Source organism: Aestuariibius sp. HNIBRBA575, assembly GCF_040932005.1.
Taxonomy (GTDB): domain Bacteria; phylum Pseudomonadota; class Alphaproteobacteria; order Rhodobacterales; family Rhodobacteraceae; genus CANLNM01.
The window spans coordinates 1133519-1592232 of sequence record NZ_CP162414.1 but is presented as its reverse complement, the minus strand read 5'-3'; the positions used below and the strand labels follow the sequence as shown (position 1 = coordinate 1592232).

Here is a 458714-nt window from a genome sequence, read left to right as displayed (position 1 = left end):
TCAGCAGCGCCTGAAACGCGACCAATGTTTTCCCAGATCCAACATCCCCTTGCAAAAGCCGGTTCATGCGTTTTGGCTTTGCCATATCCTCTGCAATTTCGGCAACCGCCCGCACCTGTGCCCCTGTTGGGCTATATGGTAGATTTTCCAGCACCTTACGTTGCAAAGCTGATGTGCCGACACTCGTACGTCCTTTGCCGCGACGCTCTACCGCGCGGGCCAGCGCCAATGTTAATTGATGGGCAAACAATTCATCATAGGCCAAACGCGTGCGCGCCGGGCTTTCGGCCATTAAATCTGCATCACATGTCGGGCTGTGAATGGCCTGAACCGCGGATTTCCAACTTGGCCATTTTTCCTGCGCAAATAACCCCGGATCAATCCATTCCTCCAGATCGGGCGACATATCTACCGCATCCCGTGTCGCTTTGAACATCGCCTTTTGGGTCAATCCGCCATGCAATGGGTAAACCGGTTCAAATTCAGGAATGGTATCGACAACATCGCGGGTCACCATATGATCTGGATGCACCATCTGAGCCAGCCCATCAAAGAGCTCAATTTTACCAGAAACCACGCGTTTTTGGCCTGTCGGCAATTCTTTTCTTAGATAGTCAGATCGCGCATGAAAAAACACCAACTGAAATTCAGTTTCCACATCCTCAACAAAAACACGATACGGACGGCCACGACCAGATGGGGCCTGATGCGTCCCTATCAACACCTCAACCGTCGCCATTCCGGGCGCAGAAACCGCGTTGATAGACGGGCGCAATTTGCGATCCACCCCCGCATAAGGAAGCGTAAACAGCAGGTCTTTTGGCTTTTCTATCCCAGCCTTTTCAAGCACTTGTGCTGATTTCGGGCCAATTCCTGACAGTTTTGTCAAATCCCCAAACAACGGCCATAAGATATCTGGCCGATTGCTCATAGATCACCAATCAGATCTAGCCATTCTTCTTCGCTAAGGGTCAAAACCCCTAAATCCTCGGCCTTTTTGGCTTTTGATCCGGCCCCCGGCCCCGCGACCAATATGTTCGTTTTGGCGCTCACCGATCCTGACACTTTTGCCCCCAACGCCTCAGCGCGCACTTTCGCTTCTGCGCGGGTCATTTTTTCCAGCGTTCCTGTGAAAACAACAATTTTTCCTGTGACCGGGCTGTCGTTTGCTGTGTTCTGAACAACATCCTGAACATCCAATTGTGCAACCAATCGATCAATAGACGATCGTTCCGCCTCTTGCTGCATGGACGTGATCGCGGAATTTGCCATAACTTCGCCAACGCCATCGATGGAAATCAATGCGTCCCATGCTTCGCCCGAATTGGGAGTGGCTTTGGACATTGCTTTTTCAAAATTCGACCACGATCTATAATGATTGGCCAATAATGAGGATGCGCTTTCTCCTAGATGTCGGATTCCCAACGCGAAAATCAACTTTGAAAGCGGAATTTTTCGTTTGTCTTCAATAGATTGAAACAGGTTTTCAGCGCTTTTATCGCCCCAGCCTTCGCGGTTTTTCAGCTGTTGTAAACCAGATCCAAAACGGTCCTTTAACGTAAAAATATCTGCCGGCTCTTTCACCCAGCCGTCCTGATAAAACTGCTCAACTTGTTTGGCGCCTAGTCCATCAATGTCAAAGGCCCCGCGACTGACAAAATGTTTCAACTTTTCAACCGCTTGCGCCGGACAAATTAAGCCACCTGTGCAGCGGTGAATGGCATCGCCATCCTCACGAACCGCTTTTGATCCGCAATCAGGGCAGATGTTTGGAAACACAAACGCAACCGCATCGTCAGGTCGTTTGGACAGATCAACATCTGCAATTTTCGGGATAACGTCGCCGGCGCGATATATTTGGACCCAGTCGCCTTCACGAATGTCTTTCCCATCCCTTATTTCACCGCCTTTGCTATCACGGCCAAGAATGTAATCTTGGTTGTGTAAGGTTGCATTCGACACAACAACGCCGCCGACTGTGACCGGCGCTAAACGGGCAACCGGGGATAATGCGCCGGTACGCCCCACTTGAATTTCGATCTTTTCCAACCGAGTCCAGGCCAATTCAGCCGGAAATTTATGCGCGATGGCCCATCTGGGCGTCGTGGACCGGAATCCCAATCGTCGTTGAAAATCAAGATCATCAACTTTGTAAACAACGCCATCAATGTCGTATTCCAGCGTCGCGCGTTGCTCTTCAATGGTTTGATAATGCGCAATTAATTCCGATGACCCGGTGCAAATCTTGGTCAGCGGATTTATTGAAAATCCAAACGACTTTAGCCGATCAACGGCTCCAGACTGCGTTTCAGACAGGGCTTCGGACAGCGCGCCCCATGCATAGGCAAAAAACCTGAGCGGTCGCGATCTCGTAATTTCACTATCAAGCTGGCGCAAACTCCCAGCTGCGGCATTTCGAGGGTTGGCAAATTCTTTTTCCCCCGCCTCTGCCTGGCGCCTATTCAAAGCCTCAAAATCAGTGCGTCTCATATATACTTCGCCGCGGACTTCCAAAATACTTGGAGCATTTTCAATGACATGAGGAACGTCCGAAATCGTTTTGGCATTTTGGGTGACGTTTTCGCCAACGCTCCCATCACCACGTGTGGCGGCTTGAACCAAAACACCGTTTTCATATCGCAATGACAAGGATAGCCCGTCAATTTTAGGTTCAGCCGTGAAGGTCAAAGGCTCAGTTGCGGACAAATTTAGGTATTTTCTGATGCGCGCAACGAAATCAGATACATCTTCTGTCTCAAAAGCATTCCCAAGGGAAAGCATCCGCACCGCGTGTTGAACTTTTCCAAACCCCTCTCTTGGGGCTGATCCAACTTGGTCTGACGGGGAATCTGGGCGCTTTAAGTCTGGAAACCGCGTTTCAATTTCCAGATTTCGTCGCTTTAACGCATCATAATCCGCATCCGACAATTGCGGCGCATCTTGCTCATGATAGTCTATATTTGCTTGGGAAATCAGGGCATTTAAGCGTTGAAGCTCTTGCTCTGCCTGCTCTTTGTTCATTTCTGACACAGCCAGCAGATCAATACTCATAGCCCTATCCCCCGCTCAATTGGTATAGCGAAGTGATAGGGCCAGTTGTGTTAGACGTCCAGTACCCACCGAAGCCAGAATTTAGGCTCCGATGGCCAATCGCTCTTCGTCGATTGTGACGGGTTCAGGGTCACGCAGAACGTAGCCACGGCCCCAAACGGTTTCGATGTAGTTTTCGCCATCGGTGGCCTGGCTTAGTTTTTTCCGCAACTTACAGATAAACACATCGATGATTTTCAACTCTGGTTCATCCATGCCACCATAAAGATGGTTCAAGAACATTTCTTTGGTCAGGGTCGTGCCTTTGCGCAGGCTGAGCAATTCCAGCATCTGGTATTCTTTGCCTGTCAAATGCACCGACTGACCGGCCACTTCGACCGTTTTGGCATCCAAGTTCACCGAGATGCGACCCGTTTTGATGATGCTTTGCGAATGCCCCTTTGAGCGACGGATAATCGCATGAATACGTGCAACCAATTCCTCACGATGGAAAGGTTTGGTCAGGTAATCGTCCGCCCCAAATCCAAAGCCTTTTAGCTTGGATTCGGTTCCATCCTCGCCTGACAAGATCAAAATCGGTGTTTCAATCCGGGCCAGACGCAATTGGCGCAACACTTCATGACCAGACATATCCGGAAGGTTAATATCCAGAAGGATCAGATCATAATCATAGAGCTTTGCGAGATCGATTCCCTCCTCCCCCAAATCTGTTGAATAGACGTTGAGGTTGGCATGATTTAGCATCAATTCGATGCTTTTCGATGTATGAGGATCATCCTCGACCAGCAGCACACGCATATAATTTCTCCGAGTATTCGCTTTCACTATTAACCTAAACCGTTAATGGTTAATCACACGTTACCAATACTCGTAAACTTCGCATCACACCCTATGGTTGTCTATATTTTTGTATTGCAGTGGTCCTAAGCGCCGCCTCGCCATGTGTTTCAACCGCGCTTTCCCATGATTCATACTCTTCTTCGGACAAAGAATAGGATTCAATTGCAGATTCGCGTGAAATCAATCCCGCAGCCACCGCTTTGACAACGGCCGCCTTGCGTGACGCCACCCAGCGCATTGTGTTACTAGGCGGTAAATCCGCCCGTGTCATTGTACTGCCGTCAGGCAGTGTTACGGAACGTGGTCCGTCAACTTTTCGCAAATACATGTCTCACCCCGTATTTCCAGCTATGTGTGTGCAGATTGAAGTCACAGGCCTTAAAGAGGGGTGAAACCGCCCCTTGAGAGTAGTTAGCATTTTCCTATATTCTGAATGACCTATCCAAATCGGAAACCTCATGTCCCTCGATCACCCTCTTAATTCCCTTGGTTTTGCCAAGCCCCCGTCCGAAACCCGCGTGGTTGTTGCCATGTCTGGTGGTGTGGATTCATCGGTTGTGGCCGCGCAACTGGCCGAAGAAGGCTATGATGTGGTTGGCGTGACGTTGCAGCTTTATGATCATGGGGCGGCCTTGGCCAAAAAGGGCGCGTGTTGTGCCGGCGTGGACATTCATGATGCGCGCCGCGTGGCCGAAGAAATGGGATTTCCGCATTACGTGCTGGATTATGAAAACATTTTTCAGGATGCGGTGATTGACGAATTCGCGGATTCCTATTTAGCGGGGGCCACACCGGTGCCCTGTATTCGCTGCAATGAACGGGTGAAATTCAAGGATCTGCTGGAAACCGCCAAGGATCTGGATGCTGATTGCATGGCCACCGGTCATTATATCCAGCGCAAAGTTGGTGAAAACGGCGCCGAGCTGCATTGCGCCGCTGATGCCAACCGCGATCAGAGCTATTTCCTGTTTTCGACCAAACCAGATCAGCTTGAATATCTGCGGTTCCCCCTGGGACATCTGCCAAGCAAGGCCGAAACCCGCGCGCTGGCGGCCAAATATGGGCTGAGCGTGGCCGATAAACCGGATTCGCAGGACATTTGTTTTGTCCCTAACGGCAATTACGCCTCGGTGATTGAAAAACTGCGCCCCGGTGCGGCCGAACCCGGTGACATTGTTGATACAGACGGCAATGTGTTGGCCCAGCATAATGGTGTGATCCATTACACGATCGGCCAACGCCGTGGTCTGGGCATCGGCGGTCTGGCTGATCCGCTTTATGTGGTGAAACTGGACGTGGACAAACGTCATGTGATTGTCGGCCCCAAAGACATGCTGGCCACGCGCAAAGTGCCGGTGCGTGAAATCAATTGGCTGGGCGATGGCGGATTTACCGATCTGTCAGAACGGCGTGTCGGTGTGCGCGTGCGGTCCACCCGCCCCCCAACCGAAGCGATCATTCGTCCGATTTCAGACACAGAAGCCGAAGTGGAGCTGACCATCGCCGAAGAAGGCATTTCGCCGGGACAGGCCTGTGTGTTTTATGATTTGGACAGCAGCCGTATCTTGGGCGGAGGCTGGATCTGGCGCGGCTACTAATTCAGTTTCATATTTTTCGTCTAAAGGCCGCAATATGTATGAAACCTCCAGGGACCGACATAACCAATTAGAACAGCTTGCCCAAGCTGTTCGGGACCGCGCGGCGCATCATTATGAATTTAAACGCGCGGTTGGGTCGCTGACGGATGACCTGAGTTTTATCGCAAATGCCCTGAACGATGATCCCGACCTTTGGCGTCAGAACCGCGCCTTTCATGTTGTTCATGTGCCCAGCCTACATGCCGTCATGACAATGTTGGACAGCGTTGCCCCAGAAACCATCCCTGATGCGGACGTAGAGCACATCAACGCATCGCTGTTTCGGGCGACTCAATTGGCCAAAACCGCGCGATCACGCCTAGAGCAGTCAAAGCTAGACGCCGTAAAGGTCGAATTGGACGTGTTGGCGAAATACGCCCCTGAACCTGAGACACCATATATGGCCTCAACCTTTGTTGAGCGTGGAATGGACGGAGTGACACGTGCCTCCAACGCCACATGGCAAGGCGCGAAATCAACCGCTGCTGCGGCCAGCGGGTTCATGGGGCGCCTCAAGAAAGAGGCAGGCCAGTCGGTTGAACGGGCGCAATCCGTGCCAAAACTAGCTGTTAATTTGCAGAAATCTGTTGCCGGTGTTTTGTCCGACAACATTTCCAAACCGATCGGGATGCGCTTGCATGCCAGCAGCCGTGCCCTGAAACACGGGGTGGGCGCTGGTGTTGGATTGGGGGTTGTGATTGGTGTGCTCTGCCCGCCATTGTTGCCCATTTCAGCAGGCGGCGCGGTTTTGGCTGCCATGCGCGCATGGCGCATCGATATGGACGCGGCCAAAGAATTGAACGCAGCGGAACGCGAAGCCCGGATTGCACAGCTAAAATCCGAACGTTCCGCAGCTTTGCGTCAATTGACCCAAGGCGCATCCGCCTTGCAGATGGAAACCGACGCGCTCAGCCTAACGGTGGATGTGGAAAACGGCGTGGCTGATGCGGTGATTTTGCAAGGGGATCAAACCGGGCGCACTTGGTCCAGCTTGACCACCTTTGAAAAAGCCGATTTCATCACCGATGTGGCACAGGGCGCAGGGATCATTTTCCAGATCCTGGAAATCGGATCTGGCGATCACTAATTTTGGTATTTGAGGGTCTTAGATGTATTGGTTGAATTTGGGTCTACTCGCGCTACCGATTGCTGCGTATTTTGCGCTTAGATTGACAAACGTCACAGCCCTGAACCGGCTTAGATTTATCCCCTTGGTTCAACTTGGTCAGATTGGCGCGCTGATGTGGATCGACAATAGCTGTGATGGCGACGGGTTTAAGCTGAGCTGGATCAATTGCACCGTCAGTGCCTTTGAACCCCATGCAAATGCGTTTTCAGGGCTGTTGTATTTCAACTTACTGACAGTGGTCGCGCTGGTTCCGGCGCTGGGCCTTTTGGGATTGCTCGAATTTATGCGCGCGCGTCGTTCACACCGACAACTCTAGCCCATCCAACACAGCCCGCGCGGCCCGCAGACCAGGTTTTTCCGCACCCCGTCCCAATTTTTCCATCGTGATCTGCATTGCGTCGTTTTGGGCATCGGGATGGTCCCACAACTTGGTCAACGCATTTGCGATGTCATCTGGCAGGCATTTATCGCCGATAAATTCCGGCACGGTGCGGCTGTTGGCCACCAGATTGACCAGCGTGACTGTATCAATACGTAACATGCGTTTGATCAACCGGCGCGACAGCCAATTCATGTCATAGGCAATCACCATCGGCGTGCCCGCAGCGGCCAATTCCAGTGAGACCGTGCCAGAGGCGGCCAATGCGATCCGTGCAGATTGAAATGCGGCGGATTTGTCAAATGTGCCGGTCAACAGGATCGGTTTCACGGGCCAGTCCGCCACCTGTTGGCGCACCAAATCCTCTAGGCCCGGCGCAACAGGCAGGATCACCTGCAAATCAGGATGATCACGGCCAAATTCGGCAATCGCCTGGCCAAATCGTTCGGACAATCGGCCAACTTCGCCCCGGCGTGATCCGGGCAATGCAATCAACGTCGCCTCACCCAATCCGTGTTTGGCTTTGAACGCGGTCACTGCAATTGCGTCAGCCACGGTTTCGGTTGTGACGGGATGCCCGACAAAATCACAGCGCACACCGGCGGCCAGCATATAAGGGGGCTCAAACGGCAGCAATGCCAGCACCTGATCCACAAGAGCCGCCATTTTATCGGCCCGTTTCGGTCGCCACGCCCACACGGATGGGGCCACGTAATGCACGATGCGAATGTCGGACACGGGCTTGACCAGCTTGGCCACACGCAGGCAGAAATCGGGGCTGTCGATGGTCACCACCACGTCAGGTTTCTGCGCCAATATCGCATCCGCCGTTTCACGAATGCGACGTTTTAGGTGAAAATACTTTGGCAGCACCTCGGCGATGCCCATCACGCTGAGTTCGGACATCTCAAATTGTGATGTCAGGCCGCGCTGGGTCATCATCTGACCGCCAATGCCGTTGAACACAACATTCGGGCGCAGCTCTGACAAACCATCCATCAGGGCCGCCCCTAATTTGTCCCCGGATGCCTCGCCTGCGATGATAAACACGTTCATGTTTGCGCCTCATGCACCCACAAAAACATGCCCGCATTGTTCAATATGTCGATCACCAATGGGGCATCCAGAACAATCACCGAACCGGCCTGAATGATGATCCCATCAAACCCGGCCTCGGCGGCGTCCTGTGCCGTGTCCGGGCCGATTGTGGGCAAGTCGACACGCAAATCTTGGGTCGGTTTGGGGCCTTTGAACAGCACCATGCCTTCGCCCGGCAACGCGTCATAAACCGGATCGGATTTGAAAATATCTGCCACGGCATCCATCGCCCATTCCACCGGATCAACCGACATGCGCGGATCAGGTTCGGCTTTGAACCGGTCGATCAGGGCCTTGGTTCCGGATTTTTCCTCGGCAGCGACCACTTTGCCGGCGCGGATCACACAGGCCTGCCCCAGATCGGCCGCCCCCATAACGCGCAATTCCCGATATCCGGCGGTCACATCCTGATCGTGAACCGGCGACGGTTTCTGTTCCGTCGGAATTCCAGCACTCAACACCAGCTCGGGCACCAAATCTTTGGGTCCCACCACTTTGATCCCGGTTTCTTCGATAATCGCGACGATTTCGCGCAACGTGCCATCGTCGCCTTTGGCCATGGCATCGGTCAGCCGGGCGACCAACGGCCGGGTGCGTTCGTCAATCAGGTCCGCCTCAATCGGATAGCGCCGCACAGCCCCCGCCATACATAATCGTGTCACGCCCGCCTCAACCAAGGTGGCCAAAAACGTGCCCAAAGTTTCCAGCCGGAAATGCAGCCGGGGCAATTCAACCGGTGCGTCCGGTACAAATGTGTGAAACACGCAGATCACAGGCGGATCATTGGCTGCGATCAATTTTTCTGCCAGAAACCGGGGCAACGCGCCCTGCCCGGCAATCAAAGCCAAGGTCATCTGCGCAATCCTATCCCGGCGTTAGGAAATTGCGATCCGTATCCCCAAGGATAAAGGCCACCATTTCCTGCACATAGTCACTGTCACTTTCATCGCCCAGCCGTTTGGCGCGTTCGGCAAACGTGCCTTCGCCATCCTTGAGCATCTGAAACGCAGCCCGCAGCGCGGTGATGTCACGGCGATCCACACCTTTGCGTTTCAAACCGACCAAATTAAGCCCGTCCAATTCGCCGCGCGGCCCCTGAACCAAGCCATGGGGAACCACATCTTTGATCACCATGCTGACGGCACCGATAATGGCGCCGCGCCCGATGCGCACCCATTGATGGATGCCACACAGACCGCCGATGATCACGTCGTCTTCGATGATGCAATGCCCGGCAATGGCGGATGAATTGACCACAATCACCCGATCGCCAATCACCGCGTCATGGGCTATGTGACAGCCAGCCATAAACAGACCGTCATCGCCGATGCGGGTTTCACCGCCGCCTTGGGCCGTACCAAGGTTCATCGTGACATGTTCGCGAATGCGATTGCGCGCACCGATCCGTAGCCGGGTTTTTTCACCGTCAAATTTCAGATCCTGGGGAATTTCCCCGATCACTGAAAAGGAAAACACCACCGTATCATCGCCAATATGGGTGTCACCCGACACAACCACATGGGATTTTAATTCAACCCGATCGCCCAGAACCACATCTGCGCCGATCACGCAGAACGGTCCGATCTGACAATCCTGCCCGATCACAGCCCCGTCTTCGATGACAGAGCTGGGGTGGATTTGCGCGCCCATCAGCCCTGCATATCCATCATCGCGGTAAAGTCCGCTTCGGCGGCCATTTCGCCATCCACCGTGGCCACGCCGCGGAATTTCCAAACCTTGCCGCCGGGTTTGCCACGGGTGGTTTCAAGGTTCATTTTCAACACATCCCCCGGCACCACTTTGCGGCGGAATTTGCAATTGTCGATGCCCATGAAATACACCAGCAGATTGCCTTCGACCAAGCCCATCGTAGTGCCAACCATTACCGCCGCGGTTTGCGCCATGGCTTCGACGATGGTGACGCCGGGCATGATGGGATTGCCGGGAAAATGGCCCTGAAAATGCGGTTCGTTCATCGTGACATTCTTGATGCCAACCGCTTTGGAAGTGCCCTCAATGTCGACCACCTTGTCCACCAGTAGAAACGGATACCGATGCGGCAGGATCGCTTGGATCAACTGAATATCGGCTTCTGTGGGGGTGTCTTGGGTGATGTCGCTCATGGGACCTCCTCTTTTGGGCTGCCCTGTGGGCCATTGATGTTTCGTTTTGGGCGATCCGAAGTCAGAGCCCTTTGTTCTGACTAACAAAGCCCCCCAAAGGGAGCAAGTAAAGGCTGCGCAATCCGCACCAACATTACCGTTCGATTTGATCGCTTTGACCCGGCGTTTGCGCAGGATCAGCAGGGTTTGGTTGGGCGGTGATGTCGGTTTGCGTCCCATCCCCCAGCCGTTCATCGGTCATCCGGATCGCGTCGTCGGTGATTTCGATCACCCCGGCCCGAATATAAACGGATCGACTGTCCAGCACGACAACTGCGCCACGTTCCAGCATAATATCCCCGAGGATCGGCAAAACGCGCGCGTTAAAGGCCGCGCGTTCGCTTTCCAGCAATTGCTCTAACTCGGCCTCTTTGACGTCACGTGCGCGCCGGATGGCCTGTACCTTTTCGTCAAAGGCTTCGGCTTCGGCGCGAAACGCCGCCGGGTCCATGTTTGGGCGACGTTCGGTCAGGGATTGCTCTTCTGCGACGAGGGCCTGTTCAATCCGGCGGTTTTCTGCGTTCAATTCCTCGGCGCGCAGGTTCAGATCGGCCTGAACACGCTGCCCATAAATCGAATTGGAAAACAGCGTGTTCGGATCGATCGTCAAAATCGGGGATCGCACCAAAGCAGGTGTTTGTTCCGACGTGGCACCGTCCTGGGCCTGTGCATATCCACAGGTCGCAAAAAACCCGGCAAAAGCGAGGGCTATAACACCGGCTTTTAGCATTAGAACGACGTTGAAACGGTCACATCAAATGCGCGGGTTTCATCCTGTTCCTGCGCATCCAACGCTTCGGTAAAGTTAAACCGCAGCGGACCAATTGGGGTTGTCCAGAACAGCGACAAACCAACCACAGACCGAGGGGTGAAATCGTTGTACAGAATGTCCGCACTATCGACGCCTACATCCCAGACCGATCCGTAGTCATAAAAGGCCCCGCCGGTGATCCCGTATTCTTCGGGCAATCCCAACGGGAATTCGGCTTCTAGGCGGGCCACCGCAAAGGCGTTCCCACCCAATGCGTCGCCGGTATTCACGTCCCGTGGACCAATGCCCCCGGCGCTAAAGCCGCGCATTTTGGCCGATCCAAGGAAGAAACGGTCGGTCACGCGGCTGTCCCCTTCTGAGAAATGCAGCAAGCCGCCCTCAACGATGGCGCGCAAGGTCACATCATCATGGAACACACGTGTTTCAGCCGCCGCAAAGGCGGTGGTTTTGATGTATTGAGAATCCTCACCTACCCCAAATTCTTGACCAAACCGCAGCAAAACGCCCGCCTCTGGGTTCAACCCAGAACGGCGATTGTCATAGCTGAATTGATAGCCAAGCTGATGATAGCCAATGCCACCAAACGCCTCTTCGGCGTGAATGATTGGGCTGGCATCGGCATCCACATCAAACAGGCTCAGATATTCAAAGCCATAAAACACCTGCAAACGGCTTAGTTCACCAACAGGGAATGTCAGGCTGGGCCGGATCGAAAACGTTTCGGTGTCATAAAGCGAATTTTCGTTATCCGTGCGGCGATACCCAAAGCTAAAGCCAAGCGACGTGTCACGCCCCACCAATTGCGGTTCAACAAAGCTGAATGACAAAACGCGGTTGGTTTCTGCGGTCGACAATTGCGCATTGACCCGCTGGCCACGCCCCAAGAAGTTTTGTTCCTTGAACGACGCAATCAGCGACACACCCGCATCAGAATTATAGTTGGCCCCAAAGGTCAGCGACCCGGTGGGTTTTTCAACCACATCCACATCAATCACAACGTGATTGGGGCTGGACCCTTCGCGGGCATCGACATTGGCATCCCCGAAATACCCCAACCGACGGATACGATCCGCAGATTGACGAATTTGACGGGGATTAAAGGGATCGCCTTCGACCACATCAAATTGGTTGCGCACCACCCGATCCAACGTGGTGTTGTTGCCCTCAATGTCGATCCGTTCGATAAAAATTCGATCGCCACGGGTCAGAACATATTCCACATCCAGCGTCAAATCACGGTCATTGCGGGTAATCCGGGGCTCAACCCGCACAAAGTTCAGGCCCTTTTGAATGGCCAGACGTTCGATCCGGGCAATGTCATTGTCAACGCGGGTCGGTGAATAGACATCCCCAGATGAGGACCGCAAAGCGCGTTCAAATTCGTCAGGGTCGGCTTCTGTCAGTTCGGAACTGACATAGACGTCGCCCATGCGGAATTGTTGCCCCTCTTGGATATTAAAGGTCACCAAATAGGCATCCCGTTCCCGGGTCAGGCTGACATCCACGTTCTGGATTTGAAAATCGACATAGCCGCGGGATTGGTAAAAATCCGTCAGCAATTGCTGATCAAACTGCACCCGATCCGCCACATATGTGTCGCGCCCAACGACGGCGCGCAAAACTCCGGCTTGTTTGGTGTTTAGAACGCCGCGCAAACGCCGGTCCGAATAGGTGCGGTTGCCAACAAAGCTGATCCGCTCAACTTCGGTCAGGCCGCCTTCGAACACTTCGAACACCAGATCAACGCGGTTGTCACTGCGCGCGATAATGCGCGGGGTCACTGTTGCATTGACCCGCCCCTGCTGGGCATAGGCCTGGGTGATTGCTTCTACGTCACGTTCTGCCTGCGCCGGGGAATAGACACGGCGCGGTTGAGATTGCACAGCCTGCAGCAATTCTTCGTCGCGCAGACGCGAATTGCCTTCGATGTTGATCCGATTGATAGTCGGGAATTCCACAACAACAATGCGCAATGTTGTCCCGTTTGGAATGATCTCAACACTTTCAAACAATCCGGATTCGCGAATGCGTTGTCCGGCATCGTTTAATTCAGCCGCGCTGACGGTTTCACCGCGTGTCAAACCAGCATAAGTCAGGATGGTGCCATCTTCGATCCGTTGGTTGCCCTCAATGGACACGGTCGAAAAGGTAAAACTCTGCGCCACAACTTGGGTCGGAAACACCATCGGCGTTGCCAAAACACCACCCGCCAAAATCGTGTGAAGGTAGAACATGGCCTTTGCCGTGCTACGCCTAATTTTACGGCTCATACTACCCGCCCCTGCAATCAATCTATTTGATATTCAACTACCGGGATTGGCGAGGCTTGTCAAAACCAAGAACGCGCCCGGCGGGGGGCCGAACGCGATAAAAATTACAGATTTTGGGGTCTATTTTAGAAAGCGCCAAGCGAACCAAGATAAGCGCCGGCCCAAAGGGCAGCGATGATGGTGCCCGCATATAGCAACCGATCCCAGTTGATCGTTACCAAAAGCGACATTCCGCGATATCCGTGTGCCAGAGCAGTCATTGAAGAAACCCCTTGTTTCTATGAGCTTTCTACAAATGTGACCGACAAATGGGGCAGAAAAGTGGCGCAACTGGGGTGATCCTGCGAAGATCACCCCTGCCCGTTTCCAGATTTAGCAGAACAACAGATCGTTTAATGTGCCAAAAATCATCAGCGACAGCACCAGCATCACACCCATCATCATCATGATCCGCAGCACGTTTTCATTCGGCGGGCGTCCGCTTACGGCTTCGTAGGCGTGAAACACCAAATGCCCGCCATCCAGAACTGGAACCGGGAACAGGTTCAACATGCCAATGGCCGTCGACAGCACCGCGATCAGGCTGATAAATTCCAACAATCCAGCCCGCGCCATTTCACCACTGACCTGCGCAATGCCCACCGGGCCTGACAGGTTACAGGACGAAATTTTGCCGGTGATCATCAACCACAACCCCTGCAATGATTGGGTAATCACATCCCAAACCCGCGCCACAGACCCGATGGCTGCCTCAAAAAAGGGCAACGATTCTGTCTGCCAATCCAGATAGTTGGTGATGGAAATCCCCACCAGATAGCGTTCTTCTAGATAGCCATCACTGTCGCTTGCGCCACCAATTTTTGGCGTCAGATCAAACGTCATCACATCGCCATCGCGCCAGATTTCCAAGGCCACACTGCGCCCCTGTTCGGCCTGAATAGCGGAAATCAATTGCTGGAACGTCGCCATTGGCACATCATTCACGCTCAGCACGACATCGCCATCCTGGATCCCGGCCTCTTCGGCGGCTGAATTCGGGGACGTGCCGATGACATAGGGCAACATCGGATTGGGCGCGACGATCTGCATTTCCGTTCCATCCCGCCGGATGGTGAAATCCAGCGACAGATCCGTGCCCGCATTGTCCAACGCCGTGCTGAAATCGGCCAGTTCCACCAATGTTTCACCATTGACCGCCAGAATTTCATCGCCGCTTTGCAATCCGTTTTCGTAAAATTGCGGCAAAGGTTGGATGTCTTTGACCGTCAACGGATCACGCACCCCCCCAACGGTCATGGCCAGACCGGTAAAAATGATGGCCGACAGGATAAAGTTGAACATCGGACCGGCCAAAACGGTCGCTGACCGGGCCCAGATTGGCGCGCCCATCATGGTGTTGCGCCCCCCTGCTTCGCCGCCAACCGACGCGGCATTGGCATCGCCCAGAAATTTAACATATCCGCCAAACGGAATAGCGGCGATTTGCCAAACGGTGCCGCGTTTATCGGTACGGCTAAACAGAACCGGACCAAAACCCAGCGAAAACACCTCGGCATAGATGCCAGACCAGCGGCCGACAATGTAATGACCGTATTCATGTATCGCCACAATGATCGACAGGGCCACGATGAAGGCAATGATGGTGATCCCCAAAGAACCAAATTGAGGTAATAGCGCAGTCATTTAATGTCCTCAGACCAAAGAAGTGTTCATGATCTCTGCTGCGCGCACCCGCGCCAGCTGATCGATTTGCAATACGTTATCTAAGCTGAGTGTGGCATTTTCCAGCCCATCAGCCGATGACATTTGGGCGAGCGTTGCCTCAACCACATCCGCCATCTGCAAAAATCCAATGTCACCTGCGATAAAGGCGTCCAATGCGCGTTCCTTGGCGGCGTTAAAGGCCGCCCCCGCCAGACCGCCCATATCCATGACCTGACGGGCCAATCGCAAGGCGGGGTAACGCACCTCATCCGGGGCTTTGAACGTCAGGGCGCCAAGTTTGGCCAGATCAAGCCGTTCTACCGGCAATTTTTCGCGATTTGGATGGTTCAGCGCATAGCCAATGGCGTGACGCATATCCGGCGCGCCCAGATGGGCCATCAACGCGCCATCGTTGAACCCCACCAACGCATGGACCATGCTTTCCGGATGAACGAGCACCTCAATCTGGTCGGGCGTTACGTCGAAATATTCATGCGTTTCGATGACTTCTAACGCTTTGTTAAACATGGAAGCGGAATCAATTGTGATCCGTTGCCCCATATCCCAATTGGGGTGCGACGACGCCTGAGCCAATGTTGCATTGGCCAATTTATCCATCGGCCAATCGCGAAACGCCCCACCGCTGGCCGTGATAATGATCCGTTCAACCGCGGAAATATCTTCGCCGACCAGGGCCTGAAAAACGGCCGAATGTTCACTGTCCACAGGCATCAAAGTGGCGTTATGTTTTTGCGCCTGTTCCAGAACCAATGGCCCGGCGCAAACCAGCGTTTCTTTGTTTGCCAAAGCCAGAGTATTGCCCTGTTCCAGCGCGCGCATCCCCGGCACCAGCCCGGCTGCGCCAATAATCGCGGACATGGTCCAATCGGCAGGCATCATGGCGGCGTCTTCTAGCGCATTCGCCCCGGCGGCGACCTCTATTCCGGTGCCAGATAGACGGTTTTTTAAGTCATGATAGTGGGAATCGTAACAAGTGACCGCCCGTTTTGCCCCCAGACGCACCGCATCCGCCGCCAATTGGTCCAAATTGCGCCCACCGGTCAAGGCAACCACATCATAGGCGGATGGATCACGCGCGATCAGATCAAGTGTGCTTTGACCGATGGATCCGGTCGCCCCAAAGATAGAAACCTTGCGTGGCACGTCGTCAGACCCCAAACATCAGAACTGCAAAAACCAGCGTTGCACCGATCAATGCGTCAAAGCGGTCTAACACACCGCCATGCCCGGGGATCAGGTTTGAGCTGTCTTTGACACCGTATTTTCGTTTGATTGCACTTTCTGCGATGTCCCCTAATTGACCGGCAAAGGCCACAAACATGGTCAAAGGCACCAAAATCCAACCAATCGGTAGAATTGCGACAAAAATGGCTCCAATCAAAGCGGCGCCAACCCAGCCTGCAATGGTTCCCGACCACGTCTTTTTGGGTGAGATTTTAGGCCAAAATTTCGGACCGCCCAACATGCGTCCAGCGAAATATCCCGCCACATCAGACGTGACCACAATCAGCACCAATAGCAGGATCAACACCCAGCCATCCGCCGCGGATCGAAGGCTCACCAAGAAGAAACCGGTGACAATCACTGCCAGCGCATAGGCGCAAAATACCAATTTATCTGGAAAAACCTGCGCATCGCTGCCCATTGGGCGCACCATGTTCCACAATTCCCAGATCATCAATCCGCAGACAATGATGACCAAGCCGGTAAACCAAAGACCGCCAAATCCGATTGCGGCAATGCCGATCACAACCATTACAATCGCAGAAATTACCCGCGCGCGCAGATCCGACCAATTGGCGCTGCTCATGCTTTGACAGCCCCAAATCGACGGTCGCGGCCAGCATATTGACCGACAATTTTCTTAAATTCCGTGTCGCTGAAATCGGGCCATAACGTATCGATAAATTCGTATTCCGCATAGGCCGATTGCCACAACAGGAAATTTGAAATGCGGGCCTCTCCGCTGGTGCGAATGACCAGATCCGGGTCCGGCAGGACATGTGTATCCAGATATTTGCCGATGGTTTCAGCATCGACATCTTTGTGGGTCAATTTGCCCTGTTCGATGTCATAGGCCAGCCGTTTGGTGGCGCGGGTCACCTCGTCACGGCCACCGTAATTGATCGCAATTGTCAAATGAACCCGGTCATTTTCAGCGGTTAGCAGTTCCAGATCATCCATCAGACGGACCAGTTTGTGGTCCAGTTTGATCCGATCGCCTATGAACCGAACCCGCACCCCACGGCGCAGCATATCTTGGGCTTCGCGTTGAATGTAACGCCGGAACAATGACATCAATCCGGCGACTTCGGTCTGGGTGCGTTTCCAGTTTTCCGTCGAAAAGGCAAATATCGTCAGATACTTAACACCGATTTCGGGGCAAGCTTCTACAATTTCACGCACCCGTTTGGCACCGGCATGATGCCCAAACAAACGCGGCTTTCCACGTTGCTGCGCCCAACGGCCATTGCCATCCATGATCACCGCAACATGGCGGGGTCCGGATGGTGGCAAATCTTTAGCCATGACGGCCTCCTCGTTGCGGCGGTATAACACGTTGGACAACCCCTTATAACCCTGAGGATCGCTCCTCAGACTGGCTTAAACTTGCATGATCTCGGCTTGTTTGGTTTCCAGCTGATCATCAACCAGTTTGATATACTTGTCCGTCATATCCTGAACTTCGCCTTCCCAGAACTTTTGATCGTCCTCGGACATGCCATCTGCTTTGGCCTTTTTGGTTTGGTCCATTCCGTCGCGACGCACATTGCGCACCGAAACACGGGCGTTTTCCGCATAAGAGGCCGCAACCTTGGTCAGCTCACGGCGGCGTTCTTCGTTAAGCTCAGGAATCGGCAACATGATGATTGTACCGTTCAGCTGTGGGTTGATGCCCAGCCCGCTTTCGCGGATCGCTTTTTCGACTTTGCCCACCAGACCTTTGTCCCAGACATTGATCGTGACCATGCGCGGTTCAGGCACGTTGACGGTGCCCACCTGGTTGATCGGGGTCATTGACCCATAAGCATCCACCATAACGGGTTCCAGCATAGACCCGGACGCCCGACCGGTGCGCAACGATGCGAATTCAGTCCGCAAATTGCTGAGCGCGCCATCCATACGGCGTTCAAGATCATCGGTATCTAGCATAAAATCGTCGGCCATGTGCCTGTCCTCAGTCTAAGTGTGAGTCTTATTTTGCTGTGCCGTCTGTATAATTGTCGCGGCGGTTTGCCCCTTTTACCCTCAAAGCGGCCATAATGTATAGGGATGTTCCCATCAGAATTGGTGCAGGTTTTGTTGGGGCGCAAATCGCCGCTCATTTCGAAATTGGCGGCGCGGTTGGCCAGATGACCGACATTGGCTGATTTTCATATTGTCGGTAGCCAAGCTCGCAAATTTCCGCATTTTGAGTGTTAGGACATCAACCAAATCAAGGCAGCGCGTCACATGATCCTCAAAGGTCCAGAATTTCAGGAAACGCGTGTTTGGGATGTGTATGCGACCTATCCAGATCCGATCCGTGCGCCGATGTTGTCTTTGCGTGCGCATATTTTCGATGTGGCCGCGACATTGCCGCAGGTTGGCTCCATAAAAGAAACGCTAAAATGGGGACAGCCTGCCTATCTGACGCCCGAAACGAAATCCGGATCGACATTGCGACTGGGCCTGACAAAAAACGGGGCAATTGCATTGTTCACCCATTGCCAAACCACATTAATATCGGACTTCAAGGCGTTGTTTTTGAATGATTTCACCTATGACGGCAACCGCGCATTGCATCTATCAGAACAGCAAATGACGTCCCTGCCGCTGGATCAATTATCACTGCTGATCAAGGCGGCTTTGACATACCATTTAAACCCAAAACAGCCCCCAAATGGGGGCTGATCTGGTTGCAAGGTCATGTTCCCTCAGGCTTAGTCGCTGACACGTGTATAGGTGCCACGCCCGGCCAAAATACCTTTGAAACCGTCCGGCTCGTCCAGTGAAAACACAATAATCGGCAGGTTATTGTCACGCGCCAGGGCAATCGCACTGGCATCCATCACACCCAGACGTTTGGCCAGAACATCATCATAACTGACATTATCATAGCGCACGGCATCCTCAAATTTGGCCGGATCTTTGTCGTAAACGCCGTCAACTTTGGTGCCTTTGAAAATCGCTTCGCAGGCCATTTCATTGGCACGCAACGTCGCCGCAGTATCCGTGGTGAAATAGGGGTTCCCCGTCCCCGCCGCAAAGATACAAACCCGTTTCTTTTCAAGATGTCGCACAGCACGCCGGCGAATATAGGGTTCGGCAACTTCGTCCATACGGATCGCTGAAATCACCCGGGTGAACACACCCATTTCTTCTAGTGCGCTTTGCATGGCCAACGCGTTCATGACCGTGGCCAACATGCCCATATAATCGGCCGTTGTCCGTTCCATCCCCTGCGCTGACCCAGACAATCCGCGAAACACATTGCCGCCGCCAATCACCATGCAGATTTCGACGCCCATATCATGCACGGACTTCACTTCGCGCGCGATCCGTTCAACAGTAGGCGGATGCAGGCCATAGCCCAGATCGCCCATCAGCGCCTCGCCGGAAATTTTCAACATCACCCGCTTAAAGGTGGTTTCGCCGTCCGTTTCACTGATGTCGGTGATTGTAATTGCGTCGCTCATGGTGCCGATCCTTGTGCCGCTCTTTTCCGCTGCCGCAAAATGTCGCAAAAGAGGCGCGGGTTCAATGGCCGATCACTGCCATTTGCGCTTTAGATGAATGCCAAGCATAAGCCCCGCCAAAGGAGCCGCATTTTGATCGATCTAACACTTATTCCCGCCGACAAACCCGTTTTGATCGCGGGTCCAACCGCCAGCGGAAAATCCGAACTGGCGTTGCAAATTTCCGAAGCCCAAGGCGGTGTGATCGTAAATGCTGATGCATTACAAGTGTTTGACGGCTGGCGTATCCTAACCGCACGCCCCCCGATCGAAGATGAGGCCCGCGCGCGTCACGTATTATATGGGCATGTATCGTTTGATGCGCCCTATTCCACCGGGCATTGGCTGCGCGATGTGACACCGTTTCTGACATGGGACCGTCCCGCTGATCGTCCGATCATTGTGGGGGGCACTGGGCTGAATTTCATGGCGCTGACCCAAGGGTTGGCACAGATCCCCCCAACCCCGCCAGAAATTCGTGCGCAGGGTGATTCCCTTACATTGGATACCTTGTTGTCAGAGCTCGACCCCGCAACAAAATCGCGCATTGATGTGCAAAATCGCGCACGTGTGCAGCGCGCATGGGAAGTGTTGAACGCCACAGGCCAATCCATCGCCCATTGGCAGGACCAAACACCACCGCCTTTGTTGCCCGAGGATCAGGCAACCTGTCTTGTTATGGCCGCTGACAAAGACTGGTTAAACGCCCGGATCGAACGCCGTTTTGATATCATGTTAGACCAAGGCGCGTTGGCAGAAGCCCAGGCCATGTTGCCGCATTGGAACCCGGATTTCCAATCCTCAAAGGCGATTGGTGCGCCCGAATTGATGGCGCATCTGCATGGCGAGATGTCACTGGAACACGCCTGCCAAGCCGCAATCATCGCCAGTCGGCAATATGCCAAACGCCAACGCACATGGTTTCGTGCGCGTATGAAGACATGGATCCAGGTGCCGTTGCCGCAGAGCGCCTGATGAAATGACCCACACCTTATCCACAGGTTTCCCCCCAATTACCCCCAGAATCGTCAACAGTTATTTTCACGAATCAGCCCATCTAATCCTTGCCAGACGGGGGTTTCAGCGCCAAAGTTTCACAAATCGAACATTTGGGATACGCAAATGCAGATCGAAGACGCGCTGAAAAACCGATTGTCCATGACCTCCTTTGGGCATTTGCCCAGCCAATCCAGCTGGCGCACTCAGGCCATGCGGTCACATGCGACGCCGCGTTTGATTTTCTTTGCCAAAGGTCAGGGGCGCATCACCATTGCCGGTTTGACCAGCGGGTATGGCCCCAACAATCTAATCTTTGTGCCAGCCAACACGATGTACGGATTCGAAGTGGGACCTGCTTCGTTTGGTCAAATATTGACGATCCCCGACGCGATGGCCGTAGAATGGCCTGACGATTGCGTGCATCTGCGTTTGCGGGATGTGCATGCCCAAAAAGATCTGGCGCATATTTTTGACGCTCTGGAACGCGAATTGCTGTCAGCGCAATCTGCCCATGGACGTGCGGCGCATTACCATTTGGGCCTGCTTTCTGTGTATTTTGAACGCCAGATTGAGCTGCTTCATACCGATGCTGTGGCCGGGCAAAGCACGCAAAACCGCATGGATTCCGCCCCGGCCCGTTTGGTGGCGGCTTATACAGATTTGGTGGAACGTGATTTTCGCAGTCGCAAAGGTGTTTCGGATTTCGCGGCTGAACTTGGCGTAACGTCAACTCATTTGACCCGGTGCTGTAAAATCACCTGTGGGCGCTCTGCTTTGGCGTTGCTCAACGACCGGGTTCTATACGAAGCCCGCGTGCAATTGCGTGAAACAGATGACCGAATCCAAGACATCGCCGAAGGTCTGGGATTTACCTCGGCGGCCTATTTTACGCGTGCATTTCATACACATACGGGATGTACGCCGACCCATTTTCGCCAACGCGGCCCCGCACCCGTCCAATAAATGGCGTCATGTTTACGGGTTGTTTCCTTGACCTGCGACAAATGTCGGACATTGGTCATGCGATCGGAAAACGCGAAGTTTAAATATCTGGTTTAATTCATTGATGTCGCATTTGGACCGGTATAACGTCGTTTTCAGACGGTGTATAAACCGCCGATCGCGGTGACCATGACCACAATGCCAGATGTTAACTGGTCGCGTTCAAGCGCAAGGCAACAGAAAATGGTTCAAGATGCGTGCGCATCCCCTGAACCCAAGACACAACTGACGCGCCACAGGGAGAAAAGAATGACGAATTTCCACAACGAAGCAGCAACGGGTCATCCAGCTGTCCAAACTTATGTTCGCGATCACGCGGCCGGGAAACTAAGCCGACGCGAATTCCTGACACGGACAACAGCATTGGGTGTTACATCGGCGGCCGCTTATGGTTTGTTGGGCATGACATCCCCTGCCGCTGCGGCAGGACATATGCAAGTTGGCGGAACATTGCGCATCCAAATGGAAGTGCGCGGTATGAAAGAACCCCGCCTTTATGATTGGTCCGAAATCGGCAATATCACACGCGGCTGGCTGGAACATCTGGTCACCTACGAAGCGGACGGATCTTTCCAACCGCTTTTGATGGAAAGCTGGGATGTCAACGGCGATGCCACTGAATACACGCTGAACCTGCGTCAGGGCGTCAAGTGGAACAATGGCGACGATTTCAAAGCCAGCGATGTGCTTTATAACATCGAATTGTGGTGTGACAGCACAGTTGAGGGTAACTCAATGGCCACACGGTTTGCGGCGCTGGTTGACGAAGGCACCGGCAAGTTGCGCGAAGGCGCTGCCATGGTGGTCGATGATCATACGTTGAAACTGACTTTGCTGGCACCCGATATTAGCCTGATCGCTGGTATGGCCGATTACCCTGCTGCGATTTCGCATCCCGGTGCCGATTATGCCGATCCAATCGGCGATCCTGTCGGCACGGGCCCTTATCTGCCAGAAAGCCACGAAGTGGGCATCAAATCTGTCATGGTGCGCAACACCGATCACACATGGTGGAACGAAGGCAACGGCGCCTATCTGGACCGCATTGAATTCATTGACTTTGGCACCGACCCTGCCTCTTGGTTGGCTGCAATCGAAGCCGAAGAAGTGGACATGCTCTATGAAACAACAGGTGAATTTATTGACCTGCTGAGCGATCTGGGCATGGAACGTTCCGAAGTGGCCACTGCGGCGACTTTGGTGATCCGGACCAACCAACAGACCGAAGTGGACGGCGTTGCGCCTTATGCAGATGTGCGCGTGCGCACAGCCCTGCAAAAAGCGATCAGCAACGAAATCCTGCTGGAACTTGGGTATAACGGGCGCGGCACGGTTGCTGAAAATCACCATGTGTCTCCGATCCACCCAGAATATGCGGAAATGCCGGCTCAGGTCTTTGATCCTGCCGCCGCCAAAGCAGAGCTGGAAGAAGCTGGCATGGGGGATTTCACCCATGTGATCACTTCTCTTGATGATGGTTTCAACAAAGACACCTGTGATGCGGTCGCCGCTCAGTTGCGGGATGCTGGCCTGAAAGCTGAACGAGTGGTTCTGCCGGGGTCTACCTATTGGAACGATTGGGCGAAATACCCGTTCTCAGCCACAGAATGGAACCAACGGCCTTTGGGTGTTCAGGTTCTGGCCTTGGCCTATAAATCCGGTGTTCCTTGGAACGAAACCGGGTTTGCCAACGAAGAGTTTGACCGTCTGCTGACCGAAGCAATGTCAATTGCGGATGCAGATGCCCGCCGTGAGGTGATGCTGAAAATTCAAACCATCATGCGCGACGAAGGTGTGATCATTCAGCCGTTCTGGCGGTCCTTGTTCCGTCATTACCGCCCCGGTGTTGCCGGTGCTGAAATGCATCCACAATTCGAAATTCGGTATCAGCATATCGGCTTCGCGGCCTGATACTGACCAGACAAAGGGCCATCAGCACGTGCTGTTGGCCCTTTTTTGTCGCATGGCCAATCTGGCCCTGAACGTCGCTCCTAGTCACAGGATGCCTCAATGACCCGATATATCCTTCGCCAGCTTGGGGTGATGATTATCACCGCTCTGGCCCTGACCTTTGTTGTCTTTAGCCTGACGAATATGCAGCCCAACCTTGAAAAGGTGGCCAAATTCGAAGGCAATGCCCGTATGACCGACGAAGACGTTGTCAGTTGGCTTGAAAAAAACGGCTACGACCGCCCGATGGTTGTGCGATATGGCGAATGGCTGGGCATCGCCCCCGGCTGGACACGCACCGATGAGGCTGGCGAAGAAACAGGGCGCTGTATTGCCTTGGATCAGCCTGATCGTCGGTTTTGTGGGATTATTCAGGGCCAATGGGGGCATTCCACGGTCTTCAAAGAAGATGTGGGTGTGATCATTTCCAAACGTCTGGCTTTGACCGGGAAACTGATGTTCTGGGTTATGGTGGTGATGGTTCCGGGCGCGTTGATCGTCGGCATTCTGGCCGGGATGCGCGAAGGGTCACGGCTGGATCGGACCCTATCCACGGGGTCCATCTTGACGACCGCGACACCTGAATATGTCTCGGGCGTGATCTTTGTCGCGCTTCTGGCTTCGTCGAAATACGGGCTGGGACCGATCCTGTCAGAATGGGGCTGGATCGAAGGTCGCACCCTGTTCAAAGGCACAGCAACCGCCGCGATGGAAAATGCCACGTTGGAAAATTTCTTGCTGCCGGTGATGACAATCGCCCTTTATGGCATGGGCTATATCGCACGGATGACGCGGGCTTCGATGACCGAAGTGATGACAGCGCAATATATTCGGACCGCCCGATTGAAAGGCGTGAGTTTCCATAAAATCGTGATCAAACATGCCCTGCGCAACGCGTTGATCGCGCCGTTTACGGTGATTATGCTGCAGATTCCGTGGCTTTTGAACGGGGTCGTCATCGTCGAAACTTTGTTTAACTACAAAGGCTTTGGCTGGACCTTGGTCCAAGCTGCTGGCAGCAATGACATCGAATTGCTGCAAGGGATCGCGATCGTATCTGTGGTCGTTGTGCTGTTCACGCAGCTGATATCCGACATTGGCTATCGTTTCCTCAACCCGCGCATTCGCATTTCTTAAAGGAGCTGGAAAAATGGACGCACTGACCTGGACCGGTTCCTTTGGAACATTCCTAAACCCACTTGCGGGGCTGATTGTCGCGCTGTTTATCACCGCGATTGTCGCGCAAATTATCCTGTCTTTCTTTGAGCCGGACCTGCAGCTGCAATCGAATGCGGATGGCACCTTGATGGCCAAACCCGGCGCGTTTGGGATGATGGACCGGATGGTGAAATACCTGATGTTTGCAGTCATTGGCGTGGTTTTGACCTATCTGATCACCGGTATTTTACTGCCAAACAGCATGAGCGGTATCATCGGTGCTGTGGCCAAACGGTTTTTGCCCGTCTGGATCGCCTTGGCTGTGACGTTCGGCCTATCGATCCGGTTTAAACGCAAATTGGGCCTTTATGGTAAATTGATGGATAGCACCGTGGGCATGATCGGATTTGGTCTGGTGATGTTCTGGGTGTTTACCGCGATATTTGGTGCCGGAATGGGGATGATCATCACCCATGATCCACTGGCACAATTGTCAGGCTTGAAAAACGCCCTACCCGGCAGCCCAGTCACCACCGAGGGGCTATATCCGCATTACCTGTTGGGCGGTGACAATCTGGCGCGCGATGTGCTGAGCCGGATGGTGCATGGTTCTGGCATTGTGGTGCTGATTGCTCCTTGTGCGACGGTATTTGCTTTTATGGTGGGGATCACCCTCGGCCTGCCGGCTGGGTATACGGGCGGTCGGCTGGATGTTGTGCTGTCATTCTTGGCCAATCTCATCCTCGCCTTTCCGGTTATCCTGTTGTTTTACCTATTGGTCACACCGGAAATCGTCAAAACCGGCCTGCCGAAATATATGGCGGGTGTCCTGTTCCTATTCCCGGTGATCTTCTTTTCGATCCTGTTCAATTCGCGGTTCTTCACCCAACCTGGAAAACGCAACATTTTTCTGGCGATCACGTTGATTGTCGGGGGCTGGATTTATTCGGGCATGGCGTGGGATGTGGACCCATTGGGCATTATTAACGTCCCTGCCGGCATTTTGGTTGTGTTTGTGGCCGTGGTGTTTGTGAACGCACCCACCGTGTTTCGGATTGTACGGGGCCTGACGCTGGACATCAAAACCCGCGATTATGTCGCCGCCGCCCAAACCCGTGGCGAAGGTCCGTGGTACATCATGCTTTGGGAAATTCTGCCAAATGCGCGCGGTCCGCTGATCGTCGATTTCTGTCTGCGCATTGGCTACACCACGATCCTGCTCGGGACTTTGGGGTTCTTTGGCCTTGGCCTGCCCCCAGAAAGCCCGGATTGGGGATCGACAATTAACGCCGGTCGACGCCTGTTGTCGATCTACCCGCATGCCGCACTTGCGCCGGCCTTTGCCTTGCTCAGCCTCGTATTGGGTCTGAACCTGTTGGCGGATGGCCTGCGCGAAGAAAGCCTCAAGGATTAAGGAGCAAGATCATGGCCAAATGGGATTATGACGGACCCATCCTTGAGATCGATAAACTGTCGATTTCGTTCTTTACGCGGTTGCGTGAAATTCCGGCGGTGATGGATTTTTCCGTCACGGTACAGCCGGGCGAAGCCATGGGGCTGGTGGGGGAATCCGGATGCGGAAAATCCACCGTGGCGCTGGGCGTGATGCAGGATCTGGGCGTGAACGGTCGTGTCGTGGGCGGCACGATCAAGTTCAAAGGCCGCGATCTGGCACAGATGACCAACGAAGAGTTGCGCGATATTCGTGGCTCGGAAATTGCGATGATCTATCAGGAACCCATGGCGTCCCTGAACCCGGCGATGAAAATCGGCAAACAGCTGATGGAAGTGCCGATGATCCACGAAGGCATCAGCGCCAGTGAAGCCTATGACCGCGCCCTAGAGGTGGTCACGGATGTAAAACTGCCTGATCCCAAACGCATGCTGGACAGCTATCCCCACCAATTGTCGGGCGGCCAACAACAGCGGATCGTGATCGCGATGGCGTTGATGTCCAAACCGTCGCTGCTGATCCTCGATGAACCGACCACCGCGCTGGATGTAACGGTCGAAGCCGCCGTGGTGGAATTGGTCAAAGATCTGGGCAAAAAATACGGCACATCCATGCTGTTTATTTCGCACAATCTGGGGCTGGTTCTGGAAACCTGTGACCGTTTGTGTGTGATGTATTCCGGCGAAGCGGTGGAACGTGGGTCGATCGAACAGGTGTTTGACGACATGCAGCATCCCTATACGCAGGCGTTGTTCCGGTCGATCCCCCTGCCCGGCGCGGATAAAAACGAACGCCCGCTGGTCGCCATTCCCGGCAATTTCCCACTGCCTCATGAACGGCCCAACGGCTGTAATTTTGGCCCGCGTTGCGACTATTTCCAAGAAGGACGCTGTGACCAAGGGCAGATTTACATGGCTGCTGCCAATGCGGATGCCAGCCATGAAACACGGTGTTTGAAATATCAGGAAATCGACTGGAACGCCCCGATTGAGGTCGGTGAACAAACTGAAAAAGGCGAAATAGGCGAGGTTGTTCTATCGATGGATAACCTTAAGAAATATTACGAAGTCGCGGGTGGCGGCCTGATGGGCGGTGGCGAAACCAAAGTGGTCAAAGCCAACGAAACCCTATCCTTTGAAGCGCGCGAAAGCGAAACATTGGCAATTGTGGGCGAATCCGGCTGCGGGAAATCCACGTTTGCCAAGGTGCTGATGGGGCTTGAAACCGCCACAGATGGCACGATCAAACTGGACGGCAAAGAGATCCAGAACACCCCTATTCAGGAACGCAACACCCGCAATATCGCTGACATTCAGATGGTATTTCAGAACCCGTTTGATACGCTGAACCCGTCCATGACGGTCGGGTCACAGATCATCCGAGCGCTGGAAATCTTTGGTATTGGCGACACGCAGGCAGATCGCAAAAACCGCATGTTGGAATTGCTGGATCTGGTGAAACTGCCCCGCGCCTTTGCCGATCGTATGCCGCGACAATTGTCCGGCGGTCAGAAACAACGGGTTGGCATCGCGCGGGCCTTTGCTGGGGGTGCACGGATTGTGGTTGCGGATGAACCGGTGTCCGCGCTGGACGTGTCTGTGCAGGCGGCTGTAACCGATCTGTTGATGGAAATTCAGCGCAACGAAAAAACAACGCTGCTGTTCATCAGCCACGATTTGTCGATTGTGCGCTATCTGTCGGATCGGGTCATGGTGATGTATCTGGGTCATGTGGTGGAAATGGGCGATACCGATGCGGTGTTTTCGCCCCCCTACCACCCCTATACCGAAGCTTTGCTATCCGCCGTTCCCATCGCCGATACCAAGATCGAAAAACAGCATATCGTGCTGGATGGCGACATCCCATCGGCCATGAATCCACCTTCGGGCTGTCCATTCCAGACGCGCTGTCGGTGGAAATCCGAGGTGCCAAATGGGCTGTGTGACAAAGAGGTGCCGCCTGTGCGTGATCTGGGCAATAACCATCAGGTCAAATGTCATTTGGCCGATGATATCTTGTCTCGGATGGAACCGGTTATTAAAATCGCGGCTGAATAAACCACTTTAACAAAGGCAAACAGGTGTCTGAAAACGTTATGATTAATCCAGATTACATCGTTAATTCAGACGCTGAATTGCGCGTTCTGTTCCCGCCCACGCATGATCTGGCAGCCGCCAAATCGATGACTGGGCTGGACAAACATGCGCGCGATTTTATCGCCCGCTCGCCCTTTCTTTGTGTTGGCACGCAAACACAAACCGGCGCCGCAGATGTCAGCCCACGCGGTGACCCTGCGGGATTTGTGCAAGTGTTGGATGACAGGACCATCTTGATCCCTGATCGCCCCGGCAACAATCGGCTGGATACCCAAGCCAACATTGTCGCCCATCCGGCTGTGGGTCTGCTGTTTCTTATCCCCGGTTTTGATGAAACCCTACGGATCAATGGGCAGGGTTTGATCACCACAGACCCCGATTTATTGGCGAAATGTGCGGTGAATGATCGCCTGCCGCGCACGGCCATTATCGTTCAAATCGAAGAAGTGTTCCTGCATTGCGCCAAAGCGTTTCGTCGATCCCATTTGTGGGATCCGGCCTTTCATCAGGATCGCAGCGAAATGCCGTCGTTGATGAACATCATGCTGGATCAGGTCAACGCCGCCCCGGATGATCCAAAACAGATGGAACAATTGGACCAAGGATTAGAAGAATCCTATAAGAAATCAATGTATTAAGGCGCTAGTTAGCGGCCCCAGATAACGCGCACATAATTCTGGGTTTCGCGATATGGCGGCACACCATTGTGACGCTGCACCGCGCCGGGCCCCGCATTATAGGCCGCCAGCGCCAGCCGCCAGGACCCAAATTCATCATATTGCTCACGCAAATAGCGCGCGCCACCATCCAGATTTTCATAGGGATCATGGGGATCAACCCCCAGATACCGCGCCGTGCCCGGCATCAACTGCGCCAGCCCCAATGCCCCGGCATGACTGCGTGCATTGGCGTTCCATGCGCTTTCTTGTTGGATCAGGCGGAAAAACAAATCGACAGGCACCCGGTGACGCTGTGCGGCAGATCGCGCCATATCCAAAAACGGACCGCGATAATCCCCGCCCCAGCTGGGCCCGGAATAAGATGTGGGCACTTCGGCGCTGGGCGGTTGCAGACGCACCGAATTGGCATATTGCGATGATGCGCGGGAATCCAACACCTGCAATTGCGATTGAAACAACGATGAACGGTTGCTGGACGACACGGTATCGGCCACAGCCCCCCCTGCAATCTGAGCCATCAACGCGGCAAACAGCCCAACTTGAACCTTAACCATTCTCTACCCCCAACCGGCAATCTCGCGGACTTTATCAAAATTTAAGGACTTTGCCAGCGTTACATCACCCCCCGGCCTGACCCTGTTTGCGATGAAGCGACGTTTACTCTGGCCCCTTGTTGCAGGCTTACGTAATGTGGCGCGAACAAGTTACAAGATTCGAACAAGGACGAGGGCGGAAAATGGCCGGAAGTGTGAACAAGGTAATCCTGATTGGCAATTTGGGCCGCGACCCCGAAGTGCGGACATTCCAAAACGGCGGCAAAGTGTGCAACCTGCGCATCGCCACGTCCGAAACATGGAAAGACCGCAACACCGGCGAACGCAAAGAGCGCACGGAATGGCATTCGGTCGCGATTTTCCAAGAGGGTCTGGTGCGCATTGCAGAGCAATATCTGCGCAAAGGGTCCAAAGTTTACATCGAAGGTCAGCTACAGACCCGCAAATGGCAGGATCAATCCGGTGCGGATCGCTATTCCACCGAAGTTGTTTTGCAAGGCTTTGGCGGCACGTTGACAATGCTGGACGGCCGTGATGGCCAAGGCGGCGGCGGTCAAAGTGGCGGCGGTGGCTATGGCGGCGGCGGCCAAGGTGGCTATGGCGGTGGCAACCAGGGTGGCGGAAACCAAGGTGGCGGCTATGGCGGCGGTGGTAGCAACGATATGGATGATGAAATCCCGTTCTAAAACCAGCGACGCGATCTGCGAGTAAAGAAAGCCCTGACAAATGTCGGGGCTTTTTGCTAAGTGCCGGATAAAATCACCATCCAATGGCATGACTACAATCCCACAATTATCTGTCTGCCGATTGGAGTCCACAATGTGAAACCCAAAGGTTGTTAGCGCTAACTATTCGTGTTATGCGGACGCAAAGTTGCCAAGAGGATTGGACTGATGCCGTTACATCCCAAGCTGAACGATATAACCCAGCGGATCATTGAACGGTCCCGTGAACGGCGCGGTGCTTATATGGCGCAAATGGATGCCGCCGCGCAACAAGGTCCACGTCGCGGCCATCTGAGCTGTTCCAATCTGGCCCATGCCTATGCTGCGATGGGCGACGACAAACCCACATTGGTCGCCGACCAAGCCCCAAATATCGGCGTGATCACCGCCTATAATGACATGTTGTCGGCCCATCAGCCCTATGCCACCTATCCTGACATGATCCGTGAAATCGCCCGTGATGTGGGTGGCACCATGCAGGTTGCAGGCGGCGTTCCGGCCATGTGTGACGGCGTGACCCAAGGCCAAACCGGCATGGAGCTAAGCCTGTTTTCACGCGACGTGATTGCGCTCTCGGCGGGTGTTGGCCTGTCGCATAACGCGTTTGACAGCGCAATGTATCTGGGCATTTGCGATAAAATCGTCCCCGGTCTGGTCATGGCAGCAGCCACCTTTGGCTATATTCCCGGTGTATTTGTCCCCGCAGGCCCCATGGTCAGTGGTCTGCCCAACGATGAAAAAGCCAAGGTTCGTCAGAAATTTGCCACCGGTGAAATTGACCGCGACGCCCTGATGGAGGCCGAAATGGCCAGCTATCATGGCCCCGGAACCTGCACATTCTACGGCACAGCCAATTCCAACCAAATGTTGATGGAAATCATGGGCTTGCACCTACCCGGCGCGTCATTTGTGAACCCAAACACCCCGCTGCGTGACGCCCTGACACGGGCCGCAACCCAGCGTGCGTTACAGATCACGGCCCTGGGCAATGAATACACCCCCGTTAGCGCCGTTCTGGATGAAAAGGCGTTTGTGAACGGCATTGTTGGTTTGATGGCCACGGGCGGATCCACCAATCTGGTGTTGCACCTGCCCGCTATGGCACGTGCGGCGGGGATCATCCTTGATCTTCAGGATTTTGCCGATTTGTCTGCCATCACGCCCTTGATGGCCAAGGTCTATCCAAACGGGTTGGCGGATGTGAATCATTTCCATGCCGCCGGTGGTCTGGCCTATATGATCGGCGATTTGCTGGATGCCGGATTGCTGCACGAAGACGTCACAACCATCGCCGGCAAAGGTCTGAGCCTTTATACCAAAGAGCCAAAACTGACCGAGGATGGCCTGACATTTGTCGACGGTCCCGGCACATCGTCGAACGACAAAATCCTGCGCCCATCGGCTGATCCGTTTAACGCAAGCGGTGGTTTGGCGCAGCTTAGCGGCAATCTGGGCCGTGGTGTGATCAAAATTTCTGCCGTTGCCCCCGAACGCCACGTGATCGAAGCCAAAGCCCGCGTGTTTCATGACCAAAACGGCGTCAAAGCCGCGTTTCAGGCCGGCGAAATCACCGAAGACACAATTTTTGTGGTGCGGTTCCAAGGGCCTAAATCAAACGGCATGCCGGAGTTACACGGGCTGACGCCGTCATTGGCCGTTTTGCAGGATCGCGGGTTAAAGGTCGCGCTGGTCACCGATGGCCGCATGTCCGGCGCATCCGGCAAAGTGCCCGCCGCGATCCATGTCTGCCCAGAAGCCGCCGATGGCGGGCCACTGGCGCTGATCCAGGACGGCGATATGATCCGGCTTGATGCGACTGCAGGCACATTGGAATGCCTGACCGATTTAACTGGCCGTACCCCTGCCACGCCTGATTTATCAGGCAATGGCACCGGGGTTGGTCGCGAATTATTTGCCATGTTCCGCGACACTGTTGGCATTGCTGCTGACGGCGCGGCTGTGGTTGTGAAATAACCCAAAACGGAGAAGAATATGACCCCCGAACGCGCCTCTGAGCTGAACCGCAAAACCTGTGAGCTGGCCCCGGTTGTGCCTGTTTTGGTGGTTCATGACGCCGCCAAGGCCGCTGATCTGGCCCGCGCGCTGATCAAAGGTGGATTGCCCGCATTAGAAGTCACATTGCGCACCCCTGCCGCGCTGGATGTGATCCGCGAAATGGCCAGCATCACCGGCGGTGTTGTTGGGGCGGGCACATTGCTGACGCCCAAGGACGTTGAAAACGCCAAAGAGGCGGGCGCGACCTTTGGCGTGTCACCGGGCGCGACGGATTTGTTGCTGGATGCCTGCGAAGCCAATGATTTGCCATTACTGCCCGGCGTGGCCACCGCCACAGAAGCCATGGCGCTGTTGGAACGTGGCTATACAATGCAGAAATTTTTCCCCGCCGAAGCCAATGGCGGCGCCCCCGCGCTCAAGGCGATTGGCGCGCCAATTCCACAGGTGACACTCTGCCCAACCGGCGGGGTTAGCCTGAAAAATGCCAATGATTACCTGTCTTTGTCCAACGTTCTTTGTGTGGGTGGCAGCTGGGTTGCCCCTGCGGATATGGTGAATGCAGGCGATTGGGACGGGATCACCGCACTGGCCGCTGAGGCGTCAAAACTGGCCGTTTGACCGTTCAAATCTGGCAATGCGCATCGCGCTTGCCAGATCCCCCCCCCTGATCGATAGACTTGACAAGCAAGTACGCCATCAGGGTGACGACATGACCATTCCCAAGCTAAAACGGATCAAGGTTTCGACAGAGCAAGACCTGAAAAATTGGGTGGGTCAAAACCCAAATCTGACGCAGGATGTCATGATCGTGACCTGCAACAAAACGTCTAGGTCCCGGTATCTATGCAATGATCAGATCGACGCGGTTTTGCAATCTCACAATTGGCAAACCACGCGTCGATACACGCTGAATGGAAATTTGGTTGGGCATGTGATCCGCCCCGTGGCGCCCTAACCCCAGTCCGCGCCCGATAAACTGGGCCTAAGACCGCCCCGCCAGCCCATCGCGAAGCACAGCCAGAACCGCATCCGCAGAAACATCTGAGGTCACAAAGGCATCGCCGATACTGCGCGCCAGAATAAACCTCAGCTGCCCATCGACGACTTTTTTATCCTGGCCCATCAGGTCCAACAACGTCGCCGCATCGGGTAAATCTCCGGGAATATCGGTCAGATCGGTTTTCATACCCATTTCACGTAAATGCGCCCGTACCCGGCTTGGATCTTCTTGGGAACACAGCCCCAAACGCGCGGATAATTCAAACGCCAAGGCACAGCCGACCGCCACGCCTTCGCCATGCAGCAATCGATCACTGTAACCGGTCGCGGCCTCTAGTGCGTGACAGAATGTATGCCCTAAGTTCAACAAGGCGCGATCGCCCTGCTCGGTTTCATCACGTTCGACAATATCGGCCTTCATTTGAACGGAACGATGGACCAAATGCACCCGCGCGGCCATGTCCCCTGCCGCAGCGGCCGGTCCGTTTTGTTCCAACCAATTGAAAAACGCCGCATCCCCCAACATGCCGTATTTGACCACTTCGCCGTATCCCGCCAAATAGTCGCGCGGGGCCAACGTGGACAGAATAGAGGTGTCAGCCAGAACCAGACTTGGTTGATGAAACGCGCCGATCAGGTTTTTACCCTGCGGCGCGTTGATCCCAGTTTTGCCCCCCACCGAACTGTCGACCTGCGCCAGCAACGTGGTTGGAATTTGCACAAACCGCACACCCCGCCGGATCACAGCCGCCGCAAAGCCCCCCAGATCCCCGATAACACCGCCACCCAACGCGATAACAATGTCACCCCGTTCGACTTTTTCAGCCAACAGCCATTCCACAGCGCGGGAAAAATGCGGCCAGCTTTTGGTGGCTTCGCCCGCGGGCAAGGCCAAGGCGCTGGATGATATGCCCGCCGTGTCCAGATTGGATTGCAACGTTGCCAAATGGTGCTGTGCCACGGTTTCATCGGTCAAAATCGCCACTTTGGGGCGTCGCAGCATTGGCGCAATCAATGTCGCGGCATCATCCAACAGGCCCAGCCCGATCACCACATCATATTCACGGCCAGGCAAATTGACGGATACGGTTTTGCGCAGATCGCTCATGGGGTTTTCTCCAGTATTTCGGGGCGGGTCAGAAGAATTTCGATCACGTGATCGGTCATTTCTTCGATGGAAAAGTCGGGGTCGGCTTTGACGGATAGATCAGCCAAACCATAGATTGGTGCGCGGGCAGCGTAGATTTCACTGAGGGTCGCGCGTGGATTGGCGGTGCGCAACAATGGGCGCGTGTCTTTGTGTTTGACCCGGCTCCACAACAGATCGATATCCGCATCCAGCAACACGGCCACCCCCAATTGCGCGATTGCATCCCGGTTGCGCTGCGCCAAAAATGCGCCGCCCCCGGTGGACAAAACCCCTGGCGTGCCCGTCAACAGGCGCGAAATCACTTCGGCTTCGCGATCCCGGAAAAAATCCTCGCCGTCACGAGAAAAGATTTCTGCAATACTGGCATTGGCGGCTTTTTCGATCTCCGCATCCGAATCAAGAAACGCCACATCCAACCGCGCCGCCAAAGCCCGGCCAATCGCGGTCTTGCCCGACCCCATCATTCCCACCAAAACCACGGTTCGATGCAAAGTCAGCCCTGTATCGGGGGTGGGTTTTACTGTATCCTCGGTCATAATTCGGCCATCCATCGCCGGTTGTGCAAATTCTGCACTTCAATGGCGTGAAATCGCCAGAGATGCCATATATAAACAAAAAGAAAAGGACGTGATGGCGCGTCCGCTAACGGCCCAAAATAAACGGGCCCCCTGAGGAGAGTGCCGGACATATGCTGTGGCGATTGATCAAAGCTTTGTTTTTTCTAGCTGTTTTGGGCGGTCTTGGCCTGATCGCCTATGCGTATGTCGGCCCGTTTTTCTTTCCAGCTGATTTTGCCGCCCCCCAGAGCGAGGTGACAATTCCAGTGACCTTGACCGGGCAATAACATGAAAGGCGGTTTGTTTTTGATGTGGCGCCCCACAATATCGGGCTGCGTATTTGGCGCGTCTCTGGTGATGGCATGTGTTGGGATTGCCGCCCATGCCCAAGAGGCCCCAGACCAAACCGCCAGCGCCGACACACCGCTTTCGGCCATTGATTGGTTGTCGCAATCGGTCGCAACGCACCCCGTGGCCACGCGTCCATCGCGCCCTTTGCCCGACGAAGACCCCATAACCCAGAGCGCTGCCTCGCCTGAAATCACGGTGACACCACTGGATGCGCCATCGCCCGATCATCTGGGATTATTACCCCCTTCGGCGACGGGATTGCCCGTCACACTGTGGTCGGGCAGCGAAACGGATGTTCTGATTGACCTGATCCGCGCAGAAGATGTCAGCGCCCTGCCCGCGCTTCGTGATTTTCTGGTGACGTTGCTATTGGCCGAGGCACAGCCGCCCCGCAATGCCAGCGTGACGGGCGATTTGTTTCTGGCGCGGATCGACAAATTGCTGGATCTTGGCGCTGTGGAACCCGCTCTGGAATTGCTAGAGGCATCCCAGCCCTCAACCCCGGATTTGTTCCGCCGTTATTTCGATGTGGCCCTGTTGACCGGCGTCGAAGACCGCGCCTGTAACCAAATGCGCGAAAATCCCGGATTTGCACCCACCCTGCCGGCGCGGGTGTTTTGTCTGGCGCGCAATGGGGATTGGAACGCAGCGGCGCTGACACTAAACACAGCGCGTGCATTGGGCGATGTCAGCGATGTAGAGGATGCATTGCTGTCGCGTTTTCTGGACCCTGATCTGTTTGAAGGCGAACCACCCCTGCCCGTCCCTGACCGCATCAGCCCGCTGGTGTTTCGCATGCGCGAAGCCATTGGCGAAGGCCTGCCAACGTCCAATTTACCACGCGCCTTTGCCCATGCGGATTTGCGATCCAATGTCGGTTGGAAGGCGCAATTAGACGCCGCTGAACGTCTGGCGCGGCATGGGGCAGTCCAAGACAGCGTATTGCTGGACCTCTATACGGCCCGTCGCCCGGCAGCATCCGGTCCGGTTTGGGACCGCGCCGAGGCCATTCAACAATTTGAAACCGCGCTCACTGCGGGGGATCCCGGCGCGGTTGCCGAAACCCTGCCTGACGCATGGAACGCGATGCAGCAGGCCCAATCAGAAATCGCCTTTGCCCGGCTGTTTTCAGACAAACTGGCCCGGTTGCCATTACAGGGCGACGCGGCGCATTTAGCATTTGGAATCGGCCTGTTAGGTCCTAATTACGAAGAAATCGCATTGGATTTCGACACAGATGACACCGACGCTGCGGATGCGTTTTTGATCGCGGTTGCACGGGGGGACATGACCGGCATTGTCCCGCGCACCCCAAAACAACGCGCCATCGCCGCCGCCTTTACAGAGGCGCGCCCTGCCTCTGCTTTGTTGGATCAAGCAGAAGATGACCGTTTGGGCGAAGCGTTACTACGCACAATCGCACAGCTGAATTTGGCAGCCGCAGGTGACATGGTCGCCGTGACAGAATCCTTGGCCTATCTACGCCTCGTCGGATTAGAAGATTTGGCCCGACGCGTTTCGCTTCAGATGCTGGTTTTGGACCGCTCCGAATGAACACCCCCGCCGATCGTCCCATGTCGCACTGGATCCAAGCGTTTTTAGAGGCGCAAGCGGCGGAACTGGATGCATCCCCCAATACGTTGACCGCCTATGGCAATGATTTGCAGGATGTGGCGACGTTTCTGGATCGCAAAGGCGTGCATTTTGCAGATGCCCAAACCAGCCATATCGAAGATTATCTGGTGTTTTGCGATGCTCAGGGGTTGGCCAATGCGACCCGTGCGCGGCGGCTATCGGCGGTGAAACAATTGTATCGCTTTGCGTTTGAAGAAAGCTGGCGCATGGACAATCCCGCCCTTCGGATCAAGGGACCGGGCCGTTCAAAGCGGTTGCCCAAAACATTGTCACATGACGAAGTGGACCGTTTGCTGAACGCCGCGCGCAGCACCCCCCGTGATACGCTGCGCAATACGTGTTTGATGGAATTGCTCTATGCCACGGGGATGCGTGTCACTGAATTGGTCAGCCTGCCAGTGTCATCAGCGCGCGGTGATCCGCGGATGTTGCTGGTCAAAGGCAAAGGCAACAAAGAACGTCTGGTGCCCCTATCTGCCCCGGCCCGCAGCGCGATGGCGGCTTGGTTGGAACAGTGGGACAAAACCCAGGATCTGGCCCGCAGGGATGGGCATCCTCCGTCCAAATTCCTGTTTCCGTCCCGTGGTCAAACCGGTCATTTGACACGCCATGCGTTTTTTCAGCAAATCAAACGGATCGCAGTGTTGGCAGGTGTGTCCCCCGAAAAGGTCACGCCACACACGTTGCGCCATGCCTTTGCCACGCATTTGCTAGAAGGCGGTGCAGATCTGCGCGCGATCCAGACCATGCTGGGCCATGCGGATGTGGCCACCACAGAAATCTACACTCATGTTTTGGATGAACGGCTGAAACAACTGGTGCTGGAACATCACCCATTGGCCAAAGAGGGACCAGAACCCACAGCTGATCCGGATGAGACCTAAGGGTTAAACGGCGCTGACATCGCACAATTCGGGGCGGACATATCGGCGCGGCAGGCATCAATCGCCGTTAGATAGGCATCCAGATATTCCGACGCTTCCCGATGGGATGCAGCGGTTTCCAAGTAGGGCGCCGCTTGGGCTTCGCGGTCTGCGGACAGCAATGCGAACCCAATAATAGCAGCCAAAAACCCACGATCAGGCCCGACAGCGCGGGCCATTTCCTGTTCCGCCTCGGCCATAAACACGTCCATTTGCGCATCGTTGGAAATCACATCCTCTGTGGTAAACCACAACGCGTTCAACATCAGGCTAAACGTCACCGGATCCCCGGATTGCCCCATATGTTGCGCAATCGCATAGGCCCGCAGCCACAGCGACAATTGCCGGATTTCCTGGTATTCATCCGTTTCAACAAAGACCGTCAGAGCGGTGATTTGGTCGGGCGAAAACGGCTGATACATGGGGAAATCATTGGACGGGCATACCGGCAAACGGGTCACAAATTCGCAGGTGGTCTGGGGGCGAAATGACATATACCGCCCCAATATTGAACAGGATGCAGTCCCCACAATTGCAAATGTTTCCTCCCCAATCGGACAGGTCAGGGTTTCCTCAACCGGCGTGCCTGCAAATCCGATGCTGGCCGCCCAAATTGCACATCCCCCAACAACACGTCCCAACATCACATCATTCCTTTTGCATCATCCACTTGATCAAAAGCTTCGTCATTCCGTTTCGTCGACGCAAGCCGAAAACGAAAAAGCCCCGAGAACACCGTGCTTTGTATCCCGAAATCAGCAGGTGATGGTCAGTATATTCTTTGCCATCCGCACCAGACGCCCCCTTGAACCAATAGGGTTGCGGCCCCATAACCCTAACAACCTAACAAGAGGCCATTATGGACCACACCGCCTTAGAAACCGGGCTGGATACCGGATTTTGGATCACCGCCGGGGTGATCGCGTTTTTGTTGCTGCTTTCGGCATTCTTTTCCGGGTCAGAAACCGCATTGACGGCCGCCAGCCGGGGCAAATTGCGATCCACAGCGGACAAAGGCAACAAAGGCGCCGCCAAAGCGCTGGATATCACCGACGACAATGAACGCCTGATCGGGTCGGTTTTGCTGGGCAACAATCTGGTGAACATTCTGGCCACATCGCTGGCCACGGCCCTGTTTACCCGCGCCTTTGGCGAAAGTGGCGTCGCCTTGGCCACGTTGGTGATGACATTGCTGGTGCTGGTCTTTGCCGAAGTGCTGCCCAAAACCTATGCGATCACCAACCCAGAAACGGCCGCCGCCCGTGTGGCGCGCCCGATTGCCTTGATCGTGACCGCTTTTGCGCCTGTTGTGTCGTTTGTGCGGCTGCTGGTTCGGGGTGTTTTGCGGGTCTTTGGCGTCAAAATTGACCCAGACAGCAACATCCTCGCCATGCGAGAAGAAATCGCCGGCGCCCTGCATCTGGGACATTCCGAAGGTGTCGTGGAAAAAGAAGACCGTGACCGCATTTTGGGGGCGCTGGATCTGGGGGATCGCGCGGTCGAAGAAATCATGCTGCATCGGTCCAGCATTGAAATGATCGACGTGGATTTACCCCCACAGGACATTCTGGCGCGTTGCCTAGAAAGCCCGCATACCCGCCTGCCGCTGTTTAAGGACGACCACGAAAACATCGTCGGCGTCCTGCATGCCAAAGAAATGCTGCGCGCCATGCATAAGGTCGCTCAAGGCAGCGAAACCAGTATCGAACAGATGCTGTCCTTTGATGTGACCAGCGTCGCGATGGAGCCGTATTTTATTCCAGAAACCACGACGCTTGACGATCAGATGCGTCAATTTTTGCGGCGTCACACGCATTTTGCGCTGGTGGTGGATGAATATGGCACCTTGCAGGGTTTGATCACCCTAGAAGACATCCTCGAAGAAATTGTTGGCGAAATCACCGATGAATTTGACGACGAGGATGAGGATCAGATCGAACATACCGATGATGGGGCCATCGTCATTGACGGCTCGATGACCATCCGCGATCTGAACCGCGCCAAAGACTGGTCCCTGCCCGATGACGAAGCCAACACAGTGGCCGGTCTGATCATCTTTGAGGCCGAACTGATCCCAGCGGTGGGTCAGGTGTTCAGTTTCCACGGTTTTCGGTTCGAAGTGCTGAGCAAAGAGCAAAACCGCATCGCCAGCCTGAAAATCAGACCATTGCAAAAGGTGGCTTTGAACTGAGTTCACTTCTCAATGCGACCGCAGTCGCAATGCCCAACAGATGGACAAAAAGCACATACAAATAACAGCCAATTCGCTAAAATTTAGCGGGTTGCTGTTTTCTTGCCTGAATAAGATGTGCCACCCTATGAGGTGACACTGGCTTAGTCTTAACCCCCAACAGCCCCTAACGTCCCTTAAACAAACCGCCCAGAATGCCGCGCACGATGCGGCGGCCCGTTGTGCCTTTTAACTCTTTGGCGACAACTTTGGTCAAGGCTTCGCCGAAACTGTCATCGGCGCGGTGGCGTGTGGTCCATGTGCGTCCTGATCCGGATCGGGATGACCCGCTGCGGGATGCGCCCCCACTGCGCCCGCCATCATAGCGGCGCGCCTGGCGAAACTCTCGGTCACGCTCTTGCAGCTTTTCTTCTTCGACTTCGGCGGCCTCAGCTTCTTTGGATGCGGATTCTGCCCGGCGGGCCAGCATTTCAGCGGCGGAATCCCGATCCAGTTTCGCCTCGTATTTGCCCGCAATGGGTGATTTGGCCACAACATCTGATCGTTCAGCAACTGTGATCGGCCCAAGCTGCGACGATGGTGGCCGGATCAAGGTGCGCTCAACAATCCCCGGCACGCCTTTGCGGGCCAACATTGAGGTTACGGCCTCGCCCGTGCCCACGTCCCGGATCGCTTCTGCGGTATCAAAGCCCGGATTAGGGCGATAGGTGTCAGCGGCCTGTTTCAGTTCCCGCTGATCCTTGGCCGTAAAGGCACGCAATGCATGCTGCACCCGATTGCCGAGCTGCCCCAACACATCCTCGGGCACATCCGCAGGGTTCTGGGTGATGAAATAGACGCCCACCCCTTTGGATCGGATCAGTCGCGCCACTTGTTCGACCTTGTCGATCAACGCTTTGGGGGCGTCATCAAACAACAAATGCGCCTCGTCAAAGAAGAACACCAATTTGGGTTTGTCTGGGTTGCCGACCTCTGGCAATTCCTCAAACAGTTCGCTCAGCAGCCATAACAGGAATGTCGCGTATAGTTTCGGCGACGCCATCAATTGATCCGCCGCCAGAATGTTCACACGGCCGCGTCCATCGGGCTCTGTCGCGATAATGTCAGTCAATTCCAGCGCAGGTTCGCCGAACAAATCCGCGCCACCCTGATTTTCCAACACCAGCAAGGATCGTTGAATTGCGCCAACCGACGACGTGGCCACATTGCCATAGCGCAGGGATAATTCATCGGAATTTTGCCCAACCCAGACCAGCAGCGCCTGCAAATCCTCCAGGTCGAGCAAAGGCAGACCTTGTTCGTCTGACACCCGAAAGGCAACGTTCAAAACGCCCTCTTGGGCTTCGGTGAGGTCCAGCAATTGCGCCAGCAAAAGTGGCCCCATTTCCGCGACCGTGGTTCGAATCGGATGGCCCTGACGACCAAACAAATCCCAAAAGGTGACCGGGAAATCATTGTATTGCAGATCCAACCCAATCGTATTGGCCCGTTTCATGAACGGTTCATGCGGCTTAAACTCTGCCGTGCCGGATTTGGCCAAACCCGACAAATCACCTTTGACGTCCGACAGGAAAACAGGCACGCCCGCCGCGCTAAACCCTTCTGCAAGAATTTGAAGTGTCACGGTTTTTCCGGTTCCCGTCGCCCCGGCAATCAACCCATGCCGGTTGGCGTATTCCAACAGTAAATCCTGCGGCTGGCCATAAGCTTTGCCACCGCCCCCAATAAAAATCCGATCGTTCATGTGCTGTCCCCGCCGCGCTGTACGGGTCCAAAATACATTTTTAACTCTTTTCTGCCAGAGTGAATCCCGTTCGATCCCCTGTCCTCGGGGACCGGACGACTTCCTCCCTGTCAGACTTGCCGCGCCTTTTGGCGCGGTTTTTTTATGGGGGTGGTCAAATTTCAAAAATGTCAGCAACCCGCACAAAACATTGCAGATTTCCGGTTGACGGCTGGCACATGAATGTCTACCTTTTGCCTCAATAAGTCGGCCAAGTCCGACAGGGAAAAGTAGAAAAGGGTCCGCATTGTCGGGCTCTTTTTTCATTTTGAACTCTGCCTGATCCATCGTGATTGGATCGGCAAATCCCCGCCACCCCGATTTGCAAAAGACGCTGACACCCCCCAAATCGCGTGATAGGAAATCCCTGACTGAAATTTACAGGACGTCATAATGCGTACGAACCTTAAAACACTTTCTTTGTTGTCCCTCATTGCGTTTGCAAATCCCGTTTTGGCCCAGGAAACAGCCGCAACGGATGAACCCGCCGATCAAAGCACCGAACAGCCTACCGAAAACGCGACACCTCCGGGTGGGGATCTGGATCTGGGCACACCGGTTGGGCCGCAAATTGGGGAACCCTATGACGCCGAAGTGTTTGACGATTGGACCCTGCGTTGCATCAAAGCAGAAGAAGGAGCCGATCCGTGTCAGCTTTATCAATTGCTGAACGACGAAGAAGGCAACCCAGTGGCTGAAATCACCATGTTCCCACTGCCCGAAGGATCCCGCGCTGCGGCGGGTGCCAATATTGTGGCGCCTTTGGAAACCTACCTGCCCGGTCAATTGACCCTGACGGTTGATGGCGGAAATGCACGTCAATTCCCGTTCACATTCTGCTCGGCACGGCCATTTTCACCGTTCCTGTCATTTGGATGTGTTTCACGGGTTGGGTTCAGCGCAGATAACGTCGCACAATTTAAACGCGGCAATGCAGCAACCCTGACTTTGCGCCCTGCAGCGTCCCCTGACACGGAAATCAAGCTGAACATTTCGTTGACCGGGTTCACCGCTGCGATGGACCGCACCGCAGAACAATAAACACGCCATCAGTTGAAATTTAGCGCCGTCCGTTGATCCGGGCGGCGTTTTCTTTGGAAAACGCGCAAAATATCCAGCATGGCGCAGCCATTCCGCTAAACTGATCAGATCCCGCGCAGCGCCAGTACGGCGTTTAACCCCCCAAAGGCAAAGGCATTGCTGAGTGCGACATTCACCTTGGCCTCGCGGGCTTCATTCGGAACAACGTCCAGCGCGCATTCTGGGTCGGGTTCTTCGTAGCCGATTGTCGGGGCTATGACCCCATCCCGCACCGCCATGATGCAGGCCAGCAATTCGACCGCACCGGTGCCGCCGATCAGATGGCCGTGCATGGATTTGGTCGATGAAATCATCAGATTGTCCGCATCTGCGCCAAATGCATGGGACACGGCCGCACATTCGGTTTTGTCATTGGCCGCCGTGCCGGTGCCATGCGCGTTGATATAGCCAACCTCGGATGGGTTGATCTTGGCGTCCCGCATCGCGCCTGCGATCGCCCGTTCCGCCCCTTGTGCCGATGGCATTACGATATCCGCCGCATCCGACGTCATCGCAAAACCGATCACTTCGGCCAGAATGTCTGCCCCACGTGCGCGCGCCATGTCGTAGTCTTCGAACACAAACACCGCCGCGCCTTCGGCTTGGACCATACCGTTGCGATTGGCGCTAAACGGGCGGCACGCATCCCGAGACATCACACGCAGCCCTTCCCAGGCTTTGATCCCCCCAAAACAAAGCATGCTTTCCGCGCCGCCTGTGACCATGGCTTTGCACATGCCAGAGCGGATCATGTTAAACGCTTGGCCCATCGCGTGATTGGACGATGCACAGGCCGTGGCCACCGTAAATGACGGGCCTTTTAGGTTATATTCCATGCTCAGATGGCTGGCGGCGGCATTGTTCATCAATTTGGGCACCACAAAGGGATGCACCCGGTTTTTGCCTTCTTCGAAGACTGATCGATAGTTTTCATCCAGCGTGTTCATCCCGCCACCGGATGTGCCCAAAACAACGCCGCTTTGCTGGGCCAGATCACCGGAAAATGTCAGACCTGATTGTTGCATCGCCTCTCTGGCGGCCATGAGGGCGAATTGGGTGAACCGATCATAAAGAGCGATCTGTTGGCGGTTGAAATGTTCAGCCTGATCATAATCCCGCACCTGTCCGCCAATTTTGATCGACAATCGATCCACATCGCGAAATTCCAGCGGGCCGATGCCACAGCGCCCTTCGCGCATGGCGTCCAATGTTTGGGCCACAGAATGCCCCAAGGCGTTGATCGTCCCCGCCCCCGTGATCACCACTCGGTTCATGGATCAGGCCTGCGCCTTAACGAGCCCCTCAACAGCGGCCACGATCGAGGCCACGGTTGAGATGTCAAAATCACTTTCTGATGGGTCATTTGCGTTGAAAGGCACATTGATATCAAAGGTTTCTTCGATAGCAAAAATGCTCTCTACCAGACCAAGTGAATCGATGCCCAGATCCTCTAGGGATTGGGTCATGGTCACGTCCGACGGCTCTAAAACGGCTTGTTCGGCGATGATCTCGATGACTTTGGTTTTCACATCCATCTGCGATTTTGCCTTCTTTTATGTCTGCGATAGGATTGCATTTAGTGGCTCTACTGTCATTTTGAAACAGTTTCTTGACGTCGCTCTACTTGCGGCCCAACCGTCGCAGGGCTTTGTAGGCGCCAATGGCGCGGTCCATCCGTTGCGCCGGATAGCCCAGCAATACCGATCCAGCGGCGACATTGGTCATGATCATCGTGCCCGCGCCCGTAACCACATCATTGCCGATTTTATGGTGATCCCCGACCCCGGTTTGCCCGGCCAGAACCACACGATCCCCGATAATCACCGACCCGGCGATCCCGGTTTGACCGCATAACAAACAATGATTGCCGATCTCACAATTATGCCCCACATGCACCAAGTTATCGAGCTTGGTGCCATGGCCAATTGTCGTGGGTCGGATCGTGCCCGCATCCACTGTGGAATTTGCCCCGATTTCAACGTCATCGCCCAGAATAACCGCGCCAAGTGACGCGATTTTATGCCAGGTTTCACTGTCAGGTGGGGTCAGTTTTTCAGCGCCGCCCGTCGCTTTGGCCCGTTCGGGATTGGATGCGGTTTCGGTCGTAAAGGAAAACCCATCAGCGCCGATCACGGCCCCCGGCTGAACCACCAACCGATCCCCGGCACGCACATGTGGTTGCAGCCGCGCCCCGGCATGGATTTCCGCCCCAGCGCCCATCACCACGCCCGCGCCAATATACACCTGCGCCCCGATCCGTGACCCTGCGCCGATCCGCGCATTGGCGCCAATCACCGTAAACGGACCAATGCTGCAATCAGCCCCGATTGTTGCGGTTGGATCAATGACAGCATTGGGGTGGATCCCGTCACCAAACGCATCCCCACGCGCCAACATATGTGTCAGACGTGACATTGCCAAACGGGCCCGTGGCGCAATGATCGCCGCCTTTAAACCCAACGCCTGCCAGTCACAATCAGGCCAGACCACCGCAGCCTGCGCACGCCCCAACGATAGCCCATCCGCAAAGGCAGGCGACATGGCCAGCGCCAGATCCTGCGGCCCGGCCATCGCGGGCTCTGCGGCCCCGGTCACCAAAACAGAAACGTCGCCCAAGGCCTCTGCCCTGAGCGACGTTGCAATATCTTTGATCGAATAGGCCATCATGTTCCCCGGATTAATCCAGGGACAGGATTACCCCCCGACAGAGCGAACCGCCACCCCTTCGCGTGACAAAGCCGACCAAATGCGGCTGTCACGGTTATAGATGTCACGACGGTAGTTCATTGTGCCATCCACAGATGTGAACGCCGTGCGGTAAATGATATGGACCGGCACGGGCTGATCCAGATCGACACGGGTTTCACGCCCTGTATCCAAACGGGAATGAAAGAAACCCCGTGGATCAGATGTTTGTTTGGCCAGCAATGCATAGGCGAAATCAAACGGATCATCCAAACGGATACAGCCATGGCTAAACGCACGCACTTCGCGGCTAAACAGATTTTGCGCCGGCGTGTCATGCAGATAGATGTTGTGCTGATTTGGGAACATGAACTTTACCAATCCCAACGCGTTGCCCCGGCTCGGAGGCTGGCGCATGGAATAGGGGAACGTGCGTTCGTTATATTGGGCAAAGTTCACAGCCCCGCGGTTCACAACCCGCCCCCGGCTATCGGTGATTTCCAGATGGCTGACGGCGTGGGAATTGGCCCGCAAACGGGGCAGATATTCGTTAACAATGATGGACCGCGGCACATACCAGCTGGGGTTAATCACCATGAATTCCATAACATCCGAAAACTCAGGGCTTTGACGGTCGCTGTCACGGGCCCCGATTACGGACCGCGTTTGGAATGTAACGGCGCCATTATCGACGATGCGCGCTGTAAAATCTGTCAGGTTTACCCAAACATGACGATCCCCGCGCGGGCGGTTGATCCAGCGTTCGCGTTCCATAGCGACGATCACACCTTGCAGGCGTTCGCCCATCGACCGGTTCAGTTCACGCAATGTGCCTTCGCCGACCACGCCATCATGGTTCAGACCCATGGCCTGTTGAAAACGCTGCACACCGGCCTGCACGGATGCATCATAGGTTTGCGTTGCGTTACGCTCCATGAAACCCATTGTGATCAAACGGTTGCGCAGGTTGATAACTTGTTCACCAGACGCGCCGGGCGCCAAAGTGCCGGACACTTCTGGGCCAAAACCACCCTGCCCCAATTGCTGTTCCATCTGCAATTTAGCACGCAGCAGGCGGTTATATTCTGGGCTGGACGGCGGCAAAGAGCGCAAGAAACCAGTGGGGCTGGATTGTGCAAATCCCTGCAGAACCGCCAAACGATTGCGATAAGGCACTTCGCGGCGGATTTCGTTGACCACCTGACGCGGGATCAGAACACCGGTTTGAATATCGGTCGCATATTGCAGAAAGACGCGGCTTAGTTCGACCTCAAGCTGGCCCAATTGTTCCGGCGTTTGGGCGGCAGCAACCTGAGCGCGCAGCGTTTCAGGATCATAACGACCAACGGGCAAACCATGATTTCCCGCATCCGACAACGCTGTAAGCAACGCATTACGTCGCGACCGATCTCGGTTCCCGGTCCAGATCCCTTCAAATTCGCGCGCGCGATAAAACGCCGCCAAATCGTCGTCTCTGGCCGCAGCTTCGGCGACAGCTTGCTTAAACGCAGTGACCTGCGCCTGTGCTTGTGGTGCGGAAAACACTGTTGCGATCATTGCGACCGCAGCGATGATTATCCCAAAAAACGTGCGACGAAATTTCGTCTGCATGGACTCGTCCCCCAAAAAAGAATGTTCTGTGCTATTTACAGCTTTTGGCAGCTATAGCGCATCAGTCTAATCACAATTTCGCCAAGTGGCCATTAGGGGGCTACATGTTGTGTCAAAGCCCCGGTCAAATAAGGCGAAAAAGGGGCGCTGCGTTGTCCAATTGGTCACAGTCTGAATAATCTGTGCCATTTGCGCAAATTCCCGCCGATTTCCCTCTTGTTAACCACGTTTCGGTTAATCTTGGGTTGGCGATTGATTCGACTTATGGCATATAGTCCCTGCATCTGGGGATGAGATGGCAACGCCGCGGCAACGCGGGATTTTTGAGGCAAGCGACGGGACAGGCGCTGAGATCATGAACGACAAAAGCTCTTCGGGCATCACTCGACGTGGTATTCTGGGTGCATTTGCAGCTACAGCTGTAGTATCCGCCCCCACATTCTCTAATGCAGCAGGTTTTCTGCGCGGCGCCGGTGACGTGCGTCGTCTACGGATGTTTTCTGGCCGAACCGGTGAAAAAATCGATACGATTTACTGGATCGAAGGCGAATATATCCAAGAAGCCATCAACGAAGTGAACGCATTTATGCGGGACTGGCGGAATGGACAGCGCATTAACATCGACACGCGAACCCTTGATATTATGGCGGCTTCTCACAATCTGTTGGATGTGAACGCCCCCTATATGCTGTTGTCAGGTTATCGTTCGCCGCAAACCAATGAAATGTTGCGGTCTCGGTCATCCGGTGTTGCACGCAATTCATTGCACCTGCGTGGGCAAGCCGCTGATTTGCGCGTATCCGGCCGATCTGTTGGTCAAATCGCCCGCGCCGCATCCTCTTGTTCTGCTGGTGGTGTTGGCCGCTATTCTGGGTCCAACTTTGTCCACATGGATTGCGGCCCTGTGCGCAACTGGGGCAGTTAACCCCACGAGCACATAAAAATTAATACCGTTTTGGGGCATTCGTTCTGAAGCACGAATTGGTTAACAGATGGCGCCTTCGGGCGCTGTTTTTGTTTTCTGCGTTAAGGTTTGAAAGCTCTTTTACGGATGAAAACGCTAATCTATGAATGGAACGCGTGTCGCGGCAGCGGTCCGAATGATGTCGCTTTGGGTGGAACATCGCAATTTTTGAGAAATCGCCTTTAACTGTGATTTAACCGTGTTCAAACTCACATCGCGCCGTTCAGCCACCTCATTTGGGCGGAAACCTTGTACCAATAGATCGACGATTCCGCTTTCGGCAGGGGACAACTCCGCTAGCGCCGTTACACCATCAGCGGATAAAATCCCTTTTCGAGCCGGGTCAATCACTGTCACAAAGGCGCATTTTAAACCAACCTCCAATTCTGACTGTGAATCAGTCAAAGCGCGAACTGAAATCAGGTAATCATATTCCCCCGACGGCCGGGTTGCTGCCAATAGATTTGAGCTCCGCTTTATCTCTCCGCGTAACAGACCATTCGCATGTAAAACCATCGATTCCAGAGCACTGTTTTCGTCAGAAGTAATCAAATTCAAGCGACGCGCCTTGGTCACAGACAGCCCATCGGACAAGTCCAGAATGCGTTCGGCTTCCTTGTTGGTTTCGATCACACATCCGGTTTCATCCACCAGAAATACCGCCAACCCAAGTGAATCCAGGATCGACAAGGATGCGCTATAACGCGATTTCAACGCTTGCAGCGTTCGCCCCAATTCCACACTATTGGCCATGATGGGCAAAACAATTTCAGCCCTCTGATCCGCCATAAACCGGTGCCATTTCGGTTCTTCTTGATGATGGCAAAACAATCCATCAATCCACGGTCCTTTTTGGTTGAGCGCCGTCCCGATGCGCATCCGGATCCCCTGCCCTTCGGTCACGGCCCGGATATCCGAAGGTGGCAATTCGTGATAGTGATCCACCCCAAACATCTGCATTTCGTCATAGAATTTTTGTGGCGGACTGTTGAATAACATGTGGTATCCGGGCGCATCCCCTTTGTCGTCACCACGTTTGAGCCGTTCCAAAACCTCTTTTGGCAGATGTTCTCGATGGAATTCAGACCATTCAAAATTCATGCGAAATTCGCGGAACTCATGAACCGAAAACATGCAGCTGGCAAAAACGTCAAACGTTTCGTTGAACTGATCCAGAGCGCTGCCCCAGTTTTTCGGCGAAGTGCTGCAAGATAAAATGCGATCAACCAGCGGCTTCAATACCCGACCTCACAAACAAACACGAGACTCAATTTGTTCCCCTCACCCATATCTGTATGCGAAAGTATTGTTCTTCAGGAGTTTGGTCAATTTGTTAGTGCCCACCGAGAACAAAGCAATCACTGCTATCGGACTATGTTGAGTTACATGTAAGCTAAATAGCAAATGTCGTTGGCGTAATATTATTGATCCGATGCTGTCAGCCACCACGGGACAATCCGGTCATTTGATACCGCTCATAGCACTGGTATAATCGCACCTCGGTCAAACTTTGGTAGGAATGACGGATCACCCCCCCTTCTACAACTAGGTCGTTTTCGATGTTACTTCACATGTAACTATACTTACTTGTTGCCGCAGTGACCTATTGTTTTCCAATTTAAGGCTTTAACGACATTCTGATGTCACGCGGTGTTGATCAACAAGGCATGAAAATCAGAGCATTGGGGACTATCCTAGGGTAACGTCCAAAATCGGCTTTGAAATATAGGAAGATGGAGACCACCAATCCAAACACATCGGATAAGTGGCCGCATTTCCATGACATTAGACCTTAGTTTCAGCTTAGAGTTTTGGCTCTAAAACCGGTGCGAAGTAAGGAATACGTTCCATTTTCCACCTTCGACACCACATGCTGCAAAGATTAAATCAGGCCGCGACCTCACTTGCGCCTTCGATCGCAGATTGGCCGCCTCCTTTGATAGAGAACTTGGAAACAAGCTCATCCAAATTGTTGGCATGATCATAGAGCATTTGGCTTCCTGCGGCGAATTCCTCTACCGCGGCTGCGTTTTGTTGCGTCACATCATCAAGATGCGCCACACCTGCATTCACTTCTATAAGGTTGCCTGATTGTTCATCTGTCCCAGTGGCAATCTGGGTCACTGTACCTGAAATATCCTCAACATGTGTGGAAATCCCGGTGAGCGCATCGCCTGTTTCACCAACCAAGGTGACCCCATTCGCGACTTCGGCCTGGCTTTCATCAATGATTTCTTTGATTTCGCGCGCGGATTCAGAAGAGCGTTGCGCCAAATTGCGAACATCCATTGCAACAACCGCGAATCCACGACCGGATTCACCCGCACGCGCGGCTTCGACTGCTGCGTTTAATGCCAGCAGGTTGGTCTGAAAGGCAATGTCTTCGATCACTGAAATGATCCGTTCGATTTGGTTTGAAGAGCTTTGAATACGCGCCATCGCATCTGTAGTTTTGCTCACAATCTCCATCGTTTCATTTGCGTGTTTTTGGGCGTCAATCGCGCGTGTTTCAGCGGATTTGGTTTGGTCAGCCGTTTGCTGAACACCTTCAGTGATCTGGTTCAATGACGCAGATGCTTCTTCCAACGTTGCGGCTTGTTTTTCGGTCCGTCTGGCCAACGAATTGGACGAAGATCTGATTTCTTCTGCGCCGAGCTTAATCTCACTGCTGGTGCCGATTACTTCTTCCATGACCAAATTCATGTTGTCCAAGGTCAGATTATAGCTTTCACGCAGAATTTCGTAATCCTGATGCAGCGGTTGATCGATATATTGGGTCAAATCCCCCTCCGACATCTTTGCCAGACCATCGACAAGCAAATCGACAACGCGTTTTTGTTCCTCGTGTTGGGCCATGGCGGCGCGCGCCTCTTCGGCTTCTTTCAGACCATCTTTGAAGGTTTGCAATGTCTTAGCGATATCGCCAATTTCATCACCGCGGCTTGTTCCTTCGATTTCAGACGAAAGGTCGCCCTGCGCAATTTGGCTGATCTGATCTGCAATTGCCGAAATCGGTCGGGCAATTGTCAGGCCGATATAAATACTTGCTAAACATAATAGGACAGTGGCCAACAGCGACAAAACCAACAACCAGCGGCCCATCGCATTGGCCGGCGCCAGCAATTCGCTCATGGCGTCCTCGGCAACCAGCGACCATGTGGTGCCATAAAAACTAATCGCATTAGAAACAGCGAGCACATTGTCTGATGTCAATCCGTCGACACCTCGTAACGTTTGCTGTACGCCGGAAAAGCCATTTTGGAACTGAATGAGATCAGGAACAGGATCCAAGATATCATAATCGCCGTGCATAGAGGGGTTTCGCGCCGTCCCGTCCTGAGCAACCAGAATGATTTCGCCTGTATGCCCCAGACCAAGTGGGTCATTTACAATGGCGACCATGCGATCAACCGGCATCTGAAAGGCCAGAACCCCAATCGTTGTGCCGCGATCATCCACGACAGGCATACTGATAAACGAAGCTGGGGCACCCATGCTGGGAGCATAAGGGCTAAAGTCAATAAAGCTGACTTCACCTTGTTGGTTGGCCACGGCTTGGCGGAACGCCTCACCCAATCCGCTATCGGCAAACGGGCCATTGCGGAAATTGGTGGCAAAGTCCGTTTCCTTAAAAACCGAGTAGACCAAGTTTCCCTGCAGATCGAACAGGAAGATATCGTAGTAACCCTTTGATTGTTGCACAGTTCGGAACGTGCCATGCATATCCCCATGAACCATGTTGTAATAAGAAGGTTGTTCAGCGCGATCCAAAAGATGTTTTTCGCCAATGGGATATGGATTTTCCTCAATATATTGACCTTGCAGAATTTCGCGATGATCCCCCATAACCGCATCCCAGCCAGATGCGAATTCTTGCAACGCGTTTCGTGTCATGCTGCTATCGGCGAGCGACCGAATGTCTGAATCAATAGAAGCAAGCCATTTATCAATCGCCTGTTTGCGCTGCGCAACAATCACTTTGAAGTTGTTTTCCGCTTCGTTGACCATGCTGCTTCTGGCTTCAAAAAAACTAACGCTTGTTAAAACGGCCGCCAGAAGAACGGCGAATAATGTAAAGCAAATTGGCAGTTTATGCGCAAAACGAATGTTATTCATGACGAATTCAACCCTAAAAACAAGTTCTCAAATAGGCATATCTGCGAATGTTTAAAAATTCGAAAACCTCATTAAGGTTGCGGTTTCACCCGACATCCCCCATGCCAAGATGATATAAGTCACTGAAAAAACAAAAATCCGCAACAGGTTTCGCCTTGCGCATCTGTCAGTCAATTTTCAAAACGATCTTACCTGTGTAACCTTTGTTGCCGAACGCCATTTGCGCGGCGTTTATATCTTTCAGCTCAAATTCATGCGCGACCAACGGTTTGATTTCGGATCGTTCAATACGCCCGACAAGGTTGCCAAAAACCTCTGGCTCTAAAACAGTACAGCCAAAGAAGCTCAGATCCTTGAGGTAGAGCGTGCGCACATCCAGTTCGACCATTGGCCCACCGATGGCACCAGCGACGGCATATCGGCCCCCAGAACACAAAACATCCAGCAAATTGGGCCATTTCGCCCCCGCGACCAAGTCAACCACGACGTCGATGCAATTTGCACCCAATTGCGCAACAAGATCAGCATCACGAGGCAATGTTCGGTCCGCGCCAAGGGCCTTGAGCGTGTCCATTTTGGATGGGCTGGTCATCGCGACCACATTTGCGCCCCGTGCATGTGCCAATTGTATCGTGGCCGACCCTACACCGCCGGACGCACCAGTCACCAAAACCGTTTCTCCTGCTTGCAGATTGGCACGTGTTAACATGTTTTCTGCGGTGGAATACGAACAAGGAAACGAGGCCAGTTCGACATCCGTCAAATCGCTGTTGATCGCATAGGCGTGTCGGGTGTCGACCCTTGTAAATTGGGCAAATCCACCGTCGCATTCTGACCCAAAATACCAAGGCGGTGTTTGCGCCACATTGTTGGCAAACCGGATGCAAGGCTCGATCAGAACTCTTTCGCCGACACGGCTGGTATCGACTTTGGTTCCAACGGCAACGATCTCTCCGCACACATCTGCCCCCTGCACACGAGGAAATTCCAGCGGGTTGCCAGACCAAGAGGCATCTGCATCTTCGGCATCACCTTTGGAATACCACGCGGTGCGGGTGTTGATATCGGTGTTGTTCACCCCGGCGGCCGCCACGCGGATAATCACGTCATTTGGCCCGGGTGTTGGAACAGGCAGATTGCTCCGCAGCTCAAGCATTTCTGGGCCGCCATGGCCGTTCAAAACAACGCCGCTCATTAAATTGGGAAGCCCCATGTGAACCTCAAGTAGAATGATCGCTCTACTTGCTTGGGTAGAGCGATTACTCTACTTCGTCAAGCATGAACGATATGATGACCAAAATTGCAGGTGGATTAGAGCGAGCCTTTGCCGCACACGGATTTGCCGCCCCTAGCGTCGAAGATTTGCGCGACGCGGCTGGCGTCAGCCTGCGCACCCTTTACAAATATGCCCCATCCCGTGATGCAATGATCCGCATGGCACTGGAACACCGGCATCAACGGTATCTGATCCAAATATTTGGCGCTGCATCCGGATCATCACAGCAAGGTGTGAACGAGACCCTTGACCGCGTAGCAGATTGGATGCGCACAGAAGCAAGCCATGGTTGCCTGTTTCACGCAGCCGTGGCGTCGGCACCTGATGACCCTTGCTTGCGCAAATTATTAGAGCAACACAAGACTGAGGTGTCGAAAATGGCCGTTGCAAGGGCCGGAACCGATATCAACGCCAATGATCTATTGGTGATCATCGAGGGATTAACGCAAGCGTGGCCCTTGTCCAAAGATGCGGCTTTATCCAGTGCCAAGCGCCTCGCACAGCTCGCCGAGGGCAAACCAAACGATCAAAGGTGATCTGCCTTAAAACAGCGTTAAAGAGATATCGGATTGAGTTTGCATCATCACGACATCAAAAGCCGCTGTTTTCGCGGTTTTGTGACTTCAATCCCTAAAAAACAAAGTCGCTGTCGTCGAGTTGAGACACGTTCGCGTTTAATACCCGTATCAACTGCCCCGCCCCAAGGGAAAGTAAAACATCGTTGCCAGACTGGGTTGCCAAAGTGAGGATATGCGACGTTTCAGAAACGCCCGCAAATCCGGAAAAGTCAATTATATCAACCCCGTTCTGCCAGTCGCTCACAATATTGGAGCCAATGGAACCGGCGAACACAAACCGATCCACACCTGCCCCGCCAAACAGGACGTCAGATCCGTTGCCGCCATTCAAAACATCATTGCCTGTGCCCCCCAGCAATGTATCCGCACCGTCGCCGCCTGCCAAATCATCGTCGCCGCCTTCGCCGAACAACTGATCCCCCGCAGCACCGCCGTTGATTGTGTCAGAACCAGCATTCCCATGGATGACATCAGCACCCCCACCCCCAAGAATTGAATCCGCGCCAAGACCTCCGTCGATTTCATCGGTCCCATTGCCGCCTTCGATTGTATCAAGACCGGCGCCACCGCTGATGGAATCCGCGCCTGCTCCGCCGAACAGATCGTCGGACCCCACCTGACCGTTGATTGTATCATTGCCAGCCCCGCCATTCATGACGTCATTGCCGCGACCACCAATCAGGGTGTCATTATCAGCGCCGCCATCCATCGCATCATTGCCGTTGCCACCATTGAGCACATCATTGCCAGCCCCCCCAGACAGGCTGTCAGACCCGAACTGCCCCAAGAGCGTATCGGCACCTGCCCCGCCATAAAGGCTATCATTGCCGAAAAATCCGCTGAGCTGGTCATCGCCGGTTTCACCATAAAGCCGATCAAACCCATTGCCGCCATTGAGCACATCAAGCCCATCGCCACCATAAAGCCAATCACCCGCAGCCCCACCAGACAGCGTATCATTGCCCGCGCCTCCGGTGAGGTGATCCGCCCCCCCCAGCCCGTTGACCACGTCGTCGCCATTGGTGCCAACCATTGTGTCACTGTTGCCGCCCCCATTGGCAACACTGCCAGTGATATCGAAGGCAAGCTCATATGAGCCATACACATTCCCAGTCACACCGATAAAGTAGGTGCCCGTCGTGGTGGCCGTGCCCTGAATGACCCAATGGCTGGAATCCGACAAAGCCGGGTCAGTCACTGCCAACAGCGTTCCGCTGCTATCATACAGGGAAACATCGCCACTATAGATGCTGTCTTCGGTGACTTCTAATCGATAATCTTGGCCCGCAACCAAAGAAATTTCGACCCAATCGCCGCCCGTCACCCCGTCAAGGTCATCATCACCCAAGTTGATTGTCCCGCGGAATGTTTCCCCAGAATCAAGCGCATACATGGTGTCGGTGCCAGCAGTTGCATCTGCCAATTCATGAATGGTGGCGGTCGCTATGGAGGTTTCAACTGCGATGGAATAGCTGCCATAATATCCGCTGTTTTCGACCGCCACATAATAGGTGCCTGACGTCAGAACCGTGCCTTCGATCACCCAATTAGACGAATCCGTTAAGGCGATATCCTCAGTCGCAAACAGCATCCCAGAACTGTCATACAACGCCAAATCCCCGTTGATGATGGTGCCTTCTGTGAGTGTGAAACGATAGGTATCCCCTGCCGTGAGGGACACTTCGATCCAGTCTCCTGCGGTGTTATAATCATCCGCATAGTTCAGGGTGCCACCAAAGCTTTGTCCGACAGCGATTGAATAGCCGGTTGTGATGTCGTCTTGCGCGTCCGTTAGTTCGGTGACGTCGTTCGGCAACGTCACCGCGTCAAATTCGATGGTATAGCTGCCGCTATAAGTGCCTTCGACGGCGACAAAATACGTGCCGGTCGTCAGGGCTGTGCCTTCGATCACCCATTCGCTTGAATCCGTCAACGCGGCGTTTTCGTTGGCAACCAACTGACCCAAACTGTCATAAAGACGGATGTCGCCGTTAATGATTGTGCCCTCGGTCAACTGGAACCGGTAATCCGTCCCCGCCACCAATTCCACACGAATCCAGTCGCCGGTCTGATGATCCAGATCCTCGTTGTTCATATTGCCACGAAAGGATTCACCAACCGACAACGTATATGGGGTGTCGGTGCTGCGCGGCGCATCGCGCAGTTCTGTCAAATCGTCCGGTAACGTCACTGCATCAAATTCGATGGTATAGCTGCCGCTATAAGTGCCTTCGACGGCGACAAAATACGTGCCGGTCGTCAGGGCTGTGCCTTCGATCACCCATTCGCTTGAATCCGTCAACGCGGCGTTTTCGTTGGCAACCAACTGACCCAAACTGTCATAAAGACGGATGTCGCCGTTAATGATTGTGCCCTCGGTCAACTGGAACCGGTAATCCGTCCCCGCCACCAATTCCACACGAATCCAGTCGCCGGTCTGATGATCCAGATCCTCGTTGTTCATATTGCCACGAAAGGATTCACCAACCGACAACGTATATGGGGTGTCGGTGCTGCGCGGCGCATCACGCAGTTCCTGCAGATCAACCGGCAACGTCACCGCGTCAAATTCGATGGTATAGCTGCCGCTATAAGTGCCTTCGACGGCGACAAAATACGTGCCGGTCGTCAGGGCTGTGCCTTCGATCACCCATTCGCTTGAATCCGTCAACGCGGCGTTTTCGTTGGCAACCAACTGACCCAAACTGTCATAAAGACGGATGTCGCCGTTAATGATTGTGCCCTCGGTCAACTGGAACCGGTAATCCGTCCCCGCCACCAATTCCACACGAATCCAATCGCCGGTCTGATGATCCAGATCCTCGTTGTTCATATTGCCACGAAAGGATTCACCAACCGACAACGTATATGGGGTGTCGGTGCTGCGCGGCGCATCACGCAGTTCCTGCAGATCAACCGGCAACGTCACCGCGTCAAAATTGATTGTGTAGGTGCCGCCAAGGGTGCTTTCGAAGATCACATAATAGGTGCCCGTTTCAAGGGCGGTGCCTTCGATGATGTGGTTGCTGGCATCGGACAGGGCCGCGTTTTCATGCGCCACCAGACGCCCTTGTGCATCATAAAGCCGGATATCCCCGTTCGCGATTGTCCCTTCCAGCACAGAAAACCGGTAATCCTGACCAGAGGTTAGCGACACTTCGAACCAGTCGCCATTGTCCAGGATCCCAATATCCCCGCTTATCGATCCGCCAACCGCAAGTGTTCCGCCCTCTTCGATCGCTGCGTCGCCAAGGTGGTCATACCGATCTGACAACACGCTAAGCGCCGCAATCGGAGCGACAGGAATGACTGATGTGAGCCCAGTGCCCCACGTGCCGCCATCCAGTGTGTCAGCGTGATCCAACGCGTTGGACAATAGGGTCTGATAGCTTGCCGCAATTGATGCAAGGTTGTCATATTGGGCAAATTGCGCGGCTTCGATCTGCCACGGCGTCGACTGTCCGAGGGATACGATATCGACCAACGTGCGCGCGCCTTCGGTGAAATAGGCCAGCATTCCGGCAGAGGACCCACCGATGTTAAACAAGTCCTGCGTGATGGTAATCAGGTTGGCGACCACATCGGTGATTTCAAGCGCGTTCATGGTGATCGCATCGTCAAGGAAACGTCGCGATAGGTCGGTCAGGTTTGGATCATCAACGGTGTCAGCCAGCGCCAATTGTTCGGTGATAATCGTCACCACGGTTGTCAGTTCGGACACCAGATCAAAGACCGCCTGAACGCGCCCCGTAACAGGCACGCCTGTCATGATGGTTTCAACACTGTCGTAGGACGCTAAAATCGCGTTTATATCTTGCAACATTCCCACGCTGGTGGATGCAAACGTTGTCGCATCTGGGTTGGCAAAAGCATCGGCCAAGCGGCTGCCGATGGACGTCATTTTGTCGCTGACCACAAAGCAGAATTGCGAAACGGCTGCCACCTGAACCAATGACACGCCCAGATTGCTGGCCACCTCGTCAAAGAACACATTTGTTAGATTGTCGATTTCGTCCGTAGCGCCTCTAAAAATCGCGTCCAAACCACCAGCCGTCGTTGTAATCGCGCTGTAAAAGGCGGTGGAAACGCCGGATGTTGCCTCCCAGAGGATGGCAAATTCAGCGGACCAATAATCCCGGTACCCCGGCGTAGCATCGTCAAAGACAGTGTCGATCTGGGTTTGGATCGACGCGGTTTGCGACATGAAACTATCGTAGTAGGATGGATCATTGGCCTGCAGATAGCTTTCTAACGCCTCAATGTCGGTGGTTGCCTCAAAGAACGCATCGATTTGATAGGCTACGATTTCAATGTCTGTCACAAAGGCGTGGACGTCGATCCCGTTGTCAAAGAAATTGTTCGGATCAATCGCGACGCCGCTCAGCGCGGCCAGCGACGCGACATCGTCGCCGGGAATTGTAGACAGATCCAGGGAAACAAATGCGTTTAGGTGGTCTCGTACAGAAGAATACATTTACGTAACCTTACTCATTAAATTTTCGTTAACATTTCAGATGTTGCTCAGACTAGCAAGAACGCAAACAGGCAAGGCAACACTGGCCCCCCTCATTTTGTACGGGTCGCATTTGTCGCCACATTCACACGAAAAGGCCTGTCATTCATTGGAATGCGCTGGTTTGACGCGCGCGAAAACTTCTTAGCCTTTGGTTTGAAAACCAAAAGCAAAGGGGCGCGACGATTTCATGCCTGAATCAACAGGTCGCACATCGTTTAAGTGGTTGATAAGAATGGCGGACCCAAGAGGATTCGAACCTCTGGCCTCTGCCTTCGGAGGGCAGCGCTCTATCCAGCTGAGCTATGGGTCCACTGTGGCGATCTATAGCCGGGGCGATCCGGGGCTGCAATGGCTTTTCAATGCGGCCCCGAATTTTGATAAACAGACAGGTCTAGGCGAACAAATCGTGGCACAGATTTAGCGCATCGACCAACACGTCAACCTCGGCCTCAGTATTATAAAGCCCAAAGCTGGCGCGGCATGTGGCGGTCACCCCCAAATGCTGCATCAAAGGCTGCGCACAATGATGCCCTGCCCGAACGGCAACGCCTTTTTTATCCAAGACCGTAGAAATGTCATGGGCATGCGCCGCCCCATCCAAAGTGAAGCTGAAAATCGCCCCTTTGGTGGCGCTATTGCCCTGAATATTCAGCCAGTTTAGACCTGACAAACGCTGAGTTGCGTAGTCGCGCAACCGCGCCTCATGGGCCGCAACATTGTCCATCCCCAACGCCATCAGGTACTCCAGCGCAACGCCAAACCCGATGGTTTGCACGATGCCCGGTGTGCCCGCTTCAAACTTCATCGGGGGGTCGTTCCATGTCACCGCATCACGGGTCACGTCACGGATCATATCGCCCCCCCCCATAAAGGGACGCATTTCGGCCATGCGCGCCTGTTTCACATAAATAGCGCCAGACCCGGATGGGCCATATAATTTATGCCCGGTAATTACGTAGAAATCACAGTCAATATCCGTCACATCCACGGGGGCATGTACCGATCCCTGAGATCCATCCACCAGCACGGGAACGCCGTGTTCATGGGCGCCTGCGCAGATCGACTTTACGTCCACCAAGGTCCCCAAGACATTCGACATTTGCGTGATCGCAATCAGTTTCGTTTTCGGTGTGATCGCATCCAAAACAGCCTGCGGATCCAGATCACCATTGGCATCCACATCCACCCATTTCAGCACCACACCCTGGCGTTCGCGCAAAAAATGCCAAGGCACGATATTGGCGTGATGTTCCATCACCGACAGGATGATTTCATCCCCGGCCTGCAGGCGTGGCATCGCCCAGGAATAGGCGACCATATTGATGCCTTCGGTGGTGCCCGAATTCAGGATGATTTCGTTTTCGTCCCGCGCCCCTAGGAACCGCGCAATGGTGCCGCGCACGGATTCATATTTTTCAGTCGCCAAATTGGACAGATAATGCAGGCCACGATGCACATTGGAATATTCCATTGCATAGGCTTGGGTGATGGCATCGATGACCGCACTTGGTTTCTGTGCAGATGCGCCATTGTCCAGGTAAACCAACGGCTTACCGTTTACTTCGCGGGATAGGATTGGAAAATCGGCCCGGACGTTATCAACATCGTACATCGTTCAACCGCCTCCTGCGGCCGCGCCAACACCGATCAGCGCTAATATAAGGGATAGGCCCAGAACCGAACCGGCAAACGCAATAAACAAGGTCAAAACCGCGCGGCCCACATTGTCGAAATTCAGCATGACATCCGTGAAAATCACATAACCGCGTAGGCCAATAACAAAACGGGCAACCGTCGCAATCACACCCAACAAAGGCGACACAAACGTAAGCAACAATTGTGCGCCCAGCAGAACAACCATCACAAAGTTCAACCACGCCGTCAGCATGATCGCGTCCGAAAATCGCCCCTGACCGCCCAGCATCAAACCCGTGTAAAAAACAGTGAACACTGAAATAATCAGCATCCCCCCCGATATGATCGAAAACGTAATCGGCGTTAGGACAATCCCCGGGAATATTGAATCGTAAACCTCAGGCACCAGATAGGCCCCGACTCCGACAAACAGGCCATTCAATGTGATGGCCAGAACCATCAGCAACCACCCGATATCCCGCGAAAAGTGCAGCGCGACAATCGACTGGGCAACGCTGCGTGGATTTGTGATGGTTTGCAGACCGAAATCTAACAAATGTTGGCGCGTACTTGCGGATGGCATTATTCAGCTCCGAACGTTTTCTGGGTTTCGGCCACGATTAAGCCCCTGACCCAAAACGCAAAAAACGCAACGACCCAAAGGAACGTCGTCAATTGCAACGCCGGGCTAACCCCGATGAAACCGGCCACCATGCCACGTAGCAACGTCAATGGTGTCACGGCCAACAGTGCCCAAACCAAGGCAAAACGCGCATCAATCCAGCGGCCTTTGCCCCCGAAAAAACCTGCGATCACATGGCTCAGCGCTGCGATTAAATAGAGAATGATCGGCATCACCACCACAAAGAACAGCCCGCTCCAAAACAGGCGGGATGACAGTGGAATGGACGGGTCCAAAAACGCTTCTCGGGATTGAAATGGCGTTTGCGCAACAAAGATCAAGACGCAGGTGATCAACGTCAGGTAGATCAACGTTCCGTCATCCATTCCATCATCCAGCAGCCGCCGAACCACCCGGCCCGGCCGCCGCCACGTTGCCACGATATCCTGTGTCACCGACATTATTTTGAATGCCGGTCCAGCCAGCCTTCCAGCCGGTCACGCAGATCATCAGACAGGCGTTCATCTTCGATCTCTTCCAGCGCTTCGGCCAAAAATGCCAATGTCAGCAGGTTCACAGCGTCCACTTCGGGCACACCACGTGATTTCAGATAAAACAGCGCTTCGTCGTCGATGGCACCGGATGTGGACCCATGTGAACAGGCCACGTCATCGGCGTAAATTTCCAGCTCTGGCTTGGCCAGGAACCGGGCATCGTCATCCAACAACAACGACTGGGATTTCTGATACCCGTCGGTTTTCTGAGCGCCCTCTTTGACCAGGATTTTGCCCTGAAAAATGCCCGTCGCACCGTTGCGCAGCACCTTTTTGAACACTTGGCGGCTTTCACATGCTAGCCCCGCATGTGTGATAAAAACCGTGTCATCATGGTTAAAATCATCACCGTCGCCCAAGGCAGCACCTGCTATATGCGCGGTGGCATCATTGCCAACAATGTCGATCCACGCCTCGTTGCGGGTCAACACGCCGTTAACCGTCAGCGTAAAGCTTTTGAAGGTGCTTTCGGTGCCAATACGCGCAAACAAACCGGTCAATGCCCGGCGTTCATGATCGCGTCCCTGTGCACGTACATGGTTAAAGGTTGCGCCGTCAGCGACGGACACTTCCATGCCTTTGGACAGGCGCGCAGCCCCCGGACCATTTTCCAGAATGGTTACATTCGCACCTTCTTCGACCTTGACCAAATGGTGTAACACCACATCAGAAGCATCTGATTTATGGAGGTAAATCAGATTGATGGGTTTGCTCGCGGCATCCGTTGCACGGATCACGATCCCATCTGTGGCCATGGCCGTATTCAGCGCATGAATGGGGCGTTCCACAACCTCATGACTGTCGGCTTCTAAGGCGCCATACATGTCTTTGGCCCAGTGAATATCCGTCGCCATCACATCCGACAGGCGTTCAATGCTCACCCCTTCCAATGACAGATCATCAGAGGCATCCGCGTCAAACACACCATCCACAAACACGATTTTCAGACGGTCGATCCCATCAAAAACCGGGGTTTCGTCGGACTGAAAAACAGCGGCTTTGGGGGCCGTGTCAGAGGTTAACGATGCCGGGTTGGTCCATTTCCAATATTCGTCCTGACGATTGGGCAGACCCATATCCAGCACACGGGCCAGGGCCGCCTGACGCAGATCATTCGCCCAACCTGCCCCTGCGGGCAGCGACAGGCCGTCAACACGGCTTTGGGCCGCGTCCTGTTTGGCTTGTTTTAAGGCAGCGCGTCTCATTGGGCGGCCACCTCGGCCAGCAGATCGCCATAGCCGTTTTGTTCCACTTCCAGAGCCAGCTCTGGACCGCCGGTTTTTACGATTTTGCCATCAGCCATGATGTGCACGACATCAGGTTTGATATGGTCCAACAGACGTTGGTAATGGGTGATCACGAGGAATGTGCGTTCTTCGTTGCGCAGCGCATTCACGCCTTCGGACACCAGTTTCATTGCGTCCACATCCAACCCGGAATCCGTTTCGTCCAAGATGCACATCTTGGGCTCTAGCATCGCCATCTGTAGGATTTCGTTACGCTTTTTCTCACCACCAGAGAAACCAACATTGACCGGTCGTTTCAACATGTCGGCGTCGATTTTCAGGGTTTTCGCCTTGGCACGGATGGTTTTTAGGAAATCACCGGCGCTCAGCTCTTCTTCTCCGCGGGCTTTGCGCTGTGCATTCACGGCGGTGCGCAGGAAGGTCATGTTGCCCACACCCGGAATTTCGACCGGATATTGAAACGCAAGGAAAAGCCCAGCCGCGGCGCGTTCTTCGGCTTCCAGTTCCAACAGATCCTCGCCGTCCAGCGTAGCGGTTCCACCGGTCACTTCGTATCCGTCACGGCCGGACAAAACATAAGACAAAGTGGATTTACCAGACCCGTTCGGCCCCATGATCGCGTGCACTTTGCCCGGCTCCAACACCAGATCAACACCTTTGAGGATTTGCTTATCCTCATCTTCAAGTTTGACTTCCAGACCTTTGATATTCAGCATTTTCTCTCCTAAAAACCCTTTTGGGTCTCAGCGTTTTTTCGCAAATTCAGTTATGATTTTCAGCAGGTTTTCGGGTTTGATCACCTGCGGTGTCAGATCAAAGCGCGCCATGCGCCCGCGCGTTTCAGTGCGGGGCACAAAATCTTCGACCATGTGATAGTGTTCGCGATCGATATAATCGTCGAAATAAAGCGTCACCGGTTTGGTGATGCGAAACAGGGTGGCCAGAAAACACGCGGTGCGAAACCGCCCATCCACCAACACAACATCGGGATGTTGAAAGGTTTCTAAATCCCATATTTTCAACGGATATTTGGGCCATTTTCCGTGGGTTTCATTTTTGGTCGGCGTGCCCCATTTGCCGGTCGGGCCGACCCAAACGGGCTGAATATGCACGTCGGATTTGGTTTCATTTGCATCAAACCAATCCTGCATCATTCCGGCCCATTTCCGATCACTTTCCACCGAAAAAATGGTTTTCTCACCCATTTCAGCGCCCATCACCGTGGAACCACCGGACCCATATTCCAAGATCACATTGGCCTCGGCATAGGCGCTGCGCAGCCAATCCGCCTCTGCTTCGGGCATGGTTAAAACGGGACGTTCGATAATGTCAGTCATTTTTACGTCCCATCACAAATCGCGCAAACAGCGACCCCAAAAAGCCCGAAAGAAAAGACAGCACGATGACCGGCGCAAGCGGTAACATGCCGGCCAATTTGTCGATCAAAACGACAAAGCCTGCGCAAAACGCACCCGTTAATGCGGCTGATGTCAGGGCGATACGCATTTATAAATTCCTCACCCTGATCATTTTGACGCCTTAGCAGGATTAATCTGCACAGTACGCATTGCGCGTTGGAACATTTTGCGCCCGATATATGCGCCGATTGCCAAAGCCAAAACCAATTGGACAAAAACAGTCATCCAGGAAAACGGCACCAACGACAACAACAGGAACGCGATCAGTGAAACACAGGCAAAAACCGTGATGGCAGGATGGAATCCAAACCGCGCGGTTTTTGTCCCGTTTTCGATCTCATTGAGCATTTGCTCAAATTCCTGAACCGGTTTTGTGTCGTCGACGGGGTGCATTTTAGCCCACTGATCCTTCCAAAGAAATCGCCACAAGTTGTTGAGCTTCCATCGCAAATTCCATCGGAAGCGCTTGTAGAACCTCTTTGGCAAAGCCGTTGACGATCAGCGCGACCGCCTCTTCTTCGTCCATGCCACGCTGGCGACAATAGAACATCTGTTCGTCATCCACCTTGGATGTGGTTGCTTCGTGTTCCACACGCGAAGAATTGTTGCGCACCTCGATATACGGCACGGTATGGGCCCCACATTGATCACCAATCAACAGGCTGTCACATTGGGTATAGTTGCGGCTGTCTTTGGCTTTTGGATGCATCGACACCAGCCCGCGATAGGTGTTTTGCGCCCTGCCCGCGCTGATGCCTTTGGACACGATGCGCGACTTGGTGTTTTTGCCCAGATGCACCATTTTGGTGCCCGTATCGGCCTGCTGCATGTTGTTGGCGATGGCGATGGAATAAAATTCACCCTGGCTGTCATCCCCGCGCAGAATACAGGACGGATATTTCCACGTCACAGCGGACCCGGTTTCGACCTGAGTCCACATGATTTTGGCGCGATCACCGCGGCAATCGGCCCGTTTGGTCACAAAGTTATAAATGCCGCCTTTGCCGTTTTCATCACCTGGATACCAGTTCTGAACGGTCGAATATTTCACTTCGGCATCTTCTTCGATGATGATTTCCACCACCGCCGCATGCAGCTGGGCCACGTCACGTTGCGGCGCGGTACAGCCTTCTAAGTAGCTGACATAGCTGCCTTTATCGGCGATGATCAATGTGCGTTCAAACTGACCGGTATTTTCAGCATTGATCCGGAAATAGGTCGACAATTCCATCGGGCAGCGCACGCCGGGCGGCACATATACAAATGAGCCATCCGAAAACACCGCCGAATTCAGCGTCGCATAGAAATTGTCGGATGCAGGCACCACAGTGCCGAGGTATTTTTTGACCAATTCGGGATGTTCACGGATCGCTTCTGAAATCGAACAGAAAATCACGCCGGCCTTTTTCAATTCGGCCTGAAATGTGGTGCCCACAGACACGCTGTCAAACACAGCATCTACAGCAACTTTGCGCTCTTCTTCGGGGGCTTCGACCCCCGCCAGCAACGCTTGCTCTTTTAATGGAATACCCAATTTGTTGTAGGTTTCCAGCAGCTTGGGATCCACTTCGTCCAGCGATTTGGGTTTCACTTCCATGGATTTGGGGCGGGCATAATAATACTGATCCTGAAAATCAATCTCAGGATATTCCACCAACGCCCATGTAGGCTCTTCTAGGTTTTCCCAACGCGCAAACGCCTCAAGCCGCCAATCGGTCATCCATTGAGGTTCTTCGTTTTTGTCGGAAATCAGTTTTACGATGTCTGGATTCACGCCTTTGGGGGCGTATTCCATTTCGATCTCGGTTTCCCAACCGTATTTATAAGTGCCTGATAATTCACGCACCGCATCGACCGTTTCCTGATCAACGCCTTCTTTTACTTCGATTTTATCAATCGCAGACATCTTCTCTCCTCAGGCCGCTCTTTGCGCGTGCCGCTTATATGTTCGTTCCCAGGCCGTGGCGAACTGCTCGACCTCATCTTTTGTGGTTTGCGGTCCCAACGAAACGCGGATGGCGCTGGACGCCTGCATTTCATCAAATCCCATGGCCAACAACACTTTGCTGGCCTTTACCTTGCCGCTGGAACAGGCCGATCCGGCGCTGACGGAAAACCCAGCAAGATCCATATTCATCACTTGCGTTTCTCCTTTCCAGTTTGGGGTTATAAAATTGCTGGTATTGGGCAGGCGGGCCGCCCCTTTCCCGACAAAAATAGTCTCTTTTGACGCCGCTGCAATGGCCTCTTCCATGAAATCGCGCAATGTCGCGATCCGATCCCATGTGCCATCACTTTGATCTTGCGCCGCAGCTTGGGCCGCAGCCCCCATGCCTGCGATACCAATCACGTTTTCAGTGCCCGCCCGACGCCCCATTTCCTGACCGCCGCCACGCAATTGCGCCGCCACATCCAGACCACGTTTGACGATCAAGGCACCGACACCTTTGGGGCCGCCAAATTTATGCGCTGACAGCAATGCCATTTGCGCGCCCGACCACGCAAACGACCATGGCACACGCCCAACCGCCTGCACCGCATCCACCAAGGCAAGGCCCTGTGGCAATTCCTGCAAAATCCCGGTTTCGCTATTGGCCAATTGCACGGCTGACAGGCTTGGATCGGTGATTTCTATCCGCCCGTTGGCATCCACCGGCAGGGTCGGGTCGGCCCAGACCTGCACACAATCATGTTCCACACCGGCACAGGACAGGTCCCGCCCCGCCAACGCCAATGCCGCCGCTTCTGATGCGCCCGAGGTAAAGATCACCTCATCCGCATGACACCCAACCGCCGCGGCCACCTGCTGGCGGGCCTTTTCGATAATGCCTTTGGCGGCGCGTCCTTCGCCATGCACACTGGATGGATTGCCGATCACCCCCATCGCCGCGATCATCGCATCGCGCGCACAACTGCGCAGGGGCGCGGTTGCATTATGATCCAAATAGGTCCGGATCATGCAGGCCACCCACAGCTTTGAGCGATGCTCAAAGCACATCCAGCGCGCAGAATGCGCCCATTTGGATCACGCTCACTCATCATCCACCACCTCAAACAAGGTTGGCACGGCCGGACAAGGCACCAATTCATTGCTGATCACATCTGACAAACGGGTCTGGTGCAAATAGACATAAACATGGGCCGACAGGCCTTCCCACAGTCGGTTGGTCAGGGATTGCGCCCGTGATCCGGATGCGGCACCCGACGCGCCTGCCCCTTTGTGCATCGCATCCACGGTTTCATCCACGGCGCCTAAAATTTCGGACACACGGATATCACTGGTGGGGCGCGCCAAACGATACCCGCCGCCGGGTCCGCGCACAGATTCAACCAGCTCTGCGCGGCGTAATTTCACGAACAATTGTTCCAGATAGGCCAGTGAAATATCCTGCCGTTTGGAAATTTCCCCCAATGAAACAAGCGCACCATCCGGCTGCAGCGCCAGATCAGACAGGGCGACCATTGCGTAACGACCTTTGGTGCTCAGCTTCATCGTTTCCCCCGTCCGATTTACGGCATTGTGACCCTTTTGGGGCCCATTCCCCGGCTAAGGGGCCAATTTCATTACCCGTTTGAGCCAGAATTATCGCCCAAATGGGCCATTTTCATTGACGTTACCACTCAGCAGATTTAACTGCTTTCCTGCAACCGGGCCCAAAGATCCCGGATTTAGAATCCTTCTAAGGTGCCTGAGTGTTTTCGTCAACATGTCGGCACCCTCCTAATCAGGGACGCCAAAATGCCCGAAGTCATCTTTCCCGGCCCAGAGGGTCGGCTCGAAGGCCGCTACCATCCACAAAAGGATCGTGATGCGCCCATTGCCATTGTTTTGCATCCGCATCCGCAGTTTGGCGGCACGATGAACAATCGCGTCGTCTATAATCTGCACTATGCGTTCTATAATATGGGCTTCACTGTATTGCGGTTTAATTTCCGCGGCGTTGGCCGGTCACAGGGCGAATACGATCAGGGTGTTGGCGAATTGTCTGATGCGGCATCTGCGCTGGACTACCTGCAATCCATGAACACAAATTCCAAACATTGCTGGGTTGCTGGCTTTTCGTTTGGGGCTTGGATCGGGATGCAATTGCTGATGCGTCGCCCGGAAATCACCGGTTTCATCAGCGTCTCGCCCCCGGCCAATATGTATGATTTCAGCTTTTTGGCGCCCTGCCCGTCCTCTGGTTTGATGATCAACGGATCTGCTGACCGCGTGGCCCCGCCGCAGGACACCACCAATTTGGTGAACAAGCTGCACGAACAAAAAGGCATCACCATCACCCACGAAGAAGTCGACGGCGCAGGCCACTTCTTTGAGGATCCTTATATGGATGGGATGATCGACAGCGTAACAGGCTATGTGCGCCGCCGCCTGACGGAAAACACCCGGTAATGAGCACGCTTGATACACTTGCGGCGGATCTGGCGCTGGAGGTTCTGAAAGTTCAGGACGCCACAGGCCAGGACCGCCTATATGTTGAGATTGGCGAAGTGCTCGCAGCGTCGTCTCAATCCCTAGAAGAAGCCTTTTTGACCGAAATCAGGATGCGTCTTGCTGCTCGCAAGGCCCACGATTTCCTGAACGCCCGCGCCAAATCTCTGGCCGCAACGCAGGATTAGCATATGGATCGCATTTCAGCCCAACTGGCCTTTTTGATTGAGGCCGACAGGCTGAAATCGGTTCTGCGCGCCACCAAGCTTTGCGATAAATCACGCCGCGAAAACACGGCTGAACACAGCTGGCACATCGCGCTCTATGCGTTGGTAATGGCCGAACATGCGACCCGCCCGGTGAATGTGGACCGCGTGATCAAAATGCTGTTGCTGCATGATTTGGTTGAAATCGATGCCGGTGACACCCCTATTCATGGCGCTGTGGATGCGGATCATCAGGCCGCCATCGAACAAAAAGCTGCGGATCGGATTTTTGGGCTTTTGCCTGCGGATCAAAACGCCGAATTCCGCGCCCTCTGGGAAGAATTCGAAGCCGCGCAATCCGATGATGCAGTCTTTGCCAAATCCATTGATCGCGTGCAGCCGGTGATTTCCAATCTGGAAACCGATGGCGGCACGTGGCCAGAATATAACGTCACCCCGGATCAGCTTGAAACGCGCGTCGGTGTCAAAGTGCGCCGTGGGGCCCCTGCCATTTGGGACGCCTTAAAGACCCGAATTGACCTGTGGTTTACCCAAAACAGGCCCGGCTCCGTCAAAAAGTAAAAAAACAATTGTACTTTTTGAAAATTGTTCTACCTCTGTCCCGGAAACAGGACAGAAAGATCAAACATGTCATCTATAGATAAAACCTTTGTTGTTACCGGCGCTTCCACCGGGCTTGGGCTCGCCATTGCGGTACAGGCCGCCAAGGCAGGGTTTCGCACCTTTGCCACCATGCGCAACCCGGCCAAGGCCGACAAATTAAACGCCGCATTATCAGATGCTGGTGTCAGCGCAGACATCGTGCAGCTGGATGTGCAAGATGATGCAAGCGTTGAAAATGCGATTGCGCAGATCATTGAGAAAACTGGAAAAATTGATGTTCTGGTCAACAATGCCGGGTCTGGGTTTGTACGCAACATTGAGCAAACAGACATCAAAACCATTCAGGACGTCATGGATGTTAACTTTACCGGTGTGGTGCGCACCACCCGCGCAGCCCTGCCGCATATGCGGGCTGCACGTGCAGGTCATGTGATCAACATTTCGTCCGTTGGTGGTCTGGTTGGCCAGCCGTTCAACGAAATCTACTGCGCGGCAAAATTTGCCGTCGAAGGCTTCACCGAAAGCCTTGCCACTTATGTTGGATCGACATTTGGTCTGCATTTCACAACCGTTCAGCCCGGCGGCATTCGGTCTGAATTTGCTGATCGTGCCTTGAAACAGGTTATGGATACCGGCGGCATGCTGGATGACGAATATCTGCCCGTTTTGCAGGCCTATGTCAGCGGTGCCCAAAGCCGCGCCGAAGAGGCAGGCCTGTACCAAACCGTGGATGAAGTGGCAGAAGTCGTGCTGAATTGCGCCCTGTCCGACACGCCCCCTATTCGCTTGCGCACCTCGGATTGGGGTGAAAAATTCTGTGCGCTGAAAACACAGGCTGACCCAGATGGGCATCTGCAAAACCAAGCGGTCATCAACCGTTTTTTAACCACGCCCGACGCATAAAACCGGGATATAATACGGGGGAACATCGCGGTGTTCCCCCGCGCTGCGATCTGAGATCACTTAATTCGTATACAATTGCATACAACGCTTCACATGGCGGCTGATTTGCGATATTTGGCGCGTAATCCGAACGCAAAAAGGGAATCCCCATGACGAAAATCAAGGTAGCGAACCCCATCGTTGAAATGGACGGCGACGAGATGACCCGCATCATCTGGCAGTTCATCAAAGACAAACTGATCCTGCCCTATCTGGATATTGACCTGCTCTATTACGATCTGGGCATTGAATCGCGCGATGCAACCGATGACCAAATCACCATCGATGCCGCTGAAAAGACAAAAGAAATCGGTGTGGCCGTCAAATGTGCGACCATCACCCCCGATGAGGCACGCGTTGAGGAATTTGGCCTGAAAAAAATGTGGCGGTCCCCCAATGGGACGATCCGCAACATTCTGGGCGGCGTTGTGTTCCGCCAGCCCATCATCTGTTCCAATGTGCCACGTCTGGTACCGGGCTGGACCAAACCGATTGTGATCGGCCGCCATGCCTATGGTGATCAATATCGCGCCACGGATATGAAATTTGACGGCCCCGGCACGCTGACGATGAAATTTGTTGGCGAAGACGGCACCGTGGATGAACGCGAAGTGTTCCAAGCGCCCAAATCCGGTGTGTTTATGGGCATGTATAATCTGGATGATTCCATCCGCGATTTTGCGCGCGCCTCGTTCAATTACGGATTGTCGCTGGGTTGGCCGGTCTATCTGTCGACTAAAAACACCATCCTCAAACAATATGACGGTCAGTTTCTGATCCTGTTCCAAGAGGTGTTTGATGCCGAATTTGCCGACAAATTCAAAGAAGCCGGGATCACCTATGAACACCGCCTGATCGACGACATGGTCGCCTGCGCGATGAAATGGAATGGCGGTTTTGTCTGGGCCTGTAAAAACTATGATGGCGACGTGCAATCCGACACTGTTGCGCAGGGCTTTGGCTCGCTTGGTTTGATGACATCACAGCTGATGACGCCAGACGGCAAAATCGTCGAAGCCGAGGCCGCCCATGGCACCGTGACCCGCCACTATCGCCAACATCAGGCGGGTCAGGCCACGTCGACCAATTCGATCGCGTCGATTTTTGCATGGACCGGTGGGCTGAAACACCGCGCCAAGCTGGACGACAATGACCAGTTGATGAATTTTGCCGATACTTTGGAAAAAGTCATCGTTGATACGGTCGAAAGCGGCTTTATGACCAAGGATCTGGCCCTGCTGGTCGGTCCGGATCAGAAATGGCTGACCACGATGGGGTTCCTCGAAAAAATCGAAGAAAACCTGAACGCGGCTTTGGCGGCGTAAATACTGTGCAAAGGGCCCAATCCTGCGGCCCTTTGCCCCTTGATGACCGTCACATTCCTTTCTGACTGGCCCTTTTCATGATTGCGCCATAGGCAAACACGATGACCCTGCTTGAACCCGCAACCCCGACCCGCCATTCCCTGATCGAAGACATTCTGGGTGTCGTCACTGGTGCTGTTTTGATGGCGCTGACCGTGCATCTGATGCGCGCGGGTGGATTGATCACCGGCCAAATCGCGGGCCTGTCCTTGGTAGGGTCCTACGCGACGGGCACATCGTTCGGTCTGATCTTCTTTGTGCTGAACTTGCCGTTTTATTGGCTGGCGATCCGCCGCATGGGCTGGGCGTTCACGATCAAAACATTCTGCGCGGTTGCGTTGCTGTCGGTTCTGACCACACTTGTTCCACATGTGTTCCTGATCAGCTATCTGCACCCCGGATTGGCCGCGATTTTGACAGGCATCACCGGGGGCGCGGGGCTGTTGATCCTGTTTCGACATGGGGCAACATTGGGCGGCATTGGCGTGATTGCGATGTATCTGCAGGACACCCGCAACATCAAAGCTGGCCATGTGCAGCTGGGGTTTGATGCGATGGTGTTTGCCTTGGCGTTTGTGTTGTTTCCGTGGGAAATGGTCGCGTGGTCACTGCTGGGCGCGGTGATCCTGAACATGGTGATTACCCTCAATCACCGACGGGATCGCTATATTGCAAAATAGGTCTAAACGGTTGAATTTCAACGTTTTCACCCTCAAAGACACAGAACGACCCGGCGGGCACTTCGATCCAGCCGCTTTCCTGTTCCAGCGGCTCTGACACCACGGCCCATCCCCGACGGCTTTCGCTCCAACGGTAATACAATGTCGGGGCAATCGTGTCTGATGAATAGCGCACAGCAAAGAGCCGTTTGCCATCAGAAAACGCCGCAGCGAGCCGGATATGAGGCGCAGCGCCATGGGTTTTTGAAAGATGCTCAAAGGTTGCGACCGCTTGTTCCATCGCCGCCAACGGCGCGGTCTGCAATCCCATTCCCACGGCCACCAAAAACAGCGCTTCGCTATCGGTGGCGCCTTTTCGATCGCCATATAGCGCATCGGGGATCAGCATATCCGCTGATTTGCGCAAAGCATCAAAGCCACCAATCTGTCCATTATGCATAAAGCTCAGACCGCCACAAACAAAGGGGTGGCAATTGTTCCGGCTGGTGGCCGTCCCGGTTGAGGCGCGCACATGGGCCAAAAACAGCCCCGAGTTCACCTGATGTGCCAGCGATTGCAGGTTTGGGTCCGACCAAGCCGGCAACACATCGCGAAATAGTCCCGGCTCCGGACGATCCCCATACCACGCAATACCAAACCCATCCGCATTGGTTGCAGTTTTACATTCCGACGCTGCGCGTGATTGTGCGATCAAGGAATGTGCCGGTGCGATCAACACATCCGACAGGTAAATATCTTGGCCCAGATAGGCCGCCCAACGGCACATGGATTTATCCCTTTACTGACCCCGATTATGGGTTTTGGCATAAAGCCGCGCCGTGATCCGGCTGGCGGTTTTTTCACATGCGGCAGGCACAAATGCATGGATCAAGGCGGCAAACGCCGCGGCAAACAACCAGAACGAAAACTTTGCCGCAAACCATGCATGTTGCAGATAGCTTTCATCGACGGCGCGGGGATGGTCCAGAAAAATGCGGTTCATCATGGGGCTGTTCCTTGGGTCATATGTGATGCTGATCCCAGTTTGCCGCAGCCACCCTGCAAAGCGATCCCAAAGATCAATCATTCAAGATTGAAATTGGGAAATTTTCCACATAAGTTTGAAATATGAGCAACATTGACACCATAGACCGACAAATCCTGCAGCAACTACAACGTGACGCCGATCAAAGTCTGGAATCACTGGGCGACGTTGTGGGCCTGTCGCGCAATGCGTGCTGGCGTCGGATCAAAGCATTAGAAGCCTCTGGAATGATCCGTAAACGGGTCGCTTTGCTCGATGCGGCCGCTTTGGGGTTGGGATTGTCCGTTTGCATTCAAATCCACGCCGCCCGGCATGACGCCGCATGGTTGCGCGATTTTGCCCGCGCGGTGCGCACCATTCCTGAAATCCAAGGGGCCTATCGCATGACCGGAGATCTGGATTATTTGATCATGGCCCGTGTCGCTGATGTGGCCGATTATGACCGTTTATACCAGCAATTGATCGAAAAAATTGATATGTCTGACGTGTCCGCCAGCTTTGTGATGGAAGAGCTCAAAGACACGACCGAACTTCCTTTGTAACGGATTGTGCCCATGCCTTATATCTTGCTTTTCTTTGCTGTTGTCGCGGAAACCATTGGCACAACCGCGCTTCAGGCCAGCCAACAATTCACCCGGATAGGGCCCAGTATCGTGGTTGTGATTGCCTATGGGTTGGCGTTCTATTTGTTGGGCATGACGCTGAAATTCATGCCGGTTGGCATCGTTTATGCCCTCTGGTCGGGATTGGGCATCGTTTTGATCGCAGCCATCGGCGTGGTTGTTTTCAATCAAAAACTCGATCTGGCGGCCATTTTGGGACTGGTGATGATCGTGGCAGGCATCGCAGTGATCCATTTGTTTTCAAACAGCACAACCCATTAATCCCCAATCACACCACCTCCAAATCGGGGCCATTTACGACAGACTTGGTTAAAGCGGGGAAAACACCCATCCTCCCCTAGCCTTTTCTGCGCCTGCATTGTATGGGCGGCGCAAGCTTCGAGAAGGGCATCCCAATGGACATGCGTAATATTGCGATTATCGCACACGTTGACCACGGCAAAACAACGCTGGTTGACGAACTACTGAAACAATCCGGCGCGTTCCGGGAAAACCAAGCTGTGGCCGAACGGGCCATGGACAGCAACGATCTGGAACGTGAGCGCGGCATCACAATTCTGGCCAAAGCGACATCCGTCGAATGGAATGGCATGCGCATCAACATCGTTGATACGCCCGGTCACGCCGATTTCGGTGGCGAAGTTGAACGCATTCTGTCCATGGTGGACGGGGTTGTTTTGCTGGTCGACGCTGCCGAAGGTCCAATGCCACAAACCAAATTTGTGACCTCCAAGGCCCTGGGCCTGGGCCTGCGCCCCATCGTGGTTGTGAACAAAGTCGACAAACCTGATGGCGAACCTGATCGCGCATTGGACGAAGTGTTTGACCTGTTTGCGTCACTGGACGCAACGGATGAACAGCTTGATTTTCCACATCTTTATGCCTCTGGCCGGTCCGGCTGGTGTGACAAAGAACTGGATGGTCCCCGCAAAGATCTGACCGCATTGTTTGAAACAATCGTTGATCACGTCCCGGCCCCCAAACAGATCGAAGCCCGTGCCGAGCCGTTCCGCATGTTGGCCACAACATTGGGTGCAGATCCGTTTATCGGCCGTATCCTGACCGGTCGCGTCGAAAGCGGCACATTGAAAGCGGGCGAAACCGTCAAGGCTTTGTCGCGTGACGGCACCAAGATCGAACAATTCCGAGTGTCCAAAATCCTCGCCTTCCGTGGTTTGGCGCAGGCCCCGATCGACGTGGCCGAGGCAGGCGATATCGTGTCGCTGGCAGGCATGACCAAGGCAACCGTTGCCGACACGATCTGTGACGTCGCCGTCGAAGAGGCGATCCCTGCCCAACCGATCGATCCACCAACCATTTCTGTCATGTTTGGCATCAACGATTCGCCGCTTGCGGGTCGGGATGGCAAAAAAGTTCAGTCGCGCGTGATCCGCGAACGCCTGATGAAAGAAGCCGAAGTCAACGTCGCAATCAAAGTGACCGACACCGAAGGCGGTGAAGCCTTTGACGTCGCGGGTCGCGGTGAATTGCAGATGGGTGTTTTGATCGAAAACATGCGTCGCGAAGGTTTTGAACTGTCGATTTCGCGTCCTCGCGTGATTTTTCAGGAAATCGACGGCGAACGGATGGAGCCAATCGAAGAAGTCACCATCGATGTGGATGACGAATATTCCGGGACCGTGATCGAAAAACTGACCGGTTCACGCAAAGGCGATCTGGTCGAAATGCGCCCCGCTGGCGCTGGCAAAACCCGCATCGTGGCCCATGTGCCGTCGCGCGGTCTGATCGGCTATCACGGGGAATTCCTGACGGATACACGCGGATCTGGCGTGTTGAACCGGATTTTCCACGACTGGGCCCCCCACAAAGGTAAAATCCCCGGACGTCATCGCGGTGTGCTGATTTCCATGGAAAACGGCCAATCCGTGGCCTTTGCCCTGTGGAACCTTGAGGATCGCGGCAAGATGTTCATTGGCGCGCAGGCCGACGTTTATACCGGCATGATCATCGGTGAACATTCACGTGACAACGATCTGGAAGTGAACCCGTTGAAAGGCAAAAAGCTGACCAACGTGCGCGCATCCGGCACCGACGAAGCCGTGCGTCTGACCACGCCCATCACCATGTCGCTCGAAGAGGCGATTGCCTATATCGACGACGATGAATTGGTTGAGGTCACGCCAAATGTTGTCCGTCTGCGCAAGCGGTACCTGGACCCACATGAGCGTAAACGTCAGTCCCGCGCCAGCTAAGGCAAGGCGACATTTAGGAATAAAAAAGGGCCCCGATTTGGGGCCCTTTTGTTTGAGTGTTTAAACCGACAAAAACCTATTCTGTGGTTTCCACGATCATCAATTCCCGTTCTGATGCGCCGCGTGCATGATCCAGCGCCTCTTGGTATTCTGGGCTGTGATAGCAGGCTTCTGCGGCTTCGACGCTGTCGAATTTCGCCACAACATTGCGCGGACGTTCACGCCCTTCAAGTTGCACAAACCGGCCCGCGCGGGCAATAAAATGCCCGCCATGTTTGGCAATCGCCGGCCCCGCCAATTCGGCGTATTTGGCATAAGATTCCGCATCCGTCACGGTCACATTTGCAATCCAAAGTGCAGGCATTTAACCCTCCAATACTTTTTCGGCAGCCGCGATTGCGGCCGGTGCGTTGCTGGCATCTGATCCGCCGCCTTGGGCCATATCAGGGCGACCGCCGCCGCCTTTGCCACCCAGTTCAGGTGTCGCAGCGCGCAGGATATCCACGGCAGATACTTTGTCCGTTAAATCAGCGGTGACACCGGCGGCCACAGCGGCTTTGCCATTGGCATCCGCGATCAACAACACCGCACCTGATCCCATTTCTGCTTTGATCCCGTCAATCAAGGCGGGCAAATCTTTGCCGGTCACACCAGATAAAACCTGTGCGCGGAACGGGATACCGTTGATGGTTTTGGTTTCCGGGGCTGCGGTCGCTCCGCCTGACATCGCCAGTTCGCGACGCAATTGTGCCACCTCGTTGGTCAGGGATTTGCGCTCTTCCATCAGGGCTTTGACCCGGTCAGGAACATCTGCCGCCGCCGTTTTCAGCACCGCAGCCGTTTCGGCCAATGTCGTGTCTTTGGCGGCCAAATAATCCAACGCCGCCTGCCCAGTCAGTGCCTCGATCCGGCGCACACCTGCGGATGATGCACTGTCGCCCAGCGATACAAAGGCACCGATATCGCCGGTTTGCCGCACATGGGTCCCGCCACACAATTCCAGCGAATAGGTGTTGCCATCCGCGCCTTTGCCGGTTGGCGCGTGGCCCATGGACACAACGCGTACCTCGTCGCCATATTTTTCACCGAACAAGGCCTGCGCACCGATTGCGCGCGCATCGTCCGGCGTCATAATCCGGGTTTCAACAGCGGTGTTTTGACGGATCATGGCGTTCACTTCGGCCTCGATCTGTTTCAGATCAGCCGCAGACACCGCCTGGCCATGGGAAAAATCAAACCGCAGCCGATCCGGCGCATTCAACGATCCCTTTTGGGCCACATGATCCCCCAGCGCATTGCGCAATGCTTCGTGCAACAAATGGGTCGCAGAATGGTTGGCGCGGATGTTGCTGCGACGGTCGTGGTCCACGATCAATTCGGCGCCCTGCCCGGTTGTGATTTCGCCCTCGGTCACGGTGGCGATATGCAGGAACAGGCCTTCGATCTTTTTGGTGTCGGTCACGTTTGCCACGCCGCCATCGACCTTAATCTGGCCCATATCGCCGACCTGACCACCGGATTCACCGTAAAACGGCGTCTGATTCAGCACGATCTGAACGCTGTCCCCCGCCTTGGCACTGGGAACAATCGCGCCGTCAGCGACAATAGCCTGCACCTGACCTTCGGCCTTTTCGGTTTCGTAACCCAGAAAATCCGTCGCGCCATGTTTATCCGCAATGTCGTAATAAACTTTGACGTCTTCGGCTTGGCCTAGCCCGATACCACCCGCGCGGGATTGTTCTTTTTGCGCTTTCATGGCGCTGTCAAACCCGTCAATGTCCACTTCGATGCCTTTGGACCGCAACGCATCCTGCGTCAAATCCAGCGGGAAACCATAGGTGTCATAGAGCTTAAACGCTGCTTCGCCCGGCAGATTTGCACCATCGGCCAGACCGGACACTTCGTCATCCAGCAATTTCAGCCCGCGATCCAGCGTGGTACGGAACCGGGTTTCTTCTTGCAGCAATGTCTCTTCGATCAGGCGCTGACCTTGGGCCAGTTCCGGATAGGCTGCGCCCATCTGCTGAACCAACGCCGGCACCAATTTGTGCATGATCGGGTCCTTGGCGCCCAACAGCGATGCCTGCCGCATGGCGCGTCGCATGATCCGCCGCAGCACATAGCCACGCCCCTCATTCGAGGGCAGAACACCTTCGGCAATTAGGAACGATGTCGACCGCAGATGATCGGCAATCACGCGATGATGCACGTTTTGATCGCCAAACGGGTCGGTGTTGGTGGCATGCGCCGACGCTTCGATCAACGCGCGGAACAGATCGGTTTGGTAATTGTCATGACTGCCCTGCAGCAGCGCGGCCACCCGTTCCAGCCCCATGCCCGTGTCGATGGATTGCATGTCCAGCGCCTTCATCGAGCCATCTTCGAACTGTTCGTTCTGCATGAACACAACGTTCCAGATTTCAATAAACCGGTCGCCGTCTTCGTCCGCAGAGCCCGGAGGGCCACCCCAAATGTGATCGCCATGATCAAAGAAAATCTCGGTACATGGACCACAAGGACCGGTTGGGCCCATCTGCCAGAAATTGTCTGATGTCGCGATCCGAATGATGCGATCCTCGGGCACGCCGAGCTTTTTCCAAATTTCGAACGCTTCATCATCTGTGTGATAAACCGTTGTCAACAAACGATCTTTGTCGATGCCAAATTCCTTGGTGATCAATTCCCACGCGAACGGAATAGCGTCGTTTTTAAAGTAATCGCCAAATGAAAAGTTGCCCAGCATTTCGAAAAATGTGTGGTGACGGGCGGTGTAGCCCACATTGTCCAGATCGTTATGTTTGCCCCCTGCGCGCACACATTTTTGAGATGTGGTTGCGCGCTGATAGTCGCGGGTTTCGACGCCGGTAAACAGGTTTTTGAACTGTACCATACCCGAATTGGTGAACATCAACGTGGGATCGTTGCGCGGCACCAAAGGCGATGAATCAACGATCTGATGGCCGTTTTTTTCAAAGTAATTCAAAAAGGTTGTGCGGATATCTGCAAGGCTGGTCATGAGGGTCCTTTGGGAACGGCGTCCATTTGGGCGATATGGGCAAAGACTGGCCAGAAATCTGGCGTTTCTACAAATTTAGCCCCCCGTCCGCCCATCGTCCAGCCAGAACGGCAAAAGGCCGGGAAAACCCCGGCCTTTCACGTCATTTTGTTGATTATTCAACGGTGGGTTACGCTTCGACGACGTCGTCACCTTCACCGATTGGCGGCGCATCAAAGTCCAACCCATGCGCCGCACGGATCTGATCTTCGATTTCATAGGCCATCTGTTTGTTTTCGCGCAGGAAAGTTTTGGCGTTTTCACGCCCCTGCCCGATCCGTTCATCGCCATAGCTGAACCACGATCCCGCCTTTTCGACGACGCCAGCTTTGACGCCCAGATCCAGCAATTCACCCATTTTGGAAATGCCTTCGCCATACATGATGTCGAATTCCACCTGTTTGAACGGCGGCGCAACCTTGTTTTTCACGACTTTCACGCGGGTTTGGTTGCCCACAACTTCGTCGCGATCCTTTAGGGCACCGATGCGGCGGATATCCAAACGCACCGAGCTGTAGAATTTCAGCGCGTTGCCCCCGGTGGTGGTTTCGGGCGAGCCAAACATCACACCGATTTTCATCCGAATTTGGTTGATAAAGACCACGGTGCAATTGGTGCGGTTGATCGACCCGGTCAATTTACGCATCGCTTGCGACATCAGACGGGCATGCACCCCGACCGAGCTGTCGCCCATATCACCTTCGAGTTCGGATTTTGGCGTCAGCGCAGCCACGGAATCGACGATCACCATTGAAACGGCGCCGGAACGCACCAAAGTGTCCACGATTTCAAGCGCTTGTTCACCGGTGTCGGGCTGCGAAATCAGCAACTCGTCCAGGTTCACACCCAGCTTTTTGGCGTATTGCGGGTCCAGCGCATGTTCCGCATCCACAAAGGCGCAAACGCCGCCTTTTTTCTGTTCCTCTGCCAGACAATGCAATGTCAGCGTGGTTTTACCGGAACTTTCTGGACCGTAAATTTCAACAATTCGCCCTTTGGGAATGCCGCCAATCCCCAGAGCGATATCCAGCCCCAAAGATCCGGTTGAGGTCGCTTCGATTTCCTGCAAGGCGTTTTCGCCGCCCAGCTTCATAATCGAGCCTTTACCAAATTGACGTTCAATTTGCGCCAGGGCCGAATCGAGGGCCTTCTGTTTGTCTGCGCCTGCTTTATCTTTCATATTGAAAAGCTCTGCCGTTGCCATGTTCGCTTCCTTATCCCACACCCCGACGGGGGCAGCAATCGCCGCTTTGTTCTGCGATTGTTCTCAATTGTTATGAGATCAAAACGAGAACATTTCAAGTTAATTTTTCCTCAATTAGCTTCCCCCAAACATGGTTAAAGAGTAGTTTACATATTGAAAACGCCCCTAACCTACGAAAGGCGCTGCATAATATGTTGGTTTTTTGGGATCAAAAGCTGGTGATATTGTCGATTCCTAAAACAGGAACAACCGCATTAATGGCCGCGCTGGAACACAAAGCCGCAATGGTTTTGCGCAATCCGCCCCATCTGAAACATTCGCCCGTGTATCGATACCGGCGATTCCTAAAGCCGTTTTTCAAACAGGCCGGTGGTCTGGATCCGGAAACTTTGGCGGTCATTCGCGATCCGGTTAGCCGGTTGAGTTCCTGGTACCGATATCGCCACCGCGACGATCTGGACGGGCATCCCAATTCGACCAAAGGGGTCAATTTTGATGAATTTGTGGATGCCTATTGCCGCGGTAACCGCCCACCTTATGCAGATATAGGGTCCCAAACCCGGTTTTTGACTGATAAAGACGGCAATTTGGGCGTCGATCATCTGTTTCAATACGAACAGATGGACAAATTGATTGCTTTTCTTGAGGATCGACTGGAAATGTCCATTTCTCTGCCGCAGCGCAATGTGTCGCCGAAAATGGACACACCGCTTTCTGCGAAAACCTTAGCCAAATTTGAACGCAAACATAGCGAAGAATTTGAGCTGTGGCACCAAGCGCAAAAGGCATAACGCGGGGGCATGCTGTTCAGTTGGACATTGGAACCGCGTAACAGCATGTGCCTGCGGATTGAAATGCCAATGTGGTCATTTAGGGCATGCGCGGCCAATGGTGGTGCAGATCATCTATGACTATCGGATGGTGATGCGGCCCTGCCCCCTGTAAATGTGGGTGATCAGGCGCCAATTCCGGATGAGCATGGGCCGGGCTTTGATCCAAATTTCCATGCCAAACCATCAGGGCGATGCCAATCCCGATTGCCCCGACACATGCCAATCCGATCAATGCGGCTGAGGTTCCAAGCCCGGTCATCAAAACGCCCGCCAGCGGATAGGTGATCAGCCAACACATATGCGACAGTGCAAATTGCGCGGCAAAAACAGCGCTGCGATCTTCGATATGGGCGGACCGGCGCAGCAACCGGCCAGATGGGGTCATGACGGCTGAAAACCCCATTCCAATTCCGGCCCAACTGATCAATAGATAGCCCCAAGTCAGACCGCTCACAAATGACGATATCAGCAACATCACAAGTGAGCACAAAGCCCCGACCGCGCCCCAGATCATGACATTGCGGTCGGCCCAATGACGCAAGCCCATCGGCAGGATCAGCGCAATCAGCATTGATCCCCCGCCAAATGCAGCGATGGCAAATGCGACATGTTGCTGGGACAGATGCAAATCCTGCTGAACCAACACAACGGTATTAACCAGAACCATTGCGGCAATCGCAGCGATGGACAGGTTCAGGGCCAATAGGCCCCGCAACCGCGGGGTCGCCAGATAAATTCGCGAACCACGTGTCAGCCGGTCCTTAAATGATCGAGCAGGCTGTGTTGCGATACTGGGAATGCTCACCGATTTTATCAGCAGGGCCGAGGCGATAAACCCAACCCCCGTGAGGATAAACAACCCAACAGGTGGTAGTAAAAACAACAGCATAGCTGCCAGAACCGGGCTGATCAGGCTTTCTAGATCATAGGCCAATCGCGACAGGGATAGGGCTTGGGTATAGGTGTCTTCGTCGGTTAGAATATCGGGGATTGTGGCCTGAAACGTTGGGGTGAATCCCGCTGATGCGGCCTGCATCAAAAATATCAGCCCGTAGATTTGCCATGTATCTGTGGCAAAAAACAGCCCCGCGACGGCCAGGGCACGCATGATATCCAGCGCGATCAAAACCTGTCGCCGTGGCAGATGCCCCAACACCCCTTGGGCCAAGGGCGCGACAAAGACATAGGCCAGCATTTTGATCGTCAGGACCGTCGCCAATACACGCGCGGCCCGGTCAGGTGCCAAATCAAACGCCATCAGGGCCAGCGCGACACTGGCCAGCCCCGTGCCGAGCAACGCCAAGATTTGCGCAGCAAAAAGGCACCTAAAAATGGGATGTGACAGGGCCAATATCATGTGCCGAGTTGAAGCGGAAATGCCCCCCAAGTCCAGCGTGTTTTAAAGCCCTGTCAGGATCAGTTAGGATCGAATTGTCGGTTAATTGTCCCCGAACAGATCCCCCAGCCCGCCCAGAACAGACCCTTCGCCTTTGCTGCCTCCGATGCTGCCTGCTTGTAGCACGCGGTTGGCCAGACGCGAAAATGGCAAGCTTTGAAGATACACGGTGCCGGGGCCGCGCAACGTCGCCAGAAACAGGCCTTCGCCGCCAAACACCATGGATTTCAGATTGCCCGCGCGTTCGATGTCATAATCCACGCCTGCGGTGAACGCCGCGATACAGCCCGTATCAACACGCAGGGTTTCGCCTGCGCGCAATTCACGCCGGATCACCGTGCCGCCCACATGCACAAAGGCCATGCCGTCACCGCGCAGGCGTTGCAGGATGAACCCTTCGCCGCCAAAAAACCCAGCGCCGAGCTTTTTCTGAAAGGCAATATCCGTGCGCGTGCCAAAGGCCGCACATAAAAACGCATCCTTTTGACAGATCAGTTCGCCGCCCATTTCGGCCATATCAATCGGGATAATTTTGCCCGGATAAGGGGCTGCAAACGCGACACGTTTTTTGCCCTGCCCCTGATTGCTAAAATGGGTGAGGAAAATGCTTTCGCCGGTCAGCACCCGTTTGCCCACATTCATCAACGCGCCCATCACGCCTTTGGTTGGGGTGGTGCCATCGCCCATTTTGCTCTCAAAGGCGATGCCGTCTTCCATGTAATTCATCGCGCCCGCTTCGGCGATCACGGTTTCGCTGGGGTCCAGTTCAACCTCGACGATCTGCATATCGTCGCCAAAAATTTCAAAATCAACTTCGTGACAATTCATGTTTTGCTCCTTTAAATACTGGACCATTAGATAAGGATGCTGGGGTCATTCGAAAACCCACCTGCGCAAACATATTGAATTGATACAGAAAAACGGCGCAAACCTGCCAGTTCACGCCGTTTCGGTTCTATCGGTCTGTTCGTTTTGTCAGACTTGGGATGGCAACCACAACACAATCGCCGGGAACGCGACCAGCAACCCGATGGTGATGGCATCTGCGATGAAAAACGGCGTCACGCCTTTGAACACGTCCTGCACGCTTAGGTCATCGCGCACGCCCGCCACCACAAAGCAGTTCAACCCAATGGGTGGTGTGATCAGACAGAATTCCGCCATTTTCACCACCAGAATCCCAAACCAGATTGCACACATCGGCCCCGACATCCCAAAGGTGGAATCGATCGCCGCCACATCAGCGCCGCCATTTAGCGCCATGACCGCCGGATACACCACCGGCAATGTCAGCAACAGCATGCCAATCGCATCCATGAACATACCCAGCACCGCATAGGCCAACAGGATGCAGATCAGGATCAACATGGGCGACATGGTCAGGGACGTGATCCAATCGGAAAACGCGGCGGGTAATTGCGCAAAGCCAAGGAACCGAACATAGATCAGCACGCCCCAAATGATGGTGAAAATCATCACGCTCAGCTTGGCGGTTTCCAGCAAGGCATCGCGCAGCTGTTTCCAACGCATCCCTTGATATAGCGCCATCAAGAATACGACAAAGGCCCCGATTGCGCCGCCTTCGGTGGGCGTGCCCCATGCATCGCCGCCAAATGGGTTGTAGACAAAGAAAATGATCGTCACGACAACAAACACAATCGGCAATGCGGGGGGCAAAGACATAAACCGTTCGCGCCACGTAAACCCGGATACGGGCGGGCCGAAGCCTTTGATTGTCATGGCCATTCCGATGATCAACAGCCCATAGATCAGCGCGGAAAAGGCGCCGGGAATAAACCCAGCCAACAGCAATTTGCCCACATCCTGTTCCACGATAATCGCATAGATCACCAAGATCGCCGACGGCGGGATCAGCGACGCCAATGTCCCCCCCGCCGCGACAACACCTGCCGCAAAACGTTTGTCATATCCCAGCGCCAGCATTTCCGGGATCGCGATCCGTGCAAACACCGCAGATGTGGCCACAGATGCGCCAGACACGGCCGCAAATCCAGCCGTGGCAAACACCGTGGACACAGCCAACCCGCCCGGCACCCAAGCCAGCCAACGTTTGGCGGCTTCAAACAGGGCTTTGGTCAGGCCCGCGTAATAGGCCAGATACCCGATCAGGATAAAGGTCGGGATCAGGCTGAGCGCTTGGGACGATACCTTGGAATGTGGCACCTGCCCTGCGGTTTTCACCGCCACGGTCACAGCTTTGCCAAAGCGGCCCGGATCATAGCCAAATTTTGCCCAGAAAATCCAGATCAGGCCGATCATGCCTGCCATGCCCGCAGCAAAGGCCACACGCATCCCCAGCACCACAAAGACCAGCAACCCACCCGAAACAATCAGGCCAATTTCAATCGGTTCCATATTCATTCACCCTAAGAATCATGGCCCGAGACTTGCTCGGCTTCCATTGCGGCTTGTTTTGCGGCATTGGCGATCATCGGCACGGCCACGGGGGTTTCTTCGTTGCGGATAAACGCGCGCCCATAGGCCCAAACCTGTAGGACCAGTCGCAGGCACAACACGCCAAACGCAACCGGCGCCAGTAATTTGGCCGGCCATAGCGGCAATGCGATATCCATCGAACTGTCGCGGCTCCACAAGGGGGCAGAAAAATCAAAGCTGCGGGCAAAATGCGCCCAGCTGCCCCAGACCAGCAGCACCATCAGCAGCAAAATCGCCAAGGTTGTGATCAATTCGACCAGCCATAATGTGCGCCCGCGCAGCGCGCCGACAACCATATCCATACGAATATGCCCCCCGTCACGCTGGGTAAAGGCGATGCCCATAAACGCGATCAACGGCATGGCCTGTTCGATCCAGTCCACATATCCCGGCAGCGGGCTTCCTAACAGGTTGCGCCCGCCCACAGATACTACCGCCAAAATCATCAGCGAAAACACCGCCAACCCCGACATCAGGGCCATGACGCCTTCGATGCGGTATAAATGTCTGTCAATTTTACTAAGAACACTGTCGTCAGACAGAACCAGAGATGATCCAGCCATGGCGGATCTCCTTTCCGGTGAAAATGCAATGCGCCCCGCATCTGGTCGACAAATGCGGGGCGGTTTTTTTTGGATGTCGCGCTTAGTTTGCGTCTGCGATCATACCGGTGACGAGGTCATATAGTTCCTGCGCAGGCAGGCCCCGTGCTGTGTTGTCTTCGATCCAAGCAGCGGCGGCCGGGGCTGCGGCGGCTTCTTTGAAGGATGCGATTTCAGCATCAGTGAAGGTGACACTTTCGATACCGCGCTCTTCCAATGCAGGACCCCAGGCGTTCATCGTGTTGTTGGAATAGAAATCAACATAATGATCCAACGCTTCGTCAACTGATCCCAGCAGAGCTTCGCGATGTTCATCAGACAGATCCGCCAACGCATCGGAATTCACCACAACCGGGCAATTCACTGTGCCGGGGTTCAGGTTGGTGGTCCACCATGTGCCGTTTTCGATTGTGCCAAACGACATATGCGCATGTGGCGCAAAGCTCACGGCCTTAACGATGCCGCTATCCATGGCTTGGCGCACTTCGGTGGCGGACATGGATGTGGGCACAGCGCCGATGGTTTCCATCGCAGCACCGATACCGCCGGTTGCCCGCACGCTCAGACCTGCGAAATCGTCCAAAGTCGACGGCGCATCACCGGACCCAACCAAGTTGTACTGTGGCAATGGCGATGGCATCAGCAATGTGGCGTTCCAGCGGCCCAGATCTTCTTGGACGGCGGGGTGCTGATATACAGCCATGGACAATTCCACCTCTTGTTCCAGCGAAGTCACGCCCAGAAACGGCAATTCCAACACGGTGATCGATGGGTTTTTGTCGCGGTGATAGCCTGCACAGAACTGCGCCATTTCAAACGCGCCGATGGAAATGCCGTCCAGGTTTTCTTTGTTGTTGGACAGGCCACCATAATTGACAACCAAGGTAAACTCGCCGTTGGTTTTTTCGCTGACCAGTTCGGCCAGACGTTCAACATGTTCAGTAAACGCGCGGCGTTGGCCCCAAACGGATACGTTCCATTCCGTGGCCAAAGCTTGGGATGCAAAGGCCAGTGTGACGGCGGCTATCGCGGTGCGGTTCAGATACTTGCGCATGGTGTTTCCTCCCAGATGCATGCAAATTGATGCCGCATCATCGGACAGATTTCCCGCTTTGCCTATGAAGGAAATTGCCCAAGCCCCGCACCCTGCCCTGCGGATTTCCGCAGAGCTAAATCAGCGCATCTTTGTCGAGGCTGAGCTTAACGATTTTTTCGTTTAGCGTGCGCCGCCCAATGCCCAAGGCTTCGGCGGTGGCATCCATTCGGCCCTGATGCGCGCGCACGGCTTTGGCGATCAATTCGCGTTCAAACGCGGCCACAGCAGCACGTAATGTATCTGGCACATCGTCCAATTGCTGATCGCTGCGGATGGCAGCCCCCATCGACCCGCCCCCACGACGCGCCGCCAGAACCCGACGTTCGCAGACATTGCGCAATTCACGCACATTGCCGGGCCAATCATGGGCCACCAAAGCGGCCAGATCGTCCTGACTGATTTCGGGCACGGCAATTTCATAAATCCGCGCATATTCCTGCAAAAAATGCGCCGCCAGCAATGTCAGATCTTGGCGACGTTGCCGCAGGGCCGGGATTGTCAGGATGACCGTGTTGATGCGAAACAACAAATCCTGCCGCAGTCGATTGTCACGCACGGCCTGATCCACGTCTTCGTTGGTGGCCGACACGATGCGGATGTCTATGGGAACCGGCTGATTGCCTCCAACGGGCAGAATTGTTTTATCCTCAATGACGCGCAGCAATTTGGCCTGAACAGCCGGTGGGCAGGAACAGATTTCATCCAGAAACAACGTCCCGCCTGATGCGGCCAACAGACGTCCATCGCCGCCATCCACGCTGCCAAACATATCAACCTCAAAGGTTTCAGGCGACAGCGCGGCGCAGTTGATAGCCAGAAAAGGCGCATCCGGGCTGGCGCTGAGATCGTGCAAGGCGCGCGCAACCAGCTCTTTGCCAGTGCCGGTTTCACCTTCGACCAAAACGGCGGCTTCTGTTTCGGCCAGATCCAGAATATCGCGCCGCAAATCCACGACCGATTGGCTTTGACCCAATAAAACCCGGTCCAGACCGGACAGATTATAAAGCCGTTCCTTTAGGCGGGAATTGCTATGTTTCATCCGGTTTTGTTCTGCGGCGTGGCGCAGAATGGTCAGTAACCGACGGGGTTCACAGGGTTTTTCAACGAAACTATAAGCTCCGTCCTGAATGGCCTGCACCGCCATCGGGATGTCACCATGCGCCGAAATCAACACCAATGGCGGCGCCAAATTGACATCCAGCGATGATAGCAATTCCAGTCCCGACATGCCCGGCATCCGCACATCTGACAGGATCACATCGGGCATGAATCCGGTTAAAATGTCGGCAACTTTGGTGGCGCGCGACACGGATTGCGCCCGCCAGCCTGCAGCTTCTAACAATTCCACCAAAGAGGCCCGCATGGATTTGTCATCATCCACAATCAGAATGCTAAACGAATGTGCCGCGCTCATGTGATTTGCCTCGCTCTAAACTGTGTCGCCATCGCTGATCGGGAATGTCACCGTAAAAATTGCTCCCCCCGTGTCAACATTTTCGGCCACCATCGTGCCGCCATGATCGCTGACGATGCTCGATGAAATCGCAAGCCCCAGCCCCATGCCACGCCCACTTTCGCGGGTGGTGACAAACGGTTCCTGCAAATCCGCCAGGGTTGCCTGGCCCAGACCATGGCCATTGTCCCGAATATCAAACCAGTGATTTTGATCCGAAACCCCAACCCGCACATGGATCTGGGGGGCATCACTGTCTTCGACCGCATCCACGGCGTTGCGCAACAGATTGGTCATGACTTGCTCTATGCGCAGATTGCTGCCCCGCACCCAAACCGGATGATCCGGCAAATCCACCCGCACATCAACATGAAACGCGTCGACATTTGGTTCCACCAAGGCCAGCGCGGCGCGCAGGGACCCGCATAGATCAACATCGTTAAACTCTTCTTGGCCTGTACGCGCAAAGAATTTGAGCTGCCGGGTGATGCCTTCCATACGGTCCACCAGACCAAAAATGGTCTGGGTCAGCTTGGTCTGGGGCGTGTCCCCCTGCCCCTGCCCCTGCGCGCGAAATTCGGCGGCGGTCAGATGGTTGCGCATGGCGGCAATCGGTTGACCCAGCTCATGTGTGACAGAGGCTGATAATTGACCCAATGCGGCCAATCGACTGGCCCGTTGCAATTCCTGTTGCGTGCGCTGCAAACGGCGTTCGGCGGTGGTGCGTTCGGTGATTTCCACGGCCAGACGTTCATTGGCCTTGCGCAGTTTCAACTCTTCCATTTCGGACCGGCGCAGGGCGGCGGCAACTCTGTTGTTGCGCTGGATTTGCACGATGACCAACCCCACACCGGCCAGCAATACCGCGAGCGCCGTCACCAAAGAAGCCCGCGCATCAGCACGGTCATCGCTGGCAAAATAGTGGATATTCCAGCCATGCGGCTGTGTGGTCGCCGTCAGATGCATGTGTTCCGCACCCGCGATTTCGGCCCGCTGATCTGGCAACATCGCCCAATCCAGCGGCGCCAGTTCCTGACCGGGAAATTGGCGGGATGCTTGGATACGGGCGCGTTGGTTGGGGGTTAGGTCCTGCAACATCCGGTAACGCCACGCCGGATCGGATGACAGCAACACCACCCCATCGGCATTGGATAGCAACACCTGTTCGCCAGATCCCCGCCAGCTTTGTTCCAGTTGTGCAAAGCCAATTTTGATCGCGATCACCCCGCGAATGTCCCCGGCCCCATCGCGCACCGCATCGGTGATAAAATATCCCGGTAGCCCTGTGGTGGTGCCAATCGCATAAAACCGGCCCTGTTGCCCGGCCATGGCCTGACTGAAATAGGGGCGAAACGAATAATTCTGCCCAACAAAGCTGGAAGGCAGATGATGATTAGAGGCCGCGATGGTCAAACCGTTCTGATCCATCAGATAGATCGCTTCTAATCCGGCCTGATCGGCAAATCCGCGCAGGCGCATATTCAACGCATCCGTGTCCTGCCCCATGGCCGTGTCGATCACAATCGGGTCGCGTGACAACACAAAGGTCAGATGCGAAAAGCGGTTAAATTCCGCGTCCACAGCCGCGCGAAACAGCGACAGACGGCCCTCTGCTTTGGCCAGTTCTTCGGATACGAAATAGCTGTGAGACACGCGGAAAATGCCCGCCGCAATTGCGATGGCCAGCAGCAATGTCAGAAGTTTTGGCAAAAAACGCATGATTTCGATTGGCGCGTATCCCACCCAAAGGCAAGATATTTTTGTTTTCTGCCGGGGTAATAATCGGGATCACGCAACAAAAAACGCGGCCCCCATTACGGGAACCGCGCTTCAAATCTTGGAATATCGTTGGCTTATGCCAGTTCGATATTAACCGCAGATTCACGACCGTCACGGCCAGCTTCGACGTCAAAAGTCACTTTTTGATCGTCAGCCAGACCAGTCAGGCCGGAACGCTCAACTGCAGAAATGTGTACAAACACATCTTTGCTGCCGCCTTCGGGTGCGATAAAACCAAAACCTTTAGTTGCGTTGAACCATTTTACGGTGCCATTAGCCATATCCGTAATCTCCTAAAAATGCGCTGCCCGCATTATGCGACAGCTTGGCGTGGTCGGTCTGGATCGAAAAGACTGAACGCCGGATTAGGGAGACAGTGGTCGAAAAAGAAAAACGTCTGCAAGCGCTGTGTAGGGCGAAGTCCAAACTGACGCAAGCAATGATATCGCGAATTCCGTTAATCATTTATCCATGTTTTGCGCACGGTTTTGGCTGCGCCAGCGCGAAGGTGTGGTTTGGGTGACCCTCAGAAATTCCCGATTGAAATTGGATTTTGACGCAAACCCCGCCGCCAATGAAATGTCGATGACGGATTTTTCGGTCTTTATCAGCATCTCGCAGGCATCCTGAATGCGATGGTTGTTTACAAATTGCGACACACTGATGCCACGGGCACGGTTGATCGCGTTGGACACCTGACGATCAGGAACCCCCAACCGGCGTGACAATCGGCGCAGGCTCAGGTCTTCGGTTTTGTGCAATCCGTCCTGTGCAAACAACGTTTCGAGTTTGGCGATTATCGTCACATCCTGATCGGTTGGTGTATTTTGTGCCGCGTCGATGTCGACAGGATCGTTGGTTTCTGTTTCCGACTGCCCGCCCGAGCGCGCAAAGAGCGCAGCGCCGCCGATCACCAAGACAAATCCCGTTTGCACAAATGTCAGAACCAGCCCCGCATTTCGCCCCTGATTTTGGATAAAATCGTAAATCAGGTAGACATCCGTCAGCCCCGACGCAATCAACGCAAGCCCCGTCAGCCCCATGGCAAAAACGATGTCACGCGCATTGTTAAACGGGGAAAATATCATTTGATCAGGGCCATGCGCGGTCAATCGCAGCAACATCCCGCCAAAGCCAAGATATGTCATTAGGATCAACGCATCCGCCAAATCTGGCAGTGTAAAAAACACCGCCCAATTCAGGCCGATCACCCCAAGGGGCCAATAGCCCCACCCGATTTGCCGTCTGGTTAGCCCGCGATAGGCCAAATAGGCGATCACCGGCAAAATCGGCGCCAACATCGCCATCAGCCCCGCCGCCCATGTCACGTCATATCCCCATCGCAACGTGCTAAACAGGGATTGCAGCGCATAAAGCCCCAACAACGCCGCAAACAGTTGATGACTGCGCAGCGCCATGTCGCGCACCCAAATGAACCGACCACATAACAGCCCCAGAAACAGGGTCGCAAATAACGGCAAAGGAACAAATAACATAAATCGGGCTCTGCGTGGTTTGGATTGGGTTTTCTTATCCTCAATCGCGATCTGAGACGACCTCAAACGTGATTTAGGACGATGGTTTTTTGCACATCCCCCATCCTCTAATCCAGATCACCACCCAAACGGAGTTTCCGATGTCACGTTTCAAGTCCTTCGCCAAAACGGCTCTCAAATCCACATTTGCCCTGTCATTGTTGGGTTTGTCGGGATGGGCCGCCTATGAAATAACCCGCCCCGCCTATACGGGGGGCGCTGGGATCAGTTCGGGCTCCGCCTATGCGCCAATCCGCGACAGGTCCGTGAAATTTGATATCTGGTATCCAGCCCAACCCGGTGGAAAAACCGTCAATGTTGGGGGCAATGGCGTGTTTTACAGCACAGCGGCCGGGCGCAATGCCCCCCACCTAGAGGGTCGGTTTCCGATGGTGATTATGTCTCATGGTGCGGGGGGAAATTCCGGGCAATTTGGGTGGATTGCATCGCAATTGGCCCATGCGGGGTTTGTTGTTGTCCTGCCCAATCACCCCGGCACCACAACGGGCAATGCTTCGGCGCAGGCGGCTGTGCGGGTGTGGGAACGGCCGGCTGATATTTCGGCGGTTCTGGATGAAATCACCGAAAATCCAGACCAATACCCTTATATTGATCCCACACGCATTGGGACGCTGGGATTTTCGGCGGGGGGCTATACCGCGATGGCCGTGTCGGGCGCGCGGGTTGATCCCGACCTGTTGCAGCGGTTTTGTGACGACACGGATCATGGCATGTCCGATTGCGCGTTTTTGGCCCATTTCGGGGTCAATTTGCATGACTTTGATTTATCGCCCGCCGCGGCGGATTTATCAGATGATCGCATCCGTGCGACCATTGTTGTGGATCCGGGGATCGTCGAAACCCTCACCGCTGACAGCCTGTCATCCATCGATATCCCGATGATGGTGCTCAACCTTGGTGTGGAACCTGACGTGCCCGCAGGCGTTTATGCGCGCCCTGCTGCGGAATTGATCGCACAGGCCGAATATCGCGCCATTCCGGATGCGACCCATTTTAGTTTTCTGGCCGAATGCAAACCTGACGGGGCGCGCATTTTGGAAAACGAAGATGAGTTGGACCCGCTTTGCGATGATGCCGGTGGGCGGTCACGCGCGGCCATTCATCGGGAATTGTCAGATGTGATTGTCACCTATCTGAAGGCCCAGCTGTAATACAAATTGGACAAGCGGAGATGACCGCCGCTTGTCCACAAACACATCACATGCAATCTGTGTCATAACGCATATGGGGTTATGACCATTATTATTTCCAGAAAAAACCATATCAAATCAGGGACATATAGGCATTAAACACCAATCCCGACACGATTGCTCCGCCCATACCCAGCCCGATATAGGCTGCAAAAATGGGTTTTTTAACCAAGGCAAACACCGCCGTCATAGCCGGAATGGACGTCACCCCGCCTGCGATCATGAATGTCATCGCTGCGCCCGCGCTCATGCCTTGTTCGATTAAACCAGAAACCAAAGCTGGGGCCGCGTAACCGTTTAGATAGGCAGGCGCGCCGACAAACGCGCTAACAAAGATGGGTTGCAGGCCGGTTCCGCCAACAATGCCAGCAATAGTTTCCGCGGGAATGTACCGGATCATCAAGCTTTCAAACAGATAGGCCAGCGACAACCATTTTAACAAAAACCAACCATTGCTACGTATTTCATACCAAAAGGTCGCTCTGCGGGCATCGTCGGTCCAAAAATCCCAGACCGGTTTGCCTTGGAATGGTTTTTGTGGCCCACATCCACAGCTGGCTGGCTCAGATTTTTGTAACAGAACGTTGCCAAAATATCCGGCACGCACGGCGAAATGGCTGATGAAACCACCAGACAATCCCAACGCCACCGCAAAGATCGTTTTGGCCAAAGCAAAGGTCCAGCCCAGTTCGCCTGACGTGATCAGAAATATCGCAGGATCCATAATCGGAGAAGTCAGCCACAGCGCCATCACCGCAGATAAAGGCGTGCCAATTGCCAGCAAGGCCGCGATAAACGGAATGATTTCGCAGCTGCAAAACGGCGACAATCCCCCAACCAACGATGCCAACAGGATCATCCGGGCTTCGTTGCCCTGAAACGCGCTGGCAACCAGTTTTTCCGCGCCCGTTGCTTTTAGAAATCCGATCGCGCCAATCGCCAATGCCATATAGGGGGCAGTATTTAGGATTGCGTTTTTGGTAAATGTCAGACTGGGGATCACTTGGGTGATATCCACCAATGCCAGCCCAACGATGACGGCCAGAATGAAAAGAAACACGCGGTCCATATTCTTTGCCACGCTCAAACTGTGGGCGCTCATATCAGCCATTGTCATTGGGTGTCTCCTGTTGCTGATCAGCGCAGCATTCTTCGGTCAGATAGGCCAGAAGCGCGTTCATGTTTTCATAATTGGCCGTGTTAAATATCGTGCGCCCGTCGCGGCGTTGCACAATCAGACCCGCCATTTTCAGCGCGGCAATATGATGTGACAAGGTTGATGCGGCGATGCCGAGCTGGTCTTGGATCACACCGACGGACAACCCGCCCTCACCTGCCCGCACAAGCAAACGGTAAATACGCAAACGGCTTTCGCCACCTAATGCAGACAACATCAAAGCAGCCAGCGCTTCGCGTTCTTGGGGATTTGTTTTGGAATCAATCATACGATAAAACTAGATTTATCGAAATGACATTGCAAGTTAAAACCGAGCCCCCCTACCCGACGCGGACCTCCCGCCTTATTCTGCGGGCCAGTCAAAAAGGCATAAACAAAAAAGACCCCGACGCAAATCAATGCGTCGGGGCGTGTCAGTTTCAGGTTCGATTGTTTAGTGATCGAACTTCTTGATTTCGCCTGATTGCAAACGGGACGCATAAGAAGACAGTTCTTCTTTGACCAGTTTCATCAAGAAATAGAGGCAGAAGATATTCACCACAGCCATAGCAAAGATCGCCGCATCAGAGAAGTCGATAACCGGACCAAGCGACGCCGCCGCACCGATCACGATAAAGATGCAAAAGATCACTTTGAACACCAGCTCAGATGTCTGGCCTTCGCCAAACAGGTAAGTCCAAGCTTTCAATCCGTAATAGCTCCAGGAAATCATGGTTGAGAAGGCAAACAACACAACCGCGATTGCCAGAACATAGGGGAACCAGCTGATCCCGGATGCAAAGGCCGCCGATGTCAACGACACGCCCGAATTGCCATCCACAGTCGCAATCGCGCTGCCAGCTTCATTCATCACATAGAACCCCGTTTCAGGATCTGTGATCAATTGTTGGGAAATCACGATGACCAACGCGGTCATGGTACAGATCACAACCGTATCAATCAGGGGTTCCAGCAAGGACACAAACCCTTCGGTGATCGGTTCTTTGGTTTTCACCGCCGAATGCGCAATCGCCGCCGAACCAACGCCGGCTTCGTTCGAAAACGCTGCACGTTTGAAACCTTGGATCAGCGCACCAACCATGCCGCCAGCAACGCCCAGACCGGTAAAGGCCCCGGCAAAGATCTGGCCAAAAGCCCAACCGATTTGGTCATAGTTTACAATCAGGATGATCGCAGCCGCACCCACATAAAGCAAGCCCATGAAAGGAACCACTTTTTCGGTCACGTTTGCGATGGATTTGATCCCACCAACGATCACGGCAAACACCACAGCCGCAAAAACGATACCTGTGATCCAGCCCGGATAGTCACCAACGATGCCGGAAATCTGTGCATGGGCTTGGTTGGCTTGGAACATGTTACCGCCGCCTAGCGCACCCAAGATACAAAAGATCGAAAACACCACAGCGAGGATTTTACCACCCGGCAGGCCCAACTCGTTGAAACCCTTGGAAATATAATACATCGGACCACCGGACACGGTGCCGTCTGCATATTCATTCCGGTATTTCACACCCAGCGTACATTCGGTGAATTTCGATGCCATGCCCAACAGGCCAGCAAGGATCATCCAGAATGTCGCCCCCGGTCCACCAATGCCCACGGCCACCGCAACGCCGGCGATGTTGCCCAGACCCACGGTGCCGGACAGTGCCGTTGCCAAGGCTTGGAAATGGCTGACTTCGCCCGCATCATTGGGGTCGGAATAATCCCCTTTGACCAATTGAATGGCGTGTTTGAAAAACCGAAACTGAACAAACCCAAAATACAATGTGAAAATCGTGGCGGCGATCACCAACCACATCACAATCCACGGGAAATCCGTGCCCGGAAAGGGTGCAAAGATCGTCCCGACAAACGGGCCGGTCAAATTCGCGAACACTTCGTTCACTTTGTCATCAATGCCCATGGCTTCTTGGGCTTCTTGGGCCTGTGCTGCATTCGCGGCAACGGTCGCTGCCACGCCGGCAAGCGTATATTTTGCTAAATTTTTCATGGTGTTCCCTTACCCCACAACCGTGACAGGCACGTCTGCATGCATCACAAGGTTCTGCGTTGAACTGCCAAAGATCCGCTTGGCAAAACCATCCGCAGAGGCGCGCCCAACGATGATTTGCGCTCCGTCATTTTCTACTGTGATTTTGTTCAGCGTTTCTGCCACATCCCCATGCCGCACCAAACCGCTGGCGTTAAAGCCCGCATCCTTCAACGCGTTCACAGCAGGTTCCACAATCCGCGAAGTCGCCAGATTGATTTCCTCTTCGCGCCGTTTATGACGCTGCGCGTTTTCCTCGGCGGTTTGGAACGTGAATGGCGACCATTCAATCACATACACCACCAGCAACTCGCAGCTCTCAATCTTGGATGCCAAATCTTTGGCAAAACTGAGCGCCCGTTCACCGGTCCCTGTCCCATCTAGTCCAATGACAATTTTAACCGTCATTCTCTTACTCCCTAATTGGTTCTTTTTGTGCGCCAAGAGCCAATAACCCCCAGCCTAGGCATGGAAATAATGAACAATATATTTCTCATTAACCTGAATCACATTATCAGTGATTATCACTAGCAATGCTGAATTAAATAGGGCATCTTGGGGGTGATATTCCCCAGATACGGCAGTTAAACAGGTAAAATCACTGATGATAAGGGATTTAGATAAGATTGATCGACGGATCCTGGAAGAGCTGGAATCAAACGGTCGGCTCTCTATTGTGGAGCTTGCAACCCGCGTTAACCTGACCAACACCCCCTGCTCTGAACGGGTGAAACGACTGGAACGCGATGGGTTTATTTGCGGCTATCAGGCCATTTTGAACCAAGAAAAGCTGGGACTGGGACATGTCACCATTGTGCAGGTGTCGCTGGCGGCCACGGGGGGGGACAATTCGCTAGATGCGTTTAACCTTGCCGTCAAAAACATCCCAGAGGTCGAAAGCTGTCTGATGGTCACCGGATCCTTTGACTATCTGCTGACCGTGCGCACACGCGACATTCTGCATTTCCGGAACGTGCTGGGGGATCACATCAACAAATTGCCCGGCATCAACCAAACCAACTCATTTGCGGTGATGGAAACCGTGGTGCAGCGCTACGGTTAACCTATCCCCCCCCGGGCGCGGATATTTTCCTCTCAAACCGGCCCTGCCTCTCAATAATCTATACGTTTATCGCAGGTATACTGCGAAAAAACGTTGGTATTATATGCAATTATTGTTGGTATATTGAGGTCATGAACTGGAACACACTCTCATTTGACTGGAACCAAGCCCGTGCTTTTCTGGCCGTCGCACAAGAGCATTCGCTCTCTGCCGCCGCAAAAGCGTTGGGTGTGACGCAACCGACCATCACCCGACAAATCGCTGCGCTGGAAAAAGACCTGGAAGTGGTCCTGTTTGAGCGATCCGGCCGGTCTGTGACGCTCACTCCGATTGGGGTTAACCTGCTCGATCATGTGCGCGTCATGGCGAATGGGGCAAATCTGATGTCGCTCGCCGCCTCGGGGCAATCGCAAACCATTGACGGGCTGGTATGCGTCACCGCGTCAGACATGACCGCCGCCTATGTTCTGCCGGCCCTGCTGGATCAGTTAAAACGGATCGCACCGCAGCTAGAGCTGGAAATTGTATCGGATAACCGTGTCAGTGATTTACTGATGCGCGAGGCGGACATAGCCATCCGCCATATTCGCCCCGAACAGCCTGATCTGGTTGCAAAACTCGTCTGCGAAGATCCAATGCGGTTCTATGCCGTTGCGAAATACATCGATGTTTACGGGCGTCCCACGCTAGAGGACGACCATTCAAAACACCAATTTGTCAGCTTTAATGACGTCGAAGGAATGCTGGGCTACTTGGTGCCGCTTGGGCTTAAATTGACCAAACAAAACTTCAAATATGTGTCGCAATCTCAGATCGTGGAATGGGAAATCGCACGCCAAGGACACGGCATTGCGATCATGACGGACCGGATTGCATCAAAATTCCCCGAATTTGAACCCGTATTGACCGAAATCGCCCCGTTTACGGTCCCTAACTGGCTGGTTGCCCATCGGGAATTACACACCAGCCGGCGCATCCGATTGGTTTTTGATCTGATTTCCGACCTTCTTTCCCAATAACGCCCAAAAATTGGCTTTGCGTTTAACAGACGCCATGACTCCGTCTTTTTTCGACCCCCACCACAACAGGAGAGTTAACGTGAATTCCGTTCCCAATCATCGCATTGTTGTCCCGCGTCGCGGCGCGCCGGACGTCTTGACATGGACCCCCAGCCAGATCCAGCCCCCGGCAGCGGGCCATGTTCGTATTCGCGTCGAAGCCGCCGGTGTGTCTGGCTACGATTTGATGTTGCGCAAACATTGGTTCTTTGGGTTTCCCAAAACGCCCTATACGCCGGGCGAAGATCTGGTGGGGATTGTCGATGCGGTCGGACAAGGCGTGAGCGCATTCAAAGTTGGCCAAAGGGTCGCCTCTTGGACCTTTGGCCAAGGCAAAGGCTATTCGCAAATGGTTAATCGTCCGGCTGAAACGCTGGTTGCTGTGCCCGATGGGCTTGACCCGGTGGTGGCGGCTGCGATCATCACCAATTACCTCACTGCGGCGCTTACGCTTGAAAAAACCGTATGCGCCCAGCCCGGCGAACGGGTTCTGATCCATGGCGCATCGGGGGGTGTTGGCTCTGCTCTTTTGCAACTTGGGCGTTTGGCCGGTCTGGAACTATACGGGACCGCCAGCACAAAGAACGTCGGCTTTGTTCAGGAAAACGGCGCAACCGCAATCAATTATCAGACCGAAAACGTCGTGCGCCGCATCCGTAATCTGACCAAAAATGGCGTTGATATCGTGATCGATGTGGTTGGCGGTCCACGACAATTGATGCGTTCCGCCCGCAGTCTTAGACGTGGCGGGCGACTGATGATGCTGGGGATGGCGTCCACAAAGACATCTGGCGTGAAGATGATCCCGCTCAGTATTTTAACCTTGGGCCTTATTGCGCTGTGGCCCAATGGTTTAAAACTGCCAATGTCGCCCAGTATGCTGAGCTATCCGGCACGCAACCTCGATTGGTATCGCGATACTTTGACGGACCTTTTGACCCAAGCGGCCAACGGCCATTTACACCCTGCCATCGCCGCAAAAATCCCGATGCATGACGCCGCAAAGGCCCATCTGCTGTTGGAAAAAGGCGGGGTCGTCGGCAAGGTTGTGTTGGTTAACTCAATCTGATCATAAAACACCAGATTGCCACGCCCAAGGGCAATCTGGATCATTCCCAGGCAGCAAGTATCTATCACTATCATCGATTGAGGGGGTAATGGCGGACAGACAGGGATTCGAACCCTGGAGACGGTCTCCCGCCTACACACTTTCCAGGCGTGCGCCTTCGACCACTCGGCCACCTGTCCGTAGGCGGGGGTTTACTCAATAGAAGGGAGGAAGTGCAAGGGCCTTTTTAGAAAATTCTGACAGAGGCGACAAAGGGCAGATGATCGGACACTTCTTCTTTGAATTTCTCGCGCCCCATTCCCGGTTCGCCGTTGCGTGTCATCGTCCAATGCATTGGAAACAGGCGCAAAGATCCGCGGATATAATCGCCAGACCACGTGCGTGACACCGCAAAGCCATCCAGCAGGTTTGCCCGCCCTGCATCCAGAATGTGACTATACCGATCCTGCAAATCCCAACAGGACACAAAGTCCATCACATCTTCGCCGCCCAAATGGTGGAAATTGCTGACATCCTGCCCCGGGATCATGTTGAAATCCCCCATCAGCATCAACGTATGATGCCCTAGACCCGGCGTTTCGCGCACATGGGTCAGATAGTCGCCGATCACCTTGCATTGGCTGTCACGGATGTTCTGATCACCTTTGTCGCGGCCAGATTTCAGATGCACGCCCACGATGATGGCCTTGAATTTGCCAATGCGCACCTGTGCTTTGATGGCTTGGCGGCCGTTTTGATAGGCACCGTTGGAGCCGGGAATAAAGGCAATGTCAGACACGTCCACGCCCGGTTTGTGCAGGAACCCGATATTCAGGTCCGCATCAGGCTGTTTCAGGATCGACACATGGTATTGTACGCCATACTCGGCCAGCAGGACGTCCGCCAAACGTTGGATATGATCCAGCGGGTTCACTTCGACCAAGGTGACCAATTCGGCGTCCAGCAGGGCCAAACCTTCGGCCTGACGCGCGGTGCGTTCCTCCGACATTGGTTTGGGCACCCAATTGGGATCATTGAAGTTGCGGAATTGAAAACCGGCCAAATTCCAAACGGCGATCCGGGCAATCGAATGGGTAAACTGGGGCATGGTGTCCTCCTGCATGTTAAGATGCAGGGAGAGCGTGACAGCGGTGTGACGCTGGGGCAATGCGGGTATTCCAGACCGATCCCCTGTCCGTCAGGGTGCGTATGCCCCCAAAAACATATCGACACATTCGGCGATAACGGCGTCGTCGGATCGCGGCAATGGCGCAGATTCCCCAAACAAAAACAACGGCGTAAAGAAAAATGTTTTGACCATGGAAACCAGTTTTCGCGCCGCAAATTTCGGATCATCCGCGCGCAGTTTGCCCGCATTCATCGCCTGCGCAATCAAATGTTCCACCGGGTTGTCATGGGCCTGAACATGGGCAAAGGCCCGTTTGGCCAGCGCAGTGTCGCGCAGAAATTCAGCCATGACGATGCGGTTCAGACCCAAATGCTGCTCGGTTGTGGTGCCCGCAATATAGATATTGATCGCGGTGATCAGTTGATCACGCACGGGCAGTTCAGGATCAAAATCGGTGATCTGAATGGCCGCATTTTGGGCGAAAACCACGTCGATGATCGCTTCAAACAGCGCCTCTTTGCTGTCAAAATGATTATAAAGCGTGCGGGTCGACACATTGGCGCGCGCAGCAATTTTGGTGATCCGGGCCGCGCCAAATCCATTGTCCTGAAATTCTCCAATCGCCGCGTCCAAAATGGATTGCCGTTTCTGATCCGTCAGCCGCATATCATAATGCCTTTTCGTGGTCGCCCTCAGGCAAGGTGCAGATAAACCCGGCGGTTCTGTTTGCCTTTTTTCTCAATCTTGCCGATGCGGACCTGACCGATTTCCAGCGTGCGCGCCACATGGGTGCCGCCACAGGGCTGTAGATCGGCGACATTGGCCCCTTCTCCGATTTGTACCAACCGGATACGACCCGACCCGCGCGGCGGTTGCACCGACATGGTTTTAACCAGACCGGGATTGGCGTCCAGTTCGGCGTCGGTGATCCAGCTGTCACTGATTGGCAGGTTCATGGAAATCAACTGATTGATGGCCACTTCCAGCTCTTCTTTGGCACTGGGGGCGTCGGGCATGTCAAAATCCAACCGCCCCTTTTCGGCACTGATCGACCCACCGGTAACGGGCAATGGAATAACCACCGACAGCAAATGCAACGCCGTATGGACCCGCATATGCCGGTGGCGGCGTTCCCAATTCAGGGTTTGGGTCACTTGGGTTCCTTCGGGGGGCAAAGCAGAAGGTTCTGCCGGAACCAGCACAATCTGATCCCCGTCGCCTTTGACACTGGTGGCGATTTCGATCGCCCCGCCATCCCATATCAGCCGCCCTGAATCGCCGGGTTGACCGCCACTGGTTGGGTAGAAAATGCTTTGATCCAACACGATCCCCCCCTCTTCGGTCAATGTGGTGACAGTTCCGACAGCATCACGCAGATAGGCGTCATCGCGAAACAGTGGCAGGGTCATGGCTTGTCTCCTTGGGCATCTGGATCAGCATCGTTGTGATCGTCAATTTGCGACGTTTCGGGCGCCGCCGAGTTGGCAGGTGGCGCGGTCTTGGGCGACAACGCTTCTGGGTTGCGCAGCCAGATATCACGCTGGGCAAATGGGATTTCGATGTTTTCCTCGGTGAACCGGCGCGCAATGGCGTGGTTCATTTCGGATTTCACACTCAGCACCCAATTCACGTCCCGCAATATCGCGCGAATTTCGAAATCCAGACTATCCGCCCCAAAGCCCTGAAACACCACTGATGGCGCAGGGTTCAACAGCACCATCGGGTGGCTTTCTGCGATTTCCTGCAGGATTTGTGCGACGCGATCCGTATCCGTGCCATAGGCAACCCCAACGGGCACAATCACCCGTCCCACGGAATTGCCACGCGTCCAGTTGGTCACCAGCCCCGACACCAGATCCGAGTTGGGCACAATCACATCGGTCCGATCAAAGGTTTCGATCCGGGTCGATCGCACAGAAATATCGCGCACATAGCCCATCTGGCTGCCGACCTCGATCCAGTCGCCCTGCGAAATAGGGCGTTCGATCAACAGGATGATCCCCGAAACAAAGTTCGACACGATATTTTGCAGGCCAAAACCGATGCCAACCGACAACGCACCGGCGACCAAGGCGATGTTGGATAAATCAATCCCAGCCATGGTGATCGCCACCAAAGACGCGATGAAAATCCCGATATAGCCCACGCCAGACACGATGGCGTTGCGTCCGCCCAAATCCAGTTTGGTGCGCGGCAAAATGGTGGATTTCAGCGCGCTCTGGATCAGGCGGGTCAATACATAACCAGCAGCAAAGACCAACAAAAACGTTAGAAAATCCGTCGGAGAGATTTTGGTATCACCAAGGCTGAACCCTTCACGGAACCACGCCCAGACTTCGGTTAGGTCCGAAACCCGCGCGCCCCAGATCAACATCAAAACCGGCATGGCAAAAAAGGCCAAGCCAAAGCTGATCAGAACCGGCGTCAGGGCTGTGGTGTTGTTTTCGGGATCATTGCCAAGCGCCAAGGCGTAGACATCAAACACCAGCACCATCAGCAGACCCACAATGCCAAACAGGCCCAGGCTCATGATTGTGGCATAGAGGATCAGGCTGGCCCCGGAAATATAGCCCGCAGCAGAGATAAGCGGCGCAACCACGGCCACGATCTGAATGCTGCGCCCCACCACCCGCGTCAGACGTTGGCGAAAACTGGTGGCGTCATGCACGTCTTGGTCTTCTTCCAGTGTGGGCGCCAACAATCCGCCAAGGCGAAACAACAGAAACGCTGCAAAGACATGCAACAGAAAGGTCAGAACAGATTCACCTTCGGCCGTGGCAGAGGTCAGTTGAAACAACCCCATGCCAATATCGCGCAATGCCAGAACCCAGCCCAAAGCGATCACCAAAAGCCGCCCTTGTTTACGCGCGACTTCGGTCAGGGATAACGGCCCGGATAATTCAGGCCCCACGGGGCAAAAATGATAGGCCAGCCACCGGGCCAGCACGACAACCAGCGCCCCGCTGAAAATGGATTCAGCAAATGCGACACCGCGAAAATCCAGCACATTCGCATAAATGATCCCGGCAAATAGCAGCATCAGCCCGATGGCTGGCAACAGGATCTGCCCCAGAGACACCACAAACCGCGCAACCCCTTTGCCGCGCCGTGTGACCGCGGTTGCGCCGCGTTGTAATCTGAGCGTCCAACGCTGCCCGCGCAACACCAGAACAAAGCCCAGCAGCGACAGCAATCCGGCCACTGGTAAAACGGATCCGGCATTTTGTTGCCAGACATCAGCGTTGATTTTGTTGGTAAATTCCGAATTTAGCTGGCGCAACGCTGCGGGGATTTGGGTGGCCCCGGCCCCCCAATTCGCGGGATTTAGCGGGGTGGGACCACGTTTTGTACGGGCGTCCAGCTGGCGGGTGCGAAACAGAATATCGATTTCACCAATCAGCCCATTTGCACGTGCATATGCCTCTGACGCCAGCGACACGGGCGCTTGTAATCTGGCTTGTTGATCTTCTAGGAAAATGCGCCGGGCGGTGATGCGCTCATCTTCGGGCAACTCGGTGTCGGGCAAGGCAGACAAAGCATCCAATTGCGCCTGAATTGTAGCCAGCCGATCCGCCTGTGCGCCATCCGCATTGGCAAAAATATCGCGCCAAAGGGCTATCTCTGCGCGCATATCCTCAAATATGTAATCCGATGCGCGCCCTGCCTCCAGCGCCATTTCGGCCCGGATCGCCAAGGTCGACCAGGCATCGTAATCTGGTTCATCTTGTGCGTGAACCGCGCCCGTAAGCGCGGTCCAGAACACTGCAATCAACAGGGCAAAACGGATCATACGTCTTCAAACACGCCCGGGATGCTCTGAGGACCGGTTTCCAGCCAGCTTGGCACCGGGAGTTCTTTGCTGCGCAAGAAGTCGGGGTTGAACAGCTTGGATTGATACCGGGTGCCATAGTCGCACAGCACCGTGACAATCGTGTGGCCCGGCCCCATTTCACGCGCCATGCGGATCGCGCCTGCGACGTTCACACCGGATGATCCGCCCAAACACAGGCCTTCATCCTTTAACAGATCAAACACCACCGGCAGGCTTTCTGCGTCGGGAATGCGGAATTTCATATCCGGCGTAAACCCTTCTAGGTTGGCGGTGATCCGCCCCTGCCCGATGCCTTCGGTGATGGAATTGCCGGGGTTTTCGTCACCGGTGTACAATTTGTACATGCCAGAGCCTTCTGGATCGGCCAGCGCCACTTTAACGCCTTTGGGCTGCAACGCGGCGCCAACACCGGCCAAGGTCCCGCCCGATCCAACCGCGCAGACAAACCCATCGACCTTGCCGTCGGTTTGTTCCCAGATTTCGGGACCTGTGGTTTCGATATGCGCCTGACGGTTGGCGATATTGTCAAACTGGTTGGCCCAGATCACGCCTTTGTTGGATTCGCGCGCCAGTTTTTCCGCCAAACGGCCGGAATAGCGTACGTAATTGTTCGGGTTGGAATAGGGCGCTGCGGGCACCTGAACCAATTCAGCCCCGGCCAAGCGGATCATATCCTTTTTCTCTTGGGACTGGGTTTCGGGGATCACAATCACGGTTTTGAACCCCATCGACGCCCCAACCAAGGCCAGCCCGATGCCGGTATTGCCGGCCGTGCCTTCGACGATGGTGCCGCCGGGTTTCAAGTCGCCGCGTTCAACCGCGTCTTTGATGATATAAAGCGCGGCGCGGTCTTTGACCGATTGGCCCGGATTCATAAATTCCGCTTTGCCCAAAATGGTACAGCCGGTGGCCTCGGATGCTGCGCGCAGCTGGATCAAAGGGGTGTTGCCGATTGTATCGGCCAAATCGGATTTTATGGACATTGTTGCGACCTTTTGATGTGGTTCACTAGGTGTAGGTGCGGATGGCTGCGAACTCAAGCGGTTGCGCGCAAACGATCACGATGTCGTGCCAGCCACATCAGCATCATAAACAGCGGGCCGACGTTGATTTCGCCACTGTCACAGAGCTGCATGGCGCGGTCAAATGATAGAACATGAACCCGGATGTCTTCGTTTTCCTCAACCGCGCCGCCAATATGACCATCGCGCCCCTCAAGGGATGCAAGTGCCAGATAACAATGGTGAAATTCGGTCACATAGCCCGGCGCGGGATAGCTGCGGGTGATCAATTCCAGATCCGTTAGCGTCAATCCCGCCTCTTCTTCTGCTTCGCGGCGCGCGGCGGTTTCTGGCGCTTCGGATGCGTCAACCATACCAGCGATGGGTTCCAGCAAACTGACCCCCAGATCCCCGCGCAATTTTGGCGCAAGCCGCAATTGTTCAACCATCAACACTTGGTCACGCACCGGATCATAAGGCAAAACCAGCGCGGCATCATAGCCGATGAACACTTCGCGCGGCATTTCCGGGCTCCAGTCGCCGTTCAGCTTGCGATGTTTCAACGTCACCGGTTTCAATTGAAAAAAACCGTCAAAGCCCCCGTCCCGCGGTGTGATTGTCATATCAGCCTCGGGCACGTTGCGGCGCAGATCGGTTGGCGCCGTATCACGCGCCAGAATGCGGTTCCAAGCCCGGCTCTGTGTGATGCCGTTCTGATTGTTTTCGGACATGTATTTTTCACCAACTTTGTTGAAATATCCCATGACCAATTGCGCCGTTTCCACCACCAAATCCCCATGAATTTTGGCCCAGTCTGAAATGTTCCAATCGGCCCCTTTGGGATAATCCAACTTTTGCGGGAAATAGACCTGAACCGCCGTCCCATCCGCAAGGTCGACATGTTTCAAATCATAGTCAAACCCAGATTCATAGAAATTGAGCCGGGCGATGTCTGTCTCTGATAAGTCATGCAAAACAAGACCTTGCGCGGACTTGTTCACGTCACGCTCAATCATGGGGAACGCTTCGTCTTTGACCCAATACACCCCATGATCAGGCAATGTATCGGCGCGGGTTTTGACATCTGTGCGGCCCAAAACGACATGCAGCAACGGAAGATGGCACAGGGTGCCGTAAATAAACAAAGGGGTCATAAGGTCAATCGAAACGCCGTGAGACAAGCTCGGTTAAAATCCCGGCCAGAATACCACCAACCAGCGTCACAGCCCAGACCTGAACCGTCGAAAGGAAGATCCCGTATTCATACATCAGCTCAAACACGCCGATCACGGCTTCTGGGGCGGTGTCATATTGTTTTTGCAGGGATCGCATGACCATTTCATAGGCGCACTGGAAAAACAACGCGGTGATAAACACGGCGACCGCCGCCGTTAACCCATAGCCAATCGCGCCGGAAATCCCGATGCCAGCGCGGCTTCCTGCGACGCGCCAACCGACTATCAAACCGCAGAACGCGTTGAATTCAGTATAGAAATTCAACTGACGTTCTGGTGGGTACAGGGGTTTGGTCAACTCGGAAACATACGCGGCAAGGGCTGCAAATAGGATTGCAGCCATCAATCTGGCAAATGTTGGCATCTCACTGCTCCTTGGATGATGCGCCCTATTGGATGGGTTTTTGCACCGTGATCTGTGTCACGTCACAGTTTCCGCCATGAAACGCCCCCGCGCAAGAGCAGAGGTAAAAGTTCCACATGCGGCGGAACCGTTCATCAAATCCCATTTGCGCCACGTCTTCCCAACGGGCGTTAAAAACCGCGTGCCAATGGCGCAATGTGCGGCTGTAACTTTCGCCGAATTCGATGGATTGCGCGACATTTAAGCCTGCCCGTTCGATTTCGCGGCGCAGTGCCATAGGTGACACCAACATCCCCCCAGGAAAGATGTATTTCTGGATGAAATCCACCCCCTTTTGATAAAGGTCCCAACGCTTGTCTTCTATAGTGATGATCTGAAACGTGCCTTTTGCACCGGGCTTCAACCGATCCCGAACGCTTTGGAAATAAACGGGCCAGTATTTTTGACCGACCGCTTCGAACATTTCGATGCTTGCGACCCCGTCATACAGCCCGGTTTCATCGCGATAGTCCCGCATTTTCACCTCAACCGCCCCCAATAAGTTATTTTTTTCAAAGCGTTCCATGGCGAAGTTAAACTGTTCCTGACTGATGGTTAATGCGGTAACACGTAACCCGCGTTCTTTGACGGCGTATTCCGCAAAGCCACCCCAACCACAGCCGATTTCAAGTATATGATCCCCCGGTTGCACCCCCATCTGATCCACAATCGATGCATATTTACGCCTCTGAGCGGTTTCTAAACTGTCGCTTTTTCTTTTGAATAGGGCACTGGAATAGGTCATCGATCGATCCAGCCAAAGCTCATAAAACGCGTTGCCCAGATCATAGTGATGATGGATGTTTTTGCGCGCTTGGGATTTGGAATTTGACCTCAATGCGTGGCGCAACCTTTCGTAGCACCGCAACACAGCCTGCCCCGGAAAACCATCATAAACGGCCTGATTGTCCTGATGCAGTAAATCGTGAAACGCCATCAAATCGGGCGATGACCAGCCCCCATCAACATAGGCTTCGCAAAATCCCAAATCGCCTTCGCGAATCAATCGTGCAAAAATATCCGGGTCATGAACAAGCAACGCCGCATGGTGGCCCGGCTGTTTTCCAGCCGCGCGAAACCGTCGACCGTCTGGCAAAACAAAGTCCAATTGCCCGTGTTGCATCTGTTTGCAAATGTCGAACACCTGACCAAAATATCGCGGCAGATTGGCCTGCCGACGGGTTGAATACAGGACCATTTCTGACCTCCCAATTCTACCTCGCACACGCCCATTGTTCACAGGCGGGCTGCCCTGCCAATATATCCTACGCGGGCGAATTTTTTGGAATGAGAATGGTCATGTTTGTTCAAAAGGATAGGAAATCAGGCCCCATGCGCCACATACATGTCCCCATGGGGCCTGATTATTTTTAGGCGTCTGCGACGTTTACAACAACCCGACCGCGCACTTGGCCCTGCAAAATATCCGCACCCAGTTTGGGCAGATCAGCCAATGTTGCCGGCACGATCATTGCCTCCAATTTGTCCATGGGCAGGTCCGACGCAATGCGTTCCCACGCCCGCAAACGGTTGTCATATGGTTGCATCACGCTGTCGATGCCCAACAAATTGACCCCACGCAGCAGGAACGGAATGACCGTGGCAGGTAGGCCAGCGCCCCCAGCCAAACCAACGGCCGAAACGGATGCGCCATATTTCATCTGGCCCAAAACCCGCGCCAACATCGCCCCGCCAACCGCATCAACGCAGCCCGCCCAGGTTTCCGCCTCTAGTGGACGTTTGGTGGTTTCGTTCAATTCCTCACGCGCAACAACACGGCTTGCACCCAATTGGGTCAAATATTCACCCTGTTCCGGACGGCCCGTAACACCGGCAACCTGATAGCCCAAATGCGCCAATATAGCGGTGGCAACCGAGCCAACGCCACCGGCCGCACCGGTCACTAAAACCTCTCCTTTTTCGGGGGTTAGCCCATGATCTTCGAGTGCCATAACAGCCAACATCGCCGTGAAACCAGCCGTGCCAACTGCCATTGCAGACCGTGTGTCCAACCCCGCCGGCAATGGTACCAGCCAATCGGCTTTGACGCGCGCTTTTTGTCCATAGCCGCCCCAATGGGCTTCTCCGACGCGCCAGCCCGTCAGGACGACCTTGTCGCCGGGTTTGTAACGTGGATCATCCGAAGTATCGACGGTCCCGGCAAAATCAATGCCCGGAATATGGGGATAATTGCGCACCAACCCGCCGCCCGGCCCGATGCATAACCCGTCTTTGTAGTTCACAGTCGAATATTCGACATTTACCAAAACGTCGCCTTCGGGCAGTGCGCTTTCGTCGATGTCCTGAACCGAAGCCTGCGTTTTTCCGTCGTCGTTCTTTTCTACCAACAATGCTTTGAACATTGATGTTCTCCTTATGTGGATTTACTTTAGATTCACGCGTTAATCCCTTGGATAAAAACGCTGAATCAAGATAGCTCTGCCATGAAAAACAAATCAGATGGTGCCCCATCCTGACCGGTTTGGGTCATCATGGCGTGGATTTGCCCCCGGTGATGGGTCTGGTGATTAAAGAAATGCGTGACGCACAGCGCCTTGGATTTTGTGATGTCACGGCCCATTATTTTAGACTGAGTCACCAGATCCCCCGTCAAACCCGCCAAAGTCACCTGATTGGCCCAATCCGAAATCCGTGCATCCATGTCGCGCCGTTTGATCCGCCAATCGGCCGCATCAGTGGCGTAGTTCAGCCCCTCTTTGATGCCACCAATGGGTGCGCTGCCCCCGTCAAAGCGTGAAATCCACAGATGATCCACCCAGATCAAATGGTTCAGCGTCGCCCAGATAGAGCCAAAAAACGCACCGCGATCGGCCTTCAGCTCCTCAGCTGACAATTCATCAACTGCGCCACATAACAGATTGTTTTGCCACGCATTATAGGACGCCATAGTCACGCAATATTCGGGCGTTATCATTTTTTGCCGCCGCTCCAATCAATGGAACAGATTTCGCCTGACTTACCGCCAAAATCCCAAATCCGTCCATAATCACGCACCTTGGATTTCACCCCACGTGCTGCAATCACATCAGGGCCCATCCAGTATTGGGTGTTGGTCATTGTGACGGGTTTGTCAGGATCCGCGCCGGGGATCATTTCAATCTCGCCCTGAATTTTGCGCCCGATATACAGCCCACGTTTGGTGCCTTCGCGCACGATTTCCACCTGTTCACGTTCAGCACCGATGATTTCTGACACCAGCATGGTAAACAGACCCGTCGTTCCCCCAGCTTGGCCACTAAAGATTTTTAGAATCCCATCATAGGCCACGTCACTGGCGCGATTGTCGACATAAGCGGCGACTTTCCAATTGCCTTCGGACATGCGACCCGGAATATCGACCATCAGCCCGACATTCAGACCTGACAGGCTTTCGCCCTCAAAATGACCTTCGTCGATCGCGATGGCCATCCAAGCCTGACAATAGCCTTCGGTTGGGGGGTGTTGGCCAAGCGACACAACGCAGGGGCAAAACACGGTGCAGGAACAATTCAAAAACAGCTCGCCCTTGATCGCCCAATCCGTTGGCGTTGCGGTTCGACGCATTGGATGCGCCTCTACGATATCAGCTCCACACATGTTATCCTCCTATTATGTGCTCAGTGATGTGCAAAGCCGCGACCAGCACACCTACAAAAATCAGTCCAAAACCAACAGGTTGTCGCGCAAAGCGCCCAACATCCGGTAGTTTTTCAATCACCATAAAAACCGTCGCCAACCCCATCCAGATCAGGCTCATGGCGCCCCCGACAAAGGCCAAACCCATGATCGCCCAGCAGCATCCAACGCAGACCAATCCCAGCTCTGCGCCCATGCGCAACCCCCCGGTGGCACCTGCCCGCCAGTGACCCAAAAAGTACATGGTCGGCGTGCGGCATACATCCTGACAGGCCGCCTTGGTTTGGCTCAGTTGATAGGCCCCTGCGACAATCAGCAATGTCACCGCAAACCAGATAGATTGGGCGCGCCCCAGATCATCGGTGATCCCTGCCCGCGCCAATGCAACCTGCAATCCCGCAAACCCGATTGACGCCAAAGCCCAGACCACCGCATATCCCGCCAAAACACCAATCCAGCCGCCCCGGCTGCCCGCGCCACGGGTGATCAGATCATCATAGACCTTCAATGTTGGCACCATGGTCGGCAACATCATCGCGGCCATCATGATCATCCACATGATCGTCAATCCGCCAAACCCGGCCTCGGATGACAAACACAAATCCCAAAAACTGCGGCCAGAATAATCCAGCCCACTGGCCCGGATCATGCCAAAAACCGCCCCCCAAGCCACTAGGATGCTGGCAAAGAAGCTAAGCCACAAAACGGCGCGCAGATTGATCACGTCTCTCATCTTTGGGGCCTTTTGCGATTTCGAGTGCGACTCAGGTCTTGTGAAATTAATGTCAGACATTTAAAATTCTGGCAATTAGGAAATGTCAGACATATGAAAAAAACCACCGAAAAGACCACCGACCTCTCTGCGCAAATCGCAAATTCGATCCGAGAAGCGATCGTTTCTGGCGACCTGATCGTGGATGCCAGATTGCCATCCGAAGCTGAATTATCCGAACAGTTTTCGGTGTCACGCAGCACGGTGCGCGAGGCGCTAAAACGTCTGGCTGCCCAAAGCCTGATCCGCACGCAGCGCGGGGCAACTGGCGGTGCGTTTGTTAATCGGCTTTCTTACGAAGACGCGTATTCTCAACAGGTTACAACGTCGACTTTGTTGTTATCGATGAACGCGATCAGCTTTGAAATTGCCTGCGAGGCGCGGTTTTCATTGGAACGCGCCTGTGCCCCATTGTCAGCGCAGCGGCGCAATGCCGATCAGCTGGCAACCATGCGTGCCGAAATTTTTCGCCAACAACAATCCGGCCTGACGGATGAGGCTTTTTGCGCCTCAGATGTGGCATTTCACCGGGCTTTGGTCGATGGGGCCGGCAACCCGGTTCTGTCCTATCAACTGGCCGGCGCGGTTGAGGCGATGCAGCCATTGATGAACATGATCACCTTTACGGCGCGCAGCCGCGAACGGATTGTTGCGCTTCATATTGCGATTGCCGATGGGATCGAAGCAAGAAGCGCAAGCGCCGCCGATAGCGCGCTGATCGAACTGGCCAATTACACCGCAGAATTGGGCCGCCACCGCGCGGAACATTCCCAAAAAGGTTAGATTTGCGCATAGGAAAACGGTCGATGTATCACAGCAGGCCCCTATCCGACCCATAGACGAAACACGGGCGGAATGGATCATTTTGCCTTGGCCCCCTTTCAATCCTGATAACAAGACCTTATGTTTGGAATGTCCTTCGGGACTATGGACATAAACGCGCTCGTAATAAGCGGATCGGACCCGGGGGCGGTACCCGGCGTCTCCACCAAAATCCTTCATTTGGGGATCATGGGGACGAAATAGGATCGACGAACGTCTAAAGGGGTTAGCTTTGTTTCGGTGAGTTACCACCGTTATCGGTACACTTAGAGTAGTTGCAAATGACAACAAAGCTCCAATGGCTCTCGCAGCGTAAGCTGTGCGAAACATTGAAAATTAAGCCCTTGCGCCTAGCAGCGTAAGGCGGGGTTTGCAGGTACCTGGCAACAGAAACCTGCGCTTTCCCACATTGAAAACGATGTTTTTAAACAGAAAAAGACCGCCCCGAAGGACGGCCCAAACTCATTACCCCCACAAAACAACTTGATCAAAATGATCCGAAGGTGGCCCCCTATCTCGCCTTCTGATGTGCATCTGCATAGTATGGAATTCCATACCTCTTGAGTTTTTTGACAAAATCGCCTCAACTCAAAACATGTTCAAATTAGCGATTTCGATCCTCTTTTGTTTTGTAACGTCAATGGCGCAGGCCTGTTCAACGGCGTTGCTGTTGATGATCGATGTGTCCAATTCAATTGACGAAGGCGAATACCGTTTGCAAACTGACGGTTTGGCCGATGCGTTGCTGGATCCGGAAATCATGGATGAAATCATTGCCGGTCAGGTCGCCATGTCGGTCATGCAATGGTCCGGCCAAGACCGCCAAATGATCACGCAACCCTGGACGATTTTAACCAATGGCGACCAGGTTCGCGAATTTGCCCTGATCGCACGCACCACACCGCGGGCCTTTGCCCTGTCGGACACTGCGCCGGGGAATGCGTTGTCTTTGGCATTGGATCAGATGGAAAACGCCCCGGACTGCCACCGGAAAATTATCGATGTGTCGGGCGACGGCACAGCCAATTCTGGCATTGATGTCAGACCGTTACGCACACGCGCAGAACGCATGGGGGTGACGGTCAATGGCATCGCCATAGAAGGTATGGGCCTGACGATCACCGTCTATTTTCACCGATCCATCATCACACGCGACGGGTTTGTCATCACCGCACGCGGCCATCGTGAATATCCTGACGCAATCCGTCGGAAAATTTTGCGCGAAGTGGCACGAATATTTGGTTAACGCGCCCCATACCCCTTGACCGGACCCAGCCACTGACCTACCCAAAGAGCATGGGAACCGCGTTCCTCCCGTGAGGCTAAGGCCAAGGTCGCATCCATTTTGACCGGCTCAGAATCGTTCTGAGCCTTGCCAGGAAAGGATGCTTTGTGGCTGGCTTTACTGAAATATCCCCTACTCAATTGATGCGTTTGATCGGCGGACCAACAGCGCCGCAAATCGTGGACGTCATCACCGACGAAGATTTCAACGAGGATCCGTTTCTTATTCCGACGGCCTTTCGGCACAATCACACCGCGTTACAGGATTTGAAAGAACGGCTGGGCAACGGTCCCATTGTTGTTGTCTGTCAAAAAGGCCTGAAATTGTCGCATGGCGTCGCTGCGCATTTGCGGGCGGCGGGGTTTGAGGCGCAGGTTTTACAGGGGGGCAATTATGGCTGGCGGGATGCCAAATTACCGCGCATTCCCGCACAAGCCGTCGCAGGTTTGCAACAAGGTGGCACGCTTTGGGTGACGCGTCACCGCCCCAAAATTGACCGGATCGCCTGCCCGTGGTTGATCCGCCGTTTTGTTGACCCCGCGGCACAGTTTTTGTTTGTGCCACCTGCGCAGGTTCAAGGCGTTGCTGAAAAATTTGGCGCAGTTCCCTTTGATGTCGAAGACGTCCCTTGGTCCCATGAAGGGGATAAATGCACCTTTGATACCATGATCAAACGGTTCAATCTGTCCCATGACGCGCTGAAAAATCTGGCTTTGATTGTGCGCGCGGCTGATACAAACAACAATAACAATGCACCACAAGCCGCTGGTTTGCTTGCTATTTCTGTTGGATTGTCAAAACTCTACAAAGATGACATCGAACAATTGCAGGCGGGCATGACGCTGTATGACGCGCTGTATCGCTGGGCACGGGACGGCGTGAACGAAACCCATGACTGGCCGGTGGCGCGATGACATCTTTGCGTGAACTCACCCAAGTTTTTGGCCGCATTGGCCTGTTTTCGTTTGGTGGACCCGCGGCGCAAATCGCGTTGATGCACCGTGAATTGGTCGAAACCCGACCTTGGCTCACAGAAGCCCAATTTTTGCGCGCGCTCAGCTTTTGCATGATGTTGCCCGGCCCCGAAGCCATGCAATTGGCGACCTATTCAGGCTGGCGATTGCGCGGCATCCCCGGCGGTTTGATCGCCGGGGGGTTGTTTGTCCTGCCCGGTGCCATTGTGATCTTTGCGCTGGCTTGGATTTATGCCCATTTTGGCGGTGTTCCATTGGTGCAGGCCATTTTCCTCGGGGTGAAGGCAACCGTGGTGGTGATCGTGCTGCAAGCCATTCTAAAGGTTGCCAAAAAAGCGTTGAAAGCGCGGTCCGATATCGGCATCGCGATCGTGTCTTTTGTTGCGCTTTTCTTCTTTAACACGCCTTTTCCGCTATTGATCGCAGCGGCAGCGCTTTATGGGGCGTTGGCGACACGTGCTCGCCCGACAGACGGACAAAAACCGGTATTATCACTGGGACGCACCTTGCGGATTTTGGCAATCGGCGGTGTCATTTGGGCGGCCCCTTTGGCGCTGGCGGCCCTGTTGGGACAAGAGTTTCTTTTGTCTTTGGGGCTGTTTTTCTCCAAATTGGCAGTTGTGACCTTTGGCGGCGCCTATTCAGTGCTGGCCTACATGACCCAAGAGGTCGTGACAGGCTTTAACTGGCTGAGCACAGATCAAATGATGGACGCGCTGGGGTTGGCAGAGACAACACCGGGGCCGCTGATTTTGGTCACTCAATTTGTCGGACATTTGGCTGGCAATGCCCAGGGTCAGTTTGTTCTGGCTGGGTTGATGTCATTGTGGGTGACGTTTGTCCCTTGTTTTATATGGATTTTCGCTGGCGCGCCGCTTATTGATTGGCTGGAACACCAACCGCGAATATCGGGCGCGTTGCATGCGATTACCGCCGCTGTTGTTGGCGTCATCGCGAATCTGTCAATTTGGTTCGCGGCCCATGTTTTCTTTGGTGACATCACCAAAATTGACACCGGATTTTTATCCTTCATCCTGCCGCAGATCACCACATTCCAACCCATCGCAGCGATTTTAGCGGCCTTTGCAGCCCTGCTTTTGCTGCGATTAAAGTGGGATATGGTGCTGGTCCTGGCGATCATGGCGGTCCTTGGCCTGGGACTTGGGGTCGCAAACCTCGTTTGCCCCCTTTTCACTGGCGTAGAATCTTTTATGCTGGCCGCACTATCAAAGGAGCCCCCCGGTGAGCGATACGATCGACTATGGCAATCTCATGCATCACGCCATGCGTGGACTGATCAAGCAGGTCCTTGAAAACGTTGCAAAAAACGGGCTTCCGGGCAACCACCATTTCTTTATCACGTTTGACACCAATCATCCCGATGTTGAAATCGCCGATTGGCTGTCCGACCGGTATCCCGGCGAAATGACGGTTGTGGTCCAGCACTGGTTCGACAATCTGGACATCACAGATGACGGTTTTTCGATCACGCTGAACTTTGGCAACAACCCCGAACCGCTCTATATTCCGTTTGATGCGCTGCAGACCTTTGTCGATCCGTCCGTGGAATTTGGCCTGCGGTTTGAAACGCAGGACGGTGAGGATGGCGAAGAAGAAGACGCCGAAATCATGCCCGCGCCGATGACCCATGTCGAAGATCACGAAGTCGCCGCTGACGAACCCGTCAAAGAGGCCGAAGTGGTGTCGCTGGATTCGTTCCGCAAATAGCCCCCTTTGCCCCGGCAAAATCACAATCATTTGCACAGTCATTTGCACAGACACATTCACGGGCAACCTGTTGAAGGTTTTGTGAAATCTCACGCCTATGCGTTGACCTATCGCGCTTTGATCCTGATCTTAGACCTATCAGATCAGGAGCATTCCAATGGCGTCGGACATCCCTTTATTTCTTGGGCAATTGCTACGTAAACCCGGCCAAGTCGTCGCTTTGGCGCCCTCTTCTGCGGCTTTGGCCCAGCATATGGTGCAGGCCGTGCCGGATGGGTCTGGCGCCGTTGTCGAACTGGGTCCCGGAACCGGCAAAATCACCCGCGCTTTGTTGGGTCGGGGCATTGCCGCCTCTGATTTGCATTTGTTTGAACTGAACCCAGATTTCGCCAGCCATTTACGTGACACGTTCCCAGAAACCCATATTCACATCACCGGCGCGCAAAACGCCGTGGATCATATGGACGAACCGGTGCGCGCTGTTGTGTCGGGACTGCCTTTATTATCGATGCCAAACCACATTCAGGACGCTATTGTTGGAGGTGCGTTTCAGATGATGGGCCGTGGCGGTGTTTTCATTCAGTTCACCTATGGCCCGGTGCCCCCCATCAACGAAGCTTTGCGCAAAAACCTTGGCCTGAGATGGGACGTGTCGCGCAAAATCTGGGGCAATCTGCCGCCTGCACGGGTCTACACATTTCGCCAATCGAAAGTTTAGCGCAAACGCGACCTATTCTGTGTAGGTTTCCCCGCTTGGGGTGGTTTCCCTAGCTTGCCCCGCAGGTTAGGGTGCGCCCAAAGGGGCAATTGCCAAGTCATGCGCCCTGCTTTATTGCGGCATACAATTGCATACACAGGAGCATCCCATGGCCCAGACCCGCACAGAAACCGACAGCTTTGGCCCCCTAGAAGTCCCTTCCGACAAATATTGGGGCGCGCAAACGCAACGTTCGATCATGAACTTTCCCATCGGTTGGGAAAAACAGCCCGTCGCCATCGTGCGCGCCCTGGGCGTGATCAAAAAAGCCTGCGCCCAAGCCAACAAAGCCAGCGGCAAACTTGACGCGACTTTGGCCGATGCGATGATCACCGCTGCGGGCGAAGTGGTCGATGGCAAATTGGACGATCATTTCCCCTTGGTGGTGTGGCAAACCGGGTCGGGCACACAATCCAACATGAATTCCAACGAAGTGATCGCCAACCGCGCCATCGAAATTCTGGGCGGCGTGATCGGATCCAAAGATCCGGTGCACCCCAACGATCACTGCAATATGGGCCAATCGTCCAACGACACGTTCCCGACGGCGATGCATATTGCTGCGGCGATGACTGTGCGTGACGTGCTGCTACCGGGTCTGGAAAAATTTCAGGCCGGTCTAGAAGCCAAAGCCGTTGAATTCAAAGACATTATCAAAATCGGCCGCACCCATACACAGGACGCGACGCCGCTGACTTTGGGGCAGGAATTTTCCGGTTACGCCGCACAAATCCGCAACGGGATTGACCGGATCAAACTGGCCCTGCCCGGCATTTACGAACTGGCCCAAGGCGGCACAGCCGTTGGCACCGGGTTGAACACATCCCCTGGTTGGGACACCACCGTGGCCGCCAATATGGCCGAAATCACCGGCCTGCCCTTTGTGACTGCGCCCAATAAATTCGAAGCTTTGGCCGCCCATGACGCCATGGTGTTTATGTCCGGCGCGATCAAAACCACCGCCATGGCCGCCTATAAAATCGCATCCGACATCCGGTTCCTTGGCTCTGGTCCGCGCTCTGGTCTGGGCGAATTGATCCTGCCAGAAAACGAACCCGGATCGTCCATCATGCCCGGCAAGGTCAACCCGACCCAAGCCGAAGCCATGACACAGGTCTGCGCACATATCCTGGGCAACGACGCCGCCATCGCCTTTGCCGGGTCCCAGGGCCATTTTGAGCTGAACGTCTATAACCCAATGATGTCTTATAACCTGTTGCAAAGCATGCAACTTTTGGGGGATGTGGCCGATAGCTTTACCGAACGGATGCTGAACGGCATTCAGGCGAATGAGCCGCGCATCGACAAATTGATGAAAGAAAGCCTGATGTTGGTGACCGCGCTGGCCCCAACCATTGGCTATGACAACGCCACCAAAGTCGCCAAAACCGCCCATAAAAACGGGACAACCTTGAAAGAAGAGGCAATCGCCCTCGGCTTTGTGGATGAGGCAACGTTTGACGCGGTCGTGCGTCCCGAACAGATGATCGGCCCTAAATGAAGCCGATCAACCTGAACAAAGTCAGGAAAACACGTGCACGGGCCCAAGATAAGGCCCGTGCAGACCAAAATGCTGTCCGATTTGGCCGCACCAAAGCCGAACGATTGGCCGAAACAGCCCGTGCCGAACAGGCCTCAAAACGGCTTGATCAGTTAAAGTTTGAAGATGAGTGAGCACCCGACCCTGCCTGAATTGTTACAGGCCCTGCCGCAAATGCGACCCGTGAAACATTCGCTGACCCTGAAACAGCACCGAACATCTGTGTCATTGGAACCCGAATTTTGGCAGGCCTTTCAGGACATCGCCAAAGCAAAAGGCCAGACGATTAACGGTCTGGCCTCAGAAATTGACGCAGCGCGGGCGCCCGATGTCGGGCTGGCCTCAGCGATGCGCGTGTTTGTTTTGCGCTATTTTCAGTCGCCATAAAGCGCTGAACGGATGCGCGTCAGATCCACAGATTCCTGCGTTTCCTGTTTGGTGCCGCGAAGGTCCTGTTTGAACAGGCTGCGCAATTCACCATCGCTTAGCTTACGTTCAGGTTGAACATCTGCCTCGCCGTCGCGTGATTGACGCACGACCGACATGATGGTCTGCAGGGTCTGCGTCAGGCCTTTGCCTTTGGACTCGCCCCGGATCTCTTCCATTCCCATGCCATATGCCATGTCTGACACTCCTAATCTTCGTCACTTCGGTTACTACAAAGCTAATATGCGCCTTTACTTTGCCAAAATGAATGCCTCATTTGTGCCAAAATCTTGAGGAAATCGTTAACAAACCAGCCTTAACCCATTGATAACTAATAAATTCCAAATAATTTTAGACGTTATTTGTTTAGTCATACTCTCGCCATTTTGTTAAGCTGAGGTTAACCAAAACACGTTTATTGAAGCCGCTGTGGAAACAGTGCCTAGGTGTTTTCAAAGATCGTTGAAAATGATTGTGGCGACTCAGGCCCGCGGGGTGAGTCGCAACCAGATGCCATCGCGCGATCGAACGGTTAAATAGGCCACGGGCACGGGCGGTTTATTGGTTAACACCTCAAACCGATAGGCACGCAGCATTTGCGCCAACAAAAGCGGCCCCTCAACCATGGCAAAACCCGCCCCGGTACAGACGCGCGACCCAGCAGAAAATGGGATAAACGCATCCCGTATGCAGGTTTTACCGTTTTCTGTGGCCCAACGATCCGGGTCAAATTCATCCGGGCGATCCCACAGGCGTTCGTGTCGATGCAAATGCCAGGGCGACAGAACCACCTGCGATCCTTTGGCCACGTCCCGGCCCCGAAATTCCACCGGACAGCCTGCTTCGCGCACCATCATCGGCACCGGCGGATAAAGCCGCAACGCTTCGCGGAACACATCACGGGTTTGGCGCAGCTTGGACACGGATGCGAAATCTGGCGTTAACTCTGCCGCCTCTGCCGCCAATTTGTCCTGCCAGTCGGGATACAGCGCCAGCAAATATAACGTCCACGCCAAAGCAGAAGCGCTGGTTTCGTGCCCCGCCAAGAAAAAGATCGCAACCTGATCCACCATTTCTTCGGCGCTGAATGTGTCGCCGGTATCTGGGTCGACAGTCGTCATGATTTTGGTCGCCAGATCATCAGGCGCGGTCCCGGCGGCGATGTCTGCCATGCGCGCCGTGGTCAATTGTTCGATCAATGCGCGGATGTCGCGAGCGGTCCGTTTGGTTTCGTGTCGGAAAAACCGGGGCATCCATTTGGGGCCAGGAATAAAGGCGGCCAAGTTCAGGATCGGTTGACTACGTTGATAAGTGCGAAATTTGTCAAAGACCTGCGTGGCCACGTCATGTTCGATTGGGATCGAAAACAGCGTGCGAAAAATCACATCCGCTGCGGCGTGGCTGGTTTCGGCCTCGATCTCAAAATCGCGCCCATCTGCAATGGGGCGCAGACGTTCCACCGCTGCTTCGCCCGCGGCCCACATGGCAGGGAATGTATCGCGCAGCCGCCCGCCCTCAAAGGCCGGGTCGATGATGCGGCGTTGCCGTTTCCACGTGTCGCCATTGGTCAAAAACACGCTGTTGCCCAGCAAGGGGCGCAGACCTGCCCCCACCCGATCCGATTTCGGAAAATCATCGGGGCGTTCCTTTAGCACGGTTTTCACCAGCTTGGGGTCATTGGCCAGATAAGAGCGAAAAAACGGCGTGCGAAATTCAGCCATCCACGCGCGGTACAATTTGGCCGGCTGGGCTGATAGAATATCAGCCCGAAACAGTTTCAGATAGCGCCACAGGGTGGTATTATCTGGCCGCGCCGCCGGTTTTGGCGGAATTCTGGGCGCGTTATTTGGGGGCGTATCCATGGGTTACAGAAGTGTATTTCGACGCGGCAATGTCAATGCGTGAATTGGATGGATTGCGATCCTGATATCGGTCCCACAGGGTTTTGGGGCCTGCGGTGATTTGGAAATAATCGTAATCCCGTGGCCGATCAAAGGCGCAAAGATACTGAAAATGCAGCCGAAAGAACCGCCAACGCAATTCTTTCCAACGTGCAGGGCTGAGGGTCTGGGTAAAGGCGGCTGAAAACACCAGCGGCCATTGTTTGTCTGCTGGGGCCACGCCTGACACGGCGACCGGATCACAAAGGGCAAAGGCGCAGCCATCGCCGGGGGCGGTGACATCGACCCAGGCCAATTCATCCCGAGTGCAAAGATAGGCCAGATCGCCACGCAGACGGTCCGCCTTTGGCAGGAACGACACCATTGGCACCACTTGGCCCAAGGTCAGGAACGACAATTCCGGTCCATGCACAGGCACGCGCCCGGCCCGGATCAGATCGGCCAAAATCGTCACACCCAGATGCGCGCCCGATGAATGCCCCACGATCAGAACCTCATCCACGCCTGTGTTTAACGCATCCGCGATCACATCGCCGAATTCGGCCAATCGGGTTTCTAACTCGGGCGGGTTGGCCCCGTTAGAGGCCGCTGAATAAGCATAATCGTGCATCAGGTAATAGGCGAAAAATTTGCCGTCCTGTTTTTTGAACCAACGCATTAATGTGACAAACACGATGGCGGCGATCCCCCAGTATAATCCGGTGCTAAGCAGGGATTTGATCGTGGACCACAGCCCCTCTGTGCCTGCGGGGATTAGGGCGACCAATTTCGACAGGCCCAAACCGGCCCAATGGCCAATCAGAAGCGCCAACAGCAATTGCAGGATCAACATGCCCACCGGATAAAGCGCGGCAATCACCGGGCCTTTGCGCAGCCACATCAACCGGCGCAGCGCGCCCGACGCGATGTAGGTCCAGGCGGTGCGTGCCATTTGCAGATAGGTGGCCGGGATGGATGTGGCCATGCTGTCGCGAACGATGTCGGACCAGACCAGCACTTCGAATTCGGCGGCGACCTGCGCGCCGTCAATCTGACCATTCACCTGCCAGCCATAACGATCCCCGCCCTGTTTGGCCGCAAGGCTGATCTCATAGCCGCTAATCTGCGCCTGTGCGGCGCCTTCTTTGCGATAAAGCTCGCGGTAGCGGCGCGGGTGAATGGGATCATAGCCGGGAATGTAAAACACCCGGCGCGTTTTAACGGTACTTTTGGAAACAGACTCAGACATAACACCCTCTTTGTCAGGAAGGTTAGTGTGAAATCCGGGCAAAATTAAGCCATCACCCGATGTTTTGTAAAAACGGGAATGTGTCCAACAGCCAGAACGATATCGCGGTGAATTGCCCGGTCAGCATCAGCACACCGACCAACACCAGCAACAGGCCCGACACACGTTCAACACTGCGCAGATGGCGTTTCATCCACGCCATAAAGCCCTTTAATCGCGGGAAAAACGCGGCCAGCAGCAAAAATGGAATGCCCAGCCCCATCGCATAGATTGCCAGCAATGCAATGCCTTTGCCCAGATCTGCCTCGGAACTGGCCAGTCCTAGGATCGCGCCCAAAATCGGCCCCAAACACGGCGTCCAGCCAAAAGCAAAGGCCAGCCCCAGCACATAAGCGCCAAAGGCCGATCCGCCACGATCCCCTGCATCAATGCGGGCCTCTTGGTCCAGAAATTTGATCCGGTAAAGCCCGATAAAATGCAGACCAAATGCGATCACAATGATCCCGGCCCCCATTAGGAACCAGTCTTGGGCCTGCAAAAACACCCGTCCCAACGCCGATGCCGCCGCCCCAAGGATCAAAAACACAGTCGACAGGCCCAGCACAAAGAACAACGCCGTAACAACAACGCGGCGGCGCGCGGCCCCGTCTTGGTCCATATCCGTCACGCTGACCCCGCCCATATAGGCCAGATACGGCAACGCCACTGGCAAAACGCAGGGGCTGAGGAAAGACAACAGACCAGCGACCATAGCAATCAGCATGGCAACGGCAAACGAGGCATCAAGCAAAAGAGAAGCATCCATACCCCCTCTTAGATCAGCCCAAACCAAAGGTCACGTCATGTGCGGTCACAACCTAGTGGACAGATTGTAACATCCCGCTTATCTGAGCATTATGGATCAGGAATGTGACGCAATTGGGCTGCTATGCCCCCTGCCCGTGCTCAAGGCGCGCAAACGTTTGATGGCGATGGATTCGGGTGCGGTCCTGACCGTTCTGGCCGATGATCCGGCCGCGATCATCGATATCCCACATTTCTGCACCGAGGCCGGTCATACCTTTCTGGGTGTCGTCGAAACGGGCGCCTATCAAACCTATTCCATCCGCAAAGCGTAACCTTCCGTCTTGCGCGCCAATCGGCCTCCAAGACATTGTCTTGGATGGCTTATCAAGCATGCCGCAGGCATTCCGCTGGGTTCATCGTCTCAACAAAAAACGCCGCACAAGGATTGCGCGGCGTCTTCAGTTTCTTATCCGGTTGGCTTAGCGGCCACCCATCGACCACCAACCCCGACGTTTGGGTTTTGCGGGTTCCGGCGCTGCCACTGGGGCCGCTTCAACCACCGGTGCTGCGACCGTTTCGGCAACAGGCTCCGGTGTTGGCTCCGCCACAGGTTCAGCTGCTGGCACTGCTGCAGGTTCAACCGCTGGCGCGGCCACTTCGGCAGCGACTTCAGCCGTTTCAGCAACTGTTTCAGTTGGTTCGGCTGCTGGCGCGGCAGGGGCCGCTTCCGCAACAGATTCTGCGTCACTTGATGCCGCCTCTGCTGCTGCCGCTTCTGCCTCAGCGGCCAGTTGGGCCTTAGTTTTGCGACGTGTGCGGGTGCGTTTCGGCTTGGCCGGTTTGTCACCCTCCGCGTCAACAGCAGGTGCTTGTGCCTCAACAGCCGGTGCGTCAGCAGCGGGTGCCGCTTCGCCTTCAGCACTGACATCTGCGGCGACTTCTGGCTCGGCCTTTTTGCGTGACCGGGACCGGCGGGCGCGTTTAGGTTTCGCGGGGGCGTCGCCCTCTACCGTGTTGTCGCCTTCACCGGCATCAGATTTCGCGCTAGCTGCGTCAGCCGCGTCTACGGGTGCTGTTTCGGCGGTCTGACCTTCGCCATTTGGCGCGCTGTCAGTCGAAGTTTCAGTTGAGGTTTCAGTCGAGGTTTCGCTGGCATTGTCATCCGCTGCGTCTACAGAATTTTCACCCGAATTCTCATTCTCACCACCATTGCGGCGACGACGACGACGACGACGGCGTTTTTTGGGTTTCTCCTCTTGGCCCTCTTCGGCAGTTGCATCCACAACAACGGCCTCTTCGACCTCTTCTTCGGCCGTTTCAATGACCGAACTGTCGGATGAAATCACAGGTGTTGCCACCTCGGCCACAACGCGGGTCGCGGTTTTAAACTTCTCAATCGCGTAATCGGGCGCAACCATATGCGGGTCTGCCTCGATGCGCACAGACAGGCCATACCGGGCCTCGATCTGGGCCACGTGATCGCGTTTTTGGTTCATGATAAAGTTGGCGATGCCAATCGGGGCCCGCACCAGCACCTCTTTGGACCGGCCACGCACGCCTTCTTCTTCAAGTTGGCGCAGGATCATCAACGCAGTGTTGTCGTCCGAACGCAACAAACCTGTGCCGTGACAATGGGCGCAGGGCTGAGTTGTTGCCTCTAACATACCGGGGCGCAGACGCTGACGCGACATTTCCATCAGGCCAAAGCCCGAAATCCGGCCGACCTGAATACGGGCGCGATCGGTTTTCAGCTTGTCTTTCATCCGCTTTTCAACGGCGGCGTTGTTTTTGCGTTCATCCATGTCGATGAAATCGATGACGATCAAACCGGCCAAATCACGCAGGCGCAATTGACGGGCCACTTCATCGGCCGCTTCTAGGTTGGTTTTCACGGCTGTTTGTTCAATCGACCCTTCTTTGGTCGCACGCCCTGAATTAACGTCAACGGCCACCAACGCTTCGGTGATGCCGATCACGATATAGCCACCAGATGGCAATTGCACCGTCGGATTGAACATGCCCGACAGATAGCTTTCCACTTGGAACCGGGCAAACAATGGCAATGCATCGTTATAGGGTTTCACATTTTTGGCGTGGCTTGGCATGATCATTTTCATGAAGTCTTTGGCGGTGCGGTAACCGGTATCGCCTTCGACAATCACTTCGTCGATCTCTTTGGAATAAAGATCCCGGATCGACCGTTTGATCAGGTTGCCCTCTTCATAGATTGGGGCGGGCGCGACAGATTTCAGCGTCAGTTCGCGGATTTGTTCCCACAAACGTTGCAGATATTCATAGTCGCGTTTGATTTCTGTTTTGGTCCGTTGGGACCCGGCGGTGCGAATGATCAGGCCTGCCCCATCCGGGACATCCATTTCATTGGCGATTTCTTTCAGTTTTTTGCGGTCCGAGACGTTGGTGATCTTGCGGCTGATGCCACCGCCACGTGCAGTGTTGGGCATCAAGACACAATAGCGACCCGCCAGCGACAGATACGTGGTCAGGGCAGCGCCTTTGTTGCCGCGCTCTTCTTTGACGACCTGAACCAGCAGGATCTGACCGGTTTTGACCACTTCTTGGATTTTGTAACGCTTGGGGCGTGGTTTGCGCACGGGGCGCACATCTTCGCTGTCGTCTTCGTCGGCGACAGATTCGATGCCCGCATCCTTGGATGTGGCATCGCGCGATTTCTTTGGTTCGGCTTCGGCGTCATCTTCTACAACGTCGGCCGCATCGGCAGATTTCTCAGCGTCGTCAGCAGCCGCATCTGGTGCTGTGGACTCTGCAACAGGGGCAGTTTCATCCGCCTCTGGTGTCGCTTCTGCAACAGGGGTTTCCACCGTTTCTTCTGCGGCTTTTGGCTCTTCCACTGGGGTTTCGGCCACCAGTTCCATATGGCTCAGCCCCTCTTGGGGGTCTGCCATCGCGTCCGGTGCGGGCGCATCCAGATCGACCACTTCCATGCCCGCAATCTGTGCAGGGGCATCTGTGCCGTTCACATCGTCTGTTTTGACCTCTTCGGTCACCACTGGATCGTTGGTTTTGGTTTCCGCCGCTTTGGACCGCGACCGAGACCGGCGCCGACGTTTGGGCGCGGATTTCTCTTCTTCGGCCTCTGCTTCGGCTTTCAGGCTTTCGGCATAGGCGCGTTCCTCGGCGATCAGCGCTTCGCGATCAGCGATTGGAATACGGTAATAATCTGGGTGAATTTCAGAAAACGCCAGAAACCCATGGCGATTGCCACCGTAATCGATGAACGCCGCCTGCAGAGACGGCTCCACACGGGTTACTTTTGCAAGGTATATGTTTCCGGCGAGTTGGCGCTTGGCCTGGCTCTCAAAGTCGAACTCCTCGACCTTGTTTCCATCCACCACAACAACGCGGGTTTCTTCCGCGTGTGTGGCATCGATCAGCATCTTTTTTGCCATTTTTGCTTTCCCCATGACAAATGCGCCCCGGCGGAGCCCTATTGGGTCCGATCAAAGCGTTGTCATGATTGATTATGGCGACTGGTGCGCGCAAAGCGATGGCGAGGCCCAATTGGGTCCCTGCTCTCTCGCTTACTCTCGTCGCGCGCCTCATCGCGTTCCTTCTCTGACGCGGGTCGTTCGACCTCACGCCCATTCATGGCCCGGCGCTTTGGTATGTCCATCAGCGCCCGCGGGCTGTTCATACGACCCCAAAGGGTCCCATTCGTGCGACCCAAGGATCAAACCAAGGGTCGAAATTGTCGGTCTGATTGCGGCGGCGATTAGCCCTCATCGCGGATCAGAGAATATCCCGTTGACTGCGCAAACCTTCATGCCAGCCATCCGTCCTTTAGTCATATGGGATATCTGTGGATAAACACAATGACTAATCGCGATTGGGCGCAGCAAATTGCACGAATATGCGAATTCCAATTGCAACCTATAGGTGTGACAGCGCGATTATTTCTTCGATCAAAGACACGACACTTGGGGTCCACCGGGTATCCGTCGCATAGGGCCAGAACGGGTATTGGGTCATATCCCGCTGTAACTCCAACCGCTTGTACAGAATGTCCGACTCTCTCAAATCCAGAATTCCATCCACAGGGGCGCGTACCAGTACCACCGCAGTGTTCACCCCATCCGGCCAACCGGGGACGCGATAATCTGAATAGGGGATCACCTCAGGCAGCACAAAAGCGGGCACCATCAACAACACATAATCATATGGGAACGGCTGGGACCGATCCGGATCATCCAGCACCGTCCACAAATCCCCTTCTGTGATCGGTTCATAGCTGGGCTCTAGCATCGATCCACCTTTGGCATGGGTGACCGATGTGACAAAACTGGCCTCTGTTAGGTCGGGACACACATATCGGCACCCACCTGCATAAGAGTCTATTGTCAGCAATGATCCGGGCAAAGGGGACAATTGGGTGGGGCGCATTTCCCACATTTCCAAAACCGCCAGATCCCGGCGTAACTCATATTGTTCCTTTAGGATCGGGATCGCGGCCACCACTGCCACAATCCCCAACGCCAAAACCCCGCGCAATGGCACGCCTTTCATGGCAAAGCGCACAAATAGCCACAGCACAAACAGGCCCAGCAATGGCACGCCATACATGAACAGCGCGATCAGCGCATAGGCCAGCCCCATTAGGACAGATAATCCGACCGGCTAAGCCCGTATTTGGCCATTTTTTCGTTCAGCGTCCGACGCGGCAGGCACAATTCATCCATCACACTGACAATGGACCCTTTGTGGCGGCGCATCGTGTTGTCGATCAGCATGCGTTCAAACGCTTCGACAAATTCTTTTAGCGGCTTGCCTTCGGTGGTCATGGCCGGTTCGGTTTCTTCGGTATCAGCCATCAACAGCGACGTGATCGTGCCCGTTCCGCGCCGGTTCTGCAACACGGCGCGTTCGGCGATATTGATCAGCTGACGCACATTGCCCGGCCACGGGGCCTGCAACAATTGCGCGGCTTCTTGGGCGGAAATCTGTGGCGCGTCACAGCCATATTCATCGGAAAACTGTTCGGACAGGCGGGTAAACAGCGTCAGGATGTCCTCGCCCCGTTGGCGCAAAGGTGGGACCGTGATGCGCAACGCGGCCAGACGGTAAAACAGATCGGCGCGCAGCTCGCTTTCGCAGGTTTTGCCCTCGTCCTGTAGATTACAGATCGCAATAATGCGGGTTTCGGACGGGTTGCCCTGTTCGTTGATCGCAGTCAGCAGACGCGCCTGCAATGTGGTGCTCAGAGCTTCGATATCTTCCAACACCAAGGTGCCGCCGCGCGCCTCTTCCATGGCGGGAATGGGTTCGTCTTGTTCAGATGGGCCAAACAGACGTCGCGCCAGCGCGTCTTCGTCATAGGCCGCGCAGGAAATCAGCACAAACTTTTTGCTCGCGCGGGCACCAACAGCGTGCAGCGCATGGGCAATCAGGGTTTTCCCGGTGCCGGTTTCCCCTTCGATCAACACATGCCCATCGGCCTGCCCCAGATCCAGAATGTCTTCTTTTAGGCGTTCCATCACCGGGCTGGACCCGATCAGTTTGTTCATCAACGCCGACCCGTCCGACAATTCCTTGCGCAACACACGTGCATCCAGGGTCAACCGGCGCGCTTGGGTGGCCTTTTTGGCCAGTTCGGTCATGCGATCCGGGCTAAACGGTTTTTCCAGAAAATCAAACGCGCCGATCCGCATTGCTTCGACGGCCATGGGCACATCGCCATGCCCTGTGATCATGATCACCGGCAGGGCGCTGTCCACGCCTTTGAGCTTGCGCAGGAATTGCATCCCATCCATGCCCGGCATTTTGATATCGCTGACCACAATGCCCGGATAATCACCGTTTAGCTGGCTCAGTGCCTCTTCGGCGCTGGCAAATGTTTCGGTGTCAAACCCCGACAAAGCCAGCCATTGGCCGATGGATTGGCGCATGTCTTTTTCGTCATCGACGATCGCGATCTTCATGGCCTGTGTCATGTTCTGTGCCTTTTCATTCCGCTGCGGCGATGCTGTCGCCGTCTTCTTTTAAGATAGGAAGCTGAAGTTCAAATACAGCCCCGCCGTCAATGGCGTTGCGTGCTGTCAGCCGTCCGCCCAACTCGTTTACGATCCCAGATGAGATGGCAAGCCCCAACCCAACGCCGTCACCGGGCTGTTTGGTGGTGTAAAACGGTTCAAATAGCGCATCCAGATCATCGATCCCCTGCCCGTTATCACGCACCGTCAGACGCACGGTTTCGCCAGCGGCCAGCAACACTTCGATCTGGGGGTCCGGTGCGGTTTTGGTGGCGTCCAGCGCGTTGCGCAACAGGTTGATGATCACCTGTTCCAACCGCAATCTGTCGCCCAAAATCAGCACCTCTTCGGAGGGCAAAGTGCGGGTAATCGACACTTTGCGCACCTTTAGCTGCGGCTCCATCATCGCCAGCGCAGATGACACTGCGGCCCTTGTATCTACAGGTTCAAACGCTTCTGAGCCTTTGCGCGCATAAGATTTCAACTGTTTGGTGATCGCACCCATCCGTTCGATCAGATCATCGATGCGTTGGAACGCGGCTTGGGCCTCTTCTGGGCGGCGCCGTGTCAGCAACAGACGTGCGCCCGCCAGATAGGTTTTCATCGCCGCCAGCGGCTGGTTCAGCTCGTGACTAACGGCAGCGGACATTTCGCCCAGCACCGCCAATTTGGAACTTTGCGCCAGACTTTGTTCGGCCACTTCTAGGGTCTTTTCGACCTTTTCGCGTTCGGCAATTTCCCGCTGCAGGCGCAGGTTCAACTGGCGAAGCTCTGCCGATTCCCGTTGGAAAAACACCAGCCGCGACGCGGTTTTACGGGACATGAACCAGAACACAGACGCCAAAAGGATCGCGAATCCCATGATTTCCAGCGCCAGAACCCCGTTCACCTTTTCGCGCACGCTGGCATAAGTGGTGTAGGTGACCATGTGCCAGCCCTGGAACGGAATGCGGCTTTCCATGCGCAGCACGGCCTCGCCACGCAGATAGGCGTCAATCGGCAGCGCGGTCCAATCTTGTGTGGCGCGAATGGCGCGTTCGATGGCCGACGGCGCAGATCGCCGTTCCAACGCATCAGATTCCTGTAACCCCCGCCAGCGCGGTTCGGTCGACAGGATGATGGTCCCTTCGCTATCGGTGACCAGAACCGCATCCGAAATCCCCGCCCAGCTGCGTTCCAGCTTGGCCACATCCACATCCACCGCAATCACGCCAAGCGCGCCAATCCCGTCCTCAACCCGGCGGGAATAGGTAAACCCAATGCCGCCGGTTTCACGTTCCTCGACCGTAAACACCGTGTCATTGGACCGGATCGCATCCACAAAATAGCCGCTGGTGCGATAGGTTGTGCCCAATTGGTTGCGATCCGTCGCCGCCACAACGCGGCCGTCCACATCCAGCAACATCAGCGACGCCGCGCCAATTTCATCTACAAATGACAGCAACCGTTGGGTCGAATTGGAAAAGTCCGACGAATTCAACGCCCCGATCAAGGCAGGGTCGCGCGCCAGCAATTGTGGCACAATGGATGCGCGTTGCAATTCAGAAATCAGGTTGCCCGCATATAGTGTGCCGCGCACTTCGGCGCGGTTGCGGGTGGTTTCTGTGAACCGTTGGGTCAGCAGGTTGTTGGTGACGTAAATCACCCCAATCGCCACAACCACCAAGACCAAAAACGCCCAACGCATCCGCGCGGGCCGATTAGGCTCGTCGGTGCCAGCATTGGTCGCCGTTTTGTGAGAAGGATCACTCGTCTGGGACATAGCCACAGTTTACGCCCCGCCCCGATCCGGGGCAAGCGAAGGCCTTAGGCGGTAACCAATTCCGCCAACAATCCGCGGAAAAGCGCCTGCCCATCGGTCGATCCATGCACGTCTTCGACAGCACGTTCCGGATGGGGCATCATGCCCAGCACACGGCGGTTTTCGCTCAGGACGCCGGCGATATCTGCAATCGAACCGTTTGGATTGCCCTGATAGGTAAAGGCGATCCGATCTTCGGCCTGCAATTTGGCCAATGTCGCCTCATCCACAAAATAATTGCCGTCGTGATGGGCAACCGGGATGTCGATCGACGTGGCCGATCCATAGGCGTTGGTAAAGGCCGAATTGCGCGTTGCAATGTTCAGGTTGACGGATTTGCAGACAAATTTGATCCCGGCATTGCGCATCAAAACACCGGGCAACAGCCCCGTTTCGGTCAACACCTGAAATCCGTTACACACCCCCAACGCATATCCGCCGCGCTGAACGTGATCGACCAAGGCGTTGCAAACCGGGCTTTGCGCCGCAATTGCCCCACAGCGCAGATAGTCGCCAAACGAAAATCCGCCGGGAATCGCCACCAGGTCAACCCCATCGGGCAGGCCTGCATCTTTGTGCCAGACCATGCTGACATCCGCCCCCGCCTTTTCCAGCGCAACGGCCATGTCACGATCACAATTGGATCCGGGGAAAACGATGACGGCGGCTTTCATGGGCAGACTCCTTTGGTTGCAGGGGCTTTAGCGCAAAGCCCGCCCTAAGAAAAGAGGCAAGACGCAAGTTCTGGGATGCAGAATTGCCCCGGATTCACCACCCGGTTTTATCACAATGGCCAAACGCCATATTTCCGGGGAATTGGGATGACTGAGAAGGCCCATCACCCCGATAGGCGGCTTTCATTGGGCAACATGGTGAGGCTGTCTTGGGTGACCAATTTCAGGATGTCCGACTTTGAACTGGGTCGATGAAAATAATAGCCCTGTGCAAACCGGCATCCCAAGTCGCGCAAAACCGCTACATCTTCGATAGATTCGATCCCTTCGGCGACGATATCAACGTTCAATTCGCCCCCAAGCGACACCAGAAATTTGACGATGCTGCGCGATACATCACTGTTGCGGGCATCCCCGGCAAAGGCCCGGTCGATTTTAAGCGCCGTAAGCGGCAGCGTTTTCAGATAGGCCAGATTGGAATAGCCGGTGCCAAAATCATCAATCGAAATGCCATATCCCAAAGAGCGCAGCCGCGCCAAATTCCGTTCCGAAACGTCAGAGGTTGGGATCAAAGCCGTTTCGGTCACTTCCAGCTTAATGTTTTGGGGCTGCACCCCGTTCATATTCAAAACATGGTCCAGTTGATCGACAAAATCATACCGCCCGATATCGGATCCAGACACGTTAATGGACATAAACATGTCCCAGTGGTCAGCCGACTGGTTTTGAATTTGCGCCAGCGTTGCACAGGCTTGCGTCAGGGCAAATTCCGTCAAATCAGATATCGCATCAATCGTTTCAGCGACTTCGATGAACTGGGACGGAGGCACCGACCCCAATTGGGGATGTTCCCACCGCATCAATGCCTCAAACCCAACAATTTGCCCATCCATGAGCCGAACAATCGGCTGATAAACCATGAAAAACTCTTTGCGCGTCAACCCTTTGAGGATGTCGTTTTCAAACTTGAATTTTTCAATCAGGTCGTCTGCATTCCGCAACGTATTTGGCGCGAGATCGGCAATTGCATCTTGGTGATGGGCCGGTCGGTTTAGGGTGGCTGCGAAATTTATGGATGTTTCAATACAGGCACGTAAAATCGGATCCAGCTTTTCAAAGCGATCCAGAATTTCATCGGCGGACACCCTGAAAACACAGCATTTTTCCAACGCTTGAACCGTCACCGTTCGGGGTTGCCCGGTTAGGATCGACAATTCACCGATGATCGATCCGGGGCCGCGGCGTTCGCAATCGACACGCTGCCCTTCTTGTTGATGATAGAGGATAAATTCACCAGATTCGACGATGAACCCACAATCATTGGGGTCACCTTCGCGATACAGGACATCCCCTGCATTCAGCATCAACTCTGTTACCGCTACCATACGTACCCTTCTAAACTCCCGAAGGCCTTCTCCATTAAAAAGCATATTCCAAAGGCAACATAACGTGTCTTCGCGCATAGCTTGAATACCACATGACGCCAAATTCTTTAAACATGTATTTAAAGATCAACTGGATATGCAGTTTTTGAACCCAAAACAATTTATACGCGAACGTCTGGTGGGGTTTCGGATCAATCCCAAACCTCGTCAGATCATTTGGTGACGCATTTTTTAATCAAAGTTAAAATTTTCTTGGCGAAAAGGGTGTGTCTGGGTAGTTTGACCTAACGAGCCCGATATCCAAATCCGAATGCTACACCAAATGTCCGGCATAAACCTATAGAATTGATGTATAAAATATGACCCTTTTCAAGACGACGTCAATGGCTGCCCTTCTGGTGTTTATGTCCAGCTCTGTTCATGCATTGCCCGTGTCGTTGATTGGGGACACCATTAATCTGGACTTTGGGCAAACTGGTTTTGGGGGATTTCTCAACGCCGACGCGGTCATTAGCGACCCGGGTGTAGAATTTGTTATCCCGCTTTTCCCTCAGCTTCCGGTTGATATTGATGCGAATAGTATTTCGCTGTCCTTCAATCCTGGGGTCGCCGGACAAATCGGGGTACCGACCACGTTTTTCTTTTCGGACTTTGATAATATCATCACGTCTGTGACGTTGGCCGCTGGAAATGCGGCAGATGTTGCCGGTATTTTCTTTACCGATGATACGATCACACTGAATATGCATAACCCATTGGCGTGGTCTGATCCGACCCAAACATTTGTGTTTGATGTCACGGCTTCGGTGCCAATGCCGGTGGTTCCCTTGCCCGGTTCCTTGCCTTTGTCTGCAGGTGTGTTGGCGTTGGGATGGGCCGGAATGCGTAAAAAACGCCGCAAATCCGCGCAAAGTTGATCTGACACGTTCGACATGGGGCCGCACGGGCGTTGCCCCTTTTGCATCCATAAACCTGTCAATATTCAGATGGCGAACCTGCAACATTTGTTTCTTGTCTGGAGCAAAGACACGATTTGATTAGATTTTTAATCAATATTTAGCACATAAGTTCAGAGCTCGCTCCGAGCACCCAGTCGAAATATTTCTTGGATGTCAGATGAACTTTTTCAAAACACTCACGACAGCAGCAGCCTTTGCATTGTCCGCAGTTGCAGCACATGCAATTCCCGTTTCCCTGATTGGTGATGAAATTCATTACGAATTTGGTATCACTGGGGGGCCTATTTTTTTCTCAGGTGACGCGACAATCACCGATCCCGGAGTTGAGTTTATGGCTCCGACAATCAATCCGATCCCCGTGGATTTTACCGCCTCGTCGCTGACGATCACCTATGATCTCTCTGGTTTCGCTAATGTTGGCGCGCCGACCACATTTGCGTTTTCAGGTTTCGACAGCGTTATCACATCCGTTGCTCTGGTCTCTGGTATCGCTTCAGAAGTGGTCAACATTTCTTTTACAGATTCCACAATCGGGATTGATTTTGTTGATATCGCAATTGGCGCTGATCCCATCCACACCTTTGTTTTCGACATCAGCGCTGCGCTGCCTGCGGTTCCCGTACCCGGATCTTTGCCATTGACGGCGGCTGGTCTGATCGCATTTGGCGCCATCGCGAGACGTCAGAAACGCCGCGCTGCCCAAGCCTGAGCGTTTCATCCAAAACCTCAGCAACCACAACGACAAAAGGCGACCCAACCGGGTCGCCTTTCTTTTTGAATACGCCCCGAATGGGGACGATTTGGCTTAGACCAACTCGATCGAATAGCTTTCGATCACAGTGTTCGCCAACAGCTTTTCGCACATCTCAGTGACCGTGGCTTCGGTTGTGCCATCCGCTAGGTCCAGTTCAATCAGCTTGCCTTGACGCACGCCGTTCACGCCGTCAAATCCCAACGCACCCAGTGCGTGACGCACAGCTTCGCCTTGGGGGTCCAGAACGCCGTTTTTCAGGCTGACAAATACGCGGGCTTTCATATCGGATACGTCCTTAGCTTAGTTGATCAGAGTAGGTTTGGGCATTTGCGACGGATTAGACGGCATCACGCCCAGCCGTTTGGCCACTTCGGTATAGGCATCCGTGAGATTGCCCAGATCGCGGCGAAACACGTCTTTGTCCAGCTTTTCGCCGGTTTCGATATCCCATAGGCGGCAACTGTCCGGGCTGATTTCATCGGCCAGGATCAGACGCTGAAAATCACCTTCGTAGACGCGGCCAAATTCGATTTTGAAATCGATCAATTTGATGCCGACGCCAAACATGACCCCAGACAAGAAATCATTGACCCGCAGCGCCATGGCCACGATGTCGTCCAGATCCTGCTGTGATGCCCAGCCAAAGGCGATGATGTATTCTTCGGGGACCAGCGGATCACCGAGGGAATCATCTTTGTAGGAAAATTCGATGATGGGACGGGGCAATTGTGTGCCCTCTTCCATCCCCAAACGTTTGGCCATCGACCCGGCGGCATAGTTGCGCACGATCACTTCGAGCGGCACGATCTCTGCGGCGCGGATCAATTGTTCGCGCATGTTGAGCCGTTTCAGGAAATGCGTCGGGATACCGATATTGTGCAGCCCGGTCATGAAAAACTCGCTAAGGCGGTTATTTAACACACCTTTTCCGTCGATCACGGCTTTCTTTTCAGCGTTAAACGCGGTGGCATCGTCTTTGAAATATTGTACCAACGTGCCTTGCTCAGGGCCTTCGTACAGAACCTTCGCTTTGCCTTCATAAATCTTTTTGCCGCGTGCCATGTGCTCTCCTGTCTGCCCCGTGGTGGTTGATCAAACCGGGTGAACCGGGCCAATCAAAGGGCCGAATGGGCGAAATGCGGCGCTTGGCCGCTTTGATAAACGACCTCATACGCCAGCGCCCCCTTGCGGGCAAGCGTCCCGACAGGCATATGAAGGACAAGGTTCATTCAATACGGGGGGATCATCCCATGTCCACATTCGACGATCGCGAAAGCGCGTTTGAAAACAAATTCGCCCATGACGCAGAAATGCAGTTCAAAGCTGATGCGCGCGGCAACAAATTGACCGGTCTTTGGGCCGCTGGCCTGCTGGGTAAAACCGGCGCCGATGCCGAAGCTTATGCCGTAGAAGTTGTGAAATCCGACTTCGAAGAAGCCGGCCACGAAGATGTCTATCGCAAATTGGCCGCGGACCTGAACGGCGTTGCTGATGAACAGACAATCCGTGCGCAAATGGCGGAAAACCTGAAAGTCGCGAAAGAGTCGCTTCTAAAAGAAGCTGATTAATCAAAGCCTTACGACAGTAAGGCCCCTAAATTTTGTAACGGCGCGCTTTGGATCATTCAGGGCGCGCCGTTAACCATTGAGGCAGTTCCTCACCTGAAATTAACGCATGGTTCACCGCCCGCCAGCTAGCCCTAACAAGACCAGCCGAGTGTATTCGGCGTTTTTCGGATCTTGTTATGCGTGACGATCAAAACTCAGTTTCAGCCCAAACGGCCCCGCACTCAAACACAGCGGCGTCGCGTGATGCATTTGCGCTGTCGTTTCGCTGGGGGCATTTGTTGCCACCCGTTGCATTGATCATTTGCGGGGTTTTGCTGTTTGACCGGATGCGCGGATTTGACATTTCACAAATCTGGAATGTGGTTTGGTCCATGCATCCGCTGCAATGGGGATTGGCGATTTTGGCCTCTGCGGCCAGTTTTTTGGCGTTGGGACAATATGATGCGGTGATTCACCGCGCCCTGCGCACTGGGATTTCGGCCCGTCGCGCCCGTATTTCCGGGATGCGCGCCATCGCCCTTAGCCAAGTGCTGGGCTTTGGCAGCCTGACATCCGCGTTGGTCCGGTGGCGCTGTCTGCCTGAATTGACCGCAATCCGGGCGGTGCATCTATCCGTGCTGGTATCGGTGTCCTTTTTGGCGGCATGGTCGATCGTTGCAGCCCTGATCCTGTGGCTTGGCAGGGTTGATTTACCTGCAAAGCCAGCTCTTTTGGCGGGGGCGACCGCTGCGGCGGCCATCGGTCTGGCCCTGCCATTGATGCGTCATCGCATTCCGCGTCTGCGCGCCATTTTAGGCCAGTTGGACACGTCGGATTTGGGTCAACTGGTGCTTTGGGCGCTGTTGGATACCGGATTTGCCGCAATCGTTTTGGGGGTGTTCCTGTGGGGACAAGTGGACCCGATGACCTTGTTCAGCGCCTATTTGGTCGCTTTGGGCTGTGGGCTCCTTTCCAATGCTCCGGGGGGATTGGGCGCGTTTGAGCTGACCTTGATGGCGTTGTTGCCCGCCATTCCCGCCCCTGATTTATTGGCCGCGATCCTTGCGTATCGACTGGCCTATTACGCCCTGCCCGCCTTGGTTGCGGTTCCCGGGCTGATCTATGTGCGCGATCAGGCCAAAACCGACCTGCATTTGGCCACCAACTGGGAAACGCGCCGCATTTTAGGCAACCCGCCCTGTCCGGAATGGGGGTTGGTGCAACAATCCGGGCATATCCTGCTGGATCAGCATGGCGAACAGGGCTGGCGTGTGGATGTGGCCGGTCCGGTGATGGCGGCGATTGGCCCTGCCTTTCATGGCCACCCTACTGTCCTGCGCTCAAACAGCGTGTCCGCGCGTGCGTTGGACAAACTTCAGAACTTTGCACAGGCGCGGAACCTGAAACCGGCGCTGTATAAATGCAGCGCCGCCACAGCGATTGCTGCGCAAAGTATCGGCTGGTCGGTGATCCGCATCGCATCGGACGCAGTGATTGATCTAAACCATTGGAATTTAGACATTCCTCAACGTCGCGGCTTGCGTCGGAAACTGCGCAAATCCCAAAAGGCCGGTGTCGAAATCCGCCCAATGTTAAATGCCCCATGTTGGGATGATATGACGCGTGTTGCTGACAATTGGGCCGATCGCCATGGGGGACAACGCGGATTTTCCATGGGCCGCTATGTGGCCGGAAACACCCATGGGCAGGTGTTTTTCACCGCCCATGTGGATGGCAAATTGGTTGCTTTTGTCAGCTTTCACGCCACCGCCGACAAATGGGTGCTGGACCTGATGCGCGCGGATCAATGCGCACCGGACGGCACAATGTATGCGCTGATCCATGCCGGGATTAATGCAGCGATTGCCGCTGGCGCCACAACGGTGTCATTGGCTGCGATCCCAACCTTGCCGGATCGATGGGCCTTTTTGCGCAAACATCTCGCTTGCGGTTTGGCGCAGTTCAAACAAAGCTTTGCCCCTCGCTGGCAACCGCTTTTTCTGGCGACCCCCCGTTTTTGGCAGATCCCGACCGCTATGTGGTTCATTTTCAGGCAAATTCATCATCCAAATGCGGGCAATATGCAGCCTACTCATGATGAAGATGCAAATTTTGGGTTTGATCTTGGTCCCGCGACATGCGACCTGCCGCGACAGACCCAAATGTTACCGGTCCGAACTGGTGATGCTCATGCTGCTACAGGTGCCCCTGATGACAAACGCTCTTTCCCGTCTCCTTGAAACCCGCGATTGGCTGTTGGCTGATGGGGCAACAGGCACGAACCTGTTCAATATGGGCCTGCAATCCGGGGATGCCCCGGAAATGTGGAACCAGGACGAACCAGCAAAGATCAAAGCGCTATATGCCGGTGCAGTGAATGCTGGGTCCGATATTTTCCTGACCAATTCCTTTGGCGGCAATGCATCGCGTTTGAAACTGCATGACGCAGCTGATCGCGTCGGGGAATTGAACCGCGCCGCGGCTGAAATTGCGCGTGACGTTGCAGATGCATCAGGTCGCGACGTGATCGTGGCCGGATCTGTTGGTCCAACAGGTGAAATCATGGCGCCGATGGGCAATCTGACCCACGAAATCGCCGTGGAAATGTTCCACGAACAGGCCGAAGGCCTAAAGGCCGGGGGCGTGGATGTGCTCTGGGTTGAAACGATTTCTGCCCCCGAAGAATATGCCGCCGCCGCCGAAGCATTTGAAAAGGCCGATATGCCATGGTGTGGCACCATGAGCTTTGACACAGCTGGGCGCACCATGATGGGGCTGACATCCGCCGATATGGTCAAAATGGTCGGCAAACTGGGCTATCAGCCGTTGGGTTTTGGTGCCAATTGCGGGGTTGGCGCGTCTGATTTGCTGCGCACAATCATGGGATTTGCCGCGGCGGGTCCCGAATTGCCGTTGATCGCCAAAGGCAATGCCGGCATCCCCAAATATGTTGACGGCCACATTCACTATGACGGTACGCCCGAATTGATGGGCGAATATGCCGTTCTGGCCCGGGATTGCGGCGCAACCATCATCGGCGGCTGCTGTGGCACAACGCCGGAACATCTGGTCGCGATGCGCGCTGCGTTGGAAAACACCCCACGGGGGGATCGCCCGTCGCTGGAATTGATTGCCGAAAAACTGGGCGGCTATTCATCCGCCAATGACGGCACCGGTGAAAACGACACGCCCACGCGCACCACACGGCGATCCCGCCGTCGCGGCTAAACCTGCCCTAGTGTGATGTGACGCGATCCCATGATGCGGGACCGTGTCACAGCGCAAGGGACGATCCCTACAAATTTCTAGTCAAACAGCGACATCTGTCCACCATGCGCTAAGGGTGGACAGAACAAATCCGTGCGCAAAGGCGGCAGGGATTTCGACAGGCCAGACCGCTTTAACGCCACGTGAAAACGTTTCTGGATCAATTCAGCCCAAATCCCCTGCCCGGTCATGCGACGTCCAAAATCGGGATCATAATCACTCCCGCCATGCAATTCCCGCACGCGGCCCATGACCCGTTTGGCCCGATCTGGAAAATGCTGTTGCAGCCAATCCTGAAACAGCTCTGACACTTCGCGCGGCAGTCGCAGCATGATAAACGTCGCCGCACGCGCCCCGTTTTCGGCCCCGGCACAGAGGATCGGTTCCAATTCATGATCCGTCAAAGCCGGGATCAACGGCGCGACCATCACCCGGGTCGGAATACCTGCATCTGACAGCGTTTTGATCAACGCCAACCGGCGCGCAGGGGATGGGACGCGGGGCTCCATGGCACGCGTAATCTGTGCATCCAAACTGGTCACGGACACCCCGACCTGCACCAGCCCATTGCGGGCCATATCCGACAGAATATCGATGTCACGCTCTATCAGCGTGCCTTTGGTGGTGATGGCCACGGGATGGTTGAACGCCTGCAGCACCTTTAGGATATCGCGCATCACGGTTTGGGTTTTCTCAATCGGTTGATAGGCATCGGTGTTGGTGCCAATGGCAATCTGTGCGACGCGATAGCCCGGTTTACGCAGTTCACCCGCCAAAATCTCTGCCGCTTTGGGGCGGGCAATTAACTTGGTTTCGAAATCCAGCCCCGGAGACAGGCCCAAATAGGCGTGACTGGGGCGGGCAAAACAGTAGATACAGCCATGTTCACACCCCCGATAAGGGTTAATCGCGCGGTCAAATGGCAGGTCCGGTGACGCATTATAGCTCAGCACTTTGCGCGGGGTTTCCTGTGTCACTTCGGTGCGCAAAACCGGCAATTCATCCACAAACCAGCCATCCTCCACCGTTTCGGTGCGAAGCCTTTCAAACCGGTTGGTTATGTTGCTCTGGGCGGCGCGGCCCAGCCTGCGGGATTGTTCTGCGGGTTTGCTCATTTTGCCACTATAAGAACAAAACGCGAACGCGTGAAGCCTCCTCACTATAATCCTGCGGATTATTCATTTGCTCTTGCGTCGTTGTCGAGGCACTCCATGTCGCAATCGGTCCAGACCTGCTGCGTGATTTCAGCGCATTTGGAATGAACACGTTAACAATTTCGACATACTAGCCATAGGGAAGCCACCCATGTCTGACGACCAAGATGACATCATCCTCAGCGAGCTCAATGACGAAGAGCTGGTTCTGCAGATGTTTGACGACCTGTATGATGGTCTGAAGGAAGAAATCGAAGAAGCGGTCAACATCTTGTTGGAACGCGGCTGGGAACCTTATCGGATTCTGACCGAAGCTCTGGTGGGTGGTATGACCATTGTGGGCAACGATTTCCGGGATGGTATTCTGTTTGTGCCAGAGGTTCTGCTGGCCGCGGGCGCGATGAAGGGTGGCATGTTCATCCTCAAACCATTGCTGGCGGAAACCGGCGCGCCCCGTATGGGCAAAATGGTGATCGGCACCGTCAAAGGCGACATTCATGATATCGGCAAAAACCTGGTTGGCATGATGATGGAAGGCGCAGGATTTGAGGTTGTTGATCTGGGCATTAACAACGCCGTCGAAGCCTATCTGGAAGCTTTGGAATCCGAAAAGCCCGACATTCTGGGCATGTCCGCCCTGCTGACCACAACCATGCCTTACATGAAGGTTGTGATCGACACGATGGTCGAAAAAGGCATCCGCGACGATTACACCGTGTTGGTCGGCGGCGCGCCCTTGAACGAAGAGTTCGGCAAAGCGATCGGCGCAGACGCCTATTGCCGGGACGCGGCCGTGGCCGTTGAAACCGCCAAGGAATACATGGCGCGTAAACATAACCAGCTGGCGGCTGGTTAACGTTCAAACCTGATTAAAATCTATGACAAAGGCTCGGATTTTCCGGGCCTTTTTTCGTCAATACTCGTTAAAATTGAGGCTATTAGCCAAGATTTTTAAGCGATTGGAAATCATCCACCCCCATGCTGAGGACGTGGGAATAAAACGGGTGAAAAACAATGCCATCGTCATTTAATGTATTCTATTTAGGTGTCCAATCGGACATCGATTCAGTGGAAGGGAATGATTACTCCGAAAGCGCAGGGGATCTGGTCGGCCTCACCTTTGGTGGCCCCGGGGATTCTCTGGTGGATCACGCCCAAACTTGGGACGCGGTCAGTGTCTGGGACACATTTTACGACATGGCATATCCCGGGGATACGTTTGAAATCAATGACAGCGGCGTGGCGCAGGAATTTGACGGGACGGCCGTTTACAATGCGACGGTAACATTTATCGATGGGTCCACCGCCAATGTCACCGCAGTGGTTGCCCAAGATACCGATGGCAACACCTATTGGGTGCCCGAATATTCCGACAATACCGATCATGCAACGATGCAATCTGCCCCCATTCAATCGGTGACATTTGATTCCCTAAATTCCAATTACGCATATGGCCTGAACGTCGACCGGATGGACCCGACCTTTATCACTTGTTTTACATCCGGCACCCGGATCACGACACAATCAGGTCAAAAACCCATCGAAACCCTCTCTGTTGGTGATAAAATCCTGACGATGGATCACGGGTTTCAGGAAATTCGCTGGATTGGGACCTGCCAGGTCCAAGCTGAGGGCGCATTCGCCCCGATCCTGATCCAGAAAGGCGCATTAGACAATGACAGCGATTTGCTGGTCTCGCCGCAGCACCGGATGCTGTATTATGGGCCGCAATGCGAAATGCTGTTTGGCGTAGCCGAGGTGCTGATCCCGGCGAAACATCTGGTGAATGACCTGACGATTCGCCCCAAAGAGGGCGGGATGGTGACCTATTACCACCTGATGTTTGACACGCATGAAATTATCTATGCCGAAAATTGCCCCTCTGAGAGCTTTCACCCCGGTGAATTCACGCTCGACAATGTGGCGCAGGATACAAGGGACGAATTGTTGGCGCTGTTCCCGGAACTGGCCATTGATAAAGGCCTGCATTACGGGGCAACCGCGCGTCAAACCATCAAACCCTATGAGACAAATCTGCTGCTCAACTTTGAGGATTAGCGCCCCTTCCCGCCAAAGGCGCAACCGCGTTTGAGCGTGCCGTTTTTGGGCTTGCACCGGATCGGGCGGGATGGAACCATCAGGATATGTTGATGGGCAATCCGCCTGTTGCGTCAATGTTAGGTCTGCCTGCGTGAAAAAGCCCGCCCCCCCACTGGACATATCCCAATCGGTTTCTGACGTGGAACTGACAGAACAGGGGTTGGATTTATCTGGATCCAACACTGATCTTGGGACCGAACGGGTGTTGATTCTGGCCTGCGGTGCACTGGCGCGTGAAATTCTGGCCCTGATCCGTGGCAATAACTGGCACCATCTGGACCTGCATTGCCTGCCCGCAATTCTGCACAATCACCCAGATCGCATCACCGATGCCGTCAAAGACGCGGTCGCCCAAAGACGGGATCAATACACCCGCATTTTTGTGGCCTATGCGGATTGCGGCACAGGTGGGCAATTGAAATCAGCCTGTGATGACATGGGCGTTGAAATGATCAAAGGCCCGCATTGCTATTCATTTTACGAAGGCAATGACGCCTTTGCTGCCCAAGGCGAAGTCACCTGTTTTTATCTGACAGATTTCCTGGCACGCCAGTTTGACGCCTTTGTCTGGAAACCGCTGGGGCTGGATCGTCATCCGCAATTGCTGGACATGTATTTCGGCAATTACACCACGTTGGTCTATCAATCACAGATCGATGACCCGGCGCTGGTCGAATTGGCGCGGGGACATGCCGACCGGATGGGACTGGCGTTTGAACATCGAAAAACCGGCTATGGCGACCTTGCCATCGCACTTCAAGAGCAGGCCGAAAAGCCCTGATTTGATTGGGTTTTTGCCCGAAACCTTAGCCCGGCGCGCCCAGCAGACCTTCGGCGTCCACGCGGCCAAAGCTGCCCATCAACTGGCGGATAAACGTGGTGTCCTGAATATTATCATCCGTCACACGGCGCGACAGGGTCACAACCTGACCATCCTCTAGGCCAAAACGTTCGATATTCTGAACAACCCCATCCGCATCAAAGGTGATGGCCAGAACTTCGCGCTCGACCTCTTGGGGTTCAAACGGGCCAAATTTGCGGAACCGGCTTTGGACATAATAATAGCCGCTGGAATCCGTAACACCCCCGGCGGTGGGCGGCCCAACCACGTCCTCAACACTGTCGCGGGTATCAATCCCAACCAACAATTCGGACAGGTCCTGTTCTGGCGGGATAAAACCATGGTTGCGATAGATCGGCGAACACGCGACCATAGCGCCCAATCCTGCGATACAAATTGCAGCGCGCAGTGTCTTGGCTGCGGATTTTGGTGCTTTACGCATGTCGACCTCATTTGTTTGGCCTTGACGGCCCGTATCCCCGCTTACATCAAGCGGACCTGAAACTTCAAGAATGGAAGCACAATGGCCTCTTTGCCCGAACACCTCATTCGCATCGCGGATCTGCCCAATCGGGCCGGTCTGGACTTTGTTATTGAACCCGACGCAGAGGGCCGAAACGCCATAGGGGTTGATCTGGACCTGCTCGGGCTGCGCAAATTGCGGTTCTCGGGACGGCTGGATCCGATGGGGTCCAGGGATTGGCGGCTTGTTGCCGATATCGGGGCGACTGTGGTGCAGGAATGTGTGGTGACGCTGGATCCGGTGACCACACGAATCGACGAAAAGGTCGAACGCCAATATGTGACCGGCTATGTGGAGCCTGACGATTCCGAGGTTGAAATGACCGACGAGGAAAATCTGGAATCACTGCCCGAAGTATTGGACGTCGCCCAAGTGATGATCGAAGCGCTGGCGCTGCATCTGCCCCCCTATCCACGCAAAGATGGGGCCGAAATTGGGTCGGCTGTGTTCACAGAACCCGGCCAAACCCCAATGACAGACGAAGATGCGCGCCCCTTTGCAGGGTTGGCTGCCTTGCGTAACAGCTTGGACAAGAACGGCGAAAACGACGCATAAACCGGGTGATCGAAAACCACTTGCGTTTTGTGGGAACGAAACTATGTTCACCCGCCTGTCAGATACGTCTCGACAGGGGCCGTACAATCGCATATGACCCCGCGAAACCGGACTGAATTTAGATAAACGACGGGCCCACGATATGGCCCCTTAAACCGAGGTTGAGACATGGCTGTCCCACAGAATAAGATCTCCAAGTCGCGTCGGAACAACCGTCGCTCGCACCACGCTCTTTCTGGTGCAAACCCAAATGAATGCCCATCATGTGGTGAGCTGAAGCGCCCACATCACATTTGCCCCTCTTGTGGCACCTATGCGGACCGTGAAGTGATCGCACAGGTTGCGGACGTGGATCTGGACGACGACGCGGCATAAACTGATTTAGGCGGCCGCTATGACCCAGATTTTGAAGGATCAAGACCGGGGTGCGGCTATGCCTAAAGACGTTGTTCTATCTGTCGACGCCATGGGCGGCGATCAAGGGCCTGCAACCATTGTTGCGGGCCTTGCGCGTTTTCTGAAAACGACCCCCGGCGCCCGCGCGATTTTGCATGGGCCAGAGGAAACGCTGAAACCGATGCTGACCAAACGCGGCATCGCGGATCGCGTGACCATCCATCATGCCGACGGTGTGGTGTCGATGTCAGACAAACCCAGCCAAGTGATGCGCCACGGCAAAGACACGTCCATGTGGTCCGCCATCGAAGCTGTGCGTGACAAACAGGCCGATGTCTGTGTCAGTTGCGGCAATACCGGCGCCTTGATGGCGGTGGCCATGATCCGCCTTCGCAAAGCCGAGGGCGTCAATCGCCCCGCCATTGCCTGTCTGTGGCCATCGCGCAACCCGTCCGGGTTCAACGTGATGCTGGATGTGGGCGCTGATATTCGCGCCGATCAGGATGATTTGCTGACCTATGCCCTGATGGGGGCGTCCTATGCGCGCAATGGCATGAACATGCCCCGCCCGCGTATTGGCCTGCTGAATGTCGGCACCGAAGAACACAAAGGCCGCGCCGAATTAAAGGTGGCCCATGAAATGATCGCCCGCATGGCGCCATTGGCTGAATTCGACTATGTCGGTTTTGTCGAAGGTGGCGATATTCCCGGCGATCGCGTTGACGTGATTGTGACCGATGGGTTCACCGGCAATGTCGCGCTGAAAACCGGCGAAGGCACGGCCAGCCTGATCAGCCAATTCCTGCGCGAAGCCTTTAAGAAGACGCCCCTATCGCGCATTGCGGCCCTGTTGGCGATGACATCGCTGAAACGGCTCAGCAAACGGATGGACCCGCGCCGCGTCAATGGCGGCGTGTTTCTGGGGCTGAATGGCACAGTCGTGAAAAGCCACGGATCCGCCGATTCGACCGGGGTCAAAGCGGCGCTGCAATTGGCACATCAATTGGCGCAATCCGGTTTCACCGACAAACTTGCGGCACGGGTTGCATCTGCGGCATCCCTCGCCCAAGATGACGTTAAGGAAATTGACGCCGCCGCATCCGGCGCGTCCGCCACAGGCAGTAAATAAACACATGACACCATCCCAAACTCTGCGCGCCGTGGTCCGAGGAGTGGGGCATTACCTGCCTGAGCGGGTTGTGCCAAACACACACTTTGAGGCCACACTGGAAACCAGTGACGAATGGATTCGCACGCGATCAGGGATTGAACGGCGCCACTTTGCCGCCGAGGATGAATTTACCTCTGATCTGGGGGCCAAAGCCGCCCAAGCCGCGCTGGATCATGCCGGATTGCAGGCTGACGACATCGACGCGGTGATTGTCGCCACATCCACCCCGGATATGACATTTCCATCCGCAGCCACCATGGTGCAGCAGAAACTGGGCATGACCCAAGGGTTTGCCTATGACATTCAGGCGGTCTGCGCTGGGTTTGTCTATGCCCTGACCAATGCCAATGGGATGATTCTATCCGGTCAGGCCAAACGGGTGCTGGTGATTGGGGCCGAAACCTTTAGCCGCATCCTTGATTTCACCGATCGGTCCACCTGTGTGCTGTTTGGCGACGGGGCTGGCGCTGTGATCCTTGAGGCGCAGATGGGCGATGGCACATCTGATGACCGGGGCATTCTGGGCTGTGATCTGAATTCTGACGGGCGTTACCGTGATCTGCTGTATGTGGATGGCGGCATGGTCAGCCAGCAAACCGGGTTTATCGTGATGCAGGGCAATGCCCTGTTCCGTCAGGCCGTGGAAAAACTGGCCTCAACCGCTGATTCTGCCTTGGTGAAATCCGGGCTGGGTCACGATGATGTGGACTGGATTGTGCCCCATCAGGCCAATATCCGCATCATCCAAGGCACGGCCCGCAAACTGGGCGTGAGCATGGACAAAGTGGTGGTGACCGTTCAGGACCACGGCAACACATCAGCCGCATCGATCCCGCTGGCCCTGTCTGTGGGTGTGCAAAACGGTCAGATCAAACCGGGTGATCTGCTGGTTGCTGAGGCCATCGGCGGCGGTTTGGCATGGGGCGCGGTTGTTCTGCGCTGGTAATTTCGCGTCACTTTCCGCCAAATCCCACAAAATACACACAGAATTCCGCCTGAACGGCTTCTCGCAAGTCCCTGTTATTGACTCTGAATTTCGGTTCTGCCTAGACTTAACCAAACGGAGGGATAGGGATGGTAGATAAGACACTTACACGCATGGATTTGGCAGAGGCCGTACACGAAGAAGTTGGCCTGTCACGCAACGACAGCGCTCAATTGGTTGAAAGCGTGCTGTCACACGTTTCTGATGCGCTGGTCTCTGGGGAAACGGTCAAAATTTCCTCATTCGGAACTTTTTCAATTCGCGACAAAGCGGCGCGCGTTGGACGTAACCCCAAAACCGGGGAAGAAGTGCCAATTCACCCTCGCCGCGTTCTCACTTTCCGGCCCTCGCATCTGATGAAAGACCGCGTGGCAGCTGGCAACAAAAGCTGAAAGGAGGCGCGCGGATGAGCAAATCCCGCGACGCATTCCGCACCATTTCCGAAGTCGCAGAATGGCTGGATTCCCCGGCCCATGTTCTGCGATTTTGGGAAAGCAAGTTTCCACAAGTGAAACCCGTCAAACGCGCGGGTGGGCGACGCTATTACCGGCCTCAGGATATGCGGCTGTTGGGCGGCATCAAAACGTTGCTGCATGATGATGGGATGACCATCAAAGGCGCGCAGAAAACCCTGCGTGAAAAAGGCGTCAAAGCCGTTTCCGCCATGTCCGCCCCCCTGCCCGGCGAAGGCCCGGCAGATCAGGATACGGGCGATTTGGTGCAGGCCCGTGTGGTGTTGCCCCCCGAACAGCCCAGAACCGCAAAACCCGAAATGGCCAAACCAGTGGTTGCGCTAGCAGAACAGGCGGATTCTGGTGTCGTTTCAGATGTGGATGATGCGGCGGCGGTTGCTGACCAGCCAGATGCGGCGGTCGACACCAAACCGACCACACCTAGCCAAACCCCGATGGAAGTGATCGCCGGTGCGATCACCGAATCGTCAAAGATCGAAGCGGACACGCCCCCCCACATTCCCGACGCACAGCCGGTCAAAACGGATGTCCCATCCGAGCCAGCTGCGCTTCCGTCGTTTTTGTCAAAACGCCCAAGTTCGGACACCAAAACCGATATTGATCAGAGCACAGCTGACCCCCACCCCGAACAAGAGGGTGAACCGACGCCGCAAAAACGGCGTGTGGATATTTCGCTGGACGTTATGGAGCCAGATCTAGCCCCCAGCGTTCTGCATGATTTGATCCAGAAAAAGCCCGGTGCGTTACATGCGGATGCCGCCACCTATGCGCCGCTTCTGGCCCGCCTAAAAGATTTGCACACACGGATGAAATCCGCCTGATCGGAATTGGAAATTCAATCCAAATCGCGCATTTTTCCGCTTGCCCGCCCCGCCCAAAACGCTATTAAGACCCAATGTCGGGCTATGGCGCAGCCTGGTAGCGCGTCCGTCTGGGGGACGGAAGGTCGCAGGTTCGAGTCCTGCTAGCCCGACCATTAAACGACGTTACCGATACTCAAAAACACCCGCTTCGCGATTTGCGCAGCGGGTGTTTTTGTATCATGAACAAACATGTTATGGGGAACCAAAAGGGGGAACGATCATGAACGCAGATAACGCGCAAATCGACACCGGAGTGTTGGCGGATCATCAGATCGAAACCCTGATCGCGTCGGGCGGAATTTCGGCCTCTTCCCCGATTTTGAACGAACAAATTCAACCGGCATCTCTGGATTTACGGCTGGGCGCGATTGCGTACCGTGTGCGGGCGTCGTTTTTGGCAGGTCACGGGCGTACCGTGGCGGATCGGTTGGATGAACTGACCATGCATAAAATCGCCCTGACCGGTGGCGCGGTGCTGGAAAAGGGCTGTGTTTATGTGATTCCCTTGATGGAATACCTGTCCCTGCCCGACGGTATGACCGCTGCGGCCTCTGCCAAATCCTCGACGGGGCGGCTTGATCTGATGACCCGGGTGATCACCGATCACGGGGTTGAATTTGACCGTATTCCCGACGGATATGACGGCCCGCTTTATGCTGAAATCTGCCCGCAAAGCTTTTCCGTCGTGGCCCAGCCCGGTCAATTGTTGAACCAGATCATTTTCCGACAGGGTAAAACCCTACTCAGTGATGATGAACTGCGCGCTGTGCATGCCCGATCCCCGATTGTGTCCGGGGACCCGGTGATTTCCGACGGGCTGGGATTTTCAGTCGATCTACAGCCCCGTTCCGGCGATTTGGTCGGCTACCGCGCCAAACGTCACACAGGTGTGGTCGATCTGGCCAATCTGGATCATTATGACCCTGCCGATTACTGGGAAGAGGTGCGCACGTCCCAAGGCCGCATCATTCTGGACCCCGGCGCGTTTTACATTCTCGTCAGCCGCGAAGCGATCTGTATCCCGCCCGATTGCGCCGCTGAAATGGCCCCTTATCTGGCGATGGTTGGCGAATTTCGCGTGCATTATGCCGGGTTCTTCGACCCCGGATTTGGCTGGGATGGCGCCGGTGGGGCCGGTTCGCGCGGCGTGTTAGAGGTCCGGTGCCATGAGGCGCCATTTGTGCTGGAACATGGCCAAGTTGTGGGGCGTTTGGTTTATGAACGCATGAGCGCAGAGCCCAAAGCCCTGTATGGACGCGAAATAAAGTCCAATTATCAAGGTCAGGGGCTCAAACTGTCCAAGCATTTCAAATCGACCTGATTTTAGGGATTTGCCCCTGTAAATGGCAGGTTTCAGTGATCCAAAGCTTTGCCAAGGCGTGGCAGACGGGCCTTTCGGAGCAGTTTGCGCATGGTCCATTCCTGCCCGGACAGGCGGATCGCTTCGGTCAGCACGGTGTTGGCGACCTGTTCAACAACTGTGTCATGATCGACAAACAGTGACATCAAAAACCCGTCCGGATCGAGGCGTTGCAGGTCCTGTTCCGCTAAAATGTTACGCGGAAAATCCTTTGCGTTTGATGTGAGGATCGCATCACAAAACCCTGAAACAGCAGACGAAAAAACGTGAATGTCATTTTTGTCCGGCAACCATAGCTGCTGATCCAACGCCCCATTATGCGCAATCACAGCGCGGGGAAATTCGATGTTCAAACGCGCAATTTCACCGCGCGCATAGGTTTCCCCATCCGCGCCCAAACGGGCCGCGGCGCGGGCCCATTCTTCGCAGATACGTGCGCTCCACCTTGGTTCAAACAACCGTGCGCGGGCGCAGCCCAACACAATTTCCCGCATCACCGTCGGGTACAGAACACAAGCGTCGATCAGGACCCGCATGGCCCTATAGACGGAAGAACAGGGATTTTAGGTAGCCGCTTTCGGCCAGTTGTGGCAGCAGCGGATGATCCGGTCCCGCCGATCCGGTATAGATCAGCTGACCACGGCGTCCGCCCCGGCCAATGCCGCGTGCAGATGCGTTGCGGAATTTCGACAAATCCGCCGCATGTGAACAGGAACACAGGCCCAGATAGCCGCCTTCGGCCACCAAAGGAGCCGCCAGTCGGGCCACACGTTCATAGGCGCGCAACCCCGGTTCCAACGCTTTGCGAGATGGGGCAAAGGCCGGTGGATCACAGATCACCACGTCAAATTTTGCACCCTCTTCGCCCAGCTTGGTCAACACATCAAAGGCGTCGCCCTGACGGGTTGAAAACTGATCTGCGACACCGGTTGCGATGGCGCCTTGTTCAGCCAATGCCAGCGCAGGGGCAGACCCATCCACCGCCAATGCGGATGTGGCACCATTGGCCAGACAGGCCAGCCCAAAGCCCCCCACATGGGAAAATACGTCCAGAACCGACCCGCCTTTGGCCAGTTGTGCCGCAAAGGCATGGTTAGGACGTTGGTCAAAAAACAGACCGGTTTTTTGCCCGCCCATGACATCGGCCATATAGGTCGCGCCATTCATCGGCACGGGCAATGGGCCATCAGGGGCATTGCCCCGCATCACGGTGGTTTCTTCGGTCAGGCCTTCTAGGCTTCGCGACCGGCCAGTGCCGTTTTTGATGATGGTGGTCACGCCAGTCACGTCGGCCAATGCGGCGGCCAGCGGTTCAATCAGCACTTCGGCCCAGGCGGCGTTGGGTTGGATCACGGCCAGATCGCCAAATCGGTCGATAATCACCCCCGGCAAACCGTCGGTTTCTGCGTGAACCAGCCGATAAAACGGGGCATCATACAACCGTTCACGATGCTTCAGCGCGCGGGCAATACGCCCGGCCAGCCAAGCCTGATCAATGACCGCGTTTTCGTCCCGATCCAGCATCCGCGCAAAAATCCGCGAATTTGGATTGACCGCAACCACGCCCATTTTCTGACGTTCGGGGTCCTCCAACACGGCCAGCGCGCCGGGCTCGATCGCTTTGGTGCGGCGATCGGTGACAATTTCATTTGAGTAAACCCAAGGAAAGCCGTGGCGAATTGCGCGGGCTTCGGATTTGGGTTTCAGGCGGATGACGGGCAAAGAGGACGCATTCATACGCGTCCTCTAAAGACTTTGTCGTCCCAGCGAAAGGGGGGATAGATCAGCGTGCAGGCGCAGATGCCAGAATGGGGGGGTTTTGCGGGCCCAGTTCCTGCAGCGCCACCTGTGCAAGATGGGTCATGATGCGCACCTTCTGGCCTTCGCCGCGGGTTTCAGCCATCACAGCCGCCTGCCCGCCCAAGGCCGGTAAATCAGCGATGATGATCCGGGGGGATTCAACAACGGCGCCGGTTTGGGCGTGATGCACGGCCAGTTCAAATTTGATCGAATGCACGCCGCCAACAGTATACCGGGTCCGTTCGGTCAGTGAATGGAACCGCAATACGCGGATGGTGGCGACAACAGGGATATCGCCATGCAAGTCAGATGTGCCATCGCGAAACGACGCGGTAAAGATTTCGCCAATTTGCTGACGACGATCCCCAAGTGGGTCCCCCCGCCAAACGATATCCGCAATCGGGTAATATCCGTTGGATTCTGACACGGTCAGATTGGATGGAAACGCGACGCGAATGTCACGCACGTCATAGGACCGTTCGATGGCGACCTCTGGGATTGCGGTTTCCAATCCGGGTGCATTTAGGGGTGCGTTTCGGGATACGGTGTCGACGGTTGAACACCCAGCAAGTGTCAAAGCCAGTGCTGCAATGCCTGCGATACGTTTAAGTGTCATGTTACGCCCTCCGGGCTTTCGCCCATGAAATTGGTTACCCCCCTCAAGGTTACGTTAACTATTCTTAATTTTATGAGGCAGAATTGTGCCGGGATTGGTTCCATTTTGGGAAAAACCGGTGATTACCGCATGAATTCACCGCTATTAGGTCGGAATGGGCAACAATACTTTAGTGTTTCAACGACAAGCAAACACCCTTGATGTTCAAAATTAGAAAATGTCCCAGACTTTGGCGACAGCAATAATTGTCATCTGGTTGAGGCAACTTTCATTTTCCAGACTTAGCCCAGATCGACCTAACCCAACCCCAAGCTGATCCAAACCCCGGCAAAAACCATACCCAGCCTCCAGCGTTTCCTGAAACATCTCAAAGGATAGATTATCGGGAAAAGAGGCTTCGATCCTGTCTGCCACAAGTTTGCGAAATGCAAAGCGCGTATTCGTTGAACAAGGGTATGCATTATGCGCAAAGCCAGCGACATGTGCATTGCATTCAGACATAACGGTTTCGAAACACAAATATACATTGTCTTCAGAATCCATGCATTTGTGTAATGAGAGTCCGACAAACTTGCTAATGTTTTCAAGCGGATTGTCTTGGTCAGCAGATACCGAACTCACATTCAGCGCCAGAACGATCGTGTTAAGAAAAGCAATCGCTTTCATGAGAAAGTCACCTACCGTGAATGGCCTTGATCGCCTTGCCAAGATTGAAGGACCGCGACACCCGTTTCGTTTGGAAAACGCGGTTCCTAGACCTTCAAGATGCGATCTTTATCTAGTTCTTAAACTTGGCGGCCCGACCGCCGCGCCGTTTGGCCGGACCGCTGGTTTGCAATCCTTCGCGCAATGTTTGGGTCATTGGATGATCCGGATGTGCATCGCCATATTGCGCAATCAATTGCGTCAAAAACGCCTGAACATCTGCGCCCTCAGGAACGCTTAGCGCCCAATCCAAAAAGATCGAGCGACATTCCCCAGCTGTAATCCCATCCATCCGATAGGATTCCCGGATCAGGCCTTTGCGGTCCAAAATTGCTGGATCGAACTTTTCCATGTTGTCTCTCTTCCCCTGTTTTTGGACCGTTTTTTTTGGCTGGTGTTAGGTTGGATTCGCCGCGCCCCCAAGCAACCGCGAAATCACCTGATCCGCCTGTTGATAGGTGTTTTCGATCACAGCCCGCAGGTCGTTTGGCGTTTCTACGCCGGTTTCACGCAAAATCAACCGCAACCCACCTTCGCCAATCCGATCCAAATCCAACGCTTCGCCGGTTAACAGACGTGCGGCGGCCTGCAAGGACCAGAAAAGCCCGATCGCATCCTGCAAAACTGCCCCATCCGCGGCATTTAACCAACCGCTCGCGACGCCTGCGGCCAATTGCGCCTCGGTTTCGCGGACATTTGACCCGGTGCGCAAACATGCGGTCTGTGCCAGCAATTCGATATCCTGCATCCGTCCGCGCCCGATTTTGGCGTCAAAATCCCCATTCGGAGCTTTGGCGGCGGCGATTTTTTCGCGCATATCCGCCACGTCTTGTAGGATCGTGTCCCCGCCAGATTTTTCAGCCAGAACCGATTGCCGGATGGTTTCGACCTGATCGCCCAGCATTTGTGACCCCGCAACGGCGCGCGCGCGGGTCAATGCCAGATGTTCCCAGGTCCAGGCCTCGTGGCGTTGATAGTCCTCAAACGCCTTGAGCGATGTCGCCACTGGCCCCTGCCGACCAGACGGGCGCAGCCGCATATCCACTTCGTATAATTTGCCTTCGGCCATGGGGGCCTGCAATGCGGTGACCATGGCTTGGGTCAGGCGCGCATAATAGGCCCGTGTCGCCAATGGGCGGCGCCCCTCAGAGGCATCCACCCCATCCGCGTCATAAATCACGATCAAATCCAGATCGGAACTGGCATTCAGACGCGCCGATCCCATCGATCCCATGCCCAACACCACCGCGCCATTGCCCGGCATTGCCCCATGTTTTGCTTCAAAATGGGTCACAACAATGGGCCAAAGCCCGGCCACAACCGCTTGGGCCAAATCCGCATATTGCGCACCGGCCTGTTCTGGCGTGATCAGCCCCCGCAGATGATGCACCCCAATGCGGAAATGCCATTCCTTGGCCCAGCGTCGGGTGCCGTCCAGACAACTTTCGTAATCATCCAGATGGTCCAACGTGTCGGTCAGGCTGGATTTTAGCCCATCAATACCCGGCCATTGCGCAAAAAACGCCCCGCCAATCACAGCATCAAACACCCCGGAATTGCGCGACAAATATTGCGCCAAAGCGGGCGCAGTGGCGGCAATATCGACGATCAATTGGGTCAGTTGCGGGTTGGCTTCAAACAGGGAAAACAGTTGAACTCCGGCAGGTAAGCCTTTGAGAAAGCCATCAAATTGCAGCAAGGCTTCTTCTGGTTTTGCGGCGTCTTTCAGGCGGGTCAACAATTCTGGTTTCAACCGGTTGAAAATTTCAACCGCCCTGTCAGAGCGCAAAGCCGGATAGGTCAGCCAACGCGCTGTGACCTCTTGGCCGAAATCATCGTCGCTTGGCGCCACATGGCCGGGGGCAAAGAAATCTTCGGTCAGGGCATGGACCTGTTCCAACCGATCCGTCAGATCGGCGCGCATATCGGCCACGGATTGCCCCATAAAGGCGGCCAAACGGTCAAAACCTTCTGCGGAATTGGGCATCGTGTGGGTCTGGGCATCGCGCAGCATTTGCAATCGATGTTCGACCTCGCGGTGGGCCCGATAATGATCGGTCAGCGTGTCGGCCACCTCTGGTTCAACCCACCCGGCCTGTGACAGGGCGGCCAAACCATCCACCGTGCCCCGCACCCGTAATGTTTTATCGCGCCCACCTGCGATCAATTGCCGGGTTTGGGTGAAAAATTCGATTTCTCGGATGCCACCGCGCCCCAGTTTCATGTTGTGACCTTCGAGGATCAACCGACCCCCCAGTTTTTTATGGTCGCGAATGCGCAGGCGCATGTCATGGGCGTCTTGGATCGCGGCGAAATCCAGATGGCGACGCCAGACAAACGGCGTCAGCGTATCAAGAAACCGATTGCCGGCCGCGATGTCCCCGGCCGCTGCGCGCGCCTTTATATAAGCGGCCCGTTCCCATGTGCGTCCAACGCTTTCGTAATAGCGCTCTGCGGTTTCCATCGACAGGCAAACGGGCGTGACATTGGCATCCGGGCGCAGCCGTAGATCGGTGCGAAACACATATCCATCCCCGGTCAGGTCGGTCATCAATCCGGTCATTTTACGGGTCGCGCGAATGAACCCGGCGCGCGCATCATGATAATCATCCGGGTCAAACCGGGTTTCATCAAACAGCACAATCAGATCGATATCAGAGCTGTAATTCAGCTCAAATGCGCCGCCTTTGCCCATGGAAAGGGCAAACAATCCCCCGGCATTTTCGGCGTCCTCTGCCCCAAGACCCGGAATTTTGCCACGCTCGATTTCAGCCCCGACCAACCGTTTTAGCGACACATCCACCGCCGCATCCGCCAATCGTGACAACCAGCCAGTCACCTGTTCCAATGACCAGACCCCCGCCAGATCCGCCAGCCCGGTCAACAATGCAATCCGCCGTTTGGCCACACGCAATTGCGGTTTTAGCTGATCCAGCGCCAATTCTGGCAAACGTGCCAATTCGTCCGTGGCCGCCTGTTCGGGATCATCCAAGGCAGCGCGCAGCCATGCGCCTTCTTTGGCGATCAGCCCCGATAGATAGGGGCTGCATCCGGCCGCGCCGGTGATCAGGCCCGTCAATTCCGGGGGCAAATCAGGCACATGCGCAATCGCATCCGCCCCCATATCAGGATCAAATGCGTGTGGGCTGCGGGATATACGGGATGTAAACGACATAAGGCGACATTGCCTTTGTCCCCCGGCAGCGTCAATCGCCCAAGGCCGGGATCATCCCAATGTCGGCGTGCAATTTGTCGCGTCCCACGATTTAGTACCGTTAAAGACCAGATAGCCAAGAGAGGTTCCAATGAGCAAATCCTTACAACGTGTCACCGATGCATTGACCGCCGCTGGGCTAGGGTCGTTTGTTTTGGAAATGGATTTGGAAACCCGCACCGCCGCCCAAGCAGCAGAAGCCGCGGAATGTGACGTGGACCAAATCGCCAAATCCATCATCTTTGAGGGCACAGAGAGCGGGACCGCGATCCTGTTTCTAACCGCCGGTGGCAATCAGGTTGATATTGAAAAAGCCAGCGCCGTTGTTGGAGAACCTCTTGGACGTGCGCATCCCAAATTGGTGCGCGATCAGACCGGATTTGCCATTGGCGGTGTCGCGCCTGTGGGCCATTTGAACCCAATTCGCTGCTTTATGGACCCAAAATTGGCCGATTATAGCGTGATCTACGCCGCCGCAGGCACGCCCAAACATATCTTCCCAATCACCCCGGATGATCTGGTAGGTGTGACAGGTGCAAAAACCGTCGCATTCACCACCTAATGGCCAACGTAAAATGACACCGAAAACTGGGGTTGATCAGATGCAGACTAAGGCGTTCCTGATTACTCTTGGCGTCATCATTTTGATAATATTGACAATTATAGCCGCCTTGGGTGGAATAGCACTCGCCTCAGCTCTCATCCCCGGTGATGGTACTAAAGAAGGAAAAGTGGGGCTCATTCTTCTCTTCCCTCTGCTTTGGGTCTGGAAGAGGTTTTTCATTTGGTGTGGGGTTAAGTTCGAATAACGGTCGCTACACATGTCGCCCAAATCAAACATCACGGCCATCCGGTGCAACAAACGGGTGTCTTAGCCAACCATTGGTGCCGGTTGACCGGTTTGACCCCTTTGAGACGAGAACGACATAGCGACAAAGGCACCGGATGATGATCCATAATTTCTATTTCACAGAGCTTTCGGATAACCCAACTTTCGATTACCGAAGGTACTACGACGTCGCCGCAACCGTTTCGCTGAGTGATAACCTTATTCAGTACATCAGCGATAGTTTGCAGTGGGTACCCAGCTACAATCCAGCACACAATATGGAACCCCAATTGGGACTAAATTTCTACGGTCCAACAGTCATCAAAAATTCTGGAGCGCAAAAACTACATAGGATTTCAATGGCTTGGTTATCCTTGTATGGACAATCCCCGCCTGAGATTAAATTGACCGGAGATTATGGTTGGGCGGATGGACAAGGTTATGAAAGTGGGGCTTACGAAAAGCACAGCATGGTTCGAAGCCAAGTTGTCTCATGCTTTGATCAACTTGCGGATACATGTCTCCAAGTGGTGAACAGAGGTAATACTGCTTTCATCATGCACAATGGGATATGAAATGCTCGGTTGAGTGCTCGATGAGTATCGATGGTAGCTTCGTCCGCGTAACGGCAATCCCGCACGACAAGCACGTGCGCTAACCAACCATAAGGCCTGATGACCAGATTGAGCCCCTTCGCCAGAAGCTTTAAGCATTGGCGGGGTGGTGATCCCGGCTGATGTTACGCAATGGCACACGCTGGCGATCACATATTCTGCGGGCATTTTGACAGGCCGGATCAACGGGGCAGAAGTTGTTTCCGCGCCCACATCTGGACCCACTTGGACCGCTGTCGGAAACAAAGGCTTTGGCTTTCCGGGGCGCTTCCCACGATCCTTGGTCGCAGCCCCGCAACAAACGGTATCCTTTAAACGGGTGATTAACATAGGTCGGGTTTTAACGGTTGAAGAGCTGATCGAAGCCGAAGCGTGGGTTGCAAACTCAGTCTAAAACACGTTTGCTGCAAATATCTCTGACAATCACTGCAGAAATCCCTGTCACGCCACACAGGCGGTTCCGAAAAATATACCATTATTCCGATGAATAACAATAACCTACACGATTTATGTAAATAACATTCACATTAAAGCTTGAACTAGAGGGGGCAAACTCCGATATCGGTAATGTGAAAGCGATAAACATCGCAGCAAACAAACAAAACGTAACCTTACCAAGGAGCCCCAAATGTCTGACGCCACCGTATACCCGACGCATGAGATGCCACGCAGTGCCCGTGCAAAGGGCTGGTTTTCCAAGACCGAGGCCTGGCTTGACGAACGCGGCAAAGGGGCCTGGATCGCTGCCATGGTTCTCGGCTTTATCTTCGTTTGGCCCGTCGGCCTCGCCCTTCTCGCTTATATGATTTGGAGTAAACGCATGTTTTCCCGCAATTGCAGCCACCGTTCCCACGCCCATTCACCGCGCCACGCCTTTAAGGCGGCGATGAAACCTTCGGGCAATTCCGCATTCGACGCCTACAAGGCCGAAACATTGCAACGTCTAGAAGACGAGCAAGACAATTTCGAAGCCTTCCTGGCTCGCCTGCGCGAAGCAAAGGACAAAGCTGAGTTCGACCAATTCATGGATGACCGCGCCAAAAAGGCCAGCGATCCAGAAGACGAAGAAGAAGCGACACGCGAAGACGCCTAATCGTCCACACACACGACACAAATCCCCCCTTGGCGGCCCTCATGTAATGATGGGCCGCCTGCCCCAGTGAAACATCCGGAAAACCGGTGAAACCATAAAACATGAGGGACCCATGTCTGCCTACGCCTATCAAACCCGCACTGAACCACGCCTGCCTGACCCTGCCACGCGGCCTGATTTCTATGCCGGTGTACCGACCAAGCGGTTGATCGCATGGGTGTTTGACGTGGTCCTGATCGCGATCCTGGCCGCCATCGCCGTGCCGTTTACCGCGTTTTTAGGGATCTTCTTTTTCCCGTTTTTGATGCTGGTGCTGGGATTTTTCTATCGCTGGTTCACCCTGTCCAGCGGATCGGCCACTTGGGGCATGCGCCTGATGGGTCTGGAAATGCGCGAAGCAGACGGCCAATTTCTGTCAAACGGCACGGCATTTGCACATACATTGGGATACACAATTTCTGTGTCTTTCCCGCCGTTGCAGCTGATTTCGATCGCGTTGATCCTGTTCAGCCCCCGCAAACAAAGCCTGACTGACCATGTTTTGGGCACTGCTGCGCTGAACCGCGCATTGTAATCCCACCACATGCAGTCAAAGGGACGGTTCCCCAACCGTCCCTTTTTTCGTTGAAGCCATTAGACGCCCTGACGCCCCAATTCACCCACCTTGTTCAGCCACCTTGCGGCCAATTCGGGCTTGGCTTTGCTGGCGGGCGCGAAATGGGTGATTTTGGCAGGTTTCATGCCGATAAAATGCAAAATCTGCCCTTTGATTTGACGCAGCAAGGACCGATGATACATCAGCCCAAACAGGAATGTCGGCGTATCGGACGTCACAATCGCGCGCGCAGTGCGCCCCCCTAACAGCGGCAACGGCATACCCATTTTAGTGGTGCGTGTGTCAAACGCCCATCCCGGCAGCAATGTGCGATCAAACAGGCCCTTTAATTTGGCGGGCATCCCCCCCCACCACATCGGTGTCAGCAAAACCACATGTTGGGCCCAGTCCACATCCGCCTGAAAGGCCAGTAAACAAGGCTCTAGCGGTTTGTGGTTGGAATATCCGCCAAATCCATAATCCAAATCAAAATCACGCAGGTGCAATACCCGCACATCGTGACCGGCCTCTTGGGCGGATTGCGTATATTTTTCGGCCAGAGATTTGGACAAAGACGTTTCAGCGGGGTGGCCGTTTAGAACCAGAATACGTTTGGCAGACATGACGTTTCCTTTGGAGTGTTAAATATTGACCGTGGTCATATTGTCAAAAATGACCACGGTCAATTCATAAATTTGACCACGGTCACAAATCCTGTATGTCTAGGCACATGACCCAACAAACCAAACCCATCCAAAAACGGGCCCACGCCACCCGCGCCAAACTGATCGACACCGCCAAAGCAGTGATCGCTGTTCAGGGCTATGGGGCGATGCGCGTCGAACAAGTGGTACAACAGGCCGGCGTCGCCAAGGGCACATTTTTTGCCCATTTCCCGGACAAGGACGCGTTGCTGGATCTGATCGTTGGGGATGAATTGAACCTCTATCTTTATGATATTGAACAGAAATCCACGCCCGATGATGTTGCGGATTTTGTGGTTCAATTGATGCCAATCCTGAATTTCATGGCCCAAGAACGCTATCTGTTTGATCTGATCATTCGGCATTCCGGCGCCGCCGCCAAAGAGGAACTGGGCCCTATCGCGCGGACCTTTGATCGTCAGATCGCGGTTTTGGCCAAATGGTTAACAATTGGCCCGTTTCGCAAAGATGTGTCCGCCATCCTTTTGGCCGAAGGCGTGCAAGCCTTTGTTATCCAAGCGATTGCGCTGCATTTTTGCGCCGTACACGGGGATGCCAGCATCCAATCGCGGTTAACCATCTACCTTGAAGCGTGGTTGCGCCCACAAGGAGCGCCCCTCTAAAAGAGGCAAAATTGTCCATGAAATATTAATATTTCAATCAACTCCCTGAATATGGGGGGCTTGGACTCGGGGACACGCGTTGTTAACGTCCCCCTTAAGGAGCCAGTTTTATGCGTCATACACTACCCCTTGCGCCGCAATTTTACGTGACCGCGCCCCAGCCCTGCCCCTATCTGGCAGACCGGATGGAGCGCAAATTATTCACGGCTTTACAAGGGGATACAGCCGAACAGCTGAATGACGCATTGTCAAAACAGGGCTTTCGCCGGTCGCAAAATGTCCTTTATCGCCCGTCCTGTGCGGAATGTTCGGCCTGTTTGTCAGCCCGGATCAAGGTGGCGGATTTTGCCCCGACCCGCAGTCAGCGCCGCGTGTTTAAACGCAATGCAGACCTGCACCGACGCGCGCTGTCGCCTTGGGCCACAGAGGAACAATATGCGTTGTTTCGCGATTATCTGGACGGGCGTCATTCTGATGGCGGCATGGCGGATATGGACCTGTTTGAATTCGCCGCCATGGTCGAAGAAACGCCAATCCGGTCCCGTGTGATCGAATATACCCACCCTGACGACGACGCGACGCGCGACACCGATCCACGTGGCGGTCTGCGCGCAGTATGTTTGACCGATATCCTCGATGATGGGCTGTCGATGGTTTATTCGTTTTTCTCGCCCGAACATCACGGGGATTCACTGGGCACTCATGTGATTTTGGATCATATCGAAATCGCGCGTCAGATGGATTTGCCCTATATTTATTTGGGCTATTGGGTGCCCGGATCGCCCAAAATGGACTACAAGGCCAAGTTCAAAGGGTTAGAAATCTATCACCGCGGCGAATGGACACCGCTAACAGACAAAGCCGCCTATGAGGCCGAAACCCATCCCCTATCTGTGCCGCCCATCGCCGAACAAGTGGCCAAGATCAGCCTGCCGGATGCGCGGCCCACAACAAAATTCTAATGCCCCATATCGCTGCTTTTGCGCTGGTTGTACCGGATTACGATCTGGCGCTGGATTTCTATCATGGCGTTTTGGGTTGGGATGTCATCACGGACAAACGGCTTAGCGTGACCAAACGCTGGGTGCTGGTGGCCCCGCCCGGTGGGCAATGTCGCATATTGCTGGCCAAGGCGGATGGTGACCTACAATCCGCAGCCATCGGTCAGCAAACCGGCGGACGTGTCGGTTTTTTCCTATCGACCGATGATTTTGCCCGTGAACATGCCAGAATGATCCAGGCCGGTGTGCATTTCTGCGAAAAGCCACGCCGAGAAATCTATGGCATTGTCGCGGTCTGGCAGGATCCGTTTGGCAACCGCTGGGATCTGCTGCAACCCAGTTCAGATAATCCGATCTAACACCACGCCCGAATTTTGGTGGATCAAAAGAAAAACGGCGCCCAAAGGACGCCGTTTTCAAAGGTATAATGTCTGGGTCAGTTCCCGATGAGATTGGGAATGATTGTGACGACCTGTGGGAACAGTGCCAACATGCCCAACCCAACCACTTGGATCAACACAAACGGGATCACCCCGCGATAGATATGACCGGTCGTGACCTCTTTGGGGGCGACGCCGCGCAAGTAGAACAGCGCAAACCCAAAGGGCGGTGTTAGGAACGATGTTTGCAGGTTCACCGCGATCATGATCGTCACCCATTTCGGATCCAGAACATCCCCATAGATGACCGGGCCGACGATTGGGATCACGATGTAAATGATTTCAAGGAAATCAAGCACAAAGCCCAGCACAAATAGCACCAGCATCACGATCAGGAACACCGTGCGCACATCATCAAAACTCTTGAGGAAGTCCTGAATGTAATGTTCGCCACCAAAGGAAATCACCACCAGATTGAGCAGCTGAGAGCCGATCAGGATGGAGAAAACCATCGATGTTACTTTGGCGGTTTCGCGCATGACGGGGGACAAAACGCCACCGGCAAACAGCACCCAGCATGCATAGAGGATCACCGCAAAGGCAAACAAGAAGCAGGTGAAGGCCGCGATAAAGGCCAGCCAGTTTTCAAACCCGACACTTTCCTGATTGATCCGCATATCAAAGTTGGTGCCCAGCAACAGCATGACCACAACCGCGCCCGTGCCCCATAGGATAGGTGCGCCGGATTTGCCTTGATCCTGTAGCTTGCGATAGGCCGCCAGCAGGATCGCCCCACCTGCGCCCAATGCGGCCGCTGGTGTTGGGTTGGTGATGCCGCCCAAAATGGACCCCAGCACCGCAACGATCAGGACCAGAGGTGGGAACACCACCCGCAGCAGATCATTTTGACCCAACCGGCCTGCGGCGACCTTGCTGGCGCGCATCACAATGATGCCCGGAACCAGCAGGATCAACAATGTGACCCCCGGTGATGTCAGCGGACCAATCGCCACCACATCCAGGAACAACATCGCCAACAGACCCATCGCCCCCAAAATCAGTGGTTTAGGATCGGCGTTGGGCTGAACCCCCCGTGCTATGACCAGAACCAAGCCGAACAACAAAGCAAATACTGCGATGCCTTTGCCGATGGGGGCTGCATTTTCTAGCTTTTCAGCCAGCGCCTGCGCCCGTTCATCGTCGCTCAGTTGATGGGCGGCAACCGCACCACCAGAGGCGTCAATCGCCGCTTGTTCTCCAACAGCTGTGTCCCATGCCTCTTGGCCATGCAGTTCCAACATCGAGGCGGCGCATTGCTCAGAAACATTTGTGCGCAAGCTCGCGGATTGTCCGGCTTCGGAATAGGAATTCACGATGACGGATTGCGACCCAACGATGCCCACCTGGCCCAGCAGGATGGTTCCGACGATTAATGCAACAGGCACGCCCAGGAACCATGTCAGGCCTTCGTTACGGGTGATGGTTTCACCGGTTTTGGCGTCAAATTCCACCGGCGGTGCCTTATGTGGTTTCAACATCGCATAGCCAAACGCATAGGCCCCATAAAGGAAGGCCAGCATGATCCCCGGCAGCAACGCCGCTTGGAACAAGGTGCCAACGGACACAACCGCGGGTTCCCCGAGAAGGGTCAGCGCATCGCTACATCCTGCTTCTTGGGCGCGGGCCTCTTGGGCGGTGGAATAAAGATCCCCAGCCAAGGTGCCCAACAGCACGATCACAATCGAAGGCGGAATGATCTGCCCCAATGTGCCCGACGCCGCAATCACCCCTGTGGCCAATTCCGGCGAATAATTGTTGCGCAACATAGTGGGCAACGACAAAAGCCCCATGGTCACAACAGTTGCGCCCACGATCCCGGTTGAGGCCGCCAAAAACGCCCCCACAACCACAACCGACACGGCCAGACCGCCCGGCAATGGGCCAAAAACGCGGCTCATCGAGGTCAGCAAATCATCCGCGATTTTGGACCGTTCCAGCGTGATCCCCATCATGACGAACATCAGTACCGCCAACAGGGTTTCGATGGATTGCCCCGCCAGAACCCGTTCGTTCATCCGGTTCACAATAAAGGACACGTTGCGGTCCATCGCTGTTTCCCAGCCTTGCGCAAACACAGGTTCCGCAAGTCGTGGCAAATCAGGATACCTAAAGACCGAGATTTTATCCGGATGGATCCCTGATCCGATCAACGCGTTATAGGCGTCTGACCCTTTGTCGATCGCTTGGTGGATCAGGTATCCGCCTGAATCCAGCGCCGCAATCAACGCAAATGAAATAACCCCTGCCCCACCGATGGCAAACGCCACCGGAAAGCCGGAAAGAATACCCCCAAAGAGGCACAGCAAGACGATGATCAGGCCGATCTCGACGCCATCTAATCCCAATAGCATAGCTTTACGCCCCTAATTTAGTGGATGTCTGCAACAAGTTCGGCTTGCTCATCGCCCAGCACGTCCTTGTCGAGATATTTGTTTTCAGAAGAAGGCCCTTCTTTCCACTCTAGGTAAGAGCGATAAAAGAACGCCACGGCCTGCAGCATGATCAACCCGGTGAACGCCACCAGCAGGATCTTGAACAGGAAATAACCGTTAAAGCCGTTGGGCGAAAACCCGATGGTTTCAACATTCCAACGAATGGCGCGGGCTTTGGTGATCAACCGATCCAAACTGTCAGAAGCGGACGGTTTTGGCACCACCAGATGGCGCCACAGGAAATACCAGCCATACATCCATGTCAGCACCGCCGCCGGCACCATAAAGATCAGCGATCCGATCATGTCGATGATGCGTTTGGTGCGAAACGACACGGCAGAATAGACCAGATCAACCCGGACATGCCCGCCCTGAACAAAGGTATAAGACGCACAAAGCGTCACGATCAGCGCGTTTTCGAATTTCAGCATTTCGGCCCACCAGGACACGTCCTTGGTCAGCGCGGATCCAAACCCGATCGAAATCTCGGACACCGCAAAGACGCGCTGCATAAAGATGATCATGATCTGTTGCAGCACCATCAACAAACCGGCCCAAGCAAAAAACCGGCCGATGCCGTTTGCAAACCCTTCCAGGGTCCGAACGCAGCGCCACATAAACCCGTTATTTGCTAGCCCAATTCCGGTAAAAACCAAGAAGATCGCAAAAACCGCGAAAAACAGCTCGGTAGAGCCGCCATAATAGATGAACCGCATCAGCGCTTCTTTGATTTCGGTTTCTGGCATCGATCCGTTGATATACGGCACCCAAGACAGCCATTGCCCCGGATGTAACACCGCATAGCCGATGTTATAAAAAGCTTCGATCAGATGTGCGAAAAACCAACCAAAGGCGTTTCCGCCCCATGATTCGACCAGTCCCATGGTCATCCCCCGTTTTGAATGGGCCCTAATTTATAGGGTAAATTCGCGCGATGTGCAGGCGTTGACCGAAATCCTCAAACCCACGCGATCTGCGCGCACCGACCCCCCGTGCGAAACGGAGGGCCGATAAATTTATACGATCAGGCTTTAGCCCAGAACGCGGTCACGCTGGCTACGGTATGTCCCTTCGGACTTCACCAACCAGTTAGAGCTGGCCGCCATAGAAGAGTTGTAGCTTTCACGGATGCCGGCATACAGATCGTCACCCATGTGCTCGCTCAGAGTTTCCTCTGTCGCAGTCCCCATTGCGTCCCAAACTGAATCTGGGAATTCCAGAACGTTTACGCCGCCAGCCTGCAGACGCTGCAATGCGGCACCGTTGTTGTTCAGGAATTGTGACAGGTTCCACTGGTGGCATTCGCCAGCAGCGATTTCGATCACTTTCTGATGGGCTGGGGACAGTTCGTTGAACACGTCACGGTTTGTCGCCAGCGACAGACCCGCACCCGGCTCGTGGAAGCCAGCTGTGTAGTAGAACTTGGTGATTTCCTGGAAACCAGCTTTTTCATCTGCCCATGGGCCGATCCATTCGGTTCCGTCAATCGCACCAGATGCCAACGCTTGGTACACTTCTGCACCCGGAAGGTTTTGGATGGATGCGCCCAGTTTACCCAGCGCTTGACCGCCCAGACCCGGCATACGGAATTTCAGACCTTGGAAGTCTTCTGGACCGTTGATTTCCTTAGAGAACCAACCACCCGCTTGGGCGCCAGTGTTACCAGCCAAGAACGATTTCAGGCCAAAGATTTCGCCCAGCTCGTCGTGCTTTGCAGCGCCTTCGCCATGGTAGTACCAGTTGGCCAGTTCCTGTGCAGTCATGCCGAAAGGAACAGATGTAAAGAAGGCATAGCCTGGGTGCTGACCGACAAAGTAATAGTCAGCCGCGTGATACATGTCCGCCTGACCAGATGTCACAGCGTCAAACACTTCGAAGCCACCAACCAATTCGCCTGATGCTTTCAGATCGATGGTCAATGAGCCGTCTGTCATGGCGGTGATGTTGTCAGCAACACGTTGCGCTGCATCATGCACACCGGCCAGACCGCGGCCCCAGCTGGTGACCATTGTCAGGGTCCGATTGCCCTGAGCATATGCCGGAGCGGCAAGGCCAGTCGCAGCAGCGGCGGTGCCGCCAATAGCAGAAGTTTTCAAAAAAGAACGACGATCCATGGTTGTCCTCCCAAAGTAGAACCGTCCCCTCCCCGGGGATGGCAGATCGTTGCAGGTTCGATGACCCTAGCGCGGGAAATTGCAGACCAAAATACCCATGACTGCGTAGAGACCCACAAGATCGATCAAAATTGTCATAAAATATGACCGGTTTTCGGGGTTAGAACACCCTAAACCCTTTGCGTTAGCGATAACAGCATTTTTGGTGCCCTTTGATTCGCCACAGATTCGGTCTATCGAATCATTTATGGACACCCGCCCAACCCCTTTTCGCGATGCAATTGCGCTCAGTTACGGACAAAAACTGTTCCTTTTGGCAACCGTGCCCCTGATCGTGGCGGTGACGGTGATTTCGTTTTTGGTGATCGGCCAATCAAGGCAATTGGCAGAACGTGAAATCAAGGCGCTGGAAACGCAGCTGATCGATGCCAAGCGGGATGAGCTGAAAAACTATATGTCAATTGCACGCACGGGCTTCGTCAATATTTATGGACGTGCCGCACCAGATGACGAAGTGGCCAAGCTTGAAGTGACCCAAGAATTGTCATCCATGATCTATGGTCAGGACGGCTATTTCTTTGTGTATGATTACGATGGGCGCAATCTGGTCGCCCCCCGGCAAACGTTTCTGATTGGCGGGGACTGGACTGGGTTGGTGGACACAAATGGCATACCGATCACGGATGAATTGATCCGTATCGCCCGCGCCGGTGGGGGCTATCATACCTTTGACTGGCCCAAACCCAGCACCGGTGAAACCGCGCGCATGGTTGTCTATGTGGTGGGCTTGCAGGATTGGCGTTGGGTTGTGGGCACCGGTATTTTCATCGATGACGTGTTGGATACCGTCGCCGCAGCCCGCGCCGAAGTTGAGGACCGCATCCAGAGGATGTCACTCTATATATTGGCCATCACCATTGCGGCGTTGGTGGCGGTGTTTTTGACCGGTATTGGTCTGAACATACGTGAACGACGGCTGGCCGATGCCAAGCTAAAGCAACTGACCCAACGGATCATCGACACCCAAGAAGAAGAGCGCGGGCGCGTGGCGCGGGAATTACATGACAGTATTTCCCAGATTTTGGTGTCGGTGCGATATGCGTTAGAATTGGCTCGTAAACGTCTGAAATCAAACGATGAACGCGCCGAAGAGAGCTTGGACAAAGGCATCCAATCCCTTGGCGGCGCCATCCAGGAAGTGCGCCGGATCAGCCGCGATTTGCGCCCCGGTGTGCTGGATGATTTGGGGCTTGGCCCGGCGTTAAAATCCCTGACCGAAGATTTCGCAACCCGAACCGGCATCATCGTGAATTTTGAAACCGTGGTGTTTCGAAATCGGCTGGATCAAGAGGCCCGCATTGCCATGTATCGCATCGCCCAAGAGGCCCTGACCAATATTGAACGCCATGCCGAAGCGACACAGGTCGATATTCAACTGCGCGGCAATCGCAAAGGGGCATTGCTGCGTATTGCTGATAACGGGGTCGGCCTGCCGCCCCGCACCGAACGGCGCAGTCGTGGCGGTGGACTGGGGCTGCGCAATATGGCTGAACGTATCGAACAATTGGGTGGGACATTTCACCTGATTTCCACTGGTCCGGGAACCGTGATAGAAGCCCTGATCCCGCTGAGCCACATGCTGACACCGACCGAAAACACGACGGGTCGATTGGTTCACAAAAAGGAGGACGTCATATGAGTTTGGTCCGAGTTGTTATCGTTGATGACCACCCCATGGTGGCCGAAGGCATCCAGTCGCTGCTGGAATCCTATGACAATATTAATGTGGTCGGCGTCCTGTCGAACGGACAGGAAATCGTGGATCAGGTAGAAACGCTGGATCCCGATGTCATTCTGCTGGATTTGAATATGCCGCAACTGGGCGGGCTCACGGCCACTGAAATGATTTTGGAACGCCGTCCTGCGACCCGGATTCTGATCCTGTCGATGCATGACAGCCCTGAATATATCAGCACCGCCCTTAACCATGGTGCCAAGGGCTATGTGCTAAAGGATGTCCCAACCGAAGAAATCCATACCGCGATTGAGGCGGTCATGCGTGGCGAACAATATCTATGCACCGGTGCCGAAGGTTCCCTTAAACCCAAAATCGCAGATGGTCGGGAACCCCTAACCAACCGGGAACAAACCATTTTGTTGCAATTGGCGCAGGGGCAATCCAACAAAGAAGTCGCAAATGTTTTGGATATTTCTGTCCGCACGGTAGAAACCCATAGAAAGAATATCAAACGTAAATTGGGGATCAGTTCGACCGCTGGACTGACCCGGTATGCGTTGGAACATGGGGTCCTGCAAGGCACCGGCGTGGCGCTGAATTAACCACACACTTTTAGCAATTAGTTTACAATTTGACTGATATTGTCCCCTCAAAAGGGGCCGCTATGAACGTACAACTTGATCCACACCAAACCACGCCAAGTTATTATAACCCGGCCACCAACTCGTTTGGTCAGGAACAAAATGACATTCGCGTGCTGGTTGATGAAATTGCGACAACACGTGGTTTGACCATTCAGATGTCACTGCGGCTGATGACGCTGGCCTCTGCCCCGCCTGATGATATTCGCGATCTGGTTATGGGTGAATTTGTCGACATGGCTGCGCAATTTGGCCGCAATATGGATCTGCTCTATGGCACAGGTGGGTTTTCCACGGGAAATTTTGCCGATCATCCACGGGAACGGATCGAATGGATCAGGTCCATCGCATTACAGCATCCCCAGCGTAAAAATCGCATATTGGGGGTGCAGTCCAAAATTCAGGATATGCAAACTCTGATTGAGGCAGGAACCCTGCCCGATTGCAGATCCGCGCGACATTTTTACGAAACCCTGTGGCCAGTCGTGCGCGATGAAATGACCAAAATGATATGGGATCTCTGGGCGGATTTGGACAACCAGAAACAAGAAACCATGTCTCAGGTGGATCAGCTTCATATCACGTTGGAAACCACATTGGATGAAATTAAATCGATTGCATCTGCGGTGCGCATGACGGCGTTGAATGCCTCTATTCAGGCGGCCCATGCAGGCGAAGTGGGGTCTGGTTTTTCTGTTGTCGCCAAAGAAATTCGCGCACTTGCAGAGAAAATTCAGGCCTCGACGGATAATGCGGATCAGGCTGTGCGTGAAATGCGCGATTAGACCCAGCTGTATCAATAAAAACGGGGCGCAATGACGCCCCGATCAACAGAAACTATTCTGTCAGAATGCCGTTGGCCTAGGAATGCAACTTGGCTGGGCTAAAGGACCGCAGCAGGGTCACATTGCCCTCGTTTACGGACAATTCCACCTGAAAATCCTGATCTTTGGGCAATGTCCCTTGCGACGCCAACCCGACGGTGACCCGCTGAGCCACATCATCCACAGCAAATTTCAAATCCTGTGTCGGGGACAATCGAAATCCGAGCGAAAACGGCGCGGCTTCCTGACCTTCGGTTGCGACATAGACATCCTTTTCGCCAATTGCAGCCGGATCCTGCGAATGTTCAAGCCACAAAATGAACGGACGCCCATCAGGACCCTGCATGGCATAAACAGCATCAACAAGATCGACATTTCGGCTGGACAAGGTATCAGCGATGGATGGCACAGGCGGCTCCTTGGGTTTTGACATCAATTTGACGTCACAGATCGGGTTTTGGGTCAAATTTGGGGGCAATTGGCCCCCAAACGTTGTTTAGGCGAACAAGAAGTCTTCTTCGCTCAGGTCTTCTGCATTTACACCTTCGAGGCGGATCACCAGATCACCCGCTTCGATTACGGCGGCGCTTTCATCCTGGCTTAGGAACAGCCCGGCAAAGTCCAGACCGTCAATTCCAGAGATTTGGATTTGGTCGGCACCATGGCCAAAATCTGTGATCACGTCAGCGCCGTCTCCGTCGTCGAACGCAAACAGGTCATCGCCATCACCACCGGTCATCAGGTCATTATCGACACCCCCATCAATCAGGTCATCCCCGTGACCGCCATAGATTGTGTCGTCATCATCCGCGCCGAAAATTTGATCATCCCCATGACCGCCATAAAGCAGGTCATCGCCGTTATCAGGCTCCAAATCGCCCAAAACATCGGGAACATTCAGCGTATCTGGCAGCCCGGGCGGCAGGCCACCATGGATCACATCATTGCCGGTGCCTGCGAACACCGTATCGGACCCTTCGCCCGCGATAATCACGTCATTTCCGGAATTGCCATAGATCGTGTCGGCGTCAAACCCGCCATCCAGCGTGTCATTGCCGGACCCACCGCGAATGTAATCCGCGTCATCGCCGGTGGTGACCGTGTCATGCCCGGCCCCGGCCCAGACAACATCCATATCGTCGCCCGGCAAAGGATCCGCGGGGAACAGCCCCGGATAACCCAGATCAGGCGCACCAGAAATGCCAAACACATCGTCAACATTGCCGGATGTATCAATCACATCGTTGCCAGATCCACCGCCGACATGGTCAGACCCGTTGCCGCCGATAATGATATCGCGACCGGCATTGCCATGCAGGCTGTCATCGCCGTCGCCACCATTGATTTTATCCCAGCCAGAGCCGCCGCGAATGGCATCGTCGCCATCCCCACCATAAAGTTTATCCGCGCTGGCCCCGCCATAGATTTCGTCATGGCCAGCCCCGCCATAGGCGATGTCTTTGCCGATCCCGGCCACGATCAGGTCATTGCCCCAATCCCCACGGATGAAATCGTTGCCCTGTTGACCATAAAGCGCGTCATTGCCTTTGTTGCCATGCAACCGGTCGCCGCCATCGCCACCAAACAACGTGTCATTGTTGTTGCCACCATGCAGACTGTCTTCGCCGCGGGCCCCATACAATGTGTCGTTGTTATCATGGCCATAAAGGGTGTCATTGCCGTAGCCACCACCGATTTTATCGTGACCTTCGCCGCCCAGAACATAATCGTCGCCCGCACCGGCATAGACCACATCGTCGCCTTTGCCCGCATGCACCACGTCGTCACCGGTCCACGTGCGGATCAGATCACCCCCATGACCGCCCAGAACCACATCATCGCCGCCACTGGCGCTGATGCTGTCCCCGGCCGACATGGCACGAATAAAGTCATCGCCGCCATCAGTATAAAGCGCGTCAACAAAAGGAGTGCCTTTGACCACGGCGTTCATATCCTCAAGCGCAGCAGCATCCCCGTCAAAGGTCAGACGCTGTGCAACTGGCCCGGCCAACACATCAAACTGAATGGCGATCCCATCGGGGGTTTCAACAACAATCAGATCACCTGCCGCATTTGCCTGATAAGAATGTTCGATCAAGGAACCTTGCACACCCTCTTCGTCAAAAACTTGGGTGCATAGCAGTGCATTGACAAAGCCATCCGCATCTTCGGCCCCAATTCCGGCGAAGAAAGTCACGCCATATCCACCATTTGGTAGATCAGAGATCGTCGCATTGGATAATGGATTAAAATCTATCTCACTTTGGGCATAATCGGTTACCGAGGCAGGTATCATGGCAGTCCCCTTTAAAACGCGTCCCCATCGACCGCGCTGAAATGTGTCAAAAACTGGGCCAAATGTGGCGCAATTGCGGGCATATTTCAAAGAGAATGTGGCAAACCCCGCATCCAGGTTAAAAAGTGATTAACAAAAGCCAAGATTGTCGATGGATTGGAAACAACATTGCCATTATTGCCGGATCGGACAATTTCAGCCCGCAGGTCTGATCAAAATTTGATAGAATCACACGTAAATTTGATCCGTTTCAAATGGCAGCCAAAGGCGATTTTGTAATTTTATTGCGGCAAACCCCCGTTTGACGAAATTTTTGCTGCATTACTGTTGACGCCATGTTTCCCCCGTGCATAAAGTCACCACGCAACGAGGAGCCCGGAATGAAACGCATTCTAGTACTTGTGAGAATAAGGCGCATGGACCGGTAACGGTAGACCATAATGGTACCCCATGCGCCCTCGGAAATTTCCGGGGGTTTTTTGTTGCGCAACTTAAAAATGTCTGAATACGGAGCAAGACATGACACGTCAGATGACCGGTGCGAAAATGGTAGTTCAGGCCCTGAAGGATCAGGGTGTCGACACAATCTTCGGATATCCTGGCGGAGCTGTGCTTCCGATTTATGATGAGGTCTTTCTTCAGAATGACATCCGCCACGTTTTGGTGCGCCATGAACAGGCCGCGATCCACGCCGCCGAAGCCTATGCACGTTCCACCGGCAAGGTTGGCGTGGCGCTGGTGACATCCGGACCCGGCGCGACAAACGCAGTGACCGGCCTGACCGATGCATTGTTGGATTCCATTCCGATCGTTGTGTTTTCCGGGCAGGTACCGACCTTTATGATTGGGTCGGACGCCTTTCAGGAAGCCGACACCGTTGGCATCACCCGCCCCTGCACCAAACACAATTGGTTGGTCAAAGAGACCGACAAATTGTCCGGCACCATTCACGAAGCGTTCCACGTGGCCACCACTGGCCGCCCCGGTCCGGTTCTGATTGACGTGCCCAAGGACGTGCAATTTGCCACCGGTAAATACACCGACAAACTGAAAAACAAGAGCCATTATAACCCACCCGTCAAAGGCGACATTGCCTCGATCACCGAATTGGTCGAAGCCATGGAACAGGCCGAACGCCCGGTATTTTATACCGGCGGTGGCGTGATCAATTCCGGCACGGCGGCGTCACAATTGCTGCGCGAATTGGTGGATGCAACGGGCATCCCGATCACGTCGACTTTGATGGGTTTGGGCGCCTACCCGGCGACGGGTGAAAATTGGCTGGGCATGTTGGGCATGCATGGTCTGTATGAGGCGAATATGGCGATGCATGATTGCGATCTGATGATCAATATCGGCGCGCGTTTTGACGACCGCATCACCGGGGTGATTGAAAAATTCAGCCCCAACTCAACCAAGGCTCATATCGACATCGACCCGTCCTCGATCAACAAAGTGATCCCGGTCGATATCCCGATTGTTGGCGATGTGGGCCACGTATTAGAAGACCTGCTGAAAGTGTGGAAATCCCGCGGGCGCAAGGTCAACAAAGACGGTTTGGCGCGTTGGAAAGGTCAAATCGCAGATTGGAAAGCTGTGAATTGTCTGGCGTTTGAACAAACCGGCAAGGTGATCAAACCTCAATATGCGCTGGAACGGCTGGAAGCACTGACCAAAGACATGGACCGCTATGTGACCACTGAGGTGGGCCAGCATCAGATGTGGGCGGCGCAGTTTTTGAAATTCAATGAACCCAATCGGTGGATGACATCCGGCGGTCTGGGCACGATGGGCTATGGGTTCCCTGCCTCAATCGGTGCGCAACTGGCGCATCCGGATGCCTTGGTGATCAACGTGGCTGGCGAAGCGTCCTGGCTGATGAACATGCAGGAAATGGGCACTGCGATGCAGTATCGCCTGCCGGTGAAACAGTTCATTTTGAACAATGAACGTCTGGGCATGGTGCGTCAGTGGCAGGAATTGCTGCATGGCGAACGCTATTCCAGCAGCTGGTCCGAAAGCCTGCCTGATTTCGTGAAATTGGCCGAAGCGTTTGGCGCCAAAGGCATTCAATGTTCCGATCCCGACACGCTGGATGATGCGATCCTGGAAATGATCCATCATGACGGGCCGGTTCTGTTTGATTGTCTGGTTGAAAAGCATGAAAACTGCTATCCGATGATCCCATCGGGCAAGGCGCATAACGAAATGCTGATGGGCGACGATTCCACCGAAGGCGCAATCGACGCGTCCGGCTCGGTTTTGGTATAAGGAGAGACGAAAATGTCCGCACTACGTATCAAAAAAGGCTCTACCAGCCATTCCGCCTATAACCTACGCCCCAATTTTTCGGACGTTGTTGAAACCCACACACTGGCGATGCTGGTGGAAAATGAACCCGGCGTTCTGGCCCGTGTGATCGGCCTGTTTGCCGGGCGTGGCTACAACATCGAAAGCCTGACCGTGGCCGAAGTGAACCACGAAGAAAACCTGTCGCGCATCACCATTGTCACCAGCGGCACGCCGCAAGTGATCGAACAAATCAAAGCCCAAGTCGGCCGGATTGTACCGGTGCGCGACGTGCATGACCTGACCGTCGAAGGCCCGTCCGTGGAACGCGAATTGGCGCTGTTTAAGGTGTCCGGCAAAGGCGAACATCGGATCGAAGCCTTGCGCATGGCGGAAATTTTCCGCGCCAATGTGGTCGACAGCACGTTGGAAAGCTTTGTGTTTGAAATCACCGGCACGCCGGAAAAAATCGACGCTTTTGCGGATCTGATGCGCCCGATTGGCCTGTTGGAAATGGCGCGCACGGGCGTTGCGGCCCTGTCACGCGGCGCTGAGTAATAACGGCGATCCCTTTCTGATACGGCAAAGGGCGGATGATTTCCGCCCTTTTGTTTTGTGAAAATGACGGCCGCGACTGGCGAAACCTCGCGCCTCAGGGCTTGATCAGACCCATGTCTGATCTCATATCAAATCATGACAATTATTTTTGATATTCAGAGGCATAGATGACCAAATCCACCACGCAAATCGGCAGAGAACTCTCTGAAACGTTGAACCCGGGCATGGAACAGGCGCTGGATGCGCGGTACGGACATTTGTTGCCCGGAATGGCCGAAGGTGTCGTTGATTTCTCTTATGGGCGACAATACGGCCGACCGGGCCTGCCGTTGAGAGACAGATATATCGCCACAATCGCGGCCCTAACCGCATTGGGTGGGCAGACCAAACCGCAGCTAAAGATCAATATTTCCGGTGGCTTAAAGGCCGGTCTGACCCAAAAAGAAATTGCCGAAGTGATCTGGCAAATGTCGCTCTATGGCGGGTTCCCCTCAGCGATCAACGCGCTAAACACAGCGCTAGAAGTCTTCGAAGAACAAGACCCCTCAGATTGACCCAAATCGTCGAATTGAGACGCCCAAATCGGGCGTCTCGTTTGATTATGTCGTCATCCGTCGGTGGACTTTTCCTCCATGGGGATCAGCCCGGCATCCGCGCCGGCTTGGGCCTCGATCATATCGACAACACCGTCCCCATTGGCATCCAAAACCATAAAGTCATCCGCACTGATCGTTGGAAAAGCGACCTGAATTTCGCTCAGTGTATACACGCCGTCACCATCCGTATCGATGCTGACATCTGCCATTGGCGCCTCATCAGCCATGGCCGTGCTAGCGATTAGGATCAGGGCCATAATAGGTGTGATATTCTTGGTAAGCATTTGATTTTCCTCATTTAGGACATGATAAAAGAAGAGCGTCCCCTTCGCCGCTGTGATGCCAGCCCCCGATTAAAAACGATATCCCATCGCCATGGTGCGGCACATTTCGGCCACGCGCTGCCCGTTTTTGCCCCTCAAATCAGCGGCCCACCGCACGGCAAAATCCCGCCACCCCTGATCTGAGCAATAATCGAGCGAAATCGCTTTTGTTGAGCGGCAAAATCATGCTGGCTCTGGCCATTGACCCAATTTGCTGAAACTGTGTGCCCAAGTTCAAAGCAGGCTTTGGAGAGCAATATATGGCCCCGCGTAAAATTATCATCGATACCGATCCGGGACAGGACGATGCCGTTGCCATTTTGTTGGCGCTTGGCAGCCCTGAGGACATCGATTTGTTGGGGATTACAGCCGTGGCCGGTAACGTTCCGCTGGAATTGACGCAGAAAAACGCCCGCATTGTCTGTGAATTGGCCAATCGCGCGGATGTCAAAGTGTTCGCGGGCTGTGACAAACCAATGGGTCGTACCTTGGTTACGGCTGAGAATGTGCATGGCAAAACGGGTTTGGATGGTCCCCCGATGGTGGATCCGACCATGCCTTTGCAGGAACAGCACGGTGTTGATTTCATCATCGAAACCCTGCGCGCACATCCGGCGGGAACGGTCACATTGGTGCCAATCGGGCCGCTTACAAACATCGGAGAAGCCTTTTCAAAGGCCCCCGATATCATCGAAAAAGTGCAGGAAATTGTGCTGATGGGCGGGGCTTACTTTGAGGTTGGCAATGTCACTCCGGCGGCGGAATTCAACATTTACGTCGACCCAGAAGCCGCTGATATCGTGTTTAAATCCGGGGTTCCAATCACCGCGATGCCGCTGGACGTCACACACAAAGTGCTGACCACACAGGACCGCGTGGATGCGTTTGCCGCCCTCAAGACCGAAGTGGGCCGCATGGTCGCCGCGTGGACGCATTTCTTTGAACGGTTTGATATGGAAAAATACGGATCGGCGGGCGCGCCCCTGCATGACCCCTGCACCATTGCCTATCTGATTGACCCCACATTGTTCACCGGGCGCAACATCAATGTCGAAATTGAAGTCCAGTCCGATTTGACCCGCGGCATGACCGTCGCCGATTGGTGGCGGGTGACGGATCGCCCGGCCAATACCTATTTTGTTGGCGATGTGGATGCGGACCGATTTTACACCCTGCTCACCGAAAGGCTGGCCCGCCTATGACCGCAATGCATCTATGTTCCCCTGACGATTTACCCCGAATTTTGCCTCTGGTCGCCCGGTTTCACGAAGAAATCGGCATTGCCAGCGAAGAAGACCACCGCGAAGCCGCGATAAAACCATTGCTGGATGGATCGCCATTGGGGGCCGTCTATTTGATGGGCCCGGCGCGCGCTCCGGTTGGGTATGTTGTGATCACATTTGGCTGGTCAGTTGAGTTTGGCGGCATCGATGCATTTGTTGACGAATTGTTTATTCGCCCATCCGTACGTGGACGTGGATTGGCAACTGAGGCGTTATTGGCCCTAAGCAAGGCCCTGTCCCAAGGCGGCGTGCGCGCCTTGCATCTAGAGGTCGCAACCGAAGATCAAGCCACAATCCGGCTTTATCAGCGCAATGGGTTTTCAATCCGGGACGGCTATCATCTAATGAGCAAATCGTTGTAATGGCTATCAAAATCCCATTTGATAATTCATATACACGTCTGCCCGATCAGATGTATTCACATCAAGTGCCTGAACCGGTATCCAATCCCAGCCTGATCATCTGGAACGCAGAGCTGGCGACGCAGCTGGGCATCACACAAGACACAGAAAGCGATCTGGCGCAGGTTTTTTCTGGCAATATTATTCCAAATGGCGCAACTCCGATCGCGCAGGCCTATGCCGGGCATCAATTTGGCCATTGGAACCCACAATTGGGCGATGGTCGCGCCGTCTTATTAGGAGAGGTTAACGGTCCGGCAGGTCGGTTTGATCTCCAACTCAAAGGATCGGGGCGTACCCCCTATTCGCGCAATGGGGATGGCCGGGCTTGGCTGGGTCCGGTGCTGCGTGAATATTTGATGTCAGAGGCCATGTTCGCGCTAAGCGTCCCCACAACACGGGCCTTGGCGGCTGTGGCAACCGGGGATCGGGTGCAACGCGAAATCGGGTATCCCGGTGGCATCGTGACACGTATCGCGGCCAGTCATATCCGAATTGGTACGTTTCAATATTTTGCGGCGCGCAATGAACTGGTGGCGCTGCGGGCGCTCTATGATCATGTTATTGAACGACATTACCCAGATGCGACGTCGCCCTCTGATTTACTGAAACAGATCATGACACGGCAGGCGCAATTGATCGCGGGCTGGATGTCGGTTGGATTTATCCATGGTGTGATGAACACAGACAATGCGCAAATTGCCGGGGAAACCATCGATTACGGCCCTTGCGCCTTTATGGATGATTATCACGCGATGCAGGTGTTTTCGTCGATTGATCAACGGGGGCGGTATGCCTATGGCAACCAGCCCCGGATCGCTGTTTGGAACATTGCGCAACTGGCCACTGCGTTGATCCCTTTGATGCCGGATCAGGACCGCGCCATCGAAGATTTCACCGAAATTGTTAACGGTTTTCCTGCCATTTACGAAACTGAATGGCGCAAGCGTTTTGCTGCCAAATTGGGCATCGCGCCGAGCGAAGCCAGCGATCAATTGGCGCAGGATCTGCTTGCATTGATGGACAAAGACGCGGCTGATTTCACAAATGTATTTGCAAATTTGGGCAGGGATACGGACCGCGACCAATTCATCGATCGTGCTGTATTTGACGCCTGGCGCGTACGTTGGATGGACCAAGTCCCGAACCTGGATCAGATGCGGATCACAAACCCAATTGTCGTGCCGCGCCTGCATCAAATCGAGGCTGTGATCCAAGCGGCGGTGGAAGGGGATTATACCCCCTTTCACACATTGCTATCCGTGGTCACGCACCCGTTTGACCGCTCTGATCTGGCGGATGGTTTTACCCAGCCACCGGTGCCGTCTGAGGTGGTTTCACGTACATTTTGCGGCACTTAACCAATCAACCCTTACTGGTCCAACATCCAAATCCCGTCGGGCCAAAAGGCGTGAAACGCAAAGGCAAACATCACATCATGCGGCAGATCATTGCCCGCCGCGTCGCGCACACGCACGGTGCCCACATCCCGTGATTGGGCGATGCTTTCGCCGTCCAGCGCCGACGCTTGCCCCGCGTTCCAGCTTAGAACCACGCCGGATTCTGACACTTGCCCCTGTTCAGACAAACGTGTCATCGGCCAAGCTCGATCCCCGACGCGCACAACCCGTGCGAGGGCAGGAATGTCATGGGGCGGCAATTCACCGGAATACAAAAACGGCCGCTGGGATGAATCATAGCGCACATACGGATTGTGCCCATAGGCCCGGTTATAGCCCACCGGTTTGGTCATCACGATGCCTTCGGGATTGCGGGCTTTGAACTCGGCCCAGCTTTCCATCCAGCTGGGCAGGCTTTGCAATTCGGTTCCGTTCAATTCGCCGACAATCGATGTGCCGATGGCCTGCTGCCACCAGCTTTCGGTTTCGCGGTCATACATCACCATGTCCGAATTGCGCAATTTGCCCGACACGCCAAAGCTCAGCACCTGATCCCCGACCCGCCGGTCAAAGGTGATGCCCGAATTGCACAAAGGACAGAATGTCACTGCGACCGGCAGATCACCGATCTGATCGTTGACGATTTCATGCCATGTCAAATAGCGGATTGGATAGGCCCGTGGGATTTCGCCTTCGATTTCGACGGTGATGACAGGTTCGCGCTCTCCAATGTCACCTTCTTCGCCAATCAGCACAAATTGCGGATTATCAATGGCCGGGATGCCGTCTTTGGGGGGGCCGCCCGACAGAATTTCCCGCCAAGAGGCAACGCTGGTCTGTTCAAAATCGGTATTGGGCCATTCATTGGCCCAAAATTCCGGATTGGCGGATGCGCTTTGGGGGGCGGTGGTCAGTGTTAAGGCCACAATCGCGGCGCAGCTGATCGTTTTGAATAGGCTCTGCATGCATAATCCTCCGTTGGGGAAACGGTGGCAGGGAATTGACAGGCCGCATAGCCCCCTCGCGCAGATGTGAGCAGTGTTTATGCCTGTGAGGCGCGGCGATAAACCCGCAGATAGGCCATGACAAAGCCGAGCTCGGCGCAGATCGCCAACCACATCCCCGGCCCCGCCATCCCGCGCAGATATTCAAACAGACCCAGCATCGCCAGCCCGCTCATCCCTGCCATCATGCCAGCAGACAGGATGCGCTGGGTTTCAGAATTGTTCGATTGGCGGCTGAGAAATGTCATAACACCAAGCCCCAGAAACAGCATCGCGGCCCGTTTGGCCAGAAAATCAGCACTGTCATGGGCGGGGATCTGAAACAGCCAATAGATCAGGCCGGGCGTGGTCAATAGACAAAGGCACAGCAACCAGCACACACATGTCGCCGCCACAGAAATACGGGAATAAGTCATGACCGGCCGCCCTTTGGCAAAGTTTGCCCGGCCCCGCCGGTATGGGCGGGATCGGGTGAATTTTGTGGATTATTGCGCGCGCACAACCACGGATGTCATCACATCCGGTTCGCCGATCACAGCGCCGTTACGGCCTTCGCCCAGCTTGATTGTGTCAACGATATCCATGCCTTCGGTGACTTTGCCGATGATCGTGTACTGACCATTCAGGAAATGGCCGTCATCGAACATGATAAAGAACTGCGAATTGCCGGAATCCGGGTTTTGCGACCGGGCCATGCCCACCATGCCGCGATCAAACGGGATGTCGGAAAATTCCGCCGCCAGATCGGGACGATCTGACGATCCCATCCCGGCGCGACGCATGTCTTGGCCCAAAATCCCGAATTGCACATCACCTGTCTGCGCCATGAAGCCTTCGATCACGCGGTGAAACACCACGTTGTCATATTTGCCCTCTTCGGCCAGCGCGACCAATTGCGCAGTGTGACCGGGGGCGACTTCTTCGTTTAGATCAATGGTGATGACGCCATTGGCCTGCCCGGACACGGTGATGTCCAGATAGGGGCCGGGTTCGTCTGCGACAGCCGGAGCTGCCGCCAGAACCAAAGCTGCCGCCAGCTTATGCATCTGCGGCGACTTTCATCGAAATCATCCGATCCGGGTTCGCAGGTGGCTCGCCCCGCACGATTGCATCAACATGTTCCATGCCTTCGATGACTTGGCCGTAAACGGTGTATTGGCCGTTCAGGAAATCATTGTCGTTAAAGTTAATGAAGAACTGAGAATTGGCCGAGTTGGGATCGCCCGAACGTGCCGCGCCGATGGAGCCACGCGCATGTGGGATATTGGAAAACTCCGCCTTCAGGTTCGGCAGATCGGACCCGCCTGTGCCCGCCGCGCGGATGTTGAAATCTTTTTCCATATTTCCGTTGGCCACATCGCCAGTCTGGGCCATAAAGCCGTCGATCACCCGATGAAAGGCCACATTGTCATAGGCACCAGAGCGGGCCAATTCCTTCATGCGGTCACAATGGCCGGGGGCCACATCAGGCAGCAATTCGATGGTGACGGTGCCACCTTTGAGTTCCAGCAGGATGGTGTTTTCGGGATCTTTGATGTCAGCCACAAGCTGTCCTTTCAGATTAAATTTGGCGTGAACCTACGCATTGCCGACCCGATTGCCAAGACGGGCCTGTTGACGTGGCGGGAATTTGCGCCGAAACAGGGGCCAACCCGAATTTTTGCCCGATTTTAGGAGAGCATAATGAGCTGGAAATCCCTTGATGATATGGACTTGAATGGCAAACGTGTGCTGACCCGTGTGGATATCAACGTGCCGATGGAAAACGGTGTTGTGACCGACACAACCCGGATTGACCGCATTGTCCCCACAATCAAAGACATTCTGGCCAAAGGTGGCTCGCCCATTCTGTTGGCCCATTTCGGTCGCCCCAAAGGCCAATATGTGCCGGAAATGTCCCTATCCCCGCTGGTGCCATCCCTAGAGGCCGCGTTTGGCACATCGGTGACATTCATCGAACGCCCATCGCGCGACATGATTGACGCCCTGCCCGGCGATGCGGTTGTTTTGGTGGAAAACACCCGGTTCAGCGCCATGGAAACCGACAATGACCCGAAAATGGCCGGTTTTCTGGCCACGTTGGGCGACGTTTATTGTAACGACGCCTTTTCGGCCGCGCACCGCGCCCATGCCAGCACCGAAGGCGTCGCACGTCTGCTGCCAAATTGTGCCGGTCGCCTGATGCAGGCCGAACTCAGCGCGCTCGAAGCCGCACTTGGCACGCCGAACCGTCCGGTTGTGGCGGTGGTGGGCGGCGCCAAAGTGTCGTCCAAGCTGGACCTGCTGGGCAATCTGGTCGCCAAAGTTGACACGCTGGTGATCGGTGGTGGCATGGCCAACACATTCCTGGCCGCGCAAGGCATCAATGTGGGCAAATCCCTGTGTGAACATGATCTGGCTGATACGGCCCGCGACATCATGGCCAAGGCCGAGGCCGCAGGCTGCACCATTTTGCTGCCCTCAGATGTGGTTGTGGCGCGCGAATTCGCCGCAAATGCCGCCAATGAAACCGTGGATGTTACGGCTTGCCCGGACGATGCGATGATTTTGGACGCCGGTCCCGCATCCGTGGCGGCGATCGCGACTGCGTTGGACGCGGCCAACACGCTGGTCTGGAACGGCCCGCTTGGCGCGTTTGAAATAGAACCCTTTGATGCGGCCACCAATGCCGCAGCACAAAAGGCCGCAGACCTGACCAAAGCCGGGTCGCTGGTGTCGGTCGCCGGGGGCGGTGATACGGTTGCCGCGCTGAACAAAGCCGGTGCTGCGGATCACTTTACCTATATCTCAACCGCGGGTGGCGCGTTCCTGGAATGGATGGAAGGCAAGGAATTGCCCGGTGTTTTGGCACTTTCTTAAGTTTGAGCAGTGAATTAAACCACTGTTAGCGCAACCATATTTGCGGCCCGCCCGCCCCTGTCTTAGAAGCGCCCCTGAAGAGGGGCGCTTTTCTTTTAGTCATAGAGTGGAATCGACACATGCCAAACCAAGATCAAATCAATCTCATCCGTGCTGGACAGGGTTTCATTGCTGCACTGGATCAATCCGGTGGTTCCACCCCCAAGGCGCTGCGGCTCTATGGTGTCGATGAAACGGCTTATGATGGCGACGATGAAATGTTCGGCCTGATCCACGATATGCGGACCCGTATCGTCAAAGCACCTGCCTTTACCGGGGACAAAGTTGTCGGGGCGATCCTGTTTGAAATGACCATGGATCGCACCATCGACGGCATGCCTTCCGCGCAGTATATCTGGGAAAAACGCGGCGTTGTACCATTCCTGAAGGTCGACAAAGGTCTGGAAGCCGAAGCAAACGGCGTACAATTGATGAAACCGATGCCGGAACTGGATGCCGTTCTGGATCGCGCCGTGGCCAATGGCATTTTTGGCACCAAGATGCGGTCGGTGATTTCTGCGGCCAATGCGGACGGTGTCAACGCCATCGTTGCGCAGCAATTCGAAATCGGCGCGCGGATTAATGCCAAGGGTCTGATCCCAATTCTGGAACCAGAAGTGACCATCACCATTGCTGACAAAGCTGAGACCGAAGTGATGCTGCGTGATGCCATCCTGGCGCAATTGAACGCCCTGCCCGACGATCAAGATGTGATGCTGAAACTGACATTGCCGGAACAGGCCAACCTTTATCTGCCATTGATCAAACATCCGCGCGTGATGAAAGTTGTGGCCCTGTCAGGCGGCTATTCCCGCGCCGAGGCCAATGCGCGTTTGTCCCAAAACACTGGCATGATCGCCAGCTTTAGCCGTGCCCTGACCGAAGGTCTGTCTGCCCAGCAAAGCGACGCTGAATTTGACACCATGATCGCAGACACAATTGACCAGATTTATCAGGCATCTATCGCGGGCTAAGCCGCGAAACAGATGCCACCGGATCAAGGCGCCTGCGGGCGCCTTTTTCATACCTGACGTTAGAATATCATTGCAATTGTACCCATTTGCGATCTGATGCCCTTATGAACCCTCACAAGACCATTCAGGTGCAGGACCGGTTTCAAACCGGTTACTCCTATACACGTACCGCCCCTATGGGTCAGGATTTTGACGCGGATTTCACCCCGTTTCACAGCCCCTCACAAATGTTAGCGATGGGGGTGTTCGAAGGCAAATACCTAAACGACTGCACCGCAGAATTTCCTGCCGATTGGTTTGACGCGGCAAAAATCAGCGACGTCCCGGATGTTTCGCTCAACTATTTTGGCGTCAAAAGCCGCCAGCCCCTGTCGGTTTGGCGCGACAAAGGCTGGATCTTTGGGCCCGATCCGCGGGGCTGGTTTCAGTGGTATTGCCGCTATTACATGGGACGCCGTTTGCCAGATATTGATGCAATTCAGATCAAACGTTGGCGCGGTTTTGCCCGTCACGCAGGTCAAATTCGCGCCAATTGCCATCCCGGCGATATCTTTTGCCGCCCGCGCCAACGTCAGGCGCTGCTGCAATGGGCTTATGATCCGATGATCTAACGCTGATTGGGCGGGATGTCTTTGATCCGGGCCACATGGGCGGCGATGTCCTGTGCGCTGAACTTGGAATGCACCCGAGTTGCGCTGGCCGGATGGTGGCCCAGCCCCAGTTTATGCGTGTCACGAAACGCGGTTTTGGGGCGTATGGGGCGTGGGGCAAAGCCGCCCCCGCAGGTTGGGCAGACATTGTGCAGCACCCGGTCAACGCAGTCTGCGCAATAGGTGCATTCATAGCTGCAAATACGCGCCTCAGAGGCATCGGGTGCCAAATCTTTGTCGCATAACTCGCAATTTGGCCTGAATCTAACATGCTGTTTCCCCCGGTTTTCCCCGCCACCTTGTCGCGCATCGTCGATTATGTCCAGCGATAGGCAAATAAGCGCCTGAAATTACAAGAAAAGTAATTTTGGGGATTCACAAGCCGAATCAAATATGCGAATCTCTTGTTAACCGGCGTTAGACCGGGATGAGGCAGTAAAATGACGACGCGTAAGAGCCCGGCTTTGGGCGCTCTCTTCTTCCTTGGTGGGGCCGTGATATTAGGGTCCTATTTTTCCTTTGCCGCTGTGCAGGGGGATTACGGCGTGTTTCGTCGTGCCGAGGTCGAAGCGGAGGCGCGTGCGTTACGGCTTGAATTGGCGATATTACAACAAGATGTGGCGCGGATGGAAAATCTGACCCGCCGCCTGTCTGATCAGTTTCTGGATCTGGACCTGCTGGATGAACGCGCGCGCGATGTACTGGGGTTGATCCGGTCAGACGAAGTTGTCATCCGCTGATCAGATTCTGATCACCACGACGTTCTTCTTTTGCGATTTTTGATGCCTTTGCATCGCAATGCGTCGCGCTTTTTTCTAAAATTGCACCGCAACGGGTCGGCATTCGGTCCATCGCCAAATCTGCGATCCAACTGCGTTTACAATTTTGATCCCCCCTAACCCGTTTTGACCAAACACAAATTCACCGTGATCCATGGTGGGTCCTTTGGGGGCGTTAACCTTGATATTCGCTCAACGCATGGACGGATTGCGCTGCGTGCGCGACCCAAGGTTAATTAGCAATGGAATTTTAAATCGACCTCCTGTAAGAATAGTTTAAAGCTAAACTATCTATTTAGCGATCTGTTTTGCCCAAGGAGGAGGACCTGATGGCCGCCAGAAAAGCCAGTAGCAAACCCAATGTGTCGAAAGACGAGCTGCTCTCTTATTATCGTGACATGCTTTTGATCCGTCGTTTTGAAGAAAAGGCCGGTCAATTATATGGAATGGGTTTGATTGGGGGGTTCTGCCACCTGTATATCGGACAAGAAGCCGTGGTTGTCGGCCTAGAAGCCGCCACCAAAGAGGGCGACAAACGGATCACATCCTATCGTGACCACGGCCATATGTTGGCCTGCGGCATGGACCCCAAAGGGGTGATGGCCGAGCTGACCGGGCGTGAAGGAGGTTACTCCAAAGGCAAAGGCGGCTCGATGCATATGTTTAGCAAAGAGAAGCATTTCTACGGTGGCCATGGCATCGTGGGCGCACAGGTGCCATTGGGTGCGGGTCTGGCGTTTTCCGACAAATATGCCGGCAATGACAATGTGACCTTTACCTATTTCGGGGACGGCGCGGCGAACCAAGGCCAAGTTTACGAGACATTTAACATGGCAGCCCTGTGGGATTTGCCGGTGATTTTTGTAATCGAGAACAACCAATATGCGATGGGCACCGCCCAGGCGCGGTCTACGTCCTCGGCCGAAATCTATGAACGCGGCAATGCGTTTGGCATCAAAGGCGAAGCGGTTGACGGCATGGATGTTCTGGCCGTCAAAGCCGCATCTGAGAAAGCTGTGGCCCATTGTCGTGCAGGCAAAGGTCCCTACATTCTGGAAGTGAAAACATACCGTTACCGTGGCCATTCCATGTCTGATCCGGCCAAATATCGTACCCGCGAAGAAGTGCAGAAAATGCGCGAAGAACGCGATCCGATCGAAGCGGTCCGGTCGCTGTTGCTGACCGGCAAACATGCATCCGAGGATGATCTGAAGGCGATCGACAAAGAGATCAAAGCCATCGTCAACGAAAGTGCAGACTTTTCGAAAGAAAGCCCGGAACCGGCTGTCGAAGAGCTCTGGACAGATATTTACGCCTAAGAGGGACATCATCATGGCTACTGAAATTCTAATGCCCGCCCTGTCCCCCACCATGGAGGAAGGCACATTGGCCAAATGGCTCGTCAAAGAGGGCGACACCGTCCAGTCTGGCGACATTATGGCTGAGATCGAAACCGACAAAGCGACGATGGAATTCGAAGCGGTCGACGAAGGTGTGATCGGCAAAATCCTGATCGCAGAAGGCAGCGAAGGCGTTGCGGTGAACACCCCCATCGCCGTGTTGCTGGAAGACGGCGAAGACGCTTCTGCCATTCCCGAAACCGCAGCCCCAGACGCCAAAGCGGGCAATGCGGCGGCTGTCGCAGACAGCTCCGCTGCGCCCGCCACCCCGGTTGCGGCGGCCCCGGCTGCGCCTGTGTCCAACGCATCTGCGGATTGGCCCGAAGGCACCGAAATGAAAACCCAGACCGTGCGCGAAGCGATCCGCGACGCCATGGCCGAAGAAATGCGCCGCGACGAAACTGTGTTCCTGATGGGCGAAGAAGTGGCAGAATATCAGGGCGCTTACAAAGTGTCCCAGGGTCTGCTGGACGAATTTGGCTCTAAACGCATCATCGACACGCCCATTACCGAACATGGCTTTGCCGGGATCGGTGTCGGGGCGGCCTTTGGTGGTTTGCGCCCAATCGTTGAATTTATGACCTTCAACTTTGCCATGCAGGCGATTGACCAGATCATCAACTCAGCCGCCAAGACATTGTATATGTCCGGTGGTCAGATGGGGGCACCTATGGTGTTTCGTGGTCCAAACGGTGCAGCGGCCCGCGTTGGCGCGCAACACAGCCAGGATTATGCCGCTTGGTATGCGCAAATTCCGGGTCTGAAGGTTGTTATGCCTTACACGGCTGCGGATGCCAAAGGTCTGATGAAAACCGCGATCCGGGACAATAACCCGGTGATTTTCCTTGAAAATGAAATCCTGTATGGCCGCACATTTGACGTGCCGGTTCTGGATGATTTCACCATTCCCTTTGGCAAGGCCCGCATCGCGCGCCCCGGCAATGACGTCACCATCGTGTCCTTTGGGATTGGTATGCAATATGCCATGGCAGCGGCAGAACAGCTGGCGGGCGAAGGCGTGGATGCCGAAGTGATCGATCTGCGCACCCTGCGTCCGATTGATTATGACACTGTGCTGGCTTCGGTTATGAAAACCAACCGCTGTGTCACTGTCGAAGAAGGCTTCCCTGTGGGGTCCATCGGCAACCATTTGTCCGCAACCATCATGGAACGTGCCTTTGATTATCTGGACGCCCCTGTGATCAATTGCGCTGGCAAAGACGTGCCAATGCCCTATGCGGCCAATCTTGAAAAACTGGCACTTGTGACCACGGACGACGTTGTCGCTGCCGTGAAACAAGTGACCTACCGGTAGGAGAGACAGATATGCCAACAGAAATCCTGATGCCCGCCCTGTCCCCCACCATGGAGGAAGGCACATTGGCCAAATGGCTGGTCAAAGAAGGCGACACCGTTGAATCCGGCGATTTGCTGGCCGAGATTGAAACCGACAAAGCCACCATGGAATTCGAAGCCGTGGACGAAGGTGTGATCGGTAAAATCCTGATCGCAGAAGGCAGCGAAGGCGTGGCCGTGAACACCCCCATCGCCGTGTTGCTGGAAGACGGCGAAAGCGTGTCTGACATTGCAGCCCCAGCTGCCGCCCCAGCCGCAAGCGCCCCCGCAGCCGCAGAGGTGGCCCCCGCAGGGGGCTCCGATAAGGCTGCCCCAACCTCTGCCCCCGCTGCCGCGGATGGGTCACGTTTGTTTGCCACACCTTTGGCGCGTCGCATTGCGGCGGACAAAGGCTTGGATTTGACCCAGATCACCGGGTCGGGACCACATGGCCGCATCGTAAAGGCTGACGTCGAAGGCGCCACTGCAACGGCACCGTCTGCATCACCTGCGGCCGCAGCGGCACCTGCCGCCAAATCCGCAGCCCCAGCCGGCGCTATGCCAGCAGGTCCGTCGACGGAAACGGTGCTAAAGATGTACGAAGGTCGCGACTTCGAAGAAGTCAGCCTGGACGGTATGCGCAAAACCATCGCCGCTCGCCTGACCGAAGCCAAACAAACCATCCCGCATTTCTATCTGCGCAAAGACATCAATCTGGATGCGTTGCTGAAATTCCGCAGCCAGTTGAACAAACAGCTGGAACCACGCGGTATCAAACTGTCCGTGAATGATTTTATCATCAAGGCCTGCGCACTTGCACTGCAATCCAACCCCGAAGCCAACGCCGTTTGGGCCGGGGATCGGGTGCTGCAGATGAAATCCTCTGATGTGGCGGTGGCCGTCGCCATCGAAGGCGGTCTGTTCACACCTGTGTTGCAGGATGCGGATACAAAATCCTTGTCGACGCTGTCTGCCCAGATGAAAGACCTGGCCGGACGCGCCCGGGATCGCAAATTGGCACCCCATGAATATCAGGGCGGTTCCTTTGCAATCTCAAACCTTGGGATGTTTGGCATCGACAATTTCGACGCCATCGTGAACCCACCGCATTCCGGCATTCTGGCCGTGGGCGCCGGGGTCAAGAAACCAGTGGTTGGCGCAGATGGCGAACTGGCTGTGGCCACGGTGATGTCTGTGACCATGTCCGTTGACCACCGCGTGATCGACGGCGCATTGGGGTCGAACCTGTTGAACGCGATCAAGGACAACCTTGAAAGCCCGATGACTATGCTTGCCTAAGCATTCCCTTAAACTCAAAGCAAAGGCCGTCCCGTTTGGGGCGGCCTTTGTCGTTTCAGGGCTGTTTCCTAAGGTCAGGAAAGTCTGACTTTTGGCTTTGGTGCGGTTTTGCTAGGGTCTGCTCATTAAAACGAACCAGACTTTTATCAAACTTTCTTTCCTATTCCGGGGGGCATTATGGCCTACTACCCCATTGATATACTTGACTTAAATACATTGTTCCGGGCCATCGGTGTGATCGGGTTTCTGATCTATGTGGCGGGGTTTTATGGGCTTTGCACGGGGCGGTTAAACTCTGCCTCGCCGCTCTATTTTGTGATGGTTTTGCTGGCATCAACCTGCGTGATGGCCAGTTTGTGGGTGGATTTCAATCTGAGTGCCGCGATGATCCAGGGGTTTTACATTGTGATGTCGCTAGGGGCGATTTTCAAACGGTGGCGACAGGTTGGCCATCTGAGAAATCCGCCTGCTGAGGAACAAATTCACAGCGCCTGAAGGCATGGATTGATCTGGCTCAATCCATGCTCTGTGCGGCCGGTCTATGTCTTGTAAAACATCACAAAAGGAACATGTAATGGACTGGAAATCTGCCTTGTCTCATACCGGGGCGTTGCTAAAACCCCTGCGCGCACAGCAATCAGACGTGGCCAAAGGATTTGGCGCGTTGCATGACGCCGCCATGGCGGATGGGGCGCTGAGTACGAAACACAAAGAATTGCAGGCTTTGGCCATCGGAATATCGAAACAATGCAATGATTGCATCGGGTTCCACGTCAAAGCCGCGATCCGCGCCGGTGCGACACGCGACGAGATAGCAGAGACCATTAATGTCGTTGTGGTGATGAATGGCGGCCCCGGCTACATGTACGGTGCCAAGGCCATGGAAGCCTTTGATCAGCTGTCCTGAGCGCCGCTATCCGGGGTGCCTGTTTCTGGGGCGCCTGTTTCTGGGGCGTCCGTTCCTGGTGTGCTTGTCTCTGGGCTTTCTTTGCCAGCGGGGGCCGTTTGCACCAATTGGTTCATCGACATAGCGGGCTGATCACAGCCTGCTTCACCCACAATTTTCGCAGGAACACCGGCGACGGTTTTGCAATCAGGCACTTCGATCAACACAACCGACCCTGCGGCCACACGGCTGCAATTGCCGATGCGGATATTGCCCAGCACTTTGGCCCCTGCCCCGATCAAGACCCCATTGCCGATCTTTGGGTGACGGTCTTCTTCTTCTTTGCCGGTCCCGCCCAAGGTCACGGAATGCAGCATCGACACATTGTCGCCCACCACAGCCGTTTCCCCGATCACAATCGAATGGGCGTGGTCAATCATCAGACCTTTGCCGATCCGCGCTGCGGGGTGAATATCGACGCCAAAGGTTTCACTGACCCGCATTTGCAGGAAATATGCCAGATCGTGCCGGCCCTGTTTCCACAGCCAATGCCCCAGCCGATAGGCTTGAACGGCTTGGTATCCTTTGAAAAACAACAGCGGTTGCATATAGCGATGGCAGGCCGGGTCACGTTCAAAAATCGCCACCAGATCCGCACGCCCCGCCGCTGGCAGGTTGGGTTCAATCGCATAGGCTTCGTCCGCGATTTCCCGCAGGATCTGCGCAGGCATTTCATCTGATTCCAGCTTCATCGCCAGACGGTAAGCCAGAGCGCGTTCAAATGAATTGTGATGCAGGATAACAGAGTGAAACATGCCCCCCATCAACGGTTCATTTGCGATCGCGTCTTCTGCTTCTGACCGAATACGCGCCCAAACTGGGTCAAGCTTTGCGACATTTGAATTGAGTTGAGCCATGACGGGTCCCTGCTGCAATCTTCCCTAAGGAGCCTATAGCAGATAGCCCCCAAACGCCAAGATGCAACCCAAACCCTTACAAAACCGTGATGAATTTATGTGATATTTTGCATTTCAATCGGGGCAAGACCCAGAAACCTAACGAAAAAAACGCAATCGCATCGCTAATGTTGGTCTGGATTGCCCTCACTGAGCTGTTGGATCAGCACCTGCGTAGTGGTTTGCAGAGCGGCCAAATAGGCAAGGTCATAGTGATGTGGCAACGGTGTCAGGGGCCATTTGCTGGCCGCTGACATGAGGGACCCTGTGCCGAATTTGGGATGCGCCCTGCCCGTTTGGCGACGATGTGCCTCTGCCAGACGGGCCTGTTGGATCAGTTGGCGCACCATGGCCGGGCGATCTGGGGGGGCGATCGGCAAAACCGCCCGCACCGCAAAATCCAGATCACCCGGCAACAAAGCCCGCATGCCCAGCGCGTTAGCCATCCAGATCGAGGCCTTTGAACGGTCCCGGTCCAAAGCTTTCAGACAGCTGCGCCACTTGGACGTGATAGGGTCCGCTGATGCCATCACTGGCCTTTTGGGCGGCGCTGTAGGTCCAGTTTGGTGTGGTGATCACGTCGTCACGCACCAACGTTCCGGATTGAAACACTTTAACCTGATAGCGTTCCACCGCTTCGCCCAATGGCACGTCAAATCCATCCCAGCTGTCACCGTCCAGACGCGTGCGCCGGATCCAAGTCAGATCAGTGTCCGCCCCATTGGGTTTCGCCCTCAGATGCGCCACCGCATAAGGGCGCAGCCCAGCGCCACGGAACGCCTCGGCGCGATACCGATAGGTTGCATCACCCAGCGCCCGTTGAGAGGGGCCATAGCGGTAATGCTGCAAAACCCCGCGCGCGGCTGTATTCAGCCCAATCTGCGACATGGCATCATCCATCAGCACAAACAAAGACCCAACCGGCCATTGATCGGGCATGATCCCATCACTGCCCGCCTGCCCCCGCAAACGCAGTGTCAGTTCATAGGTGTCGGGCGCGACCAGATCGGCATTCGTAAATTGGAACAATTCCCAGTTTTCAGGCGTCCCATCCCCAATCGCCGCCAAATTGGCCCCAGACAAAATCTGTTCCGGGGTCACCCCCAGCAACGCGCCACGGACCAGTTTTACCCGCAATGCAGGCCCTCGATCCCATATTCCCGGAGCGGCCCGAACCAGTTCGGTTTCGGTGATCCCAACAATGGCAGATTGGTCCGCAATCGTGTTCACCGCATAATTTGCATCCTGCGTCGAGGAATAAAGCGCAACAGATCCCGGCCATGGTTTGCTGGTAAATCCGACATGTGGCGCATGTGGAACCTCATCCCCGGTCATCAATGGCAAATCGAGGAACACGCCTTCGACGGGCACGGCCTGTGCCTGCGTCTGTAACGGCGCGTAAACCTCTGCGGTGTTGTGGGCGCGGTACACTTCGGGTTCCACCCCTACAGCTTCGATTTCCATCTGCATGGCTTGTTCCACGCGATCCATCCGGAAAATTCCGCCCCCCTGATCGGTTTGGATGCGCACCACATCCCCGGCCCCCAGATGGGACATGGATGGCGGCAATGCGAAACGGACCCCATCCCGTGCCACGCGGGCTTCGGCGAGCCAGCGTTCAACGACGCCCTGCCCTTCGCCACGTGACATGACAATCGGCAATTCGGATTGCGACACATTATAAGCCGCATCATCAGCCAGTGAGGCTTCGCTGGTGGCCACTTCGTAATCGCCGTCCCCTGCAACATAGTTCAGACGCACACGCCCGGCCATTTCTGCCTCTGCTGAGCGGGTGAATTCAATGTCACCCTCGACGTCGTCAGGCACAGCCAGATCGTCAAATTCCAATGTCGCGTCGGGCATACCGGTTCGGGTTATGAAATGCAGCGCGCCGTCGCGGTCCACAACATCAAACCCATGGGCCAACATCAACGGCTGCAACGCAGAGCGCGCCGTTCCGACCCGTTCATGCAGATACCCTTTGACCAATCCAAACAGCCGGGATGTATCATAATCCGCCACACCGGCCTTTTCGCAGATTTCAGCAACAACCGATGCCAAAGGACGTGCCGCAGATCGGCCCGTGATCCAATGCCCGCGCGCATAGTTTTCCCCATCCGACCAGATATCTTGGGACACTGGGAAAAACGGATGTGGACGCGCATCCCACGCCCAGACATGGGCGCGGCTCATATCGACCATGGGACCACCATACGTCAGCGAAATGGGATTGTTCCCCACGTCGGCGTAGTGTTGATGCACCGCCCGCAGATATTGCATCTGGATAAAATCATCCCGGATACCATTGGAATAATGCGGCACCGAACTTTCGGATGATTTCGGATCAAGGAATTTGTTCGGCTCGTTTGTGCCTTTGTCGATCGCAGCACATCCCAGTTCGGTAAACCAGATCGGTTTGCTGCCCGGTTCCCAGATCGTGGGCAATGTGTCCCGCACACCATCGATGCGATTGTGGTGATATTGCCCCCACCAGTTCTGAATATCCTTATAGCGCCAAATCCATTCCTCACCTTCACTATCGGTGATGGGCGTGCGGATTTGCGCCGCGCGGGATTCTGGGGAATGGTAATACCAATCATAGCCTTCCCCCCCGGCCACATTGGCACGCAGGTAATCCAGATTATAGATTGAACGGGCATCAACATCTGCATGGTCCAGCCCATCCCGCCAATCCGAGAGCGGCATGTAATTGTCGATCCCGATGAAATCGATATTGTCATCCGCCCAGAGCGGATCCAGATGGAAATATTTGTTGGCGCCACCGGGTTGATAACCGTGATATTCGGACCAATCCGCAGCATAGCCAATTTTGGTGCTGGGGCCTAGAATACCGCGCACATCTGCCGCCAACTGGATCATGGCATCCACAGCAGGGAAACTGTCGCCAGCGCCGCGAATTTGCGTCAGGGATCGCATTTCTGACCCGATACAGAACGCATCCACGCCCCCCGCCATGGCACATAAATGCGCATAATGCAGGATGAACCGCCGATAGGACCATTCATTCGGTCCACTATAGGTCACGGTGTTGCCCGCTTGGGTGAAATCCGCAGGTGCAGCCGTCCCAAAGAACGCAGCCACTTCGGCGGCGGCCGCAGCTGTGCGATCAGGCGTTCCGACCTGTCCCGGCGCCGCAGACAACGTGATCCGCCCGCGCCATGGCAGATGCGGTTGCCCGGCCTGCCCAGTCCACGGATTGATCAACCCATTGCCGTCCAACTGATCCATCAGGATAAACGGATAAAACACCGCCTTTTTGCCGCGATCGGCAATATCTATCAGCGCCTCAACCACGGATTGATCCGCAGGGGTGCCCCCATAGATCACGCGATCATCCACCACAGGAACGTTCTGCGCCCCGGCACGGGTCAAACCCGACACACGCCACGGCATTTCATTGCCGTCGGCTGTGGTTTGTTCCACCTTGGGGCGTAGCGTACATTGATCCGCCCGCAAATCATCCCCGAACCATGACACAATCATCGACACCGACCCGCAATCTGGCAGCTCTTCGTCCAGATGATCCAACGAAGTCTGCAAATCAGATTTGCCGGATGCGGAATTGACGTTTGTGACGGCCTGTTCGCCAAATTCACGGGTGATATGCACCGGAGTGGTTGCCAAGGCATATTCCCCGGTTCCCGGCATCAAGGCCACCGCTTTGACCATGCGGGTCATATCTGCGGTTTCGTCTTCTAGGTCTGGCTGCGCGGGGCGGCTGACCTCAAAGGTGAATTGCGGCACACGATTGCCAAACTGGCCAAGGTCCAGGTCTTCTAACACCACATAGGCGGTGCCACGATAGGCAGGCACGTTGCCCGCACCTTCGACCGCTTCCATTTTGGGGTCTGGCATCTGGTCTTCACTGCCCGCATAGACCCGCATATTCAGATCATCGGGGGACACTTCGCGCCCATCTGCCCAGACACGGCCGACGCGGGTTATTTCGCCTTCGCATAGGGCAATCGCAACGCTGACCGAATAGGAATATTCGACCGTCGTCGGTTTGGGCGGCCCACCTTTGCCGCTGCCGCCATGTTTGGTTTTGGTTTCCAGAAACTCGGTCGCCCAGATGACCTGCCCGCCGACCCGCACACGCCCATATAGACGTGGGATCGCGGTGCCTTCGCTGGCGCCGGTCAGCCGAAACCGATCCACCTGCCCGGTTTCAATCGTTTCACTGCCCGCCCCAAGCAGGCGTTGATCAATCACCCGACCGACACTGGCGCCAATTGCACGACCAATGGTCGCAGCAGACAATCCAAGGGCCGTGCCCCCAACAGACGCGCCCAGCGCCATACCTGCAGCAGAAAGAACTATCGTCGCCATTGTTCAGGCCCCCTTTACGGAAATACGAAACGGGCCGCGATACGCCGCCCCCAGGCCGATGTCAGTGGGCTTTCCACGACGCCGTGACCTGAATAGGAATGAATAAAAGTAGGAGACGCCCCCATTTGGGCCGCGATCCCCAGATGTTTTGCCACCGACCCGGCCCGCATACGGAACAACAACACATCCCCAGACGCATCCGCCCCGGTTTGTCGCTGTAAGTGAAGCAAGGCCGCCGCCATCAGGCGCTCTTGGCCCTGTGGTTCTGACCAATCCGGGCTGTAATTGGGGATCGCTTCTGGCTCTTGGCCATATAGGCTGCGCCATACCCCACGCAATAACCCCAAACAGTCACATCCAGCCCCCAACGTCGCCGCCTGATGCCGATATGGCGTGCCCAACCATTGCCGGGCGATCAGAACCGCTGCGTGACCCGGGATGTTCGGGACATCTGCGGCGCTCACCGGCGGCTACCGCCAGTGTTATTGCCCGCCTTGACCGGAACCCGCATCAGCCAATCTTCGCCCGGAATATCCGGGAACCCACGAAAGTTCAGCAAATTGCTAAATCGGTTTTGACAGGTTTCGGACCGTCGATCACAGCCAGCAGTGACGCGCACCGTATCTCCTGCTGTCACATCTGCCCCCAGCGGTTGCCATAATTCAATCACGCGCATTCCGTCATCATCAAACCGATCATGTTTGATCAATCCGGACAGTCCTTGCGCATCGCCCGTCAGAACCTTTAGCTGACCACGTTCAAACCAATGTTCTGATGACATGTCCTGCGCGACATGGAACACTTGTGCATCTGTCACCGCCACCAAGGTCAGATCATAGCTGAACCCCGGCGTGGTCAGATCAAAGCCACATTGCCCGTCCCCCAGAACAGCCCCGCAGAGTTTTTGATAAACCCGCCCCTGCACTTGGTTCAACGCTTCGGTCAAACCCCGCAATTCAGCATTAAAGGCACCGCCTGTCCGGCGGATTTCACCGATCGTGCCGCGAAACCGTAACAGGCGCTCTTGTGTGTCTTGCCAATTCACCAGCCACGACTTGACCTCAGCGCCATCAAACCGACCCGCTTCGATGTCGTCTTCGGTCAGCGCGCTATCTGTCAGCGCGCCCAAGGCTTCGCTATTGTCCACCGACAGGCCGGTTGTGTGACTGATCGCCATCGGTGTCAGCCCGGTTTCCGCCCGAAACGTGATCCCATCAAAGCTAAGATCACCGTCATGATCCGTAAACCCCAGCACATCGCCATCCGTGCGGATCACAGCCCAGCACCGACAGACATTTGTGACACCCGTTTGCAGATGCGCCTCTAATGCGTCCCGGCTCATACCCGCACCTCAATCACAGGCACATCCGGCACTTCGCCAGCCTGAAAATTGGAAACCGAGCTTTGGATCATATCGGTATCAAACCGCACCGGCACGTCAAATTCGAACCCTGCGCGAATTTCAGCGCCCACATCAGGTGGGTGATTAAATGTCACGATGCCAGTGTCATGGTCGATCTCATAATCCACCCCCACTTGGCGCGGATCATCCCCCACCGTGATCTGAACGGAACCCTCAACCGGTTTCTTGATGGGACGCTCATAGGTGTATTCCCCCGAGCGATAGGTTTTCACCAACTGAAACACATCTTGGATTTCGTCCCCATAGGCGATGAACTGGTCTTCGCCGGTGATGTCACCATTGGGCAGACAGGATTTGAAATCGCTCCAGTCTTTCCAGCGGAATCCAAACAGCTTGCCTTGGCGGGCCTCAAAAAACGCAACCAGCGCTTCTACATCATCCAATGACCGCAGCCCCATCCCCGCATCATAGCGGCGACGTGAATGGGCCCAGGGCGCGTTGCGTTCCTCAAACCCATTTGCCAGCGTCACAACTTCGGTGCGCCGTTCTGGCCCCCCGATGGACCCAAAGCTCAGCGATGCGGGAAACCGTACCTCATGAAAAGACATATGCTTGCTCCTTGCTTACCGATTGCGCTGACCCGCGCCCAAGGCCCGGCTCAAATTCGCGGCGATCTGCCCACGAGAGCGCTGAAACCCCTGCACGTCCGGCGTTGTGATGTTCATATTGACGGTCACATTGCGGCCCCCCTGAGCGCGCACGCCCAGCTTGCCGTCACTGCCACGCGACAGGGGCATAATCGCCTCGGGACCGGCTTCGCCCATCAACCCGGTGCCCCCGCGCATGGGAAAACTGGTCGGGCTGCTGACCACGCCACCGCGGGCAAAGGGCATCACGCGACCTTGGGAAAACGGCGCGCCTTTTTCAAACGGCAGCAAACTGCCCATAAACGAATTCACCCCATTGGACAGCAGGCCACCCACATGGTCGATCACCGGACGGGTCGCGGATTTATAGGCGGTGTTCACCATAGACGTCGCAATGGTATTCAGCGCATCCGTCAGCTTCATGCCATCCAGAACGACACCGTCAAATGCCTTGCGCAATCCCCCGGTGATGCCACGTTCCAGATTGGCCAGATCCCGTGTGGTTTCTGTCAAACTGCTTTGCACCTGACGCAATTGGTTGGAAAACGCATTGGTCATCGCGCTGGTCTGCCCCAACGTCTCGTTCAGGCCCTCGGATTCAGCATCCAATGCTTCAAACGGATTATCAGCCATCGGCTCTTCCTTTCTCTGCGTCCGGGTAGGCCCGGCTCAACTCTTCCAGACGATTGCGGGCCATGGGCGCATCGGCGCCTTCTAATCCCAGCATCATCAACAACTCTGCTGGGGTCAGGGCCCAGAACTCGGCTGGTTTCAGCTTTAGCCCCACCAGCCCAGCCCGGATCAAACCCGGCCAATCCAACCCGCGCATATCCATCCCGACCAACCTCAGCCTTCGGGCATGGCAAATGCGCGTGCCAGCAACTCAGCCGCCACACGGGCCGCCGCAACCGGGCCGCCCGCAATATCTGCGTTGAACAAATCCGCCGCTGTGACCTGCGCCCCGCCGCCACGTAACCCCGCAACGATCAACGCCAGCACATCCCGACTGGAAAACGCGCCACTTTCAAACCGTGTGACCAGATCCATCATCGATCCCGTCTCCAGCCCGGCTTCCATCTCGGCCAGCGCGCCGAGGGTCAGCTTGCATATATGCCGCTGACCATCGACCACCAGATCCACTTCACCTGCCCACGGATTGCTCATTTATGGGAACGCCACAAACGTGACTTCGCCCGCCGATGCCAGCGCCATTTCATAGGTCGCTTCGCCGTTGTAATCGCCGGAATACTCAATCGACGTCACCTGAAACGGGCCTTCTAGCGTGCCAAAACCGGGCACAATCACCTGAAACGCCGGCGTTTCCCCATCAAAGAAAATCTGCCGCACACGTTCATCGGTGGTTGCGTCTTTGAACACACCTGATCCGCTGATCGCTGCGGTTTTCACACCCGCGCCACCCAGCAATTCACGCCATCCGCCTGTGCTTTCCAGGCTGGTAACATCCACACTTTCGGCGTTCAGGCTAATCCGCGTTGCCCGCAGACCCGCAGCCGTTTCAAACAGACCTGCACCGTTCATATCAATCTTGACCAAAAGGTCTTTTCCGTTCTGGGCCGCCATAGCCATCACTCCGCATAAGTTGCAAATTCAAATTCACCCCGATCCCGCCGGGATGGGCATTCAGATATCGTCGACACGCGCCAAAAACGTCAGATCGATCCGGCGGGTCCCGCCTGATCCCACGCGCGCCGCCTTGGCCTTTAGAAACTGCAATCCGCACAGCATTCCTCGGCTCAGGGTTAGGTTTGCATCCACCAATGCGTCCGAAATCGCCGCCGCAGCCTCTTTGGCCTGGGCGAAACCGGACACATCCGTGACCACCGACACCACAAATTCATGCGCCGCGCCGTGGCCCACTTTGTCGGACCGGTCACTGACCGTTTCCTGTCCCAGCGTGACATAAATCGAAGGCAAGGACCCGGTGGGCAGCGCGTCATAAATCGCCGTTCCAACCAGCCCCGTCAGGGTGCCATCGGTTGACAATGCTTGATACACAGCCGCCTGCAATGCGGCCGAAACACCATAGCTCATACGACGATCTCCTCTTCTGCGTGGCAGGTCAGATAGCGCCCGTTGGGATCGCCGTCGCTGACTGCCAGAATGGGAAACACGCGCACGCCTTCGACAAATCGCTGCCCTGCCTTTGGGCGACTTGGTGCCCCGTGAGGGGCGGCCCGCACGCTGATCACATAGGGCACGCGGCTCAGCGGGGTTTTCACCCCGGCCAATTCGCGGCCCGCACCTGCATCAAACGCGGCCCAAAGACTGCCCAACGGCGACCAGTTTTCGACAAAACCACCCGATCCATCTGGCACACGCACGGCTTCTTGCAGCTCTAGCTTTCTGTTCAGATGCATCTGTTTCACCGGCGGCCTCCCCCAAAGACGCGCACCGTGCGATACCGCTCGATCAGCGCATTGACGCTATAAGGCATGGCGCCACCGCCCAATGCGGCCTCGTGGCGATATTCATAGAAATGCGCGGCCAACATCAGCACGGCCTGTCCCAGATCCGCGGGCAAATCCGCCCAATCCGGCCCAAATCCGGCCAACAGCCCAATGCGCACAGATCCGCCGGATGGCACAGGTGACAACACCCCGCCAACTGCCTCGATCCGCGGGCGTTGCATATCCGGCACTAAACGATAGCTACCGGCATCAGCGACGGTTTCATCCCTCGCATTGTTGATCATGACCATTTCGATCACAGCACTGACAGGTGCCACAGGCAAAGCCTGGCTTTGACAATCCCGCCACAGGGTCAGCGTCCAGCTGAATTCCCGCTCAATCAGGATTTTGCCGGTGCGTGCCTCAATGGCCGCCATGGCCGCACGCAAAAAACTTTCCAGCATCCCATCTTGAATGGCATCATCGGCAAACCCCGACCCAAGCCGCAAATGGTCTTTAAACTGAGTGACCGGAAGTGCGCTTAGCGGCACCGTGGTCTCTTCGACTAACATCATGGAAACACTCCGAATTCCGGCCCAAAATTTCTCCGCCCGTCCCGGACGCGCACCCCCGCATTGCTCGGACGGAAGGAGCAGCTAGACAACGCAAGGGCTGTCTGTTGGCGCGCCCGGTCGGCGTCAGGGTCCAGCGCACTGGCCCCCAACTCCGTCTCTGTCAGCTTAGCTAACCGAGAACTTCAGGACCTTGATCGCAGCGTAATCGCTCACGGCACCGCCCACGCGTTTTGTCGCGTAGAACAGAACATGTGGCTTGGCTGAGAATGGGTCGCGCAGCACACGCATTTCGGGGCGTTCAGCGATGGTGTAACCCGCGCCAAAGTCGCCAAATGCGATGGATGTGGAATCTGACGCGATGTCAGGCATGTCTTCGGCGATCAGCACAGGATAGCCCAGCAAACGCGCAGGTTCACCAGCGGCCAACCCATCGGTCCACAAGAAACGGCCATCCGCGTCTTTCAACTTGCGTGCTACGCCAGCGGTTTTGGAATTCATCACAAACGACCCGTTTGCGCGATATTCCGCACCCAGCGCATAGACCAGCTCGATGATCGCATCACCAGGATTGGTCACGTCAAAATCACCATCCGCGCCAGACGCAACATAGCCGATATCACCCCAAGCCCAGCTGTCATTCGCAACGATTGGGTTGTTCAGGAAACCCTCGGGCTTATCCACGCCGTCGCCACTTACAAATGCCGCGGCTTCAGCGCGGACAAATTTTGCCGCAATGCGTTCAGCCAGCCAGCCTTCGATGTCAAATGCGCTGTCATCCAGCAAACGCTGAGACGCCTTTGGCAATGCAGACAATTCGTGCAATGGAATGGTAATGCGATCGATCTGAGGGGTCGATGTTTCGGTTGTTGACCCTGTCTCAGACGCCCAGCCAGACCCAATTTCGGAATGATCCACCAGCACATCAAACGATGTTGCTTCGACATTCACGACATTTGACACAGCCCGCAGGGATGCGGCCGAAGACAACACGCCATGGATGGTGTCGGATGTCTGTGGATCCACCAGATAACCACCATCAGCGGCCACGGATGTGTTCAGGGCTTTGCCTTCCATATCCAGACCACGCAGCGCGTCATCATCGCCCGACCGCAGATAGGCAGCGAATGCCTTCTGATGTGGGGCTTCTTCGGTTGCAGCCGTTGCCAATGCGGGGCGGGCTGCCATCAAGGATTTGCGATCTAGCTTGTTCATGCGTTCTTCCTGCTTTTGAATCTTTGCATTAATGTCATTGGCGAAACCTTTGAAATCGCCCACAAAACCCGCCATTGCGGATTTCAACTCCTCAGCCGGAGACATATCTCCCCCGGCCCGAGCCTTCGTCTCGGGATGACTCATCTTTCAGTCCTTTTCTGATGAGAGAAACGCCGGCTCTATCTAATCGCCAGCAGGCTGCGGGCATTTTCAAATGCCGCCGCCAAGTCGCGCATCGTTTCCACCTCGGGGTCGACCCCTTTGGCGTCAACACGCGCATCAGGAAGCATCGGAAACGTCACCAATGACACTTCCCAAAGCTCCAGTTCAGACAAAAGGCGGTTGCCTTTGTCGTTCTTTGTGGCCTTGACCGTGCGGTATCCGATCGACAAACCATCGATGGCCCCGGCATTGATCAATGCAGCCGCTTCGCGACCCTTTTCCACATCCGTTAAAATACGTCCCTTGACCCACAGGCCTTTGGAATCTTCGCGCACTTCGTCCCAGATCCCAATCGGTTGGGCCGGGTCGTGCTGCCAGAGCATTTTGATATTGCCGCCTTTGGCGTTGATTTTGCTCAGGGATGCGCCATAGGCCCCCTTTTGCACCACGTCGCCACCCTGGTCGGTTTTGCCAAATAATGACGCATAGCCTTCGATCAAGGCCCCGTCCGTGACGGTCACGTCGCTGCCCAATTGGCAGAACTTATGTTCTAAATCCATGTCCCAATTCCCTTTATACTGCGATCAAGGCGCGCAAGCCTTCGATCAGCAAAACCCCACCGGCCGCGTAAACCATCATCCAAATCTGACGCTCGACGCGTTCCATCATGGTCTCGATCCGGGTCAGTCGCAGATCGACCTGCGCAAACCAGAAATCACTCACGGGATGGCCGGCATCACGTCGGGCGCTGGTGGCGCTATCTGGTGGTCGTTTGCCGTCCATATCGACGATTTCAGCCTTCATCGCCGACCTCCAATGCTGGCAAACCCAGCAAGGACCGTTTTTCTGCATCCGTCAGGAAATCCGCATCACCAATGCGTTTCCATTTGGCATCCCGTTCCGTTGACAGCGCGGTAACACCGTCCAAATCCGGTTTAAGAGTGACCCGTTCATCGTTGAAATCATTCAGCCACTCTGAAACTGACGACACGACCCGCGACAATAACGGCAACACCGTCAGACGATAAAATGCCCGGTTAGCCTCTTGGTAATTTGCGTAAGTGGCATCGCCCGGAATGCCCAACATCATCGGCGGAACCCCAAAGGCCGTGGCAATTTCACGTGCAGCCGCTTCTTTGGTTTTCTGGAATTCCATATCCGACGGGCTGAACCCCATGGGTTTCCAATCCAGACCACCTTCTAGCAGCATCGGCCGTCCGGCATTACGCGCACCTTGGTGCTGGTTTTCCATTTCGTGCAGCAGGCGATCATATTGATCCGGCGACAGGCTGCCTTGGCCATCCAACCCTTTGTAAACAATGGCACCAGATGGGCGTGCTGCATTGTCCAGCAACGCTTTGGACCAGGCGGATGCGGCGTTATGCACATCAATCGCCGTGGCCGCCGCCTGCATCGGGGACAGACCATAATGATCGTCCTGCGGATGGAAGCTTTTGATATGGCAAATCGGGGAAACGCCATCGCCCACTTTGAACCGGTGTTTGCGTGACCCAACCGTATAATCATAGGCCGCTGGCCAGCCGTTGCTGCCCGGCACCAGGCTCATCCGATCAGAGCGCAGCACATGCAGCTCTAACGGCAATCCCTCTTCGCCCGCGACCGCCTCTAGGTACCCATTGCCGGTCAACAGGATCTGACCGACCAGAGCTTCGAACAATTCAGCTCGACCCTGACCCGCATTGGGGCGCTGAATAAGGTCCATCACCGGGTGCACGTCATAGCGACGCTCGGCGTCCTGACACACAATCGGCAATGCCGCTGCGGCTTCGGCAATCAGTTTGACGGCGCGAAATCCGACGGGGTTCGATGTGAACCCGGTCTTGGTCAATGACACAACGTCGCGCGGGCTCCAGGCGACGCGCCCTGATCCCTGCCAAGATACAACCCGACCCGTCGCCGAAGCTTTCGCCTCAGGAGCCGAACCGTTCGTCTGTTGATCGTTGCGTTTTAGAAAGTCGAACATCCAAATCTCCTTGGTCCCGTGCTGCCGCCAAATCAGAACATCGTGTTGTTCGGCGTCTTGAGGGCAATTTGACCGCAATTGTTTAAGATGCGCCGTGACCACCGTGCGGTGGCTGGTTAACGGCGCATTAACCGTGTTTCCGGGGCTAATGGCCCAAAACGCGCATCCGGGGGCGGTGTTGGGCGCGCTGAGCGTCCACCAACAGGTCGGTCAGTGCCCAAACCAGCGCATCCACGCGGTCGGGCGATTTGGATCCGGTAAATCCTTTGTTGGTCATCTGACACATTTGGTCTTCTAGGGCGTCAAACATCCCCACATGATGGACCTTGCCTTGCTCATATAAGGCCGCCACGGGTTCTGCCCGCACGACTTTGCCGCGACTGGCGCGCACGGCCTTATAGGCCACGCCCGGTTCGATCTGACGGATCACCGTTTCGACCAGATCGCCGCCTTGGTTGACCTCTGCCACCAGACGGTCGGCCTGCCAGTGATGAAATGCATCCACCGCCGCATGCGCCCATTCAGTGGGCGATGATGCAGACACGGTTGCATCCTCTAACACATAGGCCCGCCAATCCTGCGGCGCGCCCTGCATCGTCACACCTGCAACAATGATCCCGCATTCATCCGATCCCACTTTGCCTGTGACCGGCGGATCCACCGCCACGACAATGCGATCCAGATCCGGCATATCCTTGCACCGATTGGTTTCCAGATTGGCCCGCGACCACAGCGCGCCTTCTTCGTCGGCCAACAACACGCCATCCAATTCCTGTCGCCCCAATCGCGTCCCCGCATAGCGAAGGCGCACTTCTTCTAGGAACGACGCTGCCAGATTGGCGCGGTTTGCCTCTGTGGGCGCATGGGTCATCACCGTGCTGTCGCGGTCCAACAAATCCGTCAAAACCTTGCGATTGCGCGGCGTAGTGGTCACGCAAACCCGTGGCGCATCCCCCAGCCGCAACCCAAATTGCAGCATATCCCACGTGCCCTGGGCGTCTTTCCACTTGGCCAGCTCATCCACCCAAGCCGCATCAAATTGCGGACCGCGCAGGCTCTCGGGGTCAAAGGCCGAAAAAATCTGCGCCGTGGCCCCATTGGGCCAAAGCAGCATTTTGCGCCCGGCAATCCATTGCGGACGGCGATCGGGGGGCGAGCAGGCCAGAATGCCGCTTTCGCCAAACACCATCACTTCGCGGGCCTGATCGATGGTTTCACCCACCAGCGCCACACGGGACGCGCGCCCTTTGTCTTCGGGGCGCGCGCCTTCGACCATGGATCGTACCCATTCGGACCCAGCGCGGGTTTTCCCGGCCCCCCGTCCGCCTAATATCACCCAAGACCGCCAGTCGCCTTCGGGCGGCATCTGATGTTCCATCGCCCAAAACTCAAACAAGAAAGGCAGAGCACGCAGCTCTGCCTCCCCTAGTCCATTCAGGAATCGCGTTCTGTCCGCCTCAGTCAATGAGGCGAGCAATGCGGCGCCCGATATCCTCTCTGATCGCGTCAAAGTCGATCTCTCCCTCACGTGCCTTACCGTTGAACTTGCATTCCCACTCATTGAATCGCCTTTCCGTGTCTTTGGCGGCTTTCACCGCGCTTTCCAGCTCACTGTGTTTCTTGGAAAGACCTTTCAATGCGTCGGCCTCCCCTTCAGAAACGCGGGTCAGCAGGTCAAGCAACGTTCGTCGAACGCTGCTCAGCAGGATTAGGCTTTCCGAAATCTCCTCACGCAGATCAGTGACTTGCGCGAGGACCACTCTGTTGGTGTCGTTCATGCTTGGTTTGCCTGTATTGATTGTCCGCCACAGGATGAGAGCCATAGAAAAAGCGGCCACCGGATTGCTCCGGGGCCGCTTGCCCATGTCTTCCAGCATGTCACAACCTATACGTGTAAAAACGCGATAAGTCAAGATTTGGCGCATCACCCCACGCAACGTTCGGGGCGTTTATGCGAACGTTTACAGTATGTTACTGGTTCGCTCGCTGTGCTTCGATTTCGCGCCACTTGGCGACATTTGAATTGTGATCGTCCAGATTAGTCGCAAATGCATGGCCACCTGTCCCATCCGCCACAAAGAAAATATATTCAGTGGTATCAGGGTTTAACGCAGCTTCCATCGCGGCAAAACCGGGATTGGCAATCGGGGTTGGTGGCAATCCGTCAATCACATAAGTGTTAAACGGCGTTTCCCGGCGCAGCTCGCTTTGACGCAACCCACGGCCCAGAATGCCTTCGCCATTTGTGATGCCATAGATCACCGTGGGATCCGTTTGCAGACGCATTCCGCGGTTCATCCGATTGACAAAAACGCTGGCCACTTGGCGGCGCTCTTCGGCCAAACCGGTTTCTTTTTCCACGATGGAGGCCATGATCAGCGCCTCTTCTGGGTTGGCATAGGGCAACCCATCGGCGCGTGCGGCCCATGCATCGGCCAGACGCCGCGCCTGAGAGGCCGTCATCGCCGCCAGAATGGTTTCCACGTCGGTTCCGGGGGTGAATTCATAGCTGTCCGGCGCCAATGTGCCTTCGCCGGGGATCATATCCACCGGGTCATCCAGCCCATCAATCCCGTTCAGCCCCTGAACGATTTGCCAGCTGGTCACGCCTTCGGCCACGGCCACACGATACCGTGTATCCGATGAAGCCCGCAATTCGGCGTACACCTCGGGTGCGTCTTCTTCGGCTGGATTAAACGCCGCCACTTCGACAAACCGGTTGCTGGCGGGGTCCAATTCGCGCACTTGGATTTCGCTGCGGGTCACCCCGATGCGATGCACAATTTCTGTGCCACAGGTGCTTTGACCGCCGCGTGTGACGATATCCACGATGGATTCCATCGACGCGCCTGCAGGCACCAAATAGGCCCCCGCTTTCAACTGGCTGGATTTTTCGGAATAATCTGCCCCGATCCGGAACATCGCCGCAGAATTGATCGCACCTTCATCCGCTAGGTTTTCGCTGACCCGGCGCATATTGCTGCCGGATTCAACGCGCAAACAGATCGCAGTGTCCAACGGCCCTTGGGCCGCATATTCCCGCGTGCCCCAGACCACCAAACCGGCAGCCAGAAACAGCACCACGATGAACAACGTCATCGCGTTGCTGGCAATGTGTCGCCACATTTAATCGACCTTTCCAAAGATCACGCTGGCATTGGTGCCGCCAAATCCAAAGCTATTGGACAAAGCATTGTCAATTTTGCGCTCAACCTTGGCATTGGGTGCCAGATCGATTTTGGTTTCAACCGCTGGATTGTCCAGATTGATCGTGGGCGGAGCCACCTGATCCCGGATTGCCAGAATGCTGAAAATCGCCTCAATCGCGCCCGCGGCCCCCAACAGGTGGCCGGTCATGGATTTGGTGGATGACATGGTCACTCCATCCGCCGCATCCCCTAGCAGGCGTTCCACCGCGCCCAGCTCGATTGTGTCGGCCATGGTCGATGTGCCATGGGCGTTGATGTAATCGATCTGACCCGGTTCCAGCCCGGCATCCTTCAGGGCCATCCGCATCGACCGTTCACCACCCTCGCCTGTCTCAGAGGGGGCCGTGATGTGGTAGGCGTCGCCCGACAGGCCATAGCCTTTGACTTCGGCGTAAATCTTGGCACCGCGCGCTTTGGCGTGTTCGTATTCTTCCAACACAACCATGCCCGCGCCTTCGCCCATCACGAACCCGTCGCGATCCGCATCATAGGGGCGGCTGGCTTTGGTTGGATCGGCTTCGCCTTTGGTCGACAGCGCCTTACACGCGTTAAACCCAGCCATGCCGATTTCACAAATGGTCGCTTCTGCGCCCCCGGCAATCATCACATCCGCATCACCGTATTTGATCAACCGTGCGGCATCACCAATGGCATGCGCCCCAGTTGAACAGGCCGTCACAACCGCATGATTGGGGCCTTTGAACCCGTGTTTGATCGCAATCTGACCGGAAATCAGGTTAATCAACGCCCCCGGCACAAAGAAAGGCGACACACGACGCGGACCTTTTTCGTGCATTTGAATGGCGGTGTTGGCGATGGAATTCAGACCACCGATCCCTGATCCGGCCAAAACACCGGTCCGTTCCAGACTTTCTGTATCTTCGGGCGCCCAACCAGAATCGGCAATCGCCTGATCCGCGGCAGCCATGCCAAACACAATGAATGTATCGACCTTGCGACGATCCTTGGCGGGCATATAGGCGTCTGGGTTAAATGTCCCATCGCTGCCATCGCCCAGCGGCACTTCGCAGGCATATTTTGTTGTTACGCGTTCGGTATCGAACTGCTTGATCATTCCGGCGCCAGATTGACCATCCAGAATCCGCTTCCAGCTTTCTTCAACTCCGTCGGCCAAAGGTGTTACCAACCCCAGCCCTGTCACAACCACTCGACGCATTTTATGCCCCCATTCTTTGTGATGTCTTTCCGCCCTGATAACGCCTCTGGGGTAACCGGAGCAAGAGGGCACCGTAAGGTCCCCCCGGATAGTTTGCATGATTTAACCAAATATGAGCGAATTGGACATAGGCAAGAGGCATTCGGCTAATAAAGGACACTGGTCTCAGGATAGTTTGGCGTAACATGGCCCATAGCATTGTTTTATTAAGAGCAATTTGTTTTCTGGGACTATTGCTGACCCCTTTGGCTGTCGCGGCAAAAGGGCAGCAATGCGAATTTGAAAACTGGCTCCATCAATTTGTGCTTCAGACCGATGCAATTGTTCAGGGTTTGCCGGCGCATCCTGGGTCGGCCGCCATTGATAGCCTAAACAACGTTATCGACTCTCATTCGCCCGTTCAATTACGTCTGGCGATCCGCCGGACCCCCTATACCAGCCATGAACCCACAATCATTGCCTATTACAACATGCAACGCGGTTTTGTTGCTTCGCTAAAGTCCCATTCTTTGGCCGATGCGGTGTCGTTTATCCAATCCCCGACCTATCGCGACATTTCAGCGGATATGCTGCGCATCCTTGGCTATCTGGATTGCCAACAGGATGAACGCGACATTCCTTCTGAGGAACGCAGCCCCGGTTCCGGCACCCCGACCCGATCCTCGCAGGATCGCGATGAAACCGAACGCGCCACTGCCCCAATGCCAACCAATCCTGTTTCAATCGTTTTGCCATGGAAACCCGTCTCGGCGGCAACTTTTGGCCTGTTTCTGATCTATGTCGGAGTTTACAGATTCAAAAACCGAAAACGGCCGCGTGCACAGCGGTTCGATTGCACCACGGATTGTGTGTTGGAAACCGGCACTGATTGGCTTGTCGCCTCTTTGATTGATATCAGCCTGACCGGCGCAAAGGTGCAAATCTCCGAACCCTATGACGGGCCGCGCGATCTGAAAATAATCATCAAAGACATTTCAACCGAGGCACAGGTGATCTGGCGCACACAAACCAAGATGGGCCTGCATTTTGAAACAGAACTCGACCAGGAGGATATCGATAAAATCATCGAGGCAGGGCAAAAACAATCCACGACCCCATTGGAACCTGTGGATATCAACTTCGGTCAGGCTGACGACCTAACCATAGAGCCGGACAAAACGTAATGCGTGGTTTTCCTAAAGGACATGATTAACTAAACGGGGTTCGCAAATGAAAACGGCGCTCAAAAGAGCGCCGTTTCAAATCCTGATCAAACAAATTGTTTGATTATTGAGCTTCAGTGATGAATTTCACTGCATCGCCAAATGTCTGGATGGTCTCAGCTGCATCGTCAGGGATTTCGATACCGAATTCCTCTTCGAAGGCCATTACCAGCTCGACTGTGTCGAGGCTGTCTGCGCCAAGGTCGTCGATGAAAGATGCGTTTTCCGCAACTTTGTCTTCTTCAACACCCAAATGTTCCACAACGATCTTGCGGACGCGGTCTGCGACGTCGCTCATGATGTATCCTCACAATATTCTGGGCTTCCGCCCGTTCTTGTCTGCCCCTATTGGGCCGCTCTCATAGCCCGATCTAGGGCAAAACCAAAACGAACGCGACGGCCCCCTTTGGTAAATCTGCGTGGCCTATAACAGAGAATCCCCGTAAGGCAAACGCTTATGACACCCCATATAAGGTCAGATCATCGCCATTCCACCGTTAACGTGCAAAGTTGTGCCGGTTAAATATCCAGCTTCTGCACTGGAAAGGAACAGAACTGAGGCTGCAATCTCTTCTGGGGACCCCATCCGCGCAGCCGGGATTTGAACGTTAATTTTTTCTTTTTGATCATCAGTCAATTTGTCAGTCATCGCTGTGGCAATGAAACCGGGCGCGACGCAATTCACGGTGATTCCGCGGCTGGCCACTTCGTATGCGATGGATTTGGACATGCCGACCATACCCGCCTTGGACGCGGCATAATTGGCCTGACCGGGATTGCCCGTTGCGCCAACGATGGACGAAATATTTACAATCCGGCCCCAGCGGGATTTCATCATTCCACGGATCACACCTTTGCACAGACGCATGGTGGATGTCAGATTGACCTCCAGCACGCTGGCCCATTCGTCATCGGACATGCGCATAAACAGATTGTCGCGCGTGATCCCGGCATTGTTCACCAGAATATCAACTGATCCCATGGCGGCAGCGGCCTCTTTGGGCAGGGCTGTGACGGCATCAGCGTCACTTAGGTTGCAGGGCAAAACATGGGCGCGCTCACCTAATTCAGCGGCCAATGCTTCTAGCGGCTCTACCCGTGTGCCAGACAGGGCCACAGTGGCGCCCGCCTCATATAGCGACTTTGCGATGGCCCCGCCAATACCGCCAGATGCGCCGGTGATCAGGGCATTTTTCCCAGTCAAATCAAACATTTCTCATTCCTTCTTGATCCCACATTCCAAATCACATGTGTGATCAGGGCGGGTTTTTCAAACTTTTGCTTTCGCTTTGATTTCGCTTAGCCGTTCAACGCTTCGGCGGCGGCTTTCACATCATCTGGCGTGCCCACGGCGCGCGATGTGATCGACCGGTCAATGCGTTTGATCATGCCAGACAGGGCTTTGCCCGCGCCGATTTCCCAGGCTTCTGTCACGCCATGTTCCCCCAGCCACATCACGCTTTCACGCCAGCGCACGGACCCGGTCACTTGTTCCACCAACAGCGATCGGATGGTCGCCGGGTTGTCCACGGAAGCGGCCAGAACGTTTGCCACCAATGGCACGCTCGGGCGGTTCAGCTCTACCTCGCCCAAGGCTTCGGCCATGGCTTCGGCAGCGGGCTGCATCAATGTGGAATGAAACGGCGCAGATACGGGCAACAACATCGCGCGTTTGGCCCCTTTTTCTTTGGCAATCACCAATGCCCGCTCCACAGCAGCTTTGTGACCGGACACAACAACCTGACTTGGATCATTGTCATTCGCCGCCTGACAGACCTCGTCACCGGCCGCCGCTTCGGCCACGGCTTTGGCTGTTTCAAAGTCCAGCCCCAACAACGCCGCCATCGCACCGACACCAACCGGAACAGCCTCTTGCATCGCTTTGCCGCGAATGCGCAACAAACGCGCCGTATCTGCAATGCTCAACGCGCCAGACGCCGCCAATGCCGAATATTCACCCAATGAATGCCCTGCAACAAATGACGCCGCCTGAATGGTTACGCCTTCTGCTTCCAATGCTTTCATCGCGGCCAGTGATGTGGCCATCAATGCTGGCTGCGCATTGGCCGTCAGGGTCAGCTCGGCAATGTCCCCGTTCCAGATCAGATCTGACAGCTTTTCGCCCAACGCTTCGTCGACTTCGTCAAATACAGCCTGCGCCTCTGGATAAGCGTCGGCCAAAGCCTTGCCCATTCCAATTGTCTGTGCGCCCTGCCCCGGAAATACAAATGCCCGCATGTCCCAACTCCGTTTGGTGTTACTTTCCTGTTGGGAACCGCTTTACCTTGTCCCTGCGCGCATCACAAGAAAGCGCATTAACGCACAGCTTCTCTGCGCTGCCTCGGATTGAGTGCATTTATGTGCGTTGTTAGGCTTGTGCTAAGCTCACGCAACACAATTATGGATTGCTCTTATGTCATTCACCAACACTCAGGCGCGCTACGGCACCTTGTCCAAAATACTCCACTGGGCCACCGTCTTATTGATTTTCACGCTGATCCCATTGGGGATCATGGCCGATGATGCGCCCTTTGCCACCGATAACGAACTCACCCGAAAGGCATATCTGTTTTCGCTGCATAAAACCCTGGGTATCACCCTGTTTTTCCTGGCGGTTTTGCGCATTCTCTGGGCGCTGGTTCAACCCAAACCCGGATCGCTCAACCCTGACAATAAGCCAGAACATTTCATGGCCGAAATGGTGCATTGGCTGCTTTATGGGTCGCTGATCATTGTGCCATTAACTGGCTGGATCACCCATGCCGCATCCCAAGGTTTTGCCCCCATTTGGTGGCCGTTTGGCCAATCCCTGCCCTTTATCCCCAAAAGCGTCGGCCTGTCAGAAACCGCATCGACCCTGCATATGATTTTTGAACGTGTTTTGGTTGTTTCGATCCTGTTGCATTTTGCAGGTGCCCTAAAACATCATGTCATTGACCGCGACGCGACACTGCGGCGGATGTGGTTTGGCCGCCCCGATTTGCCGCAGGTAGCGCCCCATCATCCATCCTTCGCCCCATTGGCAGGGGCTTTGGTGATCTGGATCGCCGCGCTGGGACTTGGTGCCGGGCTGGGTTTTTTCGCGCCAGACCACAATCATGACCATGATCACGCCCAAGCCCCCGTGTTGGAAGCCGTATCATCCGAATGGCAGGTTGAAACCGGATCAATTGCGCTGTCGATCACGCAGTTTGGATCACAGGTTGACGGGTCCTTTGCTGAATGGACCTCTGTCATTTCTTTTGACCCAAATGCGACCGGCATTCTGGGGCATGTGGAAACGGAAATCGCCATTGCATCGCTGACATTGGGATCGGTGACGGGCCAATCCATGGGCACAGATTATTTTGACGCCGCACAATTCCCAACCGCCACCTTCACCGCTGAAATCACCGCCACTGAAACCGATTACGTCGCGACCGGGACCCTCACATTAAAAGGCACAACAATCCCGATCACCCTGCCCTTTACGTTGGAAATATCCAATGATGGCGCAGATGACATCGCTATGATGACCGGCGCGACACAGGTCAATCGAACCGATTTTGGCATCGGTGCCTCGGGCGAAGACAATCTGGCCCATGTCGTGGATATCGCTATTTCGCTGACCGCACGTCGCTAGGTCATATCTATCACGACAAAAGGCGTCCCATTTGGGGCGCCATTTTTATGGCCACACGTTATCACCAACTGCGCTGCGATAATCCCAAGCCCCACATACACAGCCACAAAAAAACGCTGCCGGTGTTATAACCGACAGCGCCAATAATGGGACAGGACTGCGATGCAAACCTGTCAGAATTTCAATTACTCAGCTTTAGAAGCTTCGATTGAAATCATCACTTCGACTTCGTCGCTGACATGGGGGGCGAACTGACCCAAGTTAAAGTCAGACCGGATCAATGTTGTGGTCGCGTTAAAACCAGCCCAGTCTTTTTGCGCCATTGGATGTGTGCCCGTCTGGTTCAAAACCGCATCCAGAACAACGGATTTGGTGACCTCATTGATGGTCAGATCGCCGGTGATCAGCGCGGTGTTTTCACCCGTCACTTCGATCCCGGTGGATGTGAACGAAATCAGTTCTGCGTCGTCGGCACCAAAGAAGTCATCCGACATAAAGTGCTGAAAACGGCCTTCCCAGCCGGTCAACATGGATTGGGCAGGCATCGAAACCGACACGCTGGATGCGGCGGGGTCTTCTTGGTCGAATGCGATTTCGCCTTCGAAACCAGAGAACATTCCGTAAGTGGTGGAATAACCAAGGTGATTATAGCTAAACACAATCTGGCTGTGGCTGGCATCCAACACATATGTGTCAGGCGCTGCAATTGCGGTGGTTGTCAAAGACGTCGCGGCGATAAGAGCGGCAATCAGGGTACGGGTCATTTCAGATCCTCAAAGGGTTGTTTTGATACGTCAGACTTGCACGTACCAATCGACCTGAGAATTCTACATGATCAAACAGATTCTGTTCGTAAATGAAGAGTCAAAATCTCTCACAACCCTGTGATGTGCGTTAACCTACAAAGTTATGAATGCGAAAAAATGAACGCAAAACCCGCTAACATCCCAGAAGTAATCACCTTTTGCGCCAGTGCCCATTCACCAAACGCCCCCATCGGCATCAACAACACACCAAGGGCAGCAATGGCCAGAACCGGCACCATAAATTTGCGGAGCAAACGCGCAGGGCTGGTGACTTTGGCGGCTTTACGGGTCGGGTGATCAATAAACATGGTCATTTGGGGGCCTCATTTGCTCTGCTCTGGCGCCTCTTTGGGTGCCGTTAACCAAGTTTCACCCCGAAAAAAGGCCAAATCCGGGCAGCAACGGGTCCAATCCGTGATGTTTGGTTAATGCCCGTTAACAGTTAGGATATATAAGGGGGCAAATCTCTGCGCTGCGCCTCAATCCCCCTTGCACCACTGCCCCGCGCGTGTATAAGACGCCATCCTTCTGCGGACGTTTTGAACCGCGCAGTCTCTCGTGGATGGGGTGCAGAAGGTTAAGCCCCCTCCTTTGAAATGCGCTAGAATAGAACTGGAGCACACATGCCGCTTTATGAGCATGTCTTCATTGCGCGTCAGGACCTGTCCAACTCGCAAGCTGAAAGCCTCGTCGAACACTTTGGTACCGTACTTGCAGATAACGGCGGCAAAGTCGTTGATAGCGAGTATTGGGGCGTCAAAACGATGGCCTACAAGATCAACAAAAACCGCAAAGGTCATTATGCCTTCCTGAAAACAGACGCGCCTTCTGACGCGGTTCTGGAAATGGAACGCCTGATGCGCCTGCATGACGATGTTATGCGTATTCTGACCATCAAAGTTGATGCCCACGAAGATGGCCCATCAGTTCAGATGCAGAAACGTGACGAGCGTGACAGCCGTCGTCGTGAACGCAGCTAAGTAGATCAGGAAAGGACCATAAGTCATGGCAGCTAAACCATTTTTCCGTCGTCGTAAGACCGATCCTTTTGAGGGTGAAAACGCCCCAAAGATCGACTACAAAGACACACGTACATTGCAGCGTTACGTTTCTGAGCGCGGCAAAATCGTGCCTTCCCGTATCACCGCCGTAGGCGCCAAAAACCAGCGTAAATTGGCTCAGGCCATCAAACGCGCACGGTTCCTGGCCCTGCTGCCCTACGCCGTTAAATAAGGAGAAGACCCATGGACGTCATTCTTCTGGAACGCGTGGCCAAATTGGGCCAAATGGGCGAAGTCGTAACCGTCAAAGACGGCTATGCTCGCAACTTCCTGTTGGCTCAAGGCAAAGCATTGCGCGCCTCTGCGCATAACAAAGCACGCTTTGAAACTGAAAAAGCCCAGCTGGAAGCCCGCAACCTGGAAACCAAGAAAGAAGCCGCTGCTCTTGCTGAAAAGCTCGACGGTCAATCTTTCATCGTGATTCGCTCTGCCTCTGACGCAGGCGCGCTGTACGGTTCCGTCACCATCCGTGACGCCGCTGACGCCGCAACTGCCGAAGGTTTCTCAGTGGACCGCAAGCAAGTCATCCTGACAGCCCCAATCAAAGATCTGGGCCTGCACAGCGTGATCGTTCGCCTGCACCCCGAAGTGGATTGCGAAATTCAACTGAACGTTGCCCGTTCTGAGGAAGAAGCCGAGCTGCAAGCTTCGGGTAAATCTATCCAAGAACTGGCCGCCGAAGAAGAAGCAGCTGCTGAATTCGAAATTCAGGAACTGTTTGACGATATCGGTGCTGCACAGAACGACGAAGACGAAGCTCCGGCTGAAACAACCGAAGAATAATCTTCGCTGTCTTTGAAAATTTAGCCGCGTAGGTCCGCCTGCGCGGCTTTTTTGTGCCTGACGGCTCCCTAACCTGTGCACCAGACGTGTCTTTTAGCACAGGATCGATCCATGCCCTCTTTGCTTGGGTCTGATGATTTGCAGAAATAAGACATGAGCATTTGTCTATCGTATTTCTAAGCCAATGATTGTTTTACATAACATTCCAGCCACCGTGGGTTGGTCACCGATCCGACATATGCTGAGGGTGATGCGAACAGAGCTGCATGTTCGCCCAACATATCTGGACCACAAAGCCACCCGACTGGCGCGGTTACGGTCCCATCTGATCACACGCACGCCCCGGTATCACAAACCAAATCTTTTATTTGTGACGACGATAGCGGCGGATCTGCCTGCGGCTTTGTTGTCAAAAAACTGGCGCGACGGATATAACAAAGCCGCCGTTTGGATCATCGACGCCTTTCATACCAGCCACTTGAAACCACGGTGGTTTCAAAAAAACTTTGATCGGATATTTGTCATGCGTCCCAATGATGTTGCCCCATATGCCGCGGCGACGGGGCTACCGGTCGATGTTTTGCCTTGGGGCACAGATGCATTGGGGCTGGGTTTTTCGCATGGGGACAAACCCATTGATCTGCTGCGTGTCGGGCGTCAACCAATGCTGTTTGATCATGACTATGACACCAAAGTCGCGTGTAATGACAAAGGGTTAATCTTTTCTGGGCGGCCGCCATTTGGGTCGAACGACCAATCCCATATTCCAAACCTATTTTCCCATTATCAAAAGGCAAAATTTGTCTTGGCCTCGTCGAATTTGGTGTCCCCTGCCCCCTATGTGCACGGATCCCAGGAATACCTGACCGCGCGCTGGACCGATGCATTGGCGGCCGGTGCCATTGTCGCCGGGCAAGCCCCGCATAGCGATCGGGCTTTCTCTGACTTGATTTGGCCCGAAGCGACATTGGACATCCCCATGACAGACCGAAATGCTGCCTTGGCAAAAATTCGAACTGCGGTGGATCGCTGGTCATATGATCTGGCGAAATTTAATGCCGATTGCGCCCTGAAACGTCTGGACTGGCGTTTACGGTTTGCACAACTTGCGGACTATTTTTCTTACTCGACCTCTACCCTAGATAAGTCCCTGAAAACCATACGATCTCTGCGGCGATCAAGTTGAAACCCAACGTCACCTGATCATTCTGCCCCTAGACAGCGTTTCAAAACAAACAAATACTTGTCGTCTGCCTGAAACATAATCCGGGCAACCTGTCTCAGAATATTAACGGAGATCCACATGGCTTTTACTCTCTCACGCCGCGGCTTTTTGGCTGGAACGGCTGGCTTTATTGCAATGCACCCCTATTCGGTTGCTGCAAACACAAACCAAGCACATTTGCGGATCATGGAAACCACCGATTTGCATGTGCATGTTTTTCCATACGATTATTACGCTGACCGCCCCTCTGACCGCGTTGGTCTGGCCCGCACTGCGTCGATCATTGGCGACATTCGCGCCGAGGCGACAAATTCATTGTTGCTGGACAATGGCGATTTCTTGCAGGGCAACCCGATGGGCGATTACATCGCCTATGAACGTGGCATGAAAGAAGGCGACACCCATCCGGTCATCAACGCGATGAACGCATTGGGCTATGACGCATCGACCTTGGGCAACCACGAATTTAACTATGGCCTTGATTTCCTGATGAAATCCTTGGCCGGGTCCAATTTCCCGGTGGTCTGTGCCAACGTTGCCAAAACCATGGGCGCCACCCCACGCGAAGACGATACCTTGCTGCCCCCATATGTCATTATGGATCATGAATTGACCGACGGGTCCGGCACTGCCCACCCGATCCGCATCGGCTTTATCGGTTTTGTTCCCCCTCAGATCATGAACTGGGATCGTCGCCATCTAGAAGGCAACGTCATGGCGCGCGACATCATCGAAACAGCCCGCGCCTACGTGCCCCAAATGAAGGAAGAAGGCGCAGATATTATCATCGCCCTGTCCCATTCGGGCATTGGCGCAGCGGATCACACTGATGGGATGGAAAACGCAGCGGTGCCTTTGGCGGCGGTGGATGGGATCGATGCGATCCTGACCGGTCACAGCCACCTTGTGTTCCCATCGTCTAATTATGCTGATTTCGCAGGTGTCGACGCAGATGCCGGCACGTTGATGGGCAAACCGGCAACCATGGGTGGGTTCTGGGGCTCGCATATGGGGTTGATCGATCTGATGCTGGAACGCGACGGGTCCGGCTGGCGCATTGTGTCCCACACATCTGAGGCCCGCCCGATCTACAAACGCGAAGAAGATCGCTCTATCACGGCTCTGGTCGAAGACGCCCCTGCCGTGCTGGCCGCAGCTCAGGCGGACCATGATGCGACATTGGATTATGTGCGCCGCGCTGTTGGCAAAACCGACGCACCGTTGCATTCCTATTTTGCGCTGGTGGCGGATGACCCATCGGTTCAGGTCGTGTCCAACGCCCAAACTTGGTACATCGAACAGATGATGCAGGGCACTGCGCATGAGGGTCTGCCGATCCTGTCTGCGGCGGCTCCGTTCAAAGCGGGTGGTCGCGGCGGTCCGGAATATTATACGGATGTGGCTGTGGGGGATGTGGCGATCAAAAACGTCTCTGATCTATATCTCTATCCAAACACGGTTCGGGCGGTGCGCATCAATGGTGCCACAGTACGCGAATGGCTGGAACGCAGCGCGGGGATGTTTAATCAGATCCAAGCAGGCTCTGCGGATGCGATCCTGTTGAACCCAGAGTTCAAATCCTACAACTTTGATGTGATCGATGGCGTGGGTTATCAGATCGATCTGACCCAACCGGCCCGCTACAATGATGACGGCGAAGTGGTGTCGGACACACATCGGATCATCAATCTGACATATGATGGTCAACCGATTGATATGGAACAGGAATTCATCGTGGCAACCAACAATTACCGCGCTTCTGGCGGTGGCAATTTCCCCGGTGCCAACAGTGATACCATCGTGTTCGAAGGTCCCGATACCAACCGTGACGTGATTGTGCGCTATATCGTTGATCAGGGCACGATCAGCCCGCGGGCCGATGCCAACTGGTCCTTTGCCCCGCTGGGTGACACATCTGTTCTGTTTGAAACCGGCCCTGCCGCCGCACCTCATGCGGGCAATGTTGACGGCGTTTCCATAGAAGAGGCCGGCACATCCGACACCGGATTTGCGCTCTTCCGGATCAAGCTCTGATTTCACAAACACTTAGAACAGCAAAGCCGCGCTTTGACAGCGCGGCTTTCGTGTTTTGGGATGCCCGGATGAGGACATCCCGCGTTATGATCCGTGTGGCTGATCAGGCGGCTTTGCGACGCCGTGCAAAGGCAAACAGCCCCAATGCACCGGCCATCAATGGCAGCCCAGCGGGAACCGGCACAGGCGGCAAAACAGAGGACGCGACGTGAATGCTATCCAACGCAAAGAACCCGACCCCGGAGAAGTCAATCGAAACCGAAAGCAGGTTGGTAAATTCCCCACCCAAAAAAGACTGCGATGGCCCCAACGGGAACAAAATCGGCGCAGGAATGCTCATATCGTGATTGGAGATCGTCACCAATGGGAAAAAGCCACCGAAATCTGCCACATCGGAAAAGAGACTAACCAGGTCAAACATTTCTCCATCCACCCGCGACAATGTGATGGTGCTATAACCAGAGAAAAAATCGGTCATCAGAAAACCGGACCCGTCATCGCCTTCGACAGGAAATCCACCGTCATGGCCCGCGCCACTCAGCCAGGCACCTGTCGCCGTGATTTGGTACCCATCTTCAACATAGGGCGCAGTCAGGATGCCTGAAGGGGCGAAATCAAAATCAATGATGTCCAGAATGGTAGCAGAAGCCGAACTGGCTGCAAAACTGGTGGAAATTATCGTGGCGCAAACGGCCAATGCAGTTTTCAAACGCATGTTGTCCTCATAACAAAAAATACAACCTTGGTTAATCCAAGGATATTGGACATGATATTGATGATCCCTATTGATTTTGCAACGAAAAAGGCAGCCCAAACTGAGCTGCCTTTAGAAAAATTTCAAACCTTGATCAGGCGGCTTTACGACGCCATGCAAGGGCAAACAGACCCAGCGCGCCTGCCATCAAAGGCAGTCCCGCAGGAACCGGCACCGGTGGCAGTGCTGCATTGCTCACTTCAAGATGGTCAAAATTGAATAATCCGAGCCCTGAAACGCTTACAGTTATGGACATCATGTTTGAAAACTCTGGTCCGAAAATTAGAAAGTCGCCGGGATTGTCACCAACGGGCGTAGGCGGGACAGACAAAGACGATCCACTACCGTAGTCTACCAATACGCTCGCTACGAGACCTCCAAAATCAAGCGACGTTTCAAACAAGCTGTGCAAGTTAAACGCCCCACCATCAAAACGGCTCAGGGTAAATGAAACGGGCCCGGCAAAGCCATCCAAAGCAAGAAATCCGGATCCCGCATAGCCACCGATGGGATATGGGTGCCCAACACCTGGAGCCAAAACTCCGCCGACCGAAGAGATGATGTACCCATCTTCGACATATCCATCTGCAGTCGTAACACCTAAAATGCCATCGAATTCAATGATATCGACTGTTGTTGCGGATGCAGAATTGACCGCAACGCTTGTCGAAATGATTGTGGCGCAAACGGCCAATAAGGATTTTAAGTTCATTTTCAATTCCCCTCTTAACCCAAACCTTTATGATCGGGTTTAAATGAACACCCAGTCTATAACCCCATAGCTAAATCGCAAGGAATATGAACGGAATCAACGCAGGTTCCGTTAGACAAAGTGAACAGCGGTTGATCTCCGCCCTTGGATATCTGCTTGTTGCAGCTGCTCCATCGCTTTGCACAAGTCGTTAAAGCAAAAAAGACGCCCACTTGTGGACGTCTTTTTATTTATTGAACAGACGGGTTTAGCGGGCAAACGTTTCCATGCGCAATTGCGCGTCACAATATTCGCCGTCATAGGTCCCGATCCAAATATCGATCTGACCATTGGCAGGACGTGTCAGAACGATCCGTGGGTCCAGATTGCCATTGTCATCATCGTCATAATACCAAGTGGCAGACGCTGTGTTGATCAGCAGCGCCGCATCACAGCGGCTGACCACGGACACAACCAATTGCGTGCCACCCATATTGCTGAGCTGGAACCGGAAATCTGGGTTGGACGGGAAATAGCCCGCGCCACGGTCGGATTGGGGGTTAATTCCGGGGCAGTTCCAAATGTAATTGCTGCCACCGGCGATTACGTCAAAAAACTTTGGGCTGCGCAACTGGGACCCCGAAGCAGAGTAAGATTCCCCTGCCGCCAAATTCCAGTTTGGGCACGCCGCCGCTGCACTTGCAAAACCTACCATCATCGCGATGGCCACGAGTAAGCGTTTCATGCTTCACCTATTCTTTTTAAAATATGCCTCATGGTAACGCACTCAGATTAAAAACAAATAGGATATCGCGTCAAAAACAGTCGGGTTTCCCTGACTTTTCCCCTTAAAATTTGAAATTCCACCCGAACCCCGGGCGATTCAAATGCCGCACTCACCTTTGGGTTGTCCAGAATGCAGAAAGCCGCGCAAAAGCGCGGCTCTCATAATTGTGATTCTCGAAGGTTGTTTATTCTTCTTCGAGCGCTTCAACAGCGGCTTGCAGGTCTTCTTTGGACACTTCTTTTTCTGACACATCAGCCAGATCAAAGATGTGATCGACAACTTTGTCTTCAAAGATCGGCGCTTGCAGCTGCTGGCGCATCTGTGCGTTCTGCTGCACAAACTCAAAGAACTGACGCTCTTGGCCTGGATACTGACGCGCTTGGTTCATGATCGCTTGGGTCATTTCCGCATCAGAAACCTGCACTTCGGCTTTTTGACCGATATCAGCCAACAGCAGCCCCAGTTTCACACGGCGTGATGCCAGACCTTTGTGTTCGTCAGTGGCTTCGATCGTTGGGTGATCGTGGCCTTCGACTTCTGGGTTTTCTTCGTGCCACAACTGATGTGCGATTTGGCCTGCTTCGGCGTCGACCAAAGTGGCAGGCAGATCAAAGGACACTTTTTCGTCCAACACATCCAACAAGGACCGTTTGGTCACAGCGCGTGCCGCCCCTTTGTATTCCGCTTCTAGACGTTCGGTGATTTGGGCACGCAGACCGGCCAGATCTTCGGCGCCAAACTTAACAGCCAACTCGTCGTTCAACTCAGCGGCAACAGGCTCTTTTACGGCTTTGATTGTGCAATCAAACACAGCCGCTTTGCCTGCCAGATGCTCGGCTTGGTAATCATCAGGGAAAGACACTTCGACGGCTTTCTCTTCGTCGACTTTCACACCAACCAGTTGCTCTTCGAAGCCGGGGATGAACTGACCAGAGCCCAGAACCAATGCGAAATCTTCGGCGGAACCGCCATCGAACAATTCGCCATCAACCTTGCCTGCAAAGTCAAATGTGATCTGGTCGCCGTCTTTGGCTTTGGTGCCTTTTTTGCGGTCTTTGAAATCCTGCGCGGTTTCAGCAAGGCTGGCCAGCGCTTCGTCGATTGCAGACTCTTCGGCTTTCACGCTCATGCGCTCCAGCTTGATCCCGGCAAAATCAACTTCTGGAACATCGGGCAGACGTTCGTAAGTGACGTTCACAACAACGTCGTCGCCTTCTTTCCAGTCTTCGTTGTCCATTTTCATCTCTGGCTGAACCGCAGGACGGTCGCCGGATGTTTCCAGATGGCTGTTCATCGCGCCATCAATGGTTTCCTGCATAGCTTCGCCCATCAGGCGTGGACCAAATTGTTTTTTCAGCAACGCCATGGGCACCTTGCCCTTGCGGAAGCCTTTCATTTCGATCTCAGGGCGGGCTTCGGCCAGCTTTTCCTGTACCTTTTCTTCCATCTCAGCAGCCGTGACTGTGATCTGGTAACCGCGCTGAAGGCCTTCGTTCAGGGTTTCGGTAACGTTCATGGAGTTCCTCGCATAGATCGACGGGGCACCCACTGGCACCCTAATGAATTTGGGCCTTACTAAGGGGGGCAAAGCGGGGCTTCAAGTGCAATCTGCAACCGATCACACGGATGGCCGCAACCCGGGGATATCCCAAGGGGCCGCAATCTGATCGATCACTTCTTCGATTGGCTTGGGGCGGGCATATAAAAACCCTTGATGCTCAAAGCAATTATTGCGCATCAGCCAGTCCCGCTGGTCCACGGTTTCCACGCCTTCAGCCACAACTTTCAGGTTCAAAGCTGCCCCAATATTGATCACAACTTTGGACAGGGCAGTGTTGTTTTTGGCCGCAATCAACGAGCGGTCAAATTTCAGACAAGTCACCGGATAGGCGCTGAGCCGGGCAATGTTGGAATAGGCCGCACCAAAATCATCAATCGCAATTGGATATCCCAGATCGACCAATTCATTCAGTTTTTTATGCAGGTCAGCATCGGCTAAATGTAGTGCAGATTCAGTGAGTTCCAGCTGTAATCCCGTCGGATCAAAGCCAGATCGCCCGGCCAGTGAACGCAATTGTGACAACAATCGCGATCCCTGAAACTGAAGCGGCGACACATTCACAGACAGATCGATCCAGTTGAATTCGCGCCGCAGCGCCATCAATTGTTCGGCAGTTTCCGCAATCACCCGACTGCCCAATTGGTGGATTAGTCCGGTGGATTCGGCGATCGGGATGAACTCACCCGGGCTGATCCCCTCGCCTTTTGAACAGGTGAAACGTGCCAGCGATTCCGCCCCCGTCACACGGCCATTTCGCAAATCAACCTTGGGCTGATAAACCAGTCGAAATCGGTCATCCTCTGCCTTAAGCGCATGGCCCAGCTCGGCTTCGACTGACAAAAACCGGTGTCGTTTACGCGCCAATGCAGGGCGGAAATACCGGATCGCATTGCCCCCCAACGCCTTGGCTTCGTAAAGGGCCAAATCGGCGTTGCGCAACAAATTGTCGAATCGCTGGGCCTTTTCGCCGGGGGCGACCGTGATCATGCCGATGCTGACCCCAGACCGGATTTCGCGCCCTTCCAATTTCTTGGGCTTGCGCATCAAGCTTAGAAATTTTCGCGCCTTAACACTCGCTGTTTTGTGGTTGCGATGTGCAGAAATCAAAAAACAAAATTCGTCGCCGCCCAATCGCCCCAAAATCGCGCGTCCGCCAAATACTTTGCGTAGATCGGCCGCGACTGACTTAAGCAACGCATCCCCGATGTCGTGACCATGGGTGTCATTAATAACTTTGAACCGATCCAGATCAAACAGACCCAGCGTGACATTGCGACCGCGCTCTTGTGAGTGGGTGATAAAATCATCCGCAAAACCAGATAGATAGTTGCGATTATAAAGCCGCGTTAGCCCGTCAATGTTGGCCAACCGTTCCGCCGTTCGTTTGGCGCGCTCTTTTTCGCTGATGTCAATTTCGGTCAACAAAAAGGCAGGTTCACCCGACAGGGCGTCATAGCTCCGGGTCACTTCAACTTCGTGAATGCGGATCCCAGAGGCCGATTTCACCCGCGCCACCATGCGTAAATCCGCCTTATTTGCGGGCAAGTTCAGGATTTTTTCGACATCTTCGGGGACGACAAATCGACTGGCCAAATCCAACCGGTCCGACCGAAATCCCCTAAGGGCAGCAGGATTGGCGTAAATTGTCCGCCCTGCCTGATCATAGGTCGATACCATCGCACCAGTATAAAGCAACGCCTGCCCACCGCGCAAAATTTCTGGCGATTGGTCGTCAATCACCTGTCCCTCGCACAACATGGCAACCCGGCCATCTTCGAGTTGTAATCCACGGAAACGGCATAAAGTGGTGGTGGGTTTGCCTTTTGGATACAACGTCCAGGTTTCGTCAAAGCACCGGCCGGATTCAAATTCGTGTTGATACTGCTTCAGCCGGGATTGAACAGCGCCAGACATGCCTGTGCGCATTTCACGCTGCTGCAACTCAGACAACGTCGTCGCGTCCCACAGCTCTATGGCGGCTGAGTTGGCCCATAAAACACAGGCCTGATCGATGTCGAACGTCCAAAAAGGTGTGCGCGCTTGCTCTAAACACCTCAAATCGGCTTCCGTGGTCATTTGACCATGGCGTTCGATGTTATTGTCTAAACCCAACGTAACAAGTGCCATACTACGCTCCATTACCGCTGGGCAACGCCAACATTTAGATCTGAATTCTGCAAACCGAACGAAACCTACCCTCGACAAGCGAGACCTTAACGCAAAGATTAACACACGTATAGGGCGAGTTGCCCAGGGCGTCACTAAACCTCAAACTAAAAGGGTGGCAGGTTCAATAAACCCAGATTTTTAACCAATAATATCAATATAAGACTAATTTTTACCAATCTTCACGTTAACCACAACGCCATTCCACAGCATAAAAACTGTTGCTGACGCATCACATCTAGGGCTTATGCTGTTCTAATCCAGTATGGGACCGCAATTATTTACTTAAATTCTATCAGGCGTACTGAATAAGAAAGTCTTTGAACTTTTCCGCCGACATAGGGCGCGCCAATGCGTAGCCCTGCAAATAATCACATCCCAGCGTTTGCATCGCTTTGATATGTTCAGGGGTTTCCAACCCTTCTGCGACCACTTGGATGCCGGATAATTTCGCAATCCTGATCAGATGGCGTAAAATTTTCATCTGAATATCGTCGTCTAAAACCGGGATAACCAGATTGCGGTCAATTTTGATACGTGTTGGCTTTACCCGCTGCATCGCCAAAATCGAGGCATGCCCGCTCCCAAAATCATCCAGTTCAATACCGATGTTCAAATCGCGAATTATCGCCAGATTTTGCGTCGCCACTTCATCAGTGTGGTCCAGAAACGCTGATTCAAGCAGCTCAAATGTCAGGCCACTGTCCCTGCCCACATTGTCCAGCAATTGCTGCGATAGAAATGTTTCAGACAGGCGTTCTTGTGAAACGTTTAGTGAAATTTCCAGCGGATCAATCCCAGCCTTTGACCAGCCCCGTTTGTCCGCCAGAACGCGATCCAGAATACATTCGTCTATCCGGGCCGTAATCCCAACCTCATTGGACAATGGGATAAACCGGTCAGGCGTCAAAATTCCTGCATCCGGGCAATCCCAACGCGCCAACGCTTCGGCGCCGGCAAATGTCAGATCGTGGGCATGGAATTTCGGCTGATAATAACAAATAATTTCTTTTGCTGAAATTGCGTCCAGCAGGCGCTGATGTTCCAAATGTCGGGTCGCAGCATTACTCTGCATGGTCGTGTCGTAAACTTGGTAACAAGATCGGCCCGCATTTTTCGCTTCATAAAGGGCCATATCCGCCTGCGCAAAAATCCGCGATCCCGGATCATGAGTGCGATCCGATATTGCGATCCCGACGGATAGACCAATACTACAGGCATGCCCTTCAAAATTGATAGGTTTGCGAAACGTTCGCAGCATTTCTTCTGCAAATCCAATCAGTTCCTGCAGATCGAAGGCATTTTCAACAAAAACTGAAAATTCATCCCCGCCCACGCGACACACCAGACCGCGATCCCCTATAATCTGACGCAGATCGCGGGCAACACTGACCAAGACAGCATCCCCGGCCCCATGCCCCAATGAATCATTAATTTCTTTGAAATGATCCAGATCCAGTAGCAAAACAGCGTATCGCGCATCGTCAGGTTTTGAACTGAAATACGCATCCGCAAGTTCATCCAAAAACCGTCTATTGGCCAATCCGGTTAAGGCGTCATGCTTTGAATCATGTTCCAATTTCTTGCGTGCAGCTTCCAATTCTTCGGAACGCCGGTAATCATCGGTGACATCCATGTTGATGCCAATGAGACGGCTTTCGCCCACATCCGGGTGATGCAGACGGGACATGCTGCGAATAAAACGCACTTCGCCATCCTGTCGCACAATCCGAAAATCGCGTTTGAAATCTTTCTGCTCTCTCAGACACTCATCCGAATAATCGACTGTGACTTGATAATCGTCCGGGTGCAGATAGGTTTCCCACAGGTCCCCGTTTCTCAACGATTGACCATCGGTTACCCCATATAAATCCATCATAGTTTGGTCCCAATGGACTTTGTTTTCAGTGGCGTTATATTCCCAGATCCCCATGCCCGACGCTTCGATTGCCAGCTGAAATTTCCCCGCAAGCCGCGACAGGTTTTCCTCAATCGATTTGATTTCAGAAATGTCAGTATCCGTCCCCACCAACCGCGTTGGCAGGCCATTGTTATCTGTCTCAGTTACGCTGCCACGACATAATATCCAAACCCAATGGCCTGCTTTATGGCGCTGGCGATACTGAATATTCAGGGTTTGAACTTCACCTCGAATTTGCTTGTCTATTTCTTCGGACAACGCTGTGCGGTCATCGTCATGCACATCTTCGAGCCAATCCCGCCCCTCTTCTTCGATCGGGTCATCCGGGCCCAGCCCTCGCATACGTCGCCAGATGTCGGATACATGTAGCTTGCCAGTGATTGCATCAAAGTCCCAAACGCCCTGATCGCAACGTTCCAGAAAAAACCTCATGTTCTGGTCGTCTTTGTCAAAACTGGCCTGAGACTGACACAAAAAGGCCGTCACACCTGCTGCCACCGGCATGGGTTTTACCGTTAAACCTGCATCAGACCCACCGGTGAAACTGCCCCCCGAAAACGGTATGTCAGCATCATGACCCGGGCTATAATTTAGAATGAAATCGGCACATTGTTCCCGAAAAGGTGGCTTAAGAAAATCAAAAACGGATCGCCCCAGCATCTCAGATTTTTCGCCGCTGAACATCTGACACATCAGAACATTTATTTCGGCAATACGCCCTGCCCTATCCAAAATCATTGCAGGCACATCAAGCAGTGCAACAACGTTGCGCTCATGCGAGGTCAGTTCTTGCGAAAACTGATCATAGCGATGATCGTTTGACGTCATTTCCCCTCCTATCCGAGCTACAAACCAACATTGGACGTCTTATACCAGACTCTCTTTCGATTTGGTTATTTTAACAATCATGACAAATTTGGCGCTTTGGGGTCGGATGTTAAGGATCCAAAGATGCAACCAAACTGCACCAAGCCGCCCCCATCTCAAATTACCACAGTTTTAATGAAAATTCCAATTTTTGACCTGCCTCATTTAATCCACCGCAAATGTCGGCGTTTACTGAATTTAATTGAATTCTCACCTATGAATTACAAAGACGCCACCATTTGAGGTGCGAGCCGACATACGGGACGGAATATTTGGCAACGTTCGTGAATGCAGTTCGATCAAAGTTGTCACAAGCGCTTGGGTTTGATGAAATCGCGCTTGAATCATTGCCCTTGGATGCTGGCAATCGCTTGCGAAAATCACAAATTCGCGGTGCCATCGAACAGATGCGGGTCTTTGTGGTTGGCAACACATGCTTTGCACCGGTGCTGGCATTTCAGGCCTGGGGCTTGGGCCTTAACGGGGTTGTCATTGTTTGGACGTCGCTGATGCTGGCCTTTTCCTGGTGGCTGTTTTTCACATGGCGGATCAGTTATCGCACGGATGGACGCAGCGCCGATATGTGCCAATTCGTCAAAGAAACAAAGCTAAATGCATCGCTCTGGTGCTTTGGTATGGTGTTGTTTTACCCTTTTGTCGCGGGGGATGCCAAAACGGTTCTGACATGTGTCATGATCGGTAGTCTTGCGCTGGGAACAGTTGGGTTTTCTCACGCGCCCAAGGCAGCGCTTTGGTATTTGGCCATCCATGCTGTCACGCTCAGCTTGGTCCCATTCACCTTTGGCATTCTCAATCAAACCTCAATTGACTTTCTGTTAGGTTCCTTGGCCTTGGTCGCCTCGGCTGGCATTTTTAACACCGTTTTAGAGCGGGCAAAGGCGCAAATGCGTGCCTTTCAGGTCCAAGAAGATTTGATGCATAAAACCGAAGTCGTTGACCTGATGCTCAAGGATTACGAAGAGCAAGGGACCGCGTGGATTTGGGAAACCGATGTTGCGGGAAACATCGTGAATTGCCCACGAAAAATCCTTGATCTGTTGAACCTTGATGAAACGAAAATGGCCCGAACCGGACTTTTGGAGGCGCTGAAAAACTCGGTAGAACCGGATGGCCAGCCAGAAGTGATCAAACTGGGCACGGCATTTGATGAAAAGGTTGATTTGCACAATGTGACATTGCCTTTGCGGATGTCTGCGGACGGCACAATTCGGTGGATCGTGATGAAGGGTCGCCCGCAATATCAAAATGGCAACTTTTCCGGCTTTCGGGGCTTTTTTGCAGATGCAACCGCAACGGTCGAAGCGAAAAAACACGTCGAATTTCTAGCCAAACATGACCCGCTGACCGGGGCCTATAACAGAAATTTTGTTCAAACCGTCCTGTCTGAACTTGATCCTGCTCATGACAGGGCCTTGATATTTCTAATTGATTTAGATGGGTTTAAAAATGTTAACGACGGCTATGGGCACACGGCGGGTGATAAGCTGTTGCAAATCGTCACCAATCGGTTGCTCGGTGTGGTTGAAGATCAGGCTGTGGTTGCGCGGTTGGGTGGGGATGAGTTCCTTGTGTTTTGCAAACTTCACCCTTCGGAAATGCACTTTGCCCATCATCAAATGGGGACCCAATTGCTGGATTGCTTGTCAGAACCGTTTTTGGTCAATCATCTTGAAATCAGCCTGACCGGATCGGTTGGTATCGCGAAATTTCCACAGGATACAAACCAGGGCGCGACGCTGCTTAATCACGCTGACCTTGCGCTTTATGCAGCCAAACGTGGCGGACGCAACAAATGTGTGACCTTTATTCCGGCGATGATGGATGGTGTGCAGAACCGGATCAACGTAACCGAAAAACTACGCAAAGCCGTCCAGACCGGGTGTATTGAACCTTACTATCAACCCCAGTTTTGCACAAAATCCAGTCAGATCATCGGCGCAGAAGCGCTGGCTAGGTGGAACGATGATGACCTTGGTTTTGTAGCCCCCGACCTGTTTATCGCAATCGCAGAAGAAACCGGTCTGATCCACGATCTTGGCGAACAATTGCTGCGCCGCGCCTGCCTTGATGCGCTGCGATGGCCGCCACGCCCTGATGGCACTCCGCTTATGCTGGCCATGAACCTATCCCCGATTGAGGTTCGGCGCGGCAATGTTGCGGATAAAATCAAACGCATCCTAACTGAAACCGGATTCCCACCGTCTCGTCTTGAAATTGAGATCACCGAAGGCGTGTTGATTGATGATGTCCCTGCGACCCGTTTCTTGCTCGAAGAACTGTCCGAAGCAGGGATTGTGATTTCTCTGGATGACTTTGGAACCGGATATTCATCTCTGAGCTATGTCCGTGCTTTGCCGCTTAACCGGTTAAAAATCGACCAATCCTTTGTGTTTGAAATCGAAGACCCCGAAGCGCAATCCATTGTGTCCACCATCATCAATCTCTGTGATCGCTTGGGCCTAGAAGTGATCGCAGAAGGGGTGGAAACGCAAAATGCCGTCAACATTCTAAATGGTCTGGGCTGTGACGTGCTTCAGGGATATTTCTTTTCGCGGCCCCTCCCTGCTAATGCGTTCCGAGAGCTGATCCTCGAAGGAATTCGCTTTGATTTCCATCAGGACATGGTCAGATCAAAACGGGTTGGCCCTTACATAGGTTGAAAAAAGAATCGGACCTTGTGTCAGCGACCGTGCAAAACCATCAACGCGACTTGCAGTAAAAAATTGCGAATTACAGGTGATTTTTCTGATTTGTGGTGCGGGTGAAGGGACTCGAACCCCCACGCCTCGCGGCGCCAGAACCTAAATCTGGTGCGTCTACCAATTCCGCCACACCCGCATTGCCGGTTGATTAGCAAAGGTTGAAACCAGATGCGAGGCGAAAATGACTCACTTTGTTAACGATTTAGTAAGATTTCTAGAAAACGGCATGACGAAGTCGCTTTCTTGCCATTATCGTTAAAGAAAACTGAGGCAGTTAACCAAAGGGCGGCAAACGCTATGGGCAATATGAGATTAGGACACGCTGCAGGCGTGGAAAATGTTACACTGGTCACGGTTGGTCAGGATGTTCGCGGATTGATGGCTGGCACATCGGTCATGACAATGCGCGGCGAAGTCTGGGTGGAAAACCTCGTCGTCGGGGATAAGATTATCACCCGTGACGCGGGCATGGTACAACTCGAAGCGATCAAATCCCAAGATGTTAAAATCACCCCGATTTTGATCATGGCCGGTTCGCTGGGCAATACCCGCCCGGACAAAGATATGGCCGTAGCCCCGGATACACGCATTCACATTCGCGATTGGCGGGCCAAAGCGATCTTTGGCGCGGATCAGGCCACCGTTCCGGCACATCGGCTGGTGGATGGTGAATTTATCCGCACGGGCGATGCGCAGACAATGAAGTGTTACGAACTGAAACTCGACATGCCCCATATCATCTACGCAGATGGGCTTGAGGTTGCGACGCTTTAGTCGTCGCCAGTCCTAACGTTCCAGGTGCCGAAAAACCTGCGGTAACATGTCTGGCAAATCTTCGGCGATCAGCCCCGGACCAAATTGGCGGGCGCATTCCACATGCAGCCACGCCCCGGTTTCTGCAGCCTTGCTGGGGGAAAACCCCCGCGCCATTAATCCGGTGATAAACCCCGCCAACACATCCCCAGATCCGGCCGTCGCTAACCAAGGCGCGGCGCGTTTGTAGGTCGCGGCGTTGATCACGCAGCGCCCCTCTGGGTCGACGATCACCGTGTCCGCGCCTTTGAACAACACCACACAGCCCGCGCGTTTCGCGGCGGCACGGGTGGCGTCGACCTTGGAAAAGGCCGGGCCTGAAATGGCAGATTGGTTCAATTGGTCCGCAATATCAGGAAACAGTCGCGCAAATTCGCCCGCATGGGGTGTTAACACGCACTTATCGTGTAACAGATCAAACAGGTCGGCGTTTTGAGCCACCAACGTCAGCGCATCTGCATCCAGCACAAGCGCGCGCCCACTGCGCAACGCCGTCGCAATCAGATCCTTCCGATCTGCGGTTAATCCCAGCCCCGGCCCCAAACTCACCGCGTTTATCCGTGTGTCCTGTAACAAGGTTGCCAACGCTTTGGCATCTGCGATTTCCCGCGTCATGATCGCGTCCAACCGCGCGGCGTTTTCTGCCATGGCGCCCGCATCACATCCCAACGTGACCAGCCCAGCCCCGATCCGCAATGCGCCCCGCGACGCCAATCGCGCAGCGCCGCCCTGCCCTGCTGGACCCGCGATCACAACGGCATGCCCGTGGGAAAACTTGTGACATTCAGCGCGTTTCATCAACGCTTGGCGATTTGGGCATGCCAAATGAACGATGTCCGGGTCCGGTTGTTTGGTCAGGCCGATATCAACGACATGCAATTGGCCACATCCCAGCGCCCCATCGGACAAATAATGCCCCCGCTTTGCCGTATGAAAGGTCACCGTTAAATGCGCAGCGATACGCCTGTCCAACGGATGGCTCAGATCATCCCCAAGATACCGCCCAGAATCCGCACACAGACCGCTTGGAATATCCACCGACACGACGACGGGCATGGCATCGGTTGCGCATCCAGCACGCCAAGTGTTTAGCGTTTTCTGCACCCGCCCCAATTCAACAAAAGGCCGCGACAGCCCGGTGCCAAACAACGCATCGATTGCCAGCGCTGGGTGCGGATTTCGGTCTGCATACCCATCGAATGTGCCGTCTGTCAGTGGGGCAACATCGCCGATTGCGCACCACGCATCATAATTCAATCGCGCATCCGACGGCAGATTTTCGGGATCCCCAAACAGATAGACATCCACCCGCCAACCCAGCCCATGCAGCAACCGCGCGATCACAAACCCGTCGCCGCCATTATTGCCCGGGCCACATAAAACAACGGCGCGCCCTTTGGCGTTTAAAAGGTCTGGCCAGTGCGCAGAAATGGCATCAACCACCCCCTGCCCGGCGCGTTCCATCAATTCGGCCCCGGTGACAGCGCCACTTTTGATGGCATCTGCCTCGATCCTACGCATTTGCGCAGATGTTAAGACTTGGGAAAGGAAATCGGTCATCAATCGCACTTTCAGAGATTCAAAACTGCACACTTCGCGTGCAAACTGCACAAAAATTAAGCACAACACCTAAATACAAAAATGCCGCGGGGCCTGTCTGACCTTAGGCAATTGTGACCCCCAACGGGAAGTGGTCTTTGCCAGATAACGTAGATTTCAAGGGAGTCGTGCACGATGAAAAAAGTCGAAGCCATTATTAAACCCTTTAAACTCGACGAAGTGAAAGAAGCCCTTCAGGACGTTGGCGTTCAGGGTCTTTCCGTTGTTGAGGTCAAAGGGTTCGGGCGTCAAAAAGGCCATACCGAATTGTACCGTGGCGCGGAATACGTCGTCGATTTCCTGCCCAAGGTAAAGATCGAAGTCGTTCTGGCCGATGATCAGTTGGATGCCGCGATTGACGCGATCATCAACGCCGCCAAAACCGACAAAATCGGCGATGGCAAAATCTTTGTTTCCGATGTGTCGCAAGCCATTCGGATCCGCACCGGAGAAGATGGTGACGACGCGCTCTAGGCGCTGATTTGCCTGACCAACCTATTCAATCTGACAAATGAGGATATGCAGATGAGCAATGCTGATCTAGTCAAGAAGATCAAAGACGAAGGTATCGAATATGTCGATATCCGTTTTACCGACCCCCGCGGCAAACTTCAGCACGTCACCGTCATCGCTGACGAAGTTGACGAAGATTTCCTGGATGATGGCTTTATGTTTGATGGCTCTTCCATCGCGGGCTGGAAATCCATTGATCAATCCGACATGAAATTGATGCCAGATGTCAAATCGGCCTATCTGGACCCGTTTTATGCAGAAAAAACCATCTGTATTCACTGTTCCATCGTCGAACCAGACACCGGCGAAGCCTATGAGCGTGACCCACGCGGCACCGCCGAAAAAGCCGAAGCGTATCTGATCGCATCCGGCATCGGTGACACCGCCTATATGGGCCCAGAAGCTGAGTTTTTCCTGTTCGACGACGTGCGCTATAGCGTTGAAATGAACAAAGTGTCCTACCAAGTTGACGCGCTGGACGCGTCCTGGAATTCTGACACCGAATACGAAATGGGCAATACAGGCCACCGTCCCGGCATCAAGGGCGGCTATTTCCCTGTGAACCCAATCGACGACGCTCAGGACATCCGTTCTGAAATGCTGTCGACCATGAAACGCATGGGCATGAAAGTTGACAAACACCACCACGAAGTGGCGTCCTGTCAGCACGAGCTGGGCCTGATTTTCGGCACATTGACGCACCAAGCGGATGAGCTGCAGAAATACAAATACGTTGTGCACAACGTTGCCCAAGCTTACGGCAAATCCGCCACCTTTATGCCCAAGCCGATTTCCGGTGATAACGGCACAGGCATGCACGTGAACATGTCCATCTGGAAAGAGGGCAAGCCCCTGTTTGCAGGCGACAAATATGCGGATCTGTCCCAAGAAGCTCTGTACTTCATCGGCGGCATCCTGAAGCACGCAAAAACACTGAACGCGTTCACAAACCCATCGACAAACAGCTACAAACGTTTGATCCCCGGTTTTGAAGCCCCCGTTCTGCGCGCCTATTCCGCATCCAACCGGTCCGGTTGCGTTCGTATTCCATGGGCAGAATCCCCCAAGGCAAAACGCGTCGAAGCCCGTTTCCCTGATCCAGCAGCCAACCCATACCTGTGCTTTGCGGCCCTGTTGATGGCTGGTCTTGACGGTATCAAAAACAAAATCGATCCCGGCCCCTCCTCTGACAAAGATCTGTACGATCTGCCCCCAGAAGAGCTGGCTGAAATTCCAACCGTTTGCGCGTCTTTGCGTGAATCTCTGGAAGCGCTGGAATCCGATCACGACTTCTTGCTGGCCGGTGACGTGTTCACCAAATCCCAGATCGACGGCTATTTGGAACTGAAATGGGACGAAGTGTATGCCTATGAGCACACACCACACCCTGTTGAATTCAAAATGTACTACAGCTGCTAATTCAGCGCAGTTGCGACAAAAATTGGGCAGTCCGGGTTTCTGGGCTGCCTTTTCTTATGTCAGAACACTTGGTATCAATTCCCAACAAGTGATTGATATTTAAAGGTGCGATATGCGTTTCAAGACATCCGGTTTTGCCATTCTTTTGTCTGCTGGTGTGTTGTTGGGATGTAATCCCCAATCTGTACAAGAGGCCCAAGCCAACGCGATTGCCAGCCAAACGCAGTTTTTGATCACTGAAATGACCCCGCCTCTTAACGCCTGCATCACCTATTTGCAGGGTGGCGATGATGCGACACCTTTCTTGGCCGCGGGGCTGGAACCCACTTCTTTTGGCTTCAAACGCAGCCGCAGCCTGACGTCCTCGATCCAAGTTCGTACAGAAACGAACAAATGCATTATCACAGCCACACAGATCGCCTTTGCCAATGCTGCGCCTGATTATTTGATCGAAGCGTTGCACGCGCGTGGCTATTCTTATGCCGGGTCAAATGGGCATGCACAGCTCTTTCGCAATGCAGATCGCCAAATTGCAATCGGTTTAACGGGGCAAGCCGCAGGTTCGACCAGCAGTCAAACGCTGACTTTGACGATCATGCCGACGCATTTGGTTAATTTCTGACCGAATAAGACGTGCTTTGGGGGCGTAGGTCATTGTTAACAAATGTGCAGGCACTTGCCGCTTTACCTTAGGTCAACCGCCATATTTGCACAGGTCAGCCCCGTCAATAAACCCAATTTTATTGGGAAATAACGCCATTTCAGCACGTTAATTATGGTTAATAAATAGTTAACAACGGCCCCGATTGTTTCCAAATTCTGCCCCAATTGCCCGGCAAAATCATGGTTAACAATCTTGGAGGCTGTGATGAGCAACACCCCTGCCAGTACGATTGCTGTTTTGTGTTACAAAGACCCACAGCAGGTGGATTTCCGATCCATAGTGGGCGCCCTGAAAACATCTTTGGACGGCGGTCCCCTTGGGGCATGCGCCGTGCGATCTGACTATTCCGATTTCGTGACCTTCGAACTCGAAGATACACGGATATGTCTGGCCCATTGCGACCTGAAAACCGGCGGAACCCCGTCGCATTCAGATCACGATGACCCCCAACTCTTTGCCAGTTCGCTGGTTTTATCGGTGGGGTCCCACCCTGCCCCTTGGAATGACGGCCTGCCAATCAAGGCGCGCCAATCCCTATGTGAGGGTCTGTTGGATTGCATCGAAGACGTGCATCCGGGCGATCATTTCTTTTGGGTTGAGGTCCAAGACGCCTTTGATGCGGATCTGTATGATCTGATTTTGGAACAGATTTGGCCCAGTCTGGCCATGGGGGCTGATGTTCCCGCTGAAATCCCAGATCATCGCACCCCGCCCGAAACGCTACTGCCCGCATTAGAAGAGCGGTTGGATGAAGAATTGCGCCGCAAAGACGCCACCCGGTCGAATGACCCCGTGGCCGAGCCGGTGAGCCAAACCTGCCCACCGCCTCAATCAGAGGCAAATTTGCACGAGGCCCGCAAGGCGCAATCCCAGCATCTGGCACGGGTGCAGTCCATGTTAACCCCGCCCCCAAATGTGCCGACCTGTCCCATCACCGGTGGACCACAGGCCAGTTCGATCCCACATCGCGTCACCCAATTTTCCAGAGACGCGACAACACTGGCGATGTCATTGCCCGTGGGAATGGCCGCAATGTCATATATGACTTTGGAACGGGATCATCTGCCTTATGCGGCGCGCGCTGTGGCAATCACCGGATCAGCAATTGGTGTTGGTCAATCGGGCGTCGTCCCGACCTTGATGAATATTTTCCTTTAGGGTCAACACCCTAAAGGTTCGCCATCATGCTTCGACGACAAGGGTGTGAATGGCAAATAACACGGCCTGCGACTTTGGCAATCGCAGGACGGTTTGACGTTCGCTGCGCCAATACTTTGCATCAGGGCTGCCTGTTTCGCGTGGGTCATCCTCGCGTCGGGGCTGATATAATGACGGATCATCATATCGCAGCAGATTGGCCCGCCAAATAGGGCGGCCCGGTTGAATGCCATCAAACAAACGCTGCACGCGGGTTGCAATTTCTGCGTTATATTCCGGCACTGGGACGTGGATCACGCTCAGCGGGCGACCGATTTTTTGCGCCAAGGTCCAGCTCGCTGGGAAACACAGCAACGCCGCGGTTAACACATGTTCACCGCCCCGTTTTTGCAACAAGCACAGATCCTCTTGGATCAATTGCGACGCGGTGCGTAACGGCTCGGTCCAATCCAACGCCACCCATGCCCCATCAGGACGGCGCACGCGATCTGCGCCGATCTGATATGCAGAATCCAACTGCGCCAAAATGATTTCCAACAGCTCAATTTGGGCGTCTTCGGACCCGGGCAAGCTGTGCAACACATCCTCTTTGTGTTGGGCGATCAACTGCGATTTCAACGCCAGCTGCGCGTCAAACGCATCATCGCGTCGCAGCCACGCGCCCGTGACGGGGCGCATTTGCGGGATCGGGTTCAGGGCTGCCTCTCGGCGGGATAATGGCAGGATGGATTGTAAAATCGGGGATGGCATCAGGCACCGCATTCATAGATCTCGCCACAAAACGGTAAATTCGACGGCGCGACAAGCCCGCAACCGCGCGTGTTTTCAGATTTGCGGTTTGTTCACACTTTCTGGGTTTTGCTCACGGCTGCGTGCCTTCGTGTTTCAGTCCCTTGCGCCGCACCGTGTCGCGCCCCATCCTGTTGGTTCACACTCAGCGCCGACACCACGCCCCAAAGGAGATCAACATGCCAACCGAACGGTTTACATTTTTAGGCCATTCCGGACACAAATTGGCCGCGCGTTTGGACATGCCGGACGGGCCTCATTTGGCGACAGCCTTGTTTGCACATTGTTTCACCTGCGGCAAAGACATCCCCGCAGCCCGGCGGATTTCGGCACGACTGGCGGCGATGGGCATCGCTGTTTTACGGTTTGATTTCACAGGCTTGGGCCATTCCGAGGGTGAGTTTGAAAACACGCATTTCAACTCAAATGTTGCGGATTTAACCGCCGCATGTAACGCTTTGACCAGCCGTGGCATGGCACCGACCATGCTGATCGGACATTCGCTTGGTGGGGCTGCGGTCCTAAAGGCAGCCGCGCAAATGCCCCAAATCAAGGCCGTCGCGACGCTGGGTGCGCCGTTTGATCCCGCCCATGTCACCCATAATTTCGCCAGTGAACTGCCCAAAATTGCGGAAAATGGCGTATCCGAAGTGAATTTAGGCGGGCGGCCCTTTCGGATCAATCAGGACTTTGTTCAGGATGTCATTACAGAGGATTTGCGCCCAGCCATCGCCAATCTAAAAGCCGCGCTGATGGTGCTGCATGGCCCCCACGACACTATTGTTGGCATTGAAAACGCCAGCGACATTTTTGCGGCCGCCAAACATCCCAAAAGCTTTGTCACGCTTGATGATGCCGACCATTTGATCACTCGGTTAGAGGATGCAGAATACGCCGCAGATGTGATTGCCGCCTGGAGCAGGCGATATCTGGATCTAACGCCCCCGGCCCCCCCACCGGGCGTGCCCGAAGGCGTGTTGCGTGTCACCGAAGCCGATTCAGACGGTTTTCTACAAGATATTCAATCCGGCCCCGGTCATCACGCCTTGGCGGATGAGCCGTTGGCCTATGGCGGCACAAACCGTGGCATGTCGCCCTATGGTTTTGTCTCGGCCGGGCTTGGCGCATGTACGTCGATGACCATCCGCATGTATGCCCGCCGCAAAGGCTGGCCATTGCGTGGGATCAGCGTAGATGTCAGCCATAACAAGGTGCACGCCCAAGACGCGCAGCCGGGTTCAGACGCCAAAGTTGATCAATTTCACAGGGTCATTCATTTATCGGGTGATCTAACGGATGAACAGCGCGCTAAATTGCTGGAAATCGCAGATAAATGCCCGGTTCATAGGACATTGGAACGCTCAAATATTGTGAAAACCCAACTGGCCGAAATCTGATTATTATCCGCTCAATCAATAAATAAAGGTCAGCCCATTGCAGGGGCTGGTATCAGTTTTTCAATCTCTTTTGCAGCTTGGGTAAGCAGCTCTAGATCCGCATCACACCAGCGTCGGGATCGTTTTTGCACGGCAGAAACACATCCCACAGCCCGTCCGGCCGCATCCCGGATCGGGACGCCAATATAGGCTAACACCCCCAATTCATTGATGGATTTATTATCCACCAACAAGGGATGCGTTAGCGCATCTTCGACCACCAATGGGAAATTCATCATCTGAACATGCCGGCAAATTGAGTAATCAAACGTCAGAGTGTTTCCGGATTCAAGCGGCAAGTCTAACCCGGCAGAGGAACAAATGTGGTGCAGAGAGTCATCCAAGTAAGATATCATCGCGATATCCGACAATAACTCGGTTTTGACTCGTTCAGCAATATTCGCCAATTTATTCGTGTCAATACTCAGCACGAAAAGACTCCCTAATTAATTCGCGCAGCCTAATTCAACCTAAAGTTAATACAAAGTAATTTTTTCGACTTCCAAAGTAACCATATCAAAAGTCACCAATATTTGTCAAAGTCACATGGCAAGGTATCGCCCTTTTCCCTTAAAAATATGGCGTTTGAGCCATGTGTTCGACTTTAATTTTTGATCGCATCGGTTAAAATAATTATTTATATCCGCACCCAAAGTTTAATGTGGATGGTGAAATTCATTTAATAAAGGTCAAATAGTTCCCGTGCAAATCACGAATTAATGAGACTCAGAATTTCAAAAACAACCGACCTCTTGGTGAATGTAACATGACAACCAGCACAATGGAGACAAGTGAAATGTGACCTATTCCCATCGCAAAGTACGAAACACATGAATTATAACAACGCGTTACAACCTATCGATCATTTTCACAAAAATGAAATTCACCTAATAATTGCAAACCCTGAGTTGCCAAACCCAAGATCACCGGAAGGGGGACCCACCTATCCTGTGTATTGCAGCTGCACGATCCACCAATCCTACGGATCACAACAATCTGGTATTTTTCACCGTTGTCCCCCCTCTAGCCCTTGAGACCTTGGCCCCTGCCTTTTATGACGCTGTTAAATCTGCTGCCCCCATAAAAAGGTTCTGCCCATGATCCCACGTTATTCCCGTCCCGATATGGTTGCCATCTGGTCACCAGAATCCAAGTTCAAGATCTGGTACGAAATCGAAGCACATGCCTGTGATGCGATGGCCGATCTGGGTGTGATCCCCCGTGAAAACGCCGATGCGGTCTGGAAAGCCAAAGATGTGGAATTCGACGTGGCGCGCATCGATGAAATCGAAGCCGAAACCAAACACGATGTCATCGCGTTCCTGACCCATCTGGCCGAACATGTCGGCAGCGAAGAGGCGCGCTTTGTGCATCAGGGGATGACATCGTCGGATGTGTTGGACACCTGTTTCAATGTCCAGCTGGTTAAAGCCGCGGATATCCTGATCAAAGACATGGACGGATTGCTTGCCGCCCTAAAACGCCGCGCTTTGGAACATAAAAACACCATTCGCATCGGGCGCAGCCACGGCATCCACGCGGAGCCCACAACAATGGGTCTGACATTTGCGCGTTTTTACGCGGAAATGGATCGCAACCTTGCCCGTCTGGAAACGGCCCGCGCAGAAATCGCGACCGGTGCCATTTCCGGGGCGGTTGGCACATTTGCCAATATCGACCCCGCGGTTGAGGAACATGTTTGCGCCAAACTGGGCCTGAGCCCCGAACCGATTTCCACCCAAGTAATTCCACGGGATCGTCATGCGGCGTTTTTTGCCGCTTTGGGCGTGGTAGGTTCGTCGGTTGAAAACATCGCCACCGAAATTCGCCACATGCAGCGCACAGAAGTGTTGGAAGCGGCTGAATTTTTCTCAATGGGTCAGAAAGGGTCATCCGCGATGCCCCACAAGAAAAACCCAGTGCTGACCGAAAACCTGACCGGTCTGGCGCGCTTGGTGCGTATGGCGGTGGTGCCCGCGATGGAAAACGTCGCCCTGTGGCACGAACGCGATATTTCGCATTCCTCGGTCGAACGTAACATCGGCCCAGACACGACAATCACGCTGGATTTTGCACTGGCGCGTTTGACATCGGTGATCGACAAATTGCTGGTTTATCCTGAAAACATGCTGGCCAACATGAACAAATTCCCCGGATTGGTGATGTCACAACGTGTGTTGCTGGCCCTGACCCAAGCGGGCGTGAACCGCGAAGACGCCTATCGTATGGTGCAGCGCAACGCATTGAAAGTTTGGGAAACAGGCTGTGATTTCAAAGGTGAATTGCTGGCCGACGAAGCGGTTGTCAAAGCTTTGGGTGTGGATGAGATCGAAGAGAAATTTGACCTCGGCTATCACACCAAACATGTTGATACGATTTTCAAACGGGTGTTTGGCGAAAGCTAAACCCAGATTGTTGTGACAATTTTTTGGCCCGGCGCATCCCTGCGCCGGGCTATTGCGTTAAAACTTGGGTTCAATCCAAGTTTAGGCCTTGGCATGTACCGGAACGGGCTGCGTAGGCATATGGGTCGGCACATGAGGCGTCACAGTCGGCATAATCCGATCCGCGTGCATCTTCATCACCGCATAGCGATGCCCATCCTCAGAATTTGTATAAGGCTTGCACATCAGTTCAGCTTTGTAGCCGATCGATTTCAGCGACCGCAGCAACCACAGGTTGGACAGCGACATCAATTCTGTCGCACCTTCTGCCAGCGCCATTTCCACCAACCCTTCGCAGATCAGTTTCAGGCATTCGGTCCGCTCAGACATTGTTTTCACATCTGGCGAAATCACCAAGCGGGTGCATTCCCACATATCCGGCGTCACGATTTCATGGTCGATCAGATCCGACGGGATGCCGGCAATTTTCCCGGTATAGGCATCGCGTAACATATAGGTGCTGTCGCCCCAGCGCGATGTGGTGGGCATGGCGCGCGCGCCCGCGATCACCTTGCCATCCTGCAAAACAATCGAATACCGCGCCTGAGGGTTATCATATTGATCCATCTCGACGGCATCGTCATGCGGGATCGTCCAATTTAACGTATCAACAAAGAACCGTTTCCGCAGAGCCAGGTAATCGAAATAGGCAGAACCATATTTGTGAAGATCAGACAGTTTCAGTGTGATGAATTCCATGGGTACTCTCCTTATTGGAGAGTCCATTAAGCCAGCCCACGCAATGGTTGTTAACGGTCTAGAAACAATCTTTGCCGATTGTTTCCATAATTTTGCAAATTATCACAAAAACGACATGCAATTGCTTGCGCTATATCAACTTAGACGTGTGTGCATTTTCCGCCAAAATGGCCGTACACAAATACAGGTACTCTTAGTATTTGCGGAAAACAGATTAACAAACAATTAATGCCGAATAACCAAAGTGATTCGCGGCTTAAATAGCGACAATACGGCTCAAATCAGGCCGAATTCATGGGCCCGCGTCGCCGCCTGAGCAGAGGTCTGAGCATGCAATTTCAGCTTTGCATTTTTCAGGCGCTGTTTGACCGCGCCTTCGGTCACCCCAATCTCAAACGCGATCTGTTTTAGACGCATTCCCTGTTTGACCATACCCAACGCTTCCAGTTCGGCGCGGGTCAAATTGGTCGGGGGGGCCATTTCCATATGGCGATAGGAAACATAGGCCGTCAGAGCTTTGATTTCGGGATCAGTGAATTCACGATCAGACCGCGCAAAGGACCCAAAACTACGTTGTCCTTCGGCATTGCCATCAAAACAGGAAATCGCAACCCCAAAGCGCAGCCCAAATGTGGCCGCCTGCCCCAGAACCTTACGGGGGTCTTCTAGGGGGCATTCGCTCCAACGGATTGCGCCGGTATTTGAATAGACCCACCGTATGATCGGGTCGAACAACATGAACCTTTGTTGCGTGTAGTGATCGATCCAACCGGCCGGAAAGGCATTGATTTCCGCCAGCGGAAACGCGAAGCCAACCCGCAGAGCGATATGATAGCCAGATGGTGAAATCTGCAGCAGATCACCTTCCTCTAGCTCTTTGCTCATACACAAACCCTCGATCTTGTCGCGACAGGCATTAACCATTTGTTCATCAAATAGCTAACCTTTGATTATGTTGTCACTGATACATTACTTTGATCATATCGCGACAGGCAACTAGAAAGCGAGTTAAAGGACCTGCACATGTCTATAGAATCCGACATCATGCCAGTCCTGAAGCGTATCGAGGATGCGAGCCCATCGGGGTTTGCCATCGCGTTTCATGTGACATTTACGACCCCCGATTTCCTGTTTCAGACCTATAGAAAGGACTGGATGGATTATTATTCAGAACACGGTTTGGTGATGCAAGACCCGGTTGTTCGCTGGGGCTTTTCCAATTTAGGCAAAGCTCGCTGGGCAGATTTTGAAGCCGAAGATGAGTTCGGAGTGCTTGAAAAGGCACGAGAATTTGGAATTGTCCATGGTTCCGCATATGCAATCGAAGAGGCAGGATCACGCAGTTTTGCCGGTTTTGCACGCGCGGATCGCGAATATACGGATGCCGAAATCGATGCATTGGCCAAAGATGTGGCGCATTTGCACAGGATCACCAGCCACGAAGGCAAGCTTACGCCTGATGCCAGATCGGCGTTGAAAAACATGTCCGTCAAATTCACGCATCCTGAACGGCGCCCCAATTAAGGCGCAGACAGGCGCGATAAATAAAATTCTACCTATGGTTGGAGCCGCTCTTTTTAGGGCGGCTTCAACTCTTTATTCACCAGCTTGCGCGAAAAAGAAGCGACTCAACGAACAGGCGCATGATGAATATGGCTGGCAATCTCGCTCTTCCTTCTAACGAACCCATGACCCGTAGCCGCAAGGCTGCATTGATTGTTCAGATGATGCTGGCGGATGGCCAGAAATTAGCGCTAGATTCCCTCCCCGAAGAACATCAATTGCGCCTCACCCACGAAGTGGCCGCTTTGCGCATGGTGGACAAGGCAACCATTGCCGCCGTCGCCGAAGAGTTTGTTCAGGAACTCAGCGAAGTGGGCCTGGCCCTGCCCGGCGGCCCCGCTGCGGCGGTTTCAGCGTTGGACGGCCAAATCAGCCCCACCGCCATGGCGCGTTTTCGCGAAGAAACCGGATCCGCAGCGACAGGTGACCCATGGCCACGCCTGATTGAAATGGAAGCCGACGAATTGATGCAAATTATGGAGGCAGAATGCACCGAAGTCTGCGCTGTGGTTCTGTCAAAACTCCCTGTTGGCAAAGCCGCGGAATTGTTGGGCCGCCTGCCCGGCGATAAGGCCCGCAGGATCGCCTATGGCGTTTCGCAAACCGGGGATATTGCCCCAACGGCTGTGCAGCGCATTGGCGGAGCCTTGGCCGAAACTTATGTTTCTGACAAAGTGACGGCCTTCCCTGCCCCGGCCGGCGCCCGCGTAGGGGCCATTTTGAATTCTACCAAATCAGAAACCCGCGAAGACGTACTCGAAGGGTTGAGCGAAGAGGATCCAAACTTTGCTCAGGAAGTGCGCAAAAACATCTTTACCTTCCCTGACATTGCGCTGCGATTGCAGCCCACCGATGTGGCCAAGGTGATCCGCTTGGTTGAAAATGACGAATTTGTCATTGCGCTCGCTTATGGCAATGCCGTGGGCGAAGCCAGCGCAGATTCCGTGACTTTCATGTTGGAAAACATCTCAAAACGGATGGCCAGCCAACTCGAAGAAGAAATGGCAGAACAGACCAAAATCAAGGCCTCTGTTGGCGAAGCGGCGCAAAACGCATTGATTTCAGCATTGCGGGATTGTGCGGAACGCGGTGAAATTACGCTGATCGACCCTGACGAAGAAGATGAGGAATGATCCCTCAGCCAAGAGGATGATGTGTTTTTCCAGCGTTTGATGGGCAACTCTCTCTGACCTGAGCTTGTACCCGGCACATCATCACACTATTTCTGTCAATAACGCGGATCACGGCGCGGGATCGTTTCAGGGCTGAAACGCATCACCCGGCACGGATCGCGCCCTGACAGGAATGGCCCAAATCGTGACCCACCCCCCCAAAAAATCAAAACCGGCTGATCCCTCATTGTCCTCAGAGCAGGCAGCGTCAGTTGGGTTTTCCGATTGGTTGACCGATCGCATGGCCCGTTCGGTGTTGGGGCTTGCGCTTGCGCTTCCTTATCGGTTTCGCCCGGGTTTTGTGGGTGGGTTTATCCGTTTGATCCTTGGGCCAATCGCTGGCTATCAAAAACGCGCCTTGTCCAACCTGTCCTACATTTTTCCAGACATGTCGCCCGCAGAACAGCGACGGATTGCCAAAGCGGCGATGGACAATGCGGGACGCACCTTGATTGAAAATTATTCAACCACCGATCTGGCGGCGCAAATGGCGCAGATGCAGGTCACTGGCCCCGGGCTTGACGCGATCAAAACCGCCAAAGAACAAGGGCAAGGCGTGATTTTTGTCACCGGGCATTACGGGAACTACGAAGCCCCGCGCCATGCGTTGCACCATTTGGGGTACAAAGTTGGCGGATTATACCGACCGATGGCCAATGTACTGTTTAATCAGCATTATGTTCGCACGATGGAAAGCGTGAGCGGCCCAATATTTGAACAGGGACGTCGGGGAACGATGGGGTTTGCACGTCACATCAAATCCGGCGGCATGGCGGTTTTGCTGTTTGATTTGTTTGACTGGCGCGGGAAATGGGTCGACTTTATGGGGCGGCCCAGCAAAACCGCGCTTTCTGCGGCCGAGCTCGCGTTGAAATTCAACGCAATTGTTGTGCCCTATTTTGGGATTCGCACAGAAACCGGGTTTCAAATTGTGATAGAGGCGCCGATCGATCACTCTGATGCGCAAACAATGACCCAAGATATGAGCCACAGGCTTGAACAACATATCCGCAATGATCCGGGTCAGTGGATGTGGTTTCATCGCCGTTGGAAAGAAAAGAAACCACACTGATTTAAATCGGGATCACCGCAAGATTTGCGCCGCTAAAATGCGTCCCGGGCCGGGTTCTTGGACAATCACGGCAACCCCTTGATCCCCGTCCACACGCACGCGGCGCTGCCAATCTGCGGCCCCGCCCCATTCACCGACAGCAGTCCAGGACGTGACAATATTCGCATAAGACAGGGTTTCCCCGGCATTTTCGCCCCGTTGAATTTCAACGGTTTGCTGGGGAATAAACCGAACGATCTGCACTACCGCGCCGTTGGGCAGCGTTTCCTCAGAGGCCGCGGTGATCTGAACCCGATTGTTTGTGCGCGTCAACGTCAGAGAGACGCCGTAATCCTGTGACGCATGGTTCATGATCTGTTGCGCGATTTCCATCGGCTTGGTTCCGACGATCAGCTCTTTGCCTGCAACCACCATTTGTGGTGTGTAAACAACGCTTTGCTCGGCGGCATGTGCATAGGCATATTGACGTTGTGTGTTCAACGGAGAGGCAAAAATGTCAGCCCAACCGATGTAATCCCAATAATCGACATGCAACGCCAAGGCGATAACATCATCGCGCGCCGCCAAATCATGCAGCATCGCATCCGCTGGCGGACAGGATGAACACCCTTGCGATGTATATAATTCGACCACAACCGGATGGGTTTCTGCCATTGCCGAACTCTGAGGGCCGATTCCCACACCAAATCCAAGACATGTCGTCGCAATCATTGCCTGCAAAATATGTTTCATACGTATCCCGTTTCTGCCCATTATCGGGCCCCCGGTTTTGGGTAGCCGATCCCGTCTTCAAACGCCAATCAAGGAATCGCGATTTTGTGTGACAATTGGCAATTCGGGCCAAAAGATTTAGATCAAATTGCTCAAAAAGAGCGGCCAAATGACGCGAAATCCGGCTTTTGTGTGCAATGGTATACAAAAAAACACAAAGCCCTCTTGATCGATACCTTTGCATCAGGCAAAAGCAGCGCGAACACCTTATTCATCAGCAAAGGGAGTGCCTAATGACCGTTACCGTAGGCCACGACACAGCCAAAACCCGCAAAACCCTGACCGTTGGCGATCAAAAGATCGCTTATTATTCGATCCCTGCCGCACAAGAGGCCGGTTTGGGTGATTTTTCCAAGCTTCCCGCCGCACTAAAAGTGGTTTTGGAAAACATGCTGCGTTTTGAAGACGACAAAACAGTTTCTGTCGACGACATCAAAGCATTTGCCGAATGGGGCACAAACGGGGGGAAAAACCCACGAGAGATCGCCTATCGTCCGGCCCGCGTGCTGATGCAGGATTTCACCGGTGTGCCTGCGGTTGTTGATCTGGCTGCGATGCGTGACGGGATCGTAGCATTGGGCGGCGACGCCCAGATGATTAACCCGCTGAACCCGGTTGATCTGGTCATCGACCACTCGGTTATGATTGATGAATTCGGCAATCCACGCGCGTTCCAAATGAACGTGGACCGCGAATATGAACGTAATATGGAACGCTACACATTCCTGAAATGGGGTCAAAAAGCGTTTAACAATTTCCGTGTTGTGCCTCCGGGAACCGGGATTTGTCACCAGGTGAACCTGGAGTATCTGTCCCAGACCGTTTGGACAGATGCAGACCAAAACGGCGAACAGGTGGCTTATCCTGATACGCTGGTTGGGACAGACAGCCACACAACCATGGTCAACGCAGCGGCCGTTCTGGGCTGGGGCGTTGGTGGCATCGAAGCCGAAGCCGCGATGCTGGGTCAGCCGATTTCCATGTTGATCCCCGAAGTCATCGGCTTTGAGCTGACAGGCGCGATGATGGAAGGCACAACCGGGACCGATCTGGTTCTGAAAGTTGTGGAAATGCTGCGCGCCAAAGGCGTTGTTGGTAAATTCGTCGAGTTCTACGGCGCTGGCTTGGACAGCTTGCCGCTGGCGGATCGGGCAACCATCGCCAACATGGCCCCTGAATATGGCGCGACCTGTGGTTTCTTCCCAATTGATGACGAAACCATCCGGTACCTGACCAATACGGGCCGCGACACGGATCGCGTCGCCTTGGTCGAAGCCTATGCCAAAGCCAACGGTTTCTGGCGTGATGCGGATTATGCCCCCATCTACACAGACACCCTGCATCTGGATATGGGCAGCATCGTCCCTGCGATTTCCGGGCCAAAACGCCCACAGGATTATGTCGCACTGACCGAAGGCCAGAACGCATTCCGCAAAGAAATGGAAGAGACGTTTAAGCGCCCTATGGGCAAAGAAGTGGCCGTCGCAGGCGAAGATTACACGATGGAAAGCGGCAAGGTTGTGATTGCGTCGATCACATCCTGTACCAACACGTCCAACCCATATGTCATGATCGGCGCGGGTCTGGTGGCACGCAAAGCTGCCGCTTTGGGTCTGAACCGCAAACCTTGGGTGAAAACATCACTGGCCCCCGGGTCGCAGGTTGTTTCCGCCTATCTAGAAGCCGCAGATCTGCAAAAAGATCTGGATTCGATTGGCTTTAACCTTGTGGGTTATGGCTGCACGACCTGTATCGGCAACTCTGGTCCGATCCAAAAAGAACTGTCCAAGGCCATCGCCGAAGGCGATCTGGTTGCGACATCTGTTCTGTCAGGTAACCGCAACTTTGAAGGTCGGATTTCCCCTGATGTGCGCGCCAACTATCTGGCCTCGCCGCCATTGGTTGTGGCTTATGCATTGGCCGGGACATTGGACATCAATCTGGCAACGGACGTGATCGGACAAGACAAAGACGGCAACGACGTCTACCTGAAAGACATCTGGCCAACCACCAAAGAAGTGGCGGATCTGGTGCAGGAAACTGTGACCCGCGAAGCGTTCCTCGAAAAATATGCGGACGTGTTCAAAGGCGACGAAAAATGGCAGGCCGTCGAAGTGACCGGTGACGAAACATATGATTGGCCAACTGCGTCGACATATGTTCAGAACCCCCCCTATTTCCAAGGCATGTCCAAGGAACCGGGTGTGATCACCAATGTCGAAGACGCCAAAGTTCTGGCCGTTTTGGGCGACATGATCACCACTGACCACATTTCCCCTGCTGGTTCGTTCAAAGACACCACACCCGCCGGTCAGTATCTGACCGAACGTCAGGTTCCAGCCCGCGAATTCAACTCTTATGGGTCCCGTCGCGGCAACCACCAAGTGATGATGCGCGGCACATTCGCCAACATTCGCATTAAAAACGAAATGTTGGATGGGGTCGAAGGCGGCTACACCAAAGGCCCGGATGGCGCGCAGACATCGATCTATGACGCATCCATGGCCTACCAAGAAGCCGGCACGCCGCTGGTGATCTTTGGTGGTGAGCAATACGGTGCGGGGTCATCCCGTGACTGGGCTGCCAAAGGCACAGCCCTGTTAGGTGTCAAAGCTGTGATCGCAGAAAGCTTTGAACGTATCCACCGATCCAACCTGGTTGGCATGGGGGTGATCCCGTTCGAATTCACCGGGGGCGACAGCCGCAAATCACTGGGTCTGACCGGTGATGAAACGGTCTCGATCAGCGGTCTGGACACAATCCAACCTCTGCAAGACGTGCCATGCACCATCACCCGCCCTGACGGCGAAGTGTTGGAAATTGCGCTGAAATGTCGGATCGATACAGCGATTGAAATCGAATATATCGAACATGGCGGCGTGCTGCATTACGTTCTGCGTAATCTGGCTGCGTCCTAAATTCACGATATGAAATGATGCATTGGCGCGCCCTTCGGGGCGCGCCTTTTGTATGAAAACCATTGTTGGACGTGCAACTCGCACGAAAAACCACACGCGCGCATGCGCCTCGGCAACAGCCAAGGTTACGCAGCTAAATTAGCCTGAGTTTGGTTTATTGATGTGCGGCAGCTTCGGCCAATGCGGGTCGAATTTTGCGATCAACCGCGCCGTTGATGGGGCCGGGGAATTTCAGGATCACGGTTCCATCGCCCGCAATCACAAACGTTTCCGGTAATGCGACCACACCCCAATCAATGCTTTGACGTCCATTGCTGTCGACGGTCACCCCAGTATAGGGATTGCCCCCTTCGGCAAGGAATTCCAGCGCATCAGCAGTGGCGTCTTTGTTATTCACCCCATAAATCGGAATGCCCTCAGCGGCCAGATCCATCAACAAAGGATGTTCGGCGCGACAGGGCGGGCACCAGCTGGCGAAAAAGTTAACGATTTTGACGTTGCCATCCGCCAATGTGGCCGAGTCAAATGTCGGTATGTCCGCCAGCGCAACCGGTTCAATCGCCGGGGCGGGTTGGCCGATAAATGTGGATGGCAAATCACCCGGATTTTCACGCAGCATGCCAGCCGCGAACAGTCCAGCCATACCGGCAAAAATGGCGGGCGGCAGTAACATCAATGGGGAAAATTTAGCCATCTGCGCGGTCTCCTTCGATGGCGCGCAATGCGGCTCTGGCCTTACGAGAGGCACGAACAGACATCACCACCAACCCCACCAAAAGAGCTGCGGACAGCCCATATGCCGATAAAACTTCGGCGGCGTATTTTCCTAGATCAGGCATGAACTTTCCTTAGTTTCGACCGGTGCGCGCAATCAATGCGCGCGCACGACGGATGCGAATTTCTGTTTGGGTCCGTAAAAAAACCAGCCCGACAAACAACAGGACAAACCCTGCAATGGACAGCAAAAGCGGGTGATAAAACACGTCTGCAACATTTTCTTCGGCATCCAGCGATAAGGATGCGCCTTGGTGCAGACCTTGGTTCCAGAAATTGACCGCGTACCGGGACAGCATCGCAAAAACCGATCCGACGATGCATAAAACAGAGGTCAGATCCGCGGCTGTGTCCGGGTCATCAATCGCCGCCCAAAGCGCTAAGTACCCAAGATAAAACAGAAATAGGATCAGAAACGACGTCAGGCGCGGATCCCAGGCCCACCATGTCCCCCACATGGGTTGCCCCCAGATCGCGCCGGTGACCAACGCAATAAGCGTCATGACGATCCCAATCGGTGCCGCCGCTTTGGCAGCCAGGGCGCTGACATGGTGACGCCGGACCAGCCAAATCAGCGACGTGACCAGCATCATCGCCCAAACGTTAATGGCCATCATGGCCGACGGGACATGCAGATAGATTATTTTGACGGTTGATCCCTGTCGGTAATCGTCTGGTGTGAAAAAGAACCCCCAGATCAGGGACACGGCCAAACACGCAAAGGCTGCGCCAAACAGCCACGGGATCAACGGCGTGGTTGTGGCGATAAACTTCTTTGGATTTGCATATTCCCAAATCGACATATGATCTGCTTAGCCTTCTAAATGGATGTGCTCAAGGGTCATCACCTTAGATTGATCCGCAGCGCCGCCGCTGAGGCAAAAGGCAGCAGCGCGATGGTTCCGGCAGTGATGCCCGCGATCATCAAAAGTGGTGTATTGGCGTCCAACCCTTCGGCGCCGCGGCGCACGGATTCAGCGCCAAAAATCAGGGTGGGTATATAAAGCGGCAGCACCAAGAGCGACAATAACAGCCCCCCCCGACGTAGCCCAACCGTTAACGCCGCCCCAAATGTGCCGATCATCGACAGGGTCGGTGTGCCCAGCAACAATGAAAGCAACAGGTAGACATAGGCGTTTGGGTCCAGATTTAACAAAAAGCCCAATGCAGGCGCGGCCAAGGTCAGGGGGAATCCGGTGGTGATCCAATGGGCCAATGCCTTGATCAACGCGACCGCCTCAAGTGGGAGGGGCGACGTGGCAAGCAGCGGCAATGCGCCGTCTTCATAGTCCAGCGCAAATATCCGGTCCAATGACAAGAGCGCCGCCAGAAGCGCTGCTACCCAAAGGATTCCGGGCGCAATACGGGTGAGGATCGCGGCCTCGGGTCCCACACCAAACGGGACCAGAACCACCACGATCAGAAAAAACGCCAGTCCCAGCCCAAATCCGCCCCCGGCTCGCACGGCCAGCCGCAGATCCCGCACCAAAAGCGCAATCACAGGAAAACCTCGTCGCTGCCACCGCCTGTTTCTGGATCGGCCTTAAAGGGACCAAGCTCTAGTTCAGGCGCGTCCAAGCCCAGATCAATATGTGTCGCAATCACCGCGATACCGCCCTGCCCCAGATGTCTGTCCCGCAGGAAATCAGCAAATAGATTCACCGAAAACCGGTCCAGCGACACGGTTGGTTCGTCCAAAAACAGGATTTTACGGCCAATAACGCCCAGCCGGGCCAGACCCAGTCGACGTTTTTGCCCGGCAGACAAAGTCGCCGCAGGTCGGTCACGCAAATCTGTCAGATCAAAGGTTTCAAACACATGGTCAGGTAAAGGCTGGCCATAAATATCCGCCCAGAATGTCAGGTTTTCTGTCACGCTAAGCGCCGATTTGATCCCGTCGGCGTGGCTGGCATAGGCGGATTCTGTGTCATCCATATCGATCTGGCCAGAAATCGCAGGTTGCAGCCCCGCCAAGGTGCGCAGCAACGTGGTTTTGCCAATTCCGTTGGCTCCGCGCAGGATCAGGGCCTGACCCGCATCCAGCGCAAACGACACATCAGCCAAGACAGGGACGCCGCCGCGTGCACAGGTCAGATTTTGGACATTCAACATCATAAACGACGCCTAACCTATTCACGTATCTGAGGAAAGTGACATGGATCAAAGGCAGCGATCAAATGTAGGGTTCACGCGCTTTTGGCAGGTCCTTTTGTGCCCATCAAAGCGGCAGCAACGCGACCCCAACCCGACGTCCTTCGGATAATAGCACATTATAGGTGCGTGCCGCCGTGGGCGATGCCATGCCTTCGACGTTTAATCCCGCCTCTTCTAGGGTGGTTTTAAACCCATTGGGCAGATGCGCCATTTCTGCGCCCATTCCGATAAACAGCACATCCAGATCATCCAGCGCGGCGATCAATGTGGCTGTGTCATCATATCCCCCCCACGCGACAACGCCGCTGGGCAGGACGGCATGTGGACCGTTAAACACGTCGCCACCGACCCGGAAAAACCCGGGGCCGTAGCCATCAATTGGCAGATTGCCATTATAGCTGATTTCGTTCAGGCGCATTGTTCCCCCTTAGCCCCAAAAGGGCAATCCAATCACCGCAGACCCCGCGATCAGCGTATAGGCCGTATAGCGAAAAACGCGTTCTTTGTCGGGCCTAAATAGCGCAGCTCCGCTGAGGTTGCCAAGCAGATAGGGCACCGACAGGATCAACCCCAAAACCATATGCGTCCAAGATATCGTTGTCTGGATCAACAGCATGATCAGCAACAAAATATCATACCCGTATAAGTAAAATGTGGTGTTGGCGCGGATCACGTTGGGGGGATGGGGCGAAGCCATGTAGACAAAGATCACCGGCGGCCCCGGAATGCCGGCCACACCGCCTAAGAACCCGGCCGCCATGCCTGTCCCAACCACTGCCGGGCCGGGCAATGTGCCATGATAGCGCCAGCCTCCGATCAACCCGGCCAGCATCACCAATGCCACAACGGACACGATGAACCGGAACATATCCGGCGACAATACCAGCAATGTGGCGATCCCAATCGGCAATGCGATCACCGTTCCGATCAATAGCCGGGTCAGATCCTTGCGATGGACGTCTTTGGCGACCTTGGGCAGCAGGGGCAGCGGGCCAAACAGGTCAATGACCACCAATGTCATCAATGCTTGGATCGGGGAAAGGAACAATGCCGCGATCGGCAGGTATATCATCGCCGTGCCAAACCCGACAAATCCACGGATCATCCCCGCCAGAAAGGCGGCACCGGACAGGATCATCAGATCATATATCGGAAAAGAAAGGATCGTCATGCACGTACCCTGCCCCACAAACAAAGACCCCGCCAGTGCCAGATGGCAGAGCGGGGTCGGTCCAGTTTCGGTTTTGACGCAATCGGTTAGGCGTCGATATTGCTGAATTGATTGCCTGCGGTTGGCGCTTGTTTTGACCAATCACGTTTGACACCAAGACGCAGCAAAATCGTCGAGGCCACAAAGACCGACGAATAGGTCCCGACAATCACGCCCCAGATCATGGCAAACACAAAGCCGCGGATCACATCACCACCCAACACATAGAGCGCAATCAGCGCCAGCAATGTGGTGACCGATGTCATGACCGTCCGGGCCAATGTTTCGTTTATCGACAGGTTCAAAACGGCCGACAGGTCCATCTTTTTATACTTGCGCAGGTTTTCACGCACCCGGTCAAACACCACCACCGTATCGTTCAGCGAATAGCCGACGATCGTCAGCAACGCCGCGATAATGGCCTGATCAAACGGAATGCGCAGTAGGCTGAACACCCCGATGGTCAACACAACATCGTGCACCAAGGCCGCAACAGCACCCAAGGCGAACTGCCATTCGAACCGCAGCCAGATATAGACCAGCACCGCCGCCACAGCCAAAGCCACGGCCTTGATCGCGGTGACAATCAATTCGCCAGACACGGTAGGGCCGACGCTTTCGACGGATGAGAACGGCAATTTCAGCCCTTCATCCACAGCGCTCAGGGCGGTTTCGACCGCAGTGATCATATCGTTTTCAACCGATTCATCACCTGCCTGCGCCTGAATGGAAATCGAGGCGACGTTTTTGTCCGGGCCAAAGGTAACGTCGAACACCTCGGTGATGGTCACATCCCCCAGTTCCAACGCATCCAACGCAGCGCGGTATTGTGCAACATCAATTGGTTTCGTGGATTCCGACCGGATGGTTGTCCCGCCTTTGAAATCGATCCCGACATTCAGACCTTGGGTGCCGAAAGAAGCGATAGACACAACAATAAACAGCAAAGACGCCCCGATGGTGATTTTCCAACGGCTGAAGAAATCCCATTTCGTATCTTTGGGAACCAAATGCAAAGCGCGGCCCTGCAGGACGGTTTTTGGACGACGGCGTTCGAAATACATCACCACCAACAGACGTGTGACATAGATCGCGGTGAACACCGATGTGATGATCCCAAAGGCCAGCGTGATGGCGAACCCTTTGACCGCGCCGGACCCCATGATGAACAGGATCGCGGCGGTGATGAATGTGGTGATATTGGCGTCAACGATGGCCGACAGGGCCTTTTCATAGCCAAGATCAATCGCCCGTGCCGCGCCTTTTGAATTTTTGATTTCCTCGCGGATCCGTTCAAACACCAGCACATTGGCATCCACCGCCATGCCGATGGTCAACACGATCCCGGCAATGCCCGGCAAGGTCAGCGTCGCGCCAACCATGGACAACAGGCCAAAGATCAGGCCAACGTTGATGATCAACGCGATATTGGCGAAAACCCCAAACAGACCGTAGCTGAGGAACATGAACACCAGCACAGCGCCAAACGCCACCAAACAGGCCAGCGTGCCTGCATCGATGCTGTCTTGGCCCAGCTCTGGCCCAATGGTGCGCTCTTCGAGAAAGGTCAGCTCTGCAGGCAGGGCCCCTGCCCGCAGCAGGATCGCCAGATTGGTGCTTTCTTCGACGTTGAAATCACCGGTGATAATGCCGGATCCGCCGGGAATATGGTCATTGATGCGCGGGGCGCTGATGACTTCGCCATCCAACACAATCGCAAAGGGTGACCCGATATTTTCGGCGGTGTAGTCGCCAAATTTACGTGCACCCGTTGGATTAAACCGGAAATTCACCGCAGGACGGCCATTTTGGTCAAATGCAGGCTGCGCATCAACCAGCTCTTCTCCGGTTACAACGGGGTTCTTTTCAAGGATATAGAACACACCCTCTTCGTTCTGGCTGGGCAGAATTTCATTGCCCGATCCGGGCGCATCATCGGGGTTGCCCGTGCGACCCACCACAGGTTGGAACGTCAATTGCGCCGTGGTGCCAATGATTTCTTTGATTTCTTCTGCCGAACCAACACCGGGCACCTGGATCAAAATTCGATCTGCGCCTTGGCGTTGAATATTTGGCTCACGCGTGCCGACTTCGTCGATCCGACGGCGGATGATTTCCAACGCTTGCAACACAGTGCGGTTGTCGGTGGCGGCGCGTTCAACATCGGACAGGGTTACGCTGATTTCATCGCCGTTGATCGACACATCAATGTCAGACGATCCCGCCCCGGTCAGGGATACAACCGGTTGCGCCAATCCGCGGACCAGTTCCAGTGCGCGGGTCGCACCGTCAATATTGGAAAATTTGACCAGCAACACATCTGGTGCGCTGTCTTCGCGGGTGACAAAACCGACGGTGTCACGTTCAGCCGCCAGCACATCACGCACTTCGGGCCACATCGCTTCCATGCGTTGGGCATAGACATCTTCGACCTGAACTTCGGCCAGCAATTGCGCCCCGCCGCGCAGATCCAGCCCCAAATTCACCAGATTATCTGGCAAAAACGACGGCCACTGGGCAGCCTGTGCTTCCAACTCGGGGGATGTGATCCCGGCTTCGATCGACGCTTCGGCATCGTTGGATTGTTCTACGGTGGTGTAAAACCCGTTTGGCGCGGCAAAGGCCAAGCCCACAATCACCGTTAGCCAAATGGCAATGCGTTTCCAAAGGTCGATTTGTAACATGTCTTGCTATCCCTGAAAGACAAAAAGGGCAGGACAACGTTGGTCCCACCCGAAAAAATACGCCCGGCGAAAATGGCCGGGCGCGTCAACTTAGCTGGCTGCTGGTTCGGTCTTATTCAGAACCTGAACGATGGTTGACCGCACGATGCGCACATTCACACCGGCTGCGATTTCCACTTCAACTTCGTTATCTTCTTTGACTTTGATAACTTTGCCCAGCACGCCGCCTTGGGTTACGATCTGATCGCCACGACGCAGAGCGGCCACCATGGCCTGATGCTCTTTGACCTTTTTTTGCTGCGGACGGATCAGCAAGAAATACATGATTGCAAAGATCAGTATCAGTGGGACGAATTGGCCAAAGGCTTCCATGGATATCCTCATTTATCAGGCGGGTCCCCCCGCAAAAGTCGGGGCACGTTAATTCGCGAAACCCAGAAGTGCAACGTGAGTCGGTGCAATACCTGCCTTCATGTGGGGGCAATTTGCACTGAAACAATGGATCACAAGACTTCTGACACTTTCTAGGGGTATCAGGGCGGGACTTTTCCCTTTCCCCCTATGCCGTGTTGGGGCATATCAAACGCGCAAACAACCCAGAGGACAAACCGATGCATGACATCAAATCCATTCGTGAAAATCCGGCCGCTTTTGATGCGGCGCTGTCGCGTCGTGGGCTTGAAAATCCGTCATCTGAGGTTTTGAAGCTGGATGAATCCCGGCGAGCCAAAATTCAGGCCGCCGAAACCGCCAAGGCCGACGCCAACAAAGCGTCCAAAGAAGTGGGTGCCGCCAAGGGCCGTGGCGATGAGGCCGAATTTGAACGTCTGCGTGCGCTGGTCGCCGAGAAAAAGGCCGACATTGCCCGCCTGAACGACGAAGCCAAAGCCGAAGACGTGGCGCTGAATGATCTGCTGATGGGCCTACCCAACCTGCCCTATGATGATATCCCGGATGGCGCAGACGAAGCCGACAATGTGGAAATCGCCCGTTGGGGAAGCCCGCGCAACTTGGATTTCGATCCGGTTGAACATTACGACATCCCCGCCGTTCAGGGGGGCATGGATTTCGAAACCGCCGCCAAATTGTCCGGCAGCCGCTTTGTGCTGTTGTCCGGGTCCATCGCCCGTCTGCACCGCGCGCTGGCCCAGATGATGCTGGACACACATGTGGACGAAAACGGCCTGACCGAAACCATCACCCCCGTTTTGGTGCGCGAAGACATGATGTATGGCACCGGCCAGCTGCCAAAATTTGGCGAAGACAGCTATAAAACCACAAATGGCTGGTGGCTGATCCCAACGGCTGAGGTCACATTGACCAATATTGTCAACGGCTTGACCGTTAATCATGATTACCTGCCTCGCCGCTATGTGGCCCACACAAACTGTTTCCGTTCCGAAGCAGGCAGTGCCGGGCGCGACACATCAGGCATGTTGCGTCAGCACCAATTTGAAAAGGTTGAAATGGTGTCGGTCACACATCCGGATCAATCCGACGCGGAACATCTGCGCATGACCAAATGCGCCGAAGGTATTCTGGAAAAGCTGGACCTGCCCTATCGCACAGTGGTGTTGTGCACGGGCGATATGGGCGCCGGTGCGCGTCGCACCCACGACATCGAAGTCTGGCTGCCCGGTCAAAACGCCTATCGTGAAATCAGTTCGATTTCGACCTGTGGCGATTACCAAGCCCGCCGGATGAATGCCCGCTTTAAGCCTGAGGATGGCGGCAAGCCACAATTCCTGCACACGTTGAACGGGTCAGGGCTGGCTGTTGGGCGCTGCTTAATCGCCGTGTTGGAAAACGGCCAACAAGCGGATGGATCCGTTGACTTACCTGCCGCGTTGCATGGTTATCTGGGTGGCAAAACCAAGATCACCCCAGACGGCAAATTGGCCTAAATCGCCACAATAGCGGCGGGGTCCCTCGCCGCTATTTTTTGATCTTTTCCAGCACCTTACCCAACACGCTGGGGCGGTAATTCGCAACCTTTGACACCCGCATTTTAGCCACGTCTGATACCATTTCCACATCATCAGGGCCCAGCCGAAATGCCTTTTTGGCACGCAGGATTTTGGCCGCCAATCCACCGGATTTCTTTTTGTTGATCAGGGCTGCGTCGATTTTCTGATCCACATAAAACCGCGCCAACTTGTCCTGCCGCAGGCTGAGCCCCGCCTTGGCCGCGCCTTCGGCGATCCATTCCAACGTATAGGACGACAATCCGGCAATGTCGCCGCCCCCGCCCACGGAACCATGATCGCCGGGAAACCATTCCTGTCGATAGGGCCACGTTTCGCGCGGGGCATCGTGCCAACCCGGCCCTAGGCTGGTTTCATTTCGGTATTCGATATTTTTCCACAACGCAGGCGGAAAAGTGGGGCGATGTTCGTCAATCGCCACCGCGTGACGGGCGGTTTTCACCGAACCAGACAGCGCCGCATCATGAAACTGATGACCTTTGTTCAACAAAGGCGCGGAATGCAGAAATCCCGGCACACCCAGCGCGCCAACCGTGTCCCAAACCCCCAAATAGGCGATGTTTAACACGGTGCACATATGCGGACGATTTTTGAGCCGCCAGTCAAATTCATCCTGCGATGTCGCGGTAAAGGGGGCAAAATCCGCCCGCCAGGCGTAGCTGTCGGAATGGCGGGGATGGGTGTCTTTGTCGCGGGACCGATAGCGGTTGATCGCTTCGGGAATGCGGTGGACATGTTCGCGCGGCGGGATACCACAGGATCGGATCAACCCCGCAAGAGATCGCGCCGTAAACGCCCCGCGCGAAAATCCGAAAATATAAATCTCATCTCCGGGTTCGTAACAAAACACCAAAGTGCGATAGGCGTCTTCGACGTTTTCGATCAGCCCCCAGCCCATCACGCCGCCAACCCATTTATCCAATTTGCGCGCCACCGCATTGGACCCGCGCCCCGTGCCCACGCCCATTTGATAAAACACGTGTTGGCTCATGCCATCGTCAGCGGTCAGTTTGACCGACTGCGCCAACTGCACAACATTGGTGGGAAACGGCGCATAGGCCCGGTTCCACGTCCCGTCACAAAATATCGCAATTCTTTTCATGGCGACACAGTGACGTTTCTACACATTGGATCAAGTCAGTGTTTCCTGACCTTGCCCCTGCAACAGACAAATTGCCCGAAAAAAGTCAAAGGGCCGCGTGATGCGACCCTTTGAGAATTGTCTAACCCTTGCCGTCAGCGGGGCCTTTGCCCAGATGTTTTCGCAAACGCGAAGGTGTTGATTTCTTTTTGTTTTTATAGGGGTTCTGATCTGCTTGGGACCGCATGGTCAGCCGGATCGGCGTGCCCGGCATATCGAAATCTTCGCGCAATCCGTTGATCAGATAACGTGAATAGCTTTCGGGCAGCTTCTCAGGCAGCGAACACATCACCACAAAGGCCGGTGGCCGGGTTTTCACTTGGGTCATATAGCGCAGCCGGATGCGACGGCCACCCGGCGCGGGGGGCGGATGCGCGGTGATCATCGCGGCCAACCATTGGTTCAGACGTGCGGTTGATACCCGACGGTTCCAAACTTCGTGCGCGCGCATGATCGCGTCATGCAGCCGGTCCAGCCCACGGCCGGTTTTGGCCGACACCGTCACCAAAGGCGCACCGCGCAATTGCGGCAACAACCGTTCAAAGCTTTCGCGCAGGGATTTCAGTTTTTCCTGTTTGTCAGTTTCGATGTCCCATTTGTTCACCGCAACGACAACAGCGCGGCCTTCGCGTTCGGCCAAATCGGCGATGCGCAGATCCTGTTGTTCAAATGGAATCTCGGCATCCAGTAGTATCACCACGACTTCGGCAAATTTAACCGCGCGCACACCATCAGAAACGGACAGTTTTTCCAGTTTATTCTGAACCTTAGCGCGTTTACGCATCCCGGCGGTATCAAACACCCGCATCGGGGTGTCGTTCCAGTCGATCTGCAACGAAATGGAATCGCGGGTGATCCCGGCTTCTGGTCCGGTCAGCAGACGCTCTTCGCCGAGAATTTTGTTGATCAGCGTGGATTTACCCGCATTTGGTCTCCCAACAACGGCCACCTGCAATGGCTTGGCCTGGGTTGGAACACGCGGGCCGTCCTCTGCGTCGTCATCGGACACATCCACATCCGTTTCCGGTGCGGCGGCAGCGTCCCGTTCGGCGAATTCTTCGGCAAGGGGGCGCAGCATTTCGCGCAGATCATCCATGCCTTCGCCATGTTCCGCCGACAGGCGCAGCGGTTCTCCAAGCCCCAATGCATATGCCTCAAGCACGCCCCCATCCGCGGCGCGGCCTTCGCCTTTGTTGGCGGCCAGAATGACATTGGCGTTTTTCTTGCGCAGGATATCGGCGAACACTTCGTCGGTCGGGGTCACGCCCACACGGGCGTCGATCATAAACAGACAGATATCGGCCATTTGCACGGCGCGTTCGGTCAGTTTGCGCATCCGGCCCTGCAGGCTTTCGTCGGTGGCTTCTTCCAGACCGGCCGTGTCAATCACGGTGAATCGCAGATCGCCCAGACGCGCCGCCCCTTCGCGCAGATCGCGCGTCACACCGGGCTGGTCATCCACCAGCGCCAGTTTTTTGCCAACAAGGCGGTTAAACAGCGTGGACTTGCCCACATTGGGCCGCCCTACAATGGCCAGCGAAAAGCTCATGCCTCAGACTCCGATCACGGCTCTGAGTGAGAAACAGATCCCAAGAGCCAAATTATGCGGAACCAAATGCTCCGAAGGCGGTGCGATACACGTCTTTTGTCTTATCTGAAAGACAAAAGTTGTCCGCGCCGATTGACAACATAAAGACTGTCCCCTGCCACGGCAGGATTTGTGGTGGCCCCGCCGGGAATATCGACGCTGCCGATCTGAGCGCCAGAGGTGGGATCGAACTGGCGCAGAACCCCGTCCGAAGACGCGACCAACAGCCGCCCACCTGCCAAAACCGGGCCGTAATGGGCGTGATTGGTTTTTTGACGCCGGGCACGGTTTTCTTCGAAGACCGGCAACTGAACGCGCCAGATCGGCGATCCATCCGACGCATCAAGGCGCACCAATTCGTTTAAGTCGTTGACCAGAAACACGGAATCACCCGCTGGCCAAACCGGGCTGGCGGCCCCTTCGACGGCGGTCCAAATCCGGTCCCCATCAGCCACATTCATGGCAACCAACCGGCCAGAAATGTTGCCGACATACACAACGCCATTGTCGACGACCGGATCACCGGTCACATCAGATACGGTCGCGGCGGCACGTCCCTGACGTTCCCCTGCGATCACACTTGCCCAGCGGCGCAATCCACCCAGTGGAAAGGCGCCCACAACTTCGCCCGAAGAAAACGGGAAAATCGCGGTTTCCCCCGACACAGCCACGCCTGCGCCACCCGAAACACCATTGGGGGATGGCGTGCCGTTTAATGTCCAACTGATCCGGCCAGAGGTGGTATCGATGGCCCAAGCCCGATTGTCGCGTGACACAACATAGACCAGATCCCCGACCACAGTTGGGGCCGATCCGCCCGGCGCATCCAGATCCTGGGTCCACAATTCGGCCCCTGTTTCAGCGTCCAGCGCGGTCAATTCCCCAAATCCAGTGGTCACAAAGACAACGCCATCAGACACGGCCACGCCGCCCCCGGACGCATCTCGCGACCGATCATTGCCGGGTGTTATATCTTTGGTCCACAAAACCGCACCAGCGGTCGAAACAGCCGACACCAAAGACCCTGCATCCAATGTGAAAATCCGACCATCAGCGATCACAGGATCTGCGGTGATCCGGGCACGACGGCTGTCGCCTTCGCCGATATTCACCGTGAATGCCAATGATAGGTTGGCCCCCAATGCGGGATGGGTGATTTGGTGGGTCGGTCCCCCATTGCGGTGGGTCCAGTTGGCATTGCTCTGGGCGGTTGGCAATGCCAAGGCCCTTGTTTCATTGACAAAAACTGCTAGGTCTTCTGCCTCGGCTGACAGATCGGCGCGGATGTCCAGACGTTCGCCTTCTAGGATCACATCCCGGCCCGGCCCGCATGACGCCAATAATGCCAACGCAGCGCTGGTCATCAATATGGTTTTCAAATGCATGGCCAAGGCCCCTGTTCTACTGTGTCGGTCTAATTAATTCAGCGCGTCTGGAACGGTGCCACCAAGAGCCGTCACCAAATTCTCAGAGCGTCTTTTCAAGCCAAGCCCCAAACCGGCATCCTCTAGGATTGCGGTCAGGCCGGCCAATGCGGCTTCGGTTTCACCGGCATCCACATCCGCCAGAACCATTTGCTCCATCGCCAGCAGGCGCAATGGCGTGCCGGGAACGGCATAGATTTCAAACGCGGCTTTGCGATCGGCGGGCGACATATCTGCGCCTTGCAACATCAGCAGTTTAAACCCTGCAATGTCGCGGTACACTTCGTCGACATCCCCATTGGCCGCAACCGATTCCAACGACGCAATAGCGCCCGCCACATCATCGGCATCCACCGCTTGGGTGGCATGCAACATCGCCGGAATGGCCGCAGTCGCCCCATCCGCGTCAATCGCAGCCAATGCTGCGGACCGGTCCGCGGGTTCAGACAATTCCAAACCGTTCATCAGGGAATCGCCCAGGGCCTGCGCCGCTGCCGTCGATTGCGCATTGCTATATTCACGATAGGCCGTTCCGCCCACCACAACCACAACAGCCACAATCCCGATCCAGCCATAGCGCTTTAATAGCGCATAAAACTTATCGTTCTGGACCTGTTCATTCACTTCATCTATGAAGCTTTCGTTGTTGCTCACCCTGCCCCCTTTGGTCCGAAACGGACATCTTGGATCATCACCACGGCCCATTTGGCCCGCCAGACTGCCCTGTCATATCGTGAAGCCCATAGCATTGCCAAGACCCCAGCCCACAATGAGCAGAAAGCCACTGGCTGGCGGCACTTGGGCATACAACTTAACATAGATTGCGCGATCGCCCAGTTCTCCTAAACAAAGGTTGCAAGTCAATGTTACTGGCATTAACTTGAACTAGACGGTTCAGTCGCGAAGTTTTGATCGCAAGGGTTGTTGAAATTAAATTCCACCCTACCTGACCAAAGAGAGAGATGAGAGGGAATGTGATGCGACTTATGCCGATTATCACCGCTATTTTGGTGTCTGGCTTTTTGTATCTGTTGGTATTTGAACGGAATACATTACTGGCATTCGCCCAATCCGGGCCTGCCGCTGCGACAGAAGAGGCCGAAGAAAAAGCCATTCCCATGATCCGGGTTGTGGCGTTTCATTCAACGGCGCAAACAATTGACAGCGCTGTGATCCTGCGCGGACGCACAGAAGCGGCCCGTCAGGTCGAAGTGCGCGCCGAAACATCCGGTCAGGTCATTTCTGATCCGCTGCGCAAAGGATCGTTCGTGAATGCGGGCGATTTGCTATGTGAGCTGGATATCGGCACACGCCAATCCGCATTGGACGAAGCGATCGGTCGCCGCGAAGAAGCCCGCGCCCGCCTGCCCGAAGCAGAAAGCCGCATCCCAGAAGCCCAAGCCCGTCGCGCCGAAGCCACCGCGCGTGTAGCCGAAGCCCAAGGACGACTGGCCGAAGCCCGGTCCCGTTTAGAAGAAGCGCAAATCAATCAAAACGCCGCTGCCCGACTGTCTGAGGGCGGTTTTGCCTCTGACACACGTGTGGCCAATGCTGACGCCACCTTAGAGAGTGCGCGCGCCAGTGTCATTTCCGCAGAAGCCGCCGTTGAGGGCGCGCGCGCCGGGATCGTTGGCGCCGATGCCAGCATCGAAAGCGCGGCTGCCTCTGTGCAGTCAGCCCGCGCCGGTATCCAAGCCGCCGCCGCCGGTGTTGCTGCTGCGGAACGTGAAATCGAACGTCTTTCGATCACCGCCCCATTTGAGGGTCTGCTAGAAACCGACGCGGCAGAGCTGGGAAGCCTGCTGCAACCGGGCTCGGCCTGTGCCACGATCATCCAGCTGGATCCGATCAAATTGGTGGGATTTGTCCCTGAAACCGACGTGTCCAAGGTCCATGTCGGGGCTTTGGCCGGGGCGCGGCTCGCCTCTGGTGACGAAGTGCGTGGCCGGGTGACATTCCTGTCGCGATCCGCAGATCCAGACACACGCACATTCCGCGTCGAAGTCGAAGTGCCAAATGCCGATCTAGCGATCCGCGACGGGCAAACCGCCGAAATCCTCGTGGCGTCTGATGGGCGGTCCGCGCATCTGTTGCCGCAATCCGCGCTGACATTGAATGATGGCGGCGATTTGGGGGTGCGTGTTGTCGATGCAGACCAAAAGGCGGCCTTTATGCCGGTTTCTGTGCTGCGCGACACCGTCGAAGGGATCTGGCTGACCGGATTGCCTGACGCGGTTGACGTGATTGTGGTGGGGCAGGAATTTGTTATCGATGGTGTGCCTGTCGATCCGCATTTTTCGGAGGTTGACGGATGACCGGTATCGTCGATTGGGCCGCTGAACGGGCCCGAATGATCCTGGCCTTTATTGTGCTGTCCCTTGTTGTGGGCGGCACGGCCTATGTCAGCCTGCCCAAAGAAGGCGAGCCGGATATCGAAATCCCGGCCCTATTTGTATCGGTTCCGTTTCCGGGCATTTCTGCGATTGACGCGGAAAAACTGCTGGTGCGGCCGATGGAAACCGAATTATCGGATATTGACGGGCTGAAAACCATGTCCGGCACCGCCGCCGAAGGCTATGCTGGGGTGGCGCTGGAATTTGAGTTTGGCTGGGACAAAGCCAAAGTGCTGGCCGAAGTGCGCGACGCGATGAATTCTGCCGAGGCGTCATTTCCCCAAGGGGCCGAGCAATATTCAATCAACGAAATTAACTTTTCCGAATTTCCGATCCTGATTGTGAACCTGACCGGGGATGTACCCGAACGCACCTTGGTTCAGGTTGCCAAACAGATGCAGGACGCCATCGAAGGGCTGGATGCCGTGCTTGAGGCCGGGTTGGCCGGTCAGCGCGACGAAATGGTCGAGGTGATCATCGATCCCCTGCGCCTAGAAGCGTATGACGTGACCGCGACCGAACTGATCAATGTGGTGGTCAACAACAACCAATTGGTGGCCGCCGGTGAAATCGAAACCGATGCCGGGTCCTTTGCGGTGAAAATCCCGTCCTCCTTTGATGAACCCCAAGACATCTATAACCTGCCAGTGAAAACCAATGGCGACCGGGTGGTCACGCTGGGCGATCTGGCAGAAATCCGTCTGACCTTTGAGGATCGTGTTGGCACGGCACGGTTTAACGGCGTCAATTCGGTTGCGCTGCAAATCGTCAAACGCAAAGGGTTCAACCTGATCGACACCGCCAACGAAGTGCGCGCCGTGATCGACGCTGAACGTGCGTCCTGGTCGCCGGAATTGCAGGCCGCCATTCAGGTTGGCACATCCAATGACCAGTCGCGCAATGTGGCGTCAATGGTGGGTCAGCTGGAAGGGTCGGTTTTGACCGCAATTGCGCTGGTGATGATTGTGGTTCTGGCCGCCTTGGGCACCCGCCCTGCCCTATTGGTGGGCTTTGCGATCCCAACCTCATTCCTGTTGTGTTTCGTGCTGTTGGCGATCATGGGGATCACCATTTCCAACATCGTGATGTTTGGCCTGATCCTGGCCGTGGGCATGTTGGTGGATGGCGCGATTGTGGTTGTGGAATATGCCGACAAACGCATCAAAGACGGCGTTGGCCCGATGCATGCCTATGTCGAAGCCGCCAAACGGATGTTCTGGCCCATCGTCAGTTCCACCGCGACCACGCTTTGTGCGTTTTTGCCGATGTTGTTCTGGCCCGGCGTTCCCGGTCAATTCATGGGCATGTTGCCGGTCACGTTGATCTTTGTTTTGTCCGCCTCGTTGGTTGTCGCGCTGATTTATCTGCCCGTAATGGGTGGTGTTACTGGCCGGATGAGCCGCACCTTGGGCCATATGTCTGACTGGTTGAAGTCCCGCGTTCATTGGGCCATTCGCGCCGCGCTGATCCCGGTTGCGGTGATGATGGTGTTTACCGGCATTATGATGTCGCTGAACCCCGGCTATTTGTCCGGCGAAGCGCTGCGCAGTTCAGGTTTGGGCGATTCCCTGCCCGGTATGATCCTGTTCTTTGTTGGGGCGATGTTATCATCGGTCACAATCGGATCGGTGAAAATGGAACGCCGCGCCAAAAAGGTGCGCGCCGGCTATCGTCGCAGTCCGTTTGGCTGGGTGATCCATTTCATTTCGGGCAACCCGATTATGCCGCTGGTCAGCATTGGTGTGGTCTTTGGGGTGGTGATGTCCGTGTTCACCTATTTCGGTGCCAACAGTAACGGTGTGGAATTTTTCGTCGAAAGCGAAACAGAACAAGCCATCGTATATGTCCGCGCACGGGGCAATCTGTCCCTGCCCGAAAAAGACGCGCTGGTGGCGCAGGTCGAACAGGTGGTTCTGGCCCATCCCGGTATCATGAACGCCTTTGCGTTTTCTGGCGATGGCGGGTTGAACACGGATGCGTCCGGGTCTGAATCCCCGCGTGACACAATCGGACAAATTCAGCTGGAAACCATCCCATGGGAGGAACGCCGCGATCGTCCCGAATTGGATGGCGATACCGTGGTTGACGAAATTCAGGCACAGCTGGAACTGATCCCTGGCATCCAGACCGAAATCCTGTCCCAAGCCCGCGGTCCAGCCTCTGGCAAACCGGTGCATCTGCGTCTGAAAAGCGACAATTGGGATGATCTGATTGCGGCGACGCAATTGGCGCGGGCCCAGTTTGAAAACACAGCAGGTCTGACCCTGATTGACGATACATTGCCCCTGCCCGGCATCGATTGGGAAATTCAGGTCGATGTGGAAAAAGCAGGCCGTTACGGCGCCAATGTGGCCGCCGTGGGCGGCATGGTGCAATTGGTCACACGTGGGATCCTGCTGGATACGATGCGGGTGGATTCATCGGATGAAGAAATCGAAATCCGCGTCCGCCTACCAGAAGAAGACCGCGTTTTGTCCACGCTGGACACATTGCGCGTACGCACCTCAGAGGGCTTGGTGCCGTTGGCCAACTTTATCACCCGATCCCCGGTGCAATCGCTGGCCGAAATCAGCCGTGTCGACCAGACCCGGTATTTCGACGTAAAGGCCGGTGTGCTGGACGGTTTGTCATCGGTTGCGACCCCTGATGGCGATCTGTTGGGGCATGTGACCACATTGGACCCCGACGCGGAAAACAACCCACCTGCGGATGTGTTTGGTGCCGATGGGACAGGTTATGTCCTGTTTGATCGGGCCAATGCGCAGGATGTGACGGACTTGATCGCCAGCGGCGACGCGGTTCTGACCCCGGTTAATCCCAACGAACGGGTGGCCTTCTTGACGGATTGGCTGGAAACCAACCCATTCGGCGACAATATCAGCTGGGAATGGACCGGCGACCAAGAGGAACAGGCCGAAAGCCAAGCGTTCTTGGGTCAGGCCTTTCTTGGGGCGTTGGGGTTGATGTTCATCATCCTATTGGCGCAGTTCAACAGCTTTTATAACTCGGTTCTGGTGCTGCTGGCGGTGGTGTTGTCCACAACCGGCGTGCTGATCGGGATGTTGGTGATGGATCAGACATTTTCGATCATCATGACCGGCACCGGGATTGTGGCGCTGGCCGGGATTGTGGTGAACAACAACATTGTTCTGATCGATACCTATCAGGAATACAGCCAATACATGCCCCGGATCGAAGCCATCACTCGCACCGCCGAGGATCGCATTCGTCCGGTTCTGTTGACCACAATCACCACCATGGCCGGTCTGGCGCCGATGATGTTCGGGCTGAGCCTTGATTTCATCAATGGGGGCTATTCCATCGACAGCCCCACCGCGCTGTGGTGGAAACAGCTGGCCACGGCCGTGGTGTTTGGCCTGGGGATCGCCACGGTGCTGACCCTGGTCTTTACGCCATCCATGTTGGCGCTGCGCGTGTGGGTATCAACCTATGCGCTGTGGTTGGCCCGCCTTCTGGCGAAACTGTCGCTGGGCCGGTCCAGCCGCGCGGCGCAGGATTGGGCGCTGAACCGGGATGCCAAACGCATCCGCGCGCCTGAATTTGTCTGGACCGAAGCCGATGATCCCCAAAGCGACGAAAACGCATTGGACAAAATCGAAAGCCGCATCCAAGCCATGGAAAAGGAATTGAAAGCCATCGAGGCCGACGATGATCCCCTGCCCGGCCCCGGCAATCCCCCGCTCAGAGCGGCGGAATGATCAAAACGACGACGCGTCTGTTGGCAGGCGCGTCGTTTTCTTTTTGGGCGGTGGTTTTGCAGATCCAAGCCGAAACATTCCCTGCTTCGGCGATGCTGTTTGGCTATGCCGGGATCGATTGCGACCTGATCAGCAATGGACCCGATGGGCCCAAATCCAGCTACTGGGACGAAGTCGCGGATTTCACCAATGCCAATCAGGTTTGCGTCACCGCAGACATGCAGCAATTGGCACAGCGCTTGGACAATGCTGCGCAATATGGGCGTCCTGTTTTTTATCTGGAGCCGGTGTTTTTTGAACAGACCGGGGATCAACTTGTGTTGGCGTCACATGCGGATGTTTTGTGGCAAATGGTGGTGCAGGCCATTCACAACAGCGGCGTGCCCCCCGAAGATCTGATTTTCTACATGGCGGATGAACCCTATCATCGTAATGTGAACCGCGCCGATCTGGTGAAGGCGGCACAGATGATCCGCGCCACCTTTGCCCGGGCAGATATATTGGTCATCGAAGCCGCCCGCCCCAACCCAGAACAGTTTTACGCGGCAAATCCCAATCCAATTCCCGACGAAATCCGGTATTGGGGGTTTAATGCCTACACGATGTTAGATCCGTCTTTGAATCCCGCCTATATGCGCGAACTCAGCGCGATCGAAACGGCATTGCAACCGGACCAATCCATGGCCTTGATCGTGGATGCGACCCACACACCCATCCACCGGCTGGCAGGGCTGCGGGCCGGTGATATGGGGGATGTCGCATTGAATTATGCCCGTCTGGCGCAGACGCTGACGCGGGTTGATCTTGTGCTCGCTTATTCTTGGGTGGGTGGCATCGATGGGCGCTGGGAAAAAGGCGTGCGGGACATGCCGCAACATGTGCAAGACACCCATCGCGCTATTGGTCTGGCCCTGACGGGACGCTAAGAACGCGCCTTGCTAGGCCAGCTCTTCCTCAGACGCCTGACGGTGCCAAAGCTGCGCATATCGCCCCTCTTTTTCCAGCAATGCGTCGTGGCGGCCTTCTTCGATGATCACACCTTTTTCCAGCACCACAATCCGATCTGCATCCGCGATGGTCGACAGACGGTGGGCAATGGTGATCACGGTACGTCCATGGCTCATCGCCTTCAGCTCGGCCTGAATGTCGCGTTCTGTGTCCGTGTCCAGCGCGGATGTCGCTTCGTCCAGCAGCAGGATGGGTGGGTTTTTCAACAGCGTGCGCGCAATGCCGACCCGCTGCTTTTCACCGCCCGATAATTTCAGCCCGCGTTCGCCCACTTGGGTGTCATACCCATCCGGCAGAGACATAATAAAGTCGTGGATTTTTGCGGCTTTGGCGGCGGATTCCACATCTGCGCAGGAGGCGTCCCCACGTCCATACGCGATGTTGTAGTAGACGCTGTCGTTGAACAGCACTGTGTCCTGCGGCACCACGCCGATCTGGGCATGTAGCGACGTCTGTGTCACGTCCCGCACATCCTGACCGTCGATTTCCAGCGCCCCATCAGACACGTCATAAAACCGGAATAACAGCCGACCGATGGTGGATTTCCCCGACCCAGACGACCCGACAATGGCAACGGTTTCACCGGCCGCCACTTGTAGGTCGATGCCGTTCAAAATGGACCGTTCCGGATCATAGCCAAACACCACATCCTTTAGGTGAACCGCCCCGCCCTGCACGTTCAACGCCGGTGCGTTGGGTTTATCAACCACTTCGGACGGCTGTTCCAGCAGCGTGAACATATCGCCCATATCGATCAACGACTGGCGAATTTCGCGATAGACCGTGCCCAGAAAATTCAGCGGCATGGTGATCTGGATCATATAGGCGTTAACCATGACAAAATCGCCCACGCTCAACTGGCCGTTTTGCACGCCGATTGCGGCCATAATCATCACCAGAACCAGCCCCGATGTGATCAACAAGGCCTGACCAAAGTTCAGAAATGCCAAGGAATACGACGTCTTTAACGCGGCTTCGGAATAGAGCCGCATCGCGCCATCGTACCGCTGTGCTTCGCGTTCTTCGGCGCCGAAATATTTGACCGTTTCAAAGTTGAGCAGGCTATCAATCGCCTTTTGGTTGGCGTCCGTGTCCTGATCGTTCATCTGTTTGCGGATTTTCACCCGCCATTCGGTCACCGCAAATGTGAACCAGACATATAGCCCGATCGTGCCAACAACGACCACCAAGTACCAGACATCAAACAGAAAAAACAAAACGATGGCTGTCATAAACAGCTGCAATGTCAACGGGCCGATGGAAAACAGCAGGAACCGCAACAGGAATTCGACGCCTTTAACACCGCGTTCGATAATCCGGCTTAGCCCGCCGGTTTTGCGGGTGATGTGATAGCGCATCGACAATTTGTGAATATGGCGAAAGGTTTCCGTCGCCAATTGGCGCAATGCACGTTGGGCCACTTTGGCAAAAATGACATCGCGCAATTGTTGCAGACCCACATCCATGGCCCGCGCCAAACCGTAGGCCAAGGTGAGACCAACCGCCCCTACGCCAATCGCCCAGCCCGTGCCTTCGCCCGCTAAAACATCGACGGCCCAAGCGTAGAAAAACGGCGTCCCCACCGCGACCAGACGTGCGACAACCAGTACGACCATCGACAGGATGACCCGTTTCTTGACCCAGTCCTGATCCGCGGGCCAAAGATATGGCGCCACTTTGCGGATCGTGACCCAACCCGAAATCTGAGTGTTGTCCAAATTGGCATCGGTGTGAGAGAGGCGTCGCATGAAAGCTCCTGAAAGGGGAACCAATTACATAAACCAGCCCCAATCAAAGCACCAGCGAACATAGCCGCTGGAAATGCAGGTCTGAACCTTCATTCTTGCACAGAACGCGCGTCTAGATAGGCCGGTAATCCTGCCCGCATCACCAATTGTTCGTCGTCAATCCGCACCGCCGTTAAGGCAGGCATGTCCAGTAACGGCGATAGGTCATTGATATTATGGTCATTTACCCACAAAACTTCGACCGACTTCATCTGTGCCAGTGGGGATATATCGGTTGCTGGGATACGAGACATGCTCAGCATTTCGACCTTATCCAAACCAGAAAGCGGTTCCAGATCAGCGACTTGGCTGTCTGTGATCCACAATTTTTCGAGCCGGGTCATGTGACGCAATGCCGATATATCGGAGATCGCCGTTTCCCGCAGGTCCATTTCCTGCATGTGGCGTAATCCGGACAATGGGTTGATGTCCCGGATCATCGCGCCTTTTACATTGAACCGTTCCAGATTGGTCGCGCCTGACAATGCCTGAATGTCAGTCAATTGTGCGTTTTGGGCTGAAAACATCACCAGTGACGCGCCGGGGTTTAGCCCGTTAAGGCTTTGAAATTGGCTGGAATTCAATGTCAGATGGGTCAAATTTGTCGCTTGGGACAAGGGCGACAAATCCAAGAGCCCCTCACCGCGCAGGGTCAATTGACGAATGTCCAAACCCGCCAAAGGTGACAGGTCCGTCACCTGTGTCCCGCCAAGCGCAAACCCCGTTAGGTTGCGCATCTGTTCAACGCCTTGCAAATTGTCCAGCGGCATATTGATCAGCGTCAGCGCCTCTAGGTTTGGCAATGTCGCAAGTTGCAGGCCGTCAATGGTGTCAATGTTCATCAGGCTTAGATTTCGCAGCCCATCGATGTCGCCCAATTGTGACGCATTCAACGTTGCGACGCCTGACAAAATAATGTTTTGCGCAGCCATGCCATCCAAACTGGAAAAATCGAGTTGATCAGCGCCATCAAAGGTCACACTGATCAAACGTTTCAGATCACCAAGCGGTGACAGATCGACACCATTCCCAAGCGTTCCCTGCCATTGCAATGTCAGATGTTCGACCTGTTCCAATTGCGCCAGATTGTCTAGGGACATCGATTGATCGGTTAGTTTGATGCGCGCAAATTTTGCATCAGAATCAAAGCATTCCGTGCCGATCTGAATGCAATCTTCTTGTGCGAATGTGGGGGGAACTTCTGTACAGGACACGCCAAATGACAGGGCAATAGCTAAGAGTTTTTTCACAATCGGCACCTTTTACGTTGGGGTTGATCCATCCCGTGAATGGGTGGACTTTGAACCCCGTCAAATCACTTATCATCCATTTCAGGCAAGCGGAAAATCTGCCCTGGATAGATTAAATCGGCGTCCCTTATAAGATCGCGATTTGCCTCAAAGACATGCACATACATGACGCCGTCCCCATATTGATCCCGTGCAATCGCCCAGAGCGTATTGCCGGGTTGAACGGTGCGCACCGCCACCTGAAAATCCTCGTTTTGCACGTCTTGGGCCATCACTTCGGCGACGGTTTCGGCCTCTTCGCGTTTAAACGGTGTTTCAATCCGGCTGACCACGGTCCCGTCTATGGCGATTTCATCGACGCGCAACGTGTAAACGCCGGTATCCACTTGGGGCAAGTCCGTGCGCCAGCGACCGTCCTGATTGATGCGGGATGTGGTGATGGGGGTATTGTCCAAATAGACCTGAACAAAGCCTTCGCTCTGGGCACGCCCCGCTAGTGACACGTCGCCTGATGGGTCATAAGTGATTGTATCTAAAGCAACATTTGACATGACATCAGGGCTGGCACCGCTGGGTTGCACAACACGCACCCCGTCCGCATCCGCGGCCAATATCGCAGGCGCATCTGGTTCAGTCACGGGGTCAGGGGCGGTATCCACCTCTGTTTCGGGGGGCACGTTTTGGACGATCTCGGTCTCTGTCGTAGGTTCTGCAACCTGCTGGTCCTCAGATTGATCCAGATCCGGTGACACCGCAGGTTGAGCAGGCTCAGGGGGATCGGCATTTGGAACAATAGCGGCCAGTTGTTGGTCGGCTATGACAGGTGTTTCAGGTTCCGTGATCGTGGCGATGTCCCCATCAGGTTCAGTGACGTCTGCGGCAACATCATCCGCCATTTCCGTAATTATTTCAGGCTCTTCTGTGGCATTGCTCACCTCGGGTTCATCAGCATCATCCGTGATGGTCGCAGCTGCGACCTGTTCGGAATTCTGATCGGTTGCCTCTGTCTGTGGCTCAATTGGCGGCGGTGTGACACCAAACGGTTCGATCAGATAAATTTCTGCGGACAACACCGCAGCCCCGTCCGGATCGGTCAGCAATTGCATGCCTCGGGGTTGGTCGGATGGGGAAATGTCAAACAAGGCCACAAACTGACCATTTGCATCCGCAGAAATCCGGGCAATTTCCTGGCGTGCGACCAAAATGGCCACGTCCTGATCCGGCGTCGCGGACCCGGCAATGATGGAATTGCCGTCTGGTTCTATCCGGATTGTCGTAAATTGCGGGGCCACAATTTCAGGCGCGACAGGTGTCGGCTCCGGCGGGCTGGTTTCTGGCTCTTCTTGTGCGACGGGCGGCGCTGCGTTCTCTTGCACGGTCGCTGCGATGACAGCGGTTTCAGTGTTGGACCCGCTATCCGTTTCTACCGGCATCTGCGCCGGCTCACCCGCGGCCTGATCTTCGGGTGCCGGACCGCTTGGGTCAGGTGCGCCGATAAATGCCACGGTTGCGACCACAGCCCCCCCTGCCAATACGCCCCCCGCCAGATATTGCCAGATTACATTATGCGCCATGCCATCCCTGTCTTTTTCCCCATGTGTGATTTCCCGGCTCCCCAGCCTTTGATGGAAAATGACACCTCATCCAAGTTGAGCGATCCTAACAATCAGGGTATGAGCGGTCAAAACACCAATGCGTTCCTAGCACAGAGAGTGACCATGTCCCCTAAATTCCTTTCGATTTGTGTCTATTGTGGCTCACGTAGTGGGGTTGATCCCACTTATGAGGCGGATGCCAAAGCCGTCGGTGCAATGCTGGCCGCCCAGAGCTGGCGATTGGTCTATGGCGCCGGAGACGTTGGGCTGATGGGGGCTGTGGCCAATGCGGCGCAATCGGCTGGGGCGGCAACCTTTGGGGTGATCCCGGAACATTTGAAAAAATGGGAAGTCGGGAAAACCGATCTGGACACATTTATCGTCACCGAAAACATGCATGAGCGCAAAAAGGTCATGTATATGAACGCGGATGCGATTGTGGTTCTGCCCGGCGGGGCCGGATCATTGGATGAGTTTTTTGAGATCCTCACGTGGCGGCAACTGGGATTGCACGACAAACCGATTATGGTGCTGAACACCAATGGGTATTGGGATCCGCTGTTTGCCTTGATGGATCACGTCATTGATCAGGGCTTCGCTGAGGCTTCTATTTTGGATTTTGTCACATCTGTGCCAGATGTTGCGACCCTGACGACAGAATTGAAAACCCAGTTAGACGCCTAGGCGCGGTTGCGTCGATCCTGGATCACGGTCGCGCCGGAATAGATCGCCAGGGCCAGCCAGATCATCGGGAATGCGATCATGTGCCAGCGCGTGATCGTTTCGGCAAACACAATCGCCGCACAGGCAAATTGTAGCGTTGGATTAAGGTATTGCACAACGCCAATGGTCGACAGGCGCACCCGTTTGGCGGCAAAGGACATCAACATCAATGGCCCCCCTGTCAACGGACCAGACAAAACCAAAAGCCCAAATGTCGTGGGGTCCACACCCCCCGATTGCCCCCAGCCCAACAACCAAAAAACCGCCAGAGGCAAGAGCAGTGCCACTTCGGCGGCGACGGACACCATTGGCCCTATTTCCAGCTGCTTTTTCAACAATCCATAAAGCCCAAAAGTGATTGCCAAATGAAGTGCAATCCATGGCGCGACCCCCAATCCGACGGTCAAAACGATCACGGCAAGGACCGCGATGCCAACAGCAACCCATTGGAAAAACGATAATAATTCACCCAGCACAAGCCGTCCCAGCGCCACCGCGGCCAGTGGGAATATGTAATACCCTAATGATGCTTCGAGTGCGCGACCGACCTGAATCGAATAGATAAACCCAAACCAATTCACAGAAATCAGGATAGAGGCCGCTGCGATCATCCACAGGGATCGCCCCGGTTTTAACGCAGAAAACAACGCACGCACCCGGCGCTGCAGCAGCAAAACAATCAGAAAAAAGACCAAAGACCACACCGTCCGATGGGCCAAAATATCCATGGGCGGCATATGTTTCAGCAACGCATAAAACAAGGGCGACAGGCCCCAGATGACACAGGCCAGCCCCATGGCTGCGATGCCTTTGATCGGTTCGTTCATTGTTTTTTCCAGATTGGATCGATAGCTCAAACGCTGTCAATTGAACGACCGTTTCATATGTGTGCACACTTGTCCATCCGGTGCGCACCCCAAATCGCCGACTTTGGACTGCCGGCAGAAATTCACAATGCGGCGCAACGAAATATCAAGAAATTTACCACAATCTCTGCCTCAGATCGTGAATGTAAATGAGGTCAGAATGCCCTTTTCCCGATGGCTGCAGGATGTGGCCGTATTCTGTTTTAGTGTGATGGCGCCCTATGCCTGCTCGGCTGAGGCTGTGAGCCTGCTGCAAGACAATACCTTTGCGTCGCATCGCTCTGCTTTGGTGCAGATCGGAGCAAACGCCGCCCCCTCTGACACGGGTCTACAACGCGCGCCCAGCCTGTTTGCCGGGCGCAGTGGCAACAGTTTATTTGCGCCCAGCCCAGATCGGATTGAATTGGCCAGTGCGGCGATGCCGATCGGCCTTAATTCATCCGCAGTGCAGCGGTTGCGTCATATCATCGGTCAGGCTGAATCCCGGCGAAACGGGTATGATGCGGTCCAACACGGGGCAACACGCCGCCCCGCTGATCGGCCAACCAACATGACAATTGGTGAAATTTATCAATGGATTGACGACACACCGGGGCAACCTCATGCCATTGGTCGGTATCAATTTATCCCGGCAACGTTGCGACGGTTGGTGAATGAATTGGGCCTTCCGCCCAGCACCCGTTTTAGTCCGCATGTGCAGGATCAACTGGCCGATATCCTATTGGCAGAGGCGGGATTTCACGCCGCCAATCGCGGCGATTTGGGCCGACATGAATTTATGAACAATCTGGCGAAAATCTGGGCGGGGCTGCCCAATTCGACCGGGCGATCCCACTATCACGGCTATGCAGGCAATGCCGCATCGATCAGCTGGGCCAGTTTTGACGCGCAGATGAGCGAAATATTTCCCGGCTAGTCCAAACAAAAACGGCGCCCCAAAGGACGCCGTTTCAATCGATCCTTCAGGGTCGATTACATCCGGGATGCAACATTTTCCCAGTTAACCAGATTGTCCAAGAAGTTGGTCAGGTAAACAGGACGTTTGTTACGGAAATCGATGTAGTAGGAATGTTCCCAAACATCACAGCCCAACAGCGCAGTTTGACCAAAGCACAACGGGTTCACGCCGTTTTCGGTTTTGGTCACAGCCAACGAACCGTCGGCGTTTTTCACCAGCCAAGCCCAACCAGACCCGAACTGACCCGCACCAGCCGCAGAAAACGCAGTTTTGAAATCCGCGACGGACCCAAAGTTTTCGACCAAAGCTTTTTCAAGCTCTGTTGGCATCGCATTGTCGCCCGGCCCCATCATTTCCCAAAACTGGTTGTGGTTCCACAGCTGCGAAATGTTGTTAAAGATGCCGTTTTGCGCCACGGAATTGGCGTCATATGTGCCGACGATGATCTCTTCTAGGGATTTGCCATCCCATTCGGTGCCGGCGATGGCGGCATTGCCGTTGGTGACATAGGCATTGTGATGCAGATCGTGGTGGAATTCCATGGTTTCAGCGGACATGCCTTTGGCAGCCAGCGCATCATGGGCATAAGGAAGATCGGGAAGCTCAAAAGCCATGGTTACTCTCCTGATTGATTTGTTCTGCGCTTAACAAAGCCCAAGACCGCGCGGGGTCAAGCCCGTTTTACGTCTGAAATGATGTTTCTATCCCACGGTCCGGGCTTTCCTGCACAAACCTGCGTTGATTTCCCCGTGAAACTGGACCTTTGTCGCGTATGTTTCTATTGTTGCTAAAACAGCGACAATGAACTGTAAAATATTGGAAACTAACCGGGTCTTAATCGGTTTTGTGGTCCAGTCGCGACAGGCAAAAACAGGTGTGGCATGAGCCCCAAACATAAGTTCACGATCCTTTCGATGATGAAAGACGAAGGTCATTCTCTGGTGGAATGGGTTGCGTTTCACAAACATGTCGGGTTCGACAATATCTGCGTCTACACCAATGATTGTGGTGACGGCACCGATGACATGCTGATCCGCCTAGAGGAGCTGGGTTGGGTCAAACATTTTCGCAATGACGTGCCCGAAGACAAAAAACCCCAACCAAATGCGCTGGCACTGGCGACCCAAAACCCAGAGGTCACCGACAGCGAATGGATACTAACCATGGATGCCGACGAATTTTTGTCGGTCAAAGTGGGGCGTGGCCGCATTCAGGATCTGGTGGAACGCATGGATGACAAGGCAGATGCCATTGCCATCACGTGGCGGTTTTTTGGGGCCAATGATGTGACATCCTGGAACCCGGGGTTGGTGATCGAAAACTACACCCACGGCGCGCCGGATATGTTCAAAAAGGGATGGGGTGTGAAAACCATGTTCCGCCCCTATGAGGATATGAAATTGGGCATTCACCGCCCGCATATCAAAAAAGCTAAGCAATTGCCGGAAAACGCAAAACGGATGTTTGACCAATTGTGGCTGAACGGGTCCGGCGATCCGATGCCCGATGAATTTTCCCTGTCTGGATGGCGCTCGACCAAACCAACCTTGGGCTATGATCTGGTTGAGCTGAACCATTACGCGGTCAAATCCTATGAGGCCTATTTGCTGCGCCGGGTGCGGGGTAATGTGAACAACAAACCCGACAAATATAACGAAGCCTATTTCGCGCTGTTTGATCGCAACGAAAAAGAAGAAACCAATGTTTTGCGCCACGCCCGTGGCACCCGCAAAAAGATGGAACAAATTCTGGCCGATCCAGAAATGCGCCGCCTACAAGATCAAGCTTTGGCGTTTCATGAGGCGCGCATGGAGAAACTGCATGCGACCGGTGAATATGAACATTGGCTGAATGAGCTAAAAGACGCGTCAAAAATCCCGCTGGATAAGCTGGATGAGGTTCTGTTCATTCAGCATCTGCCCAAGCAATGGCAGGAAAAGGTCAAAGAAATGCAGGCCCAGGGCGTGCCCGACAAAACCATCGCCAAGATGATTTCACAGACCCAAACCGCCAAAAAGGGCGAAACCCGGCAGGCCCTGCTGGCCGCTGCGGGTGAAAAACCAGAAGAAAAGCTGGACGCCAATCAAATGTCCAAAAAGGACAAAAACAAAGCCAGCTTGGACGACAATCCATTTATGAACACGCCAGAGGCAGCCGCGCTTGGCGTGCCACTGAAACAGGAACGGGCGCAAAAAATCGCACTGGCAGCCCAAGTGGGGGATGTGCCTTCCGCATCCCAGCCCGCAAATTCCGACCCAACCCGAGATCCCGCCACGGGCAGATTCCTGCCCAAAGCCCCTGCCCCAACAAAGGATGCCTGATATGGCCCCCCGCCGCAAAGTGCTCGTCTCAACTATGAAGAACGAAGGCCCCTACCTGTTGGAATGGCTGGCCTATCACAAAAGCATCGGTATCGAAGAATTCTGCATCTTTTCAAATGATTGCACCGATGGCACCAACCTGATCCTGAACCGTTTGGATCAGATGGGATTGATCAAACATTATGACAATCCACTGGGCCCGCGTATGGATCCCCAGCGGGCCGCCTATAGCCGTGCCGGTAAAATGGACTGGGTCAAATCCGCCGATTGGGTTCTGATTGTCGATGCGGATGAATTTCTGAACGTGAAAATTGGCGATCATTCGATTGATGCGCTGATCGATGCCAACCCGGATGCCGACGCCATTGCGGTGAATTGGCGGCTTATGGGGTCATGTGGTCACGCGCATATGTCCGATGAATTGGTCACCGAACGGTTTACCCGCGGGTCCACCTTTGAAGAGCCTGAAAACGGTCTGGTTTGGGGGTTCAAAACCTTGTTCCGGCCCGGAAAATTCGATTTCTACGGTGTGCACCGTCCCAAAATGTTCAAAGACAAAGATGTCACGCCCGACATGGCCAAATGGGTCAATGGCGATGGCAAAGACGTCACCGAAAAATTGATGATCAAAGGCTGGCGGTCCAACAAAGACATCCTCGGTTATTCGATGGCGCAGGTGAACCATTATGCGATCAAATCGCGCGAAGATTTCCTGCTGAAACGTCTGCGCGGCACGGCGAATTCCAAAAACAAAGACCGGATTGATCAGGATTATTTCGGCAAATATGACCTGAACGCAAACGAAGATTCATCAATCCAAACCGCAGCTATTCAGCCGATGGTCGATGAATGGATGCAAGACGGTGATCTGGCCGCCTTGGTGCGTGCCTGCGCTGAATGTTCGCGCCGCGCCTTGGCCTATCAGGTCGAAGTGCCTGAATATAAACACTTTGTTGATACAGGCGTATTCCCCGGTTCCAGAGAGGCCGCTGAATGAACGCACGTTTTATCTGCATCGGCACCCACCACAAAACGGGCACGATCTGGATGCGCAAAGTATGGCGCGCCATCCAAGAGGATCAGGGCATTCCGTTTATGCAATGCTACCGCACCAAAAAGATCGCCGAAGCCGCCACCAGCGGCCCGCAGATCATCGTCAACTGGTCCAGCACATTTCCCAAAGAGCTGATGGCTCTGGATCACGCGCGTTTCCTGCACATCATTCGCGACCCGCGCGACGTGCTGCTGTCAGGCATGCGTTATCACCGTATTGCGCCGCTGGGGAATGAAAAATTCCTGCGCGAAACCCGGTCAGATTGGGGCGGGAACAACTATCAGGATCATCTGAACGCCCTGCCCGGCGATCTGTCGCGGTTGGCGTTTGAAATGGAAAACAAACACCGCGAAACCGTGGATGAGATGCTAAAATGGCCCTATGGCCATCCCCATGCCGTGGATGTGAAATACGAAGATCTGATCGAAGATCATGACTGTTCTATCATTCGCAACATGCTGGTGCGGTTTAACATCGAAGGTTTGGATATTGATCGCGCGGTGCAAACCTATTGGGATCATTCACTTTTTGGCGGATTGGCCAAAGAAACGGATCGATCTGACCGCCAGAACTTGCATGTCAGTTCCGGCGCCAAGGCACAATGGGTTTCCAAATTGCCCCGTGAAATTGCCGTAATCTATGCGGAACGTTTCCAGCCTGCGCTGGAAACGCTTGGCTATGCCCAAGATGATTCATGGGTTGATGACTGCACCCCGTTTCGCGAAATGCAGTCCTGAATTTATGTAACGCGGTGAAAGCGCGGCATCGGATCCCATGCCGCGCACAGCATCTCGTCCAATTCTGCGGAACGCACGTGACGACGGCCGGCATTTGGCAGAAATGTCATTTCCCCCAAAAACAAATCTTTGCCGCGCAAATACAGATCAACACGACAATACTGGAACCCTTTGGCCAGTCGCACAGCAACTTGTTGCGCCTTATCCGCATTTTCCGGAAGCGGCTCTTCGTGTTTGTTCACACGTAAAAAATCATGCGGCAAATAGTTCAAGTTTTCGTCGTAAACTGGATTATGCCGATCCTCGGAATGAAGCCCCACATCCATTTGCAACAGAACCGGGGCCCCATTGATCACATGAAACCGGAAATCGGTCAGAGATCCGTCCCCATTTCCGTCCAAAAGGTCCTGTTCCAAGAACACCTTGCGGTCGATTTTGAAATACCACCATTGGCTGCTCGACTTCCCATAGGCGGTGTGCAGCCATTCATCTGCGATCTTGCGCAGCTCTTTCATTTGGATGTCCGAACATGGCAGTTCAACTTTGACATTCATCGCGCTGCCGTGATTGGCCTTCAGATAATATGTCCCCGGCTTGATGTCTCTAAAATCCATGTCATCCGCGTTGGACCACGCACCGGCGACGGTCGCCGTGGAAACGGTGTCCTCTAGGTCGCTGGGGATACATTCACCGACCAACAGCTTGTCAGCCGGGTTAACGCGCGGCATGGCCATTGTCACGGAATGTAGAATGTTCATCGCTCCAAATGATGTCGGTTCGATAAAATTCGGCCAAACGTCATTTTTGCGGTAATAACTGGCCGCGCCCCTACAGGCGGTCCACTTTGCCATTTTTTCGCTGAACTCAGACAGCAAAGTCATATGCGTTTCCGAGGAAACCTCATCTTCGGACGCCGCAACTTGGGCGACATGCCAACGATGAAAATCCTCAGCAAAATCATGAATGTATCGATCATGATTCTCGTTTCTGGCCCGATTCAAATAAAACTGATTTTCATAGAACGGACGCGTTAGCTGCTCACCCATAACACCACCCTCTTTATTTTGTTAAACAGAGGTTAGCCGTGGAAATGGATGAAAATGTGTCCAATTCGTGAAAAGTTTTGAGCTTGTCCGTGGTCGGTTTGTACCCCGTTAGAAATGTCCAACCGGGCCGGATTTGGCAGCGTTTGACAGGGTGCCAAACACATATTGCGCCACAGACCGGAAACAGATCACCTGCACCATTCCGGTGTCGGACATCCAAAACGCCGCGGCCACCTGGGCGATACGCGTGCGGCGAAAATCGCCCGATGAAAAGCTGTCGTTAGACATATCCACCGGTGACAATCGTGCGATCGTATCACGTGCGATATCCGGCGCGATTGTGAACATTGCTCGCGCATCTGAGACGTTTTCAGCCATAAAATGTGTGCCCGCCAGACCTGTTTCGATCTGTGTTAAAGCGTCTGCGACATCCCCATAGGGCAGCAAAATCAACAATTCGTCCGGCGACATCCAGGCCAATCCGCGATCACCTGACATGTTTACGCGACGTGTTTCAGGAACCTCTACCCCGGTGATTTGCAAACAGGTTTTGCGCAAAGTCACATCGGACAAATCCCCGCGCAGCGTGATCATGCCACGCAATCCGCATTCCTGCACGCCGTTTTCAGATTTGCCATTCAAAGCGCTGACAAGGTTAGACATTTTGCTTCTCCCCTTCTGGATCAAAGAAGACAGGGCTGACGATTTTGGCCGCCACATCAGGCGCGTTGATGCCGGGGAATGTGATGACTTCGCCCATGCGGTCCGGCCCGTTCAGAACCAATCCCATTGCAATCCCTTTGTTCAATGTCGGCGAATGATAGGTGGATGTGACGCGGCCTTGGGTCATTTTCTGACCGTTGGCGTTAACCCCATCGGCGATGGCATAGGCCCCGTCCGGGATCACCGACCCGTCCAAGGTTTCCAGCCCGACCAGCTGCCAACGCGTTGGATCAGCCATATGCGACCGCAATTGTGCGCGTTTGCCGATAAAATCGTCTTTCTTTTTGGAAATGGCCCAGTGCAGGCCCAAATCCTGCGGAATGACCGTGCCATCCGTTTCGTCGCCAATCATGATGAACCCTTTTTCGGCGCGCATGATATGCAGGCATTCCGTGCCATACGGCATCACGCCAAACTCTGCCCCGGCATCGATGAGGGTATCCCAAAATGCGCGGCCCTGGCTGGCGGGAACGGCGATTTCAAACGACAATTCGCCGGAAAATGAAATGCGATAGATCCGGGCGTCAAAGCCGCCTAATTTGGCATCAACCCAGCCCATTAATGGTAGGGCCGCTGCGGACAGATCGGTTTCCGTTCCGATTTTTTCCAATACTTTTCGTGCATTAGGACCAACAACAGCGACCTGAGCCAATTGTTCGGTGGCATTGACGACGTAAACTTTCCAGTCCCACCATTCGGTTTGAAGCCACTCTTCCATGTGGGCATGAATGCGGTCTGCGCCGCCAGATGTGGTGTGACATAGCCATGTGTCGTCATCAATGCGCGCAACCACGCCGTCATCCAATAGGAACCCGTTTTCGGAACACATCAGCCCATAGCGGCATTTGCCCGGTTTCAGATTCGACATCATGTTTGTGTACATCATGTCCAGAAAACGCCCTGCATCTGGGCCTTTGACGATCAATTTACCCAGCGTAGACGCGTCCAACAGCCCGAGGTTTTGCCGCGTGTTCAGCACTTCGCGCATCACCGCGTCATGCTGGCTTTCCCCGTCGCGTTGATAGCAATACGGGCGGCGCCATTGGCCAACCGGTTCCCAATCCGCCCCGTTTTGATCATGCCACGCATGCATCGGGGTTTGTCGGATCGGTTGAAACAGCTCGCCGCGTGCTTCGCCTGCAATCGATCCCATGGAAATCGGCGTATAGGGCGGGCGGAACGTGGTGGTTCCCACAGACGGGATATCCGCGTTCAACGCGCCAGCCAACGTCGCTAATCCATTGATGTTGCTCAGTTTACCTTGATCAGTCGCCATACCCAATGTGGTGTAACGTTTGGTATGTTCGACGCTTTCATAGCCCTCTTGGGCAGCCAATCGCACGTCCGAAACTTTGACGTCGTTTTGATAATCCAGCCACATTTTCATGCGCAAAGCCGGGCCTGCGCCCTGTGGCATCATCCAAACTGGGGCCATCGGGGATTGGGCAACGATGTCTGCTTTGGGGGTGGTGCCACCCAATGTTGCCACCACATCCGATAGGGTTTGATCACAGGTCAACGCGCCATTGGCAGCCCCAACTACCTGCACAAATCCGGTGCCATCAGCCCCCAAAGGCGGACGGTTTGCATCTGGGCGAAACATCGCGTTTTCGGTGTCCCAAGTCAGTTTGCCACCACAATGAGACCACAGATGCACCACGGGCGACCAGCCGCCGGACATGGCCACCGCATCACAAGAAATCTCTTCCAAAACAGCGCCTTCGCCTGCTTGGGCACAGATTGTGACGCCGGTCACACGTTTGGTGCCTTTGACCGATGCGATGGCTTTGCCGAACTGCACATTGATGCCCAGCGACTGCGCCTGCGCCACCAAATCCCCATCCGAAGAGGGGCGTGCATCGATGATCGCAGGCACGTCCAGCCCGGCGTTTTTCAGGGCAATCGCGGTGCGGTACGCGTCGTCATTATTGGTCACCACAACAGTGCGGTCCCCAACTGAAACGCCCCAATTAACCACATAATCACGCAACGCAGCGGCCAGCATCACACCGGGAATATCATTGCCCGCAAAGCTAAGCGGGCGTTCAATTGCACCGGTTGCGGTGATGATTTTGCCAGCGCGAATACGCCACAAACGGTGCCGCGGTCCATCAACGTCGGGGGTATGATCGCTCAGCCGTTCATACGCCAGCACATAGCCGTGATCATAGATGCCCGCCCCCATGCAGCGCGCACGGATTTGCACGTTTTCCATGGCCTGCAATTCAGCCAAGGTAGCGTCGATCCAATCCGCGGCCGGTTGGCCATCGATCACGTCGCCATCAACCGGCGCGCGTCCGCCCCAATGGGCGTTTTGTTCGACCAGCATGACCTTTTGACCATTCGCAGCGGCCTGTTTCGCCGCCAAAAGCCCTGCAATGCCGCCGCCAATGATCAGCACATCGACCATGGCATAGAAATGTTCATAGGTGTCGACATCGCGGTCTTTGGGCACTTTGCCAAGACCGGCGGATTGCCGGACAATCGGTTCAAACAGGTGTTTCCACGCGGCCCGCGGCGCCATGAAGGTTTTGTAGTAAAACCCGGCTGGCAGGAACCGGGCGACTTTGTTGTTGATCGCGCCGATGTCAAATTCCAGGCTGGGCCAGTGGTTCTGGCTGGACGATGTCAGCCCGTCAAACAATTCGGTGGTTGTGACCCGTTGGTTGGGTTCAAACGTGCCACCCTGCCCCAATCCGACCAGCGCATTGGGTTCCTCAGCGCCAGAGGCCACGATGCCGCGCGGGCGGTGGTATTTGAACGACCGACCGACCAGCATCTGGTCATTGGCCAGCAATGCCGAGGCAAGCGTGTCGCCTGCGTGACCCTGTAACTGTTTGCCGTTAAAGGTGAATTTCACGGTTGAGGTGCGGTCGATCAGGCGACCGCCTGTGGCCAGACGTGTGCTCATGAAAAGGTCCTCCAGCTCCAACCGGGCCGTTTGGCGGTGATCGCATCACAGATGTTTTGCGGGGGTTCGGTGGTCTGGGCGCTATAGGTGCCAAAGATTTCCAGCGTCGCCGTGCAGCGTGCCGCATGGAACCATTTTCCGCAGCCATTCACGTGCCGCCAACGTTCAAAATGCACCCCACGCGGGTTTTCCCGCATGAACAGGTATTCTTCGAATTGGTCGTCAGTGGACCCGGGGCCGTGACGTTTCAAATGCGCCTCGCCACCGGCGTGAAATTCAGTTTCTTCGGCGCGCACGCCGCAATAGGGGCAATCGAGGATCAGCATTGTACGCCCTTTCGATTAATCGAAGAAAAGGTGTGAAAAATCAGGTCATACATCAGTGGGCCACCCCTGCTGCGACGCTTTCGTCGATGAATTTGCCTTCGCGGAACCGGTTCATGGTGAATTCTTCGGTCAGGGGGGAATGACCTTTGGCCATCAGTTCGGCCATGGCCCAGCCTGATCCGGGGATGGATTTAAACCCGCCCGTGCCCCAGCCAGCATTGATGAACATGCCCTCAACCGGGGTTTTGGTGATCATTGGCGACCGGTCGCCTGTGACATCCACGATCCCGCCCCATTGGCGCAGCATTTTCAGGCGCGACACCATCGGGAAGGTTTCGACCAGCGCGCGCACGGTTTCTTCGATGTGGTGGAACGATCCGCGCTGGGTGTAGTTGTTAAACCCGTCCGTACCGCCGCCGATGACCATTTCGCCTTTGTCGGATTGGGACATATAGCCATGCACAGTATTGGCCATCACCACCACATCCATGCAGGGTTTGATCGGTTCGGACACTAAGGCCTGCAACGCCACGCTTTCCATTGGGACGCGGAACCCGGCCATTTCGGTCAACACAGACGTGGACCCGGCCACAACCACGCCCAGTTTGTCGCAATCAATCGCGCCTTTGGTGGTGTCCACGCCAACCACACGGGCGCCATCGCGGCGAATGCCGGTGACTTCGCATTGCTGGATGATGTCCATGCCCATGTCTGAACAGGCCCGCGCATAGCCCCAGGCGACCGCATCATGGCGCGCCGTGCCGCCGCGTGCCTGATAAAGCCCGCCCAGAACCGGATACCGTGGCCCATCTAAATTGATGATCGGCACCAATTGTTTCACCCGGTCCGGCCCGATCCATTCGGTTTGAACGCCTTGTAATGCATTGGCATAGGCCGTGCGCTGATAGCCGCGAATTTCGGATTGGGTCTGGGCCAGCATGATCACGCCACGGGGGCTGAACATCACGTTGTAGTTCAGATCTTGGGACATGGTTTCATACAGGCTGCGGGCCTTTTCATAGATCGCCGCCGACGGGTCCTGCAGATAATTGGATCGAATGATGGTGGTGTTGCGCCCGGTATTGCCGCCGCCCAGCCAGCCCTTTTCGATCACAGCCACATTGGTGATGCCAAAGTTTTTGCCCAGATAAAACGCCGTCGCCAGACCATGCCCCCCGGCCCCGACGATCACAACATCGTATTTCTTTTTGGGGTCTGGCGCGCGCCAAGCCCGTTCCCAACCGGTATGATACCGGGCGGCTTCACGGGCGATGGCAAAGGCTGAATAGCGTTTCATTTGGGCGTTTCCCTATGGATTCGGTGCACAGATTTCGAACCTGTGGATTCGGGCGTTGGATATTTTGATACGGAATTTCACATTTGCGACAAAGCTGCCGAACGGCACGACACAGGTCAGTTGCGACATGTGATCCATTCACCGGATTTTTACTGTGAAACCTTGCTGGGGCACAGGGCTACAATGTCGCGGGGGTTTCCCCCGGCTGCGGGCTTCTTTAGGGAAGTGGTGACCAGTATCGGAGACGTTATGCTGTTTTGGATCATCTCAGGTGTGATGGCGATTTTGACCGTCGCGACTATTGCAGTGCCGCTGTTGCGGATCAAATCCCAATCCGACCCGGATCAGGCGGATGCGCCGCGCGAAGATTTGGCGATCTATCGGGACCAATTGGCCGAGGTGGACCGGGATTTGGCGCGGGGCGTTTTGGACCAGACCGAAGCAGAACGCACTCGCACGGAAATTGCGCGTCGCCTGTTGGCGGCTGACACTGCGCAGCAGGCGGTTTTGGTCAATGGGTCAGGATTGGCCAACAAAGCATTGGCATTGGGGGGCGGCATCGCGATCCTTGGCCTAACGATTGGCCTGTATCTGAGCCTGGGCGCGCCGGGTTATCCAGACATTCGGCTGGCAGATCGATTGGCCCGGTCCGATGAGATGCGTGAAAACCGTCCTTCGCAGGCTGACATGGCGGCATTGGTCGCGCAAAACGCCCCGGCCCCAGACCTAGGTGATGTGCCAGAGGAATATATGGCGATGGTCACGCAATTGCGTGACATTGTTCCCACCCGCCCGGATGATCTGAACGGATGGCAATTGCTGGCCCGTCACGAAGCGGCGCTATCGCAATACGGTGCAGCGGCGATTGCTCAGGAACGGGTTGTCGATTTGCTGGGGGTGCGGGTCCCCATAGAGGAACAGGTGCGGCTGGTTGATCTGATGGTGGCCGCAACCGAAGGCTTTGTGTCCCCAGAGGCCGAATTCATCACCCGTCAAATACTGGATCGCGAGCCACAAAATATCGCGGGGCGGTATTATCTAGGGTTGCTTTATGATGGTACAGATCGTCCTGATCTGGCGTTTCGGCTATGGCAACCCATTGTGGATCATGGCCAAATAGAAGATGTGCATGTGCGCCTGACCCGGTCCCAGATCGAAGTCGCAGCATTCCGTGCTGGCATTGATTACACATTACCCGCCCTATCCGAAACACCTGTCACAGGCCCGAGTGCCGCAGACATTGCAGCGGCCGCGGACATGTCTGAGGCGGATCGCGCCGACATGATCCAAGGCATGGTTGCGCAATTGTCTGACCGTTTGGCAAACGAAGGCGGCCCTGCCAGCGACTGGGCCCGCCTGATCAGCGCCTATACGGTTTTGGGCGACACCGTCAGGGCCAATGCCATTCTGGGCGAAGCCCGCGACGTCTTTGCCCAACATCCCAATGAATTATCCATGATCGAACGCGCAGCAGCGCAGGCGGGACTAACGGAATGATCACTGAAACCGCAGAAGAATTTGTAACCCAAGTCCCCCAAATGGGCGCCTTGGCCGGGCTGGATTTGGGCACCAAAACGATTGGGGTCGCTATTTCCGATGTCTTGCGGTCGGTATCGACCCCGACCCAAACCATCAAACGCAAAAAATTCGGCGTTGATGCAGCGCAATTATTAGAGATCTGCCAGAAACGCGACATCGTCGGATTGGTGCTGGGATTGCCGCGCAACATGGACGGATCCGAAGGTCCGCGCGCCCAAGCCACCCGCGCATTCGCCCGCAATCTAAGCCGGTTAACCGATTTGCCGATTGTCTATTGGGATGAACGCATGTCGACCATTGCCGCCGAACGCGCCCTAATTGAGGCGGATACGTCTCGAAAACGTCGCGCAGAGGTCATAGATCATGTGGCAGCTGGGTATATTCTACAGGGGATGTTGGATCGATTGCAACATTTGAACGCCGCCACTTGAGCGGTAAAATTGGGATTGAAACGCGGATGAACACACCCGACAAATCAAATGACATCTGGGCCCGTTCCGAGATTGAGAGCCCCTGCGTGAACATTTGTGTGGTTCATCCAGAGGCGCGTATTTGCACGGGCTGTTTGCGGTCGATGGATGAAATCCGCGATTGGAGCCAAATGAGCCCTGAGATGCGCCAAGACATCATGGCCGCGTTGCCAGACCGTGCCGGGCAATTGAAAAAACGCTGGGGTGGACGCGCCGCGCGTTTGGGCCGTGGCTAGCGGTAAAACCGGCCTGATTGCGATCTAATACCCCAGCGCTTTGCGCAACATATTCAGCGCCACCAAGATCAGAAACACACCAAACACCCGTTTCAACGGTTTGGGGTCCATTTTATGGGCCAGTGCTGCCCCCCATGGCGCGGTGATCAATGTCATTGAAATCACCAGCGCAAAGGCGACCAGATTGACCGCGCCGATTGTGTAGGGCGGGGCCACTGACATATCGACCATCAAAAACCCGATCACGGATGGGACGGCAATGATCACGCCAAAACCGGCCGCCGTGGCCACTGCGCGGTGAATGGGCGTGCCAAACAGGCTCATGACGGGGACGCCAAAGGATCCGCCGCCGATCCCCATCAACACGGATAAAAACCCCAGCAATGGCGACAGCGCCCACCGCAATGGCCCTGTTGGCATTGTGTCCGCCAACCGCCAATGCGATCGACCAAATGCCATATAAAGCCCAACGATGATGGCCAGTCCCCCAAATATGAATTGCAACGTAGCAGAGCGGAGCAAAGCTGCGATGCTGACACCGATGATGGCACCAACCACAATACCCGGCGCCCAGCCCCGCAGGATGCCCCAATCCACCGCCCCTTTGCGGTTATGGGACAAAACGGACCGCATCGATGTGACGATAATGGTGGCCAACGACGTGCCCAGACACATCTGCATCAATTGCGGCGAGTCATAGCCAAGCACGGTGAACGCATAGAAAAACGCAGGCACCAACACTATGCCGCCACCCACGCCCAGCAATCCGGCCAATACCCCAGCAAACGCGCCAATTCCCAGCAATAACAACGCCATCGGCAATAAGAGGGATAGGTCCGGCATGGTTTTCTCCTTTGGGGTTAACCCGTGTCGGCACCTTAGTTGGGCAAATAGAAAAGACCAGCCTTAGGGGTGACTTTTCAGGTTTTTCAGAAACCGGCGCGCCGTGTTGGGCGGGCTTTCTTCGTAATCCATCGACAAATAGGCGCTGGCCATTTGATTGTCAGGATCGGCGCTGACTTGGACATAGGTCATCCCCCCTGCGAGGGCCTGTTGTTCGACATAGGTCATGAGTTTCTGACCAATCCCCTGCCCGCGCGCATCCGGTTCGACGTATAAATGATGCACATATAGCCCAAATTCCTGCGCATGTAGCTGTGTCACGCGGTAATAGGCCACATAACCCACAACAGGATCACCACAGGTCGCAAAGGTCAAAAACCCGGCTTGGTCAATCAAAGAGGCGATTGTTTCAGCCGTCAAAGAGGACGTGTCGCCATGATGTTCGCACAGGCCTTGGGTCAGATGCGCAATTGTTTTGGCATCCGTGACACGCGCGGGACGCACATTCATGTCACCGCCTCTAATGCGCGCAACACAATGTCGGTGCCCGCGCCAGGTTTGTGCCCTTCTTGAGAAAGAATACGACGCCAATGACGTGCCCCGGGGCGGCCCTGAAACAGCCCCAGCATGTGGCGCGTCACCTGAGCCAATTTGCCCCCCTGCGACACATGCCAGTCAATATAAGGCAGCATTTCACGAACGATTTCAGCGGCTTCCTTGGATTTGGCGATGCCAAAAATCCGCTGATCCGCATCCAGCAACACGCTGGACGGTGCATGATAGGCAGCACGTCCAATCATCACGCCGTCAAATCCCGCGGCCAGATGAGCCTCGGCTTCGTCCAATGTAGTCACCCCCCCATTGAGCGAAATATGCAGGTGCGGAAAATCGCGTTTCATCTGCAACGCAATGTCGTAATCCAAAGGCGGAATATCGCGGTTTTCTTTGGGGCTCAGCCCTTGCAGCCATGCCTTTCTGGCGTGAATTGAAAACCGTTTTACGCCCGATTTTGCAACCGTTTCAATAAAATCAGGCAGGACCTGTGTCGGGTCCTGATCATCCACACCAATCCTGCATTTTACAGTTATTTCAACGGGCTGCGCGTCAATCATGGCCTGACAACAACGCGCCACCAAATCCGCGTTTTCCATCAATACCGCGCCAAATGACCCCGATTGGACCCGATCCGACGGACACCCACAATTGAGATTGATCTCATCATATCCAAACTCTGCCCCAAGCGACGCTGCCTGCGCCAATTCATGGGGATCAGAACCGCCCAATTGCAACGCAACCGGATGTTCCTCGGGGTTGTAGTCCAACAAATGCAGCGCATTGCCCCGCACCAAAGCCGGCGCCGTTACCATTTCTGTATAAAGCAGCGTTTGCGAGGACATCAAACGATGCAGATACCGGCAATGGCGATCCGTCCAATCCATCATCGGGGCGACAGATAGACGTGCGGATTGGGTTACATTTGTGGTCATGTCGACTTTTCCAAGGCCCATCTGTTGGGCTTTTACCTGAGTAAAGCTCTCTTAATACAGGGGGGATCATTCAAACCACCTCAAATTGCGGCGGCCATCAAGCGATAGGTGATCTGAGCGGCGGTGAAATCCCACGCGGCATTGCCGTCTGGGGCCAGCTCCACCACATCCAGGCCAACACATGTGCGCCCTTTCAGGCAATGTTCGACCAAACGCAGCGCTTGGTAATAGCTAAGCCCACCGGGCACCGGCGTCCCTGTGGCGGGCATCTGTGACGGATCAAGCCCATCCACATCAAACGACACATAGACCAATTCGGGAAAGTCATCGGGTAGATCAACTTCGAAAATGTTGTTGACCACCAATTCCTCAGCGTCGCGAAAAAAGACATCATATTTTTCGCGGCTCTCTGCCTCTTGTTGGCATAGGGCGCGCACACCAAATTGCGCCAGACGCACCCCCTGTTCGGACAACAAATGCATCACCGAAGCATGTGAATGTTTTTCGCCCTGATAGGCAATGCGCAGATCCGCATGGGCGTCGATCTGAACGATCCCGACCGGTTTGCCCAATCCCCGCATGACCCCCATCACCGCGCCATATGTTAACGAATGTTCGCCCCCAAGCGTGACCGGGATTTTACCATTTTCAACGGCTGTTTGTGTCCGCTTTGCCAATCGTTCCATGACCTCGGGCAGCGGTCCGTCGCAATCAACACAAGGTTCCGTGGTGATCCCGTTTGCACATGGCTCTGACCCGTTGCACAACCGTTCAAGTTCATCGCTGGCCGATAGGATCGCACCCGGCCCCATGGCCGTCCCTGCCCCAAATGACACGGTGCGTTCCAGAGGCATCGGAATGACACGAAACATAGCGTTTTGACCGCGTTCCGATGGCGTTAATTCGCTGTCCAGAAACGGTGTCATTTCACGAAAGTCTGTTGCGGAAGTCGTCATATGTAAACTCTCGGATAGTGGTCAATTGATCTGTTTTAGAGTTCCAAAGCATGATCGCAGGCAGCGGTACGCCATTGAAAGTATTGGTTTTTACCATCGAATAATGGGCCTGATCCAAAAATGCGAACCGATCGCCAATCTTTAACGGCGCGGAAAACGTGTAATCGCCGATCACGTCACCGGCCAAACAGGACGGGCCACCAAAACGATAGGTCGCCCCCTGTTCGGCTTCGTTTAACATCGCGGGGCGATAAGGTGCTTCGATCACGTCGGGCATGTGGCAAGTCGCGGAAATATCGCAAATCGCGAGATCAATTTTGTTCGTTGGCAAATCCAACACTTCACCCACCAAAATGCCGGCATCCAATGCCACCGCTTCGCCCGGTTCCAGATAGATTTCCAGCCCGGTTTTTGATTTGATTTCGCGGATCAGGTTGATCAACCCGTCCCGGTCATAATCAGAGCGCGTGATGTGATGCCCACCGCCAAAATTTAACCATTTCAACTGATCCAAATAGGGTGTTATTTTGGGTTCTATCGCCGCCCAAGTCCGTTGAAACGGCTCAAAGCCCTGCTCACACAATGTGTGAAAATGCAGACCGTCCACCCCAGTCAAAATGTCAGAATTTAGCTGCGAAATCGGCATGCCCAACCGCGATCCGGGTGCGCAGGGATCGTATTTTGGGATCTCACCCTCCGAATGTTCGGGATTGATGCGCAACCCCACCTGAACAGGGCGCTCAGCGCAGTTCACCTGAGGTAGAAAGCGATCCTTTTGCGCGGCGGAGTTAAAAATCAGATGGTCTGACAATCCGATTATCTCTTCGATCTCATGCGCCTTATATCCGGCGCAATATGTGACCACCTCGCCCCCATATTCCTGCCGGGCAAGCCGCGCCTCAAAGAGGCCCGACGCGCAGGTGCCCGATAGGTATTTGCGGATTAATGGCGCCAATGCAAACATCGAAAACGCCTTTAACGCAGATAGAACATGCGCGCCGGAACGTTCCGAAACATCGTTCAAAATCATGAGGTTGCGTTCGATTGCAACCTCATCCACGACAAAGGCAGGACTGGGAACACGGGACAGATCAAAATCCCGAAACGCCCCAGCATCTCCGGCCTGCGTTTGCATCACATCCGACATTTTTAAAAATCTACCGGACCGTCAAGTTCCTGAACATGCCAAGGCAGGCCATGAACATTCAACATATCCATGAAGTCATCAGGATCGAGTTGCTCCATGTTCCAAACACCGGGTTGGCGCCAATTTCCTTTCAGGATTTGGGCCGCGCCGATCATCGCCGGCACGCCGGTTGTGTATGAAACGGCCTGTGATCCGACCTCGGCATAGCACTCTTCGTGATCACATATGTTATAGATATAAAACGTTTTTTCGCCCGATCCGTCTTTGGCCTGACCAGTCGCGATGTCGCCAATACAGGCTTTGCCTTTGGTCAATGCGCCCAGATCGCTGGGATCAGGCAACAACGTTTTAAGAAACTGAATCGGAATGATTTCCTGACCGTCATGCATCACCGGATCAATCCGGGTCATGCCCACATTTTGCAAAACCGTAGCGTGCATAATGTAGGCGTCCCCAAAGGTCATCCAGAACCGAGCACGTTCGATTTCAGGGAAATGGGTCGACAGGCTCTCTAACTCTTCGTGATACATCTGGTACATGTTTTTCACGCCCACACCGGGGAAATCATAGACCTGTTTGTTGGTCAATGCAGGGCTATGCACCCAGTCGCCATTTTCCCAATGACGGACTTCGGCCAGAACTTCGCGCAGGTTAATTTCGGGGTTAAAATTTGTCGCAAATGCCTGACCATTGTCGCCACCATTGGCATCCAGAATGTCAATTTGGCGAATTGTGTCGAGCTTGTGCTTTTTCAACCAAGTCGCAAAAACCGATGTCACCCCCGGATCAAAACCTGAGCCAAGGATCGCCGTCAGCCCCGCTTCTTTGAATTTGTCCTGATAGGCCCATTGCCAATGATATTCGAATTTCGCCACGTCTTCGGGTTCGTAATTGGCCGTGTCCAGATAGTGAATCCCTGCTTCTAAACAGGCATCCATCAGTTTCAAATCCTGATATGGCAGCGCGAGGTTAACCAATAGATCTGCCCCGGTTTCCCGGATCAAGGCAACCGTTGCGGCCACATCCATTGCATCAACTTCTGCGGTTTTAATGGTCACGCCAGTGCGATTTTTCACCTCAGCGGCGATGTCATCACATTTGAATTTTCGACGTGATGCCAAGGTGATATCGGAAAAAATATCCGCATTCATCGCCATTTTATGCACAGCTGCGGACGATACACCGCCCGCGCCAATCACCAGCGTTTTACCCATGGGTTTGCCTCCAGATGGATTGATTATTCATAATATGTATAGCCGTTGATGCTGTCGCGATAGGCGGCCATTAAGGTTTTGCGTTCTTTGGCATTCAGACGGTTTTCAGATATCGCCTGCTCTACCAATTTACGGAATGCATCCACGCAATCGCGCGGGTCGTATTCCACATAGGACATTACCTCGGCGATCGTATCCCCGTCCTGTTCGTGCAACAGATCAAACCCGCCATCTGGGCGCAGTTCGATCGTGGCAACGTTTGTATCGCCAAACAGATTGTGCAAATCGCCCAACGTTTCCTGATAGGCCCCAACAAAGAACGCCCCGATATAATAGGGCGTTTCGTCGTCCAAAGTATGAACAGGCAAAGAAGGTGAAACACCGTCCGCCAGAATGAATTGATCAATTTTGCCGTCTGAATCACAGGTAATGTCGGACAAAACGGCGCGCCGGTCGGGCACTTGGTTTAGGTTTTGCAGCGGCACAACCGGGTGCAATTGATCAATCGCCCAAACATCCGGCAGGGATTGAAATAACGAAAAGTTGCAGTGGTAAATATCCGCCAGCTGCTCAAGCTGCGCATCGATTTCGGCAGATGCACCCGCCGAGGGAACAGCGGCTTTGATTTTGGACATAAGATGCAGGTAAATCCGCTCTCCTCGTGCCATTTGCCGCAAATCAATGTATCCACGCCGAAACAAAGCCCGCAATTCGTTCCGATAAAACGTCGCATCATTCAGACATTCCTGAATGCGATTTTCAGAGAGATAGCTGGCGATTTCAGCCAGATCCGTCATCAGATGGTGATCCTCGGCATCTGGTTTGGGGGCAGAATGGGCGTCATAAAATGTCGCTTCCAACACGTTAAACACCAACATCGAGGACGCCGCGACAACCGCGCGTCCGCTTTCGGTGACCAATGTGGGATGCGCCAACTCTGCCTCGTCCATGGCATAGGCGACGGTTTCGACCACGTTGGCGCAATATTCGGCCACGGTATAATTGATCGAATTTTCACTGGCAGTCCGTTCGCCCGTGTAATCCACCCCAAGCCCCCCGCCCAGATCAAGATGTGTTAACGGCACCCCTTCCCGGCTGAGTTCGGTAAAGTAACGACAGGCTTCTCCAACGGCGCGGCGCACGTCATTCACGTCCGGAATTTGCGACCCTAAATGCGAATGTTGCAGCTTTAGGCAATGCAGTAATCCGGCCTGTTTCAACCGATCTACCACTGCCACCAATTGATCCGTGTGCATTCCAAACGTGGACCGATCACCAGAGCTTTCGGCCCAGTTTCCGCTAATTTGATTGGTCAGTTTAACCCGCACGCCCAGCAACGGCTCTTGTCCCAACTCTTGGAAAACCTCCAAAACGGTTTCCAATTCCTTGGGGCTTTCCAAAACGATAACCGTATTGAACCCCAATTTGCGCGACAAAATTGCGAGCCGGATAAATTCGGCATCTTTGACACCGTTGCAAACAATCAACGCGTCTTTGGCCAAACGATGCGCCAGTGCAATCACCAATTCAGGTTTTGATCCGGCCTCTAACCCGTAGGAATAGGGACGCCCGAATTCGACGATGCGATCAATGACCTGCGCCTGCTGGTTAACCTTGATCGGGAACACACCGCGATAAACGCCGCGATACCCCACCCGGTCGATCGCTGTGCGGAAACTTTCGTTAATATTGCGAATGCCCTGTTCCAGAAACGAACTGACCCTCAGCAATAATGGTGCATCAATTCCGCGATCCTGCAGGCCATGGATGATCGAAGGCAAACTCACACTTGGTCCGTCAGGATTTAGCGGATTTTTCAAACCCAGATCCCCGTTTGGCATCACTTCTACAAATTCATGCCCCCAGCGGTCGATGGCATAAACGGAATGCGCAGCAAGATCGTGTTGGTTCAAATTGGTGGCTCCTGAAGCGTGGATGGATGTGGGATGATTCTGTTTCGTGCGCTCCTATAGCGTCAAAAAATACCTGTCCCAAACCCTAATTTGAAGCAAAACCCTCCAAACGCGGGCTTTACGCAGCATTTTAGGTTTCAATCCAGGCCCGTCGATTCTGATTGTGGCCCTAAGGCAGGTCAAAACAATTCCATCCGCGGGCCAAAATCAGCATCGACCCGCAAAAATTAAGTATATATTTTTCATGTCATTACCCCCCCTTTTGCCTGTAGTGCCTCATTTTTTGATTGACGTACCTCATTTTGAAAGACCACAAACACCCCGAGGAGAAAACATGTCACGCCCCACCGTTCATGATGTCGCTAAAATCGCAAATGTTAGTCTGGCAACCGTAGACCGGGTGCTGAACAATCGGGGCGGCGTTGCCCAAAAATCGCTAAAAAAGGTCCACGCAGCAATCGAGCAAACCGGCTATGTCCGGGATATTTCTGCCGCAAACCTATCTAGACGCCGCGAGTATCGGTTCGCCTTTATCCTGCCAGACACGGCATCTGGTTTTGTCGGTTTGCTGCGTGCGGAACTGAATGCAGAACAAAAACGCCTGCATCAGGACAAAGTCCAAATCGAAATCATCGAAACACGCGCCTTTGACACCGCATCCCAAGTGGCCGCGTTACGGGCCCTATCTGCGAAAACCACCGACGGTGTTGCCATGATTGCGGCCCAATCGACCGAAGTGCAGACCGAAATCAAGCGCCTGCGCGCGGAAAATGTCAGCGTGTTAACCTTGGTGTCTGACCTGCCCCTATCCGAACGTAACGCCTATGTCGGGCCTGATAATGTCGCCGCTGGACGTACCGCCGCTGCGTTTTTGGGCCGGTTCGTGCGCGCCCCATCCGGCACGGTGTTAATGGTTGCCGGCAGCCTAAGCGCGCGTGACCATATGGAACGGGTGATGGGGTTCCGTGCGACAATGGCAGAACGGTTTCCACATCTGACGCTTTTACCCGCAGCACAGGGGTTTGACAGTGCACAAACCGTTGAAAAACTAGTGAAAAACGCCCGAGAGACCACACCGCTGGTCGGGGTATATTCCGTTGGCGCCGGGTCGCGCGGCATGTTGCGTGCGCTGTCTGGATCCGCCCCACGTCCGGTCACGATTGTGCATGAATTGACCGATAACACACGCGCCGCGCTGCAATCGGAGGACATTGATTTGGTCATCGATCAAAACCCCGCCGCCGAAGTCCGCGCCGCCGTTTCACTGATGCGAGACCTGAGTGACAAACGTCAGGTTGATCTAACTCGGGGGACCATCCCCCTTAATATTTTTGTTCGGGAGAACGTCTAAGTGTCCACCTATTTCCAAAACATCCCCGCCGCGACCTATGAAGGCCCCGACAGCACCAATCCGCTGGCGTTTCGTCACTATAATCCCGATATGATGCTCGGGGATAAAACCATGGCAGAACATCTGCGATTTGCCGTGTGTTATTGGCATAATTTCGTCTGGGAAGGGAATGATCCCTTTGGCGGTCAGACCTTTGAACGGCCTTGGTTCCCGGCTGACACAATGGATTTGGCGCGGGCCAAAGCGGACGCCGCCTTTGAAATGTTCCGCATTTTGAATGTGCCTTATTTTTGTTTTCACGACCATGACGTGCGCCCCGAAGGCGACACCCTGGCCGAAAGCCATAAACGCCTGAATGAGATGGCCGATTACTTTGAAGCAAAAATGGCCGCGGGTGGCCCAAAACTGCTTTGGGGGACGGCAAATATGTTTTCCAACCGTCGCTACATGTCGGGCGCGTCAACCAATCCCGACCCGGATGTGTTTGCCTATTGCGCATCAACGGTCAAATCCTGCATGGACGTAACCCACCGTTTAAATGGCGAAAATTACGTTTTATGGGGCGGGCGCGAAGGCTATGAAACCCTGCTGAACACGGATTTATCGCGTGAATTGGAACAAATGGGCCGGTTCCTGTCGATGGTTGTCGAATACAAACACAAAATCGGGTTCAAAGGCGCGATCCTAATCGAACCAAAGCCACAAGAACCCACAAAACATCAATATGATTTTGACGTGGCTACGGTGTATGGTTTCCTCAAACGGTTCGGGCTTGAGGACGAAGTGCAGATGAATATAGAGCAAGGTCACGCCATTCTGGCGGGCCATTCATTTGAACATGAATTGGCGATGGCCCGCACATTGGGCATCTTTGGCTCGATCGACATGAACCGCAACGATTACCAATCCGGCTGGGACACCGACCAATTCCCCAATTCGCCATCCGAAGCGGCCCTGGCCTATTACGAAGTGCTAATGGCCGGTGGATTTAAAACCGGCGGCACCAATTTTGACGCGAAATTACGCCGTCAATCTTTGGACGCCGAAGATCTGATCGCGGCCCATATTGGCGGCATGGATATCTGTGCCCGCGGCCTGATCTCAGCCCATAAAATGATCGAAAGCGACGCATTAGAAGCTCCGCGACGTGCACGATATGCGGGTTGGAACAATGCCGCAGCCCAAGCCATGTTGGCGCCCGATGCCACATTGGATGGGATCGCCGCAGACGCAGAGGCGCGCAATCTGACCCCACAACCTGTGTCTGGCGCACAGGAAAAGTTGGAAAATATCGTGAATAGATTTGTTTGATTTCTAGGAGGAAAACCATGAAAACCATTAAGGGACCTGGGTTGTTTCTGGCGCAATTTGCCGGGGACGACGCACCGTTTAATACATGGGATGGCATCACCAAATGGGCCGCTGATTGTGGCTATTTGGGGGTGCAAGTGCCCAGCTGGGATGCACGTTTCATCGATCTGGACAAGGCAGCAGAATCCAAAGCCTATTGCGAAGATTGGGCCGGACAAGCCCGTGCCAATGGCGTCGAAGTTACTGAATTATCAACGCATTTGCAAGGTCAACTGGTCGCGGTTCACCCGGCATATGATGATGCATTTGACGGTTTCGCCGCTGAATCCGTGCGTGGCAATCCAAAAGCGCGCCAAGAATGGGCGGTGGATCAGGTCAAAAAGGCGATTACGGCATCCAAACATCTGGGGATCAATGCCCATGCGACGTTTTCTGGCGCGCTGGCATGGCCCTATGTTTACCCTTGGCCGCAGCGCCCCGCTGGGCTGGTCGAACAGGCTTTTGATGAATTGGCAAAACGCTGGCTGCCGATTTTAAACCATGCGGATGATTGTGGCGTGGATGTTTGCTATGAAATCCATCCAGGCGAAGACCTGCATGACGGCGTCACCTACGAAATGTTCTGGGAACGGACCGGTAAACACGACCGGGCCTGCATGCTGTATGATCCGTCCCATTATGTGCTGCAATGTCTTGATTACCTTGATAATATCGACATCTACAAAGACCGCATTCGGATGTTCCACGTTAAGGATGCCGAATTCAATCCAACAGGACGTCAGGGCGTTTATGGCGGATATCAGTCCTGGGTTGATCGGGCCGGACGGTTCCGCAGTTTAGGTGATGGTCAGGTGGATTTCGCCGCAGTGTTTTCCAAAATGGCAGCAAATGACTTTGATGGCTGGGCCGTTGTGGAATGGGAATGCGCCTTAAAACACCCAGAAGACGGTGCCGTCGAAGGCGCGCAGTTCGTCAAGGACCACATCATCCGCGTTACGGAACGGGCCTTTGATGACTTTGCTGATGGCGGTGCAGATGCAGCACTGAATGCCAAAATGATGGGTATTTCCTGATCCCCACAAACTAAGAGAGGGCGGTGATCCTGCCCTCTTCTGCGTTCCCGATTTTCGCTTGCGAATCTGTTGTGAACCCTGATTTCAAGCGCCTTTATGTGACAGATTTCACCTGCCCCGGTCCCTATTTCCGGCCATTTTTCGTTTCAAATCCGCCCAGTTCACCAGAAACCATCAAATCCCAACAACAAACTATACATTTGCGCGCAGACGTATTAGACACCGCCGATTGCCACCTCCCAGATTGGCATCGGGGCCAGGACGGCCGCAACCACGCACAGGCATAGGGCCTGAATGATCCTCGTAGATACAGAAAATTTGACCTTGAAAAAAGCACTCGCAGACGCGCTCGAACACAAAGGCTATGCCACCCTGACACCCGTTCAGGAGGCTGTCACAAAGCCAGACCTCATCGGTGCCGACTTGTTGGTGTCCGCCCAAACCGGCTCTGGCAAAACCATCGGGTTTGGCCTCGCCATTGCTCCGACTTTGCTTGGCGAGGATGAAAAATTCCCCTCGGCCGATAAACCGCTGGCCTTGGTCATCGCACCGACGCGCGAATTAGCGTTGCAAGTGAAACGTGAACTCAGCTGGCTTTATGGCAAGGCCGGCGCCGTTGTTGCATCATGTGTCGGTGGCATGGACATGCGCGACGAACGCCGCAATCTGGCCCGCGGTGCGCATATTGTCGTCGCCACCCCCGGCCGTCTGCGCGACCACATTATGCGCGGTTCCATCGATTTGAACTTCTTGCGCGCCGTGGTTTTGGACGAAGCAGATGAAATGCTGGATCTTGGATTTCGTGAAGATCTGGAATTTATCCTTGGGGAATCCCCTGATGATCGCCAGACATTGCTGTTCTCTGCGACGGTTCCTGCCTCAATCGGAAAACTGGCGCAAAGCTATCAAAAAGACGCCATTCGGGTGGTCACAAAATCCGAAAGCAGCCAGCATTCGGACATTGAATATCGCGCGATGAATGTGTCCCCACGCGACGGCGAAAGCGCGATCATCAATGTATTGCGCTATTATGAGGCACCAAACGCCATCGTGTTTTGTAACACACGCGCCATGGTGAATCGCCTGACCACACGCCTGTCCAACCGGGGTTTTTCGGTTGTGGCATTGTCCGGCGAGCTGTCCCAAAACGAACGCACCCACGCCCTACAGGCGATGCGCGACGGACGCGCCCGCGTTTGCGTTGCGACTGATGTGGCCGCGCGCGGGATCGATTTGCCGAACTTGGATTTGGTGGTGCACGCCGAATTGCCGACCAACCACGAAACATTGCTGCACCGGTCTGGGCGCACAGGCCGTGCAGGTCGTAAAGGTGTTTCAACATTGATTGTGCCGCCAGCTGCGCGCAAAAAGGCAGAGCGTCTGTTGAAATGGGCAAAACTTTCCGCAGATTGGGACACGGCCCCCTCGGCAGAAGCCGTGCAATTGCGGGACGAAGAACGCATGCTGGCCGACCCGTCATGGTTAGAAGAAGCGGCAAATTCAGAACGCGCAGCAATCGAAAAGATGACCGAGAAGTTCACGATTGAACAGATCGCCGCAGCTTACCTGCGCCTTTACCGGTCGAAACATTCCGCACCCGAAGAATTGACCACCGTCTCTAACGAAAAGCCCAAACCACGCCAAGAATTTGGCCCAAGTGTTTGGTTTTCACTCTCTGGGGGACGTAGCCAAAACGCCGAACCGCGTAGATTGTTGCCGATGTTGTGCAAAGCTGGCGGCATCACGAAAGACGACATTGGTGCCATCCGTATTCAACAGGATGAATCCTTTGTGGAAATTCGCAAATCGGCAGCCGCTGATTTCATCGCAAAAATCGGTCCCGAGATGAAGGTGGAAGATGACGCTGTTTTAACAGAGTTGAAAACGCCGCCTGTGATTGCGTCGAAAAAACGGTTTGATCCTGCTGCGAAGCCACGCAAACATCCGGCAAAAGAAGGACATCGTAAATCACGTCCCTCTACCCCGCCGGTTGATTGGAACGATAGCCCTGCTCCACGTACGAAAAAGCCAAAATCAACACTAAAGCACAGCAAACCCAAAGGTTCGTTTGAATCCGAAGCCGTTAAATCTGGTGCTGTCGTTGAAAGAGAGCCCAAGAAAACGGACAAACCTCGCGCTCGCAAGCCAAATTCAGGTGCGGATCGGCCGAAAGGGCCACCTCCTCCAAAAGGGAAACCATCCAGCAAGAAAAACCGTGCGAAGGCGCTGGCCAAAAAAGCGGATCGTTCTAACAAGGGCGGATCGACGCCGCCCAAAAGAAAAAAGACCTAAAAAGGTAGTCTATTGTGTTGAGATCAGAAATTTTTCTGCGATCTCAACACGATGATAAAACATTCCAAGACTTCGAATGTTAAGCCGTTAAAACAGTTCGACATCACCAGATTCTTTGTCAGAACTGGTGGCCATGCTCTTAGATACTACGGCGACTGGTTCATCAACACTTAGGGTATCGTCCATAAACATTCTCTGTGCCTGCCCAGACGCAGGCCAGAATCGAATTTTTCGGCCACGAAGCCCACCAACACAGATGCTGGCACATTCCAGCCCTTCATTTTCTACAAACCATTTCGCAAATTCAGCGTTTTGTTCACCAATATTCTGACGGCCAGCAAACATCTTTGCCCCGCCAAACAACCGAACCATTAAGTTTTCGCGAGTAGCACCGCGGCTTATTAGGCCATTCAGCAACAATTCCATTGCATTGACGCCAAATCCAAGGTCACCGTCACCAGAACCCTTTCCATCAGCTAAGAGAAAGTGGTTCATACCCCCAACTTTCGCCTTTGGGTCCCAAATACATGCTGCAATACATGACCCAAGCAGGGTTGACATCATTACGTTAGGATTGTCAGAAATCTTAAACTCACCCTGAAGCACAGTCTCAGTGATATTCTTCCGACCAGGTTCAAAGACTGGTGAACGTATATTCATTTATTGGCCACCACTTATTGATTTCCCATTTCTTGTCTCAAATATATTCCACGGTTCGTTAAAATCGTTCTAAGCGTTTGAGTTAGTTTTTACCTCACGGAAAGAAAACAATTTTTCCCACCGCTTATCAATACTCAACGTTCCAACTCACCATTTCTGAGCAGGATAATGAAACACGCAGAAACCGGCATTTTTCACAATAACGATCTAGCTCGTTGAGAGATTTGAATTGCCTTTTTCGATAGCTCAGACAACATCCCATCTGCGTCGCAATGAAATGTTTCAAGCCTTTCAATGATCCCAGTTAGGCCAGAATCCCGGCTGCCAATTCTACAATTTTCAACCCGACACAACAGCTTAACAACATCCAAACCGTTTATTCGGCGCCTCAATTGGCGACTAATATCTGGCAAACCATTACTCGCCCGGACTATATCGCTAATATCGTCCTTTACTTGTTTCTCGTTCGACCGCATCAGATGGTTAATCTGATCTTGCCCCAAATTAGACCACTCTTCCTTTACAGGATCAGTATCTGACTTAGAAAATCCTCTCTGAGTAGCGCCGATTAAGACTGACGACAGAACAGAAAAATACCCCTTATTTGAGAGTTCCCTAAGGTGTTTGAGCGAGTTTGTTTCATCAGTGCATAACCGGTCAAGGCTGGAACACATTTCCCGCGCCATCATGTCATAGTTCTGTGATATCATGCTAATCGAAGCACCGCTACTGTCCAATCTATTGGAAAGTATTCTCATATTTACGGGTTCACTTCGAATGTGCTTAAAACCGGTACTGAGTTCTGTCGCGGTGTCATTTAATCCTTCGATGAGAACAGACAGCTCTTTTAAACCTGGTAATCTAGAGGAAACCACCAAATCATCCTTTATAGGTCGACGCAATATCTGATCTTCCAACAGACTTTGTGAATAACTATCAAGATCTTGATGGCCCATTTCTGCAATTTTGCAGAGAAACTTGTCAGCCACTTCGGAAACTGGTTCGTTTTTTTCAAGCTCTGTCAACTCATGATACAAAGTTGAAATTTCTGATAGCTTTTCAGCATCAGCGGAAACTCTCATTGAAATAAACCCGTCTACCGACGGCACCACCAATGTCAAAAGCCAAACATCATCACCGTTTTTTGTTCGGTTCAGGATGTAGATACAAACCGGTTTGTTTGCTTTCAGTTTTTCCCAAAACAAGCGAAACAAACATTTTGGCATATTATCGTTGCGAATTATGCTGTGAGGCTTTCCTATCAATTCGGATGCAGAGTAACCAGAGATTTGGCAAAAGCCCGGGTTGACATAGGTAATTGTTCCTCGCTTGTCGGTAAGCGTTGTAAATATGTCTGTTGAAGATTCATCTTGGGAGATTTCTTTGTTCATAAAGGACATTGGCGCGTCTCCAGTCGAGGATTGCAATGCAAAGTGTAATCGGCCACGAAATCGGGCATCGGGTTTCGGGAATTTTTGTTGTTCATATTAGTAGCATACATCAAAAAAGCTCAACATTCCCTACGGATGACAAATGGAGCGCAGATTCATCCAATTGCCCGGCAACACGTCTTCTCAGGTCATCCAGAATAATGACATCGTGAATGTTAGAAACGTCCATTAGCAAACTTTCAGGTATCGAAGATCCGACAACAGAGAGTAAATTGGAAATGTCATGTAAATACTGATGTAGAGTGTCAATTCGTTGCACCAAAATCAAATTTTCCGACCCCTCAATTTTCTGCGGCATTTCCACAAAATGTTCATCCAGAGAACTCGTAATTTTTGTTAGCTCACTAACTTCTTCTTTCAACACTACGATGACTTCATTTATGGGGCGACGTGACATGTGACCTCCATCACTTGATCATGAGAAGTGGATTGCTCATTATAACCGACCTACAACTCGTTCGATGCAAGCCTTAAGTGCGGCCGTTTGAAAGGGCTTCTTAATATAGTTATTCATTGCAAGCCTTTGCCCCTTTTCCAGAATTTCCTTGTCAGCGCGGCCAGTAATTAGAATAAAACCAATTCGCGAAGTCGTTTTGTGCGAGCGCAAAGCTTCAAGGAGTTGTAACCCATCCATACCTGGCATGTTGTAATCCGAAATCACGAGGTGTACTGGATGCGAGACCAAGTTTTTCCAAGCTGTAGCGCCGTCATTTTCTGTACGGTAGTTTTTAATACCGATTTCATCCAATGCCTGCACGATTAGCGCGCGACTAGTTGACATGTCGTCTACGACGAGCACCTGCAGTTTGTCTTTAAGGCTCATTGGACTTCCTTACTATTTACAGCGATGAGTTGTTTCCCAACACTGTCGAACGTTGTTTGAGTTTTCTGAAACGTACTAGGTGCAATTGTTTTCAAGCCTAGATCCATCGGACTGGAAATACCTTCAGAATGACCGATGTACAAAACACCATCGCTCTGCAACTTGTTTGCAAACTTCCCCCACAATTCATTCTGCGTTTCATTTTCGAAATATATTGCGACATTTCTGCACATGATCACGTCAAATGAACCGGAGAACGGCCATTCTCCAAGTAAGTTCAACACATTAAAAGTAATCATATCCATTACACTTTTTTCAATTTGTGCTTTAGATTTCGCCCCGTGGCCTTTCCTTATGTACTTTCGAAGATGTGGCTCGGATACAGAAGCCAATTCGGTATCAGTATATTGGCCTGCCCGTGCTTTTTTGACCACATTGCGATCAATGTCTGTAGCCAAAACTTTGAAATCATATGATAAAACATCCGGAAACATATCCATAATTCGAAACGCAAGTGAATATGGCTCTTCTCCAGTTGAACATCCGGCGGACCAAATTCTGACACGCCCCCCATTTCGAGCTTTATCAATGAGCAAAGGCAATTTGTGTTTCTGAAGGTGGTCGAATTGCTTACTCTCACGATTAAACTTCGTTATATTTGTTGTCAGCGCGAGGATCAGCTCTTCCCGTTCAGCATTCGCTGAAGCTGTTGCAACATATGAACAATATTCAGGAAAACCACTCATCTTCAAATGTTTTATCCGGCGTGATAGTCTCGCTGAGACCATGGCTTTTTTCGATTCAGTCAGGTGAATACCAGTAAGATCACGCATCAACTGCGCTATGCCGTTGAAGTCTGAATTTGATATTTGTTCCGACAACTTCACGCAGCTATTCCATCCGAATTTGGAACAACTTGGTTTATGTCAATTGCACGAACCAATGTGTCTTCAATGGAATATACGCCTTTGATGAAAGCTCGGGTTTGATTTGAGGCTACGTCAGGCGTAGGCTTCAATTCCCCTTCGCTAACACTCATGATGTCAGAAACCGCTTCGACGAGAAGTCCGATTGTTTTATCTTCAATTTTTGCAATGATAATCACATGCCGCGCCGTGGTTTCAGTTTTGCCTAATCCCAGTCGAAGAGACAGATCGATGACAGGCAAGACTGTTCCCCGCAAATTCATTAAACCAACGACATAATCAGGTGCATGCGGTAAGATAGTAGTTTTCGCCCAACCGCGGATTTCCAAGACATATTCTATTTCCATACAGAACCCTTGGTCACCGACTGCAAATGTCACAATTTCTCTTTGCACATTGCTAGACTTTTGTACGGTTTCGCCCGAGTTTTCTACTACGTCAAATGCGTTGTCGGTCATGAATGTAGACTCCCTATCATGGCGTTTTCATCTAATTTAGGAACCGCCTGGTTAGGCGTCTGTGTCTGGTCCATCAATTGGTCGGTATCCACGATCAGAGCAATATGCCCATCACCAAGAATTGTAGCCGCCGAAATTCCCGGAATACGTTGATAGTTTTGCTCAAGCCCTTTGATTACAACTTCTCTTTGGCCCTGAATTTCATCGACGACCAGAGCTGTTCGTTTGTTGGAATCTCCTTCTATCAAAAGTAGAGATTGAGCTGAAATATCGTCCAATGGTTGGCGGAACCCAAGTGCAGCCCCTAAGTCAACGATCGGTACCAACCCATCATGCATCGATAGAACCCGATCGCTGGCACAAAATTGATGGATGGAAGCTTCGTCGGTCCTAAAGGTTTCTCTGAGGGCCGTCGTTGGAACGACAACTGTTTGTCCAGCGACACTAACAATCATCCCTTCAAGAACAGCCAATGTAAGAGGCAAGCTGATCGTTAAAGTTGTGCCCTGACCTGCAACAGATTGTAAGCTTACCCGTCCGCCTAATGCGCTAATTTCGCTACGAACAACGTCCATCCCGACGCCACGCCCAGACAGTTTGGAAACCTCATCATTTGTAGAGAAACCAGGCATGAATAAAAGGTTGTCCACTTCAGAATCTGAAAGATCATCTTCTGGTGAAACCAGTCCCTTTTGCTCGGCAACTTGTCGAACCCGTTTTCGGTTTATGCCGGCGCCATCATCGCTCAATGTAATAAGAACACGTCCTGATCTATGCGCAGCACTCAACGTTACGGTGCCTCTTTCCGGCTTTCCTGCTTTTACTCTATCCTCTGGGTTTTCAAGCCCATGATCGACGGCGTTTCGGATCATGTGAGTTAATGGATCGACAAGCCTTTCAGTAACAGTTTTATCGACTTCCGTTGCATCTCCGTTCGTAACCAAACGTGCAGATTTACCAGATTCTTTACTGCTTTCTCGAACGATGCGCGACATTCGCTGAAACAGACCACGTACTGGCTGTGCGCGAATAGTCATGACGCTTTCTTGCAAGATTCCAGAGAGTTGTTTGAGTTGCCCCATCGCTGAATCGATCGATCCATGCGATGAAATTTCCAATTCCCCCATTGATTGGCGAAGCATTGCTTCACTGATAACCAGTTCACCAACCAGATTTATCAATCTATCTACTTTGAACAATTCAACGCGAATAGTGTTGCGCGCCGCCGCGGAAGCACGGTTTTGTGACTTTTGAGCGGGCTTGGCAGCACTTTCATCCGGGGCAGACTCAACTGTCTCATTTAATTTAGTTTGAGTGGAAACTTCATTTTTTTTTGGGACTTCGGGTTGAGTTGGCTCAGGTCCAGGCAGAACATCCGTTGAAACTTCTGGAACGATGGATTCAGTAGATTTGGCCGCAATCTCTTTGATTTCGTATGCGCAAATCCCTTCTACGAATTCAAATACATCGTGAAGAGTTTGTTCGGTTACTCCAGCAATTGGAACAAGCGTTAGCTTCCAGCTTAGGACTGGATCCGCCCAGTCCTGTTCCGACAAAGACAAAACAGCGCTGTCATCAATTTCGACCTGCAATGTACCGGTATCAGCCAAAGCACGGAACAGCAAAGCTGGATCATTCCCGGTTCTGAACATGTCTGGATCTGCTTTGAAGTCGATTTCAAAGCATTCGATTTCGGTCTCGGCGGGGGCCGAGAAGGCAGCAAGAGGATCTATATCACCCGAATCGTCATCCCCAAAGTCAAAGGCAACAGGTTCAAAATTTGCAGCCGCTTCTGCTTCTTCTTCTTCTGCCTGTTGCGGGTCCTCACCACAAAGGGCGAACAATTCTTTGACAATCTGCGCGCCTTTTTGGGGGTCTGGGCTTTGCCCTTGGCGAGATAATTCAATCAAATCAGATAGATGATCACCCGAAGAGAACAACACTGCCGTTACATTGGGTTCCGGATCCGTTTTCCCGGAACGCATATTGTCCAAGAGGTTTTCTAGGGCGTGTGAAAACTCGACCAGCGCCGTGAGGTCAAATGCCCCTGCCCCGCCTTTGATTGAATGGACGGCCCGAAACATCGCGTTGATGGTTTCGTCATCGTGATTGCCATCATCCAGCGCCTCAAGACCATCTGTGAGAACCTCCATGAGGTCATCACATTCTTGAAAAAAGCTTTCCCGCAGTTCGTTCATGTGATCCCCCGCCATTATGCTACAATCCTGTTGATCGCAGACACGAGCTTGTCTTGGTCAAAGGGTTTTACGATCCATCCCGTGGCCCCGGCTTTTCGGGCCTTGGATTTTAGCTCAGCGCCACTCTCTGTTGTTAGAACCAGAATTGGCAATCCACGGTATTGATCCATTGCCCGAATACCTTCAATCACGCCAAATCCATCCAAGCGGGGCATATTGATGTCAGTGATGACCAGGTCCGGTTGCGCGTCTTCGAGTTTGTCCAACCCATCAACTCCATCTTCTGCGAGGTCTACATCGAACCCAGCATCATGTAAGGCCCGTTCAAGAAGGCTTCGCATGGTGCGAGAATCGTCAACTGCGAGGATTTTCTTTTTCATGCAATGGCGCCTTCTTGAAATGGAGATTGGTCGTATCCAAGAAGTGCAATACCTTCGTTGAATGCGATTGAGGGGGAGGAGATAAAAAACGGATGCTCATCTGCATCCCATTGGAGCCGGGCAGACAAGAGCAATTGTAAGGCAAGCGCCCCGATATGAGTCACTTTATCAGCAACGACATAAATCTCGGAATTTCGACTCGAATTAAACTTCTGTGCCAATTCTTCGCACACGGAGATATCCAACCTTGCCGGCAATTCGATGACTGCCTTGCCAGAGGATTTTGGATTTTCTGAAGCAATGTTCATGAGGCTTCTGATCCTAGGTTCAACTAATTTCTCAGGTGAACGTAGAACCATATTCTTAATAACAAGTTCCCCGGCTTCATCTTTCACATATTGAGTAGGGTCATCGCCAATGCAGGAAATAAAACTCGTTCGTATCTTATTGTTTTTAAACGACGACCTGCGCCGAAACTTCGCCAGTGCAATTCTAACAAATCCTGGATAAGAACAAATCGGAGTTCGATTTTGAACTCGTCACAACGTCGAGAATTCAAAAATCAGTGTGCGATTTTATTGCAAATCCCCTGCACCTACGTCGTTGGAACAATGCCATTATTCCAAAACCCGTTGCCAATAATGGCAATGTTAACGGTGCAGGAACTGCGGGCAATCCCGACACGCCGGTCACTTCGTAGACACCGCCATATAGGCTTGAGACATATAAATGCCCCGCCCCGTCACGCCCCAGTGCAACGATCGATCCCAAACGCCCCACATCGGTTATGAAATCATAGGACGTGATGGCGGGCGCGGTCCCCAATGGGCTGCTTGCGTCAAATCCGTACAGGCCGGGGGTACGAAAGTCGCCAAACAGATATTGGCCTTCCAGAATGCTTAATTCTGCCAATCCATCACGATAAACCAAACCGCCTGTGATCGATTGACCTTGATCGTGCCCATACGCGTAAAACGGGTCGGTAAGCGTCCCAGTGGCGAGCTCACCTCCGCCTGTCAGGGGTGCTGTGCCTTCATAAACGTTCCAGCCGTAATTTGCCCCAGCGACACCTATATTGATCTCTTCTGCGCCATCTTCACCGACATCCGCGATAAAATAACGCCCGGTTAGGGGATCAAAGGTCGCCTGAAACGGATTTCTCAGCCCAATCGCCCATAATGCGGGATCGGCCCCTGCCCCAAAATCCGGATTGTCGGCTGGGATTGCGTAGTTATTGAACGGATCATCAGGATAGGCATCCCCGCCCACATCCACCCTCAGAACCGATCCAAGCCGGTTGGTGACATCCTGACTGTCGATTGGACTGGCATGTATGTCCTGATTGCCATCCCCAGTTGTGACATACAAATATCCATCGGGGCCAAATTCAACATCCCCCCCATAATGGTTGTTGCTGCGATCATGTTGAATAGACATCACAATCTGTGCGGAATTGGGATCAAGCATTCCCGACGCCGTTTCTGTGTATCGCGCAATCACATGGCGGTTATCGGTTGTGGCATAGCTGATGTAAACTTGGCCACTCATCGCGTGATCCGGTGCAAGTGTCATCCCATAGGCCAGATCGAAATTGTCGTCTGGCACCTGGTCAAGAATGACAGATTGTTCACCCGTTGCGCCATTTCGGTGGGAAATGGCACCGGATCGCAATGACAGGAAATATCCCCCCTGATCTGCGCCTTGTAACGGCTGAATATCAACCACCGTCCCGCCAGCGGGATCTGGGGTGATCAATTCAAGATGCAAAGTCACAGCCGACAAAGGTGAGGCAGCAACCGTGCAGCAAATGATCGCTGCAAACCGGCTCAAAACAATAACCCTTCTAAAAATGTACCTCAGGCTAACCGGATTGGCGATTCGAAACAAATGTGATCCGATTTTTAGGGGGAGGTAGGGATACATCCAATCAACGATGCCCCTGAAATGGCCTCAGTTTCATGCAAACCCGCTTTACTGGTTAACCCCAAAAAGGGGCAGAAACCTTTCGTTAACGAATAATTCCTAATCTACCCTAAGCTGTGTTCTAAAGTCGAAGTACGGGTGTGTCTGCCGGAGGGAGAAGCTCTTTGAAATTGGTGGTGGACGATTTAACATCAGGGACACAACGTCCGCTATTTAGCGGCTTTTTCGAACAATGTTTTTATGAAATATTCTTGTTTGACCGACAAACCTTTCAGTTTTTAAACGCCAGCCGTGGTGCGTTGGAAAATACCGGATATACCCAAGCTGAAATTCAGACCATGTGCGTCTATGATTTAAACCCTGACCTGAACACTCGGTGGGTTGCAGACAAAATGGTGCCGCTTTTCGAGAAAAAAGAGAGCATGATCACCCTTGGCACGACATTGCGTCGCAAGGATGGGACCATATACGAAGCGGACGCAGTCGTTCAGCTAACCGATTCACCTGACCCAGACCTGATTGCCTATGTGGTCGATATCAGCGCGCGCAACCAAGCACAGCAACAAGCGCGTGAAGCACAGGATGTGTTGCGAACTGCAATTGAAACATTGCCGGATGCCTTTGTTTTATATGACAAAAATGATCACTTGGTCGTCTGCAACCAAAAATACAAGGAATTCTACCCGCTGAGCGCCAGCGTGATGGAACCCGGAACCCCGTTTATCGACATATTAAGGGAAGGATTGAAACAAGGCGAGTATGTCGAGGCCGTTGGTCGAGAACAGGATTGGCTTGTTGAACGGATGCGTCAACACCAAGAAGCCCAGATCAACATGAAACAACATCTGATTGATGGCAGATGGTTACGCATTATTGAAAGTGAGACCCCAGATGGGGGGCGCGTTGGGTTACGCATTGATATCACAGAAGAAATCGAAAGCCGGAACCGAGCGGAACAAGCGGAACAATACCTGATAGATGCGATCAATGCCTCCCCGGCGGGTTTCCTGCTTTTTGACAAAGATGACCGTCTGGTCCTTTATAATCCGCAGATTTCCACAATGTTTAACAAAGTCGATTGGGAACCTGCGATCGGGCTCAGCTTCGAAGACGTTCTGCGCGAAAGCATCCGCGCCCACCCCATGAACTTGGCCGGCAAAAAAGAACAAGAATGGTTGGAGAGTGTTTTATCTAACCGCAATGATTCCACCCATATTTACGAAGGCCAAATGAAAGACGGAACCTGGATTCGGTTTCTAGATCAACGCTCTACGGATGGCGGATATGTTAGTTTTCGCTTCGACATTACCGCATTCAAACATCAAGAGGCCGAACTGCGCCTTGCTGCTCAAACCGATCCGCTGACGGGGTTGCTAAACCGGCGTGGGCTAAGTGATGTTTTGGACGCATTGACCAAAGCTGACCCAACCGCGGAATTTGCGCTATTGCACATCGATTTGGACAAATTCAAAGCGATCAATGACGTGATGGGCCACGCTGCCGGGGACCATGTTCTGATCCAATCAGGGATCAAACTGCGCACCCAAACCAGGCGGGATGATGTGGTCGCGCGTGTGGGCGGCGATGAATTCGTGATTTGCTGCAAAATCACCGAGTTAACGGATGTTGATGCTATGGCGCGTCGGGTTGTCGAAACCCAGTCAGAACCCATTATTTTCGAAGACAAACCCTGTTATGTCGGTGCCAGTATCGGGGTTGCGACCTGGCGTCCGCGCACAGGACAACTGGCGGATCAAGCGTTACAAGATGCTGATATTGCACTAAAAATTTCAAAGGACTCAGGAAGAGGTAAATACGTCACCTTCCTTCCGGAAATGCGACACCTTGCACAAGCCAGTGCGCAATTGGCCCATGAAATCGTCCAAGCGTTGGCCGATGATGCGTTTTGTGTTTGGTTCCAGCCTCAATTGTCGCTTGATGGCGAAAAAGTCATTGGATTCGAAAGCCTTGTCCGCTGGCAACATCCCGAACGTGGCTTGTTGTTGCCTGGGGATTTTTTGCCCGCAGCGGACGAAGCAAATCTGATGGATTCCCTTGATCAGCATGTTTTGTATCTCACCTGTGCCGCCATGTCAGAACTGATGGCTGCTGGTTTTGAAAACCCGCGTTTCAGCATCAACTTGTCGACGTCGCGTTTATGTGATCCAAATCTGCTGGACACAATTCACACGAACCTCAGTCTGTTTGATCTTCGTCCCGATCAGTTGGTTATGGAAATACTTGAATCGACATTGCTGGATGAAAGAACCGCAAATGTCGTTGAAAACATTGGGAAACTGGCGGCGTCAGGGTTTTCCGTAGAGCTAGATGATTTTGGAACCGGCCATACCGCCATCGCGAGCCTTCGCGAATTCCCCGTTGATCGAATTAAAATTGACCGCAGCTTGATCCGAGGGATTGATCAAGACGCCGAGCTTCGCATGATCACCTCTGCGATCATTAACCTTTGTTCCGGATTGGGTTTGAACGCCATATGCGAAGGGGTGGAAACAGCAGCCGAACTCTCTGTTTTGAAGGAGCTCGGCTGCCGAGAAGTGCAAGGGTACTATTTTGCAAAACCTATGCCGATTTCGGATCTCGTTTCTTGGCTTTGGGACAGAAATCAACCGCTCGCGGCCGATATAGCTAAAAACTAAGGTCAACAGCCCGACCGGTCCTCGCAGATTCTTGGGCCGCTTGCCCCATTAACACCGCGCGTGCACCATCGGTTAGGCTTACCTCAACCGCACCTTGTCCTCGGACGACATTCAGAAACCTTTGATGTTGGTAGAAGGTTGATCCGTTGTGATCCCCCGCATCCAACAAATCTGGGTTCACTGGAATCTCAATTGTTTCCGGCATCTTAGGGGATCTCGGGGATAGAACCAGTTTGGAAACCGGGGCCGCGCCCAAAGTTTCCGTTGGCCAAAACCGACCTGGTCCCGGGACGAAACATTCAATTTTCCCGTCGGGCCCTACCGCGCTGATTTCTTCTTGGTATTCGGCACCTTCGGCAAACATACACAATTCCAACATTGCACGCACGCCGCCCGCGAAATCCACGATAACATAGCCGTTATCCCAAATATCAGGCACCTCACCATCGTAGACTTCATCAAGGTGGTTAACAGATTGTCCCGCACTTGCCATGATCCGTACGGGTTCGTCCTGCAAAACCAAACGCATCAAGTCAAAGAAGTGACAACATTTCTCAACCAGTGTCCCCCCTGATTGAGAATTAAACCTGTTCCAATTGCCGACCTTTGGCAAAAACGGAAACCGATGCTCGCGAATTGTGAGCATCTTTATGCCCCCGGTTGACTGTTGGACTTGGTCCATCAGCGCCGTAATAGGCGGCATATATCGATATTCCATCGCAACCCAAATCGGTTGCGGGAAGGTTTGTTCGAGGTCAGAAACCCATTGGTGATCTGATGGTTCCGTAAACAGCGGCTTTTCACACAGAACGGGCAATGGGCGGGTCGCGGCGATTTCCTTTAATTGTGCGACATGCAAATGGTTAGGGCTGACAATCACCAACGCATCCAACGCCTCATGGGCTAGTAAATCGGCCAAGCTTTCTGCGACCTTTGTCCCACCCGCAAGCTGAGCCGCCGCATGCGCAAGTTCTGGCACCGGATCATAAACCACACTTACACAAGCCCCATCCAACAACTTGATGTTTTGAATGTGCTCGCTCGCCATCATCCCACAGCCGATGATGCCGTAGTTTACTTTTTTCAACATTCTTAGCCCTTCCCAAGGCGCGAGATGTATCTCGCTTTGTTATAATCGAACCATGTTCGTGAATATTCAGCGCGTGTTCCAGCTTGTGACCAGCTCACGCGTTCGATGTAGCCAACCGCTTGACCTACATCGTGATCAAATTCTGTGGGTGCCCATTCAGGCACATTTGCAACGCCAATTCGATCTTCGGCGTGACCGATAACCAGCCCCAATTGTTGCCGGTAAAACAGATAAAGCGAGTCTGACAAATCTGATGCGTTAAGGGTTTCGATATAGCCCCCATCCAGCCAAATCTCTTCGATCGCCATTGGAATTTTGTCCAACCGCCGCAAACGCCTGATCCGGAACCCTTCCACCGAAGCGCCGAACTCTGGAAAATCCTGAGGTTTCAAAAGCCGATCCACGGACAGAACCTGGGCGGTCGGCAAACCACCACCCTGCACGTTTTCCAGTCGAAACATGGAATAAACAGAATTAACGTCCTGACGCGCCCGGACATAATTTCCGGACCCCTGAATGCGCTCCAAGAGCTTCTGATCCACGAGTAGATCTAACGCTTTGCGCAATGTGCCGACGGAAACTTCCATCTCGACGGCCATTTGCCGTTCGGGCGGCAAACGCGATCCATCCGCAAGGTGCCCCGCCGCTATTTCACGAATCAAAGTTTCACTGATTTGTACATAGCGCGGCAATGCCGATGGCGTTTCGTATCCGCCCAAGCCATTGGACATAAACGTATTCCCTTCCCCAGCCCCCTTTTCGGTGGGCAAATTGTTACACCATTGATGCATTATCTTTTGAATGCTAGGCAAGTAGAAAAGAAACATAAGGGAGAGATTCGATGACCGTCGTGCCAGTCACGTCGGCGGACCTGAATGCTGCAGAAGTATCCTGGTTCTCCGCGCTATGCTCTGACGATTACCAATTTTTGGGCGTGCCCGATGGTGATCTTCGTTCATCTTTTGAACATTGCCGTGACATTGTGCTGGAAGCAGAACGTCAGGGTTTTCGCAACATCCTCGCCCCGTCCTCCTACCAGGTTGGTCAGGATACGCTCAGCTTTGTTGCTGGCATGGCCCCTTTGACGAGCAAAATCAACATGCTGGCCGCCATCCGGTGTGGTGAAATGCAACCCATCATGCTGGCACGGACAATCGCGACCCTCGATCATATGCTAAAGGGTCGGTTGACGCTAAACGTCATTTCATCGGATTTCCCGGGCGAAGTTGCAGACAGCGCATTCCGGTATCGACGGTCCCGCGAAGTTGTGCAAATTCTGCGTCAGGCATGGACGCAGGATGAGATCAACTTTGACGGCGATATCTATAACTTTCAGGGGTTAACCACAGACCCTGCGCGTCCCTATCAAACCAATGGCGGTCCCCTGCTCTATTTTGGCGGGTATTCCCCTGCCGCTTTGGATCTTTGTGGCGAATTTTGTGATGTTTATTTGATGTGGCCAGAACCAAAGGCCAATATTGAACAACGCATGAAAGATGCGCATGCAGCAGCGCAAAAATACAACCGGACGCTGGATTTTGGTCTTCGTGTGCATATGATTGTGCGCGACACAGAAGCCGAAGCGAAGGAATATGCCGATTACATCGCGTCAAAGCTGGACGATGAATATGGCAAATTGATCCGCGACCGCGCCCATGACAGCATTTCTCTGGGGGTATCCCATCAGGCAAAAGCCCGCGAATTGGCCGACAAATTCGGCTATGTCGAACCCAATATGTGGACCGGAGTCGGTCGGGCGCGTTCGGGGTGTGGGGCGGCCTTGGTTGGCTCCACGGACCAAGTTCTGAGCAAGATCGAAGAGTACCAAAAAATGGGCATTCGCGCGTTCATCTTTTCGGGCTATCCGCATATTGATGAGGCGCAACATTTTGGCACCAAAGTGTTGCCCCAGATCAAAACCTGTTCCTTGCCCCACGCCTATGGACGTGTGCCGGCAGAGACCCCAATGACACCACTCGGCGCAGGAGTTCGCACCTAATGGATCGCGTTAAAATTGCTCAAGACCTTGAATTTAGTGAAATTATCTATGGTATGTGGCGCCTTGCTGAGGCCGACGATACCAGCCCGGAACATGTGAGAAACAAAATTTCCGCCTGTCTGGATCAAGGTATCACAACCATGGATCAGGCCGATATTTACGGCGGCTACATGGCCGAAGAAGTGTTGGGGAATGCGCTGACGACGGATCTGAGGAACAAGATCGAGATCGTAACAAAATGCGATATCGTTGCGCCGATGGGCCGCTATAGTGATGCGTCAGCTAAGTATTATGACACGTCCCGCGCCCATATTATGGCGTCGGTCGATCATTCCTTGCGATTGATGAAAACCGACCGGATCGACATGCTGTTGATCCACCGTCCCGATCCCATGATGGATCATCATGAAACCGGCGCTGCCTTGGACGACATTGTTGCATCCGGTAAGGTACGCGCAGTTGGCGTTTCCAATTTCAAATTGCATGATTGGACATTGCTGCAGTCGGCAATGAAAACCAAGCTGACCACCAACCAGATTGAACTGAGCTTGCAAGCGCATGACGGGTTCACAAATGGCGACGTTGCCTATTTGCAGGAACGCGATCTGCCCATTATGGCGTGGTCTCCGTTGGGTGGGGGCGCATTGATGGCCGCCGACGCCAAGGCAGGTGCTGCCATGGACCGTGTTGCCGCTGAATTCAACGTAGATCGTGGCGCGGTTGCCGTGGCTTGGTTATTGGCCCACCCGGCAAAAATATTGCCTGTTATGGGTACGAATAACTTGAATAGAATCAGCAACCTGACTGATGCTCTTAAAGTGAAACTGGATCGACCAGCTTGGTTCGAACTTTACACCGCAGCGCTCGGCGCTGAGGTTCCTTAATGGATGGAACAAAGGGGATAGGAATGGAGAGCTTCGCCCCAAGTGAGGATGCCCGCGCATTTCGCAACGCGCTTGGGGCTTATGCCACCGGTGTCACGGTTGTGACCACGGGGACTTCTGAGGGCCCTGTTGGTATCACTGCCAACAGTTTTGCGTCGGTTTCTCTGGATCCACCTTTGGTCCTGTGGTCTCCGGCGAAATCGTCCAAACGTTTCAACACGTTCCGGAATGCATCCCATTTCGCCATCCATGTGTTGGACACCCATCAACGTGAAATCTGCGATGGATTTACCCGTAACAAACACGCGTTTGACGGTCTTGATTGGGAGGAGGGCGCAAACAACGTGCCGCTGATCAATGGCTGTCTGGCGCGGTTTGAATGCAGTTTGTCAGCTGCACATGATGCAGGCGATCACGTGATCCTCGTGGGGCAAGTGTCCCGCGTCAGCTATCGCGAAGGTTTGCCGCTGTTGTTTCAAGCGGGACGGTTTGTCAGCCTCAAAGGCTGACTTTAAGATCGGGGCGTAAGACCCTGACTTAGGAGAGAAAAAGGGGTTAAGCCCCATTTAGGGAGGAATCCGCCATGGCGGTATTGCTTGGGGTCTTGTGGCCTCTTGAGAAAGTGAACACCCTCGTTCTGTCTGTTGGCCGGATTATCGCGATCCTTGCTCTTGCCATCATGGTTATGCTCATCTTAGGGCAGGTTTTTTGGCGATATGTGCTGGATGCGGCCCCCAATTGGACAGAAGAAGCCGCCCGATTTGGCATGTTGTGGATGACCGGTCTGATGGCGCCTATGGCGTACCGAATGGGTGGCTTTGTAGCGATCGACATGCTGGAACGCGCGCTACCCCGGTTCGTTGCGGGCACTTTAACCCTTATTTTGTTGACCATCAGCCTCCTCGTCCTGGTTCTCGCTTGGGACAAAGGCCTGAACAATCACGTCGATAGCCTGTCAGGGCGCGGCGCGTCTGCCTCGCTTAGGCTGCCACTGGATTGGTTTGGCGGGGAACGGGTCAAATTCAAAAACGCATGGCAATATGCATCGCTCTTGGTTGGCATCACATTGCTGATTTCCGTCAATATCGAACTGATTTTACGCCAAATAATCACCCTATTGGGCAGCGGGGACCGCCTGCACCATTTGGATGGATCTGACATGGTAGGAGCCGACTGATGCTGATTTGGTTTCTTCCGCTTTTCATCGTTTTGATCATGGTTGGTTTGCCGGTGGTCTTTGCCCTGCTCGCAGCCCCCGGCGCCCTGCTGCTGCTCAATGGCCAAGAACGGGATTTGGCCGTTCTTTATCGCAATCTTTACAACGGGATGGACAGTTTTCCTTTGATGGCGCTGCCCTTCTTTATGTTGGCCGGAGAAGTGATGAACCGGGGCGGCATCACCGTGCGTCTGGTCGAGTTTTCCCAAGCCTTTATGGGGCATATGCGCGGTGGCTTGGCCCATGTAAATATCCTGTCTTCGATCCTGTTTGCGGGCCTGTCTGGCTCTGCGGTGGCGGATACATCTGCGCTGGGATCGACCTTGATTCCAGCGATGGAAAAAAACGGATATACCCGGAAATTTGCAGCAGCGATCACCGCTGCATCCTCGGTTATTGGGCCGATCATTCCCCCATCTGGCATCATGATCATCTATGCCTATGTGATGGGCGAAAGCGTCGCTGCCCTGTTTTTGGCGGGCATTGTGCCGGGTATTATGGTGGGCGCTGGCCTGATGGTGATGGTCCGGTTGATGGCGGATCGCTATGACCTGCCCAAGGCCGAACGCATTGTGGCCAAAGGTCAAACCGTCAGCCCGGTTGAATACTGGGTCAGCTTGGTTCTGATCCGGATCAACATCGCCGGACTGCTTTATGGTGTGTTTGCCATGATCCGCGGCTTGGCAGGGCTCGAAATTACGCTGAATCCTTGGCTTATCTACCTGATTTTCCTACCGATTGCCCATGGGATTGCCATGTGGACCCGTGGTCAGGTTAGCTCTGATTTCCGGTCCGTCTGTAAAAAGGCCATCGCGCCGTTGCAGACCCCAATCATCATTTTGGGCGGCATTCTGACGGGCGTTTGCACCCCGACCGAAGCCTCTGCCCTGGCCGTGGCCTATGCCCTGATCGTCAGCTTTGCGGTCCTGCGATCGATGAAGTTTTCAGACCTCGCAGGTATCCTGACCCGGTCCGCCTTGGCCACGTCAGCGGTGCTGTTGTTGGTGGGTGCAGCTGTGGCGTTCAAAACCGTCGTGTCCCTGTCATATGCACCGCAGATATTAACAGATGCGATCCTTGGCCTGAGCGAAAATCCGTTGATCCTGTTGTTCCTGATAAACATTCTGCTGTTTGTGGTTGGCATGTTCCTGGATGCAGGCCCAGCGATCATCATTTTGGGGCCAATTTTGGGCCCGATATTTACGGAACTGGGCGTGCATCCCGTGCATTTCGCCATCATCATGTCCGTGAACCTAACCGTCGGATTGGCAACGCCGCCCATGGGGTTGGTCCTGTTTGTGGCCTCAACCGTCAGTGGCGAAAAGGTTGAAACCATCGCCAAAGCCATTCTGCCATTTCTTGCAGTGGAAGTGCTGGTGATCTTCTTGATCACGTATTTCCCCTTCATCTCGATGACGGTGCCCCGCCTGACGGGGTTCGTCCAATGACCAAGCAAAAGGGAGGTTCTACCATGCTTAAAGGTCTTAAAACCGTTGCACTTGCCGCACTTGTGGCCGGTTCTGCAACATTGGCCGCTGCGCAGGATTTTACGCTGCGCGCCACGGCCAACTCTAACGAAAATGACGAGGACTATGATGGTCTGGTTGTTTTCAAGAACTACGTCGAGGCGGCCTCTAACGGGCGTATCGCGGTAGAGCTGTTTATCGGCACGCAACTCTGTGCAACCGGTGCGGAATGCCTCGAAGGTGTGTCTGAGGGTTCGATCGATATCTATATCTCCACCTCTGGGGGGGCTGCGGGTATCTTCCCTTATGTGCAGGTGCTGGATCTGCCTTATCTGATGGCCGATGACCGCGTCGCCGAAGCTGTGCTGCAAGGTGATTTTGTCCGCACTATGCGGGATATGGCGCTGGAAACATCCGGTGACACCGTGCGTTTGATGACTGTTGGCAACACAGGTGGCTGGCGCAACTTTGCCAACACACAACGCCGCGTTCAGGGTCCTGACGACATGGATGGCCTGAAAATCCGGACCGTTGTGGCGGACCTGCCGCAGGAATTGGTGCGCGCCATGGGGGCGTCCCCGACCCCAATCCCGTGGCCTGAGCTGTTCACATCGTTCCAAACGGGCGTTGTTGAAGGGTCTAAAAACGGCATCACCGACATCATGGGCATGAAATTCCCTGATGCGGGTCTGCAATATGTCACGCTGGACGGTCACGCCTATATGGGTGCGCTGTGGTGGATGAGCAACGAAAACTTCATGGCGATGCCAGAAGACATGCGCCGCGTTGTTGTTGATGGGTTCTATCAGTTGCAGCAGGCCACATTTGCGTCACCAAAACGTAAATCAATCCAAGCATACGAAGATTTTGTCGCCGGTGGCGGTGATCTTTATGTGCCCACACCAGAAGAAAAAGCTGCATTCGCAGAAGCCGCCCTGCCCGTTCAGGAATGGTTCCGCGGCAATGTAGACGGTGGGAATGAAATTCTGGATGCCTTGATCGCCGCGGTGGCCGAAGCCGAAGCCGATCTGGCAGCGGATTATGAATCTGACCTGAACTAATCAAATCAGAACGGCGGCTCTGATCAGGGCCGCCGTTTTTACGTCCACACAAAAAGGCGGATCACCGAAAAGGATAAATCCAAGGCCGGTAATCCTCGATCAGATGATGCGCACGTTCAATTTCTTCAGCCGTCAAACGTGGTGTGATTTCTTCCAGAGAAATCGCCGCATCTGGATCACCGCCAATCGTCGACAAAGCGTACCACGCATATGCGCGGACCATGTCAGGCGCCGGCAGGCCTCGCCCCGTTTCATAATACCAACCGATCCCCGATTGCGCGCCGGGATGGCCTTTCAGACTGGCCCGCAGATACCAGTCAAACGCCCGTTCGTCATCGCGCGGCACGCCCAGCCCCATGGCATACATGACCCCAATCAGCTCTTCGGCTTCGGCATTTCCCGATCTGGCAAATGGGTCCAACGCAGCGCGCGCTTCTTCAAATTTTCCGTCTTCCATCAGGTCACGCGCATCTTCGATATCCGCGGCCAACGGTGTGGCGATCATCGCCAAAGCAAAGGCAAGGTGGCGCATTTTGTCGGTCTCCTGTTTGTTGCGATGCCGGTTGGGGCGGACCCGATTTTGCCGACAGATTTTCTGAATGCGGATCCCGCACAGGCCCAATTGGGTCAGTTGCTATTTTACGATAAGATCCTGAGCGGGAACAGGAATATCTCTTGTGCGACATGCCATCATCACGATTTGGCATCCGGCGATGGGCTTAGTCTTGGCATCGGAGAAGGCGGTGTCGGTCTGGGGCCCGATCGGGTTGCCGGGGACATTATCAAACGCGTGCCACGCAACGCCCCTGCCCTGTGGAATCTGGGCCACCGCGACGTGGATGTGTTATTTCATGATGGCCGATTAGAGGTTTCGGACATTTACGGGAATGGTTTTAATTCCCCCGCTCAGGAATGGCTGCCACAAGGTTTGGACAATATTCTAGCCGCTCAGGCCTTGTTTCCGCTGGTCGCCCAATTTGAAATGGCCGGCAATCTGGGGGAAAATGATGTCGTGGGGGCACTGCATGATCGCATCGATGCGCCCTGGCCGATTTTGGCAAAACGGGTGCGGATCATTCCCGAATATGGGGCGCTGTTTGTAGATGCGTTTGATCATATCGACAGTCCAGACCAGATCACAATCGTAGAAATTGCCAATGCAATCGCCGCGTTTGAAATCACGGAATGGCAGAGCTTTGACAGCCCCTATGATGCCTATCTGGCTGGCACCCCCCTGCCCGAAGCGGCCGAGCGCGGACGTCAGATTTTCTTTGGAGCGGGTGCCTGTTCCAGCTGTCATTCGGGGCCGTTGTTTAGCGATCAGGACTTTCACGCCTTGTCCCTGCCCGCGTTTGGACCCGGGCGCACACGGGTTCATGATCCGATCCCCCGCGATGTTGGACGCATGGGAAAAACCAATTTATTGCAAGATGCGTATCGGTTTCGTACGCCATCATTGCGCAATGTCGCGCTCACCGCACCTTATGGGCATAATGGTGCATTTGCGACGTTGGACGCTATGATCCGACATCATTTGGACCCGCTCACGTCACGGGACAATTGGCCCCATGATCAGGCGCAGCTCCCACTTGCGCCTTGGTTGGAACCCATTGATTTTGCAATTCAATCTGACGAAATGGAAATGGAGCGTCAACGCAATCACCTCGATATCACTCCGCTGACCTTAACCGATCAGGACATTGATGATTTGGTTGCGTTTTTGCAGGCGCTAACCGGCGAAACCGCTCTTTATCGCCCCCTCGGTGCCCCGGAATCCGTGCCGTCTGGACTGCCTGTTGATTAGATGATCAACTCATCCAACGGGCGCCGCGCTCTTGCGGGCGGTGGCCCCATTGCGACCCCAAAGCGAATAACCTGAACCAAGTCACGATCCGCACCGATCCCGAGACGCGCGCAAATTTCGGCATTTGCGGATGGATCGTCGGACAACGCCGCCATTGGCCATCCTGAGAATCCGAGCGACGTCGCCTCTAACCACATTCTCAAATAGGCGCGGCCTCTGGCAATTGGGCTTGCTTCTGTGGGCTGATGAAACGCGGCGATCACCGGGGCGCTTTTGGTCGCTTCGGCCTCAGATGTGATTGATTTTGTTGCACCAAATAGGTTCAGCATTCCCCAAAGAGGACCCAAGGCCAATCCCGCCATGCGGGCTTGCAAATCGCTCATTTGGCAGGCCTCTCGCCCCATTCCATCCAAGCCCAAACGTGGATGTGTGTCGCGCAATCGCATCCAGCTTAGCAGCTCTTTGCGAAATGCTGGATTTTGCATAATTCGGTAACTGGTTTGGTCATTCAGCTCTGCCAACCAATTTCGTCGTTTTGCATCTGTGATCACAAATGTGTCGCTGCGGCTCCAACCAAACAGGTCAGGCGTTTGATCCGCGAATTTTCCACGCCAAGTAAACCGGTTTTCCAACTGACGGCTTAGTCCATCCTGCAGTCCTGATTGCAGACGAATATGCGCGACTGGTTTTAAATCTGAATGCGCGTCCCAGCGTTCCTCAACCTGCGCTGAAACCCCCATTTCAGACAGCGCCAGCACCGTTGCTTCGATTGCAGCGCCAGATGACAGACCCGCATCAAGGTGGTGTGGATCGCCCACTGGTAGCGATTGCGTCAAATCGCAAAAAACGTCGATACCATCGTCTGACCGATGCCAGCGCGTTGGTTGAATGTTATGCACCGATGGCGCCAGACAGGCACGCGCGACCACCGATCTAAACGACTGATCATTCAGCATTTTTAACCTCCAACAAACGCGAAAAACTCTGTGCTGCGTTCAGCTCAGACTCCACACGTTTTGTTGCCGCGATCATCGGGATCGACAAAGCGATCAACGTCAATGGCTGGGCCTGAGCACATAGAATATGGGACGCCTGATATCGCTCAAACAGATGTGATTTATGCTCTGCCAAGTCTGGGTTTGACGGGATTGGATCCGAGCGTCGCAGGACGGGATGTTTGCGAAACAACTCGGTCAGAACCTCTTCTTGGCAATCGTGTAACGTATCTAAGTCAATCAATGCGACCCCGTCATTGTCCATATTCCCAACAACATTTCGTAGGAAATCCATAGGAGAGGACGCCGAATTTTTCGACATTTCCTCTAAAACAGCAACGCCTTGTGCCTCTGTTTTTAAGGTTCGAATTTCATTATAAAGCGCAGCGCAAAGCGCCGATCCCAACAAAATCGCCACTGTCATGATCGTCGCATTCCAGCTGAACCCCATCAAAAATGAAACGGTTGCACCGGATAAAATTGCGGCGACAACGGTTACGCAAAACCCCATCAATGCGTCGATATGGGACCGTGATGATTTCCCCAAAGTAATTGATAACCAACATAAAAACAGCACACCCAAAGCAGAAACACGAACCGGAAGGTTAAAATACACCATCAGGAAATCAGCCGCTGCAAATGGCAGCAACAAAAACACTGAAAGCCCGATACGTTCTGCCATTTGGTTTTCCGCCCGGGACAAAGACGACACATCCCGCGTGAACACCAACAGTCCGCAGATCAAAAATCCTGCGACCTGAAACATCAACAGGATCACCAACCTGAACGGATCCACCAATTCAACCGGGAACAACGCTGATACCGACAGCAGCGTGGTCATCACCGCGAAACCGACCTTAATGAATTTGGCGGCGTGCCGTCGCAACAAACCTTCGGTGAGCAAGAGAGCAGCGAGCGGCACCAAAGCTGCGGCAAACAAAACCAATGCGCGAAAAAGATTCAAATCGGTCAAACTGTAGGCCGCACGGGCACCAAACAGCAAAATCATCGCATGAACGCCAAATAGAAATCGCTGATTAAGTGGGTCATACCGCCCCTGATCAACGATCATTGCCCGCATCAGCAATAATCCAATGACCGCCGAAATCGATAGGAAAAGATCAACAATATATGGGGCCGCGGTCATCATTGACTTAGCAATCGTGCCAGAAACCGACGGACAAATGGGCGTATGACTGCGGACATCCATTTTGGATTTGGTCGCTCAACACGGCCGCGATATGGGTTCAAAAAATAGCCCTGGCAATTTGCACCAAATGGTCGGCCCATAACGCCATTTGCGCATTCATATGCCATCAACATACCCGTTGTGATGACCATAGGGGCAAAACTCGGACGCCCGCGTTTGCCTGTGATCACATCACCGATCAAATCTAAATCGATGTAATGTCGCGATGAAGAATTGAGGACAACATACTCAGCCTCTGCCATAAAAGCGGACTCTCTTTGGTCCTGCGAGATTGACCTCCAATCCGTCTGTTCTGTTTGAAATCCCAACCGAGTTTCATGTGCTGGATCGGTCGGCTTGGTAACATAAACTGAGGGCAGAGGCGCGGCATAAGCGTCAATCATCACTTTGTTCTGCTCGCGTGCTGTCCGGTATAGCAACAACGTAGCCGCCAAATCATCAGTTCCGTTAACCACAATATCGGACCGAGACACCAAACCTTCGGCCAACTCCATCCATTCTAAACCATATACTTCGATGTCGATTTCAGGATTAATGTTTCGGCACATTTTCGCAGTGACGTTCGATTTGTGCAATCCAACCCCGTGTAAGTTGCAAAAAACCTGCCGGTTCAGGTTCGAAATTTCGAATTCATCTACGTCCGCAAGAATGAGTTTTCCAACTCCCATCCGTACCAAAGCCTGAATACAAGCGCCCCCCATTCCCCCATTACCGCAAACAAACACCGTGCTAGACTTTAACGCATTTTGTTCGTCGTTAGACACAAACCCCTGATTTCGGGTTGTCATTTCGTCGTAGCTAAACATTTGTTTTGTCCTTCACGGGGCGCAGAATGGACCATTCTTGGTCACTTTCGAACCAATGTAGAATGGGCAGGATCAATCGACGTAAAATGACCATTCCAGCCACGAGCAACAGTCCGCTTAATGCGGAACTGGGCACTTCTTTTGAGAGGTATCGCCCGATGGCTGCCATGTCCAATTGCCCAATCTGCAGCACATCATCCCCCCGCTCATAGTCCAGTTCGCGCGCGCAAAAGTCGTTATAACTGTCATCACGATGTTTAGGCGCCTGTTCCCACGTTTTCATCAGATCGTCCGATCCGCCGGTATAGGCGTTTGTGATCACAAACCGGTTTTCATCAAAGTCTGCTTCGTCCCCAACCCCAAATACATACCGATGATCTGCCATAATTCGACGCGCCACCTGCAGCTGGCTAAGCGTGCGCCGAGATGCGCTAGGAGATGGGTAAACATTTGAAAACATACCAGATACCATGCCCACGACAGCTGGAACCTGCGTCACGTTTGAAATCCATAACGGACGAAATTTTCGCCGCACAAACAACAAAAAACATGTTAATCCATACAGCACCCATGACAGGTTTTTTGAACGCTCATTGGGGTCGACCATCACCAATCCCAAATGCAAAACTTCGGTTGGTTTTGGCAAAGTTGAGAGGGTCATGATCGCCAAAGCGTTAAATGCGATCGGTGTGCCGTCCGGCCGGCTCACCAAGGTCACAATCGAAGAAGACATTCGTTTTCGATCCGCAGAGAACACGCCATAGGTCAAGCTTCCGACTGGCAGGGTCGCTGATGCGACTTTTCTTAAGTCGTCGGAAAGTTGTTCAAGTTCAGCATCTTGCATCCACAAACCGGGACGTTCCAGAATTCGAATATGCAAACCAGAAGAACGCAGCCGCAGGTCCAAATAGGTGTGACGAAATGATTTAAGTAATGATCGTATCACAGCGCCCCCCTGCCGAGTTAACAAATAGTAACGTGGTATAAACCAAGGTAAAAGTAGGGATACCCCGCCCCGATTTTGATGTCATTTTCTAAAAACCGAGACAAGAAGGACACGGGCGGAACGGCGCTTGCAATCGGCTGCTTGGCCCCGGCGCAACAGCCGCCTATAAGGCATTGAACGACAAACCGGAGCCGAAAATGCGCACAGCCACGATCACGCGGAAAACCGAAGAGACCGAGATCACCGTTGAAGTTAATCTTGACGGGACAGGGTCCTATGACAACGTGACCAAGGTTGGTTTTTTTGACCATATGCTGGATCAACTGGCCCGTCATTCGCTGATCGATATGCGCATTCGGGCCAAAGGCGATCTATATATTGATGATCACCACACCGTCGAAGATGTGGGGATCACATTGGGCCAAGCCATCACCCAAGCGCTTGGAAACAAACGGGGAATCACCCGTTACGGGTCCTGCCACCTGGCGATGGACGATGCGCAAATCCGCACGGCACTGGATTTGGCCGGACGCCCCTATTTGATTTTCAACACCGAATTTTCCTCGGATAAAATCGGCACGTTTGATACCGAATTGGTCCGCGAATTTTTCCAAGCTCTGTCGGTACATGCCGGGATGACGCTGCATATTGATCAACTACACGGGTTCAATTCGCACCATATTGCTGAGGCGATGTTCAAATCTGTGGCACGCGCATTGCGGGTTGCGGTTGAATTGGACCCACGCAAAATGGATGCGATTCCTTCGACCAAGGGCACATTGTAATGCTGACTGCGCTGGTCGATTATGACAGTGGCAATTTGCATTCGGCGCAAAAAGCGTTTGAACGGATGGCTCGGGAAACGGATGGCGGCACAATTGTTGTCACGTCTGAGGCTGATGTCGTGGCCAAGGCGGACCGGATTGTTTTGCCCGGCGACGGCGCGTTTCCTGCATGTCACGCCGCGCTACATGGTGTTGACGGATTGGCCGAAGCGATCACGGATGCCGTTGAAAGCCGGGCTGTTCCGTTTTTAGGTATCTGTGTTGGCATGCAGATGATGGCCAAAAGCGGCTTTGAATATCAGGAAACGCCGGGCTTTGGCTGGATTGACGGGCATATTCACCCAATTGCACCTTCTGATCCTAAAATGAAGGTGCCGCATATGGGGTGGAATGACCTGATCATCGATCAGGAACATGCGGTTCTAGACGGTGTAGCCACCGGGGATCACGCCTATTTTGTGCATTCCTATCAGATGGTTATGAACAATACGCAGCATCGATTGACCCATGTTGATTACGGCGGTGACATCACGGCCATTGTGGGACGGGACAACATGATTGGCATGCAGTTCCACCCTGAGAAAAGCCAAGCTGCTGGCCTGAAACTAATCGCCAACTTTCTAAGCTGGGCCCCATAAGAAACGCCCGCCAAACCGGCGGGCGCTACATCTGATTTGAGAGATGCAATTACTGGCGCGTCCAGACCCCGCCTTCGCGGCAGATCCCTAAAACGCAGCCAGAAACAGTCAACTGATTGCCGCTAAGCTGCAGCCGGGAATTGTAGGTTTTATCACGATCCGGCGAATACACTTTGCCCGTATATGCGCCGCCGCCACTGGCGACCGTTTCGGAAATAATGTTCTGACCGATGTTGTCAGACGGAATTTCGGCGCCATTTGGGCCATAAGCGCGGATCAATGTGCCACACAGCGCAGACCCACAGGGCGCAACCTGAATCAGCCCCGAATTGCCATTATCATCAGCGGTTGTGCGCCACGTGCCTTCTAACGGGTCCGCCGTTGCCGCCCCCGCCAATGCAATTGCGCCAACGACGCTCAATACAAACTTTTTCATTCTGTCCTCCCATGAACTGAACGCATGCTGCGGCATTGCCCCCCACCCGATCAAGTATGACGTGGGGTCGGCCCCGCATCGTTGCATCCCGGACGCCAACATGCATAAACAGCCCCAACATTGCGCCCAAATCGTGAAAGGCACGTTAAATGATCCTTTATCCCGCCATCGACCTAAAAGACGGCAATGCCGTACGCCTGATCAAAGGCGAAATGGATCAAGCCACCGTGTTCAACGACAATCCGGCTGCTCAGGCGATGGAATTTGCCAATGCGGGTTGTGAATGGCTGCATCTGGTGGATTTAAACGGCGCCTTTGCCGGTGAACCTGTCAATGCCGCCCCAGTTGAAGAAATCCTGAAACAAACCAAAGTGCCTGCGCAGCTTGGGGGCGGGATCCGCGACATGGCGACAATCGAACGCTGGCTGGATCGCGGGCTGGCACGGGTCATTTTGGGCACGGTTGCCGTGGAAAACCCTGATTTGGTGCGCGAAGCGGCGCGTGCCTTTCCGGGCAAAGTTGCTGTGGGCATTGACGCGCGTGACGGGCGCGTGGCGACCAAAGGCTGGGCCGAGGAAACCGATGTCATGGTGACTGATTTGGCAAAATCCTTTGAGGATGCTGGCGTGGCTGCAATCATCTACACCGACATCAACCGCGATGGGGCCATGCAAGGGCCAAATGTGCAGGCCACGGCCGATCTGGCCAATGCCGTATCAATCCCTGTGATTGCATCTGGTGGCGTGTCCTCGCTTGAGGATCTGCAAGCACTGAAAAATTGCGGTGCTGCGTTAAATGGCGCGATTTCTGGCCGTGCGCTCTATGATGGGGCAATTGATCTAAGCGATGCGTTGACCCTCTGCCGCGCCTAAACGATTTTCTGAACAGGTGGCTCAAAATCTGCCGATTTTGAGCCTCGTGGGGCCCTGCCCCACGCCCCAAACCGAAGGGTCGCCAAACCCCTTGCCGTTTCAGGTCGCGCGGCCTATCAAGCGGGCATGCTTAAAACACGTATCATACCTTGCCTGGATGTCGCTGATGGGCGTGTCGTCAAAGGCGTGAACTTTGTCGATCTTGTCGATGCTGGCGATCCGGTGGATGCCGCCATCGCCTATGACGCCGCAGGTGCCGACGAACTTTGTTTTCTTGATATTCATGCAACCCACGAAAATCGTGGCACAATGTATGATCTGGCCACCCGCACGGCGGAACATTGTTTTATGCCGCTGACCATTGGTGGCGGGGTGCGCACCCACGAAGATGTGCGCAATCTGTTGCTGGCTGGGGCGGACAAAGTCAGCTTTAACTCTGCGGCGGTGGCCAACCCAGATGTTCTGACCGAAGCCGCATTGCGGTTTGGATCACAATGCATCGTCTGCGCAATCGACGCCAAAACGGTGGAACCCGGACGCTGGGAAATATTCACCCATGGCGGGCGCAAAGCCACCGGGATCGACGCCATTGAATTTGCCATCACTGCCGCCGAAAAAGGCGCGGGAGAAATCCTGCTGACCTCGATGGACCGCGACGGCACCAAGGCGGGGTTTAACCTGCCATTGACCCGCGCGATTTCAGACGCGGTGAACGTGCCTGTGATCGCATCGGGGGGCGTCGGAAATCTGGATCATCTGGTCGAAGGCGTGACAGAAGGCGGCGCATCGGCCGTGTTGGCCGCGTCGATTTTCCATTTTGGGACCTATACGATCGGTGAGGCCAAACAACACATGGCCGATGCAGGTATCCCCGTGAGGATGACATGAGCCTGAAGACGTTAAACGCAACCATTCAGTCCCGCATTGGGGCCGACCCTGACAGTTCGTGGACCGCGAAATTGCTGTATAAGGGGCCGGAAAAATGCGCCGAAAAGTTCGGTGAAGAAGCCGTGGAAGCGATCATCGAAGCGGTGAAGGGTGATCGCGACAAACTCATCTCAGAAGCGGCGGATTCGATCTATCATCTGTTGGTCATGTGTGCGGCACGCGGCGTCAATCTGGATGATATCGAAGCAGAACTGGCGCGGCGCGAAGGTGTTTCCGGGATTTCAGAAAAAGCCAGCCGCTGAGCGACTTTTCAAAGTTTCGAGCTGATCATCCCGGTGTTGAAACCGCCCATGCGCAATTCCCCGAATAGGCGCTGATATTCCATTTTGGGGCATTTGTTCTGGATCACGTCCACACCACGTGCCGTGGCGATTTTTGCAGCCTCCTCATGTTCGACGCCAATCTGCATCCAAATGGTTTGCAAATTTGGCCAACGCCCCAAAGCGTTATCCACTATTTCGGGCACGGCGTCTGACCTGCGGAAAATATCAACCATATCAAGATCATGCGGGATGGACGCCAAATCGGCATACACCTCTTCGCCCAGGACTTTCTGGCCTACCAGCCCCGGATTCACCGGGATGATCCGATATCCCTTTAGCTGTAAATAGCGCGCGACATAGAAACTGGGCCGGATTTCTTTGGCAGAAATTCCCACAATCGCGATGGTTTTGGTGCGCCTTAACACCCGCGTCAGAAATGCATCGCTATAGGTCACAACAATCCCCTTTCCATCCTTTGTGCAAGAAAAATCGCCCGAGGCATAGCCCCGGGCGTCAGTCGTGGAACGAGGGACAGTGAGATTGGGGCGGCCTGTTCCAAAAGCCGGCCCTCGTTATATAGGTAAGAGGCCCATTCTCACATTAAAGAGCATGTCGCGCATCTGTGAACACGGGCTTAAAAACTGGCGAAAAACCGCAAGAAATGTGTTTACCCCAAAATGCCCGGCCAGTTGGCTTCTGCCAGTGCGATATTGCCGGGGATGTCTTCGCTCCAGACTTGGCGCACGGCGACTGAAAAATTCAGGTACAGTTTGCCTTCGTAAATTGTCCACGCTTCTGGGACAGAGGTTGCGAGCGCCCCTTTTGACGCCGCAAAGGCGCAATATCCGCCGAATTGCGGGGCATATGCGGTTGGATCGGCGGCAAACATGTCACGGTTTTCGGCGTTGGCAAAATGCCATGTCGCGCCTGCCCAATCATAGGAATGCGCCGCATCCCCCATCACAGGGCCACCTTGGGTGAAAAAGGCCACGGGATCAGCGCCACGGATCGCAATCCCATCAACCGCAAACGTTTCTGGTTCGCCCGCCAGCGCAATCTGTGGCAGCGCAACAATCGGTGCAAGCACCAGCGAAGTTTTCAACAATTGACGACGTGACAGCATGAGGCGTTCCTTTGGGTTGATCATAGCCCTCAGTAAATGTGCGCAATTGCGATTGGGTAAACCCAAAAGACATATGCCTAACGCAGGCGTGAACCGTCGTGACTGATCCTAGTCGAAAATATCTTCGACGATGTCCCAAAGTTCCTCAAAAATCTTGTTGCGCTTGGGTTTGCGTTTCTTTGATTTCTTGACCGGCATTTCTTTGACGTCATGTGCCCCATATTGCGACCGCGCCGGTTTCTTTGATTTGACCTTTGGCTGGGTCGTCTTGGGCATTATTTTAAGATTATGCAAAGGTGCGCCGCAGCTTGCGCAGCTCAATTCATGGCGCACATCCCCCCGCAGCACCAACGCCGCGCGCGTCCCACAATATGAACAAGTCGCAACTTTGTGTACAGTCATCCGCAATCCTAGGTCAGTTAGCACGACCAAAGATGCGTGCGATGGGTTAATCTGGTCCCCGTTATATTTGTGATACCCCCCGCGTCTTCAAGAGCAAACCAAAGGGAAATCTATGTCTCAACAGAGTAAGCCCGGTACCTCATTTCAAATTGATCTACGTCGCCTGAACAAAAGCGTCGGCTTTGTTGCGCTGAGCCTGCCGATTGTGGCTTTGATGACGTCCCAATGGTTGGGAAACTGCGATTACGTATCCCTAAGCCACTATTATTATGGCCGTTTTAGTGGCGATATGTTTGTCGCCGCTTTGGGCGCAATTGGTTTTTTGTTGCTATTCGCCTATACCGGATTAGAGCAATCCGAACGTGAAAGCGCCCATTGGAAAATGGATCGCTGGCTGATCCGCGTGGCGGGATTGTGCGCGATTATCGTGGCCCTGTTCCCGACCCGTGGGTCCGGTTGCGACTATGCAGGGCAAGTGGGACGCGCCTTTGTTGTTCAATCCTCAGGCTCAGAGGATTTTTTCCCCGGTGACGCTGCCCTATTTAGCAACAGTTCCTTTGACGCCGTTGCAGGGTTCCACCTGATGGCGACGTTTGACGATGGTGCATGGGCCTGGATTGGCGACATTCACTATGGCGCAGCCGGGGTCATGTTTGGAATATTGGCCTATTTTTCAGCCTTTGTGTTTACACGAATCCATTCCCAAGACGCATTAACGTCGCATGGCAAAGCCTTCTCAAAGAACAAGAAAATCAGAAACCTGCTTTACAGAATTTTTGCCGCGATGATCGTTATTCCCACCGCGACAATTGTTTGGGTCAGCTTTGCAATTGATCCGTTTGATCCGTTTTTCCAAACTTGGATCGACGCACGTGGCACGTTTTGGTGTGAAACAATTGCGCTTGCGGCCTTTGGGGCGTCCTGGCTCCTCAAGGGGCGCTTTTATGGCATTTTATCAGACGCTTAGCGTCCCGTAGAGGCATATAATGCAATCGCGGCGGCATTTGACACGTTCAACGACCCAAAAGCCCCGGCAAAGTCGATTTTCACCAGCGCATCACAGGTTTCGCGGGTTTTTTCACGCAATCCCGGCCCCTCAGCGCCCAGAACCAGCGCTACGGGGCGGTCTTTCTTGCCGTCCAGCACCTGCTCTATGGTTTGCTCTGCTTCGCCCGCCAGACCCAAAATGATATAGCCCAGCGCGCGCAGCTCTTCCATTGTGTCGGCAAGGTTGCGAATGCGCAAATAGGGCTGACGTTCCAGCGCGCCAGATGCGGTTTTGGCCAAGGCCCCGGTTTCGGGTGCAGAATGGCGTTTGACCCCGATCACAGCGCGCGCGCCGAACACTTCGGCAGATCGCAAAATCGCCCCCACATTATGGGGATCCGTCACACGATCCAGCAATATAACCCGCGGCGGAATATCCCCGTCCCCCAGACAGATTTCATTCACCGGCCCCCAATCCAGCGGCTTCACCTCAAGTGCGGCGCCCTGATGGACCGATTGCGGATCAATCGGCACATCAAATTTGCGTGGCTCCACCATTTCAGGCTCCATGCCCGACGCGGCAATCGCATCCTCTAGCCGGCCCATGGCGTTTCGGGTCACAACCAAACGCAATTTGGTGCGATTTGGATTTTCCAACGCATCCCGCACGGCGTGAATGCCAAACAGCCAGATTGTCTCGGCTGCTGCTGCGCGTTTTGCCTGCTCTTTGGCAACAACCCATGTCGGTTTTTTCATTGAAATCCACTCCTGCCAGATCAGAGCCGGACAAGTCGCAGAAAAAGTCACCATCAGCAAGGTTTTTCCCGATTTAACCGCTTGACGCCCCTCAACTTCGGTCGTAATCAGACCCCGGTTTGGGCGACAGGCCGCAAGGTGTGGCAGGGGACTGTAACTCCCTCGCGGAGACGCACGCCTGGTTCGATTCCAGGGTCGCCCACCATTCTCCTCACGACATTTTTTATTGGTTTTCCCGGTTCGGAGGCCAGCTCAGAAGCCTTTTATTTTTGCCCTATCAGGTTAAGGCACTGCCGTTTACATTCTGGAACGCAGAGCAATCGAGGCGACGCTTTTTCGTCTTGCGCATCGCATTAATTCCAAGAAACCCGGCGCAAAAGCTAAAAATAAACAAAACCGAGCCCGGCACTGGGACTGCCGCAACAGACCAGACGGCAAAAACCCGTCCATCATTCGGCTGGAAGAAATCGATCGGCACATTCACGACCAGAGATACTGAATCGAGGCGAGTATCGTTGCTAAACACTCCGACAACGGCAAACGACCCCACATGATCGCTGAACCCTGCATAGGGTGTCCTGATATTGCACAGACGGCTGTCGTCGCACCCGTCAATCAAAGATGGATCAGTATCATATATTGTACCACGGACTGCTTCGCTTAATGCCACAACAGCATCTGAAATAGTGTTGACATCAAACAGAAAATCGCTCTGGTCATCGCAACCCGAAAAAACAGTTATACAATTTCCGTCCTCAAAAGCGACGTCATACAACACGCCGTTTACTTCTATCCCAACGATACCTGACGGCGAAATTGTTAAAGCGAAAACTGGCAATGCCATACAGGATAGAAAAAACGAAATGAATGCTGTTTTCAACAGATGTGTCATGACTTCCCCCCGGAAATACACCTGTAAACGTTACTTATCTCCAAAAATTAGTCAAGTTCGCGCACAATCCGAAACCCCATCATATCCCCGCTGGAAGTTACAAAAACATGCCCTCGCGCCGATGGTCGCGCATAATCCATTGCAACAGCATAACTGCCACCTTTTAAGGCGCGATTGCAGTCTGGGTAGGCCAGGTCATGGGCTAAATAGTCACTGTCCAGCGCAAGCCCAAGATGTTGGTCCGCCCGGCACGACTGGGTAATCTCAAACACGTTGCCAGACATGTGCCGTAGTCCCCACGCATTTGCCGCATCCAATTCTTGCACCGGAACCGGGCTCTCGCGCGACAAAAGATGCGGCATTTCCTCACCGCGAAGTCTCTCCGTTCCTACACGTGAAAAATTCGCTTGATCAGGTGTCAGATCATCACCTTGGGCAAAACGGGTTTCTGTCCCCGCGCGCGCGGCATATTCCCACTCTGCCTCGGTTGGCAGGCGGTAAACGTCTGCCCCAACCTGAGCATTCAGCCAATTGGTATATTCCTGAATGTCCAAAACAGACACATTGATCACGGGATGGTCTGGCCCCAGTTCAATGCGGCCAGTGCGCGTCAAAATCCACGCATCCGGTTCATGGCGACAGGCCCCCGCTGCCACACATTGGGACCATTCCCCAAACGTCACTTCATTGCGCCCGATTGCAAAGGGAATGTCCATGACAACCGGGTGACGGGGATGTTCATGCGGCAGGATATTCACCTCATCTGGGCCGCGCCGTCGCCACGTTGCATCGGGGCCAAAAACGTCGAATGGATTGCGTGATTCCCCTTCAATCGCACCCATCATGAACGAACCGGCGGGCATCATGATCATTTCCGGGCAGGCATCGCAGTCTTGAAACTGGGTCAGCGGGGCGGGTTCATCGGTCTGTGCAACCGCATTTTGTGCAATTCCCACCAAGCTTATGACCGTTAAAAGTTCGCGTAACATACCAAACACCTTTGTTTTCTGAACAACGGACGCCTCATTATATCTGGGTTTTATCGCAATGAAAGAGTTGAACAATGTATCATGCGCCCCCCAAATTTCAAAACAGAGCGTGTGTCAGGCGCATTTATTCAGGTCGTTTACTATTCAGGAACCTAGGTCCGGGAAAACCATTCACGCCGCCGAAATGAAAAGGTTTGATGGGTCATAAAATCTGTAAACCCTACGGAATAAGCACTTGGTTGCGATCGAACCGGGCGAAATCGACCGTGCCGTCATCCAAGGTGATTTCCACATAGATGTTGTTCACAAACCCGGATGGCATGATCACATAAGGCAGGAAATTCTCCACATCAGTCATGGCATTGGGGCTGGCTGTGTCTTCGTGGCAAGGCTCCATCGGGAACACTTCGGTGGCGGGGGCGCCGTTCACGCCATAGCGGATGTCCCAAAGCCCACAGCGCCATGACAGCAGATGGGTAAAGTACACCAAATCTTGCCCCTCATAGTCGCGCACGGCGACCCAATTGGCTTTGGTCATACCAAGGATCGGTTTTACCTCTACGGCGGTGGTGAATTTGCCCGTTGGCACCTGTGGTTCGGGCACGCGGTCCGCCCCATCCCCTGATCCGGCATCTATCTGCGGCAACACCACAGCAGTATCGTCCTGCATCGCTGCGACGGCGTCCATTTCCGGCTCTGCGCCCAGCGCGGTTCCAATCACAAACGGTAAAAATAATTCAATCATGTCTTTTCTCCTTCCGACGCCGTGATCTGGCTTTTGCGGCGCGGGTTGCGGGTCTATAGTGACACCCATAACGAATGAGGCAGGACAAGTATGGCGCGCAAATCCAAATCAGGCCAGCTTTTCAATATCATGATTGTTGGGCAATCCGGGCGTCTGGCCTATGAGGCCGTGCTGTTTGCGGCGTCTTTACGCGCCAATTCCCCGGATTTTGCCGGTCGTTTGATTGTTGCTGAACCCCAACCCGGCAATCATTGGCCCCATGATCCGCGCCTACCCGATCATGTGCGCACCGCCCTGTTGGATTTGGGCGCCGAAATCGTCCCGTTTGACAATCAGCATTTCGGCCATAGCTACCCCTATGGAAACAAGATCGAAGGCCTGTCCGCCCTGCCCGCAAATGAGCCGTTTATGTTCTTTGACACCGACACATTGGTGCTGGGCGAGCTGAACGATCTGGTCATTGATTTCACCAAACCCTCTGCCTCTATGCGGCGCACAGGTACATGGCCGGTTGAGGAACTCTATTGGCCCGGCTACAGCGCCATCTGGAAATCGCTTTATGATCGGTTCGAGCTGGATTTTGACAGTTCGCTGGATTTGACTAAACCCGACGAATATTGGGAACGATACCTCTATTTCAACGCCGGTTGGTTCTATGGGTCTGACCCGGCAGCGTTTCGCGACAAATTCCTGACCTTCGCGCTAAGCATCCGTGACAATCCGACCGATGAAATGGTCATTCAACCGCTGGATCCCTGGCTGGATCAGATCGCCCTGCCCTTGGTCATTCATGCCTTGGGCGGCGGGCGTCCGGGGCCGGATCTGGATGGGTTGGATGGGGACATCACCTGTCACTATCGCATGTTGCCACTGGCCTATGCCCGTGAAAGCGACGCGGTGGTGCAATGCCTTGAAACCGTCACTGCCCCCAATAAAATCAAAAAAGTGCTGAAGGAACATGACCCGTTCAAACGCATGATCTATCAGGGGCGCGGCCACAAAGTGCGCGCGCTATTTGATCAGAATGATCTGCCCCGTAAGGAACAGAAAATCCGCAACATCATCAAAAAAGAAGGTTTTTGGATGCGGTAAGCCCCGTCGGTCTGTGGTGTTTTGTTGACGCAAACGCGCGCGTCATTGGCGATGAAATACTTGCGACAAACCCGCCCTTGGCTTTCGCGCGTCACGCGCCTAACCTCGCGGCAACTTTTGCGGAGGACCCCCAATGACCAACACACCCGGCTTTGACACATTGCAAATCCATGCAGGATCACGCCCCGACCCTGCCACCGGCGCACGCCAAACCCCCATCTATCAAACAACCGCTTACGTGTTTCGCGATGCCGATCACGCCGCAGCTTTGTTTAACCTCCAAGAGGTGGGTTACATCTATTCCCGCCTGACCAACCCAACGGTCGCGGTTTTACAAGAACGCATCGCCACGCTTGAAGGTGGCGCTGGGGCTGTGTGCTGTTCCTCTGGGCATGCAGCGCAGTTGATGGCGCTGTTTCCATTGATGATGCCGGGCAACAATGTGGTTGTGTCCACACGGCTATATGGGGGGTCTGTTACGCAGTTTAGCCAGACCATCAAACGCTTTGGCTGGTCGGCAAAGTTTGTCGATTTTGATGATCTGGACGCGGTCGCCGCAGCCATCGATGATCAAACCCGCGCGGTATTTTGTGAATCCATCGCCAATCCGGGCGGCTATATCACGGATCTGGATGCTATTTCGGCGATTTCGGATCGGGCTGGCCTGCCATTGATCGTGGATAACACAACGGCGACGCCTTATTTGTGTAACCCAATCGAACATGGCGCTACGCTGGTGGTGCATTCCACCACCAAATACCTGACCGGCAACGGCACGGTTATGGGCGGCTGCGTAGTGGATTCGGGCAAATTTGACTGGTCCGCCAGTGACAAATTCCCATCGCTTTCCGCCCCAGAAGAGGCCTATCACGGGCTGAAATTCCACGAAACCTTTGGACCGCTGGCTTTTACGTTCCACGGGATCGCCATTGGCCTGCGCGATCTGGGCATGACCATGAACCCTCAGGCGGCGCATTACACATTGATGGGGATCGAAACCCTGTCATTGCGCATGCAGCGTCACGTAGAAAACGCCAAGACCCTGGCAGAGTGGCTCGAAAATGATCCGCGGGTGGATTACGTCACCTATGCGGGCCTGCCCAGTTCCCCCTATCATGACCGGATCGCCAGAATTTGCCCCAAAGGCGCAGGCGGTTTGTTCACCTTTGCGGTCAAAGGCGGCTATGAGGCCTGCGTGAAACTGGTCGATGCTTTGGAAATCTTTAGCCATGTGGCCAATCTGGGCGATACGCGGTCGTTGATCATCCATTCCGCGTCTACCACCCACCGTCAGCTGACCCCAGAACAACAAGAAGCCGCAGGGGCCGGTCCGAATGTGGTGCGGCTGTCTATCGGGATCGAGGATGTCAAAGATCTGATCGCGGATCTCGACCAAGCGCTGAGCGCGGCCACCGCCTAAACCGGCGGATATAATCACATGAAAACGGGCCGCAACAACGGCCCGTTTTTTGTCACATGAGTCGCATGAATTGATTAGGCTGCGTTGCGACGACGCTTGGCCAATCCAAACAATCCAATAGCGCCCAGCAGCAACGGCAGGCCCGCTGGCAGTGGTACAGGTGGTAAAGGCGGCCCCGCGATAGACCCTCCTGACCAAGCAGCTAAGTGAGCAAGGTTGTTAGACAGGCCGACCAAAGTGCCGTCGGAAATCCGAATGGTCCCATTATACAAACGGGCACCAACCCCGCTATTGTCTACTCCTGTGGATGCTAACGTCCCACAAAAGGCTGTGCTTAGCGATCCTGTTGCCGTCGACGTAAAATCTCCACAGAAAGTATCACCATAACTGGCAGAATAGCTGCCGACTGTTAAAACGGCGCCCAATATCTGAGCCGTTGTCCAAGTTTGAGACGCCGTGCTTGTTCCGCCATTGTCCATCGTCACAGTGATCGAAACCGTGTCACCGGAACTGAAGAACCCTGTCAATCCAACGTTTGTTTCAACTGTTTGCGTAAAAGACACAGGGATCGCCTGCGCCGTGGTAGAGCTTGATAAAAATGCGATTGTTAACAAACTAGAGAATAGTCGAACCATTGGTCTTATCCCTCGATTTGTAATTATCATTTTGTAGAGATGCCGGCCACTTTAAACAAAAGTGGCAAACCGTTCTTTTTTATAGAGACAAGATACGCCTGCGCGCGAATGCTATCTGCATATTTACCATGATAATACGTGGCGAACACGGCCTGCAGTTGCAATTGATCAGCCTGCACGACCGTAAAAGACGCATTTCAGCTAAATCTTTAAGCCGCCATCCGCTTCAACAAAAAAACGGGCCGCAATCACGACCCGTTTAAGTGTATCATATTGATTTAGGTGATTTAGGCCGCAGCGCGACGCCGTTTGGCCAAGCCGAACAATCCCAATGCCCCAAACAACAGCGGCAGACCTGCCGGCAGCGGTACGGGTGGCAATGGCGCGACAGAAGCGACGGTCCAGCGCGTGTCGTCTCCGAAAATATGAGAAAAGTGCACTGAGCTGCCCGTGGTTGAGTTGATCCCGGTATTGAATAGATATGCAGTCGACCCGTCATTATCGACCCCAGCATTGGAAAAGGATCCGCAGAAGTTGCTGGAAATATTGCCCGATGCATCCGTTGAGAATCCACCACAAAACGAGGTCGACCAAGACGCCGCATAGGACCCAATCTGAACTGATGCGCTCAAAATATCGGAGACACCCCAAGATTGAGACGTCAGGCCTGAGCCCCCATTTTCCAAGGCAACAGTGACCGAAACGGCGTCACCGCTTGAAAAATATCCGCCCAAACCTGATGAGGTTGTGCTGGTATATTCAAAACTCACAGGAACGGCCTGTGCGGCGGTTGAAATTGATAAACATCCAATTGTTAACAAACTAAGGAGTGGTCGAACCATTTGTCGTATCCCTCGATTTGAAATTAATTATCTTGTAGCGCAGTCGGCCACGTTAAACGCAAATGGCAAACCGTTATGTTTTATAGCGGCAAGATCGGTTTGCGCGCGAATGTTAATCGCAGGTTTACCATAATTATCGGAAGCAAACACACCCAAAAGTTGCATTTCACAAGCAAACACTACCGCTCAGGGTTATTTGACCGCTGACATCCAAGCCATCTGCCATTGTTCAAACTGAACAGTACATTGCCCGTTTAAGCCCGCGCTGTTTTTCAAACGATCAATCGATCGCTAAAACCATAACCACGCCGGCGGAAATCTCGATCTCTCCTTCGGCGATGGGCACGGCAGATTCCATAGCCATACGGATCGCTCTACCAGATGGGCTTGCTACGCCGTCTTCGATCAGATGGATCACATCCCCGATCTCAACGCCTGCCGCATTCGCGAAAAAGGCGGCCTTGGATTGTGCGTCCTCAACGGCGGCCAGACGCGCGTGATCCAGATGGGGTGCGCGATCTTGGACGTCAAACCGCAATCCCCCCAAACGATTGGCCCCTTGGGCGACAACCGCATCCAAAACATGCCCAAGATCGGCCAGATCCAACACTTGAACGTTCAACATCGTCGTGGCGACAAATCCGGATTGTTCACGCCCACTTAGGCTAGAGTTGCTGTATTGCGGATGCAATTGCACTTGCCCGGTTTGGATGTCCGATTTGGCAATTCCGACGGCGTCCAGCTGATCCAGCACCGACGCGATGGCGTGGCTCATTCCGGCCAAGGCATCATTGGCCAGTTCCGCCTCGTGGGTTACTCCGACCTGAATATAGGCCATATCAGGCGCCACATTTACACGGCCCTGGCCCGATACCTGAATCGTTGACCCATTGACCGTTTCCGCCTGCACCCCGTTTGGCACCGCCCCGGCAACAACCGCCCCACAGGCCATCATCACACCAAACGCCACGATCCGACATTTCCCGTTTATCGCTGCTTTCAAACCAAACATTTGCATTCCTCACGCTATCTCTTTGGGCACTTTACCCTGACTATTGGACGCCGCGAAGCCACCGATCCTTGGCGATTAGCGCGAAATTTCTCATCGGCGAGAAATTGCTAGTGTTTCGCCGCTGCGATGGGGATGCTATATCCACACAAACAGGAATGCTAAAGCCGCGCTAATGAAACCAAATTTTGCTCTCTCTTTGTCGTTTGAAGGTATCCGCCTGTTGCAGCGCGCCCCCGAAGGGTGGCTGCTATTTGGCGAGGTTGGGTTAGAGTCCCCAGACTTGGATGCCGATCTGGCTGCGGTGCATATGCGGGCCATGTCTGCGGCCAAATCACAGGGCGACGACACGCTTTATACGCGGTTGATCCTGCCCAACGATCAGATCAAATATCTGGCTTTGGACACCACCCGCGCCGATGAAAACGACGTGCGTCACGCGCTGGATGGGGCCACCCCCTATGCGGTTGACGAACTGGTCTATGACTTTGTGCATGGCGGCGGACGCACTTATATTGCGGCGGTTGCGCGCGAAACACTGGCCGAAGCCGAAGCCTTCGCAATGGCCCATCACATGGCCCCGGTTGCCTTTGCTGCGATCCCGGAACCGTTTACCTTTTCCGGCGAAGCGTTCTTTGGCGCGACGCAATTTGCCAGCACTATGGGCGACGGCGCCATTACAATTGCGCGCGAAGACAGCGCCATCGAAGTTGTGGGTGCCGCCCCCCAAGAACTGCCCGCGATTGAGGATGACACAGACCACACATCGCCCCCGACCGATGCCGACAGCAATGTGGTCGCCATTCAGGATGCGGATGACGCATCGCACATGGATGACACCCCAGCCGATTCGACGCTGACGGATTTTGACGCTCTAAACGAGCTGGCTCTGGCGGCGTCATTGCCCCACGAAGAACAAGCCGCCGCCCCACAGTATGCCGAAACCGATCCGGACGAAACAGCGGATGAGGTGGCAGATCAGCCCCAAGAGGATGATCAGAAAGACGACACAGGTGACTTGCAGGACGAAGAGGCGGATATGCCGGTCTTTGTGCCGCGTCCGCGTCTCTCTGCGACACCAACCGTGCCGAGCAACGATGCTGCACCCACTGTTTCTTTGCCGGATGTTTCTGCACCAGACATTTCCGCCCCAGAGGTTTCGGGCCCAGAGGTTTCTGCAGCCGAGGTTACGGGCCCCCCTGCCGATGCGGCCCCGGATGATGTTGCTGCACCACAACCTGTTTTTGGCAGTCGCAGGGATCCATCCTTGGTGGCGCAGCGTGACGGCGCATCACAGGCCAACACCGCCCCCCCCGCAGAAAAGCCTGCGCGCAAAAAGAACAAGAAACCCAATATTGAGCGGCGCGAACCAAGTGTGACCGCGCCAGTTCTGTCACCCATCACCGAAGGAAACGCTCCTGCGATTTCCGGCGATGCGGCGGCGGTTGATGCCGGCATTTCTGCACCACTTGGGGACACGCCCAATCTTGGGCCTGCGACCAATGCACCCGACATGCCCGCACATGCCGCTCCTGTCACCGGTGTTTCTGAAACCGCCGTTGATCCCATTGTGGCAGCGCCAACTCTATCTGCGGACATGGCAGAAAGCCTGTCTGCAACCCTGCAACCCACTGAAACAGAACCCCAATCGACGGTTTCAACTAGCAAAGCCGCCGGTTTAGCTACTGGTTTGGTTTCCAGCGCCGGGTCTGCCCTCTCAGGGGCTGGAAGTCTGTTTCGCAGCCGCAGAAAACCGAATAAAGGTCAAACCACAGATCCCAATCCAGCGGCGCAGCCTGCCGCAAAATCCAGCATTTTTGGCGCCAGAAAATCCGCCAAACCGGCCAAAGTGGTCGGGGGAAAGCCCCGTTTTCTCGGCTTGATCTTAACCGTGATATTGATCCTGTTTCTGGCGACCATGGCTGCCCTCGCAGCCCTATCAGAAGAAGGCTTTGCCTATTGGTTTGGCGGGCGCAACAATGCCGAACCGGTTGTTGCCTCTTTGGGGGTGGACACCCCAAACGAGGCCGCCCCCCAAGCCACGTCCGCACCTGAAACCGCATCCGCGTCAGCAACGATTCAGACGCTGGCATCCCCAACGCCCCCAATTGGCCAAGTTTTAAGCCCATCCGAAGCGCAACGCATCTATGCCGCCACTGGTGTGTGGCAACGCGCCCCTCGTATCCCATTGATTCCAAGAGATGAATCCATCTCTGATCTGGGTACATCTGATTTGGATCGCCAGATCACAACCCAAACCACCCCAACATTCATGCCCAGCGTTGCTGCGTCGACGACAGATTTTGCTTTGGCCACAGTCATGTCGCCCCCTCCGCCCGGCACCCGTTATGCCCGTGACGCCCGTGGTTTTATTCTGGCAACCCCAGAAGGCACACGCACCCCAGATGGGGCGCTGATTTTTGCAGGTTCCCCGGCTGTGCGCCCCCCTGAGGCGTTTTTTCAGCGAGCGGCCCTGGCGGTAACGCAAGCCCCCACTGCGCAGACCGCACAGCCAGCCCCGGCCGAAACGACAGCACCTGACGGCGCGCAAACCTTAGCGGCCCTTCCCGCTGTTTCGCCACAGTCTCCGTCCATTACGCCCCCAATTCTGCCCGAAGTAACCACCGCCACGCCGCCATTGTCAGCCGCACAGGCGGCCTTGGCAGCCACGCGCCCACTGGCCCGACCAGAAACAATTGTTGCGGCCGCAACCGATGCAATTGCACCTGCGCCCACTGCAACAGCGACGCCTCAACCCAATCCAGAACTGGTCCGTTTCCGCCCCCAATCCCGCCCTGCGACCATTGTCGCTGCCGCGCCTGCGACACCGGAAACTGTGACTCCGCAGAACCCTGAACTTGTGGCGTTTCGCCCACGTCTGCGCCCGTCAGGCATTGCACCGGCCCCACAAACAGACCCTGTGATTGCCGAAGTCCCAGCCGAACCTAGCGTTGAAACGCCCCCTCAGGAACCGGCACGCAATGCCGCCGCTGATGCGTCCCTTGCTGCGGCCATCCAAGGCGCACTCACAGAGGCCAACCGCCCCGATCCGTTCGCCAATGCCTCTGCTCAGGCGGTGGCCCAATCCGTGCGCCCTGATACAAGACCACGCAATTTTTCGCGGGTTGTGCAACAACAACAAGCCTCTGCCCAGCGTCAGGCCCCCCAGCAACCCGCCGTTGCCCGCCCTGCCCCGTCATCTGGTCCGACGCCAACCAGCGTTGCCTCTGCCGCGACATTGGACAATGCCATCAATCTGCGACGTATCAATTTGATCGGTGTTTATGGCAGCAACAGCGACCGGCGGGCCCTGGTGCGTCTGTCAAATGGCCGCTACATCAAAGTGTCCGTGGGCGATCGGCTGGACGGTGGGCATGTTGCCGCGATCGGCGATACGTATATCACCTATACCGACCGGGGCCGCACCACCCGTCTGGACATGCCTGCCGGTTAGGTTGACCCCGTTTTTTGCCCTTTTCCTCTGACAAAGAGTTGCTTTGATGACTGTAAACCATGATCCGAACGCGCCCAGCCAAATCTGGATTCACCGTAAAACCGGTGGGCTTTATGTAATCATTGATGACAATGCCCTGATCGAGGCTGACCTGACCCCAGCGGTTGCCTATCGGTCATTGGAAACCGGTCAATTATGGGTGCGCCCGCGGGCTGAATTTCATGATGGGCGGTTTGCAAATGTCAATTCCGGCGACCTGAAAGGCTAAGGGCATCAATATCTTATGTATGATCCAACCGGAAATGCCGTAGACCGCCGGTTTGAACATGTTCAGTTCCTAGAGGCTGAACCACCGCATCATTTGCGCGACATTGTGCATCGCTTCATTGCGCTGCGCACCTGCCAGCCTTTGTTGGAAAACTATCGGTTTCACGCCCTGCCGGATGCCTGTGTTTATGTCGTCCTTGACCAAAACAAACCTGACATTGCCGGGGTTACCCGCCTAAAGGCATCATCAGAAGAAATCGATCTGGGGCGCGACTTTCATTTTGTGAATATCCGCTTTTTGCCCGGTGTGTGGCAAGATCAGGTTGGTTTTGGTTCCATTGAACAGCCCTATGTCGGGGATTTGCCCCTGTTGCATTTGAACAAAGCCCTGTCCGGGCTCGGGTTTTCCGATCAACAAGCCAAGTTATCAGAGTTTGTCGATGACCTGCTGGCGCAATCAAAGGTCAGCGGCAATCAGATCACTGAACGGATTTTCACCCAGCTCCAAGATATTCATTCCGTGGCCGATATGGCAGAGATTGCCGGTCTTTCAACGCGGCAATTTCAGCGCGTCCTCAAACGGACCACCGGATTTGCCCCGCATGATTTCCTGAAAATCATTCGCCTGCAGCAATCGCTTTTGGGGGAACCGTCGTTATCTTATGCGGATCAATCCCATTTCATTCATTCCTTTCGCCGCGCCACCGGGTACACGCCCGGCCAATATGCACGCAAATTCTATGTCTGAAATCTACAATACGCCCTGAATTGCATGCGCTACACCCGACATATCAACACGAATAAAGGAGTGGGATATGTCACAGACAAACGCGATTGGTTGGTTTGATATTTTTGTGGACGACCTGGACCGGGCCGTTTCATTTTACGAAGCGGTTTTTGACCGCAAGCTTGTTCAAATTGGCGACCCAACCGGGGAAACCCAAATGATGAGCTTTCCTGCGGATATGAGCGTTTATGGCGCTGGCGGGGCTCTGTCGAAATCCCCCCATGCGGGTCCGGGTATCGGTGGGACGATTGTCTATTTCTCAGCGTTGGATTGCGCCACAGAAGAAGCCCGCGTGACCAAATCCGGGGGCGCAGTGATCCGCCCCAAATTTTCGATTGGCGAATTTGGCTTTGTCTCACTTTGCCAAGACACAGAAGGCAATCTGTTTGGCATCAGTTCCATGACCTGATCATCATGTTTGCAAAACACAAAACGGCGCCACAATGCGGGCGCCGTTTTTTAGTTACGTCAATACCTTAGCTGGCTTTCTGTTCACCGCTATCCAGCACACCCCGCGCGATTTGATCTGCCTCGATGCTTTCGAACAAGGCTTTGAAATTGCCTTCGCCAAATCCGTCATCGCCTTTGCGTTGGATAAACTCAAAGAAGATCGGCCCAATCACGGTCTTTGAGAAAATCTGCAACAGAATCCGGGTTTCGCCGCCATCCACAACGCCTTCGCCATCGATCAGAATGCCGTGTTTCATCATTTGATCCACTGGTTCCTGGTGATCAACCACGCGGTTATGGGACAGCTCATAATAGCTCGCGGGGGGTTTGGGCATAAACGTGATCCCCCGTTCGGCAATTTCATCCGTGGCGGCATAAATGTCCGACGTCCCAACCGCGATATGCTGAATACCTTCGCCGTTATAACGTTTCAGATATTCGACAATCTGCCCCTTTTCACCGCGATCTTCGTTGATCGGAATGCGGATGCGACCACAGGGCGATGTCAACGCACGACTGAGCAACCCGGTAAATTTGCCTTCGATGTCAAAGAAACGGATTTCTTTGAAATTAAAAATGTCACCGTAAAACCGGAACCAAACGTCCATGTTCCCTTTGTGGACATTATGGGTCAAGTGATCGAGATAAAAGAACCCGATGCCCGTTGGATGGGCGTCATGCACCCAATCGAATTCCGCGTTATAGGGGTTGGCTTCGTAATATTGATCAATGAAATAGATCAATGACCCACCGATCCCGACAATGGCGGGAACATTCATGGTTTTGCCATCCCCGGTATATTCTGTGGCGCCTTTGGACAGCGCATGCGCCAAAGCGTTGTCAGCATCTACAACCCGCCACGCCATTGACGGGGCACAGGGGCCATGTTCCTCAATGAATTCAGCGGCATGGCTGTTGGGCTCCATGTTCAACACATAGGTAATATCGCCCTGCTGCCACAGTTGAATGGCTTTGGTTTTATGGGTGGCCGTGTGCACATACCCCATTTTGGAAAACAGCTCTTGCAGCACTTGGGGGTCGGGATGCGCGAATTCTACAAACTCAAACCCATCTGTCCCCGCCGGGTTTTCAGGGGTGATCTGCGCCTTGGGGGCATCATGTGGAAACGGGCCCATTTGTCTCTCCATTTTTGTTTGATCAATCCTACCGCACATTTCGCGCGGGTTTTGCGTGTAATACGTGGGATTTCTGGGTATAACTGACCAACAACCGCACAAATTCGGAAAATCCTGGAAATTTGCCGCATGCTTGATGACACAGACAAACAGCTCTTGGCGATTCTGCAACGCCACGCACAAGCCACATCACAGGAATTGGGTGACGCTCTAAATCTGTCCCCGTCACAGGCCGGGCGACGGCGGCAGCGGCTCGAGGCGGCAGGGTATATTTCCTATATTTCCGCGCGCCTTGACCCAGATCGGCTTGGGTTGAATGTGCAGGCCTTTGTGCAGGTCCATCTGGGAACACATGGGGCTGAAAATGCGCGATCATTTGCCCGTTTGGTCGATACCCGTCCCGAAATTGTCAGCGCTTGGACCATGACCGGCGAAGCAGATTATCTGTTGCGGGTCTGGACCGCGACGTTGACGGATTTAAACGCGCTGATCCACGATGTGTTATTGGCGCACAAAGCGGTGGCTCGCGTTCAAAGTCAGATTGTTATGGATCAACTGAAGCAGGATGCGCCCCTGCCCATTTAACGGAAATTTGACAAAAATCCGTTCTGATCCACGTCACACAGCTTCTGATTGTCTTGCGATTGTCATGTCGCACACCTAAGGTATCCGGGATGCAAGGCCTTCTTTTTCAAGCGACAATTTATCTAGGTGCGGCTGTCATAGCGGTGCCAATGGCCGCGCGTCTGGGGCTTGGCTCTGTTTTGGGGTATTTGCTGGCCGGAATCGCGATCGGGTTTATCCCCGGCATCGGTTCCGAGGCGCAGGAATTACAGCATTTTGCCGAATTTGGCGTGGTGGTTATGCTGTTCCTCATCGGCCTAGAGCTGGAACCGCATGCATTGTGGAATATGCGCCAACGTCTGGTCGGGCTGGGTGGATTGCAGCTGACATTAACCACGTTGGCGGTAACCGTTGCTGCGCTTATTCTGGGGCAGGTTTGGCAAACGGCGCTTGCGATTGGGCTGATTTTTGCCCTGTCTTCCACGGCGATTGTCCTGCAAACCCTTTCTGAAAAACGTCTGATGCAAACCCCCGGTGGTCGGTCGTCGTTTTCGGTGCTGCTGACACAGGATATCGCGGTCATTCCGATGTTGGCGCTGATGCCTTTGCTGGCCGTCGCGCCTGTCGCCAGCTTTAACCAAGACGGATCGATTGACCGCCCGACCACAGGCACGGACGCGGCCCATGACACAGGTCACGGCGCAACCATGTCACTGGTCGAAGGCCTGCCCGCCTGGGGCGTCACATTGGTGACTTTGGGCGCGGTGGCGGTGGTCGTTTTGGCGGGCATATACCTGACCCAACCTTTGTTTCGCTACATCCATCAGGCGCGATTGCGTGAAATGTACACAGCGCTGGCCTTGTTGATGGTCATTTCAATCGCCACATTGATGAATATGGTCGGCCTGTCCCCCGCTTTGGGCACGTTTTTGGCCGGGATGGTGCTGGCCAATACTGAGTTCCGCCACGAATTAGAGAGCGATCTAGAACCGTTCAAAGGCCTGTTGCTTGGGCTGTTTTTCATCACCGTCGGCGCGGGCATCAATTTTGATTTGCTGCTGGACCAGCCGGGCACATTGCTGGGCCTGACATTGGGCCTGATCCTGATCAAAGCCGCCGTGCTGTACCTGTTGTCACGGGTGTTTCAGATTCATGGCCGGGATCGCTGGCTGTTTACGCTTGGATTGGCTCAGGCGGGCGAATTTGGCTTTGTTCTGGTATCATTTTCGCTGCAAACACATGTGCTTAGCGCGGAATTGTCCGGTTTGCTGTTGATGGTGATTGCCCTGTCGATGATGGTCACGCCGTTGTTGTTTATCCTTTATGAACAGCTGGGGCGGCGTCTGACGGTGCATCCTGATCAGCCCCATGACGAAATCAACGAACAGGGTCAGGTGATCATCGCCGGGATTGGCCGATTTGGTCAGGTGGTCAATCGCTTGGTTCAAAGCGCAGGCTTTTCCACGGTCATTCTGGATCATGACCTGCAAATCGTTCAAACCATGCGCAAATTTGGCTTTAAGGGCTTCTTTGGGGACCCGACCCGCCCTGATTTGCTGCATGCGGCCGGGTTGCAGGATGCCGCGGTGTTGGTTGTGGCCGTTGACAGCAAAGCCAACGTCACCAAACTGGTTGCATATGCACGCCAAACCCGTCCCGATATCCACATCGTAGCGCGGGCGCGCGACCGGCACCACGTCTATGAACTATATCAGGCCGGTGCGAATGATATCGTGCGTGAAATGTTTGACAGCTCGCTTCGGGCTGGGCGGTATGTTCTTGAAAATATGGGGCTTTCTGAATACGAAGCCAACGAAGCCGAGGTCTATTTTTACCACCACGATCGGGCCACCATGCTGGAATTGGCTGATCTGTGGAAACCGGGTGTCGCTGCGGCGGATAATCCGGAATATATGGCGCGATCACGCGAGTTGAACAAAGATTTGGAAAGCGCGCTTGGCAATAACGTTGATCGACGTGAATTGGCGGAAATGCGATCCTATGTCAAAGAAAACCGCCAAGATCTGAGCCCTGGCGGTCGACTTAAGCCAATGGATAGTGACGAAAATTAACCGTCAGAAACGCCCGCTTCTGCAAAGGTCGCCATGCCGGAATGACAGGCAATCGCGCCTTTCAGAACGCCAATGGCCAAGGCGCCCCCCGACCCTTCGCCCAATCGCAACCCCAGTTGCAACAGCGGCTCTTTGCCCAGCCCCGCCAACAGGTTAGCATGCGCGCCTTCTGCGCTTTGATGGCCCGCAACCGCGTGATCCAACGCGCCCGATTGGGTTTTGGCCAAAACCAACGCCGCCGCAGAGCAGATAAAGCCGTCCAGAATGACCGGAATTTTATGCGCGCGCGCGGCGGCAATCGCCCCCGCCATGCCAGCCAATTCACGGCCCCCCAAACAGCGCAAAACCTGCAACGGATCGGACAATTGATCCGCATGCAGCGCCAAACCTTCGGCAACAACCTCTGTTTTGCGTTGTAATCCCGCATCGTCAACGCCCGTGCCACGCCCGGTCCAGTCCGCAGGATCACCCCCCAACAAAGCCGCACCGATCGCCGCGGCTGAGGTCGTGTTGCCAATGCCCATTTCACCGGTAACCAACAGGTCCGCCTCTGGGTCAACCGCGTTCCAACCTGCCTGCAATGCCGTCACCAGCTCTGCTTCGCTCATAGCAGGCTGGCTGGTAAAATCAGCGGTTGGTCGATCCAGTTCCAATGCAACCACGTCCATTTTGGCCCCAAATTCCTTGGCCAATTGATTGATCGCAGCCCCGCCATGTTCAAAATTGGCCACCATTTGCACTGTTACTTCGGCTGGGAATGCCGAAACGCCACGGGCGCAAACACCGTGATTGCCCGCAAAAATCACCACTTGGGGCGATTTGATCACCGGGCGATCCGTCCCGCGCCAGCCCGCATACCAAATCGCCAGATCTTCGAGCCGCCCCAGCGCGCCGGGGGGTTTGGTCAGCTGGCCATTGCGGGCCTCAGCCCCGGCCATAGCCGCACTATCCGTATTGGGCGCAGCGGCCAAAGTTGCACGAAACGTTTCGATCGAGGAAAAAGGAGCAGTCATGTCAGGCCTTCATTGCAAAGCGGGTTGCGTCTGTCTAACGGTTTCAGAGGCGAAGAAAAGAGCCAGAAAGGCGCAGTTGATGACGAAAACCGACCCGATGTCTGATCCCTGCCCCCATTGTCCGCGTCCCAAGGATGTTTTGGCAGCAATAGGATTGCTCACGCGATTGCCGATTTCGGTGGACACAGATCAGGCGCAGGCCCGCGCGGCGATTGCGCCCTGGGCCTATCCGTTGGTTGGGCTGGTTGTGGGGGGGCTGGCAGCTGTGATGGGGTATATTGCCCTTTGGTTTGACATCTCGCCGACCATCACAGCCGGTTTGGCCGTGGTGGTGATGATTGTCGTCACCGGCGCCCTACACGAAGACGGGCTGGCCGATACCTGTGATGGCCTATGGGGGGGCTGGGATCGTGAACGGCGGCTTCAGATCATGAAAGACAGCAAAATCGGCACCTATGGCGTGTTGGGTTTGATCCTTTCGGTCATTCTACGCTGGGCTGGGTATATGGCCTTGATCGAGGTGGGGTTTTTGTGGGCGGTTTTGCTATTGGTCCCAATGATCAGCCGCGCACCAATGGTGGTTTTGATGGCGACCCTCCCGCATGCGCGCACCACAGGTCTAAGCCATTCTGTGGGACGCCCGGTCTGGCAAATCGCCGTGCTGGCATGTGTGACGGCTGCAATACTGGGGTTGGTGATCTGGCCAGCCAAGATGTTGGCGATCTGCGTGGTTTTGGCGATCTGCACCTTTGGCATCGCGAAATTGGCCCGGGCAAAAATAGGAGGCCAAACCGGGGACATTTTGGGCGCGTCCCAACAGATTAGTGAAATTGCCGTTCTTTTGGTATTGGTAACAACGGTTTAATCCTTCAACAGCCCATCGCATCCTGCATGGATGCATCGCTGTAAAGCCCCAAATCTTGGGTTGTGAACTGATTTTCGCCGTATTGCACGGCCAGCAATCGGGTCCAGTCCGCAGAGGCCAAAATGATTTCCGGATCAGAGCCGCATTCGCGAATGCCGCCGATGATAAACCTATCGCCAAATCGGTGGTTGGTCACACCGCGCATCGACGCTTCGGGGACCAGTTCCCAATCGTCGCCATTTACCCGAACCTCTAGAATACGCAGGGTTTTTGCCAGATGCGGGCGATCCACATAGGCAATTTCCATAACCCCGTCCCCGTCAATATCCGCAGCCCCCGCGATGGCCAGCCAGCGGTTGCGCGTACCAATCGGGTCGATTTCGGCCACAACGGCCACAGTCGAGCCAAGCGGATGATCCGCCGTTTCAACCTCGGACCAGATCCGGATCGCTGCGCCGGTTTGGAACCTGGACACCACGGTGATGATCTCTGGGTTTCCATCGCTGTTCAAATCCACCAGCCGCGGGGCTGTATCTTCGTAAACGGCGTTATGCGCAGCGGTGCCCAGCACACGGCCATCGGATAGATGCACCTCAAGTCCGGCATATTCGCCGCCCTCAACCGCACCGTGGCCATAGACATTTGTGACGTCACGATACTGGGCGGCTGTGATATCTGCCTGCGCCCCAAGCGGGCCAAGCGCGCAAAATACAGCCGCCAGAACCCGCATCAAATTTGCTTTTCTGGCATATTCACGATCAGGCCATTCAGGTCATCCGTAACCTTTAGCTGACAGGTCAGTCGCGACCGCGCTGTGTCGGGCTCAAAGGCGAAATCCAACATGTCCTCTTCCATGGCGTCCTTGGCGGGCAATTTGTCGACCCAGGATGCATCCACATAAACGTGGCAGGTGGAACAGGCACAGGCGCCGCCGCAATCGGCTTCGATGCCGGGAATGCCATTGTCACGTGCGCCTTCCATCACTGTCAGCCCATTGGCCACTTCGACGACATGCTCTTTGCCACCATGCTCGATATACGTAATTTTTGCCATTTCTTGGTCCTCATCGATCTTTGTCCAACCCTATCTATTGCGCCCGACGCTTTGGTGCCAGTCCCCAGATCGCAGAATATGCGCCATTTGCGACACGGAGCCGTGATCGGCAATTGCGCAGGCTATCAGTGGACCGCAATCTGCGCTAATTTCAACAAAACCCGCAAAGGGACCCTTTTGGGATCAAGGCCGAGCATGAACGTTAAAACCTTTCTTTTCCCTGCCCTGTTTGGGGTGTTGGGTTGTGTGGACGCAACCGATGTCGGGCGCGTGGCGCCGGATGCGGATGGCGGGATTATTTATCAGGGCACAGATGGGCTGTGCTACGGCAAAGAAATCAGCCCCGCCGTGATAGAAACGGTCACCGAACAGATCATTGTGCAGCCTGCGGTGATTGATACGGATGGATCGGTGCGATCCCCGGCGGCCTATCGGACCGTCACCCATCAACGGATATTGCGCGAACGCCGCGAAATCGAATTCGAAGCCGTTTGCCCCAATGTTTTGACGGTCGAATTTGTCGGATCCCTGCAGCGGGCTCTGCATGTGCGGGGCGGTTATTCTGGCCCCATCACCGGGGTGATGGATGCGCGCACAGCCCGTGCGTTGCGGGATTGGCAGGCAGCACGGGGCGGTCCGCGTTCGTCGGTCTTGTCGATTGCGACAGCGCGCGATTTGGGCTTGGTGGCCTTGAACCAAGAGCAGCTAAACGAATAAGGGCGCCCAACGGCGCCCCCATATCTGTTTGATTGTGTTGACGCTTATTCCGTCAGGCTCAGCGCCACAAACCGTGGGTCCCCACCGCGACGAACCAACAACAGGATCGACTTGCGCCCGGCATCTCGGGCTTCGAGGACACGATCCTCAAAGTCATCGATCGCCACGACCGCGATTTGCCCGGCTTCGGTGATGACATCGCCAGCCAGCAATCCCTTTGAGGCTGCTTCTGATTCTGCATCAATTGCCGTGATCACCACGCCTTCTTGGCTATCGGCCAGGCTGAATTGTTCCATCAATTCGGGGGTGATTTCGGACAGGGTCAATCCCAACAGGTTGGTTGTGCCTGGATCTTCTTGTGGGGTTTCTTCTTCGACAGGAAAGGCAGCCGCTTCGGCGGTTTCGCGACGGCCAAGCGTCACGGTCATTTCTTTCAGCTCACCAGAGCGCAAAATGATCACCGGCACGTTTTTACCAACCGGTGAATTCCCAACGATCCGCACCAATTCGCGGGTGTCAGCAACGTCATGACCATCAAAGGTCACAATCACATCCCCGGCTTCCAGACCGGCATCTTTGGCCGGGCCATCTGGCACATCGGTGATCATCGCGCCCAATGCTTCGGACAGACCATCAACGGCATCAACCATATCCGGAGTCACATCCTGAATGCGCACGCCCAGCCAACCACGGCGGGTTTCACCAAATTCACGCAATTGATCAACCACATTGGTGACAACCGCAGATGACATGGCAAAGCCGATGCCGATGGACCCCCCATTGGGGGATAGAATCGCGGTGTTCACACCAATGACGTCGCCGTCCATGTTGAACAATGGCCCGCCGGAATTGCCCCGGTTGATCGCCGCATCGGTCTGAATGTAATCATCATAGGTCCCCGATAGGGCCCGGTTGCGCGCAGATACGATCCCGGCAGACACCGAAAACCCCTGCCCCAACGGGTTGCCCATGGCCATAACCCAATCGCCAACGCGGGCGCCAACTGCATCACTGTCGCCAAATTCAACAAATGGCAGATCCTCGGCATCGACCTTGAGCACGGCGATATCGGTATTGGGGTCCGTGCCGATCAATTCAGCGGGCAGTTCTTCGCCCGAAAAGAATTCGATCAGGATTTCATCGGCGCCTTCGATGACGTGGTTGTTGGTCACGATGAACCCATCCGCTGAAATCACAAACCCTGATCCCAACGCAGAAGACCGCCGCGGGCTGCCTTCGCCATCGTTAAAGAAATCCTCAAATGGGGACCCGTCCGGGACCAGCCCCTGCGGCCCTGTGCGGCCCGCCACGATGGTCGATGTGGTGATATTCACCACAGATGGGCTGACATCTTCGGCCAGATCAGCAAATGTCGCGGGCCGATCTTGGGCCGCGGCTGACATCACCATAGCAAGCAACAGGACCGCACTGATGAACAGCGCAGAAAATGCCTGTAACAGGCGCGAATTGGTCTGAGTTTTTGCGAGTGCAATCGCCTTTGACGACACGGGTGTTCTCCTTCGTCTGTGCAACATCACGCCGGGACCGATTGGTCCGGTTGGTCTGAGTTTGTATGTAGGGCGTCCGAGTTGCAACAAAAAGCCCCACACATATTTTCAAGTGGATGTGAACAAAGGTGACCCTTAACGCGCGCAAAGGAAAGATTTCGTTAACTACGTTTTTTGTCAGCGGCGCGGCCACGGGCAAAAACCTGCCGAAAGCCCAATAAAAAAGGGCTGACACGCAGATCAGCCCCCTTGATTTTCAGTCGAAACTTGGAATTTCTATTGGTCAGCGGCGCTAACATTGCTTTCGCCTGCCGTGTCAGCCCCCTTCAAATAATTGAAGAATTCATTGTCTGGTGACAATACCAGAGTGGTCGACTCTGAACGCAGGGCGGAATTGTAGGCAATCATCGACCGGTAGAATTCAAAGAATTCCGGGTCCGCACCAAACGCTTCGGCAAAGATACGGTTGCGTTCACCATCCGCTTCACCGCGTGTGATCAAGGCTTCGCGGCGCGCTTCTGAGCTTAGCTCAATCGCAGTCCGGTCTGCGGCGGCTTCGATCCGTTGCTGGGCCTCACGACCACGGGCGCGCAGATCGGCGGCTTCTTGGTCCCGTTCGGCAATCATCCGTGCGAATGTCGCTGTTTGGTTTTCCGGTGGCAAATCGGTGCGTTTCAGACGCACGTCGATGATCGACAGACCCAAGTTTTCGGCCCGACCATTGGTACGATCGCGAATACGTTCCATCAACGCGGCACGATCTGTGGACAGGATATCGTTTGACGAAACCGACCCCAGAACCTGGCGAATGCCATCATCCAGAATGCGATCCAATGACCGGTTTGAGTTGGCCTGACCACCAGCACCCACCGCTTGACGGAACTTGGTCACGTCTTCGATCCGGTACCGCGCAAAGGCGTCAACGATCAAAATACGCTGATCTTCTGGTGTGACCCGGATCGGGGCCAAATCACGGCTCAGAATTTGGTCGCTATAGGTGACAACTTCGTCAACCAACGGCATCTTAAACGCCAAACCGGGGGATTCCTGAACGGAAATCACGCGGCCAAAACGCAGTACCAACGCCTTTTCGCGTTCGTCGACAATAAAGATCGACGACAAGGCGCCAACCACGATAACCGCCAGAACTGGCAGAATAAATACGGAACGGCGCATTAGTTTGACCCTCCTGAGCGGCGAAGTTCATTCAAAGGAAGGTAAGGCACAACGCCCTGACCACCAGCGGCATCGTCCAGCAGGATGATGTCCACTTCGCCAAAGACAGATTCCATGGTTTCCAGATAGATCCGTTTGCGGGTCACTTCTGGGGCCAGCAGATATTGTTCCAAAACTGCTGTGAACCGCGACGCTTCACCCAGCGCGTTGTTCACTACTTCGGCGCGGTACCCTTCGGCTGCCTCAAGGATCGAGGCCGCTTCACCACGGGCCTCAGCGACCACACGGTTGGCATAGGCTTCGGCGACGTTTTGCAAACGCGACCGTTCTTGTTCGGCGTTTTGAACATCGCGGAAAGCGTCAAACGGTGATTTGCGTTCACTGCGACCGTCGGAATTGGTCACTTCGACCTGAATGTCGGGCGCTTCGGCTTTGTTAAAGTTCACACGCACGATGTTCACACCACTTTCGTATTCGTCCAACGTTTGTTGGATCAAAACCCGAAGCCGGTCTGCAATCGCGCCCCGGTTGGTGTTCAAAATAGGCGTCAATTCTGATTGGGCGATGATTTCACGCATCGCGGATTCCGCAACCGCCTTAATCGTGGTTTCGGGATCGTCCAGCGTAAACAGGTATTGATCCGGGGCAACGATGTTCCACACAACCTGGAAATCGATGTCGACGATATTTTCGTCCCCCGTCAGCATCAAACCCGCATCAATGCCGGTATTAGATGTGCCGATATCGATCCGTTGTTCCTGCGTTACGGACACTTTTTCATATGTGACCAACGGCCAAGGCGCAAAGTTCAGACCCGGTTCGCCAATTTGCGAAAACGTGCCCAAAAACAATTCCACGGATTTTTCTTCGGGTTTGACGGTGTAAACCGACGCCGCTGTCCACAGGCCTGCGGCCACCAACAGGCCCAGACCAACAGTGCCTTTGGTCAATGCAGGGCCATTTTGCCCGCCACTGCCACCGCCGCCGGGGCGACCATTGTTGCCACCGCCATTGCCGCCGCCCATCAGAACGCGCAATTGTTCGCGGCCTTTGTTTACCAGCTCGTCAATTTCCGGGATCTGCGGACCTTCGCCCTGACCCGGACGTCGGTTGCCATTGTTATCGGGCCGGTCGTCATCATCACGCCCTCCTGATCCGTTATTTCCGCCGCCGCCCCAAGGGCCACCATTGTTTCCTGCCATCTGGCTATTCTTCCTCGTCTGCGCCCAAAACGGGCCCTTCACATGAATGTGTACCTGATTTCTACAAAATCAAGTCGCTTCAAGTTGACCGTACCGGTTCCTTCATTGTGACCAATTCTTCGGACATGGTGGGATGAACTGCAACCGTGCGATCGAAATCTTCTTTGGTTGCGCCCATTTTTACTGCAATTCCGGCCAATTGGATCAATTCACCCGCCGCTGGCGCCACAATGTGACAGCCCAGAACCTTGCGGGTGGCTTTGCTGACGATCAGTTTCATCAGCACTTTGTCCGCTTTGTCGGCAAACATGGTTTGCATAGGACGGAATGATGTGGCGTAAACCTCGATCGGTTCGAGATCGGCGGCGTCTTCTTCGGACAGGCCAACAGTGCCAAATTCCGGCTGTGTGAACACGGCCGATGGGATCAGATCGTGATCCACAGGCGTAGGGTTGCCGTTAAACACCGTTTCAACAAAGGCCATGCCTTCGCGGATCGCAACTGGTGTCAGGTTCACCCGGTTGGTGACATCGCCAATCGCATAGATCGACGGCACGCTGGTTTGGGAATAGGCGTCGACCTTAATAGCGCCGCGTTCCACGGCCACGCCCGCATCCTCTAGCCCCAGACCTGTGATATTTGGCGCGCGACCCGTGGCATACATGACCAGATCGTAAACGTCGTCTGCGCCATCTGTATTGCACACTTTGATCGGACCATGAGTACCGTATTCAGGTGGCAGAATATCATGTTCGCCAACCCGCTCCATGCTGGTCACATTGACGCCCAGCCGCAGATCGATGCCGTTTTCCTGCATATGGGTGGCGATCAGGCCGCGGGCCTCTTCGTCAAAGCCGCGCAGGATTTGCGCACCGCGATAAAACTGCGTAACTTCGACACCTAACCCGTTCAGGATACAGGCAAATTCTGACGCGATATAACCACCGCCCACGATCAGCACCTTTTTGGGCAGCCGTGTCATCTGAAAAATTTCGTTGGATGTGATCGCCAGTTCGGACCCTTTGAATTCGGGAACCGTCGGCGTTCCACCTGTCGCAATCAGGATATGTTTGGCGCTGATCACTTTGCCATCGGCCAGACGGACAGAATGGGCATCCACCACTTCAGCGCGGCTGTCAAAAAACGTCACGCCTGAATTGTCCAGCAGACGTCCATAGATGCCTTCTAGGCGGTCCAGTTCGGCGTGTAATTTGGAGCGAAACCCGCCCCAGTTAAAGTCACCGATCTGCATGTCCCAGCCATAGGCGCGGGCTTCTTCGGCGAAACCGGGATATTCGGACGCAAACACCATCAGTTTTTTCGGCACGCAGCCCCGGATCACACAGGTGCCGCCCAGACGGTATTCTTCGGCCAGTGCCACTTTGGCGCCTTGGGATGCCGCCACCCGGCCCGCGCGCACGCCGCCAGAACCACCACCAATTACAAAAAGGTCAAAATCATAGGTCATGTATTAATCCGCAATGTCGCTAAAGAGGTTATCATTCTCGAGGAAGTCTACTTTGGATTCCTCAACAGTTCCCTCATTAATGTCGCGCACCTCAACCTTGCCATCCCCATGGCCGATCACAACTGCGTCACAAATATCGATAAACAGACCGTTTTCGACAATGCCGGGGATCTGGTTCAGCACCAGACTTAGTTGGCGGGCATTGCCAATCCGGTTTAGATGCAGGTCCAGAATGTGGTTGCCTTCGTCGGTGATGAACGGCACGTCACCATTCATACGCAGCGATGTCGTGCGGCCCAGAACATCCATGCCAATCAATGTTTCTTCGACCAGCGTTTTGGTGGTCTGCCAGCCAAAGGGGATCACTTCGACGGGCAATGGGAATGCGCCCAGCGTTTCAACCTGTTTGCTGGCATCGGTGATCACCACCATCTGATCGCTGGCCGTGGCCACAACTTTTTCCTGCAAATGCGCACCACCGCCGCCTTTGATCAGGTTGAGGTTGGCATCAAATTCATCCGCGCCATCAATGGTCAGATCCAACCAACGTGCCTCATCCAGGCTGATCACTTCGATCCCGACTTCGCGGGCCAGATCGGCGGTGCGGGTTGACGTAGGCACGCCTTTGATCCGCAACCCTTGGTCGCGCACCATTTCACCCAGACATTTCACCAGCCAAGCCGCCGTGGACCCGGTGCCCAACCCCACTTTCATACCGTCTTCGACATATTCTGCAGCCCGTTTGGCAGCAGCAAATTTCGCCTTGTCGATGGGGGACAATTCTCCGGACATGGGGCAGCTCCTTGGTCTTGTGTTGTTTCGCGTGTCCTGCGTTGCGGGGGTTATAACAGGTTCGCACTATTCTACGAGGGGCATTGGCAAAAGTTTCATCGATATCCAATGACACTTTATCTATGAACAAACGCAAAAGAGCGGCACAATAGACCGCTCTTTGTTTTTTTGATGTGGCTGCACTCAGGACATGCGTTTGCGACGCATACCAACAAACCCAAACAACGCCAGTCCCCCCGCCATCAATGGCAGGCCAGCGGGCACCGGAACGGCTGGCAGTTCGGTATGAAAATACCGTGTGCTGGCGCTGGTAATCGCATCGCCAGAACAGCTGGGACCGCAATTGTTAACACTGTCATAAAGCGCCAGATGCGACATCCATGCGCCCCCAGAGGCAAGCCGTGCCTCAAATGAGAAATTGACCGTAAATGGCCCGCCCATTTCAGCCACGGTTTGAGGGCTGCCAACACCGATCAGCCCAATCGTGCTTGGGTCAATCCAGTTTTGGCCCGTTGAAATGAAGGCCGTGAACCGGGTTTCAATGGCATGAATCCCATCAAAACGATGCCAATTCCCAAGCCCGGTCCAGACGGCGGTGCTGGTTCCCAGACCTGACGCCAGCGACAATGGGCTGGTCCGACCGTCCATGCCCGACGCAATCGGGTCAAACGTAAACCAAGCCTGGTCAAACTGCGACGGATCGGTGGCCGGAAGGTTCCATGTCCGAACCCCTGTCGCCGCACCTACGCCACTAGAGCTAAACGTGATCCCCCCCGGGAACGTGCCAAAAGTGGTTTCTATGACCGTGGCGTTCGCAGGCGCCGCCGCCACCATTATGAATGACAAAAAACCAGTTAAAATCGTCAGAAACTTATGCATCGTAATCCCCCCAAAATAATTCGGTTGGACAGCAATCAATGATGTATCTTTAGTTAGTCTTTACCATAAATCGGCGTCCAACTTTCAAAATCGGCCCCCCGAAACAGGCGGCCATGTGGTCAATATTGAAACATTTGCCATATCCGATCAAGTGAACCAAAAGGCACTGAACCGGGCCTGATGATCTAAAACAGGTCAACCTATATGGACCAAAACCCCTTATTTTTCTTATCGTCCAGTCTGCTACCCCCAATAGAACATCGCCCGCGGCCATCGATCCCGCCGCTGTCAGACGGGCCATAAATCCCGGCTTTTTCTGCTTTTCATCCGGCTTTATGACCTTGCTAAACCTGCCGCTACGTGTTTCCGATAGGAAACGTCGCTTTTGACACTCTTTGATTCTGCATCTGCCTTTAAGCAATGGCAAAAGGACAGCTTTTCGCTTCTTTCTGGGGGTTTCCATGACCTATCGACTTCATTATGCGCCGGACAATGCGTCGCTGATCATTCGAATGGTCCTGCTGGAAATGAAGGTCCCGTTTGACGTCACATTGGTCGATCGCCGCCAGAATGCACAGAATTCTCCCAATTATAGAATGCTCAATCCCAATGGGTTGATCCCGGTTCTGGAAACCCCGTCAGGTCCGATTTTCGAAACCGGGGCGATTTTATTGTGGCTTTCGGAAACCCACGGTCAAATGGCCCCTCAATCGGGATCACCAGAGCGGGCCAATTTTCTGAAATGGTTGTTTTTTAACTCAAACACCCTGCATGCGGGGCTGCGGATGCTGTTTTATCCAGAAAAATACGCAGGTCCGGCGGCCACAGATCCATTGCGCAACCAGATGCAATCCGCGTTGCGCGACCATTTGAAAACGCTCGATGGGTTGGCCGCTCAGAAACCGGAGTGGTTTGGCGGCGAACACCCATCCGTGCTGGATGTCTATATCTGCGCCTGTTTGCGGTGGATGGCGATTTATCCCAAAGGCCAGACGATGTGGTTTACGCTGACGGATTATCCGGCTCTGGCCGATCTGGCCGCCAGATTGCAAACCCGGCCCAGCGCATTGATCACCGCCCAAGCCGAGGGCTTAGGCCTCACGATATTCACCAACCCCACCTATTGCAGTCCCCCAGAAGGAAGCCCAACCTGATGTTTCTATCGGTTTTCGACATGTTCAAAGTGGGCGTCGGCCCGTCATCATCCCACACGATGGGTCCAATGGTTGCGGCAGCCCGGTTTCTGGATCATCTGCGTGCACAGCCGTTTCGGGTTTATGGCGTCAGGGCGACGTTATATGGGTCGCTGGCCTTTACCGGGGTGGGCCATGCCACGGATCGCGCCACGATTTTGGGTCTGTCCGGGTTTCTGCCCGACACCTATGACCACGACAAAGCCGAAGCCGAACTGGCGCGATTGGCCGCGGACCACCATGTCACCCCCGACGGGCTGGAACAGCTGGCCTTTCACCCCAAAGAGGACGTGATTTTTGACTACGGCCCCGCCCTGCCCGGTCATGCCAATGGGATGATCCTGCACGGGCTGGATGCCCAAGGCGATGAAATCGTCACCCAGACTTATTTTTCGATCGGCGGCGGGTTCGTTCTGACCCAAGAGGAACTGGCGCAGGGCGAAGACGTGGATCACGGCCCCACTATCCCGTTTCCGTTTCACACCGCAGCCGAAATGTTGGACATGGCGGCTAAGTCAGGCAAATCCATCGCGCAGATGAAACGTGCCAATGAATTGGCGCGCATGCCGGGGGCGGATTTGGATGCGGGGCTGGCGCGGATTTGGCAGGTGATGAATGCCTGTATTGATCGCGGGCTGGTTTCGGATGGCATTCTGCCCGGTGGGCTGAATGTGAAACGCCGCGCCAAGGGCATCCATGACGCGCTTGAGGCAGAGCGCGGCCTGAACCTATCCGCCCCCCACACCATCAACGATTGGATGTCGACCTATGCGATGGCGGTGAACGAAGAAAACGCCGCCGGGGGGCAGGTTGTCACGGCTCCGACCAATGGGGCGGCGGGCGTTGTGCCTGCGGTGATCCGGTATTGGCTGGATCATGTGCCCGGAGCAGTTGCGTCCAAAGTGCCCGAATTCCTGCTGACGGCGGCGGCCATTGGCGGGTTGATCAAATATAACGCGTCAATTTCCGGTGCGGAATGCGGCTGTCAGGCCGAAGTCGGATCTGCCAGCGCCATGGCAGCGGCCGGATTATGTGCGGTGATGGGCGGCAGCGTGGCCCAAGTGGAAAACGCTGCCGAAATTGCGCTGGAACATCATCTAGGCATGACGTGTGATCCGGTGCGTGGGCTGGTTCAGGTTCCTTGCATCGAACGCAACGGGCTGGGTGCAATCAAAGCGGTATCCGCCGCGTCGCTGTCGTTGCGCGGCGATGGCACCCATTTGGTGCCACTGGATGCCGCCATTGAAACCATGCGCCAGACCGGAGAAGACATGAGCGAGAAATACAAAGAAACCGCCTTGGGCGGCTTGGCAGTGAATGTGCCAAATTGCTGATTATCTGCGGTTTTCAGCCCACAAAAACATAACGGCGATCTGGGCTTGTGTCGGCGGTATTGGCCAGTAGGGTTGCGCGATGACACACAATGATCGCCCCCTTCTTGGCATTGGTTTGATGCTGCTGTTTTGCCTGTTTGCCCCAATGGGCGACGGGATGGCCAAATATCTTGGGCCGTATGTTGCCCTGAGCACGTTAATCCTCACCCGGTTTGCGGTGCAGGCGGCAATCCTCACCCCGATGCGGTGGTCGCAATTGCGCGTGGATTGGCGGCTGAACAGGCTGATCATTGCGCGGTCCATTTTGCAAATTGGCGGCATTGGCGCGATGTTTCTGTCTCTGCGCTATTTGCCTATTGCCGATGCGGTGGCCATCGCCTTTGTTATGCCGTTCCTGATGTTGTTGCTGGGGAAATACGTTTTAGGAGAAGAGATCGGCCCACAGCGATTGGGGGCTTGTGGGGTTGGTTTCATTGGAACGTTGTTGGTCATTCAGCCCAACTTTGCTCAAGTGGGTCTGCCGGCGCTGTTGCCCCTTTGCGTGGCGGTGATTTTTGCCTTGTTCATGATGATCACCCGCCAGATTGCCAAAGAGGTTGATCCCATCGCATTGCAGGCTTTGACCGGATTATACGGTCTGCCCATTTTGATCCCGCTGGTTTGGATGACCCCCGATGCAATACCGGATACCTCATTTATGTGGCATTTGTTGGTATTGGGATTGCTGGGCACGTTGGGGCATTTGGCCATGAGCTGGTCGCTGCGTTATGCCCCGGCCTCTACGTTGGCGCCGATGCAATATCTGGAAATCCCGATCAGCGCGCTGGTGGGTTGGGTGTTCTTTTCAGATTTGCCCAATGGCCTGGCTGCGTTGGGGATTGTCATTACAGTTGGCGCCGGGATTTATATTATTCTGCGCGAACGGGCCATTGCGCGCCGCCCCGCTGTGCCAACAGCCCCATAATCGCCACCCGCAACGCGGATCGGGGCAGGATCACCAAGAGCGATGGGGTATCGACGCTCAGATCGACAGGGCCCGTGGCGGCATTGGATGTGCCGACACGTCCATCGGGGGCCAAATCCAAATCCTCAACCGGCCATTGTAACCCGGTCGCATTGGCACGCACCTCAGCCATTGGAAACAACGACACCAACGACCCAGCAGAAAGGTCCAATCGCAATTTGGGTGGAGCCACAAACACCAATGTTTCCGCGCCAACAACAATGCAGGCACGATCCGCGCGACGAACCAACGTATTCATCACCGCCAATTCATGATCAAACCGTCCGCCCGCGAATCCCAGCGCGACCACCAATGGTGCATCGATCGACCGCAGCGCTTTGTCGAAATCTGTGCTATCTTGCTCTGATATACAGTGAATGCGCCCCGATAGGGCCTGTGCGGCGTCATCTGGCAGGCTGTCCATGTCGCCAATCACCGCCTCTGGCAAATGCCCAAGCGTTAACGCCGATGCCGCGCCCCCATCCGCGGCCACCAACAAAGGCGCAAGACTTAAGACCTCGTTTACATCATCCGGGTTCAATCGCGCACCACCAACAAGTGTGATCGGCGATTCGGAAGAGACAATGATAGACTTCACCTGCGATTACCCTCTGTTTTGGAAACATGCCTTAAAGTTGACACGAAATAATACCGCCTTTTACCCGTTCTTGTTCCGGTTTTGGAACCAATCCATGGTAAACCGAACGTTGCTGGGTATGAGAGAAAGCGAGCAAGTACATGGTTGGATCAAATAAGATTCTCACCGTTTCATATGGCACATTCTCGTGCACGCTCGAAGGATTCGATGAATCTTTTGGGACAATGAAATCAATTGCGGAGTATTTCCGCGATTTAGCAGCCGATGACCGTTACTTCGGCGCTGAACCACCGACACCGGACGCAGAAATGCTGTCGCGGATCGCCGAACGTGAAATCACGCGCCGCGTCGAAGCACGCACCGAGGCAAGCGGCATTGTGCTGCGCCCCGCTGCGGCGGATGCTGTGATGCGTGGGGAACAGGCCCGTCTGAGCAATGAACAGGCAGCCACCCCTGACGCAGGTTCAACGGCAGAGACCGTGACAGAAACCGCGCCCAAACCGGGTCCGACAATCACCCGCGCAGACCAAGAAGAAACCTCCGTCAAGGTTTCTGGCAAGGTTTCTGGCAAGGTTTCCGAAACTGCGCCAGAGGGTGTTGAAACCGCAGATATCACGCCAATCCATGGGTCAGACCCCATTGCGCCCGTCAGCGCAGTGATTTCGGCCCCCGATTGGTCCGCGGATGAATTCGCCGAAGATGTTTCCGGCACTCCACAGAACACTGAAACCGGCCAAGAGATGACGGACTCTGACGTCGGCACAGCCCCCGGATCGGACGCAAAGGCGGAGGTGACTCCGTCTGCTTTGCTCGCGGCGTCTGATCCGGAGGTGCAAATTCAAGAGCCAGCTGCGGCTGCTCCGGCTGCGCCTGTACACACAGATGCGGATAGCGTGGCTGCCAAACTTCAGCGTATCCGCGCAGTTGTTGGCCGCAACGAGGCACAAACAGGTGACATTTTCACCGAAGATCTGTCCGAACCTGAAACTGTCGCACAAGACACCTCCGCAGAGGATGAGACCGCGCCAGAAACCGTCGATACGATCGAAGAAGAGATCGTAGAAGCCGCATCTGACACCGTGGACGAAGCGGTTGAAGACGCGCCAGAAGCAGCACAGGACGATACGTCAGACCAAGATGCTGTATTGGCAAATGTTCTGGCCCAAGATGCCGCAGAAAACACCGCCCCAGTAGAAGATGCCAGCGATGAACCGTCCTCTGCTCGGGTTCAAGCGCGCGTTGTGCGCATGAAAAAGTCTGACACGGACGACACAGCGGAACCCAATTCGTCTGCTGCGATTGCGTCTGTATTGGCTGGGCTCACACCTGTTGATGCGACCGAAGAAGACAACGCACCCGAAGATGACATGTCTGAATTTGAAGGCCTCGCAGCGCTTGATGGCGCTGAGGAATTCGACGACCTGATCGCATCAGACGACAAGGCAAGCCTGTCCGCCGAAGAAGAAGCCGCCCTGATGGAAGAGTTGGCCGAAGTCGAACGCGAATTGGCACCCGAAGTGGCTGAATACGTGGCTGAGGACGTGGTTGAGGATGTTTCTGAAGCCGCCGACATCGAAGACGCTGCAGAAGATGCATCTGCTGATGTTTCAGCGGCCATTGCAAATGTTGTAGCGCAGGATGTTTCTGCCGAGGGCGATCAAAGCGATGCGATCGAAGTGGCACAAACAGAAGAAACACCAGAGCAAAGCGCCGTGGCTGAGGATCAATCCGCAGATGACGCCGCTGAAGTCGAAGCTGTTGACGACGAAGCTGTAGAAGAAAGCCCGCGCCGCAACATTCTGACGGACAGCCCGCTGAATGACGAAGCATCCGTTTCCCGGATCCTGTCCGAAGCAGACGCCCAGATGAAAGAGCCAGAAGGCAATCGCCGTCGTCAGGCCATCGCACATCTGAAAGCGGCTGTTGCTGCCACAGAAGCGGCCCGTCAATTGGGTGAAAAAGCCGATGATAACGGTGAAGCGACCAATGCATTTCGCGACGATCTGGACCAAGTTGTCCGTCCTCGCCGTGCCCGTCGTCTGCAAGCCCGGACTGAACGTCCGCGCCCTGCTCCGTTGAAACTGGTGGCGTCGCAACGTGTGGATGTTCCCGCCGAAGCACCGTCAAAACCGGTTGAACCAGTCCGCCCGCGTCGGGTTCAATCGACAACGGAGCAGGACACATCGTCCAAGGAATCCAACGGGTTTGCGGAATTTGCCAACAGCGTTGGCGCGCATTCTTTGCAGGATATGCTCGAAGCGGCGGCGGCCTATCTGTCTGATGTTGAAGGCGCTGAAAACTTCTCGCGTCCGCAATTGCTGCGCAAAGTGCGCAACGCCATGGAGGCAGAACATTCCCGCGAAGACGAATTGCGGTCGTTCGGCGTCTTGTTGCGTCAGGGTCGGATCGAAAAGGTACGCAATGGTCGGTTCCAGATTTCAGACCAAATCCGGTTTCGTCAAGAACCCCGTGCCGCGCAGGGCTAACCCCCTCGCTTCACGCGCCAAACACACAAAAAAGCGGGCAGAGATTTCTCTGCCCGCTTTTTTGTGCGTCACCGAATTGGGGGACTTTACTCTTGGTCCCTTGGTGCATCCGGGTCGGCCTGACCGATCCCCATAAACACCTTTTTCAACGGGAAAATCCAACCAATCCCAAGCATGACATAAATCGGAAACTCGACCCAATTGGGCAGGCTTCCGATCCGGTTCATCACCGTTACGGCAAAAACCACATAGGCTGGCATGCCAATCAGCAAGATAAACAAAGCCAGCTTTTTGCGGGATTTATAGGTCATCAGATCAATCCGCGAACGGGTCAGTGACCAGGATCGTGTCGTCCCGCTCTGGTGATGTGGACAGCAACGCAACCGGGCAATCGATCAGTTCTTCGACGCGTTTAACGTATTTGATCGCATTGGCCGGCAAATCGTTCCAGCTGCGCGCGCCTTCGGTCGATTCGGACCAGCCGGGCATTTCTTCGTAGATCGGTTTGCACCGCGCCTGCTGATCCGCCGCTGTGGGCAAATAATCCAGCGTTTTGCCGTCCAATTCGTATCCGGTACAGATTTTCAGCGTCTCAAACCCGTCCAAAACGTCCAATTTGGTCAGTGAAATCCCGGTGACGCCGGATGTGGCGCAGGTTTGGCGCACCAAAGCAGCGTCAAACCAACCACAGCGGCGTTTGCGGCCCGTAGTCGTGCCGAATTCGTGACCGCGTTCGCCCAGACGTTGCCCATCATCGTCGTCCAATTCTGTTGGGAACGGGCCTTCTCCGACGCGTGTGGTGTAAGCTTTGACGATGCCCAGTACGTAATCGATGGATCCCGGGCCAATGCCAACACCTGTGGCGGCCTGACCTGCGATCACATTGGATGATGTCACAAAGGGATAGGTGCCAAAGTCGATGTCCAGCAGCGCGCCTTGTGCCCCTTCAAACAGGATACGTTTTCCGGCTTTGCGTTTTTCGTTCAGCACTTTCCAAACCGGGGCCGCATAAGGCAGAATCTGTGCGGCAACTTCATTAAGTTGTGCCAACAGCGCGTCGCGATCAACCGGATCAAAGCCCAGACCTTTGCGCAGCGGATCGTGATGCTGCAATGCGCGATCAACACGTGCCTCAAGCGTTGCAGGATCGGCCAGATCGGCAACACGAACCGACCGGCGGCCCACTTTGTCTTCGTATGCGGGGCCAATGCCGCGACCGGTTGTGCCGATCTTGGTGCCTTTGCTGGCAGCCTCTTCGCGGGCGCGGTCCAATTCGCCGTGGATCGGCAGGATCAGCGGCGTATTTTCCGCAACCATCAGCGTTTCTGGCGTGATTTCAACGCCTTGCGCGCGCAGCGTTTCGATTTCCTTCAACAGGTGCCAAGGATCCAGCACGACGCCATTGCCGATAACCGACAATTTACCGCCCCGCACAACGCCCGATGGCAATGCGTGCAATTTGTAAACCGCGCCATCAATGACAAGCGTGTGCCCGGCATTATGCCCACCTTGAAAACGTGCAATCACATCTGCCCGCTCAGAGAGCCAGTCGACGATTTTGCCTTTGCCTTCGTCACCCCATTGGGCGCCCACGACAACCACGTTGGCCATATTGCTGATCCTTTTGCATAAACCCGCGCCCGTATAGGCGAACCAAACGTTTAACGAAACAGCAAATTCACAGCACATTGGATGAACTGGGTTCTGGACAGGGTGAAACCGCGCAGGCATCTTGGCGCTGTGGCTGCCAGAGGATGGAATATGAGCTTTGTTTTGCGTTGGTTATTTGCGTTTGTGTTATTGGCTGCGACCTATAACCCCACCCGTTGGAATTATGTGCAATGGGTTGCGCAAAACTGGGAAACCCAAATGTCTGTGGCGGCTTTGGCGGGATTATTGCTGTTGATCGGTTACATTATCTACCTACGCGCGACGCTGCGATCCATTGGGCTGTTTGGCATGGGGCTGGTTTTGGCGCTGGTGGGTGCGATTTTGTGGGTGGCCTATGATTTTGGCTGGCTTGATCTGCAAAACCCGACGCTGAACACGTGGATTGGGTTGGTGGCCCTGTCCTTTGTGTTGGGCATCGGCCTAAGTTGGAGCCACGTGCGCCGCGCCTTATCAGGTCAATCAGACATCGATGATGTGGACGAATAAACCAGATCGGCCCGTTAAGGGTTGCGAAGGCGGGTTTCTGGTTTTAGATACACACCGTTCTATAACACCACCTGACCACAAAGGCCCCCTGAATGGAAAACGTCGTTCTAGTTATCCTGTTGATCTTCGCTCTGGCGTTGATTGCTGTCGTGCTGTTGCAGCGGTCAGAAGGGGGCGGTCTTGGAATGGGCGGCGGTGGTGGTGCCGGCGGTGGCGTGATGTCCAGCCGGTCCGCGGCGACCGCTCTGGGCAAAGTCACATGGTTTCTGGGCGCAGGCTTTATGGCGGCGTCGGTTGCGATGACCATCATTGCGGCCAATAATTCAGCAGATGGATCCGTTGTGAATGGCCTGACAGATGGTGCAGGGGTCGAACAAACCGCCCCCGTCGAAGATGGCACATCTTTGTTGCCGCCGACGGTTGATGCCAACACACCGGTTGTTCCAGCCGCTGATTGATAAAAAAGACCCCTAATCTACAACAGATTGCGGGTCTTTTTATTTGTTCAACATGATATTGCGTGTTTCGGTTGCGGGGCCGGGGCGAATCCTGTTATTCTTAAATCCCGTGATAGGGCCTATCTAAGGCCGTTTTCGCATAGCTACGAATTCACGGGGGACAGCCGAACATGGCGCGTTACGTTTTCATTACTGGTGGTGTTGTATCTTCGCTGGGCAAAGGCCTGGCGTCTGCGGCGCTTGGCGCGTTGTTACAGGCACGCGGGTTTTCTGTTCGATTGCGGAAATTGGATCCCTATCTGAACGTCGATCCCGGCACGATGTCGCCGTTTGAACATGGCGAAGTGTTTGTGACCGATGACGGGGCAGAAACCGATCTGGACCTGGGTCATTACGAACGGTTCACCGGGGTTGCGGCGCGCAACACTGATTCTGTCAGCTCCGGGCGGGTCTATTCCAGTGTGCTGGAAAAGGAACGGCGCGGCGATTATCTGGGCAAAACCATTCAGGTGGTGCCCCATGTCACCAACGAAATCAAAGATTTCCTCGCTGTTGGGGATGACGAAGTTGATTTCATGCTATGCGAAATTGGCGGTACGGTTGGCGATATCGAAGGTCTGCCCTTCTTTGAGGCCATCCGCCAGTTTGCCCATGGGCGACCGCGGGGCGAATGTATCTTTATGCACCTGACATTGCTGCCTTATCTGGCCGCATCCGGTGAATTGAAAACCAAGCCAACCCAGCATTCCGTCAAAGAATTGCAAAGCATCGGGATCGCGCCTGATGTGTTGGTTTGCCGGTCCGAACACCCTATTCCAGATCGCGAGCGCGAAAAAATCGCGCTGTTCTGTAACGTGCGCAAAGAGGCGGTTGTCGCGGCGTATGATCTGAAATCGATCTACGAAGCCCCGCTGGCCTATCGCGAACAAGGTCTGGATCAGGCCGTCTTGGATGCCTTTGGCATTTCCCCTGCCCCGCAACCGTCGATGGGCAAATGGCGCGACGTTCAGGACCGCACATTAAACACAGACGGCGAAGTCAAAGTGGCGATTGTCGGCAAATATATCCAACTGGAAGACGCCTACAAATCCATCAAAGAGGCCCTGACACATGGTGGCATGGCCAACCGGGTCCGCGTCAAAGTGGAATGGGTCGATGCCGAAGTATTCGACAGTGAAGACGCCGCCCCCTACCTAGAAGGCTATGATGCGATTCTGGTGCCCGGCGGATTTGGCGAACGCGGCACAGAAGGCAAAATCAAAGCCGCGCAATTCGCCCGCGAACGCAAAGTGCCTTATTTGGGTATTTGTTTGGGCATGCAAATGGCCGTTATCGAAGCGGCCCGTAACGTGGCCGGTCTGACCGCAGCCGGGTCCGAAGAGTTTGACCACGAAGCAGGCAAAAAACGGTTCGAACCTGTGGTATATCACCTAAAGGAATGGGTGCAGGGCAACGCCAAGGTACAGCGCAAAACCGACGATGACAAAGGCGGCACTATGCGTCTGGGCGCCTATGATGCGGTCCTGACCGAAGGGTCCAAAGTCGCCGAGATTTATGGCGGAACAGCCATCGAAGAACGCCATCGTCACCGCTATGAGGTCGACATCAAGTATCGCAAACAATTGGAAGAATGCGGTTTGCAATTCTCTGGCATGTCCCCGGATGGCCGGCTGCCAGAAATCGTCGAATGGAAGGATCACCCGTGGTTTATCGGCGTTCAATTCCACCCCGAGCTGAAATCTAAACCGTTCCTGCCGCATCCTTTGTTCGCCGATTTCGTGCGGGCCGCCGTTGATAATTCCCGGTTGGTTTAACAGGCTCGTCTCGCCAGATTTCATTCACCGAAAACCGGTGCAGAGATAATCTGCACCGGTTTTTTATTAGCGATCAACGCGGTAGCTGCCGCTGGAATTTGGCGGACCAACCCAATAGCTAAATTCCCCCGACGGGAAATCCACATCCAGAACTTCGCAATTGGCTGCTGCGCCAATCAATTGATCTGCTAAATAGCGTGACCCAACAGTACGGAAAAAACTCAAGTTGCGTTCCACCTGTTCATCATTGATGCGCAAAACCAGATCGTTTTTTAGGGCCCGGGTAAATTGCTGGGCTGCTGTGCCCCGTCCGCGCGTCGCAATCGCACCACATAGCATTACTTTCCCGTCAGAGTTAAACACGTCAAACCGGTAATGGGTAGTTGATCCGCTGCTCCAGCTGACCCCCAGATACGGCCAGTCGGCCTGTGCTACAACATCGTCCGCCGCAGCGGCATGAGGGCCCGCAATCATCGCCCCCATCAGACAAGCCAAAGAGAGCGGTCGGCTAAGAATACGCAAAGTCATCATCCTCACAGAAAAACATTTGAACGGGTAAAAACATCACCCAAATCAACTATGAGGGGATAGCCGCAGCCCAGCAACCTGTTTCACACAACAAGACACCGCAAAAATATTTTTCCCCGTTGAAACCCTGTGCGGCTTGTACCAGCATGACTTCAATTCCAAGGAGCTTTGCCATGTTTGAACGCCTGCTGTCCCATTTCAAATCCGACCCCTTGGTGACCCCGATGGCACCCGAGGATGCACAACATGCATTGGGGGCCTTGTTGGTCAGGATCGCAAAAGCCGACAAAGCCTATTTATTTCAAGAGATTGAACAGATTGACAAAATTCTGATGGATCGGTTCGATTTAAACCCGTTAGAGGCCGCGCGGATGCGGGCATCTTGTGAAAAACTAGAAACCGCCCTGCCCTCTACCAAAGACATGGCCGCGATCATAACCCGCGACGTATCAGAAGAAGACCGTGAAGCCATGGTGCGCGCGATGTGGGTCATTTCTGTTGCGGATGGGCAAAAACACAGCAGCGAAGAGGATGTGGTTGCGATGGCCAGCGAAGCCTTTGGTGTGGCACCAGAACGGGTCGCAGCTTTGTTGGCAGATGTGACTGGCTAGCTGAATTAACATATTGGCGCGCCCCGCTGGGATGCCTATATCAGACCTATGATATCAGAATTTTTCCGCCGTTTAACCGGGCAGGCCCCGGAACCGTTTCAAGACGTCGATGCACGTCTTGCTCTTGGGGCATTGTTGGTCCGTTTGGCCAAATCGGACGGCGAATATGCCGTCGCAGAAATCGCCCGGATCGACCGAATCCTGTCAGCGCGCTATGACTTGAACCAAGTTGAAGCCGCGCAATTGCGCGCCCAATGCGAAGCGATCGAACACGAAGCGCCAGACACCGTGCGGTTCACCCGCGCGATCAAAGACGCCGTGGCCTACGAGGATCGCGAAGCGGTGATCGAAGCCCTTTGGGAAGTGGTGCTGGCCGATGGTGTGCGTGATCACGACGAAGACGCGTTGATTCGCATGGTGGCACCGATGTTGGGCGTCAAAGACCAAGACAGCGCCCATGCCCGCCGCCGGGTCGAGGCCCGCAGCGCTTGATCGCCAGCCTGCCCATGTATGATGCGCCTGCCACCATTGGCGCGAATGATCGGCTTTGGGGGTTGATACGGGATGCGCTGCAGGCGACAGGGATCGCCGCGCCGTCTGCCCTGACCCGGTCAGGGGATATTTGGGACCATTGGATCAATCCTGAATTGGTGTTTTCCCAGACTTGCGGCCTGCCCTATCGCAGCAAACTGCATGATCAGGTCGCATTGGTTGGCGCCCCTGATTATGGGCTGCCACATGCAGAACCCGGGTATTATTATAGCGTTTTTGTCATGCGCCGCGGCAGTGAAACAGACCTGCCCGAAGATTGGGCCGATCTGAAATTTGCCTTTAATCAGGATCATTCGCAATCTGGCTGGGCCGCCCCGATCACCCATCTGGCCGATCAGAACGTGACACTGACCAACACTTATTTTTCCGGCGGTCACCGCAATTCAGCTGCTGACGTTGCCTTTGGCAAGGCAGATATTGCCAGTTTGGACGCGGTGACGTGGAACATGATCCAAGCTGAGAACGGGATCGCCACGCAACTCACCACGGTTGGACGCACGGCCGCGACCCCCGCCATGCCCTACATCACCGCCAAATCAAATGATGCCGCCCGCATCCGTCAGGCCGTGGGCGCGGCCCTTGATCAGCTTGCTGTTGAGGATCAAAAAATCCTGAACCTGTGGGGAATCGCTGATATCTCAATGGATCAGTTTTTAGACGTTCCAACCCCTGCAATGCTACAAACCGACTGAAATTAGGTCGTTTTGCCCGAATTTACCCTAGGTTAATGAACAGGGTGACGTTGCATTTGCCGGTAAAACAAGTCTTACTTCATGCCAAACAAGGATGGCTGCCAAACGTGACTAAAAACGTTATCGAGATTCGAAATCTTCACAAAAGCTATGGCTCACTAGAAGTGCTGAAAGGCGTCGATATTGTCGCGCCTGCCGGACATGTGGTGTCGTTGATCGGATCCTCTGGATCTGGAAAATCCACATTGCTGCGCTGCGCAAATTTGCTGGAAGACAGTCAAATGGGCGATGTGATGTTCAATGACGAACCTGTCACCTGGAAAGGCGAAGGCCTGGCCCGCCGCCCCGCGGACAAAGCCCAGATGATCCGCATCCGAACCAATCTATCGATGGTGTTTCAACAGTTTAACCTGTGGGCACACATGACCATCCTGCAAAACGTGATGGAAGCGCCGGTCACGGTCCTGAAACGGGACCCAAACGAAGTCGAAGCATCGGCGCGTAAATATCTGGATAAGGTGGGCATCGGCGATAAATGCGACGTTTACCCCGCACAATTGTCCGGCGGCCAGCAACAACGTGCCGCCATTGCGCGCGCGTTATGTATGGAACCGCAGGCGCTGTTGTTTGACGAACCGACCTCTGCGCTTGACCCCGAGCTGGAACAAGAGGTTGTCAAAGTTATCAAAGACTTGGCAACCGAAGGGCGTACGATGGTGATCGTCACCCATGATATGAAGCTGGCCGCGGATGTGTCAGATCATGTCGTGTTCCTGCACCAAGGAAAAATCGAAGAAGAAGGCGCGCCAAAGGACCTATTTGGCAATCCAAAAACCGAGAGGCTGCGGGGATTTCTGTCCCACACGGCCCACTAATTCATCAACGGGAGACACATGATGAAACTTTTACTGACGACTGCTGCGCTTGCGATCACCGCTGGTTTTGCCTTGGCTGACGGACATTCCGTCGTACGCATGGGCACCGAGGGCGCCTACCCTCCGTATAACTTTTTGAATGATAACGGCGAAGTGGACGGCTTTGAGCGCGAACTCGGTGACGAGCTGTGCGCGCGCGCAGAACTGACCTGTGAGTGGGTGACAAACGAATGGGACAGCATCATCCCGAACCTTGTATCGTCAAACTATGACACCATCATCGCGGGCATGTCTATCACCGACGAACGCGACGAAGTCATTGATTTCACTCAAAACTACATCCCGCCAGCATCCTCAGCATATGTGGCATTGTCTGCGGATGTTGATGTTACCGGTGGTGTTGTTGCCGCGCAGGCCGCAACCATTCAGGCCGCACATGTTGCTGAATCTGGTGCTGCATTGATCGAATTCGCCACCCCAGAAGAAACCGTCGCAGCCGTTCGTAACGGCGAAGCAGACGCAGTTTTTGCGGACAAAGATTATCTGGTTCCACTGGTCGAAGCCTCTGGCGGTGAGCTGACATTTGCAGCCGCTGACGTTCAGTTGGGCGGCGGCGTTGGCATGGGCCTGCGTGAATCCGACGCTGAGCTGAAAGAAAAGTTCGACGCTGCGATCACTTCGATGAAAGAAGACGGAACATTGAACGCCATGATCATCAAGTGGTTCGGCGAAGACGCCGCAACTTACTAAGTTAGAAATCGGCGCGGCGGGATCCCCCTGCCGCGCCTTAAAAATAGCGCGGCCATGTATTCATATTGCACCGATCCTGAAACGCTCACGGGCCTGACTTGGCTGTCGTGCTACCTGACCACAGGCAAGCACCTTGCCTTCTATTCGGCCTTTGGCACCGTGTTGCTGTTGCTGGCCATCACTGCGCCTTTGTCGATGGCCTTTGGCTTTGTTGGTGCAACATCTGCCCGGTCGCAATTCGCGCCACTCTCTTGGATCGGCAAGGCCTATATCGCGGTTGTTCGGGGCGTGCCTGACATCGCATTTTTTCTGTTTTTTGTGATCGCATTGGACCAAGGGTTTGAGTGGCTGCGCCATCAGGTGAAGTGCCCCGACTGGACCGATCCGATCCGCCAAGGCAGCGACTTTTTGGTCTGCGCCGAGGCAAAACTGCCCCTCTCAACCTCGCCACAATGGGTGCATGAAACCTATGGCTTCAGCCTTGCTGTTTTGACATTTGCCATTGTTTTCGGGGCTTTCGTCGCCAATGTTCTGTTTGGTGCCATGCGGGCCGTGCCTCGCGCTCAGGTCGAAACCGCCGAAGCCTATGGCATGTCGCATCGTCAATCTTTTTGGCGGATCATTGTGCCGCAAATGTGGGTTTATGCCCTGCCCGGCCTCAGCAATTTGTGGATGGTTTTGATCAAGGCCACCCCCCTGCTGTTCCTCTTGGGCGTCGAAGATATCGTGTATTGGGCGCGTGAATTGGGTGGCACCAAAACGCCGCAATTTACCGACTATCCGCATGGCGATTGGCGCATGTGGTATTTCCTCGCTTTGCTGGTGTTTTACCTCGCCTTTACCCGTGTTTCGGAAATCGTTTTGGACCGCATTATGCAACGTTTAACACGTGGCCAAGCCACCGCCGGTGGCGAAGCTCAGCGAAAGGCCGCAGCATGAGTTGTTGGGAAACAATCGCGGATTATGGCCTACGTTCATTGGGTCATGGCGAAAGGCTTTTGCCGCGTTCCGACTTTACATTGTGTCAGCAATTCACGCTGATCGGTTCTGGTCTGTTGTGGAACATTTATTTCGGCGTGCTGGCATTGGTCACGGGGTTTGCCCTGGCGACGGCTGTGGCGCTTGGCAAGGCATCGACCAATTGGTGGCTGCGTAAACCTGCGGAATGGTTCATCTTTTTGTTCCGCGGCTCGCCTTTGTTCATTCAGTTTTTCTTTGCCTATTTTGTGTTTCTATCCCTCAAAGGCCAATATGATTTCTTTGATCCATTCACCTCGGCTTGGTTGGGGGCGCTGATCGTTTTGTTCCTGAACACGGCCGCCTATTCCGGTGAAATCTTTTATGGGGCGCTGCAATCCATCCCCAAAGGCGACACCGAAGCTGCCGACGCCTATGGAATTACCGGCATGCCACGGTTTCGCCGGATCGTTTGGCCCACAATGCTGCGCCTTGCATGGCCAAGCTACACCAACGAAGCTATCTTCTTGTTCCACGCCACAACTTTGGTGTTTTTCTCAGGGTTTCCTGCACGTGGCCAACAGGGGGATGCGCTGTATTACGCGCGGTATTTTGCGGATAAAACGTTTAACCCGTTCATACCCTACCCGATTTTGGCCGGTTATTTCATCTTGTTGACGCTTGTCGTGATCGGGATTTTTGGGGTGATCAACCGGCGTCTGAACAGGCATCTGCCCGGCAATCAACGTACCAAGATGCGCATCCGACCCAATTTGATCCGCTAGGCTTGCATCATAAACGTTCTGGTTTTAGCCTGCGCTGAAATTTGATCAAATAGGCGATAACATGAAAATCGGCATCCTAATCACCGGGCATTTGCCTGATGAAATGAAACCTGATTATGGGACCTATGCCCCGATGTTTGAAACCCTGCTTGATGGGCAGGGATTCACGTTCCAAAGTTGGAGCGTCGTGGACATGCAATTCCCTACCGATGTTGACCAAGCGGATGGTTGGCTGATCACCGGATCACGACATGGCGCCTACGAAGAACACGCTTTCATCCCCCCACTAGAAGAGTTCATTCGCGCAGCTTATGCCGCGGATGTGCCAATGGTCGGTGTCTGTTTCGGGCATCAAATCATCGCGCAGGCCCTCGGTGGAAAAGTGATCAAATATCCCGAAGGCTGGGCTGTTGGACGCCAAGAATATGAATATGACGGCAAAAAAGTCTATTTGAATGCATGGCATCAGGACCAAGTAGTGACCCGCCCTGACGATGCGACTGTGCTTGCTGGGAATGACTTTTGTGAAAACGCTGTCCTCCTTTACGGAGAAAAGGCGTTTACCATTCAGCCCCACCCTGAATTTAAGGGCACATTTGTGAACGGGTTGCTGACCCATCGTGCAAATGGCATTGTTCCGCCTGACTTGATAAAAACCGCTCAGGACCATCTGGATGATCCAATCGATGACAATGCGGTTGCCCAATCCATCACGCGTTTTTTCAAAACACGACAGGTCAAATAGCGCCACTGTGACGCCCTTGGGCGTCGCTCATCCAGCCTGCCTTTGGCAGACCTTTTGGCCAATCCTCAGATCAGCCGCGGCGCTTCTAAATCTGGGTCAAATGGCTCAATCAGGGAGTCTCCGTCATCCTTCATGCCAAAACGCCTGACTTTGTGGGCGTCAAACCGCCCTGCCCAGCCGTCCCCTAATGTGGATTTCACCACGTCATCGGACGATGCATTGGCCATCCAAGGCGTGATTTCGCTTTCGCGCAACATGACCGGCATCCGGTTGTGGATCGATGCCAATGCGGGGTCTGGCGCACGTGTCAAAATCGCACAAGTCGCTGTTCCATCTTGCATTTTTTCCCACAACCCGGCCAAGAAAAACATCGGAGCATTCCCCTGCGGCGCAATCACCCAAGGTTGCTTTTCCTTGCCCAGCTTTTGCCATTCATAATATCCCCGCACCGGCAAAACGCACCGCCCTGTTTGCCAGGCCTGCTTAAACGTGCGGGTGTCATTTGCCTTTTCGATACGCGCATTGAACGTGGTGTATGACCAATCCTTGGGTGTGCCGTTAAAATAGTGCGGCACAAACCACCACCGGGCCGTGGTTGCCCGCAATCCCGTTTTTCCATTGATGGCGATGTTGACCGATTGCGTCGGCTTTACATTAAATCCAAGCGCAGCCGCAGGGGCGTCAGGGTCCATTTCTGTGATGTTCATTTCATCCAAAAAGGCCCGATGCCGGTCAAAATGCTCACTCCAGCTTTCTTCTCCTGCGATCAATCGCCCGCACATGTGGCCTCCTTGCCGCAAATGGCACTCAATTCAGGGCCACCCTAATCAGCCCTGCCCGTTTGTCATAGATATTTCACACCTCAAATGTTAGGATTATCCAAATTTAGTTTTTAGGAAACCTGAAAAGATGACCGCGATTCCGAATGTCTATGCCGCTGAACCGATCCCAGATTCCGCCATGCAAGAGGTCCAGCGCCTTTTAAGCACCGGTGATCTGTTCCGCTATACCGCAGCCGAGGATTCACCGGTTGCGTTGTTAGAACAGGAATATGCTGCGCTTTTGGGCAGTAAATATGCACTGGCCGTGTCGTCTTGTTCGGCGGCGCTTTTCCTGTCGCTCAAGGCATTGGATCTGCCCCGCGACGCCAAAGTGTTGATCCCTGCCTTCACATTTGCCGCGGTGCCGTCTTCGGTTGTTCATGCCGATTGCATTCCGGTGCTTTGTGAATGTCAGGACAATTACCGTATCGACATGGATGATTTCGCGGTCAAATTGCCAAATGTCGATGCGGTCATCATCAGCCATATGCGGGGCCACACGTCTGATATGGATGCGATCATGACGCTATGTGACGCGGCCAATATCCCCGTCATCGAAGACGCGGCCCATTCATTGGGCACCACTTGGCACGGCCGTAACATCGGAACACTTGGTAAAATCGGGTGCTTTAGCTTTCAGTCCTACAAACTGATCAATGCAGGCGAAGGTGGCATTCTGGTCACCGATGATGCCGATCTTGTGGCGCGTGCGATCATCATGTCCGGGGCCTATGAACATAATTGGCAAAAACACCCTGTGCTGCAGGATGCATTCGCCAAATGGCAAAACCAATTGCCGCTTTATAATTTGCGTCTGTCCAACCTTTCGGCGGCGATTGTGCGGCCTCAACTGGGCGAACTGGCCCGCCGCGTGACCGATGGGCGTCGCAATCATGATCACGTTGCCACGCAATTGAACGCTTCCCCATGGTTTAACGTTCCCGAAAAACTGGCCCCAGAGCTGCGCGCACCAGACAGTATTCAGTTTAATCTGGACGGCTTGAATGAGGTGCAGACACGTGAATTTGCCCGTATTTCAGCTGAAAAAGGCGTGAAAGTTCAAGTCTTTGGCCTGAGCAGCGATAATGCACGTGCGTTTTGGAATTGGCAGTTTTTGGGCGACACGCCTGATCTGCCTCAAACACGCGCAATGCTGAACAAAGCCTGCGATGTGCGGCTGCCTGCACGTCTGAGCCTTGCGGATTGTGATGCGGTTGCCAAATTGCTGGTTGAATCCGTGGCCCAAGTTATGGGCAATGCCATCGCGGCCTAATGGGCGTCAAAAACCCGCATCGTATCCCCCAACCACGGCAATCGTGCGCAAGTGGGGGTTACGATCAATTCCTGCAACATAGGCCGTAAATGGGCGGCCATCAGTGCCGGCATAGTTCCCATCACATCTGCGCGGGTGGTCAGTGAAATCGTCCGCGTCAACGGATCACCGGGCAGTTCAATGATGTCGATGGCGTCGCGAAACCGATGCGCCCGTTGCCATCCAAGCGGGGTCATGATCGCCCACCCTGCCCCTTCGGCAACCATCGCCAAAATCGCGTGATAGCTGTCCAGCTCAAACCGGCTGGTCAATCGAATGTTTTGGCGCGCCAAATGGGCGGTGATCAACCGTCCCATATAGTGGCGGTTTGTATATTGGATCAGCGGCATTTGTCTGAGTTGTTTCAAGACTTTATCACCTTTGATCACCCCTTTGGGGACGGCTGCAACAAAGGGTTCGACCATCAGGGGATGGATTTCCATGCCATCGGTGGCAACCCCCATATCCGCGGCAACGATCACATCCAATGCCCGTGTGTCCAACAAATCTGACAACCAATGCGACGCCCCTGTTTCCAACAGAAACTGCGCGCTTTTCATTTCTTCGGCCATCAATGACAGAATGCGGGGGGTTACGTCTGCGTCAAAATCCTCAACCATTCCCAACCGAAATCGCGTCAACCGACTTAGATCCGCTTGCGCCAATTCTGCCCGGGCCTGATCGGCTTCGTTTAGAATGGTATTTGCCCGCCGCAAAAACATTTCGCCCGCGGGTGTCATACTAACAGGGCGTTCAGATCGGTTTAACAATTGGGTCCCGATCGCGCCCTCTAGATTGCTAAGCTGTTGGGATACGGTCGCCGGAGAGGTGTTTAATCGCCGCGCCGCAGCAGAAATCGACGTCTCTTCTGCGGTGGCAACAAAAACTTCGATCCCCCACAGCGTCACCTTGCCGCCGCCAACTGACATGCTCTATTTCCCAAGTTTGGAAAGTTTGTCCTGCAATTCGCTCAGTTGCTTTTTGATGTCATCCAGCCCTTCTTCGGACGTTTGGGGATCAGGTTTTGGCGCTGGGGTGGATGCCCCGGTCATGCCCGGAATACCGCCCCCCGTCATGGCTTTGAAAAACGCTTCTTGTTGGGCGCGCATGGCTTCAAATCCAGGCAAGGATGCCATCGGATTCATCGACCCCATGTTTTCCATCATTTTTGATTGACCGGAATTCAGCATCTCAAAACTGGCAGCCAGGAATTGCGGCACCACGGATGACGCCTGTGACGTGTAGGACCGAACCAGATCGGTTAACACATCCACGGGCAGAACGCTTTCGCCGCGGCTTTCGTGTTCGGCGATGATTTGCAGCAGATATTGGCGTGTCAGATCGTCCCCGGACTTCAGATCAACGATCTGAACTTCGCGTCCGTCGCGAATGAATCCGGCGATATCTTCTAATGTGACATAGTCGCTGGTTTCAGTGTTATAGAGTCTGCGGCTCGCGTAACGTTTTATCAACAAAGGTTTATTTGTATCGACCACCCCAGCATCCTCCCTGCGATTTTGGCGCTGCAGAGAAGCCTACGCCGCAATAGCAAAAAAGAAAAGGGCGAGCTTTGCAGCTCGCCCCTCGGGCAGGATCGGACTATAAGGGAGGAGGCACAGCCGACCCTGAATTCCGATTACTTAGCAGCGGCTTTTTTCGCAGCAGCAGTCACTTCTGTTGTGGCTTTTTTCGCAGCAGCAGACACTTCTTCGGACAGGTCTTTGCCAGCAGCCATCATCAGTTCCAGAGTTTCTGTTTGAACTTTTTTGGCGATTTCTGCGAAAGCAGCCATGTTTTCAGCAGCGGATTCTGCAGTTGCGGATGCGAAATCAGTCATGGATTTTGCGTAATCTGCAGGATCTTCTTTGGCTTTGGACAGGTCAGCCATTTTGTCGATTGTTGCTTGTGTCCATTTCGAAGACAGCTCAGCAGATTTGTTTGCAGCTTCCAGAGCAACACCAGACATTTTTTCAGCCAATGTTGTTTGGTTTTTGAACGCGTCTTCCATTGCTTTTGTGTCAACGGGGAATGCGCCCAGCATGTCTTTCATAATCGCAGAGAAATCTTGTGTTTTAGTCGCAGCCATTTGTTCGGTCCTTTGAAAAGTGCGAGATAGGTTGCCCGCGTTTTGTCATTACCGAATATCTATATGCTGCACTGCAGAAAATCAAGTCTTTTTCTGCAGTGCAGCAAAAACTTTAGAATGATTAATTTTCAGGGGCTTAAACTTAGGGTTGTTCCCCTGGTTTCAACGTCACATAGGTCCCTGGCGCATCACATAATGCAGGATGGGTCGAATCGCCGGGCTGGCGTGCTGGTACTTGTTTGCCCGACTTAGATGACAACCACGTGTCCCAACGCGGCCACCAAGACCCCTGATGTTTCTCTGCCCCTTCTTGCCAATCTTCTGGCGACAGGTCCAAATCGACATTGGTGTAATGGCCGTATTTGTTTTTGCTGGGGGGGCTGACGATCCCGGCAATATGACCTGATTCAGCGAGGATAAAGGTCTTGTCCTTGGACCCCATTTTTTGAATTCCGCGATAAGAGCTTTTCCAAGCGGCGATATGGTCGGTTTCGCAGGCAATGGCACAGATCGGCACATCTACTTCGTCAATTTTGGCGATTGTCCCGGCGATTTCAAACCCTTCTGTGGCGAACCGATCACCCTGACACAGCCCACGCAGATATTCGATCGACATTTTCCCCGGCAGGTTGGTTCCATCCCCGTTCCAGAACAACAAATCAAAGGCCGGGGGCGCTTCGCCCATCATATAGCTTTTGATTGCGGGCGTATAAATCAGGTCGGTTGAGCGCAGATAGCTGAACGTCCGAGACATATAGAATTTGTCCAAAAACCCTGTTTTTGTGACTTCGGCCTCAATGCCATCGACAAAATCATCGTCCAGAAACACGCCAACTTCGCCCTGATCCGAAAAATCCGTCAAGGTGGTGAACAACGTTGCTGAATTGACGGATTTGTCTTTGCGCTGCTTTAGCACCGACAGCGTCATCGACAAAGTTGTTCCGGCGATGCAATAGCCAACCACGTTCACCTTTGGCACCTTGCAGATCGATTTGACCTCTTTGATTGCGGTCAGATAGCCGTCTTCGACATAGTCAGACATGCCGATATCCGCATAGCTGGCATCCGGATTGACCCAAGAGACGACAAACACCGTATGGCCCTGATCCACTGCCCATTTGATCAGGCTGTTTTTGGGTTTCAAATCCAGAATGTAAAACTTGTTGATCCAAGGTGGAAAAATAATCAGCGGGGTCTGATGCACCTTTTCCGTCGTTGGGGTGTATTGGATCAACTCAAACATATGGTTGCGAAAAACCACCGCCCCGGGGGTCGTGCCGATATTTTCGCCAACGGTAAATGCATCTTTGTCAGCCAGATTGACAATCAGCTCACCGTCATTTGCCTCCAGATCCGCCACTAGGTTTTCCAACCCTTTCACCAGGCTCTCACCATCGGTCGCGACGGCCTTTTCTAGGGCATCCGGATTGGTGGCCAAGAAATTGGCCGGGCTCATCATGTTGACGATCTGATCGCTGAAATATTCCAGCCGCGACCGCTCTTTTGGACTCAGACCTTCGCATGTTTGCACCGCATTTCTGATGGCATCAGAATTCAGCTGATATTGCTGCTTTACGAAGTTGAAATAGGGGTGCGTGTTCCACAATGGATTGGAAAAACGCCGGTCTTGTGGGGTGTCATTTTTCGGCTCCATCAAATGCCCAGACGCCATCGCGGCCTGTGCTTCGACGAAGTGTTTGACCGATTTTCCCCAGAATTCGACCTGAGTCTCCATTATTTTAACCGGATTCAGAATCATTTCTTGCCAATATGCACTGGCCGCTTTTGCGTATAATTCTTGGCTTGGGCCCTGCAATGAAGTTGGCACATTTCGCTTATGGGACAACACGTTAACTAATCGTTCACTCAGTTGTTCAACCCGTGCCAAATTGGCCTCTAGATTGGCCAAGTGGGGTGTCACTGCGTCATCGTCGTCATAATCTTTTATTGTCACAGCGGCTTCCTCACCTTACTTTGCACCTGCAGCAATCGCCCAAAAGCCAGCCTTGGGTCAATGCGACGAATCGAACGACCTAATATCTGGCAAGGGAATGATACATGAGATTTATGCTGACATACGATCTAATGGAGAGTTTGCGGACCACAAATCAGTGGTTGGGCGCGTCTGCTCATGCCTTTGCCTCTTATCCTGCGATGTCCCTGTTCCCAAATCCCGGTTTGGAAATGATGAAGGCCTGGGGTGAGGTGACCGAACGCAGCTTTGCCCGCATGGTCATAAAGCCTGACTGGGGCATCCCATCCTTTACCTGCGAAGATGGCAAAGATCATATTGTCACCCCGGAAATTGTCGTCGCCAAAGCGTTTGGCGATCTGATCCATTTCAAGGTGAATGGCCGCGCAGAACGCAAACGCCGGGTTCTGCTGGTCGCACCGATGTCAGGCCATTATGCCACGTTGCTGCGTAAAACGGTTCTGTCTCTGTTGCCCGATTGCGAAGTGTACATCACCGATTGGCACAATGCCCGCGACATTCCCGTGTCCGAAGGCAAATTTGACGTCGAAGATTACACGCTTTACCTCGTTGATTTCATGAAGGAACTGGGCAGTGACCTACATGTCATTGCCGTGTGCCAACCGGTTCCGCTAACCTTGGCTGCGACCGCCTATCTGGCCGAAGACGACCCCAAGGCCCAGCCAAAATCGCTCACCTTGATTGGGGGGCCAGTCGATCCCGAGGCCAACCATACCGACGTCACCGACTTTGGCCGGTCGGTCACAATGGGGCAGCTGGAACAGACGATGATCCAACAAGTTGGGTTCAAATATGCGGGCGTCGGACGCAAAGTCTATCCCGGCCTGCTACAGCTCAGCTCTTTTATGTCGATGAACAGCGAAATGCATTCCAAGGCGTTTTCAGACCAAATTATGCGTGTGGCCCGCGGTGAAGCCGGCGAACATGACAAACACAACGCGTTTTATGACGAATATCTGGCCGTGATGGACATGACGGCCGAATTCTACCTGTCAACGGTTGAACGCGTGTTCAAAGGCCGCGAAATCGCGCGCAACGCGTTTGTCGTGGATGGACGCCATGTGGATTTCAGCAAAATCACCACCGTCGCGGTGAAAACCGTCGAAGGCGAAGAAGACGACATTTCAGCGCCGGGGCAATGCCGCGCCGCGCTGGACCTGTTGACTGCGCTGCCAAATGACAAAAAGGCATGGCACGTCGAGCCGGGCGCGGGTCATTACGGTATCTTTGCGGGTCGATCATGGCGCGATAATATCCGCCCCTTGGTGTTGGATTTCATCGATGCCAATGCAGGTAATCTGCCGCCCAAGCCTGAGACGAAACAGGCCCCCAAAGCCAAAACACGCAAGCCAGCGGCCAAAGTTGCGAACCGTGCCAAGCCAGCCAATAAGAACGCTGCTGCAAAGTAATTTTTGCCACGTTCGGTCAAATTTACCTAAAATCGCGCCCATCACCCGGCGCGATTTTTCGTTTAAACAGAACACTTTATCGGTTTCGTTTCGCGTAAATTAGCGCAACACCAGTGGCTGCCGCATCCAAGTGCGCAAGGCGGCATTAGTCGCATCTGGCGCCTCAAGTTGGGGCACATGCCCTGCCCCGTCAATCACCTGAAGCCGCGCATAAGGGATCAATTCAGCAACAAATTCATGTCGTTTGATCGGGGTGACCTGATCTTCGGCGCCACACATAACCAACGTCGGCATGCGCAATTGGCGCAACGTTGCCTGTTGGTCCCGCCGTTTTTGCAGCACACGCGTTTGGCGCACATAAAGTTCTGGCCCCAAATCCATGCCCATTTCAATCAATCCTTGGTGCACATGCACTTTGGCGGGGCCCTCGGCCAGTCCCATCGCGTTCACATCTTGGGTTAGCGCGTCTTGCAACCGTCCGGCGCGGGCTTTGATGATTTGCTCGTCCCGCATCACCGCAACAGGGGGAGTGTCCGCCAGTGGAGTGCAATTCATCAGGGCCAGCCGGGTGATCCGGTCCGGGGCCCGACGCGCCAATTCCATCGCAACCACACCGCCCATATCATGCCCACAAAGCGCAAATTTGGCCGGGGCCGCTGTCAAAATCGCCGATGCAATTTCTTCGATCCGTTCACCTTGGGTCAACGGAATAATGGTGACTGCATGATCCAAGGACAGATCGACAATTTGGGGCAAAAATACCCGCGCGTCACACATCATACCTGCCAGCAGAACCAAGGGTTCGCTCATGCCCCACCTCTGATTTTTGCGCGTCTTAAGCAACGCGTTGATTTCCGTCCCCCTTGATCCCACGCGCATCGATCCTGAGCAAGGGCGTTATGCCGTCACCGGTTCAATCCCGCCTAATCTGGCAGTCGCAAACCACCAAAAGCTGGGAAATCACGATATCGGTTCTGGCGTTGTTCCAGTGGCTCGTCGGGGGTTTGTCCGCGACGCAACAACGTGCCACGCGGCGCGACATAGCTGGAAATTTTGCGCCAAGGCTGCGGACGCCAAGAAATATTAAAGGCGGCCAGTTTGGGAAAAAACCACATTTCCGAATAAGGGATATGATCATGAATCCACCATGCCAAATCCCGCCAATCACGCCCTGCCTGATAGTGATCGACAAACCATGGGATCACGATGGATGCGCCTGCAACACGTTGATTTCCTGTGTTAATGTCCCAGATATGGCATTCCTCGGGATAGGTGTTTCGCGCGCAGTTCAATTTGTTTTCATTGCCAAACTGATTGACAGATGGCGACCGATATCCAGACCGCACCGCCACCCGGCCAAACGTTTCCTGAAGCGGGTCCAATATCTGTTGACACAAGGCAGACCCGGTTTCGATCGCCAAATCCGGATTTTCGGGGATGTTCTGCATCTGATGAAAATTGGCAATTTCTGAATACAGAAATTCACGCATATAAAAATAGCGCGACAGGCGGACCCGGCCAAGCGTTTCAAGGCTCCACATGGATTGAGGACGCCGCATTTTACACGTTTTCCTGCGCCCAGCGGATCATCACATCCGCGGTCGATGCCGTTTGCGAAGGTGAAAACACATCCCCTGCGATGATATGCGCATTCGCATCATCCCCAGCGCCCAATGTGACGATATGTTCACGCACATCCCCCCCCCAAGCCGCCATGACCCGTTTTATATCCGACGGATTCACCACGCGATCCTCGGCGCAATAGACAAACAAGGCTGGGGCCTGAATGGTCGCCGGATCCCCGGCACGGGCGGCCCGAACCGTCTCGGCCATCGTGAACACGGCTTGGGTTGGATAATCTGTGGTCCAATAGGCCGAATGCGCATCTGATATCGGGTCAAAATGCCGATTGAACCCCGAAATCCAAGGCCCCCATTGACGCGCCCCCGGCAAATCCAGCACCCATTGCAACACGCGATGTCGCATTCCAAAATTCGCCGAAACGTGGATATAGCCATCCACCTGAGCGCCCTGCACCCCGGCAATGGTCATCAACGTGCAGCCCGTCGAGCAGCCCATCACGATCACTTTGCGTCCCAATGCGGCGCAGATTTCTATCGCCTCTTTTGTATCGGCGATCCAATCCTCTAAACGCGCCGCGCCCAAGGCAATACCGTTTTGCCCATGCCCCGTAAGGCGGGCGTAAAACAGATTGGCCCCCATCGCGTTTGCCACCAGATCAGGGACGGGGCGGATTTCTTCGGGCGAGGCGGAAAACCCGTGCAGATACACCAGCGCGACATCCGTTTGCGCGCCCTTTTCCCCGGCCCAGATGATACGTTTTTCACAGCCCGGGCGCAGATTGGGCACCTGATGTTCAGCGACTGCGATTTGGGCGGCCAGTTCGGTTAAATCACTTGTGGTCTGCATGTTCTTCACTCCTGCCCTTGCTGGACGATACACCAAAAACCGCGACCGCAAAGGGGCCAAACCCTCATTGGTCGATCACTGACAGCCCTGAAATGCCTGCACGCGATAGGTATAAAGCAGGCTTGTGCCACCTCTGCGTTCAACATGCTGTTCGGGCGTTGTAAGAGCAACAGAATCATCCGCTTTTGGCGCGGAACGTTCCCGTTCAATGATCACTCCGGGCAAATCACATAGGCCCGCAGGGAAATCTCCACGAAACAGATACCGTTCCGGTTCCACTAGCGACCAGACTGGCACATCCGGAAATTCCCACGCCAAACGCCCGGTTAACCCATATTGCGACGTCGCAATCCATTGGGCATTGGTGGCGTCCATTGCGGTTGATATATCCTCAACCGTTTGATCCCAGCCGCGAATTTGGTTTGGCGGGGAATGGCTGGTGAACAAAGGTGTGCCGGGTTTAAAGGCCAACCCTATGATCACAACGGCAAACACCGCAGAGATGCCCAAAATGATGCGTTGCAATGATTTCCGCAGCCCAGCCATGCCCATCGCGGCCCAGATCGCAAAGACCGGATGCAACGGGATCAGCCAGTTTGCTGCCACATCGTGTTGGGTGGAATGCCACAGCAAATAGGCCAGCACTGGCAGGCTGGTCCAGCCCAACAGGCCGGGTGTTTTGGCCGCGCCTTTGATGGCAAAGAATGTCATAACCGGCGAAAAAACCACCGCTGTGATCAATAAAAACTGAACCGGCAAAAGCGCATCAAACGTCGCCGCGGAAATGCGACCAAACTGGCGTTCTAATCCAACCCAATCATTGGCGGCGTTCCACATAACCAAAGGTGCGATCACCAGAAAAGCGGTCAAAATCGCCAGCCACGGGCCTTTGCTGCGGGCGGATAACCGCCCCTGAGCCGAGGCCCCAAGCCATACCAATATGCCAACACAAAGGAATAAATTGGTGAACTTTGACTGGATGCCAAGCCCGGCAAAAGCCCCCGCCAGCACCCACCAACCCACGCGATCCGACCGCACCGCATGCGCCATCCCCCATAATGTAGCGACCCAAAACAATGCCGATGGCGCATCAGGCGTGGCAAAGTTGGACAAGGCCAATGTCAGCAATGACAGGTTATAGGCCAGTGCCGCTTTTGTTGCTGTGGCGTCTGAAAGGGATAATGTTTTGGCCAAATGCCATGTCAGCGGGGTGATGATCGTGAAACACGCAACATGAAACAACCGCACCCCAAATGCTGTTGTTCCAAACATCATTTCACCCGCGCGGATCAACCAAGCAACCATCGGCGGATGATCATAATACCCCCATGACGGCGCGCTGGCCCACAGGGCGTAATAGGTTTCGTCTTCGATCAACGGCAGGAAACCGGCCACGCATAAATGCACGCCCCCAAAAATGAGCGTGATCAAAACAATCGGAGCGGGTGCCGTGAAAAGACGTGTCATATCGGCGGCTTGCCACCTCTGATGGGTTCTGTCAAATCCGTGCCCTTGTCAGATTGGATAAACCGCGCCATGAAGGCGCATCTAATGTGACCCACCAATTGCAATTCACCAAAGGCCCGGCCCGTTTTGACCCAAGCCCTCATCCCTGAGCTGACCATCGTTATTCCGACTTTCAACGAGAAAGCCAATATTCGCCCCATGGTCGCCCTGCTGGATGACGCGCTGCAAGACGTGGCATGGGATGTGGTGTTTGTGGATGATGACAGCCCCGATGGCACCGCCGCCGAAGTGCGCGCCTTGGGCCGAGAAGATGGACGCGTACGTGTTTTGCACCGGATTGGGCGGCGTGGCCTGGCGGGGGCCTGTATCGAAGGCATTCTGTCCTCTGTTGCGCCTGTCTGTGCGGTGATCGACGCGGATTTGCAGCATGATGAAACCAAACTGCCTGAAATGCTGGCGCGGTTGCGGGACAACCCGGATTTGGACATCGTGATTGGATCGCGCAACGTCGAAGACGGATCCGCGGGCACCGGATTAACATCGGTCCGCAAATGGGGGTCTGATCAGGCAACCACGCTGGCACAACGTATGTTGCGCATCACGGCCAGCGATCCGATGAGCGGCTTTTTCATGGTGCGGCGCACATCCTTCAACCAAGTTGTGCTGGAGCTGCAATCGGCCGGGTTCAAAATTTTGGCCGATATGCTGTCAGCCGCGCGCGGACGCTGGAATGTCTCTGAAATTGGCTACACCTTTCGCGAACGCCAGCACGGCGAAAGTAAAATGGACGCGGCCGTCACGCTGGAATTTCTGGGGCTTTTGCTGGCGCGGATCACCGGTGGCGTTTTGTCGATCCGGTTCATTCTGTTTGGCATGGTCGGTGTGTCGGGCATTTTTGTGCAGCTGATCATGGTCAAACTGATGTTGATGCTGGGTTTTGGGTTTTCGGTTGCCCAGACCTTGGGTGTGTTTAGCGCCATGACCACCAATTTTCTGGCCAATAACCTGCTGACCTATCGGGATCGATCCCTCAAAGGGCCCGAATTTTTGCGTGGTCTGCTTAGCTTTTATGCGGTCTGTGCGATTGGCGCTTTGGCGAATGTGGGGGTTGCGACCATTACCTACACAGCCATTCCGGCATGGGCGTTTGCCAGCGCGGTTGGCGCCATTGTCGGCGCATTGTGGAACTTTGTTGCATCGTCCCGCGTGACGTGGAAATCCCGCTAAGCGGGTTTCATCACGTCCAAAACCGCCTGTTCGATCAGCGTCAGACATTCGGCTGTTGAAAACCGATGATCTGCATCCCGCACCAATGTCAGGTGCATATCCGGCCCGGTTGCATGGTCCAGCAATTTCAGCGCCGTTTCCCGGCTGACGGCACTGTCATTGGTGCCCTGTAAAAACCGCACTGGAAAAGGCAGGTTTAGCGGCGCGCGCAGCACCAGATGTTTGCGCCCGTCATCAATCATTTTCTGCGTGACAATATAGGGATCCATATAATCAGACGGCAATTCAATCTGGCCATTGCTGGCCAAATCCGCCTTTTGCGCATCTGTGAAGCTGGCCCAATACCCATCCTCGGTAAAATCAGCGGCCGCGGCAATCGTGACCATACCGGCGATCCGTTCTGGGCGCGCGCGCGCCAATAACAGCGCCTGCCAGCCCCCCATGGATGACCCCACGGGAACAATCGGACCATCGGTCAGCATGTCGATTACGGCCAGCGTGTCTTGGTGCCAGTCCGCGATTGACCCGGATTCAAATGTTTCAGAACTTTCGCCATGGCCGGAATAGTCAAACCGCAAAAACGCGCGGTTTTGGGATTTGCACCACTCTTCCAGATGGACAGCTTTGGTGCCCATCATGTCGGATTTCAGCCCGCCCAGAAACACCACAACCGGCCCCTGCCCGTCGGTTTTGTGATAGGCAATCCGGCGATTGTTTGGGGTGGTTAAATAGGATGTCATTGCGGCGATCTCAGCTTTGTTTGATTTTGCTATACAAACCTGAAATCACTGCCAACGGCAACTCGGTTACTGCAGCTCAGCGACCCCACGTCCTGAGACATCGATGGTTTGTGATCCCACGCTTGCTTCGCCAATATATCCAACGTCCAGAAGTTCCCCGTTCGGACCAAGAAAATCGCCACTCGCAACAAGATCATATGAAATCGTGCCCCCGGACGCATCGCGCAATGTGCCCCCCAGTTCACCGCGGGTCACCCCATCGAGGCCCAGAACCATCACTTCACCGCTGCCACGCAAAGAACCGTCATAATATTCGCCGTTTTCATCAATGAAATTATCGGCCCGGCTTGAGGTGTCGTTCGATCCAAAATTTACATCCACGTGCAAATCCCCGACAACCAACGGAATTTCACCATTTCCGGCGGCGGTTTGGTTCGCATCAACAAGGGCAATATAGCCTTCGTAATTCGCGCTACCTGTCGTCGGCAGATCCGCCTCGAGGGTGTAATCTGACCCGTTTGCTGTAGCAGACAGGTCAATTGCCGTATCTACACGATCATCAAATGCGGCAACGTTTGGCTCTGGAAATTGAAATGAATTCGAGCTGTTACATGCAGAGACTGAGGTTAAAACTGCACAAATAACGATGCCACGAGAAATTGATTGAATTGAAAGTTCCATAAATACACCCTGACTCGTTATTTAATCCATTGAGCTACCCGGATGAGTTTCAAACTCATGTTTTTTTGTCAATAAGTTAACGCCACCTTAACCCCTTGGTTGACAATACGACGCACATATACGAGACCGCCGTCACACATAACCCGCAACCGGGCGTTCCGTGGGCGCCAAAACGACGAGGAGCTAGGCCAGATGAGCCAGATTTCCCTTACATTTCCTGACGGCAATATTCAGCAATTCGAAGCCGGGGTAACCCCCGCCGAAGTGGCTGCCTCTATTTCCAAATCCCTCGGCAAAAAGGCAATTTCCGCCGGGATCAACGGCCAGCATTGGGACCTGCAATGGCCGATTGAGGCAGATGCCGATATCGCCATCTACACCATGAAAGACGAACCCCAAGCGCTGGAATTGGTGCGTCACGATCTGGCCCATATCATGGCCCGCGCGGTGCAGGAATTGTGGCCAGATGTCAAAGTGACCATCGGCCCGGTGATCGATAATGGCTGGTATTACGACTTTGATCGCGCCGAGCCGTTCACCCCAGAGGATCTGGGCACGATCGAAAAGAAGATGAAGGAAATCATCAACAAACGCGAACCTGTGACCACAGAAATCTGGGATCGGGATCGCGCGGTGAAATTCTATGAGGCCAATAACGAACCCTACAAAGTTGAGCTGATCGAAGCCATTCCCGGCAACGAACCTCTGCGCATGTATTGGCACGGCCATTGGCAGGATCTGTGCCGCGGGCCGCATTTACAGCATACCGGACAGGTGCCGGGTGATGCGTTTAAACTGATGTCGGTGGCCGGTGCCTATTGGCGCGGCGACAGTGACCGCGCGATGTTGCAGCGGATTTATGGCGTCGCGTTTTTGGGCAAAGAAAAACTAAAGGCCCACCTGCACATGCTGGAAGAGGCCGCCAAACGCGATCACCGAAAACTGGGCCGCGAAATGGACCTGTTCCACATGCAAGAAGAGGCCCCAGGGCAGATTTTCTGGCACCCCAATGGCTGGCGCATCTACACATTGTTGCAGGATTACATGCGCCGTCAGCAACAGCGCGGCGGCTATGTCGAAGTGAACACGCCCCAAGTTGTGGATCGCAAATTGTGGGAAGCGTCAGGGCATTGGGAAAAGTATCAAGAAAACATGTTCATCGTCGAAGTGGACGAAGAACATGCCCGTGAAAAAGCCGTCAACGCGCTGAAGCCGATGAACTGCCCGTGTCACGTGCAGATTTTCAACCAAGGTTTGAAATCCTATCGTGATCTGCCGCTGCGGATGGCCGAATTTGGGTCCTGTAACCGCTATGAACCCTCTGGGGCGCTGCACGGGATCATGCGGGTGCGCGGCTTTACCCAAGATGACGGGCATATTTTCTGTGCCGAGGATCAGATCGAAGCGGAAACCGCTGAATTCATCGATTTCCTGACCCGCATCTACAAAGATCTGGGCTTTGAAAAGATCAGCGTTAAGTTTTCGGATCGCCCTGAAACCCGTGCCGGATCAGACGACGTCTGGGACAAAGCCGAAGCCGCGTTGCTTTCGGCCACCCGTGCGGCCGGGATTGAGCCAGAACTGAACCCCGGCGAAGGCGCGTTTTATGGGCCCAAGTTGGAATTTGTTCTGACCGATGCGATTGGCCGTGATTGGCAATGTGGCACCCATCAGGTGGACTTTGTTCTGCCTGAACGGCTGGACGCCACATATATTGGCGCGGATGGGGGCAAACATCGCCCTGTGATGCTGCACCGCGCAACATTGGGATCGTTTGAACGATTCATCGGGATCCTGATCGAAGAACATGCCGGCAAATTGCCGTTCTGGCTGGCGCCGCGTCAGGTGGTCGTCGCGTCGATCATTTCGGATGCAGATGATTATGTGGCCGAAGTGGTGGCGGCGTTGCAAAAGGTGGGCGTGCGCGCCGAGGCCGACATTCGCAACGAAAAGATCAACTATAAGGTCCGCGAACACAGCCTTGGCAAAGTGCCGGTCATTCTGGCGATTGGCGCCCGCGAAGTCGAAGAGCGTACCGTTTCGGTCCGTCGTCTGGGGCAAAAGCAATCCAGCGTCGAACAATTGGACGCCATCATTGCGCAATTGCAGACCGAATCCACGCCACCAGATCAATTGAGCTAAAATTTTCCACATATTTCGACCAAAGGGCCGCGTTTTTGACGCGGCCTTTTTTGTAACATTTCTCACATGGCCCAAATTGCAGGCGCCGGATCGCATTATACTTTGTCCAAACTGTAACATTTTAGCGCCGCGCCTTGTTACATTTTCATCGGTTTCGTTTGTCGTTTTGTTTGTTTTCTTAGGTTTGCCGCACTTGCATAGCCGATTTGCGCCTCACGAATGCTCACGGAAACGCGAGACACGGCCTCGTGAGTGGGAATCTTTACGATTGGCGGGCATCTTTTGGTTGTCGCCATCGATTGGTGGCACGTTTTTTACTCAGACAAACAAAGGGAAATCCCATGTCCAAGACGACCAAGACCATCGCCGTTGCTGGCGCCGTTGCATCCGCTATCGCTGGCCTCGCGACCTCGGCCGCCGCTGAAGAAAACGAAAAGTGCTACGGCATTTCGCTGGCTGGCGAAAATGATTGCGCAGCTGGCCCAGGCACAACATGTGCAGGTACATCCACAGTAGATTACCAAGGCAACGCATGGACATTTGTTCCTGCTGGCACATGTGCAGACATCACCATCGAAGCAATGGGTGACAGCCCAGAGCGTATGGGGTCCCTGGAAGCGTTGGATCGCGACCTGCCTGCATAAGCAAATTTTGGGGGAGGTGGTTAACCTACCTTCCCCACTTTTATGTTATACCACCGACGAACCATATTTAAATCCGGTAGGCCCTCATGTTCGACGCGCCCAGCTTCTCTCTGCCGAACCGGTCCGGTGTCGGCTATAAACCCCAACATTTCAGTGACATCCTGAATAATCCGGCCCCTGTGGCATGGTTTGAGGTGCACGCTGAAAATTATATGGGGCTTGGCGGGCGACCCTTGGCGCAATTGCGCCATCTGCGTGAACATTTTCCTATTTCAATTCATGGCGTTGGCCTATCCATCGGTGGCGAAGCCCCCCTGGATACAGATCATCTGGCCCGGCTGAAAACGTTGTGTGATGCCGTTGATCCCGCCAGTTTTTCGGAACATCTGGCCTGGTCCAGCCATGACAGCGCGTTTCTGAACGATTTGCTGCCCCTGCCCTATAATGACGCCACCCTGACCCGAGTCGCCGATCACATTGATCAGGTGCAAAACACATTAGGTCGGCGCATGTTGCTGGAAAATCCGTCCAGCTATCTGGCCTTTGAACAAAGCACTCTGTCCGAAACAGAATTCCTGAACGAAGTTGTCAAACGCACCGGTTGCGGTCTGTTGCTGGACGTCAACAACGTCTTTGTCAGCGCCACAAACCTGCAAACCAGCCCTCAGGATTACATCAATGCCTTCCCGATGGAGGCTGTGGGTGAAATTCATCTGGGTGGCCATGACGAAGACGAAGATGAGCATGGCGCGCCGCTGTTGATCGACAGCCATGGTGCTGAAATTGCTGATCCGGTTTGGGCGTTGCTGGACCTGACACTGGAAAAATCCGGCCCCAAACCGATCCTGATCGAATGGGACAATGATGTACCGGATTGGGATGTTTTGGCCACCGAAGCCCAGCGTGCCGAGCACGCGTTGGAACAGGTGATCGCATGAGCATGTCACAGCTAGAAAACGCGCCACAATCAGATTTTCGCCGGGCCATTTTGAGCGCAGACCGTCCCGTCCCGGACGGTTTGGTTGGCCCCACAGGTGCCCGGGCTGGCAAACGGTTTGATGTTTATCGCAACAATGTCGCGGTCAGTTTGACCGAAGCATTGCGCGCGGCATTCCCCGTCATTCGCAAATTGGTTGGAGATGAGTTTTTTGACGCAATGGCAGGGGCTTATCTGCGCAAACATCCCCCTAGCACACCACTGATGATGTATTACGGCGCCGAAATGCCCGCGTTTTTGCGGCGTTTTGGACCGGTCAAACATCTGGGTTATCTGCCCGACATTGCAAAGGTCGAGTTGGCCGTGCGCGCATCCTATCATGCACCCGACAGCACCCCCATTCAGGCCGATGCTTTGCAGGCCTTTCCTCCCGAACAAATGATCAGTTTGAAACTGACATTGGCCCCAACCGTCCGCATTATCCAAAGTCGTTGGCCGATCTTCGGTGTGTGGGACAAAAACATGCGCGATGACGCGCCTCAGCCGCAAAATGCGGCCCAACATGTGCTGGTCACACGGCCCGGCTTTGATCCCATGGTTGACCCTCTGACCCCGGATCAAAGCCGATTTTTACAAGGGTTAGGTGCGGGAAAATCCCTTGGCCTTGCCCTTGCTGCAGCGCCAGAAGGCTTTGACCCCGCGCCGGTTCTCGGCTTGCTCCTTTCCCGTAACGCTCTGACGAAAGCTTTTCAATAATGACTGCCCTCCTCACTCTTTATGACCGTCTGACCGCCGCTTTGAACAAAATTGCAGGCCCCGCCCTGCCGACATTGGCACGGTTCGTCTTTGCCGCTACATTGTTGATTTATTTCTGGAAATCGGCATCAACCAAGCTCGGGGATGGCGTATTTGGTTTCTTAAAACCCGGTATTGGCGCCTATGGTCAGATGTTCCCCAAAGCATTGGAAGCAGCCGGATATAACACATCTGAGCTGAGCTTTTTCCACTGGTTGATTGCGGTCGCGGGCACCTGGGCTGAATTCATTCTGCCGCTTTTGATTGTGATCGGGTTGTTCACCCGGTTGGCGTCATTGGGCATGATCGGGTTTGTGATCGTGCAATCCCTGACCGACCTATATGGTCATGGTGGTATCGAACATGCGGCCACCGTCGGGGCATGGTTTGACCGGTTGTCAGACGGTGCAATTCTAGATCAACGGGCGTTTTGGATGTTGGCATTGCTGACCTTGGTACTAAAAGGCGCAGGGCCATTATCCGTTGACAAAATCCTGTCAATACGACGCGCCTAAGCCAGCGATCAGACACAAAACGCCCGGTCCATGTGATCGGGCGTTTTGCGTTATATGACGTTGATAGATTTAGAAATGCGCCTTTGGTTCGTCAGGTTTTCCAGCCGCCAGCGCCAAAACCCCGCCCAAACCTGCAAAGCCAATCGGAAACATCGTTGCGACGTTAAACCCAAAGGCCGCATAAAACAGGGCCGCAGCCCCCAATAGCAAAATTCCGCCCCATAAGGCACGCGCTTTGGCCATTGCGCCACCGGCAATTGCCAACAATGGTGCAAAGAACGACGCCGCCCGTACCAAGGCCGGGTTTTCGAACATGAACAATTCGCCGACTTCGGCATGGGCGTTGGCCAATTCCGTCCAGCCATAGCCAAACAACCCCACCAACATGCCCAAAAGCCCAGCAATCAGGCCCAATGTCAAAGCTGCGTTTCGCATGATTTTTCTCCTGCTCTATGCGCTTTAGATAGGTGCATGACACAATTATCCAAGCAAGGCCGCCTGCACATCTTTGCCCCACCCCAGATATAATTGCCCGTTTATCTCGATCACGGGCCGTTTCATCAAGGTTGGATGATCTATCAGCAAATCCAAAACCGGGCGCGCACGTTCTGTTTCATCCAAGCCACGCCAAGTGGTTGATCGCGTATTCAAAATTGCGTCGCCAAATTCCACCTGAAATCTTGACAGATCCGCTGGCGAAACGCCATCGCTGCGCACATCGATCACTCGCAATTCATGCCCTGCACCCCGCAATGCTTTTTGTGCTTTGCGACATGTGTCACAGGTTTTTAGTCCATAAAACGTCATTTTTGGCCTCTTTGTCGCTTGATCACGCAGCATTTACAGAAAGTTTCCCGCCTCTACAAACTTGTCATTTGCCTTTTTCAATCCAGGCTTAGCCTAATGGAACCGGCCTTTGCGCCAAGTATCCAAGACCAATGACAGGAGACACCAAATGCCCCAAGGCACAGTAAAATGGTTTAACACCGCCAAAGGCTTTGGCTTTATTGCCCCACAAACGGGTGGCAACGATGTGTTTGTTCACATATCCGCCGTTGAACAGGCCGGCATGACAGATTTAAAAGACAATCAACCCATTGAATATGATCTGATTGACGGGCGGGATGGCCGGCAAATGGCCGGGAATCTGCGACGCCCCTAATCTGCGGTTCGTCCCCAATTATACCGTCAACGATTGGGCTGTTGCGTCAACAGCGCACGGATTTGTTTGGGGGTCAGCGGGAAAAGTGCGTTTGAGATGTGTTTTTGTTCCATAATCCCAATTTAGGGGCAGCTTTAGTGGCAAATCAGGGGAAATCAGCCGCGGTTTTCCCGCTTTGATTGTCTGTGCCGCGCCCTGAACCGGGCCACTTCCATGCTAAATGATGCCACCACAACCGTCTTTTTTCGCTGCAGACAAGGAATTTACGTGCGTTTTTTGCCGCTTTTTGAGGGTTCTGCAAAGCTGCGCGTTGACTTTTGCGGCTCATAACGGGACGTTGTGCAGAGCAGTTGACGCCAAAAAAATTTACAAGGGGCAGGACAATGATCCGCAACGTTTTCGTGGTAGCAAGCCTGACGGCGCTTATGGCCTGTGGTGACGGGCAACCGTTTGTTTTCACCGGGGCGGACGCAAATGGCGACGGCACCGACACAACCGATAATGGCATCCCAGAAGCCATTGGAAACAATGTCGAATTTGCATCCTTTAACCCAACAACTGGCGATTTCACAGTTCAGATCACATCGTTGGACAGCACCCCTAGCACCGTCACCTATACGCGTGCCGCATCCCTCGATGTGCCCGGCTACACCGCCTATTCCCAACAAGAAGACGTGTTGGACCGGTTCTTTGTCGCGATTGCGGCAGAATCCACAGACGGCACGTCAACCGGTATGGTCATCATCGATGGCGGCCAATTCAACAAATTTTTCGGCGGCGTATATTACGAACAAAACGGATCGTTTTCAGCCCCCAGCGCAGCCACGGGGCTGGTTTCATATGCAGGCGAATATGCCGGGCTAACCAATCTGTGGGTTGATGAAAGCCACGCCGACAACCTGACAATTTATGACCCCACCGACCCAACGTTTGCCGGAATTGACCCGCTTGATCTGGGTCGCCAGCCGGGGCGTGTGACCGGCACCGTGTTCATCAACGCTGATTTTACCGACAATACGGTCAATGGCAGCATCCGTGATCGGTTTCTGATCGAACATAATGCAATTTTGCCTGATGTTATTTTGACCCCAACTGTTGGAAATATTGACCCAACCACCGGGGCGTTTTCGGGAACCGTCGAAAACGAAGATCAGGACGGTATCGGCGATTATGCTGGTGTCTTTGGCGGCAGCGGGGCCACCTCTGTTTCGGGCGGCATTCATATTGAAAGCTACCTAGACGACTTTGATGCGGAACAGGAATATGGCGTGTTTGTATTGACGCAATGTGGCCAGCCCGGTGACGCCGCGATTTGTGATCTGGTTAATCCCTAAACATGCGTGATCGATTTTGGCGGGCGCTACATATTGCGCCGATTTGTTTGGCTTTGTTTGGTTCCGTTTCGCCCGCCCTATCGCAGACAACAACTGGCCAGCCCGGGTCATCGCCCACTCAGGTCGCGGTTTCTGGGCCTCAGCTGCGGGTTTTAGCGCAACAAGCTGTTTTGTCGGGGCGGTACCAATTGGCCTTGGATATGGCGGTGGCTTTGCTGGAATCGGATCCGCATGATCGCACGGCCCTGATTGTGATCGCTGCGGCCGCACCGCGCGCCGGTTATATTCGTGATGGATTTCGCGCCGCGACACAGGCCTATCGGGTTTCAGACACATCCGAACAAAAATACGAAGCCGCACGACTGGCTGCGCTGGCTGCATATAGCGAAGAGCGGTTCGCTGTCGCGCAGTTTTGGTTGCGCCGTGCGGCGGCCCATGCGCCATCCGAACAGCAAGCCGCTGAAAACGCACGCGATTTTGGCCGCATTCGGTCCCAAAACCCGCTAAGTGTTCAACTGCAATTTGGGGTCACGCCGTCGTCGAATTTAAACGGTGGGTCATCCGAGGCCGTGAACATTATCGAAGGCGTGCCCCTTGTAGGGAGCCTCAGCGGCGATGCGCAGGCCCTCTCTGGCTATGCAGCCACTGCAAATGTGTCGCTAAGATATCGATTGGATCGCTCTGAAAATGCGGCCACCTATGTGAATTCAAGACTTTACCGTCGTCAGGTTTGGCTGTCACAAGACGCCCAAGAATTGTCACCAGACAGTGAAAACGGCGATTTTGCCTCGACTTATGGTGAACTCGAATTGATGCATGTGCGCCGATCTGGTGACGGCATCCTGACCGGCGGACTTAGTTACGGTCAAAGCTGGTTTGGGGGCGAACAGCAATTCAGCTTTGTGCGGATGCGGGCCCAGCGCCAGACGCCGTTGGAAAATGAACGATTTTCCTTGTCTTATGGGGGGTCATACGAGTTGCGGTGGGCCCCGGACCAAGACGGGGTGTATTCTCAGACGACAAAACTGGATGTCAGTCTGGGCCACCAAACAGAGGCAGGCCAACATCTAAGCTATGGTTTGTTTCTGCAAAATGTCGACGCAACAAACAGCAATGCCGATGCCCGCTCTTATCGCGCTCAGATCAGCTATGCCCCGGCTCAGAATGTTGGACCGGCCCAAATGCGCTTTAGTCTTGGGCATGAATGGCTGCACTTTGACGATTATGCCGTTGGTTTTATCGCGGTGCCCGGTGGGCGATTAGACAAACGGTTATATGGCTCTGCCGAATTCATGTTTACGGATTATGATTACGCGGGATTTGCCCCCGTCATCACCATTGCCGCCAGCCAATCCGACAGCAATGTCAGCCGATTTGAACGGTCTGAATTTTCAGTTGGTTTAAGTTTCCGCAGCACATTCTAACTCAAACATATTCCGCTGGTCATGCGGGCCGAAACCGCTAAACTTCTGTCAATTCCAACAGGAGAAACACAATGCCTTTGAAGTATTTACACACAATGGTGCGGGTCCAAGATCTGGCGAAATCAGTCGCGTTTTATGAGCTATTGGGCATGCGCGAAGTCAAGCGGTATGACAGTGAAGAAGGGCGATTCACGTTGCTGTATTTGGCAGCCGAAGGTGATGAAGACACCCCTCTGGAATTGACCCATAACTGGGATGGTGACGATGGTTTGCCATCCGATAGCCGCCATTTTGGTCATCTCGCCTATTCCTGTGAAAACATTTATGATCTGTGCCAGTTCTTACAAGATAATGGCGTGGTGATTAATCGTCCGCCACGTGATGGCCGCATGGCGTTTATCCGGTCGCCCGACAACATTTCGATCGAATTGTTGCAAGAAGGCGATGCGCTAGCGCCAGCAGAACCTTGGGTGAGTATGGAAAGTGTTGGCCATTGGTAAATTCCTGAACATTGCGGTGATGCTTGGCGCGTTCGCGGGTCAGGCGTCAGCGCAATGTCGCCAAGCGTTGGCATTGGGGCTCGATGTTTCTGGCTCCGTCGACGCACAAGAATACCGGATGCAATTGGACGGATTGCGGGCCGCCCTAAATGATCCCAAAGTTGTGCGCGCATTGATCGGGTCGTATGACCACCACGTTCGCTTGCTGGTTTATGAATGGAGCAGTGCTGATTTTCAGCGCATATTGGTTCCATGGACGCAAATGGAAACTCAGGCGGACCTTGCTCAGGTTTCTCGACAACTCAGCCAAACAACACGCCAATCTTCCGGGCCAAGCACGGCCCTTGGCTCTGCTATGAGCTTTGGCTTGAACGCCTTAACGCAACAATCGGAATGTTGGGGTCATACGCTTGATATTTCAGGTGATGGCATTTCAAATACCGGGCCACGCCCGCAGGATGTTTCCGATCAAAATGGACCTGACGGCGCCGTTGTGAATGGCCTAACCATCGGGGTCGCCATCCAAGACAATCTTCATATTCCACAAATCGGAGACCTCAATGCCTATTACCGTGCTTATGTCATCCGTGGGCCCAGCGCATTTGTGGAAACGGCCATCGGGTTTGAAGATTATCAAAATGCAATGACCCGCAAACTACTGCGGGAGTTGCAATCTATCGCGATTGGTGCGGGCCCACACCCCCACCACCCTGCAGGATAGACCCCGGCTAGGCCGGGTTAATAGATATATCGGATCTGATCCGTCCAATAGCGTTCGACGCGGCGTAGAGATGATGAAATCTCTTCGATGCCCATCTCATCCAGTACACCCTTGGCCTTTAGCCCTTCGGCGTGTCCTTCAAACAATGCGGTCACAATATCCCGGATATCGCGGCCTTTTTCCGTTAGTCGAACGCGCACTGATCGCCGGTCAATTTCGCAGCGCTGATGGTGCATATATCCAAGATCAACCAGCTTTTTCAGATTATAACTGACGTTTGAACCTTGATAATAACCGCGACTTTTTAGTTCGCCAGCGGTGACTTCATTGTCGCCAATATTGAACAATAACAACGCCTGAACTGCGTTAATTTCTAACACGTTCACCCGTTCAAATTCATCTTTGATCACGTCCAGCAACAGACGATGCAATCTTTCAACGAGCGTGAGCGCGTCAAGATAGCTGATCATGAAGCCTTTGTTCGACTGCCCGGCAGGCGGCATCTGGCTGTGAAGGCTCATTCGAAAACTCCGTTACATTTGTCTTGCCCCTTGATGACGCAAAAGAATCCAACAAAGCGTTAAGTGCGCGACTTTTTTTGGCAGTTCGTTCAAACTTGAATGATTTTATCCCGATGACAGCCCGGCAACGATCCCGTGTTTTCCATCACGAATCCGTCCAATCAGCACTGAATATTGGGCCGGAAAATCCAATTGTCCTGACACCCATGGATAAAGGTCCTGATCGTTTTCGGCCAGAAACTTTTCATACAGATCAAGCTCTTGATCATTCATACCGGCCAATTCAGCATCCGCAAAACTTTGCAGGATCAAATCCATTTCTTTGATCCCGCGTCTGATCGAACGCATATATAAACGTTTGATCCGGATATCTCGCGTTTCACTCATCCGGTTTGTTCCAATGCGGTGCGCAAACGTTTTTCAAGCAGGCCCAATCGCGTCGTTAGCGTCGCGGATTGCGTGCGCAACACCCGAATTTCGGATAAAATTGCGGTCATATCTTCGGGAATCTCGGCCAATGTGCCCGGTGGATCCACACCTTCGCCCTGCCCTGTCAGCAGCCACGTCAGGCTCACACCCAGCAATCCTGACAGCATCGATAGCTTGTTGGCGCGCGGTTCGGCCAGGTCTTCTTCCCAGTTGCGCAATGTGCTCAGCTTGACGCCCAGCCGTTTTGACAGTGTTTTCTGCTCCATGCCCGCATCTTCGCGCGCGCCTGCCAATCTGTCACCAAAGGTCGCATGTTGTTCACTGAACCAGTCTTCGCTGCTCATGTTGGCCTCATATCTCTTGATCCCTAATATATGCCATCGTATGACACATTGCTGTCAATCATACCACCGGAGGCCCTGATGTCCTTTCTGTCCGCGACACTGAACCGCGTTAAACCGTCTCCGACGATTGCGGTTACCAATAAGGCCCAGGAATTAAAGGCCGCTGGTCATGACATTATCGGATTGGGCGCCGGCGAGCCGGATTTTGACACGCCCCAAAACATCAAAGATGCGGCCAAGGCTGCCATTGATGCAGGACGCACCAAATACACGGCTGTGGATGGCATTGCCGAACTGAAATCCGCGATTGTTACTAAGCTGAAACGCGACAATGATCTGGACTATTCCCCCGCGCAGGTATCCGTATCGGGCGGCGGTAAACAGGTTCTGTTCAACGCGTTGCTGGCCACCCTGAATGAAGGCGACGAAGTCATCATCCCAGCCCCCTATTGGGTCAGCTACCCCGATATGGTGGTGTTGTGCGGCGGCACGCCGGTGATCGCCCAAGCGTCCCTGCAAACTGGATTCAAACTGACGGCAGATCAGCTTGAGGCCGCCATTACGCCCAATACCAAATGGCTGATCTTTAATTCCCCGAGCAATCCGACCGGTGCGGGCTATAGCTGGGATGAGCTAAAAGAGCTGACCGATGTGTTGATGCGTCACCCGCATGTCTGGGTGATGACGGATGATATGTACGAACATCTGGCCTATGGCGATTTTGAATTCTGCACCCCGGCTCAGGTTGAGCCGCGCCTTTATGACCGCACTTTGACCATCAATGGCGTGTCCAAAGCCTATGCCATGACCGGTTGGCGCATCGGTTATGCGGCTGGACCTGTGGAATTGATCACCGCCATGCGCAAGGTACAGTCCCAATCCACATCCAATCCGTGTTCCGTTAGCCAATGGGCCGCGGTTGAGGCGCTAAACGGCCCTCAGGATTTTCTGGCCAGCAACAATGACGTGTTTAAACGCCGCCGCGATCTGGTGGTGGATATGCTGAACGCATCCGAGGGCATTCAATGCCCCACCCCGGATGGCGCGTTTTATGTCTATCCGTCCATCGCCGGGTTGATCGGTAAAACCAGCGCAGGCGGTACGGTGATCAAAGACGACGAAGCCTTTGCCACCGCATTGCTAGAAGAAACCGGCGTCGCCGTTGTGTTTGGTGCAGCCTTTGGCCTATCGCCGAATTTCCGCGTTAGCTATGCAACCTCAGACGATGCCCTAAAAGAAGCCTGCAGTCGTATTCAGGGGTTTTGTTCCAAGCTGGCATAACATTCAAAAACCCAATTACGTTCATAGGTCAAATTTGTGGCAAACAAAGCAGTCGATATTTGCAACCTATTCAACCTGTTCTGAGCTTTGAACTCTTGCATCAACAGGGAAGTCATACGCGCGCTCTATGACGTCAAACAATCTTGGCCTTAATACGGGGGCTACAGTCTGATAAGATAGCCCACAATGATAAGGTGTTTCGTGTTGATCGAATGCGGGCCCATTCCATCTTTGGGTTACAGGGGTTTGAGCATGGTGAATGTCTCTTAACGCTGAGGAAAGCGCATTAATCGTATCCGGCTCAATCAACGATGTCCTGATTTTTTGCCAATGTGCTTTCACCAACTCGAAATCAGTGCCATTCGCGCAGTACAATAAGTACTCATGGGAAGCTTCAACCAATAAATCTGCAGGCTTTAAAACCGGTGTAATTTCTAAGAATGACCAGACAAAGACTGAAGGTCGGTGTAAAAAAACAATCGTGCGGCCTGAAAATCCACCAGGGGGGCCAAGGTTTTCGCCAGTTTCAATGCGACCTTCATACGCTGTAGGAACCTCGATGATCGTATTGACAAGCGTACTTCCTCGCAGTTTTAAAGCAAAATCTAAGGTGAGCTTGCTGTTGTAAAACTCACAAAACTCACATTCAAAGCCTTCGAAAGGGTCCTGAAATGAGGTCTGAAAAGCAAAATGTGGTTCGCGATAGCTATGTAACCCAACCCTTGCGTCATTTACCCTCCATTCAAATCCGCTGACGCCGCGCAAATTTGGTGTCAAAGTGAAGCCGCTGATACGAAGATTGTTGAGAATTGAGTTTTCAAAGTTAATCGCGTCGAGAGAAACCGAATTAAAATCCAATCTATTGAGCTCGGAAATGCGTTGATGAAATTGACGCTCATCGATGTTGGCAACGTCACTGAAAACGGGTGGCTGCACACAAACCCCGTTCCTATAAAGCCCTATAGCCGCACAAGAAAAATCTGTTTGCGAAAAACTCTGCCCAGCCAAAATAAGTGTGTTGCGAGCGTTCCCTTTACCAATGTCTCCACCGATAGGTCTCAGCAACACATCCCACGCCGTCGCAATTTGCGCCAATTTGCGAAATTCGGCTTCTTCGGCACGCGCGGCGCGTTCTTCGGCGCGGATGGTGTATTCGCTCCAGAACCCCACCAACGTAGCTAAAATCAACCAGATCCCTGCCACAGCCGCCAGACGGGTACCCCAGGACGTTTCCATCCATGTCACCAAACGATGCGCACGGGTTTCTGTTGGGATCATCGTTTTAGACGCTTGGTCAGGAAGGGATTTGATCAACTGATCGATTTTGTCTTCCAACCGGGTGATGTTATCAGCATGGGGTCGCTGAACCGGCTGTTTTGGGCCGATAAAATCGTTTTTCTCTGGCACTTGGCTCAATATAAGGTCTTTCAATTGCGTTGCTTGTCATACTCTTTCCGGGTTCCATTAAAAAGTAAACAAATGCGCGCATCGCGCCTCTCTATGGGCTTTGACAGGGCGCGGGGCGCATAATAGGCTGACGTCAAAGAATATGAGGCGCTGACCCTTGGCAGATCTACCAGATTACTATTTTCGCGTGCGTGAAAACGGCGCTGTTGTGTTTCGTGTTGATACTGAAAACCGGCAGCGGCGGATCGAAATGGATCAAATCGCGGTGGTGCATGTCAAAAAGGGTGAAATCAAACCCCAAGGCGACCGCCAGCTGACGGATCAGGATATTGAGACGATCCAAAACTGGCTAACCGAACGCACCGCCCTTTTGGCGCAGCGTGATATCGACGACATTCACCGCGCGGTCGACTACATGAACATCACCACTCAGTGGGTGCAATCCAACGCCACGGATGCGCAGCTAGAGGATGTGACGGATGCGTTGTTGCTGGCCATGCATGACCTGCGATCTGTGCTGGTGCGCAAAAAGGCAGATCGCCTGATGAAAGCCAATGGCGACTAAATCGAAGGGATGCAGGGGTTGCGCCATCGGTGAATATCCCCCATGTGACCCACATCACGCCGTTCACAGCAAGAGACGCCCATGCCCAATCCTTTGATTTCCTGGTTCAACCGGGCCGAGCGTAATTTCCGCCATTCCTTTGGCAAGGATATTTCCACCCCGCGCGAACGGCGGCGTTCCATGCGACATTACAACTGGCTGGATCACGCGATTTTGCGGGTCTGGTGGCGCAATTTCCATGAGGTGGCGCCGGGCGTTTATCGATCCAACCACCCAACCCATAAACGGTTTGTGGAATATGCGGATATGGGCATCACCCATATTCTGAACCTGCGCGGCGAAGACAAATACGCCCATTATCTGTTCGAAGTTGAAAGCTGCGACATGTTGGGGCTGACGCTGGTCGATCACAAATTATACGCCACCAAAGCTCCTGATGCCCAAAAGGTGTTGGAGCTGATTGATCTGCTGCGCGACACGCCTCGCCCCTATCTGATCCATTGTAAATCAGGTGCAGATCGCACCGGGCTGGCTGCGGTACTGGTGTTATACCTCCTAGAAGGCGAACCCCTAGAAACAGCGCTGAAACAGCTGGATGGCAAATTCATGCATGCGCGCAAATCCAAGGCGGGGGTTTTGGACTATTTCTTTGAGGTTTACCGCGCCCGCACCGAACGCGACACGATTGCGTTCACGGATTGGCTGAAAACCGAATATGATCAGGCTCAGTTGCAAAAGGATTTTGACCAGCTGCGCGCCAACAAAGAATGGCGTTAAACGCTGATCTTTACCGCCTGTATCCAGAACCGCCAATTCAATAGCAAACAGGCCATCGACAGCCCGACAACCAGCCCGGCCCAGACGCCAACCCCACCAAAATCAAAAACAAATCCCAGCAAATAAGACGTGGCCATCCCAACACCCCAATAGCTGAACGCCGCAAGGTACATCGGAATCCGCGTATCCTGAACGCCGCGCAGCAACCCCAGTGCAATCACCTGCATCGCGTCGACAAACTGAAAAATCGCCGCCATGAACACCAATGCCACGCCCATGACAATGATCTGATCACGCGCAGGATCGGCAGGATCAATAAAGGCTGCGACCAATTCCTTTGGATAGATAAAAAAGAGCGCGATCCCGAGCGCGGCAATCACCGCAGAAATCGCAAAAGCGGTTTTGCCCGCCACACGCAACCCCGCTTCGTCATGGCGCCCCAGACATCGCCCGGCCCGCACGGTCACCGCTTGGGATAATCCCAGATGCACCACAAACACCGCCGACGCCAATTGCAGCGCCACCCCATGCGCGGCCAATTCCAGCGTGCCCAGCCATCCCATCATGATCGACGCTGCGGCAAACAGGCCGACTTCGGCCAGAACGGTCAGACCAATCGGCAGCCCAACCTGAAACACACTTTTTAGGGCGGGGCCATCAATGCGCCACAGACGTGTAAACAGGGCATATTCCGGCGTGACCCGGATCACATAGATGACCAACACAATGATTGACGCAAAAACCAGCGTAACCGACGCAATCGCCGCCCCTTGCAGGCCCAGCTCTGGCGCGCCCCAATTGCCGAAAATCAGCGCATAATTCAGAAAGACGTTCAAAACCGCCGTCCCAACCGTCACCCAAAGGATAACCTGCGTCCGTTCCAGCGCGGACAAAAACGACCGCAACACCTGTACCACTAGACCCAAGGCCAATTGCCACCCGGCGATGCGCAGATAAAGCTGCCCCAGCTCGGCGATTTCAGGTTCTTGGCCGATGGCCAGAAAAATGGGTTCCGACCAAATCAGCGGCACCATGAACAGCAATCCATAGGCCACTGACGCCCACATCCCCATCCGGGTTAACCGGCGCACACGCTGGGTATCACCGGCTTCGACCGCTTCGGCGACCATCGGCATAACCGCAAAGGCAAACCCGCCCCCCAGCAAAAACAGCACAAAGTAAAAACTGCCCGCCAAGGTCACGGCCGCCAACGCCGACACATCATACCAGCCCAACATCACCGCATCGGTCAGCCCGATGGCAAATTGCGCCAGATTGCTGCCGATCAACGGGATCCCAAGTGTCAGTAATTTGCGGGCTTCGGTGCGGTATATAACGAAACTATTCATCCCTGATGCTTACGCGCGGGTTTGGCTTCGGTCTAGATAAATTTGTCAGCAGACAGACCCCAAATTGTAACGTTACAATTCCCGAAATTAACCGGAGCCCACAATGTCCCTGATCCAAGACACACAATCCTTTTTACGCGATTTGTCTCAGAGCAATAGCCGCGATTGGTTTCTCGCCCATAAATCACATTATGAGTCACATCTTAAAACCCCGGCTCTGGTTTTGCTGGATCAACTGTCGGCGGATTTGGAGCGGCTATGCGATACCAAGGTGACGCCAAAACTGTTCCGCCCTCATCGCGATGTGCGTTTTTCCAAGGACAAGACCCCCTATCACACCCATCTTCATATGTTGTGGGCCCTGCAATCCGGCCCCAAACCGGCGTTTTTCTTTGGTATTTCCCCCGATGATGTCACGGTGGGTGGCGGGATGATGGGGTTTGACAAAACCCAGCTCACGGATTGGCGCGCTGAAATTGACCAAAACGGCCAGTCCTGGGCCGACATGATTGCCCCCATGTTAAACGACGGCTGGCGGCAACATGATCCCGACCTAAAACGTGTCCCCGCCCCCTTTGACAAGGATCACCCGCAGGGCGACTTGCTGCGCCGAAAATCACTGACCCTCTGGAAATCCGCGCGTGATCTGGATGATCTGTTGCCCTCTTTCACAGAGCTGAACCCGGTCCTGCAAAAACTGGTTCACCTCTGATGCACCTATGTCCTTTGGTGGGTTCAAATCCGCAATCCCCCGGCCTTTCCGCTGGCCTTTCCGCTGGCCTTTCCCTTGGCCGCCCCTGACGGGTCCCCATGGAATTATCCACAGAAATCGGCACGTTTCCCCGGTGATATTGCCACATTTAGGCGGCTCAATCTTGCCCCCACCCCACATCTGGGCATAATGTGACCAACCAAACACAAAGAGCAGCGCAACATGCCCGACGATCTTCTCTCCGGTACTGGTCCGGACGACTATGATGCTTCTTCGATCGAAGTCCTTGAGGGACTGGAACCGGTGCGTCAACGCCCGGGCATGTATATTGGCGGCACGGATGAACGCGCGCTGCACCATATGGTTGCCGAAATCCTCGACAATTCCATGGACGAAGCGGTGGCCGGTCATGCCAACCGGATCGAAGTGACGCTGCACGCGGATTATTCCGTCACCATCACCGATAATGGCCGCGGCATTCCGATCGATCCGCATCCGAAATTCCCGGATAAATCCGCCCTCGAAGTGATCCTATGTACCCTGCATGCTGGCGGTAAATTTTCGGGCAAAGCCTATCAAACCTCTGGCGGTTTGCACGGGGTTGGCTCGTCGGTGGTGAACGCGCTGTCGGACATCATGAAGGTGCAGGTTGCCAAAAACAAAGAGCTTTATGAGCAAAGCTTTAGCCGTGGTATCCCGCAAGGCCCGGTCGAAAAAATCGGCGCGGCCCCCAATCGGCGCGGCACAGCGGTGACATTTCACGCGGATGAACAGATTTTTGGAAAACACCGGTTCAAACCCAAACGACTGATGACCTTGGCCCGCTCCAAGGCCTATCTGTTTTCCGGGGTCGAAATCCGCTGGAAATCCGAAATCGACGATGGCGACACTCCGGTTGAAGCCGTGTTCCATTTCCCCGGTGGCCTGTCGGATTACCTGTCAGAAACACTAGGAAAGTCAACTGTTTACGCCGATGTTCCGTTCGCGGGCAAAGTCGAATTTGCCGATAAATTCAACGAACCGGGCTATGTGGAATGGGCGATCAACTGGACCCCGACCCGCGACGGGTTCATCCAATCCTATTGTAACACCGTCCCCACCCCCGAAGGCGGCACACATGTCACCGGGTTCTGGAACGCGATCATCAAAGGCATCAAAGCCTACGGCGAATTGATCGGCAATAAAAAGGCAGCTCAGATCAACCGCGACGACCTGTTGGTCGGTGGCTGCGCGCTGGTGTCCTGTTTCATCGCCGATCCGGCCTTTGTCGGGCAAACCAAGGACCGCCTGTCATCAGAATCCGCCAATAAAATGGTGGAAAATTCGGTGCGCGACCATTTTGACAATTGGCTGGCCGCCGATACCAAATCCGCAGGTGCGATCCTTGATTTCCTTGTTCTACGTGCCGAAGAACGCCTGCGTCGCAAGCAAGAAAAAGAAACCCAACGCAAAACCGCGACCAAAAAACTGCGCCTGCCGGGCAAACTGACCGATTGCACCAATAAGGACCGCACCGGCACCGAATTGTTCATCGTCGAGGGCGACAGCGCGGGCGGGTCCGGCAAAGGCGCACGGGATCGCAAAACACAGGCTTTGTTGCCGCTCAAAGGTAAAATCCTGAACGTTCTGGGCGCCGCGTCGTCCAAACTGGGCTCAAACGCTGAAATCAACGACCTGTGCGAAGCGCTGGGGGTCGGCATGGGCACGCGGTTCAACGTCGAAGACCTGCGTTATGAGAAAATCATCATCATGACCGATGCGGATGTGGACGGCGCCCATATCGCGGCGTTGTTGATGACGTTCTTCTTTACGCAAATGCGCCCCCTGATCGACCAAGGTCACCTATATTTGGCCTGTCCACCGCTATATCGTCTGACGCAGGGGCCAAAACGGGTCTATGTGGCCACCGATGCGGAAAAAGACGCCCTGATGGACAAAGGTCTGGGCGGAAAAGGAAAAATCGACGTTCAACGGTTCAAAGGTCTGGGTGAAATGGACGCCAAGGACCTGAAAGAAACCACAATGGACCCCAATACCCGCCAATTGATCCGCGTCACCATCGACGAAGACGAACCCGGCGAAACCGGCGATCTGGTCGAACGTCTGATGGGCAAAAAACCCGAGCTGCGGTTCCAATACATCCAAGAAAACGCGCGGTTTGTTGAAGAGTTGGATGTTTAATTATTTCAAAGGTAATCTTATGAAAAAGCTAGTATTGATCCTACTTTCCTTGGCGCTGGCGGCTTGTAGCCCCCAATTAACGCTGATGAGCCGAACTACAGGAAACATGGGGACTGGCGTTGTAGAAAATGCAGCTCTAGGAAACTCGGGTACACTAACAGTCTCCTTTAGTGATGAGATATACACAGGAACATGGACCACAGTTCAAAACCCGGGCAGCTATAGCTTTGGAATGATAAATGTTTCTGATTACTCCAATGGTGGAGGATTTGGGAATTTCAACGCGTATTCAATGTCTGACAGTGGTTTTGGGACCGCGTTATTAAGCTCCAACAAAGGGCGTTCGATGCGATGTGAATTTGAATATAACTCAATGAGCATGACTGCCGTTGGTATTTGTAAAATCAATCAAACAAATGAAATTTTCGATTTACAAGCCGCTTAGGTATACAAAACTAACCGATCATAGAATTTGGCCAACTAAGTTGGGGGGAACATAAAAATCATCCTCAACTTAATCAGCTTCTTTTGTTGATATTAATTGGCCTCAGACTATCTTACCTGAATGCGCATCCTCCTTCCCTTCTTCTTCCTCCTCACCGCCTGTGGTCGCGTGCTTACACCGACGGAAATACAGCTCGCTGAGGAACTCTTTGGCCCGTCTTTGGATGTCGAACAGGTGCGGTTTCACGACAATGCCCCGATCGGTCTGATCACGCGCACCTATCCGGTTCGGCCGCGCACCACGTGTCAGGAACTCATTCAGCCCCCCGCCACGGGGCCCACTTTGCAGGGGCGCACCGCCGGGGTGACGTTGTGGAACCATGTTCATGCCCGCGAAGCGTGGTTTCTGGACGATTACGCCGCCGATTACCCTGATCAGTTCAATATCGTTGCGGCAATGTTTTTTGCCCATGAGCTGACCCATGTCTGGCAATGGCAAAATCGTCAGCATACTGGGTTCACCCCATCACGCGCTGCGTGGGAACATACCCAATTGGCCGATCCGTATCTGTTTGATCCTGATACCGAAGTATCGTTTTTGGATTACGGCTATGAGCAGCAAGGCGCGCTGGTCGAAGAGTTTGTGTGCTGTGCAACGCTTGATCCGCAGGGCGCACGCACCGGCCGTCTGCGCGCGCTATTGGCAGACGCCCTGCCCCCGGATGCGGCGGGTGGAACGCGGATGGGGTCCGCGATCAGCATGGGTCAGCTCAGCGCTGTGATTGGCCGCACGGATATATGGCTGCCTTGGGATGGGGCCGACATTGACGGGATCTGCAATCAGTCCTGAATCGTTTCTAAATAGGCGACCAAATCCACCACTGGGCGGGATGTCAGGATCGGCTGGCCGGTTTCAGCTTTGATGGCGGCGTCTTGTCCGTCGAACAATTCGCCCCAGATGGGCATCGGGCTGCCATGGGACACCAATGGGTCCCGCCCATCAATGCGATACACCACGCGCGCGGTCGGAAACGTATCGTCATTGCGCGATCTGAGGCTGGTCAGATCTGATGGCTGAACCATCAGCGCCCCGGCCATGGGGCCGTTCCCCGCGGCATCACGCCCGTGACAAACCGCACATTGCTGCGCAAACAGGGCCGCCCCTGCCGCCGCATCCCCATTGGATTGTTCGGCCCATGCAGGGGACAAAATCAAAGCGCTCATTCCTGTCAGGATATATCGAAACATCGCGTTCTCCTTTTGGCTCGAAATATCGGGTCGCTTAGCGCTGGATAGATTCCAGATATAACGACAATGCCAACAGACGCGCAGGTATCGGAGTGCCCACCCCGTCTTGTTCCACATTGATGGTTGGGCCCATATCCCCGGCCCCAAATTCAGGCATCGCCGCGCTGAAATGGTCCCCACGTGCATAGCCGTCGATCACATTCATCACATATCCCGCCGGGTACATGCCGCCATGTCGCTCTGACAAGCGTGTTAAATCCGGAGGTGTAATAATCAGAGCACCGCCAAAGCTGCCTGACCCCATCGCATCCAGCCCATGGCACGATGCGCAATCTTCGCGAAATGCAATGGCGCCGGATTCTGGGGATGGATCATCCAAGTTTTGCACACAGCCCGCCAATGCGATGCAACCGAGTAGGATTGATACTGTTTTCATGTTCATGCCCTCACTTTCCTCAATTATCGCGCAATTAGTGGTGCAGCGCCTTGATTTACCTCATGTCCGCGATAGGTTGATCCCCGACAAACCGGGTGGAGATAAATATGACCAATCAGGCGTTATTGATGTTGGCAGCAGGGATCGGCGTGCCGATTTTGGCGGCCTTGAACGCAGCGCTTGGACGGATCATTGGATCGCCTTCGGCCGCAGCGATGGTGCTGTTTTTTATCGCGTTTTTGGTGGCAATTGCCGCGGTGATTGTCACGGGAACCGACGCGATCAGCAAACTCAGCGCGGCGCCAAAACATCTGTTTCTCGGCGGTTTGTTGATTGCATTCTATTTGTTGTCGATCACATATGTCGCGCCCAGCTTTGGCATTGGAAACGCGGTGTTTTTTGTGTTGATCGGCCAGTTGATTTCGTCTGCGGCCATTGACCATTTCGGGTTGTTTATGGCGCAATCGACCCCGCTGAACTGGACCCGTGCAGCCGGGATTGCGGTGATGGCTGTGGGTGTTTTGATCACCCAACGGGCATAGGTCTAGGTCACAATCGATCCGGTTTCCAGGCGAACAATGCGGTCCATCCGGGCGGCCAATTCCATGTTATGGGTGGCGATCAATGCAGACATGCCCGTGCCACGTACCAAATCCATCAATGCCCCAAACACCACATCCGACGTGCCCGGATCAAGGTTGCCCGTGGGTTCATCCGCCAACAGCAAATCCGGCTCATTGGCCAATGCGCGACAAAATGCGACGCGCTGTTGTTCGCCCCCTGACAGGGCGGCTGGACGATGGTTTGCGCGGTCTGACACCCCGACATTTTCCAACAAAGACTGGGCGCGCGTTTCGGCAACTTTCGCGGCGATCCCATTGGCCAGCTGCGGCAAAACGATGTTTTCGAGCGCCGTAAATTCAGGCAACAAATGGTGGAATTGATAGACAAAGCCCACCTGCCCGCGCCGCGCGGCGGTGCGTTTGCGATCGCTAAGATCGGTCATGTCGCGCCCATCAATCACCACCCGCCCCTGATCCGGCACATCCAGCAATCCCGCAATGTGCAACAGCGTGGATTTACCCGCCCCAGATGGGGCCACCAGCGCCACCACTTCGCCCCGACCTATGGTCAGGTCAACGCCGTTCAGCACCTGAACTTCGCCGGGTTTACCGTGATTATATCCTTTGCGCAGGCCGGTCAGTTCCAGAACATTACTCATAACGCAGCGCCTCTACGGGGTTCATCCGCGCCGCACGTCGGGCCGGGAAAATGGTAATGATCCAGCTCAGCCCAAGGCTGAGCGTTGTGGCGGAAATCACATCGGACATTTGCAATTTGGCGGGCAAATTATAGATGCCGCGAATGGATGGATCCCAGACGCCGCCGCCGCCCAGCCAATTCACAAGGCTGAAAATCGGATCGATATTGATCACAAACAAACAGCCCAACAAAACACCCAGCAAGGTCCCCAACGTGCCGATCCCCGCGCCGCAGATGAAAAATATCCGCAAAATCGACCCTTCTGACAGGCCCATTGTGCGCAGGATTCCAATGTCGCGGCCCTTGTTTTTAACCAGCATAATCAGGCCGGAAATGATGTTCATCGACGCAATCAGAACGAGGATCGACATGATCACAAACATCACGTTGTCTTCGATTGTTAAGGCCCGCAGGAATGCGCCAGACCGGTCCCGCCATGTCCATGGGATCACGCGTGGCCCGCCGATCATCACGATTTCAGGCACCAAATCATTCACCGCATCCGGATCCTCAACCATCAATTCGATCTGATCGACGGCCCCGTCCCGGTTAAAGAAATTCTGCGCCTCGGCGAGGGGCAGATAGGCGCGAATTCGGTCGATATCGTACCGCCCAGCGGTAAAGATATAGACGACTTCGTAGGTGTTAACGCGCGGTGATGTGCCAAATGCCGTGCGCACGCCATTGGGGGAAATGATTTTGATCCGGTCGCCGACGACCAGCCCCAGCTCAATCGCCAGACCAGACCCAATCGCGATGCCTTCGTTAAAGCGGGCGATGTCACCGCGGGCATTTTCGGGGCTCGCGATCCGGGGAATGGCCATCAGATCGTCCAGCGTGATCCCATAAAGGTCGACCGCGCCATTTGCGTTACGAAAATTGCCCATGACCTGACCACGTACCAACGGGGCAGCGCGGGTAATGCCATCAATCGCCCGCAAATCCTGCGCCAGAACATCATAGTCCCGGATCAAATCATCGAGCTGGCCGTGTTCGGTCATCTGATTGGAATAATGCACCTCAACATGGGCATTTGCGCCCAGGATTGTATCGACAAATTCCGCCCGAAATCCGGCACGCACGGACAATGTTGCGATCAGGGCAAACACCGCCAATGTGATGCCAATCAGGCTGATCCATGTCATGACCGACACGCCGCCTTCGGCACGTTTGGCCCGAATATACCGCCATGCGATCATCCATTCGAAACGGGAAAATGGGGCGGTTCTACCTTGGGCCATGAGGATCGTCCAAATTGTTTCAAAGCCGTATACATTGCCAAACCGGTGCTGCCAATTCCAGCGGTTCAGATAACGGCGATTTGGGCGGAAAAACCCTAATAGCAAGGCAGTGGCGCAAATGCGTCCACGCATTCAGGCATCTAGGGGTCCAGTTTGGCAATGGCAGGTCGCAGGTAGAAAAACGGAACCAAGATCATCCGTGACTGGCCGTCACAATTCTGCATCGCGCCCAGCCCTGTCAGGCAGGCGCACGCGCGCGGCGCCGAAATGGCCACAACAAAAATGTCAGGCATAGGCCCAAAACCGTCGAGCCTGCGATAAACCCAGCCCCGGCTGCAACTGCGCCCGGCAGGTTGATCGGCATGGCCGGCACAAAATCATCCCACGTCCCGGTCAGCGTTTCAGCATCCGAAATTCGATGCGGCATCATCATCCGCTGCATCGGGCTGGCGGATTGCAAATGCGTAAAATGCGCGGTCAGCACTTCGTGGCGTAGAAACGTGCGCTGCATATCTGAACGGCGATCGTCCAGAAACTGCGTGCCCTGCATTTGATCCAAGGCCTCAGACCGGGTCAGCCCAGACCTCAACGCAGAGGCATCAAAATCCTCAACCACTTGGGACAGGGCATCAATTTGCCCCGCCAAACGCTGGGTGTATTGCTGTGAAAATTCAGGATATTGCGACAGGCCAGCCGCACCAGCCAGCCCCCCAATGAAGGAAAGCACCTTTAACATACCCGAGCCTCAATATTGTTTTTTTGTATTTTGCGGCGCGCGCTGGGATCGGTCAAGGCCCCCAAAACGCCAAAAGGCGAATCACATGACCCGCCTTTTGCCTTTATATCGACGATATCAAAGCCCCGTGACGCGGTGCTTTGCATAAATTTGCGAAATCTTTTCAACGGCTTGCGCGTCGGGCATTTCTTCGCTTTCGCCTGTGCGGCGGCAGGTCAGTTCCACCACGCCGTTTTTCAATCCGCGTGGCCCAACGGTGATCCGCCACGGCAGTCCAATCAGGTCCATATCGGCAAATTTGGCCCCGGCCCCTGTGTCGCGATCATCATAAAGCGGGTCCAGCCCGATGGCTTTGAACGAGTCATAAAGCGCATCACAAGCTTCGGTGCAGGCTTCGTCCTTGGCGCGCATATTCAGGATGCCGACGTGGAACGGCGTGACACCTTCGGGCCAAATGATGCCTTTGTCGTCATGGCTGGCCTCGATGATGGCGCCCAACAGGCGGCTGACGCCGATCCCGTGTGACCCCATATGCACCGGCACTTTGTTGCCTTCGCTGTCTTGGACGGACGCGCCCATGCTTTCGGAATATTGCGTACCAAAATAGAAAATCTGCCCCACTTCGATGCCGCGCGCCACCCGTTGGCGATCTTCGGGCACCTTGGCGAATTCATCGGCCTCGTGGGTTTCGTCCGTGCGGGCATAGCGCGATGTGAACTCTTCCAAAACGGCCTGACATTGTGCCACATCATCATAATCAATGGCCCGATCGCCAAATTTCAGATCGGTGATTTGGCTGTCATAGAACACTTCGGATTCACCGGTTTCCGCCAGCACCAGGAATTCATGGGTGTAATCCCCGCCAATCGGTCCGGAATCTGCGCGCATTGGGATCGCTTGCAGGCCCATACGTTCATAGGTCCGCAAATAGCTGACCAGATGACGGTTATAGGCGTGCAGCGCATCCTCTTTGGTCAGGTCAAAATTGTAGCCGTCTTTCATGAAAAATTCGCGGCCCCGCATCACTCCAAAACGAGGCCGGATTTCATCGCGGAATTTCCACTGGATTTGATACAAGGTCAGCGGCAAATCCTTGTAGGAATTCACATGCGCGCGAAACACGTCGGTGAACATTTCCTCGGCTGTGGGGGAAAACAGCATGTCACGACCGTGCCGATCCTGCATACGCAGCATTTCTTCGCCATAGCCGTCATACCGACCGCTTTCGCGCCATAAATCTGCGGATTGCAACGTGGGCATCAACATCGGCACGTGGCCGGCGCGAATTTGTTCTTCGTGCACGATGTTTTCCAGCTTGCGCAGCACCTTGAATCCCATGGGTAACCACGAATAGATCCCGGCGCTGGATTGTTTGATCATCCCGGCCCGCAGCATGTAGCGGTGGCTTACGATTTGGGCTTCCGAAGGGGTTTCCTTCATGGTCGGCAGGAAATAGCGGCTCAGGCGCATGATACTCTCGTGTGTTTGGCTGTTTGAACCGGGTCTATGCGATCCGCGCGGGTCAGGCAATGCATCCAACCCCAGCAGTCCCAAATCGATCAATCATATCGCGCCCGAATAGTCAGAGAAGCCCCAATGTCCAACCAAATAAAGGGCAAATTTTATCCGTTAAGCATCAGGAAACCCCGCCTACGTTAAGGTTCAACAGTGATTTTATGAGGGCAAGTGCAAATTACGGGCACAGGAGATAACATTATGTTTTGGAACCAAATTTCGGTCAAATTACCTCTCGCGATCGTGGGGATGTGTTTGGTAACACTTTTCTCAATGGGGATTGTCGCAAAATTTGCTGCCCAAGAAATTTTACATCATCAGGCGGAAATTCGGCTGAGTGAGCTGCGTGATGCCCATGCAGAAACATTTTTATCTTCACTTCAAGCTCATCAAACAATGACGCAATCATTGGCAATGTCACCATCGACTCGTCAGGCGATCACCAAGTTTGTCGGCGCATGGGAGGCGTTGCCGGGGGATAAAACCGCTGAACTGACTGACCGCTATATCACCCAGAACCCGCATCCTGCCGGCGAACGGCATGCGTTGGATATGGCGTCAGGTCGGGATGGATATAATCGGGCCCATCGGGATGTACATCCCTATTTTCGCGAAGTTTCTGAGCGCAATCATTTTGTTGATCTAATGATTGTGGATACAGAAGGAAACATCATCTATTCGGTCCAGAAAAATCCATCCTTTGCACAAAACATATCCGCGGACCGAGGTGATTTTCCCGCGTTAGAACGTACCTATCAGCGCATCGCGATTGATTACGCGATTGACCAGGACGTTCAGGCGGATAGCCCAACTACATTGGCAAATTCCGCACCTTTGGCTGAGGATGAACTCAACACACCCTTTGTGTTTGAGGATTTTACCCAATCCGATCAGGACATGGCGCCATATTCCGCCTATATGGCGGCGCCGATTTTAGCTCGAAATGGCAGTTTTCTTGGGGTGGTGATCGTTCAGTTATCAACACAATCCATCAATGAATTGGCAGGACATTCATCAGATGCCGATGACCAACATGCAGAAGTGTTTGATGTTTTTGGGCCGGACGGGCTCTCTCGTCTTCACAATGGGCGCGAACATCATCATGAAGAAACAGAAGGTGCCCCACATTCTGAGGAACACAATCCCCCGACATCCGACACAGACAGCCACATTGACAATGAGGTGATAGATCCAAACGGTCCCTTAGGCTTGGCGATGGCGGGCGAAACCGGGCTATTGGATCACATCACTCAATCCGGAGAGGCCGTTTTATCTGCCTATACCTCAATCACGTTTCAGGGCGTTCAATGGGGGGTAATTTCAATGCAGGTAAATTCTGAGCTTTACGCCGATGCAATTGAATTCGAACGCAAACTCATCTTTGACGGTGCGATCCTGTTGGGTGTCGCTTGTTTGTTTGGGTTCTTCGTTGCCCGGCAACTCAGCGCGCCGGTCAAAATGATCAACCGTGCTATGCGCCAGGTCGCTGATGGAGATTTACAAACAGATGTACCCGCACAAAATCGTCGCGACGAAATTGGGGACATGTCTCGTGTTTTGGAAGAGTTCCGAATTTCTCTACAAACGGCCAATGAAAACGAAGCCGTTGCCCAAGCAGAACGGTTGCGAAACCAAGAAGCGCAGAACCTGGTTGTTGAAAACCTGCAGGTCGCTTTGCACAAACTGTCCGAACGGGTGCTGAACACAAGCATCAATTGCGAATTTGGGCCTGAATACGAAGTCCTGCGCAAAGATTTTAATTCAGCCGCACAGGTATTGAACGCCGCGATCGCAACCGCCAAGGCCAGCGCAAATTCGATCTCTGTTGGGGTTGTGGAAATCGCCAACGCATCAGAAGATCTGTCAAAGCGAACCGAAACCCAGGCACTTGCTATTGAAACGACGGCCGCGTCCGTCAAAACGCTAAATGAATCCGTTAGAAACACGGCGGATCAAGCGGGCAACGTCAATGAACTGGTCGATCAGACACGCAATCAGGCTGAAAACTCTGGTGTGGTTATGGCCCGTGCCGTTGATGCCATGCGTGAAATTGAACAATCGTCCACAAAAATTTCTGCGATCACAACTTTGATCGATGATATTTCGTTTCAAACCAACCTGTTGGCACTCAACGCCGCGGTCGAAGCCGCCCGCGCTGGCGAAGCCGGGCGTGGATTCTCTGTGGTTGCAAGCGAAGTGCGCGCCCTTGCTCAAAGAAGTGCGGAAGCGGCCAGCGACATCCATGAACTTATCTCAAACTCAGAAGAACAAATCACCAATGGTTCATCCTTGGTAGACCAAGCTGGGCTTGCGTTGCGAGAGATTCACGACAATGTGTCGGGGGTGGCCACCAAAGTGGGCGATATCGCGATTGCTGCCAAGGACCAAAGCAAAGCTTTGTCCGACATCAGCCTGACAATTGATGAAATCGACGGCGTCAATCAGACCAATGTTGCCATGTTTGAGGAAACCTCAGCCGCGACCCAATCTCTTAGCAAAGAAGTTGGCAGTCTGGAACTTGCGATGGAGCAGTTTGGCACAACCGAAGAGGATGAGGATTTCGTGGCTGATCGCAGCATTTCAGACCGGGACGCCGCCTGATCCCAGAATTGAAACGGCCAGAACGGTCGGCGAAAATCTGATCCAATTGCATTTCAATCTTTGAAAACCTCTTGCAGAAGTGCCATGTACGTTCTCAAAGGCACAGAGGTTGATCATGGCGTTACCGGTTCAAAAACAAATGCAATATTGGGGCATTGCCGCGGCAATCATTGTTCTGTTGCTGTGGGTTCTGGGGGATGTTTTGTTGCCCTTTATCTTAGGTGGGGCGATTGCCTATTGTTTGGACCCCATCGCAGATTGGTTTGAATCCAAAGGGTTAAGCCGTGCCATGTCTGTGGTTGTGATCTCTTTGATCGCTGTGATGGTCTTTGGTATTGCGTTTCTACTTGTCGTGCCGAGCCTCATCAGCCAAGCCTCTGAATTGATTGATGTTGCCCCCCAACTCTTTGAGAATTTGCGCACATTCTTGGGTCGACAATTTGCGGATTTGATCGAACGTTTTCCCCAATTGGCGGATGAAAATTCAACCATCAGCCAACAGCGCAGCGCAATTATCGAAGCCATCCAAGCCCGTGGCGGCGACTTTTTATCCGGTTTGCTCAGCTCTTTGTCTGGGATCGTGAACATCGTTCTGCTGATCGTGATTGTCCCAGTTGTGACCTTTTACCTGCTGCTGGATTGGGACCGGATGGTCGCGCAAATTGATGACATGCTCCCTCGGGACCATGCAGGCGTGATCCGCCAGTTGGCTTATGATTGTGACCGAACTCTGGCGGCATTCATTCGGGGCATGGGCACCGTTAGTCTGATTTTGGGCACCTATTACGCGATTGCATTGATGGCTGTCGGATTGAATTTCGGACTGGTTGTTGGCTTTATCGCCGGTTTGATCACGTTTATCCCCTACCTCGGATCGCTCATTGGTGGCGCTTTGGCGATTGGCTTGGCTTTGTTCCAATATTGGGGCGTGATCGAAAATGTGGACGGGGATACAATCACTTATGCCACAGACTGGTTCAGAATTGGCGTCGTCACCGTGATATTTGTCATCGGCCAAATGGTTGAGGGCAACATTTTGACCCCCAAATTGGTCGGCTCATCAGTGGGCCTGCATCCCGTTTGGTTGATACTGGCCCTGTCGGTTTTTGGGTCGCTCTTTGGGTTTGTTGGGATGTTGGTTGCCGTGCCGTTGGCGGCCATGATCAGTGTGGTGGCCCGCTTCTTTATAGGTCAATATAAGACAGGTCGCCTGTATCAAGGCATCGCCGGACAAGACTTGAAAGACGAATAAATGGCCGAACAACTGGTTTTTGATTGGCCCCGCCGGATCGGTTTGGGGCGGGACGATTTTTTTGTAACGGATGCAAACCACGCGGCGTTGGCGATGGTCAGCGCCCCCGATGCGTGGCCAAACGGCAAACTATGCGTCACCGGCCCCAAAGGCTGTGGCAAAACCCATCTGGCGCGTCTGTTTCAGCAGGAAAATGGCGGCCGCCTGCGGGTTGCGGCGCAAATTGAACCAGAAACCCCCCTACCGGAATCTGGGATTTTGATCGTCGAAGATGTGGACCAATTGCCCAAAGATGCCGAAGAATGGCTCTTTCATGCGCATAACCGCCTAATTGGCAACGGGCTTTTGCTGATGACGGCACAATCCGCGCCCAGTCGGTGGGACATCACCTTGCCGGATCTGAAAAGTCGAATGGAGGGAACCGCGCTTATCTCGATTGACCCGCCGGACGATCAATTGCTGGCAGCCGTGTTGATGAAACAGTTTTCAGATCGCCAACTATCCCCTGCCCCAAGTGCCATGAAATATCTGCTGCGCCATATGGAACGCAGTTTTGATATGGCGCGGCGGATCGTTCTGGCCCTTGATCGGGCAGCGCTCACATTCCGCCAACCGATCAATCTGCCTTTGGCTCGCGCGGTTTTGATCGTTTTGCAGGGCCGACCACAAGATGAAGAAGATGACACGCTGGTCGACGGTTAACACTTGCGTTGCAGTGATCCTGAGTGCATCCATAAAGGATGAATACTTCGTCAATGCCCCCCGCCCAATCAGATGATCCATCCCAGGATTGGGGGCCATTTGGACGCCCTTTGTTTGATGACCCCAAAACACGCGCCTTGTCGCGGGTGGGTGTGATCGACGTTGGATCGAACTCGGTCCGATTGGTCGTTTTTGACGGCGCGGCACGCAGCCCGGCCTATTTCTACAATGAAAAAATCATGTGTGGATTGGGGCGTGGTTTGTCCGAAAGCGGGGTTTTGAACCCAAATGGACGCGACCGGGCAGTTGCGGCAATCAGACGTTTCGCGGCCCTGGCCGAAGGCATGGATTTGCCCCCGTTGACGGCTGTGGCCACGGCAGCTGTGCGCGAAGCCAAAGACGGCGCCGCATTTTGTCAGGAAATACTGGACAAAACCGGGATTAAAATTTGGGTCATTGATGGCCAAGAAGAGGCTCGGCTCTCTGCTCAAGGAGTGCTGTTGGGCTGGCCTGGATCCTATGGTTTGGTCTGCGATATTGGCGGCGCATCGATGGAATTGGCCGATCTGCAGGACGGCAAAGTCAAGCAATGCGTCACCTCTCCGCTAGGTCCGCTTAAAATCCGCGAAGTCAAAGGCGGCAAGCGCGGAATGAAGAGTCACATTCGCTCAGAGATCAAAAAACTGGCCGAACACATGGGTAATGAGACTGGAAAACGCCTGTTTCTGGTGGGGGGATCGTGGCGTGCAATTGCGCGAATTGATATGGAACGCCGCCAATATCCCCTGACTGTTTTGCATGAATATCGCATGACTGCGACCGATATTTCCCGCACAATTGCCTATATTCAGGCGCATGATTTGGATGAACTGCGACAGCGCGCCGGTGTGTCCGAAGCGCGAATGGCCCTCGTTCCGATTGCCGGTCTGGTTCTGAAAAACCTGATCCGCAGTTTTAAACCCAAGGACATAACGGTGTCATCGTATGGCATCCGCGAAGGCATGCTTTATGAGCAAATGCCCGAGGAACTGCGTGATCGCGACCCCCTGATCGAAGCTTGTCGTTTTGCAGAGGCCAAGGATGCACGGGTTCCGGGCTATGGGAAAGTGCTCTATGACTTTGTTTTACCACTGTTTCCACGTGCCAATTGGCAGAAAAAACGCATCATCAAAGCCGCGTGCCTGTTGCATGATGTCAGCTGGCGGGCCCATCCCGATTACCGGGCCGAAGTTACGTTTGACAATGCGACACGGGCCAATCTGGGCGGGTTAAAACATTCTGAACGGGTGTTTTTGGGACTGGCCTTGTCGCATCGGTATTCCAGCAAAAAAGATGGCACACATTATCAGGAATTATCTAGCTTGTTGCCGGAAAAAAGCCGTGCGGAAGCTGAAACATTGGGGCGGGCAATGCGATTGGGGGCGATGTTGTTGCCGCGCCCAAACGAAAGCCCGGGTGAATTGATCTGGCGCCCCAAGAAACGTGAATTGACCCTCAAAATCCCTGAACTGTCACAACGACTCTTTGGCGAAGTCGCACAAGCCCGATTTAAATCGCTTGCCAATTGCCTGTCAGCCACCGCTCAGATTAAGAAAAAACGCTAAAGATCAATTTCAGATGTGTCGCGGTCATCCTGAATAGGCGCAGGCACAAAAGGTGGCGCATCTACACTGCGCCGAATGATGATATCACCGTTTGGTAAAATTTCCGGTTGTTCGTAATGGCGGGCATCATCGATCAGATCGATCAAATGCAGGATTGCCGGGCCCATTTCATCGGCAAATGCCTGAAGTGCGGGGCCCATTTCATCAATCATGCCAGTGAATTCATCCAATGTCGGCTCAACTTCTGACATCAGTCCCCGCAAAAGAAGGCGCGCGCCCTCTTCCATCAAATTGAAGCCATCCTCGACCTCTGTATTCTGGGACGAGGCAGGAAAAGCAGCCAAAACCGCAAATGAGAATGCAAAAAAGAAACGTTTCATGCGGAGAGCATATCGTGAAATGACGCGACACCCAAATCAAACTTGGTCGGCTAAATATCGATATCCAGCGTCACCGGAAAATGATCAGACGCGATGAGCAACGCATCCCGCAATTGGATATCACGATAACAGCACGGGTCTTCGAACGGATGCCAAATCTGCCATTTCGGCTGTTTCGCCCTCAGATCCGGGCTGAGCATGATGTAATCGAGCAATGCGTGCAAAAACCGCCCCTCTGGCGGGATGCTAAACCGGGCTGTGGTCGGAGTGGCGCCAATGCGTTGGGTCAGCGCGGCCTTGGCATGGGGGTCAAACAGCGCTGTTTCACCTTCGCCTAGTACGATTTCAATGCTGGATCGGCCAAACAATTGTTCATATTCATCAAGCCCCGGACCGTCGTTAAAATCCCCCATCACCATCAACGCATCCCCTGCATTTAGGTGGTGATCCACACGTTGGCGCAGCCAGATACATTGCGCCAATTGTTTGCGTCGATTGGCGATGGAAATTCGCATAACGTCCGCCGCATTGCGCGCACCATGTGGGGCCTTGGATTTTGCATGCACGCCAATCAGACGCAGCGATGTGCCCGATTTGGTTTCCAGCGCCACCTCTAACGGGGGTTTAGACCAGCGGATCAAATCTTCGGTGGCATCCACATCCAGATCCAACCGAAACACGCCATCAAAACGCGGCGCGTCCCGCGATCCTTTTTTGCCGGTCTGTTCGCCGATTGGGTCATGGCGTGCACTGACCACATCGGGATCAAATAACAGGGCAATTTCTTGTTGTGTTTCATTGGCATAGCCCAATAGCGCCTGCCGCGCCCGCAATCCAAACCGCGCCGCAAAATTTTCAAGCGCGGCGCGACCGTCCCGTCGTGCGTGGTCGTCTGGAGCTTCGATGACCATAATGGCATCCGCATCAATAGCTTGAAACACCTGCCCCAGCGCCGCGATTTGGTCGCGTCTTTTGACGTCCCGCCGTCCCGACCACCCGTCATCGTCCATTAAATTGCTATCCGCATCAAACAGATGCGCGAACCATTCCACATTATAGGTGGCAATTCTCACGATGCGTGCTGCGCGTTTTGCGCCGAAATCTGTTCCCAGGCTTGATTGATATCTATCAAGCGCTTTTCCGCCAATTTGATCGCTTCTTTGGGAACGCCACGCGCCATCATCTGATCTGGATGGCTGGATCGCACGGCTGCACGATAGGCCCGTTTGATTTCCGACATCGGCATATCGGGGTCAACGCCCAACACATCATGGGGGTCACGTTCCGCTTCGGGAACAAAACGCGCGCGAATGGATTTAAAGCCACGTTCGCTAAACCCCATGATTTCCGCCACGTGAAGGAGAAACTGATCCTCATTTGGATGGTATTCCCCATCCGCGATTGCGATATGGAACAACCCTTCGATCAAATCCTGCATAGACGGGCAATCGTCGCCCAGTAGTGATTTGATTTTACTGGCATATTCCTCATATCCGGCAACATCCTGACGTGCCAGATTGAATACCCGCGCTGCATTTTTTTCCTCAGATTCGGGGATTGTGAACACTTCGCGAAACGCGGTTACTTCATCACGCGTGACCAATCCGTCGGCTTTGGCCATTTTGGCCCCCAACGCGATCACGGCAATCGCAAAGGCCGCGGTGCGTTCCGGCGGGGTACGCATCCGGTCAAAAACGTGGCTTAATCCTTCGCCCTGCGCGAGGGCGGAGATGGCGTCTGCTATGCGGGTCCAGATTGACATACGTCATCCTAACGAAAAATTCCGATCTTGTCAGAGCCGTTTCTGCATCAGCACAAGATCCATCCAGCGGCCAAACTTGAACCCCACTTCGGGCAAGGTTGCAACCCGTTCAAATCCAATCCGCTGATGAAAGGCAACCGCGCCCTGATTTTCACCACTAACCCCGGCAAATAACGAATGCACGCTGGCCCGCTGCGCATGGGAAATCAGTTCTTTCATTAACAATCCCCCCCACCCTTGGCCCTTTGCGCTGGGGGCGACCATTATGGAATGTTCTTTGGTGTGGGCATAGCCCGGACCGCCCCGAAACGGAAAATACGTGGCGAATCCAGTGACTTGCCTTCCATTCTCTGCGACCCAAAACGCCCCGTCACGGCGTTTGATATCCGCAGAGATCCCAACAAAATCCTTTTCCTGGGTCGTAAACGTGGCCGCAGTTTTACGAATATAGCCGTTCCAAATACGGCAAATGTCATCGCAATCCTCGATTTGGGCTGGGCGGATCATCGTAGGACCTTTGGGCCATTTGGCGTGTCAAAATGGGCGCAAAATCTGGCTTGATCAGCTTCAATAAACCGCACCTTGTCCGAGATGGCCGGCAACATTTTTGCAATCCGCATCGATTGCGGGTGATGAACCTCAAACCCCGACAGCCGAACCCCCTGTTCGTTTAAGGCACCTGCAGGATGCGGGGTTGTTTCCCCCCATTCGATCAAGGTCGGAAACGCCCCATCAAAGGGCAATGACCCGTTTGGCGGAACGGCCATTTGCCATCTCAGCGCATCACGCTGCAAGGCAATTTTGCCCCCCACAAACGGGAAATCATGCACGGCAGCCGCCAAATCAGAAACCGCGCAAATCCAATTACCCAATCGCGGCGGGCCGTCAAAGTGATCCAAGTCAAACCAATGCGGCCCCTCAATTTGTGCCGACGGGTCGATCGCAATCACCTCTAGGTAGAGATCCCCGCCAAGCCCCAGCAAACGATTATGCGTTCCAAATCGCGCGTGTTTTCCACCCGGCTGCAGGACAACACCCAATTGTTGTTCCACATAATCAGTGCCAGCATCCAGGTCGCTGCAAACAACAGCAAGGTGATCCAATATCATTTCCAGCTCCTAAATCGGCTTAAACGCCGTTCATATGAGCATTCCCCAATCCAAAAGAAAAGGCCCTCCGAAGAGGACCTTTTGAGAGGATAACAAATCTGAACCAGAGTGGATCAGCTGCGGGTTTCTCGGATAATCCGCATGATGTCTTCTGCGGCTTCGGGGATGTTGGTGCCGGGACCAAAGATGGCTTTGACGCCTGCATCATACAGGAATTGATAATCCTGCTGCGGGATAACCCCCCCACAAATAACGATAATTTCACCCGCACCCTGATCTTTCAACGCTTGAACCAATTGCGGAGCAAGCGTTTTATGGCCCGCCGCCTGCGAACTGATGCCGACGATGTGTACATCGTTGTCGATGGCGTCTTGGGCGGCTTCGGTTGGGGTTTGGAACAACGGACCAACATCCACATCAAAGCCAATATCGGCAAAGGCAGTGGCGATCACTTTGGCACCACGATCATGTCCGTCCTGCCCCATTTTAACCACTAGCATCCGGGGGCGACGCCCCTCTTCTTGGGCAAACGCTTCGACGGATTGTTGGATGGCGGCGAAACCTTCGTCGCCTTCATAGGCGGCCCCATAGACACCGGCCAGGGTTTTCACCTCGGCGCGGTGGCGGCCAAATTCGTCTTCCATTGCCATGCTGATTTCTCCGACTGAGGCCCGTGCGCGCGCCGCGTCAACAGCCGCCTCGAGCAGATTGCCACCCTCGCGGGCACGGCGGGTGAGTTCGGCAAGGGCCGCATCACACGCCCCCTGATCGCGGTTGTCCCGCATGGTTTTCAACCGCGCAATCTGGCTGTCCCGCACGGCGACGTTATCCACATCTAGGATGTCAATTTCGTCTTGTTTATCAAGCTTGTACTTGTTCACACCGACGATCACTTCGTCCCCGCGATCAATCATCGCCTGACGTTTGGCCGCTGATTCCTCAATCCGAAGCTTGGGCATGCCGCTGGCCACCGCCTTGGTCATACCGCCCATTTCTTCGACTTCTTTGATCAATTCCCATGCTTGATCCGCCAGTTCCGCGGTCAGGCTTTCGACGTAATATGACCCGGCCAATGGATCGACCACGTTGGTTACGCCGGTCTCTTCTTGCAAGATCAATTGGGTGTTGCGGGCAATGCGGGCCGAAAATTCGGTGGGCAGGGCAATCGCTTCGTCCAAGGCATTGGTATGCAACGATTGTGTCCCACCAAGTGCGGCGGCCATCGCTTCGTATGCGGTGCGTACAACGTTGTTGTAAGGGTCCTGTTCCTGCAGCGACACGCCAGAAGTCTGGCAATGGGTGCGCAGCATTTTGGACCGTTCGGATTTGGCCCCGAATTCGGTCATAATGCGGTGCCACAGCAAACGTGCCGCGCGCAATTTCGCCGCCTCCATGAAGAAATTCATGCCAATCGCAAAGAAGAACGACAACCGCCCGGCAAATTTATCGACATCCATACCCGCCTCAATTGCGGCGCGCACATATTCACGACCATCCGCCAGCGTATAGGCCAATTCCTGCACCAAATTCGCGCCGGCCTCTTGCATGTGGTAGCCTGAGATTGAGATCGAGTTAAACTTAGGCATCTCATTGGATGTATATTCGATGATGTCGGAAATGATCCGCATCGATGGTTCTGGCGGGTAAATATAGGTGTTGCGCACCATGAACTCTTTCAGAATGTCATTCTGAATGGTACCTGCCAGCAGGGACCGGTCGTGGCCTTGCTCTTCTCCGGTGACGATAAAATTGGCGAGGATCGGGATGACCGCGCCATTCATGGTCATCGAAACCGACACTTTGTCCAGTGGAATGCCATCAAACAGGACCTTCATATCCTCAACGGAATCAATGGCGACGCCTGCTTTGCCTACATCGCCTTCGACGCGGGGATGGTCGCTGTCATAGCCCCGGTGCGTGGCCAGATCAAAGGCAACCGACACGCCCTGCTGACCGGCGGCCAACGCTTTGCGATAAAAGGCGTTGGATTCCTCGGCCGTCGAAAACCCCGCATATTGACGGATGGTCCATGGGCGTCCGGCATACATGGTGGCCTTGACGCCGCGCGTGAACGGACCTTCGCCGGGAATGCCCCCCATATGGGGCAAATCGGCGGTATCCTCGGCCGTATAAAGCGGTTTGACATCAATGCCTTCCAGCGTCTTCCAGGTCAAATCCTCAAGCGGACGCCCACGAAGTTCCTTTTCCGCCAGTTCAGCCCATTTCTTGTCGTTTCCCATCACTATGTCCTCTTTCTGGCGATCCGTAGAAATTTTCTACGCTGTCGCTGTTATTCTTCCATCCTGTGTCACCACTCATTGGCTGAGTTTTGGTGTCTTCTATAAAGGTCGCGAGCCCATCTGCGCCGTTGCGCAGCCAGGCCACATCTTCTTGGTATTTTTCGCGCAAAGCGTGTTGTTGATTGCTGTCAAACGGCATCCAGCGGCCATCCCCATCGGGTAAATTGGCCTGTATTTGTGGATCTGCTGTCATGGATGCAATGTCACGCAATTGCGCCAAACGCGGTCCGCGATTGTGCCATTGGCGCGCCCCAGAGGAACGGCTCACTTTTTGGGCGCCGGTCATAATGCCCAATTGAACATCTGGCTGTGAAATGAACCGTTCTGCGGCCCAAACGCGGAATTGAACATTGGGCAAAACGGCGGCAGCATCCTGGATCACATCACGCCATGTCCTGGGATGGGTCACAACCCGATCCAGATCAGATGGCGTCGGCCACGGACGCCCCATTTCCACAGCGTAGGCATAGGTCGACGCCCAATAGGCATCCAGAGATCGAATGGCCAAACCGATACGCACGCAGCGATCCTCAAACGCGGGCAAAAACCGTTCCAAACGCACGGACAAGTTGGGATAAAGCGCCCCTGCCCGGATATTGCTGTGCATGGACCCGATCATGTTTTCCTCAGACACAATCAGAAACCGCATCTGCCGACGTTCCATCCGTTCCAGTTCAATCCGGATCAGGCCCGTTGATCGAATGCTTTCGGAAATCGCGCTAAACTGTTCGTTGCGCGCATTGCGGATCAACCCGTTGAAAAATCCATGACGGGTTCGTTTTGGTGTCCACGCGGTAATTCCGGCCCGCTGTAAACCATCTGCATTGGCCCGCAGATAGCTCTGAAACGTGGTTGTCCCAGTTCGATGGGCCCCCAGATGAAGGGCAATATCCATGGCGCGCAAGCCCCCAGTAATGACGCGCAACCCCAGCTGCGCAATATGATGTACAATCGGCATCATGCGCGTAGGTCCCTCACCGGAGGGTTAAAGTTAAAATTGTTATGGATCTGGGGTGATTGGGGGTTCGGAAGTTGGAGCAAAGCCCCTATATTCATCTGTATGAACAAGATTTTAATCGCCGCGACATTGGCAATTGGTGTTGGTTCCGCGCTCTGGGCGCAGGACGACGTACCTGTTTTTGAGGTTTGGCAAGAAACGCCAACCCAAATTTTCGAAGCGACAGACATGATGCCGGATGACATCCTGTGGCAGCTGCGCCCGTTGATCATCTTTGCGGACAATCCTCTGGACCCGCGGTTCCAGCGGCAAATGGATTTGGTGTCAGCCGAGATAGACGAACTGGCTGAACGGGATGTGATTGTGATCGTGGATACCGATCCCACCGCCCGCAGCACATGGCGGACCATGTTGCGTCCACGCGGGTTTATGCTGGCTCTGTTGGCCAAAGATGGCACCATGCAATTGCGCAAGCCCCTGCCCTCGAATGTGCGTGAACTCAGCGCGTCCATCGATAAAATCCCGCTGCGACAGCAAGAGATCGAGGATCGCCGAGCACCGCCGATCAGGTAAGGGGCATCCTTCATTCGACCCCCGGATCATATTCGAAATAGGCCCCATCAGGCAGGGTCGGCACCCAGTCCTGCAATGCCGCCAACAAGGGCGCAACATGTTCGGGCGATGTGGCATAATAGGACACGTGATCATCCCCCAAGAAACCAGCGGAAATCACCAATCGCAGCTCTCCGAGTTTGACCCAATCCTCCCCGATGGCTTTGGTCAGCCATGAATCATAGATCATCGCCAGTGGCACATCATGACGCTGTGTCAGGGGTTCGGCCCAGCCTTGAACAGGGGCATTTTGGCGGATATGACGCGCCTCAGCCGAGGCAAGCCCCCACAGGTCCAACACGTAGTTTTCGTTCTGCCAAGCCACCAAGCCAAGGTCATTCACCGCGACATTCACCTGCGCGTAATCCTGTGCAAAGCGGGCAGATTGATGGGGTTGCAGGTAAATCGCGCGGATATTCCACGGAAATCCATGTGTCCATGTATTCACGTAAACCACTGTCCCAGCAGCAATAACCCCGATAGCGGCGAGCGCAGGCAACCATTTTTGCGCACCTGACGCGACAATCATCAAACCGGCGGCGGTCACCGCCCAGATATAGCCTTCGTAGCGGTCCATCCAGCCGATTTGGCCAAACATCAAATGGGCCTGACAGGCAAAAAACACCGTCACGCCAATGGATGCGGTCGCCAGATAGGCGGACTTCTTTTGGCTCAGCTGAATCACCGTCACCAGCAACACCGCGATGGATGTCAAATGCAGCATCAGCCCCGCAGGCACCTGGCGGTTCAGGATATGGGTGCCCATGACACGTTCCATCAGCGGCATGTTCACGTCTTCTTCGCCCACCAATTTGGCCTGCACGGATTCCGGCAACGGATCGAGCCCGATTGACGTCAACGCTCCGACAAAAATCAGCACGGGCAGCAGGGACAAAACCGCGGTCACCAGCGATGGTATCAGCCCTTTTTGACGCAGCACCACAACAGCGGCCAACAGGCCCAACGCCAAGCCTTCGAGGCGCATCGCCGAGGCGAAAAATACCCCCGCCAAAAGAGCGATATTCATCGCATCCGTTTTGACAAGTTTCAGCAATCCATAGATCACGGCCAATGATGCGGCGGTGTGCAGGCTGTGTTCCATTCCGGTGAATGCGACGCCAAACATGTTCAACGCAATCGGCCCCAGAAATGCCGCGATCAGGCCAATCGGTTTCAGGCCATCCTCTGCGTATCCCGCCAAAATCAGGATGCGCCCCCAAAACCAGGCGGCCAATCCCATGCCAAAAAGGTTCCACAGCAGCGGCAACCAAGCCTGCAAATCCGTGCCCGCAAACGGCAACAGCAAAACCGGATAAAGCGGAGAGGACGCCGCAGATGCAAATTCGCCCGCATTGACGCCATATCCCCCGGCGGCCAATTGTTCAGCCATAGCCAGATGAATGTAAACGTCATCCAATGGGTATTCAAAAACCCATCCGGCGTTAGACATGGCCGCTGCGATGGACAGGCCAAAGGCGACAAAAACGCCTAAAATTGAAAATAAGGGCAGAGTCCGCGTCATCCAAAATACTCCAAGTCACAAAATGTGTTTGAAGCGGGTTTTACACCGGAATGTGCCAAAAGGAAGTCAGGCGCGGCAAACCACCGAAATTGCGCGGCAAAATTGCAATTCAGGTCGTCCCAGCAAAACCAAAATTGCCAACGTGTCATAACGGGAAACCCGCCGCGTAATAGGCGCGGTCCCGTCCCGGATCAACGATCATAAACCCCTCGGGATCCGGCAACCAAATCAAAATGGCGCTGGGCCGTGTCAGGGCTGTGCGAAACCCAGCGCTTGCCTCATCTGTTAGGCAGTCACCGACATTTGCGGCGGCTTCCAACACTTGTTTGCCAAAAACGCCACGATCCAACAGCAACATGCCATCGGCCATGTCATTGGGTGAATATTCCGCCATCTGAATGGCCGCAGGTCCGCCCAAATCATAGGTGGCTTGCGCGGCTTCTAGTGTGGCGTCTGGTTCGACTTTGCCCGTCAAATAGGAACTGGACAGTTCAAAAATCGCGGCAGTACAGGTGCGGCGGCTGTCGAAATAATGGGTATCGGTCAGATACACATATTCCGACAAATCCGCACGCAATGCCGTTTCACGATCCCGATCACATCCGATCAACAGCGCGCACAGGCCCATCGCTGCGCATGCCGCAGTTCTGGGACTTGTGATCGGTGCTAATCGGGTGCGTGGCATCGGTTTATTCGAACTCCATGATCACGTCGTCGACAGCCAGACTGTCGCCCGCAGCGGCGTTGATTTTAGACACAACACCCTTTTTCTCAGCGCGCAGGATGTTTTCCATCTTCATCGCTTCGACCGTACACAGGGCCTGGCCTTCTTGGATTTCATCGCCCACCGCAACATTGACGTTCACGATCAAACCCGGCATCGGGCAGAGCAACAATTTCGACGTATCCGGCGGCAGCTTTTCTGGCATCAATTGCGCCAATTCGGCCTGGCGTGGGCTGCGAATATGCACTTTCAAATCGGCACCACGGGACCGAATGCGGAACCCTTGGGTGATTTTACCAACCTTCAGCACCAATGGTGCGCCGTTCACGGTCAAACGTGCAAGCGCATCACCGGGGGTCCAGTCGCTCTCGACCCGCAATGTTTCATCGCCAAAGCTGACATCAGAGCCGGATTTATCGGCTGAAATCGTGACCGGGAATTCCGCGCCCTGTAGGGTCACAACCCAATCTTCGCCCACATGACGTTCGTGGTTGCCCATCCGCCCCGATACGCGCGTGCGGCGAATTTCAGCGACACGGTGCATGGCAGCACTGGCCGCCGCAATCCGTTTCAACGCGGGTTCTGCCAGTTCAACCCCTTCAAATCCTTCGGGATATTGCTCTTCGATGAACGCGGTGGTCATGTCACCTTTGATGAAAATCGGGTGATCCATCACAGCACTCAAGAAAGGCAAATTGTGACCAATGCCTTCGACTTCGAACCCATCCAGCGCATCGCGCATTGCCTCAATCGCGGCGTCACGGGTTGGGGCCCAAGTGCACAATTTCGCGATCATCGGATCGTAATACATGCTGATTTCGCCGCCCTCAAAGACGCCGGTATCATTGCGCACGGCCACGGCACCTGCCGGGGCATCCCCCTGCCATTTGTCATTGTCCAGCAACGGGCCCGCCGCGGTTTCCATCGGCGGACGATAGCGGGTCAAACGACCGATTGAGGGCAAAAACCCACGATAGGGATCCTCGGCATATAGGCGGTTTTCAATCGCCCAACCGTTCAGTTTCACGTCATCCTGGGTGATGGTCAGCGGTTCGCCATTGGCCACGCGGATCATCTGTTCCACCAAATCGACGCCGGTGATCAGTTCGGTCACAGGATGTTCCACCTGCAAACGTGTATTCATTTCAAGGAAGTAGAAATTTTTATCGCCATCCACGATAAATTCCACGGTCCCCGCAGAGGCGTAATCCACCGCTTGGGCCAGTGCCACCGCCTGTTCGCCCATGGCTTTGCGGGTGGCTTCGTCCAGAAACGGGCTTGGCGCTTCTTCGACGACTTTTTGCTGGCGGCGCTGGATCGAACATTCGCGTTCGCCCAGATAGATACCATTGCCATGCGCGTCACACAGAACCTGAATTTCGATGTGGCGCGGCTGGGTGATGAATTTTTCAATGAAAATCCGATCATCGCCAAAGCTGCTGGCCGCTTCGTTTTTCGACGATTGGAACCCTTCGCGGGCTTCGTCATCGTTCCACGCTATCCGCATGCCTTTGCCACCGCCCCCGGCCGAGGCTTTGATCATCACCGGATAGCCGATTTCGTTGGAAATTTTCACCGCTTCGTCCGCGTCTTCGATCAGGCCCATATAGCCCGGAACGGTGGACACGTTTGCCTCTTGGGCGATCTTTTTAGAGGTGATTTTATCCCCCATGCTTTCGATCGCGCCCACAGGGGGTCCAACAAAGGCGATGTTTTCAGCGGCCAACGCTTCTGCGAATTTCGCGTTTTCAGACAAAAAGCCATAACCGGGATGCACCGCCTGCGCGCCGGTTTGACGGATCGCATCCATCACTTTGTCGATCACAATATAGGACTGATTGGCGGGGGGCGGGCCGATATGCACCGCTTCGTCGGCCATTTTCACATGCAGCGCGTTGCGATCCGCATCCGAATAGATGGCAACGGTGGAAATCCCCATTTTGCGCGCGGTCTTTATCACACGGCACGCAATTTCACCGCGGTTCGCGATCAGGATCTTATCAAACATGTGCATGGTCCTTTGAATGCAAAACCGCCGCCGGGGCACAATGGCCCCGACGGCGGTCGGAATTGTTAACGTGCCCAAAGGCACGGATCAGTGATTGGGATACGCGCGGCTTAGTTACAGGCCGCAAGTCCGAGATCGTCGCACAGCACGCCACCCGCGCCGCCAATAATGGCGCCCGTGGTTGGGTCCGCGCCGGTTGCGTCTGCAACCAATGCGCCTGCTGCTGCCCCTGCGAGGCCGCGTTCGAGATCGTTATCAAGACAGGCCGAAAGCGAAAGCGTTGCCGCGGCTGCCAGTACAAGACGAAGATGGAACATGGATTACTGCCCTTTTTGGTTATTTTCCGAACCGCAGAATCAGCGTTCGCAGGCCCAGACACAACCCAAAAGTCCGTGATCAATGTCGATATCGGTGCATTTTCGCCTGAAAAATAGGGATTTTGGCGAAAAGTTGCCGGCCTGACCTGGGTAGGGTCAAACCGGCTAGGGGAAGGGTAACGGTGGTTACGTATGTAGCCGCACCGGGTGGCTGCCCGTTGCGATACACAGGAACCGTGACATAGGCGACGCGCGGTTGCATAGGCAGCACGCCGTTTCCCTACCAAACCGGCATTTTCCCGCCAGAATTGCACTGGCTTGCGCGAATTCGCGCCGAAATATGCCGATACGCCACTCACGGCGACCAATTACCCGTCATAACATCGTGAAAATTGGCAAAGGCCAGATCCACGTTGATCCGCAACAGAGCCTCGTAACTCTCGGGATCAAATTCTTCTTCGACTGCAATCACTTCGCGGTCCAAAAGCCAGCTCAGCCGGCCAGCATCCAGATTACCGCGCACAAAAGGTTCTTCACCAAAATGGTTCCACAAAGCCCAAAGAAAGCCTTCGTCCGCTTTGCGGTCACTGGGGCGCCGATCCGCATACCGTTCGCGGGCCACTAATTTGGTGGGGCCTGCTTTGGCGGGTCGACGAATGGTGAATTGATAATCAGTCCCGGGTAGACGGCCGGGAAAACCTCTGTGTTTTTCCATTACGCAGCCTCCTTTTCTAGGGTGAAAGGGGATGCGAAGCGGACGGGCATCGCTGCCCGTCCCGACGAATACTTAGTTGTATTTGCCGTTGAATACAGGTTCGGCGCTGACAGTTGGGGCCGGATCGACCACAACGAATTCTTCGACGTCATTGTTGCCACAGGCCGCCAGGCCCAGAACGGATACAGCCGCAAGGGCCTTAAAAAGGTTAGACATGAAAGTCTCCTGTCTCGATTATCGAGAGACGTCCGGCGCAAGCGTCGGTCCCGGCTCCCTTTTTCCACATATGTGGTCGCATCAGCGCGACCAATGCGAAGTTTAGCCGAAACAGGTGTCAAAGGATATGCCTGCGCAATTGTGCGCGCATGTTGTGGCGCGTCTGCATCAAGTGCAATTTCACATGAGCTATGGGGCGCAAGATGTTGTAGCGACATTACAATCCCTCCCAGATACAGGTGTTATCCTGCACCTGATACATCTCAAAAAACTGGGTGGCATCCGGTGTCAGAATGCCAAACGGCACCTCTCGGTCGGCCAGAGAAATGATCACATTTGCATCATGCCAATTGTTGCTTGCCAGCGCAGGCAGCACCAAAGTTTCGCAAATATATGGAAAGTCGGCCTCGACCTCGGTGAACGTCACCCCAGCCCCATCCGGGGAAAGAGCAGGCGCCACAAACAAGAACCGCGCCGTGTTCGTGTCAGGTTCCATCACCACATCATAAAGCGCCACATCCAGCCCGGAAGGCACGTCAATATCGGCGCAAACGGCGCTGCCCAATAGCGCGAATATCAACCCAAATGCGGATTTCATGACAGGCCCCGATTTGCATTGGACACCCAACGGGTGCGGTTGTCAGGTGCATCCAGAACGTCCTGAATGATCCCCTGAACGGGCGCGCCAATCGGTTGTACACCGTCAATACGCCCCCCTGCCCGCACCTGAACCAAGCCATCCACCCGGATCAGTTCAACCACAGGGGAAAACCCGCGCAGATTTTGCAAGGCCCGCCATAAATCCTGACGGATTTGATGCGCCAATCGTTTCAATGATCCGTCCGGCAACGTTGTTTGGGCCTGCACATCAAATCGCGCAGGCAAACGCCGCGTCAACGTGATGCCATTTTCGGCCGGAACAATATGCCAGTTTTTACGGGTCATTTTCCCCGTCCTGTCAGGCGCTGAAACAGCGATCTTTTGGTCGGTGCGACCGGTGTCATGTCTGGCATCTCACCCGTGGTGAGTTTGACAAGTGTTTGATAATAAAACACCAAATCGTCCTCTGACCCGTTATCCAAACGCTTAGCGACTTTGGCAAACGGCACCAGCGTTTGCGTCCCGCATTGCATCATCAGCGGAAACCGCATGGCGTCATCAACGTCCGCTTTGGTGCCATCAATCCATGTTGCCCCGCGATGGCGCACCATCACTTCGCCCAGATACGCCCCGGCCACCATAATAGTCCCACCCATATTCTCAGAGCGGTCACCATTGTCGTGGAACCCACCGATCAACTCATCCAGAGCGCGAATGCTGCCCTCTGAATAGTCAAAACGGCTGTCGCCCTGTTTGGATGCGATCGCCACAAAATTGGCGGCCATTTCCGGCGCGTCTTTGGGGGTTGGGGTAAGTTCGCGGGTCATTCCTGCACCTTACAGCGGGATATTATCGTGTTTTTTCCACGGGTTGGTCAGTTGCTTGCCCCGTAGGGACGCAAAAGCCCGACAAATCCGTTTGCGGGTGCTGCGTGGCTGGATCACTTCGTCGATAAACCCACGTTCGGCGGCGACAAACGGGTTAGCAAACCGGTCTTCGTAATCGGCGGTGTGCTGCGCGATTTTTTCCGCATCCCCCAGATCCGCGCGATGGATAATTTCGGTCGCCCCTTTGGCACCCATCACCGCGATTTCCGCCGTGGGCCAAGCATAGTTGAAATCGCCGCGCAGATGTTTGGACGCCATCACGTCATATGCGCCGCCATAGGCTTTGCGGGTGATCAGCGTGACTTTGGGCACGGTCGCTTCGCCATAGGCAAACAGCAGTTTTGCCCCATGTTTGATCACGCCACCATATTCCTGGCTGGTGCCGGGCAAAAAGCCGGGGACGTCAACCAAAGTCAGGATCGGAATTTCGAACGCATCACAGAACCGCACAAACCGCGCCGCTTTGCGCGATGAATCGATGTCCAGACAGCCTGCCAAAACCAACGGCTGGTTGGCCACAACGCCCACGGTTGATCCTTCGAGGCGGATAAACCCGGTCAGCATGTTTTTGGCGAAATCCTCTTGAATTTCGTAGAAATCACCTTCGTCCGCCAATTTGGTGATCAATTCTTTCATGTCATACGGTGAATTTGGATTGTCCGGGATCAACGTATCCAAGCTGTTTTCCAACCGGTTCACATCATCAAAGAAGGGACGCACGGGCGGTTTAGAGCGATTGTCGGACGGAAGGAAATCCACCAAACGGCGCACTTCGGCCAAGGCTTCGACGTCGTTTTCAAACGCGCCATCCGCGACGGATGATTTTTTTGTATGGGTGGATGCCCCGCCCAGTTCTTCGGCGGTCACCACTTCGTTTGTCACGGTTTTCACCACATCGGGGCCGGTGACAAACATGTAGGAACTGTCACGCACCATAAAGATAAAGTCGGTCATTGCGGGCGAATAAACCGCCCCACCGGCGCATGGCCCCATGATCACGCTGATCTGTGGGATCACGCCGGAGGCCATGATGTTGCGCTGGAAAATTTCAGCGTAGCCGGCCAAGGCGTCGACGCCCTCTTGGATTCGCGCACCGCCGGAATCGTTCAGGCCGATCACAGGCGCGCCATTTTGCATGGCCATATCCATGATCTTGCAAATTTTCTGCGCATGTGTGGCCGACACCGATCCACCCAAAACCGTGAAATCCTGCGAGTACACATAGACCATGCGACCGTTGATAGTCCCCCAGCCAGTGACGACGCCATCACCTGCAGGCTTTTGATTTTCCATACCAAAATCGGTACAACGGTGCGAAATAAACATGTCGAACTCTTCGAAACTGCCATCATCTAGCAACAGTTCAATCCGTTCGCGGGCCGTCAATTTGCCCTTGGAATGCTGCGCTGCGATCCGTCGTTCGCCGCCCCCAAGCCGGGCCTCTTCACGACGATCGTTCAGTTCCTGAAGAATATCTTTCATGTCTCGCTCCCAATTTCGGGCAATTTCGTCGCCCGCAATGGCAATATGCCTAACCTTGCGGCAGAGCCTACCTGCGGATTACATACAATTGAAGAGAGATTGGGCAAATTTGCAAAACCATACATTTGCAGTTTTCTAAATTTGCAAAACTGCAAATCATTGCAAATGAAAACAACTATTCCTTGTGCGCATCTAGACAGAACAGTTTAGCAAGCATAGCTGTTACGAATGTCAAACGCGCCTCTCGTCCGTTTTCTGGACCGAACCACACCACCACATATCATCACGCTGGTCTTTATCGCAGGACTGGGCGCGCTCAATATGTCCATCCTGCTGCCGTCGCTTAGTCAGATGACCGAATATTTCGACACGGAATACGCTGTCATTCAGCTCAGCGTGTCGGCCTATTTCGCGGTTACGGCCGTGTTGCAATTGGTGATCGGACCGATTTCGGACCGTTTTGGACGACGCCCCGTGGTGCTGGCGGCGATTGCGCTGTTTATTCTGGCCTCCATCGGCGCAGTTCTGTCAACAAGCGTGGAAATGTTCCTGACGTTTCGCCTGATGCAAGGCGTGATTGTGACCGGTATGGTCATGTCCCGCGCCATCGTGCGTGACATGGTCCCCCAAGAAGAAGCCGCATCCATGATCGGCTATGTCACGATGGGCATGTCATTGGTCCCGATGTTTGGCCCCATGATCGGCGGCGTATTGCAGCAGGCTTTTGGCTGGCACGCCGTGCTGCTCTTTGTGATTGCGTCGGGATTGTTGACATTTGTTTTGTGTTACCGCGATCTGGGCGAAACGGTGCGCGGCAACGGCATGACCTTTGCCCAACAAGTGCGAACCTACCCAGAATTGTTCGCCTCCCCCCGGTTTTGGGGGTATGTCGGCGCCTCGACTTTCGCCTCTGGTGCGTTTTTTGCCTATCTCGGCGGTGCCTCTTTTGTCTCCGGTGACGTCTATGGGTTAACGCCATTTTGGACCGGCATCGCCCTGGGGGCGCCCGCAGTTGGATATGGGTTCGGCAATTTCATTTCCGGGCGTTACACCACGCGCTATGGCATCAATAAAATGATCTATGCAGGCACGCTGATTTCCACTTTGGGCATGGGGACATCTTTGTTGTTCAGCCTGCTTGGCATCGCGGATGGCCCATTTTTATTCTTTGGTTTCAGTACGTTCCTCGGCCTTGGCAACGGTTTGGTCATGCCCAATGCCGCCGCAGGCATGTTGTCGGTTCGCCCGCATCTGGCGGGGACCGCCAGCGGAATTGGCGGATCGATCATGATTGCGGGCGGGGCGTTTTTGTCGGCCTTTGCCGGCTGGACGCTGAGCGTTGAATCCGGCGCATTGCCATTGCAGTTGATCATGTTCCTGACATCCGCGGCCTCAATCGGGGCGATTTTATTCGTCACCCAGCGCGAGCGCGGCATATTGGCCTAAGCCTTGCTTTGCCAGATTTGCAGAGGCACATTAGAGCCAAGCAAATTTGCAAAGGCCCCCAATGGCAGTCCAAAAACTATATGCAGGCAATAAGTTACGCGAACTTCGTGGACGGCTGGAACTAACCCAAAAAGGGTTCGCAGAAAAGCTGGGCGTGTCCCTGCCCTATCTGAACCAAATGGAAAACAACAACCGGCCTGTCAGCACCGGGGTTGTTCTGGCCTTGGCGCAAGAATTTGGGTTCGACGTGACCGAATTGCAATCCGGGGACGAAGCCAGATTGGTCGGTGATATGCGCGAAGCCTTGGCCGATCCGATGTTTACCGCCGCCCCGCCACCGCTCTCTGATCTGCGACTTGCGGCCTCAAACGCTCCGGCTTTGGCGCGAGCATTTCTGGATTTGCATGCCGCCTATCGGCAAACCCATGAACGGCTTGCATCACTGGACGAAGCATTGGGTCGCGAAGATTCCCGCCTACAGCCCAGCCCCTGGGAAGAGGTGCGGGATTTCTTTCATTATTGCGACAATTACATCGACGCTGTTGATCGCGCCGCAGAACGGTTTTCAGCCCAAGGCGACACCACAACAAATGCCATCAAAGCCTTGGAAAATCACGGTATTCGCGTGGTGCATGCGGATCGCCACCAAGTGCGCAAATACGATGTTGAAACCCAGACCCTCACCCTGTCGCGGCGCAGCTCAGAAGCGACGCGCAATTTTCAATTGCTGGTGCAACTGGCCCTGATCACGCAGGATGACCTGCTCGAAGCGACGCTGGATTTCGCACGTTTTCAAAGCCCCGAGGCGCGCAGCATCGCCAAAATCGGGCTGGCCAATTACTTTGCCGGGGCCGCCCTAATGCCGTACGGGCCATTTCTGGAAGCCGCGCAAACCATGCGCCATGATTTAGAACGCCTATCGGATCGATTTGGCGCCTCTCTGGAACAGGTGGCGCATCGGTTGTCGACCATGCAGCGTCACGGCGCCAAGGGCATTCCGTTCTTTTTTGTACGTGTAGATCAGGCCGGGACAATCACCAAACGTCACTCGGCCACGACCTTGCAATTTGCGCGATATGGCGGCGCCTGTCCGCTGTGGAATGTGCATCGCGCCTTTGAAACGCCGGGGCGGTTTTTGCAGCAATTGGCCGAAACACCAGACGGCATTCGGTATTTTTGCCTCGCCCGCGACGTAAGCAAATCTGGCGGCGCATTTGATGCGCCAACACGTCGATATGCGATTGGATTGGGCTGTGAAATCCGGCATGCCAATGCGCTGGTCTATGCAGATCATATGGACATCGGATCGCCGGATGCCTTTGAACCTATTGGGATTTCTTGCCGTATCTGCGAACGACGTGGATGCCATCAACGATCCGTTCCCCCATTGGAACGTCAGCTATCGGTTGATCTAAACCAACGGGATGTTCTGCCTTATTCGGTGGAATGAACCCGCGCCCCATCAAAGCCGCTGGCAGCGATATCATCACACAGATCCGACCATGTGCATCCCTGACAGGCGGCGCGAATACCCCCATCCGCAAACCCCATTCGCAAGGTTTGCAACACATTTGGCGTCAGACGAAACATCGTCCCCGGCGCAATAGAGCGTCCTAACAAAGAAGCGATGCTTTGGGCGGCTTGTTCATCGCGTTTTTGCACGTCATGGCCGACACAATGTCGATCAGGCCCCGACAGCATCGGGGCACAAATATCGTCGGGCCCAGCGACCAATTTCACCTGCGCGCCCGCTGACAATTTTTGTGCAATTTCGTCATAGTTCTTAACGAATTCAGGGCTGTAGCCCTTGCCGATATAGGACAGAATACACAATAGATGATGGGCGCGCAGGTGAATAATCATACAGCCTTATAACGCGTCCATTGGCGCAATATAACCGCCCCAAGCGCAGATTTTAGAACCGCTCCGATCAGAAACGGCGTGACACCCAAAACGATCGCTTTTTCCACGCCGGTAAACGTTGCCAACCAACTGGCCCCAATCAACAGACACAGGACATTGGCAAGGCTCATCGCCAAAAACGCCAGCCAGACCCGACCGCCATTCCAACCTTTTTCGGCCAGAAATCCGGTTAATGCCGCGATAATAGGGAAAGACGCCAAATATCCCCCCGTTGGGCCGGCAAAATGCGCCAAACCACCAGCGCCACCTGCCAAAACCGGTGCGCCCATCGCGGCTTCGCCCAGCCACGTCAAAACAGTGATGCCACCCAGCCGCCAGCCATATAGCGCGCCGATCATCGTCACGGCAAAGGTCTGCATCGTGACGGGGACGGGATACATCGGCACCTCAATCCGCGAAGAGACGGCCAAAACAATCGTGCCGACCAAAACGGCGATCATTTTCCAGTGGGTCGCTTGGTCCGATAGAGACAGGGGGCTGAAGGATGGGGGGTGATTCATTGCAGCGGGGTGATGCATATTACATGTCCTCATTTTATAGATAATTTTCGATCTTCTTGCCATCTTTGGGACCATAGGCGCTCGCCTCTTGCAAGAATTTCCGAAATTGTGAGGAATTACCGACCCAAGCGCCCACCAAGACGACGCCCTGCACGCCGAACATGTTGGGCCAGAATTGCGCAGGCAACCTCAATCTGCCCCTTTCGCAAAGCGTCTAAAATGGCCAAATGTTCGTGATCGACACGCGGCTCCCATTTGTTGGGTTTAGCAGCAAATAGAAACCGGGCGCTGGAAATATGCAGGTCTTCTATTGAGGAGATGAGTCGCGGCATTTTGCATAGTTTGATCAAGGCCTGATGAAACGTCCGATTGGCCGCTTCCCAGCTTTGAATCGTATCGCACTCACTTTGCTGTTGGTTTAAATTTCCTAAATATACCAGATAGTTACGATCAAAATTCAGCGAAGCATGTCTGAGAGCCAGAACCTCTAGACTGGCGCGCATTTCCGCGACTTCACGTCTTTGATTGGGATCAATTCCCGTCACCCGCACGCCGCGACGGGGAATGGATATCAGCAACCCACGCGCTTCCAATCTGCGAAAGGCTTCTCGCACAGGAACGTGGCTTGTCTTAAACTCAGCGGCAATGTGGTCCTGACGTAATTTGGCACCTGCAGGCAGTTGTCCGGTTATGATCCGGTCAGACAGAACCAAGGCAATTTGGGCGGGCAGTGTTTCTTTGTATGTGTCGGCCATAAATTATAGATAATTTAAACGAACACGTTTTGAAACCCTGCCCGCCCGATTCGAATACCTGGCTTACGCGTCAGTTTTGCTGAGCAATGACCAAATTTCGTCTTTCAGGCCCAAGCGCTCTTTGCGCAATTCGGCCATATGCGCATCATCTGTCGGCTCAACATTGGTTTCGGCACGATGCACCGCCCGGTTCAGTTCATGATATTTATCCGCCAGCGATGCGAAATGCGCATCACCGACCTTTAACGCGTGCATTTGCTCAATATGATCTGGAAATTCTTCTGCCAGTTCATGTGGGGTGTGAGACATTTTTCTCTCCTCATGTTGCTCACCATCAGGCTAGCCCTCAGCACCCCGCCGCACATTGACCCGGATCAAACCAATCCTATTTCCACATCATTATCTCTGTTTCGATTCCCAATCCGGATGCTGCCACGCTTGCAAATCCTCAGGGGGTAAGGACCGACCCAGAATATGATCCGCAACTTTTTCACCGGTCATAATCGACGGCGCGTTTAGATTGCCGTTGGTAATGCGCGGAAAAATAGAGCTGTCAGCGACCCGCAATCCAGATACGCCAATCACGCGGGCTTCTGGATCGACGACAGGAGTCGCGTCATCCGCCGCCCCCATGCGACAGGTGCCACAGGGATGAAACGCGCTTTCTGCATGTTCACGAATGACATCATCCAATGCCGCATCAGATTGCGCCATTGCACCGGGTTGAATTTCATCACCGCGGAATTGATCAAAGGCATTTTGCCCAATGATTTCTCGGGTATGCCGGATACATGTTCGAAAATCTTCCCAGTCGGATGGGTCGGACATATAGTTAAAGAAGATCCGCGGCGCTTGGGTTGGGTTGTTGGATTTCAGGGTGATTTCACCCCGTGAAACTGACCGCATCGGGCCTACATGCGCCTGAAAACCATGCCCGCTTGCCGCTGTTTTTCCATCATATCGCACCGCAATTGGCAAAAAATGGAACTGAATATCTGGGTATTTTACCCCGGATTTGGAACGGATAAACCCCGCCATTTCAAACTGATTTGAGGCCCCGATGCCCGTTTTTGTAAACAACCAACGCGCCCCGACATAGGCTTTGCCCAGCAGCGACCAATATTTATAAAGGGAAACCGGTTTGGTCGCATTGTATTGAACATAAAGTTCAAGGTGGTCTTGTAGATTTTTGCCAACGCCAGCGCGATCAGCGACAACCTCAATGCCATGTTCCCGCAGATGTTCCGCTGGGCCAATCCCGGAAAGCATCAACAATTTCGGAGAGTTAATCGCCGAAGCTGACAGGATCACCTCTGATCTCGCTGAGATGATCTGAGTTTGGCCACCTTGCAGAATTTCAACACCGGTGGCGACTTTGTCTTTGATGATGACACGTTGCGCCAAGCCACGCACGACCTTGACCCCCATATCCTTGGCGGGGCGCAGATAGGCATTGGCCGTCGACCAGCGCCGACCTTTGTAAACGGTCATATCATAGGGGCCAAAACCCTCTTGTTGATGGCCGTTATAATCCTCGGTATCGTCATAACCGGCTTGGACACCGGCCTTGCGAAATGCCTTGGTCAGTGGGTTGTTACCAGGGCCGCGCGTCACATGCAGGGGGCCGTTTTTGCCCCGATATTCGGATGTTCCACCATGCCAGGTCTCCATCCGCTTAAAATAGGGCAACACATCCCGATAGGACCACCCTTTGGCGCCACTTTCTGCCCAATGTTCGTAATCCTGTGCGTTGCCCCGCACAAAGATCATGCCGTTGATGGATGACGATCCCCCAACAACTTTGCCGCGCGGGGTCGCCAGCCGCCGATTGCCCAGATTTGGCTCTGGTTCGGACTGAAATCCCCAATCATATAATGGCATGTTCATCGGATAAGACAAAGCCGCCGGCATCTGAATGAACGGCCCTAAATCAGAGCCACCGAATTCAATCAATATGACAGATTTTCCGGCCTCAGCCAAACGATAAGCCAAGGCGCAGCCCGCAGAGCCTGCGCCAACGATGACGTAGTCACTTTCCATTTTTCAACCTTTACTCGGTTTGGAACCCCGAAAATATCGGGTTCGTTTGTATTTTTTCAATCAGAACGCAGCTTCGACTTTGCCCATGCCCACATAAACGGTTTTCAATTCCGAATAGTGGTTGATCGCCGCCTTGGAGTTTTCGCGTCCAATACCCGACAGTTTGGAACCCCCGAAAGGCGCCTCTACCGGGGCGTCATTGTAGGAATTGATGTAGCAAGTACCGGCTTCGAACCCTGCCACCATGCGATGGGCGCGGTGGATATCACGGGTAAAGACACCCGCGGCCAGACCAAATTCCGTGTCATTTGCGCGCGCCAAAGCTTCTGCTTCGGTGTCAAAATCCAGCACAGCCATCACCGGACCAAAGATTTCTTCGCGTGCGATCGTCATATCGTCGCTCACATCGGCAAACACGGTTGGCTCGATGAAATTCCCAGCACCATCAGGGCAATTGCCACCGGCCACCAAACGCGCGCCTTCGGCTTGGCCTTTGGCGATGTAGGTTTTGACGATGTCCAATTGGCGCGCACTGACCATTGGTCCAAAATTTACGTTTTCATCCAGTGGATCGCCTATAACGGCCCCTTTCAGACGGTCCGCCAAACGGGTCAGGAACGCTTCTTTGATCCCTTTTTGAACGAAAACCCGCGTGCCGTTCGAACAGACCTGACCGGAGGAATAGAAATTGCCGTTGATCGCCCCTGATACGGCATCGTCCAAATCTGCGTCGTCAAAAATGACCAAAGGGGATTTGCCGCCCAGCTCCATTGTGACATGTTTTAGGCCCTCAGCGGCGGCGGCGGCGACTTTGCGCCCGGTTGGCACTGACCCTGTCAGTGAAACCTTGGCCACACGGGCGTCGGTCACCAGTTTGGCGCCAACGGCTCCGCGTCCCTGAACAATATTGATCAACCCGGCAGGCGCGCCAGCTTCTGTCAGGATTTCAGCGACTTGCAACGCACAGAGCGGCGTTTCCTCAGAGGGTTTAAACACAATCGCATTGCCGCAAGCCAAGGCGGGCGCAGCTTTCCAACAGCAGATTTGCGTGGGGTAGTTCCACGCGCCGATCCCAACCACAACGCCCAGAGGTTCGCGGCGCGTATAAACAAAGTCGCCCCCCAGATCGATGTGTTCACCGGTCAAAGACGCAGCCAACCCACCGAAATATTCCAGCGCATCGGCGCCGGATGTGGCATCGGCCACCAATGTTTCTTGCAACGGTTTGCCGGTATCGATGGTTTCCAACACAGACAAGTCACGGTTGCGTTCGCGCATGATGTCCGCCGCGCGGCGCAGAATGCGACCGCGTTCGGTGCCTGTCATTGCGGCCCAGATTTTCTGGGCGGCTGTGGCGGCGTCCAGCGCAGAATCCACCAAGGCTTCGGTGGCTTCATGCACTTGTGCGACCAATTCACCGGTCGCGGCATAGATAACGTCGATAGGCGCGCCGGTTTTATCTTCGACATAAGCGCCATTAATAAAGTGGCTGGCGGTTGGTTTTGCATTCGGGATCATGGCTTAACTTTCATTGCGACGCCGTGGTCGCGCGGGAAACGATGTGAGTTGGGTGTTCGGGTGTTCATGAGGTTGCTCATCAACCGCTCAGATGCGGTGCAAAGCGAGAGATGTTTATCCATCACGCCCCCAGCGATAATTTATGGGCAATCAAGGATTCAATCTGTGCTGGGATGCTTTGGGCCAGATCTCCTTCGGCGATTGCGGCCCTAAGATAGAAGCCATCAATCATCGACCCGACCCCATCGGCGATAGAATCAGCGTCGTTGGTTAGCGGTCGCAGCGCATAGACCAAATTCGAATGAAGCCGGGCCTGGTATAGCTGCAGCAACCGGCGTGCGGGGTCTGATGTCTGAGCTTGGGCATAGAATGTCATCCATGCCGTCACTGTGGCAGCGTCAAAACATTCGGGCGCAAAGCAGGCGTTCAAAATGGCGCGCAATCGGTCATGTGGTGTGCGAATGCCCTTATAATGCTCAAGGACAACCACTTGAAAATCACGCAGAATTCGCCGCATCGCTGCGTAAAAAATCTGTTCTTTGCCGCCAAAATAGTGATGCGCCAGCGCGCTGGACATGCCGGCGCGTTTGGCAATGCGTGCCACGGTCACATCCAATGACCCCGCCGCTCCAACTTCTGCAATTGTGGCCTTTACCAGAGCATCCCGTCTGATAGGCTCCATCCCGATCTTTGGCATTTAATCCTCAAAAAACTTGCTAAAAAACCGTAGATCGTTCTTTATTGACTCGTCAATCAAGAAAAATATCGAACTGACAACAACCGGGAGACGCCTGAATGAAACTGAAATCAACATTGTCCGTACTGGCCATTTGCGCCGGCACTGCCGCCGCCGCGGATTGTGGCTCTGTCACGTTTTCTGACGTAGGGTGGACTGACATCACCGCGACCACTGCTGCGACCGCAGTTGTGTTGGACGCGTTGGGCTATGAAACAGATGTCAAAGTGCTGTCCGTTCCAGTGACATATATTTCACTGGCCGAAGGGGACGTTGACGTTTTCCTTGGCAACTGGATGCCCACAATGGAAGCCGACATCGCCCCCTACCGCGAAGCAGGCACCGTTGACGTGGTGCGCACCAATCTGGAAGGCGCAAAATACACATTGGCCGTCAACAAAGCGGCGATGGATCTGGGCATTTCCGACTTTGCAGATATTGCAGCTCACGCGGATGCGCTGGACGGATCGATCTATGGCATCGAGCCGGGCAATGACGGCAACCGTTTGATCCAAGACATGATCGATGGCGGCGCCTTTGGTCTGGACGGGTTCGAAGTTGTCGAAAGCTCTGAGCAAGGCATGCTGGCTCAGGTTGAGCGGAATTCATCGCGCGACGAACCGATTGTGTTCCTGGGCTGGGAACCCCACCCAATGAACGCCAATTTTGACATGGGTTACCTGTCAGGTGGCGACGATTTCTTTGGTCCTAACTTTGGTGGTGCTGTGGTCGACACAAACACCCGTGCAGGTTACGCGGCAGAATGTCCGAATGTTGGCAAACTGTTGATGAACCTGGAATTCTCCTTGGCGATGGAAAACGAAATCATGGCCGCCATTCTGGATGACGGCGAAGATGCCGACGATGCCGCCAAGGTTTGGCTGTCCGCAAACCCAGACGCCTACATGGCTTGGTTGGATGGTGTGACAACACTGGATGGCGGTGACGCCGTTGAAGCCGTCAAGGCTGCGTTGGCCAACTAACCCCCCTGCACTAACACGATGACGCCCCGACCTTTGGCCGGGGCGTCGTTTTATGCACGACAGGAGAAGACACGGATGCTGAGCTGGCTAACAGACGAAAAAATCCCGGTTGGGAAAACCGCTAAAATCGGCTTTGAATGGCTGCGTGACAATGCGCAATGGTTTTTTGACGGTGTTGAGGACAGTCTGAACTGGCTCATCGAAGGCGTGTTGGCCGCGCTGCAATATCCGCATCCCCTGATTGTTATCGCGCTCTTTATGGCGCTGACTTGGGTGCTGCAACGGCGTTGGAAAACCTGCATTCTGGTCGGGCTTGGGTTTCTGTACGTGGTCAACCAAGGCTATTGGGAAGAAACCATGGAAAGCCTGACGCTGATCCTGTTTGCCTGCATCACCTGTATGGCGATTGGGGTGCCCATTGGGATTGCCGCGGCGCATCGCCCGAAACTGTACCAATATATCAGCCCAGTGCTGGATCTGATGCAGACCCTGCCCACATTCGTCTATCTCATTCCTATGATTGTTTTTTTCGGCATCGGCATGGTGCCCGGACTGGTGGCATCGGTGATCTTTGTGATCCCGGCCCCGATCCGGTTGACCCATTTGGGCGTGTCATCCACCCCCAAAGCGTTGCTGGAAGCCGCCGAAAGTTTCGGCGCAACACCCCGTCAGAAACTGCTGAAAGTGGAGCTGCCCTACGCCCTGCCCCAGATCATGACCGGGCTGAACCAGACCATCATGCTGTCGCTGTCGATGGTGGTGATCGCAGGTCTGGTTGGCGCGGACGGTTTGGGCGTTCCGGTGGTGCGGGCCCTGCAACAGGTGAACGCAGCCAAAGGTTTCGAAAGCGGGCTGGTGATTGTCGTCGTGGCGATTGTTCTGGACCGAATGCTGCGGGTGGAGCGTTAAGATGAGCACAGATAACAAAACCCCGAACAACAAAGACAAAGCCGTCATTTTCGACAACGTGTCCATCGTGTTTGGCAATGCCCCGCAAAAGGCGCTGCCGTTGATGGATGAAGGGCTGGATCGCACCGAAATTCAATCCAGAACCAATCAGGTGCTGGGTGTGCATGATTGTTCACTTGAGGTCGATCATGGTGAAATTCTGGTTTTGATGGGCCTGTCCGGGTCCGGTAAATCCACATTGCTGCGCTCGGTGAACGGGTTGAACCCGGTTGTGCGCGGCGCGGTGACGGTGAATGACGGCAATTGGTCAGCCAATCCTGAAACCTGTTCCAGCGAAGAATTGCGCCGGTTGCGCCGCGAATGTGTGGCCATGGTGTTTCAGCAATTCGGCCTGCTGCCTTGGCGCAATGTGCGCGACAATGTGGGGCTGGGTCTGGAACTGGCAGGCATGAACAAAGTGGAACGCCGTCAGAAAATCGACGAACAGCTGGAATTGGTGGGTCTGGCCGATTGGGCGGATCGCAAGGTTGGCGAATTGTCCGGCGGGATGCAGCAACGGGTTGGGCTGGCCCGGGCCTTTGCCACGCAGGCGCCCATTTTGTTGATGGATGAACCGTTTTCGGCGCTTGACCCGTTAATCCGCGCGCGCCTGCAAGACGAATTGCTGGAACTACAGGACCGCCTGAAACGCACGATTATCTTTGTGTCCCACGATCTGGACGAAGCGTTCAAGCTGGGCAATCGCATCGCCATCCTAGAAGGTGGGCGGATCGTGCAATTGGGCACACCACGCGACATTATCAACAATCCAGTTGATGAATATGTCACTGATTTTGTGGCTCATATGAACCCGCTTGGGGTTTTGACTGCCCGTGATGTCATGCAGGCGGGGCCGACAGATGGGCCCGATATTGACGTTGAAATGCCGGTCAAAGAGCTGATGGAATTGTTGAAATCCAACGCCGCACTCAACGTCGTCGAAAACGGGAAATCCATTGGCAACATCACCGCGCAGGCCGTGTTGGATCGACTGGGCAGCTAGCGGATCACATGACAAAGGCTCGGTTTGATCCGGGCCTTTGTCCTCAGAGCCTGCGAACCTGGACCGTTTCGCGGTTGCCATACCCGTTAAAACGCGTTGTCACGCCAGTCAGATAGGCGCCCATGGACCGGAACAAAATCCAGTCCCCTTCGCACAGATCATCGGGCAAATGCAGGCTGTGTGGCAATTGATCCAGACTGTCACAGGTCGGTCCAAACACGACCATTTCAGAGGTTTTTCCGTTTCTTTCGTGGTCAGGGCCCAGCACCCGAAAATCTGGAATGACCATCGATGGAAATTCCGATAGGCCACCATAAATACCGTCATTCAAATAGACGCGCCCTGCGCGGACGGATTTCACACAAACGCCGTATGAAAACGCATCCGCCACCAATCCACGCCCCGGTTCACAGATCAGGTCCGGACGGGTTTCAAACCCAGAAACCGCAGCATGGATCACCTCAAAATACTTTTGCAGATTGAGCCCTTGGCCCGTGCGAACCGATGGAAACCCACCGCCGACATTCAGGCGTTTTATCGAAACGCGCGCTGCTTTGGCGATGTTGATCGCGGCCGCGATATAGGTGGCATAGGCCTGTGGGTCACCGCATTGCGTGCCCACATGAAACGTCAATGCCGTCCTGAACCCTGCCCGCGCGACCCGCTGCAACAGCGCTGCGGCCTCTGTTTCGGTGGCACCGAATTTTTCGCCAAAATTGTAATGCGCGCCCGCGACAGGCAACTTAAATCGCACAGACACTTCGTGATCCGCGCCGATGCCCTGTCTGATCAATTTATCCAGTTCACTGGCATCATCCACCGACCAGCTGCGCACGCCAGCGCGCAACCCCGCTTGGATTTCACGTTCGGTTCGCACCGGGTTGTTATAGTGTAAATCAGATTGCGGCCCGATGCTTTGAACCAAAGCGATTTCTTCGGGTGACGCCACATCAAACCCGGCCAGCCCCCCATCCACTAGATGGGTCAGCACCTCATCCGATGGGTTGGCTTTGACTGCATATGTCACCAGACCGGGAAACCCCGATAGGAATGCCCCCAACCGTTCCCGCAACGCATCCACGGCGAAAAAATGCACCGGCAATTCGGGATTGTGTTTCATAAGATATGAAACAGGATCCAAATAAGGCTCTGGTCGTTGCAGCATATTGCGCTCTCCTTTATGCCACGCTAGCAACGATGGATGGCAATGTGTTGCGGCACATTGCGCAAATTGACTCCCATTCTTAGCAAAATGACGATATGACGGGCAACATGACTGATCTTGATGAAACAGACCGCCAGCTATTGATCCAATTGGCCGCCAATGCCCGTATGCCCGTCGCCAAACTGGCCGCCAAAATGGGATTGGCGCGCACCACGGTTCAGGCGCGGTTGGATCGATTGGAACGATCCGGCGTGATTGCCGGTTACACCCTACGCCTAAGTGACGAAGCACAGCGCGGGCTGATCCGGGCCACCGTGCTGGTACAGATCACACCCTCCGCACAGGCGGCGGTTTTGCTGCAATTGCAACGCATGCCGCAGGTTGAAAAAGTGCACGCCACATCAGGCCGGTTCGATTTGGCCTGTCAGGTTGGCACCCGATCCACGCTGGAACTGGATCAAACATTGGATAAAATCGGTGAAATTGACGGCGTTCAAATGACCGAAAGCCTGATCCATCTGTCCACACGCATTGATCGCGCGCTTTAATTTCAAAAATTTTTCATCGTCGGGGGAATAAACCCCGGCCTGAGGTGTTTCTTCTTTGTAACCGCCGTTCATCGGCCCCAAGAGGACACCATCATGACGATCACTTTGAAAACCAAGCTGAGCTTTGCCCTGATCGCAGGCGCCACCCTAACCGCCTGTGAATCCTATGCTGCCGGACATACGGCCGGGATTGTTTTGGAAACCAGCACATCCATGGGCACGATCCTGACGGACACCAACGGCATGTCGCTATATACGTTTGACAGCGATAGTGCGGGCATGTCGGCCTGTAACGGCGGCTGTGCCGTGAATTGGCCACCACTAATGGTGGAGGATGGGGCCGAGGCATCCGGTAAAATGTCGATCATCACCCGCGCAGATGGCAGCCAGCAATGGGCCTATGACGGGGCGCCGCTGTATTTCTGGAAAAACGATCGCGCCGCGGGTCAGGTCACGGGTGACGGCGTCGGCGGTGTCTGGCATGTTGCCAAGCCCTGATCCAAACGCCTAAACTGCGATATGGGCTGCGCGATTGGCCCATATCATTAGGATGCTCCGCGTGTTTCAGGACCAGCTACAGGCATGCCTTCCCGATTTGCGACGCTTTGCGCTGTCTTTGACGCGAAACGGGGATGCGGCAGATGATCTTGTGCAGGATTGCGCTGAACGCGCCCTGCGCAAACAGCATTTATACGCTGACGGCACATCCCTAAAAGCATGGTTGATGACGTTGCTGATCAATCTCTATCGCAACCAATTGCGCGCCCTGTCGCACCGTCCCCCCCATGACATGATCGAGGATGTGCATGTGGCCGCGCCGGATACGCTGGCGGGGAAACTGGCCCTGTCGGACGTGTCCAAGGCGCTGGATTTACTGCCCGATGACCAACGCGAGGTCCTGCTGAGCGTGGTGATCGGCGGGCTCAGCTACAAAGAGGTCGCTCTGGCTTTGGACATGCCTCTTGGCACCGTCATGAGCCGCCTGGGCCGCGCCCGTGCAAAATTACGCAGCCTGACCGGGAAATTATCGACAAATGAGGTGGCCCCGTGACCCAGCGCCCAGACATCACCGACGATATGCTGCATGCTTTTGTGGATGGTCAACTGGATGACGCCGACATGGCGCGGGTTGAGTCGTGGTTAAACGAACACCCTGAAAAGGCGGAAGAAATCGCCGATTGGGACGCCCAGAACCACGCCATTCAATCCCTGTTTCCGGCCCAAGAATCCCCGCTCTCTGTGAAGCCAATTGCAGCCAACCAACCCACGGCCCCGTCCGGCAATTGGATGGGCCGGGTCGCCGCGATGCTGGCCGTTTTGGGGCTTGGTATGGCCGGTGGCTGGGTCCTGCGCGGCCCCGGATCGGATGTGGAACTGACCGCGCGGCTGGTGGGGGATGCGATGTCGGCCCATGTGGTATTTGCCGCTGATCCGCATCGCCCGGTCGAACTGGCCGCCTCAGAAGAAGACCTGCTGATCCGCTGGCTGTCCAACCGGGTTGGGCACACTCTGGCCACGCCTGACCTGTCGGCGCATGGGTTTGATCTGGTGGGCGGACGGCTTTTGTCTGTGGCCGAAGGCCCCGCCGCGCAATTCATGTACGAAAACGCCGCTGGGCAGCGCATCACGCTGTTCGCCGTTCAGGGCCCCACCACCCGCGTGGCCGAATTCAGCTATGACCAAAACGGCCCGGTCAATTCATTTTACTGGCAGGATGAAAACCTGCGATATGCCGTTGTCGGCGACATCCCCCGCGATGATCTGAGTGCCGTTGCTGTCACGATCTTTGACGCCCTGTCGTAAAGCGGCTTTCCCTTGGCCTGCCCCCTTGTTATCTGGGGCGCAGAGATAAGGGATCGCTGATCATGACGATGGAAAAAACATTTAACGCCGCCGACGCCGAAAGCCGGCTTTACGCTGCTTGGGAACAGGCGGGTTGTTTCAAAGCTGGCGCCAATGCCAAGCCCGAAGCAAGCCCCTATTGCATCATGATCCCGCCCCCGAATGTGACCGGCGTTTTGCATATGGGCCACGCGTTCAACAACACGTTGCAGGATATCCTGATCCGCTGGAAACGCATGCAGGGATATGACACGCTCTGGCAGGCCGGAACCGACCATGCGGGCATCGCCACGCAGATGGTTGTCGAACGCACGCTGGCGGAAACCCAGCAACCGGGCCGCGTTGAATTGGGCCGTGAAAAGTTTCTGGAAAAGGTCTGGGACTGGAAAGAAAAATCCGGCGGCACCATCGTGGAACAGCTCAAACGACTGGGCGCGACCTGTGACTGGGACCGCACCGCGTTCACCATGTCCGGCGCCCAAGGCGACACCCGTGTAGGCCACGAAAATTCGGCCAATTTCCACGATGCCGTGCTGAAGGTTTTTGTTGAGATGTACAACAAAGGTCTGATCTATCGCGGCAAACGTCTGGTCAATTGGGACCCGCATTTCGAAACCGCGATTTCCGATCTTGAGGTCGAAAATATCGAAACCGCCGGTCATATGTGGCACTTTAAATACCCCCTCGCTGGGGGGGCCACCTATACCTATATCGAAAAAGATGAGGACGGGAATGTCACGCTCAGCGAAGAGCGCGACTATATTTCCATCGCCACCACACGGCCAGAAACCATGCTGGGCGACGGGGCTGTTGCGGTTCATCCATCAGATGAACGTTACGCGCCAATTGTCGGAAAATTATGCGAAATTCCCGTTGGCCCCAAGGAACATCGCCGCCTGATCCCAATCATCACTGACGAATATCCGGACAAGGATTTTGGCTCTGGTGCGGTGAAAATCACCGGCGCGCATGATTTCAACGATTACCAAGTCGCCAAGCGCGGCGGCATCCCGATGTACAACCTGATGGACACCAAGGCCAATATGCGCGCCGATGGTAAACCTTATGCCGAAGAAGCCGCCGCCGCCCAAGCGATTGCCAATGGTGAGGCCGAATTTACCGAAGCGTCGATTGCCGCGATGAATTTGGTGCCCGAACAATATCGCGGCATGGATCGGTTCACCGCTCGCAAGGCCGTGATCGCCGACATCACCGCCGAA

The 458714-nt window shown here is 54.2% G+C and carries 458 protein-coding genes, 5 tRNA genes and 1 other RNA gene (2 of these 464 running past the window's edge); 199 read left to right on the top strand and 265 right to left on the bottom strand.

The features are described 5' to 3' along the window. From recG to AB1F12_RS08035, 4 genes are all read right to left on the bottom strand, one after another. On the bottom strand, positions 1-931 hold the 5' portion of the coding sequence (gene recG / locus AB1F12_RS08050) for an ATP-dependent DNA helicase RecG (protein ID WP_368188035.1). Its footprint begins 1160 nt before the window's first position; the window shows 931 of its 2091 coding nt (coding positions 1-931); the start codon lies at positions 929-931; its stop codon lies off the left edge, out of view. After that, on the bottom strand, positions 928-3051 hold the full coding sequence (gene ligA / locus AB1F12_RS08045; RefSeq protein WP_368188033.1) for an NAD-dependent DNA ligase LigA: 2124 nt from the start codon (positions 3049-3051) through the stop codon (positions 928-930). The genes recG and ligA overlap by 4 nt, the downstream gene beginning before the upstream one ends. Before the next feature lie 81 nt (positions 3052-3132). Next, positions 3133-3849: a response regulator transcription factor CtrA gene (gene ctrA / locus AB1F12_RS08040; protein WP_368188031.1), complete on the bottom strand. Its 717-nt coding sequence runs from the start codon at positions 3847-3849 to the stop codon at positions 3133-3135. Between the two features lie 91 nt (positions 3850-3940). Continuing rightward, the gene (locus tag AB1F12_RS08035; RefSeq protein ID WP_368188030.1) at positions 3941-4219 is read right to left on the bottom strand and encodes a DUF1153 domain-containing protein; all 279 of its coding nucleotides are present in this window, start codon (positions 4217-4219) and stop codon (positions 3941-3943) included. Positions 4220-4349: 130 nt separating this feature from the next. On the opposite strand from AB1F12_RS08035, the gene mnmA reads away from it, so the two are divergent. From mnmA to AB1F12_RS08020, 3 genes are read left to right on the top strand one after another with little or no spacing between them, the layout of a single operon-like run. After that, a complete protein-coding gene (mnmA, locus tag AB1F12_RS08030) occupies positions 4350-5489 on the top strand; it encodes a tRNA 2-thiouridine(34) synthase MnmA (RefSeq protein WP_368188027.1) in 1140 nt (379 codons plus the stop codon). A gap of 34 nt (positions 5490-5523) precedes the next feature. Beyond that, a complete protein-coding gene (locus tag AB1F12_RS08025; RefSeq protein ID WP_368188025.1) occupies positions 5524-6615 on the top strand; it encodes a hypothetical protein in 1092 nt (363 codons plus the stop codon). Between the two features lie 22 nt (positions 6616-6637). Next, positions 6638-6973 (top strand): hypothetical protein, encoded by a 336-nt coding sequence (locus tag AB1F12_RS08020; RefSeq protein WP_368188023.1) that lies wholly within the window; start codon positions 6638-6640, stop codon positions 6971-6973. Here the strand turns inward: AB1F12_RS08020 and lpxB are convergent. The 12 genes from lpxB to frr all read right to left on the bottom strand — a co-directional run bounded on the left by lpxB (position 6956) and on the right by frr (position 18231). Then, on the bottom strand, positions 6956-8092 hold the full coding sequence (gene lpxB, locus AB1F12_RS08015; RefSeq protein WP_368188020.1) for a lipid-A-disaccharide synthase: 1137 nt from the start codon (positions 8090-8092) through the stop codon (positions 6956-6958). The two genes, AB1F12_RS08020 and lpxB, sit on opposite strands and share 18 nt — an antisense overlap. After that, positions 8089-8988, bottom strand: coding sequence for an LpxI family protein (locus AB1F12_RS08010; protein WP_368188017.1), 900 nt, complete (start codon positions 8986-8988; stop codon positions 8089-8091). The genes lpxB and AB1F12_RS08010 overlap by 4 nt, the downstream gene beginning before the upstream one ends. A 10-nt stretch (positions 8989-8998) precedes the next feature. Continuing rightward, on the bottom strand, positions 8999-9784 hold the full coding sequence (gene lpxA / locus AB1F12_RS08005) for an acyl-ACP--UDP-N-acetylglucosamine O-acyltransferase (protein WP_368188015.1): 786 nt from the start codon (positions 9782-9784) through the stop codon (positions 8999-9001). Then, complete coding sequence (gene fabZ / locus AB1F12_RS08000) at positions 9784-10257, bottom strand: 3-hydroxyacyl-ACP dehydratase FabZ (protein ID WP_368188013.1); 474 nt, start codon at positions 10255-10257, stop codon at positions 9784-9786. The genes lpxA and fabZ overlap by 1 nt, the downstream gene beginning before the upstream one ends. Positions 10258-10390: 133 nt before the next feature. Further along, positions 10391-11026, bottom strand: coding sequence for an OmpH family outer membrane protein (locus AB1F12_RS07995; protein WP_368188010.1), 636 nt, complete (start codon positions 11024-11026; stop codon positions 10391-10393). Continuing rightward, a complete protein-coding gene (bamA, locus tag AB1F12_RS07990) occupies positions 11026-13254 on the bottom strand; it encodes an outer membrane protein assembly factor BamA (protein WP_368188311.1) in 2229 nt (742 codons plus the stop codon). Before bamA ends, AB1F12_RS07995 begins: the two co-directional genes overlap by 1 nt. 209 nt (positions 13255-13463) lie before the next feature. Continuing rightward, positions 13464-13598: a hypothetical protein gene (locus AB1F12_RS07985; protein WP_368188007.1), complete on the bottom strand. Its 135-nt coding sequence runs from the start codon at positions 13596-13598 to the stop codon at positions 13464-13466. Between the two features lie 112 nt (positions 13599-13710). Continuing rightward, the gene (rseP, locus tag AB1F12_RS07980; protein WP_368188005.1) at positions 13711-15021 is read right to left on the bottom strand and encodes an RIP metalloprotease RseP; all 1311 of its coding nucleotides are present in this window, start codon (positions 15019-15021) and stop codon (positions 13711-13713) included. 9 nt (positions 15022-15030) lie between these two features. Beyond that, on the bottom strand, positions 15031-16206 hold the full coding sequence (gene dxr, locus AB1F12_RS07975; RefSeq protein WP_368188003.1) for a 1-deoxy-D-xylulose-5-phosphate reductoisomerase: 1176 nt from the start codon (positions 16204-16206) through the stop codon (positions 15031-15033). 4 nt (positions 16207-16210) lie between these two features. After that, positions 16211-16873, bottom strand: coding sequence for a phosphatidate cytidylyltransferase (locus AB1F12_RS07970; protein ID WP_368188001.1), 663 nt, complete (start codon positions 16871-16873; stop codon positions 16211-16213). Beyond that, positions 16870-17592 carry a polyprenyl diphosphate synthase gene (gene uppS / locus AB1F12_RS07965; protein WP_368187998.1) on the bottom strand — a complete coding sequence of 241 codons (723 nt, stop codon included), beginning with the start codon at positions 17590-17592 and terminating at the stop codon, positions 16870-16872. Before uppS ends, AB1F12_RS07970 begins: the two co-directional genes overlap by 4 nt. A 75-nt stretch (positions 17593-17667) precedes the next feature. Beyond that, positions 17668-18231 carry a ribosome recycling factor gene (gene frr, locus AB1F12_RS07960; RefSeq protein WP_368187996.1) on the bottom strand — a complete coding sequence of 188 codons (564 nt, stop codon included), beginning with the start codon at positions 18229-18231 and terminating at the stop codon, positions 17668-17670. Positions 18232-18516: 285 nt separating this feature from the next. On the opposite strand from frr, the gene AB1F12_RS07955 reads away from it, so the two are divergent. Then, entirely contained in the window at positions 18517-18957 is a 441-nt protein-coding gene (locus tag AB1F12_RS07955) for a DUF1801 domain-containing protein (RefSeq protein ID WP_368187993.1), read from the top strand. Positions 18958-18986: 29 nt separating this feature from the next. Here the strand turns inward: AB1F12_RS07955 and pyrH are convergent, their stop codons facing one another. Continuing rightward, entirely contained in the window at positions 18987-19742 is a 756-nt protein-coding gene (gene pyrH, locus AB1F12_RS07950; protein WP_368187991.1) for a UMP kinase, read from the bottom strand. A 132-nt stretch (positions 19743-19874) separates the two neighbouring features. Between pyrH and miaA the strand changes: the two genes are divergently transcribed. The 7 genes from miaA (at position 19875) to AB1F12_RS07915 (ending at position 29077) form a co-directional block, all read left to right on the top strand. Then, positions 19875-20756 carry a tRNA (adenosine(37)-N6)-dimethylallyltransferase MiaA gene (gene miaA / locus AB1F12_RS07945; RefSeq protein ID WP_368187989.1) on the top strand — a complete coding sequence of 294 codons (882 nt, stop codon included), beginning with the start codon at positions 19875-19877 and terminating at the stop codon, positions 20754-20756. A 147-nt stretch (positions 20757-20903) separates the two neighbouring features. Next, entirely contained in the window at positions 20904-21743 is an 840-nt protein-coding gene (locus AB1F12_RS07940) for an AraC family transcriptional regulator (RefSeq protein WP_368187986.1), read from the top strand. Positions 21744-22031: 288 nt separating this feature from the next. After that, the gene (locus AB1F12_RS07935) at positions 22032-23693 is read left to right on the top strand and encodes an ABC transporter substrate-binding protein (protein ID WP_368187983.1); all 1662 of its coding nucleotides are present in this window, start codon (positions 22032-22034) and stop codon (positions 23691-23693) included. A gap of 99 nt (positions 23694-23792) precedes the next feature. After that, positions 23793-24869 carry an ABC transporter permease gene (locus AB1F12_RS07930; protein WP_368187980.1) on the top strand — a complete coding sequence of 359 codons (1077 nt, stop codon included), beginning with the start codon at positions 23793-23795 and terminating at the stop codon, positions 24867-24869. A 13-nt stretch (positions 24870-24882) separates the two neighbouring features. Continuing rightward, a complete protein-coding gene (locus AB1F12_RS07925; RefSeq protein WP_368187977.1) occupies positions 24883-26304 on the top strand; it encodes an ABC transporter permease in 1422 nt (473 codons plus the stop codon). Positions 26305-26315: 11 nt separating this feature from the next. Beyond that, entirely contained in the window at positions 26316-28400 is a 2085-nt protein-coding gene (locus tag AB1F12_RS07920; protein WP_368187975.1) for a dipeptide ABC transporter ATP-binding protein, read from the top strand. 23 nt (positions 28401-28423) lie between these two features. Beyond that, positions 28424-29077, top strand: coding sequence for a pyridoxamine 5'-phosphate oxidase family protein (locus AB1F12_RS07915; RefSeq protein ID WP_368187974.1), 654 nt, complete (start codon positions 28424-28426; stop codon positions 29075-29077). Between the two features lie 8 nt (positions 29078-29085). Here AB1F12_RS07915 and AB1F12_RS07910 read toward each other — a convergent pair whose 3' ends face one another. Then, on the bottom strand, positions 29086-29673 hold the full coding sequence (locus AB1F12_RS07910; RefSeq protein ID WP_368187971.1) for a lytic transglycosylase domain-containing protein: 588 nt from the start codon (positions 29671-29673) through the stop codon (positions 29086-29088). Between the two features lie 182 nt (positions 29674-29855). Between AB1F12_RS07910 and AB1F12_RS07905 the strand changes: the two genes are divergently transcribed. From AB1F12_RS07905 to AB1F12_RS07890, 4 genes are all read left to right on the top strand, one after another. After that, positions 29856-30359, top strand: a complete 504-nt coding sequence (locus tag AB1F12_RS07905; protein ID WP_368187968.1) for a single-stranded DNA-binding protein — start codon at positions 29856-29858, stop codon at positions 30357-30359. Positions 30360-30566: 207 nt separating this feature from the next. Beyond that, complete coding sequence (edd, locus tag AB1F12_RS07900) at positions 30567-32372, top strand: phosphogluconate dehydratase (RefSeq protein ID WP_368187967.1); 1806 nt, start codon at positions 30567-30569, stop codon at positions 32370-32372. 18 nt (positions 32373-32390) lie between these two features. After that, on the top strand, positions 32391-33032 hold the full coding sequence (gene eda / locus AB1F12_RS07895; protein ID WP_368187965.1) for a bifunctional 4-hydroxy-2-oxoglutarate aldolase/2-dehydro-3-deoxy-phosphogluconate aldolase: 642 nt from the start codon (positions 32391-32393) through the stop codon (positions 33030-33032). Between the two features lie 91 nt (positions 33033-33123). Next, positions 33124-33369 carry a hypothetical protein gene (locus tag AB1F12_RS07890; RefSeq protein WP_368187963.1) on the top strand — a complete coding sequence of 82 codons (246 nt, stop codon included), beginning with the start codon at positions 33124-33126 and terminating at the stop codon, positions 33367-33369. 27 nt (positions 33370-33396) lie between these two features. On the opposite strand, the gene aroB is transcribed toward AB1F12_RS07890, so the two are convergent. Both aroB and AB1F12_RS07880 read right to left on the bottom strand, forming a co-directional pair. Continuing rightward, positions 33397-34521 (bottom strand): 3-dehydroquinate synthase, encoded by a 1125-nt coding sequence (aroB, locus tag AB1F12_RS07885; protein WP_368187962.1) that lies wholly within the window; start codon positions 34519-34521, stop codon positions 33397-33399. Beyond that, complete coding sequence (locus AB1F12_RS07880) at positions 34518-35099, bottom strand: shikimate kinase (RefSeq protein WP_368187960.1); 582 nt, start codon at positions 35097-35099, stop codon at positions 34518-34520. Before AB1F12_RS07880 ends, aroB begins: the two co-directional genes overlap by 4 nt. A 152-nt stretch (positions 35100-35251) precedes the next feature. On the opposite strand from AB1F12_RS07880, the gene AB1F12_RS07875 reads away from it, so the two are divergent. The 3 genes from AB1F12_RS07875 to AB1F12_RS07865 are packed head-to-tail and all read left to right on the top strand — an operon-like array spanning position 35252 to position 37990. Beyond that, positions 35252-35407: a hypothetical protein gene (locus tag AB1F12_RS07875; protein WP_368188404.1), complete on the top strand. Its 156-nt coding sequence runs from the start codon at positions 35252-35254 to the stop codon at positions 35405-35407. 1 nt (position 35408) lies between these two features. Next, positions 35409-37025, top strand: coding sequence for a hypothetical protein (locus AB1F12_RS07870; RefSeq protein ID WP_368187958.1), 1617 nt, complete (start codon positions 35409-35411; stop codon positions 37023-37025). Beyond that, on the top strand, positions 37022-37990 hold the full coding sequence (locus AB1F12_RS07865) for a site-specific tyrosine recombinase XerD (RefSeq protein WP_368187956.1): 969 nt from the start codon (positions 37022-37024) through the stop codon (positions 37988-37990). The genes AB1F12_RS07870 and AB1F12_RS07865 overlap by 4 nt, the downstream gene beginning before the upstream one ends. Here AB1F12_RS07865 and AB1F12_RS07860 read toward each other — a convergent pair. Beyond that, the gene (locus tag AB1F12_RS07860) at positions 37987-38673 is read right to left on the bottom strand and encodes a hypothetical protein (protein ID WP_368187955.1); all 687 of its coding nucleotides are present in this window, start codon (positions 38671-38673) and stop codon (positions 37987-37989) included. The two genes, AB1F12_RS07865 and AB1F12_RS07860, sit on opposite strands and share 4 nt — an antisense overlap. A gap of 215 nt (positions 38674-38888) precedes the next feature. Here AB1F12_RS07860 and AB1F12_RS07855 point away from each other — a divergent pair, with 215 nt between their 5' ends. Beyond that, complete coding sequence (locus tag AB1F12_RS07855; protein ID WP_368187954.1) at positions 38889-40220, top strand: HlyC/CorC family transporter; 1332 nt, start codon at positions 38889-38891, stop codon at positions 40218-40220. Between the two features lie 166 nt (positions 40221-40386). On the opposite strand, the gene AB1F12_RS07850 is transcribed toward AB1F12_RS07855, so the two are convergent. Further along, positions 40387-41964, bottom strand: coding sequence for a helicase HerA-like domain-containing protein (locus AB1F12_RS07850; RefSeq protein WP_368187952.1), 1578 nt, complete (start codon positions 41962-41964; stop codon positions 40387-40389). 432 nt (positions 41965-42396) lie between these two features. On the opposite strand from AB1F12_RS07850, the gene AB1F12_RS07845 reads away from it, so the two are divergent. Continuing rightward, positions 42397-43044 (top strand): invasion associated locus B family protein, encoded by a 648-nt coding sequence (locus tag AB1F12_RS07845; RefSeq protein WP_368187949.1) that lies wholly within the window; start codon positions 42397-42399, stop codon positions 43042-43044. Between the two features lie 104 nt (positions 43045-43148). Here AB1F12_RS07845 and AB1F12_RS07840 read toward each other — a convergent pair whose 3' ends face one another. The 4 genes from AB1F12_RS07840 to AB1F12_RS07825 all read right to left on the bottom strand — a co-directional run bounded on the left by AB1F12_RS07840 (position 43149) and on the right by AB1F12_RS07825 (position 47325). After that, positions 43149-44357 (bottom strand): beta-ketoacyl synthase, encoded by a 1209-nt coding sequence (locus AB1F12_RS07840; RefSeq protein ID WP_368187947.1) that lies wholly within the window; start codon positions 44355-44357, stop codon positions 43149-43151. A 3-nt stretch (positions 44358-44360) separates the two neighbouring features. After that, positions 44361-44618, bottom strand: coding sequence for an acyl carrier protein (locus AB1F12_RS07835; protein WP_368187944.1), 258 nt, complete (start codon positions 44616-44618; stop codon positions 44361-44363). A gap of 85 nt (positions 44619-44703) precedes the next feature. After that, positions 44704-45747 (bottom strand): UDP-3-O-(3-hydroxymyristoyl)glucosamine N-acyltransferase, encoded by a 1044-nt coding sequence (locus tag AB1F12_RS07830; RefSeq protein ID WP_368188309.1) that lies wholly within the window; start codon positions 45745-45747, stop codon positions 44704-44706. 30 nt (positions 45748-45777) lie between these two features. After that, a complete protein-coding gene (locus tag AB1F12_RS07825; protein WP_368188308.1) occupies positions 45778-47325 on the bottom strand; it encodes a murein L,D-transpeptidase in 1548 nt (515 codons plus the stop codon). Between the two features lie 409 nt (positions 47326-47734). On the opposite strand from AB1F12_RS07825, the gene AB1F12_RS07820 reads away from it, so the two are divergent. Next, positions 47735-48304, top strand: a complete 570-nt coding sequence (locus tag AB1F12_RS07820; protein ID WP_368188307.1) for a YcbK family protein — start codon at positions 47735-47737, stop codon at positions 48302-48304. 135 nt (positions 48305-48439) lie between these two features. Here AB1F12_RS07820 and AB1F12_RS07815 read toward each other — a convergent pair whose 3' ends face one another. The 3 genes from AB1F12_RS07815 to AB1F12_RS07805 form a co-directional block, all read right to left on the bottom strand. Beyond that, complete coding sequence (locus tag AB1F12_RS07815; protein WP_368187942.1) at positions 48440-49582, bottom strand: LuxR C-terminal-related transcriptional regulator; 1143 nt, start codon at positions 49580-49582, stop codon at positions 48440-48442. Positions 49583-50230: 648 nt separating this feature from the next. Further along, the gene (locus AB1F12_RS07810; RefSeq protein ID WP_368187939.1) at positions 50231-52351 is read right to left on the bottom strand and encodes a methyl-accepting chemotaxis protein; all 2121 of its coding nucleotides are present in this window, start codon (positions 52349-52351) and stop codon (positions 50231-50233) included. Between the two features lie 274 nt (positions 52352-52625). Further along, the gene (locus tag AB1F12_RS07805; RefSeq protein WP_368187937.1) at positions 52626-53672 is read right to left on the bottom strand and encodes an alcohol dehydrogenase family protein; all 1047 of its coding nucleotides are present in this window, start codon (positions 53670-53672) and stop codon (positions 52626-52628) included. A 74-nt stretch (positions 53673-53746) separates the two neighbouring features. Here AB1F12_RS07805 and AB1F12_RS07800 point away from each other — a divergent pair, with 74 nt between their 5' ends. Continuing rightward, the gene (locus AB1F12_RS07800) at positions 53747-54271 is read left to right on the top strand and encodes a TetR/AcrR family transcriptional regulator (RefSeq protein ID WP_368187935.1); all 525 of its coding nucleotides are present in this window, start codon (positions 53747-53749) and stop codon (positions 54269-54271) included. Between the two features lie 94 nt (positions 54272-54365). Here the strand turns inward: AB1F12_RS07800 and AB1F12_RS07795 are convergent, their stop codons facing one another. From AB1F12_RS07795 to AB1F12_RS07735, 13 genes are all read right to left on the bottom strand, one after another. Then, on the bottom strand, positions 54366-58787 hold the full coding sequence (locus AB1F12_RS07795; protein ID WP_368187932.1) for a calcium-binding protein: 4422 nt from the start codon (positions 58785-58787) through the stop codon (positions 54366-54368). Between the two features lie 275 nt (positions 58788-59062). Beyond that, positions 59063-59139 (bottom strand) — tRNA-Arg (locus AB1F12_RS07790). Between the two features lie 81 nt (positions 59140-59220). Next, on the bottom strand, positions 59221-60441 hold the full coding sequence (locus AB1F12_RS07785; protein WP_368187930.1) for a cysteine desulfurase: 1221 nt from the start codon (positions 60439-60441) through the stop codon (positions 59221-59223). Between the two features lie 3 nt (positions 60442-60444). Continuing rightward, positions 60445-61047, bottom strand: a complete 603-nt coding sequence (locus tag AB1F12_RS07780; protein ID WP_368187929.1) for a YIP1 family protein — start codon at positions 61045-61047, stop codon at positions 60445-60447. Further along, positions 61047-61541, bottom strand: coding sequence for a YIP1 family protein (locus tag AB1F12_RS07775; RefSeq protein WP_368187928.1), 495 nt, complete (start codon positions 61539-61541; stop codon positions 61047-61049). Before AB1F12_RS07775 ends, AB1F12_RS07780 begins: the two co-directional genes overlap by 1 nt. A 5-nt stretch (positions 61542-61546) precedes the next feature. Next, positions 61547-62845: a Fe-S cluster assembly protein SufD gene (sufD, locus tag AB1F12_RS07770; protein WP_368187927.1), complete on the bottom strand. Its 1299-nt coding sequence runs from the start codon at positions 62843-62845 to the stop codon at positions 61547-61549. Beyond that, positions 62842-63603, bottom strand: coding sequence for a Fe-S cluster assembly ATPase SufC (sufC, locus tag AB1F12_RS07765; protein WP_368187925.1), 762 nt, complete (start codon positions 63601-63603; stop codon positions 62842-62844). Before sufC ends, sufD begins: the two co-directional genes overlap by 4 nt. 27 nt (positions 63604-63630) lie before the next feature. Then, positions 63631-64224, bottom strand: a complete 594-nt coding sequence (locus tag AB1F12_RS07760) for a hypothetical protein (RefSeq protein WP_368187923.1) — start codon at positions 64222-64224, stop codon at positions 63631-63633. Then, positions 64217-64393 carry a hypothetical protein gene (locus AB1F12_RS07755; protein WP_368187921.1) on the bottom strand — a complete coding sequence of 59 codons (177 nt, stop codon included), beginning with the start codon at positions 64391-64393 and terminating at the stop codon, positions 64217-64219. The genes AB1F12_RS07760 and AB1F12_RS07755 overlap by 8 nt, the downstream gene beginning before the upstream one ends. Before the next feature lie 20 nt (positions 64394-64413). Beyond that, a complete protein-coding gene (locus tag AB1F12_RS07750) occupies positions 64414-64698 on the bottom strand; it encodes a hypothetical protein (RefSeq protein WP_368187919.1) in 285 nt (94 codons plus the stop codon). A gap of 1 nt (position 64699) precedes the next feature. Further along, on the bottom strand, positions 64700-66211 hold the full coding sequence (gene sufB, locus AB1F12_RS07745) for a Fe-S cluster assembly protein SufB (protein WP_368187918.1): 1512 nt from the start codon (positions 66209-66211) through the stop codon (positions 64700-64702). Positions 66212-66220: 9 nt separating this feature from the next. Then, a complete protein-coding gene (locus AB1F12_RS07740) occupies positions 66221-67264 on the bottom strand; it encodes a cysteine desulfurase family protein (RefSeq protein ID WP_368187916.1) in 1044 nt (347 codons plus the stop codon). A 72-nt stretch (positions 67265-67336) separates the two neighbouring features. Beyond that, entirely contained in the window at positions 67337-67798 is a 462-nt protein-coding gene (locus AB1F12_RS07735; protein WP_368187914.1) for an Rrf2 family transcriptional regulator, read from the bottom strand. Between the two features lie 246 nt (positions 67799-68044). Between AB1F12_RS07735 and AB1F12_RS07730 the strand changes: the two genes are divergently transcribed. From AB1F12_RS07730 to AB1F12_RS07705, 6 genes are all read left to right on the top strand, one after another. After that, positions 68045-68698: an alpha/beta hydrolase gene (locus AB1F12_RS07730; RefSeq protein WP_368187913.1), complete on the top strand. Its 654-nt coding sequence runs from the start codon at positions 68045-68047 to the stop codon at positions 68696-68698. Continuing rightward, the gene (locus tag AB1F12_RS07725) at positions 68698-68925 is read left to right on the top strand and encodes a hypothetical protein (RefSeq protein WP_368187912.1); all 228 of its coding nucleotides are present in this window, start codon (positions 68698-68700) and stop codon (positions 68923-68925) included. Before AB1F12_RS07730 ends, AB1F12_RS07725 begins: the two co-directional genes overlap by 1 nt. A 3-nt stretch (positions 68926-68928) precedes the next feature. Beyond that, complete coding sequence (locus tag AB1F12_RS07720; protein WP_368187910.1) at positions 68929-69525, top strand: HD family hydrolase; 597 nt, start codon at positions 68929-68931, stop codon at positions 69523-69525. A gap of 66 nt (positions 69526-69591) precedes the next feature. Then, positions 69592-70470: an SDR family oxidoreductase gene (locus AB1F12_RS07715; RefSeq protein ID WP_368187909.1), complete on the top strand. Its 879-nt coding sequence runs from the start codon at positions 69592-69594 to the stop codon at positions 70468-70470. 149 nt (positions 70471-70619) lie between these two features. Further along, on the top strand, positions 70620-71834 hold the full coding sequence (locus tag AB1F12_RS07710) for an NADP-dependent isocitrate dehydrogenase (RefSeq protein WP_368187908.1): 1215 nt from the start codon (positions 70620-70622) through the stop codon (positions 71832-71834). Positions 71835-71935: 101 nt separating this feature from the next. Beyond that, the gene (locus AB1F12_RS07705) at positions 71936-72553 is read left to right on the top strand and encodes a YitT family protein (RefSeq protein WP_368187906.1); all 618 of its coding nucleotides are present in this window, start codon (positions 71936-71938) and stop codon (positions 72551-72553) included. Here AB1F12_RS07705 and AB1F12_RS07700 read toward each other — a convergent pair. Then, positions 72519-73319 carry a class II glutamine amidotransferase gene (locus tag AB1F12_RS07700; RefSeq protein WP_368187904.1) on the bottom strand — a complete coding sequence of 267 codons (801 nt, stop codon included), beginning with the start codon at positions 73317-73319 and terminating at the stop codon, positions 72519-72521. The genes AB1F12_RS07705 and AB1F12_RS07700 overlap by 35 nt on opposite strands. A gap of 12 nt (positions 73320-73331) precedes the next feature. Beyond that, positions 73332-73538 carry a DUF6356 family protein gene (locus AB1F12_RS07695; protein WP_368187901.1) on the bottom strand — a complete coding sequence of 69 codons (207 nt, stop codon included), beginning with the start codon at positions 73536-73538 and terminating at the stop codon, positions 73332-73334. Positions 73539-73660: 122 nt separating this feature from the next. Between AB1F12_RS07695 and AB1F12_RS07690 the strand changes: the two genes are divergently transcribed. From AB1F12_RS07690 to typA, 3 genes are all read left to right on the top strand, one after another. Continuing rightward, positions 73661-74119 (top strand): Lrp/AsnC family transcriptional regulator, encoded by a 459-nt coding sequence (locus AB1F12_RS07690; RefSeq protein ID WP_368187900.1) that lies wholly within the window; start codon positions 73661-73663, stop codon positions 74117-74119. 6 nt (positions 74120-74125) lie between these two features. After that, positions 74126-74461 carry a multidrug efflux SMR transporter gene (locus AB1F12_RS07685; RefSeq protein ID WP_368187897.1) on the top strand — a complete coding sequence of 112 codons (336 nt, stop codon included), beginning with the start codon at positions 74126-74128 and terminating at the stop codon, positions 74459-74461. Positions 74462-74595: 134 nt separating this feature from the next. Next, complete coding sequence (gene typA, locus AB1F12_RS07680; protein WP_368187896.1) at positions 74596-76413, top strand: translational GTPase TypA; 1818 nt, start codon at positions 74596-74598, stop codon at positions 76411-76413. Positions 76414-76489: 76 nt separating this feature from the next. Here the strand turns inward: typA and AB1F12_RS07675 are convergent, their stop codons facing one another. From AB1F12_RS07675 to recA, 3 genes are all read right to left on the bottom strand, one after another. Continuing rightward, entirely contained in the window at positions 76490-76777 is a 288-nt protein-coding gene (locus tag AB1F12_RS07675) for a DUF1330 domain-containing protein (RefSeq protein WP_368187894.1), read from the bottom strand. Continuing rightward, a complete protein-coding gene (gene alaS / locus AB1F12_RS07670) occupies positions 76778-79429 on the bottom strand; it encodes an alanine--tRNA ligase (RefSeq protein WP_368187892.1) in 2652 nt (883 codons plus the stop codon). Between the two features lie 169 nt (positions 79430-79598). Further along, a complete protein-coding gene (recA, locus tag AB1F12_RS07665) occupies positions 79599-80672 on the bottom strand; it encodes a recombinase RecA (RefSeq protein ID WP_368187891.1) in 1074 nt (357 codons plus the stop codon). A gap of 191 nt (positions 80673-80863) precedes the next feature. Here recA and AB1F12_RS07660 point away from each other — a divergent pair, with 191 nt between their 5' ends. Next, entirely contained in the window at positions 80864-81463 is a 600-nt protein-coding gene (locus AB1F12_RS07660) for a sulfotransferase family 2 domain-containing protein (RefSeq protein ID WP_368187888.1), read from the top strand. 79 nt (positions 81464-81542) lie between these two features. Here the strand turns inward: AB1F12_RS07660 and AB1F12_RS07655 are convergent, their stop codons facing one another. The 9 genes from AB1F12_RS07655 to AB1F12_RS07615 form a co-directional block, all read right to left on the bottom strand. Then, positions 81543-82808 carry an MFS transporter gene (locus AB1F12_RS07655; RefSeq protein ID WP_368187886.1) on the bottom strand — a complete coding sequence of 422 codons (1266 nt, stop codon included), beginning with the start codon at positions 82806-82808 and terminating at the stop codon, positions 81543-81545. Positions 82809-82943: 135 nt separating this feature from the next. After that, positions 82944-83729 (bottom strand): TIGR00266 family protein, encoded by a 786-nt coding sequence (locus AB1F12_RS07650; protein WP_368187885.1) that lies wholly within the window; start codon positions 83727-83729, stop codon positions 82944-82946. 147 nt (positions 83730-83876) lie between these two features. After that, positions 83877-85277, bottom strand: a complete 1401-nt coding sequence (locus AB1F12_RS07645; protein WP_368187882.1) for a TRAP transporter large permease — start codon at positions 85275-85277, stop codon at positions 83877-83879. Between the two features lie 11 nt (positions 85278-85288). After that, positions 85289-85921: a TRAP transporter small permease subunit gene (locus tag AB1F12_RS07640; RefSeq protein WP_368187881.1), complete on the bottom strand. Its 633-nt coding sequence runs from the start codon at positions 85919-85921 to the stop codon at positions 85289-85291. Positions 85922-86003: 82 nt separating this feature from the next. After that, entirely contained in the window at positions 86004-87014 is a 1011-nt protein-coding gene (dctP, locus tag AB1F12_RS07635) for a TRAP transporter substrate-binding protein DctP (protein ID WP_368187880.1), read from the bottom strand. Positions 87015-87129: 115 nt separating this feature from the next. Then, a complete protein-coding gene (locus AB1F12_RS07630) occupies positions 87130-88470 on the bottom strand; it encodes a sigma-54-dependent transcriptional regulator (protein WP_368187878.1) in 1341 nt (446 codons plus the stop codon). A gap of 15 nt (positions 88471-88485) precedes the next feature. After that, positions 88486-90228, bottom strand: coding sequence for an ATP-binding protein (locus AB1F12_RS07625; protein WP_368187877.1), 1743 nt, complete (start codon positions 90226-90228; stop codon positions 88486-88488). A 134-nt stretch (positions 90229-90362) separates the two neighbouring features. Beyond that, positions 90363-90569 carry a cold-shock protein gene (locus AB1F12_RS07620; protein WP_368187875.1) on the bottom strand — a complete coding sequence of 69 codons (207 nt, stop codon included), beginning with the start codon at positions 90567-90569 and terminating at the stop codon, positions 90363-90365. Positions 90570-90749: 180 nt separating this feature from the next. After that, positions 90750-91784 (bottom strand): helix-turn-helix domain-containing protein, encoded by a 1035-nt coding sequence (locus tag AB1F12_RS07615; RefSeq protein WP_368187873.1) that lies wholly within the window; start codon positions 91782-91784, stop codon positions 90750-90752. Positions 91785-91924: 140 nt separating this feature from the next. Here AB1F12_RS07615 and AB1F12_RS07610 point away from each other — a divergent pair, with 140 nt between their 5' ends. Continuing rightward, entirely contained in the window at positions 91925-92995 is a 1071-nt protein-coding gene (locus AB1F12_RS07610) for an alpha/beta hydrolase family protein (RefSeq protein WP_368187871.1), read from the top strand. 112 nt (positions 92996-93107) lie between these two features. On the opposite strand, the gene AB1F12_RS07605 is transcribed toward AB1F12_RS07610, so the two are convergent. From AB1F12_RS07605 to AB1F12_RS07590, 4 genes are all read right to left on the bottom strand, one after another. Further along, positions 93108-94151, bottom strand: coding sequence for a permease (locus AB1F12_RS07605; protein ID WP_368187870.1), 1044 nt, complete (start codon positions 94149-94151; stop codon positions 93108-93110). Next, positions 94138-94479: an ArsR/SmtB family transcription factor gene (locus AB1F12_RS07600; RefSeq protein ID WP_368187868.1), complete on the bottom strand. Its 342-nt coding sequence runs from the start codon at positions 94477-94479 to the stop codon at positions 94138-94140. Before AB1F12_RS07600 ends, AB1F12_RS07605 begins: the two co-directional genes overlap by 14 nt. A gap of 165 nt (positions 94480-94644) precedes the next feature. Then, complete coding sequence (locus tag AB1F12_RS07595) at positions 94645-96207, bottom strand: alanine/glycine:cation symporter family protein (RefSeq protein ID WP_368187866.1); 1563 nt, start codon at positions 96205-96207, stop codon at positions 94645-94647. A 9-nt stretch (positions 96208-96216) separates the two neighbouring features. Beyond that, positions 96217-96654 carry a universal stress protein gene (locus AB1F12_RS07590; RefSeq protein WP_368187864.1) on the bottom strand — a complete coding sequence of 146 codons (438 nt, stop codon included), beginning with the start codon at positions 96652-96654 and terminating at the stop codon, positions 96217-96219. A 196-nt stretch (positions 96655-96850) separates the two neighbouring features. Here AB1F12_RS07590 and AB1F12_RS07585 point away from each other — a divergent pair, with 196 nt between their 5' ends. From AB1F12_RS07585 to AB1F12_RS07575, 3 genes are all read left to right on the top strand, one after another. Beyond that, positions 96851-97309: an Lrp/AsnC family transcriptional regulator gene (locus AB1F12_RS07585; protein WP_368187861.1), complete on the top strand. Its 459-nt coding sequence runs from the start codon at positions 96851-96853 to the stop codon at positions 97307-97309. A gap of 131 nt (positions 97310-97440) precedes the next feature. Next, positions 97441-98328, top strand: coding sequence for a LysR family transcriptional regulator (locus AB1F12_RS07580; RefSeq protein ID WP_368187859.1), 888 nt, complete (start codon positions 97441-97443; stop codon positions 98326-98328). 79 nt (positions 98329-98407) lie between these two features. Next, the gene (locus AB1F12_RS07575; protein WP_368187858.1) at positions 98408-99436 is read left to right on the top strand and encodes a zinc-binding dehydrogenase; all 1029 of its coding nucleotides are present in this window, start codon (positions 98408-98410) and stop codon (positions 99434-99436) included. An 89-nt stretch (positions 99437-99525) separates the two neighbouring features. On the opposite strand, the gene AB1F12_RS07570 is transcribed toward AB1F12_RS07575, so the two are convergent. From AB1F12_RS07570 to AB1F12_RS07510, 13 genes are all read right to left on the bottom strand, one after another. Then, positions 99526-99615 (bottom strand) — tRNA-Ser (locus tag AB1F12_RS07570). 47 nt (positions 99616-99662) lie between these two features. Further along, the gene (locus AB1F12_RS07565; RefSeq protein ID WP_368187857.1) at positions 99663-100523 is read right to left on the bottom strand and encodes a GMP synthase; all 861 of its coding nucleotides are present in this window, start codon (positions 100521-100523) and stop codon (positions 99663-99665) included. A 90-nt stretch (positions 100524-100613) separates the two neighbouring features. Then, positions 100614-101210 (bottom strand): TetR/AcrR family transcriptional regulator, encoded by a 597-nt coding sequence (locus tag AB1F12_RS07560; protein WP_368187855.1) that lies wholly within the window; start codon positions 101208-101210, stop codon positions 100614-100616. A gap of 26 nt (positions 101211-101236) precedes the next feature. Beyond that, the gene (locus tag AB1F12_RS07555) at positions 101237-101953 is read right to left on the bottom strand and encodes an alanyl-tRNA editing protein (protein WP_368187853.1); all 717 of its coding nucleotides are present in this window, start codon (positions 101951-101953) and stop codon (positions 101237-101239) included. Beyond that, a complete protein-coding gene (locus AB1F12_RS07550; protein WP_368187851.1) occupies positions 101950-104334 on the bottom strand; it encodes a DUF3772 domain-containing protein in 2385 nt (794 codons plus the stop codon). The genes AB1F12_RS07555 and AB1F12_RS07550 overlap by 4 nt, the downstream gene beginning before the upstream one ends. Beyond that, on the bottom strand, positions 104331-105359 hold the full coding sequence (locus AB1F12_RS07545) for a cysteine synthase A (protein ID WP_368187849.1): 1029 nt from the start codon (positions 105357-105359) through the stop codon (positions 104331-104333). The genes AB1F12_RS07550 and AB1F12_RS07545 overlap by 4 nt, the downstream gene beginning before the upstream one ends. A 53-nt stretch (positions 105360-105412) precedes the next feature. Next, positions 105413-106531, bottom strand: a complete 1119-nt coding sequence (locus AB1F12_RS07540) for an NUDIX domain-containing protein (protein ID WP_368187848.1) — start codon at positions 106529-106531, stop codon at positions 105413-105415. Between the two features lie 4 nt (positions 106532-106535). After that, complete coding sequence (locus AB1F12_RS07535; protein ID WP_368187846.1) at positions 106536-106976, bottom strand: TrgA family protein; 441 nt, start codon at positions 106974-106976, stop codon at positions 106536-106538. Between the two features lie 25 nt (positions 106977-107001). Beyond that, positions 107002-108213 carry a class I SAM-dependent methyltransferase gene (locus tag AB1F12_RS07530; RefSeq protein WP_368187845.1) on the bottom strand — a complete coding sequence of 404 codons (1212 nt, stop codon included), beginning with the start codon at positions 108211-108213 and terminating at the stop codon, positions 107002-107004. Between the two features lie 172 nt (positions 108214-108385). Continuing rightward, positions 108386-109378, bottom strand: a complete 993-nt coding sequence (gene acuI / locus AB1F12_RS07525; protein WP_368187843.1) for an acryloyl-CoA reductase — start codon at positions 109376-109378, stop codon at positions 108386-108388. Between the two features lie 65 nt (positions 109379-109443). Continuing rightward, entirely contained in the window at positions 109444-109950 is a 507-nt protein-coding gene (locus AB1F12_RS07520; protein ID WP_368187841.1) for a DinB family protein, read from the bottom strand. Next, positions 109947-110612 carry a DUF1326 domain-containing protein gene (locus AB1F12_RS07515; RefSeq protein WP_368187839.1) on the bottom strand — a complete coding sequence of 222 codons (666 nt, stop codon included), beginning with the start codon at positions 110610-110612 and terminating at the stop codon, positions 109947-109949. The genes AB1F12_RS07520 and AB1F12_RS07515 overlap by 4 nt, the downstream gene beginning before the upstream one ends. Before the next feature lies 1 nt (position 110613). After that, on the bottom strand, positions 110614-111384 hold the full coding sequence (locus tag AB1F12_RS07510) for a DUF2182 domain-containing protein (RefSeq protein ID WP_368187838.1): 771 nt from the start codon (positions 111382-111384) through the stop codon (positions 110614-110616). Between the two features lie 93 nt (positions 111385-111477). Here AB1F12_RS07510 and AB1F12_RS07505 point away from each other — a divergent pair, with 93 nt between their 5' ends. From AB1F12_RS07505 to AB1F12_RS07460, 10 genes are all read left to right on the top strand, one after another. Continuing rightward, entirely contained in the window at positions 111478-112206 is a 729-nt protein-coding gene (locus AB1F12_RS07505; protein WP_368187836.1) for a FadR/GntR family transcriptional regulator, read from the top strand. A 92-nt stretch (positions 112207-112298) separates the two neighbouring features. Next, positions 112299-112646, top strand: a transfer-messenger RNA (tmRNA) gene (gene ssrA, locus AB1F12_RS07500). A 194-nt stretch (positions 112647-112840) separates the two neighbouring features. Then, complete coding sequence (locus tag AB1F12_RS07495) at positions 112841-113491, top strand: DUF1194 domain-containing protein (RefSeq protein WP_368187834.1); 651 nt, start codon at positions 112841-112843, stop codon at positions 113489-113491. Between the two features lie 146 nt (positions 113492-113637). Continuing rightward, positions 113638-114444: a chromate resistance protein ChrB domain-containing protein gene (locus AB1F12_RS07490; RefSeq protein ID WP_368187831.1), complete on the top strand. Its 807-nt coding sequence runs from the start codon at positions 113638-113640 to the stop codon at positions 114442-114444. Further along, entirely contained in the window at positions 114441-115817 is a 1377-nt protein-coding gene (gene chrA / locus AB1F12_RS07485; RefSeq protein WP_368187829.1) for a chromate efflux transporter, read from the top strand. Before AB1F12_RS07490 ends, chrA begins: the two co-directional genes overlap by 4 nt. Beyond that, the gene (locus AB1F12_RS07480) at positions 115747-116232 is read left to right on the top strand and encodes an SspB family protein (RefSeq protein ID WP_368187827.1); all 486 of its coding nucleotides are present in this window, start codon (positions 115747-115749) and stop codon (positions 116230-116232) included. Before chrA ends, AB1F12_RS07480 begins: the two co-directional genes overlap by 71 nt. 157 nt (positions 116233-116389) lie before the next feature. Beyond that, positions 116390-116950, top strand: a complete 561-nt coding sequence (locus AB1F12_RS07475) for a class I SAM-dependent methyltransferase (protein WP_368187826.1) — start codon at positions 116390-116392, stop codon at positions 116948-116950. Positions 116951-117098: 148 nt separating this feature from the next. After that, complete coding sequence (gene fumC, locus AB1F12_RS07470) at positions 117099-118490, top strand: class II fumarate hydratase (protein WP_368187824.1); 1392 nt, start codon at positions 117099-117101, stop codon at positions 118488-118490. Then, a complete protein-coding gene (locus AB1F12_RS07465; protein WP_368187823.1) occupies positions 118487-118663 on the top strand; it encodes a DUF4169 family protein in 177 nt (58 codons plus the stop codon). Before fumC ends, AB1F12_RS07465 begins: the two co-directional genes overlap by 4 nt. Next, on the top strand, positions 118656-118916 hold the full coding sequence (locus AB1F12_RS07460; protein ID WP_368187822.1) for a ribbon-helix-helix domain-containing protein: 261 nt from the start codon (positions 118656-118658) through the stop codon (positions 118914-118916). Before AB1F12_RS07465 ends, AB1F12_RS07460 begins: the two co-directional genes overlap by 8 nt. On the opposite strand, the gene AB1F12_RS07455 is transcribed toward AB1F12_RS07460, so the two are convergent. From AB1F12_RS07455 to AB1F12_RS07440, 4 genes are all read right to left on the bottom strand, one after another. Then, positions 118904-119152: a hypothetical protein gene (locus AB1F12_RS07455; protein WP_368187820.1), complete on the bottom strand. Its 249-nt coding sequence runs from the start codon at positions 119150-119152 to the stop codon at positions 118904-118906. The genes AB1F12_RS07460 and AB1F12_RS07455 overlap by 13 nt on opposite strands. Positions 119153-119437: 285 nt before the next feature. Continuing rightward, positions 119438-120817, bottom strand: a complete 1380-nt coding sequence (locus AB1F12_RS07450; RefSeq protein WP_368187817.1) for a cytochrome P450 — start codon at positions 120815-120817, stop codon at positions 119438-119440. Beyond that, complete coding sequence (locus AB1F12_RS07445; protein ID WP_368187815.1) at positions 120798-122084, bottom strand: hypothetical protein; 1287 nt, start codon at positions 122082-122084, stop codon at positions 120798-120800. Before AB1F12_RS07445 ends, AB1F12_RS07450 begins: the two co-directional genes overlap by 20 nt. A 52-nt stretch (positions 122085-122136) precedes the next feature. Then, positions 122137-122889, bottom strand: coding sequence for a cytochrome c biogenesis CcdA family protein (locus AB1F12_RS07440; protein ID WP_368187812.1), 753 nt, complete (start codon positions 122887-122889; stop codon positions 122137-122139). A gap of 91 nt (positions 122890-122980) precedes the next feature. On the opposite strand from AB1F12_RS07440, the gene AB1F12_RS07435 reads away from it, so the two are divergent. Continuing rightward, the gene (locus tag AB1F12_RS07435) at positions 122981-123202 is read left to right on the top strand and encodes a sulfurtransferase TusA family protein (protein ID WP_368187809.1); all 222 of its coding nucleotides are present in this window, start codon (positions 122981-122983) and stop codon (positions 123200-123202) included. 147 nt (positions 123203-123349) lie between these two features. On the opposite strand, the gene AB1F12_RS07430 is transcribed toward AB1F12_RS07435, so the two are convergent. From AB1F12_RS07430 to AB1F12_RS07405, 6 genes are all read right to left on the bottom strand, one after another. Then, positions 123350-126298: a ribonuclease E/G gene (locus AB1F12_RS07430; protein ID WP_368187807.1), complete on the bottom strand. Its 2949-nt coding sequence runs from the start codon at positions 126296-126298 to the stop codon at positions 123350-123352. Between the two features lie 481 nt (positions 126299-126779). Further along, positions 126780-127502 (bottom strand): hypothetical protein, encoded by a 723-nt coding sequence (locus AB1F12_RS07425; RefSeq protein WP_368187805.1) that lies wholly within the window; start codon positions 127500-127502, stop codon positions 126780-126782. After that, the gene (locus AB1F12_RS07420; RefSeq protein WP_368187803.1) at positions 127502-128836 is read right to left on the bottom strand and encodes a sigma-54-dependent transcriptional regulator; all 1335 of its coding nucleotides are present in this window, start codon (positions 128834-128836) and stop codon (positions 127502-127504) included. Before AB1F12_RS07420 ends, AB1F12_RS07425 begins: the two co-directional genes overlap by 1 nt. Positions 128837-128849: 13 nt before the next feature. Then, the gene (locus AB1F12_RS07415) at positions 128850-130562 is read right to left on the bottom strand and encodes an ATP-binding protein (protein WP_368188306.1); all 1713 of its coding nucleotides are present in this window, start codon (positions 130560-130562) and stop codon (positions 128850-128852) included. Between the two features lie 119 nt (positions 130563-130681). Beyond that, positions 130682-131350, bottom strand: a complete 669-nt coding sequence (gene purQ / locus AB1F12_RS07410) for a phosphoribosylformylglycinamidine synthase subunit PurQ (RefSeq protein ID WP_368187801.1) — start codon at positions 131348-131350, stop codon at positions 130682-130684. A gap of 164 nt (positions 131351-131514) precedes the next feature. Beyond that, positions 131515-132735 carry an EAL domain-containing protein gene (locus AB1F12_RS07405; RefSeq protein WP_368187799.1) on the bottom strand — a complete coding sequence of 407 codons (1221 nt, stop codon included), beginning with the start codon at positions 132733-132735 and terminating at the stop codon, positions 131515-131517. A gap of 383 nt (positions 132736-133118) precedes the next feature. Between AB1F12_RS07405 and AB1F12_RS07400 the strand changes: the two genes are divergently transcribed. Next, positions 133119-133652: a hypothetical protein gene (locus AB1F12_RS07400; RefSeq protein ID WP_368187797.1), complete on the top strand. Its 534-nt coding sequence runs from the start codon at positions 133119-133121 to the stop codon at positions 133650-133652. Between the two features lie 199 nt (positions 133653-133851). Further along, positions 133852-134403 (top strand): VPLPA-CTERM sorting domain-containing protein, encoded by a 552-nt coding sequence (locus AB1F12_RS07395; RefSeq protein WP_368187796.1) that lies wholly within the window; start codon positions 133852-133854, stop codon positions 134401-134403. 96 nt (positions 134404-134499) lie between these two features. Here the strand turns inward: AB1F12_RS07395 and purS are convergent, their stop codons facing one another. Both purS and purC read right to left on the bottom strand, forming a co-directional pair. Then, entirely contained in the window at positions 134500-134730 is a 231-nt protein-coding gene (gene purS, locus AB1F12_RS07390; RefSeq protein ID WP_368187793.1) for a phosphoribosylformylglycinamidine synthase subunit PurS, read from the bottom strand. Positions 134731-134748: 18 nt separating this feature from the next. Beyond that, entirely contained in the window at positions 134749-135510 is a 762-nt protein-coding gene (purC, locus tag AB1F12_RS07385) for a phosphoribosylaminoimidazolesuccinocarboxamide synthase (RefSeq protein ID WP_368187791.1), read from the bottom strand. A gap of 188 nt (positions 135511-135698) precedes the next feature. Here purC and AB1F12_RS07380 point away from each other — a divergent pair, with 188 nt between their 5' ends. From AB1F12_RS07380 to bmt, 3 genes are all read left to right on the top strand, one after another. Further along, entirely contained in the window at positions 135699-136016 is a 318-nt protein-coding gene (locus AB1F12_RS07380; RefSeq protein ID WP_368187789.1) for a DUF1476 domain-containing protein, read from the top strand. Between the two features lie 176 nt (positions 136017-136192). Then, positions 136193-138235 carry a phosphatidylglycerol lysyltransferase domain-containing protein gene (locus tag AB1F12_RS07375; protein ID WP_368187786.1) on the top strand — a complete coding sequence of 681 codons (2043 nt, stop codon included), beginning with the start codon at positions 136193-136195 and terminating at the stop codon, positions 138233-138235. Further along, the gene (bmt, locus tag AB1F12_RS07370) at positions 138207-139223 is read left to right on the top strand and encodes a betaine--homocysteine S-methyltransferase (protein WP_368187784.1); all 1017 of its coding nucleotides are present in this window, start codon (positions 138207-138209) and stop codon (positions 139221-139223) included. The genes AB1F12_RS07375 and bmt overlap by 29 nt, the downstream gene beginning before the upstream one ends. A 77-nt stretch (positions 139224-139300) precedes the next feature. On the opposite strand, the gene AB1F12_RS07365 is transcribed toward bmt, so the two are convergent. Continuing rightward, positions 139301-140377, bottom strand: a complete 1077-nt coding sequence (locus AB1F12_RS07365; RefSeq protein ID WP_368187782.1) for a PA0069 family radical SAM protein — start codon at positions 140375-140377, stop codon at positions 139301-139303. Between the two features lie 190 nt (positions 140378-140567). On the opposite strand from AB1F12_RS07365, the gene AB1F12_RS07360 reads away from it, so the two are divergent. The 3 genes from AB1F12_RS07360 (at position 140568) to AB1F12_RS07350 (ending at position 143297) form a co-directional block, all read left to right on the top strand. Then, the gene (locus AB1F12_RS07360) at positions 140568-141272 is read left to right on the top strand and encodes a corrinoid protein (RefSeq protein ID WP_368187780.1); all 705 of its coding nucleotides are present in this window, start codon (positions 140568-140570) and stop codon (positions 141270-141272) included. Positions 141273-141430: 158 nt separating this feature from the next. Then, the gene (locus AB1F12_RS07355; protein ID WP_368187777.1) at positions 141431-142474 is read left to right on the top strand and encodes a Hint domain-containing protein; all 1044 of its coding nucleotides are present in this window, start codon (positions 141431-141433) and stop codon (positions 142472-142474) included. A 187-nt stretch (positions 142475-142661) separates the two neighbouring features. Further along, entirely contained in the window at positions 142662-143297 is a 636-nt protein-coding gene (locus tag AB1F12_RS07350; RefSeq protein ID WP_368188304.1) for a DUF1638 domain-containing protein, read from the top strand. 25 nt (positions 143298-143322) lie between these two features. On the opposite strand, the gene AB1F12_RS07345 is transcribed toward AB1F12_RS07350, so the two are convergent. Beyond that, entirely contained in the window at positions 143323-143799 is a 477-nt protein-coding gene (locus AB1F12_RS07345; protein WP_368187774.1) for an outer membrane protein assembly factor BamE, read from the bottom strand. A gap of 81 nt (positions 143800-143880) precedes the next feature. On the opposite strand from AB1F12_RS07345, the gene AB1F12_RS07340 reads away from it, so the two are divergent. The 8 genes from AB1F12_RS07340 to AB1F12_RS07305 all read left to right on the top strand — a co-directional run bounded on the left by AB1F12_RS07340 (position 143881) and on the right by AB1F12_RS07305 (position 149644). Next, positions 143881-144435 carry a DUF177 domain-containing protein gene (locus tag AB1F12_RS07340; RefSeq protein ID WP_368187773.1) on the top strand — a complete coding sequence of 185 codons (555 nt, stop codon included), beginning with the start codon at positions 143881-143883 and terminating at the stop codon, positions 144433-144435. Between the two features lie 168 nt (positions 144436-144603). Continuing rightward, a complete protein-coding gene (rpmF, locus tag AB1F12_RS07335; protein WP_368187771.1) occupies positions 144604-144810 on the top strand; it encodes a 50S ribosomal protein L32 in 207 nt (68 codons plus the stop codon). Between the two features lie 19 nt (positions 144811-144829). Then, positions 144830-145960 carry a phosphate acyltransferase PlsX gene (plsX, locus tag AB1F12_RS07330; RefSeq protein WP_368187768.1) on the top strand — a complete coding sequence of 377 codons (1131 nt, stop codon included), beginning with the start codon at positions 144830-144832 and terminating at the stop codon, positions 145958-145960. A gap of 4 nt (positions 145961-145964) precedes the next feature. Then, on the top strand, positions 145965-146948 hold the full coding sequence (locus tag AB1F12_RS07325) for a beta-ketoacyl-ACP synthase III (protein ID WP_368187766.1): 984 nt from the start codon (positions 145965-145967) through the stop codon (positions 146946-146948). Positions 146949-147076: 128 nt separating this feature from the next. Next, positions 147077-147379 (top strand): integration host factor subunit alpha, encoded by a 303-nt coding sequence (gene ihfA, locus AB1F12_RS07320; RefSeq protein WP_368187762.1) that lies wholly within the window; start codon positions 147077-147079, stop codon positions 147377-147379. A 14-nt stretch (positions 147380-147393) separates the two neighbouring features. Next, on the top strand, positions 147394-148281 hold the full coding sequence (locus tag AB1F12_RS07315) for a MerR family transcriptional regulator (protein WP_368187760.1): 888 nt from the start codon (positions 147394-147396) through the stop codon (positions 148279-148281). 78 nt (positions 148282-148359) lie between these two features. Further along, positions 148360-148436, top strand: a tRNA-Pro gene (locus AB1F12_RS07310). A gap of 107 nt (positions 148437-148543) precedes the next feature. Next, positions 148544-149644 carry a 2'-deoxycytidine 5'-triphosphate deaminase gene (locus AB1F12_RS07305; RefSeq protein ID WP_368187758.1) on the top strand — a complete coding sequence of 367 codons (1101 nt, stop codon included), beginning with the start codon at positions 148544-148546 and terminating at the stop codon, positions 149642-149644. Positions 149645-149676: 32 nt separating this feature from the next. Here the strand turns inward: AB1F12_RS07305 and AB1F12_RS07300 are convergent, their stop codons facing one another. From AB1F12_RS07300 to AB1F12_RS07275, 6 genes are all read right to left on the bottom strand, one after another. Next, positions 149677-150219, bottom strand: coding sequence for an RSP_2648 family PIN domain-containing protein (locus AB1F12_RS07300; RefSeq protein WP_368187756.1), 543 nt, complete (start codon positions 150217-150219; stop codon positions 149677-149679). Between the two features lie 4 nt (positions 150220-150223). Beyond that, complete coding sequence (locus AB1F12_RS07295) at positions 150224-151420, bottom strand: RSP_2647 family RNA methyltransferase (protein WP_368187753.1); 1197 nt, start codon at positions 151418-151420, stop codon at positions 150224-150226. 46 nt (positions 151421-151466) lie between these two features. Then, positions 151467-152099 carry a DUF6778 family protein gene (locus AB1F12_RS07290; RefSeq protein WP_368187750.1) on the bottom strand — a complete coding sequence of 211 codons (633 nt, stop codon included), beginning with the start codon at positions 152097-152099 and terminating at the stop codon, positions 151467-151469. Between the two features lie 210 nt (positions 152100-152309). Then, the gene (locus AB1F12_RS07285; RefSeq protein ID WP_368187748.1) at positions 152310-152765 is read right to left on the bottom strand and encodes a hypothetical protein; all 456 of its coding nucleotides are present in this window, start codon (positions 152763-152765) and stop codon (positions 152310-152312) included. A gap of 112 nt (positions 152766-152877) precedes the next feature. Continuing rightward, positions 152878-153156, bottom strand: coding sequence for a hypothetical protein (locus tag AB1F12_RS07280; protein ID WP_368187746.1), 279 nt, complete (start codon positions 153154-153156; stop codon positions 152878-152880). Positions 153157-153201: 45 nt separating this feature from the next. Next, the gene (locus AB1F12_RS07275) at positions 153202-155979 is read right to left on the bottom strand and encodes a glutamine-synthetase adenylyltransferase (RefSeq protein ID WP_368187744.1); all 2778 of its coding nucleotides are present in this window, start codon (positions 155977-155979) and stop codon (positions 153202-153204) included. Between the two features lie 130 nt (positions 155980-156109). On the opposite strand from AB1F12_RS07275, the gene AB1F12_RS07270 reads away from it, so the two are divergent. The 4 genes from AB1F12_RS07270 to AB1F12_RS07255 all read left to right on the top strand — a co-directional run bounded on the left by AB1F12_RS07270 (position 156110) and on the right by AB1F12_RS07255 (position 159128). Then, complete coding sequence (locus AB1F12_RS07270; protein WP_368187742.1) at positions 156110-156580, top strand: YbaK/EbsC family protein; 471 nt, start codon at positions 156110-156112, stop codon at positions 156578-156580. Positions 156581-157570: 990 nt separating this feature from the next. After that, on the top strand, positions 157571-157855 hold the full coding sequence (locus AB1F12_RS07265; RefSeq protein ID WP_368187740.1) for a hypothetical protein: 285 nt from the start codon (positions 157571-157573) through the stop codon (positions 157853-157855). A 234-nt stretch (positions 157856-158089) separates the two neighbouring features. Continuing rightward, the gene (locus tag AB1F12_RS07260; protein WP_368187739.1) at positions 158090-158554 is read left to right on the top strand and encodes a DUF2852 domain-containing protein; all 465 of its coding nucleotides are present in this window, start codon (positions 158090-158092) and stop codon (positions 158552-158554) included. A 112-nt stretch (positions 158555-158666) separates the two neighbouring features. After that, positions 158667-159128, top strand: coding sequence for an RDD family protein (locus AB1F12_RS07255; protein ID WP_368187737.1), 462 nt, complete (start codon positions 158667-158669; stop codon positions 159126-159128). A gap of 59 nt (positions 159129-159187) precedes the next feature. Here AB1F12_RS07255 and AB1F12_RS07250 read toward each other — a convergent pair whose 3' ends face one another. Beyond that, positions 159188-159772 (bottom strand): NAD(P)H-dependent oxidoreductase, encoded by a 585-nt coding sequence (locus AB1F12_RS07250; protein ID WP_368187735.1) that lies wholly within the window; start codon positions 159770-159772, stop codon positions 159188-159190. A 107-nt stretch (positions 159773-159879) separates the two neighbouring features. Between AB1F12_RS07250 and AB1F12_RS07245 the strand changes: the two genes are divergently transcribed. The 3 genes from AB1F12_RS07245 to AB1F12_RS07235 all read left to right on the top strand — a co-directional run bounded on the left by AB1F12_RS07245 (position 159880) and on the right by AB1F12_RS07235 (position 161836). Beyond that, positions 159880-160476, top strand: a complete 597-nt coding sequence (locus AB1F12_RS07245; protein WP_368187732.1) for a TetR/AcrR family transcriptional regulator — start codon at positions 159880-159882, stop codon at positions 160474-160476. A gap of 110 nt (positions 160477-160586) precedes the next feature. Beyond that, entirely contained in the window at positions 160587-161438 is an 852-nt protein-coding gene (locus tag AB1F12_RS07240; protein ID WP_368187729.1) for an arginyltransferase, read from the top strand. Next, positions 161438-161836, top strand: a complete 399-nt coding sequence (locus AB1F12_RS07235) for a VOC family protein (protein ID WP_368187727.1) — start codon at positions 161438-161440, stop codon at positions 161834-161836. Before AB1F12_RS07240 ends, AB1F12_RS07235 begins: the two co-directional genes overlap by 1 nt. A gap of 77 nt (positions 161837-161913) precedes the next feature. Here AB1F12_RS07235 and AB1F12_RS07230 read toward each other — a convergent pair whose 3' ends face one another. The 3 genes from AB1F12_RS07230 to AB1F12_RS07220 form a co-directional block, all read right to left on the bottom strand. Further along, entirely contained in the window at positions 161914-164268 is a 2355-nt protein-coding gene (locus tag AB1F12_RS07230) for a TRAP transporter large permease subunit (RefSeq protein WP_368187726.1), read from the bottom strand. 17 nt (positions 164269-164285) lie between these two features. Further along, complete coding sequence (locus AB1F12_RS07225) at positions 164286-165233, bottom strand: TRAP transporter small permease subunit (RefSeq protein ID WP_368187724.1); 948 nt, start codon at positions 165231-165233, stop codon at positions 164286-164288. 147 nt (positions 165234-165380) lie between these two features. Further along, complete coding sequence (locus tag AB1F12_RS07220; RefSeq protein WP_368187722.1) at positions 165381-166463, bottom strand: TRAP transporter substrate-binding protein; 1083 nt, start codon at positions 166461-166463, stop codon at positions 165381-165383. A gap of 247 nt (positions 166464-166710) precedes the next feature. On the opposite strand from AB1F12_RS07220, the gene AB1F12_RS07215 reads away from it, so the two are divergent. The 3 genes from AB1F12_RS07215 (at position 166711) to AB1F12_RS07205 (ending at position 169627) form a co-directional block, all read left to right on the top strand. Beyond that, positions 166711-168162: a cache domain-containing protein gene (locus tag AB1F12_RS07215; protein WP_368187720.1), complete on the top strand. Its 1452-nt coding sequence runs from the start codon at positions 166711-166713 to the stop codon at positions 168160-168162. After that, positions 168159-168803: a response regulator gene (locus AB1F12_RS07210; protein WP_368187718.1), complete on the top strand. Its 645-nt coding sequence runs from the start codon at positions 168159-168161 to the stop codon at positions 168801-168803. The genes AB1F12_RS07215 and AB1F12_RS07210 overlap by 4 nt, the downstream gene beginning before the upstream one ends. A gap of 62 nt (positions 168804-168865) precedes the next feature. Next, entirely contained in the window at positions 168866-169627 is a 762-nt protein-coding gene (locus tag AB1F12_RS07205; RefSeq protein ID WP_368187716.1) for a methyl-accepting chemotaxis protein, read from the top strand. Between the two features lie 76 nt (positions 169628-169703). On the opposite strand, the gene AB1F12_RS07200 is transcribed toward AB1F12_RS07205, so the two are convergent. Together AB1F12_RS07200 and AB1F12_RS07195 are read right to left on the bottom strand one after the other, a co-directional pair. Beyond that, positions 169704-170075, bottom strand: a complete 372-nt coding sequence (locus AB1F12_RS07200; RefSeq protein WP_368187715.1) for a hypothetical protein — start codon at positions 170073-170075, stop codon at positions 169704-169706. An 87-nt stretch (positions 170076-170162) separates the two neighbouring features. Next, complete coding sequence (locus AB1F12_RS07195) at positions 170163-171962, bottom strand: calcium-binding protein (RefSeq protein WP_368187713.1); 1800 nt, start codon at positions 171960-171962, stop codon at positions 170163-170165. 519 nt (positions 171963-172481) lie between these two features. Between AB1F12_RS07195 and AB1F12_RS07190 the strand changes: the two genes are divergently transcribed. The 3 genes from AB1F12_RS07190 (at position 172482) to AB1F12_RS07180 (ending at position 175363) form a co-directional block, all read left to right on the top strand. Then, the gene (locus AB1F12_RS07190; RefSeq protein WP_368187711.1) at positions 172482-174233 is read left to right on the top strand and encodes an acetolactate synthase 3 large subunit; all 1752 of its coding nucleotides are present in this window, start codon (positions 172482-172484) and stop codon (positions 174231-174233) included. A 12-nt stretch (positions 174234-174245) separates the two neighbouring features. After that, positions 174246-174809: an acetolactate synthase small subunit gene (ilvN, locus tag AB1F12_RS07185; protein ID WP_368187709.1), complete on the top strand. Its 564-nt coding sequence runs from the start codon at positions 174246-174248 to the stop codon at positions 174807-174809. A 167-nt stretch (positions 174810-174976) separates the two neighbouring features. Further along, positions 174977-175363, top strand: coding sequence for a carboxymuconolactone decarboxylase family protein (locus AB1F12_RS07180; RefSeq protein WP_368187707.1), 387 nt, complete (start codon positions 174977-174979; stop codon positions 175361-175363). A gap of 53 nt (positions 175364-175416) precedes the next feature. Here the strand turns inward: AB1F12_RS07180 and AB1F12_RS07175 are convergent, their stop codons facing one another. After that, positions 175417-175689: a hypothetical protein gene (locus tag AB1F12_RS07175; protein WP_368187705.1), complete on the bottom strand. Its 273-nt coding sequence runs from the start codon at positions 175687-175689 to the stop codon at positions 175417-175419. Positions 175690-175988: 299 nt separating this feature from the next. On the opposite strand from AB1F12_RS07175, the gene AB1F12_RS07170 reads away from it, so the two are divergent. From AB1F12_RS07170 to AB1F12_RS07160, 3 genes are read left to right on the top strand one after another with little or no spacing between them, the layout of a single operon-like run. Continuing rightward, entirely contained in the window at positions 175989-176930 is a 942-nt protein-coding gene (locus AB1F12_RS07170; RefSeq protein ID WP_368187704.1) for a nucleoside hydrolase, read from the top strand. After that, positions 176927-177373: a GNAT family N-acetyltransferase gene (locus AB1F12_RS07165; protein WP_368187702.1), complete on the top strand. Its 447-nt coding sequence runs from the start codon at positions 176927-176929 to the stop codon at positions 177371-177373. Before AB1F12_RS07170 ends, AB1F12_RS07165 begins: the two co-directional genes overlap by 4 nt. Then, complete coding sequence (locus tag AB1F12_RS07160; RefSeq protein ID WP_368187701.1) at positions 177373-178773, top strand: YdiU family protein; 1401 nt, start codon at positions 177373-177375, stop codon at positions 178771-178773. The genes AB1F12_RS07165 and AB1F12_RS07160 overlap by 1 nt, the downstream gene beginning before the upstream one ends. Positions 178774-178784: 11 nt before the next feature. Here AB1F12_RS07160 and AB1F12_RS07155 read toward each other — a convergent pair whose 3' ends face one another. The 4 genes from AB1F12_RS07155 to AB1F12_RS07140 all read right to left on the bottom strand — a co-directional run bounded on the left by AB1F12_RS07155 (position 178785) and on the right by AB1F12_RS07140 (position 181361). Continuing rightward, positions 178785-179777, bottom strand: coding sequence for a DUF3179 domain-containing protein (locus tag AB1F12_RS07155; protein ID WP_368187700.1), 993 nt, complete (start codon positions 179775-179777; stop codon positions 178785-178787). Positions 179778-179854: 77 nt separating this feature from the next. After that, positions 179855-180232, bottom strand: a complete 378-nt coding sequence (locus tag AB1F12_RS07150) for a hypothetical protein (RefSeq protein WP_368187699.1) — start codon at positions 180230-180232, stop codon at positions 179855-179857. A gap of 69 nt (positions 180233-180301) precedes the next feature. Beyond that, positions 180302-180862, bottom strand: coding sequence for a peptidylprolyl isomerase (locus tag AB1F12_RS07145; protein ID WP_368187697.1), 561 nt, complete (start codon positions 180860-180862; stop codon positions 180302-180304). Next, positions 180855-181361, bottom strand: coding sequence for a peptidylprolyl isomerase (locus tag AB1F12_RS07140; RefSeq protein WP_368187695.1), 507 nt, complete (start codon positions 181359-181361; stop codon positions 180855-180857). Before AB1F12_RS07140 ends, AB1F12_RS07145 begins: the two co-directional genes overlap by 8 nt. 138 nt (positions 181362-181499) lie before the next feature. Here AB1F12_RS07140 and pgk point away from each other — a divergent pair, with 138 nt between their 5' ends. From pgk to AB1F12_RS07125, 3 genes are all read left to right on the top strand, one after another. Then, positions 181500-182675: a phosphoglycerate kinase gene (gene pgk / locus AB1F12_RS07135; protein WP_368187693.1), complete on the top strand. Its 1176-nt coding sequence runs from the start codon at positions 181500-181502 to the stop codon at positions 182673-182675. Between the two features lie 119 nt (positions 182676-182794). After that, positions 182795-183688: a fructose bisphosphate aldolase gene (locus AB1F12_RS07130; protein ID WP_368187691.1), complete on the top strand. Its 894-nt coding sequence runs from the start codon at positions 182795-182797 to the stop codon at positions 183686-183688. A gap of 104 nt (positions 183689-183792) precedes the next feature. Next, positions 183793-184299 carry a hypothetical protein gene (locus tag AB1F12_RS07125; RefSeq protein WP_368187690.1) on the top strand — a complete coding sequence of 169 codons (507 nt, stop codon included), beginning with the start codon at positions 183793-183795 and terminating at the stop codon, positions 184297-184299. Here the strand turns inward: AB1F12_RS07125 and AB1F12_RS07120 are convergent. Beyond that, on the bottom strand, positions 184296-184568 hold the full coding sequence (locus tag AB1F12_RS07120) for a DUF1272 domain-containing protein (RefSeq protein ID WP_368187689.1): 273 nt from the start codon (positions 184566-184568) through the stop codon (positions 184296-184298). The genes AB1F12_RS07125 and AB1F12_RS07120 overlap by 4 nt on opposite strands. A gap of 210 nt (positions 184569-184778) precedes the next feature. Here AB1F12_RS07120 and AB1F12_RS07115 point away from each other — a divergent pair, with 210 nt between their 5' ends. The 6 genes from AB1F12_RS07115 to AB1F12_RS07090 all read left to right on the top strand — a co-directional run bounded on the left by AB1F12_RS07115 (position 184779) and on the right by AB1F12_RS07090 (position 190058). Further along, complete coding sequence (locus tag AB1F12_RS07115; protein ID WP_368187687.1) at positions 184779-185078, top strand: septum formation initiator family protein; 300 nt, start codon at positions 184779-184781, stop codon at positions 185076-185078. Positions 185079-185446: 368 nt separating this feature from the next. After that, positions 185447-186436 carry a pyruvate dehydrogenase (acetyl-transferring) E1 component subunit alpha gene (gene pdhA, locus AB1F12_RS07110; RefSeq protein ID WP_368187685.1) on the top strand — a complete coding sequence of 330 codons (990 nt, stop codon included), beginning with the start codon at positions 185447-185449 and terminating at the stop codon, positions 186434-186436. A 13-nt stretch (positions 186437-186449) separates the two neighbouring features. Next, the gene (locus tag AB1F12_RS07105; RefSeq protein ID WP_368187684.1) at positions 186450-187832 is read left to right on the top strand and encodes a pyruvate dehydrogenase complex E1 component subunit beta; all 1383 of its coding nucleotides are present in this window, start codon (positions 186450-186452) and stop codon (positions 187830-187832) included. Positions 187833-187843: 11 nt separating this feature from the next. Beyond that, on the top strand, positions 187844-189151 hold the full coding sequence (locus AB1F12_RS07100; RefSeq protein WP_368187683.1) for a pyruvate dehydrogenase complex dihydrolipoamide acetyltransferase: 1308 nt from the start codon (positions 187844-187846) through the stop codon (positions 189149-189151). 177 nt (positions 189152-189328) lie between these two features. Next, the gene (locus tag AB1F12_RS07095; protein WP_368187681.1) at positions 189329-189646 is read left to right on the top strand and encodes a hypothetical protein; all 318 of its coding nucleotides are present in this window, start codon (positions 189329-189331) and stop codon (positions 189644-189646) included. Between the two features lie 79 nt (positions 189647-189725). Then, positions 189726-190058, top strand: coding sequence for a carboxymuconolactone decarboxylase family protein (locus AB1F12_RS07090; protein WP_368187679.1), 333 nt, complete (start codon positions 189726-189728; stop codon positions 190056-190058). On the opposite strand, the gene cysE is transcribed toward AB1F12_RS07090, so the two are convergent. The 21 genes from cysE to fabF form a co-directional block, all read right to left on the bottom strand. Continuing rightward, a complete protein-coding gene (cysE, locus tag AB1F12_RS07085) occupies positions 190046-190954 on the bottom strand; it encodes a serine O-acetyltransferase (RefSeq protein ID WP_368187678.1) in 909 nt (302 codons plus the stop codon). The two genes, AB1F12_RS07090 and cysE, sit on opposite strands and share 13 nt — an antisense overlap. 164 nt (positions 190955-191118) lie before the next feature. Continuing rightward, positions 191119-191439 (bottom strand): hypothetical protein, encoded by a 321-nt coding sequence (locus AB1F12_RS07080; protein ID WP_368187676.1) that lies wholly within the window; start codon positions 191437-191439, stop codon positions 191119-191121. Then, positions 191432-195343 (bottom strand): glycoside hydrolase TIM-barrel-like domain-containing protein, encoded by a 3912-nt coding sequence (locus AB1F12_RS07075; protein WP_368187674.1) that lies wholly within the window; start codon positions 195341-195343, stop codon positions 191432-191434. The genes AB1F12_RS07080 and AB1F12_RS07075 overlap by 8 nt, the downstream gene beginning before the upstream one ends. A 14-nt stretch (positions 195344-195357) precedes the next feature. Next, the gene (locus AB1F12_RS07070; protein WP_368187673.1) at positions 195358-195807 is read right to left on the bottom strand and encodes a peptidase; all 450 of its coding nucleotides are present in this window, start codon (positions 195805-195807) and stop codon (positions 195358-195360) included. Beyond that, positions 195804-196685 carry a DUF2163 domain-containing protein gene (locus AB1F12_RS07065; RefSeq protein ID WP_368187672.1) on the bottom strand — a complete coding sequence of 294 codons (882 nt, stop codon included), beginning with the start codon at positions 196683-196685 and terminating at the stop codon, positions 195804-195806. The genes AB1F12_RS07070 and AB1F12_RS07065 overlap by 4 nt, the downstream gene beginning before the upstream one ends. Continuing rightward, entirely contained in the window at positions 196682-197314 is a 633-nt protein-coding gene (locus tag AB1F12_RS07060) for a TIGR02217 family protein (RefSeq protein WP_368187669.1), read from the bottom strand. Before AB1F12_RS07060 ends, AB1F12_RS07065 begins: the two co-directional genes overlap by 4 nt. A gap of 15 nt (positions 197315-197329) precedes the next feature. Beyond that, positions 197330-197986: a phage tail tape measure protein gene (locus AB1F12_RS07055; RefSeq protein WP_368187666.1), complete on the bottom strand. Its 657-nt coding sequence runs from the start codon at positions 197984-197986 to the stop codon at positions 197330-197332. Next, positions 197979-198182 carry a rcc01693 family protein gene (locus tag AB1F12_RS07050; protein WP_368188303.1) on the bottom strand — a complete coding sequence of 68 codons (204 nt, stop codon included), beginning with the start codon at positions 198180-198182 and terminating at the stop codon, positions 197979-197981. The genes AB1F12_RS07055 and AB1F12_RS07050 overlap by 8 nt, the downstream gene beginning before the upstream one ends. Before the next feature lie 17 nt (positions 198183-198199). Continuing rightward, entirely contained in the window at positions 198200-198517 is a 318-nt protein-coding gene (locus AB1F12_RS07045; RefSeq protein ID WP_368187664.1) for a gene transfer agent family protein, read from the bottom strand. After that, positions 198518-198934 carry a phage major tail protein, TP901-1 family gene (locus tag AB1F12_RS07040; RefSeq protein ID WP_368187663.1) on the bottom strand — a complete coding sequence of 139 codons (417 nt, stop codon included), beginning with the start codon at positions 198932-198934 and terminating at the stop codon, positions 198518-198520. A gap of 60 nt (positions 198935-198994) precedes the next feature. After that, on the bottom strand, positions 198995-199405 hold the full coding sequence (locus AB1F12_RS07035; protein ID WP_368187662.1) for a DUF3168 domain-containing protein: 411 nt from the start codon (positions 199403-199405) through the stop codon (positions 198995-198997). After that, positions 199402-199731 (bottom strand): head-tail adaptor protein, encoded by a 330-nt coding sequence (locus tag AB1F12_RS07030; RefSeq protein ID WP_368188301.1) that lies wholly within the window; start codon positions 199729-199731, stop codon positions 199402-199404. Before AB1F12_RS07030 ends, AB1F12_RS07035 begins: the two co-directional genes overlap by 4 nt. 5 nt (positions 199732-199736) lie before the next feature. Next, entirely contained in the window at positions 199737-200336 is a 600-nt protein-coding gene (locus AB1F12_RS07025) for a head-tail connector protein (protein WP_368187660.1), read from the bottom strand. A gap of 165 nt (positions 200337-200501) precedes the next feature. Continuing rightward, positions 200502-201692 (bottom strand): phage major capsid protein, encoded by a 1191-nt coding sequence (locus AB1F12_RS07020; RefSeq protein WP_368187657.1) that lies wholly within the window; start codon positions 201690-201692, stop codon positions 200502-200504. Between the two features lie 35 nt (positions 201693-201727). Continuing rightward, a complete protein-coding gene (locus AB1F12_RS07015; protein ID WP_368187655.1) occupies positions 201728-202270 on the bottom strand; it encodes an HK97 family phage prohead protease in 543 nt (180 codons plus the stop codon). A gap of 13 nt (positions 202271-202283) precedes the next feature. Then, entirely contained in the window at positions 202284-202514 is a 231-nt protein-coding gene (locus AB1F12_RS07010) for a hypothetical protein (RefSeq protein ID WP_368187652.1), read from the bottom strand. Then, positions 202504-203694 (bottom strand): phage portal protein, encoded by a 1191-nt coding sequence (locus AB1F12_RS07005; protein ID WP_368187649.1) that lies wholly within the window; start codon positions 203692-203694, stop codon positions 202504-202506. Before AB1F12_RS07005 ends, AB1F12_RS07010 begins: the two co-directional genes overlap by 11 nt. 145 nt (positions 203695-203839) lie before the next feature. Beyond that, positions 203840-205072, bottom strand: a complete 1233-nt coding sequence (locus AB1F12_RS07000) for a DNA-packaging protein (RefSeq protein WP_368187647.1) — start codon at positions 205070-205072, stop codon at positions 203840-203842. A 79-nt stretch (positions 205073-205151) separates the two neighbouring features. After that, complete coding sequence (locus tag AB1F12_RS06995; protein ID WP_368187646.1) at positions 205152-205571, bottom strand: hypothetical protein; 420 nt, start codon at positions 205569-205571, stop codon at positions 205152-205154. 94 nt (positions 205572-205665) lie between these two features. Next, positions 205666-206820, bottom strand: coding sequence for an endolytic transglycosylase MltG (gene mltG, locus AB1F12_RS06990; protein WP_368187644.1), 1155 nt, complete (start codon positions 206818-206820; stop codon positions 205666-205668). Then, on the bottom strand, positions 206821-208080 hold the full coding sequence (gene fabF, locus AB1F12_RS06985) for a beta-ketoacyl-ACP synthase II (protein ID WP_368187642.1): 1260 nt from the start codon (positions 208078-208080) through the stop codon (positions 206821-206823). It abuts the gene before it with no gap. Positions 208081-208265: 185 nt separating this feature from the next. Between fabF and AB1F12_RS06980 the strand changes: the two genes are divergently transcribed. Continuing rightward, entirely contained in the window at positions 208266-209243 is a 978-nt protein-coding gene (locus AB1F12_RS06980) for a PilZ domain-containing protein (protein ID WP_368187640.1), read from the top strand. A gap of 103 nt (positions 209244-209346) precedes the next feature. Here the strand turns inward: AB1F12_RS06980 and AB1F12_RS06975 are convergent, their stop codons facing one another. The 3 genes from AB1F12_RS06975 to fabD form a co-directional block, all read right to left on the bottom strand. Next, a complete protein-coding gene (locus tag AB1F12_RS06975; protein WP_368187639.1) occupies positions 209347-209580 on the bottom strand; it encodes an acyl carrier protein in 234 nt (77 codons plus the stop codon). 177 nt (positions 209581-209757) lie between these two features. After that, positions 209758-210495 (bottom strand): 3-oxoacyl-[acyl-carrier-protein] reductase, encoded by a 738-nt coding sequence (gene fabG, locus AB1F12_RS06970; RefSeq protein WP_368187638.1) that lies wholly within the window; start codon positions 210493-210495, stop codon positions 209758-209760. Positions 210496-210581: 86 nt separating this feature from the next. Beyond that, complete coding sequence (gene fabD, locus AB1F12_RS06965) at positions 210582-211520, bottom strand: ACP S-malonyltransferase (RefSeq protein WP_368187636.1); 939 nt, start codon at positions 211518-211520, stop codon at positions 210582-210584. Between the two features lie 175 nt (positions 211521-211695). Here fabD and AB1F12_RS06960 point away from each other — a divergent pair, with 175 nt between their 5' ends. After that, on the top strand, positions 211696-212904 hold the full coding sequence (locus AB1F12_RS06960) for a cytochrome b/b6 domain-containing protein (RefSeq protein ID WP_368187634.1): 1209 nt from the start codon (positions 211696-211698) through the stop codon (positions 212902-212904). 185 nt (positions 212905-213089) lie between these two features. On the opposite strand, the gene AB1F12_RS06955 is transcribed toward AB1F12_RS06960, so the two are convergent. Both AB1F12_RS06955 and AB1F12_RS06950 read right to left on the bottom strand, forming a co-directional pair. Further along, positions 213090-213668: a YceI family protein gene (locus tag AB1F12_RS06955; protein ID WP_368187632.1), complete on the bottom strand. Its 579-nt coding sequence runs from the start codon at positions 213666-213668 to the stop codon at positions 213090-213092. A 143-nt stretch (positions 213669-213811) separates the two neighbouring features. Continuing rightward, positions 213812-214024 carry a hypothetical protein gene (locus tag AB1F12_RS06950; RefSeq protein WP_368187630.1) on the bottom strand — a complete coding sequence of 71 codons (213 nt, stop codon included), beginning with the start codon at positions 214022-214024 and terminating at the stop codon, positions 213812-213814. A gap of 309 nt (positions 214025-214333) precedes the next feature. Between AB1F12_RS06950 and rpsF the strand changes: the two genes are divergently transcribed. The 5 genes from rpsF to AB1F12_RS06925 all read left to right on the top strand — a co-directional run bounded on the left by rpsF (position 214334) and on the right by AB1F12_RS06925 (position 218813). Beyond that, positions 214334-214690, top strand: a complete 357-nt coding sequence (gene rpsF / locus AB1F12_RS06945; RefSeq protein WP_368187628.1) for a 30S ribosomal protein S6 — start codon at positions 214334-214336, stop codon at positions 214688-214690. Positions 214691-214715: 25 nt separating this feature from the next. Continuing rightward, the gene (gene rpsR, locus AB1F12_RS06940; protein WP_368187627.1) at positions 214716-214943 is read left to right on the top strand and encodes a 30S ribosomal protein S18; all 228 of its coding nucleotides are present in this window, start codon (positions 214716-214718) and stop codon (positions 214941-214943) included. An 11-nt stretch (positions 214944-214954) separates the two neighbouring features. Beyond that, the gene (gene rplI / locus AB1F12_RS06935) at positions 214955-215554 is read left to right on the top strand and encodes a 50S ribosomal protein L9 (protein ID WP_368187626.1); all 600 of its coding nucleotides are present in this window, start codon (positions 214955-214957) and stop codon (positions 215552-215554) included. A gap of 250 nt (positions 215555-215804) precedes the next feature. Next, a complete protein-coding gene (locus tag AB1F12_RS06930) occupies positions 215805-216740 on the top strand; it encodes a hypothetical protein (protein ID WP_368187623.1) in 936 nt (311 codons plus the stop codon). A 117-nt stretch (positions 216741-216857) separates the two neighbouring features. Beyond that, positions 216858-218813 carry a bifunctional 2',3'-cyclic-nucleotide 2'-phosphodiesterase/3'-nucleotidase gene (locus tag AB1F12_RS06925; RefSeq protein WP_368187620.1) on the top strand — a complete coding sequence of 652 codons (1956 nt, stop codon included), beginning with the start codon at positions 216858-216860 and terminating at the stop codon, positions 218811-218813. A 103-nt stretch (positions 218814-218916) separates the two neighbouring features. On the opposite strand, the gene AB1F12_RS06920 is transcribed toward AB1F12_RS06925, so the two are convergent. The 6 genes from AB1F12_RS06920 to AB1F12_RS06895 all read right to left on the bottom strand — a co-directional run bounded on the left by AB1F12_RS06920 (position 218917) and on the right by AB1F12_RS06895 (position 227521). After that, the gene (locus AB1F12_RS06920; RefSeq protein ID WP_368187618.1) at positions 218917-219528 is read right to left on the bottom strand and encodes a hypothetical protein; all 612 of its coding nucleotides are present in this window, start codon (positions 219526-219528) and stop codon (positions 218917-218919) included. A gap of 133 nt (positions 219529-219661) precedes the next feature. Continuing rightward, positions 219662-220279 (bottom strand): hypothetical protein, encoded by a 618-nt coding sequence (locus tag AB1F12_RS06915; RefSeq protein WP_368187616.1) that lies wholly within the window; start codon positions 220277-220279, stop codon positions 219662-219664. A 247-nt stretch (positions 220280-220526) separates the two neighbouring features. After that, entirely contained in the window at positions 220527-221003 is a 477-nt protein-coding gene (locus AB1F12_RS06910; protein ID WP_368187615.1) for a hypothetical protein, read from the bottom strand. A gap of 226 nt (positions 221004-221229) precedes the next feature. After that, positions 221230-222561, bottom strand: a complete 1332-nt coding sequence (gene tig / locus AB1F12_RS06905; protein WP_368187613.1) for a trigger factor — start codon at positions 222559-222561, stop codon at positions 221230-221232. 102 nt (positions 222562-222663) lie between these two features. Beyond that, positions 222664-224733: a putative bifunctional diguanylate cyclase/phosphodiesterase gene (locus AB1F12_RS06900; RefSeq protein ID WP_368187611.1), complete on the bottom strand. Its 2070-nt coding sequence runs from the start codon at positions 224731-224733 to the stop codon at positions 222664-222666. A gap of 334 nt (positions 224734-225067) precedes the next feature. After that, on the bottom strand, positions 225068-227521 hold the full coding sequence (locus AB1F12_RS06895; protein WP_368187609.1) for an EAL domain-containing protein: 2454 nt from the start codon (positions 227519-227521) through the stop codon (positions 225068-225070). 323 nt (positions 227522-227844) lie between these two features. Here AB1F12_RS06895 and AB1F12_RS06890 point away from each other — a divergent pair, with 323 nt between their 5' ends. After that, on the top strand, positions 227845-230241 hold the full coding sequence (locus AB1F12_RS06890; protein ID WP_368187607.1) for a putative bifunctional diguanylate cyclase/phosphodiesterase: 2397 nt from the start codon (positions 227845-227847) through the stop codon (positions 230239-230241). A 93-nt stretch (positions 230242-230334) separates the two neighbouring features. On the opposite strand, the gene AB1F12_RS06885 is transcribed toward AB1F12_RS06890, so the two are convergent. Continuing rightward, positions 230335-230419 (bottom strand) — tRNA-Leu (locus AB1F12_RS06885). Positions 230420-230613: 194 nt separating this feature from the next. Here AB1F12_RS06885 and AB1F12_RS06880 point away from each other — a divergent pair. Further along, the gene (locus tag AB1F12_RS06880; protein ID WP_368187605.1) at positions 230614-231057 is read left to right on the top strand and encodes a Hint domain-containing protein; all 444 of its coding nucleotides are present in this window, start codon (positions 230614-230616) and stop codon (positions 231055-231057) included. A 12-nt stretch (positions 231058-231069) separates the two neighbouring features. Here the strand turns inward: AB1F12_RS06880 and AB1F12_RS06875 are convergent, their stop codons facing one another. Continuing rightward, positions 231070-232656 (bottom strand): NAD(P)H-hydrate dehydratase, encoded by a 1587-nt coding sequence (locus AB1F12_RS06875; RefSeq protein ID WP_368187604.1) that lies wholly within the window; start codon positions 232654-232656, stop codon positions 231070-231072. 174 nt (positions 232657-232830) lie between these two features. On the opposite strand from AB1F12_RS06875, the gene AB1F12_RS06870 reads away from it, so the two are divergent. The 4 genes from AB1F12_RS06870 to AB1F12_RS06855 all read left to right on the top strand — a co-directional run bounded on the left by AB1F12_RS06870 (position 232831) and on the right by AB1F12_RS06855 (position 236449). Next, the gene (locus AB1F12_RS06870; protein ID WP_368187602.1) at positions 232831-233169 is read left to right on the top strand and encodes a P-II family nitrogen regulator; all 339 of its coding nucleotides are present in this window, start codon (positions 232831-232833) and stop codon (positions 233167-233169) included. A 51-nt stretch (positions 233170-233220) separates the two neighbouring features. Continuing rightward, positions 233221-234627 (top strand): type I glutamate--ammonia ligase, encoded by a 1407-nt coding sequence (gene glnA / locus AB1F12_RS06865; RefSeq protein ID WP_368187601.1) that lies wholly within the window; start codon positions 233221-233223, stop codon positions 234625-234627. 112 nt (positions 234628-234739) lie between these two features. Continuing rightward, positions 234740-235249, top strand: a complete 510-nt coding sequence (locus AB1F12_RS06860; protein ID WP_368187598.1) for a hypothetical protein — start codon at positions 234740-234742, stop codon at positions 235247-235249. A gap of 246 nt (positions 235250-235495) precedes the next feature. Next, positions 235496-236449: a hypothetical protein gene (locus tag AB1F12_RS06855; protein WP_368187596.1), complete on the top strand. Its 954-nt coding sequence runs from the start codon at positions 235496-235498 to the stop codon at positions 236447-236449. Positions 236450-236473: 24 nt separating this feature from the next. On the opposite strand, the gene AB1F12_RS06850 is transcribed toward AB1F12_RS06855, so the two are convergent. Then, positions 236474-237199, bottom strand: a complete 726-nt coding sequence (locus AB1F12_RS06850) for a DUF3445 domain-containing protein (protein ID WP_368187593.1) — start codon at positions 237197-237199, stop codon at positions 236474-236476. Positions 237200-237417: 218 nt separating this feature from the next. Here AB1F12_RS06850 and AB1F12_RS06845 point away from each other — a divergent pair, with 218 nt between their 5' ends. Then, positions 237418-238635, top strand: coding sequence for an alpha/beta fold hydrolase (locus tag AB1F12_RS06845; protein WP_368187590.1), 1218 nt, complete (start codon positions 237418-237420; stop codon positions 238633-238635). Positions 238636-238664: 29 nt separating this feature from the next. Here the strand turns inward: AB1F12_RS06845 and AB1F12_RS06840 are convergent, their stop codons facing one another. After that, a complete protein-coding gene (locus AB1F12_RS06840; RefSeq protein ID WP_368187587.1) occupies positions 238665-239030 on the bottom strand; it encodes a GAF domain-containing protein in 366 nt (121 codons plus the stop codon). Between the two features lie 741 nt (positions 239031-239771). On the opposite strand from AB1F12_RS06840, the gene purB reads away from it, so the two are divergent. Continuing rightward, positions 239772-241079 carry an adenylosuccinate lyase gene (purB, locus tag AB1F12_RS06835; protein WP_368187585.1) on the top strand — a complete coding sequence of 436 codons (1308 nt, stop codon included), beginning with the start codon at positions 239772-239774 and terminating at the stop codon, positions 241077-241079. A gap of 81 nt (positions 241080-241160) precedes the next feature. On the opposite strand, the gene AB1F12_RS06830 is transcribed toward purB, so the two are convergent. Beyond that, a complete protein-coding gene (locus tag AB1F12_RS06830) occupies positions 241161-241817 on the bottom strand; it encodes an acyl-homoserine-lactone synthase (protein ID WP_368187582.1) in 657 nt (218 codons plus the stop codon). Between the two features lie 276 nt (positions 241818-242093). After that, on the bottom strand, positions 242094-242702 hold the full coding sequence (locus AB1F12_RS06825; protein WP_368187579.1) for an autoinducer binding domain-containing protein: 609 nt from the start codon (positions 242700-242702) through the stop codon (positions 242094-242096). Positions 242703-242840: 138 nt separating this feature from the next. Here AB1F12_RS06825 and AB1F12_RS06820 point away from each other — a divergent pair, with 138 nt between their 5' ends. The 3 genes from AB1F12_RS06820 (at position 242841) to AB1F12_RS06810 (ending at position 245624) form a co-directional block, all read left to right on the top strand. Continuing rightward, on the top strand, positions 242841-243341 hold the full coding sequence (locus AB1F12_RS06820) for an autoinducer binding domain-containing protein (protein WP_368187577.1): 501 nt from the start codon (positions 242841-242843) through the stop codon (positions 243339-243341). A gap of 119 nt (positions 243342-243460) precedes the next feature. Beyond that, positions 243461-244513: a FliG C-terminal domain-containing protein gene (locus tag AB1F12_RS06815; RefSeq protein WP_368187575.1), complete on the top strand. Its 1053-nt coding sequence runs from the start codon at positions 243461-243463 to the stop codon at positions 244511-244513. Positions 244514-244697: 184 nt separating this feature from the next. Next, a complete protein-coding gene (locus AB1F12_RS06810; RefSeq protein WP_368187573.1) occupies positions 244698-245624 on the top strand; it encodes a lysophospholipid acyltransferase family protein in 927 nt (308 codons plus the stop codon). Positions 245625-245636: 12 nt separating this feature from the next. On the opposite strand, the gene AB1F12_RS06805 is transcribed toward AB1F12_RS06810, so the two are convergent. Continuing rightward, positions 245637-246356 carry a DUF1223 domain-containing protein gene (locus AB1F12_RS06805; protein WP_368187571.1) on the bottom strand — a complete coding sequence of 240 codons (720 nt, stop codon included), beginning with the start codon at positions 246354-246356 and terminating at the stop codon, positions 245637-245639. Between the two features lie 272 nt (positions 246357-246628). On the opposite strand from AB1F12_RS06805, the gene acnA reads away from it, so the two are divergent. Further along, entirely contained in the window at positions 246629-249313 is a 2685-nt protein-coding gene (gene acnA / locus AB1F12_RS06800; RefSeq protein WP_368187569.1) for an aconitate hydratase AcnA, read from the top strand. Between the two features lie 154 nt (positions 249314-249467). Here the strand turns inward: acnA and AB1F12_RS06795 are convergent, their stop codons facing one another. From AB1F12_RS06795 to yajC, 9 genes are all read right to left on the bottom strand, one after another. Beyond that, positions 249468-250007, bottom strand: a complete 540-nt coding sequence (locus AB1F12_RS06795; RefSeq protein ID WP_368187567.1) for a DsbE family thiol:disulfide interchange protein — start codon at positions 250005-250007, stop codon at positions 249468-249470. Beyond that, entirely contained in the window at positions 250000-250152 is a 153-nt protein-coding gene (ccmD, locus tag AB1F12_RS06790) for a heme exporter protein CcmD (protein ID WP_368187565.1), read from the bottom strand. The genes AB1F12_RS06795 and ccmD overlap by 8 nt, the downstream gene beginning before the upstream one ends. Positions 250153-250161: 9 nt before the next feature. Next, positions 250162-250890 (bottom strand): heme ABC transporter permease, encoded by a 729-nt coding sequence (locus tag AB1F12_RS06785; protein WP_368187563.1) that lies wholly within the window; start codon positions 250888-250890, stop codon positions 250162-250164. A 41-nt stretch (positions 250891-250931) separates the two neighbouring features. Further along, positions 250932-251588, bottom strand: a complete 657-nt coding sequence (gene ccmB, locus AB1F12_RS06780; RefSeq protein ID WP_368187562.1) for a heme exporter protein CcmB — start codon at positions 251586-251588, stop codon at positions 250932-250934. Beyond that, complete coding sequence (ccmA, locus tag AB1F12_RS06775) at positions 251585-252199, bottom strand: heme ABC exporter ATP-binding protein CcmA (protein ID WP_368188299.1); 615 nt, start codon at positions 252197-252199, stop codon at positions 251585-251587. Before ccmA ends, ccmB begins: the two co-directional genes overlap by 4 nt. 106 nt (positions 252200-252305) lie before the next feature. Next, the gene (locus AB1F12_RS06770; RefSeq protein WP_368187559.1) at positions 252306-252659 is read right to left on the bottom strand and encodes an Mth938-like domain-containing protein; all 354 of its coding nucleotides are present in this window, start codon (positions 252657-252659) and stop codon (positions 252306-252308) included. A gap of 9 nt (positions 252660-252668) precedes the next feature. Next, positions 252669-253412, bottom strand: coding sequence for a sulfite exporter TauE/SafE family protein (locus AB1F12_RS06765; protein WP_368187557.1), 744 nt, complete (start codon positions 253410-253412; stop codon positions 252669-252671). 86 nt (positions 253413-253498) lie between these two features. After that, complete coding sequence (gene secD / locus AB1F12_RS06760; RefSeq protein WP_368187554.1) at positions 253499-256135, bottom strand: protein translocase subunit SecD; 2637 nt, start codon at positions 256133-256135, stop codon at positions 253499-253501. A gap of 90 nt (positions 256136-256225) precedes the next feature. Continuing rightward, positions 256226-256507 carry a preprotein translocase subunit YajC gene (gene yajC / locus AB1F12_RS06755; RefSeq protein ID WP_368187552.1) on the bottom strand — a complete coding sequence of 94 codons (282 nt, stop codon included), beginning with the start codon at positions 256505-256507 and terminating at the stop codon, positions 256226-256228. 239 nt (positions 256508-256746) lie between these two features. On the opposite strand from yajC, the gene serS reads away from it, so the two are divergent. After that, on the top strand, positions 256747-258039 hold the full coding sequence (gene serS, locus AB1F12_RS06750; RefSeq protein WP_368187550.1) for a serine--tRNA ligase: 1293 nt from the start codon (positions 256747-256749) through the stop codon (positions 258037-258039). A gap of 31 nt (positions 258040-258070) precedes the next feature. On the opposite strand, the gene AB1F12_RS06745 is transcribed toward serS, so the two are convergent. The 4 genes from AB1F12_RS06745 to AB1F12_RS06730 all read right to left on the bottom strand — a co-directional run bounded on the left by AB1F12_RS06745 (position 258071) and on the right by AB1F12_RS06730 (position 262927). Next, positions 258071-259222: a DUF2235 domain-containing protein gene (locus AB1F12_RS06745; protein WP_368187548.1), complete on the bottom strand. Its 1152-nt coding sequence runs from the start codon at positions 259220-259222 to the stop codon at positions 258071-258073. Positions 259223-259343: 121 nt separating this feature from the next. Then, the gene (der, locus tag AB1F12_RS06740; RefSeq protein ID WP_368187547.1) at positions 259344-260810 is read right to left on the bottom strand and encodes a ribosome biogenesis GTPase Der; all 1467 of its coding nucleotides are present in this window, start codon (positions 260808-260810) and stop codon (positions 259344-259346) included. 101 nt (positions 260811-260911) lie between these two features. Continuing rightward, positions 260912-262234 (bottom strand): PQQ-binding-like beta-propeller repeat protein, encoded by a 1323-nt coding sequence (locus AB1F12_RS06735; protein WP_368187545.1) that lies wholly within the window; start codon positions 262232-262234, stop codon positions 260912-260914. Between the two features lie 33 nt (positions 262235-262267). Next, on the bottom strand, positions 262268-262927 hold the full coding sequence (locus AB1F12_RS06730; RefSeq protein WP_368187543.1) for a tetratricopeptide repeat protein: 660 nt from the start codon (positions 262925-262927) through the stop codon (positions 262268-262270). Between the two features lie 323 nt (positions 262928-263250). Here AB1F12_RS06730 and AB1F12_RS06725 point away from each other — a divergent pair, with 323 nt between their 5' ends. Genes AB1F12_RS06725 through AB1F12_RS06715 form a run of 3 tightly spaced genes read left to right on the top strand, consistent with a single transcriptional unit; the run spans position 263251 to position 269311 of the window. After that, complete coding sequence (locus tag AB1F12_RS06725) at positions 263251-264588, top strand: efflux RND transporter periplasmic adaptor subunit (RefSeq protein WP_368187540.1); 1338 nt, start codon at positions 263251-263253, stop codon at positions 264586-264588. Further along, positions 264585-268385, top strand: coding sequence for an efflux RND transporter permease subunit (locus tag AB1F12_RS06720; RefSeq protein ID WP_368187538.1), 3801 nt, complete (start codon positions 264585-264587; stop codon positions 268383-268385). Before AB1F12_RS06725 ends, AB1F12_RS06720 begins: the two co-directional genes overlap by 4 nt. Beyond that, entirely contained in the window at positions 268382-269311 is a 930-nt protein-coding gene (locus AB1F12_RS06715) for a hypothetical protein (protein WP_368187537.1), read from the top strand. Before AB1F12_RS06720 ends, AB1F12_RS06715 begins: the two co-directional genes overlap by 4 nt. 12 nt (positions 269312-269323) lie before the next feature. Here the strand turns inward: AB1F12_RS06715 and AB1F12_RS06710 are convergent, their stop codons facing one another. The 3 genes from AB1F12_RS06710 to AB1F12_RS06700 form a co-directional block, all read right to left on the bottom strand. Continuing rightward, the gene (locus tag AB1F12_RS06710) at positions 269324-271141 is read right to left on the bottom strand and encodes an ABC transporter ATP-binding protein/permease (protein WP_368187535.1); all 1818 of its coding nucleotides are present in this window, start codon (positions 271139-271141) and stop codon (positions 269324-269326) included. Positions 271142-271230: 89 nt separating this feature from the next. Continuing rightward, positions 271231-272430: a leucine-rich repeat domain-containing protein gene (locus AB1F12_RS06705; protein WP_368187534.1), complete on the bottom strand. Its 1200-nt coding sequence runs from the start codon at positions 272428-272430 to the stop codon at positions 271231-271233. 65 nt (positions 272431-272495) lie between these two features. Continuing rightward, the gene (locus AB1F12_RS06700; protein ID WP_368187532.1) at positions 272496-274004 is read right to left on the bottom strand and encodes a LysM peptidoglycan-binding domain-containing protein; all 1509 of its coding nucleotides are present in this window, start codon (positions 274002-274004) and stop codon (positions 272496-272498) included. Positions 274005-274148: 144 nt separating this feature from the next. Here AB1F12_RS06700 and AB1F12_RS06695 point away from each other — a divergent pair, with 144 nt between their 5' ends. Beyond that, positions 274149-274709, top strand: a complete 561-nt coding sequence (locus tag AB1F12_RS06695) for a TIGR00730 family Rossman fold protein (protein ID WP_368187531.1) — start codon at positions 274149-274151, stop codon at positions 274707-274709. Here AB1F12_RS06695 and rarD read toward each other — a convergent pair. After that, positions 274706-275575: an EamA family transporter RarD gene (gene rarD / locus AB1F12_RS06690; RefSeq protein WP_368187529.1), complete on the bottom strand. Its 870-nt coding sequence runs from the start codon at positions 275573-275575 to the stop codon at positions 274706-274708. The two genes, AB1F12_RS06695 and rarD, sit on opposite strands and share 4 nt — an antisense overlap. 199 nt (positions 275576-275774) lie before the next feature. On the opposite strand from rarD, the gene AB1F12_RS06685 reads away from it, so the two are divergent. After that, entirely contained in the window at positions 275775-276530 is a 756-nt protein-coding gene (locus AB1F12_RS06685) for a hypothetical protein (RefSeq protein WP_368187528.1), read from the top strand. A gap of 56 nt (positions 276531-276586) precedes the next feature. Here the strand turns inward: AB1F12_RS06685 and AB1F12_RS06680 are convergent, their stop codons facing one another. Then, a complete protein-coding gene (locus AB1F12_RS06680; protein WP_368187525.1) occupies positions 276587-277186 on the bottom strand; it encodes a superoxide dismutase in 600 nt (199 codons plus the stop codon). Between the two features lie 267 nt (positions 277187-277453). Here AB1F12_RS06680 and AB1F12_RS06675 point away from each other — a divergent pair, with 267 nt between their 5' ends. Genes AB1F12_RS06675 through AB1F12_RS06665 form a run of 3 tightly spaced genes read left to right on the top strand, consistent with a single transcriptional unit; the run spans position 277454 to position 280684 of the window. Then, the gene (locus AB1F12_RS06675; RefSeq protein WP_368187524.1) at positions 277454-278893 is read left to right on the top strand and encodes a glycosyltransferase family 2 protein; all 1440 of its coding nucleotides are present in this window, start codon (positions 277454-277456) and stop codon (positions 278891-278893) included. 1 nt (position 278894) lies between these two features. Then, on the top strand, positions 278895-279890 hold the full coding sequence (locus AB1F12_RS06670) for a glycosyltransferase family 2 protein (RefSeq protein ID WP_368187522.1): 996 nt from the start codon (positions 278895-278897) through the stop codon (positions 279888-279890). Then, entirely contained in the window at positions 279887-280684 is a 798-nt protein-coding gene (locus AB1F12_RS06665; protein ID WP_368187521.1) for a sulfotransferase domain-containing protein, read from the top strand. Before AB1F12_RS06670 ends, AB1F12_RS06665 begins: the two co-directional genes overlap by 4 nt. A 2-nt stretch (positions 280685-280686) precedes the next feature. Here the strand turns inward: AB1F12_RS06665 and AB1F12_RS06660 are convergent, their stop codons facing one another. The 5 genes from AB1F12_RS06660 to AB1F12_RS06640 all read right to left on the bottom strand — a co-directional run bounded on the left by AB1F12_RS06660 (position 280687) and on the right by AB1F12_RS06640 (position 286987). Next, positions 280687-281565, bottom strand: coding sequence for an ATP-grasp fold amidoligase family protein (locus AB1F12_RS06660; RefSeq protein WP_368187520.1), 879 nt, complete (start codon positions 281563-281565; stop codon positions 280687-280689). Positions 281566-281838: 273 nt separating this feature from the next. Continuing rightward, positions 281839-282393, bottom strand: a complete 555-nt coding sequence (locus tag AB1F12_RS06655) for a sarcosine oxidase subunit gamma (protein ID WP_368187519.1) — start codon at positions 282391-282393, stop codon at positions 281839-281841. Continuing rightward, the gene (locus AB1F12_RS06650; RefSeq protein ID WP_368187517.1) at positions 282386-285364 is read right to left on the bottom strand and encodes a sarcosine oxidase subunit alpha family protein; all 2979 of its coding nucleotides are present in this window, start codon (positions 285362-285364) and stop codon (positions 282386-282388) included. The genes AB1F12_RS06655 and AB1F12_RS06650 overlap by 8 nt, the downstream gene beginning before the upstream one ends. Beyond that, positions 285361-285690, bottom strand: a complete 330-nt coding sequence (locus AB1F12_RS06645) for a sarcosine oxidase subunit delta (protein WP_368187515.1) — start codon at positions 285688-285690, stop codon at positions 285361-285363. Before AB1F12_RS06645 ends, AB1F12_RS06650 begins: the two co-directional genes overlap by 4 nt. A gap of 52 nt (positions 285691-285742) precedes the next feature. Next, on the bottom strand, positions 285743-286987 hold the full coding sequence (locus AB1F12_RS06640; RefSeq protein ID WP_368187513.1) for a sarcosine oxidase subunit beta family protein: 1245 nt from the start codon (positions 286985-286987) through the stop codon (positions 285743-285745). A gap of 249 nt (positions 286988-287236) precedes the next feature. Here AB1F12_RS06640 and ccmI point away from each other — a divergent pair, with 249 nt between their 5' ends. From ccmI to AB1F12_RS06625, 3 genes are read left to right on the top strand one after another with little or no spacing between them, the layout of a single operon-like run. After that, positions 287237-288484, top strand: a complete 1248-nt coding sequence (gene ccmI, locus AB1F12_RS06635; protein ID WP_368187510.1) for a c-type cytochrome biogenesis protein CcmI — start codon at positions 287237-287239, stop codon at positions 288482-288484. Beyond that, positions 288481-288957 carry a Holliday junction resolvase RuvX gene (gene ruvX / locus AB1F12_RS06630; protein ID WP_368187509.1) on the top strand — a complete coding sequence of 159 codons (477 nt, stop codon included), beginning with the start codon at positions 288481-288483 and terminating at the stop codon, positions 288955-288957. The genes ccmI and ruvX overlap by 4 nt, the downstream gene beginning before the upstream one ends. A gap of 26 nt (positions 288958-288983) precedes the next feature. Further along, positions 288984-289232, top strand: coding sequence for a DUF1289 domain-containing protein (locus AB1F12_RS06625; RefSeq protein ID WP_368187507.1), 249 nt, complete (start codon positions 288984-288986; stop codon positions 289230-289232). 24 nt (positions 289233-289256) lie between these two features. Here AB1F12_RS06625 and AB1F12_RS06620 read toward each other — a convergent pair whose 3' ends face one another. The 7 genes from AB1F12_RS06620 to speA form a co-directional block, all read right to left on the bottom strand. Then, positions 289257-290075, bottom strand: a complete 819-nt coding sequence (locus AB1F12_RS06620; RefSeq protein ID WP_368187506.1) for a sulfite exporter TauE/SafE family protein — start codon at positions 290073-290075, stop codon at positions 289257-289259. Between the two features lie 63 nt (positions 290076-290138). After that, positions 290139-290585: an N-acetyltransferase family protein gene (locus AB1F12_RS06615; protein WP_368187504.1), complete on the bottom strand. Its 447-nt coding sequence runs from the start codon at positions 290583-290585 to the stop codon at positions 290139-290141. Then, on the bottom strand, positions 290582-291562 hold the full coding sequence (dusA, locus tag AB1F12_RS06610; protein ID WP_368187503.1) for a tRNA dihydrouridine(20/20a) synthase DusA: 981 nt from the start codon (positions 291560-291562) through the stop codon (positions 290582-290584). The genes AB1F12_RS06615 and dusA overlap by 4 nt, the downstream gene beginning before the upstream one ends. An 80-nt stretch (positions 291563-291642) precedes the next feature. Continuing rightward, positions 291643-292488 (bottom strand): agmatinase, encoded by an 846-nt coding sequence (gene speB / locus AB1F12_RS06605; RefSeq protein ID WP_368188297.1) that lies wholly within the window; start codon positions 292486-292488, stop codon positions 291643-291645. Between the two features lies 1 nt (position 292489). Further along, positions 292490-293665, bottom strand: a complete 1176-nt coding sequence (nspC, locus tag AB1F12_RS06600; protein ID WP_368187501.1) for a carboxynorspermidine decarboxylase — start codon at positions 293663-293665, stop codon at positions 292490-292492. A 2-nt stretch (positions 293666-293667) separates the two neighbouring features. Beyond that, positions 293668-294879, bottom strand: coding sequence for a saccharopine dehydrogenase family protein (locus tag AB1F12_RS06595; RefSeq protein ID WP_368187500.1), 1212 nt, complete (start codon positions 294877-294879; stop codon positions 293668-293670). A 23-nt stretch (positions 294880-294902) separates the two neighbouring features. Then, positions 294903-296792, bottom strand: a complete 1890-nt coding sequence (gene speA / locus AB1F12_RS06590) for a biosynthetic arginine decarboxylase (RefSeq protein ID WP_368187498.1) — start codon at positions 296790-296792, stop codon at positions 294903-294905. 334 nt (positions 296793-297126) lie between these two features. On the opposite strand from speA, the gene AB1F12_RS06585 reads away from it, so the two are divergent. From AB1F12_RS06585 to AB1F12_RS06570, 4 genes are all read left to right on the top strand, one after another. Then, positions 297127-298143 (top strand): LacI family DNA-binding transcriptional regulator, encoded by a 1017-nt coding sequence (locus AB1F12_RS06585; protein ID WP_368187496.1) that lies wholly within the window; start codon positions 297127-297129, stop codon positions 298141-298143. Next, on the top strand, positions 298144-299454 hold the full coding sequence (gene xylA, locus AB1F12_RS06580) for a xylose isomerase (protein ID WP_368187495.1): 1311 nt from the start codon (positions 298144-298146) through the stop codon (positions 299452-299454). Positions 299455-299471: 17 nt separating this feature from the next. After that, a complete protein-coding gene (locus AB1F12_RS06575; RefSeq protein WP_368187493.1) occupies positions 299472-300527 on the top strand; it encodes a sugar phosphate isomerase/epimerase family protein in 1056 nt (351 codons plus the stop codon). Positions 300528-300851: 324 nt separating this feature from the next. Then, a complete protein-coding gene (locus tag AB1F12_RS06570; protein WP_368187491.1) occupies positions 300852-302819 on the top strand; it encodes a DEAD/DEAH box helicase in 1968 nt (655 codons plus the stop codon). A gap of 87 nt (positions 302820-302906) precedes the next feature. On the opposite strand, the gene AB1F12_RS06565 is transcribed toward AB1F12_RS06570, so the two are convergent. From AB1F12_RS06565 to AB1F12_RS06520, 10 genes are all read right to left on the bottom strand, one after another. Next, on the bottom strand, positions 302907-303479 hold the full coding sequence (locus AB1F12_RS06565) for a chemotaxis protein CheD (RefSeq protein WP_368187489.1): 573 nt from the start codon (positions 303477-303479) through the stop codon (positions 302907-302909). 194 nt (positions 303480-303673) lie between these two features. Further along, positions 303674-304879 (bottom strand): PAS domain-containing protein, encoded by a 1206-nt coding sequence (locus tag AB1F12_RS06560; protein ID WP_368187486.1) that lies wholly within the window; start codon positions 304877-304879, stop codon positions 303674-303676. A 100-nt stretch (positions 304880-304979) separates the two neighbouring features. Continuing rightward, positions 304980-305327 (bottom strand): hypothetical protein, encoded by a 348-nt coding sequence (locus AB1F12_RS06555; protein WP_368187484.1) that lies wholly within the window; start codon positions 305325-305327, stop codon positions 304980-304982. A 39-nt stretch (positions 305328-305366) separates the two neighbouring features. Next, on the bottom strand, positions 305367-305753 hold the full coding sequence (locus AB1F12_RS06550) for a response regulator (RefSeq protein ID WP_368187483.1): 387 nt from the start codon (positions 305751-305753) through the stop codon (positions 305367-305369). Then, a complete protein-coding gene (locus tag AB1F12_RS06545; protein WP_368187482.1) occupies positions 305750-306640 on the bottom strand; it encodes a protein-glutamate O-methyltransferase CheR in 891 nt (296 codons plus the stop codon). Before AB1F12_RS06545 ends, AB1F12_RS06550 begins: the two co-directional genes overlap by 4 nt. Then, entirely contained in the window at positions 306637-307137 is a 501-nt protein-coding gene (locus tag AB1F12_RS06540) for a chemotaxis protein CheW (protein ID WP_368187481.1), read from the bottom strand. The genes AB1F12_RS06545 and AB1F12_RS06540 overlap by 4 nt, the downstream gene beginning before the upstream one ends. Then, on the bottom strand, positions 307134-309335 hold the full coding sequence (locus AB1F12_RS06535) for a chemotaxis protein CheA (protein WP_368187480.1): 2202 nt from the start codon (positions 309333-309335) through the stop codon (positions 307134-307136). Before AB1F12_RS06535 ends, AB1F12_RS06540 begins: the two co-directional genes overlap by 4 nt. A gap of 14 nt (positions 309336-309349) precedes the next feature. Further along, positions 309350-309715 carry a response regulator gene (locus AB1F12_RS06530; protein WP_368187479.1) on the bottom strand — a complete coding sequence of 122 codons (366 nt, stop codon included), beginning with the start codon at positions 309713-309715 and terminating at the stop codon, positions 309350-309352. After that, positions 309712-310023, bottom strand: a complete 312-nt coding sequence (locus AB1F12_RS06525; RefSeq protein WP_368187477.1) for a hypothetical protein — start codon at positions 310021-310023, stop codon at positions 309712-309714. The genes AB1F12_RS06530 and AB1F12_RS06525 overlap by 4 nt, the downstream gene beginning before the upstream one ends. A gap of 247 nt (positions 310024-310270) precedes the next feature. Continuing rightward, complete coding sequence (locus AB1F12_RS06520) at positions 310271-311545, bottom strand: sorbosone dehydrogenase family protein (RefSeq protein WP_368187476.1); 1275 nt, start codon at positions 311543-311545, stop codon at positions 310271-310273. A gap of 344 nt (positions 311546-311889) precedes the next feature. Here AB1F12_RS06520 and AB1F12_RS06515 point away from each other — a divergent pair, with 344 nt between their 5' ends. After that, positions 311890-314295 (top strand): EAL domain-containing protein, encoded by a 2406-nt coding sequence (locus AB1F12_RS06515; protein ID WP_368187475.1) that lies wholly within the window; start codon positions 311890-311892, stop codon positions 314293-314295. Here AB1F12_RS06515 and AB1F12_RS06510 read toward each other — a convergent pair. Both AB1F12_RS06510 and AB1F12_RS06505 read right to left on the bottom strand, forming a co-directional pair. Continuing rightward, on the bottom strand, positions 314285-315385 hold the full coding sequence (locus AB1F12_RS06510) for a Gfo/Idh/MocA family protein (RefSeq protein ID WP_368187474.1): 1101 nt from the start codon (positions 315383-315385) through the stop codon (positions 314285-314287). The genes AB1F12_RS06515 and AB1F12_RS06510 overlap by 11 nt on opposite strands. 2 nt (positions 315386-315387) lie before the next feature. Further along, positions 315388-316116, bottom strand: coding sequence for a GntR family transcriptional regulator (locus AB1F12_RS06505; protein WP_368187472.1), 729 nt, complete (start codon positions 316114-316116; stop codon positions 315388-315390). A 110-nt stretch (positions 316117-316226) separates the two neighbouring features. Here AB1F12_RS06505 and AB1F12_RS06500 point away from each other — a divergent pair, with 110 nt between their 5' ends. The 6 genes from AB1F12_RS06500 (at position 316227) to dctP (AB1F12_RS06475) (ending at position 322011) form a co-directional block, all read left to right on the top strand. Beyond that, the gene (locus AB1F12_RS06500; protein WP_368187471.1) at positions 316227-317384 is read left to right on the top strand and encodes an LLM class flavin-dependent oxidoreductase; all 1158 of its coding nucleotides are present in this window, start codon (positions 316227-316229) and stop codon (positions 317382-317384) included. Further along, entirely contained in the window at positions 317384-318268 is an 885-nt protein-coding gene (locus AB1F12_RS06495) for an aldo/keto reductase family oxidoreductase (RefSeq protein ID WP_368187469.1), read from the top strand. The genes AB1F12_RS06500 and AB1F12_RS06495 overlap by 1 nt, the downstream gene beginning before the upstream one ends. A gap of 23 nt (positions 318269-318291) precedes the next feature. Next, entirely contained in the window at positions 318292-318777 is a 486-nt protein-coding gene (locus tag AB1F12_RS06490; RefSeq protein WP_368187467.1) for a flavin reductase family protein, read from the top strand. A gap of 74 nt (positions 318778-318851) precedes the next feature. Beyond that, complete coding sequence (locus AB1F12_RS06485; RefSeq protein ID WP_368187465.1) at positions 318852-319445, top strand: TRAP transporter small permease; 594 nt, start codon at positions 318852-318854, stop codon at positions 319443-319445. Then, a complete protein-coding gene (locus AB1F12_RS06480) occupies positions 319445-320932 on the top strand; it encodes a TRAP transporter large permease (RefSeq protein WP_368187463.1) in 1488 nt (495 codons plus the stop codon). The genes AB1F12_RS06485 and AB1F12_RS06480 overlap by 1 nt, the downstream gene beginning before the upstream one ends. Positions 320933-320955: 23 nt before the next feature. Then, positions 320956-322011: a TRAP transporter substrate-binding protein DctP gene (dctP, locus tag AB1F12_RS06475; protein WP_368187461.1), complete on the top strand. Its 1056-nt coding sequence runs from the start codon at positions 320956-320958 to the stop codon at positions 322009-322011. A gap of 61 nt (positions 322012-322072) precedes the next feature. Here dctP (AB1F12_RS06475) and AB1F12_RS06470 read toward each other — a convergent pair whose 3' ends face one another. Continuing rightward, a complete protein-coding gene (locus AB1F12_RS06470) occupies positions 322073-322543 on the bottom strand; it encodes a tetratricopeptide repeat protein (RefSeq protein ID WP_368187459.1) in 471 nt (156 codons plus the stop codon). 24 nt (positions 322544-322567) lie between these two features. On the opposite strand from AB1F12_RS06470, the gene AB1F12_RS06465 reads away from it, so the two are divergent. Next, entirely contained in the window at positions 322568-323815 is a 1248-nt protein-coding gene (locus tag AB1F12_RS06465) for a cytochrome-c peroxidase (protein WP_368188296.1), read from the top strand. Here the strand turns inward: AB1F12_RS06465 and AB1F12_RS06460 are convergent. Genes AB1F12_RS06460 through AB1F12_RS06445 form a run of 4 tightly spaced genes read right to left on the bottom strand, consistent with a single transcriptional unit; the run spans position 323812 to position 327772 of the window. Further along, positions 323812-324771: a hypothetical protein gene (locus AB1F12_RS06460; protein ID WP_368187457.1), complete on the bottom strand. Its 960-nt coding sequence runs from the start codon at positions 324769-324771 to the stop codon at positions 323812-323814. The two genes, AB1F12_RS06465 and AB1F12_RS06460, sit on opposite strands and share 4 nt — an antisense overlap. Further along, positions 324761-325960: a hypothetical protein gene (locus AB1F12_RS06455; protein WP_368187455.1), complete on the bottom strand. Its 1200-nt coding sequence runs from the start codon at positions 325958-325960 to the stop codon at positions 324761-324763. Before AB1F12_RS06455 ends, AB1F12_RS06460 begins: the two co-directional genes overlap by 11 nt. After that, positions 325957-326826: a ThiF family adenylyltransferase gene (locus AB1F12_RS06450; RefSeq protein ID WP_368187453.1), complete on the bottom strand. Its 870-nt coding sequence runs from the start codon at positions 326824-326826 to the stop codon at positions 325957-325959. The genes AB1F12_RS06455 and AB1F12_RS06450 overlap by 4 nt, the downstream gene beginning before the upstream one ends. Next, positions 326819-327772 carry a hypothetical protein gene (locus AB1F12_RS06445; RefSeq protein ID WP_368187452.1) on the bottom strand — a complete coding sequence of 318 codons (954 nt, stop codon included), beginning with the start codon at positions 327770-327772 and terminating at the stop codon, positions 326819-326821. The genes AB1F12_RS06450 and AB1F12_RS06445 overlap by 8 nt, the downstream gene beginning before the upstream one ends. A gap of 197 nt (positions 327773-327969) precedes the next feature. On the opposite strand from AB1F12_RS06445, the gene hisB reads away from it, so the two are divergent. Together hisB and hisH are read left to right on the top strand one after the other, a co-directional pair. Continuing rightward, positions 327970-328557, top strand: coding sequence for an imidazoleglycerol-phosphate dehydratase HisB (gene hisB, locus AB1F12_RS06440; protein ID WP_368187451.1), 588 nt, complete (start codon positions 327970-327972; stop codon positions 328555-328557). Beyond that, entirely contained in the window at positions 328557-329195 is a 639-nt protein-coding gene (gene hisH / locus AB1F12_RS06435) for an imidazole glycerol phosphate synthase subunit HisH (protein WP_368187449.1), read from the top strand. The genes hisB and hisH overlap by 1 nt, the downstream gene beginning before the upstream one ends. Before the next feature lie 49 nt (positions 329196-329244). Here hisH and AB1F12_RS06430 read toward each other — a convergent pair whose 3' ends face one another. Beyond that, entirely contained in the window at positions 329245-329631 is a 387-nt protein-coding gene (locus tag AB1F12_RS06430) for a DUF2147 domain-containing protein (protein WP_368187446.1), read from the bottom strand. 149 nt (positions 329632-329780) lie between these two features. Between AB1F12_RS06430 and hisA the strand changes: the two genes are divergently transcribed. The 3 genes from hisA (at position 329781) to AB1F12_RS06415 (ending at position 331693) form a co-directional block, all read left to right on the top strand. Further along, entirely contained in the window at positions 329781-330503 is a 723-nt protein-coding gene (gene hisA, locus AB1F12_RS06425; protein WP_368187444.1) for a 1-(5-phosphoribosyl)-5-[(5-phosphoribosylamino)methylideneamino]imidazole-4-carboxamide isomerase, read from the top strand. A 126-nt stretch (positions 330504-330629) separates the two neighbouring features. Next, positions 330630-331391, top strand: a complete 762-nt coding sequence (gene hisF, locus AB1F12_RS06420; protein ID WP_368187442.1) for an imidazole glycerol phosphate synthase subunit HisF — start codon at positions 330630-330632, stop codon at positions 331389-331391. Beyond that, complete coding sequence (locus tag AB1F12_RS06415; RefSeq protein ID WP_368187441.1) at positions 331388-331693, top strand: phosphoribosyl-ATP diphosphatase; 306 nt, start codon at positions 331388-331390, stop codon at positions 331691-331693. Before hisF ends, AB1F12_RS06415 begins: the two co-directional genes overlap by 4 nt. Before the next feature lie 8 nt (positions 331694-331701). On the opposite strand, the gene AB1F12_RS06410 is transcribed toward AB1F12_RS06415, so the two are convergent. The 3 genes from AB1F12_RS06410 to AB1F12_RS06400 all read right to left on the bottom strand — a co-directional run bounded on the left by AB1F12_RS06410 (position 331702) and on the right by AB1F12_RS06400 (position 333113). Continuing rightward, the gene (locus AB1F12_RS06410) at positions 331702-332169 is read right to left on the bottom strand and encodes a CoA-binding protein (RefSeq protein ID WP_368187438.1); all 468 of its coding nucleotides are present in this window, start codon (positions 332167-332169) and stop codon (positions 331702-331704) included. A gap of 212 nt (positions 332170-332381) precedes the next feature. After that, entirely contained in the window at positions 332382-332837 is a 456-nt protein-coding gene (locus AB1F12_RS06405) for a YHS domain-containing (seleno)protein (protein ID WP_368187436.1), read from the bottom strand. A 108-nt stretch (positions 332838-332945) separates the two neighbouring features. Next, entirely contained in the window at positions 332946-333113 is a 168-nt protein-coding gene (locus AB1F12_RS06400; RefSeq protein ID WP_368187434.1) for a hypothetical protein, read from the bottom strand. A gap of 238 nt (positions 333114-333351) precedes the next feature. Between AB1F12_RS06400 and AB1F12_RS06395 the strand changes: the two genes are divergently transcribed. After that, entirely contained in the window at positions 333352-334206 is an 855-nt protein-coding gene (locus tag AB1F12_RS06395) for a hypothetical protein (RefSeq protein ID WP_368187433.1), read from the top strand. On the opposite strand, the gene rlmB is transcribed toward AB1F12_RS06395, so the two are convergent. Further along, a complete protein-coding gene (gene rlmB, locus AB1F12_RS06390; protein ID WP_368187431.1) occupies positions 334203-334982 on the bottom strand; it encodes a 23S rRNA (guanosine(2251)-2'-O)-methyltransferase RlmB in 780 nt (259 codons plus the stop codon). The genes AB1F12_RS06395 and rlmB overlap by 4 nt on opposite strands. 121 nt (positions 334983-335103) lie before the next feature. Between rlmB and AB1F12_RS06385 the strand changes: the two genes are divergently transcribed. Beyond that, a tRNA-Tyr gene (locus AB1F12_RS06385) sits at positions 335104-335187 on the top strand. A gap of 72 nt (positions 335188-335259) precedes the next feature. Here AB1F12_RS06385 and AB1F12_RS06380 read toward each other — a convergent pair. The 3 genes from AB1F12_RS06380 to AB1F12_RS06370 form a co-directional block, all read right to left on the bottom strand. Further along, positions 335260-335874 carry a hypothetical protein gene (locus AB1F12_RS06380; protein WP_368187430.1) on the bottom strand — a complete coding sequence of 205 codons (615 nt, stop codon included), beginning with the start codon at positions 335872-335874 and terminating at the stop codon, positions 335260-335262. Positions 335875-335921: 47 nt separating this feature from the next. After that, positions 335922-336863, bottom strand: a complete 942-nt coding sequence (locus tag AB1F12_RS06375; protein ID WP_368187427.1) for a formylglycine-generating enzyme family protein — start codon at positions 336861-336863, stop codon at positions 335922-335924. 220 nt (positions 336864-337083) lie between these two features. Further along, positions 337084-337608 carry a hypothetical protein gene (locus AB1F12_RS06370; protein WP_368187426.1) on the bottom strand — a complete coding sequence of 175 codons (525 nt, stop codon included), beginning with the start codon at positions 337606-337608 and terminating at the stop codon, positions 337084-337086. A gap of 90 nt (positions 337609-337698) precedes the next feature. On the opposite strand from AB1F12_RS06370, the gene AB1F12_RS06365 reads away from it, so the two are divergent. Further along, positions 337699-338700 carry a hypothetical protein gene (locus tag AB1F12_RS06365; protein ID WP_368187424.1) on the top strand — a complete coding sequence of 334 codons (1002 nt, stop codon included), beginning with the start codon at positions 337699-337701 and terminating at the stop codon, positions 338698-338700. A gap of 133 nt (positions 338701-338833) precedes the next feature. Next, positions 338834-340120: an O-acetylhomoserine aminocarboxypropyltransferase/cysteine synthase family protein gene (locus AB1F12_RS06360; RefSeq protein ID WP_368187422.1), complete on the top strand. Its 1287-nt coding sequence runs from the start codon at positions 338834-338836 to the stop codon at positions 340118-340120. 74 nt (positions 340121-340194) lie between these two features. Here the strand turns inward: AB1F12_RS06360 and AB1F12_RS06355 are convergent, their stop codons facing one another. The 3 genes from AB1F12_RS06355 to AB1F12_RS06345 form a co-directional block, all read right to left on the bottom strand. Next, the gene (locus AB1F12_RS06355; RefSeq protein WP_368187420.1) at positions 340195-340755 is read right to left on the bottom strand and encodes a VPLPA-CTERM sorting domain-containing protein; all 561 of its coding nucleotides are present in this window, start codon (positions 340753-340755) and stop codon (positions 340195-340197) included. 287 nt (positions 340756-341042) lie between these two features. After that, entirely contained in the window at positions 341043-341525 is a 483-nt protein-coding gene (locus AB1F12_RS06350) for a hypothetical protein (protein ID WP_368187418.1), read from the bottom strand. Between the two features lie 352 nt (positions 341526-341877). Further along, positions 341878-342609 (bottom strand): SIMPL domain-containing protein, encoded by a 732-nt coding sequence (locus AB1F12_RS06345; protein ID WP_368187417.1) that lies wholly within the window; start codon positions 342607-342609, stop codon positions 341878-341880. A 172-nt stretch (positions 342610-342781) separates the two neighbouring features. Between AB1F12_RS06345 and AB1F12_RS06340 the strand changes: the two genes are divergently transcribed. The 4 genes from AB1F12_RS06340 to AB1F12_RS06325 all read left to right on the top strand — a co-directional run bounded on the left by AB1F12_RS06340 (position 342782) and on the right by AB1F12_RS06325 (position 347523). After that, positions 342782-346060 (top strand): hypothetical protein, encoded by a 3279-nt coding sequence (locus AB1F12_RS06340; protein ID WP_368187415.1) that lies wholly within the window; start codon positions 342782-342784, stop codon positions 346058-346060. 46 nt (positions 346061-346106) lie between these two features. After that, positions 346107-346328: a hypothetical protein gene (locus AB1F12_RS06335; RefSeq protein ID WP_368187413.1), complete on the top strand. Its 222-nt coding sequence runs from the start codon at positions 346107-346109 to the stop codon at positions 346326-346328. 15 nt (positions 346329-346343) lie between these two features. Continuing rightward, positions 346344-347075, top strand: a complete 732-nt coding sequence (locus tag AB1F12_RS06330) for a helix-turn-helix domain-containing protein (RefSeq protein WP_368187412.1) — start codon at positions 346344-346346, stop codon at positions 347073-347075. Positions 347076-347142: 67 nt separating this feature from the next. Then, on the top strand, positions 347143-347523 hold the full coding sequence (locus AB1F12_RS06325) for a VOC family protein (RefSeq protein WP_368187410.1): 381 nt from the start codon (positions 347143-347145) through the stop codon (positions 347521-347523). 67 nt (positions 347524-347590) lie between these two features. Here the strand turns inward: AB1F12_RS06325 and hppD are convergent, their stop codons facing one another. Next, positions 347591-348700: a 4-hydroxyphenylpyruvate dioxygenase gene (gene hppD, locus AB1F12_RS06320; RefSeq protein WP_368187408.1), complete on the bottom strand. Its 1110-nt coding sequence runs from the start codon at positions 348698-348700 to the stop codon at positions 347591-347593. Between the two features lie 129 nt (positions 348701-348829). Here hppD and AB1F12_RS06315 point away from each other — a divergent pair, with 129 nt between their 5' ends. Together AB1F12_RS06315 and AB1F12_RS06310 are read left to right on the top strand one after the other, a co-directional pair. Next, positions 348830-349285: an Lrp/AsnC family transcriptional regulator gene (locus tag AB1F12_RS06315; protein ID WP_368187406.1), complete on the top strand. Its 456-nt coding sequence runs from the start codon at positions 348830-348832 to the stop codon at positions 349283-349285. A gap of 89 nt (positions 349286-349374) precedes the next feature. Next, the gene (locus AB1F12_RS06310) at positions 349375-351336 is read left to right on the top strand and encodes a cation:proton antiporter (protein ID WP_368187403.1); all 1962 of its coding nucleotides are present in this window, start codon (positions 349375-349377) and stop codon (positions 351334-351336) included. Here AB1F12_RS06310 and cobT read toward each other — a convergent pair. Next, positions 351333-352349 (bottom strand): nicotinate-nucleotide--dimethylbenzimidazole phosphoribosyltransferase, encoded by a 1017-nt coding sequence (cobT, locus tag AB1F12_RS06305; protein ID WP_368187402.1) that lies wholly within the window; start codon positions 352347-352349, stop codon positions 351333-351335. The two genes, AB1F12_RS06310 and cobT, sit on opposite strands and share 4 nt — an antisense overlap. A 79-nt stretch (positions 352350-352428) precedes the next feature. Here cobT and cobS point away from each other — a divergent pair, with 79 nt between their 5' ends. Continuing rightward, complete coding sequence (gene cobS, locus AB1F12_RS06300; RefSeq protein WP_368187400.1) at positions 352429-353214, top strand: adenosylcobinamide-GDP ribazoletransferase; 786 nt, start codon at positions 352429-352431, stop codon at positions 353212-353214. Between the two features lie 4 nt (positions 353215-353218). Here the strand turns inward: cobS and AB1F12_RS06295 are convergent, their stop codons facing one another. Both AB1F12_RS06295 and AB1F12_RS06290 read right to left on the bottom strand, forming a co-directional pair. After that, complete coding sequence (locus AB1F12_RS06295; protein WP_368187399.1) at positions 353219-353944, bottom strand: VCBS repeat-containing protein; 726 nt, start codon at positions 353942-353944, stop codon at positions 353219-353221. Beyond that, positions 353944-354267: a 2Fe-2S iron-sulfur cluster-binding protein gene (locus tag AB1F12_RS06290; protein ID WP_368187397.1), complete on the bottom strand. Its 324-nt coding sequence runs from the start codon at positions 354265-354267 to the stop codon at positions 353944-353946. Before AB1F12_RS06290 ends, AB1F12_RS06295 begins: the two co-directional genes overlap by 1 nt. 195 nt (positions 354268-354462) lie before the next feature. Between AB1F12_RS06290 and AB1F12_RS06285 the strand changes: the two genes are divergently transcribed. After that, positions 354463-354984, top strand: a complete 522-nt coding sequence (locus AB1F12_RS06285; protein WP_368187395.1) for a peptidoglycan-binding domain-containing protein — start codon at positions 354463-354465, stop codon at positions 354982-354984. Between the two features lie 44 nt (positions 354985-355028). Here the strand turns inward: AB1F12_RS06285 and AB1F12_RS06280 are convergent, their stop codons facing one another. The 6 genes from AB1F12_RS06280 to AB1F12_RS06255 form a co-directional block, all read right to left on the bottom strand. Continuing rightward, the gene (locus tag AB1F12_RS06280; RefSeq protein ID WP_368188295.1) at positions 355029-356519 is read right to left on the bottom strand and encodes a Do family serine endopeptidase; all 1491 of its coding nucleotides are present in this window, start codon (positions 356517-356519) and stop codon (positions 355029-355031) included. A gap of 249 nt (positions 356520-356768) precedes the next feature. Next, entirely contained in the window at positions 356769-357668 is a 900-nt protein-coding gene (hflC, locus tag AB1F12_RS06275; protein ID WP_368187393.1) for a protease modulator HflC, read from the bottom strand. Further along, a complete protein-coding gene (gene hflK, locus AB1F12_RS06270; RefSeq protein ID WP_368187392.1) occupies positions 357668-358870 on the bottom strand; it encodes an FtsH protease activity modulator HflK in 1203 nt (400 codons plus the stop codon). Before hflK ends, hflC begins: the two co-directional genes overlap by 1 nt. Positions 358871-358949: 79 nt before the next feature. After that, a complete protein-coding gene (gene gorA / locus AB1F12_RS06265) occupies positions 358950-360338 on the bottom strand; it encodes a glutathione-disulfide reductase (protein WP_368187390.1) in 1389 nt (462 codons plus the stop codon). Between the two features lie 3 nt (positions 360339-360341). Beyond that, positions 360342-361130 (bottom strand): ribose-5-phosphate isomerase RpiA, encoded by a 789-nt coding sequence (gene rpiA / locus AB1F12_RS06260; protein WP_368187389.1) that lies wholly within the window; start codon positions 361128-361130, stop codon positions 360342-360344. Positions 361131-361313: 183 nt separating this feature from the next. After that, positions 361314-362009, bottom strand: a complete 696-nt coding sequence (locus tag AB1F12_RS06255) for a VPLPA-CTERM sorting domain-containing protein (RefSeq protein ID WP_368187387.1) — start codon at positions 362007-362009, stop codon at positions 361314-361316. 461 nt (positions 362010-362470) lie between these two features. Here AB1F12_RS06255 and AB1F12_RS06250 point away from each other — a divergent pair, with 461 nt between their 5' ends. The 3 genes from AB1F12_RS06250 to AB1F12_RS06240 all read left to right on the top strand — a co-directional run bounded on the left by AB1F12_RS06250 (position 362471) and on the right by AB1F12_RS06240 (position 365500). Then, positions 362471-363163, top strand: a complete 693-nt coding sequence (locus AB1F12_RS06250) for a glutathione S-transferase family protein (protein WP_368187385.1) — start codon at positions 362471-362473, stop codon at positions 363161-363163. Further along, a complete protein-coding gene (locus tag AB1F12_RS06245; RefSeq protein WP_368187383.1) occupies positions 363163-364536 on the top strand; it encodes an L-serine ammonia-lyase in 1374 nt (457 codons plus the stop codon). Before AB1F12_RS06250 ends, AB1F12_RS06245 begins: the two co-directional genes overlap by 1 nt. 79 nt (positions 364537-364615) lie before the next feature. Continuing rightward, complete coding sequence (locus AB1F12_RS06240; RefSeq protein WP_368187381.1) at positions 364616-365500, top strand: DMT family transporter; 885 nt, start codon at positions 364616-364618, stop codon at positions 365498-365500. On the opposite strand, the gene AB1F12_RS06235 is transcribed toward AB1F12_RS06240, so the two are convergent. Beyond that, positions 365445-366137 (bottom strand): thiamine diphosphokinase, encoded by a 693-nt coding sequence (locus AB1F12_RS06235; RefSeq protein WP_368187379.1) that lies wholly within the window; start codon positions 366135-366137, stop codon positions 365445-365447. The two genes, AB1F12_RS06240 and AB1F12_RS06235, sit on opposite strands and share 56 nt — an antisense overlap. A gap of 224 nt (positions 366138-366361) precedes the next feature. On the opposite strand from AB1F12_RS06235, the gene AB1F12_RS06230 reads away from it, so the two are divergent. Beyond that, positions 366362-368623 (top strand): hypothetical protein, encoded by a 2262-nt coding sequence (locus tag AB1F12_RS06230; protein WP_368187378.1) that lies wholly within the window; start codon positions 366362-366364, stop codon positions 368621-368623. Positions 368624-368709: 86 nt separating this feature from the next. Here the strand turns inward: AB1F12_RS06230 and AB1F12_RS06225 are convergent, their stop codons facing one another. Both AB1F12_RS06225 and AB1F12_RS06220 read right to left on the bottom strand, forming a co-directional pair. Further along, positions 368710-368934 (bottom strand): DUF2842 domain-containing protein, encoded by a 225-nt coding sequence (locus tag AB1F12_RS06225; RefSeq protein WP_368187376.1) that lies wholly within the window; start codon positions 368932-368934, stop codon positions 368710-368712. A gap of 4 nt (positions 368935-368938) precedes the next feature. Further along, complete coding sequence (locus AB1F12_RS06220) at positions 368939-370234, bottom strand: adenylosuccinate synthase (RefSeq protein ID WP_368187375.1); 1296 nt, start codon at positions 370232-370234, stop codon at positions 368939-368941. Between the two features lie 150 nt (positions 370235-370384). Here AB1F12_RS06220 and AB1F12_RS06215 point away from each other — a divergent pair, with 150 nt between their 5' ends. The 3 genes from AB1F12_RS06215 (at position 370385) to AB1F12_RS06205 (ending at position 373052) form a co-directional block, all read left to right on the top strand. Next, entirely contained in the window at positions 370385-370780 is a 396-nt protein-coding gene (locus AB1F12_RS06215) for a DUF6524 family protein (protein ID WP_368187374.1), read from the top strand. Between the two features lie 92 nt (positions 370781-370872). Next, positions 370873-371238 (top strand): preprotein translocase subunit SecG, encoded by a 366-nt coding sequence (gene secG, locus AB1F12_RS06210; protein WP_368187372.1) that lies wholly within the window; start codon positions 370873-370875, stop codon positions 371236-371238. Positions 371239-371408: 170 nt separating this feature from the next. Next, positions 371409-373052 (top strand): CTP synthase, encoded by a 1644-nt coding sequence (locus AB1F12_RS06205; protein WP_368187371.1) that lies wholly within the window; start codon positions 371409-371411, stop codon positions 373050-373052. A gap of 66 nt (positions 373053-373118) precedes the next feature. On the opposite strand, the gene AB1F12_RS06200 is transcribed toward AB1F12_RS06205, so the two are convergent. Further along, entirely contained in the window at positions 373119-373574 is a 456-nt protein-coding gene (locus tag AB1F12_RS06200) for a hypothetical protein (RefSeq protein WP_368187369.1), read from the bottom strand. A 179-nt stretch (positions 373575-373753) separates the two neighbouring features. On the opposite strand from AB1F12_RS06200, the gene AB1F12_RS06195 reads away from it, so the two are divergent. The 8 genes from AB1F12_RS06195 (at position 373754) to AB1F12_RS06160 (ending at position 379547) form a co-directional block, all read left to right on the top strand. Further along, positions 373754-374191: a TerB family tellurite resistance protein gene (locus AB1F12_RS06195; RefSeq protein ID WP_368187367.1), complete on the top strand. Its 438-nt coding sequence runs from the start codon at positions 373754-373756 to the stop codon at positions 374189-374191. 48 nt (positions 374192-374239) lie between these two features. Continuing rightward, entirely contained in the window at positions 374240-374683 is a 444-nt protein-coding gene (locus tag AB1F12_RS06190) for a TerB family tellurite resistance protein (RefSeq protein WP_368187365.1), read from the top strand. Continuing rightward, complete coding sequence (locus AB1F12_RS06185; RefSeq protein ID WP_368187364.1) at positions 374680-375435, top strand: phosphate/phosphite/phosphonate ABC transporter substrate-binding protein; 756 nt, start codon at positions 374680-374682, stop codon at positions 375433-375435. The genes AB1F12_RS06190 and AB1F12_RS06185 overlap by 4 nt, the downstream gene beginning before the upstream one ends. Before the next feature lie 107 nt (positions 375436-375542). Then, positions 375543-376310 (top strand): ABC transporter ATP-binding protein, encoded by a 768-nt coding sequence (locus AB1F12_RS06180; protein WP_368187363.1) that lies wholly within the window; start codon positions 375543-375545, stop codon positions 376308-376310. 18 nt (positions 376311-376328) lie between these two features. Then, positions 376329-377060 carry a transporter substrate-binding domain-containing protein gene (locus AB1F12_RS06175; RefSeq protein WP_368187362.1) on the top strand — a complete coding sequence of 244 codons (732 nt, stop codon included), beginning with the start codon at positions 376329-376331 and terminating at the stop codon, positions 377058-377060. 54 nt (positions 377061-377114) lie between these two features. Then, complete coding sequence (locus AB1F12_RS06170) at positions 377115-377999, top strand: ABC transporter permease (RefSeq protein WP_368187360.1); 885 nt, start codon at positions 377115-377117, stop codon at positions 377997-377999. Further along, positions 377996-378802, top strand: coding sequence for an ABC transporter permease (locus tag AB1F12_RS06165; RefSeq protein ID WP_368187359.1), 807 nt, complete (start codon positions 377996-377998; stop codon positions 378800-378802). The genes AB1F12_RS06170 and AB1F12_RS06165 overlap by 4 nt, the downstream gene beginning before the upstream one ends. Before the next feature lie 61 nt (positions 378803-378863). Then, positions 378864-379547: a type 1 glutamine amidotransferase gene (locus tag AB1F12_RS06160; protein ID WP_368187357.1), complete on the top strand. Its 684-nt coding sequence runs from the start codon at positions 378864-378866 to the stop codon at positions 379545-379547. 65 nt (positions 379548-379612) lie between these two features. On the opposite strand, the gene AB1F12_RS06155 is transcribed toward AB1F12_RS06160, so the two are convergent. Then, positions 379613-380329 carry an SOS response-associated peptidase gene (locus tag AB1F12_RS06155; RefSeq protein WP_368187355.1) on the bottom strand — a complete coding sequence of 239 codons (717 nt, stop codon included), beginning with the start codon at positions 380327-380329 and terminating at the stop codon, positions 379613-379615. Between the two features lie 127 nt (positions 380330-380456). Between AB1F12_RS06155 and AB1F12_RS06150 the strand changes: the two genes are divergently transcribed. Next, on the top strand, positions 380457-381641 hold the full coding sequence (locus AB1F12_RS06150) for a DegT/DnrJ/EryC1/StrS family aminotransferase (RefSeq protein ID WP_368187353.1): 1185 nt from the start codon (positions 380457-380459) through the stop codon (positions 381639-381641). On the opposite strand, the gene AB1F12_RS06145 is transcribed toward AB1F12_RS06150, so the two are convergent. The 4 genes from AB1F12_RS06145 to AB1F12_RS06130 all read right to left on the bottom strand — a co-directional run bounded on the left by AB1F12_RS06145 (position 381638) and on the right by AB1F12_RS06130 (position 385720). Further along, entirely contained in the window at positions 381638-382609 is a 972-nt protein-coding gene (locus AB1F12_RS06145) for a LysR family transcriptional regulator (RefSeq protein ID WP_368187351.1), read from the bottom strand. The two genes, AB1F12_RS06150 and AB1F12_RS06145, sit on opposite strands and share 4 nt — an antisense overlap. A 3-nt stretch (positions 382610-382612) precedes the next feature. After that, positions 382613-383176 (bottom strand): polyhydroxyalkanoate synthesis repressor PhaR, encoded by a 564-nt coding sequence (phaR, locus tag AB1F12_RS06140; protein ID WP_368187349.1) that lies wholly within the window; start codon positions 383174-383176, stop codon positions 382613-382615. Positions 383177-383316: 140 nt separating this feature from the next. Then, positions 383317-383766, bottom strand: a complete 450-nt coding sequence (locus AB1F12_RS06135) for a phasin family protein (protein ID WP_368187347.1) — start codon at positions 383764-383766, stop codon at positions 383317-383319. Positions 383767-383908: 142 nt separating this feature from the next. After that, positions 383909-385720 (bottom strand): PHA/PHB synthase family protein, encoded by a 1812-nt coding sequence (locus AB1F12_RS06130; protein WP_368187346.1) that lies wholly within the window; start codon positions 385718-385720, stop codon positions 383909-383911. 104 nt (positions 385721-385824) lie between these two features. Here AB1F12_RS06130 and phaZ point away from each other — a divergent pair, with 104 nt between their 5' ends. Next, positions 385825-387168: a polyhydroxyalkanoate depolymerase gene (phaZ, locus tag AB1F12_RS06125; RefSeq protein ID WP_368187344.1), complete on the top strand. Its 1344-nt coding sequence runs from the start codon at positions 385825-385827 to the stop codon at positions 387166-387168. 99 nt (positions 387169-387267) lie between these two features. On the opposite strand, the gene AB1F12_RS06120 is transcribed toward phaZ, so the two are convergent. The 4 genes from AB1F12_RS06120 to AB1F12_RS06105 form a co-directional block, all read right to left on the bottom strand. Then, positions 387268-387978: an alpha/beta fold hydrolase gene (locus AB1F12_RS06120; RefSeq protein ID WP_368187342.1), complete on the bottom strand. Its 711-nt coding sequence runs from the start codon at positions 387976-387978 to the stop codon at positions 387268-387270. Between the two features lie 113 nt (positions 387979-388091). Next, positions 388092-388709, bottom strand: a complete 618-nt coding sequence (locus AB1F12_RS06115) for a hypothetical protein (protein ID WP_368188294.1) — start codon at positions 388707-388709, stop codon at positions 388092-388094. Between the two features lie 19 nt (positions 388710-388728). Further along, the gene (locus AB1F12_RS06110) at positions 388729-389598 is read right to left on the bottom strand and encodes an alpha/beta hydrolase (RefSeq protein ID WP_368187340.1); all 870 of its coding nucleotides are present in this window, start codon (positions 389596-389598) and stop codon (positions 388729-388731) included. A 75-nt stretch (positions 389599-389673) separates the two neighbouring features. Continuing rightward, positions 389674-391065, bottom strand: a complete 1392-nt coding sequence (locus AB1F12_RS06105; RefSeq protein WP_368187338.1) for an ArnT family glycosyltransferase — start codon at positions 391063-391065, stop codon at positions 389674-389676. 126 nt (positions 391066-391191) lie between these two features. Between AB1F12_RS06105 and AB1F12_RS06100 the strand changes: the two genes are divergently transcribed. Beyond that, the gene (locus tag AB1F12_RS06100) at positions 391192-392292 is read left to right on the top strand and encodes a glycosyltransferase (RefSeq protein ID WP_368187337.1); all 1101 of its coding nucleotides are present in this window, start codon (positions 391192-391194) and stop codon (positions 392290-392292) included. Here the strand turns inward: AB1F12_RS06100 and AB1F12_RS06095 are convergent. Both AB1F12_RS06095 and AB1F12_RS06090 read right to left on the bottom strand, forming a co-directional pair. Continuing rightward, positions 392289-393032, bottom strand: coding sequence for an alpha/beta fold hydrolase (locus AB1F12_RS06095; protein ID WP_368187335.1), 744 nt, complete (start codon positions 393030-393032; stop codon positions 392289-392291). The two genes, AB1F12_RS06100 and AB1F12_RS06095, sit on opposite strands and share 4 nt — an antisense overlap. A 66-nt stretch (positions 393033-393098) precedes the next feature. Then, positions 393099-393713 carry a hypothetical protein gene (locus AB1F12_RS06090; protein ID WP_368187333.1) on the bottom strand — a complete coding sequence of 205 codons (615 nt, stop codon included), beginning with the start codon at positions 393711-393713 and terminating at the stop codon, positions 393099-393101. 192 nt (positions 393714-393905) lie between these two features. Here AB1F12_RS06090 and thrS point away from each other — a divergent pair, with 192 nt between their 5' ends. The 5 genes from thrS (at position 393906) to AB1F12_RS06065 (ending at position 398746) form a co-directional block, all read left to right on the top strand. Next, entirely contained in the window at positions 393906-395855 is a 1950-nt protein-coding gene (gene thrS / locus AB1F12_RS06085) for a threonine--tRNA ligase (protein WP_368187332.1), read from the top strand. Between the two features lie 341 nt (positions 395856-396196). Then, positions 396197-396499, top strand: coding sequence for a DUF2282 domain-containing protein (locus tag AB1F12_RS06080; RefSeq protein ID WP_368187330.1), 303 nt, complete (start codon positions 396197-396199; stop codon positions 396497-396499). Positions 396500-396585: 86 nt separating this feature from the next. Further along, positions 396586-397437, top strand: coding sequence for a DUF692 family multinuclear iron-containing protein (locus tag AB1F12_RS06075; protein ID WP_368187328.1), 852 nt, complete (start codon positions 396586-396588; stop codon positions 397435-397437). Further along, complete coding sequence (locus tag AB1F12_RS06070) at positions 397434-398192, top strand: DUF2063 domain-containing protein (RefSeq protein WP_368187326.1); 759 nt, start codon at positions 397434-397436, stop codon at positions 398190-398192. Before AB1F12_RS06075 ends, AB1F12_RS06070 begins: the two co-directional genes overlap by 4 nt. Next, complete coding sequence (locus tag AB1F12_RS06065) at positions 398192-398746, top strand: DoxX family protein (RefSeq protein WP_368187325.1); 555 nt, start codon at positions 398192-398194, stop codon at positions 398744-398746. Before AB1F12_RS06070 ends, AB1F12_RS06065 begins: the two co-directional genes overlap by 1 nt. A 69-nt stretch (positions 398747-398815) precedes the next feature. Here AB1F12_RS06065 and AB1F12_RS06060 read toward each other — a convergent pair whose 3' ends face one another. Both AB1F12_RS06060 and AB1F12_RS06055 read right to left on the bottom strand, forming a co-directional pair. Beyond that, entirely contained in the window at positions 398816-399181 is a 366-nt protein-coding gene (locus AB1F12_RS06060) for a hypothetical protein (protein WP_368187324.1), read from the bottom strand. A gap of 45 nt (positions 399182-399226) precedes the next feature. Then, positions 399227-399553 (bottom strand): arsenate reductase family protein, encoded by a 327-nt coding sequence (locus AB1F12_RS06055; RefSeq protein ID WP_368187323.1) that lies wholly within the window; start codon positions 399551-399553, stop codon positions 399227-399229. Between the two features lie 148 nt (positions 399554-399701). Between AB1F12_RS06055 and AB1F12_RS06050 the strand changes: the two genes are divergently transcribed. The 5 genes from AB1F12_RS06050 to AB1F12_RS06030 all read left to right on the top strand — a co-directional run bounded on the left by AB1F12_RS06050 (position 399702) and on the right by AB1F12_RS06030 (position 403887). Continuing rightward, entirely contained in the window at positions 399702-399908 is a 207-nt protein-coding gene (locus AB1F12_RS06050; protein WP_368187321.1) for a cold-shock protein, read from the top strand. A 383-nt stretch (positions 399909-400291) separates the two neighbouring features. Beyond that, positions 400292-401242 carry a thymidylate synthase gene (locus tag AB1F12_RS06045; RefSeq protein ID WP_368187320.1) on the top strand — a complete coding sequence of 317 codons (951 nt, stop codon included), beginning with the start codon at positions 400292-400294 and terminating at the stop codon, positions 401240-401242. A 2-nt stretch (positions 401243-401244) separates the two neighbouring features. Beyond that, entirely contained in the window at positions 401245-402666 is a 1422-nt protein-coding gene (locus AB1F12_RS06040; protein ID WP_368187318.1) for a hypothetical protein, read from the top strand. Between the two features lie 71 nt (positions 402667-402737). Continuing rightward, positions 402738-403166, top strand: a complete 429-nt coding sequence (locus AB1F12_RS06035) for a VOC family protein (RefSeq protein ID WP_368187317.1) — start codon at positions 402738-402740, stop codon at positions 403164-403166. After that, a complete protein-coding gene (locus AB1F12_RS06030; RefSeq protein WP_368187315.1) occupies positions 403153-403887 on the top strand; it encodes a DUF1194 domain-containing protein in 735 nt (244 codons plus the stop codon). The genes AB1F12_RS06035 and AB1F12_RS06030 overlap by 14 nt, the downstream gene beginning before the upstream one ends. A 17-nt stretch (positions 403888-403904) precedes the next feature. Here the strand turns inward: AB1F12_RS06030 and AB1F12_RS06025 are convergent, their stop codons facing one another. From AB1F12_RS06025 to AB1F12_RS06015, 3 genes are all read right to left on the bottom strand, one after another. After that, on the bottom strand, positions 403905-404408 hold the full coding sequence (locus tag AB1F12_RS06025) for a MarR family winged helix-turn-helix transcriptional regulator (protein WP_368187313.1): 504 nt from the start codon (positions 404406-404408) through the stop codon (positions 403905-403907). Positions 404409-404513: 105 nt separating this feature from the next. After that, the gene (locus tag AB1F12_RS06020; RefSeq protein WP_368187312.1) at positions 404514-404795 is read right to left on the bottom strand and encodes a succinate dehydrogenase assembly factor 2; all 282 of its coding nucleotides are present in this window, start codon (positions 404793-404795) and stop codon (positions 404514-404516) included. Beyond that, complete coding sequence (locus AB1F12_RS06015; RefSeq protein ID WP_368187311.1) at positions 404792-405181, bottom strand: multiprotein-bridging factor 1 family protein; 390 nt, start codon at positions 405179-405181, stop codon at positions 404792-404794. The genes AB1F12_RS06020 and AB1F12_RS06015 overlap by 4 nt, the downstream gene beginning before the upstream one ends. A gap of 78 nt (positions 405182-405259) precedes the next feature. On the opposite strand from AB1F12_RS06015, the gene AB1F12_RS06010 reads away from it, so the two are divergent. Beyond that, positions 405260-406462, top strand: a complete 1203-nt coding sequence (locus AB1F12_RS06010; RefSeq protein WP_368187310.1) for a pyridoxal phosphate-dependent aminotransferase — start codon at positions 405260-405262, stop codon at positions 406460-406462. A 66-nt stretch (positions 406463-406528) separates the two neighbouring features. Here the strand turns inward: AB1F12_RS06010 and AB1F12_RS06005 are convergent, their stop codons facing one another. Next, positions 406529-407878 carry a hypothetical protein gene (locus AB1F12_RS06005; RefSeq protein WP_368187308.1) on the bottom strand — a complete coding sequence of 450 codons (1350 nt, stop codon included), beginning with the start codon at positions 407876-407878 and terminating at the stop codon, positions 406529-406531. A gap of 148 nt (positions 407879-408026) precedes the next feature. On the opposite strand from AB1F12_RS06005, the gene AB1F12_RS06000 reads away from it, so the two are divergent. Together AB1F12_RS06000 and AB1F12_RS05995 are read left to right on the top strand one after the other, a co-directional pair. Next, on the top strand, positions 408027-408434 hold the full coding sequence (locus tag AB1F12_RS06000; protein ID WP_368187307.1) for a hypothetical protein: 408 nt from the start codon (positions 408027-408029) through the stop codon (positions 408432-408434). Between the two features lie 81 nt (positions 408435-408515). Next, positions 408516-409211 carry a tyrosine-protein phosphatase gene (locus AB1F12_RS05995; protein WP_368187305.1) on the top strand — a complete coding sequence of 232 codons (696 nt, stop codon included), beginning with the start codon at positions 408516-408518 and terminating at the stop codon, positions 409209-409211. Here the strand turns inward: AB1F12_RS05995 and AB1F12_RS05990 are convergent. After that, complete coding sequence (locus AB1F12_RS05990) at positions 409208-410560, bottom strand: MATE family efflux transporter (protein WP_368187303.1); 1353 nt, start codon at positions 410558-410560, stop codon at positions 409208-409210. The two genes, AB1F12_RS05995 and AB1F12_RS05990, sit on opposite strands and share 4 nt — an antisense overlap. Before the next feature lie 103 nt (positions 410561-410663). Between AB1F12_RS05990 and AB1F12_RS05985 the strand changes: the two genes are divergently transcribed. The 4 genes from AB1F12_RS05985 to AB1F12_RS05970 all read left to right on the top strand — a co-directional run bounded on the left by AB1F12_RS05985 (position 410664) and on the right by AB1F12_RS05970 (position 414747). Further along, on the top strand, positions 410664-411272 hold the full coding sequence (locus AB1F12_RS05985) for a TIGR02453 family protein (RefSeq protein ID WP_368187301.1): 609 nt from the start codon (positions 410664-410666) through the stop codon (positions 411270-411272). Positions 411273-411494: 222 nt separating this feature from the next. After that, positions 411495-413453 (top strand): DNA topoisomerase IV subunit B, encoded by a 1959-nt coding sequence (parE, locus tag AB1F12_RS05980; RefSeq protein WP_368187300.1) that lies wholly within the window; start codon positions 411495-411497, stop codon positions 413451-413453. A 19-nt stretch (positions 413454-413472) separates the two neighbouring features. Beyond that, positions 413473-413898 carry a hypothetical protein gene (locus AB1F12_RS05975; RefSeq protein WP_368187298.1) on the top strand — a complete coding sequence of 142 codons (426 nt, stop codon included), beginning with the start codon at positions 413473-413475 and terminating at the stop codon, positions 413896-413898. A gap of 168 nt (positions 413899-414066) precedes the next feature. Next, a complete protein-coding gene (locus AB1F12_RS05970) occupies positions 414067-414747 on the top strand; it encodes a hypothetical protein (protein WP_368187297.1) in 681 nt (226 codons plus the stop codon). Here the strand turns inward: AB1F12_RS05970 and AB1F12_RS05965 are convergent. Together AB1F12_RS05965 and AB1F12_RS05960 are read right to left on the bottom strand one after the other, a co-directional pair. Beyond that, positions 414738-415145 (bottom strand): c-type cytochrome, encoded by a 408-nt coding sequence (locus AB1F12_RS05965; RefSeq protein ID WP_368187295.1) that lies wholly within the window; start codon positions 415143-415145, stop codon positions 414738-414740. The genes AB1F12_RS05970 and AB1F12_RS05965 overlap by 10 nt on opposite strands. 34 nt (positions 415146-415179) lie before the next feature. After that, positions 415180-415581 (bottom strand): c-type cytochrome, encoded by a 402-nt coding sequence (locus AB1F12_RS05960; protein WP_368187293.1) that lies wholly within the window; start codon positions 415579-415581, stop codon positions 415180-415182. Positions 415582-415688: 107 nt separating this feature from the next. On the opposite strand from AB1F12_RS05960, the gene AB1F12_RS05955 reads away from it, so the two are divergent. Further along, positions 415689-416123, top strand: a complete 435-nt coding sequence (locus AB1F12_RS05955) for a DMT family transporter (protein ID WP_368187292.1) — start codon at positions 415689-415691, stop codon at positions 416121-416123. 2 nt (positions 416124-416125) lie between these two features. On the opposite strand, the gene AB1F12_RS05950 is transcribed toward AB1F12_RS05955, so the two are convergent. The 4 genes from AB1F12_RS05950 to proS form a co-directional block, all read right to left on the bottom strand. Next, positions 416126-416803: an ABC transporter ATP-binding protein gene (locus tag AB1F12_RS05950; protein ID WP_368187290.1), complete on the bottom strand. Its 678-nt coding sequence runs from the start codon at positions 416801-416803 to the stop codon at positions 416126-416128. Then, the gene (locus AB1F12_RS05945; protein WP_368188292.1) at positions 416796-418085 is read right to left on the bottom strand and encodes a lipoprotein-releasing ABC transporter permease subunit; all 1290 of its coding nucleotides are present in this window, start codon (positions 418083-418085) and stop codon (positions 416796-416798) included. The genes AB1F12_RS05950 and AB1F12_RS05945 overlap by 8 nt, the downstream gene beginning before the upstream one ends. Positions 418086-418323: 238 nt before the next feature. Next, on the bottom strand, positions 418324-418821 hold the full coding sequence (locus AB1F12_RS05940; RefSeq protein ID WP_368187288.1) for a DUF2937 family protein: 498 nt from the start codon (positions 418819-418821) through the stop codon (positions 418324-418326). 117 nt (positions 418822-418938) lie between these two features. Continuing rightward, on the bottom strand, positions 418939-420291 hold the full coding sequence (gene proS, locus AB1F12_RS05935; RefSeq protein ID WP_368187286.1) for a proline--tRNA ligase: 1353 nt from the start codon (positions 420289-420291) through the stop codon (positions 418939-418941). A gap of 246 nt (positions 420292-420537) precedes the next feature. Between proS and AB1F12_RS05930 the strand changes: the two genes are divergently transcribed. The 4 genes from AB1F12_RS05930 to AB1F12_RS05915 all read left to right on the top strand — a co-directional run bounded on the left by AB1F12_RS05930 (position 420538) and on the right by AB1F12_RS05915 (position 426495). Further along, on the top strand, positions 420538-422937 hold the full coding sequence (locus AB1F12_RS05930; protein WP_368187284.1) for a methyl-accepting chemotaxis protein: 2400 nt from the start codon (positions 420538-420540) through the stop codon (positions 422935-422937). 115 nt (positions 422938-423052) lie between these two features. Continuing rightward, positions 423053-424189 (top strand): AI-2E family transporter, encoded by a 1137-nt coding sequence (locus AB1F12_RS05925; protein WP_368187283.1) that lies wholly within the window; start codon positions 423053-423055, stop codon positions 424187-424189. After that, entirely contained in the window at positions 424190-424891 is a 702-nt protein-coding gene (locus AB1F12_RS05920; protein ID WP_368187282.1) for a DnaA/Hda family protein, read from the top strand. A 53-nt stretch (positions 424892-424944) separates the two neighbouring features. Then, entirely contained in the window at positions 424945-426495 is a 1551-nt protein-coding gene (locus AB1F12_RS05915) for a Ppx/GppA family phosphatase (protein WP_368187280.1), read from the top strand. On the opposite strand, the gene AB1F12_RS05910 is transcribed toward AB1F12_RS05915, so the two are convergent. The 7 genes from AB1F12_RS05910 to AB1F12_RS05880 all read right to left on the bottom strand — a co-directional run bounded on the left by AB1F12_RS05910 (position 426492) and on the right by AB1F12_RS05880 (position 433007). Further along, on the bottom strand, positions 426492-426875 hold the full coding sequence (locus AB1F12_RS05910; protein WP_368187278.1) for an AAA+ family ATPase: 384 nt from the start codon (positions 426873-426875) through the stop codon (positions 426492-426494). The two genes, AB1F12_RS05915 and AB1F12_RS05910, sit on opposite strands and share 4 nt — an antisense overlap. A gap of 50 nt (positions 426876-426925) precedes the next feature. Continuing rightward, complete coding sequence (locus tag AB1F12_RS05905) at positions 426926-427948, bottom strand: endonuclease/exonuclease/phosphatase family protein (protein WP_368187276.1); 1023 nt, start codon at positions 427946-427948, stop codon at positions 426926-426928. Then, positions 427945-428637 (bottom strand): TerB family tellurite resistance protein, encoded by a 693-nt coding sequence (locus tag AB1F12_RS05900; RefSeq protein WP_368187275.1) that lies wholly within the window; start codon positions 428635-428637, stop codon positions 427945-427947. Before AB1F12_RS05900 ends, AB1F12_RS05905 begins: the two co-directional genes overlap by 4 nt. A 30-nt stretch (positions 428638-428667) precedes the next feature. After that, a complete protein-coding gene (locus tag AB1F12_RS05895; protein WP_368187274.1) occupies positions 428668-429144 on the bottom strand; it encodes an N-acetyltransferase family protein in 477 nt (158 codons plus the stop codon). Then, a complete protein-coding gene (locus AB1F12_RS05890; RefSeq protein ID WP_368187272.1) occupies positions 429141-429746 on the bottom strand; it encodes a VOC family protein in 606 nt (201 codons plus the stop codon). Before AB1F12_RS05890 ends, AB1F12_RS05895 begins: the two co-directional genes overlap by 4 nt. A gap of 113 nt (positions 429747-429859) precedes the next feature. Then, positions 429860-431986: a methylmalonyl-CoA mutase gene (gene scpA / locus AB1F12_RS05885; protein WP_368187270.1), complete on the bottom strand. Its 2127-nt coding sequence runs from the start codon at positions 431984-431986 to the stop codon at positions 429860-429862. Then, positions 431961-433007 carry a hypothetical protein gene (locus AB1F12_RS05880; RefSeq protein ID WP_368187268.1) on the bottom strand — a complete coding sequence of 349 codons (1047 nt, stop codon included), beginning with the start codon at positions 433005-433007 and terminating at the stop codon, positions 431961-431963. The genes scpA and AB1F12_RS05880 overlap by 26 nt, the downstream gene beginning before the upstream one ends. A 99-nt stretch (positions 433008-433106) precedes the next feature. Here AB1F12_RS05880 and AB1F12_RS05875 point away from each other — a divergent pair, with 99 nt between their 5' ends. After that, positions 433107-433577 (top strand): DUF4174 domain-containing protein, encoded by a 471-nt coding sequence (locus AB1F12_RS05875; RefSeq protein ID WP_368187267.1) that lies wholly within the window; start codon positions 433107-433109, stop codon positions 433575-433577. 10 nt (positions 433578-433587) lie between these two features. On the opposite strand, the gene AB1F12_RS05870 is transcribed toward AB1F12_RS05875, so the two are convergent. The 10 genes from AB1F12_RS05870 to AB1F12_RS05825 all read right to left on the bottom strand — a co-directional run bounded on the left by AB1F12_RS05870 (position 433588) and on the right by AB1F12_RS05825 (position 442087). Continuing rightward, positions 433588-435138, bottom strand: coding sequence for a hypothetical protein (locus AB1F12_RS05870; RefSeq protein ID WP_368187266.1), 1551 nt, complete (start codon positions 435136-435138; stop codon positions 433588-433590). 145 nt (positions 435139-435283) lie between these two features. Further along, entirely contained in the window at positions 435284-435823 is a 540-nt protein-coding gene (locus AB1F12_RS05865) for a hypothetical protein (RefSeq protein WP_368187264.1), read from the bottom strand. Between the two features lie 4 nt (positions 435824-435827). Next, positions 435828-437870, bottom strand: coding sequence for an acetyl-CoA carboxylase biotin carboxylase subunit (locus tag AB1F12_RS05860; RefSeq protein ID WP_368187263.1), 2043 nt, complete (start codon positions 437868-437870; stop codon positions 435828-435830). Between the two features lie 110 nt (positions 437871-437980). Beyond that, positions 437981-438187 (bottom strand): hypothetical protein, encoded by a 207-nt coding sequence (locus tag AB1F12_RS05855; protein ID WP_368187262.1) that lies wholly within the window; start codon positions 438185-438187, stop codon positions 437981-437983. A gap of 355 nt (positions 438188-438542) precedes the next feature. Beyond that, the gene (locus tag AB1F12_RS05850) at positions 438543-438902 is read right to left on the bottom strand and encodes a hypothetical protein (protein ID WP_368187261.1); all 360 of its coding nucleotides are present in this window, start codon (positions 438900-438902) and stop codon (positions 438543-438545) included. Between the two features lie 72 nt (positions 438903-438974). Further along, the gene (locus tag AB1F12_RS05845; RefSeq protein ID WP_368187260.1) at positions 438975-439118 is read right to left on the bottom strand and encodes a hypothetical protein; all 144 of its coding nucleotides are present in this window, start codon (positions 439116-439118) and stop codon (positions 438975-438977) included. Between the two features lie 217 nt (positions 439119-439335). Further along, positions 439336-439716 (bottom strand): DUF6497 family protein, encoded by a 381-nt coding sequence (locus AB1F12_RS05840; RefSeq protein ID WP_368187258.1) that lies wholly within the window; start codon positions 439714-439716, stop codon positions 439336-439338. Continuing rightward, positions 439713-440063, bottom strand: a complete 351-nt coding sequence (locus AB1F12_RS05835) for a hypothetical protein (protein WP_368187256.1) — start codon at positions 440061-440063, stop codon at positions 439713-439715. Before AB1F12_RS05835 ends, AB1F12_RS05840 begins: the two co-directional genes overlap by 4 nt. Beyond that, positions 440060-440545, bottom strand: a complete 486-nt coding sequence (locus AB1F12_RS05830; protein WP_368187254.1) for a hypothetical protein — start codon at positions 440543-440545, stop codon at positions 440060-440062. Before AB1F12_RS05830 ends, AB1F12_RS05835 begins: the two co-directional genes overlap by 4 nt. A gap of 9 nt (positions 440546-440554) precedes the next feature. Next, positions 440555-442087 carry an acyl-CoA carboxylase subunit beta gene (locus AB1F12_RS05825; protein WP_368187253.1) on the bottom strand — a complete coding sequence of 511 codons (1533 nt, stop codon included), beginning with the start codon at positions 442085-442087 and terminating at the stop codon, positions 440555-440557. Between the two features lie 228 nt (positions 442088-442315). Here AB1F12_RS05825 and AB1F12_RS05820 point away from each other — a divergent pair, with 228 nt between their 5' ends. Beyond that, entirely contained in the window at positions 442316-443533 is a 1218-nt protein-coding gene (locus AB1F12_RS05820; protein WP_368187252.1) for a multidrug effflux MFS transporter, read from the top strand. Between the two features lie 61 nt (positions 443534-443594). Continuing rightward, a complete protein-coding gene (locus AB1F12_RS05815; RefSeq protein WP_368187250.1) occupies positions 443595-444983 on the top strand; it encodes a short-chain fatty acyl-CoA regulator family protein in 1389 nt (462 codons plus the stop codon). Here AB1F12_RS05815 and AB1F12_RS05810 read toward each other — a convergent pair. The 7 genes from AB1F12_RS05810 to betI all read right to left on the bottom strand — a co-directional run bounded on the left by AB1F12_RS05810 (position 444968) and on the right by betI (position 450966). Then, positions 444968-445396, bottom strand: a complete 429-nt coding sequence (locus AB1F12_RS05810) for a DUF1284 domain-containing protein (RefSeq protein WP_368187249.1) — start codon at positions 445394-445396, stop codon at positions 444968-444970. The two genes, AB1F12_RS05815 and AB1F12_RS05810, sit on opposite strands and share 16 nt — an antisense overlap. Further along, positions 445393-445974, bottom strand: coding sequence for a biotin transporter BioY (locus tag AB1F12_RS05805; protein WP_368187247.1), 582 nt, complete (start codon positions 445972-445974; stop codon positions 445393-445395). The genes AB1F12_RS05810 and AB1F12_RS05805 overlap by 4 nt, the downstream gene beginning before the upstream one ends. 98 nt (positions 445975-446072) lie before the next feature. Continuing rightward, a complete protein-coding gene (locus AB1F12_RS05800) occupies positions 446073-446711 on the bottom strand; it encodes a GntR family transcriptional regulator (RefSeq protein WP_368187246.1) in 639 nt (212 codons plus the stop codon). A gap of 63 nt (positions 446712-446774) precedes the next feature. Further along, positions 446775-447020 (bottom strand): YdcH family protein, encoded by a 246-nt coding sequence (locus AB1F12_RS05795; protein ID WP_368187245.1) that lies wholly within the window; start codon positions 447018-447020, stop codon positions 446775-446777. A 90-nt stretch (positions 447021-447110) separates the two neighbouring features. Beyond that, on the bottom strand, positions 447111-448751 hold the full coding sequence (gene betA, locus AB1F12_RS05790; RefSeq protein ID WP_368187243.1) for a choline dehydrogenase: 1641 nt from the start codon (positions 448749-448751) through the stop codon (positions 447111-447113). Positions 448752-448811: 60 nt separating this feature from the next. Further along, complete coding sequence (betB, locus tag AB1F12_RS05785; protein ID WP_368187242.1) at positions 448812-450269, bottom strand: betaine-aldehyde dehydrogenase; 1458 nt, start codon at positions 450267-450269, stop codon at positions 448812-448814. A gap of 121 nt (positions 450270-450390) precedes the next feature. Further along, entirely contained in the window at positions 450391-450966 is a 576-nt protein-coding gene (gene betI / locus AB1F12_RS05780) for a transcriptional regulator BetI (protein ID WP_368187240.1), read from the bottom strand. A gap of 98 nt (positions 450967-451064) precedes the next feature. Here betI and choX point away from each other — a divergent pair, with 98 nt between their 5' ends. The 3 genes from choX (at position 451065) to choV (ending at position 453939) form a co-directional block, all read left to right on the top strand. Continuing rightward, a complete protein-coding gene (gene choX, locus AB1F12_RS05775) occupies positions 451065-451988 on the top strand; it encodes a choline ABC transporter substrate-binding protein (protein ID WP_368187238.1) in 924 nt (307 codons plus the stop codon). 78 nt (positions 451989-452066) lie between these two features. Further along, positions 452067-452897, top strand: coding sequence for a choline ABC transporter permease subunit (gene choW, locus AB1F12_RS05770; protein ID WP_368188290.1), 831 nt, complete (start codon positions 452067-452069; stop codon positions 452895-452897). 1 nt (position 452898) lies between these two features. Further along, positions 452899-453939: a choline ABC transporter ATP-binding protein gene (gene choV, locus AB1F12_RS05765; RefSeq protein ID WP_368187237.1), complete on the top strand. Its 1041-nt coding sequence runs from the start codon at positions 452899-452901 to the stop codon at positions 453937-453939. A gap of 43 nt (positions 453940-453982) precedes the next feature. Here the strand turns inward: choV and AB1F12_RS05760 are convergent, their stop codons facing one another. Then, complete coding sequence (locus AB1F12_RS05760; protein ID WP_368187235.1) at positions 453983-455104, bottom strand: type III PLP-dependent enzyme; 1122 nt, start codon at positions 455102-455104, stop codon at positions 453983-453985. A gap of 107 nt (positions 455105-455211) precedes the next feature. Between AB1F12_RS05760 and AB1F12_RS05755 the strand changes: the two genes are divergently transcribed. The 5 genes from AB1F12_RS05755 to AB1F12_RS05735 form a co-directional block, all read left to right on the top strand. Continuing rightward, positions 455212-455652, top strand: coding sequence for an Lrp/AsnC family transcriptional regulator (locus AB1F12_RS05755; RefSeq protein WP_368187234.1), 441 nt, complete (start codon positions 455212-455214; stop codon positions 455650-455652). 93 nt (positions 455653-455745) lie between these two features. After that, positions 455746-456150 carry a hypothetical protein gene (locus AB1F12_RS05750; protein WP_368187232.1) on the top strand — a complete coding sequence of 135 codons (405 nt, stop codon included), beginning with the start codon at positions 455746-455748 and terminating at the stop codon, positions 456148-456150. A 61-nt stretch (positions 456151-456211) separates the two neighbouring features. Further along, a complete protein-coding gene (locus tag AB1F12_RS05745; protein ID WP_368187230.1) occupies positions 456212-456703 on the top strand; it encodes an RNA polymerase sigma factor in 492 nt (163 codons plus the stop codon). Then, positions 456700-457455 (top strand): anti-sigma factor, encoded by a 756-nt coding sequence (locus tag AB1F12_RS05740; protein WP_368187228.1) that lies wholly within the window; start codon positions 456700-456702, stop codon positions 457453-457455. The genes AB1F12_RS05745 and AB1F12_RS05740 overlap by 4 nt, the downstream gene beginning before the upstream one ends. A gap of 62 nt (positions 457456-457517) precedes the next feature. Continuing rightward, positions 457518-458714 carry the 5' end (the start) of a valine--tRNA ligase gene (locus tag AB1F12_RS05735; RefSeq protein WP_368187226.1) on the top strand. It continues 1890 nt past the right edge of the window, so the window shows 1197 of its 3087 coding nt (coding positions 1-1197); its start codon is at positions 457518-457520; its stop codon lies beyond the right edge, outside the window.

Bases quoted from the DNA above. Each gene is read 5' to 3' on its own strand.
- ligA (WP_368188033.1), bottom strand. From the start codon at position 3,051: ATGAGTATTGATCTGCTGGCTGTGTCAGAAATGAACAAAGAGCAGGCA.
- ctrA (WP_368188031.1), bottom strand. From the start codon at position 3,849: ATGCGTGTGCTGCTGGTCGAGGATGATCCTCATACATCGAAAAGCATC.
- AB1F12_RS08035 (WP_368188030.1), bottom strand. From the start codon at position 4,219: ATGTATTTGCGAAAAGTTGACGGACCACGTTCCGTAACACTGCCTGAC.
- mnmA (WP_368188027.1), top strand. From the start codon at position 4,350: ATGTCCCTCGATCACCCTCTTAATTCCCTTGGTTTTGCCAAGCCCCCG.
- AB1F12_RS08025 (WP_368188025.1), top strand. From the start codon at position 5,524: ATGTATGAAACCTCCAGGGACCGACATAACCAATTAGAACAGCTTGCC.
- AB1F12_RS08020 (WP_368188023.1), top strand. From the start codon at position 6,638: ATGTATTGGTTGAATTTGGGTCTACTCGCGCTACCGATTGCTGCGTAT.
- lpxB (WP_368188020.1), bottom strand. From the start codon at position 8,092: ATGAACGTGTTTATCATCGCAGGCGAGGCATCCGGGGACAAATTAGGG.
- AB1F12_RS08010 (WP_368188017.1), bottom strand. From the start codon at position 8,988: ATGACCTTGGCTTTGATTGCCGGGCAGGGCGCGTTGCCCCGGTTTCTG.
- lpxA (WP_368188015.1), bottom strand. From the start codon at position 9,784: ATGGGCGCGCAAATCCACCCCAGCTCTGTCATCGAAGACGGGGCTGTG.
- fabZ (WP_368188013.1), bottom strand. From the start codon at position 10,257: ATGAGCGACATCACCCAAGACACCCCCACAGAAGCCGATATTCAGTTG.
- AB1F12_RS07995 (WP_368188010.1), bottom strand. From the start codon at position 11,026: ATGCTAAAAGCCGGTGTTATAGCCCTCGCTTTTGCCGGGTTTTTTGCG.
- bamA (WP_368188311.1), bottom strand. From the start codon at position 13,254: ATGGTGTTTCCGACCCAAGTTGTGGCGCAGAGTTTTACCTTTTCGACC.
- AB1F12_RS07985 (WP_368188007.1), bottom strand. From the start codon at position 13,598: ATGACTGCTCTGGCACACGGATATCGCGGAATGTCGCTTTTGGTAACG.
- rseP (WP_368188005.1), bottom strand. From the start codon at position 15,021: ATGACTGCGCTATTACCTCAATTTGGTTCTTTGGGGATCACCATCATT.
- AB1F12_RS07970 (WP_368188001.1), bottom strand. From the start codon at position 16,873: ATGAGCAGCGCCAATTGGTCGGATCTGCGCGCGCGGGTAATTTCTGCG.
- uppS (WP_368187998.1), bottom strand. From the start codon at position 17,592: ATGGCTAAAGATTTGCCACCATCCGGACCCCGCCATGTTGCGGTGATC.
- frr (WP_368187996.1), bottom strand. From the start codon at position 18,231: ATGGCCGACGATTTTATGCTAGATACCGATGATCTTGAACGCCGTATG.
- AB1F12_RS07955 (WP_368187993.1), top strand. From the start codon at position 18,517: ATGATCCTCAAAGGTCCAGAATTTCAGGAAACGCGTGTTTGGGATGTG.
- pyrH (WP_368187991.1), bottom strand. From the start codon at position 19,742: ATGAGCGACGCAATTACAATCACCGACATCAGTGAAACGGACGGCGAA.
- AB1F12_RS07940 (WP_368187986.1), top strand. From the start codon at position 20,904: ATGCAGATCGAAGACGCGCTGAAAAACCGATTGTCCATGACCTCCTTT.
- AB1F12_RS07935 (WP_368187983.1), top strand. From the start codon at position 22,032: ATGACGAATTTCCACAACGAAGCAGCAACGGGTCATCCAGCTGTCCAA.
- AB1F12_RS07930 (WP_368187980.1), top strand. From the start codon at position 23,793: ATGACCCGATATATCCTTCGCCAGCTTGGGGTGATGATTATCACCGCT.
- AB1F12_RS07925 (WP_368187977.1), top strand. From the start codon at position 24,883: ATGGACGCACTGACCTGGACCGGTTCCTTTGGAACATTCCTAAACCCA.
- AB1F12_RS07920 (WP_368187975.1), top strand. From the start codon at position 26,316: ATGGCCAAATGGGATTATGACGGACCCATCCTTGAGATCGATAAACTG.
- AB1F12_RS07910 (WP_368187971.1), bottom strand. From the start codon at position 29,673: ATGGTTAAGGTTCAAGTTGGGCTGTTTGCCGCGTTGATGGCTCAGATT.
- AB1F12_RS07905 (WP_368187968.1), top strand. From the start codon at position 29,856: ATGGCCGGAAGTGTGAACAAGGTAATCCTGATTGGCAATTTGGGCCGC.
- edd (WP_368187967.1), top strand. From the start codon at position 30,567: ATGCCGTTACATCCCAAGCTGAACGATATAACCCAGCGGATCATTGAA.
- eda (WP_368187965.1), top strand. From the start codon at position 32,391: ATGACCCCCGAACGCGCCTCTGAGCTGAACCGCAAAACCTGTGAGCTG.
- AB1F12_RS07890 (WP_368187963.1), top strand. From the start codon at position 33,124: ATGACCATTCCCAAGCTAAAACGGATCAAGGTTTCGACAGAGCAAGAC.
- aroB (WP_368187962.1), bottom strand. From the start codon at position 34,521: ATGAGCGATCTGCGCAAAACCGTATCCGTCAATTTGCCTGGCCGTGAA.
- AB1F12_RS07880 (WP_368187960.1), bottom strand. From the start codon at position 35,099: ATGACCGAGGATACAGTAAAACCCACCCCCGATACAGGGCTGACTTTG.
- AB1F12_RS07875 (WP_368188404.1), top strand. From the start codon at position 35,252: ATGCTGTGGCGATTGATCAAAGCTTTGTTTTTTCTAGCTGTTTTGGGC.
- AB1F12_RS07870 (WP_368187958.1), top strand. From the start codon at position 35,409: ATGAAAGGCGGTTTGTTTTTGATGTGGCGCCCCACAATATCGGGCTGC.
- AB1F12_RS07865 (WP_368187956.1), top strand. From the start codon at position 37,022: ATGAACACCCCCGCCGATCGTCCCATGTCGCACTGGATCCAAGCGTTT.
- AB1F12_RS07860 (WP_368187955.1), bottom strand. From the start codon at position 38,673: ATGTTGGGACGTGTTGTTGGGGGATGTGCAATTTGGGCGGCCAGCATC.
- AB1F12_RS07855 (WP_368187954.1), top strand. From the start codon at position 38,889: ATGGACCACACCGCCTTAGAAACCGGGCTGGATACCGGATTTTGGATC.
- AB1F12_RS07850 (WP_368187952.1), bottom strand. From the start codon at position 41,964: ATGAACGATCGGATTTTTATTGGGGGCGGTGGCAAAGCTTATGGCCAG.
- AB1F12_RS07845 (WP_368187949.1), top strand. From the start codon at position 42,397: ATGCGTACGAACCTTAAAACACTTTCTTTGTTGTCCCTCATTGCGTTT.
- AB1F12_RS07840 (WP_368187947.1), bottom strand. From the start codon at position 44,357: ATGAACCGAGTGGTGATCACGGGGGCGGGGACGATCAACGCCTTGGGG.
- AB1F12_RS07835 (WP_368187944.1), bottom strand. From the start codon at position 44,618: ATGGATGTGAAAACCAAAGTCATCGAGATCATCGCCGAACAAGCCGTT.
- AB1F12_RS07830 (WP_368188309.1), bottom strand. From the start codon at position 45,747: ATGGCCTATTCGATCAAAGATATTGCAACGTCGCTCAGGGCAGAGGCC.
- AB1F12_RS07825 (WP_368188308.1), bottom strand. From the start codon at position 47,325: ATGATCGCAACAGTGTTTTCCGCACCACAAGCACAGGCGCAGGTCACT.
- AB1F12_RS07820 (WP_368188307.1), top strand. From the start codon at position 47,735: ATGAACGACAAAAGCTCTTCGGGCATCACTCGACGTGGTATTCTGGGT.
- AB1F12_RS07810 (WP_368187939.1), bottom strand. From the start codon at position 52,351: ATGGTCAACGAAGCGGAAAACAACTTCAAAGTGATTGTTGCGCAGCGC.
- AB1F12_RS07805 (WP_368187937.1), bottom strand. From the start codon at position 53,672: ATGGGGCTTCCCAATTTAATGAGCGGCGTTGTTTTGAACGGCCATGGC.
- AB1F12_RS07800 (WP_368187935.1), top strand. From the start codon at position 53,747: ATGATGACCAAAATTGCAGGTGGATTAGAGCGAGCCTTTGCCGCACAC.
- AB1F12_RS07795 (WP_368187932.1), bottom strand. From the start codon at position 58,787: ATGTATTCTTCTGTACGAGACCACCTAAACGCATTTGTTTCCCTGGAT.
- AB1F12_RS07785 (WP_368187930.1), bottom strand. From the start codon at position 60,441: ATGTACGATGTTGATAACGTCCGGGCCGATTTTCCAATCCTATCCCGC.
- AB1F12_RS07780 (WP_368187929.1), bottom strand. From the start codon at position 61,047: ATGCCATCCGCAAGTACGCGCCAACATTTGTTAGATTTCGGTCTGCAA.
- sufD (WP_368187927.1), bottom strand. From the start codon at position 62,845: ATGAGACGCGCTGCCTTAAAACAAGCCAAACAGGACGCGGCCCAAAGC.
- sufC (WP_368187925.1), bottom strand. From the start codon at position 63,603: ATGCTGAATATCAAAGGTCTGGAAGTCAAACTTGAAGATGAGGATAAG.
- AB1F12_RS07760 (WP_368187923.1), bottom strand. From the start codon at position 64,224: ATGACTGACATTATCGAACGTCCCGTTTTAACCATGCCCGAAGCAGAG.
- AB1F12_RS07755 (WP_368187921.1), bottom strand. From the start codon at position 64,393: ATGCGTATCGCCCTGACATCAGCCGCATTAACGGGTGCGTTTTGCGCA.
- AB1F12_RS07750 (WP_368187919.1), bottom strand. From the start codon at position 64,698: ATGCACCCCGTCGACGACACAAAACCGGTTCAGGAATTTGAGCAAATG.
- sufB (WP_368187918.1), bottom strand. From the start codon at position 66,211: ATGTCTGCGATTGATAAAATCGAAGTAAAAGAAGGCGTTGATCAGGAA.
- AB1F12_RS07740 (WP_368187916.1), bottom strand. From the start codon at position 67,264: ATGATCCGGACCTATTTGGATCATAATGCAACCGCGCCCCTGCGCAGT.
- AB1F12_RS07735 (WP_368187914.1), bottom strand. From the start codon at position 67,798: ATGAAGCTGAGCACCAAAGGTCGTTACGCAATGGTCGCCCTGTCTGAT.
- AB1F12_RS07730 (WP_368187913.1), top strand. From the start codon at position 68,045: ATGCCCGAAGTCATCTTTCCCGGCCCAGAGGGTCGGCTCGAAGGCCGC.
- AB1F12_RS07725 (WP_368187912.1), top strand. From the start codon at position 68,698: ATGAGCACGCTTGATACACTTGCGGCGGATCTGGCGCTGGAGGTTCTG.
- AB1F12_RS07720 (WP_368187910.1), top strand. From the start codon at position 68,929: ATGGATCGCATTTCAGCCCAACTGGCCTTTTTGATTGAGGCCGACAGG.
- AB1F12_RS07715 (WP_368187909.1), top strand. From the start codon at position 69,592: ATGTCATCTATAGATAAAACCTTTGTTGTTACCGGCGCTTCCACCGGG.
- AB1F12_RS07710 (WP_368187908.1), top strand. From the start codon at position 70,620: ATGACGAAAATCAAGGTAGCGAACCCCATCGTTGAAATGGACGGCGAC.
- AB1F12_RS07705 (WP_368187906.1), top strand. From the start codon at position 71,936: ATGACCCTGCTTGAACCCGCAACCCCGACCCGCCATTCCCTGATCGAA.
- AB1F12_RS07700 (WP_368187904.1), bottom strand. From the start codon at position 73,319: ATGTGCCGTTGGGCGGCCTATCTGGGCCAAGATATTTACCTGTCGGAT.
- AB1F12_RS07695 (WP_368187901.1), bottom strand. From the start codon at position 73,538: ATGATGAACCGCATTTTTCTGGACCATCCCCGCGCCGTCGATGAAAGC.
- AB1F12_RS07690 (WP_368187900.1), top strand. From the start codon at position 73,661: ATGAGCAACATTGACACCATAGACCGACAAATCCTGCAGCAACTACAA.
- typA (WP_368187896.1), top strand. From the start codon at position 74,596: ATGGACATGCGTAATATTGCGATTATCGCACACGTTGACCACGGCAAA.
- AB1F12_RS07675 (WP_368187894.1), bottom strand. From the start codon at position 76,777: ATGCCTGCACTTTGGATTGCAAATGTGACCGTGACGGATGCGGAATCT.
- alaS (WP_368187892.1), bottom strand. From the start codon at position 79,429: ATGACCAGCCTTGCAGATATCCGCACAACCTTTTTGAATTACTTTGAA.
- recA (WP_368187891.1), bottom strand. From the start codon at position 80,672: ATGGCAACGGCAGAGCTTTTCAATATGAAAGATAAAGCAGGCGCAGAC.
- AB1F12_RS07660 (WP_368187888.1), top strand. From the start codon at position 80,864: ATGTTGGTTTTTTGGGATCAAAAGCTGGTGATATTGTCGATTCCTAAA.
- AB1F12_RS07650 (WP_368187885.1), bottom strand. From the start codon at position 83,729: ATGAATTGTCACGAAGTTGATTTTGAAATTTTTGGCGACGATATGCAG.
- AB1F12_RS07645 (WP_368187882.1), bottom strand. From the start codon at position 85,277: ATGGAACCGATTGAAATTGGCCTGATTGTTTCGGGTGGGTTGCTGGTC.
- AB1F12_RS07640 (WP_368187881.1), bottom strand. From the start codon at position 85,921: ATGGCTGGATCATCTCTGGTTCTGTCTGACGACAGTGTTCTTAGTAAA.
- dctP (WP_368187880.1), bottom strand. From the start codon at position 87,014: ATGCGCAAGTATCTGAACCGCACCGCGATAGCCGCCGTCACACTGGCC.
- AB1F12_RS07630 (WP_368187878.1), bottom strand. From the start codon at position 88,470: ATGAGCGCGGCACATTCGTTTAGCATTCTGATTGTGGATGATGACAAA.
- AB1F12_RS07625 (WP_368187877.1), bottom strand. From the start codon at position 90,228: ATGCGTTTTTTGCCAAAACTTCTGACATTGCTGCTGGCCATCGCAATT.
- AB1F12_RS07620 (WP_368187875.1), bottom strand. From the start codon at position 90,569: ATGGCTAATGGCACCGTAAAATGGTTCAACGCAACTAAAGGTTTTGGT.
- AB1F12_RS07615 (WP_368187873.1), bottom strand. From the start codon at position 91,784: ATGTTATTTGTTCCTTTGCCGTTATTTGCGACCCTGTTTCTGGGGCTG.
- AB1F12_RS07610 (WP_368187871.1), top strand. From the start codon at position 91,925: ATGTCACGTTTCAAGTCCTTCGCCAAAACGGCTCTCAAATCCACATTT.
- AB1F12_RS07605 (WP_368187870.1), bottom strand. From the start codon at position 94,151: ATGACAATGGCTGATATGAGCGCCCACAGTTTGAGCGTGGCAAAGAAT.
- AB1F12_RS07600 (WP_368187868.1), bottom strand. From the start codon at position 94,479: ATGATTGATTCCAAAACAAATCCCCAAGAACGCGAAGCGCTGGCTGCT.
- AB1F12_RS07595 (WP_368187866.1), bottom strand. From the start codon at position 96,207: ATGAAAAATTTAGCAAAATATACGCTTGCCGGCGTGGCAGCGACCGTT.
- AB1F12_RS07590 (WP_368187864.1), bottom strand. From the start codon at position 96,654: ATGACGGTTAAAATTGTCATTGGACTAGATGGGACAGGGACCGGTGAA.
- AB1F12_RS07585 (WP_368187861.1), top strand. From the start codon at position 96,851: ATGATAAGGGATTTAGATAAGATTGATCGACGGATCCTGGAAGAGCTG.
- AB1F12_RS07580 (WP_368187859.1), top strand. From the start codon at position 97,441: ATGAACTGGAACACACTCTCATTTGACTGGAACCAAGCCCGTGCTTTT.
- AB1F12_RS07565 (WP_368187857.1), bottom strand. From the start codon at position 100,523: ATGCCCCAGTTTACCCATTCGATTGCCCGGATCGCCGTTTGGAATTTG.
- AB1F12_RS07560 (WP_368187855.1), bottom strand. From the start codon at position 101,210: ATGCGGCTGACGGATCAGAAACGGCAATCCATTTTGGACGCGGCGATT.
- AB1F12_RS07555 (WP_368187853.1), bottom strand. From the start codon at position 101,953: ATGACCCTGCCACTGTTTCGCGATGACGCCTATCTGCGTGATGCTGTC.
- AB1F12_RS07550 (WP_368187851.1), bottom strand. From the start codon at position 104,334: ATGATCCGTTTTGCCCTGTTGATTGCAGTGTTCTGGACCGCGCTTACG.
- AB1F12_RS07545 (WP_368187849.1), bottom strand. From the start codon at position 105,359: ATGTCCATAAAATCCGATTTGGCCGATACAATCGGCAACACCCCTTTG.
- AB1F12_RS07540 (WP_368187848.1), bottom strand. From the start codon at position 106,531: ATGACCCCTTTGTTTATTTACGGCACCCTGTGCCATCTTCCGTTGCTG.
- AB1F12_RS07535 (WP_368187846.1), bottom strand. From the start codon at position 106,976: ATGCCAACATTTGCCAGATTGATGGCTGCAATCCTATTTGCAGCCCTT.
- AB1F12_RS07530 (WP_368187845.1), bottom strand. From the start codon at position 108,213: ATGGTCCTGTATTCAACCCGTCGGCAGGCCAATCTGCCGCGATATTTT.
- acuI (WP_368187843.1), bottom strand. From the start codon at position 109,378: ATGTTCAAAGCATTGTTGGTAGAAAAGAACGACGACGGAAAAACGCAG.
- AB1F12_RS07520 (WP_368187841.1), bottom strand. From the start codon at position 109,950: ATGATAACGCCCGAATATTGCGTGACTATGGCGTCCTATAATGCGTGG.
- AB1F12_RS07515 (WP_368187839.1), bottom strand. From the start codon at position 110,612: ATGTGTGGAGCTGATATCGTAGAGGCGCATCCAATGCGTCGAACCGCA.
- AB1F12_RS07510 (WP_368187838.1), bottom strand. From the start codon at position 111,384: ATGAGAGACGTGATCAATCTGCGCGCCGTTTTGTGGCTTAGCTTCTTT.
- AB1F12_RS07505 (WP_368187836.1), top strand. From the start codon at position 111,478: ATGAAAAAAACCACCGAAAAGACCACCGACCTCTCTGCGCAAATCGCA.
- AB1F12_RS07495 (WP_368187834.1), top strand. From the start codon at position 112,841: ATGTTCAAATTAGCGATTTCGATCCTCTTTTGTTTTGTAACGTCAATG.
- chrA (WP_368187829.1), top strand. From the start codon at position 114,441: ATGACATCTTTGCGTGAACTCACCCAAGTTTTTGGCCGCATTGGCCTG.
- AB1F12_RS07475 (WP_368187826.1), top strand. From the start codon at position 116,390: ATGGCGTCGGACATCCCTTTATTTCTTGGGCAATTGCTACGTAAACCC.
- fumC (WP_368187824.1), top strand. From the start codon at position 117,099: ATGGCCCAGACCCGCACAGAAACCGACAGCTTTGGCCCCCTAGAAGTC.
- AB1F12_RS07465 (WP_368187823.1), top strand. From the start codon at position 118,487: ATGAAGCCGATCAACCTGAACAAAGTCAGGAAAACACGTGCACGGGCC.
- AB1F12_RS07460 (WP_368187822.1), top strand. From the start codon at position 118,656: ATGAGTGAGCACCCGACCCTGCCTGAATTGTTACAGGCCCTGCCGCAA.
- AB1F12_RS07455 (WP_368187820.1), bottom strand. From the start codon at position 119,152: ATGGCATATGGCATGGGAATGGAAGAGATCCGGGGCGAGTCCAAAGGC.
- AB1F12_RS07450 (WP_368187817.1), bottom strand. From the start codon at position 120,817: ATGGATACGCCCCCAAATAACGCGCCCAGAATTCCGCCAAAACCGGCG.
- AB1F12_RS07445 (WP_368187815.1), bottom strand. From the start codon at position 122,084: ATGTCTGAGTCTGTTTCCAAAAGTACCGTTAAAACGCGCCGGGTGTTT.
- AB1F12_RS07440 (WP_368187812.1), bottom strand. From the start codon at position 122,889: ATGGATGCTTCTCTTTTGCTTGATGCCTCGTTTGCCGTTGCCATGCTG.
- AB1F12_RS07435 (WP_368187809.1), top strand. From the start codon at position 122,981: ATGGATCAGGAATGTGACGCAATTGGGCTGCTATGCCCCCTGCCCGTG.
- AB1F12_RS07430 (WP_368187807.1), bottom strand. From the start codon at position 126,298: ATGGCAAAAAAGATGCTGATCGATGCCACACACGCGGAAGAAACCCGC.
- AB1F12_RS07425 (WP_368187805.1), bottom strand. From the start codon at position 127,502: ATGGGGCTGGCCTATGCGCTGATCGCGCTGTTCATGTATGGCGTGCCA.
- AB1F12_RS07420 (WP_368187803.1), bottom strand. From the start codon at position 128,836: ATGACACAGGCCATGAAGATCGCGATCGTCGATGACGAAAAAGACATG.
- AB1F12_RS07415 (WP_368188306.1), bottom strand. From the start codon at position 130,562: ATGCGTTGGGCGTTTTTGGTCTTGGTGGTTGTGGCGATTGGGGTGATT.
- purQ (WP_368187801.1), bottom strand. From the start codon at position 131,350: ATGAAAGCCGCCGTCATCGTTTTCCCCGGATCCAATTGTGATCGTGAC.
- AB1F12_RS07405 (WP_368187799.1), bottom strand. From the start codon at position 132,735: ATGGTAGCGGTAACAGAGTTGATGCTGAATGCAGGGGATGTCCTGTAT.
- AB1F12_RS07400 (WP_368187797.1), top strand. From the start codon at position 133,119: ATGGCTGCCCTTCTGGTGTTTATGTCCAGCTCTGTTCATGCATTGCCC.
- AB1F12_RS07395 (WP_368187796.1), top strand. From the start codon at position 133,852: ATGAACTTTTTCAAAACACTCACGACAGCAGCAGCCTTTGCATTGTCC.
- purS (WP_368187793.1), bottom strand. From the start codon at position 134,730: ATGAAAGCCCGCGTATTTGTCAGCCTGAAAAACGGCGTTCTGGACCCC.
- purC (WP_368187791.1), bottom strand. From the start codon at position 135,510: ATGGCACGCGGCAAAAAGATTTATGAAGGCAAAGCGAAGGTTCTGTAC.
- AB1F12_RS07380 (WP_368187789.1), top strand. From the start codon at position 135,699: ATGTCCACATTCGACGATCGCGAAAGCGCGTTTGAAAACAAATTCGCC.
- AB1F12_RS07375 (WP_368187786.1), top strand. From the start codon at position 136,193: ATGCGTGACGATCAAAACTCAGTTTCAGCCCAAACGGCCCCGCACTCA.
- bmt (WP_368187784.1), top strand. From the start codon at position 138,207: ATGACAAACGCTCTTTCCCGTCTCCTTGAAACCCGCGATTGGCTGTTG.
- AB1F12_RS07365 (WP_368187782.1), bottom strand. From the start codon at position 140,377: ATGAGCAAACCCGCAGAACAATCCCGCAGGCTGGGCCGCGCCGCCCAG.
- AB1F12_RS07360 (WP_368187780.1), top strand. From the start codon at position 140,568: ATGTCTGACGACCAAGATGACATCATCCTCAGCGAGCTCAATGACGAA.
- AB1F12_RS07355 (WP_368187777.1), top strand. From the start codon at position 141,431: ATGCCATCGTCATTTAATGTATTCTATTTAGGTGTCCAATCGGACATC.
- AB1F12_RS07345 (WP_368187774.1), bottom strand. From the start codon at position 143,799: ATGCGTAAAGCACCAAAATCCGCAGCCAAGACACTGCGCGCTGCAATT.
- AB1F12_RS07340 (WP_368187773.1), top strand. From the start codon at position 143,881: ATGGCCTCTTTGCCCGAACACCTCATTCGCATCGCGGATCTGCCCAAT.
- rpmF (WP_368187771.1), top strand. From the start codon at position 144,604: ATGGCTGTCCCACAGAATAAGATCTCCAAGTCGCGTCGGAACAACCGT.
- plsX (WP_368187768.1), top strand. From the start codon at position 144,830: ATGACCCAGATTTTGAAGGATCAAGACCGGGGTGCGGCTATGCCTAAA.
- AB1F12_RS07325 (WP_368187766.1), top strand. From the start codon at position 145,965: ATGACACCATCCCAAACTCTGCGCGCCGTGGTCCGAGGAGTGGGGCAT.
- ihfA (WP_368187762.1), top strand. From the start codon at position 147,077: ATGGTAGATAAGACACTTACACGCATGGATTTGGCAGAGGCCGTACAC.
- AB1F12_RS07315 (WP_368187760.1), top strand. From the start codon at position 147,394: ATGAGCAAATCCCGCGACGCATTCCGCACCATTTCCGAAGTCGCAGAA.
- AB1F12_RS07305 (WP_368187758.1), top strand. From the start codon at position 148,544: ATGAACGCAGATAACGCGCAAATCGACACCGGAGTGTTGGCGGATCAT.
- AB1F12_RS07300 (WP_368187756.1), bottom strand. From the start codon at position 150,219: ATGCGGGTCCTGATCGACGCTTGTGTTCTGTACCCGACGGTGATGCGG.
- AB1F12_RS07295 (WP_368187753.1), bottom strand. From the start codon at position 151,420: ATGAATGCGTCCTCTTTGCCCGTCATCCGCCTGAAACCCAAATCCGAA.
- AB1F12_RS07290 (WP_368187750.1), bottom strand. From the start codon at position 152,099: ATGACACTTAAACGTATCGCAGGCATTGCAGCACTGGCTTTGACACTT.
- AB1F12_RS07285 (WP_368187748.1), bottom strand. From the start codon at position 152,765: ATGAAAGCGATTGCTTTTCTTAACACGATCGTTCTGGCGCTGAATGTG.
- AB1F12_RS07280 (WP_368187746.1), bottom strand. From the start codon at position 153,156: ATGGAAAAGTTCGATCCAGCAATTTTGGACCGCAAAGGCCTGATCCGG.
- AB1F12_RS07275 (WP_368187744.1), bottom strand. From the start codon at position 155,979: ATGTCGTTTACATCCCGTATATCCCGCAGCCCACACGCATTTGATCCT.
- AB1F12_RS07270 (WP_368187742.1), top strand. From the start codon at position 156,110: ATGAGCAAATCCTTACAACGTGTCACCGATGCATTGACCGCCGCTGGG.
- AB1F12_RS07260 (WP_368187739.1), top strand. From the start codon at position 158,090: ATGTCTGACGCCACCGTATACCCGACGCATGAGATGCCACGCAGTGCC.
- AB1F12_RS07255 (WP_368187737.1), top strand. From the start codon at position 158,667: ATGTCTGCCTACGCCTATCAAACCCGCACTGAACCACGCCTGCCTGAC.
- AB1F12_RS07250 (WP_368187735.1), bottom strand. From the start codon at position 159,772: ATGTCTGCCAAACGTATTCTGGTTCTAAACGGCCACCCCGCTGAAACG.
- AB1F12_RS07245 (WP_368187732.1), top strand. From the start codon at position 159,880: ATGACCCAACAAACCAAACCCATCCAAAAACGGGCCCACGCCACCCGC.
- AB1F12_RS07240 (WP_368187729.1), top strand. From the start codon at position 160,587: ATGCGTCATACACTACCCCTTGCGCCGCAATTTTACGTGACCGCGCCC.
- AB1F12_RS07235 (WP_368187727.1), top strand. From the start codon at position 161,438: ATGCCCCATATCGCTGCTTTTGCGCTGGTTGTACCGGATTACGATCTG.
- AB1F12_RS07230 (WP_368187726.1), bottom strand. From the start codon at position 164,268: ATGCTATTGGGATTAGATGGCGTCGAGATCGGCCTGATCATCGTCTTG.
- AB1F12_RS07225 (WP_368187724.1), bottom strand. From the start codon at position 165,233: ATGGGACTGGTCGAATCATGGGGCGGAAACGCCTTTGGTTGGTTTTTC.
- AB1F12_RS07220 (WP_368187722.1), bottom strand. From the start codon at position 166,463: ATGGATCGTCGTTCTTTTTTGAAAACTTCTGCTATTGGCGGCACCGCC.
- AB1F12_RS07215 (WP_368187720.1), top strand. From the start codon at position 166,711: ATGGACACCCGCCCAACCCCTTTTCGCGATGCAATTGCGCTCAGTTAC.
- AB1F12_RS07210 (WP_368187718.1), top strand. From the start codon at position 168,159: ATGAGTTTGGTCCGAGTTGTTATCGTTGATGACCACCCCATGGTGGCC.
- AB1F12_RS07205 (WP_368187716.1), top strand. From the start codon at position 168,866: ATGAACGTACAACTTGATCCACACCAAACCACGCCAAGTTATTATAAC.
- AB1F12_RS07195 (WP_368187713.1), bottom strand. From the start codon at position 171,962: ATGATACCTGCCTCGGTAACCGATTATGCCCAAAGTGAGATAGATTTT.
- AB1F12_RS07190 (WP_368187711.1), top strand. From the start codon at position 172,482: ATGACACGTCAGATGACCGGTGCGAAAATGGTAGTTCAGGCCCTGAAG.
- ilvN (WP_368187709.1), top strand. From the start codon at position 174,246: ATGTCCGCACTACGTATCAAAAAAGGCTCTACCAGCCATTCCGCCTAT.
- AB1F12_RS07180 (WP_368187707.1), top strand. From the start codon at position 174,977: ATGACCAAATCCACCACGCAAATCGGCAGAGAACTCTCTGAAACGTTG.
- AB1F12_RS07175 (WP_368187705.1), bottom strand. From the start codon at position 175,689: ATGCTTACCAAGAATATCACACCTATTATGGCCCTGATCCTAATCGCT.
- AB1F12_RS07170 (WP_368187704.1), top strand. From the start codon at position 175,989: ATGGCCCCGCGTAAAATTATCATCGATACCGATCCGGGACAGGACGAT.
- AB1F12_RS07165 (WP_368187702.1), top strand. From the start codon at position 176,927: ATGACCGCAATGCATCTATGTTCCCCTGACGATTTACCCCGAATTTTG.
- AB1F12_RS07160 (WP_368187701.1), top strand. From the start codon at position 177,373: ATGGCTATCAAAATCCCATTTGATAATTCATATACACGTCTGCCCGAT.
- AB1F12_RS07155 (WP_368187700.1), bottom strand. From the start codon at position 179,777: ATGCAGAGCCTATTCAAAACGATCAGCTGCGCCGCGATTGTGGCCTTA.
- AB1F12_RS07150 (WP_368187699.1), bottom strand. From the start codon at position 180,232: ATGACTTATTCCCGTATTTCTGTGGCGGCGACATGTGTGTGCTGGTTG.
- AB1F12_RS07145 (WP_368187697.1), bottom strand. From the start codon at position 180,862: ATGCATAAGCTGGCGGCAGCTTTGGTTCTGGCGGCAGCTCCGGCTGTC.
- pgk (WP_368187693.1), top strand. From the start codon at position 181,500: ATGAGCTGGAAATCCCTTGATGATATGGACTTGAATGGCAAACGTGTG.
- AB1F12_RS07130 (WP_368187691.1), top strand. From the start codon at position 182,795: ATGCCAAACCAAGATCAAATCAATCTCATCCGTGCTGGACAGGGTTTC.
- AB1F12_RS07125 (WP_368187690.1), top strand. From the start codon at position 183,793: ATGAACCCTCACAAGACCATTCAGGTGCAGGACCGGTTTCAAACCGGT.
- AB1F12_RS07115 (WP_368187687.1), top strand. From the start codon at position 184,779: ATGACGACGCGTAAGAGCCCGGCTTTGGGCGCTCTCTTCTTCCTTGGT.
- pdhA (WP_368187685.1), top strand. From the start codon at position 185,447: ATGGCCGCCAGAAAAGCCAGTAGCAAACCCAATGTGTCGAAAGACGAG.
- AB1F12_RS07105 (WP_368187684.1), top strand. From the start codon at position 186,450: ATGGCTACTGAAATTCTAATGCCCGCCCTGTCCCCCACCATGGAGGAA.
- AB1F12_RS07100 (WP_368187683.1), top strand. From the start codon at position 187,844: ATGCCAACAGAAATCCTGATGCCCGCCCTGTCCCCCACCATGGAGGAA.
- AB1F12_RS07095 (WP_368187681.1), top strand. From the start codon at position 189,329: ATGGCCTACTACCCCATTGATATACTTGACTTAAATACATTGTTCCGG.
- AB1F12_RS07090 (WP_368187679.1), top strand. From the start codon at position 189,726: ATGGACTGGAAATCTGCCTTGTCTCATACCGGGGCGTTGCTAAAACCC.
- cysE (WP_368187678.1), bottom strand. From the start codon at position 190,954: ATGGCTCAACTCAATTCAAATGTCGCAAAGCTTGACCCAGTTTGGGCG.
- AB1F12_RS07080 (WP_368187676.1), bottom strand. From the start codon at position 191,439: ATGGCTAACGCGCTGGGCATGCGGGCTTTGTTGCCGGGTGATCTGGAT.
- AB1F12_RS07075 (WP_368187674.1), bottom strand. From the start codon at position 195,343: ATGGCGACGATAGTTCTTTCTGCTGCAGGTATGGCGCTGGGCGCGTCT.
- AB1F12_RS07065 (WP_368187672.1), bottom strand. From the start codon at position 196,685: ATGAGCCGGGACGCATTAGAGGCGCATCTGCAAACGGGTGTCACAAAT.
- AB1F12_RS07060 (WP_368187669.1), bottom strand. From the start codon at position 197,314: ATGTCTTTTCATGAGGTACGGTTTCCCGCATCGCTGAGCTTTGGGTCC.
- AB1F12_RS07055 (WP_368187666.1), bottom strand. From the start codon at position 197,986: ATGGCTGATAATCCGTTTGAAGCATTGGATGCTGAATCCGAGGGCCTG.
- AB1F12_RS07050 (WP_368188303.1), bottom strand. From the start codon at position 198,182: ATGCGCGGGTTGGATTGGCCGGGTTTGATCCGGGCTGGGCTGGTGGGG.
- AB1F12_RS07045 (WP_368187664.1), bottom strand. From the start codon at position 198,517: ATGAGCAATCCGTGGGCAGGTGAAGTGGATCTGGTGGTCGATGGTCAG.
- AB1F12_RS07040 (WP_368187663.1), bottom strand. From the start codon at position 198,934: ATGGCGGCCCAGAACGGAAAAGACCTTTTGGTCAAGATTGATATGAAC.
- AB1F12_RS07035 (WP_368187662.1), bottom strand. From the start codon at position 199,405: ATGAGCTATGGTGTTTCGGCCGCATTGCAGGCGGCTGTGTATCAAGCA.
- AB1F12_RS07030 (WP_368188301.1), bottom strand. From the start codon at position 199,731: ATGCATCTGAACAGAAAGCTAGAGCTGCAAGAAGCCGTGCGTGTGCCA.
- AB1F12_RS07025 (WP_368187660.1), bottom strand. From the start codon at position 200,336: ATGATGTTAGTCGAAGAGACCACGGTGCCGCTAAGCGCACTTCCGGTC.
- AB1F12_RS07020 (WP_368187657.1), bottom strand. From the start codon at position 201,692: ATGAGTCATCCCGAGACGAAGGCTCGGGCCGGGGGAGATATGTCTCCG.
- AB1F12_RS07015 (WP_368187655.1), bottom strand. From the start codon at position 202,270: ATGGATTTAGAACATAAGTTCTGCCAATTGGGCAGCGACGTGACCGTC.
- AB1F12_RS07010 (WP_368187652.1), bottom strand. From the start codon at position 202,514: ATGAAGGCTGAAATCGTCGATATGGACGGCAAACGACCACCAGATAGC.
- AB1F12_RS07005 (WP_368187649.1), bottom strand. From the start codon at position 203,694: ATGTTCGACTTTCTAAAACGCAACGATCAACAGACGAACGGTTCGGCT.
- AB1F12_RS07000 (WP_368187647.1), bottom strand. From the start codon at position 205,072: ATGGAACATCAGATGCCGCCCGAAGGCGACTGGCGGTCTTGGGTGATA.
- AB1F12_RS06995 (WP_368187646.1), bottom strand. From the start codon at position 205,571: ATGCTGGAAGACATGGGCAAGCGGCCCCGGAGCAATCCGGTGGCCGCT.
- mltG (WP_368187644.1), bottom strand. From the start codon at position 206,820: ATGTGGCGACACATTGCCAGCAACGCGATGACGTTGTTCATCGTGGTG.
- fabF (WP_368187642.1), bottom strand. From the start codon at position 208,080: ATGCGTCGAGTGGTTGTGACAGGGCTGGGGTTGGTAACACCTTTGGCC.
- AB1F12_RS06980 (WP_368187640.1), top strand. From the start codon at position 208,266: ATGGCCCATAGCATTGTTTTATTAAGAGCAATTTGTTTTCTGGGACTA.
- AB1F12_RS06975 (WP_368187639.1), bottom strand. From the start codon at position 209,580: ATGAGCGACGTCGCAGACCGCGTCCGCAAGATCGTTGTGGAACATTTG.
- fabG (WP_368187638.1), bottom strand. From the start codon at position 210,495: ATGTTTGATTTGACTGGGAAAAATGCCCTGATCACCGGCGCATCTGGC.
- fabD (WP_368187636.1), bottom strand. From the start codon at position 211,520: ATGCGGGCATTTGTATTTCCGGGGCAGGGCGCACAGACAATTGGAATG.
- AB1F12_RS06960 (WP_368187634.1), top strand. From the start codon at position 211,696: ATGTCATTCACCAACACTCAGGCGCGCTACGGCACCTTGTCCAAAATA.
- AB1F12_RS06955 (WP_368187632.1), bottom strand. From the start codon at position 213,668: ATGACCCGTACCCTGATTGCCGCTCTTATCGCCGCGACGTCTTTGACA.
- AB1F12_RS06950 (WP_368187630.1), bottom strand. From the start codon at position 214,024: ATGACCATGTTTATTGATCACCCGACCCGTAAAGCCGCCAAAGTCACC.
- rpsF (WP_368187628.1), top strand. From the start codon at position 214,334: ATGCCGCTTTATGAGCATGTCTTCATTGCGCGTCAGGACCTGTCCAAC.
- rpsR (WP_368187627.1), top strand. From the start codon at position 214,716: ATGGCAGCTAAACCATTTTTCCGTCGTCGTAAGACCGATCCTTTTGAG.
- rplI (WP_368187626.1), top strand. From the start codon at position 214,955: ATGGACGTCATTCTTCTGGAACGCGTGGCCAAATTGGGCCAAATGGGC.
- AB1F12_RS06930 (WP_368187623.1), top strand. From the start codon at position 215,805: ATGCGAACAGAGCTGCATGTTCGCCCAACATATCTGGACCACAAAGCC.
- AB1F12_RS06925 (WP_368187620.1), top strand. From the start codon at position 216,858: ATGGCTTTTACTCTCTCACGCCGCGGCTTTTTGGCTGGAACGGCTGGC.
- AB1F12_RS06920 (WP_368187618.1), bottom strand. From the start codon at position 219,528: ATGCGTTTGAAAACTGCATTGGCCGTTTGCGCCACGATAATTTCCACC.
- AB1F12_RS06915 (WP_368187616.1), bottom strand. From the start codon at position 220,279: ATGAACTTAAAATCCTTATTGGCCGTTTGCGCCACAATCATTTCGACA.
- AB1F12_RS06910 (WP_368187615.1), bottom strand. From the start codon at position 221,003: ATGAAACGCTTACTCGTGGCCATCGCGATGATGGTAGGTTTTGCAAGT.
- tig (WP_368187613.1), bottom strand. From the start codon at position 222,561: ATGAACGTTACCGAAACCCTGAACGAAGGCCTTCAGCGCGGTTACCAG.
- AB1F12_RS06900 (WP_368187611.1), bottom strand. From the start codon at position 224,733: ATGGCACTTGTTACGTTGGGTTTAGACAATAACATCGAACGCCATGGT.
- AB1F12_RS06895 (WP_368187609.1), bottom strand. From the start codon at position 227,521: ATGACGTCAAACGATCATCGCTATGATCAGTTTTCGCAAGAACTGACC.
- AB1F12_RS06875 (WP_368187604.1), bottom strand. From the start codon at position 232,656: ATGACCGATTTCCTTTCCCAAGTCTTAACATCTGCGCAAATGCGTAGG.
- AB1F12_RS06870 (WP_368187602.1), top strand. From the start codon at position 232,831: ATGAAAAAAGTCGAAGCCATTATTAAACCCTTTAAACTCGACGAAGTG.
- glnA (WP_368187601.1), top strand. From the start codon at position 233,221: ATGAGCAATGCTGATCTAGTCAAGAAGATCAAAGACGAAGGTATCGAA.
- AB1F12_RS06860 (WP_368187598.1), top strand. From the start codon at position 234,740: ATGCGTTTCAAGACATCCGGTTTTGCCATTCTTTTGTCTGCTGGTGTG.
- AB1F12_RS06855 (WP_368187596.1), top strand. From the start codon at position 235,496: ATGAGCAACACCCCTGCCAGTACGATTGCTGTTTTGTGTTACAAAGAC.
- AB1F12_RS06850 (WP_368187593.1), bottom strand. From the start codon at position 237,199: ATGCCATCCCCGATTTTACAATCCATCCTGCCATTATCCCGCCGAGAG.
- AB1F12_RS06845 (WP_368187590.1), top strand. From the start codon at position 237,418: ATGCCAACCGAACGGTTTACATTTTTAGGCCATTCCGGACACAAATTG.
- AB1F12_RS06840 (WP_368187587.1), bottom strand. From the start codon at position 239,030: ATGATATCTTACTTGGATGACTCTCTGCACCACATTTGTTCCTCTGCC.
- purB (WP_368187585.1), top strand. From the start codon at position 239,772: ATGATCCCACGTTATTCCCGTCCCGATATGGTTGCCATCTGGTCACCA.
- AB1F12_RS06830 (WP_368187582.1), bottom strand. From the start codon at position 241,817: ATGGAATTCATCACACTGAAACTGTCTGATCTTCACAAATATGGTTCT.
- AB1F12_RS06825 (WP_368187579.1), bottom strand. From the start codon at position 242,702: ATGAGCAAAGAGCTAGAGGAAGGTGATCTGCTGCAGATTTCACCATCT.
- AB1F12_RS06820 (WP_368187577.1), top strand. From the start codon at position 242,841: ATGTCTATAGAATCCGACATCATGCCAGTCCTGAAGCGTATCGAGGAT.
- AB1F12_RS06815 (WP_368187575.1), top strand. From the start codon at position 243,461: ATGATGAATATGGCTGGCAATCTCGCTCTTCCTTCTAACGAACCCATG.
- AB1F12_RS06805 (WP_368187571.1), bottom strand. From the start codon at position 246,356: ATGAAACATATTTTGCAGGCAATGATTGCGACGACATGTCTTGGATTT.
- acnA (WP_368187569.1), top strand. From the start codon at position 246,629: ATGACCGTTACCGTAGGCCACGACACAGCCAAAACCCGCAAAACCCTG.
- AB1F12_RS06795 (WP_368187567.1), bottom strand. From the start codon at position 250,007: ATGGCTAAATTTTCCCCATTGATGTTACTGCCGCCCGCCATTTTTGCC.
- ccmD (WP_368187565.1), bottom strand. From the start codon at position 250,152: ATGCCTGATCTAGGAAAATACGCCGCCGAAGTTTTATCGGCATATGGG.
- AB1F12_RS06785 (WP_368187563.1), bottom strand. From the start codon at position 250,890: ATGTCGATTTGGGAATATGCAAATCCAAAGAAGTTTATCGCCACAACC.
- ccmA (WP_368188299.1), bottom strand. From the start codon at position 252,199: ATGTTGAATGTCCAAAATCTGACCTGTGCACGCGGCGGCGTCCCTGTC.
- AB1F12_RS06770 (WP_368187559.1), bottom strand. From the start codon at position 252,659: ATGCGCCTGAACGAAATCAGCTATAATGGCAATCTGCCAATTGATGGC.
- AB1F12_RS06765 (WP_368187557.1), bottom strand. From the start codon at position 253,412: ATGACGATCCTTTCTTTTCCGATATATGATCTGATGATCCTGTCCGGT.
- secD (WP_368187554.1), bottom strand. From the start codon at position 256,135: ATGTTACAAATCGACCTTTGGAAACGCATTGCCATTTGGCTAACGGTG.
- yajC (WP_368187552.1), bottom strand. From the start codon at position 256,507: ATGGAAGCCTTTGGCCAATTCGTCCCACTGATACTGATCTTTGCAATC.
- serS (WP_368187550.1), top strand. From the start codon at position 256,747: ATGCATGACATCAAATCCATTCGTGAAAATCCGGCCGCTTTTGATGCG.
- AB1F12_RS06745 (WP_368187548.1), bottom strand. From the start codon at position 259,222: ATGAAAAGAATTGCGATATTTTGTGACGGGACGTGGAACCGGGCCTAT.
- der (WP_368187547.1), bottom strand. From the start codon at position 260,810: ATGAGCTTTTCGCTGGCCATTGTAGGGCGGCCCAATGTGGGCAAGTCC.
- AB1F12_RS06735 (WP_368187545.1), bottom strand. From the start codon at position 262,234: ATGCATTTGAAAACCATATTGATGACCAGCGCTGCGTTGGCATTATTG.
- AB1F12_RS06725 (WP_368187540.1), top strand. From the start codon at position 263,251: ATGCGACTTATGCCGATTATCACCGCTATTTTGGTGTCTGGCTTTTTG.
- AB1F12_RS06720 (WP_368187538.1), top strand. From the start codon at position 264,585: ATGACCGGTATCGTCGATTGGGCCGCTGAACGGGCCCGAATGATCCTG.
- AB1F12_RS06715 (WP_368187537.1), top strand. From the start codon at position 268,382: ATGATCAAAACGACGACGCGTCTGTTGGCAGGCGCGTCGTTTTCTTTT.
- AB1F12_RS06710 (WP_368187535.1), bottom strand. From the start codon at position 271,141: ATGCGACGCCTCTCTCACACCGATGCCAATTTGGACAACACTCAGATT.
- AB1F12_RS06700 (WP_368187532.1), bottom strand. From the start codon at position 274,004: ATGGCGCATAATGTAATCTGGCAATATCTGGCGGGGGGCGTATTGGCA.
- AB1F12_RS06695 (WP_368187531.1), top strand. From the start codon at position 274,149: ATGTCCCCTAAATTCCTTTCGATTTGTGTCTATTGTGGCTCACGTAGT.
- rarD (WP_368187529.1), bottom strand. From the start codon at position 275,575: ATGAACGAACCGATCAAAGGCATCGCAGCCATGGGGCTGGCCTGTGTC.
- AB1F12_RS06685 (WP_368187528.1), top strand. From the start codon at position 275,775: ATGCCCTTTTCCCGATGGCTGCAGGATGTGGCCGTATTCTGTTTTAGT.
- AB1F12_RS06680 (WP_368187525.1), bottom strand. From the start codon at position 277,186: ATGGCTTTTGAGCTTCCCGATCTTCCTTATGCCCATGATGCGCTGGCT.
- AB1F12_RS06675 (WP_368187524.1), top strand. From the start codon at position 277,454: ATGAGCCCCAAACATAAGTTCACGATCCTTTCGATGATGAAAGACGAA.
- AB1F12_RS06670 (WP_368187522.1), top strand. From the start codon at position 278,895: ATGGCCCCCCGCCGCAAAGTGCTCGTCTCAACTATGAAGAACGAAGGC.
- AB1F12_RS06665 (WP_368187521.1), top strand. From the start codon at position 279,887: ATGAACGCACGTTTTATCTGCATCGGCACCCACCACAAAACGGGCACG.
- AB1F12_RS06660 (WP_368187520.1), bottom strand. From the start codon at position 281,565: ATGACTTTGCTGTCTGAGTTCAGCGAAAAAATGGCAAAGTGGACCGCC.
- AB1F12_RS06655 (WP_368187519.1), bottom strand. From the start codon at position 282,393: ATGTCTAACCTTGTCAGCGCTTTGAATGGCAAATCTGAAAACGGCGTG.
- AB1F12_RS06650 (WP_368187517.1), bottom strand. From the start codon at position 285,364: ATGAGCACACGTCTGGCCACAGGCGGTCGCCTGATCGACCGCACCTCA.
- AB1F12_RS06645 (WP_368187515.1), bottom strand. From the start codon at position 285,690: ATGCTGATCCTCGATTGCCCCTATTGCGGCGTGCGCGCCGAAGAAACT.
- AB1F12_RS06640 (WP_368187513.1), bottom strand. From the start codon at position 286,987: ATGAAACGCTATTCAGCCTTTGCCATCGCCCGTGAAGCCGCCCGGTAT.
- ccmI (WP_368187510.1), top strand. From the start codon at position 287,237: ATGCTGTTTTGGATCATCTCAGGTGTGATGGCGATTTTGACCGTCGCG.
- ruvX (WP_368187509.1), top strand. From the start codon at position 288,481: ATGATCACTGAAACCGCAGAAGAATTTGTAACCCAAGTCCCCCAAATG.
- AB1F12_RS06625 (WP_368187507.1), top strand. From the start codon at position 288,984: ATGAACACACCCGACAAATCAAATGACATCTGGGCCCGTTCCGAGATT.
- AB1F12_RS06620 (WP_368187506.1), bottom strand. From the start codon at position 290,075: ATGCCGGACCTATCCCTCTTATTGCCGATGGCGTTGTTATTGCTGGGA.
- AB1F12_RS06615 (WP_368187504.1), bottom strand. From the start codon at position 290,585: ATGAATGTGCGTCCCGCGCGTGTCACGGATGCCAAAACAATTGCGCAT.
- dusA (WP_368187503.1), bottom strand. From the start codon at position 291,562: ATGACCACAAATGTAACCCAATCCGCACGTCTATCTGTCGCCCCGATG.
- speB (WP_368188297.1), bottom strand. From the start codon at position 292,488: ATGACACCGTTTCTGGACAGCGAATTAACGCCATCGGAACGCGGTCAA.
- nspC (WP_368187501.1), bottom strand. From the start codon at position 293,665: ATGTCGGATGTGATGCAAACGCAGGCCGGAGATGCTGGGGCGTTTCGG.
- AB1F12_RS06595 (WP_368187500.1), bottom strand. From the start codon at position 294,879: ATGGGTAAAACGCTGGTGATTGGCGCGGGCGGTGTATCGTCCGCAGCT.
- AB1F12_RS06585 (WP_368187496.1), top strand. From the start codon at position 297,127: ATGTCACGCCCCACCGTTCATGATGTCGCTAAAATCGCAAATGTTAGT.
- AB1F12_RS06575 (WP_368187493.1), top strand. From the start codon at position 299,472: ATGAAAACCATTAAGGGACCTGGGTTGTTTCTGGCGCAATTTGCCGGG.
- AB1F12_RS06565 (WP_368187489.1), bottom strand. From the start codon at position 303,479: ATGAATATACGTTCACCAGTCTTTGAACCTGGTCGGAAGAATATCACT.
- AB1F12_RS06560 (WP_368187486.1), bottom strand. From the start codon at position 304,879: ATGTCCTTTATGAACAAAGAAATCTCCCAAGATGAATCTTCAACAGAC.
- AB1F12_RS06555 (WP_368187484.1), bottom strand. From the start codon at position 305,327: ATGTCACGTCGCCCCATAAATGAAGTCATCGTAGTGTTGAAAGAAGAA.
- AB1F12_RS06550 (WP_368187483.1), bottom strand. From the start codon at position 305,753: ATGAGCCTTAAAGACAAACTGCAGGTGCTCGTCGTAGACGACATGTCA.
- AB1F12_RS06540 (WP_368187481.1), bottom strand. From the start codon at position 307,137: ATGACCGACAACGCATTTGACGTAGTAGAAAACTCGGGCGAAACCGTA.
- AB1F12_RS06535 (WP_368187480.1), bottom strand. From the start codon at position 309,335: ATGAACGAACTGCGGGAAAGCTTTTTTCAAGAATGTGATGACCTCATG.
- AB1F12_RS06530 (WP_368187479.1), bottom strand. From the start codon at position 309,715: ATGAAAAAGAAAATCCTCGCAGTTGACGATTCTCGCACCATGCGAAGC.
- AB1F12_RS06525 (WP_368187477.1), bottom strand. From the start codon at position 310,023: ATGAACATTGCTTCAGAAAATCCAAAATCCTCTGGCAAGGCAGTCATC.
- AB1F12_RS06510 (WP_368187474.1), bottom strand. From the start codon at position 315,385: ATGTTGAAAAAAGTAAACTACGGCATCATCGGCTGTGGGATGATGGCG.
- AB1F12_RS06505 (WP_368187472.1), bottom strand. From the start codon at position 316,116: ATGTCCAATGGCTTGGGCGGATACGAAACGCCATCGGCATTGCCGCGC.
- AB1F12_RS06500 (WP_368187471.1), top strand. From the start codon at position 316,227: ATGACCGTCGTGCCAGTCACGTCGGCGGACCTGAATGCTGCAGAAGTA.
- AB1F12_RS06495 (WP_368187469.1), top strand. From the start codon at position 317,384: ATGGATCGCGTTAAAATTGCTCAAGACCTTGAATTTAGTGAAATTATC.
- AB1F12_RS06490 (WP_368187467.1), top strand. From the start codon at position 318,292: ATGGAGAGCTTCGCCCCAAGTGAGGATGCCCGCGCATTTCGCAACGCG.
- AB1F12_RS06485 (WP_368187465.1), top strand. From the start codon at position 318,852: ATGGCGGTATTGCTTGGGGTCTTGTGGCCTCTTGAGAAAGTGAACACC.
- AB1F12_RS06480 (WP_368187463.1), top strand. From the start codon at position 319,445: ATGCTGATTTGGTTTCTTCCGCTTTTCATCGTTTTGATCATGGTTGGT.
- dctP (WP_368187461.1), top strand. From the start codon at position 320,956: ATGCTTAAAGGTCTTAAAACCGTTGCACTTGCCGCACTTGTGGCCGGT.
- AB1F12_RS06470 (WP_368187459.1), bottom strand. From the start codon at position 322,543: ATGCGCCACCTTGCCTTTGCTTTGGCGATGATCGCCACACCGTTGGCC.
- AB1F12_RS06465 (WP_368188296.1), top strand. From the start codon at position 322,568: ATGCCGGTTGGGGCGGACCCGATTTTGCCGACAGATTTTCTGAATGCG.
- AB1F12_RS06460 (WP_368187457.1), bottom strand. From the start codon at position 324,771: ATGCTGAATGATCAGTCGTTTAGATCGGTGGTCGCGCGTGCCTGTCTG.
- AB1F12_RS06455 (WP_368187455.1), bottom strand. From the start codon at position 325,960: ATGATGACCGCGGCCCCATATATTGTTGATCTTTTCCTATCGATTTCG.
- AB1F12_RS06450 (WP_368187453.1), bottom strand. From the start codon at position 326,826: ATGTTTAGCTACGACGAAATGACAACCCGAAATCAGGGGTTTGTGTCT.
- hisB (WP_368187451.1), top strand. From the start codon at position 327,970: ATGCGCACAGCCACGATCACGCGGAAAACCGAAGAGACCGAGATCACC.
- hisH (WP_368187449.1), top strand. From the start codon at position 328,557: ATGCTGACTGCGCTGGTCGATTATGACAGTGGCAATTTGCATTCGGCG.
- AB1F12_RS06430 (WP_368187446.1), bottom strand. From the start codon at position 329,631: ATGAAAAAGTTTGTATTGAGCGTCGTTGGCGCAATTGCATTGGCGGGG.
- hisA (WP_368187444.1), top strand. From the start codon at position 329,781: ATGATCCTTTATCCCGCCATCGACCTAAAAGACGGCAATGCCGTACGC.
- hisF (WP_368187442.1), top strand. From the start codon at position 330,630: ATGCTTAAAACACGTATCATACCTTGCCTGGATGTCGCTGATGGGCGT.
- AB1F12_RS06415 (WP_368187441.1), top strand. From the start codon at position 331,388: ATGAGCCTGAAGACGTTAAACGCAACCATTCAGTCCCGCATTGGGGCC.
- AB1F12_RS06405 (WP_368187436.1), bottom strand. From the start codon at position 332,837: ATGCTGTCACGTCGTCAATTGTTGAAAACTTCGCTGGTGCTTGCACCG.
- AB1F12_RS06400 (WP_368187434.1), bottom strand. From the start codon at position 333,113: ATGCCCAAGACGACCCAGCCAAAGGTCAAATCAAAGAAACCGGCGCGG.
- AB1F12_RS06395 (WP_368187433.1), top strand. From the start codon at position 333,352: ATGTCTCAACAGAGTAAGCCCGGTACCTCATTTCAAATTGATCTACGT.
- rlmB (WP_368187431.1), bottom strand. From the start codon at position 334,982: ATGAAAAAACCGACATGGGTTGTTGCCAAAGAGCAGGCAAAACGCGCA.
- AB1F12_RS06380 (WP_368187430.1), bottom strand. From the start codon at position 335,874: ATGACACATCTGTTGAAAACAGCATTCATTTCGTTTTTTCTATCCTGT.
- AB1F12_RS06375 (WP_368187427.1), bottom strand. From the start codon at position 336,863: ATGTTACGCGAACTTTTAACGGTCATAAGCTTGGTGGGAATTGCACAA.
- AB1F12_RS06370 (WP_368187426.1), bottom strand. From the start codon at position 337,608: ATGATTGAATTATTTTTACCGTTTGTGATTGGAACCGCGCTGGGCGCA.
- AB1F12_RS06365 (WP_368187424.1), top strand. From the start codon at position 337,699: ATGGCGCGCAAATCCAAATCAGGCCAGCTTTTCAATATCATGATTGTT.
- AB1F12_RS06360 (WP_368187422.1), top strand. From the start codon at position 338,834: ATGACCAACACACCCGGCTTTGACACATTGCAAATCCATGCAGGATCA.
- AB1F12_RS06355 (WP_368187420.1), bottom strand. From the start codon at position 340,755: ATGGTTCGACTATTCTCTAGTTTGTTAACAATCGCATTTTTATCAAGC.
- AB1F12_RS06345 (WP_368187417.1), bottom strand. From the start codon at position 342,609: ATGTTTGGTTTGAAAGCAGCGATAAACGGGAAATGTCGGATCGTGGCG.
- AB1F12_RS06340 (WP_368187415.1), top strand. From the start codon at position 342,782: ATGAAACCAAATTTTGCTCTCTCTTTGTCGTTTGAAGGTATCCGCCTG.
- AB1F12_RS06335 (WP_368187413.1), top strand. From the start codon at position 346,107: ATGACTGTAAACCATGATCCGAACGCGCCCAGCCAAATCTGGATTCAC.
- AB1F12_RS06330 (WP_368187412.1), top strand. From the start codon at position 346,344: ATGTATGATCCAACCGGAAATGCCGTAGACCGCCGGTTTGAACATGTT.
- AB1F12_RS06325 (WP_368187410.1), top strand. From the start codon at position 347,143: ATGTCACAGACAAACGCGATTGGTTGGTTTGATATTTTTGTGGACGAC.
- hppD (WP_368187408.1), bottom strand. From the start codon at position 348,700: ATGGGCCCGTTTCCACATGATGCCCCCAAGGCGCAGATCACCCCTGAA.
- AB1F12_RS06315 (WP_368187406.1), top strand. From the start codon at position 348,830: ATGCTTGATGACACAGACAAACAGCTCTTGGCGATTCTGCAACGCCAC.
- AB1F12_RS06310 (WP_368187403.1), top strand. From the start codon at position 349,375: ATGCAAGGCCTTCTTTTTCAAGCGACAATTTATCTAGGTGCGGCTGTC.
- cobT (WP_368187402.1), bottom strand. From the start codon at position 352,349: ATGACTGCTCCTTTTTCCTCGATCGAAACGTTTCGTGCAACTTTGGCC.
- cobS (WP_368187400.1), top strand. From the start codon at position 352,429: ATGACGAAAACCGACCCGATGTCTGATCCCTGCCCCCATTGTCCGCGT.
- AB1F12_RS06295 (WP_368187399.1), bottom strand. From the start codon at position 353,944: ATGCGGGTTCTGGCGGCTGTATTTTGCGCGCTTGGCCCGCTTGGGGCG.
- AB1F12_RS06290 (WP_368187397.1), bottom strand. From the start codon at position 354,267: ATGGCAAAAATTACGTATATCGAGCATGGTGGCAAAGAGCATGTCGTC.
- AB1F12_RS06285 (WP_368187395.1), top strand. From the start codon at position 354,463: ATGAACGTTAAAACCTTTCTTTTCCCTGCCCTGTTTGGGGTGTTGGGT.
- AB1F12_RS06280 (WP_368188295.1), bottom strand. From the start codon at position 356,519: ATGTTGCACAGACGAAGGAGAACACCCGTGTCGTCAAAGGCGATTGCA.
- hflC (WP_368187393.1), bottom strand. From the start codon at position 357,668: ATGCGCCGTTCCGTATTTATTCTGCCAGTTCTGGCGGTTATCGTGGTT.
- hflK (WP_368187392.1), bottom strand. From the start codon at position 358,870: ATGGCAGGAAACAATGGTGGCCCTTGGGGCGGCGGCGGAAATAACGGA.
- gorA (WP_368187390.1), bottom strand. From the start codon at position 360,338: ATGACCTATGATTTTGACCTTTTTGTAATTGGTGGTGGTTCTGGCGGC.
- rpiA (WP_368187389.1), bottom strand. From the start codon at position 361,130: ATGTCCGGAGAATTGTCCCCCATCGACAAGGCGAAATTTGCTGCTGCC.
- AB1F12_RS06255 (WP_368187387.1), bottom strand. From the start codon at position 362,009: ATGCATAAGTTTCTGACGATTTTAACTGGTTTTTTGTCATTCATAATG.
- AB1F12_RS06250 (WP_368187385.1), top strand. From the start codon at position 362,471: ATGACCTATCGACTTCATTATGCGCCGGACAATGCGTCGCTGATCATT.
- AB1F12_RS06245 (WP_368187383.1), top strand. From the start codon at position 363,163: ATGTTTCTATCGGTTTTCGACATGTTCAAAGTGGGCGTCGGCCCGTCA.
- AB1F12_RS06240 (WP_368187381.1), top strand. From the start codon at position 364,616: ATGACACACAATGATCGCCCCCTTCTTGGCATTGGTTTGATGCTGCTG.
- AB1F12_RS06230 (WP_368187378.1), top strand. From the start codon at position 366,362: ATGAAATCAATTGCGGAGTATTTCCGCGATTTAGCAGCCGATGACCGT.
- AB1F12_RS06225 (WP_368187376.1), bottom strand. From the start codon at position 368,934: ATGACCTATAAATCCCGCAAAAAGCTGGCTTTGTTTATCTTGCTGATT.
- AB1F12_RS06220 (WP_368187375.1), bottom strand. From the start codon at position 370,234: ATGGCCAACGTGGTTGTCGTGGGCGCCCAATGGGGTGACGAAGGCAAA.
- AB1F12_RS06215 (WP_368187374.1), top strand. From the start codon at position 370,385: ATGAGCTTTGTTTTGCGTTGGTTATTTGCGTTTGTGTTATTGGCTGCG.
- secG (WP_368187372.1), top strand. From the start codon at position 370,873: ATGGAAAACGTCGTTCTAGTTATCCTGTTGATCTTCGCTCTGGCGTTG.
- AB1F12_RS06205 (WP_368187371.1), top strand. From the start codon at position 371,409: ATGGCGCGTTACGTTTTCATTACTGGTGGTGTTGTATCTTCGCTGGGC.
- AB1F12_RS06195 (WP_368187367.1), top strand. From the start codon at position 373,754: ATGTTTGAACGCCTGCTGTCCCATTTCAAATCCGACCCCTTGGTGACC.
- AB1F12_RS06190 (WP_368187365.1), top strand. From the start codon at position 374,240: ATGATATCAGAATTTTTCCGCCGTTTAACCGGGCAGGCCCCGGAACCG.
- AB1F12_RS06175 (WP_368187362.1), top strand. From the start codon at position 376,329: ATGATGAAACTTTTACTGACGACTGCTGCGCTTGCGATCACCGCTGGT.
- AB1F12_RS06170 (WP_368187360.1), top strand. From the start codon at position 377,115: ATGTATTCATATTGCACCGATCCTGAAACGCTCACGGGCCTGACTTGG.
- AB1F12_RS06165 (WP_368187359.1), top strand. From the start codon at position 377,996: ATGAGTTGTTGGGAAACAATCGCGGATTATGGCCTACGTTCATTGGGT.
- AB1F12_RS06160 (WP_368187357.1), top strand. From the start codon at position 378,864: ATGAAAATCGGCATCCTAATCACCGGGCATTTGCCTGATGAAATGAAA.
- AB1F12_RS06155 (WP_368187355.1), bottom strand. From the start codon at position 380,329: ATGTGCGGGCGATTGATCGCAGGAGAAGAAAGCTGGAGTGAGCATTTT.
- AB1F12_RS06150 (WP_368187353.1), top strand. From the start codon at position 380,457: ATGACCGCGATTCCGAATGTCTATGCCGCTGAACCGATCCCAGATTCC.
- AB1F12_RS06145 (WP_368187351.1), bottom strand. From the start codon at position 382,609: ATGTCAGTTGGCGGCGGCAAGGTGACGCTGTGGGGGATCGAAGTTTTT.
- AB1F12_RS06135 (WP_368187347.1), bottom strand. From the start codon at position 383,766: ATGGCTGCGACTAAAACACAAGATTTCTCTGCGATTATGAAAGACATG.
- phaZ (WP_368187344.1), top strand. From the start codon at position 385,825: ATGAGATTTATGCTGACATACGATCTAATGGAGAGTTTGCGGACCACA.
- AB1F12_RS06120 (WP_368187342.1), bottom strand. From the start codon at position 387,978: ATGAGCGAACCCTTGGTTCTGCTGGCAGGTATGATGTGTGACGCGCGG.
- AB1F12_RS06115 (WP_368188294.1), bottom strand. From the start codon at position 388,709: ATGTGGAGCCTTGAAACGCTTGGCCGGGTCCGCCTGTCGCGCTATTTT.
- AB1F12_RS06110 (WP_368187340.1), bottom strand. From the start codon at position 389,598: ATGCAGACCACAAGTGATTTAACCGAACTGGCCGCCCAAATCGCAGTC.
- AB1F12_RS06105 (WP_368187338.1), bottom strand. From the start codon at position 391,065: ATGACACGTCTTTTCACGGCACCCGCTCCGATTGTTTTGATCACGCTC.
- AB1F12_RS06095 (WP_368187335.1), bottom strand. From the start codon at position 393,032: ATGACATCCTATTTAACCACCCCAAACAATCGCCGGATTGCCTATCAC.
- AB1F12_RS06090 (WP_368187333.1), bottom strand. From the start codon at position 393,713: ATGGAACTTTCAATTCAATCAATTTCTCGTGGCATCGTTATTTGTGCA.
- thrS (WP_368187332.1), top strand. From the start codon at position 393,906: ATGAGCCAGATTTCCCTTACATTTCCTGACGGCAATATTCAGCAATTC.
- AB1F12_RS06080 (WP_368187330.1), top strand. From the start codon at position 396,197: ATGTCCAAGACGACCAAGACCATCGCCGTTGCTGGCGCCGTTGCATCC.
- AB1F12_RS06075 (WP_368187328.1), top strand. From the start codon at position 396,586: ATGTTCGACGCGCCCAGCTTCTCTCTGCCGAACCGGTCCGGTGTCGGC.
- AB1F12_RS06070 (WP_368187326.1), top strand. From the start codon at position 397,434: ATGAGCATGTCACAGCTAGAAAACGCGCCACAATCAGATTTTCGCCGG.
- AB1F12_RS06065 (WP_368187325.1), top strand. From the start codon at position 398,192: ATGACTGCCCTCCTCACTCTTTATGACCGTCTGACCGCCGCTTTGAAC.
- AB1F12_RS06060 (WP_368187324.1), bottom strand. From the start codon at position 399,181: ATGCGAAACGCAGCTTTGACATTGGGCCTGATTGCTGGGCTTTTGGGC.
- AB1F12_RS06055 (WP_368187323.1), bottom strand. From the start codon at position 399,553: ATGACGTTTTATGGACTAAAAACCTGTGACACATGTCGCAAAGCACAA.
- AB1F12_RS06050 (WP_368187321.1), top strand. From the start codon at position 399,702: ATGCCCCAAGGCACAGTAAAATGGTTTAACACCGCCAAAGGCTTTGGC.
- AB1F12_RS06045 (WP_368187320.1), top strand. From the start codon at position 400,292: ATGATCCGCAACGTTTTCGTGGTAGCAAGCCTGACGGCGCTTATGGCC.
- AB1F12_RS06040 (WP_368187318.1), top strand. From the start codon at position 401,245: ATGCGTGATCGATTTTGGCGGGCGCTACATATTGCGCCGATTTGTTTG.
- AB1F12_RS06035 (WP_368187317.1), top strand. From the start codon at position 402,738: ATGCCTTTGAAGTATTTACACACAATGGTGCGGGTCCAAGATCTGGCG.
- AB1F12_RS06025 (WP_368187313.1), bottom strand. From the start codon at position 404,408: ATGAGCCTTCACAGCCAGATGCCGCCTGCCGGGCAGTCGAACAAAGGC.
- AB1F12_RS06020 (WP_368187312.1), bottom strand. From the start codon at position 404,795: ATGAGTGAAACGCGAGATATCCGGATCAAACGTTTATATATGCGTTCG.
- AB1F12_RS06015 (WP_368187311.1), bottom strand. From the start codon at position 405,181: ATGAGCAGCGAAGACTGGTTCAGTGAACAACATGCGACCTTTGGTGAC.
- AB1F12_RS06010 (WP_368187310.1), top strand. From the start codon at position 405,260: ATGTCCTTTCTGTCCGCGACACTGAACCGCGTTAAACCGTCTCCGACG.
- AB1F12_RS05995 (WP_368187305.1), top strand. From the start codon at position 408,516: ATGCCCAATCCTTTGATTTCCTGGTTCAACCGGGCCGAGCGTAATTTC.
- AB1F12_RS05990 (WP_368187303.1), bottom strand. From the start codon at position 410,560: ATGAATAGTTTCGTTATATACCGCACCGAAGCCCGCAAATTACTGACA.
- AB1F12_RS05985 (WP_368187301.1), top strand. From the start codon at position 410,664: ATGTCCCTGATCCAAGACACACAATCCTTTTTACGCGATTTGTCTCAG.
- parE (WP_368187300.1), top strand. From the start codon at position 411,495: ATGCCCGACGATCTTCTCTCCGGTACTGGTCCGGACGACTATGATGCT.
- AB1F12_RS05975 (WP_368187298.1), top strand. From the start codon at position 413,473: ATGAAAAAGCTAGTATTGATCCTACTTTCCTTGGCGCTGGCGGCTTGT.
- AB1F12_RS05965 (WP_368187295.1), bottom strand. From the start codon at position 415,145: ATGTTTCGATATATCCTGACAGGAATGAGCGCTTTGATTTTGTCCCCT.
- AB1F12_RS05960 (WP_368187293.1), bottom strand. From the start codon at position 415,581: ATGAAAACAGTATCAATCCTACTCGGTTGCATCGCATTGGCGGGCTGT.
- AB1F12_RS05955 (WP_368187292.1), top strand. From the start codon at position 415,689: ATGACCAATCAGGCGTTATTGATGTTGGCAGCAGGGATCGGCGTGCCG.
- AB1F12_RS05950 (WP_368187290.1), bottom strand. From the start codon at position 416,803: ATGAGTAATGTTCTGGAACTGACCGGCCTGCGCAAAGGATATAATCAC.
- AB1F12_RS05945 (WP_368188292.1), bottom strand. From the start codon at position 418,085: ATGGCCCAAGGTAGAACCGCCCCATTTTCCCGTTTCGAATGGATGATC.
- AB1F12_RS05940 (WP_368187288.1), bottom strand. From the start codon at position 418,821: ATGTTAAAGGTGCTTTCCTTCATTGGGGGGCTGGCTGGTGCGGCTGGC.
- proS (WP_368187286.1), bottom strand. From the start codon at position 420,291: ATGCGCCTGAGCCGCTATTTCCTGCCGACCATGAAGGAAACCCCTTCG.
- AB1F12_RS05930 (WP_368187284.1), top strand. From the start codon at position 420,538: ATGTTTTGGAACCAAATTTCGGTCAAATTACCTCTCGCGATCGTGGGG.
- AB1F12_RS05925 (WP_368187283.1), top strand. From the start codon at position 423,053: ATGGCGTTACCGGTTCAAAAACAAATGCAATATTGGGGCATTGCCGCG.
- AB1F12_RS05920 (WP_368187282.1), top strand. From the start codon at position 424,190: ATGGCCGAACAACTGGTTTTTGATTGGCCCCGCCGGATCGGTTTGGGG.
- AB1F12_RS05915 (WP_368187280.1), top strand. From the start codon at position 424,945: ATGCCCCCCGCCCAATCAGATGATCCATCCCAGGATTGGGGGCCATTT.
- AB1F12_RS05910 (WP_368187278.1), bottom strand. From the start codon at position 426,875: ATGAAACGTTTCTTTTTTGCATTCTCATTTGCGGTTTTGGCTGCTTTT.
- AB1F12_RS05900 (WP_368187275.1), bottom strand. From the start codon at position 428,637: ATGTCAATCTGGACCCGCATAGCAGACGCCATCTCCGCCCTCGCGCAG.
- AB1F12_RS05895 (WP_368187274.1), bottom strand. From the start codon at position 429,144: ATGATCCGCCCAGCCCAAATCGAGGATTGCGATGACATTTGCCGTATT.
- AB1F12_RS05890 (WP_368187272.1), bottom strand. From the start codon at position 429,746: ATGATATTGGATCACCTTGCTGTTGTTTGCAGCGACCTGGATGCTGGC.
- scpA (WP_368187270.1), bottom strand. From the start codon at position 431,986: ATGGGAAACGACAAGAAATGGGCTGAACTGGCGGAAAAGGAACTTCGT.
- AB1F12_RS05880 (WP_368187268.1), bottom strand. From the start codon at position 433,007: ATGATGCCGATTGTACATCATATTGCGCAGCTGGGGTTGCGCGTCATT.
- AB1F12_RS05875 (WP_368187267.1), top strand. From the start codon at position 433,107: ATGAACAAGATTTTAATCGCCGCGACATTGGCAATTGGTGTTGGTTCC.
- AB1F12_RS05870 (WP_368187266.1), bottom strand. From the start codon at position 435,138: ATGACGCGGACTCTGCCCTTATTTTCAATTTTAGGCGTTTTTGTCGCC.
- AB1F12_RS05865 (WP_368187264.1), bottom strand. From the start codon at position 435,823: ATGCCACGCACCCGATTAGCACCGATCACAAGTCCCAGAACTGCGGCA.
- AB1F12_RS05860 (WP_368187263.1), bottom strand. From the start codon at position 437,870: ATGTTTGATAAGATCCTGATCGCGAACCGCGGTGAAATTGCGTGCCGT.
- AB1F12_RS05855 (WP_368187262.1), bottom strand. From the start codon at position 438,187: ATGTTCCATCTTCGTCTTGTACTGGCAGCCGCGGCAACGCTTTCGCTT.
- AB1F12_RS05850 (WP_368187261.1), bottom strand. From the start codon at position 438,902: ATGGAAAAACACAGAGGTTTTCCCGGCCGTCTACCCGGGACTGATTAT.
- AB1F12_RS05845 (WP_368187260.1), bottom strand. From the start codon at position 439,118: ATGTCTAACCTTTTTAAGGCCCTTGCGGCTGTATCCGTTCTGGGCCTG.
- AB1F12_RS05840 (WP_368187258.1), bottom strand. From the start codon at position 439,716: ATGAAATCCGCATTTGGGTTGATATTCGCGCTATTGGGCAGCGCCGTT.
- AB1F12_RS05835 (WP_368187256.1), bottom strand. From the start codon at position 440,063: ATGACCCGTAAAAACTGGCATATTGTTCCGGCCGAAAATGGCATCACG.
- AB1F12_RS05830 (WP_368187254.1), bottom strand. From the start codon at position 440,545: ATGACCCGCGAACTTACCCCAACCCCCAAAGACGCGCCGGAAATGGCC.
- AB1F12_RS05825 (WP_368187253.1), bottom strand. From the start codon at position 442,087: ATGAAAGATATTCTTCAGGAACTGAACGATCGTCGTGAAGAGGCCCGG.
- AB1F12_RS05820 (WP_368187252.1), top strand. From the start codon at position 442,316: ATGTCAAACGCGCCTCTCGTCCGTTTTCTGGACCGAACCACACCACCA.
- AB1F12_RS05815 (WP_368187250.1), top strand. From the start codon at position 443,595: ATGGCAGTCCAAAAACTATATGCAGGCAATAAGTTACGCGAACTTCGT.
- AB1F12_RS05810 (WP_368187249.1), bottom strand. From the start codon at position 445,396: ATGATTATTCACCTGCGCGCCCATCATCTATTGTGTATTCTGTCCTAT.
- AB1F12_RS05805 (WP_368187247.1), bottom strand. From the start codon at position 445,974: ATGCATCACCCCGCTGCAATGAATCACCCCCCATCCTTCAGCCCCCTG.
- AB1F12_RS05800 (WP_368187246.1), bottom strand. From the start codon at position 446,711: ATGGCCGACACATACAAAGAAACACTGCCCGCCCAAATTGCCTTGGTT.
- AB1F12_RS05795 (WP_368187245.1), bottom strand. From the start codon at position 447,020: ATGTCTCACACCCCACATGAACTGGCAGAAGAATTTCCAGATCATATT.
- betA (WP_368187243.1), bottom strand. From the start codon at position 448,751: ATGGAAAGTGACTACGTCATCGTTGGCGCAGGCTCTGCGGGCTGCGCC.
- betB (WP_368187242.1), bottom strand. From the start codon at position 450,269: ATGATCCCGAATGCAAAACCAACCGCCAGCCACTTTATTAATGGCGCT.
- betI (WP_368187240.1), bottom strand. From the start codon at position 450,966: ATGCCAAAGATCGGGATGGAGCCTATCAGACGGGATGCTCTGGTAAAG.
- choX (WP_368187238.1), top strand. From the start codon at position 451,065: ATGAAACTGAAATCAACATTGTCCGTACTGGCCATTTGCGCCGGCACT.
- choV (WP_368187237.1), top strand. From the start codon at position 452,899: ATGAGCACAGATAACAAAACCCCGAACAACAAAGACAAAGCCGTCATT.
- AB1F12_RS05760 (WP_368187235.1), bottom strand. From the start codon at position 455,104: ATGCTGCAACGACCAGAGCCTTATTTGGATCCTGTTTCATATCTTATG.
- AB1F12_RS05755 (WP_368187234.1), top strand. From the start codon at position 455,212: ATGACTGATCTTGATGAAACAGACCGCCAGCTATTGATCCAATTGGCC.
- AB1F12_RS05750 (WP_368187232.1), top strand. From the start codon at position 455,746: ATGACGATCACTTTGAAAACCAAGCTGAGCTTTGCCCTGATCGCAGGC.